Raw genomic sequence first — 461,373 nt, forward strand, 5'->3', positions numbered from 1 at the left:
GAGCGTGGTTCCATCTTTCGCGACGGCTTTGGTAAATCCAAAATCTCCTACCGCGATATAGATCCAACCATCGATGCCCATCCGGATGCCATTGGTCGTATGATCGGCACCTCGGCGGTTCACTTCGTCGGTGCTGATCCCGGTGATCAAACGGTCACTTGAATCGGACGTTCCATCGCCGTCGGTATCGTGATAGACGGTCAGAAAGGGAGGATGCAGAACCCACAGCGAACCATTGTCATAAACCAAGCCTCGCGGATGCTCCATTTCAGCAAACGTGTTGATTTCGTCGGCAACGCCATCTCCATCGGTATCACGGCACCGCAACACTCGGCCGCCGCCACTGTCTTTGCCAAGCGATCCCTGCTCATCGACGCCGACAAAGACCTCGCCATTTGCAGAGGTGGTCAAACAGACGGGATAGCTGACCTTCGGGGGAGCCGCAAAAATGGAGACATCAAATCCTGCGGCGACTTTGACATCGGCCACCGAGGCGGCAGGCGGCGCAGGCTTCCGAGGTTCCTTTAATACAGGCAGGTCCGCTACCGGTCCCGCGGAAGCCTCTAATTCCCACAGCGACCCCCACTGCCCTGCGGGCCCGTCTAAAAAGTGGACTCGTAAAAACTGAACGCCGTTCGCGTCGACGTCATGGTCTGCAACCCCGTTTGGCTTTTTGTGCTTTGACGCATCGACGATCTCTTGCCAATCCTGGCCATCTTTGGAAACTTCGACTCGATACTGATAGGCGGCTCCCGTCCGATTTTCCCAGTGCAACCGAATGGCTTGCAGATCAACCGGTTTTTCAAAATCGACTTCGACCCATTCATTACGCTGCGCTCCCGAAGCACACCAACGCGTATCGAGGCGTCCATCGGTCAGGAATTTTGGGTCTCGACCATTCTGATAACTTTTGGCACGAACCGGTTTCTGGAAAGCCAGATTCTCCTTGCCGCAACAATTCTCGCTGGTTTCATCGGCCGCCGAAAGCGGATTGGCCAGCGTGGCAAGAAGTAGAAATAGCTTCCAATGGGTAACCATTCGCATCGATATCGTCTCTGTAGAACACCAGAAAATCAAGCTAAACAAGACAGACTACGTGGCTCCAGGGTATCCTGAACGAAAATCGATTCAACCAGATGGAAACCAGCCTGTTGCCAATCCTTTCACCATCGACACATTCCGCCGCCTGGGGAGCAATCCTGCCCCTTGTATTCAGTTTATTAGGCTGCGGATCTAATTCAGCCCCGATAGCGCACAGGGCGTCTCCAGAAACTTCAACGCTGACGATCGCCGCGGCCAGCAATCTTCGCTTCGCTCTTGAAGAACTGAACGCTCGGTTTTGCGAAGCGAATCCGGACTGTCGCTTACAAATGCACTACGGATCATCCGGGCACTTATTTGCTCAGCTAATACAGCAGGCCCCCTTTGACCTATTCCTGTCAGCCGACACCCGCTATCCCCAGCAGCTTGTCCAGCGCGGGGCCGCGGCCCCGGCAGACTACTTTGAATATGCCGAAGGAACGCTGATCGCTTGGGTCCCTTCCACATCCGAACTCTCTTTGCAGACCGCTGGACTTACGGCACTGAAATCTCCCAAAGTCGTCCGCCTGGGTATCGCCAATCCCCGCCTAGCTCCGTATGGAACGGCAGCCCAGCAGTCGCTACAAAATGCGGGACTATGGGAAGACCTTATGCCGAGAATCGTTTATGGGGAAAACATCACTCAAGTGGCGCACTTCATTGAAACAGGAACCGTCGATGCAGCGATTCTTGCAGGATCGCTAACTCGATCCGGTCGACGGAACCACAGGGGACAAGAGTGGGCGATCCCAACGGATCAATACGATCCGATCCGACAGGCAGGCGTGATCACGAAGCACAGTGAGCAACCGTTGCTTGCCGCCCGCTTCCGTGACTGGCTGTTAAGTGCTGAAGGACAGGCCGTCCTTCAACAACAAGGCTACGCTTCCCCAAAAGTAAAACCGTAATGGATTGGTTAGCGATTGGGCTGACGCTGAAGCTTGCCTTCTTCACCACACTGATCCTATTGGTCGGTGGGTTGCCGATCGGGTATTGGCTGGCCACGACGCGTTCCCGTTTCCGTCTACTTATCGAAGCCCTGGTGACCCTTCCCCTGGTGCTCCCACCAACGGTGCTTGGATTTTATCTACTGACGGCAAGCGGTTCCCAAAGCTGGGCTGGGCAGCTATTTGAATCACTGACCGGTTCAAAGATCGCGTTCACTTTTGCCGGCATCTTGGCTGGATCTGTCATTGTGAATTTACCGTTTGCGGTCCGTCCGTTTACGGCCGCGTTCGCCAACCTGGATCGGCAGTTACTGGAAGCTTCTTGGTGCCTTGGAGAATCGAAGTGGAATACACTGCGGCGGATTGGGTTGCCACTCTGCTGGCCGGGGATCCTCGCCGGGATCGTTCTTACCTTTGCCCACACGGTCGGTGAATTCGGAGTGGTATTGATGATTGGCGGGAACCTTCCAGGCGTCACTCGCACGCTATCGATTTCGATCTATGACGATGTCCAAGCTCTTGATTATGCCGCGGCCGGACGAACGTCTTTGCTTCTGTTGTCGAGTGCCATTGTGGCCATCCTGATTGCACACAGCCTTTCGCCGCGCGGAGCGATGCGGCAGGGAGGCCCGCGATGAGCCAATACCTAGACGCGGAATTCGAGCATCGGTTTGATGGCGGCGCCCACATACAGGCCTCGTTCAAAATGCGATCCGATCGGTTCTCGATTGGCGTCCTGTTTGGCCCTTCCGGCGCAGGCAAGTCAACCGTCCTACGGTGCATTGCAGGATTAAATCGTCCCCAACAAGGACACATTCAATTTGCGGGTGAACCTTGGTTCGACGCCAAGCAGGGCATCCATCTTTCGCCTCAAAAGCGAGACATCGGGTATTGCTTTCAACAAGGAGCACTCTTCCCGCACCTAAATGTTGCAAACAATATCGGTTATGCGATTGGGTATCCCAAGAAGGATTCGAAGGCAACGCTATCCGAAATGCTGGAACGATTTGAACTGACAGGACTTGAAAAACGATTTCCTCACGAGCTTTCCGGCGGCCAACAACAGCGAACCGCCCTGGCCCGAGCGCTTGCACGTCGCCCCCGACTGATGCTTCTGGACGAACCGCTGGCGGCGCTGGACAGCAACCTGCGAATCGCACTCCGTGGCCGACTCCGCGAATGGCTCCGGCAATTTGATATTCCGGTCCTACTGGTCACACATGACCGAACCGATGCGATTGCGCTGGCGGACAAGATCATGGTCCTCACCCCAGAGGGCATCGAACAATCGGGGACCATTGACGAGGTCTTTTCCAAGCCTCGAAATGCAGCCGTCGCCCAAATGGTTGGAACCGAAACTATTTTGCGAGGAACCGTTATCCAATCACAGCAAGGGATCACCACCGTCCGGATTGGGGCGACCGAAATTCAGGCAGGGACCGCAGAAAATTTCGCTAAAGGACAGTCAGTCTACGCCTGCATTCAAGGTGAAAATGTAACCCTATTACATCACCCGGTTCCGACGCCCAGCAGCCGCAATCAGTTTGCAGTCAAAGTAACCGCAGTGATTCCGGAAGGGCCGCTACTTCGCATCCGTTTAGACGGCGGCTTTGAGTTGACGGCGTTGATCACAAAAGCGGCCGCCGAAGGATTAACGATCCAAGCGGGACAATCCTTAACGGCCATGATCAAAGCGACCGCGATTCATTTGGTGGCGACATGAGTCGCCACGCCCGAAGCGTAATACGCATTGCCCGATCCCCTTACCCGCATTGACCATCCCGACAGACGACGTTCTGTTAATCTAGCGTTATGTAGCGTTATAAAAAAAGATCCTACAGGCACTCTGGATCACTTGAGGATAGCGCAGAAGATGTGGTTACTGAACGATTGCAGGCGGAACCGAAGAGCGTGATGAACATTTCTATTGAAACATTGGTGGCCAGTGGCTTAACGGCGGCTCAAGCAGAGGACTGGTTTCCGAAACTTCAGCAGTTGTCGAACATCGATGATGAAGCTTTGCGTTGGCAACGAATAAGCGCTCAACTACTGACGCCATCGATCCCGTTTGCCGTTCATGAATTGCTGTACCAACAGAATTATGCACAGCACCGCGAGCAACACTTGCCGTGTCCGGCGTGGATTCCCACACAAGAAGAAGCCGAGGTGACGCATCTGTGGAAATGGATGAAATCGCTGAACCTGTCGGCTTACGAGGACCTGCACCGTTGGTCGGTCCAGCACCCGGAAGAATTTGCCAGCCGGATTGCCGACGCACTGCCCGTCCAGTTTCGCACTCCTCCTGATCGATTCTGCGATACTTCGGCTGGCGTCGAAAACACGCAGTGGTTTGCAGGAGCAACGTTGAATATCGTTGAAAGCTGCTTTCAGGCAGACGAGACAGCGACGGCAATCATTTCAGGTGATCCGGACAACCATCTGGAACAACGAACCTACGGCGAACTCAAATCGCTGACGGCACGCGTCGCTAATGGACTGACGGAACGGGGAGTGGTTCCCGGAGACCGCGTCGCCATTGCGATGCCCATGACCGCAGACGCGGTGGCCGTATTCCTGGGAATCATCGCGGCGGGTTGTTCGGCGGTAACGATTGCCGACAGCTTTTCCGCAAACGAAATGGCCATCCGGTTAGAGTGCACTCAAGCGAAGTTCATTTTTATCCAAGATGAAATCCTGCGAGGCGGAAAAGCTTATCCGCTTTTTGCAAAGATTACCGATCAGCAAAACGTCAACGCGATCGTGTTTCGTGGGTCATCCCGTCGAGACATTGCGATCCGCAACCAGGACTTGGAATGGGACGATTTTCTTTCGGATGATGCGGTGCTGCGATCGGTTGCTTGCCAGCCCAGCGACGAAACCACCATTCTTTTCTCTTCGGGAACAACGGGCAGCCCCAAAGCGATTCCATGGGACCATGTCACCCCGATCAAATCGGCGAGCGATGCGTACTTCCACCACGATGTGCGTGTCGGCGACGTGCTGTGCTGGCCCACAAACCTTGGCTGGATGATGGGACCGTGGCTGGTCTACGCGGCCTTGATTAACAAAGCCACCATTGCGATTTCGTCTTCCGTTCCAACGGGCCGAACATTCTGTGAATTCGTCGAAAAATCCGCGGTCACGATGCTGGGACTGGTCCCCAGCCTGGTTTCACAGTGGCGCAAACAAGATCACACAAAAGACCTGAACTGGAACGCCATCCGTTTGTTCAGTTCGACCGGTGAATGCTCCAACGCCAATGACATGCTGTGGCTGATGTCTCGCGCTGGTTACCGTCCAGTGGTCGAATATTGCGGCGGTACGGAAACGGGAGGATCCTATATCACCGGAACCCTCACGCGCCCCGCCGTGCCCGGCATGTTTTCGGCGAAAGCTATGGGGCTGTCGTGGATTTTGATGGACGATACTTTTACGGAAACCACCAACGGTGAAGTCTTTTTCGAACCACCGGCTCTTGGCCTGTCAACTCGGTTGCTGAACCGCGATCACCACGAAGCTTACTACGCCGGAATTCCAGCCGGACCGAAGCAACAGGTCCTACGTCGTCACGGCGATCAGATCGAAGCACTGCCGGGAATGTATTATCGAGCTCACGGCCGTATCGATGATGCAATGAATCTAGGTGGTATCAAAGTCAGTTGTGTGCAGATTGAAGAGCTTTTGGTGCAACACACAGCCATCCGTGAACTGGCCGCGATCTCGGTACCGCCCCCAGGCGGTGGCCCAGAACAGCTTGTCGTCTACGTTGTGTTATACTCTGAAATCCATTTGCCGGACCTTCATCAACAGCTGCAGCAGAGCATCAAAAGCGAACTAAACCCACTGTTCAAAATCCAGAACGTGGCGTTGATTGACTTATTGCCGCGGACCGCCTCCAACAAAATCATGCGTCGAAATCTGCGTGACGCGTATCTCTGCAAACAACAAGGACAAATAGGTTCATGACCAAAGTTGCCATCGTTGCCGCCACGCGAACTCCGATCGGGACGTTTCAAAAGGCGTTCGCGTCCATTCCCGCCGATCAACTAGGCGCGATCACCATTGCGGAAGTGCTCCGTCGTGGCGGCGTGACATCGTCGCAGGTTGATGAAGTATTGATGGGGCAGGTTTATTCAACCGGTTCCGGCGCGAACCCAGCACGGCTGGCGGCTGTTCGAGCGGGACTGGGCTACGCTGTTCCGGCAACGACGGTCAACATGTTGTGCGGTTCAGGATTAAAAGCGGTCGCCCTCGCAGCCCAAGCGATTCAGTCAGGCCACGCAAAGACGATCATCGCCGGCGGCATGGAAAGCATGAGCAATGCTCCCTATGTCGTGCCGAATGCACGAACAGGATTGCGGATGGGGCATCAGCAAATCGTCGACACTCTGATTCACGACGCACTCTGGGATGCCTTCTACGATTGCCACATGGGATCCACCGCCGAACATCTCGCCTCGCAATTTGACATTTCGCGAACCGCTCAGGATCAGTTTGCACTGCTTAGTCAACAGCGTTACCAAGCGGCGTTTGAAGCGGGAAGGTTCCAACAGGAAATCGTTCCTGTTTCGGTGCCGCAAAGGAAAGGGGAACCGGTCGTGGTATCGCAGGATGAACATCCTCGCAGCAATACACAACTTGAAAAACTGTCCGGTCTTCAACCCTGTTTTCAGGATGGCGGTACGGTGACGGCAGCCAACGCATCGGGGCTGAATGACGGAGCCGCCGCACTGTTACTGGTTAGCGAATCGGAGGTTCAGCAACAGGGCCTAAAACCCTTGGCATGGATTCGGTCGTTCTGCAACGTGGGTGTCGATCCAATGGAAATGGGAATGGGGCCTGCCGTTGCGGTTACGAAACTGCTGGAGAAAGAATCACTAAAACTAGCCGACATCGATCTGTTTGAAGTGAACGAAGCCTTCGCGGCGCAAGCCCTTTCAGTGGGCAAGTTTTTGGATTGGGATATCGATCGCGTTAACGTTAACGGCGGAGCGATTGCACTTGGACATCCCCTGGGAGCCAGTGGAGCTCGCGTGGCAGTGACCTTGCTGCACGAAATGCAGAAACGCCAAAATCGACTTGGAATCGCGGCCCTCTGCATTGGCGGCGGCATGGGGATTGCCATGCTGTTTGAAGCGGCAGAATAATCAGATCGAAGCCGCGTTTAAGAAACCAGCAGCCGACAGACATGTTACACAGGAAATCAGTTCACCGTGCTTCAGAATATTGCGATCCTCGGTTGCGGTCTCATTGGTTCCAGCTGGGCGACGTGGTTTGCCCTCCAAGGCCAGAAAACGCGTCTATACGATGTCGACCAAACCGCTTGCGAGCGAGGTGTTAAACGGGCGGGCGAAAATCTTCGCCGGCTGGTCGACCTGGACATGCTGGCAGCGGAAGACCTGCAGTCGGCTTTACAAAATCTGCAGCCAGTGAAAACGCTGCAAGAATTGTTGTCGGATTGCGACTATGTGCAGGAATCGGTCCGCGAAGACTACGACACAAAGGCGGAGGTCTATCGTGCCATCGAACAACATCTTTCGCCGCAGGCGATCATCGCCAGCAGTTCCTCCGGGCTGTTGATGTCGAAGATGCAGGAAGTTCTAAAACATCCTAGCCGTTCACTGATCGCCCACCCCTTCAATCCGCCGCACCTGATTCCGTTAGTGGAACTTGTGCCTGGTAAAAAAACCAGTGCAGACACCGTCACCACTGTCCGGGAATTTTTCCTACGGTTTGGCAAACGCCCAGTTGTCCTGAACAAGGAAGTTCCCGGACACATTGCCAACCGACTGGCAGCCGCCGTTTGGCGAGAAGCCCTGGCACTCCTGGACGATGACGTGGCCAGCCTGGAAGACATCGACGCCGCTTTATGTAACGGCCCTGGGCTGCGGTGGGCGCTGATGGGACAACATGCGATCTACGATTTAGGTGGCGGTGAGGGAGGCTACCAGGCGTTCATCGATGGCATCGGGCGTTCGTTCACGTCCTACTGGGAGGACATGCAAACGTGGACTCGGATTCCCGAATCGGCTCGCGAAAAAGCGATCGCTGGCATCGAACCGCTGCGAAAAAAGTGCCCTCCGGAAGAACGGGCTCAATGGCGCGACGAGAAACTGGTTCGATTACTGAAACTTCTGGATGAATGAAGACCATGCCCCAACACGCTTCACGCACGGCACTGATCACCGGAGCCGCCAGCGGGATCGGCGCCGACCTAGCGAAATGCTTTTACGCTGCGGGCTACAAACTGGTGCTGACCGATCGGAACCCGCCCGATTTCCTGGATGATTTTTCAGCACGATCCGACGAAGTCCATTTTGTTCAGGCCGACTTGTCGACGGAATCGGGATGCGAACAAATTGTGCAGCAGGGTTTGCAACAATTTGCCGCGATTGACGTGTTGATCAACAACGCAGGATTTCAGCACATCTGTCCGCTGGAATCGTTTCCACTTGATGTCTGGCACCGGATGTTCGCGGTCATGCTGACCGCTCCGCTACGATTGACTCAGCTGGTTTGGCCAGGAATGAAGCACAAGCAATGGGGACGGATCGTAAACATCGGTTCGATCCATTCGCAGGTCGCTTCGCCGCACAAAGTCGGCTACACGTCGATGAAACACGGGTTGATCGGATTAACCAAAACCGCCGCTCTGGAAGGCGGTCCAGAGGGAATCACCGTCAACGCAATCTGCCCCGCATACGTGCGAACCCCACTGGTCGAACAGCAAATCGCGGCTCAGGCGGAAACGCGTGGAATTCGTCCCGATGCCGTCGAAAGCGAAGTCTTCCTGAAGTCGGCAGCCACCGGACAGATGATTGCTCCGCAAGAAATATCCAGCCTAGTCTTATACCTCTGCTCCGAACATGCTCGATCCGTCACCGGAGCGAACTGGAACATTGATTGTGGCTGGACGGCACAATAATTTTTCCTTTTGGAAGCGTTTAGAAAGTTACCATGCTTGGCATTTTTGGAATTGTCCTGTCACTAGTCCTGCTGATGCTGCTGGCCTACCGAGGTTACAACGTGTTGGTGCTGGCCCCGCTGATGGCGCTGCTGGCTGTGGTTCTTGGGCAGCAAGGTCCCCTCTTGGCAACCTACACTCAGATATTCATGCAAAGCCTGGGCGGGTACCTGATCAAGTACTTCCCACTGTTCCTGCTGGGATCGATCTTCGGCAAGCTGATGGGAGATTCCGGATCAGCGCGGTCGATTTCGCAGTTCATTGTCGCTCGACTGGGGCAGCAACAAGCGATCCTGGCGGTCGTACTGTCATGCGGAATCCTGACCTACGGCGGCGTCTCTTTGTTTGTGGTTGCGTTCGCGGTCTATCCGATTGCCGCCGATGTGTTTCGGATATCAGGAACCCCCAAACGATTCATTCCCGCCGCGATCGCGTTGGGAGCCTTCACGTTTACGATGACCGCTTTGCCAGGCACACCGGCCATTCAAAATGCAATCCCGATGCCCTTCTTCGGCACGACTCCCTTTGCCGCTCCAGTGCTGGGAATCATCGGTGGGGCCATCATGCTGTGCGGCGGAACGATGTGGCTGAACTTCCGAGCGCGTCGAGCGATCGCTGCGGGTGAAAGTTATCGAGAACCGGCCGAAGAACTGGACGATCCGCAGGCAGGTTCACAAACGCCTTCCTTCTGGGTAGCGATCCTTCCAATCCTGATCGTGATCACGGGCAATTTTGTGTTCAGCAAATACCTGATTCCGAACTGGGAGACGCCGTATCTAAGCGAAGCTAAATACGGAGCCACGGAATTAAAATCGGTGCTGGGGATTTGGTCAATCATCTGTGGACTGTTGCTTGCGACGGCGACGTTGATCGTGCTGCACTGGAAGCGGTGGACCAACCTTCAGGTATCCATTAACCAGGGAACCAAAGATTCGCTGCTACCAATTTTCAATACCGCTTCCGAAGTCGGATACGGGACCGTGATTGCGTCGCTGGCGGGATTCATAATCGTCCGAGACTACGTGGTGAACCTATCACCGGGAAATCCTCTGGTGTCCGAGGCCATCGCCGTGACAACCTTGGCAGGGATCACAGGATCGGCCTCCGGCGGATTAAGCATCGCCTTGGAAACCCTGGGAGCGACCTACCTGCAACTGGGAGAACAGTCTGGAATCTCGCCGGAACTATTGCACCGAGTCGCCTCGATGTCCGCGGGGGCGTTCGACACGCTTCCACACAATGGAGCGGTGATTACGCTGCTGGCAATCACAAACCTAACACACCGAACATCCTACGCCGACATTTTCATGGTCGCGGTCCTAATCCCCGCGATCGCTACCATCACGGTCATCGTGGTTGGAAGCATGTTCGGTTCGTTCTAAGCCCATTCAGGCACGTAAGGACACAAAAAAAGCCCCGACACAGAATGCGGAGCCTCTTGCAGCCAAATGCACCAGAGCGAGGAGCGAACTCCTTTTGCTCATAGCATTCACGCCTATTCGGACGGGATGCTTTCCGTTTGCTAAACGGATGATGGATTAGCGTGGCTTACGCTTGGTCAACTTTTTTGCGGGAGCCTTCGCAGGTTTTGCTTCTTTTTTGGGAGCTTCCTTCGCCTGCACCTTCTTGGCTGCTTTCTTCGCTGGCGTCTTCTTGGTTGCAGCCTTTTTCGTGGTCGCTTTCTTTGCGGACGATTTGCTCACCTCTTCATCCACATCTTCTACGGACTCGGTCGCCACTTTTGCAGACGCCTTCAAAGCCAGTTCAAGAATCGCAAGCGATTTAACGGCATCCTTATCGACGGCCGAAACCACTGCATGGACGGTTTTGTCTTGCGGGTCTTGCCGCAAAGCGATACTCGCCTGCTGCAATAGCGAGCCAAATTCCATTCCCTTACTTTTCGGAATGGCTCGTTCCAAACCAGGAACCTTCCGTGTGACCATCTCGGCTTCGTTGATAATTCCGCAAGCGAACATAATTCGCAAGCCATAGGAATCGACAGGAATGGAGTGTCCCCCCAAGCCATGCTGTGCAACCGAAGAGAGCACAAAGGGCGTCATTCCTGGCAGCGCTTCGAACTGTTCAACCGCCTTGCCTAGATTCTGCTTCTTCAGATCTTCCAGATCAAAAGAGTAGAACGCTTCAAACGCGGACTGCAAACAACGCTTCAGACGCGTGGCTGCATTCATGGGATTGGGAAGACTTGAAAGCAGTTCGGCTATTTCTGAAACCGTTGTTACGCGGACTTCATTCCAGTCGAAATATTGCTGTTCAAGTTTTGCCAAACCTTCATCCGCTAGTTCCGCGGGCGCCCCTTCTAGCAGACAGGCATACAACAGATGCTCCATCAGCGGACGGTTTGAATTGGGAACAGGCTTGTAGTGTTTCTTCAGAGACGTGTGCAGCTTGGCAATCCGAGCGGCTCGGTTACTGGCGGTCATCGCGCGGTACCCGTAGGTTGCGTAGGTGTCGGGAGATCAAAGTTTAAGGGAAACAAGGCTATGATTCAGGTTATCAAGCCTAATCGCCAACCTTGTCATCGTCGCCAGCTTCGCCGTCGACGGGAGTGTTCGTTGTATTTTCAAGGGTGTCATCGTCGCTACCAGACGGCTCCGCTGCGACGCTCTCTTCCGAGATGGCGTCTGTTTCCGCGGGATCTTGACCGTCGGCTAGACCGGCTGCCGCCAATTTTGCGGCCTCCTCTTCCTCACGTTCACGGCGAATTTTAGCAAGCAATTCACCGACCTCTAACGCGCTCTGACTCCCGCGATCGATTTCAAACTGCAACCGAGGGATATATCGGCTATCGATCCGGTCCTTGATCTTCGCTTGCAGAAATCCCGCCGAGTTTTGCAGTCCTCGGAGCGAAAGTTTTTCCTGAGCCTCATCCCCCATCACACTGACAAAGACTTTGGCTTCACGCATGTCGGTACTAACCTTCACACGCACCACCGTCACATCTTGGATGCGAGGGTCACGAATGTCGGTAAGGATCGAGGTAGCCACCACTTCACGAATCGCTTCGGCGGCTTTTAATAAACGTCGACTGGTCACAGATTAACGGCAATAAGAGAGAGGGGAGGAAAGAGAGGGATCAATCCAAAGTCCGAGCGACTTCTTCGATTTTGTAGGCTTCCAAAACATCGTCCTGTTTGACGTCGTTGTAACCTGACAGTTTGATACCGCACTCCATTCCACGCGGGACCTCTTTGATGTCTTCCTTACCACGCCGCAGTGCATCCAAAGGATAATCACCGATGGTTCGGCCATCGCGGTTGACTCGAATTCGGCAACCACGCTGGATCGATCCTTGAGCGACATAACAACCGGCAATCGTGCCGATTCGGCTGATTTGGAAGATCTGCTTAACCAGAGCCCGTCCAAGTTCAACGTTTCGTTTTTCTGGCCGCAAGCGTCCTTCGATCATCAACCGAATTTCGTCGGTCAATTTATAGATCACGTCATAACGTCGAATTTCAACTCCGCGTTCATCCGCCAATGAGCGGGCGGCGTCGTCTGGAATCACATTAAAGGCAAGGATCACCGCATCGGACGCGGACGCGAGCGTAACGTCGGCCAAGGTAACCCCACCAACACTTCGCTGCAGAACCCGCACTTCGACTTCAGGGTTTTCCAGCTTGGTTAGTTCTTTGTCGATAGCTTCCAAGGAGCCACGAACATCGGAGCGAATGATAACGTTCAGCTTGGTCTTTTCTTGCTGTTCGCCCAGTCGTCCCTGTTCCAGCAATTCCTGGAACGTTTCGAAGGAAACCTTGGTGGTGACGCCGGACAGGCTTTCCGTTCGGCTGCCATGTTCACGCGATGCTGCGATTTCGCGAGCCTGCGTGATATCGCTGAGGACGTGGAATCGATCGCCGGCACCCGGAGGTATATCCAGCCCGGTCAGATTCACAGGCGTACTTGGCCCAGCTTCTTGTAACGGAGCATTGGTGAGCGTATCGGTCATGGCCCGCACACGTCCGTGTGAGGAACCGCAAACCAGGATATCGCCAACTCGCAGGGTACCGTTCTGGACGACCAACTTGGCGATCACACCGCGATCCCCTTGCTGTTCGGCTTCCAAACAAACCCCCAGTGCTTTACGCGATGGATTCGCACGGTATTCATGCAAATCAGCGACGGTCAGCAACGTTTCCAGAAGTTCATCCAACCCCATGCCGGTCGTGGCACTGGTCCGCACAACTTCGGTATCGCCACCCCATTCACTGGGAGTCAGCTGATGTTCGGTCATCTGGGTCATCGCCCGCATTGGATCGACACCTTCGAGGTCCGATTTATTCAATGCAACGACGATTGGCACACCAGCCGCTTTTGCGTGGCTGATCGCTTCTTCGGTTTGCGGCATAATTCCGTCGTCGGCTGCCACAACCAAAACCGCGATGTCGGTGACGTTCGCACCACGAGCACGCATTTCGGTAAACGCTTCGTGACCCGGCGTATCGACAAAGGTGACCGCGCGGCCATCTTTTTCGACCGTGTAGGCTCGAATGTGCTGCGTAATTCCGCCCGCTTCGCCTTTGACAACATTGATGCCGATCAAGGCATCCAGCAGGCTGGTTTTGCCGTGATCCACGTGACCCAGGAAGGTCACAATCGGAGCTCGTGTAACCAGATCCGCTTCTTCGTCTTCGGCTTCTTCGAGCGAAGTGATCAATTCGTCTTCAAGCGTCTCATGAGCTTTCAGATCGATTGTCAAATCCATATCGGCTGCAATCAATTCTGCCGTTTGCTGATCGATCGTGGCGTTGATGTTTGCCATCACGCCCATTCCCATCATGAAACGGAGGACTTGAGCCACGGGGACTCCAGTCGCTTCGCAGAAATCTCGCATCGAGCATGGCAATTCCAAAGAAACAGCCTCTTTTCGGGGAGCTGCGGTGTTGACACCTTTACGGCGTCTACCACCACCGTGCCGTCCACCACCTCGGCGTCGACCGAAATCACCTCCGCCACCTTCCATCAGGTCGCGGCGATTGTTGGGGCGTCGGCTTCGGTTACGGTCAGGACGTGCCCCGGCCATACCCGCATTGCGTTTCTTTTCAGCCGCTTCGTCCGCTTCGCTAACTCGCGGCGACCGACCCTTTGCTTTCTCAGCAAATTCGGTCAGACCACCAGGACGTGTCGCAGGCTTCTTCTTTTCGTCGGAGACAACTTTATCGATTCCAGCGGCGTCACCTTGCTTGTGGCCGGCGATCGCATCTTTGGTGAATCGAACTTCCGGCTGCTGCGCCGGCGGCTCCGAACCACTTTTCTTCGGTGCAGGCGGCTTCGCTTCGGGAAGGGCCGCCAAGTTGATTTTGATCGACGGTTCCCGTCGCTTCGGAGCTCGAGGGGCTCCGCCGGAATCGCCTTCACCACGACTCGATTGACTGGAACGACTGCCACGTCCGATGACGCGAATCTTGCCGCCACCACCATGCCCAACAGGGTCACGGCGCATCGGCGAAAGAGGACCGGGGCTCATCTCAGGCTGCTGAGGTTTCGCTTTCGGCGCAGAGGCTGCTGGCTTTTCCTTCGGAGTTGCCGGAGGAGCTTTGGACGTCGCAGCGGGCTCGCTAGCCGCGGGCGTCTTAGCAGGTGTTGTCTCTGCAACCGGCTGTTCAGCAGGCTTGGCTGTTTCAGCAGGCAGATCCTCGACGGGCTTGGTAGCCGGAGGTGCATCTGCTTGAGCGGACTGCGGCGGTTCGGCTGCAGGCTCACTTGGAGCCCCAGTGGTGCGACGTCCAATTACCCGATTCGCAGTACCGCGATCAGAGATCACGTCACCCCCACGAACCGGGGCAATCGGAGCAGAGGCTCCTTTTGCAACTGAAACGGCAGGAGCGGCTTTTTTCTGTTTGCCGGCTTCTAGATATTTTTCAACACGCTGAACTTCATCATCATCCAAGCTTGCCAGTGCGGAACCCTTGCCGGTAACACCAGCTTTTTTACAGATTTCGACCAGCTCTTTGCTGTCTAACTTTAAGTCTTTTGCGAGCGCGTAAATGCGTACGGGCACGGGGCAGGAATCCTGTGGAATCGTTTCGTGACATGTCGTTAAATTACATCATTTCCTCCATACGCTTCGCTCGACATTGTCGCGAAGCGGCAGTCCTGACCCAGCTGGTTTCCCACTGGGCCTCTGCGGCGCATCAACTACTTTGCTGACTGGTTTGAGCCGCTTCATCCGAATCTTCGTCACCAGAGGCTGCCTCGGACTCCGAAGTTTGTTCTTCAACAGCAGGTTTCCCTGCCGCTTCCAAATTTTGATCCGTAGAGCCATCTTCTGCAACCGCTTGCTCCGAATCCGGAGCTTCTGCAGGAACCTCAGTCGCTGCTTCTGCAGGAACTTCTGCCGCTGCTTCCGCAGGAACCTCAGTCGCTGCTTCCGCAGGAACTTCTGCTGCAACAGCAGCCGGTTCACTACTCTCTACTTGTTTTTTTTCATTGTCGCGTCGGGTTCGACGTTCTTCAGCGGCAGCAACCTCGGCATCTTCGGCTCGAGCTTCCGCCTGTTCAACGATTCGGTCGACATCCGCTTCTGTCAAGCCGCTCATTTCAACCAGAGCATCCGGTTCGATCACCGAAAGGTCGTCATAGGAGAGATACCCCTGCTCAACCAAAGCTCCAGCGAGCTCTTCGGTAACACCTTCCAGCTCCAAGAAACCAGAGACAGCGCGACTGATCTGTTCCTCCAGTTCGCCGCCGGTCATGATTTCGATGTCCCAGCCACACAGTTTACTGGCCAGACGGACATTCTGTCCTCGTCGCCCAATCGCTAGCGATAACTGATCTTCCTGAACCAACACAATGGCTCGCCCGATCATATCACAAAGCAGGACCTGTTCGACTTCAGCGGGCTGCAACGCATTGGGAACCAAAACCAGAGGATCATCGCTATAGCGAATCACATCGATATGTTCACCGGCCAGCTCTTCACGAACCGCCTTGATTCGACTGCCGCGAAAACCGACACAAACGGCGATAGGATCGACCTGATTATCCATACTGGCAACCGCAACTTTACTGCGATAACCAGGCTCACGACTGACCGATTTGATTTCAATCGTGCCATCGGAAAGCTCAGGGATCTCTTGTTCAAACAACCGCTGCACCAATTGCGGACGCGTTCGGCTGAGGACAACGCGAACCCGGTTGCCCGCGGCCCGAACCTCAAACACAACCGCTCGAACCCGCTCGTTGGCGTGCAGCGATTCGCCAGGAATCTGTTCACTACGAGGCAAAATGGCCTCGACATTCCCAAGATTCACCGTCGCAACACCGCCATCGGCTCGACCAATCGTGCCGCTCACGATCTGACCGATCAGTTCGCGATACTCCAACATCAGGGAGTCTCGCTCGGCCTCTTTGACTTTTTGAATGATGACTTGCTTGGCAGTCTGGGCACCAATTCGGCCAATTTGATCTTCACCGACTGCTTCGCCGTCCAAGACCGCTTGGATCTTTCCGGACTGACGATCCAGGCGGACAACAATGTCCGAGTCTTCGCCGTACTGCCGCTTGGCCGCAGTCTGCAGCGCAGACTCAATCGCGGAGAACACGATTTCTTTATCTATGTTCTTTTCGCGATGGAGCGAGTCGACGTAACGAAGAATATCTTGGGGATTCATGCAGTTCTAATGGTTTCCACAGACAAAAAAACGGCCCGGCCAATGGGACCCGGGCTGGTCGCAGGATCTATTCGAAGGACTGAGGTTACCGGCCGGCCGGCGATGTGTCAACCAACGGCAAATCAGAACCGGTCACGTTCGCGTTCAGCCACGCTGAACCGACGCCCCGATGCCCCTCCAGCCCCCTTAAATGGCTACTCAGCACCCAGTTTGGCGATTCGGACGCCCGCGGCCTGCCCTTGTGGGGTGATGTTGACCGACACGAAACTATCGCCTGCCGAAACGCCCCGTTCAACGCAGAGCGAAACCGGACAGTCGGCATCGGGAGTTTGATAGTTGGGAGCCGGGAAAAGCTCCCCAGCTTGCATGGCAAGCAAACTAGTGATTACTTCGACCATTCCCCCACCGGCCCCTAAATTGCCAAAATTACCTTTGGCAGCGACCACCGGAGGAGCCGTTGCCCCCTCGAAGAATTCAGCAATTGCCCCCGCTTCCTGGCGATCGCCCGAAACGGTCCCCAGCCCGTGAGCGTGAACATGCCCGACCTGCGGTGCATCGCGGCAAGCGGCTCGAAGCACATTCAAGATGGCTTGGTGCTGGAAATCCGCCACCACACTCCCCGCCACAGCACTACTTCCATACCCGCAGACTTCACCCAAGATATTGGCCCCACGCGCTTCGGCGTGCTCCAGGGTTTCCAAAATCATTGCCCCAGCCCCTTCCCCGAGCACCGACCCATCGCGATCGGCGTCAAACGGGCGGCTCATCTTAGCAGGATCATCGCGGTCGGCCGCCAGTTCCTCTTGCATGCAAGCATGCATTGTCCGGAAAGGATGGACCTTCGAACCGGTCGAACCGACCAGAATCACATCCGCATGCCCCCGCTGCAGCGTCACAAAGGCTTCACCGATGGCTGCCGGAGCACTTGCTTCACGGATGGTGATCGAATTGTTCGGTCCCTGCAGATTGTTATAAATCGCGATATGACTGGCTGGCATGTTGGGCAGGTACTTCAACAGCCACAGCGGATTCACCTCGGGCTTTCCCTTGGCCCCCCACTGATCAAACTGAAATTCCCCATCCTCATTCAGGCACTTCTGCACCCCGGCGGCGAATTCTTCGGGAAGGGTCATGATGTAATCGCAACCGTAGATCACTCCGGTTCGATGCGGATCGCGGATTTCGGCCGTCAGACCGGCATCGGTCAGTGCCAACTGGGCTACCGCCACCCCCATTTCGATCTCGCGGCACATGACCTTGCTGCCCTTGCGGATCGTCCGCTGCAGGGCTTTCTCCAACGGCCCATAATTGTCGATTTTGCCAGTAAAGTCCTTTGCTTCGGCACCGCAAGCGATGGGCAAGCTTTCGGTCGGGATGCTTTCCAGACGTGAAATGCCGCTTTCCCCCTGAAGCAACCGCTCATAGAGTCGTTTTGGATCATTTCCAAGCGGGCTAACCACGCCAAGACCGGTGATCACTACGCGAGGCAGAGTATTCTTTTGCTGAACCATGACTTCCAAGCTGATCGATTACGGCAAATTTTTGAGGGACACCCTTGTATCCCCGACAATTTTCGCGGGACACCCAGTGCTCCCAACGATGGAGAGACGCATTCTAATCACTCCGGACTGAATCCGACGAGATGGGCAAACGCTCCAGACGGGGACTTCCAGCACATGGGTCGCCAAAAACAAAAACCGACCAGCTTTCCGTAGAAAGCTGGCCGGCATGCGGATTCCTGGGAGCCCTGTGATTCATCAAGACCTAGAAGGTCAAGATAGCGTCCATTCCGAACGTTGTCTGCGATGCAGCATTGTTCTCGTTGATAGCGAAGTCGCCATCTTTGTCCCAGTCCCAGCGAAGTTCAGGACGGACGATCAAGTTCGAGTTGAACCGGTGGTTCAAGCCGAAGGTCAGATCGTAGACGTCGACGTTGTCGTCACCAACAACTCCGGTGTCTGGATCGCGGTGGAAGTACTCAAAGCGAGTTCCAACCGCGGTGCAGTCATTGATGTCATACATCAAGTAGTTGACCAAGGCGAAACCTTTACGGAAGTTAACATCCGTATTGTTTGCGTGGGTGTTGATGTAATCCCACTGCGAAATCCAGGTGGTTTTCTCAGTTAGAGCAACATCGAATACCATGCTGTGCATGTAGCCTTCTTCCTGGACTCCGGAAGTCGCTGCACCCAGAGCACCGTTGGTGCCGAAACGACCGATGGTCGTTGCGTAGGTCAACGACACGTCTTCCGACATTCCAACGGTGAAACCACCGAGGAAGTTGTCACCATTGTCTACGTAACCGCTGTCCCAGCCGAAGGTGTAACCACCAAAGACCGACAAATCGCTCGACACATCGTACGTTGCCAAGAACCCGGTGTGGGTAAACGGCTCGTTGTTGTACATCGTGTAAGCGTGGCTGTAGAAGAAGTTATCCGGAGCCGCAACAACTTCGTAACCGATAGCGGTGTAGAAGTGACCGGCTTTAACCGACAAATCTCCGTAAGCTGCTTCAACATACAACTGAGGCAGTGCCCAGCCGTAAGGTCCGTTGTCCCAGGTTTGATCCCAACTGTCGTTGTTAGGGCCAAAGGCCTGAGTGTCGTTAGCGTCGGTACCGTACATGAAGTCAATGCGACCCCCGATGTCCAGTCCGCAGCTACCGTCGGCTACCTTCTCTGCATACATCCACAACTGCTGCATCTGAATCTTGTCAGCATAGTTGTTGAATCGATTCTGACCGTTCTGGCTGTGATAGCCCAACTGTCCCCAGCCACCAACGGACCAGCCGTTGTAATCGCCGAAGACGCTGTAGGGATCGCCCAGGCAACAATCGCCGAACAGATCTCCGATTCCCAGTCCGGTTGAGCAGCCTCCACACATCCCGTCACAGCTGCTATCGGAGCAACCACAGGCGATGTCGCAGCCATCGGTATCACAACCGTCGGTGCAAGAGGCAGGTACAACGGCCGACGCATAAGCGTTGGTATAGTCATCAGCGGCAGCGGCGCCCATGTGCATCGTGCACAAAGCAGCTGCAAGCATAGCAATTTTACTCAGTTTCACAGGATTCTCCCCAATCCGAAGTTTTAGCGCACAAACGAAGTGTTTTGTCTTACGCCTTACTGGGAGATATCGGATGGGTAGCCCGGAAAGAATGGCTTTGTTGGATAATCCGAGGATCTAACCTCCGGAAAAGAAACGGTCGTTGCGAAGGTAACGATTATGACGGCTCAATGAGGCTTGTTGCCCCCCGAACCCGACAACAACCCCCTCACAAAGGTGGGCGAAACGAACAAACAATTAGCAACGATCATGATCCAACCAAAAGTGACCATCCCCAAGCATATAGCGATCCCCCCGTGTACCATCACCGCCATCATTAGCACAAAAGGGCGAGTCAATTTCGGCCACACCAAAGCACAGTAAAAGGTTTCCCAAAAAATCGTCGCGTGCGCCGCTGCACTACACAGCAAGGGGTAACGAGCCACCAACCAGGTCACGTCCAATGACTGGTATTCATAATTGGCAACCGAAAACCAAAGCGCACTACCATCCCACCACGTTTCGCCTCTGGCTTTCCACAGGCCGCCAAACAAATAGATCACGCACAAATGCAACTGCCCCAGTCGGGTGGCGATCGTGACCGCCGGTGAAGCTTCTGCGGAAGGGAACATCCAAGCTTTCCAGGTCCCCCGCCACTTCCCCTCGACCAAATGAAGAAAGCGGCCGCGTAACTTTGCGTCCAGTGAATAGACAGCCCCGCAGGGCGCCAACATCAAATACATCAACAGCATCGTGACAATCTGATCCAAACCGAACAGCGATCCGGTCAGCCTGTGGACATACATCAACTGCATCCCCCAGGCCAATGGTGCGACGACACGCGTCCCCAGCCCTAACATCAGGGCGGCTGCAACCAGCAACATCAGCAGATGATGCCCCCACAGCAACGCCGCATGATCGATCCACCATAAATACGATCGCCCCCAGTCCCCGTTCTCAGGAACAATCGCCCCTTGATGTAAATCACGGATCGTCGCGTTATCAATCCAGGCGTCGGGGCCCAAAAACGAAAGCAGATCCCCAGCCAACACCACGTGGATATAAAGCAGCATCGAACCGGTGGCGATGCGAATCAACGCCAACGTGTGAGGCAAGCGAGGCTCGAACCAAAACCGGTTCCAATTAGTCACCAACCCTGCAGCCCAATCCCGAACCGAATCGAGAACCCATTTAGATCGATCCATTACTGCTGTTCTCCCTGCAGATCATCGCCTACTGAATCATCACCCGCGGAATCATCGACGGCGGGACCATCGACGGCGGAACCTTCGACGGCGGCGGGGCTACCTACGGGAAGGTTTTCTCGAGGAACCGGGTCCGGCTGATAAGCGGCGGGTGGATAGGGTTCCGGCGGCATCGCTTCATCCAACAAATTGACGTAAAGCCGAGGATCGCGAAGGCGAACTTGGTCGCGTAAATATTCGGGAACAAAGGGAGCACGGTGCTCGACACGATCGACCGTGATCTGATCGACGGGAACCCCTGCCTTACCCGCCAGATGCCGGCGGAAAGAATCGCGGATCGATTCGTATTGATCTCGACTCGCCTGCCAGCGGCGAACCATTTCGTCCGGTTCCCGCTCCTTCACCTCCGCCGGTATCGGAGCCGCGTGCACGTTGTTGAGGAACTCGGTCAACATAAAGTGCCGGTGGTACAACAACCGCGGCCACTGACTTTCAAGATCGGGATATAGGACCGACGTTTCCGCCCCATCCGGCCGCTGCACATGAACATCGATTAAATGGCTAGGGCCGGGATCGGGTGCAAAAAAGGCATAGCCGTGGTTCATATAGAGGAATTCACTATATCGTCGCACCGGCGTATTTAATGCGACTCCCGCGGGAGAACCGTCCGCATTAAACGGCAGACGCGTAATAAACTCGACCGGCTCGCCAACGACAGCCCATAGATGCCAGAGGATCAATCCACTAAGGATCCAACGCCAACGCGTCGACGGCATGCCGCCAACCGATTCGGATTCCGCAGACCGCTCCACCGCTGAAGCCTCCACTGCACGTGTCGCTACCATGCCTATCTTATTCCTTGCGTAAAGTTAGCCGTCGGCCTCGAGTTTAACTTTAGCACGCAGAATGGTACAGAACGCCAGAAGCGCCACAGAAAGTCGCTCCGGCCACGAAGCAAAACGAAAAAAGCCGCTGCAGAAAACCTGCAGCGGCTTCGTTTCGTTAAACACCTTTTATAAAGATGCTTGGACTTTTGCTTTAACGGGATGCCAAAGTGAGGTCCGCTTCGTTGTCAAAATCGAAGACCAACTTGCGTTCACTTCCTGCTTCCAAACGCAGAACTTGCGTTTGAGTAACTTCGCGGCCGTCACGGACGATCGTTGCAGTCACTTCATAACCTTCCCAAACCTGCCCCTTGGTCAACTGCTTGGTCCGGTAAACACGTTCTTCGCCGGTTGCTTTGGTGGAATTGCCAGCCAACACGACCTGTGCGTCTTCAGGAACCAAAACCACCAAAGCGGTTTCGACCTTGTCGGAGACAGGTGCGCTGAAGACCAATCGCTCGGTATCACCAGCACGCAGGCTCAAGGTTTGTGTCTGCTGCTGAGGAGCACCATCAACCACGGTCTCGACGACGATGTCATAGGTGTAGGTGAATCCTTCCTTCAATCCACGTGACATGAACTGACGGATTGGGCCTTCGCTGCTGGTCAGATGACCGTTAACGGTTACGCGAGCGTCCGCGGCAACTGCCAAAGTGATCAAAGCTGCATCCTGCTGAATGCGTGCTTCGGCTGGAACCGCTTCTTTGACGGCTTCCTTAGCAGGAGCCGGTGATGGTGCGGCGTCGACTGCTGGAGCAGCGTCTCCGCCTTCAATGACGGTACCCTGTGGATGCGATTCGATGACCGTACCTTCCGAGTAATCGCCGTATACCGGAGTACCAACGCTTTGCGATTCGTACTGTACCTGTGGAACAGAATAACCGTAGCTGCTGGAGGAATACCCGCTAGAGGCGTATCCGCTGGAACCGTTGCTGCTGTAGCTAGGAACCGAATAACGAACGGTTCCGCTGCTGCCGCTGCTGCCACTGCTGCCGTGACTTGCATACGAACGGCGATAGCTGGCTTGTCCGCTGCTGTTGTAACTAGCGTATCCGCTGCTGCTATAGCTGGAGTACCCGCTGCTACCATGACTGGAATAGCCGCTGCTGCCGTGGCTGCGACGAGCGATGTGACGCGCCCGTTTCGCTGCGATGTGCGAGTGAACGGCGGTATGGATCCGCGAAAGCAAACCGGGACCACCCGAGCATCCGCCACTGCTACCGTAGGAGCCGCCGCTGCTGCCATAAGAGCCGCCGCTGCTACCATAAGATCCGCCGCTGCTGCCGTAAGATCCGCCGCTGCTGCCGTAAGATCCAACGCTGTACGAAGCGTAGCCGCTGCTGGCACCGCCAGAAGATGCCCCGTATCCACCGCGATGAACTCCCCAACCTGCATCTGCAGGCGAGCTCATCAAACCTGCCAGCAAAACTGTCGCTGGCACCATCATTCGAATTCGTTTCATCTGTTTTGTCGTCCTTTGTGCTTTGCTTGGCCAATTACCTGCGATCCCGCCCATCGGGATAATCCTAGCGGCGGTATTTGCAGCCCCATCTAGAATAGCCTTCAAACTGGGGGATTCAAGAAGATGGCGCCGTTTTTAGGGAATACAGAAGAACAAGCCAGTATTACGATTCCAATACTGATAGTGGTTCCGTAAAAACCGACGGCAACGACCGCACAGCGCGGCGCTGTCCCGACCCAAAATCGCGACGAATTAGTCTTGCGATCTCATTTCAAATCTTGGCTTGATGCCAGCGAGGGACGTGAAATCGATTCGTGACCTCCTGTCGGTCTGCCCACGCGCTGGCGAGCATAGCGACGGGACTGCCGCAACTACCGTCGCAAGAGGGTGGCCCCCGCTCGGAAACCGTCACCTATTGATTTCACGTCCCAGTCGCTCGAATCAAGCCGCTTTAATCAACTTTTTTAAAGCCGATATCGTCGAAGTCAGCGACTCCGGTTGCTCCGAACAATCCAATCCGCAGGATCGCTTCGCGGCTTTGAGGTGGGACACGAATCAAGCGGCTTTCCGATTTCCAGCCTCGGGTTCCGCGGAACGGCCCCAACCAAAAAGTGCCCCGTTCACGACGCAGTTCGTCGTAAAAGGTAATGGCAACAATCGGCAGACGGTCACTTCCTTCCGCGCCGACCACCGCGCGGGTTCGGACACGCCCCGACAACCGGGCCATCGTTACTTCGCGACCATCGATCGCCAATCCCTGCAATAGATGGGAATCGAGTCCTGGCGTTTCGTTCTCGAAACGGATATACGAGCCATCGCTCTCTCCAGCGGTCGACGCACTTGACCCCGAAACGATATCGGTTTCAGCGGGTACCTGATGGACCTGGCGACCGTAGTACCAGCCAGGAATATGGATCGAAGAGTCGCCGGACTGGCTGAAATCGCCGTTGATGACTTTAGGGTTGGACGGGTCAGGCTTTTGCTGCCGACCATCTTCGGCTTCGCCAGTCATTGGAACAAACAACGTAGGACGGAGCGGCTGCCGCTCCAGTTTCCCGTCCTTTTTGATCATCCGATAAAGAGTCTGCTGATAACGCTCGCCGACGGGGATGATCATCTGGCCCCCTTCGCGCAACTGATCGACCAACGGCTGGGGGATCGATTCGGGAGAGCAGGTCACGATGATTTTGTCGAACGGAGCCGCTTCGGGCCAGCCTAAAAAACCATCGCCAACGCGAGCCGAAACGTTCTCGTAACCCAGTCGCTCCAGAACCTCTTTCGCCTTCTTACCCAACGGGCGGACAATTTCGATGGTATAGACGTGTTCTACCAACGGACTGAGGACCGCCGCTTGATATCCGCTGCCGGTCCCGATTTCCAAAACTTTGTCGGTCGGCTGTGGATCAAGGGCCTCGGTCATCAAAGCCACAATAAACGGACTGCTGATCGTTTGAGCGTCTCCGATCGGCAGCGCCATATCGAAATAGGCTTTGCTGCGCTGCGAAGTGGGAACAAATTCATGCCGAGGCGTTTCAGCGATGGAACGCAGGACCCGCGTATCGGTAACCCCCGCGGTCTGAATTCGAGTCTCAACCAGCTGTTGCCTAGCTTTCTGGAATGGATCTTCCGCCACCGCAGTACCAACTTGAATAAACGGGACAAGAAACCCAACCGAAAACACCGCAGCCAACAGAGCAGGATGAAATGAGAATCCGAATCGTGTCGACATCGACAACTCCCGCGAAAAGATCAAAGGACGACGACATCAGCAGACAACCTACTGACTTCCTTATGTTTAGGATAACCCTAGGATGCAAGCGGGCAGAAAAGAACTTTCATCCAAAGGCCCCCGCCCCAACCGTGGGAACGACCTGACCCGTTGTACCGATTCTAGCGATTAAACCAATTGAACAAACATCCAGCGTCTCAAACATCCAGCGACCCGAGCCGAAAACGAAAAAGACGTGCGGCAGAACATGGTCCGCCGTCCGGCGACGGCAGCGACATTGAAAGGGAGGCCGCGGCGTTGACCGGGCCATTCGATCCTCAGCCGCGCACTCACGTGCGCGGCTGTAGATTCGGTCCGTTCGCTAACGAGCGTCTTTGGTGATGCCCGGCCAATCATCGGTGCGGAACGGAGTCAAAGGAAGATCGTCTTTGTTATACAAGTTGACGACCGGGTTTTCGGCCCATGCGTAGCGCACGGCAACCGGTTCCGCAACTTCACCGCTGGAAACGGCGATCCGTCCGTCTGGCAAAATCTCGGCGTCGGCCCAGACAAATTTGCGGTCTTCACCCGCGATTGAAAAACCTCGCAGTTCGTTAACATCAAACGGACGCCAGCCAGCTCCAACCTTATCAAAGGTCAGCACGATCTGATTGCCTTCTTTTTCCATCGATGCATATCGAGGGCTTTGGTAATCCATGTCCAAACCATACTCGTTGGCCAATGCCCAACGTGCCAAGCGGCCTCCGACAATCTGCTTGTTCCGCGGATGGATGTCCTTCGCTTCACCTTTATCAATGATCACGGCTTCACCGGTGTTCGGCAATTTGTCCATGGTCATCGTTTGGGCTTCACGAAGTTCCGCCCAACTGCTGTCGCCAGGTTCGGCGACTTCAGGACGGAAATCGGCTAGCTGAACCCAGTAGAAAGGAAAATCGCCCTGTCCCCAATCGGACCGCCACTGCGAAATCATCAGAGGGAAAAGGTCACGGTACTGATAGGCACGGCCAGCATTCGATTCGCCTTGATACCAGATTGCCCCACGGATTCCGTATCCGATGTGAGACTTCAGCACTCCGTTATAGATATTGCCTGGGTTCTGATTGCCCGGCAGAGCCCGTTTTAGATTGGTCAGGTGCTTCTCTTCGGCGTCGCTGCGATCGGTTTTCGCTTGCAGCGTCTTCGCCTGTTCTTCCATCGACTCCCAACGCTTTAGCATCGGGCCGTACATTTCAGGATTCTTGGCCAGGGTTTCGCGAGGCACCCAAGCTTCCGCAGCCGATCCGCCCCAGGCGTTGTTAACCAAGCCAATGGGAATTCCCAGCGTCTGATACAACTGACGCCCGAAGAAATAGCCAACAGCGGAGAAACTGCCGACGGTATCGGGTGAGCAAACCATCCAGTGATGAGCATCATGAGACCAAACAGCCTCTTGAGTCCCAACGCGTGGATAATTGATCATGCGAATCTGCGGGTAATTGGCGGCTGCCTTTTCCAGATCAAAATCATTGGAATTACCGACATTCCACTGCATGTTGGACTGGCCACTACAAATCCAGACTTCGCCAACCAGAATGTCTTTGACCGTTACGGTGTTTTTACCTTGAACCGCCAGCTCAAGCGGTTCTCCGACTTTCATCGGGTCAAGGGTGACTTGCCAATTCCCTTCGGCGTCGGCGGTCGCCGCGTGCGACTGGCCACCAATCTTGACGGTCACCTGTTCGCCACTATCGGCTCGGCCCCAAACGCGATTCGGCTGATCACGCTGCAAAACCATGTGGTCCGAAAAAATATTTGGAAGCCGAACATCTGCGACGGCGTCCGAAACGACAGAGCAAGCCGCCGCAGCAGCCAGCAATAAAGAAGCAGAAAAACGCAACACTTTAGGCATGGTGGGAACCTCAGGGGGGAGAAACAGAAATATTTGAAGTCCCACAGCATACTCTTTCCAATCTCAGAAAGGGGCCTTGGAAGCAACAATCCTGCAGTGCTCGCCCCTCTTTTTCGGGCGTGAAATGCATTCGTGACGAATTATCCACGCTCTGGCCGCCACTGCCGTAGCTACCGTCGCCAGACGGTAATTCCTGCTCCATCAATTGTTCCAACGGCACCAGACGCGTCGCTGACCAGCCACCACCACTCGGAAACTTAACCAACGGGATCAAAGCCCGTTGGCAGCCAAGATTGGTCTTGCAATTTTTACAAAAGGATTGCTAGAGTCGCTGAGCGGACTGGGGCACCGTCAGAACACGCCCCACGAAAAAACCAAAACTCTGGCACTTCGTCCGGGGATTCCACCTACAGCAGGGAGGCTCACAGGTGTTAGCTCGCTCACCCATTCGAACCAAACTGCTACTGGCGTTGGCGATCCTCACGGCGATCATCAGCACGCTCGCTTTCAGTGGATTCTGGGGGCTTTACCGCTATCGCAGCCTTGCCAACAACATCAACCATCGCGCCGCGGAGATCCCTCAGATCAACGCCTTGCTGCGTTCCGTAGAAACAATGCGAGACAGTTGCCGAAGGATTGAGGACGATAGTTTCAACTCGTTTAAAATCGGGCCTGATCCGATTTTATCCGAATCGATCCAACGGAGCGAAAGCGATCGCTTTGACGATGCCTTGCAAGAATTCGGGTCGGTCCTCGCACGCTACCAAGTCTCCTTGGCAGCCTCCTCATCGGAAGACAACCTCTTTCTTGATCCAGAACAACAACAGCGGTTGCTAAACCGAATCGACAAAGCACTGCAATGTGTCCGCAGCACCCAACGCCGCCAGCTGCATGATTTGGAGGCGATTGAATTCGCAACCCTGCAGCTGGACCTGGATGCCCTTGCCGATTACACGCAACAGTTGCCATCGATGCTGCAGCGCCGAATGGCGGGCGTCCGCGACCAAGTCCGCGGCCAATACCGAACCTGGATCACGCTTGCGTGGTCTTGCACGGTCCTTGCGCTGGTAATGCTGGGAGTCCTCCTGTGGCTGTTCAAAACCCTGATCATGCAACCTTTTCAGAACCTGCTGGAGGGCTGCCGCTTGGTCGCCTGCGGGCATTTCGATCACACCATCGAACTCGGCACCGGAGACGAATTGGACGAACTGGGCCAGGCAATGAACGGGATGACCGAACGTTTCCGCAGCACTCGAGACGGCCTGAACAGCCAAGTCCGTCAACGCACCCGCGAAGTGATCCAGCGCGAACAGTTGGCCAGTGTGGGCTTTTTGGCAGCCGGGGTCGCCCACGAAATCAACAATCCACTCGCCTCCATTGCCTGGAGTGCCGAAGCCCTTGAATCACGTCTTCACGATGTGCTGCACAGCACGACCGATGAATGCACGATCATGCGTGAAGAGGCCGAAGCCCTCAAGAAGAACCTGACCCGAATTCAGGACGAAGCCTTTCGCTGCAAAGGGATTACCGAACGTTTGCTTGACTTCAGCCGCATGAGCAATGTCACGGTCGCGCCGACCGACCTGGGCGAACTGGTCAGCGAAGTCGTTTCGATGGTCGGCACGCTTGGGCAGTACCGCTGCAAAAGCATCCGCATTGAATGCCCAGAAACCGTCATCGCTGAAATCAACGCTCAGGAAATCCGTCAAGTGATCCTGAACCTCTTAACCAACGCGTTGGAATCGGTTCCCAGTGATGGACTGGTCATCGCCAAAGTGGAAGCGACAAACAGCCAGGCTTCCGTTAGCGTCACGGACAACGGCTGCGGCATGAGCGACGAGGTTTGCGAAAACCTTTTCGAACCCTTCTTTACCCGTCGCCAAGATGGCCGCGGAACCGGGCTCGGCCTCAGCATTACTCACCGCATCATCAGCAAACATGGCGGCGTGATCACCGCTCACAGTGACGGCGAAGGTCACGGATCACGTTTGGAATTCAGCTTGCCTATCAACACTATGGAGCCCAATCATGTCGCGTCTCAAGTCGCCTAAAGAAACTGCCAAGATGCGGGTCTTGTTCGCTGATGATGAAGACAACTTGCAGGAGTTGATTCGCAGCGAAGTCCCTCGCATGGGATACAGTGTGACGGTCTGCCCCGATGGGTTAACCGCGGTCGCCGCAATGGAAAAAGAGGCCTTCGATTGCTTGATCGTCGACCTCCAGATGCCCGGCTTTACCGGTATCCAGGTGATCGAACGCGCGGCAGAACTTCAGCCCGACATGGATACGGTCATCATGACCGGAAACCCAAGCGAAAAAACAGCGATCGAAGCGATCCAGTTGCAGGTCTTCGACTACGTCATGAAACCTTGCCGGTTGGCCGATATCGCTGGCTTGCTGGGACGGGTTTGGGAACGCCGCCAAAACCGCCGGCAGGTAGCCGCTTTGGAACATCGCGTCCGCCGAGCCGAAGGGGAAACAAAACTGATCGGGGACCATCCGACCATGCACGAAGCAACCCGCTTGATTGAACGGGTCGCCGCCACCGACAGCACGATCCTGATTCGCGGAGAAACAGGAACGGGCAAAGAACTGGTCGCCCGCTCACTGCATGAAAAAAGCGATCGGTCCGACCAACCGTTTGTCGCGATCAACTGCGGGGCCCTGCCCGAAAACCTGATCGAAAGCGAACTGTTCGGACACAACAAAGGAGCCTTTACCGGCGCCGACGCAGCCCGTGCGGGGCTGTTTGAAATGGCCGATGGTGGAACCCTGTTCCTCGATGAAATCGGTGAACTGCCTCTTTCCATGCAGGCCAAACTTCTGCGAGTCCTGGAAACAGGGGACATCCGCCGAGTGGGCGATAACGAAACGAAGAACATCGACGTCCGCGTGGTCTGTGCGACGCACCGCGACCTAGAACAAATGGTGCATGAAGGAACCTTTCGTGAAGACCTGATGTTTCGCATCAACACTTTCGAAGTCCAAGTCCCCGCGCTGCGTGAACGTATGAGCGACCTGCCGCTACTGGCCAATCACTTACTGGCCAGATTTCGACCGGACATGAAACCGGACATGAAAGACGCGTTCGCGCCGGAAACGCTGAAACTGCTCGCCGAACATGTCTGGCCTGGAAACGTTCGGGAACTGGCAAACGTGATTGAACATGCCGCGATCCTCTGCGACGGCCTGCCGATCCTGCCGGAACACCTGCCTCGCCACTTCAGTTCCAGACAATTAAGAAAAGAGCTTCGCAGCAGCGGCCCGACCAGTTTGCGGGACATGGAAATGCATGCGATCGAAGAAGCGTTACAGCGGCACGACGGGAATAAACCTGCAGCAGCCGCCGAACTGGGAATCAGCCTGAAGACGCTGTACAACAAACTGAACGCCGCCATCGACAGCAAAGCTGGCTAGAGGTTCGCCAAGGTTCGTCTGCAGGGCCGCCGGTTAGACGACCTGCAGACGAAAACGCATTACCATTAGATCTCAATTTTTAGATCGGTGGTTCCTGCGGCGGGAATTTCGACCGTCAGTCCTGAGGTTTCAGGACTGGCATATTTCGCAGGCAACACCGATTTTTCGGGCTTCATTGCTGAAAAATTTTCCCGCCCCGGTTCGCCACCCGGATCCTGGACCGGGCGAACAACAAACGCCGTAAACTTGCCGACCATGGCGCCGTCGGCATCTCCGACCGTCCCCAGCTGAAAACGCCCCTGTTCATCGGTCAGACCACGAGCGCGACGCTCTTGTCCATCCGCCGGCTGCAGAATCACCTCGTATCCTGCCAAGGGCTTTTCCTTGTAGACCAAGGTTCCCGAGGCAGGGACCAAACTCAATCCAGGGTCACTGCAACCCAGGCACATCAGTGTCACTCCTAAAATCAACGACATCCACTTCATTGCGATACCACTCTGGCTGTTAGCGATAATTTCATCAAAACATACTGGGGGCAAATACGATCCGTTTGGCAAACCCTATCTTCGCTTACGGAAGATTCAGGACTTCGCCTCCGTTGGCGGTTCCCAACGCCAACCAAGCTAATCCGTCGACCGTTTCCGCACCAAAAGAAACCGACCCGTCGCAACGTAGCGTCAGGACGCCCGAAGGATGAAAACTTCGAGTTGCCAAGTGCCCCGCAGCTAAGCTGGAACTGTTGATGCAATCGCGGTACCGGGAATTCGGCGTCAACGTGTGGTTGTAGAACGTCGACACGATGAGAGCTCGGTAGTACTGCATCCCGCGATAACGCCAGGCACTCGCACTTGGATCGTCGCAGGCTCCGATGTCGTAAGTCGTGTCCATCGCTGCCGTCCAACCGGAAACTCCGGTCGCGGTTTGATAGTATTCAGGAGAAGTCCGAGCATAGACGGCCAAGGAAGAACCGCTGCCTGGATAAACCCCCTTTTTGATTTCGGAAAATGCCGCGGTGTTGCTAAGTCCATCGGTGATGTCCGCAAATTTCCGAGCTTCGCCTCGAGGGAAAACGGCAGTGCGATTTGTATCCGGAGCCAAGCCACCAAAGTTCTGCATGTAACAACCGTGCCCTGCCCAGCTGAACCCTGGAGCGCTGGCTGGATGAGACGGACATTGGTAGATGTCCAGCGTTTGCCGAACCGCTGCGGAGTTAGCCGAACTGCTATTTAGATCCAAGCTGAAATCGAAAAGCTGAAAGCTGTTATTCGCTTCGATGTAAGGAAGGATCAGCGTGTGGGGCGTCGCACTGTTCGATGAAACCCCGCCCGGCGGCAGCACGCGATGAGTCGATTCGTAATTGTGCAAAGCCAAACCAATTTGCTTTAGGTTATTGGAGCACTGCATCCGGCGAGCCGCTTCACGCGCCGCCTGGACCGCTGGCAACAGCAGCCCCACCAAGACGCCGATGATCGCAATCACCACCAACAACTCAACCAACGTAAAACCACTTCTGCGACGACGGACCATGTTCACAATTTCCAGAAAATAAAAGAGCAGATTTGCAATCTCTTGCGCTACTTCAAAATGGAATAAGTAGCCAAGGCAAGACGAAGAACAGATGAAAAGAATGGCTTCGACAACGGAAAACCAATCGAATAGTAGCCACCAACTTCGCCGACTCAAATAAATTGAATCGGCTTTTTGACTAGTAGTGGCGGACGTCCCCAAAGATGCCACCGAACGGGAATCATGCAGCCATACCGATTCACGCGTCGCTTTGGTCACTTCCAGAAACAAACGTCGACACTTGCCATAGCCACCAAGCCCCCCCATACAGCCAAATACGGAACAGCAACCACCTCATTGGCGACGAACTGCCCCCTAAAAAAATGCTGGACTTTCAAATTTCCGAGGTGTACAATTCGATACTGTACAGACGCCCCCCTGGCGTTTGGCGGATCGTCAGTTCCCAACTTAGGGAGGACTTAAAGTGGAAGAAAGTCAAAAGTTAACCGATCGTCAACAAGCGGTTTATGACTTGATTCGGCAGCTGATCGTGACACGAGGCTATGGCCCAACCGTCCGTGAAATCGGCGAAGAATTCGGGATCAAAAGCCCTAACGGGGTGATGTGCCACCTGAAAGCGCTGGAGCGGAAGGGGCTGATTCGCCGGTCTCCTAATAAGTCACGCGCTATCGAACTCGTGCATGAAGCCGATCGGATGCACGGAGCCATTCCATTTGCCGGAGTCGTCGCGGCAGGGCCGACCACGCTTGCCTTTGAACAAAACGACAGGATGAACCTGAGCGAAATATTTTCAGGCGAAGATCGCTTTCTGCTGCAGGTTTCCGGAGATTCCATGATCGATGCACATATCGCCGATGGCGATCTTGTTGTCATCCAACGACAGAGTACCGCTTCCCCTGGAGACATGGTGGTCGCTCAAACTCCGGAAGGTGAAGCGACTCTGAAATATTGGCATCCCGAGGACGGACGGATTCGCTTGCAACCCGCCAATGAAGAAATGGAGCCAATCTACGTTCGAGAAGCCGAAGTGCTGGGACTGGCCGTCGGGATCATTCGCCCCAAACTGTAGAAACGGCTTTCCAGCTGGAAGCAAAAAATGTCTGCAGAACTTGCAGACATAAAAAGAAGAACCTCAGGCAGCCCCCAGTGGTTCTCTTCGCTGGCAAACCTACTGGCTGTCATAAAGCCAGCCGACGGTTAGCTCTGCGATTTTTTGATCTCGATCAATTGCTTGCGTTCGGGCAGGGCTTTGTAAGCCGGATCAAGAGGGAAGCAACCACTGATCATCCCGTTGCGCGGAGCTGTGGTGCAATCGCTAAACGTCCGGCAAATCAATTTCCGGACCATCGGTCGGCCCGCCAAGGTGTCGAGCGGCAATTCGGGATAGGACAACACCATCCGCCCCAGTCCGATCGAATCGACCATCCCCTCACGGACAACCGCTTGACCGACATGCGCGACGTAGTCCTGCAGGTAGCTATAGCCGCTACCGACCATAAACATCTCGGGGACTGCGGCTTTGCATTCGGCGGTCGCTCGGACCTGCCGTACGACTCCACACAACGGGTCCTCGGGCAACTGGTAACCGTCACTCGGCGGAAAGATCGCGGGACGTTGTATGTGCGGATTGTAGTAGGGACTGCCACAACTAAGATTCAGCAAACGAACGCCTTCGGCGGCCAACAGCCGGACCAATTCAATCGGTTCCTTAAGATCCATCTGCAGCGGATCGTCCGCTCGGCAGCCAAACCCAGCATCGTATTCGGTTGCGGAATCCCAAGGTGCTGGTACACCGACTTCTTCCCCTTGCTGGTAGGGCAACGTATCAAACAGGCTTAAACGCACCCCGATCGCAAGCTTTGGACAGGCGATTCGAACCGCTTTAATGATCGACAGCAACAATCGCGACCGCCCCGCCAGGTCTCCTCCATATTTTCCCGGTCGACTGCGTGCACTGAGAAATTCGTGCAACAGATAACCGTGACAGGATTTGATGTCGACAAACTGAAACCCACAGGTTTCGGCCAACTTGGCGGCTCGGACATATTCCTCGATCAAATCATCCAGTTCCGCATCGGTCCAGACGACCGAATGATCGAGCGGATCGATTTGGAAACGTTTATCCAGAATCGGATGATGATAAGCGATCCGAGGCTCTAAGAGCTTTTTATCGTTTGGGCGGCAGAACCGACCGCTGTGCGTCAACTGCAACCCGACCACCAAGTCGTCTGTACAGCCGGCGGCCTCCTGATGAGCTTCCACCAAGACATTCCGCAGTTGCTGCAACCCCGGCTCGTTCGCAGCCAACGCCATGGTCTGATTCGGGTTGGCCCGGCCATCGGGGCGGACGGCGGCGGCCTCTCCACCCCAGATCAATTTGGCGCCGCTTTGGCCGAACCGCTGCCATCGCCTGATCGTCCACTCGCTGGGCGTCCCATCCCGGCCAGCATCCCAACCCTCCATCGGGTGAATGCACCACCGGTTCCCAATTCGCAACCCTTCCGCCGTCCCCTCGGCCGCCAGCGGCGACCCTTCGGCAGCGGACAACACTTCAGGATCGACAGGCAACTGCAGATTTAAAGAAGCGAGCCGCTCTTGAAGCGCCTGAGGCGTCCGAATCTGAGCAATTTTTCCGTAACTAGGAGCTGGCATGGCAAGCGAACCAATCGAAATTCAGCGTCATAAAACAAATAAGGGACCCTAAGAATAATCGTTGGCGTCTTCACTGCCTATGGAACCCTTTTACAGCGCCCTGCGTTGCCGCTCCCATTCCCAACTGAAATCCACAATCGCTTGATCACTCAATGAGCTGGCAAGGGTATCTTCTGTCGGCAACGATTCCCCCACTACGCGGCGAGACAACTGGTTCAGACGATTGATGACTTCCAGGGCATCTAAAGGAATGAGCAAGTAGTCTCCGTCAACGTCGATAAAAGCAAGATCGGTCGGTTCCTCTCCGGGCACCAGTTCCGATCTGCCGTTGCGGCGATTTAATTGGTTGATGATCTCCAGAGCATCCTGCGGTTCCACCCGCCCGTTTCCATCCACATCGAAACGATTAACCGGATTTTGAAAATACGGAAGCTGAACAGCCGCGACATCGACCGCCAGGGTTTCGCTTAACTGCCCAACCCGATTTCCCCGCACAAGCACCTGAACGTCATACGCACCGGAGTCCTGATAGGTGTGTGACGCTTGGACCGTCGCTGTCAAATCGGAAACCGTCCAGCCAATATCTTTCATGGCGGCAAAATCGAGTGGGGAAAATAAAACTCGCGTCCCCTTCGTCAACGAAGGATCCATATTGGTTTCGCGGCCATCCACTTCCAGACCGTCCTGCCAATGGGAAACTCCCGATAGCGGCACGTCCGTTCCGTACAGTGTCGAGGCCGATTCGCCGCCGAAGCTGCCACTGCCGGCCAGCACTTCCCACGCAGAGGATGTCGCCCCAACGTAAAAGGTTCCAAATCCAAGGACATGAGCCAGTTCGTGAACCGCCACGGAAAAAAAGTCATTCTGGCCTGAGCCGATTTCCGAAATATCCTCTCCAAAAAACCAATCTCGGTTCTCCCCACTTTGGTCTTTCGTATCGAACGCAAGCGATCCTCCCCAAGGCCCGATGTCGTTCAGGCTAGTCCCCAACGCCCCCTCCTGACCGCGTGACCGGATCTTATCCAGCCACGATGAACTGCCGCTGGCGGTCGAAAAATATCCGGTGGCCCCCTGCCCCACTTGGTTCTGTGGCAAGTCTCGCGCCCCCACAAAGATCACCAGTTCATTCGCTTGCACCCCAAAGGATGTCGCCAAGGAGTGTGAACTTCCTGTGCGTGGATGGATAATCGCGGGAACCCATGTATTACCTCCGCTGGGTTGAATCGAATCCAAACGATCGGCAAATCGCTGCACGATGGAATCCGCGGCCGCCTGCAGAATGGCTTTCCTTTCAGCGCCGGCAAAGAAACCGTCTGCATCCAGGGAATAATCAAAACGAATTCTGAGTGGCCCAGGTGCGGCGTCGCCAGAAACGTTAGCGACGCTGCTCGTGCCGTCGCCCCAGTCCACAATCGCCGAAGTGGCACCTGCCAATCCAGCCGTGTCGACCACCTCGGTCAATACGAAGGTTTCGCCGACGGTGGCCAACAAATTACGAGCCTCCAAGACTTCGATCCGGCCGCGAACCTTTCGCTGCCGGCCAGCTTGGCCAATTCGCCGAAACCAATTCATACGAACCTCTAGGGGGTAAAATAGCGAATGAAATTTCGTACGCCTTGGCCCGGAACGTAGGCTTTTGGTTGTCCGATGATTCCCTGCCCTACCTGAACGTTATTCATATCCTGCCCCAGTGTAAACAATGGATTGCAACCCGCCTTTTTTTGCGGGACCAAAGGCATCGCAGCAGGCGAAATTACGGTCGGCCCGTAAGTAGCCGGAGGAGGCACATAGGTTCCAGCCGTCGGAACGTAAGTCGATGTCGGGTAAGCCGACCCACAGCCCCAATTCATTCCCGCACTATAACCCGAAGGGGCTGAAACGGCAGCACAATTTCCTACGGTTGCCATTCCCTGCGCCAATTGAGGCGGCGACATCGGAGCGAGATCCGCACCCGACCGCACTGGCAAGGAGCGATCACTGGCCGAGCTAGTATCTAATGGAACGGGTTGTGGCGTCGCCGGCGGCAACGGCGTCGAAGCTCCGGACGGATACGCTGGCGGTGCTCCAATGGCCGGAGGAGGGCCGGCGACTGGACCGCTCCCCGGCTGCATCGAAGGAGGAGTGGACAAATTGGGTGGCGGCATTACGGTTGGCCCCGCTCCTGGAGCTGTCGGCAAAGGGCTGGAATCTGGAGGCCCCGGCAACGATCCATCGGGCGGCAATGAAGGAGGAATCGCCATGCCTCCGCTAGCCTGCATCCAAGCCGTCTGCTGCACCGGCGCCAGCGATTGAGACGCCCGGGGAGCCGCATCGCGGAAACCGCTGCCTGAAGGAACCGGGATCTGACGAAGGGAATCCACCAAACTTGGCGATCCAAGCGGACGCAATTTGGCCTGGGCAGCGGCCTGCCTAGACTGCGAATCGTATTGACGGGCAGTTCCAGGAACATCTGCGCCCCAGGCTCCGGACGCCGTGACGGTAAGAATGCCCGAAATAGTTTTCAAAAATATCCAACGCTGACATAACATGCTGTAGAACTCCATTTTGAGGGATCTTCGAGCCGACGTTACGCAACATTCCATTCACAGTGCAAGTCCGATCACCGCGAAAAAAGATAGAATTCAACAGCCTGGCGGGTTTGGGACGCCCTTTCATTTCCTAGCGGAACGACGCGCGCGGCTTGTTGATTTAGTGATTGTCGCCTTCGCTCGGGACGCGAAATCAATCGATGACGATTTCAACCCTGCCCATCCGAGCCTAAGTGCAGTGCTTTTAGCCCAGCGGGCGGCAGACAAGGATAGTTCTGTCGCCCGCTGGGCTTTCCTTTTCGTGATCCCCACTCCGGCGGCTTGCACCGCCGGCAAGTATCTGCCGCCCTCCGGGCTACCTGTTCACTCGGCCCCATGTAGGCTCGTCAACGGCTGCAAACTCTTCATTTATAGATTTCACGTCCCCCGCGAAAGAACGCTCCCTTAGAGCTAATTTCGCGTCCCGAGCGAGAGGCGACAATCTTTCTTAGGTTTCGATTAAATCAACAAGCCGCTTGCACCGTTCCGTCAAGAGCGGCGATTACCGTTCATCCCGGCCCTACTCGACTAATGCGATCACTCCTCTGGATGGCAGTAGCGATCGATCCAATCGAAAAAGACCCGTCCCCACAAAACTCCATTTTGTGGTTTGAGGATCCAGTGCCCTTCTTCGGGGAAGTAAAGGAAACGGCTGGGAACGCCTTGCACCTGAGCCGCCGTGAAAGCTTCCATCCCCTGCGTGATTGGAACTCGGAAGTCTTTTTCACCATGGATCACTAACAGCGGAGTCTTCCAGTTTCCGGCAAACCGATGAGGGGAAAACTGAGCGTACTTGGCGGCCACTTCGGGGCTTTGCCAATACGGGCCTCCTAAATCCCAATTTACAAAAAACAGTTCTTCGGTCGATCCATACATCGATTCAAGGTTGTAGACGCCGGCGTGTGAAATGATCGCACAAAAACGGTTCCCTGCGTTCCCCATCAACCAATAAGCGGTGTAGCCTCCAAAACTGGCACCGATCGCCGCAACACGACTTCGATCGATCTTTGGATCTCCCAGCATCGCATCGGTGGAAGCGAGAATGTCCTGCATCGCTTGACCGCCCCAATCGCCACTGATCTGGTCATTCCATTCACGTCCAAATCCGGGTAAACCGCGACGATTAACAGCCAACACGACGTAGCCCTTGGAGGCCATCAAATGGAAATTCCAGCGGTACGAGAACCATTGACCAATCTGTCCCTGCGGTCCTCCTTGGCAGTACGTCAACATCGGCCACTGACGGTCATCGGATTCGTCGTAATCGGGCGGCAGAATCACCCAGTTCTGAATCATCTTGCCGTCGGTTGCCTTAAAAAATCGCTCTTCGATCCGAGGCAGGTCCAAACCTTTGTAGATGCTGCCGTTGACGTCGGTGATCGTCACTAGCTGTTGCTGGTCAAGATCGACCAATGCAAGTTCCGTTGGACGCAACATGCTTTGTTGTCGAACCAACAAATGCGTTCCATCCAGGACCGGAGCCACCACCGAGAAATTAAACCATCCTTTGGAAACCATCTGCAATTCAGACGATTCGACTTGAATGGAATAGACCTGCGTGGTGCCTCGCGTTTCGCTATCGAAATACAAACTCTTGCTGTCAGGGCTCCAGGTCGCCCCATGAGTCGTTTGATCCAAGCCCTTGGTTACATCGCGCGTCTGCATCGTCGTCCGATCATAGACCATGATCCGGTTTCGATCGGATTCGAAACCACCCCGCTCCATCGAATCAAAGGCAATCAAGCGTCCATCGGGCGAATAGCGTGGCGACATGTCGTAGCCAGGCATTCCGGGAGTAATATTTCGCAGTGATCCTCCCGAAGCGGACACCAAGTAAATCGCGGTGTCCGTGCTTTCTGCAGGGTTGTTCACCAATTTCAAAGTGAGCGCCAATTCCTTTCCGTCCGGCGAAAACTCAAACTGCTCGGCACCACCAAACGGAGGAACCGGGCAATCGGCTTTTAAGGACTTCATCAGATCGACCGCAGGCTCCGCAACGCCACTTTCATCCAACGGTGCGACATGGACGTGGCTATAGGCATAGTCATGCCAAGCGTCCCAGTGACGGAATAGCAACGAATCGATGATCCTTGCATCGGCCTTGGGCAAATCGTCATAGAGTTCACTAACCTCTTTGTCCATTTTCACTTCGACCGTAAATGCGATCGACTGACCGGTCGGGGAAGGTTTTAGATTGCCGATCCCGTCGGCGATGTCGGTCACCTGCACCGGATCGCCACCCGCAGGATCAAGCATCCAAGCCTGAGGCTTGCCCTCCTCGCCAGGTCCCGGGGCGATATACAACAATCGCGATCCTTCGGGACGCTGAATCCAGCTAAGCGAATTCAAACCTTTGGTAGCGGGCAGTCGCTCGGTCGCCTTCGCGGCTCGCAGCGGGGTTTCGAAACCAAGTGAAGTCGTCGCAGGAGTTTTCCCCGCGGCTGATTCAAGCGGCTGCAGCATCAGTCGAGTCGTCCCGGAATTTTCCGCAACGTCATACTCGGTAACGAAGTAGGCGAGCTGCGTCCCATCCGGAGAAACCGCAGCGTCGCCAATACGATGCAAATCCCACAGACGTTCTGGAGTGATTCGCTCAGCCGTCACCGCTTGGGAAGCCCCAAGCAGCAGGCAACAAGAAAACAATTGAACAGCAATCGATCGCATCATGAAGTCCATCTGAAAGTCCAACGGTCAAGTGTGAACGATCAGTATAGCGATCCCGCGATCTTGATTGAAATCACAGAGATTAAATTGGACTCACGCCAGCGAATCGTTTATTCACTCGCTTGCCCTTCGTGCTTGTATTTGCTTGCGAAAGCATTGCCGGCCTGCCCACGCTCTGGCGAGCGTGATTGCGGCGACTACCCTTTGACCGACACAAATGCCATTCGCAACGCGTGCAGGGCTTCGCCCAACATTTTGCCTTCGTCTTCTTCCAGATTGCCTTTGGTCTTTACTTCTAGAACTTCCAGCGTGTCGATGTAGTGTTTTGCAACCACTTTATCGACCGTTGGCTTGCCGGTATTGGGGTCAGGAATCTGTCCCAACATGGCCATCGCCTGGGTGAACATCATCGAAATCAAAGTTTCGAACGAAGCGGGAGGCAGTTTGAAATTGGATTCCGCCGCAGGTTCCGTTTCGGCGACTTCTTCGCTTGCCGATTCTTCGTCTGCAGCTTCACTTGCGGACTCTTCGCTTTCTTCAGCAGCCTTCAAAGCTTCTTTTTCTTTTTGAACCTGCTCTTTCCAATCTTCGTCCACGATGATTTTTGGTTCGTCTTCTGATGATGAATCAGTCATTCGCTAGGTTCCTTTAGTATTGGCAACACGATTTTTCTGTCTAACGACCGTTGCTTCAACAAATCCGGTGAACAACGGATGCGCCGTCAGCGGCTTACTCTTGAATTCAGGATGGAACTGCACCGCTACAAACCAAGGATGATTTGGTAGTTCAACGATCTCTACCAACTTACCATCGGGGCTTGTCCCGGAAAACTGCATCCCAGCCTCTTCAAACCGCTGGCGGTAATCATTGTTGAATTCATACCGATGGCGATGCCGTTCATCGATGGAGGTCGACTGGTATGCGTTGGCCGCTCGCGAACCTTCTTGCATCGCCGTCGGCTGCGTCCCCAGCCGCATCGTGCCTCCCATCTCAACCACGTTGCGCTGCTCATCCATCAAGCAAATAACGGGGAATGGAGTGTCTTTATCAAATTCCGTCGAATGGGCGTTTTCTAGCTCCATGACGTAGCGACCATAATCGATCACCGCACATTGCATCCCCAAGCAGATTCCGAAAAACGGAATCCCTCGCTCACGAGCGTAACGCACCGCCTGAATTTTTCCTTCGATCCCACGTTCCCCAAATCCACCGGGGACCAGGATGCCGTCATAACCACCCAGCAATCGCTCGGCACCCTCACGCTCAATGTCACTACTTTGAATCCGTCCGACACGAACCTGAGTATGACCATGCATGCCCGCGTGATCGATCGCTTCATAGATCGATTTGTAGGCGTCGCGGTGCTCGGCGTATTTCCCGACAACCGCAATCGAAACTTCATGGCGAGGATTTCGCAGACGGTGCAGCAAATCGTGCCACGGCTGGATGTCGAGGGTGGTGGCGGACAACCCTAACTTCTTGATGACCAATTCATCCAGTTCGTTATCAACCAACGAAAGAGGGACTTCATAGATCGAAAAGTCTTTGTCTTTTTCTTCGATGACCGCGTTCAGCGGAACGTTGCAAAAGAGAGCGATTTTCTCGCGATCTTCACGCGATATGCTCCGCTCGCTACGACAGACCAAAATGTCAGGCTGGATGCCGATCTCGCGAAGCTGACCGACCGAATGCTGAGTCGGTTTGGTCTTTAATTCGTCCGCAGCCTTCAGGTACGGGACCAACGTAAGATGCATGAACAAGCAATTCTCACGACCAATGTCTTGTGCGAATTGACGGATCGCTTCCAGGAAAGGAAGGCTTTCGATGTCGCCGACCGTTCCACCGATCTCGGTGATCACCACGTCGACGTCGTCGCCGCCCAATTTGCGAATCACCGACTTAATTTCGTTGGTGATATGGGGGATGACCTGAACGGTCTTTCCCAGAAAACGGCCCTGCCGCTCTTTTTCGATGACCGACAGATAAATCTGCCCGGTCGTGTAATTGGAATCGCGAGTCAATTTGCCTGTGGTGAATCGCTCGTAATGCCCTAGATCCAGATCGGTCTCGCTGCCGTCATCCAGAACATAAACTTCACCATGCTGATAAGGACTCATCGTCCCCGGATCGACGTTGATATACGGATCCAGCTTCTGCATGCGAATACGCAGGCCACGTTGCTCAAGCAACATGGCCATGGACGCACTGGTCAAGCCCTTGCCCAGGGAACTAACTACACCGCCGGTTACAAAAATGTGTTTGGTCATGGAACCCGATCTTACTGCTAGCAAGGAATCAGGGAAGATGGCAAACGGTGACAATTTAGGGAACAAGGCTCTCCCACGCCCCCATTCGTCTTCGTTCCGCCTCCATTTCCACCGAGGCCAGAAATTCTATTTTCTCTCAAAACGCTGGCAAAAGGCTTCAAAATCGTCCAATGTATCAATTCCCGTCGCCGCCGAATCGACTCTTCCGACGATGATTTTGTGGCCGGTGGCAAGCGCTCGCAATTGCTCCAGTTTTTCCGCTTGCTCAAGAGCTGCGGGCGGTTGCTGGGCAAACCACAACAGAAAAGAACGGCGGTAGGCGTACAATCCGACGTGCTGCCAGAACAACGGCGGCTCCGCTTCCAACGCTGCGGCAGTGACGCCCCCCCGAACGTGCGGGATCGGAGAACGACTAAAATAAAGCCCTTCGCCCCCCGTCCCGACGACCACTTTGACGCAGTTCGGATCGTTTAGTGGTTCCATGGCCCGAATCGGAGTCGCGACCGTAGCGATCGACGCTTCGGGATGGTCGGCCAACAATTGAGCCACCAATTCGATCGCCGCAGGATCGATTTCCGGTTCGTCCCCTTGAACGTTGACGAATATTTCCACATCCGGCCAAGCCTGAGCAACTTCGGCGACGCGGTCGGTTCCGCTTTGGCAGTCCAGGCTGGTCATCAGGGCGTTTCCCCCAAACCCATCGACCTCCTGCGCCAGCCGCGGGTCATCGACCGCCACCGTCACCTGTTCAATCCCCTTGGCCTGGGATACAGCGTCGTAGGTATGCTGAAGTACGGACCGTCCGCCGACCTGCAACAATAGCTTTTCAGGTAGTCGGCTGGAGGCCAAACGCGCGGGGATGACTGCGTGAATTTTCATGCTTTCTTTTTTACCGATTCCAGCCAAGAAGTAACAGTCACCATCGAAGTATCTGTTCCATGAACACTACGCAAAACGAACCGTTTGACGTCACGAAAATCGTCCGTCCGGATCCCGCGCTGATGCGATATTACGTCCTCTGCGCCTTGGCCACAGGACCGATGTTCCCGGTCACCCTGGGCATTTTGCTGTGCCGCTACTACACGTTACGCTTCCGTTTTGATGACGCGGGAATCACGCTCTGCTGGGGTGTTTTGTTCCGACGCGAAACCTACCTGACGTACAAACGAATTCAGGACATTCACCTAAACCGCAACCTTGTGGAACGTTGGCTGGGGCTGGCGACACTCTCCGTCGAAACCGCCTCGGGATCCTCCACACCGGAAATGAAAATTGAAGGCGTCCTTCAAGCCGACCGACTGCGGGACTACCTATACAGCCAGATGCGTGGAACTCGGTCCGGCACGCCCGAACCGATCGAAGCCAGACTGGCGAACGATCCAGAGAAGCACGACGAAGTCCTGGAACTTCTAACCAGCATCCGCGATCAATTGTCGACGCGACTTGCCTCTGACCGTTCGAACGAGGGGTCGGCATGAGCACCGCATCGACCCCAATTTACAACGGCATTTGGCGAATCCTTGCCGACTGGTTCTGCGTTCCGCGGCACGCCCCTTCCTTGCCGGTGCACGAAAACGAAAAGATCACGTCCAGACGCCCAGCCCCGGGTTTTCGCAACTACCTGTACTTCACCTCGATCGTGATTTTTGCAGTCGTTGCCATTCCGTTAACTATCGTCTGGGGGATTATGACCTCTCAAGAACCGGTGATCGGCTTGATCGCCCTTCCCTTTCTTCTACTGGGCATGCTTGCCATCGCTGCGATCACTTGGCTGGCAATTCGCTTGCGTTATGACACGACCTGGTACGTCTTTAGCGACCGAAGCATGCGGCTGCGACGAGGGATTTGGCTGATTCGAGAAACCACGATCACGTTCGAAAACATTCAAAATGTCAGCACCCGCCAGGGCCCCGTGCAGCGATTTTTCGGGATCGCCGACGTCGTCGTCGATACCGCGGGCGGCGGTGGCAACGCCCACCAAGCATCCACTCAAGGACACACGGGACTGATCGAAGGGATTGAAAACGCCAGCGAACTGCGAGACGCGATCCGAGAGAAAATCGGGAAGAACCGCACCAGCGGACTGGGTGATGAACCCGATTTACAATCCTCAGCAAACGACGCGACCACCGCAGCCCATTCATTCACCTTGCAGCACGTCGCCGTCCTCCGCGAAATCGATAACCTGCTCCGCCAGCAATAATCGCCGACGGCCCGGATCAATCCATCCCATAGTGTTCGATTTCTGGCCAATAGATGTCTTCGAAGGCATCTTCTTGGTGGAAGTCAGGACTGTTGTCCAAATCGTGGCACTCCATGCACTTCTGTTTGGCTCGCTCCAAAGGAAGCTGCATCCCTTCTCGAAGGCTGGCCAATTGATCGGCAGCGACCCCCGAACCTTCCCGTTCGGCCGCCGCATGAGCTGCTCCTGGACCATGGCAATTTTCGCACCCGTTACCATGGAGAGCGACGCTTTTCTCTAGATCCTCATACCCACTGAGATACGGATAGTATTCCTGCGGATTCCAGCCCGTCACATGACAACTTAGACATTCTGGATCGAAATGCCTTGCGATATCTCCACGATCGTTGGGTGGATGGACAATGCTTTCGGTCGCATCGAAGTGAGGCGAACCCTCCCAAATATCATAGGCCGTTGTATGACATTCTCCACAAGCCTTGGAACCGATGAACTGGTCTCCCTTGGGATGAGGGACAGGACGAAGCCCCAGACCTTCTAACCCCAAGGCTTTCAGCTGCTCCTGATAGGAGGCCATCAACTGCATCATTTCTGGAGGATCTTTGAATTCGTCGGTCAATGCGACTCGTGAATAACGCATCGAGCCATCGTCAAACAGTCCGATCAAACCGGAGTACATCCCTTTGTCGCCGGTGACAATCATCTTCGTTTTCGAACCTTCAATCGTGTCCGGTTTATAACCCGGTTCGCCAAACCCACCGGCAACGACCATCAGATCAAACGTATCGGGCGCGAACTCTTGAATCGCTTTGCTGGCCGATTCCTCTTTGCCGAAGTACAGCAGGACACGAAACGCATCATTTTCTTCAGCGAGATCCGTTTTCAGTTTCTGCAGTGCTTCACCGACCGGGGCGACCGTGATTTCATCCCCGGAATCGGTATCCAAAGAATCAGGATCAAGCACCGAACTGACCAGAATGGTGCGTCCTCCCTTTTCGATCCGTTTCACCGACGGCATCAATTCGGGATCAAGCAATGTGACATTCGCCGACACAAACATTGCGGGGTTATCCGCATCGGAAGCGGCGACGGAAAGCAGTTCGCCAACGCCCAGGCGGATATCATCCGGCCCAAACCCGACCGCTTCGTAACCCATTTCCTTCAGTCCGGTCACCGTCGCCTGGAATTTGATTTCGGCTTGGCGACCAAATCGCCGGACCTGATTGCCTCCGTCCACAGGGACAATGCTCCAGCCCTTTTCACGCAGCGCGTCCATGAACGCGTACCGCCGGGCCATGCCCCCTTTTTGATTCTCCAGCCCGGTGCAGCCACACGGTTCGATATACCCATGCTGTTGCCCCGAAACGACCAAAACGACGGCGGGGTCGGACCATTCTTTCCAGTCCAACGGTGGTTCGGAATCACCTTGCTGAGGAATTTCCGCAGGCGCGGCTTTGGTTCCCGCATCCGCGGTCATCTGCACGGGCTCGGGAGCGGGCAAATCAACATCGGGTGGCGTGATCGGGCCATCGGTAAGACGCCCCGGATCCGACTGACTTGCAGGCATTTCAACCGTCAAATCGTCGCTTTCTTTTTCTGCTTTGCGAGGAGAACAGCCGGAAACGGCAACGGCCAACGAAGTGACCAACAGCCCTTTCCAAACAATCTTGAAACTTTGACTAAAGCTCTGCATTCTCATCCTGAGTTTCCTCGCAGCAGTTAATGATTGCCGACAACGCGCGATACAACAGCTATTATCGGCCTAGGAGGCGTCTCTCTGAACGTTGAATGTAACGCGTAACATCAGGGGTGCCACATCTTCGCGATCGCTGCGAATCCAAATCGTTCCATAATCGTCATCCGATTCGCCCTGCTTGATCATTACCGGGGCGTCTTTGCGGACGCGAATTGTCAGCGGATAGCTAACCAAAGTATCTTTCACCGTTGGTTCCCCTAATTCCGCATCAAGGACGCCAGCAGGATCGATTTCCCCCACGTGCAGCTTGGCTTCATTTCGATGAGGCCCCCTCAGCAGCACGATTAATTTTTCTGAAACTCCCGTTCCAACACGGACCGTTGGCAGCTCCAAACGGAATTCACCACCATCACGCCCACGCAACCTAGACCCTCCCTTCAAAGTGATCTCGCCGACGACTCGACCTTCCAGCGAAGTCATTTCAACAATGTCTTCGGTGCCGACGGCAGCCGGATCGGTAGGATCGGCGGCGCGAAAGCGAAGCCGTGCCGAATAATTAAGGCGACCTTGGTTCAATCCTGGCGGAACGTTTAGGAGGACACGAAACACCTGCCGGGTATCGCCCTGGTTTTCGATATCTTCCGGCCCCGCTTCGATCTCTTCGACGTCAACGGTGGGCTCGACACCAGGCAGCGGCGTAATCCACTCAACACCAGCAAATTTCAGGTCATACGGCAAGCGGTTGTAGACTCGACTTTCTTTTTCAATCGGCGTCCCCGAGCTAACCTCTCCGACCACCCAGGTACTCGGAAGCAGGGCAAACGTGTCGACCACATCCCCGGTGATGTTCAGCTGCAGCTCGCCCTGATAGGGATCCGTCGTCGCGATCGTCGCCGTCTGAGCGAAAGTGTCACCCGATGTCTTGGCGTTCCAAACCATATCGACCGTCGTCGATTCCCCCGGCTTCAGACTCGCATTTTCCAGACTGCCCACGGTGCACTTGCAGGTGGTCTTCAGCACCGACAATTCCAAAATGCCATCGCCAACGTTCTTCAAGACAAACTGATGCGATTTTTGACCTTCCCGAACCATTCGCCCAAAATCGTAGTCCTTCCCTCCAATCACTTCCACGCGAGGGACACCGTTCTGTTCAAGCGACCCCATCAGCGGGAGCAATTCGTCGACCGTCAGATCGTCCCCTTTTTGAAAATGCCCAAAATACTCTTCAGTCCAGACATATTTCCGAGCCGCACTGACGTACCCAATCGAGCCGCCAGCAACCACAGCCAGCAAGCAAAGCATCAAAAAACGGACCACAACGATCCTCCAATTTCAAAACGAACGACAATCTCACCTCCATTCTACGATCCACAGCCCCTGAGGGTTCGAATCGGAGAAGGGAGAAGGCGAAGCCCTCGCGAGCTGGCGGTTAAAGGCGTCGGTTATATGGATTTAGGCGTATTTCGAGGGTTTGGTATCGACGCCTGTCTTGCAAAGCAAGATCGCCCTACAGGGCATCGCGAGAATCGCATTCCTAGCGGATCGACGCGATCCGACCGGCAAACACACAACAGGTTCCAGGGCGAGGGTTTGCGGTTTATTGATTTAATCGAAAGCGGAGAAAGTTTGTAGCCTTACGCTCCGCGAAAGTAGCTTTCAGGGAGCGTTCTTTCGCAGATCGAGCAGAATAAGCAAAGAAAACCTGTCGTTTTTCGCGCAGCAAAAAGAATAAACAAAGAAAACCTGGCTCCCCTCGCCCTCAAAACAAGCTCGCTTAAAACAGGTTTGATATTGAAACAACGGTTCGTCAGCCAGTTCAATGGACTGCGAATCAATAGCTTGTTTTGGGGGAGAGGGGCTGGGGGGCGAGGGGAGCCAGATTTTTGTCTGTCGTCTTTCACGGAGCGAAAGGCGACAATCACTAAATCAACAAGCCGCTTGCGCCGTTCCGCTAAGAAATGTGGATGAACCTGGGCGTTACGACTTCAGCAGCTCGGCTGCGGTTTTCTGCTCCGGTTTGGCCTGGACCGCTTCGCTCAAGACCTCCACCGAGAGAATATTGACCCGCGTTAGCTCCCTTTCGATATGCCCACCGGCGGCTGCCAACGTTTCGGCTCGTTCCTTCCATTCAGCGGCTTGCGGGTCCTGTTCGGCCATCAGGATCACTGCGATTTGAGCCGCCAAACGCTCGCTGACCGGCGCCAATTCAGCAGCTCTCAAGTAAAGCAGCTTTGCTTCCTGCAGGTCCGCGGGATCGCCCCAGCGTTGATATAAATGCAGATACATGGCGGCAAGTCGACTGATCAGCGAGGGATCTCGCGGTGCCTTGTTCGCAGCCGCTTCGGTTGCGGCTGCAAACCGTTCACGCAATGCCTGATTCGATTCCGCCATTAGCACCTGTCGATACAGGTCGGCCAAAGCCACTTCCAAAGCAGGGTCCCAGGCGTCCGCTTCAATCGCCCGCCGATAATTCGCTTCAGCTCGATCGATCCGGAGTGCCGTGATCGCCTCGGTACTCCACCGCTGTGCTTCGGTGACAGGACGCATGCCCGAATAGAAATAGGCGACCAACATTCCCAATCCGACAGCGCCAACCGTCCAACGCAGACGATAAAAAACGAGCGACCTTTGGGGCCGTTTTTCCGACTCCCGTTCCAAGCCCTGTTCAGGCTCGACCGCGTTCCCTGCCAACAATCCCCCTGCCAACAACCAAAACGGAATCGCCGCCCCCGGAATCGTCCACCCACTGGAGAGCATCCAGTGAATCAGGAGACCGGAAACCGCACCGATCAATGCATTGCGTGGGAGCGTCCCCTTTCCCAACCAATTCCAGACCAATGCGACCACCAACCCTCCGAGCGGCCATCCCCACAGCTGCGCATCAACGTCGGGAAAACGCCCGATCAACGCTCCCAAGAACCAGACAACCAAAACACCACAACCATACCCAACCAACAACGGCCGTCCATCCACAACCGCTAGGGCTGGCGGGCCAACAAGCGGAAGGGAAACAGGTTCCGCGGACGACTGCAACGCCTGCGGCGTCCGCGATCCAACGAAGACCCAATAGACGCATAAAACAACCAAGACGACCAGCAACAACACCGCGGGGATGCCTCCCGCGGCAGCCGTTTCCATCCACAGGTTATGCGGTTCGGCAACCTGTTCACTGGCGTCCATTGCCCGCACGTTTTCATAAGCCGATTGAAAGTTCCCCGGTCCACACCCGAACCAAGGGGACTGCTGCACAAGCGAAATCGTCCCGCGCCAGTACTGCATCCGAAAAGCAACAGAAGCGGTCGCTCGTTCCATGATTTCACGGTTACTAGCCACGTACGCGACCAGCAGCGATCCGACCACGACCGCCGCGGCCAGGATCCCTTTCCAAGGGACCGCAAACGCCTGCGGAGCCGACTTGTTATCGCTTGCCGGCTTTCCGCCATCCCGGCTTAGTACGCTATAGATCGCCCAGGCAACCGCTACGATCAAAACCGCCAAAACCGCCGACCGACTGTTCGTCCGCAGCAATAAAGTCCCGATCAAAAAAGCGGCGATTGCGAATCCGAATCGTTCTCGCATCGCCAGCCGACGCCACTCTCCGACCAAAATCCCCAGCGTCAACAACAACGCGGGAACCAACAGACCGGCCAGAGTATTACTCAACGCGAACGTCGCGATCGGGCCACCGTCACGCAAACGGTTTTCAAAATTCATACGTTGGGCCGATCCGGGAGGGGCCTCGATGCCGACCATCCTCAGAACGCCATCGGGATCCATTGCATACTGCGCTCGATCGGCGGGAAAACTGACCAGCAGCTGATGCCAACCATGCACGGCCAATAAACAGGCGGACAGGATGACCAGCAGGACAACCGTCCGCTGAGCCGCCCCGGCGGCGAACAATCGCCTAGCCGACGTGAAGCAGGCGGCGCCCGCAACCCACAGCCACCATTCGTTCACCGCCGCTCGCAAATTCAAAACGTCCTGCAACGCATACAGGCTGACTCCGATCCACAGCGCCAATCCCCAGGCCGCCAAATCGATCCCCCAGCCGCGAAGCGAAAGCGAACCGGACCGCAAACGAGTGAGCCCTGCACCGGGGACCGGGATTGCCAGCCAGGCTAAGATCGCCGCGATGATCGCCAGCCCGCAGAAGTAAATCGCTTCCCCCATTTCAACCGCAACGCTATCGGCCGGCCAGAAGGTCGCCAACGCCAACAACATGGCCAATAAGCCAGCAGACAACGACGCCAGCAATGGCCAGCGAAATTGATTTTGAGCCTGCCCTGCCCGCGGTTTTACAGATCGTTTTTTCGCCATCCGGTTGATTCCAAAATCACGATCAGAGTCAGCATGCACAACACAATCCCCACCAGCAAAAGCGAACCGGCGGGAGTCACAAAGGCCAACAGTATCGCTGCCAAGCCACAGGTTAAAGTTAGTAAATGAATGGTTAATACGGCTTGGATTTTACTAAGTCCCAAATCGACTAAGCGATGAGAGAAATGACTTTTATCCCCTTCGAAAGGGCTTCGTCCTTCGCGAATTCGGATCCATAAGACCGTCGACATGTCGTACAGCGGGACGGCCATCACACACAGCGGAGCCAACACGGCGTGTGGTCGTGAACTTTCCTGATACCCAGCGTACGTCGCCAGCAAAGTTGCCACGGCTACCAAAAAACCGACAAGGTAGCTGCCGGAATCTCCCATGAAGATTTTTGCAGGAGGCCGATTGTGCCACAAAAAACCGACCAGAGCTCCTGAAACCACGAACAACAGCCCAGCCACCAACAACTGAGGCTGCCCCGAATCGGGATCGGGCGTCAGCAACATCACGATTCCCAACATCCCAGCGACAATCGCCGCCACCCCGCCGCTGAGCGCGTCCATGTTGTCAAGCATATTAAACGAATTGATCAACGCGACGATCCATATCACCGACAACAGCTTGGTCAGCCAGGGAATGGGAATAAAAGCCGTCAAACTGTATCCCAGTCCAAACACCACGGCCGCCGCGACCCCTGCCTGGACCGCCAATCGAAACCAAGCGGAAAGCCCGCGACGGTCATCGACCAATCCCAGCACAGCCAACACCGTGCCAGCGAACAGCACCCCCCACAATTCGCCACTGCGGCTCCAAACCCCATCCAGCGAATCGACAACCGAAGGAGGCAAATAGGCGGCAAGCGAAGGCCATTGAAGGCAAGCCCAAACGATCGCGGTCCCCAGCCCAAAAGTCCCTACGACCGCAAACCAGATCCCTATCCCGCCCCCCAAAGGCGTTGGCACCGTGTGAACCTTGCGATGCCCAGGACGATCCAGCAAACCCAGCCTCTCCGCCCAGCGACGAACAGGAAACAGAACCAAGCAAGCGAGCACCGCAGCTGGAACAAACGTGGCAAACACCAACAACCAGATCGGTGACAGCTCTTTCAAGACGAGTTCTTTCAGACAAGGCAAGCGACAGATAAGCGACAGAGAGGTGCACAACATACCACCCCCTGCCCCGCTTCTCCAGACTTCCAAACGCCCAGAGCGATCCCCCGCGGAAGAAAACGTCGTTGGATTCTCCGGATCGATAGCGTCCGAAAAATCGAGCACGAATCGCCCTCTACCTCTGCGGGGTTGTCGCGGAGTCTTCTCAATCGGATATTGAGGGGCTCGCAATCGCGTAAATTTGCATTGAATGGCATCCCGCTCCGCGGTCGCTTGCCAGTCGTTATTCCCCTTCTCTACGAGCCCGTTCGCTATGAGTGCTTTTCCAGACGTCGATACGATTCAGTACGAAGGCCCCGACAGCGACAACCCACTAGCGTTTCGCTGGTACAACCCTGACGAAATGGTCGAAGGCAAATCGATGCGCGACCACCTTCGATTCTCGGTCGTCTACTGGCACACCTTCCGCGGAACGGGCTCCGACCCGTTTGGCCCTGGAACGGCGGTTCGCCCTTGGGATGACGGAACCGATTCGGTCGACAATGCGTTAAAGCGAGTCGATGTCGCCTTTGAATTTTTCCAGAAACTCCAAGCCCCCTACTACGCCTTCCACGATCGTGACGTTTCGCCCGAAGGTTCCAACCTTGCCGAATCCCACAAGAACTTCGATCGCCTAGCACAGGCTCTAAAAGACCAGCAACAAGCAACCGGCGTGAAACTGCTCTGGGGCACCTGCAACCTCTTTAGTCACCCTCGTTATATGCACGGGGCCGCAACCACCTGCAACGCAGACGTGTTTGCTTATGCCGCTTCGGAAGTCAAAAAATGCCTCGAAATCACCAACGATCTTGGTGGTGAAAACTATGTGTTCTGGGGTGGCCGCGAAGGTTATCAGAACCTTTACAACACCGACATGAAACGTGAACTGGATAACCTGGGACGCTTCCTTCATATGGCCGTCGATCACGCCAAAAAGATCGGATTCACCGGTCAGTTCCTGATCGAACCCAAACCCAAAGAACCGACCAAGCATCAGTACGACAGCGATGCCGCAGCCTGCTTGAACTTCCTTCGCGCCTACGGCCTGGAAGATCATTTCAAACTGAACATCGAAACGAACCACGCCACGCTGGCCGGTCATACGATGATGCATGAACTCGATTACGCGGGGATGCAAAACGCCCTGGGCAGTATCGACGCCAACACCGGCGACCTGTTGCTGGGCTGGGACACCGACCAGTTCCCCACCGATTACTACCAAACCGCCCAAGCGATGTGGATGATTTTGAAGCATGGCGGACTGGGATCGGGTGGAGTCAACTTTGACGCCAAGGTCCGCCGAGAAAGCTTCGAACCGATCGACCTGTTCTATGCCCACATCGGCGGCATGGACGCGTTCGCCAAAGGACTGAAAATCGCCGCCGCGATCCGAGCCGACGGACAGATGCAGTCCTTCGTCAAAGACCGCTACGCAAGCTGGGATAGCGGAATCGGAGCGAAAATCGAAGCGGGCCAAGTCGGCTTGGAAGAACTGCAAGCCTACATGCTGGAAAAGGGCCAAAGCGACGCCAACACCAGCGGCCGCCAAGAGATGTTAGAAAACGTCTTTAACCGCTACATCGACCGCGTCTAAAACCTGGCTCGAAGGCATGCCGGCTGTTGATTTTATCCAGTCGGCATCCACATTCTTAACGGTACGGCGCAAGCCGCGCTGGCCACTAAATTCTTGGCGGTACGGCACAAGCCGTCCGGCCCTCCGTCCGGCCCTCCCGCGCACTTGCCGGTCGGCTCGCGCCGATCCGCAAAGAAAAAACGGCCGCAAGGTGCCACAGCAGGTAACATTGGGACATCGCCATCGACTTACATTTTTAGCGGTACGGCGCGAGCCGTCCGGCCCTCCGCCCTGCCCCCCCGCGCACTTGCCGGTCGGCTCACGCCGATCCGCCAAGAAAACCATGCGCAAGGTGTCACATGCGGTGGCGGAGCCGCAGACGAAAATGTCATCTTTGGAAAGATGTCCATTCTTTCTTTTCCGCTTTTTCATTCGAGAACTCTTCGATATGTCATTCCGCCCCTCTCTGGCCTGCCTGCTTTCGGTTGCCATGCTTAGTTCAACGTCCTTCGGCGTCGAGCCTCCCAACAACGATGGCCCGCAAACGCCATCCCTTTCACAACAACTGACCGAAAAAGCGGGAGAAGCAATCAAACGATACCCGCCAGAAGCGTTGGCGAAAATGAAATCGGCGGTCGATTCGGTCCGGGAAACAGGTATCGAAAAATCGGCCAAACAGGTGGGTGACAAAGCGATCGACGCCAAACTTTCGGGCTGGGACGGAAGTTCGGTTCAACTGAGCGAACTATGGAAAGAAGGGCCTGTCGTCCTGATGTGGTATCGCGGCGGATGGTGCCCCTACTGCAATCTTCAATTGCGGGCGATGCAGAATGAACTAGGTGCGTTGGAATCGACGGGAGCCAAACTGGTGGTACTGACCCCCGAATTGCCCGCGAACGCCAAAAAGACAGCCGAATCGAACGACCTGGGAATTGTCGCACTCCATGATTCCAAAAATGAAATTGCGAAAAAATACGGCGTCGTTTTTGACCTTCCAGAATCGATTTTGCCAATCTATCGCGACCGCCTGAAACTGGGTGAAGTCAACGGCAGCGATGCGATGGAACTGCCTCTCTCGGCGACCTACGTCATCGATACCGATGGAGTGATTCGATATGCGTACCTAAACGCCGACTACAAGCAACGCCCCGAGCCATCGGAAATTATCAACTTCATCAAAACGCTGAAGTAACGGTCGCAAGATATCACGTCGCCCGTCGCAAGATTGTCGCACTTCGCTCGAAACGTGCGATTTATAAGTTGGCGGCTTCCTAGCGAATCGCAATAGATGGAAGAGACCAAAATCCCAACCCGTCCAAAAATCGCAACATCAAAATGCGTAAGCGAGGGATAGCGGCCTGCTCTTTCGGTCCCTCGCTTACCGGGCTGCCGATTAAATCGAAAGCGGAGAAAGATTGTAACCTTTCGCTACGCGAAAGTAGCTTTAAGAGAGCGTTCTTTTGCGGAGCGATAGGCGACACTTTCCAAACCGGCTGTCTCGCTAGCGTTCGGATCTTAACAGAACCGGTTTGCCATAAATTTCTTCAAACAGACCGCGGTTGTAGCGGATCGCTAATTGCTCCAACGAAACATCGGTCAGCCCTGGAATCTGCAGGACAAGACGATTTCGCTGAGAGATGCACTTCACCTGTTTGACGCGTCCACTTCGCGATGCATTTAACGCGATCGCCAGTCGCAGAATCGCTGCCAGCTTTGAAACGATCACCCGTCGTGCGAGGTCAAGCGTCCCATAACCATCATGCGAAGGTTGCGGGAAAGCACGGCGGTGATAGCGAGCCAACAAGGCAACCAGCAAGACATCCTGTTGAGTCAAACCAAACAGGTCACTGTTACGGATAATGTACATCGCGTGCTTGTGATTGCTGCGGTCGTTGATCGCTTCGCCAATCTCGTGCAGCAACGCTCCCAAGTACAGAATCACTTCATAGCGACTTTCTAAACCATGTTCATCGCGGAGCTGTTCAAACAGTTCACTTGCCAGACCTGCGGTATGCCGCGCAAACGTTTCATCAAAATCGAACCGTCGTCCCAGACTGACCGCCGAGCGAATGATTTGCTGACGAAATCCTTCGGTCAGGCTGTCGTTGGCTGCCATTTCGTGCAGCAAACCGTCTCGCATATTCGTGTCGCTAATGTGAATGACTTTCAGGTCAAACGCTCTAGCCAACTGCAGGTAGGTCAACAACGCGGGGCCCAAAGTCTCCGCTTCAGAAAAACTCAATCCAAACTTTCGGACGATCTGATCTTCATCACATAGCAGAACGTCGTTGGTGATTTCCTCCAGCTGCTCAAGCGGCAACGCGGCCAACGAATCACCATCCCACTCATGATCGAACAGATTGGCAACAAACCGGATATCACCACCGATCGCAATCAATTCAATCCGGGTATCGATCCGAACCGATTCTTGAATTTGTGAAATCGTTTGCCCGATTTGATTCTCCATAATGGCCCGGCGTTTAGAAACCGGAGCTCCCATGGTTTCCAACAATCGAGCCAACCGAACCGCTCCCAGACGGTAGGTTTCCGAAGCGAGCACGTTCCCTTCGCGGATCACCAGCATTTCGGTACTTCCGCCCCCTACTTCCACGACCACCGATTTCGCAGCCGACAGCTCAGCATCCTGTTCCAGATGGGGCAAGATTCCCATGTAGGTGATTCGATTGACCTCTGCGGCGTCGATCGATTCGACCTGCAGCCCGGTCGCGATGTAGACGCGATCAAGGAACTGCAAACGATTGGAAGCTTCCCGAACCGCACTGGTTGCGACGATTCGAATCTGTTCTGGCGACTCGATTCCGAATTCACGCAGGACGTGCTGATAGTTTTTCAGGATGGAGACCGCTTGTTCGATACTGCTGCGCCGGAAGCGACGCGACGTAAACGCATCGCGTCCCAGTTCGACAGGCCGAACCAAACGCGTCAGCGGCTTGATTTCGCCTTCACTATCAATCTGAGCGACTTCCATGCGAATACTGGTCGCCCCAATATCAATCACAGCGACACTGCGTGGAGGGACTTCAGGAATCGGGATCGAAGAATTCGCTTTTTTGGCTGTGGATGCGGAACTGAGTGACGTCGAACTATCAGTGGGCTCCGAAGGCTGTGCGCGGCTCACGTTGACTCCTGCTTCCATGATGCGATGACAGAATCCCCTATTCTACCGCTCCGGCAGCGGCGGGCACCCCCAATTGCCCCAATCGTTTATGAAGATCTTTCGGACCGCGAAAAAGGTCGGCCTGCCAGCCCGCTCGGATCGCTCCCGCCACGTTCTCCTCGCGGTCATCGGTAAAATAAATCGACTCAGCCGGGACCGCGGCGGCTTGCTGAGCGGCGGCATAGATTTCGGCGGCTGGTTTCATGCTGCCGATTTCAAAACTGAGGATATCGATTTCCGACCACCCCGACGCGACCGGCCAGCCTTGCCGCTGAATCCAATCCCAGTGGGCATGGCACGTATTGGACAAGATACCGATGCGGATACCAGCTTTTTGCAGGCGCTGAATCACCGTCAAGGTTTGCTCGATCGGCGAAAACATGTCGCTGATCAGATCTAGCAGAGGAGCTCCACTTGGCTGCAATCGGCCTTCCAAACCGCCCAAATGGGCGGCAATTCTGGCGGTAAATTCGACGGGGGAACACTGCCCCGTTTCAAAAACTTCCTCCAATCCGCTTTCCCAAACCGCCTCATAAACTTGCTCGGGCTGGCAACCTGCCCAGCCAGCGACCTGTTGGCAACCTCGCTGCGGATCAAAAGAAACCAGCACATTTCCTAGGTCAAAGTACACAAATTGGATCGGCGAGCAGTCTGACATCGTGAAAAAATCCTTCCTTCGGCGGGGGTCTTGGTCAGATCGATGTTCGCAGATCATAATCATGGGTCAATTATTTGATATGGACCCGTCCCCCGCCTGTAACCTGCGACCCCAGCGATGAATGCTCCCCTAAACCCCTACAGCAGCCGCATCACCCAACCGAAAAGCCAAGGAGCGTCCCAAGCGATGCTCTACGGCACCGGGATGACCCCCGAGGACATGAACAAGCCTCAGATCGGGATCGGAAGCGTCTGGTACGAGGGAAACACTTGCAATATGCACTTGCTGGACCTGGGCGAACGAGTCAAGGTCGGCGTCCAAGCCGCCGGAATGGTCGGGATGCGATTCAACACCATCGGCGTCTCGGACGGGATCTCGATGGGCACCGAGGGGATGAGCTACAGCCTGCAAAGCCGCGATCTGATCGCCGACAGCATCGAAACGATCATGGGCGGTCAGTGGTACGACGGACTGATCGCACTGCCAGGCTGTGACAAAAACATGCCGGGCTGCCTGATGGCGATGGGACGCCTGAACCGTCCTTCGATCATGGTTTACGGTGGTACGATCCGTCCCGGCAGCTTCAAAAACGAAAAACTGGACATCGTCAGCGCCTTCCAGTGCTACGGCCAATTCATCGCCGGGCAAATCAGTGACGACGAACGTCAAGAAATCGTCCGCCACAGCTGCCCGGGCGCTGGAGCCTGCGGCGGGATGTACACCGCCAACACCATGGCGACCGCGATCGAAGCCCTCGGGATGTCGCTTCCCTATTCAGCAAGTGCTCCTGCGGAGACTCAGGACAAATTTGACGAATGTGCCAAAGCCGGCGCCGCGATGCATCTCCTGCTGGAACGCGACATCAAACCTCGCGACATCATGACTCGAGCCGCCTTCGAAAACGCGATGGTCACGGTGATGGCCCTAGGGGGCAGCACCAACGCGGTCCTCCACTTAATCGCGATGGCTCGCAGCGTGGATGTCCCCCTAACAATCGATGACTTCCAATCCGTAAGCGATCGCGTCCCCTACCTTGCCGACCTCAAACCAAGCGGTCGCTTCGTGCAAGAAGACTTGCACTCGATCGGCGGGACCCCTGCCGTGATGAAGTACCTGCTACAGGAAGGCCTGATCACCGGCGACTGCATGACAGTCACCGGAAAAACGCTAGGCGAAAACGTTGCCGATCTACCTGGCCTGAAGGAAGGCCAAAAAATCGTCCAACCAGTCAGCAAACCGATCAAAGCAAGCGGGCACATTCGCATCCTGCGAGGAACACTCGCTCCCGAAGGTGCAGTCGCGAAGATCACCGGCAAAGAAGGCCTAATCTTCTCAGGACCTGCCAAAGTCTACGACAGCGAAGAAGAAATGCTGAAGGCATTGGAAGAGAAACAGATCAGCAAAGGGGATGTCGTGATCATCCGCTACGAAGGTCCGAAAGGGGGCCCAGGAATGCCGGAAATGCTTACCCCAACCAGTGCCATCATGGGTGCCGGACTAGGCCCTCATGTCGCGCTTCTGACCGACGGCCGCTTCTCCGGTGGATCCCATGGATTCATCGTCGGACACATCACGCCCGAAGCTCAAGATGGCGGCCCACTCGCCCTCGTCCAAGATGGCGACATCGTCACTATCGACGCCGAAAAGAACTCGCTGGACGTGGATGTCTCCGAAGAAGAGCAAAACAAACGCCGTCAATCCTGGACCGCACCTGCCCTGAAAGCCACACGCGGAACGCTTTATAAATACATCAAGAATGTAAAAAGCGCCAGCGAAGGCTGCGTCACCGACGAATAGTCGGGACAGGAATGCAGCTAGAACCACCGTCTAGTGACGGTAGCTACCGCAAGCACGCAACCACGCTCGCCAGAGCGTGGGCAGCTTGGCGATAGGTCATGAATCGATTGCACGTCCTTCGGGCCTTTACCTCAGAAATAGGCCCGGAGCGACGGTAGATCGATACGGACCGGTTTGGATCGTGCCCCCCTTTGATGAACACACGGCATTTCTTTGATGTAAAATGAACTCCGCTGCTCGCCCCTTATCTAACTCCTCTGGAGCTTCCCTTCATGCAACGGTTTCATCGACGCGATTGGTTACGAACCGGATCCCTGCTTGCTGGGGGCGCGGTCTTGGCGAATTCGGCACGCGGCGATCAGCCCGCGGAAGAGAAAAAGGCGCCGCAAAACTCGGAACCTGCGATCGTCAACCATCGCGTTCGACAATCGGTAATGGGCTGGTGCTTTAAACCCATGGGATCGGTCGAACTGGCCAAACATTGCAAGCAAATCGGCATTGAAGCGATCGAAGGAATTCCTGCCAGCGATTATCCGGCAGTGACCAAACTGGGATTAAAAATATCTCTGACCGGCAGCCACGGTTTTGCCAAAGGGCCGCTGGATCCCGACAACCATGCCATGGTCGAAGCGAAGCTAAAAGAAGGGATCGATTTGGCGGTTCGTTACGGAGCCCCCAACGTGATCACTTTTACAGGGATGAAAAAAGCGGGAATTTCCGAGGCAGCTGCAAAGAAAAACTGTGTTGCTTGCTGGCAAAGAGTCATTCCGTACGCCGAGGAAAAGGGAATCGGAATCGTACTGGAACATTTGAATACCCGTGATGATTCGCACCCCATGAAAGGACACCCTGGGTATTGGGGCGACGACCTGGAAATTTGTGCCGATCTAATCCAGGCCGTCGGGTCCGACAACTTTAAATTGCTGTTTGATCTGTACCATGTCCAAATCATGCACGGCGACTTAATCCGGAATCTTCGCCGTTATCAGGGGATAACCGGGCATTATCACACCGCAGGCAATCCCGGCCGATGTGAACTGGACGAGAACCAGGAAATCAATTATCCACCAGTTATCCGAGCCATCGTCGAAACGGGCTACAAGGGCTACCTGGCTCAGGAGTTCATTCCGACCTGGGAAGACCCGATGGAAGCCCTGCGGCATGCGGCCGGCGTTTGTGACGTCTGACCCGCCCGGCAATCTCGGCTAGACGGAAAAAGAGAATGCCAGAAGAGTCGACCGAAAATCGGGGAATTGGTCGAAAACAGGAAGCATTTCAAAGCGATTTACGGGGGTTTTTGCCATACTTAGGCAACGCCTCCCAAGCGGAAACAGTGACCAAGCGGTAGATGTTTTTTCAAGGGGAGTGGAACCGTACGGCACGGCTTGCTGTCCAAGCCACTATGCCCCTCCCCTCCCCCCCAAGTCGAATGGCTGTGATACCTGCCAACCGCCACGAACCTCGCCTACTTGGTAAGCGTTCGTCAGCGCGCAGGCCCATCCCCGTATCCTATTCGGAACTACAGCAAACCTCGATGAACAATAGCCCCTCGGATCCATCGATGACGGTCGACGATTTCCATCGTCTGGGGCTACGTCAAAATGAAGCTCGACCGCGCATTATTCGCTTGGCCGCCAGCAGCCTTGCCGAGCGATTACAAAATCAAGCCAGCGACAACGATTCGGCTCCCAGCCTGAACGACTTAGCCAACCTCTGCACGACGACCTATCGCTTACTGGACCCTCGACGCAGAAGAACGGCGACCGAACGGGCCCTGCTGTCGCAATCGGAACAGATCCCTGCGATTCCTGGTCAGTGGATCCATCCGCGATCATTGCAACAGACGGATATACGGAACCGAGCCGGTTTCGGAGCCCTCGCACATGAATCGCTGCTACTAGGGCAACAGGTCTTCCCAGACCCCGACGCGCCGCCCCCCACACAACTGCAACTGTCGCTCGAACGATGGAGCGACTACGCGAGGCAGCGGGTTATCTGGGCAGCCCTTTTCCTAGCGTTGCTGATAGGCATGCTGCTCGCGCGTCAGTTCCGGTTTTCGAAGTCCAATGAACTGGCTAGCGATCCGGCCGAAAGCAGTCCCGTCGCCTCCGCTCCGGCCGACCGCAGCCCACAGGCTTCAGAAAATCCGGCGAACACAACCGCTCCTCAGACTCAACCGGTCCCCGAGTCCAAACCAGACTCCAGTCCGCAGCCGGCCTCAGAGCTCGATCCTGCACCCAGCCCCGATCCGGCACCAAGCTTGGCTCCCGAACCGATCGCACCGCCCGTCACCAGCCCCGATCCGGCAACGGAAGCACCGCTCGAAGCGATCGCCACACCGGCGTCCGAGCCGATGGATGAAGAGGAAATTCAACAGCTGACCGATCAGCTTATGACTTATTCCGAAAAAATCGCTGGCTTCATGACGCTTTTCCAAGACCCCGCCGAGGGTGAGGAAACAGCGGCGGCCCCCTCCCCAGCACCGGTCGCCCCAGCAGCCAAACCGCCGCCCGAAGACGTTGCCGTAGCCCTTCCGTTGGAGGCCGACGACGCGCCGGCCAAAACGGCGTTGCCATCGGCAACAGCACGCAACGAATCACGTGATCGACTGGAACGGCTGCTCGCCGATCGCCCCGTTCCGGTATCGGATGCCGGGCGTGAGCAGGCGGTCTATGCATTGCTGGATCTCCGCCAGAACACCGCAACCGACTCCGCCGATTGGCTAGCCATCACCGAAATGGCTGCCGAGCGGATGATCGAACTTGGCAACCACCCGCGCAGCGCTGCGTTGATCCGCGAAGCCACCCAACACTACGAAGTCTCGCAAGAAACGTTGACCATCACGATCGCGGAACGGCTGGAAACGGCGGCAGTTCACCAAACGGATCATCGGCGATTGCTCTCATGGGGAATCGAAACCAGCGAAAAATGGCTGCAAGCCGAAGCGTACGCACCCACGATTGAATTGATGAAAACCCTGGCTCCGTCTGGCAATAAAGCGAACCAACCGGCGCTGCGAAAACGGTTCGATAACCAACGGGATTCGATCATCATCATGAAACGCATGGCGGAATCTGCGAAATCCGTCTTGGCAACGCACACGCTGGATGATGCCACCGCCACCGATTCCACCTTGATCGGTCGCTACCGGTGCCTGATGCTTCGCGACTGGGAATCGGGAATCGTTTGGCTAGCTCAGGCCAGTGATTCGCGGCTGTCGGGAATCGCGACCAATGAGATCGCTTGGCAGACCAGCCAACCTCTGGACCCGCAAGCCGGCTTTAAAGTCGCCGAAGAATGGATCGAATACGGCTCGCGGGTGCGCGGCCGAATGGGCGATTCCGCAAAACTGCATGGCTACACCATCCTGCAAAGCATCGCAGGCAAAACAGCCGGACTGGAAGCCTTGGAAATTCAAAAACGCCTAGGAGAAATCGAATCGGAACTGGTAGGAATCCTGCCAAGCACCCCCACTGCGACGACACCGATGGCGAACGCCCCGAACATCCCTGCCGGCGAAGAAGCCACCTCCAGCATGCTGGGACGCCTGCTGATCGATGGCCGCGACCGCGGCGTCGCGATCCAGTACGAACCAGGGACAACGATCGACGACAAAATCACCGGCCAAATCTTTCAAGCCCTCAATCAACAACCGACTCCATTCCAGCTCCAGTTCCAAGCGGTGCTTCGCTTGGAAGCCCCCACAACGATCCGAATCATCGCCGCCGGCCCAGCGACTCCGGCGGGTGAACAAATCATCCGAGTCAACGGCGAACGACAAAACTTACTTCCCGGACTACGGGGATCGTCGGTCGCGATGGACCTACCAGTCGGCCAACACCACCTGTACTGGCAAATCGCGGGAAAAGAAATTGGCACGACGTTCTTCTTTGTCCAGGACGACCAGACCAGTCAACGCCTCCCCCTGCTGGTCCTCCCCAATCCCAATCCACTGCCAACACCGATTCGAATCAACCTAATTCGCAGTCGCTAACTGGTCCGGGCTGTCGATTGTCGCTCGGGACGTAAAAGGCGACAATCACTGAAACGACAGCCCGGGACGCAAAATGCCTAAGTGACGCACGAGGCTTCCTGGGAATGCCAGCGTTATCAACACAAGCCCCACCGATGCCCAAACGTTTTAGATTTCGATTTGGCTCCCCTACCGTGGCCCTGTGACGACTGGCGAAAACGTCACCAGCCGATCCGACGCGTTCCGGCAGAGGGGGCCTGATTTCCAGGCAAATTCGTGCCGACGGGCTTCTCGATTTCCAACTCTTCAAGGCCGACTAGTTGGCCACGCGCTATAATGGAATAACTCTCTAATTTTGCGTTTACTCTCACCGACCATCGACTCCGCATGAATCGCACTACGTCTTCCGACTCCCCTGCTCCGGCGATCAACAACCTTGCTGCACTTCAGGAAAGCGGATGGAAATCGAAATCGGTCAAAACCGAGATCCGTGACAACTTTACGCGTCTGTTAGCATCTGGCGAGCCGCTATACCCTGGCATTGTCGGTTACGAAGATACCGTCATCCCCGAAATCAACCTCGCGCTGCTTGCCGGACACGACATGTTATTCCTGGGGGAAAAGGGGCAAGCCAAAAGCCGCCTGATGCGGATGCTAACCCGGTTCCTCGACCCATGGGTTCCTTATCTGGACCATCCGGAAGTTCCCGTCCACGAAGACCCTTTTCATCCAATCACCTCGAAGGGAAAAGCTTGGCTAGCGGAAACTCCCGCCGATCAAGTTCCGATTGCTTGGTGGCACCGCGACGATCGCTACTCGGAACGACTAAGCCCCGGAACAAAGTTTGCCGACATCATCGGAGAAATCGACCCTGGCAAATTAACCGCCGGAGTCAGCATGAGTACGGAGGAAGCGCTCTCCTTTGGCCTGATTCCGCGGATGCATCGAGGCATTTTCGCGATGAACGAATTGCCCGAACTGGATGATTTGGTTCAGGTCGGACTATTTAACATTTTGGAAGAACGCGATGTTCAAATCCGCGGCTATCCGATTCGTTTTGATTTGGATGTGATGATTCTTTTCTCCGCGAACCCGACGACGTACAACCGTTCGGGCAAAGTGATTCCGCAACTGAAGGATCGCATTGGATCGATCATTCAAACCCACTATCCAAGTGAACGAGCCGCCGGAATTGAAATCCTCCAGCAGGAAACCGCGGGCGACTTGGACGGCGACTACCCCGTGCAGGTGCCGTACTTCATGTACGAAATCATCGAAGAGATCACCAATCAGGCTCGCCAGAGTTCGTTCATCGACCAGGCCTCCGGTGTCTCCGCACGTTTCTCGCTGGCCAACTTCCGCACGATGGTCGCAAGCGCCAGGCAGCGTGCCATCGTTCATAACGAGCAACCTGCGGTTCCTCGCATCAGCGACTTAGGGCACCTTTACAGCAGCGCTTTGGGAAAACTGGAACTGGACATGATGGGAAGCCATCAGATGAGCGAGCGTCAAGTTCTCGATTCCGTGATCGCGGCGGCGATCGAAATGGTGTTCAGTCAATACGTCGAACAGCATGGGATCTCCGAAATCGCAGAGATCTTCAGCAAGGGGGTTCGGGTCGAAGTCGGAGACCTACTTCCCTCCTCCGATTACGCAGCGAGATTGAAACGGGTCCCGCCCGTTTGGGAAAAAGCATTTGAAGTCAACGCGTCGAACAGCGAAGCCATCCGTGCCAGCTGCGTCGAATTTGTCCTTGCCGGGCTTCACAGCATGGACCGCATCAGCCGCTCGCAACGACATGGAAAAATCGAGTATGACTTTGAATAAAAAACCGGACGCGGATCGCTCAAAATCACGTCCTGGCGGGATCATCCATGCCTACCAGAAATACGATCCTCAACAATTCCCCAGTCCCTCAGCGCCTCCACCGGACCTAGTATCGCCCGCGTTCGAACACGCGTTGATGTATGGCAACTTTCGGGAACTAAGCGAGGAAGAACTCGCCCGTGCCGTCCGCCTAGATCCCAGCCAAATCGCTGGATTAGGCCCCAGCATCGACATGCTAAAAGCGATGCTGGAGGAACGGAAACGAAAAATACTGGCTCGTTACGAAACGCTAAGTGTTCAAAAGAAGGCCCGCCGCAAGTTTCAAAAAACCGCCCAGAAGCCTCAGCTGCCTAAAAATCTTGCCGCTCGCTACCAACTGGCGATCTCGGCAGAACAACCGTATGAGCTTGAACGTCTGTGGTACCGAATCGGTGACGACAACAGCCCCCTGGCGAAGACGGTCCTCGATGTACTGCAGCGGATGACCGACCATCACCAAATCGATGAACTTGCCAGCAACTACGAATTCACCGGCAAAGAATCGATGTCGATCCCGCAGGCTTTAGAAATCAAAGCCGAATTGGAACAAATCGACGAACTGCTCAAGCAGCTAGAGGAAGCGGCCAAGACCGCCCAGATCGGCTTGATCGATATGGAACAACTGTCCCAGTTCGCACCTCCAAGTGACATGGAACAACTGGAGGAAATGCGACGCCAAGTAGAGAACCTCATTCGCGAACAAGCGGCTCGCCAAGGGCTCCAGCCGAAACCAAATGGAGCCGGTTTTCAATTGACCCCGCAGGCCTACAAGATCTTTCAAGGCCGACTGCTGAAACGGATCTTTAGCGAACTGCAACCATCCCGATCAGGGCGTCACGAAGGGGACGTCGTCGGCGAAGGAGCCGTTGAACTACAGCAAACCAAGCCTTACGAATTCGGCGACAGCGTGGCAAACATCGACATGCCACAAACGATCATCAATGCCCTGCTACGGCATGGCGATGACCGTCCGCTGCGACTTCGCAGCGATGACATCGTCGTCCACAAAACGCGCAACCATCCCAAATGTGCAACCACCGTCATCATGGACATGAGCGGTTCGATGCGCTACGACGGCCAATACATGAACGTCAAACGAATGGCGTTGGCCCTGCAAGGATTGATTCAAAGCGAGTACCCAGGCGACTTCCTGCGGTTCATCGAAATGTACACGTTTGGCAAATTAAGGTCGCCAAGCGAGATTATCGAACTGATGCCAAAACCGGTCACCATCCATGATCCATGGATCCAGCTGATGGCCGACATGAGCAACGATGAAATCAGCGAGCACGAGATCCACCCGCACTTCACCAACATCCAGCACAGCCTGCAATTAGCGCGTCAGGCGATGGTCGGGTGCGACACCCCCAATAAACAGATTGTGTTGATCACCGACGGACTACCAACGGCCCACTTCGAAGGGTCCAATCTGTATTTGCTTTATCCGCCTCACCCTCGCACCGAACAAGCGACGATGCGTGAAGGGATGTTATGCAAACGGGACGGGATCACGATCAATATTTTCTTGATCCCCAGCTGGTCGCAAAGCGAAGAAGATATTCGCTTTGCCTACCGCTTGGCCCAATCGACCTCAGGACGGGTCTTTTTCACTAGCGGAAAAGACCTCGATCGATTTGTTGTTTGGGATTATGTCCAAAACCGGCGGGACATCATCCAGTAAAGCCGACTAAAACTGCATGTTGTATTTAGTCGTCATGTCTCGGCGCACTTGAGCGGTCATCGCATCAAGATCCTTCAACATCGACTGGTAATCGCTATAGCCGACGCTGCGAGCCTTGGCGGTGGTCACCGCTTGGTAATCGCCTGCGGTATTGGGATCATAGTACCCACTGCCACTGTAGCTATAACCACCGTAGCCGTAAGATGCCGTCCCTCCGTAGGAAATGCCACTGGAAAGCCCCTGCTGAGCCTTCACCGCCCCGCCGGCGATCGCGGCCTTCTGCATCGTCAACGCATTGCCGCGCAACATGTTGGCAACGTTGGCGCCGTAATCGACCATTGCGGGATCGACGTTTAAGGTTCCCATTTCGTCGATTCGCCGTGCGTGCTGTTCGTTCCACTTCGCACGGGCGCCCATCGACTGGGCTTTGTGCCTGCGAACCGCTTCGACCTGCACATTCACATCATCGAAGTAGGCTTTTGACTGATACCCATTTGGACCTCCACTTGGGTTTGCCGCATCCACTTCTTTCTTAGCCAACTGAGCGACGCTTTCAGCTTGATCACGCAAGCTGAAGACCCCCAGCAGTCCGGCTAGCGAAGATTCACTAAGAGGTCCTTGGAAGGTCAACTTGTTGTCGTCGGCTTTCACTTTCCAGGAGAGCACTTCGGGGGCGGCCGTTCCGTTGCGATCCAAGATTTCCTTCAGCAAACCGTTAGCGATTGGCAACAAGCTGGAAGGAGACTTGGTGAATTCAACGGTAAAGATGCACTCTCCCAAACTCCGGCGACCAACAATCACGCTAACCCCACGAGCGGAAGCCAAGATGCTGGCGACCGATTCTGGCTTGTTCTTTTTTAGCGATTCGAAACCCTCTAGTTTTTTCGCCAGTGGATGAGGCGACATCAGGTCTTCGATATCCAGAGCGACCATCAGCGACAAAAACTCTTCCGACTGTTGGCTTTGCTCAAGTAGGTATTCCGACCGCCGTGCAGCGACGCCTGGTTCCAACCATTCCGACAGCATCGCGCGGTCGGCAGGACGCAGCACCCCAAGGCGATTCTCTTTTCCTGGCACCAAATACATTTGCCGCGGCGACCAAACCACTTCGGTTCCGGCAACCGTATCGACATACCCACCCAAAGAATCGGCCAATTTCTTTGCCTCGATGGGATTCCCCAGGGTTGCGTAACCCGCTTCCCATTTTGGCCGCAAGGAGCCTGGATCCATATTGGCGATCAACCAGATATCTTCGATGTTTCCAGTGAGCCTGGATGGCATTTTTGCGTTCTTCATCAACGTATCAAGTGCCGGCAGGTTCAGATAACCAACCGCGTTGGCACGTGAGGGCGAACGACGAAGCAAGCCGTCCAGCTTGGCTTCCTGAGCCTGTACCTCAAGGCCGTAACCGCTACTCACGAGAATCAAACCGAGGCAGATCAGCCTCCGCACGGAAACCATAGCCAACATAAAACACCTCAGCGAAGTCGAAAAACACGTTAACACGCGAGAAAAGAGCGAAGGTGTTAGCCTAATATCCCCCGATTCCCCACACAAGCATTTTACGTAAAGAAGGGGTAGCATCACTCTTTAGAAGGCCTTTTACCGTTCTGGCTAGACGTTTAGAATGCCAAACCATTGTTAGTTGACAACTCGGCACTCCCCACTTGGTTTGATCGCCCTCCGGCGATTGTTCCGAGGCTTTCACGTATTGGTCCTATGACGTCCTCCCTTGCTGCGACGCCACTTTTACCCTGGCACCGGTCCGCAGGCGCCACACTGGCCCCGTTTGCTGGCTACGAGATGCCGATTCAGTACGGCTCGATCGTTGAAGAACACCAAGCCTGCCGAAACGCCGCCACGCTCTTTGACGTTTCCCACATGGGACGCCTCCGCTTCGACGGAACCGATGCTGCAGCGTTGTTGGACCATTTGCTGACCCGCCGCGTCAGCGATCTAAAGGAGGGCCAGATCCGCTACTCCCTGATGTGTAACGAAGAGGGAGGCATCCTGGACGACGTCCTGGTATCGAACCTAACCACCCCTTCGGGCCTGAATTACCACCTGCTGGTCGTGAACGCTTCGAACCGCGAGAAGATTGTTAAGTGGATCACGCCCCACTTGGCGGATTTCCCCTCCGTGACGATGACCGACCGCACCGACTTGACCGCGATGATCGCGATCCAAGGGCCTCGTGCGATGGAGATCTGCGGAAATTTATTCAAATCCGACCCCAGTCGCTTGAAGTATTACCGCGGCACCATCACCGAACAATTTTCGAAACCGGCGATCGTGACCCGCACCGGATACACGGGCGAAGATGGGATTGAAATCATCGTCCGCGCCGAAGAAGCGATGCGGATTTGGGAAAACCTGATCCTCGCAGGCCGTAAACATGGGCTGATCGCCGCAGGCCTGGGTGCCCGAGACACCCTGCGACTGGAAGCGGGCATGCCCCTTTACGGCCATGAACTGAACGAACAAATCGACCCTCTGACTGCAGGCCTAAAATTTGCCTGCAACCTGGAAGGACGCTCCTTCATCGGTGACGAAGCCTTGCGGACGATCGCCCAGCAAGGCCCCACCCGAACCCGTGTCGGCTTATTGCCTGAAGGACGGCGTCCGGTCCGCGAGGGCTGTGACATCCTGTCCAACGAAGGGGCCGTGATCGGCTCCGTCACCAGCGGTGCACCTTCACCAACGCTTGGCAAACCCATCGCGATGGGCTACGTCGACAACGCTTTTGCGGCGGTTGATTCATCCTTACAAATCGACAACCGCGGCCGCACGCAAGCGGCAACCATCACTTCATTACCTTTCTATAAACGTGAGCGTTAGTATGAACCCGGAACAATTGCTCTATGCAGAAACCCATGAATGGGTCCATATCGACGACCAGGGCGACCAGAAAATTGCCACCCTGGGAATCTCGGCTTTTGCGATCGAACAACTGAATGACTTGGTCTACATGGACCTGCCCGCCGTTGGCACCGCCCTGGATGCGGGCCAAGAATTTGGCGAAGTCGAATCGGTCAAAGCGGTCAGCCCCCTCTACACCCCGATCGCCGGCGAAGTCCTGGAAGTCAATTCCGACTTGCCTGACAACCTGGAATGGCTGAACGAAGAACCGTACGGCAAAGGCTGGGTGATCAAACTGAAAGTCACCGATGATTCCGGCCTAGCAAACTTGCTGGACCATGCCGCTTACGAAAAACAGTGTGCTGAATCGGGCTGATCCGCTCCCTCAGCGACCGCCCGCCCTCAAGCAAGGCACCGAATAACTTCGTTGCCAACGACGGGGACATGCCTCTGTTTATTCATTACGGGATGGCCCCCGCGGTTATCGCTGCCACCGATTTTTCGGTTCCTGTAAAGGAGCCGTGGAAATAACGGAGCCGTGGAAACCGCAATCGGAACAGATGGGATAAAGCGTTAGCCACGGCTTAAAAGCGTTAGCCACGGCTTAGTGGAGCTGAATCCGGGACTACCCCCGAAACGGCTGATTAAACCAGCGGGCTGCTCGCACCATTCCGCTTGATTGCTAACTTATTTGTGCTTGATCCCTAGCCTTCACTTCTTTCCAAACGCCGCTTCAAGACTGCTCATGTATTTGTTTCATACCGACGAAGATCGACAGGCGATGCTGAAATCGATCGGCGCCGAATCGGTCGACGAACTGATCCATTCTCAAGTCCCCGAAAATGCTCGGTTCGAGGGAACGCTTCAGCTCCCTCCGGCACTGTCCGAAATGGAAATGCAGCGAGAAGTCGAACGAGCGGCGGCCCAAAACGCCTCCGCCGCTTCGCACGTCTGCTTCATGGGAGGCGGTGCCTACGACCATTTCGTCCCCGCCACGGTCGATGCGATCGCTTCCCGAGGCGAATTTTTTACGTCGTACACCCCGTATCAAGCAGAAGTCAGCCAGGGAAACCTGCAAGCGATGTTTGAATACGAAACCCTGGTCACGCAACTGACAGGATTAGATGTCTCCAACGCCAGCCTATACGACGGCGGCTCGGCTGCGGTCGAAGCGGTGATGATGGCACTATCGGTGGTCAAAGGACGCAACAAAGTGGTTACCTCCGCTGCGGTGCATCCCGAATACCGGCAGATTTTGGAAACCTACCTGCGTGGTTTGCAATGTGAACTGGTCGTCGCCCCCTACGACGCTTCGGGTACCTCCAGCGGAATCGCCGATTACATCGACGACAAAACCGCCTGCGTTCTGATCCAACACCCAAACTTCTTTGGGCGACTGGAAGAGGTCCAGCAGATCGCGGATGCGACTCATGCAGCCGGCGCATTGCTGGTTCAATCGTTCGACCCGATCAGTGTCGGCCGCCTAAAACGCCCAGGCGACATGGGAGCCGATATCGCGGTTGCGGAAGGCCAAGGCCTGGGCAACCCACTAAACTTTGGCGGACCCTATCTTGGAATCATGGCCTGCCGAAACGAATTGGTTCGCCGCCTGCCAGGACGGATCGCCGGACAAACGGTCGACCGCCGCGGTAACCGTTGCTGGGTCCTGACCCTGCAAACTCGCGAACAACATATCCGCCGCGAGCGAGCCACCAGCAACATCTGCAGCAACCAAACATTGTTGGCCCTGCGAGCGACAATCTACCTCTCGCTACTTGGGCCAGAAGGCCTGAAGGAAACCGCTGAGCACTGCCTGCAAAAAACGCAGTACATGCAAAAGCAAGTGGCTTCCCTGGAACGCTTTTCAGTTCCCTTCGCGGGCCCTGTCTTTAAAGAATTTGTCGTCAAAGATCACGATGGTTCGGTCGCAAACCTGATCGAATCGATGCGTGGTGATGGATACCTAGCGGGCGTCCCACTGGGCCAGTGGTACCCCGAACTATCCGACTGCTACCTTATCGCGGTTACCGAACGTCGCACACGTGACGAAATCGATTCGTACTGCCGATCCCTATCACAGCTAACCTCTGAAGGAGTGATCGCCGGTGCGTAACACTCAATCAACTCAACTGCTTTTCGAACTTTCCCATCCTGGTCGCCGTGCAGCCCTGCTGCCCAAACTGGATCCAGAAATCGCAGCGGCAAGCGAACCGTTGCCAGCACACCAGACAAACGATGCACCGCCTCCACTGCCAGAATTGGCCGAAGGGGACGTGGTTCGCCACTTCACGAACCTATCGACGCTGAACATGAGCGTCGATACGCACTTCTATCCGCTGGGCAGTTGTACGATGAAGTACAACCCCAAACGAAACGAGCGACTGGCAAGCCTGCCTGGGCTGGCGGACGTGCATCCACTGCAACCGGCTGAAACAATCCAGGGAATGCTGGCGATCCTGTATGAACTTCAGCACATGTTGGCTGAAATCAGTGGGCTTCCGGGCGTTTCGCTCCAGCCCGCTGCCGGCGCGCACGGGGAACTGGCCGCGATGATGGTCGCCCAAGCCTACTTTGCGAAAAAAGGGGAAAACCGCCCGATCGTGCTGACCGCGGACTCGGCGCATGGAACCAACCCCGCCAGCGCTGCGATGGCAGGATTCCAAACCAAGACCGTCAAAAGCAATGCGGATGGCTTGGTCGATTTCGAAGATTTGAAATCAAAATTGAACGATCAGGTCGCCGTGTTCATGTTGACCAACCCCAACACACTGGGATTGTTTGACCACCAGATTCGCGAAATCACCGACGCCGTGCATGCGGCGGGCGGCCTGGTTTACGCCGACGGGGCAAACATGAATGCGATCCTGGGAATCTCACGCCCCGGCGATTTTGGTGCGGACATGATGCACTACAACCCGCACAAAACCTTTAGCGGGCCTCATGGCGGCGGAGGCCCCGGAGCGGGCCCGATCTGCGTTCGCGATTTCCTCGAACCTTACCTCCCCTCCCCCACGATCCGCTACGACGCCGAACAGGACATGTACCTGCTGGACGACGACCGACCGGATTCGATTGGTCGTATCCGAAGCTTCTTTGGCAACACGGGCGTCCTGCTGCGGGCTTACTTCTACATCCGCAGCTACGGCGGTGAAGGATTACGACAAGTCAGCGAAGACGCCGTACTGGGCGCCAACTACTTGCTAAGCAAAGTCAAACACATCCTGCACGTCCCTCACGGCGATCGCTGCATGCATGAATTTGTGGCATCGGCATCCAAGCTGAAAAAGGAAAAAGGGATTTCAGCGATGGACCTTGCCAAACGGATCTTGGATTTTGGGTTCCACGCACCAACGGTTTACTTCCCGCTGGTTGTCGACGAAGCGGTCATGGTCGAACCGACGGAAACCGAAAGCAAAGAAACCCTCGATGCATTTGCAGCCGCCCTGTTCCGCGTTACCGAGGAATCGGGAGACCTGATCCACGACGCTCCACACAGCACGCGGGTCAGCCGCCCCAATGACGTTGCGGCTGCACGCAATCCAATCATGCGATGGACCAAGGACAAGTGAGCGACAGCCAGCCTGCCAATAACCCGGCCTCCTCCAGCGATGCCAGCACTGGCGGTGCCTCCGCGGATCAATCGCCGCGGTTGATCATCGACGGTCCGTCCAGCGCCGCCTGGAACATGGCGTTGGACCAAGCGATCCTCGATTCGGTGTCCGCAGGCGGAGGCCCGGTGCTGCGGTTTTACGAATGGGATGTGCCAACGCTTAGCCTCGGTTATTTCCAATCGCTCGCCGATCGGTCGGGGCATGCCGCCAGCCATTCGATACCGGTTGTCCGGCGTTCAACCGGAGGCGGAGCGATCGTGCATCACCATGAATTGACGTACAGCCTCACGCTTCCGATCACCGACCGAGCCGCAACATCGGTTCAGAGAATCTATGATCGGGTGCATTCGGCAATCCGCAAAACGATGCTGGAATTTGGCGTGGCACTGGAACGGGCCGGGCAGCGTCCCGCCCCCCCCACACCTCCATTCCTCTGCTTTCAGCGTCGCGCCGAAGAAGACCTTCTTTGTGCGGGCTATAAGGTCGGCGGAAGTGCGCAGCGAAGGACCGCCCGAGCGGTACTGCAGCATGGCAGCATCTTGCTAAATGTCAGTCAATTTGCTCCGGAATTGCCGGGCATAACCGACCTATCTGGCCGACATATGAAAAGGAGCGAAATTTACGAAGCACTCTGCAAACACCTGCCCCCTCAACAAGGGCCCCCTACAGAGTGGATTAAGTCAAGTCCTTTTGAAATGGAGTTGAAACAGGCCGATAATTGGGTGGAGAAACGCTTTACCGAGCCCGGATGGCTGAAGCGGCGACCGTAAAACGTTATCATCTCTACCTTCCACTACGTGGAAAATCGGACAGTATTCTTAAATTCAAACGGCTTGAATCGTTAAATCGAGGCAGAACAATCCAGTTCGAAAGTTGCATTGACCACAGTCGGTGTACAATGGAAGATGCATTTCGAGGGCAACGAAGTTTCTTGTTATTCGACCACGAGCTCATCCGCTGCTATGCGAGAAGGTGCAAGAGGTAATCCATGCGAGTCAAGTTGAAAGTAGCGTCTGGGAGCCACAGCGGCAAAGAGATCGTTATTGGTCAGAAGAAATTCCTGATCGGACGAAGCGAGAAGTGTCAGCTGCGCCCCAAAAGCGAATCGGTCAGCCGAAAACACTGCATCCTAGTGATTCGTGAAAATCGCCTGCTTGTCCAGGATTTGAAGAGTCGCAACGGCACATTCATCAACGACAAACCGCTTCCTACAGACCGCGCCAAATCGCTCAAGGATGGAGACATCCTGCGAGTCGGCAAGCTGGTTTTTGAAGTTTCTATCGACCATTCACTTGGTGGCGATAAAAAACCTCAGGTGAAAGACCTAAAAGACGCTGCCTCACGGACCGTTGCAGCCCGTGGTGACAGCCAATTCGAAGATGGTGACATCAGCAGTTGGTTGGACGAAGCGGAAGAAATCGACCGCATTCGCGCGGCCGGCGATCCCGACACACGGCAGATGAAACTGGAAGACCTCCAGAAGTCGGAAGATAGCGCCGAACTGTCGGTCGATGAAACGATCCCCGAAAAAGGGGCTGACAAAACGCAGACGGACGGCGAGAAAAAACCGGCTCGCCCCCCCAAAGGACCCCCGAAGAAACTTCCCAAAGGGGCCATCACCAACACGACAAACGACTCACGCGAAGCAGCGGGCGACGCCCTTAAACGCTTTTTCTCCAGACGTTAGGCGGTGCATGCGATATCCTCGCTGCTTGCTATCGACTCTTCTACTCACCGCATTTTCGGCGGTGATCGCGGTTGCGGAATATAACGTTCCGCTTGCCAATGGTCTGATGGTCCGCGGATCGGTTGTTGAAATCGCTTCGCTGAACGAAAACGCCTTTTCCAAAGGGAGCGGCACGCAACCGACAGCCCGCCCGATCTGGATGATCGACGATGGACTCCGCCGCGTCTTCGTCCACCAACAAGGGATGGTCGCCGTCAAGGGCGACGGCGTGGTTCCCGAAGTTCCCGATCTGCAGATCCGCTTAGAAATCCCCCAAAACGTCTCCTCTAGCGGACGCTTCCTCGGGTCGATCGGAGCGGTGCACGGCGTTTCCGATTTCAGCGATCTGGGACGTCGAAAAATCATGATTCCCGGGCCCTCCGGAGGCTCCATCCCAATCTGGCAAGGGATGACCGAAGTCACCGCTCGCTACATCAAATTGCAATCCCTGCACGCCAGCCATAACTATATCTGGGAAATGCGGATCGCGACGTCCTCGGTCCCTCAAGCTCAACTGCGGCGAATCTTACACAACCGCATGCAGCCGCTAACCTACGAAATTCGACTGGATCTGATCCGGCTGTTTATCGAAGCGGAAATGTTCGAAGCCGCTCGGCAAGAACTACTGACGACGATCGCCGAATTCCCCGACAAACCGAACCTGAAAAAGCAATTGACGTCGCTGGTCGATCGTCAAGCCAAACAGTTGCTGCTGGAAGCCCAGCAGCGACGCCGCGCCGGGCAATACGAACTATCGGCGCGGATGCTGAGCGAATTCCAAACCGATCAAATTGCCGCCGTCACCAAACTGGAATTCTCTGACGAATTAGTCGACCTGCAAAAGGAACTGCAGAAGGGGCCCGACCTTGTTGCTCAGCTAGAAACACAGATCGCAAACCTCCCCAACGAACAGGGAGCGGCCTTTCAAGGACTGCTGACCGAACTGAAAGAGGACATTTCTCCTGACACGATCAGCCGCTTAAGCGATTACATTCGGCTGGGTAACGACGAAAAAATCCCGCTTGAAAACCGTGTTGCATTGGCCGTTGGCGGTTGGATTTTGGGGTCGGGTTCGGGCCTGCAAAACCTTGCCCTCGGCCGGTCTTTGATTCAGGTACGCGACGGCGTCGCAGCCTACCTCCGCAGCGAAGACCCAGGACAACGGCAGGCTATCCTCGATGCGCTCCGAAAACTGGAAGGGGCAACCGTTGAAAACATCGCCAAAATTTTGCCTCTGATTCGTCCACAGCGTCCTCTACCTGAACATCCAGAAGATTGGGTTGCCAGCCCCGAAACGCCCCCGGGAATGTACCGGATTTCGATTCCCGGGCCCGATGAATTAGCAACCGAATACATTGTGCAGTTGCCTGAAGAGTACAACCCGCTGCGGGCATACCCTGCTGTCGTCAGCCTGTGTGCACCGACCGGAATCCCTCGAGCCCAAATTGAATGGTGGTCCGGGTCTTACAATGAATCCTTGAAAATGAGGCTTGGGCAAGCTTCACGCCAAGGCTACGTGGTTATCGCACCGCTATGGACTCGGCCGGGCCAGCGGGTCTACGAATACACCGAGCGTGAACACCACCGCGTCATGACCTGTTTAAGAGACGCGATGCGGCGAGTTTCCATCGATGCCGATCGCGTGTTCCTTTCGGGACACGGCGACGGAGGGACCGCTGCTTGGGACATCGGGATCGCCCATCCAGATGTGTGGGCAGGAGTCATCCCGATCAGTGCCGACCCCTCCAAATACATCATCCACTACGAAGACAACGCAACCGATCTACCGATCTACATGGTCTTCGGGGAAATGGCCGGCTCCCAGGCGCCGCTTGTCCGGTTTGGATACATCCTGGACGACTACATGACCTCCAAGCACAAAGCGATGGTGGTGATGATGCGAGGCCGCGGGCCGGAAGATTTCTACGAAGAAATCCACCATATTTTCGACTGGATGGCCCTGGGGGCCAACCGCCGTGGGCCGCCCCCCAAAGAGATCGACGTCGTCACCATGCGGGGCGAGGATCGCTTTTTCTGGTGGCTGGAAATGCCTCAAATTGACCCCCGCAATGATTTGAATCCATTCCTTTGGGACTATGTCAAAAAGCGGTTAAAAGGAATCGTTCGAGCCAGCGTGGCAGAAAACAACACGATCCGAATCACCCAAGGTCCAGCCGATCAGTTCGTGATCTGGATGAATCCCGACATGGGAATCAACCTGAACGAGCAAGTCACCATCCGCTACCTATCGCGATTAACACGCTTTGATTTCGACGGAGACATCAAAACCATCTTGGAAGACGTACGGACTCGAGCCGACCGGCAACGTCCCTACTGGGCCTTTGTCACCGCACCCTAACGGTTTGCAGCGGGGGGTGTCCCAATGCCATCTACTCTGGCATCTACGGATGGTATTCCTAGCGGATCAGCGCAAGCCGATCCGGCAAATTCATTCTGTTTTCTAGGCGATTGCCGGACGGCTCGCGGCTTGTTCAATAAATCGAAAGCAGCGAAAGATTGCAGCCTTTTGCTCCGCGCAAGTAACTTGAAGGGAGCGTTCTTTCAGAGAGCGAAAGGCGACAATCACTAAATCAACAAGCCGTTCCGCTAAGAAAGCGGATGGCTTTGGGCGTTGCCCGGCCTGATGAAAATGAGGCCGCGGCGGATTGCCGTACAAGCAGCCAAACCCAAAACCCAAAACCTTAAGACTCTTTCTCCGCCAAGTAGTCTCGCAGTGATTTCAGCATTGCTGCGAACACCATTTCGTTCTTTTCAAAGTCGCGGCTCTCACTTTGCATTTGAATCAGCAATAAATCGCCCCCCTCTGGAATCAACACCGTTCGGCTGATGATCAGCAAATCGAGGTAATAAAATTCCATATCTCGAGCCAGTTCTTCGTCGTCAGCCTCTACCCCTTCAGGGCGGCTGATCTCGACTTCGTCGTACTCCTCACGCATCGCGGCTTCGACTTGATCCATCAACGTCAAAGCGGAAACCTGGCCCGGATAGCGATTGAAAGCAAAGAAGGTCCCGTCAGGTGCCTCGATCGTGACCCCAACCGACTCCTCAGTGGCCGTCCGCTCTGCTAATTCCCAGTTGTCGGGGTAGAGAAAACGGACTCCAAAATCTTCAAACGTCGCTGGCATGGAAAGCGGTCAATTCGTGCTAAAAGTGTGTGATAGCAAAGATATTCTTCGTCAATATCGTAACAAATGAGAAGCGGATCGGCTTGCCCCTGGTCGATCCAATTTGATAGGACTGCTAAATAGTTTTTTTCCGCGCCCACGTCCTCGTCTAATAATCTGTTTCTGTAACTCGATGCCACTGCAGCCCGCTTCCCCCCTCCTGAGATGCTTCCGCGCGGCTTTCGCCTGCCGTTCGCTGGGATGTGGGCTATTGCTGGCAGCGATCGTGATCAGCAGCCTGGGCTGCCGCACGATTCGGGCCCGAGGCGAAAGCCGGCATTCGATTGCCGCCCGCCGACTCTCTCGACAAGGGCTGGAAGCGATGCATCGCGGGCGCTGGGAATATGCCGAAGAGCTATTCGCCGAAGCCTTAGCGATGAACAAATCCGACGACCGGGCCCATTGGGGCATGGGGGAATCGCTGTGGCATCGCGGCGATCGAACAGCCGCTCTGGAAGAAATGGAGACCGCGGTCCGCCTGAGCGGTTCCCATCCTGAATTGGTCGTTCGACTTGGCCGCATGCATTTTGAAAATGGTGACTGGGAAGCCGCGGAGAAATACGCCAACGAAGCCCTACTGGTCGGCCGAGACCTACCTGGCACCTGGGCGCTGCGTGGTGACTGCCTGCAACGCACGGGCGACCATGAAGGCGCGTTGGCCGCCTACCATCGCGCCCTGGCCCTACAACCCGAATATCCCGAAGTCCAGTTACAAGCGGCAGAACTGTACCGACAGCAAGGCCGTTACGACCGCCTGCTTGCAACACTCGAACGCATCCGAGATTGCACCGGCGATGCAGGCTGCTCGCCTCGTGTGCATCTTCTTCGCGGCGTCGCCCTAAGCCAACTGGGACGCCCGGGCGAAGCCTCTAACTGCTACAAGCTTGCAGCTCAAATGCAACCGCACGATGCTAACATTCAGCTGCAAATCGCAACGCTTGCACTTGAGATGGACGAATTCGATACCGCTCGCTTAGCAACCCGGCGAATCCTTGAAATCGATCCACAGTCCTCGATCGGCAACGAACTGAATCAACAGATCGATCAGCGGGTTCAAATTGCCCGCAAAGAAGAGCCAGGGAGCAGGACCTGGGAGTAAATGATCGACGTTTCGATAAAACCGATTGAATCGAAAATTTTCATTTGCCCACCCTCTATACGTAAGCTAGGGTTCCCTTGTGATCATGCCGACACAGAGCTCTCTTCCTGTTACTCCGTGTGGAATCTCCTATGCCTACGACACCGAATACGCCCTCCGCGCAAGCAGCCCTTGCCCTGTCAGCTCAAACGACTGATGCGGCTTCCCCCGAACGTTTTAGTGAGCGTCGCCAAACGGCAGAAACACCGCTGCGTGACCGACGTCAGTTTGCGAGCTCCCATTCGGATCTATCCGAAGACGCACGCGAACTAGCAATGGCAATCGATGGCTACAAAGCACGCCATCGCCGCCGTTACATCACTTTCGAAGAGATGCTAAACATCATTCGCCAACTGGGCTACGACCGTAAATAGCCTCCCGCCGATCTCGTCGGCATACTCGCAAGTAATGGTCGGTAATTAAAGGTCGGCTGCGTAGCAAGGGCGAAAGCCCGTAGTACGGCACTTAGCTATCGCTCATTAACGAATACCCATTTGTCTTTATTTTGAAGGCAAATGGGTATTTCTATTTCTCCACAACCAACAACCTCCGGTGCACCCCTGCGTCACACCTTTACTCTCCCTCGAGACGCAAAGGTGATAAGTGACCGTTCCTGAGCGGTTTGTTTTGCGGTTTATTTTTGTGCGGCAATGCATCCAAAAACCCCAACCCACTGCGTAAGCGAGGGACCGGGAACGTGGTTTGTAATCCCTCGCTTACGCAGTGGGTTGGGATTCCGACAGTCTAAGGGTCTGAAGAGTCGACCTCATTAAATGCGGAGCAGAAGCAAATGCTCCGCAACCTTCCGCAGCAAGTGACCTACGGTCGGTTGCCTGCCATCAGCGGCAGCAACAATTGCCGGCGAGTCACGACACTGCGAGTTTTGCCATCGGGATCGATCAAGACCGCCACGTCCGATCCAGCGTCCATCAAGCGAAGCAGTACCGACAGCAACTTGTCTTTTGAATTGGCTTTGACCACCGGAAGGATCGGCAGTCCCCCATCGGATTCACACAGCAAATCCGCATACAACAAAAAGCCAACAACCTCTTTGTTTCGCTGCACCAACACAATCGGATGCCCTTGGCGCCGAGCGGCAGCCTGAGCAACATCGCGACCACTATCTTCCTCAGTACTGGCCAAACGATCCATCGGCACACCGAAACGAACCGCGGGCTGGTTTCCAATTTCGAAAACATTCTGAGCCAACACGCGCTGGCTGCCTGCCAAAATCCCCGCTTCATGACCTTCGCGAAGAACCTGTTCCAGTTCACGACGTGCCATCCCCAAACGGACCCGAAACGGGGTTTCCCCGGTAATCAACTGGAGGGCATTTGCCAACAAACCCAACAGCAACGACACGGGTAAAAACAAGGCGGTAAAAAACAACAACACCGGGCGAACATAAGTCAGCAAGCGGTACGGTGCGTTATAGAAAAGGTACTTGGGCAACAATTCGCCCAACACAAAAATCACCGGAGTGACCAACATGGTCCCCAGCAACTCCGCAGCAGCGCCACCGCTGAACAACGCTTGCATCGCCAACACGATCGACAAACTGGTCACGTAATTTGCCAGATTGTTGCCGACCAAAGCGGTCGCCACAAAAATCGCGGAATGGTTCAACAACCAGACAACCCCGCGTGCTGGCCAACTACCGGTCAACCCATCCAGCACAACGCGAATTCGGGAAACCCGGTACATCCCGGTTTCACTGCCACTGAAGAAGGCACTCAGGCCCAGGCCGACGGAAAATAGCAACAACGCCACAATCATTGATCGGGCTCCATCGAACTCGAGTGCCGCAGTTCGATGGTTAACGAACCATCATCATGTTCTTCAAGCACTTCGACTTGGTAACTTTCCCAGGTACATACATCGCCGGCTCGCGGAACACGTTCGTTTAAACGCTGCATTAATCCGGCGACCGTCACGTTGCGACCTTCGGGTCGTGTCAGTTCCAGTTGCTTGGCCAACCACCGAGCACTAGTCCCGCCGCTCACCTGCAGCACACCTGGTCCGATCTGCTTCAACTGCCGGGAAGACCCACCGGTACGATGACGTGCATGGCCGCTTAGCAACTGCTGCATCACGTCATCCATCGTTAGCACGCCAATGGTCTCGCCATATTCGTTGACAACCGCCGCCACGAAACGATCATGCTGCAACAGCAAATCGAGCGCATAAGAAACGGTCGCGGACCAAGGGACGTACAAAACCGGTTCGACCGAATCTGCCAGGTTATCGATCTGACTGGGGCGTAAACGGCGGACGGAGACCGCGGCAACGACCTCCTCGCCCCCCGGTTCTGCAAACAGCAAAGTACCGTCGCCAAATATCGGCTCTTTAAGAATGGCAGGATCGGCCGGCAGGTTATAGATACGCAGTTGGCTTCGGGGGCGCATCCATTCGCCAACACGCGTATCCGATATGCCGATCAACTGCTGCATCATCCCTCGTTCTCGAGCCGCCAAGGCTGCATCGCCGGTCCCCAAATCAACCGCTCGCTCGATATCGGACAGCTCCAAATCGGCTTCCGGCTGAAACCCGGGCCATACCAAACGTCTGGCGAACAGGTTTGCCATCGAAATGATTGGCAGCAAGGGGGAAATCACTTTGACCGAAAGCGATAGTGGCGGGCCGATGAAGTAGGCCAACCTCAAAGGGGAAACGACGGCCAAACTTTTGGGCAACATTTCACTACAAAAAATGATCGTCAAAAGGCTGGCGATCGTAAACACAATCGCCGACGCACGTCCGCCTCCTTCGGCCTGTTCTAAACGCCCACCGACAATTGACGCGATTCCGAAATAGAGCATATTGATCAGCAAATTCCAAAACAAAATCGCTGACAGCAGCCTTTCCGGATCATCCAGCAATGCATTGGCAGCCCGCCCCGCCACACCGCCTCGGCACAAAGCCCGCCGCTCGCGTGCACGCAGTGAAAACATCGCCGCTTCACTGCCGCTGAAGAACGCACTCAAGACAATTAAGATGGCCATCGGAACAAGCCAAGGGAGCACCAATCGCCACTCGCTCACTCGCCCCCCTCCCCTCCGCGATGGGACTCTAGCGAGACATCAAACTCACTGAGTGCAGGGACCAACATCGCAGCGGTCGCGAATACGTAGCCACAGACCACCGGCAGGAAAACGAACAACTGATCACGCTGCAGCAGGAACTGGGTGATCGCATAAAAAGTGATTAGCGGGAGTGCGAAGGAAGCCGAGAAAATCGCCGACGACGGATTCCGCCATCCAAGTGCCGCGTAAAGGCCAGCGCCCCCTCCCAAGATCATCGCCAGGAACGGTGGCAGCTGTAATTCAAATGCCCCTCGGAAACTAACCATGATGACCATGCAAATCGCGACCCCGATACAAAGAAAGAAGATCGTTCCTAAACTGACCAAAGTCGCGGTTCGGCCCGCAGGGTAATTCAACCCGCAATGGACGCCGACCGTCGCGACAAACAGGTACAGGGCGATCGCCCCCAAAACCGCATAGACCGTGTTCTCCCAGCTCATCACCCCGGCGCCCCCCAGGGCGATCAGTATGGCCATCGGGATCAGAACCATTTCTTTTGCCACATAAAGCACCCCAAATATTTTCCCGAAAACAAATTCGGCTGGGCGTAGATCCGTGACCATCAACAGGTCCAGCGCCAGCACATCACGCTCGGTCGTCACGCTGTTAACGGCCAACGCATTGACCAACAACAGGCTGATCACCCCCAAAGCCGCAACGGGCAATGTCGCCGCTGGAAGCGCTCGGCCCGCGACTCCCGTTCGCTCGTAGGCTTGGCCGTTTTCGATCGCCCCATAAAGAACGGCAGCGACCACCAAACAGATCACCAAATAAGCCAAACGAATGATCAAGACTTTCCGGCCATAGGCCCAAGTCCGAATTTCTCGCCAGAGGACGGGGTTGGACCAAACTTCGCGAGGTGCCCTCGCTTTCCAGGAGGCTACCGGCGCGGTTGTCCCATCCGCGGCGGCCAAGTCATGGGACCCCTCGGCCTCCTGCGGCTTGATCCGGACTTCTCTGGATGGATTCCAAACCCGAACCCGCGCGACTCCGATCGCCAACACGATGCCGGAAACCATCAGCATGAACAGCGAATAACCCACCGCAGAGGAAACAGGGGCGGTGCTAAAGGGGGAGAGTGGTGAAACGGCTGCTAACAACGCCTGGATCGGGCTTGTGTAAGCACCAAATCGCCAATTCCCACCGGTCACGATTCCGCTTGCCAACAGTTCCCAAGCGACGACCCACAACACCAAAACAAGAACCGTAAAGGCGATCGCCTGAAACGTTTTCTCTCGCCACAGACCGACGACGGTCCCGACAGCCCCAGCAAACAGTGCCGTCGTAAGCGTAACCGCGTAGAGATTGGCGACCTGCCCCGCGGAGACACCACCGAACAACGGCAGCACCAAAAATAGCGGCAGGCATGCGGCTAACATCGATCCGACGACAATCATGCTGGCCGCCAACTTGCCAACAACAACTTCGGTCCCGGTCAAACGCGTCAACAACATCAGAATCAGCGTTCGACGATCCTTCTCCTGAGCCACACTACTGGCGGCGCCGACGGCCGCCTGAAAAGTGACGATGATCATCTGCAGAGGGGCCAGCAGCAGGAACATCGACCCACCGAACCGAGACAAATCCCCCGCCGTTCGTAGGGGGCGCATTCCCGAAAGGACTAAATACCCTGTGCACAGCAGCAAAAACATCGCCAACAGATAGAGGGCACGCGCGACGTAAAGCCGCGGACGTTTTGGAGCCACTGCCGCTTCGCGATTGAAAACCGGTCCGAGCATGGTTGAAAAATCGAATCAACAGAGAAAGAAAAGGGACAGGGCATCGATAATATCGCCAAGCCAGAACAATAATGCCCTCATTCTAGCCTCCAGCCTGTCAAATGTCAGAAGTGGCACAACCCCACCACTTGGTTTCTCTCAATTCTATTTAGCGACAAGAATCAATAGTTCCCCTCTATTAGCGACGAAGCACAACCTAGATTTGATCAAACCCTAAAATTGGCACCTCAACCTCGATTCCTGAGACCGCTCGTCATGAACTTGAGCAAATTGTTCGCTTCCAGCTACCGCTTCCTTCAAGATGAAGATGGCCCCACCGCCGTTGAATATGCGGTCGTGCTGGCGCTGATCTTGCTGGCAGTTATGGGGTCGATCTTGGTCCTTGCCAACAACACCAAAGACAGCTTCGACGCGTCGGGTGACGCGATCGGTGGGGCTTTCGGCAGCTAGGATCATGCACGACAAGTCATCCACTCCGCTGCGAATTCGGCTCCTTGTCGATCCTGATGTCCAAGGCGCAATCCTGATCCGTGCCGCTTGGTATGGATCCGCGGGCATCCTCTACATGTCTTGCGTGCTCTACTTTTCCATGGCGATGGGAAATCCAGACAAATCAATGAGCGAGCACCTGCTCGATTTCGCTGTGGATGCGATTTACTGGCTGCCTGGATTATTGCTCCTCGCGCCAATCATCGCTCATGACATTTTGCGAATGTCCAATCGTTTCGCAGGGCCGATTTATCGACTTCGCATTAGCATGGAAAAACTGGCAGCCGGCGAAGAGAGTGATCCCATTCATTTCCGCGACGGCGACAACTGGTTGGCGCTAGCCGAACACTACAACCAACTGCGGGAAGAATTGATGGAACGACGTGCCAACGACGCCAAAACACCTGCAAGACCTGCTCCCCCGCCAAGGTTCGCCGAATCGGCCGACTTCTAATTCAGCAGCGACTGCACCACATCGTCTCTACGAACGATGAGATGCGCGAGCCTCGGGTTTTATAAACGAGGAAAGTCTGGCTCCCCTCGCCCTCAAAACAAGCTCGCCTAAAACAGGTTTGATACTGGATCAACGGTTCGCCAGCTAATGCAATTAAGGTCGATTCAAAGGCTTGTTTTTGGGGAGAGGGGTTGGGGGAGAGGGGCCGACAGCGTTGGGCAAGGCGTAGCATAATCGCTTGAAATCCGAGGCTTTCACCGCGTCTTGGCTGCAAAATCGCCGCCTGGAAATCTCCCCCTCTCCCCCAGCCCCTCTCCCCCAAGCAAGCTCCACGAAATCAAACCAAGAGGCAGAGATCACGCAATGAGCTAGCAGAGATTTCTTCCGCAACAAAGAGCTCGCTTAGGGGCGAGGGGAGCCAGACTTTCTTCATTTATAAATCGCATATCCCGAGAAGCTTGCCTACGGACGACAAATCCCAAACCACAGCAGCCCTTCTCTACCACTCCTTCTGCTTCCCTTCGGCAACGATATCCTTCACTTCGTCCTGGCTGATATCGAACAGTGCCGACAACTTCTGAATTTCACTGGCCATGATCCCGCTCATCATCTTGTCCAGCTGATCACGGGTAAAACCCTTTGGCAGTGGAACGCGATTGGTTGTTAACCCCTCGGCCGTTTTATACATCGCGTACAGCCGCTTGCGTTCCGATTCTCCCAAAGACCCGGCCGCTGCAGGCGTCTCTTCCACAACTTCTGCTTCCACGACCGGTGCGGCTGCCTGTATCGCTCCGCCCTGTGGATCGGTTGCAGCCGTTTCGTTTTCTTCCCCCCCCATCCATATCAGCAGCACAACGACAAACATCACACACATCAGCCCCCCGCCGACAAACAGGCCTCCCAACAGAATCCACAACCCACGTTTTGATGAACCGGAACCTTCCGGTTTGGCTGGAACAGCCGGCGCCGTTTTTCCAAACGTCCCCTGCGGAGAAAACGAAGGGGGTGCAGCGGGCGATTGCCCAAAGGGTGCAGATGCCGCTGGCAGCTGGGTAACCGGAACTGCGGCAGCCCGCGGCTTGCCAGTCGGTACTTTCGCCGCAGGTGCTTTTGGAGCGGCGGCCGACCGGCCCGCGGAAGCGGCGGACTTTTTTTGCGGAGGCAACTGAAGGACCGCCTGACAACCGGGGCAGCGCACCTTGGCGGCCCCCGCTGGAACGCGGATCCGCTTTTCACAACGAGGGCACTTGAGCTGGCGGTCCGACATTCCAACGTTCCTTATTCAGCAGAATTCTATTCGCGTGAAGGCAACGGCATTTTCAAAACACGATGATGGAAACTATCGGCGATGTATAAAGTCCCCGCAACCACTTTAACTCCGTGCGGACGACTTAGCACATAAGGAGCGGTATCAACCGTCGACACGGTTGCCGTTTGTGGATCATAGATTCGAATCAAATTGTTTTCGTCATCGGCGATAACGACTCGGCCATCTTCAATGACCTGCAAATGTTTTGGCCCCTTAAACTGTGCTTCCAACGCGGGACCATCACGGTGCCCACCTTTTCCTGTTCCAGCAACCGTCGTGACGCGACCGTCTTTGACGTGACGCAAGGCGTGTCCCGAGCGTTCCACTAGATACCAACTACCATCCGGTGCAAAGGCTGCGGCCCGAGGATCCACAAAGGGCTGCTCGGTAGCCAACTGGCCATCCTGCGGAACGCCTCGCTTGCCATTGCCCGCAACCGTCTTCACGGCACCCGATGCGAGATCGATCTGGCGAATGCGACGGTTATTGATATCCGCAACCAACATTTGCTGACCATCCGCGTCGAACGAAACACAGATCGGTCGTTCAAAACGAGCCGTCTGAATCGTCCCCTGCTCGCCATCAAAACCCAGCTTTCCATTTCCGGCAAAGCTTGAAACCATTTTTGTCTTTGGATCATACAGGCGAATCGCATGGTTTAGATGATCGGACAGATAGACCAATCCATCTGGACCGATGGCGACATTGTGCAGTTTATTGAAACGAGCATCTTTCCCCGTTCCGTTGGCGTACCCCAGTTCCTCATTCCCTGCCAAAACGGTCACCCCTTCGCTGGCGGACCATTTCATCAACCGCCCGCCGTTGTATTCAGGAATAATCATCGCCCCAGACGCGTCAAACTCGACAGCAAACGGCGTATTCAATTCCCCTGGCTCGGCTTTTCCCGGATTGGGATCTGTCAAACCGACGACGACTTCGACATCGCTGCCTTGCAGAACCGAGGAAAAGGAAACGGCAAGGATGCCAGCAACTAGAAAACGACCATGCATGTTGAGCATCAAGAAACTCCGCAAAATTCAAAGCAACCGAGTGAGAGGGAAAATTATCGATTCCCATAATAACTGTAAAACCGGCTGGTGACCCAATTTTATAGACGGCCCGTTTAACGTTTCGTACAATGGCCCTACCCGCCAAAGAGATCGTGCAGCTTTTGAGTCGTTTGTTTGTAGCCGTTTCCGTGACTCTCTCTTTAAGAGGCTGTGAATTTATTTCAGTGAGCAACAAGGCTTTAGCCGCTCACAAACGAAATGCTCGACCCAATAAATTCCAAACCTCTGAGAGTCGGCACTCCTTGCACAAAGAGAGTGGCATCCAGCCACTCGACCTCCATTTATCTAGGATTCTCTGATGTCTATCCGTCCTACCCGCCGCCAGTTTCTAGAAACCTCTTCCGCCATCGCGGTCGCTTCGGCGGTCCCCAAGGTCGCTCTGGGTAAAGAAACAAAGCCGACCGCGGAATCGCTAACAAAGGTCCTGTACGAATCCTTCAGCCCCAAGCAACGCGAAACCGTCTGCTTCGACTGGGATCATCAAGACCCAAAACGCGGTCTGCTGCGGACGTTTGTCGCCAACAACTGGCAAATCACCAAACCGGAAGTCGTGGGAGATTTCTACACCGATGACCAACGCCAAATCATCCGTGACATTTTCGAAGCGATCATCAATCCGGAATGGCACGAGCGATACGACAAACAACTGACCGATGATGCGGGCGGATTCGGGAACGAGCAGTCGCTGGCGATCTTTGGAAATCCCAACGCTGATAAATTTGAAATGGTCCTGACAGGCCGTCACATGACGCTTCGCTGCGACGGAAATTCGGCCGACCATGTCGCCTTCGGCGGACCGATTTTCTACGGGCACGACACGGGCGGATTCAACGAAGGAAAAGACCACCTGGACAACGTCTTTTGGCCACAAGCGATTGCTGCGAACGGCCTGTACAAAATGCTGGACGGCAAGCAACGCAAACTAGCCTTGCTGCCTCAAACACCACGTGAACAGCAAGCAGGATTTCGCGGCCCCGCCGCAGACCTGCCAGGGATTCCAACCAGTGAACTCGCCGGCGACCAAAAAGAACACCTGCAAAAGGTGCTTAAAATGTTGGTCGAAATGTACCGCGAAAGCGATCAGCAAGAAGCGATGCAGTGCTTAACGGCACAAGGAGGCCTGGATGCCTGCCACCTATCCTTCTACAGCGACAAAGACATCGGCAATGACCAAGTCTGGGACAACTGGCGACTGGAAGGGCCTTCGTTCGTCTGGCATTTCCGCGGTGCACCACACGTCCACGTGTGGGTTCACCTAGCCGATTCGCCGGAAGTCAAACTAAACGCTTAACGGCTGGGCGATGGAATCGAAAAGCGGAGAAAGATTGTCGCCCGGCATTTAATGAGGCTGCCTCTCCGGGCTCGCAGGCTGTCGAAATCCCAACCCGCTGCGTAAGCGAGGGATTGCAGACCACGTTCCCGGTCCCTCGCTTATGCAGCGGGTTGAGGTTTTCTGATGCATTGCCGCACAGCAGCACCCCAACTCGGAAACCGCGTTCTAGCGAGCGTCGCTACGTGAGCGATTTGTCAATCACAGTTCAAACGACACGCCGATTTCGGGAACCACCGGTTCGGCGTCTGTTTGCGACCGGATCTCTTCAGCCCACGCCTCGGCGTCCTGGTCGATAGGTGGCCAGGTTCCAAAGTGTGCGGGGACCACTTTCTTCGGCGAAATCAGCTTGGTTGCTTTGACGCTGTCAGCCGGCCCCATCGTGAATCGATCCCCGATCGGCAGCACCGCAACATCAACGCCTTGAGCGTACGACTGCATGTCCGAAAACAAAGCGGTATCGCAGGCGAAGTAAACCCGTTTGCCATCGGAGAATGTCAACACAAATCCACCCGGCTGGCCACCATAACTGCCATCGGGCAAACCGCTGCTATGCAGTGCAGGCGTCAGTTGCACGGAACCAAAGGGCAACGAAATCCTCCCTCCGGTGTTCATCATTTCGACATTCTCGACCCCATGCTTAGCTTGAAACCACTGCGCGATTTCAAAGTTCGCCACGACCTTTGATCCGCAACGATTTGCGATCGCAGCAACATCGGCAACATGATCAAAATGACCATGCGAAACCAGGATCACCGAGATATTCTGCAATTCGTCAGCGGCCATTTTTGCGGCTGGGTTATCGGTCAAAAAGGGATCTAAAAGGATCCGCTCTTCGCCCGCTTCGATCAACCAGCTTCCGTGCGATAACCAAGTTAGTTTTGTCGTCATGATCTATTCCCAAGATTCGCCGCGCAGCCGAGCCAATTCCATTGCGTCTTTGTCTCCACGTCCTGACAGACAAATCACCAAGTGCTGGTCCGAGGACATCGACTTGGCAATTTCCATCGCTTTGGCGGTTGCGTGACTGGTTTCCAAAGCGGCTAAGATCCCTTCGCTCTTGGCAAGTTTATCAAACGCATCAAGGGCTTCGGTGTCCTGACATTGAACGTAATCCGCACGCCCGGTGTCTTTCCAGTAACTGTGCTCAGGGCCTACGCCTGGGTAATCCAGTCCTGCACTCATCGAATGCACATCGCAGGTCTGGCCATCTTCGTCCTGCATGACGTAGCTGAAACTACCATGCAAAACGCCCGGGGCTCCGTAGGTCAACGGAGAGGCATGGTCCCCCGGCTTTGTACCACGGCCCCCGGCCTCAACCCCCACCATCCGAACGCCTTCGTCTTCGACAAAGGGATAGAACATTCCCGCGGCATTGCTGCCACCACCGACACAGGCGACGACGCAGTCCGGCAGGCTGCCAAAACTATCCAGGCACTGTTCGCGAGTTTCGCGGCCGATAACCGCCTGGAAATCACGGACCATCATCGGGAACGGATGCGGGCCGATCACGCTACCAATGATGTAATGAGTCGATTCGACCGACGACATCCAGTCTCGCATCGCTTCGTTTACCGCATCGCGTAATGTCCGCGAGCCACTTTCGACGGGATGGATTTCAGCCCCCAACAACCGCATGCTAAAGACGTTTGGTTTTTGCCGGCGAACGTCTTCGGCCCCCATGTAGACAACACATGGCAAACCGAAATGGGCACATGCCGTCGCGCTGGCGACGCCGTGCTGCCCTGCCCCGGTTTCCGCGATGACTCGCGTCTTTCCCATCCGCAGCGTCAACAACGCCTGGCCGAGGGTATTGTTAATTTTATGAGCCCCCGTGTGGTTCAGATCCTCACGTTTCAGCCAAATCTGAGCCCCACCAACGGCAGAACTAAGGCGACGAGCGTGATAGAGAGGACTTGGGCGGCCTACGAAAGTCTTCAGCAACCCGTTCAGTTCCTCTTGAAATAGAGGATCTTTTTTGGCTTTTTCGTACTCTTCAGCCAATTGATCGAGCGCACACGTCAGCGTTTCGGGCACAAAACGCCCGCCAAAATCACCAAAGCGGCCTTGAGCGTCAGGAACCTGTGCGGAGGCAGGAGAATCAGGAGGGGTCGTCATACTAGATTCCAATGAAATAAATGGTCAGTCCATCGATTGTGGGGACTCGTGACAGAAAGTCAACGTCGCAAGAGCTGTCCAAATCGCCCTTCATGGTAGAATGCAACGATCATGCCAGAATTACCCGAAGTCGAAACAATGCGACGCGGTGTCGCGGGGATCTGCGGACATCGGATCCTCTCGGTCCGCCGTACCCCGTGCGAACTGCGACCGATCGCCGTCTCCCCCCGCATGGATGCCCTTAACCGCCGCGTCCAAGGCCGGACGATCCAGAGCATCGGCCGCCGGGGCAAACGCATCTTGTTGGAATTGGATGATCAAGCCGCGATCGTGATCGAACCGCGAATGACCGGCCTGGTCCTGGTGGCCGATCCTCCCAACCAAACACACCTGCGAATCCAAATTGAACTGGAGGGCCCTCTACACGACCAGCTGCTTTTCTGGGATCGACGCGGCCTGGGGACGTTTCGGTGGTATGACGCAGCAGGCCTGAAAAGCCATCTTGGCACGGATCGGCTGGGCATCGATGCGCTGTCGATCACCTGGGAACAGCTACGTGAAAAACTGCAAACCAGCCAACGAGCGATCAAGGTCGCCCTCCTCGATCAAAAAGCGGTCGCAGGAATCGGAAATTTGTATGCCGCCGAAATCCTCCATCTCGCAGGAATCGACCCGCGGACCAAATGCCTTAATCTGACCAAGAAACAATGGCAACGGATCGATTCGGCGATCCGTCAGGTATTAGAAAAAGCGATTCAATACGAAGGGTCAACGCTAGCCGACGGGACCTACCGCAACGCCCTCAATCATGAAGGGGGCTACCAAAACCACCACCAGGTCTACGACCGCGAAAATCATCCCTGTTTTCGCTGCACCGACGGTTCCATTCGCCGCATCGTGCAAGCACAGCGAGCCACTTTTTTCTGCCCGAAATGCCAGCAAAAACGCGGGTTGCACGTCACGATCGGCTAAAATCGACCTAGTCCCCGTAGCCTCCGACTGCCACAATAGACGAGGGAATTCACGCTCCGCCGGCCTTCCCTATTATCGACATTCCCAACGCCCAGGATCGATGGCAATGACAGACCAGCTCGCCCTATCAGCTGCGACCACCCGCCGCGACCTTCTACGCAAAGCGTTGTGGGGAGGCGCCGCAGCGGTCACGCTTGGCAGCAGCCAACCGACTTCGTTATTCGCGGCGGCTCGAAATCCGCGGTGGACCGAATCGACGACCAAGGGGCTGGAGTGGTTGCGAAAAACCCAATCCTCTCGCGGCCAGTGGAACGTGCAGGTCTACCCCACGGCGATGGCAGCCCTCGCCGGGACCGCAATGATTGCCAGCGGATCGACCACGACCCAGGGCCCCTACGCGCGAGAACTGGCCCGCGCGACCGATTACCTGATCAGCAAATCACGCTCCAACGGACTGATCGGAGACCCTCAAACCGATAGCCGGTACACCTACGGGCACGGATTCGCAATGCTGTTTCTTTCCCAAGTCCTAGGGGAAGAAGGGCTGATTGAACGTCGCGATGAACTGGTCGATGTGCTCAGTCGAGCGGTCGAATTCAGCGGCAACGCCCAAACCCCCGCGGGTGGCTGGGGCTACGTCTCCGCTCGTGAAGGAAATAACTTCGATGAGGGATCGACCACGATCACGCAAGTGCAAGGCCTTCGCGGCTGCCGCAACGCCGGAATCGCGGTCCCTGCCAAAATCATCGAACAGGCCAAAGAGTACATCTACGTCTGCAAGAACCCCGACGGCGGAATCAGCTACAGCAGTCGTCAAACGGGAAGCAGTCGGCCGGCGATTACGGCAGCCGCTCTGGCCGCCCTCTACAACGCCGGGGACGATGCCAGCGAACACATTCCCGACATGCTGAAGTACTCAAAAGACAACCTGCACAACATCAATGATACTGCAGGGGCATTCGGTCACTGGCACTACACCTACCTCTACTACAGCCAAGTCGTCTACCGCCAAGGCGACGACCTTTGGCTGAAATTTCGCGACCAGCTGTACGACCGAATTGTCTCGGACCAACGCCCCGACGGATACTGGGAGGGGCAAATCCATCCGGTCTACGTGACCGCCTGCAACTTAATCATGTTGCAGCTAGACCGAGGTTTCCTACCAATCTATCAAAGATAAAAAACAACCTCCGCCACTCCGCCACTCCGCCACTCCGCCACTCCGCCACTCCTTCACTCCTTCACTCCGTGTCTCCGTGTCTCCGTGTCTCCGTGTCTCCCAACAAAGGGAGCACAAAAACAAACTCCACCACCCCCGCGCTACTTCTTCCACTTAGGCCCGCCGCCCTGGGACAATTGCGGCCGAGTCGTCAGCATCTTGTAGCCTCCGATCCCCAGCAGGTCATCCAATCTGGCTCGCAGTTCGTTTGTCAATTCCAGCTGAGTGCTCTTGCTACGCATGTGAATGACATGACCATCGGTCACCTTTACAGCGAACAGTAACTCCTGCTTACCTGGATACCCGCGAATGATTTCGCGAATCTGTGGCAGCATTTCTTCACTATGTTTTTCCTGGTCGATCTGAACCCGGATCCCACGGGTATAGCGGCCATCCAGTTCATCGATTGGAACCAATTCATTGACAATTAAATTGACGTCATCGCCGCCGCCACGCTTGTCACAGACACCTCGCACCATCACCACCGAGTCAGAGATAACCTTTTCTCCCATCTCGGCATAACCATTGGGCCACATGATGCAGCGAATGGCACCCTGCATATCTTCCAAATCAAAGTTAACGTATTTGGAAGGAGAACCTGGTTTACTATTTTTGGTATGGGCGATCTTCACGGAACTGATCATCCCTCCGATCATGACCTCAGCACGATCCTTCAGCGGCCCTAGTTGATCGGTCTGGTGTGAACGGAAAGCGGATAGTTTGGGTTCATACTCTGCCAGCGGATGGCTGGTCAGATAGAAACCCAGCACTTCCTTTTCACTGATCAACTTTTGCCTTTCCGGTGTTTCCTCCATGTCGGGCAACGTATCAGCGGCGGTCGGTGCATCTTCTTCCTCTTCGAAATCGCCGAACAAACTTGCTTGACCACTTTTTTTGTCTGCGAGGGCTGCAGCTCCACTTTGCATAGCCCGTTCCATGACGGCTACCAACTGACTTCGTTTGGCTCCAAAGCTATCCATCGCCCCCGCTTTGATCAGGGTTTCAATCGCCGATTTATTACAGGCGCCAGGATCGACCCGTTCACAAAAATCAAAGATGTCCTTAAAGGGACCGTTCTTCTTCCGTTCGGTTTCGATCGCGACACCGGTCGATCCACCGCAACCTTTGATGGCGGACAAGGCAAAATAGATTTTGCCATCATTGACTGAGAAATCGGCGTCGCTGTGATTGACATCGGGGTTCACCACTTCAATGCCCATCCGCTCACAATCCTCCATATGCTCGACCATCGGGTCTTTGCGTTTGAAGTTTCGTGACGAGATATCACTGGCCAGCAGCGAGGCCATGAATTCGACAGGATAGTGTGCCTTCAGATAAGCCGTCTGGAAGGCGATCAATGCGTATGCGGTACTGTGCGATTTATTGAAACCGTAACCGGCAAACTTCTGAATCAAACTCCAGATTTCTACGGCATCTTTTTCTGCCAACCCCGATTCAACGGAACCGCTGATGAATTTATCGCGGTTTTCATTGATCAGATCTTCGTTCTTTTTACTAATCGCCTTAATACAAGTGTATGCACTGGCCAGCGGGATTCCTCCCAGCCGGTTCAAAATCCGCATCACCTGTTCTTGGTAAACCATAACCGAGTTGGTCTCGGCAAGGATTTCTTCCAGCACCGGATGCTTGTATTCCGGCTGCAAGCGACCGTGCTTAATATCGACATACATATCGACCATCCCACCTTCCAGTGGTCCCGGTCGATAGAGTGCCGCGGTCGCAATAATGTCGTGGAAACTGTCGGGCTTCATTCGCTGCAGGAGGTCACGGATCCCGCCCGATTCCAACTGGAAGACCCCTTTAGTTTCCCCGCGCTGCAGCAACTGATAGGTCGCCTTATCCTTCAGAGGAAACTTCAGCGGATCGATCGTCTCCCCGGTGGTCTGTTTGACAAACGCGACGGCTCGGGAGAGCATCGTCAAGTTCCGCAGCCCCAGAAAGTCCATCTTTAGCAGACCGGCCGCTTCGACATCTTTCATCGCCCACTGGGTGATCACATCCTGCTTCCCCGGAACTCGGCCCAGCGGCACAAATTCGGTTAGCGGGCGGTCGGCGATCACCACCGCCGCAGCGTGTGTCCCCACATTTCGAGCCAGGCCTTCGATTCGCATCGCCAGATCCAGCATTTCGCGGATCTCGGCATCGTTCTCGTACGTCAGCCTTAGATCATCACTCTTTTCCAATGCCTTGCTGATCGTGATCTTCAGTTCATCAGGGACCATTTCGGTAACCTGATTGACGCGCATCAAGGGAATCCCGAGGGCACGCCCGACGTCTTTGATCGCAGCCCTTGCCGCCAGCGTCCCAAAGGTACCGATCTGGCAAACGTTGTCGTTCCCGTACCGCTCCTTCACGTACTGGATGATCTCGACACGCCGTTCTTTTTCAAAGTCGATATCGATATCGGGCGGCTCTAGCCGGCTTTCATCGAGAAATCGCTCAAACAGCAAGTCATATTCCAGCGGACAGACGTGCGAGAGATACAACGCATAGCAGACGATTGCCCCCACACCACTACCACGAGCCGTCGCCCAAATCCCCAGCGAGCGAGCATGATGGACAAAGTCAAAGTTGATCAAGAAGTAGGTTGGGAAACCCAGTTTTTCAATAACGCCTAATTCACGCTCCAGTCGAGCAACCACCACTTCCGTCAATTCGCCATCGACCAGCCGTTCTTCGTTCCCTTGGTACCGATCCTTCAGCCCCTTGATGCATAATTGCCGGAGGTACTCGATCGGCGTCAATTCATCCGGGCATTCAAATTTCGGGAAGAAGTGCTTGCCCAGTTCCAGGTCGATATCAACGCTGTCAGCGATCTCTTGACTGCGCGCGACGGCATCTTCCAAGCCCGGAAATTTTTCATACATCTGTTCGGGGCTACGGAGGAAATATTGATTCCCATCCATTTTCATCCGCGACTGGTCTGTGCGGAATCGCCCGGTATTGATGCATAACATCACATCCTGTGCTTCCGCATCCTCGGGATCGACGTAGTGCGTGTCGCTGGTAGTGACAACTGGCAACCCCATCTGCTTAGCGATATCAACGGCCCCTTCCAGCTGCATTCGCTGGATGTCGACCCCGTTGTTCATGACCTCGATGTAATATCGATCGGGGAAAACTTTCTGGAACCAGGCGGCGATGTTTCTCGCTTCGTCGACCGCATCTGCGGTATCGGTCCCCTTCAAGACCGCTCGACTAAATTCACTGCTGACGCACCCCGACAGGCAGATGATCCCTTCGCTGTGCGCTTTCAGGATTTCCTTGTCGATTCGCGGCTTGAAATAAAATCCTTCCAAACTGGCAGCCGAAGCCAACTTGACCAAATTCTTAAAACCGGTTCGGTTTTTGGCCAACAGGGTCAGGTGGTAGCTTGCATCTTTACTGCTCCCCGCTCCCCCTTTGTCAAATCGACTGCCGGGCGCGATATAGGCTTCGTAACCAACGATCGGATTGATCTGCGCCGATTTTGCTTTCCGATAGAATTCCAACGCACCATGCAAGTTCCCATGGTCGGTCAATGCCAGCGCATTCATCCCGTGGTCTTTACAGCGACCGATCAACTTGCCGATATCGCCCGCTCCATCCAGCAGGCTGTAGTGGCTGTGACAATGAAGGTGAACGAAGGGTCTGGTATCCATCAGCTCGATCCTAAGTACAACGATAAGAAAACTAGCGGGCGGTGATTCATTGTGATAACTACTTGATCGTCACAACAGCCCGCTCGCTTCAACAGCTCCGCCCCTACTACAACATGGAACGGATCACGGAGACAAGATTGCCAACCGGCGCCGGCTTGCACAACCAGGCGTCGACCGCCGCTAATTCCGCGCCCCACTGCCCATACCCACTCAGCATCACAAAAGGAATTTCGGGCCGAATTTCCTTAATCTGTGTCGCCAGGATGTCCCCGGTTAATTCCGGCATCATCAAATCGGAAACCACCACGTCGAACAGCGATGGATTTTCCCGAAAACGTTTGATCGCCTGCGCCCCGTTCGAACAGGCGGTCACGACCATCCCCGACATCTCCAGCCCCAGCACCAAAACGCGACATCCCAGTTCGTCATCTTCGACAACCAACACGCGGTGCCCAACAAGCGACATCTCTTTCTCGTCCACAACGGTCTCCAGCGTGGAACCGGATCCAATGTCTTCTTCTTGCTGCTTTGTCCTCCGCAGCAACGTACGGACCAGTCCGGCAGCCTGCCCCGTTGCTTGTGCGATCTCCTGCGTCCATTGCCGAACGTCCCCACAAAGACTTTTCTGCGCCAAGATCAGATTACTAAGGATCAGGATCGGTGAAAGAACGTTGTTAAAATCATGGGCAATCCCCCCGGCCAACGATTCTAACGATTCGCTCTCTTGCACGAATTCGACAAGGATCATCGGCCGGTCCTGTAGCACGACTTGGCGAGCGCGAATTTCTTTCCATTCGTTCTCTTGCAGCAGACGCACGTCACCGGCAACACGCTGCGACGGGACCCGAGCGGCCGCTTCTAATATTTGACGGACGGTCGCCCGATCCGCAGCGGCAACAAGATCATCCAAGTGGTCGATCGGTCCCAGCAAAGCCTGCAAAGGGGCGTTGGCCACAAGGATTTTACCATCCACGACCAAACAGGCGGGCGGATCGACCAGCGAAATCGCCTCCGCAAGAATCGAATGACAATCATCCATGAATGGGCCCTGATCGCCGCTTCGAGAGAAATCGTAAAAGGCTAATCAGTTTGCCCGCTACTGTGCTGCGATGCCCCCTATGGATTGGCCACGCTGCGAACCAAAGTCGCCAAGCGAGCCTGGAGGTCCAACAATCGCTGCCAAGTCGAATAATTGACCTGAACCTGTTGCGTTGCATCATCGATTTCGGCCGATTCAATCAGTTTCTGCAGGCGAGCCTGCAGGTATTCGAGGATTTCACAAAATTGAGCGGCTTGCCCGGCTGACATGCGGTCTGGAATTTCAGGGGGCTCAATCAACCCCAACAATCCAGCCAACTGGGGCGGCGTACCATCCCCAACATCAAACCCCATCGAACCATCATAAGAAGCCGATTCTCGACTGACCGATGAATCCCCGTCTCCACTCTTGGCATTCAGTCGAGCCATTCGCTGAGCGATCTGTTCGTCGCTGCCGATCAACATCAAACTGCGGCCAACCGCAATCAGATCCCCATACCGCAAAATCCGCAGATGGGTTTCCTGGCCATTTACCTTGGTCCCATTGGTGCTATCCAAATCGGTCAGGACCAAGCGGTCATTGTCCCGCTGAACTTTCAGATGACAACGGCTTACCCGTTCATCGTTTAGCTGGATGGAATTACCTTCCTCACGCCCAATCGTCATCGGGACTGTCAATTCGCGGTAGACCTTGCCCCGGTCGGCACCATGAAGAATCGTAATCGTGATCTCTGACATGCAAGGCTCATCTAGCAGGTCTCAGGAAAGGGGTAGGCACACCCGCCCGCATTCGAACGGACAATCAACCATGCCTTAATTGTGGCCACTGCTTGGCCGACAATCAACGGTCTTCCACAAGGTGCCTATCAGTCTATGCTACTGGACTTCACAAATGAAGCACTTTAAGTAATCCGATTCGGGACAGGAAATCCGAAGCGGATGGTCGGCGGCAGCGGTACGGGTTTCGAGAACCGTGATATCTCGATTTTCTTTTCTGCCAACATTCACCAACATGTTCATAAAATCGCTGCGGCTGACGCTCCCGCTACAGCTGTTGGTGACAAGAATCCCACCGGCAGGCAGCCCACGAATCGCGTCTCGATTCAATTTCGTGTAAGCCCGTAGTGCCGCGTCCACCTGCCGACGTGAACCAGCAAATCGTGGCGGATCAAGGATCACGGCGTCCACTTCCGGTCGGTCCGCTTTGGCCAAATAGTCAAAACAATCGGCTTTTTCAAAGCTTAGATTCGTCAGCTGATTTCGCGCCGCATTGGCGGCGGCCAAATCGAGCGCTTTCTCGCTGCTGTCGACTCCGATCACATGCGCTGCCCCGGCGGCAGCGGCCACCAACCCAAACCCGCCGGCATAACAGCAGACGTCCAGAACGCGCCGGCCAACCAAATACCTAGCCGCCGCAGCGTGATTGTCCCGCTGATCTAAATAACCGCCCGTTTTCTGCCCGTGCAGTAGATCGACGGCCAATTGCAACCCGTTCTGTTGATAAAGGATGGCGCCCTCAGGTGCCGTCCCACGGACCAATCCCTCTTGCTGCTCGATCCCTTCTTTCTGCGCCGTCTTGGCGTCGGTTCGCAGAAAAATAGCCTGAGGCTTTAACCGCTCCTGTAGGAAATCCAGAATCGCTTCCTGACGCAATTGAATCACACCGGCGGCAATCTGAACCACCAAGTAGTCGGCGTACTGATCGACAATCAATCCGCTCAAACCGTCCGCTTCGCTAAAAATCAGACGCGACGCGGTTAGAACGCCTTCCAAAGTTGCTTGCGGGTCGCCCGGCAGGAAACCTGCCAACCGGCGTCGAGCGATCGCCTGATCGACTTTGGTGGTGAAAAAATCGGTATCCAAGTTCTGATTACGATCCCAGCTGTACAGCCGGACCTTCAGTCCGCTTGATGGGTTGTACAAGCCTCGCGCTAACCAGGTGCCGTCGTGCTGAACCAAATCGACCTCTTGGCCCAGCGGATAAACCTCTTTCGATTCCGCAAGCGAACTGGAATGAACCCACGGATGCCGAGCCAAGAAGGGGAACTGACGTGAGGGTTTAACAATGATGCTAGGCAATTTCACCTGGGAATCCTACAAAAAAGCTTGTCTAATCTTTTCACAACTTTAAAGAACCAACGCAGATCCTACCTCACCAGCCGCATTCCAGCGACGTACCGGCCAAATCAGCCGTAAATCAAGTCCACACCGCCGTATTGCTACAATAGAGCCAGGAATTTTGCGTGGACGGTCAATGATCTTGCAGTCATGATGGACCCCGCCTTTCCGATGCTGTTGCCCCCAACCTACCTACCCGTTTCCCTTTTTCGGCAAAAAAACATCCATGAACCTTCCGAAATATGCGTTCCTAACAGCTTGCTGCCTTTCTCTCACAGCCCTTCCATCGCTAAACGGTGAAGAGTATTTAAACGGAATCAAATGGGAGGCCCCCCCGATCGTCGACCCCGGTGCAACCAACGCCTCTCCCCCTTCCGATGCGATTGTCCTCTTTGATGGCAGCAACCTATCGCAGTGGGAAAATGGCGAAAACTGGCCGGTCCGCGACGGGATCGCATTTTCGGGAAAAGGCCAGATTGTTTCGAAAGAGTCGTTCGGTGATTGCCAGTTGCATGTGGAATGGTCTGCTCCTACCCCGGCGAAAGGAACCGGACAGGACCGAGGCAACAGCGGTATTTTCATGATGGGCACCTACGAACTTCAGGTGCTTGATTCCTACGAGAACGAAACCTATCACGACGGCCAAGCAGGTGCGATCTACAAGCAAACGCCTCCGCAAGTGAACGCGATGCGCAAACCAGGCGAGTGGAACACCTATGACATTTTCTGGACCGCCCCGCGTTTTGCCGAAGATGGCAGCCTGGAATCACCAGCCTACATCACCGCAATCCATAACGGTGTGCTGATCCAGAACCACTTCGCGTTAAAAGGGGACACCCCGTACCACCGTCCGCCAGCTTACAACAAGCATCCCGAAAAAGGTCCAATCGCGATCCAAGATCACGGTAACCCGGTCCGCTTTCGGAATATCTGGATTCGCGAAACCAAACCGACCGTCGGCACTCAAGAACGCGAACCCTTTCTCCGCGACGGCGACAAAGAAACCCCGATCAAAGAGTAACGCGATCGGGTAGCTGGCTTTTAGAGTCGCCTTTCGCTACGCGAAAGTTGCGTCCGCAAACGACACTTTCGCGGAGGACGTGAAATTTACAGGTGACGATTTCAACCCTGCCCATCCGAGTCTGAGTGCAGTGCTTTTAGCCCAGCGGGCGGCAGACAAGGTTGGTTCTGTCGCCCGCTGGGCTTTCCTTTTCGCGATACCCACTCCGGCGGCTCGCGCCGCCGGCAAGTATCTGCCGCCCTCCGGGCTACCTGTTCACTCGGCCCCATGCAGACTCGTCACTTGCTGCAAAATCTTCATTTATAGATATCACGTCCCGAGCGAAAGGCGACACTCGCACTGGGCTGTGGTGCGTTTGCTTTTGACAGCGGAAACCTAGTGATCAACTAGGCAGATCCGATTACTGACGCTTTTGATAAATCGCTGTTAGCATCGCCTCGGTGTCTTTGAATTTTTTGCCAGATTCAACCGCTTCATCGATCAGTTTTCTGGCGTCCGCTTCGCTATGGCCCAGGGCAAGCAAGGCATCAAAAGTATCTCCGGCGACACCGGCTGCTCCATCCATCACTTCGGCGATTTCGCTGCGTGCAACCATCAATGCAAATCGCGGCATCTTCCGGCGCAGCTTGGCGATGATCCGTTCGCTGGTCGCGGGTCCGATTCCCGGCAAGGCGGACAACTGCTTGGCATCCTGCTGTTCGATATAGACGGCCAATTCATGGACCGGACGCACCATCGCTCGCAACGCTTTTTTTACACCGACGCCATCGACACTGCAAAACAGATCAAAAAACTGTCTTTCAGGCAGCGTCTGAAATCCGATCAACTTGGGCGTCAAACGCCCGCCTTGAGCATTCCCGTCGATGTAGTCCAAAGTATGCAAGCGGATCGTGTTGTTCACCTCTGCCTGAAGCTGACGGCGCGTGTAATCGCCGACCATCACTTCGTACTCAAAAGGAGGTACTTCGATCGAAACGGCCTCGGCGGAAACAGCCACCAACGGCCCAGTGATTTTCGTGATCAAACTGACAGGTCTTTGACTTTAGAGGGAATTTCGCAGGTTAATCCCAATCCGGCTTTCGTGATGGCCACAGATGGCTATCGCCAGTGCATCGGCGACATCGGCCGGCTCGGGGATCGAACGGAGTTTCAACTGGATTTTTACGGCTAACTGAATCTGATGTTTCGGCGCACGACCGTTTCCGGTCATCAACTTCTTAACTTTGGTCGGTTCAAAACTGTCGACAGCGATCTCCGCTTGGCCAGCGACCAACGTGATCACGCCCCGGGCATGCCCCATCAAGATCGCGGTCCGAGGGCGTTGGTAGTGCGAAAACAACTGTTCAAGCGCCATCACATGCGGATGATGGGCCTCGACAACTTCGGTCAGACCATTGTGCAGTTCCAACAACCGTTGGGCCATCGTCTGCCCACGCTTGGTACGAATGATCCCCGCTTCCAATAAACGAACCGAGGCCCCCCGAGATTCAATGACTCCGTAACCGGTGACATTCAACCCCGGGTCAATCCCCAGAATTCGCCGTACCTCGCTCACTTACTGCGTTCCCATGACGTGCCATCTTTTTTATCAAGCAACGCAATCCCCAGGGCGGTCAATCGATCGCGAATGGCGTCGGAAGTGGCGAAATCTTTGTTCTCGCGAGCCGACTTCCGCAGGTCGATCAGCAGCGTCATCAGTTCGCCGGCCAAAGCGGAATCAGCGTCATCACCACCCGCTGCTTGAACAGGCGGTTTTTCGAACAACCCAAGGACTGACACCAGTTCACGCAACACGCCAGCGGCGGTCAACAAGACTTGCACGTCGGAGCTATCGGCAGGCGAATCTTTGGTGATCCCACTTTGGTCAATATGCCGGTTCATGGTTCGCAACATGTCAAACAACACGCTGATTGCCGACCCTGTATTGAAGTCGTCATCCATGGCGGCAAAGTATTTGTCACGGAGCTTGACGATCTCGATCAAGACCGCGTTATCCCCCGCTTCGATTTTTCCTTCGTCGCGACGCCGTGGAGCTTTCAGATCGTAGAACGAGGTTCCCGTCAGTTCTTCCAAGCGGTCGAAAAAGCGATAGAAGGTTTCCAGCGAAGTGCCCGCTTCTTCCAACCCTTCGTCATTAAAGACGATGGTCGATCGGTAGTGCGTGCGCAACAAGAAGAATCGCAGCCGTTCGCCCGTTTGATTGCGAATCAAATCGGCCAGTCCGCCGCCCCCTTTGCTACGGCTGATCTTCCCTTCGGTCTGCTCGGCCAAGGTTTCCGTGTTAGCGTTAGCTTCTCGGTCGCTCTTGCCACCCACTTTGCCTTTGCTTCCCGCTCGCATCAGCCCGTTGTGCATCCAGTACTTCACCATCGGAGCGTTATGGCAACAATTGCTCTGAGCCCGTTCATTTTCGTGATGCGGGAACATCAAATCCAAACCGCCGCCATGGATATCAAAGGTCTCGCCAAGCAAACGGTGGCTCATCGCGGAACATTCGATATGCCAACCGGGGCGTCCTTTTCCCCATGGACTGTCCCAAGCTGGTTCGCCCGCCTTGGCTGATTTCCAAAGGGCAAAGTCGCTTGGCGAGCGTTTTCTTGCCGCGGCCCCACCACCTTCGCCCTGCTGCTGGTCGGTCGATCGATTCGACAATTCGCCGTAACTGGGGTCTCGCGACGTTTCAAAAAAGACGTCCCCTTCCACTGCATATGCATAGCCTTGCGATTCCAGCGACTGAATGAACTGGATAATGTCCGACATATGGTCGGTGGCGCGAGGCATGTAATCGATCTGGTTGACCCCCAACTCTTTCAAGTTGGCCATGTAGTCGGCGGTCATTTCGATCGCAATCTGACTCATCGGAACCCCGCGTTCACGACTCTTGGCGATCAGTTTGTCGTCGACGTCGGTGATGTTCACGACCAACGTGACTTCATAGCCATTGTGGGTCAAATAGCGTTTGATCGTGTCAAAAATGACCGGCCCCACCATGTGCCCAATGTGAGATTCGGCGTAAACCGTTGGGCCGCACAGGTAAATGCCAACCTGTGGGGCTTTCAGAGGCACAAAGGGTTCTTTGGTCTTAGAGAGCGTGTTGTAAACGCGAATCTCAGGCATCGTCTGACCAATCGATGTGGAGGTCTGTGAATCGGATACGGTACTCATGGAGCCAAATTATAAGTTGTGGACGTACAGTAAATAAATGCAGGTAACCAAACGGAACCAAAATGCGATGCAACCGGCCCCGAATGAGCCAGAAGTTCGCCAAGGCCTATCACCGAAACGATCTCAACCAACCCGGTGCAACAAGGCCACACAACGAGCTGCGATCGCTTCGGAATGGCCGATCGGCCCGATTCCTTCCCCCGTCTTACCTTTTATCCCGATCTGAGTGGGATAGAGATTAGCGATTTCCCCAATCCGCTGCCGAATTTCGTCAATATAAGGGGCGATCTTTGGTCGCTGTGCTAGCAAAACACAGTCAATATTGGTCACTTCCCAGCCCGCCGCTCGGACCAAGCGGATCGCTTCGGCCAAGAATTCCGCACTATCCCGGCCTCGATTTTCCGGATCGGTATCAGGGAAAAGCTGCCCGATATCTCCACAATCGGCGGCCCCCAACAACGCGTCCGTAATCGCATGCAAAAGGACATCGGCATCGCTGTGGCCCAGGGCATGCAAGTCTCCTTCGATATCAATGCCGCCGACTCGCAGCGGACCGCCATTGCCCAAGCAGTGGGTGTCATATCCCAGACCGATACGAAGAGGGGGCATATTCATTATTCAAAAACCATCAACTGGAGGGACGAAGCGTGACGCCAAAACATTGTATCGACCTTCGGACCAGCGGCCACTCGCCAAGCAAGCTGGCACGCAGGCAGCCGAAATCCCAACCCGCTGCGTAAGCGAGGGACCGCAAGAGCAGCCCGTTATCCCTCGCGGACGCAGCGGATTGATTTAAGGATTGTCGCCTTTCGCTCCGCCTTCGATTGAACCGACAGGCCGAAAAGGGACGCGGCGGCGGCGACGTCGCCTGCTTGGAAAGCTGAGACATCGGCCTACAATCAACTTTGCCTGCTGGCCGGACGGGTGCGTCCAGCAAAAAATCAGCCGCAGTGCCACCTCCTTGCCACGTACAGCCCGCTTATTATGCCGATCATCGAGGTTTCTCAGCTTACAAAATCCTATCGCGTCTATCAGAAACGCGAAGGGTTAATGGACAGCGTCCGTGGACTGTTCCACCGTGAATACCGCGAAGTCGAAGCGGTCAAAGGGATCGATCTAAAAGTCGAACAAGGCGAATTTGTCGCTTTCCTCGGTCCCAATGGGGCAGGAAAAACGACCACGCTGAAGTTGCTGTCGGGGGTGATCAACCCGACCAGCGGTTCCGCCAAGGTGATGGGTTTTACTCCCTGGGAACGAAAACACGAATACCGCCGCCGCTTCGCTTTGGTAATGGGGCAAAAAAATCAGCTTTGGTGGGACCTCCCGGCGCAAGAATCCTACCGACTTCATCAACAGATCTACGGCATTGACCCGACGGAATTCCAGCAACGCCTGGATGAACTGTCGGAATTGCTAGACGTCAAACGCCTGCTCGGCCAACCGGTCCGCGAGCTGTCGCTGGGCGAGCGAATGAAGATGGAATTGATGGCGGCACTGCTGCATAACCCGGACGTCCTGTTCCTCGATGAACCGACGATCGGGCTGGATGTGATCGCTCAGCACAACATTCAGCAGTTTCTAAAGTACTACCAAGAGAAACGCAAAATCACGATCCTGCTGACCAGCCACTACATGAAAGATGTGGCGGCCCTTTGCAAACGGGTTGTGATCATCGCCGACGGCCGCATCCACTACGACGGTTCGCTATCGGGAATCATCGACAAGTTTTCTGGTAGCAAAGTGGTCACCTTGCAGTTTGCCGAAGACGTCCAGCCCGACAACTTGTCTGAAATTGGCGAAGTCATCGAAACCAACTGGCCAAAGGCGAAAATCCATATTCCTCGCAACGAAGTCGCCGCACGCTTGGCTCAGGCCCTTCGTGACCACGTCGTTGAAGATGTCTCGGTGGAAGATCCTCCGTTGGAAGATGTGATTGCAGATCTCTTCCACTCGGTCGGTAACCACCCTCGAGCCGAAACGTCCCACAGCTCCGAGGCTCCCCAGGTATGAGCGCCAGCGAAACGCGATTGCCGACTTTCCACCGAATCCAGACATGGGGGGTGATCCTCCGCATCGCTTTGGAAGAGCGACTGGTATATCGCGGTGATTTCGCGTTAGGAACCCTGATGCGGTTCTTGCCGATCGTGACTCAGATTTTCCTGTGGCATGCCGTCTTTGATTCAATCGCCTCAAGCGACGATCCAAACGGCGAGAAGACGATCGGGGGATTTGGGTTTACCGACATGGTCGCCTATTACCTGATCACGATGATTGCCCGCGCCTTTTCAAGCATGCCGGGACTGGCCAGCGGAATCGCCCAGCAGATTCGGGAAGGGGAAATCAAACGGTACATGGTGCAGCCGATCGACCTTATCGGTTTCCTGATGCTGCAAAGGATCGCCCACAAACTGGCCTACTACACAATCGCGATCTTTCCGTTTGCGTTCGTCTTTTTTCTCTGCCGCGGTTACTTCACCGAAGGCTGGCCCTCGGCGCCGGTGCTGCTGGCATTCGCGGGATCCCTAATCATGGGATTCCTGATCGGTTTCTTCCTGGAAGCGACCATCGGGATGATTGGATTCTGGTTCCTGGAAGTCAGCTCGCTGCTGTTCATCTATATGTTGTTCAGCTTTTTCCTCAGCGGACACATGTTTCCATTGACACTGCTGCCACCCCAAATTGAACAGGTCGTGCAGTGGCTGCCGCTGAAGTACCTAGCCTATTTCCCGGCAGCCGTCTTCCTGGGGAAAATTCCCGAAGACGAATTGGCGGGCGAGATGGCAATCGAAGCGGCTTGGCTGGTCTTCTTCATCATTTTGTGCCGATTCATGTACTCCCGAGGCGTCCGCCGCTACAGCGGATTCGGCGGCTAAGCATCCGCCTGCTAAAGACCGATAGAGCCCGAAGCGGCTGCGAATCTTGAGTGTCGCCTTTCGCTCGGGACGTGTGATAAACAAGTTGACGATTTCCGCTCAGGCTGCTCTTGTTTGTTTCCGCCGGGCTCGTCCCGGTCGGTGCAACAACTGGCAGCTACCTATATGCCTTCCCCCACTCGATCCTTCTCCGCCAGCCCCGAATCGCCTAGGCGATTCGGGGCTGGCGGAGAACTGCATTTCGATCGTACAAGAGAGTAGCTGCCAGTTGTGAGCCCGCCGGCGCAAGCCCGAAAACGGAACTCTGTCGATCAAATTTCAAACCTTGGCTTCCTGCTAGGCAAGCTGGCATGGGGCCTTTTCTCCCTGCCACACTCGCAACTTATAAATCGCACGTCCCACGCGAAAGAACGCCCGAAGCAAGAAAAGGACGCTCACGCCCACCGTGCGGCCAAAAACGTTTTCGTCTAAAAACGAAACAGCGATGCGAGGCTGCGATAGATGCGCTGAGCGATCGACTGCGATTCGACCAACACTCGCCCCTGCCCTGATTCGTAGTAGGTCAATGGCAACGCGGTCGCATCCAATTGAATGCGAACCGGATAGGCAAGCTGCTGCGTCCCGTCTGAGCCCGTTCCCTTCGATCCCTGAACCGTATCGCTAAGGTTATCCTGCTGTGCAATTTCGACGACTTGGCCCGCCAACGCCTGTGATGCAAACCCGTTCAATTGAACAACCACCGGTTGCCCGATTTGCACAAATTCTAGATCGGCTGGCTGGACCGTTAATAACGCATCGTACCTATCCGGCTTGGCGATCACTCCCAGCGGAGTTCCCGTTTCCAGGTAAGCCCCTACATTTGCGTCCGCGGTGACTTGTCCATACCAACGTTCCAGTCGCTGCGAATCGCCCTGCTTTGGCAACCACTTCGCTGGCACAAATCGACCGCTGGCCGGTGAAGTGATTGTGAGGGCTTTCCTTTTCGCAGCCAGTTTATCGGCTCGTTCCAACAGATCGTCGTAGGCCGATTGAGTGAACGGGATTTGACTTGCAGCTTCTTCGTCACTTGCCTGAGTCTGCTGCAAACGCTCCAACAACAACCGCTGCGATTCGACTCGCCGCATCGCTTTCAGCCACTGCAGTTCCAAGGCCTGGTCCTCCAACTGCAAAACCGTCTCCCCTTTTTCGATCGGTCCCCCAGCCCAAAATCCTGGCATTGCATCGCTCAGCCGTCTGCCGGCGGCGGTGACATAAACAGGGACTGGATGATGAGGCACTATTTCGACTTCACCAACGATATAGCGAGGCAGTGGAATCAGCAGCCCTCCCACCAAGGCAATCCCCACCACACCGGTTCCCAGCAGGTTCCATCGTCTGAATTTGCGAGTAGCGCCGGGAACCCGCAGCATTCGGGTCCATTCTTTCAGCGGTCGATAAACCATTACCGCAACCGAAAAAACAGCCAGCACCCAGCCAATCGATTGCAAGCCATAAGGTTTAAGAAATTGGCTGACGAACCACAAAATGACAAGGGTCAGTCCCCACCGGTACAGCGTGGCGGCCACTTGATAAACGATCATCCCAACCGCCGCCCGCCGAGAAACTTGCAGGGGGGCTGGGTTGCGAACTCCCAGCATCCAACGAGCGACTTGCTGATTTAGATAGCGGCGACTTTGCTGTGCCAGATTCGGCGAATCACACAGATCCGAAAGGATGTAATAGCCGTCATAACGCAGCAAAGGATTCGCATTAAATAACAGCGTGCTAACCGAACAGACCAGCATCACCTTCATGGCAGCCGCATGCACAAACCCAGGTTCGCTATACCACCACACAAAGGTCGCAATCGCCGCCAATAAAACCTCCACCCCCATACCCGCAGCCCCAACCGCTGCACGCTGCCAGCGGTTGGTCAACATCCAGGCGTCCGATGTGTCGCAGTAAAGCGCAGGGGTCATCACCAATAACATCGGACCGATTTCATGGCACTCACGACCGTAGTACTTACAGACAACAGCATGCCCCAGTTCATGAGCGATCTTGGTCAATCCCAACACGACGGCGAATCCCAGCAGTTGCCTGGGTTGGAACAGTTGCTCGGCCGATGGCATGTCTTGCCAGTAGGTCCCCGCCTGCGTCACAAACAAAACCACTGCCGCGGCAACCAACACCGCATAACCTACAAGAAACAGAGGATGCAAAGCGAACCGAACCACAGGGACGGTCCAACGCAAAAACGGTTCGGGATCGATTCCAGGAAACCGAATAAAAAGGGCACTCTGCAAAACGCCCCAACGTTTTTGCCAACGCGACTGTGTGCTTCGTTTCCCCAGTGGCATCGCCTGCCCCAAGGTATTTGAAAGCAATAATTCGCTTCGGTGGAATCGAAAAATCAAAGACTGAATCTGCCGTAGGGTCACGCGATCAGGAGCAAACTTTTTTTGATACGCTGAGCGAATGGATTCCAAATTGGTTCCCTCACGCAACAATTGCAGCACAAACCATTCGTCATTCCGCAACGTGTGATATTTCAGCGAAATCGGATCTTTAATCGTCACCCGACCCCCAGCGGGAGATTCCGTCTGCTGAGCCTGCAGATCAGCTCGCATCCGCACCTGCAGCGACTGGCGAGCCGCCAACGCGGGCGGAGGAGGCACGAAAGTCATCTTTCCGCCCGCCAAAAGTGAAAACCAATCGACTGCTGAAAAACACGCACCACGTCGCTAAACCATGACGCCGCCAGCGATCGTTGACCGCACGCGATCTTCGCACGAACCTCCGCCCCCACGTGCCGCTGATTGGGTTCTTCTGCCAACCTAGCCTCCAGCGGAACATAGCTGGCCCTTGTTTCGTCTCGTTCCGCAGCGGTCCCTATCCGGTTCAACGTCGCAGCGTATTGATGCTCTGGATCGGTCGCCAACGCGTATTCGATCGCCAACGGTTTGCCTGCGATTTCGGCAGCCGAGCGAACAGTCCCCAAATCTTCGTCGGGCAAAACCAATTCAAGGATCCAGTCTCCCTGGACATCCGCGATCGTTAGCAACTGGTGCCCCCGACTGACCGGACGACTACCGATCCGTTGTTGCAAATCCCAGCTAACAACCTGCCCCGCCAAAGGACTTTGAACCTGGAGTTGTTCTTGAAGCTTGCGCAGCAGTTCTACCTGACGCTGCAAATTGTCTCGTTCGGCGACCAACTGCTGTTCTTCTCCGGCCAATCCACCGTTCGCGGCAACTGCAGAACCTACCGCGGAAGCATCCCCTACCCTTCGCCTTCCTTCGGATACTCGATTCGATCGCACGGCGGTCAGTCGCCGCTCAATCGTCTGGATCTGACCGAGCGACTCTTCAAGTTGACGTTCCAGTTCGGAACTTTGCAAAGTGACAAGAACATCGCCCGGCGTCACAAAATCGCCATGCTGCACGCGGACTTCATCGATCACACCATCCAAAGGCGCGAACAGATGTTGACGGTGTGCGGGTTGCAAGCGTCCTTCGGCAACGACGTAGTGCTCCACTTGAATCAACGCACCTGCGGCGATCAACCCGACCAGCAGCAGACACGCAACCAGAACCCACCAGCGTTTGCCTCGATCCCACATGCCCCCCAAAAATCGCCAGACAGGCAGCAAAAACAATCGGCTATGCGATTGCGAATTATGAAGCGCCCATGCCGCATGATCGATCATCGCTCCTGGGTCAGGAATCGCGACGACGTTCAATGCTTCGGATTCAGCTGCGATTTTTTCTAACACCAACATTGCAAAGGGCAATGGACGCGGAACATCCACACCATCGCTATCCGTGGCCGCGTCGGCAACCAGCGGAATCATCCGCATCCGATCAACAGACGATTGATCCAAATAATCCGCAAGGGCCTCTTCAATCTGCGGCGGCAATTCATCTTCATGAGGATACAGAAAGGGCTGTTTTGTGACGGCGACGATCCCCGCTAACTGCTCGAGAGCCCGGATCAGATTCGACCGTCGATGAAATTGTGCCGCCCCGCTGACCGCCTCCACGCGATACCTGCGTCCCCGCCGGACCAGAACCGTCACCCGATCCAACTGCAATAAAAATCGCATATCGTTTGCGATTTGTGCAGCGGTTTGCGAAGCATCCAACGAGTGATGAAAACGACTTAAGCTGGACGACGCGGCAGGTTGCATCCCTTGCTGAATAGAAGCGTCGACATGTGGGACCAGGGCGTTCAAACAGCGGAGCCAAACCGTTTCGGAAACAAGATCCAGTTCACTTGGCATCCAAACCAACAAACGAACATCGTTCAGCGGATCGCTGACGGTCCAGATTCGTCCCGTCGATTGCAAAACCGAATCAGCAGGCACCGCCGAAGGCTGCGGCGCCATCCCACGGAAACATGCAAGCAAGTTCGCCTGGACTTCGCTCCGCTGAAAATCATCTTTTGCGGGCCCGACAAACTGCAAATCGGCCGTCGCGAGTGAACTCGTAATCGGGCCGATGCGATAGACGACCATCCCCGCATGGGTCGTTTCGACGATGGCTTGGACAACCGATCGCCAGTGATTTTCCGAAACATCCGCTGACCGGGAAGCGGCAGCATCGTGAATCTCGCGGTTATCGATAATCCGCAAAACCCGATCAACCAATCCAAGCGGACCGCTAGCCGCACGAATTTCCTCGCGTTGCTCTTTTGCGACATCAGCGGATGAGGGAGGAATCACGGGAACAGTCAAACACCCATTGGAAACAGCTAGAAAACCGAACACCACCATTCAGTATTCGTTTCACCGTACAGAACGGCAGGTTCCGACAATCGATTCCTATCTTATTCAGTCGAACGACAGGGACGGCTTGCACCGGAGGCCCATCCTGTTCTGGCAATGATCCTGGCCCCATTTTGACGGTTGTAACGATTGTGCGACCCGCGCCGAGTGAATGACAATTCTTAGCATCCCTCCCCGTCAAAAACCGACAATTACCTACAGGAGGAAGGAACCTCAAAAAAGGAAGTGAGACCCAATTGGCAATGCGGCGAGGCAACTGGATTTGGCTGGTCCTACTAGGAGGGGTGACCCTTCTGGTAACTGGCTGCCGGTCTAGACCTTCCATGCCGGCCGCGCTCTCCTGGGCCCCACCAACTCCGATCTTCTATGAAACCGACGTTGCGGCATCGACGCCCGTTCGTGCTCCCCATGCCATCAGCACCCGACCGCCGCAGTCCATCTCAGCCGCCCCCGAATCGTTCTTAGATTTGACTCGGGAACAGGTCATCGAAATCGCGTTGCAGGACAGCCGAATCTTACGCGAACTGGGCGGACGGATCGTCGACGCACCGGCGGCTACGATCACCGCCTACGACCTTGCGCTCCAGCGCAGCGATCCCTTTTACGGTCCCGAAGCGGCACTGGCGGAATTTGATTCGGTGCTGTCCAGCTCGCTGACGTCAGCGAACAACGATCGCGTCTTTAACAACGCGGTTCTGGGGGGCGGTGCACAAGAATTAACCCAGGACGCCCTTTCCCTTAAAAGCGGGGTCTCGCGGCGGTTGATGAACGGAGCCGTCGTCTCGCTCGACCGCCAATTGGATTACGACAGCAACAACCGTTCGGCGAACCTCTTCCCCAGTGCCTGGGAATCGCAAGTGCAAGTTGGTATCCGCCAGCCCTTGCTGCAGGGAGCCGGCAAAACATTCAATTCAATCGCAGGCCCGAATGCCCAACCAGGATTCTATTTTTCAAACGGGATCGTGATCGCCCAAATGAATTCGCAAATCAGCGAACTTGATTTTGAAAAAGGACTACAAGACTACATAAGCGAAGTCGAAGAAACGTACTGGGGGCTGCAAATGGCCTACAAACTTTACGAAGGCGAACGCAGGGCCAGCCAAGCTGCGGAAAAGACCTGGAAAGCCGTTGCTGCGAAAGCGGCCATGCGATTGGGTGGCGCCGAAGCGGACAAAGAAGCGGAAGCTCGAGCCGATTTCCTGGGTGCCGAGTACCGCACTTTGCTTGCCTTAAATGGCACGAACCGACTGCCTGGCGTCCATGATTCCGAACGCCGCCTACGCTATCTGATTGGTCTGCCCGCAACCGATGGACACCTGATCCGGCCGTGCGAGCCCGTCTCGACAGCTCCGATCGTGTTTGATTGGTCAGCGATGCTGGCGGGTGCGATCAACCACCGAACCGATTTACGCAAGCAATCCGTCCGCATCGGACAAGAGGAATTACGGCTGATCGCGGCAGAAAACTTTCTGCTTCCTCAATTGGATCTGATCGGCCGTTACCGACTAAGAGGCTTCGGCGATGACCTAACCGGCGCGGGACCTCGGTTCGCAAGTGCATCCGATGATCTCTTTTCTTTTGACCATCAAGAATGGGAATTCGGAGTCGAAATGAAAGTCGTAGCGGGCCGCCGCCAAGCCCACGCAGCGGTCCAACATGCAAAACTGCAGATCGAACGCGAACGCTCGATCCTGGTAGAACAGCAGCGCTATGTGGCTCACGAATTAAGCCAAGCGATCGCCAAAGTCGAAGTCCTGCAGGCGGGGATCCGGATCAGCGGACGTCGCCAACAGGCGGCCTACGAGCGTTTAAATGCCGTCCAAGCACAATACGACATCGGGAAAACAGACATCCATCGCTTGCTGAATGCCCAAGAGGATGCGATCGAAGCCGAACGGCAAGCGATCGAAACGACAACCGATTACGCGATCGCTCTCAAAGATGTCGCGGTTGCCAACGGGACATTGCTGCGTGAGCATGGCGTCATACTGCGCTAAAGCACAACGCGAGGCAGAAGTTTTCTAGTCGTGAAGCTGCGTGTCCCCTCGGAGGTGCTCTGAATTTGTCACCCGCCGCGCCCGGTGCCGATGGGTTCCCCGTCGCGGGGGACGTGAAAAATTCTGTAGGCCGGATCGAGGAGCAATAGCGACGAAGATCCGGCAAGCAAGGAATCAGAACCATCTGCCGGAGCTGTATCGCTATCGCTCTTTGATCCGGCCTACTTTTATCATCCCCGACAAACTGGCATGGGGCCGATCCCGCACGAACGGATGTAGGCCCGATCGAGGAGCAATAGCGACGAAGCTACGGCAATCAAGGAGCCAGAACCATCCGCCGGAGCTGTATCGCTATCGCTCTTTGATCCGGCCTACTTTTATCATCCCCGACAAACTGGCATGGGGCCGATTCCGCACGAAGGGATGTAGGCCGGATCGAGGAGCAATAGCGACGAAGCTCCGGCAATCAAGGAGCCAGAACCATCCGCCGGAGCTGTATCGCTATCGCTCTTTGATCCGGCCTACTTTTATCATGCCCGACAAACTGGCATGGGGCCGATTCCGCACGAAGGGATGTAGGCCGGATCAAGGAGCAATAGCGACAAAGCTCCGGCGATCAAGGATTGCCAGAACCATCCGCCGGAGCTGTATCGCTATCGCTCTTTGATCCGGCCTACTTTTGTCATCCCCGACAAACTGGCATGGCGCCGATTCCGCACGAAGGGTTGTAGGCCGGATCAAGGAGCGATAGCGACGAAGCTCCGGCAATCAAGGAGCCAGAACCATCCGCCGGAGCTGTATCGCACTGCGTCCCCTCGTCGGTTTACCCGGCAGGAACGAAAGATTTGAAATTAGAAGCGGCTACGAAGCAATTCGGAGGTATCTTCCTCCCCCCCCTTTTCGCTTGCAACGCTGCACAACACGAATTATCGTCGGGACCGGTTCACCCTCTCACTGAAATCGGTATTTTCGGCATGTTTCGTTTTTCCCGCCTCCTCCGCAAATCCCTTCAAAAAAACAGCCGTTCGGCTCCCAAACGACTGGCTCCTGCCTGGGAAACCTGCGAATTAGAACCTCGAGTGATGCTGGCCGGCGACGCCGGAGCGGTTGTTGCCGATGCTGCTACCGCACCCGCCGCCGAAATGGCCGAGCGGACTCCGGGCACTCCCTCGGCCGCCGCAAACGACGCCGTTTCCGATGTTTCCAGCGGCGTCACATCAACAGCATCCAGCCTTCTGTTTGTCGATTCCAACGTTGCCGATTTCTCGCAATTGACCGACCAGGTCGGCTTGAAAACCGAAGTCATTTTGCTCGATTCGGCGCGTGATGGCTTGGACCAAATATCGGAAATCCTGGCCAGGCGATCGAACATCTCCTCGATCCATTTATTGACCCACGGCCAAGCTGGACAGATCGAACTGGCAGGTCAAACGATCGATCGGACGACGCTTGAAAATCGCTCCAACCAGTTGCAAAAATGGGCCAACGCATTGACCCCCGATGCGGACATTTTGCTGTATGGATGCCACACAGGCGCCGATCAAGTGGGTGCCCAGTTTGTTCGCCGAATGGCTAATCTAACGGGCGCCGATGTGGCAGCCTCCAACGATATGACAGGGCACAAAAATTCAGGCGGTGACTGGGAACTGGAACAACAGACCGGCTCGATCGAAACGTCAATCGCTTTCGCCGCGACCGCAACGGAAACCTATCAAGGGGTCCTGCCCATCAGCATCCGAGCCGCTGGGGCAACGGGCGAAGAACAGATGTCGCTACAAATCGATGGTGTCACTGTCCAAACATGGAATAACATTGGCGGCGATTTCGATGCGGGCGAATTCGAAACCTATACCTTCGACCCCGGTGAAAGCATTGCGTCCGACCGAATCCGGGTCACTTTCAACAATGACATCTACGAGGAAAATGGAACGGACCGGAACCTCCGTGTTGACAGCATCACCGTCGACGGACAAACGCTCCAGACCGAAGACCCTTCGGTCTATTCCACGGGCACATGGAAAGCGGAAGATGGCATCGCCCCAGGGTTTCGAGAAAGTGAAATCCTGCATGCCAACGGCTACTTTCAATTCGGCCAAGCGGCAACCATCGGATCGCGAATCACGATCGATGCCGCCGGATCGACCGGCGAAGAAACAATGGAACTGCGGATCGACGGACAAACCGTTCAGACCTGGCAAAATGTTAGCGGCGACCCTGACAATCGGAACTTCAATACCTACGAATACTTCGCTTCGGAAACCGTCACTGCCGATCGAATCCAAGTCGCTTTCACGAACGATTTATACGACCCCAATGGAATCGATCGCAATCTAGTTGTCGATAAAATCCAGGTCGACGCGATCGAGTACGAAGCCGAAGCCCCCGAGGTCTTTTCCACAGGATCATGGAAACCAGAAGACGGCGTCCAACCAGGATTTCGAGAGAGTGAATTCCTGAACTCCAATGGCTATCTGCAGTTTGCCGCAGACGACACTTCAGGCCCTCGTTCAACGATTCGCATCTTTGCGGCCGGGACCACCAACAGCGAACAGATGTCTCTTCAGATCAATGGCGTGTCATGGCAATCGTGGGACAATATCGGCGGCGATGCGACCACGGGTGATTTTGTTGCCTACACCTACCAAGCTGAAGGAGTCGTATCGGCTGACAACGTGCGAGTCGCGTTTACCAACGACTTGCTGGACGGAGACTTTGATCGCAACCTCCGCGTCGACCGAATTGAAATTGACGGGGTTGTCTTTCAGACCGAAGCCCCCAACGTATTTTCGACCGGCACTTGGTTACCGGAAGATGGACTGGTCGAAGGGTACCGCGAGAACGAATTCCTCCATACCGACGGGTACTTTCAGTATGCAGCGGCACCTGACAATCCTGGTGTCATCGCCCTCTCGGGAAGTGTTCTAACCGCCAGTGAAACCGACACAGAAGTGGCGATCACCGTCCTTCGCAGCGGGGGAAGCGACGGCCTGAGCACTGTCGATTTCAGCACATTGGATGGGACCGCGATCGCCGGTGAAGACTACCTACCACAAAGCGGAACGCTGACCTTTGAACCGGGACAGACCGAAAAAACGATTTTGGTTTCAATCCTGAATGACAGCCTTGCGGAAGGGAATGAGACGTTCAATTTCGCCATCGACAACATCAACGGCGGAGCCACTCTGCTGGCACCGCGAACGGCTACCGTGACCATCGCCGATGACGATACCATCCTTCCCGCCTACACCGATTTCAGTAGCCTCGCCGGGCTGACATTAAATGAAGATGCGGTCACCAGCAACAATGAACTGCTGATCACAACCGCAACCCGAGCCGAAGAAGGGTCGGCCTTCTTCAATGCTCCGTTGCCGATCAATGTTGACACCTCTTTTCAAACTCAGTTTCAGTTCAAACTAGACGGCGGGCAACAGTCTTTAGGAGCCGATGGATTCACATTTGTGCTCCAGAATGATCCGCGTGGCGTGAACGCATTGGGTCCCGGTGGGGGCGACCTAGCGTACACGGGAATCGTCAATAGTTTGGCGATTAAATTTGACACCTATCAAAATGACGGAGAAATCAACAACAATCACATCTCCGTTGTAACGAACGGCGACATTGCCAACCCGCTGGAAACGCGTATCCCTTTGCTTGACATCAACAATGGCGACATCGTCAATACGTGGATCGAGTACAACGGAAACACCAATCAACTGGCCGTTTACGTTTCCGATTCCACGGTAAAACCAGAACAACCTCTGATTGTCTCCAGCATCGACCTGCCCGCTCTGGTCGGGTCGCAGGCCTACATGGGATTCACCGCTGCAACGGGTGGTTCCTACAATAACCATCGCATTCTGAACTGGAATGTAAACCTGGAAACGCCCTCCGACATTCTGCCACCGACGCCGGGATCGACGCTCGTTGGCGAAACCCTTTTCGCGGAGCTGAACCAACCGACAGATATCGACTGGAACCCGGACGGGACCAACATGTATATCTCGGAGAAATCGGGACTGATCAAGGTTTCTCGAAATGGAGAACTGCAAGCGACTCCATTTGTCGACATCCGAAACCAGGTTAACGACACCCGCGACCGCGGCTTGCTAGATATCGCCGTCCACCCTGATTTCGAAAACAATCCTTACGTCTACTTGCTGTACACCTACGATCCACCCGAGGTTTACGACAATTCCGGACATAGCTTGGCCGGTCCAGACAAAAATGGAAACCGAGCGGGTCGCTTGATTCGGGTGACCGCCGATGCGTCGACCAACTACACCACGGCCGTCGCGGGAAGCGAAGTCATCCTATTGGGCGCGAATAGTACCTGGGACAACTTCAATGGATTCGCCAACAGCACCTCCGACTTTAACGAACCACCTGCCGGGATCCTCCCGGACGGTTCCAATGTGCAAGATTTTATCGCCAGTGATAGTGAATCGCACACCGTAGGTTCGTTGGCGTTTGGAGCGGACGGAAATCTGTTTGTTTCGATCGGTGATGGGGCCAGCTACAACCGAGTCGACCCGCGGGCCGTCCGCGTCCAAGACATCGACAATCTCTCTGGCAAAATCTTGCGAATCGATCCACTGACCGGAGCCGGCCTGAGCGACAACCCTTTCTTTGACGTCAGCGATGCCAACGCAAACCGGTCCAAGGTCTACCAACTGGGGCTTCGCAATCCCTTCCGAATCACCGTCGCCCCCAATAGTGGCGACCTGTTTGTCGGTGACGTTGGCTGGACCAAATGGGAAGAAATCAATTCCGCAGCGGCCGGAGCCAATTTCGGTTGGCCCTATTATGAAGGTGGCAGCGGAACCAGCGTGCAAACCAACGGCTACAAAGACCTAGCCGAAGCGATTGCGTTTTATAACAGCGGAGAAATTGTCACCCCGTCGCAGTTTGCGTTGAACCACGGAGCCGACGGAATCAATGCGATTGTCCTTGGAGCGGTCTACAGCGGCGACGTCTACCCAGAAGAGTACCAAGGCGACTTATTCTTCAATGACTTGGGCCAAGGCTTGGTCCGCAACGCCAGCCTGGACGTCGACGGAAACGTCATCAATGTGCAGAACTTCACCACCGATGCCGGCGTGGTCGTGTCGATTCAGCAAGGCCCCGATGGGACGTTGCACTACGTCGATCTAGATGACGGATTGATCGGACATTGGTACTTCGCCTAAACCACAACCCTGAAACGAATCGCGTCGATCCTAAATCTCCTTGGGTTTAGGAGGCCTGTTTTCTTTGGCCAAATTTCTCGAATGCCAGGACGGCGAAAAAGGCGGCGGCCGCTAGGCAAATCAAACCGGCGATCGAACCTTCCCATGCGGCCGGAGGAACCAATTCCCAGGTCCGCTGGGAAAACTTCTCGGCGGCGGTCTCCGCGGTCGCTTGCTGCAGCGGCCACAATTTCCGCAGCGATCCCAACATCAATCCCAACAACATCGCAAACGTTGCTCCGGGGCGATGGTCTAACAACCAACGCAGGATTCGGCTGAACAAGGCCAAACCGGTCAAGCATCCACAGCCAAACATCACCAGCTGTAAAAAACCGGGCATCGTGATTTCTCTTGCGACAAAAGCTTTGATCTGCTCCATGATCGGCTGGTAGGCGCCCAGCAGCAACAACACGAAGGCCCCACTGATTCCTGGCAAAATCATCGCACAGATCGAGATCATGCCCGCGAAAAAGATGAATCCTAGCGACGTATCACTACCCGCCGCGGTCAGGCAACTTAATTGGTACGCTCCGGCCGCCCCGGCAATCAACAAACACCCTCGCTGGATGTTCCACGTGCCGATCTCTTTGGCAACGATCACGCTGCTGCCCAAAATCAGGCCGAAAAAGACAGCAAACGTTTCGGCCATCCGGTGATCCAGCAACCAATGCATCAGGCTGGCCAGCGAGAGAATTCCGCCAGCGATACCGATCGCTAAACCGATCAAGAACCTCAAATCACAATGTTCGCCAACCGCCCGCCAGCGGCGTTCCCGCAGCAGAGCAAGCGCCGTCGGATCGAAGTGACTGATCGCCGTCACCAGCCGCTGGTAATGGCCAAGAACCAATGCGACCGTCCCACCACTGACCCCGGGAACCGTGTCGGCGGCTCCCATGCAGTAACCGCGCAGCACGTTCATTCCATCGGAGTGCCAAGAAACTGCGGGAGAAGCCTTGACCGTACTTCCTTCAGCCACGGGATCGATTGTCGAGAGATTCATAAAGATGGGTCGTAATAAACGAAAACGAAAATTTTTCTTCAGTCCTTCGCGATCACCATTGACGTAGCCTTTTCGTTCGAAAAACGCTACTGTTCGGCTTCTAACCAGCGGAACCTCTGCGAACCGCTAGCTTCCCACCGTCTTTGTTTTGCGGGATTTGTTTCCGATGCCCTGGTATCACGTCGTCATCTTAGCCATTGTCCAAGGAATTGCCGAGTTCCTTCCGATCAGTTCTTCGGGCCACTTGGTTCTGCTGGGCGCATTGATGGAAATCAAAGACGAATCGGCATCGCTGGAAATCATCCTGCACACCGGAACCCTGGCGTCGATCCTGGTTGTCTACTGGAAACGCATCCTGGCGATGCTAAAGTCCGACGCTCGGGTGATTCCCTTGTTGGTGATCGGAACCATCCCTGCGGCGGTTGTCGGCCTGACGATCAAAAGTCAGTTTCCCGAATTGCTTAAGAACCCGCTGCTTGCCGGCTGCATGCTGCTGGTAACCGGCTGCCTCTTGATTTTGCTCCCCTGCATTCCTGTTGGAAAAACCGCATACCAAGGACTCTCTTGGCGAAACAGTTTGCTGGTCGGCTGCTTCCAAGCCGTTGCCATTCTCCCCGGGATCAGCCGAAGTGGATCGACGATTGTCGGAGGCCGTTTATTGGGTTTAAAAAACGATGACGCGGTAACGTTCTCGTTTCTGTTAGCCATTCCCGCGATCATGGGTGCAACGGTGCTGGCGCTGAAAGATCTAATCAAAGAACCACCAAGCGGCGAAAATATCGGGATTCTAGCGATCGGAGCCCTGGTTTCCTTTGTCGTCGGGTTCTTCGCCCTCCACTGGATGATCAGGTGGAGTCGCCAAGGTCGGCTGGACTGGTTTGCCTACTGGTGCATCCCCGTCGGCCTAATCTCCATCGCCTACTGGGCCTTCGCATAACTCCCAACTCCCAACTCCCAACTCCCAACTCCCAACTCCCAACTCCCAACTCCCAACTCCGTGTCTCCGTGTCTCCGTGTCTCCGTGTCTCCGTGTCTCCCCCCAACCCCACCGCCCCTGGTCAAGCCGATACCATAAAAGAAACAGCCAATCCCGCGGATCGCCCTCCCCAAGCCTGATCATTCGCGGCAAAACGTCACAACCTTATAAGTAAGGACGTAAAACCCGATGAACCGACAGCTTGCAACCGACGCCGTCCGTGACATCTTTCGGCTCGACGTCCTCAGCGGGTTGTCAAAGAAAAACAAGTCGCTCCCCTGCAAGTATCTGTATGACGAACGCGGTTCGCAACTGTTCGACCGGATCTGTGAAACCGACGAATACTATCCGACCCGCACCGAACTCCAGATCATGGAAGAGAATGCGGATTCGATTGCGAATCAGATTGGCGAACGGGTGATGCTGGTCGAATACGGCAGCGGCAGCAGCATCAAAACAGTCAAATTGCTTGAATCGTTACGGGATCCGGCCGCCTACGTCCCGGTCGACATCTCTGAGGAACATCTGCTGCGAACGGCCGAAAACCTCCGGTCGGCTTTCCCTGACATTGCCGTCCTGCCGGTGGTTGCCGATTTCACTCAGCCATTTGAACTGCCAAAGACGGGATGTGATTTCTCGCACATTGCGTTGTATTTCCCGGGTTCTACCATCGGCAACTTCACGCCCGCGGCCGCCGGCGAACTGCTGGAATTCATGTCGTCCATGCTTGGCGACCATGGCGGACTACTGATCGGAATCGACTTACAGAAATCCCCCGCCGTGATCGAAGCGGCCTACAACGACGCTTTGGGAGTGACCTCTGAATTTAGCCTGAACCTGCTGAAACGAATCAATTCAGAACTGGATGGAAATTTTGATTTGGATCAGTTCAAACACAAGGCGGTTTACCAGTCAAACGAACATCGCATCAAAGTTTCGATCGTCAGCGGGCGAGCCCAAACGGTCATGATCGCCGGACAGGAATTTGATTTCGAAGAGGGGGAAGAGATCCTGACCGAGTATTCGCACAAATACACGATAGACGGCTTCGCAGACTTCGCGGCACAGTATGGATTTTCGCTACATAAACACTGGACCGATCCGAGACAGTACTTTGGGCTTCTGCACCTAGTCCTTGATGCCCCGTTACCGTAGTGGATCGTCCCAGGAACGTTTCCGGCTGACCAAACGTACCAAGCTGACCAAACGTTCCAAGCTGACCAAACGTTCCTTGCCAAACGACCTCCATTTCACCCCAGAGCAAAATTGATGAAAGCCATCTGGAACGGCAGCGTCATCGCGGAAAGTGAAGCGACCGAAATCGTGGAAGGGAACCACTATTTTCCTCCGGGATCCGTCAATCCGTCATTCCTGACAGAATCGACGAAAACGTCGACGTGCCCCTGGAAAGGGCTGGCGAACTATTACAACATTGTGGTGGACGGCAAAACAAACTCGGGTGCCGCGTGGTATTACGCGAACCCTCATTCCCAAGCTTCGCAAATCAAGGGGCATGTCGCCTTTTGGAAAGGTGTCGAAATTCAATCGTGAGCGAACCACTCACCCCCGCAGAATCAGACGGCGCGGCGTTGGCCAAAGCGTACTGCGACACGCGACAATTCACCCAACGGATCGTCCAGCCTCTCTCGGCTGAAGACTGTATGGTCCAATCGATGGACGACGTCAGTCCCACGCGTTGGCACCTGGCCCATACGACTTGGTTTTTCGAAACCTTTGCGCTGCGAGAGGAACCGGACTATCCGATCTACGACGAATGCTACAACTTTCTATTCAATTCGTACTACAACACGATCGGCCAGCAATTCAATCGATCACGTCGCGGCACGATCTCTCGGCCCGGCCTAGCCGACATTCAAAAATACCGCCAGCATGTCGATGCCGAAATCACAAAACGTCTGCAGTCACCGGAGTACGTCGCCCGTAAGCGTGCCATTTTGGAAGTCGGCATCCAACACGAACAGCAGCACCAAGAATTGATCCTGACCGACATCAAGCATGTTCTCTCGAGCAACCCAGTGCATCCCGTTTACCAGGACGTTCCGTTTGATCCATGCTGCAGTCCCCACCAAGATCACCCTATACGCATCGACGCAGGCCTTCACGAAATCGGGCACTGTGGAAACGGTTTTGCCTTCGACAACGAATCCCCACGGCACCCTATTTACCTTCCCGACGCCCAGCTATCGAATCGCTTGGTGACCTGTGGTGAATTCTTGGCGTTTATGGAAGAGGGCGGTTATCAGCGGCCTGAATTCTGGTTGTCCCTCGGCTGGAACACGGTGAATCAAGAACGCTGGCAGGCTCCGCTTTACTGGACAAAGCAGAACGACAAGTGGATGCAATTCACGCTGGCGGGACTTGTTCCGGTAAACCTGGACTGGCCCGTCTGTCATGTCAGCCTATTCGAAGCCGACGCGTTTGCGCGATGGTCTGGCAAGCGACTGCCAACCGAATTTGAATGGGAAATCGCCGCGACTCAGAACCTGCAGGATTCGGATTCCACAAAGCACGGTTCCAGCCCTGATCCCATTACCGACCCACCGTTTACCAATCCACCGTTTGCCGATCATCTGCTTGCGGATCAACGAGCGATCCATCCGACCCGCTCGCCAGCATCGCTTATGGGAAGTGTCTGGCAATGGACCAGCAGCAGCTACGCCGCCTACCCCGGCTACACTCCGGCCCCCGGGGCGATCGGAGAATACAACGGAAAATTCATGTGCAACCAATACGTCTTACGTGGCGGCAGCGTCGCGACGCACAGCACTCATATCCGCCCGACCTATCGGAACTTTTTCCCCGCCCAGACACGCTGGCAATTCACCGGCATACGGCTGGCCGAATAAGCGAGGCGGCGTGAAATCAATAAGTGACGGTTTCCGAGGCAGTCATGTCGGAACGCTCGCCAGAGCGTGGGCAGACTGCAACGGCGGTTTGCCAATGCGTTTGCTCTACTTTTCGACGCGTGGACCCACCGTCAGCACTTCCCAAGGCTTCGGGTACATGTACATCGGCTCAATTCGCCCGGCGTGATTGCGGTAGCTGCCGCGATGAACGTTCTCGTGCCAGCTCATCGCTCCCTGACTACTGGGGGCAATAATATAGGCGACTTTACCACCCAGATAGGTTGGCCTGTTATAGACCCGGCGGTGGGACGGCGGGAGTCGATTCCCGAGCGGCGGAATGGGATTAAAACGCTCTCCACCCGGCCGAATCGGCGGAGAATGCTCGTGCGGTGGGTGTCCCCAGGACGTGGAAAAGACCGCTAATGTGAGCATCAAAGCAATGATTCGCATGATTCCGCTTCCTTTTTGATCAGGGAGACTTGGCCGCCTGGCCCGCATAGCCATCTTTATCGGCGATTCCGGTCTTTGTCTGCCAATCGAACCGCCGAAGGTTCGGTCCTAACGATCTTACGTTTTCGCCTGGGCGAATCTCCCTTCTATTCGCTATAGTATTCCATCGTCCCCTTCTTGTTTCCCTACCATTAACAAGCGATTCTGCCCCCAAGCCGATGGCCCTTGACCCCCGCTACAAACCGATTTTAATCGCCATACTGGCTGCACTGGGAGGCTGTTTTGCCTCAGGCCCGGCACCTGGCGAATCGGTTTCCACGTCGGTTTCGGTCCCCTCCGCACAGCTGGAACAGCGTGCGATCGAGCAGATTCAGCGTTTTGGCACGACCAGTTTTCGCAATGCGGGGATGCCCGCATCGGAGTGGCGTGATTCCACGCAGCAATTGGTCGTGGAACTGCTCGAACGACTTCCCCGCCGCGACCTCGCCTCGCCGCTACCTCAGCAGCCCTCCGAGACTCGGCAGGAACTAAACCGAGCCGTTTGGCGGATCGTGAAACGCTGGAAACGCCAGCGCCGGCACCAATCCCTTTTCGTTGAAGAAGCCTACCAACAATCGGCGCACGATAACCGCCGCCGAAACCGTTGGACGCTGAAGGATCTTGAGCAACTGCCCGACACCCTTCTCACCGAACGGCAAACGAGTATCCTCAGACGCTTGAGCGAAGGGGAAAGTCCTCAGCAAATCGCAACCGCGCTGAACCTTGACCCACCGCAGGTCAGCCGGGAAAAGTACCTTGCCATTCACAAACTGCGTCGAGCCTGGCTCCGCAGCCAACAGGTTTAAATCGTGCCGACCCCACATCGTCCGCACTACGGCCGCGTCTTTTTGACGTTTGCAAGAAACAGTCTGATTCGAGACATGACGTTTCGGACCAACTTTATCTTCCAATGCATCAGCAGTGTCTCCTGGACGCTGATGAACATTGGCTTCTACATGATTATCTTTCAGTTCACCCGTTCGATTGGTGCGGACACCGGGTGGGAGAAGTACCACTTCTATATCTTCCTGGCGACCACCTGGCTGATCAACAGTTTGGTCCAAGCCTTTTTCATGCCCAACGCAGAAGAGTTCAGCGAACTGATTCGGACGGGGGGCCTTGATTTTGCGCTCTTAAAACCGATCGATACGCAGTTCTTGATTTCCTTTCGCCGCATCGACTGGAGCGCCCTGTCAAACTTTTTTGTCGGTTTGGCCCTGCTGTTCTGGGCGGTCTATCGACTGATGACCGATCCGGTGAACCCGATGACCTTTTCGCTCCTAGCAGCGTTTCTGTACGTGTTTTATATCGGCTGCGGGGCGCTGATCATGTACAGCCTGATGATCTGCCTGTCCGCCACAAGTGTCTGGCTAGGCCGCAACCAAACTCTCTATAACTTTTGGTTCTACATCACCAATTTCAGCCGTTATCCGATGGAAATCTATCAACGGAGCTGGGGCTGGTCGCTATGGGGGTTGTTCACGTTTGCAATCCCCGTCCTGGTGGTCGTGAATGTCCCCGCACGCATCCTAGCGCGCCCCCTCGATCCTCGAGCCTGGTGGGAAGTCCCGCTGGCCGTCTACGCCCTGTTCGCCACCGTGATCAGCTTGGCCGCCAGTCGCTGGATCTTCAAAAAGTCACTAGGCGCGTACCGCAGCGCAAGTTCCTAGCAAAAAAAGCAACGAGACTACCGTCGCCAGACGGTGGACCAGCGACCAGCGACCACGCCATCTACCTTCTTAGCGGAACGGCGCGAGCCGTCCGGCAATCGCATCGGAAACACAATGAACTTGCCGGTCGGCTTGTTGATTTAGTGATTGTCGCCTTTCGCTCGGGACGTGAAATGGGTTTGCAGCGGTGGACGAGTCTAAATGGGGCCGAGCGAACACGTAGCCCGGAGGGCGGCAGATACTTGCCGGCGGTGTTAGCCGCCGGAGTGGGTATCGCAAAAAGGAAAGCCCAGCGGGCGACAGAACCATACTTATCTGTCGCCCGCTGGGCTTTCATACGCACGCTAGGTTTCCGTTGGCTTACACCAACGGCAAGTATCTGCCGCCCGCTGGGCTAAAAGCATTGCACTCAGACTCCGATGGGCAGGGTTGAAATCGTCACCTATAAGCTTTACGCCCCGAGCGAAAGGCGACAATCTTTCTCCGCTTTCAATTAAATCAACAAGCCACTCGCGCCGATCCGCTAGGAAATCCGCACGCAGATGCCAAAGAAGATGGCGTGGGCCCGTACCACGCTCTGGTGAGCGTAGCCACAAAACTAGCTCTCGGGTGAGGAAATTACCAAACGGCCGTCCCTACTGGGGATTTAGCACTTTGCATTTTGCTATTCTCATTTTGCTATTTACAGTCTCTCACGCAGCTCGCGGAAACTCGCACTACGCAACACGACCAGCCTCCCCTCAAACTCCGTTACCCTTCCCTCCTCAGCTTCCCCTTCGTATCCTCTGAGGATGCCAAATACCCAACCATCACGCACTCGCTTCCGCGAGTATCGTCAACAGATCCGTCAGCGCAAGAGCTCCCCTTCGTCGCCTCATTCCAGTGAACCGGCGACAAAAATGGTCGGAGGCAAAGAGCGTCACGCGAGGAAACTGGGGAATCGCCAACGCGGCTTTTTTGAGCTGGTCGGCGCCTTCTGGTTCCTTGTTCGCGGCTATCGTTTATCGATCGTTCAGGCGATCCTGCTGATGGCCCTTTCGGTGGTCCTCAGCCTGATCCCGCCGGCGGGTACCAAATTGGCGATCGACTGCGTCTTGACCGACCCGCCGCGCCCACTTCCTGACTTCCTTCTTCAGCTGCCCCTTCCCGAATCCAAGATGGGGTTGCTGTTTGCGATCGCTGTCACGGTCACCGTCCTGACTCTGATCGCCACCATGATCCGCTTGGGTGGACGCTGGCTGGCAACCAAAGCGGTCAACCGAACGCAGGTATCGATTCGCAATCAAGTCTTCGAGCATGCCGTTCGCTTGCCACTGCACAAGGTTTATGACCTCAAAAGCGGCGGCGTGGCCAGCCTGATTCGTGAAGATGCAGGGGGCGTGTCCGACCTAATTTTCAGCATGCTTTACAATCCGGCTCGAGCGATCATTCAGTTCGTCGGCAGTTTGATCATTTTGATGTGGGTGGACTGGAAATTGATGCTGGGCGGGTTGGCTTTGCTGCCAGCGGTCTGGATCACGCACCGAACCTGGATCGCCCGAGTCCGACCACTGTTCCGCGATATCCGTCGCCAGCGACAACATATCGACAGCACGGCTACCGAAACCTTTGGTGGCATCCGAGTCGTCCGCACGTTTGCACGTGCCCGCAGCGAAGCGGCTCGCTTCGTTCGCGAGGGGGACTTCATGGTCCGCCAACAACTATTCACTTGGTGGTGGACGCGGATCATCGAAATCATCTGGGAAGTTCTTATCCCGTTGGCTTCGACGGGACTGCTGCTTTACGGTGGATATCAAATCATCAATGGGCAGCTCACCCTGGGAGACCTGATGATGTTCTTGGTCTACTTGACGATGCTGCTGGATCCGCTGGCGACGCTGGCCGGTAGTGCGGTCACATTCCAAAACAACTTGGCCGGGCTGGACCGAATCCTGGATGTGATGGAAATGGAACAGGAACTGCCGACCAATCCCGGCGCGATCGCGGTCGAACGCGCCAGCGTTCAAGGGACGCTTCTGCTGGACCAGGTTTCCTTCCGTTATCCCGACACCGAATCCGTAGTCTTGTCAAACATTCAGCTGGAAATTCCGGCGGGGCAAACCGTTGCATTGGTAGGGCGCAGCGGAGCCGGCAAGACGACTCTGACGAACCTGGTCGCTCGCTTTTACGATCCGACCGAAGGGACAATTCGGCTGGACGGACGCGATCTAAAAGACATCCAACTAGACAGCTATCGGCAGCTTCTAGGAATGGTCGAGCAGGACGTCTTTCTGTTCGACGGAACGATCGGCGAAAACATCGCTTACGCTCGCCGAGGTGCTGACCCGCAGGACATCCAAGCGGCCGCAGTTGCCGCCGCCGCCGACGAATTCATTGTTCGGCTTCCTAAAGGCTACGAAACCCTGATCGGCGAACGAGGCGTTAAACTATCCGGTGGTCAACGCCAACGAATTGCGATCGCCCGCGCGATCCTGGCAGATCCAAAAATACTGATCTTGGATGAAGCGACCAGCAATCTGGACAGCGAAAGCGAACGTTTGATCCAAAGCAGTCTGGAACATTTGTTGACCGACCGGACCGCTCTGGTGATCGCCCATCGCCTGAGCACGATCCGCAACGCAGACAAAATTGTCGTTCTGGAGGATGGACGAATCGTCGAATCCGGAACCCACGATGAACTGATCGCCAAAGGGTCGAAATACAGTCAAATGGTCGAACTACAAACCGAATTCCAACCTTAACAGCCCCCCCGTAGCAGCGGCTCTCGGGACGTGCGATAAAATAAGTCACGAGCAAGGTCGTGGGCAGCCGACATCCCAACCCGCTGCGTAAGCGAGGGACCGAAAGAACAACCCGCCATCCCTCGCATACGCGGCGGGTTGGGATTTTGATCTCTTGCCACACCACTGCAATCCACCAACTTATAAATCGCTCGTCCCCCAAGACGCTGGATTTTCGATTCTCGCACAGAATCGACTACGTGACCTTACCTTCAACGACATGCACAACGGTCTCCGCAAAAGTGTTGCAGAACAGCGATGCCCCTGTGTAAGACAAACCTACCTGCCCCTCTACACACGATAGGCTCTACCAATGCGTACCCTCCCTGCGTTCCTTTCCCTCTCTCTTGGTTTGCTTGTTTCCATTCCTAGCTGGTCGGCCGACGGTGACTGGCATCAATGGCGTGGCCCCAACCGGACCGGGCATGCCGCCCCTCAAGCATTGCTGCAAACCTGGCCCGCCGACGGACCTTCGGTGATCTGGTCCTTCGCCAACGCAGGCACGGGATACAGCAGCATGTCGATCGACAACGGTCAGCTGTTCACGATGGGGACGATCGATGACGAATGTGTCGTCCTCTGTTTGGACGCCAACAACGGCGAACTGAAATGGAAGCAGGCGATCAGTCGTGCCGCCAAAGAGGACGAGTACCTGCAGAAATGGGGCGGAGGCCCACGCAGCACCCCGACCGTCGATGGCGCTTCCATTTATGCCATCAGCGATATCGGCACGTTGGCGAAACTGGATCGCAAAACCGGCAAAGTGCAGTGGTCGGTCGACTTCCTTTCCCTGCCCGAAGCTCAAATCCCGAAATGGGGTTACGCCGAATCCGCACTCATCGATGGCGACCGAGTGGTTGTCACCCCAGGCGGCGAGAACTTCATGGTCGCTTTCGACAAAGAAACCGGCAAACAGGTTTGGACCAGCAAAGGGGTCAATGAAACGGCCGCTTACGCTTCGATCATCAAGCACACCTTCGACGATGTCACGTTCTACACCACCGCCGGCCCCGGCGGACTCTACGGGTTTGACACAACCTCCGGCGAACAGCTGTTCCATAGCCCGGTCACCGGCAACCCGACGGCCGTCATTCCAACTCCAATCGCCGACGGACCTCACGTCTATCACACGTCCGCTTACGGAGCTGGGAATGCTTTGCTGGAACTGAAATCGGATGCAAACGGCAAACTGACCGCCTCCCAGCAATACCACATCGACGAAAAGAGCATGCAGAACCATCACGGCGGAGTCGTCTTGGTGGACGGGGTGATCTACGGTTTCAGCAAATCCGACGGCGGACAATGGATGGCTCAAGACCTACAGTCCGGCGAAACCCTGTGGCAAGAACGCCTCCGCGGGAATCGCAGCGGATCGATCGCCTACGCCGATGGCCGTCTGTACTGCTACAACGATGGCGACGGAACCGTCTACCTGATCGAACCAAATCGTGACGGCTGGAAAGCGACCGGCGAATTAACGATCCCCGAAGAAACCGAACTGCCTCGAGGCAGCGGTGCCATCTGGACGCATCCCGTCATCGCGGGGCAAAAACTATACATCCGCGACCAAGACCGAATCTTCGCATTCGATATCGCAAGATAAATGCGAGAAACCGTGGATCAACGCATCGCGGCAGCGATTGCAAAAATCAGGTAATACTGCACGAGATAACACGTCAGCGGATACTGACCGATCGTCTCCAATCCTGCCACATGCCACTTCGGACGCTTTGCCGCCCAAGCAACCATCCCGGTTGCGGGCAAGATGAAGTAGCAGAGCATGTAAGAAACGCCTCCGGATTGCCCCATTCCCAGCCAGGCAACCCCCGAGGCCAACAGACAGCCACTGACAAGTGCAGCAAGCGTCCCATAACGTTCAAGAATCATTCCCTGCGCGACGAACGGGACGACCACCGACAAGGGATAATCCAACCATGCCGCCGTCGGATCGACCGAATAGAAGAACAACGCGAGGACCAACGCCACGAAATATCGACCGGTGACGACGGCCACCACGTAGGCCAGCGTCAAACTAGCCAGAATTTCTAGCTCCTGATACCAAGCATAAAAAGCGACATTGATCACGATCGTCGCGAGCACCAATTGGATAAACCGCTTCCTCGGCAGCAACGTCATCACGCGGCCGGTGAACGATCGGTCTTCAAACGCCGCGGGCAAAAAGTACCCCATCAAAACACAGAACAGCGGCATGCTCAGCCGAGTCCAAAACCGGACGGTGGAGTAATCGATACTGACATGCATCAATATTCCAGCAACGTGGTCAACGACCATTAACAAGATCGCAAACCCACGCAGCGTATCGAGTGCACGATTCCGCTGGCCAAACTGAGACATCAAAGCCAAGCGACTGGCAATCTGATTGGAACCCATCAGGGGCCTCGAACAAGAAGAACGTCAGAAAGACCGCAAACCTAGCACACCCACAGCGTCAGGCGAGACGGCAGTTTTTGTCGTTGAGTTGCTTGAAGGGCGGACGCGACGTAGGGCCGGGTTCCCACCGGCCAATCGCAAGCCATCGCGCGAGTCACAAACAGCCCGGAGGGCGACAGATACTTGCCGGCGGCGTGAGCCGCCGGGGAAGAACAAGCGGAAAGCAAAGCCCAGCGGGCGACAGAATTTATCCATCACCAATTCTGCCGCCCGCTGGGCTAAAAACCAAATCAACACAACCCGCTTCGCAGCAGATCAAATATCAGGCAGCCAGGCCGGACGGCTCGCGCCGTTCCGCTAAGAATTCAGCCCGCTGGGCTAAAACCAAATCAACACAAACCGATTTGCAGCAGGTCAAATTTCAGGCAGCTCGGCCGGACGGCTTGCGCCGATCCGCTAAGAAGCATTCGGACTCGAAAATGCCAGATCCGGCCTACGGACAGTCCCCAAAACCGGAAAATCTGCTACTTCAGGCCTTTTTTCACTTCTCCACTGGCAAGCGGGCAGGAAATTGTTGCCCGATCGCCAATCTCCAATTAAGCTCGGGGAAGGACTTTTCTGTTCCTGCTCCGATCCCTTTTTGGCTCAGATTCTTTTGACAAAGGCAAATCTTCCGATGCGACGCCGTCCGACCTTCGCACTCTTCGCCAAATCTGCCCTTTGTTGCTTGGTTGCACTCGCTGTAACCTGCTTCTCGACAACCGCAGAAGCGCAAGACGACAACAATAATAACGACAACAACAACGATACGAATGTATTCGTCCAACCTGTTGCTGGAGTCGAAGTGGACGCCACGGGTGTCCTTCGAGTTAAACACTTCGATCCACGACTTGCGATCGCACGTGCTCAAGCGGCGGTCCAGGCCCTTCCTGCCGACCTGAAAAAACCTTCCGAACTGCGAAAAATCTCGCTCAATCGCTTGGAAGCAGCCATCGAGAAAGCCGAAGGGGCCGACGATGTGATGCAAGCGATGGCCGGTTTGACGCGAATCGAGAACGTCTTTTTCTACCCCGAAACCAACGATGTGGTGATCGCCGGCCCGGCAGAACCCTTTGCCTCGGACGCCTCAGGGCGAGTCCGCGGAACGATCACAGGGCGACCTGTCATTCTCTTGGAAGATATGGTCACCGCCCTGCGAGCCTACGCTCCAGGCGATCGCCCCACCAACGTGATCAGCGTCTCGATCGACCCCACCGAAGAAGGCCTGAAACGACTGCAACAAGTCCTTCGAACCGTCCGCAGCGGCCTTCGTCCCGGCGATGCGGCTCGCCTAGCGATGACTCTGAAGAACAACCTTGGCCTGCAAAACGTGACAATTCAGGGAATCCCTGCCAACACCCACTTCGCTCAAGTACTGGTCGAAGCGGATTATCGAATGAAATTGATCGGGATTGGCCTTGAGCAACTTCCGATCCGCATGGCCAGCTACGTTGAACGAGCCAGCCCAACTCAAATCGCTTCGAATGCGATGGAACGTTGGTACTTTGTGCCCAATTATGACGGCGTCAAAGTCAGCCCCGACGGGCACGCCATGCAACTCAGCCAACATGGCGTCAAACTGGTTGGTGCAAACGAACGAGTCGCCGCCGATGGACAGCGAGTCGCTGCAGGCCGCGGCAACCGCGCCAGTGAAGCTTTCTGCAAAGACTTTACCGAGAAATACGACCAAATCGCAGCCGTTGCCCCTGTTTACGCTCAAATGCGAAACCTGATCGACGCTTCGATTGCCGCCGCCTACATCCAACAGCAGGACTTCCACACCCAAGCGGGTTGGCAGATGGAACTATTCGGCGACGAAGCCCGCTTCGCTGTCGAATCGCATCACTCGCCCGTCCAGGTAGAAACCGCCGTCAACGCGGTCTGGAAAGGAAACACACTAATGACGCCACTCGGTGGTGGAGTCAACGTGCAGCCTCGCAGTGCCCTCAGGAGCGATCGTAAAACGGTCGATTCCAGTGGTGAAACCGAAGCCAGCCGCCAAGCCCAAGCTCCACACCAGCTACAAGACGGCCAGTGGTGGTGGGACTGATCCGAGTATCACCTTTCGCTCGGGACGTGAAATTTACCGGTGACGTATTATCGGTCTGCCCATCCGAGCCTGAGTGCAGTGCTTTTAGCCCAGCGGGCGACAGACAAGAATGGTTCTGTCGCCCGCTGGGCTTTCCTTTTCGCGACACCCACGGTGGTTCTTGTAATCTGCCCACACTCTGGCGAGCGTAGCTACGTGACTGCCTCGGAAACCGTCACCAATCGACTTCACGTCCCCCACGAACGAACCGTAGCAACCAAATTCCCGTCACCTGACGGGAATTTTTTGGCGCCTTTCGCTCCACCAAAGAACGTTTTCTTGTGAGCATTCTTTCGCGGAACGAAAGGCGACATAGCAAGCCGCTCCGCTAAGAATGCTTTCCTCTGCTGCGGTTTTTTAGACGACGCCGAGCTTTACCGCTTGCACGGCCGCGTCGGTCCTGTCCGAAACGCTCCACTTGCGCAGTATGTTCTGGACGTGCTCTTTTACCGTTTCGACACTGATCTGAAGCGACAGCGCAATCTCTTTGTTGCTTAACCCCAGCGCGACGTGCCTCAAGACCTGCATTTCTCTTGCGGTCAGGGGCAATTCAGGATCGTCCGTTGACATCCCGCTTTTTCGCATCGTATCGCGAACTTTGCCAAACATGCCCTCTGCGGGGGGAGTTACCTGCAAACTGGCATGGCGGAGTGCCAGCAGCAATTCGTCGCGTGAGTCGCCCTTCAGCACGTAATCGCTTGCCCCCAAAGCGACCGATCGAGCGACATAGGTGGGATTCTCGTAACTGCTGATCATCACGTAACGCGCTTCGGGACAGACCTCGCGAAGCAGTGCAATCCCTGCAATCCCATCAACCTCCACCATCCGCACATCTAACAAAATCAAATCGGGCTGTACCGAATTTGATAGCTCCACGGCTTCTGCGACGCTGCCCACTGCCCCCACAATCTCGTAATCGTCCGCTTGAAGAAGCTCTCTCAAACCTACTCGGACGACCTCATGGTCGTCCACAATCAATAATTTAGGAATCATTACATCTCAAGAAGCAAAGAAAAGACCGCTGTCGGCGGCGTTCAAACAAATAAGAACCCAATCAATACAAATCGAAAAATCGGCACACCTTCCCCAAAACCACCCGTCTAGAGGGGACGTTGCGGTTCTTAAGGACCAGCACAAAACACTACGCGTTTTGACGAACGCTAAACCGCAACCTAAATCCTTATGTGCGATTTTTTTTCTCGCTGCCCTTATTTGCTTTATCCATTTCTTTTTGTCTGGCGTCACAATGCGGGATACCACTGCGATTTTATTGGTCGACGATGACCGATACCTAGCTGAATCGATGGCACTTTGGCTGGAAGAACAAGGGTATTTCGTTCAAACGGCCGGTTCGCTGCAGGCTGCAAAGCTAGCGATCCAAGCTCAAACGTTCGATTTGCTGATCACCGATTTGCGATTGGACGATGGCGATGGCTTCGATCTGATTGCCCACTCCAAAAAAGCGGCTCCCAGCTGCGAAATCCTGGTCGTTACGGGATACGCCACCCCTCAGACGGCCATCGATGCGGTCCGAGCCGGGGCATTTGACCTGCTGACCAAACCGCTGATCGACGAAGAACTAACACTCGCGATCGATCGCGCCCAATCCCAGCGATTGATCCAAACCGAAAACGAAAGCCTCAAACAGCAACTCGACCGCCGGTTCGGGATGGAGAACATCCTCAGCCACGACTACCGGATGCTCAAACTGTTTGATGTGGTCGATAACGTTGCCGATGCCAAAGCCTCCCTGCTGGTGACGGGCGAAAACGGAACCGGAAAATCGATGATCGCCCGCGCGATCCACCGTCGAGGCAACCGGCGCGACAAACCGTTCATCGAAGTCGCCTGCGGTGCGCTTCCTGACAACCTGCTTGAAAGCGAACTGTTTGGGCACGTTGCCGGAGCCTTTACAGGGGCGTCCAACAACAAGGTTGGCAAATTCAAATTGGCCGACGGTGGGACCATTTTCCTGGACGAAATCGGCACGGCCAGCCCGGCCATGCAGGTCAAACTCCTTCGCGTCCTGCAAGAATTGCAGTTCGAACCGCTCGGCGGCACCGAAACCGAAACGGTCGATGTCCGCGTAATCCTAGCGACCAATGAAGACCTCACGGCCAACGTGGCGGCCGGCACTTTTCGACAGGATTTGTACTACCGAATCAACGTCGTCAATATCGAACTACCTCCTCTGCGTGAACGCGTCGGCGACATCCCATTGCTCGTAAAACACTTTTTAGAAGTGTCGATGGAATCGTTGAATCGAAAAATTGAGGGTTTCGACAGTCAAGCAATGCAAGTCCTACAACGCTACTCATGGCCGGGCAACGTCCGCGAGCTGGAGAACATTGTCGAACGAGCTACCTTGCTCTCGCGATCTCCCGTCCTCACAACCGAAGATTTACCAGCCGATATGGTCCGCGGTGAAACCCCGACGCACTCGACCAGCCAACGCCCTGCCCCAACGGTCGCCGGCAATCGCTCCGCCTCCGAAATCGCCTACTCCATCAGCGAGGGACGAGTCGCCAGCCTAAGAGAAGCCCTAGAAGAACCAGAGCGTCAGATCATCCTGGAAACGCTACGCATGTTCCAGTGGAACCGAGCCGCCACAGCAGACGCACTAGAAATCAATCGAACAACGCTCTACAAAAAAATGAAACGACTAGGCCTAGACGATCCAAGACTCCAGTTCGCAAACTAGCAACCGGAATTCCCAACAAAACCCAAACAGCGCTCCTTCACTCCTTCACTCCTTCACTCCTTCACTCCCAAACGCAGCAGGCTAAATCAACAGGCAGCGAGGCCGGACGGCTCGCGCCGTTCCGCTAAGAAGAGGAAGACAGAATCAAAAATCGATACTCGATTTTTTGGCAAGCCACCACCACTAAGATGCGACTAAGCGATTCGTCTGCTGCCGACACCATAGCTTGAATCGGTTTTTTCGAGGCAACAATTCGACCTTCTTGGCGGGTGAATTCGTTTGCCTTTCACGGATCCACTGGACCATCAACGGGAAGAAATTGTGCTCATCCAGCACTCGTTGACGTTGTGTGATGACCGCCTCCGCAGCCTTGCGGTCGCGTTCTTCCTGAATCGCTTTTTGAATCTCTTCGATCGCTGCTTCGGGCTTGTGGATATCGATCGCGGTAAAAGCCTCTTCCGAAAAATAGTCACCGACGTTTTGGCATCCGTAATAAAACGGATAGGCACTCGCTAAGAACGCATCCGACAATTTCTCCGTCATGTAATTCGGAAGACGCTGATTCTCTAGCGCCAAATGAAATCGATATGGGGCAATCGCATCCCACTTATCGGCGATCTCGCGGAAGCCACGGCCGTACAGATGAAAGTCATCCCCGAGAGCTTCCTTTAACATCGAAACAAACCGCTGCCGCTGTACATGATCAGGGGTGATCGCCTTGGTCGATATCACCGCACTGATCAATCCGCTCTTTTCAGGCGCGGAATCCGCAATTTCGTCGTACCCCCAAGCCGCTCGCTCATCCTGGTCGCGGTCCACTCCGACGTGCCACGGATGGGCTTGGTGATAATCCAACCGACGTGGGTGGCGGACGGAATGACAGGTTATAAACCAACGGAACTGAGCGACAAAACACTCGCGATAACGTCGCAGCGCAGGCGGCTCTGCAGAAAAGAAATAGGTTTGATCCGGCGGGACATTCACCGTCATCCGCTCGGGAACCTCTTCATAAACCACCCACGCGTCACACGATTCAAGCGGTTCGTTGACCACAAACTGAAAATCTTCCCAGACACCCTTGCCACCAGGAGTCTGCCTGAGCAAGGGCCAATCGGGAAACGGAGTGGTCACTAGAACTCGAGGCATGGACTCTACTTCCTACAGAGGTAAATCAGTTCAAGACTTCCATCCAAACCCGAAAGGTCATGGGGTTCGTTCCGATTGGCGATCGTTTTACGACTCGCCCGCTTAAGCGACTTTGTGGATGGATGATGTCCGAGACACCTTGGCGATGCTGGCATCCAACGTCTCCAGCATCCGCTGGAACACCACGTCGTCGAACCCGGGGCTTAGCCCCAAGTAAAACCCGCGTTGATGGATCTGATCGGCTCCTCGATAGGCGGACGGATCAACATCGCCCAGGATTGCGGCGGCTGGCTGACGAGCCAGATTGCCTGCCACGATCGGACGGGTCTCAATCCCTTTCGATTCCAATTCCGTCGTCAGTTCGCCACGACGATCGGCCAAAGCTCCAGAAAGCATCACGGGCAATGCAAAAGGACTTCCTTCGCCGCCGCGTGGCACCTTGGGAGTCGACAGCCCTGGATGAGCCGCAACAAAGTCGTCGAAACGGGTGGCCAATTCACGGCGTCGATCATTCATCGCTGGCAGCTTGACCAACTGATGCATCCCAAATGCGGCCTGCAATTCAGTCGGTCGCAAATTGAATCCCCAATTCACGAACAGGTAACGAGAATCGATCGCTGGCGATGCGTCGGCAACCTGATTCTGCAATCCACGACTCCAGCCGTGCGCTCGCAGCACTCGCAGTTCGTCCGCCTGTTCCTCGCTGGTGCAGGTAACCATCCCTCCTTCCATCGTCGTCATGTGATGGGAAAAGAAGAAGCTAAAGCTGCCTCCCAGGCCAAACGTCCCGACATGCTGATCATCGAACTTCGCGCCCAATGCTTCGCAGCAATCCTCAATCAACAACAGATCGTGCTCATTGCAGAATGCACGGATCGCATCCATCGCACAGGGATTGCCCATCAAGTGAACGGCAAAGAAACATTTGGTACGCGGAGTCAAACGGCGTCGCATGTCGTCCAAATCGACGTTTAACGTCTGCGGATCAACATCGACCAATTCGACTTTTAACCCAGCCATCGCAATCGACCAGACCTGAGTCGGCCAAGTCACAACAGGCACCAAGACTTCGTCACCCGGCTGCAATTTTGGATTCAGTGGATTGACCAACTGATAAGCCAACAACAGATCGGCAGACGACCCACTGTTTACCATCACCGCGTCGGTGGCGCCAACGTAATCAGCAAACTGACGCTCGAAAGCTCGCGTTCGCTGGCCCATGGATGTCTGAAAATCGACCATGCACTCGATGGCTTCCCCGATCTCATCAACGCCGTAAGTCGGCATGGTCAGAGGAAACCAATACTTCGGATTGGACTGGGTCGCATCCGGAAGAGCGTCCTGCAACCAAGTCTGCATCGTCTGTCGTGTCGCGTCGTTCATCCCTGAAATTCTCAGTAAGAGTCCATTGTCAGGCCAAGCCTACGATGGGGCTGGCCACTAACTTGTCATCAATTTTGTAATCAACCGCTGCTGGAATGTGAGTCTTTCCAGTGTCGCCTTTCGCTCCGCGAAAGAACGTTTTCTTGTGAGCATTCTTTCGCGGAGCGAAAGGCGACAAACACCCTACTTATTTTTCACCAGTTCTCTGTATTCTTTGACGGTTCGCTGAATCCCTGTGTCCAAATCAACCTGAGCCTCAAAGCCGAGGGATTTCAGACGCGTGGTATCAGTACATTTTCGAGGCATCCCGTCGGGCTTGGTCACATCCCACTCGATGCGTCCTTGATACCCTGTCGCTGCAGCGATCCGAGTTGCCAATTCTGCGATCGACAGGTCGACACCGGTCCCCAAATTGACAATCTGACCATCGTCCGTCGATTCAAACAGGTACAGCATCCCGGCAACCACGTCATCAACATGGATGAATTCACGTCGAGCCGATCCGGTGCCCCACAGCGTGATCACCTCCACTCCCTGATCAACCGCGTCACAAAACCGGCGGACCAAAGCACTCAATACGTGGCTATTTTTCAGATCGAAATGGTCGCCCGTCCCATAGATATTGCACGGCATCGGCAGGACACACTGCATCCCGTACTGCTCACGATAAGCCTGAGCCAACCGGAGCGCCGCAATTTTGGAGAGGGCATACCCTTCGTTTGTCGGTTCCAGCGGACCGCTCAGCAACGCCTCTTCCTGCATCGGTTGCTCGCACGCGCGAGGATAGATACAGGTGCTACCCAGCAGGAGCAATTTTTCAACGCCAAATCGATGGCATGCGCTCAACTGATGGACGGCGATCCGCAGATTATTTTCAAGAAAGCCAACAGGATCGGCAACGTTTGCCGCAATCCCACCGACCTGAGCCGCCAACAAAAAAGCAAATTGCGGGCGATGTGCCTCAAACCAAGCATCCACACTCCTCGAATCACACAGATCCAGCTCATCACGGCCAGGCGTGAGAACGTCGGTGAAACCAGCACCTCGCAATGACTGCGCGAACTGGCCGCCCACCATTCCCGTGGCACCTGTCACCAGTATGCGATCGCTAAGTTCCATGGGAATTCCTTTTCCCGGCATTAATTTAAATCCATTGAGCCGGAATCATGAGTAATCCCCTCAAAAGCGTCAAGAGGAAACTGCAGGTTCCAGGATCGAGCAGCCTTCGGAGAGGTTGAATTGCTGGAGGAAGCGGCTGAAGCCCGATGCCAAGTACTTTCTTAGCGGAGAAAGAATGTAGCCTTTCACGCCGCGAAAGTAGCTTGAAAGGAGCGTTCTTTCGCTCGGGAGATGCAAAGAACAAGTAAAAAAACCTGGCTCCCCTCGCCCTCAAAACAAGCTCGCTTAAAACAGGTTGGATATTGAATCAACGGTTCGCCAGCTAGTTCAGTTGAATGCGATTCAAAGGCTTGTTTAGGGGCGAGGGAAGCCAGATTTTGATCAGTTATAAACTTCACCTCCCCCGCGAAAGCCCCCTCCCTCCAGGACGCGTTCGCTAGGGACATGGAAAGAATAAGCAAAAAAACCTGGCTCCCCTCGCCCTCAAAACAAGCTCGCTAAAAACAGGTTGAATATTGAATCAACGGTTCGCCAGCTAGTTCAATTGAGTGCGATTAAAAGGCTTGTTTAGGGGCGAGAGAAGCCAGATTTTGATCAGTTATAAACTTCACCTCCCCCGCGAAAGCCCCCTCCCTCCAGGACGCGTTCGCTAGGGACATGGAAAGAATAAGCAAAAAAACCTGGCTCCCCTCGCCCTCAAAACAAGCTCGCTAAAAACAGGTTGAATATTGAATCAACGGTTCGCCAGCTAGTTCAATTGAGTGCAATTAAAAGGCTTGTTTAGGGGCGAGGGAAGCCAGATTTTGATCAGTTATAAACTTCACCTCCCCCGCGAAAGCCCCCTCCCTCCAGGACGCGTTCGCTAGGGACATGGAAAGAATAAGTAAAAAAACCTGGCTCCCCTCGCCCTCAAAACAAGCTCGCTTAAAACAGGTTGGATATTGAATCAACGGTTCGCCAGCTAGTTCAGTTGAATGCGATTCAAAGGCTTGTTTAGGGGCGAGGGAAGCCAGATTTTGATCAGTTATAAACTTCACCTCCCCCGCGAAAGCCCCCTCCCTCCAGGACGCGTTCGCTAGGGACATGGAAAGAATAAGCAAAAAAACCTGGCTCCCCTCGCCCTCAAAACAAGCTCGCTAAAAACAGGTTGGATATTGAATCAACGGTTCGCCAGCTAGTTCAATTGAGTGCGATTAAAAGGCTTGTTTTGGGGGAGAGGGGCTGGGGGAGAGGGGGCCGACAGAGGAAGACAAGGCGTGACATAACCGCTTGAAATGCAGGGCGTTATCCAGGCCTGCACTGCAAAATCGCCTCGCGGAAATCCCCCCTCTCCCCCAAGCAAGCTCCGCCAAATTAAACGAAAAGGCCGAGACCACGGAATGAGCTAGCTAAGGTTTCTTCCGCAACAAAGAGCTTGCTTAGGGGCGAGGGGAGCCAGACTTTCGCCAGTTATAAATTTCACGTCCCCCACGAAAGGCGACAATCACTAAATCAGCAAGCCGCTCGCGCCGTACCGCTAAGAAAAATCGCAAAACAAACCATGCGGCGAATTCTTTTAAAACTCGACCGTTGGTTCTTCGTTCCCTCTTTGGTGCCGCAGCTGCTGCATGGTGGAGATAATCGCTTCGGCTTGCCAGGCTACGGCTTGTCGCCAGTCCCCTTTTTTCACCGCGGCTTCAGCTTTTGCTTGCTGCTCGTCAATCGTTTCCCAGCGCACCTGCCAGCCCTTCTCTTCGGCGGCATCTCGCAGGGCTTGAACCGTCCCGGCCAGCCGCTCGGCGAACTCTGCGGTTGGCTTCGCCGAATAACGTCGATACGGTCCTCGGCCTCTGGGACCACTTCCCCCGCTCTGCCCGCTGGCGCCCGCAGGTGGTCCGCTGCCAAAACAATACCACGCAGTAAACAAAGCCAACCCGGCCGAAAAAACCAAAGCCCCTCCGACCGCTGGCCAAATCCCTTGAATCGCAAACACGATTGCTAGCAAAGCGCCAACAATCATCATCACCGGCAGCAACACCGGCGGGGAACGACGTATTCGAGGCCCAGAGACGGAGACACCGCTTTGATTAAAATTCGCATTCACGCAAAGCGAGATGACGGTGATATTGTCCGGTCCTCCACGTAGGTTCGCCAGATCGACCAAGACTCGATTGACTTTTTCCGGCGGCAAACAGCCCAGCAAGATACCGATCTCTTCGTCTTCGACCGGGCCGGTCAGACCATCGCTGCACAACAGGTAGCGGTCTCCCTCAAGCGCCGGCCAGGGACCTTCCATATCGACCTGCAGTTCAGGACTGGGGCCCAATGACCGGGTGATCACGTTTTTGGGGATCGCTCGGCTGAGTTCACTATTTGGCTGGACGTGACCATTGGCTTCCATTTCCCAAGCCAAACTGTGGTCAAACGTCAGTTGTTCGAACACGTCGCGGCGCAAGCGATAGACTCGGCTGTCTCCCACGTGCCCCACCACAATCCCATCGGGCACCAAGGCAAGTGCACTCAGGGTGGTCCCCATATTATGGAATTCGGGGTTACTCTGCCCTTTTAGATAGACCTCACGATTCGCTTCATGAATCGCTCCACGCAGGGCTTCGGGGATCGGAGCCATCGAATCGCGGAGGTAGTGCTGAGGAATTCGCTCCGCCGCCATCTGGCTGGCCAATTCGCCCGCGGCGTGAGCTCCCATGCCATCGGCGACAACAAACAGATGTCCCCGTTTTGTAAAGCGAGCCTCCGAATCGGCCACCACGGTCGCCGCGGAATCTTGGTTATTCGCACGCCGCATCCCAATGTCCGATAGCATCGCATGCTCAATCGCGGCGTTCCAGTAATCGGAGTCGGACATACTTACAGGGATTCAAAGGGAGTTTTAGGCAAAGGACCAGTGTAACCTGTCCGACGCCAGCATTGTATCGGTTGGCAAAATCGATCTGGATCGCTCCCCTCCGACTTTGCTACGGTCCCCAATACGTCGGCTCCCCTTCCGTCTGAGGACCGTCGATACAACCAATGTCGCCTTTCGCAGCGCAACAATCGTCACGAAAGAACTCAACCGTTGATTCAAGCGGGGCTGGAACGGTTGCGAACCCGACCATTCCGTTCAGATAACCGTCAAACGCTCACCTCCCAAAAACCTTCAAACCGAACGCCAGCATGGGAATTTCCTACATCCCCACCCGAAAGGCAGGGCTGATAGCCACAATCGCGATGACGGTTGTCGCTAGTGGCTGCGTTCGCCGCCGGATGACGGTCCGTACGACTCCCCCCGGAGCGATCGTGTCGGTCGACAACCAAACGATCGGAACCTCGCCGGCCTCCTCCTCGTTTACCTACTACGGCACCCGCGAATTCCGAATCGAAAAAGACGGCTACGAAACCGAAACGATCCAGAGGCGATTAAATCCACCCTGGTACGAATACCCACCGCTCGATTTCATCACCGAGACGTTGTGGCCATGGGAGATCCGCGACGAACGGATCATCGACATCGAACTAGTCCCTAAAAAGATCCCAGCAATAGATGAAGTGCTAGGACGAGCCGACCAACTCCGCGGACAAGCAAGATCAGGAGTCGTCACCGCCCCCCTAGAAACAACTTCACCGCCAACCCTGCCGCTCCCATCCACCCCCCAAGGCCTCCCACAAGGAGGAGTCCCCGCGGTCATCGGGAACTAGGAAGGCATCAAACGATCCCAACCCGCTCGGAAACCGTCACCAATACATTGCACGTCTCGAGCGAAAGGCGACAAACGTTACTTCAGCCCTAGCCCAGTCGAACGTTTATCCAATGCTCCCTTCAACCCCAACTGCCTTGGATCGCGAGCCAATTTATCGCTGAGGATTCGGACATCGTCTAAGATCGGGCGGATTCTGGTCGAAGCTCCTTCGACATTGTCGACGACTCGTTTGATCTGCCAGTACAGCTCGTCATCTTCGATCAAGCGACGCAGCGTCCCGTCCCCCTCGTTCAAGCGTTTGCTGAAGACGCCGACTTCATGCAACGTCACCTGCAGATTGTCCAGGTTGACCAACAATCCATCCACCAGTTCATCACTCCGCTCGGCGAACGGACGCGTAATCTCTTCGACGTTTCTAACGGTCTGGCTCATGCTATTGACCGTTTCCTCCGCTGCGATCCCGACCTTTTCAAAACTCTGCATCGTCCGCTGAGTCGACGCGAAGGCTTGCCCGGCTTCGTTTAAGACCTTGGGAAACTCCTGCATCGAATCTTTGATCGCTTGCTGCATTTGAGGATCTCCAACCAATGACCGGACCTCCTGCAACGTATCACGGAAGTCCTGCACGGCAGCTCGAGTCTGATCGGTCATCTCGTTGATTTGAGTCCCCGTGCCACCGATGGCGGTCCGAGCATCGCCCGCCAACATCGTGATCGAATCACTTGCCTGAGCCACCGAATTGCCGGCGGTCTGCATCGTCGCCAACGTCTCGCGGACCTGGTCTTCTAAACCGACCAAGACAGCAAACGGATCCCCCGCAACTTTGCCACGTCCGATGAAATCGCCATCCGAAGCCCGTACCGAAATCAACTTGCGTTCGGCAGGTTCCAGCAATCGATTGGGCGGAGTCCCCGCTTGCCCGTCCAGCAAACTAATCAACTCATGCTGGCTGCGGCGAACGAATTCTAGGTTCGCGTCGCCGGTCACAAACGACCCCATCGAAATTCGAGGGATGTAGGCCGGCGTCGGCGCGTACTTTGATTCGATCTCCATCGTCAATTCCACTCCCCCGTCCAGCATCAGCTTGATATCGCTGACGCGGCCGATCTTGACACCGTCGCGAAGGACCGGAGTGTTCGCACTGACACCTGGAGCCGAATCGAAGATCGCTGTCACCTGCACATCACTGGACAACAGCGCAGGGAAAGCCCCGAACAGGAACATCAAAATAATGAAGACGGCCACCGAGGCGACGACTAATACGCCGACTCCAAACCGCAACCGATTCTCATCCATGATTCAAAAACTCCTAGGCCGAAAAACAACAACTCACACAAACTTTCCAGTTTGCTCTAGCCCGAAAAAACCGGCTCACTCCTTCACTCCTTCACTCCTTCACTCCTTCACTCCTTCACTCCTTGTCTCCTTGTCTCCTTGTCTCCTACCCTCTTGCCGCAATCAACTCGTTCAATCTCTCTCCTGCTTCTCCTCGCACAAACTGCCGCACGCGTCGATCTTCGGCATGTTCCAAATCGCTTGGAGGCCCATCGAAAAGGACCTGCGATTCATGCTCGGCCAGCCGAGTCCTTGGGAACAACATCAGCACGCGGTCGGCAACTTTCCTTGCCGTATGCATGTCGTGCGTCACCACGATACTGGTCACCGGAAAACGCCGCCGAGTCCCCAAGATCAGTTCGTTAATGACGTCACTCATGATCGGATCCAACCCGGTCGTCGGTTCGTCGTAAACCAACAGCTCGGGTTCCATGATCAGGGCTCGAGCCAACCCGACACGTTTCCGCATCCCTCCCGACAACTCCGCCGGCCGTTTCTTAGCGACTTCCGGAGGCAACCCGACCTCGGCCAAGCGGTCCATGACTCGTTCGTTGATTTCGTCGTCGTCTGCCATCCGATGCTGTTGCAACGGGAACGCCACATTCTGGCGAATGGTCATACTGTCGAACAAAGCCGCATTCTGGAAAACGAAGCCCATTCGTTTGCGGACTTCCGTCAACCGCTTGTCATCCAGCTTGGCCAAATCATCATCATCAAACAGGACGCGCCCCGAGATCGGTTTCACCAGCCCCACCAACGTCTTCAGCAGGACCGTCTTGCCACATCCGCTCTCGCCGATGATCGCCAGAGTCTGACCACGGGGGATACTCAACTGGATATTTCGCAAAACCATTTGCCGGCCAAACATCACCGACAGATTCTCAGCGCGAACCAAATCCGCCCCCGGTTCGTTCTCGTCATCCCGATCCAGTTCATCAAGATTCATCGTATAAGCCAGTAAAGAAACAACAAAAACGAAAACCAGAATTTCTTAGCGGAACGGCGCGAGCCGTCCGGCCCTCCCCACCACCATCAACCGAACCACCACCACCTAGCCCGGCCTTCACATGCCCGACCTTCCTATGCCTCCCTCACACATCAGCCGAGCATGAATGTCTCACGCTTGTCACCTCTCGCGAAAGACGTCGATTCATAAGTGCCGGCCAAAAATCCCAACCCGACGCGTAAGCGAGGGACAACAGCCCACCCTACAAAATCGAAGCCCCTTCCGGATAGAAAGCAAAATACAGCGAATCGAGCACGATATTCAAAAACAAATCGATCGCCAGGATCAACACAAACGAGTGGACGAACGAAGCCGTCGCAGCTCGCCCCACTCCATCGGCACCAGGCTGACAATTGAAGCCGCGATAGCAACTAACAACCGCAATCGTCCCCCCGAAGAAAAAGCTCTTAAAGATCCCACTACAGAAATCAAACCCACTAACAAACTCTCTGGAGTGATTCAGATAGGGAGCATGATCGATCCCCAGCACGATCACGCTGTAAAAGTAGCCACCGACGATCCCCATGAAATCGGCCATCACCGTCAATGCCGGGATCAACAAGATACAAGCCAAAAAACGGGGGACGACCAGGTAGTGAATCGGATCGGCGCCCATCGTCGTCAGAGCATCGATCTGCTCAGTCACCCGCATCGTGCCCAAAACCGCCGCCATCGCACTACCGACACGCCCTGCTAGCATTGTCGCGGCAAGCACCGGCCCAAGTTCCCGCACCAGCGACATATTGATCACGGCGCCCAGTTGATTTTCCAGCCCAATCGACTGGAACTGGTAATAGCTTTGAACCGCCAAAACCATCCCGATAAAGGTTCCGGTCAGGGAAACGACTGGCAGACTGAGCACGCCGACCTGATAAAAATTCGTCAGCAAAGTCCCCCGCGGAGGCAATCGCGTGAACAGCCAAACCATCATCCGCCAAGTAAAAATCCCCATATCGCCGACCAGCATCAGCCCATCAACGGTACCGGCCCCCCAAGCCGAAACCCAGCGCACCAAGCCACTTGCTTGGGGAATCGAAGCCGAGCGTTTATCGGAAGCAACGGTAGCCATCGCAGAATCCATCCTTCCCAGCAACAAAGGGGCGCAAACCGACCACCAACAAAGCAGCCTGTTAAACTGTATCGACCACGCAAACCCAACCGATCAACAAAAAAAGAATAAAGACCCACCACCCCACCACCAATTGTCTCCTCCACCACTCCACCACTCCTTCACTCCTTGTCTCCTTGTCTCCGCACCCTACCAACTCCACAGAGGGATCCCTGTTTTGTTTTCCCAAGCTACTACGTACAGTAAACAAACGACTTCCGGAAAAAACCGATATCCAAGCAGCCTAGGTTTTTAGGCAGCGCGGCCGGACGGCTCGCGCCGTTCCGCTAAGAACCCTAGTAGGGCCGGCTTTCCACCTGCCAAAGCACGAAGAGGTCCGGAACCACGTCGGAGACACCTCGATGTCTCCGCGAGCACACAGATTAAATCGACGAAAGATCCGAACAAGAACTGAAAACGACAACAGCAAGCACGGTGCTTGCTGTTAAACCAAATGGTTAAGCAGTTGCCTACAAGGTTGGGTGCAACGGTGAATCAAGTCTCTTCTCCGCTCTGGGCCGCCTCCGCTTGGTCCGTATCGATCGCTGCCGCGGGAGAAACGCGCGTCGTCACACCGCGGCTTCCGTTTGCTCGAGTCGGCTCTCACCCTAAATGCGAGATCTCGCTCCCCGCATCGGGGCTACCCGACGTCGCATTCCTGCTGATCGTGCACGGGACATCCGCCGAAGCTTGGCCGCTGGCGTTGATGGAGCCTGCCGCATGGGGGCCTCTTGCCCCCGAGCAAGTCCTATCCGTCGGCGCCTGCAAACTGACGGTAACGCTGAACCCAAAGGCCAGTTCAAATGCCCAACAGCCGGCACCACATTTTCCAGGGTTAGAATTCTCCGGCCCCAAAGGCCGCTGGGACACGCAACTGAAACGCCCAGTCACCATCTTTGGCAGTGCCCCGCCCAGTGCCATGCGGCTGAAACACGACTCACTGGCCCCCTGTCACGGTTGTTTTGTATCTCTAACAACGGGCCTCTGGTTTCTAAAGCTAGCCAGCCGAATCACCCCACAAGGCAAATGGACGCTAAGCGAAAAACCAAGCCTCACGCGAGTCCAATCCAACACCGGCCTAGACCTAGGCAGCGTCCAAGTCCGACAACTAGCCCCCCCAGCGAGCAAGAAGAACAGCGCAGCAGATAAGAAAACCAAGGCGGCGGCACAAAAAACCAGCGTAGCCACGAAAACCAAGCCACCTGCGCCACAAACTCAACCAAGCAGCACCGAGAGCGGCGCAGCAAGAATCGTCAGCGCCGAGCAACTAACTCACAACGTCACCGGCAGCATCGTCCACCTAAGCCGCCGCAGGCACTGGAAACGAAGACTAGCCGTCGGGATCGTCCTAGCCCTAGTAACCTTCGTAGCCACCGCCATCATCCTCCAAATCTGGAAAACCGTCCAAGCGGAAGTAGCAGGATGGGCTTAGGGAGTGAGGAGACAAGGAGACAAGGAGACAAGGAGACAAGGAGACAAGGAGACAAGGAGTGAAGGAGTGAAGGAGTGAAGGAGTGAAGGAGTGAAGGAGTGAAGGAGTGAAGGAGTGAAGGAGTGAAGGAGTGAAGGAGTGAAGGAGTGAAGGAGTGAAGGAGTGAAGGAGCCACGCATGCAGTGGCCGTCAGTTGGATTGCGAAACAAAGGATTTCCTACCAACGACCAACAATCTATTTCAGCACCGCCCCAAAAAAACGCCCGCCCCTCTCCGTGTCTCCGTGTCTCCGTGTCTCCGTGTCTCCGTGTCTCCGTGTCTCCGTGTCTCCGTGTCTCCGTGTCTCCGTGTCTCCCAACTCCCAACTCCCAACTCCCAACTCCCAACTCCCAACTCCCAACTCCCAACTCCCAACTCCCAACTCCCAGCTGCGCTAGGGAATCCCTCTTACAATCTCCGGCCCCATTAGCTTCGTGACCCACACGGGTAATCGCTGCCAGATCTTGATCAGCTTTTGGTTTCCGTCCGAATCGGGACGCATTGCGTCGGCGGATCCTTTTCGGATGTAGTATTGCCAGACGGCCGGGAACGGCTCGGCTCCCCATTGAGCCTTGAACTTATACGTCCCGCTGCCGACGCTACTGCGGCCAAAGTCGAACGTGTGGCTTTGCTTCTCGATCGCTCGAGCCAACAAGTGGCGGTACATCCACATATTGGCTCCGGTGTAATTGAACGCCCGCAAACAGCTTGCACTCGGCACTTCAGTCACTCCGTCACAGTGAACCAGCAAAGCCCCTGCAACCGCTTGGCCATCTTTACGGACCACGCACAGCTCCGCACTCCCGGCGAACTCTTTCAGCGTCGCGGCGAACAGGCGCCGCGAGAAAACGGGAGTCCCCAAATCGCGCATGTTGACCGCGAAGACGGAGTAGAAATCAGACAAGAGTTCCTCGCCGCCCCAGACAACCGTCAACTCCGACTGCCCCGCCTTCCGAACCTGACTCCGCAGCTTTGACTTAAACGACTTGTCCAGCGCCTCATCCGAAGCCGGCAGCGCAAGTCGCATATGCACCTTATCGGTCCGCGAGAAATTCAATTTCGGGTGCCCCTCCACAGGAACTTCATGCCGAAGCTCCAGATAGCGAACATCCAACTCATCCGCCAGCGCACAAGCCCGATCAACCAACAACCCAGCGCCAACTCCTCCTCCACCGCCACCTCCTAGCGGAACGGCGCAAGCCGTCCGGCCCTCATCAACTCCACAAACCGAACCGCCACCCCAAACCCCACCGGTATTCAAATACGGCAACGAGACCAAAAACTTCCCAAACAGCGGCCCTTTCACCAGCATCAACGGCAGCACACCCAGGACGTCATCACGATCGCGCAAGACAAGCAAATAAGTCCTATGCCGCAGTCCCGCCGAGATCGCCCGCCACCATTCCGCCCGGTGGCCAGCCAGCCGAGGCATCCCACCGGCATCCTGACCTTCATCCTCACCACGGCGCAGCAGAAAATCACCAAAAGCCGCTTCCGCAGCCCCATCACTCCCCCACCGCAAAACGTCCACATTCAAAGACCAAACTCCAAAGAAGCACAACAAGACAGCAAACTCTAGAACATTCTAACCAAGAACAAAGGATCCCAGCCGCCCCAAGCACAAGCCACAACCTCCGCACCTCCGCACCAACTCCCAACTCCCAACTCCCAACTCCCAACTCCTTGTCTCCTTGTCTCCTTGTCTCCTTGTCTCCCCTATACTCCCATTCAAACAATCAACCCACTGCCCCAATCCCGAACAAACCAAAATGCCCCGAGCCCCATGGCTTGACATCACCCGACTAATAGCGATGGCGATGGTCGCCGTGCAGCACGTGCTGTCAATATGCGATTTCCCGACTCCCCATCTACTATTCCAACTAGACTTAGGACAGATCGGTGTTGCAATCTTCTTTGCGATCAGCGGATTCCTGGCCCTCTCACCAAGTCCCTTAAACACACGCCAATGGCTCTTTAGGCGACTACTGCGAATCTACATTCCCTACTGGATTACTGTAGCAGGCTTGCTTACAGCAAACGCGATAGCGGGATACAAGCCAGTTTCAACATCCTTAGTCATCTCAGAGTTCCTCGGCTTAGCAGGCTGGACTCATCGCGGCCAATTGATAGGCGTCCATCTTTGGTTTATTTCCCTCCTACTATTCTGCTACCTTCTAGCTGCATTGATTCGTAAATTCCCGGCCTTACTACCGCTAACCATCATCATTTCAATCGCATCCTTAGCAGCGGATGCACACTTTGCACAGCATACGATAGCCTTCCTAACCGGCGTCACATTATCGACCAACCCACACGCCATCAGGCCGCGATACCAGATACCAATCATCGCAATTGCTAGCCTAGCCGCATACAGTATCCACCCGGGGTTCATCACAATTGCGGTTGCAATAGTCGCCATCGGCACACAATTCCTCCCTGGATCCTTCTCACCAGCAACCATCACAAAACTTGCCAGGACATCCAACCTCTCCTACCACTTCTACTTGGTTCACGGCCCGGTCTACCTAGCGACCGCAAAGGGGCTAGACAAGTCGTTGCCAGCAACACTAATCATTGGAACCATCGCTGCAATTGCCGCCGCGTTAGTGCTTCACAAAATCGAGACCTTTATTCGCACACGGTTCTCCAAGCCTACAACAAACAAATAGCGAAGCCCCCCCTCGGGCAGCCTCTCGCTCCAGAACGGATACCGCACGCCGTTACCATACATCAACGAAAAAAGGCAGACCCTCCATTCGAGGACCTGCCTTTCGTTCTATGTGCGGAACCTGAAAATCAAGGCCCGTCAATTACTAATGACTCACTAAGCAGCAGCAACCTTGCGACGACGACGTCCCATAACGCACGCTCCTGCAACACATCCCAACAAAGTCAGGATCGAAGCTGGTTCGGGGACAGGATTGACCAAACCTTGGGCGACACCACTACCGACGACACCAGTAGTAAAATTCACGTTGAAAGATGAACCATTCGCACTAGATCCAGACCCCAGGAAAAAATCCGAAGTCGAGCTAAAGAAACCCGGAGCATCAAAACTTACCGGAATAAAGCTAATTGAACCAGGCTCGATGGGAGGATCGACAGTCGTTGCACTAAAACCAAGGTACAGAGAACTGCTTGCTGCCAACTGCAAATATCCATCAGTTACGGTCAGGTTCAGTTCATCAAAACCATCCCCCAAAACCGTGGCAGTACCTGTCACCAGATTACCAATAAACGGACCCGCGCCAGTCAGGGCGCCGATTGTGCCGACAAATTCAACAGTCAAATTGCCCACGGGTCCTCCATCATTTCCCGTTAACATATAGTTAACAGTGATGCCCCCCCCTACATCCGCAACCCCCAAACCATCCATCGTCACCAGCCCACCTGTGACGCTAAACGCTAAATCATTCTCCACGCTGTCAAATGGACCACCGTCGATTTGCGGAAAAACTCCCCCTGCATTTGCCTGAACGCAAACGGCCAACATCAAAATGGCTTGAATCGCCAATACTTTCATCTTCATAATTCAAATTCTTTCATATCGAGAACATCGAGAAAAATACATCAAAGCAGATATTTTTCTCTACGTCCGCGGTATATCGTCGATCGGCAGACCCCAACAGCGAACATTGACGCGGGCTGGCTGGCGACCGAGCCAGACAGCAGGCTCTTCGCCAACAACGGCTTCGATACCGCTCAAGGCAAAAATTGATACGGAAGAGATTCCGTTATCCGAAACACCTAATTCCAGGCCGTCACTTTTCTCGACGACTGGCATCGATTCTGCCGGCTCACCTATCACTTCGATTCCCGGCTGATCACTTTCCGCCCCAAGCTGCAGCGCAGCCTCCGCCCGGCCTGCCATTGCGGCAAAAGCCGCTACGACAAACAAAAACGACAAAACGGTTCGGTGAACAGAATTTTTCATTAAAAGCATTATGCACCGCCCACATGGGGAGTGCAACCCCTACACACGGAAAAACCTTACCCAAACCACCAGGATTCGGGCTTTGTACGAAACAAAGAAGCTTAGGGCGTGCGAATTTGCGGCCTGGCGACTTGCTTCAGACGCCTTCACGTTGCTTCCGGCGGACAGTCTGAGCACTTGCTTTTCTCGCCTTTCGCACTGGACGTCCCCTCGTCGGTTTACCCGACAGGATCGAAAGATTTGCAATTAGAAAGGGTCACCCTCAGCGTTTTGCTTCCGGTTCGGTTTGCCGCTTTCAGCGGCAAACCGAACCGGAAGCAAAGTTATCCAAAACATGCGATCTAACTTCAAATCTTTGCTTCATGCCAGGCAAGCTGGCACGGGGCCGATTCCCTTCGGAAACCTGCAAGCAGGACATTTATAAATTGCACGCCCAAGGGAGAGTGAAGACCGAAATCACTTCAAAAACTTGAGCAATAGAATCGACGTTCCTCGCGAAAGAATGCTTAACAAAAACGATACTTTCGGGGCGGAGGAGGCAGTTACAACTCGCCTATTCGTAGCTCCGTAGCCTCCATCCCGATCGCCCAGGCCTTCCAACCAACCGCCGCGCCCGCGGCGTAAATAATCACATCCGCTGCATCCGGCACCAGGGGCACCAAATAGATCTGCGTTACCTCAATTACGACGCCCAACCCAAGCACGAGAGCGATCGACACCACATACCCAAGCACTGGCATTCGCTCGCGGCCGTAGCCGAACAGATTGGCGAGCGCAGCTCCCAGAACCGCAAAAGTCAGTAACTTGCCGGCGAAATTCGACCCGGCACTAAATTCACTGCCGTAGTAATACTTTACGAATGGTGCCGAGAAGAAAGAGTCGACCCCGGCGGCGATTTCCTTCGCGTCCGCCCACCGCTCGGCCCCCCCAAAAAATCCGACGGCAATCCCAGCAACAACGACCATCACCACCCCTAGCCGCAAAATCAGAAACCGATTCCAGCCCCACAGCCTCTGGCGATTCATAGCGATCACCACTCCGGCCATCCCGCCGAACCAGCCCAGCAAGACTTCAGAGACCGAGGCATAGCGAGTGAAGACGGGCAACTGCAACGCCTCCACCAGCACTGGCACTCCAAACACCAGGAGGCGTTGCCACTTCGCCGAAAGACACAGCCACGCTAGAAATCCAACCGGAACGATCCGCACGCCCGACATGAACAGCGAAAACAGATCGCTCCACCCACCATTCCCTTGCAGCCAGCGAAACGCTTCACCTCCGGGAATCACCTGGATCCGCCCCGACGCCCATTTTGCGTGCCACTCTCCACTACTTAAAACCAAATCCAACGGCATCACCGAATAGACAATCAGCATCATCAAGTACGCGGCCAGGTTCAACCGCAGCACCAACTGCCGGCGCTGCGCCCCCAGAGAGGCACCTTGAATCCGCGCCCAAGCGGCCAACAAAGGAGCCCCAAAGATCGGCCAGGCGAAGGGCCCGAGAATGGCGCCAGCACAACCAGCGGCGATATCATTCTGAGAAACGGTCCGGGGCGGAAACCAGACCTGAACAAATTCGATGCCGAAAACCAACAGCATCGTCGCCAGAACTACCGCAATGACTGCGCCCCAAACACGGAGCAAGCCAAATCGACCACGAGCAAAACTGACAGCCCCTGCAGCAAAGAAACCGATCGGCATCACCACCAACGCGTTGGCCACCCAGTCGGCCCGCTGGTATAGCGATAGATTTAGCCAGGGTGTCTTCCCGAATTTCGCGACCGCATCGTCAAAGGCAAGCGGTTGATAGTGCAAGGGGACGACCGAAGCATAGACCAACGCTACGGCACTAAGACAGGCAAGAACTAGCAGCCACCCACGTAAAGGTGCACGGATTTCATATCCTGACATATAGTTTCACTCGAGAACCGTCTTGTACCGCCCAAAGCGGCAATGGAGCCAACCATTTCTGCGACGCCGCCGAGATTTTGATGACATCGAGACTATTTCAATCACTCGACAAATAATTCACGATAATGCTCGTGCCTCACACAGCAACACACGATCCCACACTGAATTGCAAGGAACAGCGATTTACAGCTGTCCGCTAGTATCGCTCAAGACATGCACAAAAAATCAAAGTACGCACTACCAGTGAATTCAGTTGACGAAAAACAATCGTAAGCACTCGTCATTATCATGCACAACGAGGTATTCCCCTAGATCGGCCGTGCCTGGCTAAGCACGCCCCTATCAATCGATCCCTTCAATGCTAAATCACATTACCCAGCACCCTAAAACCACCCGCATTTACCGTGTTAGACAATCCAAAGATCCGTACACCTGAACGATTTCCTTCATGCGCGAATCAAAGCTAAAACGGTCTTCAATTGTCTTACGCCCCATCATGCCACGACGCCTACTCTCAGAAGCAGAATCGATAGCCACTCCAATCGCTGCTCCTAGTTTTTCAGCGCTACCAGGCTCGACCAGCCAACCATTTTCGACACCATCGATCAACTTAGGAATTCCGGCCACTGCGGTTGCTATAACTGGAATTTCATATGCCATTGCCTCCAACAAGACATTAGGTAGTCCCTCACGCAAACTGCTGAGAACATACAAATCCATTGCCTGGTAATACTTCGAGGGATCGGCAACGAAACCGGCAAAATGGACACTATCCTCCAAGCCCAACTCGCGTACCTGCGCACTTAGCTCTTCTCTGGACGGTCCATCACCAACAATGACCACCCCTACATCGATGCCTTTACGACGAAGAATTGAAACCGATTCAACTAAATAGTCAAATCCTTTCTCGGCAGACAGTCGCCCCACCGCTCCAAGCAGATACTTAACCTGCGGCGCGCGAATAAGCGTCCGGGCAGCCTCTCGAGAAACCGTTCGCTGATATTGCTCCAAATCGATCGCATTGTCGATCAAATGCAGGCGTTCATCAGCGAGCCCCAATCGTTGACAATCTTGATGTAAATCTGTCGACACACAGACCACTTGGTCATAACGCTTCAGACTCCATCGATCTAGCGAGTAGTACAGTGGCGTCTTCCAGGTCTTCAATACCCAACCATGGACGGTGCTCACCAACGCCATTGAGTACTGCTTACGCAACCGCAGACCAACAAAATTACTTTTGTAATCATGCCCGTGCCAAATTAACTTGCGTCCCTGAAAATTTCCCAGCGCGCGTCTGACTCGACCAAGCAAGCGACAGTCTGCAGCTCCTCTGTCATCCACCCCGATCAATGGGGCCTCCAACTCGTCCGCACGCTGTTCAACAATACTAAATCCCTCGTCTTCCGGATCACGAAAGTACAGACAGACCGAATCATAACCATGACGCGCGAGAAAACGTGGCGAGTTCAAAATGGTTTTTTCTGGGCCTCCGCCGGTCCCACTAATCACACGCGCATGAATCACCAACGGGCGATCACAAGACGATGTCAACAATGCCTGGGCAGCCGAGTTAAACACACTTGAGTCTGCAGCGTTAATGGTCAAAGAAGCCTCATTCCAAAATTAGTTTACGAAACTGAGCCGCTTTTGCAGCCCAGGATTCGTTAGATAAACGCTCACGAACTCGCTCCACCCGCGACTCTTGTTGAGCACCATTCGAACCAGCAGCTAAAACTTGCAAAACTGACTGAACAAATTGCTCTTCGGTCCTAGCAATTTGCAGACAGTCATCCCACGGCAACACAGCTGGCAATGGTGACGCGATGACCGGGCGCTCGGTCGCCAAATACTCTTTCAGTTTCAACGGCTGCATCGCCCGCGTGACAGGCAGATCGGCGTAAGGCATGATTAACGCGTCGGCCATCTTCGCCAAGGCTGGCAACTGCTCAAACGGCAATGCCCCTGTCAAGTGGATCCGAGAGTGAGCAAGCAAGCGAGAATCGGGATTTTGCTGTGGCCCCGCCAGCACGACGCTGCCCGAGGTCAATTGATCAGCCAGTGCCAGCACCCACTCGGCATTCATCCGCTGGTCAACGACCCCCCAAAAAACGACTCGTGGTCCGGGGATCGCAGCAACACCGGCAAACTCTCCTGATTCGCCCCGCCGCCAAAATGCACGATCGACACCGTGAGTCAATACCGACACATCGGAGTGCTCTGCACAAGAATGGCTTGCCAAAAAATCACTTGCAGCGACAACTCGATCAACCTTGGCGATTAGCTTTTTTTCCATTTGCGCCATGACAGAACCAGCAAGCCCAGGCCAGACGGAAAAATCATCGACGCAGTAATAAACCCAGCGACGAACCGGCAAGCGATCGACTAAGTCAGCGACAATGGGGATCGTTGTAACGGCGACATCTACATCCGACTCGACAGCCAACTGCTTTGCCAACAACGAAGCATTCAAACGACGATCCCAGGCGTGGGACATCCAAGGCCACATATGGGGATTTAACACGCGAGGCGAGATTTCCGCACACGGATCGCCCACTCCCCTTGCCTGTTGCCCTGCCCCTCGCAGCTTCTCCCACCCACGCCGAACGGTCACCCAATCAAGCCTGGGAGGGCGCATCCCAATCGTATTGACCCAGACAACGTCTGTAGCGGCCAGCATATGTGAAACAAGATGCTGGCAACTACTGGGATGACGTCCCCAATCGTCGGAAAAAAAAATCGCTGATGAATGATTCACGTTCAATGCTAAATTCGAAATACACCATGCACACGTGCATGCAATCCATCGCCAACTATCGCTGCAGTTAACGCGAACGACTGCGACAACCACAGGCAATCGCTAAAAAGGACCGACACCAAACATATAAGTGACCAGCACCAGAAGTGCTGCAACAGCTAAACCCGCCCCGACTACCACCAGACGCTTGAACCGACGCACTGCAATGCTCCGCTGCGGAACAAATTCAACATACGGTCCGAAATCATCCAAAATCGGCTGCTGAATCCGAGATTGACCTTTACGATTCTTAAACCACCCTCGCTGCCAACCAAAGTTAAGCATTAACACGACTGGTCGACACAAGGCCTTGGTAGGCGAACCCGTTAGCGTTTCACACACGTTATCGAAGAAGAAGTCCGCCTTCTGCTGATACGCATCCCTGCGGGCGGGATCACACTGATAGAGTGCCGCGTGCTCCAACACGTGCCATTTCCGCATATCCTGTGCAGCCCAGGTTTCGTTGGGATACTGCAGTTTTTCGGGCTCCGACAAAGTTGGCCGCTCATGCTGGACCATCCAATCGGCATAATGCAACAAGGTAGCGACTCCATACCGAAAATCGTCGTCCTGCTGCCCTAACCCAAACTTATAGTCGACCAAGCGTCCCAAAGCCTGCAAATACATCGTGTAAAACCAACGCAACTCCGCGTTCAACAGGTCCAACGCATCAAGATTTTGGCGTGGATGCACCGTCCTTCGCATGAGAACACCGGCCCGATCAAGATACCTTGAATCACCAGTTAATTCATGTCCAGTGAGAAGTGCATGCGTCGAGTTCGCCGCAGCACGCCCCGGCCCGAAATACCCTTCGGAACTACAAGTCGAATACCCGGTATCCGACCGGCAAAGCCAGCGAAACGGGGTCCCGTTCCCATCGTCGATCGCCAGCACATAATCGGCTGCATTGATCGCTGCATGACGATAGCGATCCTTACCGGTCAAGTAATAAGCCAACATCCATCCGGTGCTGTAGTTGTGGGAGGCCGCAGGCCCACCACCAACTGCATAATTCTTAGCGAGTTCCTCGCCGGTGTCTCCCAATTCTTCAAGATCCTGCCCACCATCGAACAACTTCGACACTCGCAGTCGTTTCGGGTAACTTCGATGCGTGGCGGTATGAGCGTCGGCATAATGGTAGGTGTGCCAAAACAACCCGCGACTATAAAGCAGCTTGTCATCATCCGTGTGGTAGGTATCGATATCCCATGAATGATCCGCCATTCGGATCATCCAATCGAACCATCGACGGTCTCCACTCCGCAGAAACTGAAGTGCGAAGCCGAGCGTGCAATCGTACTGGTTGTTGTAATGAGAAATCAGCGGGTTCGCACCACGATGGTGCACCGCCTCATGATCCCCATAGAGATCGCCATAATTTCGCCAACCGAACTGATCGATAACCTCGGACTTCTTATCGAAGGTGTCGTCACCTTCGATTGCAAGCGCAACCAATTCCTCATAACGAGCGTCTAGGTGCGCTGCGTCATTCGACAAGTAGGGAATGGCGTCAGCACTTGCATAGCACTCAGGCTCCAGCGATAAGACTGGCGATTGCGTCAGGCACTCAATCGATGACGAATCGTCAGCCGACCTCCACTCCACAGCAAACTCATGCGTCTTCTGTTCGCCTCCCTGCAATTCGTGCCCACCAGGCGTCTGCCCAGGGAACAGCTCAATTGTTAGCCCCTGAGCATCCGCTTGGAGCGATTTGGGAAAATTCTGCCAAAAATTCCGATAAGCAATTGCAGTCACAATGCCGTTGCCAGTCGACCGCAACACCGGCTGGGCTCGATGCCCCTCAAATCGATTGCCATCCGCTGTCCCGCGGTACCCACGAAATGAAACCGAAAGTTGCTCCTGCGCGGTCAGATGATTCTGACTATTCCAATTTTCGCCGCCGCTGGAATCTTGATAAATTTCAAGTTCCTTGCTTGCAGCAATCGGCGAACTCGAATCGCCTAGATTCGCGATTAAGCACTTATCTGTGCCTGTTTCAGTAGAAACATGGACAGCAAGCCGATCGATATGAACCGCTCCCTGCGAGCCGAGATCCCAGTTCCCCCCAGGATGGTCCATCGCTTGCGGATTTTGCACAGAGAACGTGAACTGCACAACCGGCACATCGGCATAGCTATCCGCTGTTAACTGCCCAATTAACGGAGACTTGCCTTGCCCCACTTCAACAAAACTAACTGCCCAAGTACGAGTCCAGCGAACCGAACCACTCGCAACATCAACCGCCGCAGCCAATTGCCCCAGATAGTGCTTCCCGCCGTGAGTCAGATGAATCGTTAAAGACGATTCGCAAGGCAGGTCTAATGAGTCAAACTTAAGGCACTCCGAGGCAGCTTTCTCCCCCGTCTGACAAACTACCGCAGGCCGGCCTACGTCGACTGCGTCCCGCTTCGCATCAGCCACCGCCCCCAAAGAGACCCAATAACTACGACCAAGTTCACAGACGAAATCCAACTGGCACCACCTGACGGATCGATCAGACCACCACGCCAGCACATCAGGCTGAACGACCGAATATCGCTTTTCATCATCAACAATTGCGATTTCGCTTGCATCTAAAACCAATCCCTCAGGACAAGGTAACGAAACCCGTGAGGGAGCAACTCCACGGCGACCTTTTACAGACGGCCCATCTACCGAAAGCTTCCATCGCAGCAAACCAGCATTTTTAGCAGCAGAATTCATATAACAGCACAGCAATACAACAAATTAGACGCGGAAAAAGAACCAGCATTGACAGTTGCCCAATCAGAAACGTCCGCCAGCTAGCCGCCCTTCGCGGGACAAGGCAAATGAGCGTCATCATGGGCCCCCCCGGGCAACCAACTCGCGTCTTCCTGTCGCTGACGAGCATCAATATTCGACAACGCAAAACCAGCAACAACCAAAATATAGCAAGACTCAAACAAGACTCCGCTGGAGAACATACTAGCTACTAAATAGCCAAAAATACCGGCAAACACCGCCAGTCTAATCGCGCCGCCCTCAACATCATCACGGCGATAGGTTTTCCACGCATAGAACATAGGCATAAAATAGAGAGAAAAATAGCACAAAAAACCCGGAATCCCAACACCAGTCGAAACATCAAAAAACAGATTATGCAGTGCTTTATCCGGCTGATCTAACCCACCCTCATAGTACTGAGGCCTAGGAACCAGCACACGGGCAGCATTGGGACCGACACCTAGCCACGGGTATTCCTGTGTGATGCGCATCCCCGCCTGCCATAACTTGAAACGAGAGTCGGCGGAGCTATCACGCTCTCCGGAACCAGCGAAAGACGACGTAAACTCATTTACCACTGAAGGTCCCGCAAGAATTGCTGCCATCACAAAAGCCGCTGCAACCGTCATCACATTTCCATTCCTCCGTGGCATATACCACACCAAAATCGGAACCATTGCGATTCCAGCTAACATACACCCGCGCGACTCAAGAAGCATGATCTGATGAACCTGCAACATGCCTACGCCTAGATACAGAACACGAAAGAAAATTTTGTTCTCAAACAGCGCTAAAGAGAAAGCAGCGCCAAGGATGGGGACTGTCAGTATCGAATAACCATTATTATCTACCATGGCACTCCCCCATGCAGTACCATGCGCGAAACGCGAAAAGCCGGTCTGAAAGTAGTCTACATTGATTTGGTATGCATTGTACCCTTGCGCCAGAACAGCAATTACCAAGAGCCACTTTAGCGTACGCCAGTCTTTCAAAACAAACAGGCCAATAGCAACTACTAAAAAGTGCTTCCAAACTACCGACATAAAAAAATCTGTATCAACACGTGAAACCGTGTTTTGCGCACTAATCCACGCAATCAACAAAAACAGCATGGACATAACTAGCGCAATCCACGACCAACGACTCAGCCGCATCCCCCCAAAACCAGACAGAACAAAACCGACGAACAGCGAGTAAAAAATATACTTTTGATAAGTTACGCCGGGCTCTAATGACCACCGCCAGTTCCAGGCGGGGTCAAGCAGGACAAAACCATAAAATCCTACAATCCCGAAAGCGGGCCGAAAAATGGCGAGCGCGCACACGAAAACGAGCAGTGAGTAGACGAATACGGGACCTAGCACAAAAACTCCTTGACGCTGCTACCGACACAAACAAACGCGTCTTAAAAATAATGGGAATTAGTATTCAAACCGAATCGCAACCACTTACACACCAAACGCTGAAACAACAAAAATCCGCCAGAAACACAGGCGCACAACAAACAAGCCTATTTGCTGCACTACGTTCACACCAAGACACCAAAACCAGCCGTCGAAAAACACTTTGCCTCTTACTTACGCTCGCCCAGAGCGATCGCGCTCCCTCGACTGCGCCCGTCGCAAAACCAATAGCGGCCTACTGGAACCTCAAGATTAACAACCTACGCTTGAACCAGAGCGACGACCACGAGCTTTAACAACAAATCCCATGCAAGAACACAGAAGCCGGTGCCTTTTGCAATCAGCAGAATTCACCTATCTCCTTCGTCCAGAATCTCACCAAGCTAACTTCCCCGCCAGAATGAAGCTCGAAAGAAAATGGCCCTAAGTTCGAACAAGTCGCCCAATGTCAATCCAGGCCGACCTGCCGCAGTACTTGTTATGGGCATACCACATTCCTTCGCCCGAATCGGGCAAAGGCCCCCACATACGGTGCACCCTTTCCATTCACATCGAATCGCCGACCTGTGACGGTGACCTTACACGAACAGGACGCGCCGCCCCCCCTTAAACAGATGCCTTATTTGGACAAAAATTTATATTTCTGCCAACGGTACTCCCGAACGAAGCGATCATGAACACGGGCGATGAGAAAGCGTGTCGCGCTGACGCGACCACGAGAGAACATCGGCTGGTAACCAAACGCCTGCATAGAGTCCAAGGCGATAGCCTCTACGGTTTTTACCTGCCGATCCGTTAGCGTCCTCTTCCACTTTTCGGCCTTACTTATATCTGGAGCAGTAAGAATATTCTCATTACCACTGTGAATTTTCATGTCCGTCTGATGCTTATAGTAGAACTGCATCGCAGGCTCATACTGAATGCCAATGAACTGACAAACACGCCCTAGCTCTTTATCCAACTGCGAAACCATGGACTCGTAGTTAACGAAAAGGACACGCCCAGGGCACTTTTGAGCGAAAGCCAATTGTCGCTGCATCTCACGGTGACACCGCTGAGCAGCAGAAACCCAGTTCGCAGGCCTCCCAACAGTGAACCCGACCGGAGAAAGATAGGATCGACAAACCGCGCGAGGATCACGAACCATAATAACAAACCGAGCGTTGGGGAACGCCTCCGCATATTCATCCAGATAATAAGTCACCGCAGGGTCCTTCAAACACCACCGTGGCTTATTCGCCCTTGCCGCCGCAAGCTCCATCGCTGTCGCGAGCAACGCCACAGGATCGTCCTGCCCCTCTCCGTAATTGAAATCCTCCACCTGGACATCCAGGAATTTCCCCAGCTCATTGCGTAATCGAGCGAGCCTATCTCGAGAGCGTCCACCGAAAACGAATTCGTGCACTTCGTACATCTCGTTGCAGCTCCACACATCACTTGAGCATTCCAAAATCCGATGCATCAAAGTGGTACCGGATCGCTGCGTTCCGCTCACAAATATCGGGAACTTTTTGGCATCCACCGTCATTCACTTCCCTTTCAATACAAAAAAGCCCCCTATACATTGCCCACTGAACTGAACAACTTGCTGGCTTGCCCCCCTAAAGTCGCCCAATCAAAACCGTCCACCGCGTGTTGCCGCCCTCTTTCGCCGATCAACTTTCTCGTGTCTTCATCAGCCAACTTTTGCTTCAAGACCTGAACCAGCTCATCAGGTGTCTTACAATCCACTAAATAGCCAGTTTTACCAGGCACTAACGTGTCACGCGTTCCACCACTACTACCAGCAACGACTGGTTTGCCGCACGCTTGCGCTTCCAGCAAAACAATTCCAAACCCTTCCGCATCGCGTCCAATCTCTCGGTTGGCCAACACAAAGACGTCGCATCCTTGAAAACAAGCGAGCAGTTCCACATCATCGACCTCCCCTAGAAATTCCACATGCGAGGAAACACCTAACTCCCTGACGATCGCTTCCAACCTAGACCTCTCCTCCCCCTCACCCGCAATTAAGTACAACAACTGTGGAAAACGAGGAAGCAATCTAGGAATCGCTCGAATAACGGTGTCGTGCCCTTTCCGCTGCTGCAACCGCCCAACCGTTAATATCACAAAACGATCTTTCCATCTCGACTGCTTACTAGAATCGTCCGCAGGGCGGAAATAAGTCGTGTCCACTCCGGGATGCATCACCTGAATCCGCGACGGATCGATTCCCCACTCATTTTGCAGCATCCCAGCGGTGAAGTGCGAATTAGCGATCAACATTTCCGCACCGCCCAGCACAGGCTGAGTGATAAATTTCAATTCCCGGCTAGTTGTTGCCACTGCAACATCTTCGCCATGCACGTAGCACAAGTACGGAATGCGATAACGTTTACGAATTGCCCATGCTACCACTCCTTCAGAGAGAGGCCGAGCAGCGTGGAGAATACCTACATTGTATTGCCTCGCAATCTTTCCTACATCACGAATCTGTCGAGCGTAGGAACAGAGACTACTGAACGACCGAATACCTCGGAATCTCATTGAAAGGTTGCGTCGCAAAACAGGCTGTGGATACGACAATTCCGAATCACCCTCCCGTAGCGACTCTCCTGCAACAATGACATATTGCCCCTTAGCCTGACGCCTATAAATTTCAAACAGCCATTTCCCACTTCCGCCGGTTTGGGGAGGGAAAACCTCGCTCAGGACCAATGCCTTGCAACTCATTCTATCACTTCCTTAAATACCCCGATCGATAACGGAATGGTTAAAAAAAAACATCGCTACCTCGCAATCACATACATTAACCAGAAATGCAAGGCAAACAGAATTCCTTCAGGCGGCGAAGACCATAGCGTCGAGCGGGAAATAGGTGCCGCCTTTCGCTCCGCGAAAGTTCGAAAAAACTCAGCTTTCACGGAGCGAAAGACGACTATAAAAACCGCTCGACCCTTGCCGCATATCTGTTAGGCATGCTCTAACAAACCTCGATAGACGACAAGACCACTCATCACCCGCATTCCACCAACCGGTCGGAACACTCCACAATCGGCCAATCGAATAACCTGGCTGCCTTCACGCAGCTAGGAAACGGATCCGAACAGACTCAGGCGATCACCGTGGCGAGAAAGGAACCGGTTACGCTAACTGCTCCTCCGGACAAGGAATACGCGGACACGTACTCCCAAAAACAAAGCGAACTGCAAGATACGAAAGTAGATCGCCAGACACCTGAGAAATTGAGAAGGGAAAAACATGCATTGGCTCTGCAGATGGCAATACCTGCATCTGCGAAAATTAAAACCAAGACAAAGAATTGATCACGACTTGCGTTGCCCTAATTTCCAAGCTTTAGCCAGAAGCACTTTAGTCCTTAACTTCCAATCCCAATCGCCTGCTTGCACATATGGCAGTACATCCAACATCGATTCAAAATCTCGAATCTCGAACAAACTATGCAACAATGCTGCAGCACGACGCTCACACTCCTTCCTTGTGGGCTCTAAAAAGCGGGCTGGAACAAAGTTACGGAGGAACAGGTCTCTTAAGATCCACCAATCACCGTAAGCGACACGAGGATAATTCGCAGAAAAATTATTTCCATCTCGATAAATCGTAACTTTAGTCTCTGCCGCGCCTACAACTTGTGTGCGGGACGCCAGACGCTTCGTCAAATGAGCGTCTTCAGCGGGCATCCGAGCAACACGATCATCAATTCCTCCGATCTCTTCGTAAACGGTCCGCTTGAATGCCATACAAGACTGAAACACCGGACTGAACTCCAGCAGTGGCAAATAGGCATCCATTCCCAAATTAATCGCAAACCCATCGTCTGTAAGATACGCCCGCCACGAAGCCGGTGCACCCATCAGCTTATCCGCCAGCTCAATCGATCCTCCCTCACGACATATTCGGAAATTAGAGAACAGCAAACCAGCGGAAGTGAATCGATTACGCAATTGCTGCAACGTTTCAATAAAAGAAAGATCCCACTCATCGTCACTATCAAGCGGACAGACCCACTCAGCACTTGTTGCCTCAATCCCCAACTTCCTGGCCGCGGCGGGTCCACTGTTCTCGATGCGCAAGACCTTTATTTTCGATGAGAATTGACGCGCAACTTCAGCCGTCTGATCGTCCGATCCATCATCGACGACCACAACCTCAGATGGTACGTGAGGCTGCGCAAATACGGATTGAAGCGCGCGAGGCAAGACCAGCTCTCGATTGTAGGCCGGAACAACCACTGCGTAATCAAATTTAGCACTCCTCATCCACTGCCTCCCTTCCCATTGCAACCGAGGTACTGCTGGCAACAAACATCTCAGCCCACCTTACTCGTCTATCGCCCCAGACTTTCAGAAACACCCCACCAGAGCCGTCGCGGCAACCCGGGCCAAAGACCGTAACATAGCCCAGTTCGCAAAATTCGCATGAGTAGTGGCCAGTTACCCCTTCGCACCAACAACGGAGCGACCGCCGGCCAATCGTTCCGCACTCTTTGCCGCCATGCCTCCAAAGAGACACCACCGTCGCTACGCAACTTAGAATAAACTTCCGCTGCAGACGCCAATGCGTAAGCTCGCTGGATCGTTGCTCCGTATGTCGCCGAAATCCCAGCCCCCCCTTCTTGATAAAAGGCAGTGACACTCGCCACATAAACAAAGGGTCCACATACTGCCATCCTCATCTGCAAATCATAGTCATTTGCGGCTGCGTAAAATTGGCGGTCACGGATCTGCTTCAACAACAGCGATCGATAACTGACCAAATTCATTGCTGAAGCCAAGGGCCATCCTTGAGTCAACATACGCTGCAACGCATCTTGGACAACAAAATACTCACCTTGCTTGAGGTCAGCAAACCCAGGTGCAACACGCGGCTCGGTCAATTTCATGTCCCAAGTCATCCCGTATGCAAGAACACATTCCGGATTCTGCAACAATGCATCGACTAGATCCGCTATACGATTGGGAGGCATTGGAGGATCATCTGCATCCGCAAACGCAACTAGATCGCAATCGGATGCTTCAACGCCCCGATATCGCGCCACCGCTGCACCTCGATTACCCTGCCGAATCACCCGCACTTCCGCACCGAAAGACCCAAGGGCCTCGACGGAACCATCCGTTGAACCGTCATCCACCACAACAATCTGATCCGGAGGGCGAGTCTGCCGCAGCGCAGACTGCACCGTACCCAGCAGTGCCTGCCCTGCGTTGTAAGTAGGAATGACCAGCGAAACGGCTTGCTCGTCGTTCATAAAATCGTCACGAATTCGCAGACATCAACACGCAGGAAATACAACTCACCATTCCTTGAAAGCTAAACCGAAGCATCACTTAAAAAAGTCCCAGCAATCTCGTCCTGAACTTCAACAAGGTCCTCCCCATTGGCCGCCGCCTCCAAAACACGCTGCAGTCGAGCAATACTTTGATGCATAGTAAAACGGCCAGCGACGCGAACACGAGCTTGCCGCCCGAGTCGACCGGCTAACTCTGGATCGCTCAAAACTCGCTCCATCGACTCCGCCATCTGATCGACGTCCCCTTCATCACAGAGAAGCCCGGTTTCGTTATCAACAACCACATCTGGAATACCCGCATGCCTTGTGGCAACAACGGGCAAACCGGACATCCCTGCCTCCAAAACAGCAACTGGAGTTCCCTCGCTGTCGCCATTGGATGCGACAACCGAATGTTGAACAAAAGCACGAACCGAATGCATTTCCCGCTGCACAACGTTGTGCGACTGTGCACCAAGAAATCGAACCGAACTCTGCAACCCCATCGCCTGAACAAGTCGCTGGCACACCGGGAGCAAGGGCCCATCGCCAATGAAGGTAAGCTGTGCATCCGCAACCTGCTGTTTCGCGCGGCTGAATGCGAGCAGTGTAAGATAGGGAGCCTTCTTCTCAACAAAACGCCCCACTGCGAGCAAGTGAGGAGGTGCATCGCCAGGCGCTGCGCGAGAAAATTTTGTAGGATCAACGCCGTAAGGTGAATAGATCAACTTCTCCTGCGGGCACCCAAGTTCCAGCAAGCGTTCATGCATGGCCCACGAGACGGCAATCACCACCGCGGATTCCGAGAAGACGCCTTTATAGAAATTAGCATCAAATTCGGTGGAACTTGCGTCATAGCCATGAAAATGGGTCACCAGCGGAACACTCAGGCGGTGACACGCCGAGGTAACTTTCGCGGCGACCGATCCATATTCTGCGAGAACTACATCGGCGCGTCCATTCTGGATACCGCGGACTACTCCATCTTCAATTTCCTTGGTCCACGGGGCGCGTTGCACCACCCTCTTTATTTTTCGCCAACCTCGCGGAACAAGACGCTGCGACAGGGCCACCTTACCATCAAGGGCAGGCCGTCCATTCAAAAAATGAACGACACCGGTAACTTCTCGCAAATGTTCCGCATGCGCCGCAATAAAAGTTTCGGAGACCGCACCAACAGATGGTTGGATAATAACAATATTCACTGATTTAAACTAGCGTTTGCATGGAACTACAACCCGGCAAATGTTAAACCATCGGTTTATACATCTCTGCCCTATCAAATTATCACGCAGGCCAACGCGTGATGTCTCCCCCTGACTAAACGCTGCTCGCGACCAGAACATACACACAAGCATCTTTATCTCGCCACTCCTTCGAACATTTTTTATCTGCACGCTCAATCCTTCGCTGCATCGACCACAAGAAAGCCTTACGCAATTTTGCAGGTACTGAAGTGATCGTCGCATCTTGCCAAAGTTGGAGTGCGGTAGAAGCGGGTCCCATCATACCTTCGAAATCGAGGATCTCGTATCCAGCTTCAGAAACCACCTTCCTTAACCCATCGCAAGTCCATCGCCAGTAATCCGTCGGATCAGGGTGATATTTCCAAACACCATGAGTAGAAAGAAATAGCTTGCCTCCCGGCTTCAGCACGCGTTTCGCTTCAGCGAGATAGCTAACGGGATCGATGACATGCTCTAAAACTTGCGAAGATAAGACATAATCAACGGATTTCGCTTCAACCTGCATACGGCCCAGCTCATCTATAAGACCATCTGCTAGATCATTTCCTGCCAAATCGAACCCTCTATATTTTTTCACATGGGGCTCAAAAATCGGCCGATACGGCATATTGCCACAACCGAAGTCAATCAAATCGCCAGATCCTTGATCAACGTGATTAAGCGCAAATCGCTCGTACAAAAGACGTAAACAGGTCAAATGCCAATAAAGCCTATGTGAGCGAGAGGGGTAAAGCCGCTCTCCCCGATGCCCCACAGGATTACTCATACCATTTTCCATTACGCAATCAACTTCAGAATAGATTTAAACGAAATCGTTTTCGCCAAGCGTTTATACAACGCTAGCGAACCCCGATCATAGACGCGAACTTTGAAAGCCAGCGTTGACGACCACCACCTACCACAATCCTCTTATCCTCAGGCCCCAATTTTTCATATGCGTCTGGAAGCACAAATGTCTTCGGTGCCACAAATCGGTCCTTAAATTCCCCCCTGTCCGTCCATAGCTTGCGAAACAATCGCTCCCACCTATCAGCCGATTCCGCAAGCGAGAAGCCTGCCTTAATGTGCTTAATCGCGTTATGCGATAATCGCTTACGAAACTCTATATCATCAGCCAAACGCTGCACTGCCGCCATGAAGGACTCGTTCCGATCATTCACCAAGATACCAGTCTCCCCATCCACCACTAACTCTCGCAATCCGCCTTCAATATTCAAACACAAGGGAACCAAACCGACGGCCATTGAATCCATTACCGCGCCCGGAACCCCCTCGTAATCCGACAGTAGCACGAAGACATTTCCCCACCGCATCTCATCCTGCACGCTATCTGGCTCAACAAACCCAGTGAAATGAACTCGACCACCTAGCCCAGCTTTCTTAAAAAGCGTCTCAACGTCCTGTCGCTTGCTACCATCACCGATAAATTTAACCTCAGCATCACTCCTATGCTGCAAAACCGCACGCAGGGCTTTGGCCAAATCCATAACCCTCTTCTGGTTGTCTTCCATCCGCCCCGCAAACACAAATCGCAACGGCCCGAGTGGGTCAGCCGTTAGGGCGGGAACCTCCACTCCGTGACAAATATCCACAACATGCGTGCGGTCAGGCCGCCAACCTCGAACGATGTCTCCCAACTCTCGCCCCATGCAGAACATCCCGGAGACAGCCCACTCATCTTGAAATTTACAGAAACGTTCCGCCATTCCCCAATTAAAATCATCATCGCTTAGATGCCCCACAATCGTAGGACGACCCGAATCACGAAAATACCGCCCTGCATAGCAACCTGCGACCGAAATATTGGGGACATAAAGATCCGGCTGTGCGTCCTCCAACGCATCAAGAACAAACCGAGTGCGAGCCTGCACCAGCGGCTCGTACTCTTTTGCAATTACCTTGATACCATTCGAGACAAGGAATTCATCTGAAGCCAGAGTACCGCGGAACAGCACGATGGCTGTAACATCGTACCCACGGCGCTTCAACTCAGGCAACAACCGCAAAGCGTTAATGCGCGGACCTGCACAATAACCAGGCCAATCATAGAATGTGTATGCAATATGCATTTGCTCTATATTTTCTCGCAATTTATTACACAAACAACAAAACAGACAATTCTAAGGTATCAGCACTAGATCAAAGAACAATCTTGAACAAGATCAATCAAAAATTCGCGAAATCGCAAAGACCTAAACTCGGGAACATTCGACGAATGCCGATTGTTTGCGTTTGACAAAATCGACTCAACATCGTTCCAAGCCAAATCGACACTTTGCTTTACAGTTAAATGCTCTAGGCGAATATCCTTATCCCCTGCCAGTTGAATTACGGGAATTCCATTAAACAAGGCCTCTACCAGAACCGACGAAGCCGTTCCCACAACAATACGACTATTCGCCAGATCGTTTTCCAATGTGTCTTTTCTAAGAATCACATCGAAATCGCAGAAAAAATCGGCAACGACACTCAAATATTTCTCTGAAGGATGAACCCGCAACTTAACCAACCATCCGTGGTCGCAAAACATTCTTAAGACATGGGACATTTCTGAATGATAAATCTCTCGCTCGCGTACAGACATTCTTGAAATGGGATTAACCAAGACTAGCGCCTGCCTAAATCGAGGGAGTGGACATCTGCACACAAGCGATTTTGGAAAACCAAAACTCACAACCCGGCAACGATCACTGGGTAGCCCAAAGCATCTTATGCGACTCGCAAGCTGGTCGGACCACACGACCTCGACAGACGCTATCACTGGAGAAACCGAGATCAAATTGGGACACTGCGTGTAACCGTGGGCAACTTCAACCACCGGAATGCCACATTGCTCGGCGGCAGCACAGATAATTCGACCAGCGACATGATGTGCGTCATGCACAACAAGCAAAGCAATCTTTTCCTGCGACAAGAAATTGCGAACAGAAAAAACATTTTTGCGAACTGCGCGGTTGAACTGCAACATGAATCGCTCATTCTTCAGCAATGAACTAAACTCTTCATGAGTTGAAATCCTCCCCAGCAGAGAGAACGCCGTCCCTTTTGTGGCAACCTCCTGAAGGGAAAGTGTCACGCCCAGTGGCAAGGAACATTCAGTAAAACGCTCTAATCCTTCTTCGTCCAAAAAATCAACAACCTCCGTTTCTATTACTGGCGTCCTCGACAACGCTACTTGATAACGCAGTTTGTTCTTAGCGAAAAACCTATTCGACACCTTCCAAACCAACCAACGACCCATTTTTTTCAATTGAGATCTCAACCGAAAATCAGCGTAATTGTTCCTTAGCACTTGATTGACATGCGGTGCACCAGAAAGCGACATACGCACTTCGTTCTCAAGTGCAAGAACTGCATAAGGAAAACGCGTCTTCCTCTCCTGGAAAAACCCACGTACTTCCTGGTCAAAAATGACCGAGCACTCAAATGGATCAATCATAGATCCGTCTTTTCGCATTCTTCACTCTCTAAGCAGTATTTAGAGCACAAATTAATATAAGTTACGGCGAGTCCCGAAAAACACGTGATTGCATAAAAAACAGATGCCAGATTCCGAGGCGGTGGCAACGCCGAAAAACAAACTCAAAAGAAATTCGCCCACAAGAAATGCAATGAAACTCCGTACTCCGGTCACCTTCCGCATCCATCGCAATCTCGACTATCCAGCTAGCCAAAAACGACATCAATACAACAAAAAGTCGCATGCATCTTTCCGCAAATCAATCACAAAAAACCGACAACCAGCGACAGCGCCAAGTTGCAATCACATCTCACTTCTGCGCCACCAACCTTGGAATGTCCTACCGCACATCGAGCACCATCGATTTATACAAACAATCCACGAAAAGAAAACAGTATCGTGCCCACGCAAACCCACGCTTCTCATCTCGCCTGGCAACCAAACTTACCGCATGGTTACTTCATGGAAACCACGCGACAATATCACTCAGACGCCTGCTTTTCAGGAAAACCAGTGCTCTAACCGACGCGTCCCCCTTCCCGCCGAACTGGAACGGGAAGTGCGATGGTTAACCAAGTTCGGGACGAAGTCGCGAAGAACACCCATACCATTCGTCGCACCACCTTGCAAGAATGCAATTACGACCGTAATTAAAATCCACACCCAAACTCCGATGCATGCGATCGACTTCCCAGTGCTTGTAAAACGACGTAGAAAAACCGCAAACAATTGCCTGCCGCCCTTACACAGTAACGTACTGTCGCGATTTGCTTACCGCCATTAATGACTTTAGGAATGGCCCGACCGATCCACTGGACGCCAAACGGTTTTTCACAAATCCAAGAAAGCTCACGTGAACAGGAAAGACGAAATAACTTCGCCCTCAAAGCTGGCAGCAATGCACTTATAGCTTCCATTGAAACGCAAGCCTTGACCAACCAACATCTTGATATATCCACCCCAAAGGACACCAAGAAGTTTTTAATGCCTATTTCTCACACCAAAAAGGCAGCCCCTCAACTACTACAATACCTTGCAATAGATTTCACACAAATAAGCGATATGATCACACTACGAAGATCCATCATTTTGAGCTCCTGAGGAAACGCTGCATATTAACTTGACGCTCGAACCTACAGTGTACAGTGACCCGACCAAGCACGATGCCGTTGCCCAACCACAGTAAATACGCAATGCACCCAACTTCTCGGCATCAGTCCGTCAACATGAGCGAAGATCGAGCGACCAGCGCTACGCTCACTAAAGAGCCGACCGACGTAACCGCTCAGGCCTGCTGGAAGTTAGCAGGCCTGAGCAAGGACAGAATTCGGCCGACAGTGCCATGCGATAGCACGGCGTGAGGAACATGAATGACCTTCACCCACCAGCTCCTATCTTTACCCAACCACCGAATGCCGCTTGAATAACCACCACAGAAACCACTAAAGCCACAAACTTAAAAAAACGCGACCAAAGCGTGCGGGCTGGATACACATGCCTTTTAAAAACGCAAAGTGTTAGCACCTGCCTGCGAAACATCAACAAAGCCGCCCAGGGAAAAACATTCAACCTGCCTTAACAAACCTTTTCATTGACGCTCCTCCCTCACGCCGAACACCCGCGAACACCTATACCCGAATTTTAAAGCCATGACCGTGGTGGCCTTTTCCATCACCACACCAGGAAACATAAGTATAAGTCTTCACCTCTACTTAAAATCGCCCCAATCTAAAGGCTCGTAGGCGACTAGATCTCGAGACGCAACCTTTCCAACTACTTTAAAGTACTCCGACGCTGAAATCCCACGTAACGGGCGTAGCGTAGTCAAAAGATCTTCCGAGACAACAGTCCCTGCAAGACAATCCCGCCGAAGATAAACAGCCCTACGAAACTCAGCGATGCGATCCGATGTTTCTACCTCAAACACCGGCACCTTAACTGCCCTGCCCAACATCTCCTGACGCCGACGTAGATAAACAACAAAATCGTTGAGTTCTTCTTTAGTGTGGGCAAAATGATGATCACGAAAATCACGGCTATTGTCATCGGTAAAATGAGTCTCGATAACTCTCGCTCCGCGTTCTACCGCAACCTTAACCGCTACATTACCCAGAGTGTGATCACTGTACCCAACCACAACCTGAGGCGGCAACGCTGCTGCCAACGCATCAATCGCTGCTAAATTGGCGTACTCGTCTCGTGGGTCACCATACATAGCCACACAATGCATTACACACAGACCTCCACTCTCCACAATCGCAGGATTGACGTCACGAACAAATGCGACCGCTGCGAGGACCTCCTCCATGTCAGCCATCGCAGTCGCAATACAGATCGGCTTACCAGTTTCGGCCATAGGCTTGAGCAAGCGATAGTTCGTGAGATCACCTGAACCAATTTTGTGAACCGCAATCAGAGGATCCAAAAACCTGAACGCCCCCATGTCCCACACGGAAGCCATAAAGTCAACTTCAACCTCAACGCACATCTCAGCAAGCTCACGATACTGCTCGAGCGACAACGTGAACTTGCCAAAATGCTGATGCCGCTCCGGATCCTGCAACTTATTCACAATTTTGTCAGGACTATACGCCTGGAACTTCACAGCGTCTGCACCAGCTTCTGCAGCATCCAGCAACAATTTTCTCGCAAAATCCATGTCTCCTTCGTGGTTACCACCAATCTCAGCTATAACATAAGGACGATCAATTTCAAGAAAAGAATTCATATTGCAAAAATTTCGCTATCTGAAAGTGAAAAAAACAATTAGCGATTTCTCAAAACGCGAGCAGGAACACCTGCAACGACATCAAAAGCACTAACATTTTTAGTTACAACAGCATTACTACCAACAACCCCACCTTGCTCAATCCGAATTCCCGGCAGAACGGTCGAGTGGGCACCAATCCAGACATCCTCACCAATAAAAATTGGCGAATGGCTATAGCCCTGATCCTGTATATTTGCATTTCGCTCATGCCGATGCATACTTGTCTGCAGATACACGAAGCCGGACACCAGCGAACCCGAACCAACCGTAATTGAATCACCACCGTTCAAGACAGAATAGAAACCAACTCGAACTCGCTTCCCCAACCGAACCATACTCGCATTCCCCGCGATAATGCGCACGCCGCGATCGAGCCGGACATCATCATCAATAATCACATGAGCATTTCCAAAAGCCCGAATCTCAACATCACGTCGAATCTCAACCCTATCTCCAATCTCAATTTTTCCACCGTCTCGAACCAATAACTTTACGCCCCTCTCGCATTTCAGCTTCTTACCAATGGAAAAGCATTTACCGCGTAAAAGAATTCGCAGCATCAATCCGCGCGAATGTGCAAGCCTGTCACACGTGGCTATAAACAGACGGTAGAAAATCATTTCCTTGCCCTACAATTCCTTAAGGAGATGCAACTGCATCGCAAGCTCGACTATCGGAAGATCTGCCATTGCCTTTATTTGATAATTAAATTCTCGCGGCATTACTATATGCCCTAGCCGCCCCTTATACAGGTCTTCACAACTCACGAAATCCCTCCACATCGCATGAACAGCACCATTACCTACATAGAGAGACTCTCGCTCATAACGCAATTTAGAAATCATCCCTGGATTCAACGGCACCAAGCCATTTTCACCATGAACGAAATGCAGCTCTATGTCTTCACAAGTGCTAACGACATTTTCAACGTCATACAACAAAAGAGTATCGACAGCCTTCTGAATATGCTCATGAGTCCTCAAAGGAGAATGCACACTCAAAGCGACAACAATATCCGGAAAGATTTGATGCGCCATCTCTAAGCGAGAAACAGCAGAAGAAACAATCTCTGAGAGTCTCGACCTTGGTCCAGACAAATCTGGGTCTCGCACTTCAGCAAGAACACCTTCCTTGCCACTACAATGATCTACAACGTCGTCATCATCAGTGTACACGTAAATCTTTTCGAACAACCTTGACTCGACTGCTGCATCCAGCGTGTGATCAATCAAAGGCTTGCCGCCCACGTTTTGCAAAACTATGCCCGGAAGATCTCTGTATGAATTTTTCGCGGGCACAACAGCAACAGACCTAGGCCGTACTGCTCCCTCTAGCCTTGCAGCCAACACTCTTTTAATCTTTTGTCGAGACTCAAGCATCTTCCGCTGATCACGCGACATCGACTCGCTGTGCTGCCGATAATAAAAAAGAGGCGTCGACACATTCGCGACACCAAAACGATGAAGCACTTTAATCCAAAGCTCGTGACCATCCTGTGAATCATGCTGCACATCATACCCCCCCACACTTTTCAATATACGGCGCCGCACCATCGTGCATGCACCATGAGCGGGCAAATCGAGCACTTTCGCTTCGACCCCCACTTTCTTTCTTTGCTCAACACCGAGGACCTCACCGTTTTCACCTACGTATATCCAATTCGGATACACCAAACCAACACTTTCGTTTCCATCCAAAAAAGCAGCTAAAACTAACAATGCATTTTCATCAAAATAATCATCAGCATCAAGCCGTATTACATACTCTCCACATGCGGACTGAAGAACCTCATTCGCACTAGATCTTAATCCGACTGGCACCGAGTGCCGAATGAAATGCAGATTTTCATTTCCCGCAACATACTTCCTGGCAATTTGTTCAGTATTGTCAGTTGAGCCGTCGTCAACAATCCAAAGCTCCCACGAACATAACGTTTGCGCAATCACGCTTTCGATAGCCTGAGCGAGAAAACGACCGTAATTATGAGAGGTGATATATACCGTCACTTTTTTACGATTCATGACCGCCCCTCCATTCGTTCACCAACAACTTTTGCGGGACTACCCGAAACAATCGCATAATCCGGAACATCACTAGACACTACAGCACCAGCGGAAACTACGGCCCCCTCACCGATTGAGACTCCTTTTAACACGACGGCGCCAACACCAATCCAAACATCGTCCGCGACTGCGATAGGGGCAGCAGACATTGGCTGCTCGCGTATAATTTGACCACGCCTAATTCCGTGATTCGCGTCGACAAAATAGCAAAAAGGTGCGATCAAACAGTTTTTGCCGATACTAATCTGAGATGTAGCAAACAAATAAGTTTGATACCCCACAGTTGTCCAGTCACCTATCTCGATTTCTGCGTTTTCATGTGCAGGACAAATACGCACTCCTTCTTTCAATATGACATTGTTTCCCAACCGAACCCTTTCAGGATGACGCCACACACTAACATCTTGCTCGACAAAGACTCCTGCACCAAAAGCCCCTAAACGACGCAGCAACCTCCACTGGTGATACCGCTGCAGAAAACTTCTGCTCTGATATTTCCTAACGCCGCTCTCTCGACGCACAACATTTTTACTGTCCACAACTATGGCTAAGCTTCACGAGTTCCTCGACTGTATAACTCCAATGAGGACGTGTCATCACAGAAAGCATTCGTGACACCTTCGCGAAGTCAATTCCATCATCGACGGCGAATCGAATCGCCGAATAGTCCACCGCAGATTTAATATTCTCTATTTGAAATTCGGCCGAATTACGATAAAGATACTGCGTAACATGCTCCCTATCACTCGGGATGCCAGGGCGACTAAGTACACACTCAATCGCTTTCCTAGAAACCAATTCAACTGACTGCCCCACTGGAAAACTACGCGGGAAAATATTCGAAACCAAATCTACCTGTGTCGATCGGTAACGCTCTGCAGCCAGTGAAAACAATTCAAGCGGCACAAACGGACTATCTCCGTTTACACGAAAAGCTGCATCAGCCCCCGATCGCTTAACCGCCATGAGAAAACGAGTCGCTACGTCCTCCAATGGCCCCTGGACAACCGAAACGCTACTCTCCTTGGCAAAATCGACCAGCGGAAAATCTGAAGCTGTATCACTAGTCGCTAAGAAAACCTCTCCGATTGCCTCTGATTGACGAAGTGTATCCAACAGATACGCCAAAAGCGGCCTACCAGCCACTTGCCGCAATCCCTTTCCGGGCAACCTTACTGAAGTCATTCTTGCAAGAACAACAGCGGGAAACTTTTTCATATCACACTCACACGGAAAGTGGCGACACCTTAAAACACTTGGCGAGCGGTAAGTACGGTGCACTATTTAACGGGCGAGCCCCCGACAAAACCTCAAAGTTTCCGCCTGCGCTTATACTCACCGGCCTATCAATCGTTTTGCGACGACCAATCACCAAACTCCATGAGTACACTCCGTCGTGCAAATGCAATGGTTCTACAGAGAACAAGATCTCTTGAGTCCCTTCAAGCAACTCAAACTCTATTCCATTTCTTGTGCTACTCCAGCACATGACGGGCCTTTGCGAAACATCAAAAGCGGTAAAAAACATTTCTGCACCTGCAAAAACATCTTGTGTATTTAACAAAACTCGCACCTTCAACTCTCCACCATACTCGACAACACTAGACTCTAAAATTACCTCTGCAGAACTAACCGGGTACTGCAGTGATTTCGCATCCTTACTGCTCACTGAGCACCCCTGATGATCTTGAGCGACTGCCCTGTTGTATGCCTCAACTCCGACAGACACTTCACCAAACAACTCAAATCGCCCCTTTTGCATTACCCCAACTGAGTTTGCACATTGCGATATATTCTCCATCGAATGGGACACAAGAATCACTGCAGCGTTGGACATTAGACTGGAGATCTTTTTATAACAACGATTTCGGAACCCCACATCTCCCACCGCCAATACTTCATCAAGAATCAACACATCCGGGTGCATCAGTATAACTGCAGTGGAAAACCCCAATCTCACCTGCATTCCGGAACTATAATTTTTCACCGGCGTGTCAATAAAATCTCGCAAGCCGGCAAACTCAACGATCTCGTCCAAACGATTGCTAGTTTCACGCTTAGACATTCCCAATATTGAACCATTCACATAGACATTCTCTCGGCCAGTTAAGACAGGATTAAATCCTGCACCGAGCGCAATAAGTGCGCCTACGCGTCCTCGCATTTGAATTACACCAACATCCGGCTTAATCAAGCCATTTAGCATTTTCAACAGTGTTGTCTTGCCAGCCCCATTCCCTCCTATCAGACCTAAACACTGTCCGCGTTTTACTTCGAAAGTAATTCCTTGGTTTGCCCAGAACTCTCCCTCTCTTAAAGACACACTCGTCGAATCACTTATACTTGCACCACCAACTAAATCTTTCGCAGAGTCCTTTACTCCATACCAAAGACTTTTTTTAAGATCCCGACAGAATTTTTTACTGACGTTTTCAGCACGAACCAAAATATCTTTATCACTCATTGCTTACATCCCCATCCGAGCGACTAAGTGAGGCATCACAACCCTCAGGCTTAACAAACATACGAATATCACTAAGCAACAGCATGGCAATACTGCCAACATCGCCCGCAGGTGCTCCATCCCTCCGGACACCAACTGCTCTCGTGCACTCATCAAAATTGGAGACACCGGATTCCAAGCAATAACCGCGGATGCCGCCCCCTCCGATGGAGGCGGATACACCACCGGTGCCATGTACATCAGAAACCCCAAGATGACCGGAACCGCTTGCTGGATGTCGCCATACAAACTACCAAGAGGTACCAATAGCAATCCGCAAGCGGTTCCCAGCACCATCAGCGATAGGATCGTGATCGGCAAGAAGACAATTTCCCACGGTGGCACAACCTGAAAAAAGAAAAAGACGGGAATTAGGGTTACTGCGTAAATCAAAAACTCGAAGATCGCACGCGCCGTCCCGGCCGCGATAAATGCCTCCGGCGGGACCTTCAACTTCATAAACACCGGTTTCCCAGCGTTAAATGACACCAATGGACTTTGAACTAATTTGATAAAGGTTTGCCAAAACGTGCTGCCGATGATCACAAACAACGGATAAGGCATCCCGGTGTCGGTTATCTCAATGACTTTTTGACCGTTCAAGAACATCCACACCGCGGTGGTCATCACGGGTGGCAGAAACAGCCAGACGTAACCCAGCAAGCTCTGGCGAAATTGGGCTTTGAGATCGCGCTGAAACAGAATCCAGATCAGCTCACGACTACGCCACAAATCTCCAAACACCTCGCGTACCAACTTGCCGGGATTGGCGAGCGGCGATTCGGGAGAGTAGACAACAACAGGCAGTTCACTTGCCTGCGACGTGTATTCAATTGAAGTTGGCTGTTCGGTCATTGAAATTAATAAAGGGTTGCGATTCGCATTCCCAGATTGGTAGCGATGCTAGACTTCTGTTTATCTGTTGATTTGGAACCGCTGCAGAAGATACCTCCGCATCGTCTCTCAAAAAGCGAAAATTAGCTTTCGACACCGATGGAGGCGTCTGCTGACAGAGCGAGACGATCACGCCGCTTTGGGTGCGGCACCAAGCAAGTCCCGATCGCTAGATAGTCAATATTCCCCAGCATAAATGCGCGAACCGCGTCCGCTGGCGAACCGACAATCGGTTCTTCATGCATATTAAAGCTTGTATTGATCAAGACAGGAATTCCTGTCAGTGATTTGTAGTGTGTAAGAATGCCATGAAAACTGGGATTGGATTCAGCGGTAACCAACTGTGGACGCGCGGTCCCGTCGACATGGACCGCTGCAGGACTGTGCTGTTTCATTGCTTCAGTGCAATCAAACGTAACTGTCATGAACTCGGAGGTTTTCGCACACCCTGGCCCCATATTAACAAAGAGGCTCGGTGCATCTTCGGCGAGCACGGAGGGTGCGAACGGCATGAATTCCGTTCTTCCCAACTGGTCATTTAACCATTGATTCACTGCGGGATCTTTGGCGGGATACAAGATCGACCGATTCCCCAGTGCGCGTGGCCCATATTCCATGCGTCCGTTAAATCTCGCGACGATCCCATCATCCGCCAAGACTTCAGCAACCCGTCGTTCCAAATCGGCTCCACAATCCTCAAACGTCAAGCTTTCCGCTTCTAGCGCGGAGCGGATTTCCTTATCGCTATAATCGGGCCCCAAGTAAGCATTTGGCAAAGGGCTACTTTGCGGCATCTGATCCTCAAAAGCAAGCATCGCGGCCCCCGATCCGCAACCGCCGTCGCCCATATTTGGATAGATAAAAACGCTTTCGACTTCATCGATCTCAAAAATACGTTGGTTCAATTTGACGTTGGCGTGAACGCCACCCGACATCACGACACGCTTCAGACCTGTTTTCTTCAGCCAATAGCTGGCACTCTGACAGGCGACATATTCCAGGACACTTTGATACGCAGCCGCAATATCCCGTTTGGAAAAGTGCAACGCCATTGCACGGGTGATTAGATAGTTCTGCGCACCAAGGATTTTAATATCTCCTTGTTCACATTCAAAGCGACTTTTCAATAGATCCGAAAGCAGCTCCGGACGCCCATAAGCGGCCAACCCCACAATTTTTCCCTCGTGCCGACTCGGGCGAAAGCCTAGTGCGCTTGTAACCTGTTCGTAAAAGATCCCAAGCGAATACGGAAACCGGTAGCGATGCAAATTGGTAATTCCACTAGCACCCGCACGATAGACCCCTCCACAACAACCGGAACCATACCCATCCAAAACCAGGCAGAGTGCATCGTCAAACCCTGAGGCATAAAAAGCGTTCGCTGCATGGGTGTCGTGATGCTGAAACCGTTTCAACTTGTCCTTCAGGCCGTAAGCATCCAGCCCCTCTTCTAGCTCGTTTGACCATTTCCCGTGATCTGCGACGGCGGTTTGGACCCACTCACCGAAGTATTTGCCATGCGCAAAATGATCCAGTGCTGGCACTCGGGCAGTCGCTTCATAAACTGCACGCTTCCACCAAGTTTTAGGCGGCATGAACTCATCGGCCTTGGATTCCAATCCAGGGATCTTAATCTGTTCATCCAGTTCATAGTCTTTTGACCGCAGGGCACGGTAACGATCGGCTGACGCCCTTAGCTTCTTCGTTGACTGAAACGCCTTATCGTGTGCAGCGGCTTCATGAATCAGTCTTGCCTCTTCATTTCCGTCGAAAAATGCGTATGCAACGGTATCAATACTCTCCGGAGTCCAGCCAGTACGCTCGAGGCCCAGCTTCAAGGCTTGGTGCGGAAATCCACTTTGTAATTTCACCCGGCTCAACCGCTCTTCACCGCAAGCGAAAACGATCTGCCCATCTTCCATAAATGAAACAGAAGAATCCTTATCCAAAGGACTAATTCCTAGAACGCGCATCGTATTGGCTCTCCAATTTTTGGGCGACTTCTGTCACGGTAGCTGATTGAAATTCAGGCCATTGCCCCAATTGCTCTAACGAGGATGCCAAACGTCGATACAGTCGACTCAAGTCTGCGTCCGTTTTGGTATAGGCATTCAACCCAGGAACCAATGAAGAACTGTGCATGGTAAAATTGATGCAGGGCAACTGCTCACGGCGCAAAACAGGCAGTAAACGATTGGCAAATTCCCCCAAGGGATGCTCTAAATTCAACCAAATTCGCTTCACAAACAACCGCTCTGCGATCCCAATGCAGCGCAATTGCCGCAATGGAGCAAACTCACCCACTTGATAAAATTTTTGCCAAAATGACCACGGCTTTCGAGTATACGCAAGCGTCAGAGGAATCTCCCACATGCCAGCCGCACCTTCCTTGATCGACCGACGACGAGGCATCAAATTTCGATCACGAAAGTCGGGTGCTCCGTCATCCGGCCATGTCGTAAATGGCAAAATGGAGGCATCGGCGATGAAGCCGTGGGAGTGCAGATATTCTTGAATCCAGTCGCTTGTCGAATACCGCCCACCTCTAAAACTTGTTGGCTTCAGATCACAGGCATGAAACGCATCTAACACGCTGTCAAGTTTTGCAATTGCTTGATCACGAGGAAGATTCTGCAAAAAACTATTGCGAACCGACTCTTCTGCTTTGTCGGCGAGCGGTGGCGTATTCCACGAATGAATATGGAAGCCGATTTCAACGTTTGACCGAGAAGCCAACTGCCTGATGACTGCGGCAGCCTGCGGATTATCAAGCACTGCATGATTGACAAAATAAGTGACCTTAGCACCAAAACCGTCACAAGCTTCCTGAAATGCTGGCAGTGCCTTAATATTCTGAACCGAACGACTGTGCGTCGGATAGCCGGAAGACCAGTCCCACTCCTCTTCGGTGTCAACCGTAATTGTGTACTGAGTTGTCATCCCGCCCCCCCACTCGCTTCGCTCTTGTTTACTAGCCCACACATTCCAATTAACCCTTCGATCGATTCTCGAACCCAAGTTCTCTCGGCGCGCACTTCGTTCCTGTGGGTGACAGCCCCTCCTGAAGACAAAACCCAGGGGCTGACCAGCAAGCGTAGTTGCTCACTCGCGTGAGGCTAGTGGGCGAGCAGGATTTCCGACTACGATGACACGCGGTCCGGTTGGCTTCGTAACGATACTACCGGCTCCGACGACAGTCTGCTGTTGCACATCGGCCAAAACAATGCTGCCACCTCCGATCCAACTATCTCGTCCGACGGTAATTCGCTGTCGCTGGCCTGGCTGACTGCGAATCGACACGTCCAGCCGCTCGATCCCATGCGTCATGGGCCCACTGGGAATTTGGACTGCGGGACCTAACAAAACGTCTGCCTCCAGGGTAACTAGCCCTAAAATACAGCGAGGGCCGATGTAGACATGAGCGGCTAGACGGGTCTCCGCCTTGGAGATCAAAGCCCCGAAACCGACGATGACCGTGGGATGACATTCCGCCAATGTCCAGCGGTAAAAGGCCGTCCGCAGCCAATCGCCCGATGTGCCGGGCAACAGACTAACCCACTGGGAATGGGACTCCAGAGAGACATCCACTCCAACGAGGGGCGACCAAACTTTGTGACTGATTACCCACGGCAGGATCAGCAACATCGCGATAGAGCGGATCGCGGCGAGAATGAGAGATTTCATGACAAGGATTTTAGCTGTTTGCTTCTGTACGAAAAGACTCGACTAAGAGCAATGCTTGGGCGAAAGTCGTTGATATCGATTTTCGTTAAGTTGTGAGGTGCTCTGTTTCGCAGCATTCTCCGCCTCGGAGAGGCGGAGCTGCGAGAGGCGGAGCTGCGAGAGGCGGAGCTGCGGCTTGCGTCCGCCGGAGCTGCATCGCTGTCGCTCTTTGATCCGGCCTACTTCTTGCTTGGAGGGCGAGGGGAGCCAGATTTTCTTTACTTGTTCTTATCATGCAAGGCAAGCTGGCATGGGGCCGATCTCGCTTGGAGAGGGCAATCGGTCGTATGGAAACAGCACGTAGTAGAGTCTCTCCGAGACTCGTGCCTGCTGCATCCTCCGCATCGGAGAGGCGGAGCTGCGGGTTGCGTCCGCCGGAGCTGCATCGCTGTCGCTCTTTGATCCGGCCTACTTCTTGTTTGCAGGGCGAGGGGAGTCAGACCTTCTTTGCTTATTCTTTTCATGCCAGGAGAGCTGGCATGGGGCCGATCTCGCTTGGAGAGCGGCAATCGGTCGCATGGAAACAACACGTAGTAGATTCTCTCCGAGACTCGTGCTTGCTGCACTCTCCGCCTCGGAGAGGCGGAGCTACGAGTCGCGGAGCTGCGGCTTGCGTCCGCCGGAGCTGCATCGCTGTCGCTCTTTGATCCGGCCTACTTCTTGTTCGGAGGGCGAGGGAAGGCAGATTTTTTTTGCTTGTTCTTATCATGCTAGGCAAGCTGGCATGGGGCCGATCTCGCTTGGAGAGCGGCAATCGGTCGTATGGAAACAACACGTAGCAGAGTCTCTCCGAGACTCTGCTTGCTGCATTCTCCGCATCGGAGAGGCGGAGCTACGAGGCGCGGAGCTGCGGCTTGCGTCCGCCGGAGCTGCATCGCTGTCGCTCTTTGATCCGGCCTACTTCTTGTTTGGAGGGCGAGGGGAGCCAGATTTTCTTTTCCTACTGCTTTCACATCCCGAGCGAAAGACGACAAATTAATTTCCATCTCGGGATTTCACTTCGCCTTACTTGCCAGTTGGCTGTAAAGGTTGGCGTACTCTGCGATGACATCATCCAGTTCGAAATCCTGCAAAACCCGCTGGCGGGCGGCTTTACCCATTTTCTTCGCGGTTGCCGAATCGGTTAACAATTGCTCCAGTCGCTTTGCAATTTGCTGGTCATCGCCTCGCGGGGCCAAGTATCCGTGCTTCCCCTCGGTGACATGCTCCGCGTTGCCACCTACCGCGGTAAGCACTGCAGGGCATTCGCTTGCCATCGCTTCCAGCAGCGTTAACGATGCAGCTTCGCTGACGCTGGTGAGGGTAAAAACGTCGATCGCTCGCAAGATATCTCCAACATCCTTGCGGATCCCCCAGAATTCGACGCTGGACGCTACCCCAAGCTCTTCGGCAAATTGCTCACACGCCTTTCGCTCGGGGCCATCACCGACCAGCAGCAAACGGGCGGCCGGCAGTGCTTGCTGGACGTGCTGCCAGGCTCGCAGCAGAGTCCGATGATCTTTAACAGAATGGAACCTTGCGATGCAGGCTGCGTAGGGACGATCAAGATCCAATCCCAAACGCTCACGCAACGCATGTTGCTGTTCGGCATTACCTCGTCCCGGCAAAGTATCGATATCAACGCCGTTGACCAACGTGACGGCTCGGGGAAATCCTTCGACATGCTGTAACGCTTCGGTACTGAAATCGCAGCAAGCGGTGGTGATGTCAGCATATCGTTGCAACACCAATCGATTGATCCAGCGGCGTTTCGGAGAAACAATGTCGGGGTAATGACGCCCGTGTTCAGTAAACAGAACGCGTGCCTTACTGCGATAACGCAGGCGAGCCAGCGCTGTGTAAAAAAAGGGTGTGTATTGATGAGCATGCAGGACCTGGATTTTTCGATCAGCAACTTCGGCGGCCAACCGCTTTGCTACCGCCAAATCGAGGCCAGGCTTGCGATCCAAACAGACGACGGGAACACCCTCGGCCTGCAACCGCTCTCCTAGCTCCCCAATGGCATCCAAGCAAAAAACCGTTGGCTCGATTTGCCGTGCCAGCTTTTTGATAACTTGAGTCACCAGTACCTCGGCACCGGCAACCTGCATCACATGCATGACAAAGCCTACACGGACTGGAGAGCTATGCGTGTTGTCTGCAGTCATATCAAAGCGATGCGAGATTGAGCGGATGAAGATTGAGCGATCATGCTTGAGTTAACGGGAGAGCTTGATCGCGGTGTTGAATTGCGCGTATGAAGTGAAATTGCATGGTCCGGCGGCTGGGACTTGCGATTGAATGCGTGCAGGAGACGGATTAGTCGATTGCGATAGTCCAAGACTCTTGCGAACAGCTCTGGCGAGCGTTTGCTACAAGAGGCGAAAGTCAGGCTCGCCTCGCCCCCTCTCCCCCAAAACAAGCCATTGAATCGCAGTCAATTGGACCAGCTGATTAACCGATAATCCAACATCAAACCTGACTTAAGCAAGCGTGTCTTGCGTGCGAAGGGAGCCAGATTATCTTTGCTTATTCTTTTTACGCCCAGGCGAGCGCAGTTACGGTGAATTTGGATCTTGCGTGATTAGACTCTGCATTCCGCTGAGGGCAGCTTGCCACGTGTGCTTGGTGCAGACGCATTTGCGTGCTGCGTTTGCGATGCGACGGCGGTGCTGGGGGTCGGCACACACGGCCTGGATGCTTTGCTGCCATTGCTCGGGAGTGCTGGCGACCAACAAATCTTCTCCGCTGGTTGCTCCGATCCCTGTCGCTGCGGCGGGAGTTGCGATAACGGGCATCCCCATTGCCATCGCTTCCAAGACCTTGTTTTGGACTCCGCGTGCGATCTGCAGCGGTACAACAACAATATCGGCGTCGTAGATGGCAGGTCGGACGTCGGGGACCTGGCCGATGACCTTAATCCCCGGACGATCACCCAACTGCTTGATCGCTGCCCCGGGATGCTTGCCGACAATCGACAGCGTGGCTTCTGGATACTGCTGAATAACTTTTTCCCAGACGTTGTCGGCGAACCACGTGATGCCTTCGACGTTGGGCTGGTAATTCAACACACCGACAAAAACGAATCGTGGATCGGTCAGCGGAACACTCGATCGCTTCTGACGCTGTGCGTACAGGTCGGGCTGAGCCTGCTCGGTGAGCGGTGCGAAATAATCGACATCGACTCCGTTGGGGATCCCGTGGATCGGATAGTCCTGGGAATCAATTGTTTGCCTCAGCACATCGGCTTCAGCTTCGCTGACTAAAGTTACGGCAGCCGAGGTGCGGGCAGCATGGTGCTCCAAACGGCGTACGCGTCTGGCTTCGGTGCGGTATATGGCTCGCTTCCATGGGGAAGCGGACTGGGCGTACTGGAAGAATTTTTCGCTATCGACGTCGACTAGGTCGACGAATCTGCGGATGTGGGTCAGGCGGGATGAACTGGCGTATTTCAGCATGCTGCTGCAGTAAATCCAAAGCGCATCAAATTCTTCGGTCCGTGCCCACTTATTGATGACTCGCTTCAATTTCGGTGACCAAAAGAGACCTTCGGTTAACGATCGACCACGAGCGGCCGACATCCCGGCTCGCACCCAACGGGTTCGTGGCCCGACAGGGACGATTTCAAATTGGTAGCAGACGGAGCGGAGTTTTTCTTGCGTTTCCGGCGTTACCGGTTCGTCGGTTAGGCAGCCTAGCGAAACGCGATGAGTCTTGGCCAAATGCTGCAAGATGTTCCAGGCTCGGATTCGGTCGCCGCGGTCCGGCGGGTACGGGACCCGATGGGTGAGCATCAGGAGAGAAGGTTTGGTTGTCAAAGCTGTGGAACAAGTTTTTTTAGGTGACGACAGGGCTTGGGTTGGTAAATAATAGCTTAGGTTATCGATCGTGGAGCGGCCGGATTGGCCAGTGTCGCCTTTTGCTAAGCAAAGGTAATGTTGATGGGCGGGTCTTTCACAGGGGACGTCGATTTAATTGTTGTGTAGGACGGATCGGCACGTAGTAGAGTCTCTCCGAGACTCGTGGTTGGCGAGCTCTCCGCCTCGGAGAGGCGGAGCTAAGAATCGCGAGGCCACGAGTTGTGTTGGTTAGATTGAAGTGCGGTAAAGACGAAGATCCTGTAAACGTTGAGTCGGGAGCGTCCGCCGGAGCTGTATCGCTATCGCTCTTTGATCCGGCCTACGTTCTGAGCTCTCCGCCTCGGAGAGGCGGGGCTACGAATCGGAGTGTTGGCTGGATTGAGGTGCAAGCGATTTGGTTGATGCTGCCTTTTGCTCTGGACGTTGATTTTATTAGGAATCGGCCCCATGCCAGCTTGCCTGGCATGAAGTAAAGATTTGAAGTCAGATCACGTGCTTTGAATCACTTCTGCTTCCGGTTCGCGTTGCCGCTTTCAGCGGCAACGCGAACCGGAAGCAAGACGCTGAAGGGGGACCGCTTCTAATTTCAAATCTTTCGTTCCTGTCGGGTAAACCGACGAGGGGACGCTGTGCTAGGAAATTTAGGTAGTCAATATTTGTTGCACCATCCAAGGCGAGCCCAACGGAAACAGGCGAGCTGTCGCAATCCTAACCCGCTGCGTAACGGCTTGTTGATTTAACGAAAGCGGAGAAAGATTGCTGCCTTTTGTTCCGCGAAAGTAACGTTGGTGGGCGTTCTCTCGCGGAGCGAAAGGCGACAAAAAAACTCACTCTTTAGGGAGCGCCGGACGGCTCTATGGCTTGCAGTGTTTGGTTTAGGGTGGCGAAGGGGACGGTGGTTAGTAGGTTGCGGAGTTTCTTTTCGGTCTTCTTTAGGCCTACGTAGTGACGGAGGCGACTTTTGGCTCCTACGTCTTTGACTCGCGGTTGATCGGGGTCGATCTCCCACGGGTGAATGTAGAACATTGCAGGACGCCCTTGCGACTGGACTCTTGAGATTGCGTGCTTTGTGACGGTTAAAGGGAAGAGTCTGAAATAACCGCCTCCGATCGGGACGTTGCCTGACCGGCTGGTCCAAAAGGATGGAGGGACTTCGGTGATCGGGCCGGCCGTCGTTTGTCGCTCGTGGATCTGAGGCAACGCGTCAGGGACTCCGTATCGATCGTGCCTGATTGGGAAAATGCTGCTGTCGACGGTGTACCCTTCCTCGACCAAGATATCGAGGGCCCACATCGATCGCTGCACGATTGAAAAACTGGGAGCCCGATAGGCGGTGACGGGAACGCCGCCGGTTTGCTGCAGAATGTCGCGACTGGTGCGGACGTCGGTGCGAAATTCATCGGGCGTGAGGTCGTAGACCAGTTGATGCCAGTATCCGTGCGAGGCTAGTTCGTGGCCGGCCGCGACAATCCTTTGCACAAGCTGGGGGTATCGCTCGGCAACCCAGCCGAGAACGAAAAAGGTACCCAAGACGTTGCAGTCGTCGAAGAGCTGTAACATCCGGTCGGTGTTTTTTTCGACGCGGCATTCTCTTGCGTCCCATGTCGATCGGTCGATGCGATGCTCGAATGCGGAGACTTGGAAGTAGTCTTCGACGTCGACGGTGAGGATATTAGGGAGCAAGGGTTTTGGGCGCGTGCGGTTGTTGCGTGGGGATGTTTTTGGGAGTGTGCTGATGCAGGGAGTGTAGCCTCCTTTTTCAGGAGACGGGAGTATGTCGCCATTCGCTCCGCGAAAGTTGTGTTTTGGCGGGCGTTCTTTCGCAGCGTAAGGCGACAAGCGCCAACAGGACCGAAGCCCGTTAGGCTAGGTGCTTGTGAACCCACGGCTCGGAGAGACGTGCGATTTATAAGTTGACGGTTTGGCAAGCCACGAGAACAGAGCAGTCTTCACTCTCCCCTGGGATGTGAAATCTATAAATGACGGAGAAGATCCGACCACCAAGTCCCCTTGTCGGCTCGTCCGACAGGAACGCAAGATTTGAAATTAGAGGTGGCTCACCCCCAGGTTATCGCATCCAGTTCGGATTGCCGCTTTCAGCGGCAATCCGAACTGGATGCGTTTTTTTGAGGCATGCGAACTAATTTCAAATCTTGGCTTCATGCCAGGCAAGCTGGCATGGGGCCTTTTCTCGTTGCCACACATGCAACTTATTTATCCACGTCTCGGAGAGACGTGGATACGTGAAAGTTGCGTCCCCTGCAGCAGACGCGTTGATTTGCTGCAAACGTGAGATAGGCTGCTCGCATGCCAGGCCCCTATGACAGGCTGGCAGCCGGCACTACTGAATAACGGCGACAGTCTGTCGCTTTGGGCTGACGATTTACTTGGGTAGGTGCGGGGTGGCGCGGGCCGCGTGCGGTGGGTCGATGGCCCATTCGTTGCGGTATTTGCGTTGCTCTAAGAGATCGGTCAGCTTGGTTGGTTTCTGATTTGGAGCCAGTGCCGGACAGTCTTTTAACAAGTCCTTACGATCTAAACCCAGCGTGCGAACCAAACGTTCATTGCTGATGCAGCAGAGCCGCAAAGCGGTCACCATGACCATCCGCGTGTCCAACCAAGCATTGGCGGTGTCGATGTGGTGCAGATCCAGAATCTGCTTGCGTTCGACACATCGCAGCCCACAGTCGGGTGGCAAATTGATTTGAGCTAGCCCAGTGATGCCTGGCTTAACCCACAGACGACGACGGTAACCGGGGATCTCTTCACTTAGAATCCCGACAAATTCAGGACGCTCCGGGCGAGGCCCCACCAAAACCATCTCCCCTTTGACAACGTTGATCAACTGGGGCAATTCGTCCAGATGCAAGTTGCGAAAGATTCGCCCTACGCGGGTAATCCTTGAATCCCCTTTGACCGACCACTGCGGCCCATCCGCTTCCGCGTCCTGTCGCATCGTTCGCAGCTTATAAACATCAAACAGCTGCCCCCCTAAACCGACTCGCGTTTGCTTGAAAAAACCTGGGCCCCTCGAGGTCATCCGAACCGCTAGCCAGCAGGCCAGGATGACAGGCGCGGCAGGGATTAAGAGAAGGGCTCCGGCGAGTCGTTCGACGCCGTTTTTAATTTGAAAATACTCGTGGCGGCGATGCAGTTCGGGCAAGCGAACCGGTCGCTCCATAATTTTTTCGACTGCGTATTCTGGCTCCAATGCCAATTGATCAACAGTTACCATCCTAAATGCCTGTGCGGGTTTTCGAATCGTTATTCATGATGTCTTCGTCGAGTCATTCGATGGGAGGGATGGTTTGTCTCGTCATGAGACAAGGTGGGGTCGCGGCAGGGATGCCGCGGCGTTCAAATTGAAAATCTAAGGTGTTTTGATTGGCTGGACCGAACATGTTAATGCCTGCTGGTCGGTTGCGGTTGTTTTTTGCTTGCCGCTCATCGCTCCGCGAACAAACGCTCCGTTAGCGAACGATTGCGGCGTAAACAGCGACATTATTTTGCGTGTTATTGGAAAAGTTTTTTGGCTTTCGATCGCGGTTTGTGACGTATGGTTCATTGGTGGGATAGGTTCTTGCGACAGAACTTTCGCGGAAGACGTAAAATCTATTCGCGACTTATTGCCGGTCTGTCCACGTTCTGGCGAACGTAGCTACGTGAATGCCATCGCTACCGTCGCCAGACGGTGTTTCCCATCCGGAAACCATCACTTATTGATTTCATGCCCCCCGCGAAAGGCTACACTCTTTGGCGGCACCACCCCCCCCCTCCGTGGGGCCAATTACAAACAATCCTGCAGGGCTATCTCTTTCTTTCGTAATACCCTACCCACGCCGGGTCAAAAAAACAAGTTTTACGGGTGCATCTTCGATTTTAGTTCGGGTAAAAAATCTTGCAAAAAATCATTGATGGGAGATTCGCCTGTTTCTTGGTTTAAAGCACTTGCAACCTGGATCTTGTAAAGCCGGTCGGTCATCCAGACTCGGGGATAATCAACCGCCTGCCAAGCTCCACCATCACTCCACCCATACCAGACCTCTAGATGATTCTGGTTCGCTCCGCGTTGTTTGAATTGTGTCTTCCAAAACCGATCGGAACCCGCGATCGCTGCCTGGACTCGGTCTCCAGCGGGCTCGGTCCCTTTGCTGCTGTAACAGACTTCGGGGGTATGGACGGCGATGGGCCCGCGCGGCCCAAACAGTACGGCCAAATTGACCCGTTGGCCAGTGGCAGGCTGGACATATTCACGGACCGTTGATCCATAACATTGCAAAAGATCGGCCGCATTCGATTCCAAATCGGTCTCGGCAACGAGTTCCCAATCACCACATTTTTCAGGAAGTTGATTCAGTTCACTTCCCAAGGCCTGGACGTCGACCTGGTCGACCCAGCGTCCGTCCAAGTAACCATGGACGATCCCGGAAATCAGAATCGCTCCGACCACGACAATTAGGGCCTTGCGGCGACTGCCGAACCGAGGCCCCGGGTCGGTTGCTGGCGCGTTTTTATTTTCGTTTTCGATTGGGTTGGTGTCCGTGGTCATTTTGTATTGATTGGTCTAGCGGTAAGGAACCGATGCTTTGGTTATGTAGTGGACGAGGCCACGAGTCCCGTTTTGCAGGACTCGTTGCCTCGTCCACTACGCTATTTAAAAAACGACACTTTCGCGGAGCGAAAGACGACATTGCTACGTTGGCCGGTGGGCGGCGAACTTTTCTTGCATGGCTTCTAGGTCTCGTTTTTCGCTCGGCGTTAAGACGCTCTTCTTTAGTTCTCTTAAATCTAATTGGGCCCACTGCGATCGGGCGGTCTGTTCGTCTCCGCTTCGTATCAATGCCATCAGCAGATGAAAGCGATACCTTGGGTCGTCCGATGCGGAAGTTGCTTCACTCAGCGCTTCGATGGCTTCGGGCAATCGATCGTTTCTTAGGAAAACCAATCCCTGCGTGTCCAACAGTTCGGGACTGCGACCGTATAGATCGATCGCCTTTTGGATTCGTGGGATTGCGTCTGCGGTTCGATCGGGAATTTCGCTTAAAGCCATCGCCAAGTTGTTCAGAACTCGGACATTTTGCGGAGCCAATTGTTCGGCCCGTGTGTACAGACTGATCGCTTCGGGGTACCGCTGCTGCGAAAGCCTTAAGGTCCCTAACGATTCGACCAACCTGGGGTCCGATCCAAAACGTTTCAGCGTCGCTGTGAACAACGCTTCCACGTCTTCGGGCACTTCGTTAACCTTGTCGGCGATAATAACCACGTCGGCCATCAGGGCGACCGCGTCGGGATGCTGTTCACGCTGAAAATGGTCGCGGCACACCTGGATGGCTCGCTGGAATTGCCGTCCACGGGCCAACCCGACAACATACACGCGGAACGTTGTGGGATCGTCCTTATAAGCTTGCCCTAACCATTCCAGGGCTTCTTCATGAAAACCTAACTTCGACAAAGTTCGACCCGCGGTCTCCCACGCACCGGCCTCCCGGAAGGTGCCCCCTTGGACGGCCTGTTTGGCCCACTGTTCGGTCAACTGTTTGACTTTATCTTCTTCACCATTTTGCCGGGCCAATCGCAATCGCACATCGAGGGCGATCGGGGACCCTTGCGTCAACTGGTCCAGCTGATCCGCCAGAGCGTTTACATCGGCCGTCTGTTCGGCTCGTAGCAAAAGATCGGCAAAACGATACAAGTCCATCGGCGCCGGTTCCGGGCGACGGGTCAGCAGGCCGTATAACCGGCGAGCCTCTCCCAACGCACGACGTGCATCGCCCGACTGATTTGCTTCGCTCGCGATTGCCCAGCGACGGCGTTCTAGCGCGGCCAGCATTCGCGTCGCATCGTCCGCCTGGGAGCCACCGATACGAATCAGCTCACGCAATATTTTTGCGGCCTGATCCTGACGATCTGCGTCGCCGCGATTGATCAAGATCAGGGCATGCAACAATTGATTTTGGGTACCGCTGCCTGTTTCTTCCGTCAAGATTTTTTGCAAACGTTCCCACGGCACTTCGGCTCCCTCACGCAGCGCGACAGCCAGCGCCAATCGGTTGCGAACATCGGCGCGTCGGGGGGCCACTTCAAAGGCTTTTTCCAGCATCGCAATCGATTCGGTATCCTGTTGCATCAGGCGATGGTACTCGGCCATCGCCAAGTATCCATCCGCGTTTTCCGGGGCGATTCGCAAGACACGCTGGATCGCGGGCAGAGCCGCCTGAAAATCACGAAGTTCCAAATAGGTGACGCCCACAAACAAGGACCGCTGGGGTTCAGAGACTTTACTTTTTGCGGCAGCCAACAATTCCTGCTTGACCTCCTCATTTTTCCCCAGCGTTGCCAGCAATCGCATTCTCGCTTGGTAGGCCGCTAGGCTGGTGTCGCCGGAATACTGAATGGCAGCGGCGTAAGATTCCATCGCCTCGTCGACCAACGCGGTTTTCGCAGGCCCTTCCTCAGCGGCACGTGCTGCGTAGGCGGCCGTTTGCCCCAATAACAACCAGGCCGAAGTATCACGCGGGTTTTGCTTGGACCCACTGCGGGCCAGTTTTAGGCTCTGTTCGTAATCCCCTTTCTGAGCCGCGATTGCGACCCCCAAGGTTCCGATCATCGTGCTCCGACTGGACAACTGCTCAAAGCGGCTGAATTCGGCTTCCGCTTCAGCGACCCGGTTGGCCTGCGTTAATTCAGCAACCAACAGCAAGAGGGTTGAGATGCGGCGATCGCCTGCAGCGATCCCTTCTCGAAGGGAGGTAATGGCCCGTCCGGTTTGGCCACGCCGAGCGGCAATTTCACCAGCCAACGTCAACCCCATTCCCCATCGCGGCCGGTTGTTACGCAGTTCGGCCTGCAGGAATAATGCATCCTGCAACTTCTGTTCGCGTCCAGGGTCGGTACGCCCGGTATGATCCCATTCGGCCAGCAGTCGTTTGGCTCGTGCTAGCCGCCACCACGAACCACCCTCCCCTTCTTGTTCGCGAATACGATCTTCCAAATCGACCAATGACTTTTTGGCGGCAACAAAATCTTCCGCCGAACTGCTCACCTTGCTAAAAGTGGACAATGCGATTTGGAATCGCTGATACGTTTGCTCGGGCGTTTGCTGCTCTGTTGGAATCGATTGCAAAAGTTCATCCGCTTGCTGCGACGCATCGTTTGCCATCGCAATGTCCGCCGCCAATTTCAATACATCGGCCGCCTCCTCAGGCTGGGCCTCTGCAAATTTCTGCAGCCGCGTGACCGCCCCTTCCCACTCCTTTCGCTGAGCCAGGATACGTGCCTGGGTTGAAACATAAGCCAACGAATCGGCCCCGGCAGCGGTTTCCAGACGGCTTAACGCTGACTTGGCACCGTCAATGTTTTCAGCAGCCGCCAATCCGACCGCAGCGGCGGCTTGTAATTCGATGACGTCAACGTACTGCTTTGACAATTCTTCCAAACGTTCGATCGCGGGCTTGGCTTCACTTGATTGCGACTGTGGCAAAGCCAGGGCAAGCAGTTCGTTTCGTGCCTGTAGTTCCGACAAATTTTCCGGCGGCGAATCCGATTCCGCCAATTTGGTCAATCGAGATCGAAGTTGATTTATCCCCTGTTCCAAGCGAGCATAATTTCGCTGGGGCGCAGGTAAAGTCAACTGGCCGTTCAGTTCCGTCTGCAGTTGAGCCAAGGCGACCCCTGGATCGCTTCCCCCAATCGAAGCCCATTGGCCTGCGGCACGGTCGATGTCACCGGCTCGCATCCACGCCTGAGCGGCCTGAGCCCGCAGGGCGTCTTGTTCAGGGGACAGATTGATCGCTCGTTCATAAGTCGAAGCCGCTTGATCCCATGCTTGGATTTCTTCGTACCCTCTGGCAAGCAAAACGGTCGCTGCGACACGCTGTGCTGTATCCACCTTCGCCTGCGATTCCAAAACGGTGCTCAGACGGCGAATCGCTTCGGGATACTTTCCTTGCTGAAAATCGGCTTGCCCTCGCATGCTTTCGACCATCCAACCGGCTCGATCAAGCACTCCCTGCTGCTCACGCCGGGCGTTTGCCGACAGTCGAGATCCCTCGGGTCCAGCCAACCGAACCGACAAGCGGCGAACCAAGCTGTTCAATTTGTCGGTCGCTTCCACGGCTTGTGCCGGTTTCTGTAATTGGAGCAACAACGATGCACGAGCCAACTGCAGGTCAAGGCTATCGTCGGCCAAACGCTCCACACCCTGATTCCACAATTCGAGCGCTGGCCCCATTTTTTCATCCAAAATCCACTGCCGACCGCGAGCCAAATAGGTTCCCTGAACGACCGAAGCGGGAACATCGATTTGCGGCAACGCTATCAGTGCGTCCAGCAAATCGGTTGCCGCTGCATCCACAGCATCATCTGCAGAACCGGTGGCAGCGAACAGAACCAATTCATAATCCCAACGAGGCTGATAGCCCTGTTCATCCGAGGCCTGATTCTTAGCAGCATCTTTCGCCGCCGAACCTTTTTCTTCCCCATCGGTTTGGGGCAAATTTGCAGCGTGAGCTTGAAGGCGTGCAAGGGCGTCAGGAGCGATTTCTTTTAGAAATGCAGGCGTTTGGTCAGGATCGACCGACTGCTTATACTGCGCCACAATCCAGAGGGCACGCCCTTCGTCCTTCTGTTCAGCGATCGTACTGGCAACCTCCGCTGCCAGCGTCTGCAATCTTGCGTCGGTATCGGCCGTCGTCGCCGTTGAATCCGCTGAATCGATTTCCGCAATAAACGTTTCTGGACGGTTCACACAGAGATCAATCAGCTGTGCGGCAAGCGTTAAATCATCGGGATTTGCCTGCCACGCAGATTCCATCAAAGGACCAAGGGCCTGCTTAGCGGCCGTCTGCCAGAATGCACTTACAGGATTGGATTCATCGATTTGAGCCGACTCATCATCCGCACTACTGACAGGATTGGCTGTCGCTTCGGATTGCTGAGAGGCGATCGAGTACTTGGCAATCGCAAGCGCTCGCAACATTTCAGGATCATGAGCGGTGGCGTTGCTGGCCAGAACCTGGGCTTCGATTTGATTCGCGTACAACCCACCGTACTGGAGCAAACGTTTGATCAAGCGGCGTCGGAGGTCCTCTTCAGTTCCCTGAGCAACCTGCTGGGATTCTTCCGCATCGTCCGGAACGTTATGGATTGCGGCCAATGCATCCCGCAGGAATCGCCTAGCGCGATCGACTTTGCCGATGTCCTGACTGGTCGCTGAACCAGCCGCTTTGTCGGCAGCTAACCCTAATTGAATCGCAGCGTCGACATCCCCTTGCTGGAGCATCTGTTGTCGCCGCAACCACTTGATTTGCTTTTCCCAGTCCTGGGCTTCGCCCGCTTGTTCAACCTGCGTCGACAGCGAACTAACCAACTGACTCGACTGCCGCCAGTAAAGGCCTCCCGCAATCATTGCAACTACCAGGGCAGCGATCACCGATTTAACAAACAGCGAAAGGTTGAACTCCCACCGTGTTTTGCGGGAGCGTCGGCGAGTCGACGTTTTCGTAGGAGTATTCATAGACTATGAAATTTTATGGAGAAGGTTGTGAGCAGCGTTCACGACCCGCTGGGTAGGTTTTGAGTTTTGAGTCTTCAGAAAAACGTGACGGGCAGTCGGTTGGAGTTTGGTCGCCTTTCGCTTCGCGAAAGAACGTCTTCATTAAAGCTACTTTCGCGGAGCGAAAGGCGACAAACACTCCGCGAAAGAACGCCTTCTTAAAACTACTCTAGCGGATCGAAAGGCGACACACGCCCCTCTCTAAACGTTTTTCATTGGATATCTGTACCCTTAAAACCTGCCACTCGGTTTTCAATACAACCCTCGTACGGAGGGTGACAGGGATGGGACATTTGCAAAACAGGAACCATTGATCCCTGCTCGCGGCGGGTGGTTATGACAACAAAGTGCGTCAGCGGAACGCACTTTAAAACCACGACTCCCCTGTGGAAGCTTCCAATCGAAATACCTTGTCTCAGCGATATCCGCAGCACGCCCAACGTGGGCGTTTCGCTACTTGATCGCTGGCTGGTTTGCTTCGGGAGCCATCAGATAGTTGTAATCGCCATAGCGATAGGAGTACTGCTGGTAGGGGACGCCACTAAAGACCGACCCGACCACGTTTGCTCCAGCAGCTTCCAACCTTCGCTGGCTGCGGATGGCGGTATCGGTACGGCTGAGGTCTCGCATCATGCAGACCAGTGTCGCGTCCGTTTCGGCAGCGATCGCCAGCGTCTCGCCAGCCGCCAACACGGGGGCGGTATCGATCACCACGTAGCGGTACTTTGCCAACGCTTGATCCAAGAGGTCTCGAATGGCCGATGAATTGAGCAATCGATGAGGGCTTTGATGCATCAAGCCAGCCGGCAGGACGTGCACCAAGTCTCCAAGCGATTTATCGACCGCGTCCTCCAATTTCACATCTTCGGAAAGAACCCGAGTCAAACCAGGCCCCATTTCCAAACCAAAGATCGCATGCTGATCCGGTTTGCGAAGGTCGGCATCGATCAACAGGATCGTTTCGCCGCAAGCTTTTGCAAGCGAGATCGCTAGCTGCGAGGAAACACTACTTTTCCCTTCACCCGACAGGCTACTGGCAACGGAAATCGTCCGAACATCACGCGTATCTTTGGAGAGCATCAGATTCGCCCGGAGCGTGTCGATACTTTCTTCAAAGACCCGTTGCCGTTTGCTGCTACCGGCTCGCGATGGCAAGCGAGCGACTTCTCCAATCACGGGAGCGAGCGATTGTCCGTCGAACCCACTGGCATCACAGATACGCTGTGAGCGGAATTCCAGCAACAATCCAAGCAGGAAAGGAATCATAAAGGCGGCCCCACCCGCGACAACCATCTTTTTCACAGGGACAGGAACCAGCGGTTTATTAGGCGGCTTGGCCGCAGCCAAAGTCTGAATCGTCATTCCACGTCGACGTTCGGTTCGAATCGCGGCCAAGCGTTCGTTCAACTTAGCGAGAATCCCTACTGCAATTTCACGATCTTCCTGCGCGAATCGAAGGTCTGCGGCATCGCCCCCCTTCTGCTCCAATCGCCCTTTCTCAAGATCGTACTCTTGCTGCAAAATCGAACGCTTGGATTTCAATTCAGCCAATTGAACTTCTTGGCTTGCCAGTGAAGCCTTCGTCGACACTTCCAGATTGGCCAATTGTGATTCGCGTTCACGCTGAGCAAGTTCCATCGCATGTTTCTGCAGAACTTCCGGCGCACGATCGCGGGCCACTTTCTCGGCCGCTTGAACTTGCTTGCGAAGTTCATCCGCTTGCTTTTTCAGATCTTCGTAATGATCTTGCCGAAGCGAAGCAAAACCAGCATCCTCCATTCCACGGATCTTTTTCTCACGATCCGCCAGCAAGCCACGATGCTTGGCGACTTCACCGTCGGAAGAAACGTACCGAGCAATCTCGGCCGATGTCGGCTCTGGAATTGTAATTTCAGGAAGCGTTTTCACCACTTCTCGAATATCTTTGCCCCCCGCCTTTCGCATCGCAATTTTGGCTTCCAGTATGGACTCCTCAACAATCAAATCTGCCAAATCACGCCGCAAAGAGCCAAGGACCGACAAATCATTCTCTAATCCCTCGACACGCATGGTTGGATCAAAACCGTAGGCTGCTTTACTTAGTTCACGGACACGTCGCCCATGCCCAGCGACCTCCTCCTTCCAAAGATCGATCGAGGGAGACAGCCAACTTTCCAGATTCGCAACGCGTTCGTTATCAAATTGCTCGCGGCGAGCTAAATAGGCTTCCACAATCTCATTGCAAATCAAAGCAGCGTGCTGTGGATCCGGGTCTTGATAGCTGATCGTCAACGAAGCGGAACCAGCACCGCTGACTCGCATATATTTACGCATTGTATCTTTTGCTAATTGCGTGTCCGCAAATGCAGGCAACGACTGAATTTCAGGCTTTGCCAACACTTCATCCAACACCATATCGGTGTAAATCAACTGCCGCTCGCTGCCTGCCAAATTTGCCGAAGTAGGCATCACCCCTTCAAAAACGACATAATCCTGATTCTTTTCTAGCAAATGAGTTGCTTGATACATCGGGACAAAGGTTGCAAAAACTGCATATGCAGCAACCGATGCGAGCGCCAGACCAAGCGGCACAGCCCACAACCAGCAACGACGGAACGTCACCCAAATGAGTCGGGGATCAAACTCTTGCCCCTTTGCAGCTGGCGGCTCTACGCGCCGTTCGACGGGCCCACGTGGCGCGGCCGAACGGTCGACCCGATATTCGTTGGAGGGGGTTATTCTATTATCCACGCGTGATTCCTAATGAAAACTTTGGTTCACACAAACCGTAAAATAGATCAATCCATTTCACTCGCGGTTGATTGCACCGCGGTGGTCGGCTCCGTCCGAACAAGGAATTCAATTGCCTGACGGCGACTGGATCCCACTACCTGCTGTATTCTCTAAAACACTTTTGAAAGTGTCGCTTTTTTGTCGCCTTTCGCTCCGCGAAAGAACGCTTGGGGACGCATCTTTCGCGGAACGAAAGGCGACACTAACTCTCTATGCACCTTCCGTGGCTGCCCGGACCCGTTCCGTCGGATCGTGTATTTCCAGTGGCCGGTATAAATGTTCCCAATAAATCTTGACGCACCACAACAGAGCGGCCGCCACGGGGATCATTAAATACCCTGACCAATCATGGATCACATGCCTTGCCCCTGGCGTTTCAAACCACTGATACAAAACTCCGGTCGCTGTGATCCGAAGTGCGTTGACAAACAACGCCATTGGAATCACCGCCGCGAAGATTACCAGTCGATCCAGCCAGCTTCGCTTCACCGTTGCCGCCCAGAAAAAGGCGAGGGCAAACATACCGACAAAGATTCGCATCCCCGAACAGGCTCGTTCGACCATCAATTGGGAATCGTTCACCCAGATCGTATGCCCCTCGGAGACGGCAGGCAAACCAACGATTCGTAACATCCCCGTACTGATCGCCGTGGCGACCCCCTGCAATTTCCAGCTCAACATCGTTTCGGCACGATAAGGAAGCGGAACCAACATGATCAGAAACACGATTGCCGGAGCCGCCCAGCGGAGCGCTGGCCAACCGAGCAACAACCAGACGATTCCAGCGACTAGCGGAACCAAAGACCAACCATCAAAGAAGTCCATGTAAGCCAATCGGCCTACCACCCGCATCGCAACGGCTACCAGGATAAGACTGACTCCACGCCAATCGACCTGAGCTTGAATCCCCGGGAAAGTCTCCCACCGCATCCACAATATCAACAACGATAGCGGGACCACGATGTACCCGTGCGAATAGTCGGGCTCACGATCCCAAGCCTGTTCTAACCAGCGGAACGTGGGCCAGAACGCGTAAAGCGTCACCACCACCAGCATCGCAACCGTTCCCCACAACCAGGGACTCGCCCAAGCGATCCGATCGGCCGCCAACAGAGGAGACTTCTCCCGTCGGCGAGACGATCGGCGTTTTTTTTTAGGTGCGTCGCTAGATACCTCACCACCCGAGGATGGCTTGACACGAGCAAGGGGTGACCGAGGCGACTGGCGCTTACGAGTGGAACGCTTAGACAACCGAAACACCTTTGCGGAAATCAAAACTGAAGGAAAACGTGCAACGCCCCAGCGGCGCGCACTTCGTGCTCCTCGGTGACACAAACGCGTCCCTAGAGCAACCAAAACAACGGGGACTTAACTGCCTCAAATCGGCAACTTTCGTCGAAAAAGGGGGAGTCATTCCCCGCAAGAGAGGCAACGGCCAAATTCCATGCCATCAACACTACCCCCTCCCCTAGAGTGGTAATCATAGTAGGTCGCAAAATGGAAAACGTCAATCAACTGGTCCATCTTTCCCCTACTTCGTTGGCAAGGCCGTCCGGTTCTAACGATCATTCCGGCAAGAAGAATTAAAACGATTTCAACGGCCGGACATTTTGGATGAACCAGCATCCAGTTTAGTTCCCCGCCTCTCGAAGCGGGAGACGCAGCAGCAATACGAAGGCATCGGACTCCGAAATCGGCCAGTAACAAGTCCAAATTTGCGGAGACGCCCCTTCCAGGGGAGCAGAAAACAACAAAAAGAAGTAAAGGAAACGGGTGTCCGACGCCCCAAAACAAGCTCCCATAAATCCAAATTTAAAATTGAACCAACGATTCGTCAGTTGGTTCAATCGGCTGCGATTAATAAGGTTGTTTGAGGCGACAATGGCCGGACGGCTGGAGCCCAATACCAAGTACTTTGGCATTTACGGGCGGATTCCCTAGCGGATCGGAGCAAGCCAGCCGGCAAATTCAAAGTGTTTTCAAAGCGATTGCCGGACAGCCCGCGCCGCGAAGAAAGCATCCAAGAAAAGGGCCGGACGGCTCGCGCCGTACCGCTAAGAAGGTGACCGGAGGGTGCCAGACCAGCCCGCCTGCCCCCAATCCACCAACCAACACAGCAACGACCTATAGTAGTTCCAGCACGGCACCAACTCCTTCACTCCTTCACTCCTTCACTCCTTCACTCCTTCACTCCTTGTCTCCTTGTCTCCTTGTCTCCTTGTCTCCCAACTCCCACTCACCCTTGAACACCACCGCCCCCTCTAAAAAACACCCCACCGCCCTAGCCCTACTCCTAACCCTACTCCTCGCCGGGACCACTATCTGGACGGCTTGGGACAATGGTGGCGGGCATCGATCGACTCAGGCGACGGCTGCGGGTCTGCTTTTGCTGCTTTTTCCGCTGGGGTTGGCGTTGGTGGCAGCGAACTGGAAGGCGGCACCCCGTTTTCGCGTTTCTCCTTTGGTCGCGCTGGCATGCTTGGCTTGGTTCCTTGGTTTCTGCCAAACCATTCCGCTACCCAATAGCCTCCTTGGCATCCTCAGCCCCGGCAGCTTGGCGGCTTACCAAGACTTTGTGCCTGCGGGCTTGCTGGCGGAAGCCGAAGCCCAAGGGATCGAACCCGCTGGCGGCGGATCACGTCACCCGATCAGTGTCGCCCCTCTGCACACTCGCATCGCACTGACCATTCCGGCAGGGTTTGCCGTTGCCTGTTGGCTATCGACGCTTTGCTGCCGAGAGAAACGTTGGGGGGTGATTCTGCTTCTAAGCATCGCGGGAGCGGGAACTCTTTTCGCCTTTTTTGGGCTGGCGGATTCGATTCGCTTGGCTCGAGATTCCAGCGAGGAATTACGTCAACGACTGCTCATTTCCCCGGTCGGAGTTGGCGACCCGTTTGGTCCTTTTATTAACAACAACAATTGTGCGGGATACTTAAACCTGGCAATTGCCGCAGCGATTGGCCTACTTCCGCTTTCGATTCGCCGCCCTCCTGGATCCGAAACGACCTCGGAGACTCCACCGGCCCCCAAGGCCACCAATCCAATCCCTGCCGCATCGCAGTGGCGAACGATCGGAATCTGCCTGATGATCGCGATCTTGGTGGGGGGAATTTTGGGAAGCCAATCCCGCGGCGGAGCCCTAGGGATGCTGGCGGGAGCAAGCGTCCTGGGACTTTACCTGTTCCGCAGCGGTGCCAAATTTCGGACGCTGGTCGTCGCTGCAGGCACCATCGCAGCGGCGATCCTGTTGCTCAGCTGGCTGGGAATGACAACCGATGTCCGCAACCGACTGGAGACGTTGACCAGCGGGGAATCGATGAACGACCCTCGCCTGGAACATTGGCAAGACGGGCTGCGAACCGCAGTCGCTCATCTGCCGGGTGGAGCTGGCCTGGGGACGTATCGCTTTGCCCACCTACCTTTTCAAGCATTTGAAACCAATCTTTGGTTTTACAACGCGGACGGGATGCACGTTGAATGGCTGGTCGAGGGGGGGTTCTGGTGGATCCCTATCATTCTAGCAGGCCTTTATTTCCTGATCCGAGACACTCGAACCCTCGCGAGTGACCAGGATACCACGTCGCCCGACCAACGCTCCTACCGGCAAGGACTGGTATTGGCCAGCCTGTTCTTGATTCCTTCGATGATTATCAGCCAGTCGTTTGACTTCGCGATCGCGCTCCCTCCGGTCTTGCTGACGGTTGCCTGCTTGGCCGGAGCCATTAGCGGAGCAGCTAGCGAAACCACCCAATCCTTAGCGGATCGCCGAGAGACGAGCGGCAAAGGGGAGTGGTTTTTAAGGCTGTTGCCGGACGGCTTGCGCCGTTCCGCTAAGAAGATGAGTGCCATTGGTGGCGAACCGTCTGGCAGCACTCGAAATCGACAGGCAACCATCGCCAGCCTGCTCGTCCTGGCGATTCTGATCTTTGCCCAAGCTTCGGCATACGTTTTCATGGACCGAGGCGCGGAGGCCGAGCGAGCCAACTTTGCTCACAACAAACACGCAGCAACGCCGGCGGACCGTTTGCCGGACTACACCGCTCGCTTCCAAGGCCTGGAAAATCAGATTGCCGGCGGGACTTTGATTGCTGACGGAGACCTGGGGATGGCGCGATGGATTGTCAATGAACAACGTCGTGCCGGAGCAAAATGGCTCGTCGAACAAAAACTAGCCGACTCCAAACAAGCCGACCGCATCGTTTCGCCCCGCACCCTCCGCAGGGCACTTCAACAGGCTGCGGTCGACGAAACGGGGCAAACCCTTCAAATGGAAGATTTGCTAACCCCCACCCAAAGCCTGCAACGATACAGGGATGCCCGAGACCACGCCTTAGCCGCAATGTTGCAATCGCCTCTGGACGACCGACCCAAAGAGATGCTGATCGAGCTGGACTTTCTTGATCCCAACGCCGAGGAGAACTCGCCACAGTTGCTGGAGCAAATCAAGAAGCTCCGTCACACCAACCCGGCAATCATGAGAAGAATCCAACGTCTGAAAATGCCAAACAAAGAGAACAGGCCGCCAACCTCAGCAGAGGGAAGGTGAGGTAATTGTCGCCTTTCGCGGGGGACGTGAAGAGCGAAGAGCGAAGAGCGAAGAGCGAAGAGCGAAAAAATCTGGCTCCCCTCGCCCTCAAAACAAGCTTGCTTAAAGCAAGTTTGACATCAAATCAACAGTTCGCCAGCCAGTTCAAATGACTACAGCCAAAAGGCTTGTTTTGGGGGGAGGGGGGCGGGGGGGGGGGGGGCCGATTGCGGTAGGGAAAGACGTGACATACCCGCTTGAAACACCAGGCATTCATCGCGTCTTCGCTGCAAAATCGCCGCGTAAAACACCCCCTCCCCCCCAGCCCCTCTCCCCCAAGCAAGCTCCGCAAAATCGAACCAAAAGGGAGAGATCACGCATTAAGCCAGCAAAGATTTCGTCCGCTACAAAGAGCTTGCTTAGGGGCGAGGGGAGCCAGATTTTTGCCTGTCGCCTTTCGCGAGAGACACGGAAGTAGCCTTTAAGGACATTCCTTCACGGAGTGAGAAAAAAACTTCTCCCCACTCCCCACTCCCCACTCCCCACTCCCCACTCCCCACTCCCCACTCCCCACTCCCCACTCCCAACTCCCAACTCCCAACTCCCAACTCCCAACTCCCAACTCCCAACTCCCAACTCCCAACTCCCAACTTGTCTTGCGAGATGTTTGACAAATCGACGTTGGAGGACATCTGGTTTTAGTATGATAGGACCTCGGCCGGTGCGATGTCCCCTGCCCCCTTATTCTCTGATTTGCGTTATTTACCTATGTCATCGACTGCTCGCCGGACCGTTTCTCGCATCCTTGGAATTTCCGCCTGGGGTCTGCTGGGGATGTTGGTTGGACTGGGGGTCGGGTACTTCATGTACGTTAAGCAGCCGGCGGTCTTCACTTCGACCTCCACTTTTGAGATCGCCGGAAACCCTGCGGGCAGCCGTCCCGCCAGCACCGATCCTGCCGAACTCGCCAATGAAGCGCCCTCTACGCAACCGGCCGGTCCGTTCCTGTTCAGTCAGACGATCATTGCCCAAGCGATCGATTCCGAAAACCTGTTGCGACAACTCTCCTCAAACCGATCGGCTACGGCGGACCAGGTGGCCGGCCAATGGATCGCGGCGGGAAACATTTCGACCGAGGCTTTGGGGTCCTCTGGCAAAGGAGCCCTCCTTCAGCTTCAAACCAAAGCCCCCACTCCTTCGGTGGCAACACGGCTAAACCAAGCGATCCTAGCCACATACCAATCTCAGAATACCGATAACAAGGAATTCGTTCAGTGGAATGAATCGATCGAGCTGCTGACCACCGCTCGCGCCGAAATCCAAAAACGACAAGCGGAACTGGAAGCGTTTGCACAAAACCTTGAAATTCCTGCCGATGCGGTTTGGATTGACGGTAAGGTCGAATCGGCTGCAGCGACTCGGCTGCCCACCTTGAAAACGGAACTGCAGCAGCTGACCGCCCAACAATCGGCACTCGCCAAACGGTTGATTGAAATCGAAGCGATGATCGCCCAAGGGTCCTCGGCAGAACAGATTCTGGTGGTGATGGGGCAACCTGTACCAACTTCGCCCCCTGAACCCGAAAATGCGAGCGACGAATCAGCGGCTAGGGCATACGCTGCGGAACTGGCACGACGCGAACGAGCCGAACGGCGTGCAAAATGGGAAACCGAAGTTATTCCGCTGGAACAAGAATTAGAAAAATTGCTGACCAAAGTCGGGCCAGCTCACCCGGCTGCCGTCGCTCTCAAAAGCCGGCTGGCAAAAGCCCGCGATGATTTCGGTGCCCCGGGCAACAACGAAACCGCCCCTGCAGACAAACCGAACAGCCCGTCTTCGCCAGACGCCAAGGAAGGTCCAGCCGACGTGGAGGCTGAGGCCCCGCCAAGCAATGGGCAGCGGATTTCGACGTTGCTGAAACAACTGCGAGCCCAAAAGCATCGCCTGGACCAACAGCGGAGCCGAGCGGAAGAGGAGCAGTCACAGGTCCTTCTTACCCTGACGTCGGAAGAGCAAAAGCTAAGGTTGGCCGATTCGATTCAGCAAGATCAGGCTCAGCAACGCCAATTGCTCGCGTCGGTGATCACAAAACTGGCGACCTTGGAAGACGCCAGCCCGATCCTGCCCGCCATTCTGACCACGACCTCCCCACCCTCCGAAGGAATCCAAACCGATCCCCAGTTACGCCCCTACCTATTAACCGGTGGAGCCGTGGGGCTTGCTTTGGGCATCTTAGCTGCGATTTTGCTATGGGGAGCCAGCCTGATGACTACAGACGGAATAACCCAGGAAAAGAGTACAACCATTTGATTGACTTCAATCCGTAGCGTAGGTAACGTGTAGTAACTAGAGAACTTTAATGACGTATACGATGTCCCACTTCCAGGGCCATTTGGGCCGTTCAGCTTCGCCCTGCAGTGATTAAAGCGAAGCGAAACGTGCAACACCTCGTCTTTTACCTTGGAAATCATCCCGTGCTAAAACGACTATTGACCTCCGCCAGCCTCTGCTTCTTACTGACCAGCGTCGCCGCTGCTCAAGCTCCGGCAATTCCCAGTCTTTCGGAAGCCCTTCCAACACCTGCGGGCGCTCCCGCCGATGTTACGGATTCGGTACCGGAGAGCTTTTTTGCGTTTACCGATAATGGTAATTTGCATCTGCGAGTGTTGAATCTGCACGGAGGTGAAGGCCCCGCAGTCGAAGGGCAACCGGTCGCACGCGAGATCCAATTGTTCTCGCGCGGTGGTGTTTCATGGCGGGCACCGATTTCTGCCGATGGACTCGCTCGCTTTTCAGGCGTCGCTCCCGGGCCTTACGGAGTCGTGATCTCGGGACCTGGCATCTATGCGGTTGTCGCCATCGCGGTCGTTCCCAAGCCTGCCGACGTCCAAACGTCTGCGCCATTTGAGATCCCTGTCATCCCCAATTCCAGCGACTTGCAAATTCGCAACTATGCCAGCTACATGGCAAACCCCGATCCACGAAACTACAACTTCAGCTTGGACTACAACAAAGTCAAACACCGGTCGAAACCCTTCTACCAAGGCGAACTCGATTCGGACGGCTTGCTTCATGGCCGGATTTACGGATTTGTCGACCCTTCGCAGGTTCTTGACCGTTCAGGCCACAAAATCACGATCTGGCGTCAAAGCGTGAAAATCGATGAAGTCGCCACCGACGATAATGGTTGGTTTGTTGTCAGCGGTCTTTCCGTAGGCGTTTACAACGCAATTGCAACAGGCCCTCTAGGTTACGCAGCCTTCACGTTCCAAATCACCGGATCCGCCGTCAAACCAGCCGAAGCGGTTGAAGGCACTCCAGTGGTTCGCCGAGCGAGCTTCCGCAAAGCGGCCAACTTCCGCACGATTGCGATGCAAAGCCCCGGCATTTCACCTCCCATCGATATCCTGATGCTACCACCTGAATTTGTCGCATCGGTTGAAGAAGGCGTGAACGACGACCTCACCAATCGTGGCGAAACTCCAGGCACCACACCTCCAGGTGGTGCTTCCGCTGGCGGCCCAGGAACGGGCGGCGGTGGTGGTGGCGGAGGAGGCGGTGGTGGCGGAGCAGGCGGCATTGGTGCATTGGCCGGACTTGCCGCCCTAGCTGCAGCAGCCGGGGATGGCGGTGGCGGAGCAAGCGTAGATACCGGAGCCATGTCCGATGCCACAGTGATTACCATCGACCCAGTAATTCCTATCGATCCGGTAGACATTCCGTAAGAGAAGCGACCTGCAGCATCACCAAGCCGCCCGGCGACGCGATTCGTCGGGCAGCCGCGGCCGTTTCGAATAGAGAGAACGGCCGCCAACTCTTCAGCTGAAAAAGAATGCCCCCGGCAGGAATTGAACCTGCGACACCCGCTTTAGGAAAGCGGTGCTCTATCCCCTGAGCTACGAGGGCGGGCCTTGTCAGCATTTGCTGACAAGATGCGGCATTCTAATCAAACTTTCAGCCGTATGCAGTCCCACGGCAAGGATTCCCAGAAGCCCGCTTGGCGGCAGCATATCGAAGCCTTAGAAAAGTAGGCCGGATCAAAGAGCGACAGCGATGCAGCTCCGGCGGAAACACCGCCTAGCTCCGCCTCTCGTACCTCCCCCTATCGACTCGTGCGATTTATTAGAAAAGTAGGCCGGATCAAAGAGCGACAGCGATGCAGCTCCGGCGGAAACACCGCCTAGCTCCGCCTCTCGCACCTCCCCCTCTCGACTCGTGCGATTTATTAGTTGGCGGTTTCCTAGCGGAATGCAGCGGAAGCGAGAAACGTCTGCCCCCCAGGTCCCCTGATCGGTTTATCCGACAGGAACGATAGATTTGAACTTAGCAGCGGTCACCCTCATCGCATTGCCTCCGGTTCGGCTTGCCGCTTTCAGCGGCAAGCCGAACCGGAGGCGCGACCTATTCAAAACAGGATCTAACTTCAAATCTTTGCTTCATGCCAGACAAGCTGGCATGGGGCCGACTCCGTTTGGATACCTGAAGATCGACTATTTATAAAATCGACGCCCCCCGAGGCGGAGAGCTCAGCAAGCACAAGTTTCGAGGGATGCCGAAAAGAATAAGCAAAGAAAGCCTGGCCCCCTGTCCGCAGATGATCACTCTGCCTTGGACTTCAATGCTTTGCGGATCTGAGCAGCCACCTCTGCTCCCAAGATCGCGGAACCCGCGGCGGTGTAGTGCACATCGGCTGGCTTTTGAATCTTCCGTTTGTGCTCTTTTGCAAACGTGTAAAGGTCGTCGATAGCGACCTGATTCGCTTCCATCACCTCGGCAGCGATCGCGTTGTATTCAACCGAATCGCCGACGTTACGACCTCGAGCCCCTTCGGGGACGGGGGTCGTTGAGCACCAGATCAATTCGGCTCCGGTTTGCTTCAAACGATCGACCAACTTTTGCAGATTGGCTCGGTAATCTTCCGGCGTCACCTGCCGCCGGCTGTTACTCGCTTCAACCGCCACCAACGACTTTCCATCTTTCCCCACATGCTTCAGGTCATGCAGCCCAAAATTGAAATGGATCACGTCCCATTTCCCCTCTCCCAGCCAAGCCTCTAAATTGTCGATCCCACGAGTGGTCGGACCACAATTCATCAGCGGGCGAATAACGTTTGCTTCCCCTTTCATATTTGCACGAACGGCCACGGTATAGCCAATCGAAATCGAATCACCAATCAAAAGGACTCGAGGCAAATCAGGGTCTTCCTGAACCGGCTTCATCGGTTGATCCGCGACCGTTTTTTTAGCCGCCACAGGCTTCGCATCCTGAGCCCCAACCAGTCCCGAAGCAAACCCAACCAATAAAATCGCACCAACAGCGAAACGCAATTTAAATGACATCAAGAAGTCACACCCAAGCGAGGAAAGAAACAAAGTCCAAGAAAGCATTATAGTACCCCCACTCCCCAAAACACCTCTCCGTGTCCCCGTGTCCCCGTGTCTCCGTGTCTCCCAACTCCCAACTCCCAATGACAACCGCGATCTACCGCATCCTCGACGCATCCTTCAACCGCATCGGCGAAGGCTTCCGCACGCTCGAGGACTACGCGCGATTCGCTTTGAATGACGCGTTGCTTGCCGAGAGCGCAAAGGGACTGCGGCATGATCTAGCGACTGCCGCTTCGCAGTTGCCGCGGCGCGAACTACTTGCCGCGCGCGACACACCGGGCGACGTCGGCACGGACCTACAAACCAGCGGCGAACAGACGCGCGCGGCCCCGGCGTCGGTCGCCGTCGCAGCCGCCACACGCTGCCAACAAGCCCTCCGTTCTGCGGAGGAATACGCCAAATGCATTTCCCCGAACGTAGCGGTTCAACTTGAAAAGATTCGCTACCAAACCTACACGCTTGCGGCCGCGATCGAAACTTTGCCCGATCGCTGCAACCGACTGGCCGACCGGAACCTATACGCATTGATCAACGGTGCGGACGGCAAAGATTCATTCCTCAAAAACCTGCGATCACTGGCCGAGGGTGGCGTCGACATATTTCAGCTACGCGACAAACAGTTGAGCGACCGCGAACTGTTCGAATATGGGTCCGCGGCGATGACCGCGTTGCGACAGATGCCGGGGCAACGTCCGCTATTGATCATCAACGACCGAGCCGACATTGCGATCGCATGCCAAGCGGACGGGGTCCACGTCGGACAAGACGAATTGCCGCTCGCCAGCGTTCGAAAAATGATGCCCCCGGCAAGCCTGATCGGAGTCTCCACACACTCTTACGCCCAAGCTGAAACAGCGGTTTTGGGCGGAGCGGATTACATCGGCTGCGGCCCCACTTTCCCCAGCCAAACCAAAACGTTCGACGAATTTCCCGGATTGGATTTCCTCAAGCAAATTGCCGCGTCGATCTCGTTGCCCGCGTTTGCAATCGGGGGCATCAACCAAGAGAACCTGAACCAAGTCCTACAAACCGGAATCCGCCGGATCGCAGTCACCGCCGCCCTCCAATCCGCAGCCGCCCCTCAACAAGCCGCCGCCGCCCTCAAGCAAAGCCTAAGCAAAGCCCAATAACGCGAGCGATCTCTCTGAAGACAATGGTTCCAATTGTTTATTCGCCTGCCTACCGCGGGACGTCGACTGCATCAGAAAGTAAAAAGTAGGCCGGATCAAAGAGCGACAGCGATACAGCTCCGGCGGACGAATCGCGTAGCTCCGCCTCTCGGGACGCGCGATTTATAAGCCGACGGTTTTCGCTTCCGCTGGGCTTGCGAAACAATCGACGTCCCCCGAGGCGGAGAACGCAGCAAGCACGAGTCTCGGAGAGACTCTACTACGTGCTATTTCCATTCGGCCGATTGCAGGTCTCCAACGGGACGCTGCGAAAGGGCGTGTAAAAAGTAGGCCGGATCAAAGAGCGACAGCGATACAGCTCCGGCGGACGAATCGCGTAGCTCCGCCTCTCGGGACGCGCGATTTATAAGCCGACGGTTTTCGCTTCCGCTGGGCGTGCGAAACAATCGACGTCCCCCGAGGCGGAGAATGCAGCAAGCACGAGTCTCGGAGAGACTCTACTACGTGCTATTTACATTCGACCGATTGCAGGTCTCCAACGGGACGCTGCGAAAGGGCGTTTAGAAAGTAGGCCGGATCAAAGAGCGACAGCGATACAGCTCCGGCAGACGAATCTTACACGTCCGAGGCTATCGCGTGCCGTCGCTTCGCGACTTCTGTATCGTGGCCGGTGATCCTTAGCCCAAACCTTCGGGCAGGATTCCGTCGGCGACTTCGTCTTCCCATTCGTCGATCAACGGCCATGATTCGGCCAGCGTGCCAAAATCGGCCATCGTCAAATAGCCTTTGACTCGATCGATCGTTTTGTTCAGCATGGCGACATCTTTGCGAAAGATTGGTCCATGACTTGGCAGCAGCCACTCGATATCGCTGTCACGGATACGTTCCAACGATGTGATGAACGCTTTAATGTCACTTCCGTGGTGTGCGTCCAGAGCTCCGATACAGCCGTCGCGATAGATGTTGTCACCGCTTAGCAAAATGTTGTCGATACGGAAGGCCAACTGGCTGTCGGTGTGTCCCGGGGTATGCCAGACCTCGATCTTCTTATCACCGACTTGGATGATCGTTCCCTCATCGATCTGATGCTCGATCTGGACCGGCGGCATATCCATCTTCAATCCCTGAGCCGCGATCTCGGCCAAGGTCAGCAGCGCGTCACCGCTCTCCAGTGGTTTTACGGCATTGGGGTGCGACATGACCTCGGTCCGCAACACCTGCTTTGCTTTGGCCAGACCTTGGATGTGATCCACATCCGCGTGGGTTGCGATCAATGCCTTGCATCGAGACAACGGGAAATCGAGCCTTCGAATGATCTCGATGTAATCGTCAACCGTCTCTTCGTAGCCGATATCGATCAACACCCATTCGTCTTGATCGTAAATCAAATAAACGCTGCAGCCGAGCACCTCGCCAGCTTGAAAATTCAATTCGATCACACCCGGAAAAATCGGTTTGCGAGAGAGCATCAGGTAGTAGACTCCGCTGAAGAAAAAGGCGTGGGGATGATCGACTGCAGCCCCTGCTGATAGTTGTTGTATAAGAATTGCGATTGAGCGTAGAGATCCGTCTGCAAACGCAAATTCCAAATTCGCTTATGGCCTCCGCGCTGCGGCCCCGGCCTAGCACTGGCGGCGTTTTCGAACCGAACGACCGGACTGTGGGTCATCTGAGCCACCGCACGATAAAAATCGCCACGCAGGACCGGATTCCCATCGGAAACGACATAATAGCGACGGCGAGCCGCTTGCCCAGCACGCCAAGCCGCCATCACGATCGCCGCCGCGTCATCGACATGGATCAGGTTCAAATACTGATCCGGATCGGCCGTCAACGCTTTCCCGGCGACCACATCGGCAATTCGCGGCACTCTTTGTGGACCATAGATACCAGCCAACCGCAAAACGGTCCAGTCAGCCCGAGGCCGATAACGCGAAAGCAGTTGCTCCGCTTCTAAGTGAACTCGGCCCGCTTCGCGTGGAGGCCGACACGGGGAAGCCTCATCGACCCAGCGTCCGTCCGCTTGATGGTAGACGCCCGTCGTGCTGATGTAACACAAATCGGCCGCCGGATCGGTCGCTTGCAATAAATTCCGAAATCCCCCGACCTGACTGTCATAGCGGCTGACCGAACTGTGCGGATCGTACGCGACCGCCACCAGCATTCGGTCATGGCCGGGCAACGACCGCAGGCTCCGCCGATCGGTCCAATCGACCACCACAGGCTTCGCACCGACTGCACTTAACTCTTTTGCTCGACTAGACTTGCGAGTCGTCGCGAAGACTTCCCAGCCATCGGCGATCAACCGCTGAGCGACCCGTTTGCCCAGATAACCACAACCAACGATCAACGCGGTGCCAGCAGAATTGGCGGAAGGATGATTTAAGCTAGACATTGGATAATAAAGTCGCTGGTTTTCTCGCCAGTGGTTGCTTTTCGGTTAGAATGAGGAATCAGTATATCGCGTTTCGCCGATTCTCCGATCCCCACAAACTCGTTTGGTGCTATGGAATCAGCAGGCTATCACTTATCGAAGATCGTCCTAACCAGCCTGTTGCTCTTTTCCGGAGTCGCGATTGCTGAACCCCCCAGCAATGGTTCGGGGAGCACTTACCTAGCCTCTCCGGAATCGCTTGTCAGCATCGTCAAATCCGGCGGCGTCCCCTCCACACTGCAGCAACTGCGTGATCTTGAATCCCAGCAACAGGCGATCGCCACGCGGGCTGCCGCATGCACGGTCAACATTCAGATCGATGGGCACGAAACGGGCAGCACTCAAGGGTGTGGAGTCATTATTTCTGGCGACGGAATCATCCTGACGGCGGCCCATGTCGCCGAACGCCCTGGATTAAAAGTGAAGATTACGCTCAGCGATGGCACAACCGCCACCGCAACGACTCGGGGCATGTACCGCGAAGTCGACGCGGGCCTGATCAAACTGGATGACGATCAAAACGACGGCCAACCCTGGCCCCACGCCTCCCTGGGAAACAGCAACCTGCTGGAACAGGGCATGTGGTGCATCGCCATCGGACACCCCGGCGGCTACGACCCCGTCCGTGGACTGGTCACGCGCGTCGGTCGCATCCTTGCCATTCGCAAAGGATCGATCGTCACCGACTGCACTCTGACCGGTGGAGATAGCGGAGGCCCGCTGTTTGACATCGAAGGCCGTTTGATCGCCATCCACTCACGCATCGGGAACGACGTCGCCGACAACCTTCACATTCCCGTCCAGTACTACGAAGAGAAATGGGACGACCTCTACGCCGGCAAAGCTTGGGGGTTCTTACCCGGATTCCGTCCAATCTTGGGCGTCCACGGCGAACAGGATAACCCCATCGCCCTGATCACCGACGTCCGCGACCAATCCCCCGCCGCAAACGCGGGTATCCAAGTCGGCGACGTGATCGAAAAACTGGGGGATGACCTGATCTCGAACTTCGATTCTCTCCGCGAAGCCGTGGCGCAAACGATGCCCGGCAAGCGGGTCATCGTCCGCCTGAAGCGAGGCGGGGAAACCAAACGAGTGATTGTCGAAATCGGACGCGACCCTCGCTTTACCGAATGATTCCCGCCTTCCGTTCCGCGACCGAATGCTCCCGCAGCATGCTTTCGCAAACTGAAAAACGTCTCCGCAGAAAAGCGTCTCGATAAAAAACAACTCCGAAGAACCGCTCGCTGCTTACCACTGCCTGAACTTCCGCTGGTGACTTTAACGATGGCGAACTCCTCAAGCTCCTCAAGCTCCTCAAACCTCTTGAACTCCTCAAACCTCTCGCACTATGGCGTTCGCACCATTCGCTTTGCGGCGATCGGATGCATCGGAGCTGTTGTCTGTTTGCTTACCGATGCGGCACCGCTGACGGCTCAGGAGCCTAAAGCCCCGGCTTGGATCCAGGAGCAGTTCGGAATCCAATTATCGAACCGCCGCGATAACGGTTCGATGATGAAGCTGGTAACGCCTCTTTCCGTTCAGGCAGGACAGGCGACCGTACAGGTTCTGTCCAACGGCAAACCGGTCGCCTTGGGCGCGATCGTGGCAACCGACGGGTACGTCCTGACCAAGCGAAGCGAACTGAGTGCCGATCCGCTTCGAGTCCGTTTAGCCGACGGACGATTATTTCACGCCCGGATCGCAGCAGTACGACGATCGACCGATCTAGCCCTTCTGCATATCGACGAAGTCCGCAAACTTCCCCGCGTCGATTTTGATACCGAAGAACCTGAAATCGGCAGCTTTCTTGTCAGCGCCGGACGAGGCAAAACACCAATCGGGTTAGGGGTTGTCGGAGCGGTTCCACGCGCCATCGACCACAAGGGACGGTTGGGCGTCGCCCTCCAGAACGACAGCCGAGGGCAAGCCCGCGTCGACGTCGTCTGGCCCGATAGCGGAGCGGATGAAGCGGGCGTGCTACGCGGCGACCGAATCATTGCGGTCAACGGACATGAGGAAACGGGGCAACAGCAAGTGATCCTCGCACTGCGGGGACTCTATCCAGGCGAAACCGTTCACTTAACCCTTCAGCGAGAAGAATCGACCGTCGAAGTCGAGGCTCAGATTCGCGATTTCCGACTGATGCAAGAATCGGAAAACGAAGTTCGAGTCAACGGCGCCCGCAGCCTTCGGCTGAGCGGATTCGACCGAGTCCTCCAACACGACACGGTCCTAGAACCCGACCAATGTGGAGGCCCCGTGCTCGACACCAGCGGGAAAGTGGTCGGATTAAACATCGCCCGAGCCGGCCGGATCGTCAGCTACGCACTTCCCGGATCGATCATCCGCCCCCAGCTGATCGAAATGCTCCAAGAAGCCAGAGCCCAAAAGTAAACAGCACAGCTCCGCGATTCGTAGCTCCGCCTCTCCGAGGTGGAGAATGCAGCAAGCACGAGTCTCGGAGAGACTCTACTACGTGCTATTTCCATACGACCGATTGCAGCTCTCAAAGGGAACGCGGCGAAATGGCGCTTAGAAAGTAGGCCGGATCAAAGAGCGACAGCGATGCAGCTCCGGCGGACGTACCCCGCCTCTCCGAGGCGGAGAATGCAGCAAGCACGAGTCTCGGAGAGACTCTACTACGTGCTATTTCCATACGACCGATTGCAGCTCTCAAAGGGGACGCGGCGAAATAGCGCTTAGAAAGTAGGCCGGATCAAAGAGCGACAGCGATGCAGCTCCGGCGGTCGCACCCCGCAGCTCCGCGATTCGTAGCTCCGCCTCTCCGAGGCGGAGAATGCAGCAAGCACGAGTCTCGGAGAGACTCTACTACGTGCTATTTCCATACGACCGATTGCAGCTCTCAAAGGGGACGCGGCGAAATGGCGCTTAGAAAGTAGGCCGGATCAAAGAGCGACAGCGATACAGCTCCGGCGGACGCACCCCGCAGCTCCGCGATTCGTAGCTCCGCCTCTCCGAGGCGGAGAATGCAGCAAGCACGAGTCTCGGAGAGACTCTACTACGTGCTATTTCCATACGACCGATTGCAGCTCTCAAAGGGGACCCGGCGAAATAGCGTTTAGAAAGTAGGCCGGATCAAAGAGCGACAGCGATGCAGCTCCGGCGGACGCACCCCGCAGCTCCGCGATTCGTAACTCCGCCTCTCCGAGGCGGAGAATACAGCAAGCACGAGTCTCGGAGAGACTCTACTACGTGCTATTTCCATACGACCGATTGCAGCTCTCAAAGGGGACCCGGCGAAATGGCGTTTAGAAAGTAGGCCGGATCAAAGAGCGACAGCGATGCAGCTCCGGCGGACGCGTTAAGAATAAGCAAGCAAATCCTTGCTCCCCTCGCCCTCAAAACAAGCTCGCTCAAAACAGGTTTGACATCAAATCAACGGGTCGCCAGCCAGTTCAATTAACTGCGATTCAAGAGCTTGTTTTGGGGGAGAGGGGGCAGACAGAGCTGGGCAAGACATGACATAACCGTGTGAAATACGAAACATTCACCGCGTCTTCACCGCAAAATCGCTGCGAGAAAATCCCCCCCTCTCAAAACCTCACTTGCCCTCTTGCGTACCGAAGATCCACTCCAGCTCGGCGTAATATTCTCCGGCATCTTTTTCTTCAGGGACCTCGTGATGCTCCAGACCTTCCCAGACAACCAGTCGATGCGGCCCGGCGTAAGCTTGCCGGACCTTTGCCTGGAGCTCCGGCGGCACCAATGAATCGCCGCTGCACTGAACAAACAAGGCGGGGGCAGTGCACTTAGGAGCTGTCTGCAGAATATCGAGCGCCGCGGGAATCCCGCGGCCGACCCAACGTGCCGGCAAGCGAATCAGCGACTGATACAAACGTGAACGCTGGCGAGTCGCCACATTCAAAATCGTCGCAGAAAGAGGAGGCGGATTTCGCAAGACCAACCCATCCACTTCGCGGTTAGCTGCCAGCCACATCGCGACCGCACACCCCAGGCTATTGCCCATCAAGACCACACGAGTCTTTTCGCCTCGCCTCATTTTTGTGACGGCATCAAAGAACGCAAGCGAAGCGACCGGTAGCTTTTTCAAAGAGGCCTTCCCCGAACTGCCACCATACCCCGGAGGATTCCAAGTCCAAACTTCACTCGTTCCACTAAAACGAACCGCCGAAGGCAAAGCGGGCGAACGTTCCGCACGCCCACCGGTCCCGGGCAGCTTCAGAACCAACAGATCAGGAAAGAGGCCCTCGGCGATCCGCTGGGGATCGACGTGAGCAAAAGCTTCGATCGACTTCGACGATTTTCCAGCGGGCAATTGGAAACGAACCTGAGCCCCCGAATCGATCGCATGCGAAGTCGGTCGCAAAACAAATCGCCCCGCCAACCAAGTCGCCAACCGGCCTCCCTCACCCGCCATATGCACTTCTCCCACCGAAACAGAAATCAAACAAAAGGCGACCCTCGGCCCAACCTCCAATAAAAAAGCCCCTGTCTTCCAAAGGAATACAGGGGCGATAGGCCAGGCAGGACTCGAACCCGCGACCAAGGAATTATGAGTTCCCTGCTCTAACCGACTGAGCTACTGGCCCTCTTTGCGTTCGCATTCTACGCAATCCATCCGGATCCATGAAGACGCTGAGGGCTTGAGACGAAAATCTTCTCTCAATTCAAAAAAAATCTTCCCCGCCCAAATCTGCTGGGACCACGCTCCGGCTTCTCCTTAACTGCTGCTTGAACTCCGGTGGGAACCTGCTAACAGCGGACTTCTTCGCCATAGATCAAACCCGCCTTAATTAGCAACGCTAATGAACATGCGACACAAGGATTTAGTTTACGAATAATTTACGTCGCAAATTTGCAGCCTTGCACCAACGATCTATATTGTATTCTAGGCTCAACGACGGCCCCGGTTTTGGCGATGAAGCTTAGGACTTCACTCCATTGAGCAGGGGGTTCGCAACCTGCCAATTGACCGTTAAGGGCGAGTCAAAATCACACCAGCTAATGGTAATGATTTTACCCCACGCGGCCTCTGAGATTTGTTATTGTCTGTTTGATTTGTTTGTTTCCCTCCGCTACTGAATCACGGCATTCCTACCTCCGTGATTCGCAAAGGACTGACACCATGCCCTCACTTACGTTGGCTCGGGTACCGCAGCGCAAAGCGTTTACCCTCGTTGAATTACTTGTTGTGATTGCCATCATTGGCGTCTTGGTTGGCTTGCTGCTCCCCGCCGTTCAAGCAGCCCGCGAAGCTGCCCGACGGATGCAGTGCAGCAACAACCTGAAGCAGCTTGGCTTGGCCATGCACAACTATCACGACACCTACGTGAAATTCCCTACCGGTGGTATCGCAAAAGGCGGATACTTCATCGGTTGGCCAGCTCGCCTATTCGATTACATCGAGCAAGGCAATCGTCTGGACCTCATCGACACCTTCACCCCTGGAGCTCTTGTAACCATTCAACCCTATCGATTCACGACGGCACCTCACAACGGTAGTCACGAAATTTTCTCGTCCCCAATGCCCAGCTACATCTGCCCGTCATCCCCATTGGGTGACCAGGCCAACGCCGCTGGTCAGATTGGCATCAAGCAAGCGGCCCTGCATTACCGGGCTAACGCTGGATCGATCAATGTTGGAATGGTTGCCGGTTCGGCTTCCTCTCGAGATTACAGTACCTCGGGCGTGATTTATCCCCTCAGTGACACTCGGTTTGCATCGATTACCGATGGCACCAGTTCGACCTTGCTGTTCGGCGAAACGTCGGCGCAATTGGACTGGACCGATGGCCAACTGAACGGATGGGGCGGGATCCTGCCTTGGACCTGGGGCTTCTATCAGTACTCAGCCGGCGGTGGCTTCCTGCAAATTGACAACAAATACGTTCAATTCCCAATCAATTACTCGGGATCCTTCAACACCAACGCGACTCCTTACCGCAGTGCTCATCCCAGCGGAGCCCAGTTCAGTTTTGCGGACGGTAGCACCCACTTCCTTTCAGAGACGATCAACATGAACGTCCTGCACGGGCTAGCGACTGCGAATCAAGGCGAAATTGTCCAACTGCCGTAAAGCCTTCCTTCGCCTCCTCAACTGGTACCTACCGAATGAACTACCTAAATCGATTTTATAAAACCGCGACTGCGGCAAGGTATTTTACCCTTTCGCTTTCCGCAGCCCTGATGCTTACAGCGGTCGGCTGTGGGCCTCCAGCCAATGAATTCCCAACGGCTCCCACCAAAGGGATCGTGACCTACAAAGGTGCTCCGGTACCAACAGGCACGGTAATGCTGACGCCTGTTGGCAACGGCCCGCCCGCAACGGGCAACCTTGCGGAAGACGGCACCTTTGTCCTGAAATCTTACGGGGAAGACGACGGTGCGGTCATTGGAGAGCACGGGGTGACGATCACCGCCCTGGAAATGGGCAGCGGACTGCCGGAGGATATTGCTTCCGAACCGAAACAACTAATCCCTCAGCAGTACGGCAACGCCAACAAATCGGGCCTGACGGCCACGATCACCGAAGGCGACAACATGCTTGAATTCCATTTGGAATAAGCCTGTTGCCGCCGTGATGTAGCGACCGCGAAGCTATTCGTTACGGATGGAAATACTATCCAACCGACCTTCGAAATTCGCTTCGTTGTCACTGCGTCCGCCAAAGAAGACGTGAGGTATCGTGCCACTGTTGGCCGATACCGTGGCGGTCAATTCAGGTGCCTCTGCACCGTTCAAGTAAACGTTTACTTGATCCCCTTTGCGAACCATTCGAACTCGGTTCCAAGTCCAACGCTCAAGCGGCGTCGATCCGACAACAACGTCACCGTTACCTTGCTGGAAGATCAAACACCCCGGCTTAGAGGCAGTCCCGCCAATCCCAAGGTGTTCGCCCTGCTCAGAAAGGGCATCATCATGGTCGCGAGAAAAGATCCATCCAGTCGTTTCACGCCCCTCGTTTGGCATCCCATTCCAGACACTCACCTGCACGGAATAGTCGCCAGACAGATTATCCAGGCTGGTCCTCATTCGCCCGCCAGCAAAGTGGGCAGCTCGCCCCTGTGCGCGAATGTTTGGTTCGGCAGCGGGATCCGCCCCTTCTAGAAAGAACACGACTCCGTCTTCATAAGTCGCACTGCGTTGAGCGCCCGACGCGTCGACGGCGGTTGGTCCTGCGAATTCATCCAACCGCCAAAACGCCAGCGGTTTCTCCTTTAACAACGCTTGCTCATGATCGCTAAAGGGAGCGGCGTAGGTCTGCCGAGGCTTACCGGCAACCGTTTCCAACAGCGATAACCCTGTGGCAGCAATGCGAGGTTCGGCGGTCACTTCCAGACCTGCAGAGCGTGCGGCCCAGGTGTTATACCCACCGAGAATATGTTGCTCGGGAGGAGGAATGTAACCGTCACCACCATTGGCCAATTCGATCACGATGGTCTTCGCCAGCGGGCTTTGGAACTTCAGTTTCAAGCCGGTCAACGCATAGGTTTCGTTAGGCGTCGTGGCGATCCCGATTTCACCGATTCGGATCGCCTGCACGACCACTTCGGTCTCCTGCATTTGATGCAAAGCAATTTGCTCGCGAGCATAAACCTGCTCGGTAGTCTTAAGAGGGTTGTCCCCCAGATCGGCCATAATTTTCTCGGCCCATTCCAATCGCTGTTTGGTGGGAACGCGATACTTCATCGGTAACCGTTGCTCGGCCATCTCCAGATCCGCGTCGGCGTCATACTTCACCGTTTGATACGTATCCATCGCGATGTCGACCAAGGCGTCTGTGTAGGACTGGATCGTGTACTGAGGTTGCTGATCCTCAGGAATCGTATAATCGCGACGCCAAATATCGCCACTGCAACCGTGCGACATGATCACCACAGGCGACACGGCCTGCGAATCATTTACCTCGTCTGCCAAGCGATCCTGAATGGCGTTGCAAAACAAACCAAAATAGTCGGCACTGATCGGTGTATCACTGAAATAGTGCATCGAGTAATTAGCAAGCACAGCTAAAGGGCTGCCGTCCAAAGCCTGAAACGCGATCAGCGAAAGCTCTGGATCCTCAGGCCCTGAGGGGCCCGTCACATTATCCCAATTCTTCGCCGAATGCATGTTCGCGCGGACCGTCGGATTACCAAACGGATCGTTGTCCACACGGTCACTGCGGCGAACCCACCGTCGCAAAGCGGTGTATGGCTCGGCATCGCCAACGGCGAACCCGACTTTAGCGGGTTGCAAATTCTTTTCTGCCTGGACGATCGCTTCCACCAATTTCTCACGAAAGAACGAGACATACGCTGTGTCGACATCGGTCCCCAACGCATTCATGCAGGATGGAGCGGTGTGAGTGTGCGTGGCCGAAATCATCATATGATCGGCGGAAATCTTTGTTCGTTTTGCGGCCAACTGTTTCGCGTCGTCCAGCAACGGACGGGGCAACATGCAACTATCGACAACAACCATTGCCAAACGTTTCTGACCGTCATCGACAACGATAGCGCGAGCCGAAACGGGAGTGTTCACGCTGTCAGCGGTGCGTGACAACATTCCGCCGTTGACCAGAACCGGAAAGGTTGGCGGGGTCACGTCAACAATGGTCGCTCCAACTTGAAGCTCTGCAGCGGCGGGTTGCACCAGCCAACCCGCGAGCAATATGAGCAAAACAGGACGATAAATCATTTGGTAGGACTCAAAAGGTGGGAAGAAACAAAGTGGCGTCCATCAAGCAGGCGAGGACGCACTACCTATCTGCAGAATCTCTTAGCAACGGAAAGAATCGACCGGCAAGTGGTTCGCCACATGCGATCGAATCGGCTCCCGCCAGCAACGGTTCGTCTGTCTGCGAGCAGACGCCGTCGCGAACAACGTTTAAGACCGTCGCTCGGCGCGGTCGATCGGTATGGTTTGCATAAGATCCGTGGACCATCAACGGGTGATGGAAAGTACATTCCCCCGCTTTTAATTCGATGGCAACGGGATGCTGGAACTGCTCCCACTGGGATTCGGACAAAACCTCCTGAATCGCCTCCATGTCGCCCGCCAATCCGGTGATCGGCAGCAGATCCCAACGTTGGCTTCCGGGGATGTACTGCAAACAACCGTTGTCGACCGAACTATCGTCCAGTCCGATCCAGCAGGTCAAATGGGCCATCGGCGTCGTTCGCGTCCAGTACGAATAATCTTGATGCCAGGCGACAACGCCTCCATGTTTTGCTGGTTTACAGAACAATTGGTCATGCCAAAAGCGGACGCTTCCCCCCAGCAATTGACTAGCAGGAACCGTGAAAGCAGGATTCCAAAGCAGGTCATGGAACCCCGGGCGCAGACGCCACGCACCGAGGGCATGAAACAAGACAGAATTCGGATCGGCCGATTCGTTGGTGTGATATTCATGCCACCACTGCGATCCGCTGTGCCCTGGCGAGAAGAATTCGCTTAGCTCTGCCCGCAATTGTTCAATTTGGTTGTCATCCAGGACCCGAATTCCGGCAAGGTACCCGTTCGTTTCAAAAAATTGGATTTGCTCCGCATCCAACAAAAACTGCGACAGCGGCGAATCTTGGACTTTCTTTAAGAAGGAAGAATCGACCGGCTGATGAAAGGAGGCATAGTCCGTAGCAGAATCTGTATTCATCATTTTTTCCTTTGAGGTTCCTCGGCAAGTCCATCGGCCTGAAGGGTCGCCAGCATTTCTTGCACTCGAGCTGGGTGTTTTGCTGCCAAGTTCTTTTGCTCACCGATATCTTCCGCCAGATTGTACAGACGCCAATCGCCACCGCGGTACTTTACCAGTTTCCAATCGCCCGATCGAACTCCGACGGACGTCTTCCCTTCACTGCTTCCCCAGTACAGGTAGTCATGCCGCTGCTGATTTTTGTGATCGCCTAACAAGGTCGGCAAATACGAAATTCCATCCGTATCGGCAGGCGCGGAAGCTCCGGCCAGTTCACACGCGGTGGGGAGAAAATCCCAGAAGGCCGAGGGAAGATCGGTCGTGGTTCCCGGAGCGATTTTGCCCGGCCATTTGGCGATCAGAGGAACGCGGATCCCCCCTTCATGCATCGATCGCTTGATCCCCGTCAAAGGTCCGCTGCTTTGAAAAAACGTGGCATCATGATTCCCTTCTTGATGAGGCCCATTATCGGAAGTAAAAATCACCAAGGTTTCTTCGTCAATCTTCAGCTCTTTCAGCAATCCGACCAACCGCCCGACGTCCCCATCCATGCGGGTCATCATCGCAGCAAACCCTTTTTCGGGATTGGGCCAATCGCGGTCGGCATAGATTCCATAATCGGGGACCTCCATCCCATCCTGGTTGACTCGACCACCTTCGTTGTTCGCGTGGGGAATCGTCCAGTGGATGTGTAACAGAAACGGATCTTGGTGATGGTCCCGCACGAATTGCAGAGCCTTCTCCGTCATGACGTCGTGGGAATAGGTCACCTTCTTGGCCGACACCCTGCCTCGTGCATTGGGGGCTGTACTAAGCTCATTCCCCGGCAACGTAACCTGTGTCTTGTTTTCCCACAGATAGGGTGGGTAATAGTTATGCGCGTTGCCTTGGTTCATATACCCAAACCAATAGTCAAATCCATTGTTGTTTGGATGGCCCGGGTTATCGATATCGGCAGGGGAATCGACATTTCCCAAAGCCCACTTCCCTACCCCACCGGTGACATAGCCCTTCTGTTTCAACAACTGGGCAACCGTCGCTTCGGATCCGGTCAAAGATCGGCTTGCATTGCCAACCAACCCTGTATGGCCAACATGCTGACCGGTCCATAGCACCAACCGAGACGGTCGGCACACCGTATGCCCGGCGTAGTGGTCGGTGAACCGCAGCCCGTCGGCGGCCAGTTGATCAATATTAGGCGTCTGAACCACTTGCTGGCCGTAACACCCTAAGTCTCCGTACCCCAAGTCGTCCGTCATGATGTAAATCACATTGGGCAACCGGCCGGGCGAGTCAGCTGCATGGGCATCGGTTCGCATACAAACGGTTAGCAGACCGGTTACCGCGGCCATTCCCCAAAAAACCACCCCTGCGGGACGGGAGACACAGAACATAGGAATTCCTGAACAATCGAGTCAAATGCTTGATGAATTGGTTTTCTATCCTACCAAGCCGGCGATCGTTCGGTGCAATTTCACCGCCTGCCATTACGACCATGCGAAGGGTGTGATTTCCATTTTCTCAGGGGGAGACCCGTTCTGCGGCCGCGGAAAGACTATGGCGACGACCATTTGCCAGTAGAATGGACCGTAAACTTTACGCACTGCAATTGCTGGGAGCCTGTCTTGATCCACAACATGAATTCTCGCTGGTCCATTTCTCGTCCTCTGTTGCTAGGGTTTCTTGCGACCGGAGCGTTCTTTAGCATGCAAGGGATTCGCAGCGACCTGGCCGCTCAACCTGCTCCTCCTTCTTCGAATGAAACGGAATCACCAGTGACTTCTCCCTATCCGGTTAGCAAAAAAACCGAGATCACTGACAACTATCATGGAACCACGATCGCGGACCCTTACCGCTGGCTGGAAGATACGGAAAGTGACGACACGGCCGCCTGGGTCAAGGCTCAGAACGAACGGACACAGGCATACCTAAAAAAATTGCCAGAGCGTGAAGCGATGCGAACGCGACTGGAACGGCTGTGGAATTACGAACGTTTCGGAATGCCCGCACACCGCGGTTCGACTTACTTCTATTCTCACAACGACGGGCTGCAAGATCAGAGCATTCTGTACAAAGCCACATCGCTGGATGCCCAACGAGAAATTCTGATCGACCCCAACACGCTCAGCGAAGATGGGACAGTCGCACTCGCCGGCTGGGCTCCCACCGACGATGGCAAACGGGTCGCTTATGCAACGGCCGATGGTGGCAGTGATTGGCGAACCTACCGCGTCCGTGATGTCGCAAGCGGCAAGGACCTAGACGATGTCGTGCAGTGGGTAAAATTTAGCGGAGTCGCCTGGAAAAAAGACGGGAGTGGTTTCTTCTATGGTCGCTATGCGGCGCCCGCAGCCGGCGAAGAATTGCTGGGAACCAACTACAACCAACAACTCTACTTCCATCAGTTAGGGACTGACCAAAAAGACGACCAACTGATCTACGAGCGTCCCGATCATCGCGAATGGGGATTCCAACCGGAAGTCAGCGAAGACGGACGGTGGCTGATCATCAACAACTGGAAAGGAAGTGAACCGCAATCCCAGATTTTTGTCAAAGACCTTTCCGACCCCGATTCCAAAGTCCGCGAACTGATCACTGGATTTGATGCGGAGTACACGTTTGCGGCAAATGATGACGACACGCTGTACATCCTGACCGATCACGAAGCGCCACGCCGCCGTGTCATCGCCGTCAACGGGAACGACCCTGAACGCGACAAGTGGCAGGAGGTCATCGCCGAGCAGAAAGAGGTCATCGAATCGGTTCACTTGTTGGGCGATCGATTCTTTACTGTCAGCCTGGACGGTGCAATCAGTGTTGCCAAAATCTTTTCGATGGACGGCAAGGAATCCAAAACGATCGAACTACCGGGACTTGGATCGGTCGGTGGATTTGGTGGCCGCCGCGATGGCAGCGAAACGTTCTTCAGTTTCACCAACTATGTAACGCCTCCTTCGATTTATCGCTTTGATCTGGGCGACGATTCGATTTCAAAGTGGCGTCAACCCGAAGTCGAATTTGATCCTTCCGCGTACGAAACGGTACGAGCCTTCTGCAAGAGTGCTGACGGGACCGACGTCCCTGTGATCATCACCCATCGCAAAGGGCTGAAGCGGGACGGCACTCACCCCACGCTGCTGTATGCATATGGTGGTTTCAATATTTCCATCACTCCTGGATTCTCACCTGCCGTCGCCGGCTGGTTGGACGCCGGCGGCATCTACGTGGTCGCTACGCTACGTGGCGGTGGAGAATACGGGCGAGAATGGCATGAAGCAGGGATGTTAGACCAGAAGCAACGCGTCTTCGATGACTTTATCGCAGCTGCCGAATACTTGGTCGCCGAAAAGTACACTCAGCCAGAACATTTGGGGATCTACGGTCGCAGCAACGGCGGCTTGCTGGTGGGAGCGGTCATGACACAGCGGCCCGATTTGTTCGGAGCCTGCTTACCTGCCGTAGGCGTCATGGACATGCTCCGGTTCCACAAATTTACCATCGGCTGGGCATGGGTCGGTGAATACGGAAGCAGTGATGATCCGGCTCAATTTTCAAATCTGCTGAAGTACTCGCCGCTGCATAACATTCGGCCGGGAACGTGTTACCCACCAACCATGGTCATCACCGCCGACCGAGACGACCGCGTCGTCCCAGGGCACAGCTTTAAATTTGCAGCGGCCATGCAAACCGCTCAATCCTGCGACAACCCAATCCTGATTCGGATCGAAACAAGAGCGGGCCACGGTGCGGGAACCCCGGTAAGCAAATCGATCGAGCAGTACGCCGACATGTGGTCGTTCCTGTTAGAAAATTTGAAGTAGCAGAAATCTGCCGAAAGCGTTTCATCTCCGGGCTTGCCCGGAAATGGACAAGCCCGACAGAAGCGAACAAGTCGCCTTCGCCTGAGCTGCAATCGGTCGTGTAATTGGCACGTAGTCGCGTCTCTCCGAGACTCGTGCTCGCTCCATTTCCCGACTCGGGGAACGTGTGAATTATTAGTTGGTGTTTTGGCGGCGAGCATAGGCCCCATGCCAGCTTGCCTGGCATGATGCCAAGATTTGAAATTAGTTTGCATGGCTAAAAAACGCATGCCGTTCGACTTTCCGCTTCCAGCGGCAAGCCGACGAAGGGACGAAGGGACGAGGGGGCCCGACGTTTCTCGCTTCCGCTGCATTCCGCTGCCAAAACGCCTACTTATAAATCGCATGTCCCGAGAGGTGGAACTACAAATTGCGTCCGCCGGAGCTGCATCGCTATCGCTCTTTGATCCGGCCTACTTTAGGTGCGACAGGAACGGAAGTTTTGAGATTTGCGAATGGCATTTCACCTAGATGGGGCTGGGCCACTCGACGTCGACTCGTGACTGCAGCTTGACGGCGACTTTGTGGTTGCCACCTAGGGATTTGATCAGTCGATCAATCATTTCAACCAGTGGAATCGATTGAGCTTCGTGGACCAGAGTCGGCTGGACTCCTTCGACGATTGTGGTGGTGATGGCCCCTCCATAAGCAGCCTCTAGCGGCGCAGACAATTCTTTTGCTTCACGTTCCGACCCTACGATTAATAGCAGACGCTGCTTGCCGCCTAAATCCAAAAATGCTGGACGAACGGCCGCTACTGCAGCCTGCACCTGTTCCTCCAAAGTCATTGGTACGGTTTCAGGCTTGCCCCCTTCCTTCGACGCAAGCTGCATCGAAATCTGTTCCTTCGCACTGTTCAAGCTGACCGACAGCAATGTCTTTTCACTAACTTGTGAATTTTCTTTCATCAATGGCATCGCCAACAATCGGCCAACGATATCTAGATGCATCGGTTGACGACACGCCTCCAGTTGCCGATACATTGCTTCACTTAAATGGACTTGATCCTCTGCGCCGATCATTGCATCCAACTGGTCGGTCACCTCGGCAACGGCCTCTAAGTGCTGTTTCAAATCCGCAATAAATTGCGTTAGCAACTCTTCCAAAACATGAACTCGATTGAGCAGGCTTTGGCTGACCGCTTGCTCCAATAGTTTTTCCGTACGATCCAAATTTTGCAAATAGTGATCGGCAGAAACGTTCCCAGCCAAACCATCAAGAACGGTGTCCGTTCCACTCACATTGCCAGCGACCGTATCGGACTGCAACGGCTTTTGCGGAGCGTTGATTTCCCCACTGCCGGCCTGCACCTGCGCTAATAAAGTTTGCACGACTTCGATCACCGTATAGAGATCCATTCGCTTATCTTGCAAGCGCACGGTCACTTCTCTGCGCAAACAAGTTACACGATCATGAATCACGCGGTCGTCAGCAGACCCCTCACTCAAACGGCCCAGTTTTTCTTGCAAGCGTTCAAAGACGGGCTGGAAATCGAGACCTTCAGCGACATTCTGTTTCCGCAGCCATTGCTCCAGTTCGCCTCGTCTTTGCACGGGGTCTTCTGCAAACGGCTGCCATTTTTGCTGAAGCAACGATTCGACAGAAACGCCGCACCGAGCCGCTAAGCGATCGGATATTCCGGGCGCCAATTGCCTCGCTTCGTTCGCGTTGCCCACCCACTCCGCCAGCGTCTGCTTGGCAAGCATCGCCGACAAGACGGCCGTTTCGATCTGATCCTGGCAGCTTAAACTGACAACTCCGACCGAACGGGTTGTCGGTCCGGACTGCAGCAAAGTCCCCTCCTCGGGCACCGGTGGCTTCCTTGCAACCGACAACATCTCGGCAGCGCCCTGACTGCAGCACCAGATGTATTCACTAATCGTTTCAACCGCATTTGCAGCGCCATCGATACGATCTGGATTGGCGATTACATAGGCGTTACGCAGTGGAGACCGAGCCGCCGGCACGCTTGGCCAGTTGGCTCCCGGGTCCCCTGAATAGCCATTTTCGGGTTTTAGATAGTGCCGCAGTTCATTTAGCGCCGCCGCCGAATCGGCATTCCCCAGCGGGTTACGAGCCTGAGGGCGGACCGAATTCGCTGCAAACAATGGAATAATATCAGACTGCTCTAGTGCATCACTGTCTAAAAGATGCCGCAGCAAATAGGCGATATCCAGCAGCATTCCACTGCCGGTACCACCGGTCAACGATCCGACCAGATAAACCGTCAGCGGCACTCTGGAATCTTTTGCCGTCCGCTTGATTGCTGCCGCCAGCGAATTTCGAATCGCTTCGGAATGGTCGACCATCGCCAATCGTCCTAAGGGACGCATCCCTTCGGTCGACCGACTTCGGGGCACGTTGTAGATCCAACGTCGACTGATCGTGCGAAGTTTTTCGGTTCCTTTGTCACGGTACTGGGACGCTGCCAATAGCGGCGTGTGCACGGTCACACACGGCGAACGCGAATCGGGCCCTTCCAGGCTTCGCAGCAAATACATTTTTTCGGAATCGGTATCGATCAAAACCGACTCCATCCTGGCATCGGGCGATTTGCCGGACGCTTTCATTTTCTCGTTCAATTCCAGCAACACATCCGCCCCGGTACCTCCGATCCCAACGACCAGGCAATTGCCAACCGCCGAAGGATTTTTATTCTCGGGAAAACGTGACAATCCCGGCAGTTCTTCAACAACGGGTGCCCGTAACTTGCCCGAGGTGGTGATGGTCCCGGCAAGCGTATCGCCACCGATCGATGCGGACTTCCCCGAAGCTCGCAGAGGAACCCCTTGGCTTTGCGAAGCAAGCAACGCTTCAACCATGTCTCGACAGCAATCGTAACGCCGCTCGGGCTCCTTCTCCAAAGCTCTGGCAACAATCGGGCGATCACATGGAGGCAAAGAATCCAGATTGGGCGTCGTATGAACATGCTGGGTCGCCAACTGCGCGATCGTCCGGCCCGAAAATGGGCGAGTCCCGGTCAACAGTTCTTGGTACATCACCGCTAACGAATATTGATCGCTACTTTTGCTAGGTCGTCCATCAAAGACTTCAGGCGGCGCATAAATCGGAGTCAGCCCCCCGATCATCGAACACTGTTCTTCTCGCAAATCCTTCAACAAACCAAAATCTGCGACCTTAACGTGCCCACCCACCAGCAACAGATTGCCTGGCTTGATATCAAGATGCTGTAACTGAAATTGCTTATGCAAATAATCGAGTGCATCCGCTGCATCGTTTAGATAAGAAAGCAAAGCCTGACGAGGGATCCCGCACGAGCCTCTTTCGATATGCCGGTTATACACATCCTCCAACGAGCCATCGGCCAATTCACTAACGATCACCAAGCGATCATCAACAAATTCGTATCGTTCCAGCGTCAACAAAAAGGGATGATTGACTCCGGTCATATGTTCCAGGGAGCGCAATTCCCGATCCGCTCGCTTTTCGTCTCGAGCACCGTAAACGAACTTAATCGCTTTCTGGAATCCGCCAGGGGCAAGGGCACTCCAAACTTCACCGAAGCCGCCCTTCCCTAGGGGTTCCTGGAGGATGTAGCCCGGGATCGGTTCATAGCCCGCCTGCAGTTTCATAGAACCTGAAGTTGCATTCCCCAGTTCAGGCGCATGACCTGCCAGCTCGCTCTGTTTGACACCAGGCGCATTCAGTCGATCATGTTCAGAGATCTGATTCGATTGCGAAGGATCGTTCATAGGACTTTTATCAACAAGCAACAATTAGCAGACGAGAAACAGGAAACAGAAATCTACAATTCGCTGAAATAGCTTCGGCATGCCATATCGAGAAACTCAGGACGCAACTGAGGCCGAATTTTTCGATACCTGCAATAGTTACGGACCTGGGTCAGTAGATCGCGTGGATGACAACGCCGCAGGTTACGGTTTTCACGTCGATACAATTTCAACAGATGTTCCGCTGCTTCCGCCCCGTGTTCAAATCCAAACGCGGCAGCCACCCCTTTCGTAATCGCGCGATACTCCTCCTCGGAGGGATCATCGACAAAAATCTTGTAGGGGACGCGGCGAAGGAAAGCTTCATCCACCAATTGATCTGGATTCAAGTTGGTCGAAAAAATGATCAACTGTTCGAAGGGGACTTGGATTTTCTTGCCGGTTGGCAAGGTCAAGAAATCAAGACGATTTTCTAGCGGAACGATCCAGCGATTCAACAGTTCTTCGGGCTGGATACGCTGGCGACCAAAATCGTCGATCAACAGGCAGCCGCAATTGCTTTTCATCTGCAGCGGTGCTTCACAGATATTGCTCTGGCGATCGTGGCGAACTTCCAAATTCTCCATCACAAGTTCACCACCGACAATCACCGTCGGGCGCTGAATTCGCAGCCAGCGGCGATCCCATTCCTGAGAATGGACGACACCGTCGCCTTCAGGAACCGGAGCGGCACGATGGTAAGCATCGTCCTGCAGTTTGATCAGGTTTCCATCGTCCAAGATCGCATGGGGAATCCAGATTTCCTGCCCTAGGCACTGGGTCAGACAGCGTGCGACAGTGGTTTTCCCATTTCCTGGAGGCCCAAACAAAAACATTCCTGCGTTGCTATTTACGGCGGGGCCCAACTGATCAAGCAATTCATCCTGGTAGGAGATCGCCTGCAGTGCCTGCTGCAATTGATCGCGGTCAATCGGTTCAAGTCCAGCGGTTTGAGCTTCAACACTTAGGACGTAATCCGACAATACCACCGGAGCGGGTCCGGTGTACGAACAGTTCTGCATGTGTTGCTGAGCCGCTCGCTGGCCGTTTTCTGAAAGCGAATAGTAATAGTCATTGAAGGGTGCAGGACGGACATGCACGACCAGCTTGCGCGTGCGCAGCCGCTCCAGAAGCGGTTCGATGACGCGAAGTGGCAACCCCATCTGCTCGCCGATATTGCGGCCACTGAGGGTTCCAATGTTTAGAACGGTTTTAAGGAGCAAGCTTTCAATAAAAGAGTCGCTCAGACCCGTTTCGGCGGTGTCACGAGGAGTCACAGGCCAAAACGTATCATCCGACAACAGGCCGCTAAGCAACCCTGATTCGATCGTATGCGTGTCTCGAATTGCAGTAGACATAAGGTTTTCACTTGTTCCGATACATAAACTGAAGCGGTTTCGCTGAAACATAGCTCACACCTTGTGCCGTACCGCAACCTTCTGCCCAACGTTTTCCAAACGCAATTTAGAAACATCGGAAATTTTGCGATTGCATCCCCCCCGCCCCAATTCCCTGTCCTAAGTTTCGGTGGCTTTCGGGAACCCGAAAGCGAAAAACGGTCCGAAGAATCCTCCTCACTTCCACCAAGCGTTGCTTTGCATTCACATGAACTGGTCTCCATCCGTATCGTCCAACGATCCCATGCGGGTTAGCGCGACAACCAAGCCGGATGTTTGGTTCCTATCGGGTGCGACTCGAGGTGAAGAAGACGTTCGGCATATCCCGATCGACGAAAACCCGTACGTAATCGGACGGCGAGCGGGCGTTGCGATGACGCTGCACTTCCCCACTGTCAGCGGGCACCATGCTTCGCTGTGGGTCGAAAATGGCGAACTGTTTGTCAAAGACTTGCAAAGCACCAACGGGACCTACGTCAACGGAACACGGATCGATCGCCCCACCCCTTTAAACGAAGAGGACCTGGTCCACTTCGCCGAAGCCCCGTTCCGGATCCGCCGGCAATCGGCGTCCAGTCACACGATGGGGACGATCGCCGAGAACGTCTGCGATCAAGCCCTGGCACTGGTACAGTTCGATCGCCTGATGGACCAACGCTTGGTCGTTCCACACTTTCAGTCGATCCTCGACTTAAGGACTCGCAAATCGGTCGGCTTTGAAGTCCTGGGACGCGGCCGAGTCTTTGGACTTGAATCGGTTGGAGCGATGTTCCAAGCCGCCGAACAACTTAATCTTGAAGTCGAACTAAGCCGCCTGCTGCGATGGGAAGGAGTCCGCGTCGGCCGCGACCTACCCGATCGTCCGACGCTCTACGTGAACACTCACCCCAAAGAGATGGCCGGCGAAGGCTTAATTGACAGCCTTGGCAATCTCCGCGACATGGCTGGCAACACGTCGATCGTTCTTGAGATCCACGAAGCGTCCGTAACCGAACCCGCGATGATGCAAAAACTGCACGCTCGCCTAAAAGATCTGGGCATGCAATTGGCGTACGACGATTTCGGCGCCGGGCAAGCACGTTTAGCCGAACTGATCGAAGCTAGACCTGAATTCGTCAAATTCGATATCTCGTTGATTCGAGGAATCGATTCGGCCGATCCGCACCGTGTGCAGATGTTATCGACCCTTGTCCGAATGGTCCGGGACCTCGACATCCAAGCATTGGCCGAAGGGATCGAAACCGCTGAAGAAGCCCAAGCCTGCCAGGACCTTGGATTCGATTTAGCACAGGGCTTCTACTTCGGCCGCCCCGCCCCCGCCTAACAACGCCCGCCTAACAACGGGAATCGGTTCAGACGGAAGCGCCGCGAACGATCTTCATCGCACGCTAACCTTGCGATCATCCAATATTCACGCCGATATCCGACGATGCCGCCGGGTTCGATACGGAAAAAAGGGCGTCTACCCAAAGCCCATCTGACTCTTCCGATCGAGTAAACTGGATAACCTTCCAGCCGCATTCCTGCCCCTCTGACCCGCACCCACCTCATTCGTAGTCGACTAAAAATGCGATTCATCAGCTTAGCCTCAGCCTGCATCTGTTTGCTTCTTATTCCTACGGCTGTCAAAGCACACGATCCGCCTGGCGGTCCCGCAGGAGCCCATTCGCATCCCCACGCGGATGCGAATGGGCACTCGCATGATCATCCGCACCCACCGCAAACCGCTCCGTTCACAACCCGTCCGGACACCCGTGTGTTGCCGCTGGCGAAGGACGAACAGGTCTTTCACTTTGCCATCTATGGCGACCGTACCGGTGGAGTTCCTGCAGGGCTGAAAGTGCTTGAGCAAGCGGTAAAAGACACCAATTTGCTAGATCCCGATTTGGTCATGACCGTGGGCGATTTGGTCCAAGGTTACAACACGACCGAAGAATGGATGCCGCAAATGACGGAATTCAAAGAGATCATGGGAAAGCTGAAAATGCAGTGGTTCCCGGTCGCTGGAAACCATGACGTTTACTATCGCGGCCCGGCTCCGATTCCTGAAGGGCAGCATGAAAAGAGTTACGAAAAGCACTTTGGCCCGCTGTGGTATTCCTTCCAGCACAAAAACGCCGGATTCATTGTCCTGTATTCCGACGAAGGTGACCGAGAAACCAATCGCAAAGGGTTTAACGCCGGCGAATTGCAAACGATGAGTCCCGAGCAGCTGGAATTTTTACAGCAGGCATTGGAGAGTTTGTCGGGACTTGATCATGTCTTTGTGTTCCTGCATCACCCGCGTTGGATCGGTGGCGGATATACCGGCGGCAACTGGGACAAAGTGCACGAAAAACTGAAAACAGCAGGAAATGTGTCGGCCGTTTTTGCCGGACATATCCACCACATGCGGTACGACGGAGAGAAGGACGATATCGCCTACTACACCCTCGCAACGACCGGCGGCAATCTGTCAGCCGACATTCCGGATGCGGGTTACCTACATCACATGAACATCGTGACCGTCCGTCCCGATACGATCAGCGTCGCAGCGCTTCCAATTGGTGCCGTGATCGATCCCAAGGAATTCACTCCAGAATTCACCAAGCAAATTGGCTTGGCTCGTTCCGTTCGGCCGATCGAAAAGAAGAACGATGTGCTGCTATCGCTGGACGGAACCGCGACCGGCACTGTTATCTTCCAGCTGAAAAATCCTAGCGACCGGCCTGTTGAAGGGACCGCATCCTTGGTCGCCGGAAGCAGCTGGAGCACTTCCTTAGACCACCAACACTTCGAAATCGCTGCGGGCCAAGAAATCGAATTCCCGGTTCAACTACGCCGCATCGCCGGCAGTGACTTCGATGTAACTCTTCCTCAGATCCAAATCGAACTAGAAATGGTCGGGGAATCCAGCCGAGTGAAATTACCCGCCACGATGACGCCCATCAAACTGCGAATGGCTGGTGTTCCTGCGGATTATTTCACCAACCAGAACAACCTTTGCCTTGATGTTCGCAACGAAAAATCCGTCGCCCGCATTGACTCCAGCGAATTGAAATTGCCAAACGGCCCGATGACATTGGAAGCTTGGGTACGCCCCACGCAGTCAGAAGGGCATCGCGGTCTAATCGCCAAAACAGAAATTTCTGAATTCGCCTTGTTCATGGACGAAGGAGTCCCTCAGTTTGATATTCACTTGAATGGCAAATACGTTTCCGCAGAAGCGAAATCACGGTTGCCACTGAACGAGTGGTCGCACGTCGCGGGTGTCTATGACGGCGAAAACGTGGTGCTGTTCGTCGATGGCAAAAAGGTGGCCAGCAAAAAAGGGACTGGCAAACGCAAAACGAATCGGTTGCCACTTTATGTCGGAGCGGACACCGACAGGGGTGGCCAACCATCGCGATCGTTCATCGGTTTGATCGACGAAATGCGCCTGTCCTCCGCCGCAGTCTACTCGGATGATTTCCAGCCCGCCAAACGGCTGGAGCCAACGGATAGCACTCGGATTCTGCTTCACTTTGACCGCAGCGTTGGACCGTTTATCCTAGACCACTCGTCGAATGCCTCCACGGCTACTCTAGGACGAAGCGCAAAATTGGTTCCAGTCCCTAAATAGACTTCCCCTCGAAGGATTTTCACTCCATGCTTTCCACCAAGTTGACCCTTTTAAGCGCGGCATTTGCCGTGCTTTGCAGCAGCTTCCTATCCGCTGACGAACTGGAATTTAAGGATCCCAGTCCGCAGAGGTACAAACTGTCGGCACGTGCCAGCGAGATCGATTCACGAGTCCAATCTCATCCCGAAATCGGTTTTGTGTTGGAATCCGACAGTGGAAAACCTCAGGATACGCAGCAGGCGTCCGTCGATACGCGCGTCGCTCCAAAGGGCAAGTTGGTGATCTGGTTGATGGGGAACAACGAACCTCTTTTTGAGCGATGGAATAGCTACGGCTTACACGCGATTCGCGTTCATTACGCCAATCGCTGGTTTTCCCTTTGCTGCCAGGAAAATCCTGTCGGTGAAGAATGCCGAGGCGACATCCGCCTAGAAGCGGCCACCGGCGAAGACTTCAGCGATCAGGTTTCGATTCCGAAGCCTGACGGCATGATGGAGCGTTCGCTGCAGTTCGTGAAATGGTTGGCAAAAGAAAACCCACAAGGCGGCTGGGAATATTTCCTAACGGCCGACGGCAAAGGCCTTCGCTGGGAAGACGTGATCGTTAGCGGAAGTTCCCACGGTTCAACCACGGCAGCTCGGTTTGCCAAACACCAACGAGTCAGCCGAGTCGTCGCATTGTGCGGACCACGTGACCAGCATCAAACCTGGCAGGCACTTCCTTCAGCCACTCCACCGAATCGTTATTTCGGTTTTTCACACGTACTCGATTCCGGCTGGACTGGCGATCATTACTGCCGAAGCTGGGAACTGCTGGGCTTGAACGAGTTTGGACCGATCGTCGATGTCGACAAACAAGCACCTCCGTACGGAAACACTCGCCGCTTGATCACAGCCTTTGATGTCAACGGCGACGCCAAGAGGGCTCACAGCTCAGTGCAGCCAGGCCGGAGTGCAGCCAAAAACGACAAAGGGGAATACCTACACGAAGCGGTCTGGAAATACATGTATACCCATCCCGTAGACAGTGTCGGCAACCCTGTCCCCCGCGACGAAGATTGCGACAAAATCCAAGCACAAAACTAGTGCGAAGCAACGTGGCATCCGTAGCTAGTGTCTGCCGTAGCTACCGTCGCCAGACGGTGGTTCCATCCGCATGATTGTCCCGACGGCACTCGTCGCGTTGTTGACTTACACCCCACCCGGAAACGGTGTCGTATTAAGTGTCGCCTTTCGTTCCGCGAAAGAACGTCCACTACGGCACCTTCGCGAGGAACGCGAAATCTATTGGTAATGGTTTCACAACAAGTTGCTGAGATGCGCCAAGGCACCAAAGGCTCCCATACTTTCTAGGCCCGAAGGGTCGACACAATCTCTGCCGGGGGTGAAGCCCCCGGAATGGGAAAAAGTGCCAGCGAAAAGGCCCGAAGGGCCGACACAAAGACAGTGGGGAATGCATCCCAATAGCGCAACTTCAAAACGGATAAGCGAGGAATCGCAAGAACTGGACGCGATCCCTCGCTGACGCAGCGGGTTGGGATTTCCTGAAGCATTGTCGCGCTTCAGCAACCTATTGGGAAACCGTCATTTATTCTTTCGACGTCCCTCGCAAAAGGCGACACTCAATCCTTGATGGGCTAGTTATCGATGGGCTTTAGGGGGAAGACCTCTGACGGGCTATGCTCTTCTTTCATGGCCCTTTCCATCCTTGCGACGATCTTTGGATGCTTCGCTGCGACATCGTTTTGCTCGCCAATGTCTTCCTTGATGTTGTATAGCTCGGTCTTGATACCTTTTTTCGTCAAGCCTTGCCGAACCGCTTTCCAGTCTCCGGCTCGGAGACTCTGCTGCCCTCCGTAACCTGAAAATTCACGATACAACGGTTTGCGTGGCGACTGCTCTTGGCCTTTTAGAGTGGCTGCTAATGAAACGCCATCCGCATCTTCGCTCGCCGGTTCGTCATTCAGGATCTCCATCAACGTTGGCATCCAGTCTTCGAACCCGCTAATGCGATCGCTGCTGGAACCGGGTTCAATATGCCCTGGCCAGCGGACAATCGTGGGGACGCGAACGCCACCTTCATACAACGACCCCTTTAAGCCTCGCAACTCTCCAACGCTGTCGAAGAACTCGTAATCGACCTCTTGCTCAAGGTGCGTTGTCCCGTTGTCGCTGCTGAAAATCACAATCGTGTTGTCCGCCAACCCTAGTTCATCCAGCAGGTCCAAAACGTTCCCGACATAGCGATCCATGCGGGTGATCATCGCTGCGTATGCGGCTCGAGGCGTGAAGTGCGGCGTGTAGCCGTAGCCTTTGCTACGCGTAAACGGAGGATCTTTCCAGCCCAAGTCATGGTAGGGTTTTAGATCTTCGTCGGGGACGTGCAGGGCAACGTGCGGGATCACCGTTGGGTAATAAAGAAAAAACGGTTTGTCTTGATTGGCTTTTACGAACTCAAGCGTCTGAGCGTTGATCCGGTCCGGTGCATAATCGGTCCCTTTAAAAGGTTCGTAACTTGCGGGATCGGCCGGATCCGCATCCTTTGCAAGGCTTGCATGCCCGGGGATTTCCGGATCATTCTGCAGAGCAATCTTTGCTCGATCACTCCACAGATACGAAGGATAGTAGCTATGCGCATGGTACTGGCAGTTGTAACCGAAGAAGCGATCGAAACCTTGGTCCATAGGATCGCCGGTTGAACTTGGTCCCCCCAATCCCCATTTCCCAAATCCTCCGGTCGTGTAGCCGATCGCATTCATTTTCTTGGCCAGCGTGACCTCTTCAGCAGGAAGCGGCCACTGTCCCTCGGGCTTGGCTTCGCGGTTATTACGGACGACCGCATGACCGGGATGTTTCCCTGTCATCAACACGCATCGTGAAGGGGCACAGACGGCGTTGCCGCTGTAATGCTGCGTCAGCCGCATCCCCTGCGATGCCAAACGATCCAGATTGGGGGTTTTGATTTTTTCCTGACCAAACGACCCAAGTTCGTTGTAGCCCAGATCATCGGCGAGGATAAAAACGACGTTGGGTTTTTCGGCCGGTTCGGATCGAGCCTCGATACCATCGCAAAATTGCCAAAACGTGGCGACACAGAGGGCGACAAACAAGCTGCCTCGCCGATGAAATAGACCTCGAAACCGTGACATAGCCATCCTGTATCCCTCAAACCGGTGAGAATTGGTTTTTCGACTTTACCCCGAACCCATTGTAGCGTGACATCCTGCTTGGCTCGTGCGAGTATAATTGGCAATCTGAACTTACTATGACTCCCTCCAGGTCAAGCAAACTTTCTAATAACAGGAATGCTATTCATGTCGAACATTCACCACCCGTCGCGTCGTCGTTTCCTACAAGGCGTCGCAGCGGCCGGCACCGCAGCGGCCCTTGCCAGTTCGCCTAATCGAGCCCTCGCACTTCAATCGCCCAACGAACGTCCCGTATTTGCCACGATTGGGCTGCGAAACCAAGGCTGGGGAATCACTCAGAAGTCGACCGGCCTGGCCGATTTTGTGGCACTCGCGGACGTCGATTCCAATGTCCTCGGGGAAAATGTCGAGAAATTAAAGAACAAGCAGGGGAAGGCTCCCGATGCTTACAAAGATTATCGCAAGGTCCTTGATCGCAAGGATATCGACGCGGTCATGATCGCGACCCCCGATCACTGGCACACCAAAATTTCCGTCGAAGCGATGTACGCGGGAAAAGATGTCTACTGCGAAAAACCACTGACGTTGACGATCGACGAAGGGAAGCTGATTGAAAAGGTCGTCAAAGAGACCGGCCGCGTGTTCCAAGTGGGAACGATGCAGCGAAGTGAATCGAGCCAGCGTTTCCTCCAAGCGATTGCGTTGATTCGCGACGGCCGCATCGGGACCGTCAAGAAAGTGACCTGCGGGATCAATGGGATGGTCGGATCCCCCGTGATCCCAGTCACAGAAGTCCCTAAAGAACTGGACTGGGAATTGTGGCTTGGGCCGGCTCCGAAAGTCGACTACCGAGCCCTGCCGGAAATGCGAACCGGCTACGGCGGCGGCGTGCCGCTATATAGCAATTGCCACTACGCGTTCCGGAACTGGCACGAGTACTCCGGCGGCAAACTGACCGACTGGGGCGCTCATCACGTCGACATCGCCTGCTGGGCACTCGGAGCAACCGACACCGGCCCCAGCAAAGTGACGCCGCTAAGTTACGACCTGCCTGTTGAATACAAAGATGGGTATCCGGTCGTCAACGATCAATACAACGCGGCCACCAAATTCAAGATCGGTGTCGCCATGCCAAACGATGTGGAAATGATCATCACCAGCGAAGGTGATAACGGCATTTTGTTTGAAGGAACCAAGGGCCGATTCTTCGTCAACCGTGGCAAGATCGCCGGCAAACCGGTTGAGGACCTTAAAGAGAATCCGCTGCCAGAAGGAGCCATTGAGAAAGTCTATGGTGGCCCGATCAGCAAGAACCACACGGCTAACTTCATTGAAGGAATGCAATCTCGCAAACAGCCGATTTCCGACGTTTGGTCCCACAACCGAATGCTTGAAATCTGCCACCTTTCAAATATCTCGATGCGTTTAGGTCGCGAATTGAACTGGGATGCCGACAAGCGAGAAATCGTCGGCGACGCTCAGGCCAATGCATTCTTGTCGCGTGAAAACCGCAAGGGTTACGAGATCAACATGTAGGCTTTGCCGCTTCGTGCAACGCTGGTAAACCTTTTCCGTACGCCAAACTCTGCCGAGTTTGGCGTACGGTGTTCTTATTCTAAAGTCTGCGGAACGTGAAATTGATAGCTGGCGTAGTGGACGAAAGGCGACTTTTGACGATTGGTTTCCGGGCCGGAGGGCTCGCGCCCAATGCCGCTAAGAATTTGAGTTCGTGATCGCCTCTTAGCGGAAGCATGCCGGGGCCCATCATTCGTCTCCAATTGATTTCACGTCTGGTGACTTTCGCTCCGGTTGCCTGTTGCAGAGAGGCCCCATGCGTCACTCAGCTTTTCAATCCATCGTTCATCGCCCATACCCGTTGGCGAAGACGCCTTGGAGTATTGCGCAACGCTGGTCAGACCTTCTGTTCGCGCACTGGCCGACAAGCGCAACGGCGCTGCGGCCGTTCATTCCGAAATTTCTGGAAATCGATACCTTCAAGAACCAAGCTTGGATCGGTGTCGTCCCTTTCACACTGCGAATCCGTTTGCGTGGGACGCCTGTTGTCCCACGTGTCGGTGCCTTTCCCGAAATCAATGTTCGCACCTATGTAACTTATCAAGGTAAACCGGGAGTCTGGTTCTTCAGCCTTGACGCGACCAGTCCGCTGGCGATCTGGCTGGCTCGCTGGCAGTACGCCCTCCCCTACTATCGCGCCGACATCGAAACTCAAACCAAACAATCTTGGATTCAGTTCGACAGTCGTCGCAGGACCAGTGAAACCGAGGCGGCCTTCCATGGAAAATACCGCCCAACCTCCGATCCTTTCCATGCCGACGCCGGCAGTTTGGATGCTTGGCTAACCGAACGCTACTGCCTGTACGCCATGAAAAAAGATGGCGGCATCTGGCGAACGGAAGTCCATCACCAGCCATGGCCTTTGCAGAACGCCGAATGCGTCCTGGATGAAAATTCGATGACCGCCCCACTAGGCATCCCGCTGCAAGGAAAACCCAAACTCCATTTTTCAAAAAAGATTGAAGTGGTTACTTGGTTGCCGCAGCGAATTGGCGACAACGTCTGGTAGCCGCACAGACGTCGACAACTTGCGGTTTACCCTTCCGCTTCCAATGCTTCCCAACGTGCAAATGCATTGGCCAAATCTTCGTCCAACGCGGTTAAGATCGCTTGATTCTTGGCTTGCAGGTCTCCCGGTTTTTTGTAGTAATCGGGATCCGCCATTTTTTCATGCCACTCAGCGATTTGTTTCTCTAGCTGTTCAATTTTCCCAGGCAGCAATTCCAGTTCGCGTTTCTCGTTGTAGCTCAATTTTCTAGCGGGAGCCGCTGGCGGGGCTGCGACAGCTGGCGCCTGGAATTTGGACATATGCTTCTTGCTGTTATCTTTGGAAGCCACTTGATCGGCTTCTCGTTTTGCGACGGTTCGCTTCCAATCGTCGTAACCACCGATGTATTCGTTTACGCCATCGGGTTCGAAAACGATCGTGCTGGTAACGACATTATTCAAGAACGTTCGGTCGTGGCTAACAAGCAATACGGTGCCACCAAACTGCGTCACCTGCTCTTCCAGCATGTCCAAGGTCTCGCTGTCCAAATCGTTTGTCGGTTCGTCCAGCACCAATACGTTGGCAGGCTTGGTCATCAGTTTTGCCAACAGAACTCGGTTGCGTTCTCCACCAGAGAGGAACTTGACCGGCGTCCTCGCTCGTTCAGGAGTGAACAGGAAATCTTGCAAGTAACCGATGATGTGTTTGTTGGTATCGCCAATACGAACGCGATCACTTCCGTCGGCGATATTATCCTGCACCGATTTTTCGCCGTCCAACTGGTCCCGCAACTGATCGAAGTAAGCGACTTCGACATTGGTCCCCATCCGGACGTTGCCGGACTGCGGTTCCAAACGCCCCAGAATCAGCTTTAGCAAAGTCGACTTACCGGCTCCGTTGGGCCCGATAATTCCGACCTTATCGCCACGCATGATGGTGGTTGAAAATTCTTGCACGATGGGTCGATCTTCGTACTTGAAACTGATTTTCTTCACGTCCGCCACCAAAGCTCCACTACGCATCGCTTCCTGGATCTTCAGTTTGGCGGTCCCATCGTTTTTGCGTCGTAGCGAGCGTTCTTCACGCATCGATTCAAGGGCTCGTACACGGCCTTCATTTCTAGTCCGGCGAGCCTTGATTCCTTTGCGAATCCAAACCTCTTCCTCCGCCAACCGTTTATCAAAAAGTGCGTTTTGCTTTTCTTCGGCGGCAAGTGCATTCTCTTTTCGGCTAAGGAAGGTCCCATAGTCGCACGACCAGTCGAACAATCGGCCGCGGTCGACTTCCCAGATCCGATTCGCCAGTCGCTGCAGGAAAGAGCGGTCATGCGTCACGAACAGCAGCGTCCCATTCCAACGCGACAGAAACTCTTCCAGCCAGAGGATCGATTCGATATCCAAATGGTTCGTCGGTTCGTCCAACAACAGTAGGTGCGGACGAGCGACCAGTGCCTTTGCCAACAGGACGCGACGTTTCATCCCACTGGAAAGGGTTTCAAACGCGATATCCGGATCCAGATTCATCTGAGAAAGGGTCTTTTCCAGGCGATGAGCCTGTTCCCAGGGCTCGTCGCCGTCCGCCTCATCCATCCCCGCTTCGACGATTTCGTGGATCGTGCCGCTCAGATCGGCGGGCACATCCTGAATCAGTCGAGCGACCCGCGTACCGGCCTCCATCCCGACCCGCCCCCCATCCGGCTGAATCTCTCCAGCCAGCAGCTTCATCAAAGTAGTCTTTCCAGCTCCATTTCGTCCCAACAATCCAATGCGTTGCCCCGGTTCAATCTTCGCGGTCACCTCATCCAATAGAGCGGGTCCACGATAACCAATGGTCAATTCTTCAAGCGAAATCAGTGGCATCAAATGACAGGGAGTATGAAGGAGAAAGAAAAACGCGAACTTCAAGGGAATCCAGCGATCCCTCTATTTTGTAGAACGATCCCGAGACTGGCTAGTGTCGCGTTTCGGTTTAATTATTTAAGCCAGTCTTGAGGCGGGAGCTGGGGAGACAAGGAGACAAGGAGACAAGGAGTTGGGAGTGAAGGAGTTGGGAGTGAAGGAGTGAAGGAGTGAAGGAGTGAAGGAGTGAAGGAGTGAAGGAGTTGCGCGGTCCATAATCATGGTGCTGTAGGCTCGGATTAGACCATGAGCATCGACAAAATGGTTCCAGCAATACCTGATAGCAGCAATTTCCGTGTCTCCGTGTCTCCGTGTCTCCGTGTCTCCGTGTCTCCGTGTCTCCGTGTCTCCCACCTCCCACCTCCCACCTCCCACCTCCCAACTCCCAACTCCCAACTCCCAACTCCCAACTCCCAACTCCCAACTCCCAACTCCCAACTCCCAACTCCCAACTCCCAACTCCCAAATACGCTAAATTCCTGGGGGTGCTCATGGACGGCTTGATTCGTTCCGCTACCTCTTCCTCACGCCCCCTCTAACGTTGCCCGCTGAAACTTGTACCTTTCTTCCCCCGACTTCCGCTGCACGTATTACCGTCTTCAAAATTGCTGGGTGATTGGCTGGCTGCTACTGCTGGCGGTGAGCTGGCGATTGTGGGTTCCCAGCGACTTGTTTCCGTCGATTCCTCTGCTCGGCATCCCTTCGCTTCCCCCCGTGTTGGATGTTGTTTTATTGGGGGCCTGGGTTGCATTGCTGCTGGCGGTTATTGCTTTTGGTAAACGCCACAGAGAAGCCCTCTTTGTTGGCTTAGCCCTCTTGGGCGTTTGCCTGGTTCTGCTGAATCAGCATCGCTTGCAGCCTTGGTTCTACCAGGCGATTTTGCTGTCCATTCTGTTTGCTGCACTGAAGCCAGAGCGAGGGTTGGCCGCGGTTCGCTGGTTGACCATTGGGATCTACCTGTTTTCATCGCTGGGAAAAATTGACTCTCAGTTCCTGCACACGGTGGGTCAACAGTTTTTGCAAACCATCGTTCAGCCGACCGGGATCGACATTTCCAGCTGGCCCGCCTCGTCCCGGTTGTGGATGGCGGGCCTGTTTCCGGCCGGCGAGTTCGTTATTGTGTTGGGGTTGATGGTTCGCCCCACTCGCAAGCTGGCGGCTTGGCTGGCAATCGGCATGCACACAACCATGATCCTGGTCCTCAGTCCTCTAGGACTGGGGCACCAACCGGGAGTGCTGCTATGGAACGTGATGATGATCGTGCAATTGATTGTGCTGTTCAGGCTGCTCGACCGCAGTCCAGCCGATGCAGCCCCAGCCAGTACAGAACCAGCCGCCCAAGCGGTGTCCCTGCCGCCCAAGCGGTTTGCAGCTCCCTTCGCTCTGGCGATTTTGGCGGCCGCGATGCTGCTGCCGCTGGGCGAACGATTTGGTTTCTGGGATCACTGGCCGTCCTGGGCACTCTATTCGCCACACAGCAGCCGTGTGGACCTGCAGATCCACGGTTCTGCAGCCAACAAACTACCTCCTCACATCAAGGCCCATCTGGCACCACCCGACGAGATGGGCTGGCAAACGCTCGCGCTTGACCGCTGGTCGATCGATACGCTGGGCGTGCCGATTTATCCGCAAGCACGTTTTCAGCTGGGCGTCGCCAACAGCGTGATCGATCGTTACGGACTGGAACGCGCCAGCCGAGGACGATTGCGCGGGGTCGCCGATCGCTGGACCGGGGAACGCGAAACGGTCTCTTTCCAAAACGCAACCGAACGAGAAAAACTAAGCGAGCGATACTGGCTTTCCAGCCAACCACGCTGAAATTGCCTCGCCATTCGCTGGCAAACCAACTTCATGCTCTAAAGTGCTGCACGCCCTAAAGTGATCGTGCGACAGATCGGGCACGGAAGTTCCCAAAGCCCGCTTCGGCGTCAGCAAGCGACGGTATTTTCCGCTTCAGCCCAGCAGCCGTTCGGGCGTCAGCCCACGGTTCTCTGGAATTACCAAAAGAACCGAGGCCAGCGTCCATACGGCTGGTTTGCGGACTGTCGCTAATTCGTTGCATCTAGCAAGCGACTTGCATTGCCACCGCAGTAGGCTTGGATCGTTTCGGAATCGATTCCTATCGATTTTAAATTCTCGATCATGCCAGGCATGGTCGCTGCAGAACCTGCCAGGTTCCCGCTTCCATCAAACCGCGGCGCGTCCCCTTCGGCGACTCGCACATCGCGTCCCGCCAAGCGGTAGACACCAGGGCCAAGTCCCGCTGCGGCAATCGCATCGGTCGTTATCCAGACGTTGTCTTTCGGAATCAGCTGCAGGTAATTCTGCAGTGCGAAAAGAGGGATATGATGCCCGTCGGCAATCAAGCCAATCTGCAATCGATCCGCCAACGACAAAACGCGTTGCACGATGTTGTCATGGCGATGCATTTGCATCGGACACCCGTTGCCCAGATGCGTAAACAGCTTCAACCCCGCATCGATCGACTCCTTCAGTTGATCCAAAGAAGGATCGCAGTGGCCGGCCGAAACAAGGACTCCCTGATCCGCCAAAAACGCAGTCGTTGCCGATTGCGGATCGCATTCAGGGGCCAGAGTCCAGATACGAACTTGGCCCTCAGCGGCTGCCAGCAACCGCTTTGCCACGTCCACACTAGCCAGCTGTGAATGCTGAGGCGGATGCGCTCCGATAAAGCCTGGGCTTTGATTTAGGAACGGACCCTCCACGTGGAAACCGGCGACCATTTCGCGGGTCACGGGATTCTGACTAGCCAGTTCAGCCAGATTCTTGATGCGTTGTTCCATCAGCGGAACCGAGTCGGTAATGACCGTCGGCAAGAACCGCTGGACTCCATCCTGCCGCATCGCCTGGGACGCGTGCAGCAGGTCTTCGCCAGTGATATCCGCATCATTAAAATCGATACCTGCGTAGCCATTGACCTGCAGGTCTACAAAACCCTCCGAACTCACGATACGCTCCCATCGGACGCACCGCTTTTGGTCGCTTCGCTAAGCAATTTTGCCGAAGCCGGATCCAACATCAAAGTGCAGGCGGCATGGTTTTGCAGGATGGAGGCGGGAACATTTGGGGTAACCGCCCCTTCCACCGATCCACGCACTGCTTCGGCTTTCCGCTCATCCGGAACGCTACAGATAATCGTTCGCGTTTTCATGATCTGGTTGACCGACATACTGAGAGCCTGCTTGGGCACATCCGCTAGGCTTGCGAACCAACCTTCGCCAACCTGCTGCTGGCGGCAAGCTTCATCCAGGTCAACGATCAGATAAGGATCATTGGTTTCGAAGTTTGCTGGTGGGTCGTTAAACGCCAAGTGCCCGTTTTCACCAATTCCAACAAACGCGACATCGACCGGCTGAGCCATAACCAATTGGCCAACCCGCGCGGCGACTTCCGCAGGCGAACCCTCTGCATCCAAAAACTGGAACGAGCCGATTGGAACCTGTTGGACGAAGCGTTCATCCAAGTAGCGACAAAACGACGCAGGGTGCGAGCGATCGATTCCGATGTACTCGTCTAGATGAAATCCATCGACCATGGACCAGTCGATGTCGGGCTGAGCAACCAGATGCTTCAATACCGTGAATTGAGACGCCCCTGTTGCGACAATGATCCGTGCTCGTCGGTTATCACTGATCGCATCACGTATGACGGCGGCTCCTTTTTCAGCAGCCAGTTGACCCATTTTTTCAACATCGGAAGCAATGACGATGTCCATCGTGTACCCTATCTCGAAATCAGTATGAAACATTGGGGATTCGTAACGCAGGCCGCACCGGCGCAATCTGCCGAACGCCCCACATTTGACTTAAAAAGAGAGTGTGGCATCCATCTATGCAAAACGCAACGACCGCATCGAATTCACGAAGAACCCCCATGGACTGGTTGCGTTCTGTCGGCCCTGCGGTGGTAGTCGCCGCGGTCGTCTTGGGGCCCGGCACGATCACGGTTGCCTCGCGCGTTGGCTGTGCCCTTGGGTACTCCGTTGGCTGGCTGGTTTTACTGGCATCCGGAATGATGGCAGTGATGACCATCGCTGCTTTGTATGCCGGAGTTTCCAGTTCGCAAACGCCTGGCAGTCGATTGCGGCAACGCTTTGGTCGTCCAGCGACGATTTCTATCGGCTTGGTCCTCTTCCTGATCGTGGCCCTGTTTCAATCTTCGAACAATCGAGCATTGCTTTTAGCGGCCGAGTACTTCATCCCTTCGATCAATGATTCCAAAGGACTGTCGATCGGTTTACTGTTCGCTTTTAACGCTTTTGTGATCCTCTTTTTCCTTCGCGCAAGAGACGTCTATAAAGTCATCGAATCGGCCATGCTTCTGATGGTCGGGACGATGATCGTTTGCTTTGCGATCAATGCCATCGCCGGAGGCGTCAGCCCCGGATCGGCCGCTGCCGGCTTGATCCCGACTCCCGATTCCGTTCGTGCAACCATGCAGTCCCTAACCGGCGACATTCGCGCACTCCTGGCAACCACCTTTTCGGTTGCCGGAGCTTTCTACCAATGCTATTTGGTGCGAGAGCGCCGCTGGTCGGTCCAGGAAGTCAAATTCCGCTCGGTCGATAGCGCCATCGGCATCGGCACACTGGGCTTGCTAACGTTACTGGTAATGTGGACCGCCGCTGCGGCTCTTCATGGCAAGATGGAACCAAGCGAAGTCAAAGACATCGCATCGCTGGCAAACAGTTTGCGTCCAACCTTTGGTCCTGCGGCGACCATGGTGTTTGCGATGGGGATTATGGCCGGAGCCATTTCTTCATTCGTCGGAAATGCCTTGATCGGCGGAACCGTCTTTTCGGACTGCGTGGGAACGGGCAGCCGAGCCTCCCAGCCTTTCCCACGTCGTTTTACCGTCGCTGCACTGCTCGTCGGTTTGGTAATCGCTTCCCTATCGGTCCTCACGATCGAAAGCAATGTGAACTTCATTGTGATTGCCCAAGGCCTAACAACGCTGGGACTGCCCGTGATGGCACTCGCCCTGCTATGGCTATTACTCGATTCCAAGATCGCCCCCAAGTGGTTGGTTGTGGGAACGCTGTTCGGGGTCCTTCTAACCTTCGTCGTCGCGATCGCAACGATCGTGAAACTGGTCTCCTAACCCCGCTTGGGAAGCACCGACCAGGCCATAAGCGGCCTGGTCGGAACCGGTCTAAAAACGTCCCAAGCCCCTCACCAGCCCTCCCTCTTTCCCGCCCTAACGGCGAACCAGACCCCGTAGCAGAAGAGCAACGGCTTTGCTAACCCCCAAAGTGGGAGTACAATAGGCTATACTGAACCGTTAAGAAGGCCTCACTTAGCATGGCTTTTCTTTATTTTTCGTTCTTTATTCCTCTTGGGGCTTCAGCAATGTCCAAACAGACTGAGATCAGACGCGGCTTTACGTTAGTTGAATTATTGGTCGTTATTGCGATCATCGGCGTGCTTGTGGGGCTGTTGCTCCCGGCGGTCCAAGCCGCACGCGAAGCAGCACGACGCATGCAATGCTCGAACAATTTCAAGCAGATGGGCTTGGCACTGCACAACTATCACGACACACATGGGAGCTTGGTTTACCGCAAGGGTGGCACTTCGCTAAACAGCGGGCGGCGAAGCGGATTCATTTCGTTGTTGCCCTTCATCGAAGCGGGCAACATGTGGGACCAGGTTCGCAACGGCACGCCTGCCGAAGGACCATCTGCTTGGTCGGGCTGGGCACCGTGGGACACATCACCGGAATTTGTCCGCTGCCCATCCGATTCTGGGATCCAGAGTGGCGGTAGAAGAAATTCAATCGGGTTTGTCATGGGAGACCAAATGAAGAACATCCGTGATGACACTTCCGCCCGCGGGATGTTCCAAGCCGGTAACCAAGGCGTCAAGTTCCGCGACGTTACCGATGGGCTTTCCAACACGTTGATGATGAGCGAACGATTGTGCAACGAAGGGATGCCAAGCGGCCAGAACCCTGTTGCCGTTGGACTACGTCAAGTCGAATACAAGCGAGGCTTAGCAACGCCAATCGCGGGCGTCACCGATGCTCCTAACCTTTGCTACACCGTCGTCTCGGGGAATTATTTCGCCGACGGAACCACGGTTAACTGCCGCTGGGGCCGATACTGGCAAGATGGCCAACCGGCCTACATCGGGATCAACACCGTCCTTCCTCCGAACGGACCGGCCTGTGCCGAGAACGGATCATGGGGCGACCAAGACGAAATCATCGTTCCTCCATCCAGTCGCCACCCGGGTGGCGTCAACGGTGTGATGGCTGACGGTTCGGTTCGCTTTGTGACCGAGACAATCGACACCGGAAATCTTGGCGTAGGCCAACCCGACCAAGGACCAAGTGTTTACGGAGCCTGGGGAGCGATGGGCTCCAAAGCAGGTGGCGATTCGCTTCAGTAATCGCCCTCTTATTAGCTGATCACATCCCGATTAGCGTGCAAATCGTCAGGCGAGATTACTTCCATAATCCCGCCTGACTTTATTTCCCATCGGACCGCAATCAGCGACTCCGTTTCTTTTTGTCATTCATTCCACAGGCTCGACATGCGCTTATTCAATCGCCGCACACGACAACGATACTCGGCCACCCCCCTCTTGCTGACTGCGGCTATCGGACTAGCTGCTCTTACTCAGATCGGCTGTGGTGGCCCTAGCAGACCTACAACTTATCCAGTGACCGGCACCATCACCCAGGACGGGAAACCGGTAGCCGATGCGACCGTCTCTTTCGTTTCTCTTGACTCCAATCAAAGTTCCGTCGGCAAAACCGATGCATCGGGCAACTACCAACTGACCACTTTCGAAGCGAACGACGGGGCCCTTCCTGGACAGTACAAGGTCCGAGTCTTCAAATTCGAACCAACCGAAGAACTTGCGAACGTGGAGACAGCAAGCGACGTTGGCGAAGATGTCATGGAAGAAATGCCAAGCAACTATGCCGATCCCGCGGCATCCAGCAAATCCGCGGATCCAAAAAACTTGCTTCCTGCGATCTACAACAGTGCCACCCGAACTCCGCTGGAAACAACGGTCACCGAAGGGGAAAACAAAGCGGACTTCACGATCGAGGGCAAATAGAAGAACGCGATTGCATATCAGACTGCAAACTCCTCCACCGCGGGAACGTGCAATTTATCGATGACGGATTTTGTAGCCTTTCGCCCCGCGAAAGCAGCTCCAAAAGCACGTTCTTTCGGGGACCGAAGGGCGACCTCAACCGGAAAAGACCTATGGTCGGCCCGCCGGGGGATCGCGTTCAGGCGTCGCAAAATCCATTATTCCTGCAAAAATTCTCCTCGAGGCGCGCCTGCACTACGACCACGAACGCCCCACTAACACCCCCTAAAGTTAACACTCCGACCCTTGTCGTATACTAGCCTGCTGAGCAAGCAAGCTACTTGCGGCCTTAAACTTTCCTTCGCGCAGTCTTCATAGAGTTCATTTACTGTTTCGCCCACTGGGAATCGAGTTGTCCGGCAGACCGCCGCTGAAGCACGATTTCCAGATTCGCAATCATGTAAATATCTCTCTCTTAGTTGAAGGAAAACAAATGCGTCGCAATTGTGACGGAAACGTTCAGCAGACGTCTCGCCCAGGCTTTACCTTGGTCGAACTGCTTGTTGTGATTGCCATCATCGGCGTCCTGGTTGGCTTGTTGTTGCCAGCCGTACAAGCTGCCCGCGAAGCAGCTCGACGAATGCAATGCCAGAACCAGCTCAAGCAGGCTGGCTTGGCAGCTCACAACTATCAAGACACATTGGGGAAACTACCTAATGGGGGTCGCGACGGAGACCATCGCGTTCCTGACCCACTCGACGATTGCTGCAATTCGCAGACTCGTTACGGCTGGAGCTGGTCCTATTCGATCCTTCCATACATCGAACAAGACAACGTTTACGACCTCTCGAGCGAATCCGACGACCCCTTGGTGGGATCCGGCGGAAACAACACCAAAGAAAACATCGTGGCCCAGACCGCAGTGCCGGTCTACAACTGCCCTTCCCGACGCATTTCTACGCCTTACGGCAGTGGAATGTACCGCGTCGACTACGCTGGAAACGCCGGGACCCGCGGTCCTGGTAGCGTTCGTGCTGCGGAAAGTAGCGGCAAGGATGGAGTGATCATTCAGACCGACCGTGCACGAATCCGCATCGAACAGATTCGTGACGGTTCGTCCAACACGATCATGTTTGGCGAAAAAGCCCTGCATCGCGATTCCTTCGGCACCGAAGGTGGCGACAACGAACGCTGGAACAACGCTGGCTGGGACGAGGATATCGTCCGCTTTGGTGCTGGCAAATTGGCTGACGGTACCGTTTACGGTATCCCCCCAATCACCGACAACCGAGCAACCCACCAAGAATCGGGTGCGTGGACCACGGTCACCGATGCCGGGGGTATTTCCTGGGGAGCATGGCACCCATTCTTCGGATCATCGCACCCTGGCGGAACCAATTTCTGCCTAGCTGATGGATCGGTCCGCTTGATCGCGGAAACGGTCAACGGTGACATCTTCCGACTGCTAAGCGTCAGCAATGACGGGCAGCCTTTCGAAATGCCGTAAGCAAAATTAGCTGCGACCCAAAAGCCACGTCCAGTTCGGACGTGGCTTTTCCCTTAGACACTCTCATTCATAGCAACACAAAAACATGAACCGCTTAAGCGCTATTTTTCTTTTGACCATTTCCGCTTTCCTAGTCGGCTGCGGAAGCAGTGAACCTCCTGCACCTCCCGTCATGGACGCGGCAATGCAAGAAGCGATTTCACAAGAAGACCAAGCTGTTGCGGATGCTGAAAGAAACCAGTAATTCGATCAACACCAGTCGAAAACCGTGATCGGTTCCCAGTCAAGCGACAGGGAACCGATGCCCCTCGCGAGCATTGCTCGCGTTTTTTATGCGCCAAGAGCTCTAACAAACGCAGCAAACGAAAACCAATTTCAAAATTGCGCGTTCCCGCAAGTTATCAAGACGCTCCCAATATCTCGCTCGGTAAGTGTTGGCTGAGGCGGAACTTAGCAATAACACACCCCCAGACAACAAACTCTCGCCCCCCGCACAAAACCATACGAAACAAAACCATATAACCAACAATCGCCTTGCCAGCACCCTAAAACCCTCTACAAAGGTGTCGCACAGACCATTGAGAGCGACAAACCTACTCAGGCACTTCGCTCTCCTCTTTTCTTTTTCTTTTCTGATAGCGGGTTTCTTACCATGCACAATAGATCTGAGCACAGACAGGGTTTTACGCTTGTTGAATTACTGGTCGTCATTGCGATCATCGGCGTGCTTGTCGGATTGCTTCTTCCAGCGGTCCAAGCAGCACGTGAAGCAGCGCGACGAATGCAATGTTCGAACAACTTCAAGCAGATGGGCTTGGCTCTGCATAACTACCACGACACTCACGGGTCGCTGGTTTACCGCAAAGGCGGAACCGCAGAAAACGCCGGTCGTCGAAGTGGTTTCATTTCGTTGCTACCCTTCATTGAAGCGGGCAACATGTGGGACCAAGTTCGCAACGGTTCCCCTTCCGAAGGCCCTCGCGCCTGGTCGGGCTGGGCACCGTGGAATACATCGCCTGAATTTGTCCGCTGCCCATCCGATTCTGGAATCCAGAGTGGCGGCCGAAGGAACTCGATTGGTTTTGTCATGGGTGACCAAATGAAGAACATCCGTGATGACACTTCCGCCCGTGGAATGTTCCAAGCCGGTAACCAGGGCGTCCGTTTCCGCGACGTAATCGATGGACTTTCCAATACGCTGATGATGAGCGAACGATTGTGCAACGAAGGCATGCCAAGCGGCCAGAACCCTGTTGCCGTTGGACTACGTCAAGTTGAATACAAGCGAGGCCTAGCAACACCGGTACCCGGTGTCACCGATGCACCAAACCTTTGCTACACCGTCGTTTCGGGGAACTACTACGCCGACGGCACCACGGTTAACTGCCGCTGGGGCCGATACTGGCAAGATGGCCAACCGGCCTACATCGGGATCAACACCGTCCTTCCACCGAACGGACCAGCCTGTGCCGAGAACGGATCATGGGGTGACCAAGACGAAATCATCCTTCCTCCATCCAGTCGCCATCCAGGTGGCGTCAACGGTGTGATGGGTGACGGTTCGGTTCGCTTTGTGACCGAAACGATCGATTCGGGTAACTTGGGTGTCGGACAACCCGACCAAGGACCAAGTGTTTACGGAGTGTGGGGAGCCATGGGTTCCAAGGCGGGCGGCGAAGCGGCTCAGTAACCACGCTTGCCATATCCTGATCACTTTTCTCACTGCCAGACGCGGCCACCTCGTTAACCGCGTCTGGCTTTGCCCACCACTGGCGGGCGGCCAGTGGCTGTGTCCTCACTGCTCGAATACACCAGAGACCCAATATGCGCTTGCTACATTCGCTTCTCCTTCAACGTCGGTCATTTGCACCTTGGCTTGCGGCCTCCGCCGTCGGCTTGGCGGTTCTTACCCAAGTTGGCTGTGGTGGCTCCGGCAATCCGCCAACCTACCACGTGTCAGGCTCCGTCACTCAGGATGGAAACCCCGTCGCCGATGCAACGATCTCCTTCGTCTCCCTTGAATCAAACAAAAGTTCCGTTGGTAAAACCGACGCATCCGGCAACTACCAGCTGACCACCTTCGAAGCCAATGACGGAGCCCTTCCAGGTGAGTACAAGGTGCGAGTCTTCAAATTCGAACCGACTGAAGACATTCCCGCTGCGGAAGTTTCGGACTCGTCGGGTGAAGATGTGATGGAAGAAATGCCAAGTGACTATTCCGACCCCGGAGCGGAACGTGCACCGGCGGCCCCCAAAAACTTACTTCCTGCGATCTTCAATAGTGCGACGCGGACTCCGCTGAAAGCAACTGTCACCGAAGGCGAGAACAAAGTCGACTTGACGCTGGATGCAAAATAAGGGGGCAAGCTGGCTGTCACTTGCATTGCGTGTTCAGCCAAGAACGTCGGCGTTTAAAAACTCTGACAACTTTATAAGATGCGTTACGGGACCTTGCGAACGGTCCCGTCCGCATCCAGGTGGAACACCACCGCTCCCTCCAGTGCCGTGACAAACACCTCGGATCCGTGCTGGCCCATCGCAGCCAGCACCTCGGGGCGTCCTGCTCGCTCGCCGCCGCTAACGACCACCGTCCGCGGACGGCTCCAATCTAGCAGGGGACGCATATCCTCCTGCAGCGAACCATGATGCGGCGCCATCAGCAAACCTCCACCGGGCGGTCGCGGATATTGCAGCAACAAATCGGTTCCTGGCAATTCAATGTCGCCGGGTAAGAAGAGGGTTGTCCCGCGATGCACAACCTGTAGGACCAAACTGTTCACGTTGTCGTTCCCCGGCAGACGCTCTTGCGGCGGATGCAGAACGGAAATTGCGGAAGTTTCTTTTCCGAATGTCAGGACCGTTCCTGAGGACCGCTCTTCAGACGGAATCTGGTGACGCTGGATCGCTTCTCGAATCGGCTCTAGCCCACGTTCCTCATCCTCCAACATGCCTGGAGGCGTGATGACTCTGCCGACGGAAAACCGAGCCAACAAGCCTGGCAACGCGTTGTAATGATCGGAATCGGCATGAGACAGCACGATCGTATCGAGATGTACGATTCCACATTCCCACAACACCGCTTCAATCGGACGACTGCTCTGAGCAGGCGCTCCCAGTCGTCCGCAATCGTACAACCAGACCGGCCCCCCTTCGCTGCGGATCAAAACGCTTGTGCCATGCCCGACATCGACAAACGTCACCTCCATCCCGCCGGGAGGAATCGCATGCAAGACACGACTGCGATAGACCGTCGCCAACGGCCAAGCGATCGCTCCCCAAAGAAACAGCCACCCGATCAACCATGCCGCTCGATGTTTGAACCAAGCAAGTCGCCATAACTGCGACGCCAACACTGCCAGTCCAAGCAACCCATAAAATGAAACGACCCACCACCCAGGTGGCGACGGCATCCAGAAATGCCCCCCTGGCACCTCCGCCAATCCACCGATCAAACGGCGAATCAACAGCAAACTGCTATCGCAGACCGCCGCGGGCACGCTCGCCGCGGGCTGAAACAGCGCCCCCAGCAAGACCGTTGACAATCCCGACAGCAAAGCAACTAAAAGGGGGACTCCCAACAACACGTTTGCCAAAACCGAAATCGGCGAAACGATATGAAAGTAAAACCAGACCAGTGGCGCGGTCACTGCCCACACCCAGAAACTAAACTGAAAGGCAAGCCAACCCCGCCTGCGCGATACCCGAAAGAAACGTTGCCCCCATCCGACGCGGGCGTCGATCAATCTTTCCAGTGGATCCTCCGACTGGCCCGCGGCCGCCAGCCCTGACACTTGGCGGGCGGCAACGATCAGCGTTCCGACCGCCAGGAACGACAACTGGACACCAACCCGCGTGAGGTTTGCGGGGTTCCAGACAAGCAGAATGGCAGCGGCAAGCGCCAATGCATTGAGCGGATGGATCGTCCGCCCCGACCACAAACCCAGCAGCATGGTTCCGACCAACAAAGCGGCTCGCATCACAGGCGGACGGCCGCCTGTCACCGCTGCGTAGGCAACGCAGGCTACTAGAATAATCAAGTATTGTTTTCCATGAGAGAGCGTGGTCAAAGCCAATAGCCATGAAACCGCCAACGCAACCATCCCCAGGTGCAAGCCACTGACCGACAACAGATGTGCCGTCCCCGTGGCCAACAATTGCTCACGCTGCTGTCGTTCGACCGCTTCACGACGGCCCAACACCAACGCGGCGGCAAGCGGCGCCGATCCTGGACTAAGCCGCTGATCAAGCGTCTTATCACCGCGGATGCCGAAGCGAGCAAAGGGGCGCTGCAGACTGAAGTGCTGTCCAATTTTTTCAATCTGAGTCAAGCCGTCTACCCGGATCCTTGCCTGCTGCCCACGTGCAGCATAGATCGGCCGCATGTCGGGTTCCCCCGGGTTACGAGGCGGTGGGATGGACTGAATGCCGCCCAACAAAACCAAGACGTCACCAGGCAAACAGCTAGAGGCATCGGCGTCCACACTCACGCGAGCCCCTCCGAAGACCGGATGCCAATCTTGACCGATCCGAATCCGTTCCACCCGGACATCAAATACCGTCTGCCACTCCTCTTCGCGGCCTCGCATTTGCGCCAGTCGATTGGGTTTTCGTTCGACGCTGCCCGTTACAGCAACCTGCAAGATCGCGGGCTGCCAATCGACCGTCACGTAGCGGTTCAAACTTGCCAGACGGGTCTGTTGCTGACGTTCTCTAGCATGAACTGAAAAGACCACTGCGACACAACACAGCACGGCCAACCAGCCCAACCGTCGCTGCGACCAACGCCGCGATCCCCAAAAGAACAGCCCCGCCAGCAAGATCCCAGTGATCGCAAACCACCAGGACCACAGACTTCCCTGAATCCCTGCCGCCGCAGCCAACGAGAACGTAATCAGAGGATAGCGCCGAAGCAGATGCCGATCGACATACATCCCCAGCCGCGACGATTCGCTCGATAATCGCTCTTGCCCCGTCATGATCTTATCGTACTGCATCCACCGGTGAGATACACTATCAGAGGGGCAGTGATACAAACCATCCACTTATCCAATCGAGTCCTTCCATGAGCAACATGCCACCATACCCTCAAGAAGGGGTCCAACCTCAGATGCAGCCTCAAGCGGCTTCTTCAAATAAGAATGGGCTCATCATCGGCTGCCTGATCGCTGCGGGTGTCGCGATTCCTGTCTTGCTGATCTGCGGCGGAGTCCTCGTTGCTCTGCTATTGCCCGCGGTTTCAGCGTCTCGCGAAGCAGCCCGCCGAATGCAATGCAGCAATAACATGAAACAGATTGGGCTGGCTTTCCACAACTACCATGATGTTTACAGGACGTTTCCCCCAGCCTACACCGTCGACGAGGATGGTAATCGCTTGCACAGCTGGCGAAGCCTGATCCTCCCGTTCATGGAACAACAAGCCCTTCATGCACAGATTGATTTCTCAAAACCGTGGGATGATCCAGCCAACCGAACGGTTGCACAGACCGCCATCCCGGCCTACCACTGCCCATCCTCTCCAGGGGATCCACTCTCTTCGTCGTATGTGGCGATCGTCGATCCTCAGGGCATTATGTCTGGTGAAAATGGCTCCCAGATGCAATCGGTTACGGATGGAATCTCCAACACCATCCTGTTAACCGAAGTGGATACGAGCCAGGCCGTCCCCTGGATGAGCCCCGAGGATATCGATCTTGCGACTTACCTTGCGGTGACCGCAAGCTCACAGCACAACCATCCTGGAGGTTCAAACACATTGCTCGCCGATGGGTCGGTTCGATTCGTCGCGTCAGAGATAGACGAAGAGACCTTAAAAGGGATGGTGACCAAGGACAATGGCGAACGGGCTGGCTTTTAGGAAGCGTTCTTCTCCGGCGACTGACGCCGCCGACAAGTATTTGTCGCCCTCCGGGCTGCCTCCCTAGCAGAACGCCGCGAGCCGTCCGGGCTGTTTTCTTAGCGGAACGGCGCGAGCCGTCCGGGCTGCCTTCTTAGAGGAACGGCGCGAGCCGTCCGGCCCGATTCGCTGAATTTTAACCTGCTGCAAAGCGGTTTGTGTTGATTTGGTTTTTAGCCCAGCGGGCGGCAGATATTTGCCGGCGGCGTCAGCCGCCGGGTCACTGCTCGAGCATCGCCTAGCCCAGCGGGCGGCAGAATTGGAGATGGAAAAATTCTGTCGCCCGCTGGGCTTTACTATCCGCTTGTTCTTCTCCGGCGGCTGACGCCGCCGGCAAGTATTTGTCGCCCTCCGGGCTGTCTTCCTAGCAGAACGCCGCGAGCCGTCTGGGCTGCCTTCTTAGCGGAACGGCGCGAGCCGTCCGGCATTCGCCTTGGAATTCTCACGTACTTGCCGGTCGGCTTGCGCCGATCCGCTAGGAAAATCTGCCCGCAGATAGCAAAGTGCGTCCACCGCCTGGCGACGGCAGCCGCAACAAGAACAACACTGGATGACGACAGCCTATGCCCCAAACTACAACGCCCTAACATAGCGTTGCAAATCGATCGTAAAACGTTCGATATCGCCACCCACCCAGGCTTGAAAATCCCTGATACGATGGCTCCGCGGATAGACGCGAAAGGGTGGCCCCGTACTGGTCTGCTGAACCGCCGCGCGGAAGGATTCAGGCCTTGCCTCGGACAAGTAAAAAACCATTGCCCAGCTGAGGCAATAGGCATCGGCGATCTGATCGGGATCCTTAAAAGCCGTGTCATCGGAGACCAGCTGGCGGATCGCTTGCAGCAGGCTTTCCGAATCTTGGTACCGCTTCTGGAACTGACGCGCGTAGTTCGCATGGACTCGATCACGCGTCGAACGGTTTTCACGACTGGCTCCCATCTTTGCGGGTTCGAAGAGACTTCCGATCCCCTCAACCAACCACTGAGGGGTCACCGAAACACGACTGTGAACTCCGGTGTTGTATGCCGCTTGATGAGCCGTTTCATGACGAATAGTTTCCGCGATGTATTCGGCATACCCATTCTCGTGCATCATCACTCGGTTCGAAGCCAAGTGGTAAACCCCGGCGACATTTGAAATCTGGATCCCCAGTTTCTGGAACTGATCTTGCATCGCTTGGCGATCGGGCAAGACCACGGCGACCAATGGGAAACGCCCGCTGCGAATCTGAATTCCCCGCAGCTCCATATGCCGAATGAACTGCCGGTAGAGTTCTTCAAAATGTTTCGGCCAACGCTGGCCACGTCCCCGAGGCTGGACAACCAAGTAGTGAGTGGTTGCCACGACTTCGTAATCGCGACCGAACTCCGATAGCAGCTGACCACGGACCTCGGCAACGGACGCCGGAGTAAAGCCGGCATCGATTCGCCGGAGGTTTTCGGGCTTTGTTTTGTCCACCGTATCGTGCAACCAACCATCTTGGCCCAACACAACGGTCCGCTCAGGGACATTGATCAGCTGCAAACCTTGCATCGTCTGCCCTGCCCACTGGAACTCGACCATCGCCGGCCGCTCAGCAGCCACCGTGACTGACAGGGCGATCCACAGCGCCAGCAGTGCAAAGAAAGGGAGAAACGGCGATCTCTTTAGCATGGAAATCGGATTCGTCCTCGAATTGGGTGATTAGCGACCGGGTCCTTCTGAAGATTAGGTTAGAATCGAAGAGGATGGGCGTTTTCTAATCCGTCCAGCGGAAGAAGTCGGGACATCGCGCCCATCTATGACGATTTCTCTTATCCTTTGCGAGCGGTACCTATGTGGCGTCCTCTAACGCACGTTGTCCACACGCCCCCTCTTCGCTGGAAGTGCCTGCTTCCAACGCTCCTGCTGGCGGCGATATCACTGAACATCATAGCTCCCCCGCTACGAAGCCAGCCTCCCACAGACGACGCTCCCCCTACGACCGAAACGCCGGCGACCGAGACGCCCTCACCTGAAGTGGATATCGATTTCAAGGCGGACATTCTGGAACTGATCGACCAATTGGATGGGTCACGATTGGTCGGACGGCAAACGGCAGAACGGGAGCTGATTAAAAAGGGGCCCTCTGCCCTCCCCTTTTTTCCTGACGATCCGGGCAGCCTTTCCGCCGAAGCTCGCCTAAGACTCCGGCGCGTCCGTGCCGCTTTGGAAAAACTGCAAGCCCGCATTGAAACGAAAAATGTCGTTGTCCGCTTGAACGGTGCCAAAACGCTGGAGGAAGCCTTAGAAAAAATCAGTGCCGCCAGCGGGGTCGGTTTTGAACATGGGCTGCCACCCAGCACACCGATCGAACTGGGAACCTCCGGGCCTTTATCTTTTTGGCAGGCCCTTGATACCGTCCTTGATGCTGCCAATCTGGACATCGACTTTTACGGCGGAGGCGAAAGCAAACTAGCGTTGGTTCCCCGCCAAGAGAATCGTCCGCGACGAATCGATTCAGGAGCTTACACCGGCGTCTACCGACTGGAACCGACTATGGTCACCGCTCGCCGAGTCCTAAACAACCCTCAACTAAGTGGGCTGCAGATTTCGATCCAGGTCGCCTGGGAACCACGGCTTACCCCGATCGGTTTGTCTTTGCCACTAAACCAAATTCAAGCGACCCTCGACGACGGAACGAAGCTGACCCCATTATCAACCGAGGGCGAAATTTTAATCGCCACCAATTCCGAGCTTGCCTTTTCAGAGATCGGTTTACCTCTCCAATTACCTACAGGGCGACCTCGCAAAATCAGTGCCCTCAACGGGATGATCGAAGCGTTGCTACCAGGGCCTCAGCACGCATTTGAATTCCCTTTAGCAAAAGGGAAAGCGGACAGCACGGCAGGATCGGTCACGGTTGAAATCGATGCGATCCGCCCCAACGGAACTTTGCACGAAGTTCGCATGCTGATGAAATTAAGCGAAGCCAATCGTTCCCTTGAAAGCCATCAACAATGGGTGTTTGATAATCCAGCGTTCGTAACCGCAAGCGATGGAACGCGGCGGGAGCATTTGGGTTACCAGCTGTTCCGACAAACAGGCAACGAAATCGGAATCGGCTACTTATTCGACCTTGGCGAAAACGTGGACGATTTTACCTTTCACTACGAAACACCGACCGGCATCGTCCCCAGCAAAGTTCCCTTTGTCATTCCAGAAATCCTACTGCCCTAACCAACCCAAAATTCGTATGGCACGAATCGCATTTCCTTGCAGTCGCCCCAAACGATTGCCCGCCTGCATCGTCGCGGGAACCGTGTTCGCATGGCTGGCCTGCGCCGGATCAGCCAACACGGCACCCCCTATCGTTCCAGCGGCAAGCGATCCGGCGACGATCTTGTGCAAGGTCGATGATGCCCCGATCACTCATGGCGACCTCACGCTCCTACTGAAAGAGCAGAATCAAAAGGATCCTTCAGCCGCCGTCCGCATCGCCTCGGTGCAAGTTCTGATTCAAAGAGAACTGGCCCTTCGCAGCTTGAAAGAATTAGGGGGCGCAGCGCTCGCCCAGGTGATTCAGCAACGGACCGAAGAAGCCGAACGCACCGCCGCGAAACGAGGCCTATCCCTGGACGACCAAGCGGCTCAATTAGGATGCGACGGCCCTTCACTTCACCGCAAGTTAGCATGGCAGGCAGCCTGGGCATCGTTCCTACGAAGCCGCCTCAACGACACCAACCTACGGCGTTACTTTGCACGTCACCACTCGCGGTACGACGGGACCAAACTCAGACTTTCGCAGATATTCCTGACCCCCGATCCATCCACGACATCGCCCAACACTCCGGCAGAAAAACTAGAGCGACTTGCCAAAGACTTGCGTGCCCTACAGCCCTCCGCCGAACCATTTGCAACGGCCGCAAAAGAACATTCGCAGTCTCCATCGCGTGACCGCGGAGGCGAAATCGGCTGGATCGAAGCTTACGGAGACGTCCCACCGGCGGTTTCCGAAGCAGTCTGGTCCGCCGAACCGGGATCGATCATCGGCCCCGTCGAATCACCGCTGGGATTCCATTTACTGTACGTTCACGAACGGCAAGCGGGTGAGAAAACGATCGATGAAATAGCCGACCAAACGCTTCTCCGCAGCGACGCAGCAAGCGATCTCTTCCAAGCGCTGGTCCAGCGTCAACCGAAGCCAGAGATCGAATGGGTCGACACAACCCTGCAGCCACCAGAGCTTTAGGATTGGTATGACGGGATCGTGCTTGGGCGGCGATCCCGCGCTGACGCGGCGGGTTGGGATTTTGGATGCAACCTGCTTGGAATGCGTGATTCCTGCGACACTTTCGCGGAGCGAAAGGCGACAACCAGCGAAAGGCGACAATGGCTGCAGCTACTGCGTTAGGTGGTCGTGCAGGTAGCTGGCTCGCTGGACGTTGCGATCGGAAGAACTCAACAGACGGCCGTGCAGTTTCTGAAGATGGCCGGGCTGCGTGTGGATGAACAGCTCGTTGATTTTCTTGACAGGGACCGAATCGATCAGCCCCAAATTGACGCCCATCCGGACTTTCGACAGATAGTGCATCGTTTCGTCGCTGCTGATTTTTTTGGCGGTGCAGAGGATCCCAAGGGCTCGACTGACATCGTCATGTAAATCCTGCTCGCTTTGGTCGATCAAAAACTGACGAGCTCGTCGTTCATAATCGATCAAGACGGGCACCACTTCGCCAACTTGTTCGACCAGTTCCTGCTCACTCTTACCGAGCGTGATCTGGTTGCTTACCTGGTAGAAATCGCCAGTGAACTGAGACCCTTCTCCGTACAAACCCCGAACGGTGACACTGATCTTCTGCAAGCTGCGGAAGACTTTATCGATTTGATGGGTGATCACCAGCGCCGGCAGGTGCATCATGACGCTGACTCGCAACCCGGTACCGACGTTTGTCGGACAGGCCGTCAAGTACCCATACTTGGGGTGGACCGCGTAATTGATGACCCCTTCAAGAAGGTCATCCAGATGATTGATCTGGTCCCATGCCTTGGTCAGGTCCAGCCCGCTATGCATGACTTGCAAACGCAGATGATCTTCTTCGTTGATCATCACGCTGAACTGTTCGCTGGGATCGATAGCGACCGCGCGAGCACCTTCGGCATCGGCCAATTCTCGGCTGATCAGTTGGCGTTCAACCAGGAACTGGCGATCGAGTTCACTTACTTCGGCAACGTTGACGTAGCGAACGTCTTCCCAGCCTTCTAGCTTTTCCATTCGGCTGGAGACCGTCCGTTCGATCGCTTGCCGGTCTTCCGGGGTGCAGCGTCGAATGAACGGAAAATCGCCAAGATTTCGCGCCAACCGAATTCGGCTACTGATGACGATATCGGATTCGGGACCGGTCCCTTTCAGCCATTCGCCGCAGCGGGCTGCCAGTTCGTCCAGTTTCTCGTTTTGAAGCACGCCTTAACCTTCCTCGGTAGACGAAGAATCGGAAGGGTCGGCATCCCCAGTTTCCAGATCTCGTAGCAGATCGCGAACTTCCGAAGCCCGTTCGTAGTCCTCACGTTCGACAGCTTCATCCATTTCGCGCCGCAACTGAATCGCTTGAGCCTGACGATCGGCAGAAGGAGCGGCCCGCTTGGGGCGTTTACCTTGGTGCTCTAATGAGTCATGGATGTTGCTTAGCAAGGGCTCCAGATCCTTCTGAAAGTGGGTGTAATCGTAGGGACACCCTAAGCGTCCAGCATTGCGGAATTCGTAGAACGTGATCCCACAAACCGGGCAAGCTTTTCGATCCAGCTCGGCAAGCTCTTCTTTGGTCTGCCCAAGCTTCAGCTGTTTCGCCAGCGCACTGGCGACCGATGCCATTGGCGTCGGAGCTTCCTGCGAAAGAAATCCGCGCGCGTGCTCCTCACACAAATGGAGCACTTTAGGCCCATCTGGCTCGATCAGCTCGGTGATATGAAACGTCGCAGGCTTTTCGCAGTGTTGGCACTTCATCGGATGAGCCTTTTGAATGTTCCGTAAACCGTGCGAGCCGCTAATGGACGCAAACGATTACGCAGCGGCTTCGGCTTTGGCTTTTTTGATCAGGTGCTGAATACGGCTTTTGGTACGAGCTGCGGTGTTCTTGTGAAGAACTCCACGAGCACATGCTTTGTCGATTTTTCGGCTCGCAACGCGGCCTTCTGCATCGGCGGTTTCCAGTTGTCCACCAGCGACAGCTTCGCGAACCTTGCGAATCTGCGAACGCAGACCGGTACGGATGGCTCGGTTGGCTTGACGTAGTTTCTCGTTCTGGCGAAGCCGCTTTTTCGCACTGAGTGAATTAGGCATACTGTTAGCTGAGTGTGGTCAGATGTAGGGTAAAGCTGAATTGGTTCGGGATGTCCAGCCATGGGCTGTCAAACGGAACCTCAAATTATGTCGGGGGCTCCCTTTTTTGTCTAGGGCCAGCGAATGCTTTGTCGGGGTTGCCTCCCAAGGGGGGACCGGATAACCGAAAACCTGGGCAAGCACCAACGGCCCCAAACACCCTTCGTCCATTTAATTTTGAGACTTGCCCCCGTTTTCCTCGCAATTCCTGAAATTACACTCTAACGAAGCCCTCACTTCCTATTCTAACCTTTCCTACACTCCTTCCGCGGACCGATTCAGTTGAAATGTGCCCAGGTTTACTTGATCGGTTCCGGCCCCGGTGACCCCGGCCTGCTGACGCTCCGCGGAGCCGCCTGTTTGGCCGCTTCGGACGTCGTGCTTTATGACGGGCTAAGCAACGTTGCGATGCTTTCCCACGCCCCCAATGCGCAGCATATCTGCGTTGGCAAGCACGGCCAGAGCCGGATCTGGAAACAGGAAGAAATCATTGCCGAAATGCTGCAGCACGTCTCCCACGGAAAGACCGTTGCCCGCCTAAAAGGAGGCGACCCCGCCGTCTTCGCCCGCACCGCCGAAGAGGTAGACGCTCTTAAAGCTGCTGAAATCCCTTTCGAAATCGTTCCCGGGATCACCGCCGCCCTCGCCGCAGGCAGCTACGCCGGAATTCCCGTCACCCACCGCAAATGGGCCTCCGCGGTCGCTCTGGTCACCGGCCACGAAGAACCTGACAAACCGGAATCGGCACTCGACTGGGATGCTTTGGCAAAATTTCCCGGCACCTTAGTGATCTACATGGGGGTTACGACGGCCGAGACCTGGACCCGGGCCCTCCTGGACGCGGGCAAGCCAGCCGACACGCCGGCCGCGATCCTGCGACGTGTCAGCCTGCCCGACCAACAAAGCATCCACTGCCGCCTAGACGAAGTTACCGACCACCTCACGCCCGCCTCGAAATTCCGACCTCCCGCAATTGTGATCCTAGGAGCGGTAACCAAACTGGCAGAAACGATGAGCTGGTTCGAGCACCGCCCACTGTTTGGCACGCGGATCCTCGTCACAAGACCGGAAAACCAATCCGAAGAACTGGCCGCCGGACTCCGCGAACTTGGAGCCGAGGTCACCTCGCAACCGGCGATCACGATATCAGCTCCCGAATCATGGGACGAAGTCGATCGCTGCCTGAATCAGATCACTGCTGGCGACACGCTGGTTTTCGCCAGCCGCAATGGCGTCCGCTTCCTCGCCAAACGCTGGACCGAAAACGGGCTCGATGCGAGACACTTCGCGGGCGTTCGGATCGCCGCGGTCGGAACCCGGACCGCCGAAGCCCTCCAAGAGCACGGGCTCCGGGCGGACATTGTCCCCGATGACTTTACGGCCGAAGGCTTGGCATCCACATTGTCGCCCGATGCCCAGGACCGCCGATTCTGGCTGATCCGAGCCAGCCGCGGACGAAACGTTTTGGCGGAAACGCTCCAAAACGCAGGCGGGAACGTTGACCAAATCGTTACCTACCGCAATGAAGACACCGCCGTCGCCGACCCGCACATCGCCGACCAACTTCAGCAAGGATCCTTCGACTGGGTCACGGTAACCAGCAGCGCGATCGCTCGCTCGCTGCACAACCTATACGGCGACGCGCTATTCCAAACCAAGCTTGCCAGCATCAGCCCGATCACCACTCAAACGCTCTCTGAAATCGACTCACTGAACGCATCCCCTGTCGCGGCCGAAGCAACCACATTCACCATGGCAGGCCTGATCGAAGCCATCCTGAAACACAAACAGGAATCATGAATCACGCTCCCCTACCCTCGTCCGAAAAAGCCCCTCGAGTCCTGATCGTTGGCGCGGGCCCGATCGGCCTAGAACTGGCTGTCGACCTGCAACGAAATCGCATTCCATTTGAAATCGTCGACGCGGGGCCGATCGGGCAAACCATGAACTGGTGGGCCCCGGAAACCCGCTGGTTCAGCAGCAACGAACGAATCTCGATCGCCGGGGTTCCGCTACTAACGAAAGACCAATCGAAGGCGACGCGTGAGGACTACCTGAACTACCTGCGAGGCATTGCGATTCAGTTCAACCTTCGTGTCCGCACCTACGAACCGGTCACCAAAATCCGCCGCAGCGAGCAAGGCTTCGACGTCGACACGATGCCGCAACAGTCGCTCCGCAGCGACCATTACGACAAAATTGTCCTTGCCATCGGCGGAACCGACCGACCGCGACGCCTGAACGTTCCCGGCGAAGACCTACCGCACGTCGACGGTTACCTGCGTGAACCTCACCGCTACTTCGGACGCCGCGTCTTGATCGTGGGCGGACGGAACAGCGCAGCCGAAGCCGCCCTCCGACTCCACCACGCAGGCGCCCAGGTCAGCCTTAGCTACCGCGGACCCGCATTACCCGAAGAGGGAATCAAATACTGGCTTTTGCCGGAACTGAAAGGACTCTGCAGTGCGGGCAGAATCACCGCCCACTTCGGCAGCGAAGTCGTTCGCATCACCCCGCAAGAAACGGAACTGCGGTCGGCCCAATCGAACGAAACGTTTTCGGTAAAAGCAGACGACGTCCTAACCTTGATCGGATACGAGCAAAACAAATCGCTCTTTCAATCGGCCGGCGTGAACTTGCAAGAGAGCACCCAGCACCCCGAATTCGACTTAGCGACAATGGAAACGAACGTCCCAGGAATCTACGTCGCCGGGACCGCCGTCGCGGGAACTCAAAACAGCCGATACAAAACGTTCTTGGAAAACTGCCACCAGCACGTCGACAAAATCGTCGCCCACCTCACAGGGCAAACCGCGACCGCCCAAGACGACCAATTCCAGAAACAGATCACCGCCCAGCCTGAAAGCTAGAGGTCAGGCCACAACGCTTTTAAAAGGGCAGCACGGTGCCGCATTTCGCTCGGAATGTGAAACTTATAGGCGACGATTTTTTAGCCTTTAGCGCCCACGAAAGTAGCTCCAAAAGGACGTTCTTTCGCGGGGGGCGTAAAAAGAATAAATGAAGAAAGTCTGGCTCCCCTCGCCCTCAAAACAAGCTCGCCTAAAACAGGTTTGATACCGGATCAACGATTCGCCAGCTAATTCAATTAAGGTCAATTTAAAGGCTTGTTTTTGGGGAGAGGGGCTGGGGGAGAGGGGCCGACAGCGTTGGGCAAGGCGTGGCATAATCGGCTGAAATCCGAGGCTTTCACCGCGTCTTCGCTGCAAAATCGCCGCCTGAAAATCTCCCCCTCTCCCCCAGCCCCTCTCCCCCAAGCAAGCTCCACTAAATCAAACAAAGAGGCAGAGATTACGTAACGAGCTAGCAGAGATTTCTTCCGCAACAAAGAGCTCGCTTAGGGGCGAGGGGAGCCAGACTTTCTTCATTTATATATCGCACGTCCCGAGCGAAAGGCGACACTAAAAGAGTCACTGCTCAGAGGCGAAAGGCCCCCTACACGGGCAGACCGACCAATTTTTCGGAAGTTGCATCGACAACCTTTAGGTTGACCAGCGTTCCTCTTTGGACTGGCTGCGAGGCGAAGAATTCGACGGGTGCAAAACGACAACTGGTTCCTCGCATGACCCACTCGTTGTCTTCGACTTGGCCAATTCCGGTTAACCCGCGTGTCGATTCCACGATCGCCTGCACCGTCCGGCCATGCAGCGATTTGAAATAATCTTGGCGAAGGTCCGCCTCCAACGCCAACAACCGCTGGACACGTTCCGCTTGCACTTCCTTATCGACCTGATCTTCCATTTCGGCTGCGGGAGTCCCTCGCCGCTGGCTGTAAGGAAAGACGTGCACCTTGGAGAACCGAGCCTTGCGACATGTTTCCAACGTCTGCTCAAACTCCTCGTCCGTTTCCCCGGGGAAGCCGACGATCACATCGGTTGTCAGCGCGGGCTGATCCAGCGCGTCCTGCAACATCTGGCAACGATCCAAGAACATTCGCGTCCCCCAACGACGACGCATGCGCCGCAGGACGGAATCACTCCCGCTTTGCAAACAGACGTGCATGTGGGGCGCGATCCGCTCGGGATAATCGGTCATGACTTCGATCAGTTCGCGAGTCACTTCCGTCGCTTCGATACTGCTTAGGCGAATCCGAAAATTGCCAGGCAGTTCGGCTAATTCGCGGACCAGATGCGCCAAGCGAACCCACTCTTCCTTGGGTTTGTCTCGATTCCAATCGACGCCGTAATGACCAAGGTGAATCCCCGTCAGAACGACTTCGTGATGCCCCGCCTGAACCAATCGCTGAACTTCTTCGACGATGTGCTGCTTGGGCCGACTGGTCAGTTCGGGGCGAACCATCGGGATAATGCAGTAACTGCAGCGAAGCAGGCAGCCATCCTGAACCTTCACGTACGCTCGCTGGCGACCGGAAAAACCGTCCAGCCCCGTGGGAACGTCAACGACGCCAAAGCGAGTCATCAAATCTGGCAACTCGCGTTTATCGGTGACCACGTCGACTACGTTAGGAAGGCTGGCGACCTCCTCAGGGGCCCGGGTTGCGTAGCAGCCCATGACGACGATGCGAGAATCCGGATTCCTTCTGGCCAATCGGCGAATCATTTGCCGGCTTTTAGAATCCCCCTCGGACGTGACCGTGCAGGTATTCACGATACAGACATCCGCCTGTTCATCACCCTCCGCATCATCGAATCCGATGCGGCTTAAGCCTTGACGAACAAGTTCGGTTTCGTACTGGTTGACCTTGCACCCCAAGGTCACGGTTCGCATCTTTGCCGACATAATTTACGGTCTACTTTGGTACCGGTTTATTCAGGAACCGGCTCGATGGATGCACTCATACTGCCTTTGCAGCGAGTCACACCACCGTCCGCTCCATAAGCGTGGATCTGGTCTCTCTTCAATTCGGCCAATTCCATCGTCGTGGTCATGCAAATCACACGCCCGGAGGAATCGACTTCTTTGGCCATTTGCATCCCTCGTTCGCGAGGGTGCCCAAACAGCTCACGTAACATCATGATTACGTAGTCATAGGAATGATCGGTATCATCCCACAGGATCACATTATACCGAGGTTGCCGTTTAGGAGCCGTACGCTGACGGCGAGACTGTTGTTCTCGCTCGGCGGGTGGTTCCAATACAGCGGCTTGAGATTCTTTCATGATCAAGCATCCTTCCTAAATTCCAAAACAACCAACATCGACTAATACAGTTCAGTCTAGGCCCATCCTCCCGAGGGGAGCGACGTAGCCTCGATTCGTAACAAGGCTATATTGTAGCGCTAATACGACTCAATAAACCAGCGTTCTTTTCATTTCCGGCATCACCGATTTGTGAAAAACAATCGCTGAAAGTGGCATTTCCACTACATTCCGCATTTTTCCCTCAACCGGCAGACTCACGTGACCTCTAACACCATAGACACTCTGCTTGATTCGCACCAACAGGCTCATACGGAAGATTTGATCGAATGGCTGCGGATTCCCAGCGTTAGCAGTGACCCAAAGGCTAAAAAAGAGGTTCGCGAAGCCGGCCAGTGGGTGGCCGATCTGCTGCGAAATGCGGGACTTCAGACCGAATGGATCGAAACCCAAGGGCATCCTCTGGTCTACGCCACCACCCCGCCGGTCCCGGGAGCCCCCGTCGCACTCGTCTACGGTCACTACGATGTCCAGCCTCCAGAACCACTCGATTTGTGGGATTCCCCCGCTTTCGAACCCGACATCCGGGACGGAAACATCTACGCTCGCGGAGCAACCGACGACAAGGGACAAGTCCTGACGCACGTCCAAGCGGTCCTTCGCCTGCTGGAAACGGGCCAGCCCCTGCCGCTGCAAATCAAATTCCTGATCGAGGGCGAAGAGGAAGTCGGCAGCGAGAACCTGGAACGCATGCTTCCCGAATTGGCGGACAAACTTGCCTGCGACGTGGTCGTGATCAGCGACAGCAGCCAGTTTGCGCCGGGCCAGCCCGCCATCACCTATGGGCTGCGAGGCATCACCACGTTTGAACTGAAGGTCTTCGGCCCCAGCCAAGACCTGCACAGCGGCTCATTTGGTGGTGCGGTAATGAATCCGGGGATCGCCCTCAGCAAACTGATCGCTTCGATGATCAACGACGACGGCCAGATCCAGCTGCCCGGTTTCTACGACGACGTCCAACCACTGACCGACGAAGAACGGCAGCAGTTCGCCAGCCTTCCCTTCGAGGATGCCGAATTCGCAAGGTCCCTCGGAGTCGCCAAGCTAGCTGGCGAGAAGGGCTACACGACGCTGGAACGCAAATGGGCTCGACCAACCTTTGACGTCAACGGCCTGACATGTGGTCACCAAGGGCCTGGAGCCAAAACCATTATCCCGGCGACCGCATCGGCAAAACTGAGCTTCCGATTGGTCCCCAACCAAGACCCTCAAAAAATCGCCGAAGCACTCGAAGCCCACGTTGCCCAGCACACGCCCGTGGGAGTCACCACAAAAATCACGCCCGATCACGGAGCCCCCGGGATGGTCGCGAACCTGAAAAGCCCCTTCATCGCAGCGGCCCAAACCGCCCTCGAAGCCGCCTTCGGTAAACCACCGGTCCTGATCCGCGAAGGGGGATCGATCCCCATCGTGCAAAAGTTCCAAGAGACCCTTGGTGCCGATTGTTTACTACTGGGATGGGGACTGAATGACGATAACGCGCATAGCCCCAACGAAAAGTTCTGCTTGGCAGACTACCATCGCGGGATCAAAGCGAGTGCCCACCTATGGCAGCAAATCGGATCACTGAACCAAAACCGTTAACAGACCGGCAACCTTATTAAATGTCGCCTTTAAATGTCGCCTTTCGCGGAGCGAAAGGCGACAAACGATTAAAACGGCTGCCCGTCACGAAACCGACGACCTGCAGGCTTACCAGCTTGCACAAGAACCAATCACCCAAAACTCTCGTTGCAGTAAACAATCTAGCAACTCATCGATACGCCCTTCGGCCTTTCCCCTCTAGACGATTTTTTTCCGATGCTTGACCGTAAATACATTCTTGAAAACGCCGACGCCGTCACTGCCAACTGCACTCGACGAGGCGTGAAGTGCGACGTCCCGAAATTGGTCCAACTGGAAACGGAGCGACTGGAGAAACTTAAAGAAGCCCAAGAACTAAACCGTCAGGCCAACGAAGTCAGCAAGCAGATCGGCAAAGCCAAGGACAACGACGAACGGCAGCAGTTCATCGACCGCGGTCGCGAACTACGCGAAGCCAAAGACACGGCTCAGAAACAGACCGATGCACTGGAAGAACAAATCCTGGAAATCCAGCGAGCCATCCCCAACCTGACGCATCCGGACGCACCGACCGGCGGCGAAGAGGATGCCACCGAACAAGGGTTCGGCAAAACTCCGAAACCGACATTCGATTTCAAACCGCTCGATCACCTGGAACTGGCCGAACGTCACGACATGCTCGATTTCGAGGCGGGAGCTCGTGTTGCGGGCGCCGGCTTCTACTTCCTCAAAAACGACGCGGTCCGCCTAGACCTTGCGCTTCAGCAATTTGCGGTCGCCTTCCTCAGCGATCGAGGCTTCACGCCCGTTTCGACCCCCGACGTTGCCCTGACCGAAATCCTCAAAGGGACCGGATTCCAACCCCGCGGCCCCGAGACTCAGATTTATTCGATCGAAAACACCGAACTGAACTTGGTCGCGACCGCAGAAATCACCCTGGGAGGCATGTTATCAGGGCAAACGATGCAGGCCGACGAACTACCACTGAAACTTTGCGGGCTGAGCCACTGCTTCCGCACCGAAGCTGGCGCCGCGGGCCGCGCGTCAAAAGGGCTGTACCGAGTCCACCAGTTCAGCAAAGTCGAAATGTTCGCCTTCACGTCGCCCGAAGCAAGCGACCAAATGCACGAAGAACTTCGCCAGATCGAATGCGAACTATACGACGCCCTGGAGATCCCCTTCCGAATCATCGACACCGCCAGCGGCGACCTGGGCGGACCAGCCTACCGCAAGTACGACCTCGAGGCGTGGATGCCTGGACGTGGCGAAAACGGAGAGTGGGGAGAAATCACCAGCACCAGCAACTGCACCGATTACCAATCGCGTCGATTAAACATCCGGTTCAAAACGGCGGGTCAAAAAGGGACGCAGTTCGCCCACACGCTAAACGGAACCGCCGTCGCAACGGGCCGAACGATGATCGCCATCATCGAAAACAACCAGCAAGCCGACGGCTCGATCAAAGTCCCCACGGCGCTCCAGCCCTGGGTCGGAAAAGCCGTCATCGGCGAAGCAGTGACCTAGTGTCGCCTTTCGCTCCACGAAAGAATTAGCGGCGAAAATCTTGCCCCCCTCGCCCTCAAAACAAGCGCGTTTAAAACAGGTTTGATATTGAATCAACTGTTCGCTAGCTAGTTCAGTTGACCGCGACTCAAAGGCTTGTTTTGGGGGAGAGGGGAGCCGGACTTTCGTCAGTTAAAAATTCCACATCCCCCGCGAAAGCAGCTCCAAAAGGACGTTCTTTCGCGGAACCAAAGGCGCCACTACCCGATCTTGTGCTTGGTTTGCAGACCGTCGTCGGCGTAGATCGTGCGGCCTCCGTCGACGGGGATCGCCGCTCCGGTTACGAAATCGTTTTCGACCAGAAACTGCACCGCGTGTGCAACGTGCTCCGGCGTCCCGACTCGCTTCAGCAGTGTGCTACCCATCACGGCAGCTTGCGTTGCCGTAGGCAAATCGTCCCCCAACAACACCGGCCCGGGATGAATGCAGTTTACTCGGACCGCACGGTTACGTTCGGCAAGCTCGACCGCCAGCGACCTCGTCATCCCTTCGATCGCCCCTTTGCTGGGAAAATAGGCCGCGTGGTCTAAGTAGGGACGGACCAAACCCCAGTCACCGATATTGATGATGACTCCACCCTTCGGCTGAGTCACCATCTGCAGGCCCGCCGATCGAGCCGCTACAAAAGTCCCCAGCGTGTTCACTTCGAAGTATCGCCGCACGTCCTCCGGCGTTACGTCTTCGAGTCGCTTCGGTTCCCAGATCGCGGCACTGTTGACAAGAATGTCCAGCCGTCCAAACGTCTCCACCACCTCCTCGATCATCCGCTCAACCTGCTCGGATTTTTCGATCGACGCTTGAACGACGATCGTTTCAACGCCCTCCGATCGCAATTCGCTGGCCGTCCGTTCTGCCGCTTCCATACTGGAATTGGCATGGATCACGATGCGGCAACCCAGCGATGCTAAATGTCGAGCAATCACATTGCCAACGCGTGGAGCTCCGCTACCGGTAACCAGTGCGACGGGATGGGGATCCGCAAACAGTTTTGCAATACGAGACATCTAACAATCCACCCAAAGATAACGGTTCAAAGCGATAACGATTCAAGGCTTAAGAACCTGATCGGCCACATGCTACCGGCATTACAAATACTTTGCCAATGCGTCCCCACGCGTCGCCCGCGCATCGACTTGGCGCGTCGTGTCGGGGTCCTCCATAAGCGGAGGCGCATGATGCGTCTTGGTCCTAGCATCCACCACCAGCGCTCCGCGGCAGCCCCAATGCTTGTCCCGAATCCCCTCTGCAACCCCATAGATATCGACCGCCGGATTGCTTCGCGTAAAAGTAACCCACAACCAATTCTTCAAACCAGCTGCCGCAAACCGCGAATCGTCGCAAACCGTCACCCACGGAAAAGCATCCAGAGGCCCGCCCACCGTCTGTGAAGCGACAAACCCGACCATCGCATCTCGATACAACCGATCGCCAGCAACACACCGCGGGCCCTCGATCGCCAAAACCCCGGGAGCAACCACCTGCGGGTTGGAGAACCCATCGGGCAGCACCAGACCGCTCGGAACCTCAGTCGGTAATTCACGACGAACCGGTCCGGTTGCCGCCAGAATCACCTTCGACCCGCGATTCAAACCGTCTCCGCTGTAATCAAGCGTATCGATCGTCGTTCGCGTCTGGAAATGCAAATCCCGCCGCCAATCGATTCGCTGCAACAAGTGCTGCAGGACGGCACCGCAATCATCGACATCCAATTCCGGATCGTCCGCTTCATTGACGATCATCAAATACTTGGCCAGCGACAACTGACCGTTCCCAAGAATCGCATTCGCTTGAATCAGCAATTCCTGCGGCTCTGCGGCCCGCGAGAACGGCATGTAGCGTTCGCTGCCGACCGCCATCAACAATGGATGGACCCCTGCCGCGTCGACTGCGTGAACCCCTTTCACTCCCGGCAATACCGTCGGGATAATCGGGCCGGTCAATTCGTGAATCAACTGCCCAAACGTTGTATCTTCCTGCGGCGGCCGCCCCACGACCGTGAAAGGCCAGATCGCATCCTTGCGATGATAAACGGAGCGAACTTTCATTACAGGAAAGGGATGCTGCAAGCTGTAATAGCCCAGATGGTCCCCAAAAGGCCCCTCCGGCTTGGTTGCTTGAGGATCGATTTCGCCCACGATCGAAAAATCGGCATCGGCATAAAAAGGAGCCGATTTTCCGTCTCGCAACATTCCGACGCGGCGTCCCGAAAGGGCTCCTGCAAACGTCAGTTCGCCTAAACCTTCAGGCAATGGCATCACTGCGGCCAACGTCATCGCCGGCGTCCCACCGACGTTGATCGATACGGGCAGAGCCTGATTCTTAGCAGCGGCGTGCTGATGATGGACTCCGATCCCACGCTGGATCTGGTAGTGCAGCCCGACCTCATGCTGGGGATCGTATTCATTCCCCGACAACTGGACTCGGTACATTCCCAGATTGCATTTCATCAACACATCGGGCGATACCGGGTCGGCGGAAAGAACCTGCGGCAAGGTCACAAACGCTCCACCGTCATCGGGCCAACACTTCAGCTGCGGCAATTCAGATAGTTGGCACTGATTCGCCTTGACCGGCCCACTTCGCCGATAGCGAGGCAGCATACGAATCGCGGTCAACGGCGACCCCGCATATCGCCACGGGCGACGCGCGAGCGCAGGCGGATCGATCTTCAATTCAATCAACCGCCGAACCGATTCCAGCGTATCGCGAAACAGATAGCGAGCCTGCTCCAGCGAACCAAAAAGATTGGAAACCATCGGAAACCGGCAGCCCTTCACGTTCGTGAACAGAACCGCGGGCCCACCCGACGCGTAGACGCGGCGTTGGATTTCGGCGATCTCCAAATTCGGATCGACCGAATCGGAACACTCGATCAAATAACCGCCACGACGCAAATCTTCCACGGCGTCACGGGTACTACGATGTTTCATAAAATGGCTTCATTAGTAACGAACAATATTGGCAACGAACAATAATTGCCTCCATTCCACCCGCCGCACGATAGAACAAAGCGGGCAAGAGCGCTAGAATGGCGGTCAAACGGCCTCGGTCATGCCACCTAAGATTTTTCTCATTTTGCTCGCACCTTCAAATCGATAGATCATGGAATTCAAAACCAGCCCAAACGTTCTCCCCAGTGATTGTATCGTGCTGGGAATCGATGCCGATGGGCAGCTTTCAAAGTCTGCTCAAACCATCGATCAACAAGCTGGAAACGTTCTCAGCCGAGCCGTCAAAGCGGGCGACATCTCTTCAAAATCTGGCAAGACGACGCTGGTTCCGCTTCCCGAAACCTCCGACCACGCGGCCGCTCTGGTTATCGCTACTGGCAAAACCGAAGAACTTTCCGTCGAACAAGCGTACCGTCTGGGTGCGATCAGCCTGAAAACACTGTCCGATCGCCAACGGGACCAAATCGGTGTCACCTTAACCGCCGGCTGGGCACCCGAATTCGTGGAAGCCTTTGTCGCCGGAGCGTGTGCCGGATCGAACGGACAAGGGATCTACCTGGCCGAACCAAAACTGATGGCCCCAAAAACCGTCACCCTGGTAGGAGCCGACGAAGCCGCCGTTCGCAGCGGCCAAATCCTGGGCAATTCGGTCAACCTGACCCGCCGATTGGTCAACGAACCTGGAAACGTGATCTACCCCGAAACCTTTGCCCAGCGAGCCAAAACGGTCGCCGACGAATGCGGGCTGGCGATCGAAATCTGGGACGAAAAGAAACTTGAAGAAGAAAACTGCCAAGCGATCCTGGCCGTCGGCCGCGGCTCGGTCCATCCTCCTCGCTTGGTCAAAATCACCTACAACGGTGCCCCCGACAACAAAGACGCCCCTGTGGCACTGGTTGGAAAAGGGGTCACATTTGACAGCGGCGGGCTGTCTCTCAAGCCCAGCCCCTCCATGCTGGACATGAAAATGGACATGGCAGGAGCGGCAACGGTCCTCGGAGTCCTACAGTGCATCGCTCAACTGAAACTCCCCTGTAACGTTGTTGGATACATGGGATTGGCCGAAAACATGCTGGACGGCGACAACTATCGGCTGGGCGACGTGATTCGCTCCCGCAGCGGAAAAACGATCGAAATTCACAATACCGACGCCGAAGGACGAGTCGTTTTGGCGGACGTTTTGGATGTCGCCAACGAAGGCAACCCAGCCTCAATCGTCGATTTGGCGACTCTCACCGGAGCCTGCCTGGTTGCCCTTGGCACGAAAATCGTCGGTCTGATGGGCAACAACGATGCCCTTCAAAGCGAAATCCAAACGGCCGCCAAAGAGGTCGGGGAACACGTCTGGCCGCTGCCGATGCACAGTTTCTTTGACGAGCAAGTTCGCAGCAAAGTCGCCGACCTGAAAAACGTCGGCGATGGACGTTGGGGCGGATCGATCACCGCCGCCAAGTTCCTGGAAGCCTTTGTGGGCGACACCCCTTGGCTGCACATGGATATCGCCGGCCCCGCCTTCGCGGACTCCGCCACCCCCGAACAGGACGCAGGCGGCACCGGAGCCATGGTGCGAACCCTAGTCCAGTGGCTGCGATAACCAAGCCTGTCAAGTAACGTAGCCGCGTCTCTCCGAGACGCGGAATTCCCGCCGTCTTGGAAAGAGGGAGCTACGGGCAAAGCGTAGCCGCGTCTCTCCGAGACGTGCGATTTTATTACTGCAAGATTTGAATCCTAGCGGAACCATCAATGTCGCTCGGTTCTCAAAGAAAAACTGGCTCCCCTCGCCCCTAAGCAAGCTCCTAGTTGCAGAAGAAATCTTGGCTCGTTCATTACGTGATCTCTGCCTTTTTGTTTGATTTGGCGAAGCTTGCTTGGGGGGAGAGGGGCTGGGGGAGGGGGGGAGTTTTCGCGAGGCAATTTTGCAGCGACGGCCCGTTAACGTCCCGCACTTCAAGCGGTTCTGCCACGCCTTGCCCTACCCCTGTCGGCCCCCTCTCCCCCAGCCCCTCTCCCCCAAAACAAGCCTTTGAATTGCCGTCGATTGGACCAGCTAACGAACCGTTGCTCCAATATCAAAACTGTTTTAAGAGAGCTTGTTTTGAGGGCGAGGGGAGCCAGTTTTTCTTTGAGAGCCGAGCGACAATCCGAACGCCGCCACTTGTTTGTCCGACAATCCTATCCGGCAACTTATAGATTTCCCGTCTCTCCGAGACGAGGAATTCCCGTCGTCTTGGAAAGAGGGAGCCACGGGAGCATCACAGGGCCGGAAAAACTCACGCTCAGCCGAAGCCAAATTGCTAGACCTTTGGTTAATAGGCAATGGCGGTTAAACTAAGCTTCTGCGAACCGGCCGGGATCTTAAAATCCCTTTGCTGTTTTTGCAGAGATTCCCTTTCCTCCCCCTCAAACTGACGCGTTTTCCGACGCTGACTTGCAATGAGTGACTCGACAGCCCCTGCGGGCTCTCCGCAGACGATGTTCGAAAAGATCTGGAACAACCACGTTGTTCATTCCGAACCCGGAAAACAGGCGATCCTGTACATCGACCTCCATTTAGTCCACGAAGTCACCAGCCCTCAGGCGTTTGAAGGACTGCGGATCAACAACCGCACCGTCCGCCGCCCCGAACGCACCATCGCGACTCCGGACCATAACGTCCCGACCTCCGATCGCTCGCTCCCCATCGCCGACCCGATCGCCAAGATCCAAATCGAAACCCTGCGGAAAAACTGCTCGGAATTTGACGTTCAGCTCTTCGACATCGACGACGTCCGCCAGGGAATCGTCCACGTCATCGGCCCCGAAAACGGCTACACCCAGCCAGGCATGACGATCGTCTGCGGCGACAGCCACACCGCCACGCACGGTGCCTTTGGTTCCCTTGCCTTCGGAATCGGCACCAGTGAAGTCGAACACGTTTTGGCAACCCAGACGCTGCTTCAGTACAAACCCAAAACGTTCGAACTGCGCGTCGACGGGGAACTTGCTCCGGGCGTGACCGCCAAGGACATGATCCTCTATCTGATCGGCCAGATCGGAACCGCTGGCGGCACCGGATACGTGCTGGAATTCACCGGCGACTGCATGACCGCACTGTCGATGGAAGAACGGATGACCGTTTGCAACATGTCGATCGAAGCGGGAGCTCGAGCCGGCATGATCGCCCCCGACCAAACGACTTTTGATTATCTGAAAGGTCGCCCGCAAGCCCCGCAAGGCGCTGCCTTTGATGCGGCGGTTGCCAAATGGAAACAGCTTCCCAGCGATGCCGGAGCTCAATACGATCTTTCCAGAACCTTCCAGGGAAGTGACATCCAGCCGCAAGTGACCTGGGGAACCAACCCCGGTCAAGTTCGCAGCGTCACCGACTCGACGCCCAACCCCTCGGACTTCAGCGATCCAACCGAACAGAAAACGACCGCAAACGCGCTTGAATACATGGGACTAGAGGCCGGCACTCGGCTGACCGATGTTTCCATCAACCGAGTCTTCATCGGATCGTGCACCAACGCCCGCATCGAAGACCTGCGAGCCGCCGCAGCGGTCGCCAAAGGGCATCATGTCAGCGATTCGGTAAACGCAATGGTTGTCCCCGGCAGCGGACAGGTTAAGCGTCAAGCCGAGAAAGAGGGCCTGGACCAGATCTTCAAAGAGGCCGGATTCGACTGGCGAGAAGCCGGTTGCAGCATGTGCTTGGCGATGAACCCGGACAAACTGGAACCGGGCGAACGCTGTGCTAGTACCAGCAACCGCAACTTCGAAGGTCGCCAAGGCAAAGGCGGACGGACTCACCTGGTCAGTCCCGCCATGGCCGCAGCCGCCGCCGTCAGCGGGCACTTCGTCGACATCCGCGACTGGAAATACCAGTCCTAATCGTCCGCGACAGTCCCAGCCTTCCCACACATCACCAGCACTCAAGCAAACCCATGCAAAATTTCACCATTCACACCGGTGTGGTCGCCACCATGGACCGCGCCAACGTCGACACCGACCAGATCATTCCCAAGCAGTTCCTGAAGCGAATTGAACGGACCGGCTTTGGAGAATTCCTCTTTTTCGATTGGCGTTACGAAGAGGACGGCAAGACTCCGAACCCAACCTTCGAACTGAATCAAGTCGACGTCAAAGGGGCATCCGTCCTGGTGACTCGCCGCAACTTCGGCAACGGCAGCAGCCGCGAGCACGCGGTATGGGCGTTGGACGATTTCGGAATTCGCTGCGTCATCGCCCCATCGTTTGCGGACATTTTCTTCAACAACTGTTTCAAGAACGGGCTGTTGCCGATCACGCTTTCCGAAGCCGACATCGACATCCTTTTTGAAAAAACGAAGGCGCAGTCGCCTTATCAAATCACCGTCGACCTAGAAACGCAAACCATCACCGACAACCAGGGATTCGAACGCAAATTCGAAGTCGAACCCTACCGTCGCCACTGCCTGATGAACGGTCTAGACGACATCGCGCTGACACTAGAGCACGAAGCCAAGATCACCGAATTCGAAAACGCAAACGCCTAGGCCACAGGCTTTGAGCAGCAGCGGGCGAATTTCTTAGCGGAGCGGCGCAAGCCGCCCGGCAAATACGCGGGGCATCCAAGGCAATGGCCGGACGGCTCGCGCCGTACCGCTACGAAACCAACTGGCACTGGGCTAACGCCCAAGGCCACAGGCTTTGGCACCAGCGGGCGAATTTACAAACCAAAGGCGATACGCCTTCCCCTAAAAGGCCCACAAAAACGCAAGTTTTTCAGGCAAACAGAGGGGGCTTGTCAAACGCAAGAAACCTAGGGATACTCTGGACCAAATTAAGCCGGAGTGGCGGAATTGGCAGACGCGCTGGATTCAAAATCCAGTTGGTGCAAACCAGTGTGGGTTCAAGTCCCACCTCCGGTACTTAATACAGAAAAAGGACTTAGGTCGATTGACCTGAGTCCTTTTTTTGTGCATTGCCTTGCCCAGCGAGCGGCCCCTGCGACTTACATTGAATGCAGCAAGGAGATGACATCGTTGCTTGCCCGAACCTGACTGGAACCTGAGAACATCCGATCAGGGCGCTAATGCCCTTAGCTTTGCAAGCACGGCCCGGGTGCTGGTGCATTTCATTCGAAAACATCACCCCGCTCCCTTCGTTTCCAGCTAGGGCAACCTGGCGCATCCATTCGCGAAATTCGTGTTATTAGCGGGCAATGTCTCACACCTTGCTTTGCCCGCGAACGGCGCTAACTTTTGCGTTCGTGATACTCGGTCGCCCCCCCGCAAATGCGCGACCTGCGCCCGCGAAGCTTACCAAGCTACCGACGACACTTGTCGCGGTCGCCAAACACCTCCTGCAAATTAAAACGACGCTCTTAACACTTTATGATGGCAGCAAGCCATCGCGTTCGTGTTGCTGCACGATTTCCAGGTGCATCTCGCGCATGGTTATCCAGAAATCGTTTTTGAGGGCTGGATCGTTCGAGCGCACGATGTTCAGACTGACCTGCAAGTTCTTAAGCGCCGTATCGAATTGACTCTTTGTACACGCCAGACTGGCGATGGCTCGCTTGCGCAGTGGTCCGGTAAACGATGCTTCCAAGCGGATGAAATCGTACACTTCTTGCGTAAGAGAATTCAGTTCACCTACCGGCTGATAAGCCTCTTTGTAGTGAACATCGCGGAAGTACTGCATTTCCATCAGCACAGCATCGCCCCCTGGGATTTTTCCGTAGAACACCTCGTCGGGGTAGGTCTGAGGAATCCGCGTCTTCCAATCCCAAACCGCTTTCACCTTCGGACTCCAGCCCCCCGCTTTCGGTTTCTCTTCGGACAAATCTGTACTGCCCCACAAGGAAGGATGCGGGGATCCTCGGCTGCCGAAAACTGTACAGACCTTGTTCTTCAAAACAAATTGGTAGGCTTCATCAAATGTGTGAATCATGTTTGCCATACAAGAACCTCTAACGGATTCGGTCTCGGCTGAAGAGAGAATCGTTCCAGCGGAACAGGGAACGCTACTTTTTCGCTATTTTCCCTTTCGGGACCTCCATCGGTACTGGAACAAGTTTGGCGATGGTCCCGCCTTCAAATCCAGCTCCATCCTACGTTTGAGGTTTCCATTGTGAAGGGGCGAGCGAACACGATGGGGCCGACGAACGACCACGATCGATCCGCCCCGAAAAGGCGAACCACCACCATGCTTTGGGTTTGGTCTGCAAGCCGCGACATGATTCCAATTTGACTCTCGGGCCTGATGACGTAGGTTTGCATAGCGAGTATCTGTCTGGGTGCCTCCACCCCTCCATCCTGCGCGGTCAAGAACTTCTATGAACCATCCAATGCCTCCGGAAACTCAACCCGTTTCGTCCCCCGCTAAGCCTCGACGAAACTGGATCATCATCGCCTTATTGGTCCTCTTTATTAGCCCGATTGTCCTGACCGTTGGCGTCGTCTGCTTGCTGGCATTTGTTGCGGTGCTGGGCGGATCGGCCGCTATCGAACAGGCGAAACTGCAAACCGAGGCAAAATTGCAAACCGAAGCGACCGTCGTGTCGACCCAAGCCTTCAGCGATGCCCCCAGCCCCGGCGACCCCCTGATCGCCGAAGTCGAAAGCCCTCAGGAAAGCCCCATCGTCGAGTCACCGTTTGTCGAGGTCGATGAGACTCCACGAACGCCTGAACCGACTTCGCTGCGATTTAACGACCTGACTTTCTCACTCCGTTTTGTCGACAAGAATGATTCGACGGGAACCCTTAACGAATACATCCCCGATGGCGAAACGCTAGAACGCTGGACCCAAATGATCGCCGTTCGCGACCAGCCAATTAACGTCGATCCTGCCACCGTCGCTCAAGGAGCCGCAGAAGCTTTACAAAAAATCAATCCACAGGCCCCTTATAAACTTTGGCAAAGCGACGACGGACTCAGCCACGGTATCGATTTTGCAACATGGCAAGGCGACATCGCTGAGTACAACATTTTTGTTTACACGCGATCAGCGGACAAGAAAAGCATTGCCAGCTACCAGTACGCTGAACGAGCTTACGGCGATGAAAGACAAGCCTTTTTGGACGACCTAAAAAACCGCCGCAAAGATCTGATCGGCGAAGTGACGGAGTTTCGTTTTCCCGTCCTGACCGAGCAAGCCCCGCCGTACCAACTGATCTCGCAGCCGTAAGGCTGTCCGGAAAGGGCGGAACATGTAGCCCGGAGGGCGGCAGATACTTGCCGGCGGTGCAAGCCGCCGGAGTGGGTATCGCGAAAAGGAAAGCCCAGCGGGCGACAGAACCACCCTTGTCTGTCGCCCGCTGGGCTTTTGTGCGCACGCTCGCTAGGTTTCCGTTGGCTTACACCAACGGCAAGTATCTGTCGCCCGCTGGGCTAAAATCGCTGCACTCAGACTCGGATGAGCAGGCCTGAAACCGTCACCTACAAGTTTCACTTCGCGGAGCGAAAGGCGACACTACGAGACTCACGGCCTTGCGTTGCGACTCTTTCTTTGCTTGGGCGGACGCTCCCACTCATTTATTGGGGAGATAGCCTGGGGAGGGTATCGTGGCAAAAAGAGACTTTTAGGGTATCTTATTGTCCTCTACCGATTCCTCTCCGCTAGCTCGTCTCCCCTCGTTTCAAAAGCTCTCCGCCGATGCTTACCATTGTTTCGTTCGTCTTCTTTACTGCTTTGGTCGGCGTCCTGACTTGGCTGATCACTCGTCACAAAGAAACGGATTCGGCCGACGGCTACTTCCTGGCCGGGCGCAGCCTTGGGGCGGGGGTGATTGCGGGATCGCTGCTGTTGACCAACCTTTCGACCGAGCAGTTGGTGGGCTTGAATGGCGACGCTTACACCAACGGTTTGTCGGTGATGGCCTGGGAAGTTGTCGCAGGGGTTTCGCTGGTCCTGATGGCGGTCTTCTTTTTGCCTCGCTACCTGCGGCGCGGGATCACGACCATCCCTGAATTCCTGGCCGGTCGCTACAACGATACGACTCAGCTGATTACCAACTTTATCTTTATCCTCGCCTATATGATGATCCTGCTGCCGATCATCCTTTACACCGGCGCGATGGGGCTGAAAGAGATCTTGGCGATCTCCGATCTGACGGGGATCGAATCGGAGACCGCGACGCTTTGGCTTACCGTGTGGACGATCGGGATCATTGGTTCGATCTACGCCATTTTTGGCGGACTTCGCTCGGTTGCCGTTTCGGATACGCTGAATGGTTTTGGGCTGCTGGTCGGTGGCGGCTTGATCGCTTACTTCGGGTTGAGCGCCGTTGGGGACGGCAGTGCACTCGAAGGCCTGTCGACGCTCCGTGAAACCCATCCCGAGAAATTCAATTCACTCGGCTCCGCCGATAGTTCGGTCCCCTGGCCGACCCTGTTCTCCGGCGTGCTCCTGCTAAACCTGTTTTACTGGACGACCAATCAACAAATCATCCAGCGGACGTTCGCTGCCAGCACTCTAGCCGAAGGCCAAAAGGGAGTCCTCCTCGCGGCCACGTTCAAAATCCTGGCGCCGTTAATCCTGGTCCTGCCCGGGATCATCGCGTTCCATCTTTACGGACAAGGAGACTCCCCGATCCCTCAAGACCAAGCTTATGGGACGCTGGTCCGCAATGTACTACCAACCAGCCTGACCGGCTTTTTTGCCGCGGCGTTGGTGGGAGCCATCCTCAGCTCGTTTAACTCAGCTCTGAATGCGACCGCCACCCTGTTCAGTCTTGGGTTTTACCGCAAACTGATCCGTCCAACGGCAAGCGATCACGAGACCGTTCGGATGGGCCGTATTTTCGGGACCATCATCGCCCTTGCCGCGATGACGATGGCTCCAATGCTGGCCGGCCAAGACAGTATCTTTGGCTACCTACAAAAGATGAACGGACTCTACTTCATTCCGATCTTTGCAGTCGTGTTGGTCGGTATGTTGTCTAAGAAAACACCTGCCATCGCTGCAAACATTGCGTTGGTTGTCGGCGTCGTCGTGATCTTCTGCGGCTATTTTGCTCCCGGTTTCAGCAGTGTTGTCGGCCAAATCCACGAATTCCACTTCCTGGGAATTGTCTTCGTTAGCCTTGTCGCAATGATGTTGGGTTTTGCAGCGATTGCACCTCGACCATCGCATCAGCATTCATCGGCCGGCCAAGGATCCGCAGCGAAATCGGACCTTGCCGCGGACCAACCGTACGCCCCTCTGCAAACGGGCAGCGAAGGACTTCAAACGGACGATTCAAGCGACGACGAATTCCCACCCAGCCCAATCGATATGACTCCCTGGCCTTTGGCACTCCCCGCCGGAATCACCTTGGCGATCATTGTCGTTGGGATCTACGCCTGGTTTGCGATCTAGTCCCAGGCCGTTTATCCAGGCGAAAAGCCTCCAGACGATCGATTCTTGCCCCATTCGGGAACTTTTGTAGTTCGGATGCCGTCAACCATTGAGCGGCAACGTGCGATATCAGACGATTCGGCGGTACGTGCGTCGGTTAATTTAGTGACGAATTTGAAGGTCGCCGGGCATAGGGAGGAATCCTAACCCGCCGCGTGAGCGAACGACAACGGTCGACACGGTACAGTCCCTCGCTCACGCGGCGGGTTAGGATTTCATATGCCGCCTAGATAACAAAAACCCTTTGTTTCTCGTGCGGACGCATTTTGGAGATGAAATAGACACCCCATTCAGGGGTACGATCCGCTAAGCTACAGACTCGGTAGTACCTGCGCAGCTGAGAAATAGAGTGCTCACTCGTCAATGCATTTCCGCGAATTGGAATCGATATACACCATGTCCGATGCGATCTCTTCGTCTGGTTCCAAGCCTGACACCGAACCCACATTGAGCGATAACGATGTGCAGGCGATCGACGACCTGCGCGTTGCTCACAGCAAACTGAAAACGGAACTTGCTCGCGTTATTGTTGGGCAACAGGCCGTTATCGATCAGTTGGTCATCTGCTTGTTTGCTCGTCGGCATGCGTTGCTGATGGGAGTCCCGGGACTTGCCAAGACCTTACTGGTCAGCAAACTGGCAGAAACCCTTTCTTTGCATTTTAGCCGTATCCAGTTCACTCCCGACCTGATGCCGATGGACATCACCGGGACCGACATCCTGCAAGACAATGCAGAGGGCCGCCGCGAATTCCACTTCGTCAAAGGCCCCGTCTTCGCCAACATCGTCTTGGCGGACGAGATCAACCGAGCCCCACCCAAAACGCAAGCTGCCATGCTGGAAGCGATGCAAGAGCAGCGGGTGACGGTGGTTGGCAAAACGTACGAACTGCCTTCTCCGTTTATGGTCTTGGCGACGCAGAACCCGGTCGAGCAGGAAGGAACCTACCCGCTTCCCGAAGCTCAACTGGACCGTTTCATGTCGCTGATCGAACTGGATTACCCAAACGAAGCCGAAGAGATCCAGATCGCCAAAAGCACGACCGGTGGCGATCTGCCGGAACTGGCACATCTGCTGACCGGCGAAAAAATCCTCGAGCATCAGGCTTTGGTACGGCGAGTCCCAGTGCCCGATCATATCTACACCTACGCGGCTCGACTGGTCCGTAAAACGCGACCACAGGGTGAGTCCGCTCCGTCTTGGTTGCCTCCGTTGGTGTCATGGGGAGCAGGTCCAAGAGCCGTCCAAAACCTGATCCTGGGTGCCAAGTCTCGAGCCGCCCTGCTGGGCAGTTACATGGTTCGCTTAGAGGACGTTCAAGAAGTCGCCGCAGCGGTGCTGACCCATCGAATCATCACCACGTTCGCGGCCCAAGCCGAAGGGATTGCGGCCAAGGACATCGTCAAACGACTGATTGAGGAATCGAACGAGAGTTAATGTTTACCGGACGACAACCTCGCGAATTCCTTGACACCAAAATCCTTGCTCGCCTAGCCGGGATGCCTTTGTTTGCGCGCCGTGCGATGCAGGGGAACGTTTCAGGAAAGCATACCAGCCCGCACCGCGGGGCCAGCGTTGAATTCGCTGAATACCGCAAGTACGTTCCCGGCGATGACCTGCGCCGTTTGGACTGGCGAGCCTACGGGCGATCGGATCGGTTCTATATCAAAGAATTCGAAGCCGACACAAACCTCCGCTGCTGCGTCGTCCTGGACACCAGCGGGTCGATGGATTTTGGCACCACCGGAACAACCAAAATCCAGTACGCCCGCCAGATCGCCGCCTCGCTTGGTTACTTGGCGGTCCAGCAAGGGGATGCGATTGGCCTGCACTGCTTCGCCGACGGGATCGTAAAAAACGTTCCGGCAAAACGGAACGCTGCCCACCTGTCCCTTATCTTTGACACCCTGGAACAGGCGATCCCCGAAGGGCCCACGCAACTGATCTCTGTGCTGCACGAACTGGCCGAAACCATTCGCCAGCGAGCCTTGATCGTTGTCATCTCCGATTTCTTTGTCGATCCGGCAGAACTGCGTGGGTGCTTTGAACATCTCCGCTTCCGCAAGCATGACCTGGCCGCTTTTCAGTTATTAGACCCTGCCGAGCTTGAATTTACTTTCCAGCGTCCAACACGATTCTTGGACATGGAAGGAGGTCCGGCGATCTTTGCCGAACCGAACGTGATTGCCGATCGATACCAAACGGCGCTCAACGAATACCTCAAACAACTGCAACAAATCGTCTTGGAAACCGGGGTCGATTACCATCGGACTCGGATCGACGAACCGTTCGAGCAAGCGTTGATGCGATTCCTGGTCGGGAGAACTCGAGGGCGAGGCGTACGATGAGTTTTCTACAACCTTGGATGCTGCTCGCTTTACCGCTGGTCGCTTTGCCGGTCATCATCCATCTGATCAACCAGCGTCGTTTCCAGACGATGCCCTGGGCGGCGATGATGTTTCTGCTGGCCGCCAACCGGATGTCGCGAGGCTATGCAAGGTTGCGGCAGTGGCTGATTCTTCTGTTTCGGATGCTGGCGATTGCAGGCCTGTTGTTTGTGATCAGCCGTCCCCTGGCAAGTGGCTGGCTGGGAGCAACCGCCGGTGGCGGAGCCGATGCGACGATCGTGATCCTGGACCGTTCGCCTAGCATGCAACAGATCGGCACCGGGTCCAACAGCAGCAAACTAGATACCGCTAGGCGGCAACTTAGCGACGCACTGGCCACGCTGGGAACTTCGCGGTTGGTCTTAATCGACAGTGGCGATTCGTCGGCGCGAGAACTCGAATCGATCGAAGCAATCTCGGACGCGACCGACACCGGCCCGGCAGGCAACACGGCCGACCTGGCGGGGATGCTGAAAACCGCGTACGACTATGTCAAAGCAAACCGTGTCGGACGCGCCGATGTCTGGATCGTTTCCGACCTGCGAGAAAGCGACTGGGAATCGGGAAGCGGACGCTGGGATGCGCTTCGAGACAACTTTGCATCATTGCCACAGACGACCAAATTTCATCTGCTGGCGTACAGTGAACCGACAGCTCAGAACCGATCGATTCGAGTCACCAACGTGCGTCGTCAACAACAAGGGGACACCACAAATCTGTTGGTCTCGCTAAGCCTAAGCGGCGACGAAAACAACACGGCGGAAGGCGAATTCCCGCTGCAGTTTGAAATCGAAGGCGCCCGCTCGGAAACGACGATCGCGCTCACCGGCGGCAGTGCCGAAATCAAAGACCACCCAATTCCAATCGATAGCCAATTGGTTCGTGGTTGGGGTCGTGTTTCGATCCCTGCCGACACCAACCCCGCCGATAACGATGCCTACTTTGTGTTTGCGGAACCCGCACCCCGCAAAACCATTCTGGTCAGCGATGATCCAGAAACCTCGCGACCGCTGTTGCTGGCAGCCCAAATTTCTCCCGATCCAAATGTCGCGGCAACCGCCGAAACGGTCAACCGCGATCAGCTGGCGACGATCCCCTGGGAAGAAGTTGCCCTCCTGGTCTGGCAAGGGGACCTACCAAGTGCCGCCGAACAAAAACCGATCGATGCTTTTGTCCAAGCGGGCGGACAGGTACTGTTTTTCCCTCCCAAAATCATTGGTTCCCAGCAAGCCTACGGTTTGAGTTGGCAGCCCTGGATTTCCGACGACAAAGGGGCCGAAGTTTCCAACTGGCGAGGCGACGAGGACCTGCTTGCCAACACGATCAGTGGAGCCTCTCTGCCAGTTGGCAAACTTAAAATTCACAAGTACGCGGGACTGAAGGGCGAGTACACGCCGCTGGCAAGTTTGGATGAACAGCATCCTCTGCTAGTCCGCGCCAATCGATTTACAAATGACCCCGCTGGCAACCGAGATACCACGTCTCTTTCCGGACCGCCGGGCATCTACTTTTGCACCACCACTCCCAACCCCGGCGATTCCACGTTGGCACGCGACGGTGTGGTGCTGTACGTCGCGATCCAGCGAGCCATCCTGCGAGGCAGCGAAGCCTTGGGCGACACGCGTTCCCTGGACGCGGGAGCCAGCGAAGCGGTCGACTGGCGAGCGGTCAGCGTTAACGAAGACGCCATTTCCTCCCAGTACGGAATCCAGCCGGGAATCTACGAAACCAGCCAAAAGCTGCTGGCAATCAATCGCAGCAAAGCCGAAGACAGCGCCACCCTGGTAAGCGATCAAAAACTGGAATCCTTATTTCAAGGACTCGATTTTTCCCGCGTCGATGACCAGGCGGGCAGCCTCCGATCCTTGGTAAACGAAATATGGCGTCTGTTCCTGATCATCATGATCGTCGCCATGATTGTTGAAGCGGCGTTATGCCTTCCGCAGAAACGAACTGCGAACGAAGGAGCCGCAACGCCATGAATCGAACCCAAGCCCTTACATTTGAATGGTCCCCTTGGACGCTTGCACTTTCCGTCGTTCTGATCGTCGCAGGAGCGATCTTTTGTTGGCTCGCTTGGCGGCGTAGCGGATACCGCCGCGTGATTGGCTGGCTGGAACTGCTCCGCTTCTGCTTGATCGCCGCCGGCGTTGTCCTACTGAACCAACCGGAATGGGTCCAGGAATATCGTCCCAAGGAAAAACCGACGGTTGCGGTCTTATACGACGCCTCCGACAGCATGACGACGATGGACGCGGTTCGCAGCACCGGCGGCCCCGCGGTCACACGGCACGAACAAGTTGCTCCCCTTTCCGAAGCAGAAACGTGGAGCGGCCTGCAAGACCGATTTAACGTCGTGATCGAACCCTTCGCTTCTCCCGAAAGCGAAGACGGATCGAATTTGACCGCTCCCCTAAGTGGCGTGATCGACCAACATCCGAACTTGCTAGGAGTCGTCTTAGCATCCGACGGCGACTGGAATCTCGGATCCCCCCCCGTCGAAGCGGCCGCTCGCTTACGTGGCAAAGGGGTCCCGGTTTTTAGCGTTCCGGTGGGACGTTCCAGCCAATTACCCGACCTGGAACTGCTCAGCTTTGACGTCCCCACTTTTGGGATTCAAGGCAAAGCCGTACGCATTCCGTTTACCATCGAAAGTGCCCTGCCCCGCGAATACTCAACCACCGTGGTTCTCCGCTCAAGCGAGGGCGACGAAATCAGCAAAGACGTTCTTGTCGCTGCGATGGGACGAACCAACGATTCCCTGATCTGGCAACCGCCAGCCAATGGCGATTTCACCCTGACTTTGGAAGTCCCCCCGCACAGCAGCGAAACGCTTACCGAGAACAATCAACGAACGGCCCCGATTCAAATCCGCGAAGAACGACTTCGTGTGCTGGTGATCGAATCGGTACCACGCTGGGAATATCGCTATCTACGCAACGCCCTCTCTCGAGACCCTGGCATCGAAGTTTCCTGCTTGCTATTCCATCCTCAACTGGACAAAGTGGGCGGCGGGAATGCGGACTACATCAGTGAATTCCCCGCAGGCCTAGACCAACTGTCGCCGTACGATGTCGTTTTTCTGGGCGACGTTGGAATCGATGATGGTCAATTGACCGTCGAACAATGCGACCAACTGAAAGGGCTGGTCGAGCAGCAAGCTAGCGGCTTGGTTTTCATCCCGGGCTGGCAAGGGCGGCAGTCCGGTCTGCTGGAAACCAGCTTGAAAGAACTCTACCCCGTCGTGATGGATCCGCTGCAGCCCGACGGGTGGGGATCGCGCACGGCAAGCCATTTCGAATTGACCGAAATCGGCCAGCGAAGCCTCTTAACCAAACTGGCCGACACGCGTGAAGAGAACGCAGAAATCTGGGAATCACTACCCGGTTTCCAGTGGTATGCCCCGGTCATCAAAGCCCGCCCCGGCAGCGAAGTCCTTGCGGTCCACAAAGACATTTCGAACGAGTACGGGCGACTGCCCCTATTGGCGACGCGAACCTACGGCACCGGCAAAGTCCTGTTCATGGGGACCGACGGAGCCTGGCGTTGGCGAAAAGGGGTCGAAGACCTTTACCACTATCGATTCTGGGGCCAAGTCGTTCGCTGGATGGCCTACCAACGCAACATGGCCAAAGGCGAAACCATGCGGCTGTACTATTCACCTGAACAGCCTCAAGTCCGTCAAACCGTCACGCTGACCGCCAACGTGATGGAAGAGAACGGTGAACCCTTGGTCAGCGGAAATGTCTCCGCCCGGATCGTCGGACCATCGGGGCGTGGGCAAACCGTTCAATTCACGTCCCAAGGGGATCAATGGGGCGCCTTCAGCGGTCGCTTTCGTTCCACCGAGTCGGGCGAGCACAGCGTAACCCTTTCCTGCCAACAAACGGGTGCTACCCTTGAAACGACCGTGTACGTCCAAGGGGCTGCACTTGAGCGAATTGGGAAACCTGCACGCCCCGAGGTTTTGGAAGAAATCTCGCGTATTTCGCGTGGACAGGTCATTCCAATCGATAAACTAGAATCGATTCGCAATGCACTGCAGACGCTGCCTGACCCTCCACCTGCAATCCGGCGGCTGCAATTATGGAGCCATCCACTGATTGCGGGAACCATGGTTTTTCTTCTCGGTCTATTCTGGATCGGTCGAAAAGCTGTGGGATTAATCTGAGCCGGATGTAAGGAATTTCTGATGAACAAGCCGTCGACCAGACAACACCAGAAATTGGTGATTCCCCAGTCGCTAGAAAATCAGTTAGATCAGTACCGGCGACAGGTATGGAAAATCAAAACGATCGAAGCGATCGCATTAGCCCTCTGCGGGTTACTGATCGGTTTCCTGATCGTTTTTGCACTCGATCGCTTGTTCGACACGCCGGCCGTTATCCGTCTGCTAGTTTTTGCGGCAGCGGCAATCGTTTGTGGCGTCATTCCATTGTTCTTCCATCGTTGGATCTGGCAGCACCGCCGCACCGAGCAGCTGGCACGTTTGCTTAGCCGCCGCATGCCGCAACTGGGCGACCAATTGCTGGGCGTGATCGAACTGACGCATAACGAATCGGAACAACACCGCTCGCCGGCGCTGTGCGAAGCGGCCATGCAACAGGTCGCCGAAGTTTCCAGCAAACGGGACCTCCGCAAAGCGACGCCTCCCTCACGCTATCGCAGCTGGAGCGGAATCGCAGTCCTAACCGGATGCGGCGCAGCTGCGCTGATGCTGTTGTTCCCTGCAGCAACAAGCAATGCATGGGCTCGTTTTCTGGCTCCATGGAAACAGACCGAACGCTACACGTTTACACACTTGGACGAGATCCCCAACCAGATCATCGTCGCCCATGGCGAATCCTTTCCCCTGGATGTTCGCTTGACCGAATCGACCGAATGGCACCCCGATACCGCCCAGGTTTCGATTGGATCACGTCCACCGATCGAAACATCGATCGAACAAGAAGGTTACCAGTTTGAACTGCCCCCGTTGATCGAAGATGCAGCGTTGGCGTTGCGAGTCGGCGATGCCCGCCGCGAGATTGCGGTCGTCCCCAAACTGCGCCCCGAACTACGTGAACTGACCGCGGAAGTGACTCTGCCAGAATACCTGCAGCGAACCAAAGGGATCGAAAAAGACCTCCGCAGCGGAATGGCGGCCATTGTCAAAGGAAGCCAAGCGGTTGTCCGCGCCAAAATCAGTCGACCTCTGACCGCCGCCCATGTCAACGGCGAAGCGGTCAACGTGCAATCCGATCAGTTTGTTTCGACCACGGTCCCGGTCGAACAAATGGCCGACTGGAAACTGGACTGGCAAGACGAATTTGGTTTGGCGGGACGCGAACCGTTTTCGCTTTCGATCGAAGCCCACGAGGACGAAGCGCCCACGGTCGCCTGCGAAAATCTTCAACGGACCAGCGTTGTCCTTGACTCCGAACTTCTCAATTTCCGCATCAAAGCCAACGACGACTTCGGGATCCGCCGAGTTGGAATTCAGTGGAGCAGTCTAAACGATCAGTTCGTCGACGAACCGATTGAAGGCAGCCGAGCGCTCGCAGGCGGAAGTCCTGAATCGGAATCGATGGACATTCAGGGAACGTTCTCAGCGAACTCGTTGGGGATTCCCGCACAAGCCCTCCATCTGCGGATGTGGGCGGAAGATTACCTTCCCGATCGTCCACCGATTTATTCCGCCCCCTACACCGTATTTGTTTTAACGCCAGACCAACATGCGATCTGGATGGCCGAACAGTTAAACAAATGGCACCGCCAGGCACTTGAAGTCCGTGACCGAGAACGCCAACTATTTGAAGCCAACAAAGAACTCCGCAGCATGACCGCGGACGAACTGGATCGTCCCGAAGCACGTCGCCGATTGGAAAGACAAGCCCAAGCCGAACGGACCAATGGACGACGACTAAGCAAACTGACCGGCGCCGGTGAAGAACTGGTCCGACAGGCAGCCCGCAATCCCGAAATCGGCGTTGGACACCTCGACCGCTGGGCCGAAATGCTGCAGGTCCTACAGGATATTTCGGACAACCGAATGCCCAACGTTGCCGACCTGCTGCAGGAGGCGTCCGAACAATCCAAACTGGCGAAACTTGGCAACACGCCTCCTAAGCCACAAGGGCCGCAAGCTGGCAAGGTCCGCGCCACCGGCTCCGGCGGGACGCCCCGCGAAGAGGAACCCGATCCTGAAAACAAAACACCGCCAGCTCCAACCATCGCCGACGTTGAATCGAATCAACAACCCGCTAACGAACCGGCGCCGTCCGAAGAAGACGCCCCTCCCAAGAAACCTTCCTCCCCTTCACTGGGGCTGGCAAAAACGACGCTGATTGGTCCGGGCGGAGAACCCAAAGAACCACCTCCCCCAGCAAACGACACCGTCGACAAAGCGGTCCATGAACAAGAGAACCTGCTGGCCGAATTTGAGAAAATCTCCGACGAACTGAATCAGATCCTCGGCAACCTGGAAGGAAGCACGTTAGTTAAACGCCTGAAGGCAGCCGCACGGAAGCAATACGCGATCGGCGGGGACCTAACCGAAGATATCGATTCGACGTTTGGCCGCACAAAGTTTGGCGACAAAAAAGTGGCCGACGAGAAAACCGTCCAGGAAAAACTGGCTCACCTGCAGACCAGCGAAGAAGAAAGTTCGCAAGATGTATCGCGAATCATGGACGACATGCACGCCTACTTTGAGCGACGCCGTCTGACCAATTTCAAAACCATTCTCGAAGACATGAAGAAAGAAGATGTCGTCGGGGGGCTGCGGCAATTAGGTTCGGACTTGGTCTCCCATCAAGCCACCTCGGTCGCCCAATGCGACTACTGGTCCGATACGCTGGACCGCTGGGCGGAGGACCTTGTCGATCCCGCCTCCAACGGTAGTTGCCCGGGCGGCAAATCGCCTGGCAGCCTACCCCCTTCCTTGGTTCTGGAGGTTCTTCACGTCTTGGAAGCAGAAGTCAAACTGCGTGAAGAAACCCGAGTCGCTGAACAGGCTCGCGAGGTGACCGAAGAGGAGCAATTTCAGACCGAAGCCAAACGCCTGTCCCGCGATCAAAATGGATTGAGCAAACGAATCCTCAAAGTCGTTGAAGCGATCGAAGCCCTGCCTGAGGGAGCGGCACGATTTGCCAAGGACATCAAACTACTGGAAGGGGTTATCCCGGTCATGAACGACGCGACCGAGATCCTCCGCAGCCCTGACACCGGACAGCAGGCAATCGCAGCGGAAACCGAAGCGATCGAACGCCTTTTGGAAAGCAAGCGAATCAATCCAAGCGGCGGCGGTGGCGGAGGCGGATCGACGCCGGGCGGCGGCGGTGGGGGAACCACAACCGACACCGCGATCGTCCTGATGGGAAAAGGCATCAACAAAAATGAAGTCCGTGAAGATCGTGCGATCTCCCAATCGACGGGCGAAACCGGCCCGGCACTTCCCGCCGAATTCCGAGCGGGTTTGGACCGCTACTTCAATGAACTGGAACAGGTTCAATAAACCATGATCGATCGAATCCTGACATCCTGCTTGGCCGTCTGTCTAACCATGGCGACCGCGTATCCAAAGGGACCACCACTCCAACAACCGCGTGCAAGCGTTGTGGCTGCCGACGTCCTGGTTTCGGCAAAAGCGAATCCGAATCCTCAAGCCAAGGATCAAGCCGCTCCAGCCGTCCAGAAAAAGGATGCCCCAAAAGAAAAGGATATCGCAAATGAGAAAGACAAAAAAACAGCAGAGGAGGACGCCAAGAGAATCAAGGCTTGGGTTGACGCAAAACTAAAGGTTGCCGAAGCCGCGAAACAGGCAAAAGCGGATGCAAAAAACAATGCCATCCAAGCAAACCGAAACAAGGCACAACGAAATCAGATCATCAGCCGATTGCGACCAGCGACAGATCTTGAACTAGCGTTCCTACGCCGCTGCTCTCAGCCGACCGACGAGCAACGGATGGTGATCGCCATCGACGTCACCGACATGTTGGAAAAACTGGCCGATGAAGGGAACAGTGCCATCAGCCAGCGAGGTGCATTTGTGCAGATCAATGGCAAGGTCGTCGAGAACCAAGATTCCCAACTTGGGCCGCAAGTACGACTGCGGAACAAAATTCGGGCGATCGCTAAAAAGCAGCTAACTGAAGAACAGTTTGCAGCCTACACGAAGGAATTTGACCTGCGTTCTGAAGCGGACAAACAGCGTTTGGTCGATCAAATCCTAATGCGCATTGATCAGTTCATTCTTTTGGAAGAAGAACAATACGACGTCATTGAGAAAGTCCTCACCAACAAAATCGAAAACGTCTCTTCGATGCGGTTCAATTTCCAGCCGTATGTCCTCCCCTCCATACCCGATGACTGGATTGTGCCTCACCTGTCGGAATCCCAGAAGAAAATCTGGACGCTGGCAAATAAACAGACCAGCTACTCCAGCCTGCAGTCCTCCAACACCTTCTTCAAAGAGAAATTTTGGGAACCGCCAGCCGAAGCGGTCGACGACGAAGCGAAACAAGCAGCGGGCGACATTGTCGACGGCCAGCCACAGGAGAAGAAATGAGTTGTCTATCGAAACGCTTTCAGGAAAAGCGGACGCCAGCGTGGATCATCGCAAAAGTGCTTTCACCAACATCTCTCGCCTGCGTCGTCATCATCGTCGCCAGCCTGATCGCTCAATCTTCACACGCTCAATTCCAAGCGATCGCAGCGGCGGGACAACCGATGATCCCCGACCGTCAATTCGATTCCTGGGTCTTTCAAAACTTAAAAAATGAAACGGTCTGCAAGGAAGTTTTAGAAGGGCAACTGGACAATCAAATTGAATTGATCGAAACCTACCTAAGCCTATCCGATGATCAAGAAAAAAAGATAAAGCTGGCGGGCCGCGGAGACATGCGTCACTTCTTCGATCAAGTCGAAATCCATCGAGCCCAATTCCGCGAGTTGCAGAGCGATCGCAAAAACGCCAATGTCATCTTCCAAAAAATTCAGCCGCTGCAATTACGAATGCAGAAAGGATTGTTCACCGAAGATTCGTTGTTTCAAAAGGTGCTGCTGAACACTCTTGATGAAGGGCAACGCAAGAAACATGAAGCCTGGCGGAAAAAGCGTGAAGCACGGCTAAGGCTGATCGTCATCCGCACCGCCTTAGCCGAAATCGAACAGCTGATTCCCTTACTGGATCATCAACGTAAGGCGTTGTTAACCGTCCTCACCGAGAACACCAACCTCGAACTCCAGCCGTCTGCGTACCTTAACTATTACATGCGTTACCAAATTGGGTTGCTGGACACGGACGCGATGAAATCGGTACTGGATGCAAACCAGCTGAAAGCCTTTAAAGCGTATGCCGCTCAAGGGCACGCCTACAAGCGATTCCTTCAACAACAAGGACTGCTTGCCGATGACTAATGTGACAAACATGCTTCTTCACCGTCGTTCGACGCTTCACCCACCGGTAGTGCGGTTGGCCATTTTTTTGTCCGTTCTGACAGTATCGTTTTGTGGAATCGATCAATCCGCTTGGGCTCAACTACCTGGTCAGCGTTACGGGGAAGTGGTTCCGCGTGATGTCCGCGAGATGTACGAGCGCGGCTTGATTTTTCTGGCGAAGTCCCAGGGAAACGAAGGGGAATGGCAGAACACTTCCCACCAGGGCCCAGGGGTTACTGGCATGGCGATCATGGCCTTCCTGGCATCGGGCGAGGACCCTAACTTCGGCCAGTACGCTGGCAACATTCGCTCGGGCTTGCAAGCGATCATTCGTGGGCAAGACGCCGACACGGGCTACTATGGCAACAGCATGTACCACCACGGTTTTGCCACGCTTGCCGTCGCCGAAGCCTACGGAACGGTCGACGATCGCGATTGGTCAGGCGATAAAATGCGTTCGCTTGGCAAGTCATTGGAACTAGCCGTGCGATCCTCACTGACCGCTCAAAAGAACAGTGAATTTAATGCCTGGCGATACTCTCCAACGTCGACCGATGCGGACACGTCCGTCAGTGGCGCGATCCTGGTTAGTTTGCTGGCGGCGAGGAATGCTGGGATCGAAGTTCCCGACAAGAACATCGATCAAGCGATTGGGTACTTCACCAGCATGACGTCCGACGGTGGGCAGGTCGGCTATTCCGGCGGCATGGGAGGCATGGGCGATTCGCTGGCACGCAGCTCGATCGCTTGCCTTGTCTATGCCGTCGCCCGCCGCAAGGATCTGCCGAAATTCAAAGCGACGGTCGCCCACCTGACCAGCAACCTCGAACAGCAAGCCCGCAGCTGGCCGGAATACACCCGTTACTACCAAGCTCAAGCCCTTTTCCAAGGGGATGTCGAAGCCTGGGAGAAATGGAATGTCGGTTTGGTGCGGCAACTGAAACCGATGCAGCAGACCGACGGCAGCTTCAAAGGCCAACTTGGACCGATCGCCGATACCTCACTATCCCTGTTGGCGATGGCCTTGAACTTTCGCTTCCTTCCGATCTACGAGCGATAACCGCCCCGCGATAAACCCTGAGCGACCAATCCATGTGCTGCTTTCTTTTCTCTCCGCAGGAATCGTCCTCCCGTACGCTTCCGGAAGCCGATGCCGCGACCGTGCGCAAAGGCAATGCCACCTGCTTTGGTACCCTGCGGACAGTTCCCATAGCGGCAACCGGCAAAGCAAAGAAGGCGTCAACGCAAATGCCCAAAGACTTGCGTCGTTCCGCACCAAAGGCAATTGGCGTGCGGCACGATTTTGCTCTGTTTGCGATGCCCAAAGCTTGGTCAGCGATCCTTCTCTCGTTAGTGGTCGGATTCACGTCCTTTTCGTCCGGCCCTCTTTCCGCCGATTCCCCAAGTGAAATCCGCCTACTGAAAAAGCAGTTTGCAAGTGGCGAATTGATCGGCGTTACCGAGCAGGATGAACTCTCCTGGAAACACCCGAATTTCACAGCTCCCTTTGCGTTCCCTCTGGAATCGGTGACCTCTGTTACCTTTGCAGCTCCGGCCGAAGCGATCACTGCGGAGGGGCAGTTTGGGCTTTATCTGCAAGACGGCAGCCTTCTCTATGGCGACCTAACCGCGTTGAACGAAGATCTCATTGGCCTGCGAACCACGGCCTTCGGCGAATTGCAGCTGAAACGACAACAGGTCCAACGCATCTTTCGTTGGCGCAGCGGCGAAGATTGCCTGTACGTCGGCCCAGGATCGGCTAGCCAATGGAAACAAACGGCCGACAGTGTTTGGCAACAGTCTGGGAATGGGCTGATTACCGAAATCCCCGGTTCGCAGTTATCAAAAGATATTTCGCTACCCGACCGAGCGATCATCGAAATCAAAATCGGTTGGCAGCAAGCGGCAAATTTTCGGCTTCTACTGGGAAGCGACCCGACAGCCGACGCGGAAGATAAGGAAGGAATCCAGAACCAGCAAGCACAGCTGCAGCGGGCACAGGGTATCAACACACGCCAACAACTGCCCAAACCTTCCCAGGCGTTTGCAATCGAAGCATGGGACGGAGACCTTGTCCTGCTCCGCGAACTCGACAAGACAGCCGACATCATGCAACTCGATACGATGGCGCAAAAAAACGGATATCTTCAGCTTTCAATCCTGCTTGATCAAACCAGCGGACGGATCATGGTCCAGAACATGGATGGCAAAGTGCTTGGCGACATGACATTGACGGGAAAGGATGTCAAACCGCAGACCGGGCTACTGTTCAAAGTCATGCGCGGCACCACTCGGCTGGATTCGCTTGTCATCCGCGAGGGAAAGGAGGGAATGTTCACGTCCGCCAATCGAAAATCGGCAACCGTCTGGACCGAAAACCAAGAAGCGTTCGAAGGAACCCTTCAATCGTTAACGGATGAAGGCAAATCGCTTGTCTTCGACGTCGCAGGAGAAAGCAAAACCATTGCTGCCGCAGACGTGCTTCAGGTGATTTTGAACCGCCCGCAGACAACCGTTCCGAACGCAGATGCGACACAACATCGCATCGCTCTCTCCACGCACTCGGGAATGCGAATTCTGGGCAAGGTGCAATCGGTCGAAAAAGGCCAACTGACTCTCCTGTCCGAAAACGCCGCCACGCCAGTCCAAGTCGACTTCGACAGCATTCGAGACTTCACACCCGTTAGCACGGGCGAACAAGCGGCGAACTGGATTGATAAAGTCGATACGACAGACCTTCTTTCGGACATATTGTCATCGAAACCGGCCTCCCTAAGCAGCCGAAAGCCGACCGACAAACCAGAGAACGCGAATCAACCTGCCGGTAAATCGAAGCCTGGACGCATCGGTGCATTCCGATCTGCCGGCACCGAACTGCGGGGACGACTAGAAGACGGACAAGCGAGCGAACAAGAATCTTGCTTCGTATTCGCGCCGGTTTTGGCGAATAACGCCGTAGCATTTAAGCCGAAAGCGGACGGGCAAATCGTTTACCGTGAATCCCCCCCTTCCAGCCCACCGACTACGACTTCAAATCGAAATGCTGCCATCCAAATGCGGGTGGCCATGCAAAGGGTTGTCGTTAATGGCGTCGTGCAAATGCAACGCGTCAACGCAAACGCAAACGCACAAAAGCCTCGTTCCTTCTCCAGTCCAACGCTGCATCTAAGGTCCGGAGATACCGTCGAATGCGAAATCCTATCGATCAATGAAGACGAGACATCCATTCGATACAAAGGGGACCTAAAGGCGATTCTCCCCAACGATCAGATCCGAGCCATTGAACTGATGGCCGTGCAAACCAACACGATCGAACCGGAAAAGCAGGAGCGACTGTTAACGGTCCCCAGAATGCGCCGCGACAACCCTCCGACTCATCTGCTTGTTTCGACCGACGGTGATTATCTGCGAGGCCGTTTGACCTACATGGACGATCGCATGGTCCGGATTGAAACCCGCTTGGAAGAACGCGAAATCGATCGCAAATACATCGCTCAGATCATCTGGTTGCACGCCGACGAGATCCGCGATTTCTCAGCCGACGAAAAGGAAGATGAAGAGAGCGATCAGGAAGCCGATGATTCCGAAAAGGAAACCTCTCCTGAAGCGATCGTCGAAATCCCCAAATACGCAGATCTAGCAGGCCAAGTCCAAGCGATCCGGGCCGACAATTCCCGGCTCTCCTTTGCTGCGACAAGTGTTAAGAACGGCGTCATTGCGGGAATCAACCCGTACCTTGGCGAATGCACTCAAGAAATAAAAAGCGTCGATCGCTTGCTGTTTGGAAAAAGCATCCAGCAGGACGATGCTTCCCTTCCGTTTGCCGAATGGCGTCTGCAGCACGCTCCCGACCCACTGGTCTTTCGCGCCGGTGCCGGTGGTGGGATGGACGGCCAGGGGTCACCCCTGGTCGGGCAACCCGCCCCCGATTTTGAACTCAAGCTATTAGGTGGCGAGAATTATCGATTAAGCGAACATAAAGGCCAGGTCATTGTTCTCGATTTTTGGGCTAGCTGGTGCGGCCCCTGCATGCAGGCCATGCCCGGACTGGATGCCATGGTCGAAGAATTCAATCACCCGAACTTGCAATTGATAGCCGTCAATTTACAGGAGTCCGAGGAACGGATTCGCCAAGCCCTTGAACGCCTGAAAATCGATCCCATTGTGGCGATGGACGAAACGGGCGACATTGCCCAGCGTTACGAAGCCACAGCGATCCCTCAGACGGTTGTCATCACCCCCGACGGAAAGGTCTCGCACTTGTTTGTCGGCGGCGGGGCCCGTACTCTGGAACAGCTCCGCAGTGCAATTTCCGAAGCTCTTAACTAGTAGTACAACGATGCGTTTTTGCCGTTATCAACTTGCTGATGGTTCGACAGGCCTAGGTGCCGCTTTTGAAGATGGAATCGTCTCTTTATCCGCACTCGATCCATCGCTGGTCGACAATATGGAAGCCCTAATGGGCGACCAAGTTGGACTGTCCGCACTTTGGCAACAAGCCCAACAGACGCCTCGACTAGAAGGATCTCCACGATTTCTAGCGCCGATTTTAAAACCGGAAAAGGTTATCTGTGTCGGATTGAACTATCGCGACCACGCCATCGAAACCAACAGTCCGATTCCATCCGAACCGGTCATCTTTAACAAGTTTCCTTCCACGCTGATCGGCCCCGAAGATACGATCGTCCTACCGCCGGAAAGCGAGCGGGTCGACTACGAAGCCGAACTGGTTGTGGTGATCGGAAAAACGTGCCATCGAGTGTCGACGGATAACGCCCTCGATTACGTATTTGGATATTCCTGCGGCCACGATGTATCGGCTCGCGACTGGCAAAAAGGCAAACCAGGTGGCCAATGGCTGCTGGGAAAAACCTTCGACACGTTTGCACCGCTGGGGCCCTTCGTGGCTCACAAATCGAGCATTGCGGATCCAGGGAAACTATCGATTCAGTTTCGACTAAACGGCGAAACGCTGCAGGATTCCAATACCGAACAATTAATCTTTTCGATCCCCGAAGTCATCTCCTACCTGTCCCAGGTCGTCACCCTAAAGCCGGGCGACTTGATCTATACCGGAACTCCCTCCGGCGTCGGCGACGCAAGAACCCCACCCCGTTACCTGAATGACGGAGACGTCTGCGAAGTCGAAATCGAAGGCCTGGGAGTATTGAGTAATCCCTGCAAACGCGAGTAGTCGTTGCAGCGGAACGTTTTCGCGTCAAGTCACCTCGCCTCGCTTATTGCAAAACAGTTGTCCTGACACAGCGTCCCCTCGTCGGTTTAACCGACAGGAACAAAAGATTTGGAATTAGAAGTGGTCACCCTCAGCGTGCTGCCGTCCGGTTCGGTATTAGGATATGTGATCTAACTTCAAATCTTTGATTCATGCCAGGCAAGCTGGCATGGGGCCTTTTCTCCCTGCCACACTTGCGACTTATTTATTGCACGCCTCAGGGAGGCGGAGCAACGAGGCGTGCAGGCCGGATTAAGTGTCCGCCGGAACGGCATCGCTATCGCTCTTTGGTCCGGCCTACTTAAAATTGACGATTGTTCTACGTTGCTTTTTCCCAGGCCTGCATCAGGGGACCAAACTTTTTGTTCCAGTCGACTGGCGGTTCTGCGGAAAATTGAAGCGGTACGGCTGTCTTGGGATGACGAAATCCCAGCTCCCAAGCGTGTAACGCGTGCCCTTGTCGCGAACCGCGATCCGACTCGCTGACTTCTGCCGGGACGTTTTTGCAGTAGGTTACATCTCCGGCGACGGGCAGCCCGCGTCTGGATGCCTGGACGCGAATCTGATGCATCCGCCCAGTGAACAATTCGATTCTCGCGAGCGTCAATCCATTTTCGACCGCCAAACGCCGAATCTCCAGTTTGGCCAATTGCCCCTCATCGGAATCGAAGGGGACGACTTCGCTACGGGGCTGCCCTTCCACTTTTCTCAAGCGGTCTTCCCAAACGTGGGTCCCTTCTGCCAACGTTCCCGACAGCAGGGCTAAATAGGTTTTCGTCACTTTGCGGCTTTGAAATTGGCCGCCAAATTGCCGCAGTGCCAGTTTGGATTTTGCGACCAGCAGCAGGCCGCTAGTCCATTGATCCAGTCGGTGGGGCAGTCCCAAAAACGGATCTTTGGCCAAGCTATCTCGGTTTCGAAGCTGCTGCTTTAGCAGCGGTTCGACCGCTAGAATTCCCTTAGCCGCTTGGCTGAACAGTCCGGCCGGCTTGTTAATCACCAGAAAATGCGGATCTTCATGCAAAATCGGTAGCGGACTGTCGGTCATCTTTGCGTTGTCTTTCGCGGGAACGATCTTGACACCCAATCAGAATTATCGGTATCCAGCCATCTGTCTTCGTCGATGATTGCCACCCGACAGGTCTAGCCGCTTGCTAGTTTATCGTTTTCGCTTCCACGCATTAGTGGGGTTACTGTTAGTAACCGCTACGGGGTGCCGCTTGGCATCCCCGATAGCTGTCTGGGCACCTGCGCAAATTCAGACGACCGTCGGTCAAAAACTGGTCCTGGCTCCAGTCAGTGGTCCGCCAGCCGTATCGGGTCAGCTCCATGCTTCGATCCTCGCGGCACAGCCGAAAGACCCGGGCCGACAGTTGACGCTGCGAACTCCAAAGCAGATCCAATCCGATGGCAGTGGCGCTATCCTTTTGGCATCGGCGACCGAGCTGGCTCACCCCGATCCGATGAGCGACCTGACGCTCCTTGCGTTGTCCAAACAAGCCAATGCGGACTGGCTTTTGATGGGAGAGATCATCCAGGACGGAGCCTCCCGCCGAAGATCCCAATCCGAGGCAGCAACCGGGCAAGCTGCCGACCCGCACGCCGCTATCGCAAATGGGCGGCTGTCGGTCGTCTGGCGTTTATACGACGTCAAAGCTGGCAAACCGGTCATCGATCACACGATGGTGATCGATACCGACTCCAGCATTCAAAAGCATCCCGACCTAGCGGGTTTAGCCGGCAGCGAACCGACGCTCCTGACGACCGCAGCCGGGCGAGAGGTCTGGTCGCTGTTAGCGCCGAATATTCGGCGAACGGAAATCGAAATTGCCCAGCCCTGGGGATTACCGGGAAGCCGTCAAACGCGTCAGGCCAACGAACTGGCAGCGGTAGGTCGCTGGCCGGAAGCGACGTCCCGTTGGGAGCAAGTTCTTAGCGACCATCCGCGGCAGCATGCGGCACAGCACAATCTAGCGATCGCCGCCGTCGCCGCTCAAGATTTCTCATTGGCAAGAGAACGCATTCACAAGGCACTTCGGCAACGCAACAGCCAGCACTATCGCCACACCGCGACCTGGATCGAAACCAGGCAGCGCGAGTACTACACCGCGTTTGGACTCCCCACGCCATCCGAAGGCTGGGCGGTCACAAACCCATGGGCGAGCGAATTCAGTGCTCCCCGCGAGCAGTAGCGAATCACCGAAGAAGAGTTCCATTGCGAACTTATGCCGAATGTCAGCGAACCTGGCATCTTGCGAGCGGTATTTCTAACGGATCGGCGCAAGCCGACCGGCAAATGTGCGCGGTTTATAGAGCGACAGCTGGCGGCTTGTTGATTTAATCGAAAACGGAAAAAGATTGTCGCCTTTCGCCCGGGAAAGTAACTTTGAGGGAGCGTTCTTTCGCGGGAGACGTACGTTTCATAAATAAAGAAAGTCTGGCTCCCCTCGCCCCTAAGCGAGCTCTTTGTTGCGGAAGAAATCTCTGCTAGCTCATTGCATGATCTCTGCCTCTTTGTTTGATTTAGTGGAGCTTGCTTGGGGGAGAGGCGCTGGGGGAGAGGGGGAGATTTCCAGGCGGCGATTTTGCAGCGAAGACGCGGTGAACGCCTGGGATTTGAAGCGATTATGCCACGCCTTGCCCATCGCTGTCGGCCCCTCTCCCCCAGCCCCTCTCCCCCAAAACAAGCCTTTGAATCGTACATAATTGCATTAGCTAACAAACCGTTGATCCAGTATCAAACCTGTGTTAAGCGAGCTTGTTTTGAGGGCGAGGGGAGCCAGACTTTCTTCATTTATAAATCGCACGTCCCAAGCGAAAGGCGACAATCACTAAATCAACAAGCGGCTTGCGCCGTTCCGCTAAGAAAATGCGCGAGCACGGATCCGAAAGACTACCGGAGCGGCGCGAGCCGACCGGCAAATGTGCGCGGCTTACAGCGCGACGGCCGGACGGCTTGCTGCGTTCCGCTACGAAAGTCGATGGCAGACAGAGTTCCATTCGACGACCTGCAAGTTGGAAACGGAACCCATGTAGGCGAGAGCTACCATGCCAGTCCAAATCGTTTTTTTGTGTTCACGGACCTCATGATCTATGATGGGGCACACCTCTCCCGTCTATTGACGTCCCGCCAGGAGCACTCCCCTGAACACTCTCTTCCCCGCCTTCAGTGGTGCGGTCTATCGCACTGCAGCTTTGCTTGTCGTTGCTGGAAGCTTCTTGCTTCTCGTCCCTTCGCTTGCGATCGCTGACGATTCCAATGCCAAACAGATTGAATTTTTCGAAAAACGGATCCGCCCTGTTCTGGTAGAGCACTGCTATGCCTGCCACAACTCGAACGATGCCGCCGATGGTGGCTTGATATTGGACCATGCGGAAGCGATGCGTGACGGGGGCGACGGGGGACCGATCATTGTCCCGCTGAAGCCTGAAGAGAGTCGCTTGCTGCCGATCCTGAAGCATGAAGTGGACGGCCTGGCGATGCCAGCGGAAGCTCCGAAACTGGACGATGACGTGATCGCCGATTTCGCCCGCTGGATCAAAGCGGGAGCCGTCGACCCGCGTGATGAAGCGCCCTCGTCCGAACAAGTCGAAGCGACGCTCTCCTGGGACGCCACCATGAAACGGCGTCAGCAATGGTGGAGCCTACAGCCGATAACCAATCCAGAACCACCCTCACTGGCCTCGTTGCAAACGCAGGCCCCGAAGGATTTCACTCAAGCCTTAAGCGATCAGCCAATCGATCGTTTTGTGCTGGAGAAAACCTTTGCGGCCGGACTTCAACCGGTCGCTCCTGCTGACGCCCATGTGTTGGTGCGACGCTTGTATTTCAGCCTGACCGGTCTGCCCCCTGATCCAGAAACATTGTCGATGTGGGCCGAACGCCTGCAAACATCCGACGGAGATTTGGATCCGCAAGCGATCGACGAACTGATCGATCATCTGCTGGAAAGCCCGCACTACGGCGAACGCTGGGCGCGTCACTGGATGGACTGGTTGCGGTACGCGGAATCACACGGCAGTGAAGGCGACCCATTGATTGATCAAGCATGGCGGTGGCGTGATTACATGGTGAGGGGACTGAACCAAGACGTCCCCGTGGATCAATTGATCCGGGAACATATCGCGGGGGATTTACTTGCTTCGCCACGCACCAGCGCCAACGGTGAAATCAACGAATCGGCGATCGGCCCGGCCCACTGGCGAATGGTCTTCCATGGCTTTACTCCCACAGACGCCTACGACGAACGGGTCCGGTTCACCGACGACCAAATCAACACGGTCAGCAAAGCGTACCTCGGACTGACGGTCTCATGTGCCCGCTGCCACAATCACAAATTTGATGCCATCAGCCAACAGGACTATCACGCATTCTTTAGCATCTTGGCGTCCTGCCGACCGGGCCGGACCGCCATCGAAACCGAGACCCATCTGAATGCAAAATCGAACGAACTGAGCGAACTGAAAACGCAAATCCGAGAAGCGATTGCCGCCGACTGGCTAAAAGATTTAAGCGTCACTCCCGCACAGCTAAAAACCCTTCCATGGCACACCGCTTTCGCACAACAAACTGCGGCGGCAGCCCCGGATACCGAACCGGCCATTGCCGAACATCTGCAGCAACTGCAAAACGATTTGCGATCACAACAAGAACAATGGACAGCCTTCACCGCGGCCGCGGGCGACAGCTTCATGGACACCGCAGCCTGTGCGACCTGGACTGCAACCGGCAACGGTTTATCCGCTGGGCTGGATTCAACCGATGCCATCCTTGGTCCCGCCGGCCAATTCAGCCTGACGACCGAAGGGGAGCAAGGAATTCGCTTAATTTCGCCAGCAGCGATTCTGTCCGATCGTCTATCGGACAAACATGCCGCTCGCCTCTCCTCAGCAGATTTCCTTGCCGAACCGAACAGCGAGCTCTGGGTTTTGGCACAGGGAACCGGCGGGGCGGCAGTCCGCTTTGTGGTCCGCGATTACCCGCGCATCGGAACCGTCTACCCGATCCAAAACCTTAACCCTGAATGGACTTGGCATCGCTTTGACCTGAGCTACTGGGCTGGGGACACGATCCATATCGAATTGGCCGCAGCACAAGATGCACCATTGCTGGTGAAACCCAATTTACGTTCGGCGATCGGAATCCGAGCCGCTGCGCTCGTCCCCAAGGGCTCCCCTGCTCCACCGGTCATCGCTCCGATCCAGTCGATTCTCAGCAGTGCTGCCGAATCCTCCGCCACCACTTGGCAGCAACTTGCTGACCAGTACCAACACGGTTTGCGTCAAGCAATTGAAGCCTGGTCCAATCAAACGCTTACCAACGACCAGGCATTGCTGTTAGAGGCGGCCCGAAAACATGGCCTGGTCAGCAATGAAATCCAACGGCTTTCGACCGCAGGGCCACTGCTTACCCAGTATCGAGAAATCGAAAACCAAGTCCCTGTCCCGACTCGAGTTCCCAGCCTGGAAGAAGCGGGCGGCAGCGACGCACCATTGTTTATTCGTGGCGACCACAAACAACCAAGTGACGTCGTACCGCGTCGGTTCTTGGAAGCCATCGACGGCACCCCATACGAAACCCAGCTAAGCGGGCGTCTGGAACTAGCGGATGACCTTCTGCGTGCAGACAATCCGCTGACCCGCCGAGTCTTCGCCAACCGCATCTGGTATCATCTGTTCGGACAAGGTTTGGTAGCGACGCCGGATAATTTTGGGCGAGTCGGCGCATCCCCCAGCCACCCGGAACTACTCGACTGGCTGGCCGTGCAACTGACCGAAAACGATTGGTCGCTTAAGCAGCTGATCCGCCAAATCGTTCGCTCGAAAACCTGGCAACTGTCTTCACAGACTCCGCCTGAAACTTTCGTCATCGATCCAGAGAACCGCTGGCTGTCGCACGCCAATGTACGGCGACTAGAAGCCGAATCGATTCGAGATTCACTGCTAAACATCTCGGGCATCCTAATCCCCACGGTCAGTGGAGCCCCCGTCAGCGGCGAAACACCACGACGAAGCATTTACGTTCAAGTGATCCGCAATAACCTTGATCCGTTTTTGCGAGTCTTTGACTTTCCCGAACCGTTTAGTGCCGTCGGACGACGGGATGCAACCAACATCCCTGCTCAGTCGCTGACGATGTTGAACGCACCGCTTGTTGCACAAACCGCCGAATCCTGGGCTCGTAAAATCCAACAAGACGCAACTACGGAAAACGAACGCGTCTCGCGGATGTTCCAGCAAGCATTCTCCCGCCTTCCGTCCGACCAGGAAACACAATGGGCGATCCAATACTTGAGGGAAACCGAGCAACGATTACACGTTCGCGATGAACAGCGTCAACGTTTGCAGGAAAAACAAGATGGATACAAGAAAAGGCTACAGGAACTGAACAACCAAGTGGTCGCCCGCATCCTGAATCAACGCGGAGAGGCACCACAGGAAACCAAGATCGACATCCCTCCTCCGATAGAAACGTGGGCCTTCAGCAACCAGTTGTCGGTTGGCCGACCCAACGAATCGGCCATCCCCAACGTGGAGATTAAGGGAGGAGCAAGCCTTGACGAAAAGGGCCTGACGGTCCGCGACCAAGGCTACGCACTCAGCCAGCCGATCACGAAAACGCTGACCGCCAAAACCCTTCTCGCTTGGGTTCAACTGGACAACCTTGCTCAACAGGCAGGAGGCGTCTTTTCGATTCAGTCCAAATCGGGCGACGTGTTCGACGCCATCGTTTATGGCGAGCGGATTCCGGGCCAATGGCTGGCGGGCAGCAACTCGTTTGCTCGCACACAATTCTTCACGGGCCCCGAAGAAACCGAAGCCGACAAACAACCGGTTCAGATTGCCATCAGTTACCACGCCGATGGACAGGTGATGGGATACCGCAATGGCAAATTGTACGGCAGTCCCTACAAGAGCAACGGCCCACAAACCTTTGCTGCCAACGAAACGATCGTCAGCTTCGGGTTACGGCATTTACCAGCGACGGGAAATCGTTTCCTGAGCGGGAAAATCCTCCGAGCGGAATTGTATGACTACGCACTTTCCGCCCCGCAGGTTGCACAAACGATGACCGCCCTCCCCTCCTACGTTTCCGACGAAGAACTGCAAGCCACAATGACGACTGATGAATCGAAGGAGTTCGCGCAGTTAACGGCCAGTGCCGAACAGATCAAAGCAGAACTAGAACCGTTTGAAAAACTTCCCCACCCCATCGATGCGAACGCGAACTGGACCGAATTGGCTCATGCGTTATTAACAGCAAAGGAATTCATCTATGTTCGCTGAACTCTCAAGACGTCGTTTACTACAGCAAACGTCCAACGGTTTTGGTGCCATCGCACTTAGCAGCCTTCTTAGCGAGCAAGCGACCGGGAAACCGAACGCGACTGCCAAGGAACAAGCATCGAAAACGCACCACCAACCGGTCGCGAAACATGTCATTTTTTGTTTCATGTCGGGCGGAGTCTCCCATGTGGATTCCTTCGATCCCAAACCCAAACTAAAAAGTTTGCACGGCAAATCGATGCCCGTCGATGTTGAACGGACTCAGTTCAACAATAACGGGAACATCATGGGCAGCCCTTTTCAGTTTCAGCCGTCGGGCGAAAGTGGTTTACCCATCAGCGAGATCTTTCCTCAACTGGGCACGGTTGCCGACGAACTGGCAGTCATTCGTTCGATGACGACGCCTGTCAACGAACATGCGCAGGGCAATTACTTCATGCATACCGGGTTTCCGTTTATGGGACATCCGACCGCCGGTGCTTGGTGCAGTTATGGGCTGGGAACCGAGAACGAAAACCTCCCCGGCTATGTCGTGCTGCAAAGCGGCGGCGCCACCCCACCACTCGGCGGCGTAGGGATCTTTAGCAACGGTTTCCTACCTGCCGTCCATCAGGCGTCGATCCTACAGGCAGACAAGGCTGCCGCCGTCCGCAACATCCAACCTCGGCACTCTCGTGCGGACCAACAAAAACGTCTGGAATTTGCAAACCAGTTGGACCAGTCTTTCCTCGAAGCGACTTCCGGGAATGCTCAGATCGAAGCGGCGATCCAGAACTATGAAACCGCTTTCCGAATGCAAACCGCAATCCCAGAACTTTGCGACATCAGCGATGAATCGGAAGCGACCCGGGAGATGTACGGGCTAAATTCTTCGCAGACGCAAACCGCCTCCTATGGTCGACAATGCCTGCTGGCCCGACGACTGGTTGAAAAAGGGGTTCGGTTCATCGAATTGAGTTGCCTTAATCAAGGGATTGGCGCCGGGGGAGCTCCGAACCCATGGGACCAACATGGTCAATTGGAACTAGGCCACCGGACCATGGCATCCCAGGTCGACCAACCGATTGCGGCGTTGATCAAAGACCTACGCCAGCGCGGCTTGTTGGACGAGACGCTTATCGTGTGGGCCGGCGAGTTTGGTCGGACTCCCTTTTCGCAGGGGAGCGATGGCCGCGACCATAATCCGTTCGGTTTCAGTGTTTGGCTGGCGGGCGGCGGCGTCAAAGGGGGCATCGCCTACGGGGCCACGGATGAACTGGGGTACCACGCCGTCGAAAACAAAACGACCGTTTACGACCTATGGGCAACGGTGCTTCACCAAATGGGAATCGATCACGAACGCTTGACCTATCGTTACAGCGGTCGCGATTTCCGCCTGACGGATGTGCATGGGAACGTGTTGACCGATATTTTGGCATAGTTGGAAACTTGGTGTTTTCAGGCAAAAAAAATGCCGATCTACCCAAGATTCCGCGATTCCTAACGAATAGCAAACCATGTCCAACACGCACCAAACCGCTCCCGTCCATGCCGCCGGCTCTCCCTCGGATGTCCCGCCAACGCATCCCGCGTTTTTTGGGTATCTGTTCTGGATCGTCGGTTTTTTCGGCGTCCACCGTTTCTATTACGGGAAAAATTTAACCGGCATCCTGTGGTTCTTTACCGGCGGAGTTTTTCTGATCGGTTGGATAATCGACCTGTTCCTGATTCCCCAAATGGCAGAGGAAGCCGAAGCGAAATATCCGGCAGGCCCCTACGATTACAACCTCGCTTGGCTGTTGCTGCTTTTGCTGGGCGTGTTTGGAGCCCACCGGTTCTACATGGGAAAGATAGGAACAGGAATCCTCTACGCACTGACGGGCGGGCTGTTTGGTATCGGAATCGTCTACGACACGCTAACGATCAACGACCAGCTGACAGACCTGAACCTAGAAGAGCGTCGCTAAACCGCGTCGGCAGCAAGATGCGAAGCAAGCGATACGTGTCAGACGTGCCTCGGCGAAATCGTTAGAGATCAGGGATTCGATTTACGGATGCCACTTTGCATTCGAAACGCTATTTCCCGCACGATCGTTAGCCTTCCTGCAATACGTCTGGCCCTGCGCATCGACCTCGGACTGCAGACCAACGGACCAATGATTCGATAGGGATCTTGTGCCTCCCACAATTTCCCTTCCACTTTGGTTGTTAATCGAATGATTCGTCTTGGAATCGTCCTGCTGATTGTGCAAACGGTAACAACGATCCATGCGTTTGAGCCAAGCCCTTCGGACTTGGGAAACGTTCCGACCTGGACTGCGGAACAAGTACGCCTGTGGGCAGCCGACCATGCGAGCGGTGCCAATGCGTTGGATGCTGAAAGTCGAGCGATCGCCTGTTCGATCGACCGAAAGAAGGAGGACCAGTGCCAGCAAGCGGCATTGATGCAGCGCGTCCTTGCCGACTTGGCGATCCACGATCGAAATCGCGCCGCCGCAGAAGGCCTGACGGTCTACTACCGCATTGTTTCCCTCCAGCAGCAACTTGAGACACTTTACGAAGCGGAAGACACGCTCGATGCGTTGATTCAGTTGGCCGAAAAAGCTGCGGAACTAGAGATCGCTGAAGGGAACGCAAACGATCTGCAACAACAGCGACTGAAAATCCGATCGCAAAAGATCGATGCGGAATATGGCATCCAAAAATTACAGATCCGGCTTGCCCGTCTAACCTGCCAACCTCTTTCGGTTGCCAAGCAAGCGGTCCTCATCGATCCAATCGAAACCGAAGTCTCCACGCTGGACGAAGAAGCCGCGGTTGCGGACGGCCTTCAGCGACGCGCCGACCTGCGTGCGATCCATACGCTTTGTCGTTGCATCAACAACGACACCGCTCCGGCGGCTCGCACGATGCTAGGTGCCATCCAACCTGGACTGGGCCTCGCAGCCACCGTTGCCACCAAGTCATCCCTGCTTTCCGGATTGTGTGACCAGGGCCAAGATGCCTGTGCACGGCGCGACCAGTGCCGCCAATTGGCCGCACAACAGCAGGGGACCATCGAAGACGAAATCCGCATGGCATGGCTTGAACTGCAAGCCTCCCTGCAGCGGGATCGGTTATCACAGGAACGCGTAGAACTAGCAAACCAAGCCGCCCAGCAAGCGAACCGAGCTGTGGAAATCGAACAACGCCCTGCCGGCACCGATTTACAGGCCTCGCTGGAAGCCCTGCGAGTCCAAGGGGAACGGCAAGCCCGACAGTTGGAACAGACGCTGGCCGACGTTAAACTACTGGAAGCTAGAGGTGCAGCCTTCCCGCTCTAACGGATTGCGAGCCACGATTTAGACGGCGGCACGTTCCGCAATATTTCCATGACGGTTCAAATCGAAGTGCCTGGATTCAACGGTCAGACGTTTCGAACATGAATCCCTCTGAATCTGCCGCGAATTGGCTGCCGCTTGGCCATCTGAACCTGCGATACAACCCCTTCGGCGAACGGACGTGGCAGGATCGTGCAAAACTAGCCATCGTCGATGTGGAACGTTGGTTACCTTCCTTTGAGCATCCTGGACAAGCGATTCAGTTCATCGGCGATTGCGGGCGAGGAAAAAGCACTCACTTGCTGGCGATCCGCGCCGCCCATGCCGATTCAACGTACACCTACCTTCCAGAAGATGGCCCGCATCCGGTTGTTTCGCTGGGAACCCCCACAATCATTGATGAAGCGCAACGCCTGGGCTGCCGCCCTCGCCGCAAAGTCCTCCTCAGCCGACAACCGCTTGTCCTTGGGACCCATGTCGATTTGACAAACGTGCTGAAGCGATATGACTATCAAGTCAAAACCGTCGAAGTGCACAGCCTGATCGAAATCGATCACTTGGCGAAAGTCTTCAATCGGCGGATCGAAGCGGCGGCACTCCGGCCGGATCAATCGGTGCCCGAGATAAAGCGGTCTGAAATCGCTATATTGTCAAAACGATTTGGTACCGATATCCGGGCGATGGAGGGGTATTTGTACGAACGCTTTCAAGCCCACGCTGGAGGACCAAATGGCCAAGTGCAATTTATCGATTGACCTGCAAAACCCCGACACCATTTTTGTCGGTGGAGAGACCGTTCGCGGAACGGTCACGGTTCAGGCGGACTCCAACGTGCGCTGCAATGGGCTGACCGTTCGTTCAAAATGGACAACCAATGGAAGAGGCAACATCGCGTCGGAAGTTGGCGAAGAGAAAACGCTTTTTGACGGCGAGTGGCTGGGAGGCCAGACCTATCGGTACGACTTTGAAGTCCAGACCGCCAAGTGGCCACCCACCTACCACGGCCACTACCTAAACGTCGACCATACGATCGAAGCCCAAGCGGACATCCCCTGGAGCTTTGACCCGAAAGCGGACCAAGTCATCCGCGTCACGGCCACCAAGCTTCCTTCGGCCGAAGAACTGTCCGAGCAGGTAACCAAACTAAAAGGGCTTCCCTTGATTGGCTGCGGGGCAATCGGGATGCTCTTTGTCTTCGTTTTCTTCTTTGCCGTGGTGGTCAATCCATTCGCCTGGATCCTGGGGGGGATCGTCGGAATCATCTCAGGGATTTGGTGGTTCATTTTTCGCTTCCTTCCCAAAGCTCGCCTGGGCAACGTTGAATACAAACTTCAGACCCAGACGTTGTCGCCCGGGGAAGAATTGATTGGAGAATTGGTGGTGCACCCCAAAAGGGACATCCCCATCAACCAAATAAAATGGCAGGTCCAAGCCGAAGAGGTCTGCGTTTCCGGATCGGGCAGCAACCGCCGAACTCACAGGCACACCTTGCTGGACCAGTCGGTTCCGTTGATGCAGAATCAAACCCTACCGGGAAACCGAGAAACCCGAATCCCATTAAGAATCACGCTACCAGCCGACCCTTTCTACTCGCTCGATCTCCGCGATAACGACCTCTGCTGGAAGACAAACATCCGGATCGATATCCCTCGCTGGCCTGACTGGAAAGGCTCCGAAAGATTCACCGTCGTTCCGCAATCGGGATCGACTCCAGCCGCTATATCGACGTCGATGCCAACGGGCGGTTTCGCCGTCGATACCTCGCGAGCTGCCGCTGCCATGGTGATGGGGACGCCAGTCTCGCAGCCGACATCCTCTCCGCCTGAGGTTAGCTTCTCCGAAACCATGCGAGTCCTATGGGAAGCCCGCAACGATCGCATGCAAACCGACCGTTTGATCGAAGCGGTTCAAGGGATTCGGTTCCAGCTTGAACTGATCATCGAGCGGCGATTGCTGTACGGCGTCGACGATCCGGCTGCCTACCGCAACGGGCATGTGATTTGGGCTCATTACCCCGATCCTGAACTGCCGATCACGCTTTATGCCCCCAGCCATTTGGGTGCGGAATTCGAGCAACTGGGCGATAAACCGTGGCAGGGATACGGAGAAATCACAGGTTTCGACCGTCGTTATGGGCGTCTAAAAATTCATTTAGAAGATGCCCCACCAGCCTAGTCGCACGTTTCCACCAGTTCGATCTCGTGTTACAGTCGACAATCCATTTTGCGTTTCCTTTCCTTCTGCTTTTAAAAACAACATCATGGCATCGGATCGATTTGATTTAGTCGTTCTCGGGGGCGGTCCCGCAGGTTATGTCGCAGCTATTCGTGCGGCACAGCTAGGCCTTCGTGTCGCCTGTATCGACGAAAATGCCCAGTTAGGCGGCACCTGCCTCCGTGTTGGTTGCATTCCCAGCAAAGCCCTACTGGAATCGAGTCACCTCTATCACGAAGCCCAGCACCAATTTGCCGAGCACGGAGTCAATCTGTCGGGAGTCGATCTGGACCTGAGCCAGATGATGAATCGCAAAGAAAAGATTGTCGACACCCTGACCGGCGGCATCGGGATGCTGTTTAAGAAAAACAAAATCACCGACATCCGCGGCCGCGGAAAGATGTTGGACGCCCACACGATCGAAGTCACGGGCGATCAGCCGCAAACCATCCAAGCGGACAAGGTCTTGCTGGCCCTGGGCAGCCGGCCCGCCGGCCTACGCGGGATCGAAGAAGATGGCGAGTGGATCGGAAACAGCACCACCGCACTTTCTTTTAAGGAAGTCCCCAAACGCTTGGTCGTCATCGGCGGCGGCTACATCGGCCTGGAACTTGGCAGCGTCTGGAATCGCTTGGGTAGCGAAGTCGTGGTCCTGGAAGCGACCGACCGTATCCTGATGGGAATCGATAGCGAAATCGCCAAAATCGCACATCGCACCTTCCAAAAACAAGGGCTGCAGTTCCACACCAAAACATTCGTTCAATCTGCCAAACGAGTCAACGATTCCTGTGTGGTCGAAATCAAAGATGGCGACCCGATCGAATGCGACCGCGTCCTACTGTCCACAGGCCGAGTCCCCACGACCGAAAATGTCGGACTGGACGCCGCCGGCGTGTCGACCGATGAACGAGGGTTCCTAACGGTCAACCACAACTTCCAAACCTCCGTCGACAATGTCTACGCCATCGGCGACTGCATCGGCGGAGCCATGCTGGCTCACAAGGCAATGGAAGAAGGGATCGTCTGCGTCGAACGGATGACCGGCATCAGTTCGCATGTCAATTACGATGTGATCCCCGCCGTCGTCTACACCCATCCAGAAATCTCGATGGTGGGACAAACCGAAGATGCTCTCAAAGAAGCGGGGACCGCCTACCGCAAGGGAATCGGTCACTTCGGAGCCAACGGGCGAGCTCGCACACTTGGCGAACCGGACGGCCGAGTCAAAATCCTTGCCGATGAACAGACCGATCGCGTACTGGGCGTTCACATCATCGGAGTCAGCGCAGGGGACCTGATCGCCGAAGCGGCTGCCGCGATGGAATTTGGTGCAAGCAGTGAAGACATCGCTCGCACCTGCCATGCCCATCCAACCCTCTCGGAAGCATTGCACGAAGCCGCATTGGCCGTCGACAAACGAGCGATCCATACCGCTTAGCCAACCGCCGATGGCACCCACCATGGCATTGCCGTCGTGACGACAATGCCGCAAGAAACCACCGTCTGGCGACGGTGGCGACGGAAGGCACGATAGACACGCAGCGACGCTCGCCAGAGCCTGGACAGACTGGCAATACGCCACGAATAAATTTCGCGTCCCTCGCGAACGGTGACAATCTCTAAGCGAAGATTTCCAAGCAGATTGCCACTGTTCGGAAAGCCATCAAAAGATCCCAACCCGCTGCGTCAGCGAGGGATCGCTTCCAGTAATTGCTGTCCCTCGTTGACACGTCGAACGGGGATTTCGGCAGTCTATAGGCCCCTGTTTGTTTCCGCCGGGCTCGTCCCGGTCGGTACAGCAACTGGCAGCTACATCAATGCCTTCCCTTATTCCATCCTTCTCCGCCAGCCCCAAATCGCCTAGGCGATTTGGGGCTGGCGGAGAACAGCATTGCGATCGCACAGAGGGTAGCTGCCAGTTGTGAGTCCGCCGGGGCAAGCCCGGAAACGGAACTCTTTCCGCAGCCTGCGGGGCAAGAAACCACCGTCTGGCGACGGTAGCTACCACAGGCATGTCGCTACGCTCGCCAGAGCGTGGACAGACCGCCACTCAGTTCTATTCGGAACTGGCTTCTAGGTAACGAATGGTTCCGGCGCGGTCGCCGGCGGGGCCTTCTAGTTTGGCCAAGACAACCACTTCCTTCCCAAGCCAGGAATCGACAGTGATATTGCTTTCTTCCCAGCCATCCAAAGGAACTTCGACGGGTTTACCGGAATCGGGCGACATCACAAGCACGATCTGATCGTCTCGTTTTTCCAGGACTCCGGATGCAAACAGGCCGTTGTGTTTCAGATCGCCACGAGCCACCCAGGGGCTGCCAAACCTAGCCATCAAAGAAAGCTGGTTGGTACTTCGCATGTCGGCAAATAGCTCCTCATAGCCTTGGCTGCTTGCAGGGTTTCCCTGTTCACCAATTTGTGCCAAGGAGTAATAGAAATTCTTGAGCAGTTCGATCCGATCTTTCCCGGCTCCGGAAAAATCTGCCAGATCGACCGACAATGTTCGAGCTTGCACAATCGCAGCCTCCAGGTCGGTCCCTGGTGCTGCGACATCCGCGGGCGTTGGCGCTGGCAAATCATTGGAATTCGCATCGTCAGCGGCCATCTCCGCTTCGGCAGGCTGCGGCTGCACTTCTTCGGCGGGCATTTCGACTTCAGGAACACCCTCTCCCGCATCCGCGGTCTCCAGCGCCGGAGCCGTGACTTCGGGCATCGTGACCTCCGGCATCGTCACTTCTGGCATTTCCACGTCGGCACCAAAGGAGGGCATCGCTAAATCGCCATCGGCGTCGACAACCTCGCTATCTGGTCCCCCGATCGTTTCCAATCCTTCGTTTCCGGTTTCTTCAACTCGAGGTTCGAAATGGTCGGTTTCCATTCCGGGATTCAAAGGTGGCAAATTTTCAGGCGGAGGCGTGCGCGGACGGGGAGAAGACGGCACGACGCCCGGGGCCGCTGCCGTTCGTGCGGGCTGCCCACCACTGCCATCAAAGGGCCAAAAACCAAAATTGAACGTTTTAATTCCGGCAGCTTGCAGACCAAACAAGATGGCTCCGGTCAGCGGGATCGCCACGGCTCCGCCCAAAAACATCTGGATTATTGTCTTGACTGGCGAAGCCGACTTGCGACGGGGGCGAACCGACGATGTCGCTTCATACGAAGGAGTTACCATCCCCTCGGTTGGTTCCGACGGGTTATCGGCAAAGGAAAAGGAATCCTCCGCACCCTGGTCGGCACCCTCGTCCGAATCATCTTCCGCGTCGGCCCCCTGAGTCAGATCATCCGTCCCGTGGACGGGATCCCCGTAGTCGTCATCGGTTTCAATCCCTGGCGACCACTCCGAATCGGATTCCTCCTCATAGGTATCACTGGTCGTCGTATCGGAATTCAATCCGCCGAAGTCGCCCGTTCCGAAAGAATCCTCGGCAACATCCGCCGAGGCGTCGTAACGGCCGGCAACCGCCGCAGCCATCGAGGAGGAAGCGACAGCACTGACTGCCGCCATCGGGATCACTTCGCCATCGGCACCGATCCATTCCACCATGGGTGGAATGTGACCACTCAATTCTTGGAACGAGTAAGTTTCTCGACACCATGGACAACGCGCCAACGCGTCCGCTGGCGGAGGAGAATCGGGGATCCGGATCTTTTCATTACAACGTGGACAGGCAGCTTCGCTCATCGATGAACTCAGACAGAGAGGACGGAAGACGCCCCAATTATGGTCTCTCCAGACTTAAAAGTCAGCCTTTTACCTGCATCCCTGGCAAACTATTCAAAGGAATGTTCGATCCAACCGCCCCCGAGGACCCGATTTCCGTCATAAATGACCGCAGCTTGCCCAGGAGCCACCCCCTCTTCAGGCTTATCAAAAACCACCCGCACTCGCTGCGATTCCGGATCCACGATGGTTGCGACAGCCGGTTTTGGGGGGCTGTTGTATCGAATCTGGACCTGGCAATCGATTGCGTCGCCCATCGCGGGGGTGTCGATTAACCAATTCATTTTCTCGGCCTCTAAACCGGCTCGCAGCAAAGCCTCACGCTCGCCCAGGACCACTCGGCACGTTTCCGGCTCGATCCGAATCACAAAGTGAGGCTCACCAAGCGCGATTCCCAATCCTTTTCGCTGGCCGACAGTAAACGCTTCGAATCCGCGGTGCTGACCGACGACGGTCCCATCCAGTTTGACAAAATCGCCAGCCGTCGAAGGAGCCCCCTCGCCGCGACGACTACGAACAAAATCGGAATGGTGTCCACTGGTCACAAAACAGATTTCTTGGCTGTCTTTCTTTTGGGCAACGGACAACCCAATTTCTCCAGCTAATTCGCGAATCTGTGGTTTCGTGTAACCGCCCACGGGAAGCATCATTTTTGACAATCGATCGCGGCGGATCCCATACAGCACGTAGGACTGATCCTTTCCTTCATCCAACCCACGCAGCAGTTGGGGCTCCCCGGTCGGCCCTTCCTGCAATCGCGCGTAATGCCCTGTGGCGACAAAATCAGCTTGGACTCCGTCGGCATAGTCGAACAGACGCCCGAATTTGATCCAGTTGTTGCACTGCACACAGGGATTTGGAGTACGCCCTTGCAAATAATCGTCGACAAAGTAATCAACAATCCGGCGGAAATCACTTTCTAGATTTAACGCATAAAACGGGATCCCCAAGCGATCGGCAACTCGGCGGGCATCAGCCGCGTCGCTGGCGGTACAACACCCCTGCTTATGCCCTGCCCGCTCGACGACAGGCAGTCCCTTCGCGCCGCTAGATTTCTTTTGGTCTTCGACTCGGCAAGCTTCGGTCGATTCTTCACCATGGCGCATGAAGACCCCAATCACATCATGCCCTTCCTGGCACAACAGATGGGCCGCTGCACTTGAATCCACACCACCGCTCATCGCCAATACTACACGTGCCAAAAGAAATGACCCCCAGGTCAGTGATTTGAATCAAAACGGTCCAGAGAATACAGGCTGACCGAGACGCTACCTTCGCGACATAATACCTATCGGCCTGTTATATTGACCTTACTCCCCTGGTCTGAAAACCCAAAAACCATAAATCCATTCTGAATCGGAAGCAAAATCACATGGATGCCGAGTTGATTCAACGTAGCAAAGAGATTTCCGAGCGTCTGGTGCAGCTACGAGACAGTCTTTGACTACTCCAGCAAAGCTGAAAAAATCAAACAGATCGAACTTCAGATGGGAGAGGCCGGATTCTGGGATAACTCAGAATCCGCTCAACAGACCGTCGGGACGTTAAAAAGCCTGAAAAGCATCGTCGACCCGACCAAAAGCCTAATCTCGGCGGTCGAGGATCTCGGTACGCTGATGGAAATGGCTGAGGAGGAACCCGAACTGATCGGGGAAATCCGTGAAGAGATCGATCGGCTAGAGGAATTGCTGGAAAGCCTGGAACTAAAGGCGTTGCTAAACGGCCCCAATGATGCCGCTGGCGCCCTCGTGACCATCAACGCCCGTGACGGCGGGACCGATGCCAATGACTGGGCGGATATGATGCTTCGCATGTATTCGGCATGGGCCGTCGCCCACGATTTCAAAATCGAATTGCTCGACCGTCATGACAACGAAGAAGCCGGGATCAACCACGCCACGATCGCCGTCCGCGGGCCGATGGCCTACGGATACCTGAAAGGGGAAGAAGGAATCCATCGACTGGTTCGAATCAGCCCCTTCAACAGCGAAGGCAAACGTCAAACCAGCTTCGCTGCCGTCGACGTATCACCCGAAATCGACGATTCGTTTGATATCGACATCCAAGAAAAAGATGTTCGCGAAGACCGCTACCGAGCGGGGGGTGCCGGTGGCCAGCACGTCAACAAAACCGACAGTGCAATCCGCCTGACGCATATCCCGACCAATACCGTGGTCCAGTGTCAGAACGAACGAAGCCAGCACCAAAACCGAGCGACCGCTTGGAAGATGCTGCGAGCCAAAATGGCCCGAGTCGAAGAGATGAAACGCGAAGCCGAGCAGGCAACCCGATACGCCAGCAAAGCCAGCACCGGATTCGGATCCCAGATCCGCAACTATTTCCTGCATCCCGACCAGCGTGTCAAAGACGCGCGAACGGGGCACCATGTCGGAAACTTCAATTCCGTCCTAGATGGCAGCGAACTGCAAGGCTTCTTCGATGCTTTCCTAAGATGGCGAGCCAAAGAGATGTCCGACGCCAGTTAAGCCTGGTTTCAGCGAACGGACCCCAAGTCAGTAAAGTCGTGACAAGAATGCGGCCGTAACCACCGTCTGGCGACGGTGGCTACGGCAGGCTCGCAGCGACGCTCGCCAGCGCGTGGACAGACCGGCAATACGTCATCGATACCGTTCACGTTCCGAGCGAAAGGCAATGCCCCCTCGCTACGAAACCGGATTCGGCAGCGGCTTGCCAGCTAACCCCGCCAAAATGTTTTCAGCGGCCAACCGAGCCATATCATCTCGGCTTTGCACGCTGGCACTTCCGATGTGCGGAGCGATCGTGCAGTTTTCTAACTGCACCAGACGGTGCGTTGGCGGCAACGGTTCCGGAGTCGTCACATCTAGCCCCGCCGCAAAAATTTTGCCGCCTTCAAGGGCATCCGCCAATGCCTCCTGATCGATCACATCCCCGCGGGCGGTGTTGACCAACACGGCATGGGGCTGCATCAATGCGAACTTCGTTTCGTCCAACAAATTGCGAGTCTGATCCGTCAGCGGGCAGTGCACCGAAACAAAATCGCTTTGCTGCAGCATTTCCGTCAACTGAACATGTTTTGCCCCCATCTGATCGGCATCCGGTTTAGCGGTCCTTGCCGTGTACAGGACCTTCATCCCCCACCCCCCCTGCAGTCGCTGTGCAACCGCAAGCCCGATCCGTCCCATTCCCAAGATACCAACTGTCTTTCCTCGCAAATCGACTCCTAGAAACCCCATCGGTTCCCAGGTCTTCCATTCGCCCTGTTTCACATTTTCGATCGCAGCTGGCAAACGACGCGCAGCTGCTAGCAAAAGCGTCACTGCTAAATCGGCTGTGGAATCGGTCAACACATCGGGCGTATTGCCAACGGCAACGCCACGTTCCTGAGCTGCAGAAACATCGATATTGTTATACCCAACGGCATAGTTGCTAACGACTTTGAAGCCACTTCCGGCCCGATCCAGCAATTCTCCATCGACCCCATCGCTCAACATCGAAAGAAGGCCGTTGCATCCCGCCACGCGTTTTAGCAACTCATCACGGGGCGGAGGCATCTCGCCGGGCCAGACATCCACATCAGCGACGCGCTGAAGCATCTCGATTCCGACTTTTGGAATTTTACGGGTCACCAAGACTTTCGGACGACTCATGAGGATCAAACCTGAGGGCTAGAGCGGAAAACAATGTCATTTCGTCCGCACCCACTTCGTTTGGGGCGCACGATTGGCAATAATAGTATTGAAGTCCTTTGGAACTTACCCGCTCGCGGAACAAATCACCATGACATTGCTTCTTTCCTACCGTCCTTTGCTCTTTGCCTCACTGGCGTGGATTGCCCTCGCATTCGCCAGCCCCGCATTCGCCCAAAACGAGGGGCGGAGCGACCTTGATGAGGCGATGGTCAAACGGATCGATGCCCAGACCGCTCAAGACCTGCAAGAAGTCACGGCACTCCTCGAATCGGCAATTGCCAAAGGCCTTGACGAAGAGAACCAAGCTTTCGCTAACAAGATGCTGGGCGCGGTTTCTTTGCAGAAGGGAAAAGCGATCGCCGAACAGATTCAGCAAGCAGGCGCTCGCGGTTTCCGCACGCTTCGCAACGAAGCGATCGACGCTTTGGAAACGGCGGTTAAACACGACCCGACCCTTGCCGACGCTCACCTGCTAATCGCCCGCTTGAACATCTTGCCGGGCGGCAACAAAACCCGAGCTCGCCAAGCCGCCACCGCGGCGATTCAGCAGCTTGGCGACAATGACCGCCAACGTGCCGAAGCTTTGGTCCTGCGTGCATTGCTGCAAGACGACGATGCAGCACGCCTGGAAGACTTCGACCGCGCCATCAAAGCGGATCCGCAAAGCGTTCCCGCCCACCAAGGCCGCGCGATGCTGCGAATGCAAAATGGCGACACCGAAGCCGCTCTGGAAGACATGCAAAAACTGCTCGAACTGACTCCAGAAAATTCCGCCGTGGTCACCGAAGCGGTCCGTGCCCTGCTCCGCCTGGAACGCATCGACGAAGCGGAAAAGATGTTGTCCGATGCACTCTCCGACCAACCGCGTGGCGAACTGTATCGACTGCGAGCGGTGATCTACCAGTCGCAAGGCAAAACCGACGATGCACTGGAAGACCTAACCAAAGCCCTCACGCTAGACAAACGCGATTTCGCAGCCCTGCTAATGCGTGCTGAAATCCTGCTCGGCCAAGATGACGCGAAGGGAGCCCGTCGCGATGTTGTTGAAGCCCTCAAGATTCAGCCCAACAGCGTCCAAGGAATCATGATGCGGAGCATGTTGGCTGTCGAAGAAGGACGCATGGCCGACGCCATCAACGACATGCAACTACTTGTTGCTTCGGTGCCTGACAACACAGCGTTCGCACTACAACTTGCAAATTACTTCCAACTGGATAACCGACCACGTCGAGCGATTGACGTTATCGATACGGTTCTTAAACGCGAACCGGACAACTGGCGTGCCTTGCGAATGCGAGCCGATGCTCAACTGAGCACCAGCGAACATGACAAAGCGGTTGCCGATTACTCCAAAGCGCTTGAAACCATCAACAAAGAAGAAAACCAAGAAGGACTAGAAGCAAGTAAATCAGGGATCCTGAACAACTTGGCTTGGGTCCTGGCAACCTCGCCCGACGAATCGCTTCGCAATGGGGAACGAGCCGTCGAACTGGCTAACGAAGCTTGCGAACTGACGGAATTCAAGGAAGCTCACATCCTCAGCACCCTTGCCGCAGCCTACGCCGAAACCGGGGACTTCGAAAAAGCTCGCGAGTGGTCGGAAAAAGCTGTCGCCGCAGGAACCAAAGACGAAAACGAACAGCTAGACCAATTGAAATTGGAACTGGAAAGCTACAAGAAGGACACGCCCTGGCGAGAGAAACAGGATGTCCAAGAAAACGCCGTCCCGATTCTTTCGCCTGAAGACATCATCGATACTTGATCCGCAGGCTGTCTTAAAAATCGCTCCCAGAGCAACCGCTCTGGGATTTCGCCCTACGAAAAACTCCGCAGACCCTCGCCCATGGATTCCGCTGCCTCATGGCGATCCGAGTACCCGTTTCCGTCAAACTGGATCGACCTGGATGGCCATCGCTACCATTACATCGATGTTGGTGAAGGAGAGCAAACGGTCCTTGCCGTCCATGGCAATCCGACTTGGAGTTTTTACTATCGAGCGTTAGCAACGCAGTTACCGCAATCGATGTCGGATGTGGGGACATGTCGCGTTGTCGCCAGTGACCATATGGGCTGTGGGCTAAGCGACAAACCGCAACATTACCCGTATCAGCTGACGCAGCACCGCGACAATTTGCTGCGTCTGATCGAGCATCTTGATCTAAAAAATGTGATCCTGGTCGCGCACGACTGGGGAGGCGCAATCGGGCTTTCTGCTGCGGTCGAACAACCGGAACGCTTCTCCGGATTGGTGCTGCTAAACACGGCCGCCTTTCCGCCGCCCTATATTCCTCGACGAATCTCGGTTTGTAGATTCCCTTTACTGGGCACGCTGGCGCTCCGCGGCGCCAATGCCTTCTCGCGAGCGGCGATCACGATGGCGGTTGACCGTCGTCCCCTAAGCGATATCGCTGCAGCCGGTCTGCTGGCTCCGTATGACAACTGGCACAACCGCGTCGCGGTAAATGCCTTCGTCAAAGACATTCCAATGAACCGATCCCACCCGACTTATGCACCGCTTGAGAAACTAGAGAAAGACCTAGCGAAGCTAAGCCACCTGCCAGCACGCCTGGTGTGGGGGATGAAGGACTGGTGCTTCCGCCCGGAATGTCTCGATCGTCTGCAAGAGGCTCTTCCCTTGGCCCAAGCCACCAAACTGGCCGACGTTGGTCATTACGTGATGGAAGAATCGCCTGAGGATGTGATCGAAGCCGTTCGTTCGCTGCAACGCGAAAAGTCGTGTGTCTGATCCCCTGAACGCACTCCGCAGCAGCATCCATTCGGATGCCGACCGGGTTCGCTGGGCATGTATCCTGGAAGCGACCGCTCCCAAGGCTGGCAACGTCTACCCGGGCGTCGGTTTTTCCGACCTGCAGTATGCCGATTTTGTCGCAGCGGCCGACGCGATTGCTCCCTGCTTTGCAAACGGGGAACCATCCTCTGAACGGTCCCTGCTCCGCTGCGGAAAATTGATCCTGAACGCGGTGACCGCGACCCAGTTGGCCTGCAACACCAACGTTAATCTGGGAATCATTCTGCTGCTGGCACCTCTTTCGATTGCACGGCAGACGTTTTCTCAAATCGAAGAAATTCCTGCCGGGCAACTGCAGGTTTCCGTTGCCCAGGTTTTGCAAGATTTGAACACCGCGGACACCGCCGATGTTTATGCTGCCATCCAACTGGCGAAACCGGGCGGCATGGACGACCGACGGATGCAAGCTTCCGAATCGATGGACGTACGACACGCCAGGGCCGCCAGCAAAGAGATGCCAGATCTGCTTACGGCCATGCGGTCCGCTGCCGATCGCGACCGAATCGCCTTGCAATATGCCGACGGATTCGAAGACATTTTGAGCGACAAACTAGTGGGCACCCTGGACCGATCGATCCGCAAATGCGGCGACATCCTTTGCGGCATCCAGCGGGCTCAAATCGAAATCCTAGCGGAACAACCTGATTCCTTAATCGCACGCAAAGCGGGACAAGAGATCGCCCGTGAGGCACAACAACGGGCGGGCGATGTGATTGACAAAAACCATTCACCAAAGGCCTGGCAATCCTTCGACCAGTGGCTCCGGGCCGATGGCAACCAACGCAACCCAGGAACCACAGCAGACCTCTTAGCCGCCGCACTATGGGTACTGCTGTAAAAACCTAGCCTCGTCTCTCGGAACGAAGAAATCACAAATGACGATTTCCGAGCGGAGAAAGATTGTAGCCTTTCGCTCCGCGAAAGTTGCTTTAAGAGAGCGTTCTTTCGCCGAGCAAAAGGCGACACTTAGCGCCCCACCTGAAAACAACCAAAATGATTTACGGCCATCGACGTTATCATTTCATCGGCCTGCGACGCTAATGCCGGGTCCTGCTGTTTCGCAGCCTTTGCATGTTCGGCTGCCAGACCACTTTTCTGATGGTCCTGCAAACATTTCGCCAACATCAAATGGTTGGTTCCACTCGGGTACCGTTCAACCAATTCCGTGTAGGCTTGCTCCTCGGCCAGCTTCATCCCCAAATGACGGTACGCATACGCGATTCCTTTAAGAGCACTGCTTAACCCCGCAACCTGTTGCGGTTGTTCAGGCTGTTCTTTCCAGTAATCAGCGGACGCTTGGTAGGCTTTCAAACTTTCTTCATAACGTTCCATTCGCTGGTAACACAATCCTTGATAATCGAGTGCAATGGGATGGAAGCGATCGCCTGAAAGCAACGGCTGCAATTTCCGTAGTGCCTGCTGCGGTTGCTCTAACTGCAGCAACACTCCGACGCGTCCGCCCAATGCAGCCGTCGGCGCCGACGGACTTAAAGGACGCTCCGATTCAAGCATGAGTTGCCGGTTCGCTTCTTGCAAATCCTTTACCAGGCTTCCCAGCGGAATTTCCTGCACCTTCCACTGCGGCTGTAACTGCCACAAGCGTTCGGCTTGGCCTAGACCTCGCAAGATTCTCTGATCTTGTAGCGAACGATTCAGTTCCGTCCGCAGGCCATTCGAAGCGCTGTCCACGTAAAGCGCTGGCAGGCAAACCGCCATCACCAAAAAGGCTAAATCCCAGCCCCAGCGACGATCGGAATTCCCCGTCAAAATCAGCTTTGACCAAGCGACCGCCAGCCCCACGGCCGCCATTGAAAACCAAGCCACCACCACCATCCACGGCCATGTCCCCCGAGAAGCGATTCCCGATTGGATCTGAAACGAGGCCGCCTGATAGACGACAAAAACGATTACCACACACACTAGAAACAACAGTGCACGTATCCCGATCGAAACGGCTGAAGCTCTGGCCGCAAATCGCAGCGAACTGGGCAGCACCACCAACAAAGCACACAACAGAACATCCATGCGTCCAAACACAAGGATCGCTTCCCCTGACCCGGCACGCAACTGACTGAACGCTGCAAAAACCAACGCGATTCCAAGCGTCAGTCCCAGCCCAGACAGCCAATGCTGCTGTTTCGCGTCACCCGTATTCACAGCGGAAACTGCCGCTGACATTTCGGGAAGTCGATTCCGTTTGGCATTCATACTTGCCCCGCCACAGAAGAGGCCGTTTTGGGTTTCGGGGACTTCCAAATCATCCCGTCAAAACCGTAGTGCATGAAAGCGACCATCAAATTGATGGTCACCCAAAATTCAAACCAGCCCTTGGAAACCAAGTAGTTCCCAGCTCCGATGACCAACACAAACACCATCAAGAACAGCAACCAAGTTCGAGCCATCGAACGAAACAATTTGGTCGTCGACTTTGATTTCTGGACCGCCCAGGTCACGATCGACATGTATTCCAATGAATGAAACACCGCAGATGCCAGGGCCAACTGAATCACCAACGAATTATTTTCGTAATGGCAGGCAGCCAGCATTGCCACAAACAGGACCATCACGCTGGTCAGGTAGGCGACCGAGGGGAACCCGGTTGCCGGATAACGGTACCAACGTCCCAATTGCCGCAGGACAAAAAACAAAGGGACAAACAACATGCTTCCATCCAGCCATGCCGCGATTTCACTGCCGCCAAACGGCCCGTCCTGCCATCCCCAACCAGCAACTCGAGCGATCGTGTAAAGCATGAACAAACGAAAAAAGACCTTCTCCACACGCAGCGCCACCGAACTGCTGGAACAGAAACTCTTCCGCTCATAAATCCTGAAAATACCGTGATGCTGTGAGGAAAAATGCCAAGCGTTCCAGATGTAATCGACCACACCTAAACAGAGCAACGAACCAGTACCAAACTGCACGCACAGACAGACCGCAATCACGACTCCAGCGAACCCAATAAAGGTCCAGCGCCGATCAACATATTTGTCATGCTCGGCAGCGACCAAGATCAACGTAATCCAGCGATGCGGCGCAGTGATGAAATAGATCTGCCAAAACAACAGATTTTCGTGCGTGGTGATCCCGCCGGTGATATCGACCAGCAGCAGTAACGGCCAGAACAGGTTTGCAATAAATAGCAAATCGACCGCTGGCGAAAACAAGAAACCGTATTTGTTCGTCGCAGTGCTAGGCGGAACAGAAGGTGCGTGACTATTCAGGGGACCGAATCCAGTGATCGTGGAACTCGATTCCCGCCGTCCATTCGACAGCAGGCATATGACATTGAATGCAATCGCCAGTCGGCATTTGCGGGCAGTCGTTGGAACTTTTGGGCTGATGACATTGTTGGCACCGTTCGATGTACAAACGGCGATCGGTAGAAACCGCGTCATGTGCATCATGACAACTGGAACAGCCCATCTTCCCTGACGACTCGATAAAGCAGCGACTCTTTTTTAGTCCGTAGGGTTGAAAACGAACCAGTTCTTCCGGAGTGGCAGTGGGCGAAACCGAATCCGCATCACGATGACACTGCACACAGACCTTCATCGCTGCGGCCGGATTATCAAGCGTGACCAACGGCTTCGCCTGTTCGGCCAGCCCCTGCTCAGCCATCACCACATGTTTCTTACGCGGCCCATGACAGCGCTCACAGCCAACATTCGCGATATACAAATCCTGACGAATGGGCAAGTTCGGCGGAGGGCTCATCGTGGTGTGACAAGCCAAGCAGGCTCTCACACTAGCGTTATCTAGCGGACGTCCATAACATTCGATCGTCCCCTGCTGATAGTCGTCGAACCGTTCATGATCGGGAGTCACACCAATCGCATCGGAGGGAGCTAGGTAGGACCAACGCATTTCGACGCCGCGTTGTGACGATTCATCGACCCAGATCGGTGTCTGAGCATGGACTCCAGAACCAAGCAGCCAAGTAACGGGCATGGCGGGTGTGCCAGGATTCGCAACATCCTGAACGGTAAACTGATTATCGCGAGTCTGAAATCGGAAACGTTGGTCGCGTCGTGGGTCCTCATAGGTTGCCAATTCAAGCAACTCTTCCGCCCACTGCGAATCGTGCATCATGGCCAGAGTATGTGAATGCCCGCTGCGTTTGTGGGCCTTCATTTCTTCGGCGTGGCAGGACGCACACGCAGCGTCGCCTGCAAAATTTGCAGCGATCAGCGCCTTCCAAGCTTCAACCTGTTCGTCGACAGGCGAACCGCCATCGAAAGGCTGAGCGGCATGTTCATCGGTGGTAGGTAGAGACCCACCGGTACCATCCCAGCCACCTGTCAAATAGATCATCGCCGCCGCCAAAAGAATGACGACGGCGATGGGAACGGCAATACGAACCGGATTGATCAAAATTAACCTAACGGAGCGTCTTTAATTTTCCAAGCTTCACCACTTCGCTGCAGCGTCCAAGTCTGCTCGACTTCGCCGGTATCCTTACCGCCCTTTCCGCTGTCACTACCTCCGGTTTCAAAAACACCACCAAAGATCTTAACCTTCAACGTAGCGTTATCGCCTTCGATTACCGGTTCACCCACAACTTCATAACCACGCGAAGCGTACTCCGAACGGTTTTTGGGTGCGGCCCCGGCCACAAAGGCTTCCTCAAACATTGCCTGATCGCCTGCTGCATCGCCCAAGCCTTCGACTTGGGCGTAGGCGTCCTGTTCCAAAGTCGATACAGCTGCGGCACCTCCGCCACAGCCTAGCATCAAACCCAAAACGGGAAGGGAAACGGCAAGGATCCAATTTGCTTTTTTACTCATTTGAATTTCCATTACTCCGAAATAGCCTCACCACCTTGCGCGGTCGCCAACGCATGCCAAACATTAACACGATCAATGGTTTCCGAAACAAAATGCACGGAACCATCCGCCCTTAACGTATTGACCCCGGAAGGATGCAAACTCCTAGCGGCCGCATAAACATCGGCTGTCGCTCGTTCCTCGGTACAGATCAAATTCGGTCCGGCTTTAGAGACAAAACTCTCATCGCAAGCAGCGATCACGTCGTTTTCTTTCGAGTTCGGACTAAGGAACGCCGAGAATATCGTAGCCCCCATAGCAGGCGACATCCAGACTCCACGAATGTCCGTTTTCGTATCCGTCGACAGAACCTCACTTAACGCAATCGTATTACTCATTCCATCTACAAAGTCCTGACTTCCCATTCCATTCTTATTCTGGAATCGATCGCCACTGCCACCAAGGCTTTTCACGATCTTTTCCTGAGTGGTGTAGTAGGTTCCAAACGCACCGCGAGTCTGATTGGATTCCCAGGAAAGCATATTTCCAGATCCCCAGCTAACCGCGTAGTTGCTACCTTTGGCGACCGCTTCTAGCCCATAACTACCATCGGTAAACTGAACTTCCGAATTCAAGGCAGTTGGACAGCGGGCGAACTCAGGCAACTGATCGCGGCCCGTATGATTTGGAGCCTGCCACTCGCAGTCATCGCATGGATTCTGAGTGTGCTCGTCAGCGCGAGCCGCTTCGCAGCTCTTGATCCGGTCCCACATAGCGGGCTGTTCCATGAATGGGAATAGCATTGGCAGCCAGTGCCAACCCAATTCATTCTGTCCATGCTGCCAGCCACCCGTTTTGTAACGGTTACCCGATTCGTCGTAGCACAAGTATCCCGGCGGGAACGATCCATGAACATCCATGTGATTCTGCATCGCCAACCCCAGTTGCTTCATGTTGTTTTGGCACTGCATCCGCCTCGCTGCTTCACGCGCCGCTTGGACCGCAGGCAACAACAACCCCACCAGCACACCAATGATTGCAATCACGACCAACAATTCAACAAGCGTAAACGCAGGCCGTCGCCCCGCGTTCCTGAAAAAAAACTTCTTTTCTTGAGACATGACACCCTCACCTAAAGAAAAACGTTAAAGGGTGAACGAACCGACGATTCAATCCCTCCCAAACAAACAATCTCGAGAGAAGAAGCACCAGTAACGAACACCCCCCAAAAGGGAACGGCAAGGCATCCTACGGTTTCCCGCACCAAATCGCCAGAAAAATCTTAACAAACTAATCATGGTTTCAAGAACATTCCGAACGCATCTAGGGAATCGATACCCCCAGTGAGCCTCCTTTCCGGCTGACGGCTGAGGAATCCCGCCTGCCGAAAAGATACATGCGTTCAGTATGCCCGATCGATTTCGGGCTCTCTTTCCGGTTGAGGCAACAGCCGCTGCCACTCATTGAAATGGTTACTCAACCCTCCGGACTGAGACCTATCGATAACGCACAACCGAGCAGCGCCGACAACCTCTGGTAGAGGAATCTTGTTTTACATTCCGTACCAAAAAGCGTTTAAACAAACGCGAGCAGTGGAAGTGGTCTAGTAACCGAGTCGCGTACCTGTTTTCACGCTTAGTTAGGTTCGACCCCGCTCATGAAGAGCAAAACGGTTCCCTGAGCAAGGGGAAAGAAACCGCGTGTAAAACCGAATGCCAGAGTAAGAACAGAGGTCACCCTCTCTTCGTGATTTACTCTATAGCGTCTCCATGCCCGCCTTTGATTTCGAATATCCGCTCCATACCAAACAAGTTGGCACGGAGCCGATTCCAGTCGTCGAGACCTTCGCACTCAAACACCATGAGAGCCGAGGGGCCATCCGCGTAAGCAGAGCGCCCCGATTCTCGGAACCGGATTGATCAAAATCAACCTAGCGGAGCGTCTTTAATTTTCCATTCTTCGCCACTTCTTTGCAGCGTCCAGGTCTGTTCCACTTCACCGGTTTCGCTTCCAACGCTACTGCGGTCGCTGCTACCTGTTGCATGCACACCGCCAAAAATTTTAACGGTAAGCGTCGCCGATTCGCCATTAACTTCTGGCTCGCCGACAACTTGGTAACCTCGGACTGCGTAGTCTTTGCGATTCTTCGGAGCCGCTCCTGCGACAAAGGCTTCGTTGAACAGCGTTTCATCGCCAGCAACGTCGCCCAGTCCTTCGACTTGTGCAAATGCGTCTTGCTTAAGCGTGGCAACCGCAGGGGAACTTCCACCACAGCCTACAACCAAGCCAAGCACGGGCACACAGGCCAACAACATCCACTTCATCTTGATATTCACTTTCGTATTCATTATTCAGAAACAACCTCACCATTCTGTGCCGTTGCCATCGCTTGCCAAACATTTACAAGATCAATGGTTTCAGACCCAAACCGTACGGAACCATCTGCCATCAGCACATTCACACCGGAAGGATGCTGGCTTCTGGCTGCGGCGTACACATCGGCGGTTGAACGCTCTTCGGCACAGACCATATTCGGTCCAGCTCCGGTGGAGTAGCCTTCATCGCAAGCCGCGATAACATCGTTCTCTTTTGAATTTGGACTCAGGAAAGCCGAGAAGATGGTCGCTCCCATCGCAGGCGACATCCAGACTCCGCGAATATCGGTGGTGGTGTCGGTCGACAACACTTCGCTAAGTGCCATGGTATTGCTCATGCCGTCATCGAAATCTTGGCTGCCCATTCCACGTTTGTTCTGGAAGCGGTCGCCACTTCCTCCCAAACCGACGACGATCTGTTCCTGCGTCGTGTAATACGTCCCGTAAGCTCCGCGAGTCTTGCTGCTTTCCCAGGAAAGCATGTTTCCCGATCCCCAGCTGACCGCGTAATTACTTCCCTTGGCAAGTGCTTCTAGGCCATAGCTACCGTCACTAAACTGGACCTCTGAATTGGTTGCTGAAGGGCAACGCGAGAAACCGGGCAACTGGCCTCGGCCCGTATGTTCCGGAGCTTGGTATTCGCAGTCATCACAAGGGTTCTGCGTATGCTGCGGGCCGCGGCGTTCCTCGCACAGTTTGATCCGCTCCCAGAGTGCTGGCTGTTCCATGTAAGGGAAAAGCATTGGCAACCAATGCCAGCCCATTTCATTTTGCCCATGTTGCCAGCCACCGGTTTTGTAGCGATTCCCCGATTCGTCGTAGCAAAGATAGCCTGGCGGGAACGAGCCATAGGTATCCATGTGATTGTGCATCGCCAAACCCAATTGCTTCATATTGTTTTGGCACTGCATTCGGCGAGCGGCTTCGCGAGCGGCTTGAACCGCCGGCAACAACAACCCCACCAAAACGCCAATAATGGCAATCACAACCAGCAATTCCACAAGCGTAAATGCCGAGCGTCGCCCAGCAATCGCAGCCGCAGACTTATGTCGCATTGACATATCAATAAGTCCTCAATGATTCCAACAATTCTCTTTCCGGCGCGAACCAATTGGCTCATAGAAACGGCTCGGAAGAATATCTCCCGCGGATTAGAACCACCGACAATGAACAAAAGGTGATCGCCGCATTAAGAATAGATGAAGAGCCCTTAAAAATTTAATTGAACGTCGCCTTTCGCGTCCGGTCGACCCTCGTAGCTCCGACCCTCGTAGCTACGCCTCTCCGAGGCGGAGAACCCTGCAAGCACGAGTCTCGGAGAGACTCTACTACGTGCTATTACCCTCACCCGGATGGCAGTCCCTGGACAGCGATGTCGCGTCGCCACACCCTCGTAGCTCCGCCTCTCCGAGGCGGAGAACCCAGCAAGCACGAGTCTCGGAGAGACTCTACTACGTGCTATGTCCCTCACCCGGATGGCAATACTTGGACAGCGATGTCGCAACGCCTCACCCCTCGTAGCTCCGCCTCTCGGGACGCGAAAAGAATAAGTAAAGAAAATCTGGCTCCCCTCGTCCTCAAAACAAGCTCGCTTAAAACAGGTTTGATATTGAATCACCTGTTCGCCAGCTAGTTCAGTTGAACGCGATTCAAAGGCTTGTTTTGGGGGAGAGGGGCTGGGGGAGAGGGGGCCGACAGAGGTAGGCAAGGGATGACACAAACGCTTGAATTGCGGGACGTTATCTGGTCCTGCACTGCAAAATCGCCTCGCGGAAATCCCCCCTTTTCCCCCAGCCCCTCTCCCCCAAGCAAGCTCCGCCAAATCAAACGAAAAGGCCGCGACCACGGAATGAGCTAGCTAAGATTTCTTCCGCAACAAAGGCTTGCTTAGGGGCGAGGGGAGCCAGACTTTCGTCAGTTATAAATTTTTAGCCTCTCCGAGGCGGAGAACCCAACAAGCACGAACCTCGTAGCTCCGCCTCTCCGAGGCGGAGAACCCAGCCAGCACGAGCCTCGTAGCTCCGCCTCTCCGAGGCGGAGAACCCTGCAAGCACGAGTCTCGGAGAGACTCTACTACGTGCCATTACCCTCACCCGGATGGCAATGCCTGGGCAGCGATGTCGCGTCGGCTACGCTTCAGCTGACGAAACCCTACTCGCCTTTCAATCGCTTGCGGATTTCGACTAGGCGGGTTTGCAGCTCGGCTTCGAAGCCTCGATCGGTTGGCTGGTAATACTCTTTGTCGACACCCAAATATTCTTGTGCGGCAATCCCACCCTCGGCATTGTGAGCCAACTGATACCCCTTACCGTGCCCCAGATCTTTTGCTCCTGAATAATGAGCGTCACGAAGATGCATGGGGACGGGGACGATCGAGCCATGCCGGACATCGGTGCGGGCAGCCCCGATAGCCGTTGTCGCCGCATTGCTCTTTGGCGCACAGGCAAGGTAAGCGACCGTTTGGCTAAGCGTTAACTGACACTCGGGAAGCCCGATAAACTCACAAGCCTGCATCGCACTTACCGCAACGGTCAGTGCGTTGGGATCGGCGTTGCCGATATCCTCGCTTGCCAAAATCACCAACCGTCGACAGATAAAGCGAATATCTTCGCCTCCTTCCAACATCCTAGCCAACCAGTACAAACCCGCATCGACATCGCTGCCACGGATACTCTTGATCAGGGCACTGGCCAGATCGTAGTGATCGTCACCGGTCCCGTCGTAGCCAACCTGCTTCTGCTGGACCGATTCACGGGCGAGCGACTCGGTTAACTGAACCGGTCCGTCCCCTCGATCGCTCAGCACGGCAATTTCCAACGCCGTCAGCGCACGCCTAGCATCCCCTTCACAGATTTTGGCGAGAAAATCGATAGCCGCGTCTTCGACTTCGATGCGGATATGTCCCAGCCCCAATTCCTTGTCGGCGATCGCGCGTCGTAGCAAAGCGGCGATATCCTCCACCGATAATGGATTCAATTGGAAAAGCTGACTACGACTGAGAAGGGCTGCGTTTACAGAGAAAAAGGGGTTACTGGTGGTCGCCCCGACCAGCGTAACAATTCCCGCTTCGACATCCGGCAACAGGACATCCTGCTGTGATTTGGAGAACCGATGAATTTCGTCGACAAACAAGATCGGGCGCCCCGCACCGGTCGCGACCTGATCCTGAGCCCACTGCATCACTTCGCGAACTTCTTTGACTCCGCCGGTCACGGCACTGATCTGACGAAACCCACCATCGGTCTCGCTAGCCAATAGATTTGCGACGGTGGTCTTCCCGGTTCCCGGCGGCCCGAACAGAATGATCGATCCCAGTCGACCTGCATCGATCATTCGCCGAAGCAATTTGCCAGGCGCTAGAATATGTTGCTGACCAACCAGGTCCGCTAAACGCTTGGGCCGCATCCGGGCAGCCAACGGCATCGCATCGCGAAGATGATCCGCTTCGGAATCGGCAAACAGACTCACAACAGTCCCAATATTCAAAACGACATGAAACAAATTCCTAACCCGCAGCCTAAACGGTATTCCCCCTTCCGTGTACTAGCCTCCAGACGCCGGCTGATTCTAGGGATCGCCCTGGTTTGGATGAGCATGTGGGTGTTTGATTGGAGCCGCGATTTTACCGAAAACCGAGCCTCCACCGACCCCGAATCCGATACCCCTGACCTTCGCCCTCTGCGGACGCCAGAGTCGGTCGAAAAGGTTGCTGAAAAAATCGAGCAATGGGTAACGGAACAACCGAACTGGGAACTCCAGTCGGTCGATGCCACTGCCGCCATCACCAAAATGCATCTGACCCGTCGGTCGCGGCTCTTTCGGTTCGTGGACGATGTCCATGTCACGATCCAGCGTCCAAACGACCGCGAACGAACCGAAGTCTCCGCCGTCAGCCAATCGCGCGTCGGAAAAGGGGACCTAGGACAAAATCCGAGAAACCTTAAAAAGCTACTTGGCGATCTCCGGGCACAACGGACGCAAGACCCGCAATAGGCACAGCGATGTGGATCGCTCAATTCACCAGCGATTCGATGTCCTGCTGAAATTGTTCGTCCGAAATCACGCCACGTTCTTTCAGCGACTGCAGGACCTCTTGTTCCGTAGCCGACACCCCCGCTTCCACCGAAGCGACCAAGAATAAAGTTTGGATGGCCATCCTGAACTGCGACTCCGACCAGGTGTGATCGACACTGAGCAGATAATTGCGGATTCCAATTTTGTTCTGAAAAGCAATCGAGCAATATTCGCCCAAGCTTTCGCGGTCCAGCAGAATCCCCAGTCTTTCAGAAGCGATTTGCAACAGAGACGCGATCATCTGTTCGCTGATTTCCCCCTCAGCGATCGCCAAATGCACGGCCGCCTGCATCAGTTGCTCGCGGAAAACGGACTCCTCTTCGCCTTCGCTTGGCAAATTGGGAGCGGCATGTGAATCGGGACGCTGAAGCACTCGTTCGTCCCAAAACTGGCTGCACTGCAAGCACTGAAGGACTCGCTGAGCCCCCCCGACGGGGACCACGGGAAGGAAATAGATCGTCAAATATGGACGCCGCGATCGAATCCGATAATTTTGCCAAGTCCTGCATTCAGGGCAGACAAAGTCACCTTTTTCCGCTGTTCGCGTCAAATTCATTGTCCCCACCACAATCATTGGCGGAGCCCCTGGAAATACCATCGAAGAAAAACAATCAATCAAATGGGATAAAAAACCGAAACTTAGATAGACCTCTGTTCTTTCGTATCGACTGTACTGGTTAGCAGACCCTTATGTCAGTGTTCCCTACTGCCGGAAGCCGAACCAGTGTGCCGCTGCAAAACCAGCGTCTACTGACTCAGTTGCATGCCGACCAAACGACAATCCAGTCCTATTATGACCAGTTAAGCACCGGGCAGCGGATCCAGCGGATCGGCGAAGACCCGGCGGCGGCCAGTCGAGCCATTAGCTTGCAAAGTTCGATTCGCTACGGCGAACAATTGGTCCGAAACGCGGATGAAACAACCGCATTTTACGCTTCGGCCGACCAAGCGTTAAGCGTGATCGATGACGCATTGATCGAATCACGCGGAGCCGCCGTCCAAGCGGCGTCCAATGTCCTCCCCGATGATGAACGGGAAGCGATCGCGATTGGAATCCGCCAGGCGATGGAACAGATCGTCAGCGCCGGCAATACCACTTTCCGCGACCACCAAACACTCTCGGGGATCCTCCAAACAGGCCCCTCCCTGGTCGCGGAAGCGGGGACCGTCCTGTTCACAGGCACTCAGGCCACCGGCCAAACCAAGGCAAGTGGTAACGTGACCGTCCAGACAACGGTGGCGTTGCAGTCGGCGCTGGGGAACAGTGAACCATTGGTTCACGGCGAACCGCTGGACACCACCCTGACGGAAGCAACACGATTGATCGACACTCGAGGCGGACAAGGCATTCGCCCGGGGCCGCTCCGGATTTCCGACGGCACGAGCTGGCAAGAAGTCGACCTCAGCACCACCGCCACCATCGGCGACGTCAAGGATGTGCTTGAATCGATGGACCTGAATGGAAGGTCGCTGTCCGTAACGATCCAGAACGATAGCCTACGAATCGAATACCAAGACGGACTCGCGGGAACGCTGGCAATTTCGGACCCGCCCGGATCGAGCACAGCAGCCGACCTGAACATTGAAAACAAAGACGGTTTTGATCCCCCGCCGCTTATTTCAGGCAAACTAACGCCCCAGGTGACCGCCGGAACAACCCTTGACCAGCTGAACGGTGGCGCCGGGATCGATGTTTCCGCAGGGATTCAAATCCAACAGGGCAATGAAACTTTTACGATTGACCTGAGCGATGCCGAAACGGTCGGGGATGTGATCATTGCGATCAACCGCAGCGGTGCCGATGTGCGGGCGGTTGTCGACCAGACGAACGGCCGAATCGACATCGAAGCCCTCCGCGCCGGCGTCGATTATTCGATCGGCGAGAATGGCGGGACCGCTGCAACGGCGCTTGGAATCCGCAGTGCAACGGCCGAAACCACGCTCGATTCACTCGGTCACGAGCGCGGGATCCTGAATCTTACCGACGCCCCGGAACTGACCATCATCCGGCCCGACGGGACCGAACTGGAACTGGAATTTGAAGGCCTGGAAACGGTCCAGGATGTCCTCGACGCGATCAATGACCACCCCGACAATCAAGATGTTCGCCGGGTCACTGCGTCCCTGAATTCGGTTGGGAACGGAATCGAATTGGTCGCGCCCCCCGATGCGAATCCGCTGACCGTGCGACAAGCCGAAGCGAGCAGTGCAGGAAACCGACTGGGGCTGATTCCCGAAGGCGAAAACGAAGCGGTCGGTTTCACCCAAAGCGGAACCGCCGTCTTTGTGGGCAGCGATTATGCCCTCCGCGAACCCGGCGGCGCGATCGACTCTCTACTACGACTGGAACAAGCCGTTCGCGACGGCGACACGTACGAAATCGGCCGCCTTCAGGAACAAGTCGATGACGCTTTAAAACAGGCGGTGACCTCTCGAGCCCGAGTCGGCATCTGGACTCAAAATATAGAAATCATGCGAAACAATGCATCGGACCAAGTGGTTTCCTTGAACGAGCAGCTATCGAACACGATCGATACCGACTTCGCGGACGTGATTGCCAACATGAATGCCAGCCAAACCGCACTGCAAGCGACCATGCAGCTGATCGGGCAAACGTCGCAGTTATCCCTTTTGAATTATTTGTAACGATTTTGTCGATTGAGACAGCCCTTTCTGCCGAAGAAAAAGAACAGCCCATACTCTCTGATTGCCAGAGCGTTTCGGCACCCGCCTCTTTGAAGAGAATGCGACCATGCGTATCGACACGACGCGATTCGGCAAACGAACACTGAACGAAGACCAATTGCTTCTGTTTCCACAGGGTTTAATTGGAATGGAGACGCTACGTCAGTGGACGTTGCTCCCCGATCCTGAAAACCCTGCGGTCGCTTGGCTTCAATCCGTCTCGCGTGGCGACCGAGCTCTGGCTCTGGTCAGTCCGCGTGCCTTCATGCCGACCTATAAAGTTCGCGTGGGCCAACGGGACCTGACACCGCTAAATCTGCGGCCAGGGGACCACACCTACGTCCTGAGCACGCTATCAGGGCATGTCGGCAATCTGACCACAAACCTTCGAGCCCCAATCATCGTCAATTTGACGCGGCGACTGGGATGCCAAGTCGTCACCAATGACGAAGCTCCACTAAGGTTTGCGTTACCGACGCAGCGTAGTTCGCTGGACCATTTGAAGAACCTCCGCACGGCGGCCTAACCCGTCTGCGATAAACGAGATCGATGTAATCGGAACAACTGGTCCGAGGCGGAATGATCGGCGGAAGCCGCACCTTAGAAAGTGATATCAACCCTCGCCCCATAACGTCCGATGATTCCCTTTGTCAGCCACTGGTTCCCTTTTGAATGATTCAAAAGGCCCACCCGAATTAAGCACCGGCCGACACCTTTGTATTAACGCCCCAAGCCACGCCCAACCTGTATTCGAGGGCAATATGCTGGTCCTGTCGCGACACCGTGATGAAAGCATCATGATCGGTGATGACGTTGTTGTCACGATCGTTGACATTCGTGGCGACAAAGTTCGCTTGGGGATTGAAGCTCCACAAAGCATCCCCGTGCATCGCCAAGAAGTCTACGACGCAATCCAACGCGAAAATCGCCGCGCCTCTCAAATGGGGCCCGGCGCAACCCGCGACGTTGGCGATACGCCACAAGAATAAGCTTCATCATTTTTGATTTTTTTTAACGGCGTACGGCACAATTGTGTCGGACGCCGTTTTTCGTTGGAACCGAACATCAATGCCTAGCGTGACAGTCGGTCCCAAACAAAAGACGTCTCTGGCTAAACCAACAACCAGACCCAAGACCCCAGCAGCATGGCAACCACAACGGCGTCACCTGGGGTCACTTCTGCCGACTTTCGATGCGGTCGCAAATAGGTCAACAACTGGCCGGTTGGGCACCCGTAACGGCAATACGCCATCGGCTCGAACAAACTGATCACGATGGTCACGACGGCCAGCAAGATCCCGCCGCCTGCGCCGGTCCACCAGAGATAAGCATCAAACGGCTCCCACGCTGCAAGGTTGGTCTCCCAGCCGATCAATGTCACCACGTAGGCAGCCACCAACAGACTGACCGCAATGTATGGGCCTCGGAATCGTTTCAGAAAACGAGGGAGTTTGAACCGGCGAGGCAAACGCTGCTGGATCGCTCCGTGCGGACAGATCTGAGCGCAGTAATAAGGCGTTTTTGATATCGCTGCTAAGCCTAACGAAACGACATAAACCGCAGCCAGACCGGGTGCCAGTCGCCAGGCAATCCCGCCAGAACTCCATCCCATCACCAAGGCGATCGACAACAGATTACCGGTCAGCAAACCAAACCCAACGATAACAACTACCTGCCAGCCTAAGCGGACGATCCGGTTCCCGCGCAAACGGGATCGCGACAATCCAAACCCAAATACCAAAATGACGATACTGGCAATCGATTTTGCGGACCACTGGACTCGTGTCCGTTCGGCAAGCCGAAGCTCGGTCGCCCGCTGCTCTTCAATCTGTTGAAGTCGATTTTCAGCCGCAGCAATCACGGTTTCCGCAGCGGCCATGCTGGTCATCGTCGCTCCGGACACCCCTTCCATCCCCAATTCACGCACATCCAGAACCGCCAGTTCTTCCCAGGTCTGATTGCGCAGTGGATCGAAATACCAGGGCTCGTCATCCATATAAGAAACGTAGGGCTGATTATCGAACGACGACCGAATCACGATCTGTTGCAGTCGCCCCTCCGGATCCAGGCCAAGCAATAATTCCGTCGGCCCCTGATACCCGTTTAAATGATCTTCGTAAGGCCCCGTGCGGACCAACGTTCCCAGCCGCTCTCCCTCGCGATTCAGAACCGTCCGTTCCGCTTCACTGAATTCCGACGGCACCAATTTAGATGCTTCAGGAAAAAACTTTTCGGCTTCGGCAAGCGTTAACGATTCAGGAAAGCGAGCCGAAACCGATATCGATTCGCCTCGACGAACGGCCACGGCATCTCGAATTGCCAAACTGGTTAACGTCGCCCCCGAAACCACATCGACGACCTGCCGGGACGAGGTCGGATCGGCGTCAAGAAACTGGTTGAAAAACGCCGGTTCTTCTTGGATAGCAAGAACATGATCGACCGTGTCCCAGCTCTTCTCTAACTCGACGCCGACGATCCGGTTCTCTCCATCCAGCCCCAGCAATAAATTGTTGGGACCTCGATAGCCGGTAATGTTTTCTGTCATTGGCATCGTCTGAAGAATCTTGCCGAGAGGTTCCCCCTGATCATCGACTACCACGCGGAATGCCCCATTGGCATCATCCTGACTGACAGGTCCGCAGACGGCACGTTTACCAAACCATGCGGACAACGCCCCCGCCGAAGGCTTCGCCACCGCCGTCTCTTGAACTTGGCTTGCTTGGGCGTATCGCCGCTGCTGAGCGTACCGAAGCGTTGCCACCAACAGCATCAACAAAAACAAACGCAACCCATGCACTGCCACGGTTCGCCAGCGTCGACGTGCAGGCGGCAAACCTTCAGCCTGATGGTTCGTCGATCCGCTGGGCACATTCACAACAGGAAGGGCACGCTCTGGTTTGCTCATTTCCGAAGGACCGCTTGAACCATTTGCAGCATTCGCGGCTCGGCCTGTTGCCCCGCCGCCAAGACTTCTTCGTGATTCGCCTGCTGAGCCGTATCGGGGCTGGCCACATTACTGACCATCGACAGGGCAAGCGTCGCCATCCCCATTCGGGCCGCCGCCAAAACTTCGGGAACGGTGCTCATCCCCACCACGTCGACCCCCATCCGGCGCATCATTCGGTACTCCGCCCGCGTTTCGTAATTCGGTCCCAGCACGGCTAAGTAGGTCCCGCACGTCGCCGAGAATCCTCCCTGGCGTGCTGCGGCAAGGGCTTTTTGGATCATCCCCTCATCGTAGACTTTTTTGCCTCGACCGATTGGAACCGGAGCCCGTGCAAAGGGATCGCTACCAAGCAGACGGGATTCATCAGTAACTTGGTCGACTTCCGCCTGCGGTGAAAACCGCGCCAGCGGCGAACCGCTCATCCAGTCGATATGATCTTCAATCACCACGATATCGCCAACCTTTAACCCTGGGCGAACGCCCCCTGCAGCGTTGCTGGCGATCAAGCGTTCCGCCCCCAACCGCCGCATGACTTCCACGGGGAACACCACTTGACCGTTAGACCAACCGCCGTACCGATGCAACCGACCGGCCATCACGACAACCGGTACGCCCCCCAACCAGCCTCGGACCAATTCGCCTTGATGCCCTGCGGCGGTCGTCTGGCCAAAACCGGGGATGTCAGCAAACCCGATCCGTACTGGTTCTTCGATTTTGTCGACAACGCCCCCGAGGCCGCTTCCCAGTACAATTGCAACTTCAGGGCGAGGCCCACCAACGGCTTCGATGGCGGCTAAAGCCTCCGATAAATGTCCCACAAACTGGCTTTCGGTCTCTAAGGTATGCATCGTTGACAATCAAACAGTATCCGTTAACGTGCGGATCGACACGTCCGCCCTCACAAAAATAGCGCCCGACATCGCAGCTGAACAGGCCTTTCAATAGAATACAAGCAATGGGGCTGAACCGAAGGTACACGAAGCATGCATGAGACAACTGGACCGGACGCACAGATCGTGGAACGAATCCGCCAAGGGGACACGCGAGCCTGGGAGGATCTAATCCACCGGTACGAGGGTCGCCTGTTGGCATTTGCCGAGAGCCGCGTAGGGAACCGTGCCGCCAGCGAGGATATCGTTCAAGATTCTTTTATTGGCTTTCTAACCAGCTTGCCCAATTTTGACGGCCGTCGGCCTCTGGAAAGTTATCTCTTTTCGATTTGTGCCTACAAGTTGACCGACTACCTGCGCCGCGAAGGGCGCCGCCCTGCCCTGCGGCTTGATCGATTGACCAGCCAAGGCGACGGGGACTCAGTCGCTTGGCAATTGGAAGGGAACGCTCGCCCGGCCAGTTCCATCGCCCGCAGCGTCGAACGAAAAAACTTGGAAGAAGCCGCCGTCCGCGAAGCGATCGATGACCAGATTCAACGCTGGCAAGAACGAGGCGATTGGCAAAAACTGAAGTGCCTGGAAATGCTGTTCGTCCGCGGCGTCAGCAACAAAAAAGCAGCCGCCGAATTGCAGCTAAGCGAACAGCAAGTCGCCAACTACAAAAGCGATTTTCAAATTCGCATCCGAGCGATCATTCGACGCCAAGACCTCAGCGAAGATGTCTTTCCAGAACTGGATGCGTAAGCCCACATCTTTCCCCGCCTGACACGCCCAAATCGTCATTATCGCATGCCAATGATTTAATGACTGGAGGACCGTATGTGATGCCACGATTTTTTAAAACGGCGAAAGCTCCCTCTCGCCGGTGAGCGTCACCGCATAACCCGGAAAAGGCCTGCACCTATCGTTGACGCGATTGGTGGTGCTCGGCAACCCAGTCTTACTGCTTTCCCCTATTTCAGGATGAGAAGCGTTGATTCCGGACGCAACGCCCCCTCCCCCAAGGCCGACGCGCGGACGTGGAGGCTCGATTCTTCGCGACGATGGTTGTTACTGGCCGCTCTCCCAATGGTTAGTATCCCATTTTGTTAGCGGGAGGGAACACAATCCCTAGACCGAGGCCGATTGCAAAAATTGCGACACCTAACCAAATTGCCAACAGGGGACTTCGTTGCTCGATCGGTTCCATTTCCGCCAGCTGGTTCTCGACTTCGTTCATCTCGATCCCTTGAACTTCAGGGGGCGTTTCGCCCGGCTGCAACGCAGATGCTAGAGCCAGCTGATAAGCCTCCACCGACTGCGGGCTAACCTCGTTCCCTGGAGCAGTAAGGTGTTCCATAAGGAATTCATGGAACGCAGCGTTTCCACAGGTCTCATAGGAACAGGCTGCCCCATGTTCGGCAACCAATTCAGTGTGCACTTCGGCTAAGTTCCGAAGGACCTCAGGACCGGGAGTCCAGTAACCTTTGCGAGCCGTTTCCAGCATGACCGCTGCCATATCCTGTAAGGCGTACGGGTTCTTCTCTTCGAAGTATTCTCGCATTTGCAAATCGTGTTTGTCTTCGACATAGACACGATAAGTCTCGTCCCACATGTCCTGCCCAATCGCAGCGGGCTGCATTACATTCCAGCCATACATATTGCGAACGGATTCGGTCATTGATGCCGCGGCGCTAGGCCCTTCACGTTGCAAGCTTTTGATGAACTTAGGATTCCAAAGGGCGGTTCGCGCTTCTTCGCGGATCGCTCCCACGGACGTGGTCACGCGCGCACGCCCTGGTTGGCGCTGATCGCTGAAGTATCCCACCGGATCTTTGCCGGTCGTTTCTCGCACCGCCAGCGTGATTCCTCCCATGAATTCATAGACATGGTCCAGCGACAACGGTCCCCATGTATTGGAACTGCGCGAGTGCACGACCGCATCGACACCTTCCATTTGAGCCTCTAGTAGGCCGGGCAAAACCGCCCCCCACCGCTCGCCATCGCGGTAAACACCCGACATATTCTCTACGTACCTCTGTGCGACCTGGCTACCATCCTCCCAGGTGTCTCCTTTTTCAACCATCCCCAAGATCTGGGTGCCGTAACTGCTGTTGGAAGCCGCTCCAAAGACTCGAGCAGTAGCGAAATCCCGAGCTTGTTGGGCGGAGACGCCATTGGACTTCAGAGCCAGTTCAGTCTGTTCGGTCCCTTCCCGCACGTAGTTCGGCTGCCCGTCGGGGGCGAGCCGACCAACGATTTGGACCGCTTGATCGATCAAGGCAATCCGTGAAGCCGCCGCATCGCGGAACTGGCCAGAAGTTTGCACCAATACATCGATTCGCGGACGGGCAAGTTGCTCAGCAGGGATCACCTCAACGTCATAGGCGACCCCCCTTGAGTTCCATACCGGGCGGACGCCCATCAGATACATAATCTGAGCAATGGAGGTTCCTTTGCCGCGAATGAACTCTCCTCCCCACAAGGAAAAGGCAACTTGTCGCGGGAATTCACCTTGGTGGGACGCACGATGGGCCGTTAGCATTTCATCGGTTAACTTCACGCCGACACGCCACGCTTCCAATGTCGGCGTCTGCTCGGCGTTAATCGAGAACAAGTTTCGCCCCGTTGGTACCGAAGCCGGGTTCACCAGGGGATCGCCGCCACTAGATGGAGCGATGAATTCAGCATCCAAGGCGGCCAAAATTTCACCAAGCTCATGACTGGGCGATGACCGTAGGTTGGACGCGTTCTGCTGAATTGTTTGTATCAATTCAATCAGCCCCTGTTGTGCCGCCGGTTGCTTGACGACCCATGAACGGAACATGTCTGCGGAAGTCCAATGGGTCACATCTTCTGGCGCTGCAACCGCTTGCTCGGCAGGTTGATCGACCGGTCCCACTGGACGCTGAGGCTTGCCGCCCGAGTGCCCTTCATTGGGTCCCTCTTTCGCTTCCGCCAAAACAGGGGCCGCTGCAGGAGGTTTGGCAACTTGAGTGGTCGCTCCCGATATACCATCGGGGCTAGCGGCAGCTTTATCGGCTGGGTGCCCGGTGGCTGAGTGGTTCCTGGCGGCCTTGACAGCGTCGTCGATGGCGGCCTGTTCCGCTTCTGTGAACAGTTGATCGACGTCTAAGTCCCCTGCCAATACGCTTTGGACAAAATGGTCTGCCAGCTCCGACGAATACTCCTGATGGCCGTCGTCGTCCGATTTCCCAATGGCCAGCAACAGTTGATCGATACCTTGCTCCCCCATCATGGCAGTAGCGGTTTGCTGGACCTGCTCTGTCGTCCACTCCCTACCAATCACATGCAATCCGTCGGTGACACTTTGCCCCTTCAACTGGTGAATATAGTTATGAACCTCCTCAAGTTCTGATTCGGATAACAACCTCGTTTGCAATGCTTCCGCATCCAAACCCAAATCCTGCTCCATCTTTAATTCCTTTACCAGATCGGTAACCGACCGCAAAGTTTCTTCGCGGAGCAGTGGATCCTCCACCTGTTCCCAATCGTGGATTTTGTCATGCAGCAGCGAGAGATCCCCATACAAGCCTGATTCCATAAAAGGGGGCGTTAGGTGGGAAACGATGACGGCATTGGAACGTCGTTTGGCAACCAAAGCCTCCCCGACATTATTGATCACATACGGATAGATGTGAGGAACATCACCGATCAGAATCTGTGGCCAGCAGTCACGGCTTAAGCAATTCGACTTCCCGTAAGTGAACTCAAGCGAACCATGGGTCCCGAAATGCATGATGGCATCCGCCTGGAAACCGTGACGAGCCCACAGGTAGGCTCCAAGGTAGAAATGGGGCGCCGCTTGATCCGTCCCGTGGATACTGCTGATCTCGTTTTCGTTGTCCCCACCTCCTCCTACGGTTGGCTGCGGCATGACAACCACATTGCCAAACTGGATTCGACTGACAACCAAATGGGGCTGCCCATCGACATTGGTCACCATTTTGTCACCCGGCAGATCACCCCACAGTTCGATCGATTCCTTCTGCCGCTTGGGCGAAAGTGCCGACCGGAACCAACGGGCATAAGTTTCGGCGGGAATGAGTTCCGGTTCCGCTTCGTCCAGGAACGTTTCAAATGCACCCAAAGCCCACTGCCCCAGCGTCTTTCCCTTCGTTTGAATCTGCTCGAACAGGGCGTCCGGCGACTCGGGCAATTGATCGCCCAGATCGTAACCTTCGCGTTCCAGTCGCTTGAGCGTATTCCATAGTGAGGGAGCGACCTCCAAACCTCCAGCCGATAGTGCGGACATCCCTGGCGATTTGTAATACACAATGACCAGTTTTTTATCGGCGTTATCCTTCTTCCGTAATTTCAACCAGTTCAATGCCAGGTTCACCCGTGCATCGATCTGATCATCCATGGGAGTGCGGACGCTCAGCATCCGCTCATTCGGCTCCATTGAGGAAACCACGATCGGTTCAATGATTCCGTCCAGTTCGGGGGCGGTGATCGACTGCCCCATGAAACCGCCCTCCATCCCCCGTTCATCTGCAAGCCATTGCTCACGACTTCCACGCAGCGGTAACGCACTGACGATAGGGCAGCCCAACTCTTCAAGAACTTTTTGCCCCTCCAGGCCACTGCCAAATCGCCCATGCGGGAAGGTCAGGATCAGGTCGGGTTGGATCTCTCGCAGCATCGGAAACAATTCGGTCCTTCCAAACATCGGATAGACCTTTGCTCCCCCATCCTCAAGGGCCTGCAAGATTTGGTCGACCGGCTTCTGATTCAGACGATCCTGTGGGTCCACGAAACTACCCAACAAGACAACTCGGGGCTTGTCGCTTTCTTCCCCAAACCCCCGTTGTGTTTGGAAGGTCTCAAAGGCTTCCAGGCTTTCGAAGACTTTTTGATCAAGGTGAAAAAGCCCAAACTGCGGGACTTCAACAAGTTCCGGTACCGCAACTTCACGACCGCCCAAATGATGGGCCGCATAGTGAGCCAGCCCGATCAGGTTCTCTTCGCCCCCGTGACGCATGTAGTCCGCAATCGCTGCTCGATGCGGTTCCGGGACGGACGTCTGCTGGTCCGAGATCGCATTGGTCGCGGTGCGAACATAAAAATGTGTCCCCGCATCTCGAGCTTTGGAAAGTCTTTCGACCTGTTCGGGCGTTAAGTTCAGACCTTGGCCGCGGACAAAAACGAGATTGTAATTTTTCAAACGCTCCGAATCGATACCCGAATCATCAAATCGATGGAGCGAGTAGTTCGTCTTCTGGATCGCACTTTCCCAGTTGGCCCAATGAGTATCTGAGAAACCTACCATCGCAATCCGAAAAGGACGCAAATACTCGTAGTAGGCCCACAGCCCGACTGCAAAGCAGACGCCAAGCAGCGTTAGGGAAACAGCTAATTTTTTGATCATTCCCAAGTACTTTCTAAATCTCAATGTCTGAATCGAGGTTCTCGCCTACCGAACCTGCTGAATGTTCTGTCCAACGTCCGCGTGACGCCCCTACTCTTCTGCAGGGACATAAATGACGCTCCCGTCCGGCAGGCGATAGGCTTCGCCCAACAGTTCTCCCTGCCCTGCTCCCGTCGATTCAGAAGCTTCGTAATGCTTGATCTCTTCGCCCACTTTGGTCACGATTTCCATGTCCGGTGTTCCGGGGTTGGTGATAATGGTGTAGTCGCTTTCCTTCAGGAGTGCGGGCACCTGCAGGAAGGAAACCAACGCAACCATCAACGCGACCGCAAACACCATTGCCACATCAAATAGGTTGGCTAACCCGGCAAGCGGGTCATCCTCGGAGTCATCCTGGACCCCCAAGCCTCGCCTTAACCGGCGGGCTCGTAAATCCTTGAGCGTTAAACCGTCGGCAGCGGGAGGCGTCGAAGGAGACGAGGACAAAAGTTGTGGATTCGCATCAGACATAGGTAACCTTTCCGGTTGTCCATCGTTCGGCTGCAAAGTTCAGGAGCGCTGCATCGGATTGATACCAGTGCTTCTTAACCGATACCAACTGCCCCGCTACGAGGCCGATGAACAATCCCAGAACCGTGGTTGAAAATGCGACAACCAGGTTATCGCTCATCGTCTGAATATCACCAACCGCCAACCCGACAAGCGCGGGCCCCAGAGGAATCAAAGTCCCCATCAGCCCCAACGCAGGTCCAATCTTGGCGATCCTGCGAAGCCGGTCTAATCTCGCTTGCCATTGCATTTCGGCTTGCTCAATCAGGTAGGCAATTCGGGGAAGATCTTCACGCGCGGACGTTAGTTCACGAATCCATTGATGCGATTCGCCCCCCTTGCTTGGTTCGGGCCAGGACGGTGCCGCTTCGCGGATTGCCGTTTCCAGCTCCACCCGGTACGCGGAAGCCTGTTGTCGGCCGAGGAATTCCTGCAAACACCTTCCGCACTGAATAAGCACACGCAGCAGCGATAGGAGCAACAGGAACATCACCGGCAACAAAAGGGCATTGGAGAGCACATAAAAGGTTTCTGATATTTGTGTCATCGTCTTATTGGGTTGAAATGAACGGTAAGAAAACGCATTTGCGTCCGTTGATTGGCAGTTACTCGTCTTAGGGCGACGCCACCAGACGTCGGTTTCGGCGAACTTCCAGCACGACCCCCGCGGCGATGCAGGCACCGATCACCAGCACGCACGGGAGGAGCGAACGAACGGCTGCATCGGTCGTCGCCTCGGACGGTTCCGTTGGCAGCGATCGGTCCGCGGTGACCGCCAGAAGAACGAGCACTCCGAGGAGTACGCCAGAAAGCAAATGCACCTGAGACCGACGGTTCGCGGACAGCAGGATAGCCCCACCACTACAAACGGCCAGTAGCACAACGGCCGTTACACCGACCATCACGCCTCCCCACTCGGGCCTCGCTCCTACCTGCTGCGACAACCACATCTGCTGTGCCAGCAGGCCTCCCAGCAAAATCGGCAATGGAGGAATGCAGTGCAATACTCCTAACAGCAAACGCCACCGTTCCTGATGCAACGTCGAAACGGATCGCAGGCCAAGCGAAAAGGAAAAGCCTGTCACCAGAACTTGAATTCCTCCAAGCAACGCCAACGTATTAGGGTTCAATAGTTTCTCGCGGAGGTCAAACGGCGAAGTCGAATCGGCGATCGGGTTCAGCAGGAACACCGACAACCCAACAACTCCCCACGCGAATGGCAGCAAAAACCACTGTCGTGAAACCGCCAATCCGGTGGTTTGCCAAACCACGGTCAGGGCGACACAACAGGTCAGCAACGCGGATTCCGAACTGGAAAAGCACGTCTGGCCAAGGGAGGTAAAAAACCACAACATTAAACCGTCCCTTCCGTTTCGATTTCAAGAAAGGGTTCCCCAACACCCTCCACAAGAGGCCCCGCTCGGCTGCCTTTAAATTCAAGCAGAACCCATTGGCAGGACTGCTCGACCGCCTTGACCCAATAAATTCGCTTCGTTGAACCGTTTACATAGCAAACCGGTTGGCCCCGAAGTCCGGGGTTCTCAGCGACTTGGGGGCGGGTGGAAAAATAGGCCGCAAGTTGTTGGTCTAACTTTTCGTCCCACACTTGTTTTGTCCAGGCAACCCCTTCAAGCTGCAACTGCTCCGGCATCACTACCACCGAGCGAGTCCCCGATGAGCCACTGCAGCCTACCGAGAACAGCACAAGCATGACGCCGAATGAAAGCGGATAGAAGGAACGAACTTTTACTTGTCGTAACATCGATGAATACCTGAGGCAGCGGCCTAGTTCGGAAAATTACTTAGGACCTGACCATCGTGGCGATTGTGCAGGAGACGCCACGTGTCCAGGTCAATCGTTTCGGCAACCAACCGTACACTGCCATCCGCCAGGGCGAGATTCACACCGCTTGGATGTTGGCTTCGGGATCCAGATACAGCCTCGCCATGATGCGAAACATCTGGGACATCGGCGTTCGGCGGAAAGAAGCCGTTAATAAATGTGTGGTATGTAATGTTCCGAATCCATTGCCCCGCGCGCCGCCCTTCATATCGTGTCGCCGATCGGACAACCAGCGATTCGGCAGTGGCAGCACATGGCCCCCCTCCGCTAACGCGTTTGATCTGCGTGCGGTGGTCGACAAGGCTGGTTGTGTCATCACCACGCATTCCCAATAGGGTTTCTGCTAATAGGATCGTGTTACTTGTGCCGTCCGTGATGTCCGCAAACCTGACATTCGACCCGCGCCAGAACATCCCATCGGTGTCCGATCGACTGCAGTAGGACAGTCCAACCCCCGGCCCTGCGTTGACCATATAGTTCAAACCCGCCCAGCGAACGTCGCTGTCGTCGTCGTAGTAAACGCTTCCCGGATCGCTTGGACAAACAAAAACGCTTAAAGCCTGTCCCACCAAGGGCTCCATCCCCGTATTTAGGTCTGGTGCGTTGGCTGCTCCGGTCAATAGCGGTCGACTGTAGTCGATTAGATCGCCCAGATTGGCTTGTTCGATATAAGGCAACAGTTTCGCTTGGGCGGAGTACCCGTAAAGAGAATCGGCCGCCGGATCAGGGAAAGTTTGAAATGTCGATTCGTAGTTGTGGGCCGCAAGGGCTAACTGCTTCAGGTTGTTCGAACACTGCATGCGACGGGCTGCCTCACGAGCAGCCTGAACTGCGGGCAATAGCAAGCCAACCAAGACGCCGATGATGGCGATAACCACCAATAGTTCGACCAAAGTAAAGGCCATTCGATGTTTCGTTTTCATTTTTCAGCAGAGGGGATTATGGATTGTGGGTCGTCAAATTTTGAATACGGCGTGCGAAACGTCGGGCCCACCGCCAGCAATCTTGGCAGCGTGCGCACCCGAAGCGCAGACGCGATCGATACTTCACCATTTGGTGAGGTCAAAAGAGACCGAACCAATGGGACGTGCGGATACCTACCCGTCCGCAGTGCAGGGACGTTTCCCAAACTTGGGCGATGTAGGCGCAGAGGCACCGACGGAAATTAGACTAGAGCCCGAGTGGCGGCCCACGTGCTTGAAAAGCTGAATGGGGCATTGGGCTATAAGAAAGGTAAGCCAATGCAACCGCATGCGAGAATCCTTGAAATACCTGCGATTCTTCCAAAACAGGCGGTAAAACAGCCTGCGAATAAAACGAACAGATCAAGCATACATCTGTGGATCGCACGTCTTGACGAACGCCCAAAGAAGAAGCGTCGCTAGATTCACCCACTTCAGATGCACTGGCACCATGATGGTGTGCGTCACTACACGCGTGCGTTCCCTCCGTCGCTACCGTGTCCGGCACGACGCAATGGGTGACCTCGCCATGATCACTGCAGCACCCACCGTTCGCGTGGTTGTGGGAATGCCAAAATGGCCCCAAACCAGCGGGAAGACCGTAGGTAGCTAACAGTAAAAAAGAAATAAAACGATGCGACATCATCGCAGCGATTAACCCCGCACATGTTGAAAGAAAGCGCGGTCCGACCGAGAGAAAATCTAATCAGGTCCTCTCCCAGTGTCAATCGTTCGTTGAGACTCCTTTCTTCTTCAGCAGCGATTTAATTTCTTCACTCTCTGGAGGCAGATGCATCGCTTCTGCCCATCGCACCATTATCGCCACGCGATTTGAATACAGCTTTGCACTTTCCTACTCGCACCAAACACAATTGGCTTCCAGCTTGTGGAAATACGCGCACGCTTCCTCCGGTACGCGCTGCCTGCCTGCCTGAACGCTGGCGCAGTCAATCAGGCATCGTACCGCCGGTGCGGTGATACATCCGATTAAAGACCGCAGGATCGAATGGGTTTTCTACCGGTGGTAAACGCTGCGGCTGATTCGGATCGCTGGAAGCCGAGATCGCATGACTGGCCGTAGCATGGGCAGCGGCAACACGTGGCGGTCCATTAATATCGCTAACCAATGCTTGATTCGCCTGCGGGCGATTGCGATTGGCCGCTTCGAAAACCCATTGTTGAAGTTGAGACAGAAGGCCCGCATCGGTCGCTCGCAGCGGAGGCAATTCCGCGCCGCCATGAGGCTGTGAAGCGCGGATCAACAGCGGGCTGGCAGCTGGTTGATCCTCATGCACCCACGTCAACAATTGCTGCAAATTTTCCATCGTCATCTGACTCGATGGCCGACCGGAACGTCCGAAATGATCCATTTGCCAGGTCGCCTCACTCCCGCCGCCATGACACCCCGCTTGACCACAACGATTGATCAACAGTGTTTGAATCCGAGCGGAATAGACGGTTACTAGCGAATGAGGTAATTCATTGGGATCGTCCAAAAGGTCTGATTCAGCAAGCGGCGGCTTCGTCGATTCGGCGGAATCGGTCACTCCCAAAGAAGGAGGCGAATCGCTTTTCTGGGACGCGTGCGCCATCAAAGCCTTCATTCCCTCCAATCGCCGATCGTTTGGAGCAAGCTTCCGCAAGGCAGCCAATTCTTCTTGAGCAATCTCAACCAAGCCCTGCTCAAGACACCATCGCAAATCTGAAAATCGAGCCGTCAAACTGTGCGGTTGCCGATGGGTAACGCGATATTCATACAGCGTCTCAAGCGTCGGCCCCCAGCAGAGAATCTGATCCTGAGGCAAACGGATAGCGGTCTCGCTCCCCTGCTGAATTTGCACATAGGAGCCTTCTTGGACAGCCTGGCCGGGCAGCACATTCCCATTGCGCAGCAGGACGTATCCTTCCGGTGGCAGCGCTCCGGCAGGCGTAACAACCAACAACGTAAAAAGCAGCCCACCTATCAGTGCATAAAGCGAAAACCTGAAAGGGGAACCCGTCATCGGTTCAGGAAATAGGATCTTGTTTTTGAAGTTCATCGTGGCGGGACGGTAGCCAACCAGCGACGTTCAAGTCAATAGAGAAATGTTCGATAAATCGACGGGCGAGCTAAAGCAGGGCCGGTTGTTAACGGCCGAAGCATAGTTTTCCGCAAGACGATTCACTATCGACCGATGTAGTTCGTATACACCGGGATGAACAACGTGTTGTACGAAGGATACCGGGAGGTCATCGAAGGGGTGACGACCCCTGGTGGACGCGAGGGATGGTAGCCATGCCGAAGAGCCGTTTCGACTCGATTCATATACTGAATACGTTGATGGAAATGAAGAATTCGCTTCATTTCGGCATAGCTGGGAACCTGCGACTTCTGCTCTTCCGCGTAACTTTCGGGCGTCGGAGCTGCGAACAAGGTCGTATTTGGATCTTCTTCGACGATTGCTCCGAAAGGATCCTGAGCCGTTGCCGTCGATGCACTAATGAGAAGCGTGCCGGTAAGACACAGACAGGTCAAAAATGATTTCCATTGGGCAGACATTGGACGAATCCTTTCGATTCAGGTGGGAACACGTCCCGCTAGACTCAATGGCGGCGACGGAGCTTGCTATCCAGATTGTCGGCAGGGGGGCCCGTTGGACCATGATTCAATTAAAGAGTCTGAGCAAAAGGAAATCGGCGAGCGTTCGATCACACCGGTTACGCGAACTGTAAGCCAATTTCCATAGGTGTCCCCGCTTCCACCAAGCGGACACAACCCTAAAAATGCTCCCGACAGAAACTCCCAGTGGGCGGCAGGCCTTTTCTCGCCTATTTCATCCCATTTGCACTTACAAACGTTCCTCCCAGCCAGGTGTCGACGGGGATGAACAACCGTGAAAGAGCCGAAACAAGCGAGCACAAAGCTGGAGCAAACGGTCCGGCCAGCGGTCGAATAGACTCATTTCAGGAGTTTTCGCTGCGACAGACAAACACACGATCTAGGAGAGAGCCCTCCTCTTTAGCATTGCCCCCGTGGCACGGGAGGGTACAATAGAGGTTAAGCGTTTCGGGGGTGATCTGGATTCGACCGGATATCTTGAAGCGTAAGTTGCGTGTCGTGGTTGATCAGTTGGCCACGTAAAAAGCTGATCAAATTTTTAGTTGCAGATGCAAATCTAGCAATGGCCGCCTAAGAAAAGGTAGCCCTGGCTGAGGAGGGCTGTCGGAGTCGTCCGAATGCCAGTCACAATTCCGAATCGTTCATCGTCATGCTCAACACGCGAAGAACTAAATAAAGTTTTGAGATAGCCAATGGTGAAGCCTGTTCGGCAGCGGCACCAAAGGCGAAGCGTCTCCCTCGGGAGGCATAAACGTCGGACTACACACGTAGACGCATACGTGGATGTATCGCGGGACGCGGGTTCAATTCCCGCCGCCTCCACTAGCAAAAGCCACTTGCACACCAGCAAGTGGCTTTTTTTATGGACTTACGGCGATGGCTATTAATTTCGAAGCTCCTGAAGCTGAGCGGGTCCAATTAGAGGTCCAATTAGACGGACTTGTGGGTCCAATTAGACTTTAGTGGACAGCCCCTCGGAGGTCGCCATCGATATCTCTCACACTAAGATCACGCGACGACACAAACGCCAAAAATCGGGACCAAGCTCCCCCCCCAAAGGAGAACGGTTCTCCCTTCAAGGCAAGCGGTGGCATCCACATAGCTCACCAACGACCCCGCCGCAGCGGCTCTGCCAAGGCAATGCTTGGTTCCACCGAACAAGATAATGCGTCGGTGTGTGCAAATCCCCTTGAGACCCACAACCAAACGGTTTGTCTACTGTTGGCGGAAATGGAACAGTTGGAAATGCCTCTTACGCCCCTGTCGAAGCACTAAGTTTGGCTCGACCGCCAGCGTCACATACCCTGCGGGCTACGAATGATCGTTGGCCATCAATAGAAGATGGGGTCCAACTCTTCAGAGCTTCTCATCGCGATGCCTGAGCCCACAAGGCCAGCCCGAGAAAACCCGTTTTAACGCCCCAGGAGAACGGGGATGTAGCCGTTATTGCTGGGGTAAGTCAGAATCATCCGCTGTCCGTCTGCAGAAAGCTGGATGCTTCGCGGCCCCCGCAATCCAGGACGTGGATGGTACAAGATCCCCAGCGGATGGCCGGTTGGAACGTGCCACGCCATAATCCGGCCATCGTTGTGCCCCGAGACCAAGACGCGGTCATCATGAAGAAAGCGGAGCGCCCAGACACTGGACAACTTTCGGATATCCAACAATACCGCATCGGACTCCCGATCCCAAACTGTCAGACAGATGTCGTTTCCAGCGGCGATCAGACGTTGATCGTTACTGATCGCGACAACATCGGGATCGGTCATCGCATGCCAGCGTTTAACCTGGCCCGATTCAATATTGACCTCTTGCAGCCGAGTATCCTCTTCATTTCCACAGATTAACGTTTGGTTCTGATCCGCGAAGACCACATTGGAATCGTTTGCAGTGGCAAACTTCGCGACCAACTGGTGACTAGCCCAGCGAGTATTCGACTTCCATACAGACACCTGCCCATCGCCAACGGCGGCCAGTCGACTACCGTCACTGGAAAGAGCCAAGTGTTTATGGATTGTTAGCGGCGACTTGAGTGTAGCCAGTGGCTGCCTCGTCCGCAGCGAAACGATCGCTACCTGCTTTGCACTTCCAAAGGCGACCAATCCATTCGCAGCGTCGAGAGAAAATGCCAACTGAGGAAAATTAACCGGGGCTTGGTTTCGCGGAAACGATACGGGTTCAGGCAAATTGTCCAATAGATATGCTGCTTCAAGTGGCACTTCCGATGCCAATTCACGGCCAGGGACCACGGCATCGCGATCCCACAATTGGACAGCCCCGTCGCTACCTGCAGTGACAAATCGAGACGATCCACCAGAGAACCAATCAAGCGCCAAGCGTGAATCGTCCTGATTGTGAGGATGCCACTGCGCCTGCACCTTCCCGTCGACAAGCCCACCTTGGGAACCGCTCAATCGAATAACCTGAACCCTTCCGTCTCCATACCCGGCGGTCACCCACATACCATCGGATGACGCGGCCAGTGATTTTGCGTAAGCGACACTAACATTAAAGGTTCCGCGCCGCGCTCCGGACTCTGGATCAAACACCGCCAACGAATCATGGTAGCGTTCGCCTACAACCAGCCATTGGCGATTTGACCCCGCCCAACACATCGCACGGATATTGGAAAATGGGTTGGTATCAATCGATCGCATGCACTCTCCACTGGCGACATCCCATACATGAATGCCTTCGCGCGTCGGCACAAACAGCTCACGACTATCACCCGAGAACAGAAGGGACTCATGCCTCTGATCATTTTCAAAGCGGAATTTTTCGTTACCAAGCGCGTCGCCAACCCAAACACCACTGTAGCGTGCACCCGCCGCAATCGATTCACCGTTCGGCGACCACACGAGCGATTCAATTCCCGTGGAAACAATTTTTATTTCACGATCGCAAGTAGCTTGATCAACATCCCAAAACTTGAGGACTCCCGACGAAGATCCACTGACCACCTTAGTGCCATCAGGAGAAAACGCGACCGCGTGCACCGGTTTTCCATGACCACCCAATCGTCGTGGCTCGGTCGTCGATCCATCTAAACTTATCAGCGTCACGTTGCCATCCTCAAAAACACAGACGGCATGCGACTCGGTCGGCGAAATCGCGATCTCATGAACCGGCGAAGAAAATTCAACACGTTCGCGTGGCAACCGGTAGGATGCCGAGTGCAAAAAACGCAACAACGTTGAACTCTCGCCAGCTGGCAATGACTCGCGTTGGCGTAGCGATTCACCGGTGAGTTGAGCCAGTTGCACAAAATCGGCGGTTCGATAGGCCGACGTGGCAGAGAGCAATTGATTACTCTCAAGCAGGTCGCTGACCCGCCGCTCTCTCAGTTCAATGGCCGTTTTAGCACGGCCGACTTCAATCACTTGCCAAATCGAAACGAAGCTAATCACGATCAGTGAAAAAAGCACCAGCGCAGCCGCCGAAATCGCAACACGATGACGCTGAAAGGTTTTCCGAAGTTGGTAAATCCGCGATGGCGGACAGGCCAAGACTGCCTCGCCGCTCAAGAACCGTTGGATGTCATCAGCCAACTCGGATGCCGACTCATAACGACGACGACGGTCTTTTTCTAACGCCTTCATGATTAACCAATCGAGCTCGCCGCGAATCGTTTCGCACGGCATCGATCGATCGCCCCCTATCCGACGAGAGATCGTTGAGCCTTTCTTAGATTGCAATGTACTCACTGCGACACTAGGGAGTGATGGCTGGACATCGCGAATGATTCGTCGGACTTCGTCAAAGCTAGCCGTCTTGAACGTCTTCCGTTCAAACGGCGGAACGCCGACGACCAACTCGTACAACAGCACCCCTAGTGAATAGACATCACTGCGAGTGTCGATATCGATCACCCCCATCTCCGCCTGTTCAGGGCTCATGTACATCGGCGTTCCCATCATCTGGGCGAATCCGGTGTAAATCGTGCTGTCAGTGAGTGGAAGATCGAGAGCCTTGGCTAACCCGAAATCGATCACCTTAGGAACCGCTTCATCATCGATTTCAGAGACCAAGATGTTCGATGGTTTTAGGTCGCGATGAATCACCCCTTTTTGATGTGCATGCTGAACTGCACGACAGACCTTGACGAATAAACGAAGAAGCTCGTCGGTACCCAATGAATGGGTAGCGACATATTTGGTGAGAGGTAAACCCTGAACCAATTCCATCACGAGGTAAGGTTGTCCAGCCGCCGTCGTGCCGCCATCAAAGATTTTTGCGATGTTGGGATGGTCCATCATCGCCAGCGCTTGTCGCTCGGCGGAAAACCGAGCCAGCGTGACTCTCGTGGCGATTCCGGCTCGAATCACCTTCAGTGCAACTTTGCGACGAACCGGTTGATCCTGCTGGGCCACGTACACCGTTCCCATGCCACCTTCGCCAATCAGCTCACAGATTTTGTAACGATCGATTTGGGGCAAATCGCGAACGTCAGTCGACTCCGGCCAAAATCCCGATCGGACCGATGCCCCCTGTGTCATCCCCTGTGTTTTGTCAGCCGCAAAGCAATCAACAACCTCATCTAAAACATTACAATCCTCACGATCCAGCGCACTCAACAATTTCCGCACCGCAACCAGCATCGTTTCGTCGGATCCACACGCCCGTTCAACGAACCTATGTCGTTCTTCAAAATCGTCAATCTCGATCGCCTGCATGAAAACAGACTTGATCGATTCGCTTGGCAATGAATCAGACATTGGCGACAGGTGGAACTTTCTCGCGGCATGCAATTTTTAGCCGCTCTAAAAAGTTAGGCGACCACAGACTCTCATGCGAAAAATGCAGCGACATCGTTCGCTGATTTTTGTTTATTTTTCCCAGCGAACGGCGAACCAAGTCCGGGCAAACTGCCAATTTTTGTAAGCCGTGCTGCGCGACATCCCCAACAATTCACCAGCCTCAGTGATCGACAATCCCGCAAAGACGCGAAGTTTGACCAGGTTTGCCGAGTCGTTGTCGACCGCGACCAATCGCTGAAGCCCATCGTCCAGATCTAGCAGCAGATCGGTTGCATGTCTTGACTCGTCCGCCAATTCGCCTAACTCGACGCGCCGATAATGTCCACCACGCTTTTGACTACCGCGGGCACGAGCGGCGTCAATCAAAATGCGCCGCATCGCTTCAGCAGCCGCCGCGAAGAAGTGCCCTCGACTGTCGAACTTCTGCAGTCGACCACCCGACACCAATCGAAGATAGGCCTCGTTCACAAGTGCAGTTGGTTGAAGCGTCCGCTCACAATATTCATCAGCAAACTGGAGTTCAGCGATCGAACGCAACTCCTTATACACCGAGCGCAGCAGACCCTCCGATGCTCCCGCATCGCCCAAACGTAACTTGCATAACAATTCAGTGACTTCACCCATTCGCTCAGTCTAACCAAGAGCCCCCCGACTGACGAGCAAGTTTTTCAATAAATTGGAAAGGAGCGTCCAACGCCGGGGATCCGTCCGCAACTAGATTCGCTTATTCCATTGAACGCTCAGGCCAGCGTCGAAGCAGGGAAACCGACTAGCCTTGCCATAGTAAGATCAGCCTAGATGTATATAAACCTGCAATTTCATTGCTTCCCATGCTTTGGATGCTACACTCGGCGTCGGTATTTCTTACTGATCTCTGATAAACTGACAGCATACTTTAACGCCATCATGAACGTCGCAGGCTGCGACGTTAAATTCAGATACGGCTCGAAACAAGCCCCCCGTCCGGAATGCCAATAACGACTAAGCAGAGAAATCCTCGCCTCCCTAAGTTCGGAAATGACGTGGACCTGTGAATGGTTCAACTGGTTCGATCTGTTGCCAATCCCGTGTGACCGGTTCCCCCCTGAGTTTGAACCAGAGGTTGGCAAGACTTGCAGCACGCTTCCCCAAGCCCAAACCTCGGCGTGTTACCCGCTTTCTTTGCGACCACCGTTAACTCTGTTCGGAAGACTGTCGTTGTCGATCGGATCCTCCGTTTTCTCTCACTGCTGGCAATCGTGATCGGTCAGGAACGTATCGGCGACCAGTGACGCATGGAGCAATTATCGACGGCCTGAGCGCATGCAATGAAACGCAAGCCTGCGACCGCACGGATGAAACAGGACCAAATGGAAGATGGCTGTTGCGAAATCTGACGCTTCGATTGAGGTATCATATAATTCCTATCCACCGATCCTTGACTCCCCACCGATCCTCGCCAGCAGTTACCCCCACCATGACAAAAGCTCATTCGGCTGCCGCAGCCAGATCACGACGTTTCTCACCCGCTGCTTTCGCCTGGACCGTTTGCTGCATCACTGCGTTCGCTTGCGTCGCCACGTCGATCGCCTTTGCTCAGCAACAAGATACTGAGAAACGGGGCGCTGCTAATGCCGAAGCCGTCATCCTTTCGCGTGGGCCATACCTACAACTCTCCACGCCGACATCGATTTCGATTTTGTGGCGGACCACTGAAGCGACGAAGCCAGTGGTACGGTTTGGAACGCATCCCGATCAACTCGACCAAAGCGTCCCCCTGTCTTCTATCTTAATCCGTAGTGCACCTGCAGCGGGGACGGAGCCAACGGAGCCGCTGCCTACCGAAACGGTTAGCGATGCGACTCCAGCGTTGCACTCGGCACCCGCGGGAACGGTTCAATATGAAGCCCTCCTTTCCGATCTGCAGCCGGCGACAAAATACTATTACGCCGTTTTCGATGGTTCGACAACACTGGCCAGTGGTGCTGAGTTCTGCTTCCGAACCCATCCTAAACCCAGCACCATCGAACCTGTACGTATTTGGGTGCTTGGTGATTCAGGAACTGGCGACTCCCGCCAAGCCGCCGTCTACAAAGCCATGCAGGACTACGTTACCAAGCAAGATCGTCCACTCGATTTGTTTCTACACGTCGGCGATATGGCATATCCCTCGGGAACCGACGCTGAATTCCAACGCAACTTTTTCGATGTCTATCGATCCACGTTACAGAGCACCGTGTGCTGGGCTGCGATGGGCAACCATGAGGGCAAAACATCCAAAGGGCTACTGGGGATTGGACCGTACTACGATGCGTACCGCTGCCCCACTCGCGGCGAAGCTGGCGGACTGGCTTCGGCCAGTGAAGCGTACTATTCGTTTGATTATGCCAACATTCACTTTATTTGTCTCGACTCCCATGATCTCGATCGCGCACCAACGGGCGTGATGTCGCAGTGGTTGCGAGCCGACCTGGAAGCCACCAAACAAGACTGGATTATCGCTTTTTGGCATCACCCTCCCTATACCAAAGGCTCGCACGACAGTGACAAGGAAGGGGCTCTGATTGAAATGCGCGAATTGATCATGCCGGTACTAGAAGCCGGCGGCGTCGACCTGGTGCTCACCGGACACTCGCACATTTACGAGCGATCGATGCTTATTGACGGTGCCTACCAAACACCCACGACGGCGACCGGAGTGGTTCTGGATGACGGCGACGGGGATCCTCAGGGGGACGGCGCGTACCGCAAGAGCAAAGGACTGCACGCTCACCAGGGAACCGTACAAGTTGTCGCGGGCCACGGAGGTGCAAAAACTTCGCGTCAGGGAACATCGCCGGTGATGAAACGTGTGATCGTGGAAAATGGTTCAACGATCCTGGATGTTGAAGGGGATACTTTGACCGGCGTGATGGTCGACCGCAATGGCGCAACGAGCGACCTGTTTAGCATCGTCAAACGAGGTTCGGTGACTCCGAAAATCGTAGTCATGCCACGCACACTTCCTCCCTTCACCGTGGCTATCGACAAAGCGAAACGAAAGAAATCGGACGCAACTCCGTTCCCTAAAAACGCGACGCAATTGATCAATCCTCATGCAAAGTGGGATTATCTTGCAGGGAAACACGCGGCAGAAGACTGGACGGCCATCGCGGTGATTCCCGAAGAATCCGAAGGCTGGAAAACTGGCAAACCCGGCTTCGGTTACGGCGACGGCGATGACGTCACCGAATTGAAAAAGATGAAAGACTCGTACACGGTCGTTTACGCAAGGATGGAGTTCGAACTAGCCCCCGGAGACAAAGAGAAAATAGCCGAGCTAGGCCTAGCGATCGCTTACGACGATGGCTTTATCGCTTACATCAACGGAGAGGAAGTGCTACGTGTTGGTGTGAAAGATGGACGAGGCGCGAATGCTGGCGACGTCAAAAGCCACGAAGCCGATGGGTACGAATACTTTCCATTACCAGACGCTACAAAGTTGCTCGTCGATGACGACAACATTCTCTCCGTCGAGGGACACAACGTCAGTCTCGGCAGCAGCGACTTTACGCTCGATCCCTATTTGTTGGCGGTACCGAAAAAGTTGAACGCACGCTAAAGCGGCTGACGTTTGAGCAACCTTTAGCCTCTACGTCATTGGCGTAGGGGACTTTTTTCAAAAAAGCACTTACGGTTTCCGATCAACACGTCGTCCAAGAAAAAGAAACGCCCCATGCCACGTTACCGCCTGTACATCGCGTCGCTGGCCGTCTTGGTCGCGGCATCCACGTCGCTGGCTCACGACGGTCCCCATGACGTTATCGCCAGGCTGAGCGAAAAAATATCGGTTCAGGGTCCCACTGCGGATCTGCTGTTTCGTCGGGCATGCGAATATCGCGCGCTGCGAGATTACCAATCGGCGAAAAACGACCTGCGTCACGCACTGCGGCTTGATCCGACGTCGGAGTTTACGCAAATTGAATTGATTCGGCTGCAATTGGCTGGGGGCGAATCTACCGACTTATTACCTCAAGTCGACGCATTGCTTGACAGTCGTGACACTGCAGTACGCACCGCGGGGCATGCGATTCGTGGTGAGATTTTCCTTGCGCAGCAGCAATGGCAAGCCGCCATCGCGGAGTTTGACATCGCGTTGAAGAACCACCGCAGCGAAATCCAATGGTATCTGTGGCGTGCCGAGGCCCAACGGAAATCCGGCCAGACCGAACTGCAAATTCACGATCTACGCCGCGCCTATGAATTCACCGCTAGCCCCGTACTTCAGGCCGCACTATGCGATGCGTTAATCGCCGATGCTGACCGAAACTTGGCTCAAAAGGATGAACGTGCATCCGCGTCGCGAGCGGAAGCTTTCGCAATGATCGAACAAAAGCTGCGTGACTCCCGCCTCAAAAGCGCCTGGCGAATTCGTAAAGCGGAAGTGCTGTTGCTGTCAGATGATCATGCGGCCGCGAATCGCGAACTGGACAAGGCGATTGCAGAACTAGATGCAAGACTAGCGACACCGCACCCCGATCCGATGTTGGTTCAAGACCGCCTAAAGGCGATGCATTTGATGCACTAGTCACACTCCTAGACTTGCGTCAAGTCTCCATCGCTCCAAACGGTTTACCGACCTAACTCGACATCAGGTGCCGGAAGCACAACTGGCAACTGCAATTTGTGCGGCTGCCGAGACAAGCCCGAAACGGAACTCCTGCAGCAAGCAAGGCCTAGCCTGTTAAGACCCCAAAAAGCCATTGACACAACTGCGAGCAAGTTCGCAGGCTGCCAAAATCTCACCCCGCTGCGCAGCGAGCGATCGAAAGGTTGTAGCCTTTCGATCCACGAAAGTAGCTTTCAGGGGCGCCTTCTTTCGCGGGGGACGTAAAACTTTTAGGTGACGATTTCAACCCTGCCTATCCGAGTCTGAGTGCAGTGCTTTTAGCCCAGCGGGCGGCAGATACTTGCCGTTGGCGTAAGCCAACGGAAACCTAGCGAGCGTGCGCATTAAGCCCAGCGGGCGACAGACAAGAGTGGTTCTGTCGCCCGCTGGGCTTTCCTTTTCGCGATACCCACTCCGGCGGCTCGCGCCGCCGGCAAGTATCTGCCGCCCTCCGGGCTACGTGTTCACTCGGCCCGATGTAGACTCGTCAACTGCTGCTGCTTACCCCTCATTTATAGATTTCTCGTCCCGAGCGAAAGGCGACGATCACCAAATCACCCGTCCTGCGCCAGAGTCGGGCTCAGGCTCACCCGCGTTTTCCGCTTCCTCAGCGACGGGTCATTTTACGCTAGACTAATAATCTCCACGCCTACTCGTTCCATTTCCGATTACCTTTAACTTCGTTCGGAAGACTGTCCTTGTGTATGGGATCCTTCGTTTTCTCTCACTGCTGGCAATCGCGATCGGTGTCGTGACGTTGATCACGGCGACTCGGTCGAATCGCACCTTGAGCGACGAAGTGCTGAAACTGGAAGCCGAGTTAGGGCGGATGTCCATTGACGACGTCGACAAAGTTTACGTTGTTGCCATCGAAGATCCGGCAATCCCACCCGAAGTGGCGGTGAACATTGACAAGGTCTGGCAATTTCGCTGCTATCTTCCGGCAGGGTATGACGTAAGCAGATTCAATGCCGGCGGTCGCGTGACCGACCGTGGGATCTTCTTTCAAGGCGGCTACAGTTCGGGTAGTTCATCGGGGCGTACCGAACCTTCTCAACAACTACTGACAATCAGCTTGCGTCAAAAAGAGAAGAACATCGAGTGCTTCACATCATTTGGCGGATCCAGCAGTACGACAACTTGGAATCGACTGTCCGCGGAAAATTCCGACTGGAGTGACTGGGTGATCAAGCCACTTGTGGCGCCCGGCAAACCTGCCCAGTCCTTCGACCAAAGCACCATTTTGACTCTGCTAAAAATATACGATCCGAACACGGGAGAAGAAAAGCAGGTCGACGGTGAATCCATCACAACCTACCAGGGTGGGATGTTTCTGCTTTTCCCCCGATCACTCCAAACCGAACTCACAATGCTTCGCAAGGGCGAACTACCGGAGGATTTCAACATCTCCCATATCGCGGAAGGTGAACGACAATGAGTACGAGGCTGACGAAAGACCGCCGCGGTCGCTTGCGGTTCTCACTTGGCAGCATGCTGACTCTCACCGCGATCATTGCTGTTTGGTTTGCCGCGATCCTTGCGCTGCGAAAGTCATCCATTCTGGAACGTGAAAAAACAGCGTTGGCCGCTCTCTCAAGCCAATTGGACGTGGAGGATCTGGACCGAGTTCAGGCCTCTGCGTATCCTCGCGTGGCGGATGACTTTGCATCTTGGGAGGTCCATATACCGGACAAGGAATCCTTCGAACTGCGATTAGCCTTCGATGAGGTCTCTCAGGCTGGAATGCCGCAGGCGTTCGAGAAAGTCGCCCTAGAACCCGGACAACACCGAATCGCATGGTATTTTGCGGACAGTGCCAATGAAGACTATCACTATAAAGTTTTCGTTGATGGGAAGACCATTTTCGACCGATCGTTGGGACGCGACTGGATGCCCAATGGATGGAGACAGGCCAGCGGTTTGAACGCGCCTCCCAGCCAGAGAGATATTGACTCAACGATGCTAAGCCTTCAGGGAAAAATCTACACGCCGGCGATGGATTACGGCCCCAACAGCTACTTCAGTAGCCAAAGCGATGACTGGGTTAGCGGCCCTGGCTATCGACTATGGATCGATCACGCCGAACGAAGCTATGAGGCAACATCGCCATTCATGGGTTTCAAAAGCGACCCACAATATCGTGGCATTGGGCTACGCGACGGCCTTCGGTATCTCACCACACGGAGCACGGCGTACGAATGGAACTTCATTCGCCCGGCCGCTCACACAAACGATCCTGTACTGACAATTGTCCCCGAGTTTTTTGTCGGTGATCGCGTGGTCCTATCGGATCAAACAAAAGAGTTTGCTCAATGGCGTCTGCGTAACGAATCCCAGGGAACCAATCCTCTGTCGTGGCAACGAGATCCGCCCCAAACTTCTTACAGTGCATTCTTACATTGCAAAGTCGAATCTCCCGGAGCGATTAAACCAGTCGTTGAAATCCGCTGGGACGCGGATCGTCCCAACGATGTCGGGCTACGCCTTGCAGATACAACCGCCAACGAAACACTAACCAAGTGGCGGCTGAAGATTGTCGGGGGAACGCGTCATCTTTGGCGAGTTTTAGATATCGATGACCACAACAAGGATGTGCGTGAAGACTTCAGCGACGAATCACAACCATCGCTGGACACCACGGTGCCTATTCCATTCAACAATGATCCAGGCAAACCACATGTGATCACGTGGCGTTCCGACATCTCCAAACCGCTTCAATTACTCACACGCAACAGGAACAAGCCGACGCCTTATATGGGAATCGACTTATTCCGGGGACTGCCCTTGGCGTTTGGGGCGGAAATCCCGCGAACGCTACAGCCATCCGCTGCCATTGTTGGTGCAAATTCATATCCAGACACACCAAGAGCCCTCATTCCAGGCGGCCCCGTGGTCGCAGAAATCCACATCGACATAGACGCCACCGTCCGCGATTGGGTCTGGTTACGAGCGGAACCAATGTAGTCCGATCTTAGCGGCAAGTCCGGAAACAGGCAGGGGCACCGACTGTCGAAATCCTACCCCGCTGCGTCACGGACTGTCGATCAAATCGGAAGCGGAGGAAGATCGTCGTTTGTCGCCTTTCGCTCGCAATGGCGTAGCTTTTTAGTAGCGTAGCGTACGAGCCAACGAGACCGCAAAACGGGATTCGTTGCCTCATCCACTACGTCAGTTATTGGTGCGTCGTCCCGAGCGAAAGGCGACACTGACGATTCAGTTTCACTTCCACTGATACACCTTTAGCGACTTCAAATCGCGGACGATCAAACGGTCCCCCTGCACTGCTAGGTGCGCCCACGAATTTTCGGCTACTTTGATTCGGTCGAGAATCTCCAATTCCGATTTGGACGACTGGATCAATAGCAATTCACCTCCATTGTCTAATGCCAGAATCTTGTCTCCATTGCTGACCATGCTCCAGTACTTTCCGAACGGAGTGCTGGTCCAATGGATGGCCCCGTCGAGTGCCGAGAGCGAAGAGAGTCGCTGATTTTTCAGGTGCATGTAGATCGAATCCCCGATCAAAATGGGAGACGACATGTATGCCTGCGACTTTTGCATCCAGACTTCATCGACCTGCCAATTGCCCTCAGGCGTCCGCCTAATTTCAAATAGTTCGGCCCTGCCGCTGTGCGCCGATGTAAAGATCCGGTCCCCAATCACCAGCGGGGTCAGAATGTTCATTCCACGGAACGCTTCGATCGGTTGCTTCCACATGACGTTGCCCGTTTCACGGTCAACGCCGCACAACTCTTCACGTGTCTGAACAACCAACTGGCGTTTCTCTGCAATCGTCGCGATCGTGGGACTCGAAAACGCTCCGCTGCTCATCATGCCCGCCGCATTCTCCAAAGCTTTCCAGATCAATTTGCCATCCGCCAACGACAACTTCACTAGGGCTCCGCCCGTTTGCACGTAAACCGCATCGCCATCGATCAGCGGCGAACAAACGGCTCCGAAAGCCGGTAGAGACGTCCCCATTTCCGCCGGAAAGTCGACACGCCAAAGCTGATCGCCCGACTTCGGATCTAGACAAACCAGAACGTCTCGCATTCCGAGAACCACCAGATGACTATCCGTACAGGCGGGTGTTGAACGAATCCAGTCACCGTTGGAGGCAGCAAAAAAAGGAACAGACATCGACCCGGGCCACTCGGCGTCCCAGGCAACCTCCCCCGAATCCAATCGGTGAGCGGTCACGCGTTCTGTTTCCTTTTCGATCGTCTCTGTCGTGAAAACCAGATCACCGCTGACTACAGGCCCGCTGTAACTGGCCGAGTGCGGCTGTTCCCAGATAAGTTCCAGTCGGTCCTGCAGTGCGTCGGGCCAAACGGCACCCGACAACTGTCCATCTCGTGCAGGCCCACGCCATTGATTCCAGTCAGGTGATTCAGCCACCACCGAGTAGGACACAGACAAACACAAAAGCAAAAAGAAACCGTATCGCATTGTGAGGACCCAAGTGAGTGAATGTGCCAACTTCGACCACTGTAGCGGTCCGTCAAGCCCTCACTGCATTTGCCTCACAACAGGCCGCGAAAACAGAGCAGACGCCGGGACCGACACAATTGGCTCGCTCAAACCGACGACTCCGATTTGCCTACCAACCTCGTCGAATAGCCCCAAGTAAAACTGCGCAATGCAACACTAAAAGGCTGAAACAGCGAAGGGACAGCAAATCACGACTAGCCCAAAACCAGCAAAGCGTCCGGGCTATAATGCGGAGAAAAAGCGAGATTCTTCGATGCGATCTGTCTTCACACTTTTCCTAATCACGTTCATTCCGCAGATTGCCATGTCGGCGGAAATTACTCGTGTTTGGTTAACCCATCAGACGAACGACCCTAGTAAAATTGTCGTGAACTGGATGACCGACGAACCGGGGGATTCGGTTGTTCGCTTCGGCTTGACAACGAATTACAGCGAGACGGTGAGAATTGACGAAGCGACGCTCCTGCATCACGTTGAGATTCCGCTAAAGCACCGCGACACGACCTACCATTACTCCGTTAGCACTGGAGACCAAGCGTCAAAGGACGCCGCATTCAAGTCCTACCCATCCGATGTACTGCGAGTGGCCGTGGTCGCCGACTGGCAAGGGAAGCCGGACCTTTCGGCGATCGTGAAAGAGGACGTGCATCTGCTGCTGACGGCCGGGGACAACATCGCTCGCATTTGGCAAATGTGCGGCGAAGGGCAGAAAGACTGCGTAAAACCCTATGCAGCATTGATCGACGCCTACCCGGAACTATTCCGCACCACGCCGTTCATGCCGGCCCTGGGAAATCATGACCGAGAAATTCGACCTCGAGGGAGCAAACCGCCTGCAGAGCCCGTCTACGACGTGGACGCCACAGCCTTCCGGCGATTCTTTCAGCTTCCCGATGACGAATGGAAGTGGCACTTCGATGTGCCTGAGTTCGATCTGCGATTCGTAGCCCTTGATTTCAATCACATCTCCGACTTCGGTTCAACGTGGCAGACCTGCCATGCGTTCGACGAGAATTCAGAGCAGTTCCGCTGGTATAAAAAAGTGATGACGCCGCCCGCTCGCTTTGTCGTGACGCTCTACAACGAACGGAACGCGAGCGTCCGCAACCAAGCTCAGAAACAATGGCATGACCTATTCCGAAAAGGGACCTGCTGTATCACTGGTTTCGGATATTTCGCCGAACGAGCCGAAGTGGATGGTTTCTCTTACTACAACACTTCCCTGAGCGGGAAAGGGAATCAGTACCCCGATCCCCAGTCCACGTTTCTAGCTGGCGAAGACAGCTACCTTTTGCTGACCGTCAAACGTGGCGGAAATATGACGGTCGAGATGAAGAGCCTAACAAACACGATCCTTGATCGACAGGTTTACGAGTGACAGCGTGCTATGAACAGCGTCACCGTCAATCAACCGGTCCCAACCCGCTGCGTAAGCGAGGGACTAGTCCCATGCCGATGTCCCTCGCTCACGCGGCGGGTTGGGATTCGGGCAGCCGGTGCGTCCCTGTTTGTTTTCGCCGGGCTCGTCCAGGTCGGTACAACAACTGGCAGCTACCTGAATGCCACCCCCACTCGATCCTTCTCTGCCAGGTCCGAATCGCCTAGGCGATTTGGACCTGGCAGAGAACCGCATTTCGGTCGTTCAATAGGGTAGCTGCCAGTTGTGAGCCCGCCGGGGCAAGCCCGGAAACGGAACTCTTTTAGCAGCATCCGGGCCCGGAGGGTCGACGATGAATAATCTGGACTAGGCGGAGCACGCTCTAAGATGTTGCTTCCAGCAGGACCTCGCTTGTTCCTTTTGGCAAGTCAAAACATGCGACAAGTTTTTGTTCATCGGCGATCCATGTTCCGGCATCCAAACTCGATCGCTGGGGCGCTTCACGCAGCATCATGCGTTCACTTCCCTGCTGGATACAGACAGGTCCCGCACCACCCTCAATCTGCAACGTGTAGCGTTCTGTGGCAAACGGTGCGTTGAGCGTTAAACGGTTGCCAGCACGGCTGATCTCCGTCAGCTGCTTGGCGGCCCAGTAGCGGGCAATTTCGCTTACCTTCATCCAGATCGTGTCGTCGGCGAATCGCGATGCCAACGATTCAACGACTCGCTGAAAGGAACGAAATCCCTCTTCGCTGCCGTTGCTGTACATCCCCGGCCAATGACAGAGCATAACCGCCGGTTGCCGCCGCTCGATCAGTTCGACCATTCGGCCACTGGTCGCAGTGGCATTGCAATAACGATCCGGTTCGGAGAGGGAATCGCCTTGCCAACCACCAAACCAATCGCCCGTTCCAGCCGGAACGTTTACTGTTAACCGGACGTCTTCTGTCCCCACGCCGCGCAAATGCTCCAGCTTCGGTTCGGTGCTCTCATCGCCAAAGTGAACGTACTTAAAATAGTGCGGCAGTTCGACGCCATACACATCACGGACTGCCTGATCGACGGCGATCGGCAATTCGCTTTTCATCGAATTACCAAATCCTCCGGGGGTGGTGATTCCTTCGCAAGGCAGATCACAGTTTTTTAAGATCCGAAGGGCATAGGCTAGGTAGGCGGCCAATTCGTCCACGCTTTTCTTTTCCTGCGGATACGAATTCTCCATGGTTGCCGCGTTGATTTTTTCCATCGGCCTGCCCGTCTTCAGATCGATCACTCGTGTGTGCGTGATCATCTCGGGATGGATGTCCCAGTTAGGGAGCATTAATTCGCGGACAAGTTTCAAGCTGGACTGCAAGTCGGCGTGCGACCAACCGGGCAGTTCACGATCCATCCAGCCAACGCAGGCAGGATTGGGGACGATGCTGTACTTGCCTTTCACCCCATGATCGGAACACCATTCACCAAACTGGCGGACAAAGTTATCGGGGATCTCACGCGGCCATGACTTCCACGGTTTTTGATACTCGGCACGACCTGGAAAAGCGGTCGCAAACTGCGGAGTACAAAAATGTCCCATGTTCACCAGGCACGTCGAATCATCAATAATGAACGACAGCGGCACTCGGTCCTGTGGCATCAGTACCTTGACGCCCGCTGGCCGGGTCGGCAGGCGAGCAGGCTCAGACGTTTCAGCCACCGCTAAACGAGACATCCCCATCCCCGCAACGGTCGTTGCGGCGGCGCCCCAAGCCGACGCACGAAGAAACTTGCGCCGATCCTGATTGATTAATACACGGTGCTGATTCACGCGAAAAACCTCGTGTTGCCATTTGCACGCTTACGACGGGCACAACATGGCTCGCCGGACGGCTCTAGTCTATCAAGCTCCGAGGGACGTCGCTGCTCAAAAACACTGGACTGCAAGCGACATGCAACAACGTTCGCGAGGTCAACCCTGTGCGATTCCGCGAGTGGTGCGGAATGTTAACTTCAATGCCTAAAGCGGTTAAAGTGTAACAACAGGGTATCGGCCAACGCGTTCACCGCAGGCCCACCCGGTTCAATCATATTCCTCCGCCTTCACCGGTGATCACAAAATGGCCTTTCGTTCGCGTCAACCATTATTTGGTAAACAATCACGGCGACCGTCTCTCTCGTTCGTTTTTTTAGTAACGCTGTTAATCGGCTCAACAAACGCAGCGCCCAAAGAAAACGAAGCGGAAAGCTGGCGTAGGAACCAATTAAAGGACATTGCCCAGAAGATTGAGAAGTCCGATTCGGATGATGAGCGCCTGGAGTACGGTGCGAGACAAACTTGGCTTCAACGTTGGAAACCAGGGCAAATGCCTCTTGCCCCAACAGACTCACCAATCGAATCGGAACTGGTCGAGGAGCCGTTGCTTGAACAGTTGAAAAAGCCGAACGGAGTTTCCGCAGAGGTTTGGCAACAGATGATTTCGTCTCAAACGGATTTGCTTGCGATGGATACCGTCGATGATCGCAAGGAAAATTTGCGCATCGTCATCAGGTTGGCAGGGCAGCTGGAAAAACGACTGTCTGACCAGCTTCCCTCGAACCTGCAGCAGCTCCCTACCCCAACCGCTTGGGTCCTCGCCTACACTCGTTACCGACTTGGGCGAGCCTTGGCGTATCGGGAATTACCAAGCGTCCGAGAACGATGGCCGATTTCAAATCCGATGCGTTATGAAGAACAACTTTCAGCCGCCTATGAAAGATTGATCGCCCAAACGAATGAAGTTCGGCCCGAGTTCATTTTGCTTGAGGATCGGATGTTAAGGCGAGCGGGTAAAAAAGGGCGAGCGTTAGAATTGCTTGAGGCAAATCGAAGATCGATTGAACCGAAGTGGTACCTCAAGAAGAGGCGTGACATGTTGCAGGAACTTGGCTGGGAACCACCCTACAAAGAAGCGGCCAAACTCTACACAGAAGCAGGCTACAGCACCGATCCGTGACCAACCAATCTTAACATCGCTGCGTGAGCGAGGGACCGTGCACAAGCCGAGGTCCCTCGCTCACGCGGCGGGCTGGGATTACGGGCGTCAATTGGGGGCATGCGGCTGGTGCGGTGGTTATGATATTCTTTCGAAGAAAGTCTCGCCGGCCCCTTAGGAGAAACCAACATGCCGATACACCTTGCCGCTTTAACTCGTCGCCGTGTCCTGCAAGCTGCGGGTGCGAGCATTCTGCTGTACGGCCGCCACGCTGCGGCGGCAAAGGCCGCTGAAGTCGATCCCGACTTGATCTATTTGCTGAATGATACGCACATCGGCGAAAAACACCCAACGGATTCCCCGGTCCCTAGTCACCTCCGTCAGGTTGTCACCGAATTAGTTCAAAGGCCAGTAAAGCCAGCGTGCGTGCTGATCAATGGCGACCTGGCTTTGAAAGACGGACAGCATGGTGACTATCGGCATTTCGCCCAACTGATTCGCCCGCTGCAAGAAGCCGGTATCGACACCCATCTAACTCTGGGCAATCACGATAACCGCGAAGCGTTCTACGAAGTAATGAAGACGCAACGCCCGGATCAGCCTCTGGTCGAGTCACGACATATTTCGGTCGTCGAAACAGCTCATGCCAATTTCTTTCTGCTCGACTCGTTGCAAAAGACAATGGTCACCCAGGGGACTATCGGCAAGCAACAACTTCAGTGGCTGACAGCGGCACTGGATGCTTCTCAAACCAAGCCTGCAATTATTGTGACCCATCACAATCCTCGGCTGGGTGGAGATCCAGTGCATTTCCCGGGAGGGCTGGTTGATTCCCAAGAACTATGGAACGTCGTCGGGCCACGCAAGTGGGTCAAAGCGTACATTCATGGGCATATCCATGATCGCACCTACGCACAGCATCAAGGAATTCACATTCTCAACATGCCTGCCACATCGTACGTTGGCAATCCAACCCAATCGACGACCGGCTGGACAACGGCTCGACTATCACCCGATGGTATCGCCCTCACCACGCACACGACCGATGCGGCGCACCCCTGGAACGATGAAATGAAAACGCTGACTTGGCGATCCGCATAGATAAAAGACCAAAAGAAATGAGACCGTTCATCAATCACCTACTGGTCGTGGCAGCGACACTGCTGCCCGTAGCCGTCAGTTATGCAGCCGAAATGCGAGTTGCCGGAATCTTCGCAGATCATATGGTCCTGCAATGTGAACAACCCGTTCGGATTTGGGGATGGGCAGACGAAGGCGATAGGGTGACGGTTACATTTGCCGACCAAACCGCAGAGGCATCAGCCGATGAGCAGGGAGCGTGGTCGGTCACTCTTCAGCCTCTTGCAGTCAGCGTCCAAGGGAGGCCGCTGCGTGTTGATAGCGGTCGGCAGTCCGTTGTGATTGACGACATCCTGGTGGGTGAAGTCTGGCACGCGAGCGGTCAGTCAAACATGGCGATGACCGTCGGCGCAGTGTCGCGTGAACTGGACGCCGCTCAAGCTGACATCGTCGCCGCGAACCTGCCGGCAATCCGATTCAGCCGGATCCATGCAGCCGAAAGCTCGGAACCGCTGAGCGATTTGGGCCAGCAGGCAACCTGGACGGTCTGCACTCCGGAAACGGTTTCCCGTTTCTCGGCAGTCGCTTTTTATTTTGCCCAGCGTCTGCATGCGGAGCTTGGCGTACCGATTGGCATTATCGATTCCTCGCGGGGCGGAACGCCTATCGAACCCTTTATCCCCAAAACGGCTTTCGATGCGCATCCAACACTAAAACGAGAACTGGAACTAGCGAACCAAGGCGATCTGGACGGAATCTGGAAGCTTCCGGGCGGCGTACGTGCACGGGACACCAACTGGCTGCCGGGCCGCCTGTTCCATTCTCGAATCGCCCCAATCCGTCTCTTCACCGTACGCGGAGCGATCTGGTACCAAGGGGAATCGAACTGCGGCGTTCAGGAAGACCCACGCGACTACCAGCACAAGATGCGAGCGTTGATCAAGGGTTGGCGTCAAGCCTTGGAAAACGAGGAACTACCGGTTTACTTTGTGCAGCTTCCCGGTAGTGGCGCCGGAGACGGCTGGCCCTACCTCCGTGAACAGCAGCGACTGGCGACCGATCTCCCAAACTCAGGGATGGTCGTTACCGTCGACATTGATGGGGCGGCAATTCACCCGCCAAACAAAATCGACGTGGGGCAACGTCTCGCAAGCTGGGCATTAGCAAAGGACTACGGCCATAAGATCGCTTTCAGCGGCCCAATGTTTGATCGTCAAGAGATCGTCGGAGACAGAGCGGTTCTACACTTCCATCATGCCGAGAGTGGCCTGATGGTGGCAGACAAAGAAGGGCTCGCAGCCCCGCAAGAAACGCCCGACTCCGAACTTGCAAACTTCGAAATGATTGACAAGTCGGGCATGTGGCAGCCAGCCAAGGCCAAGATCGAGGGGAAGACCATTGTGGTTACCAGTGCGAATGTCTCCTCCCCGCTGGCGGTACGGTACGCCTACTCGGTCACACCGGACAACTGCAATCTCTATAACCGCAATGGACTGCCCGCATCTCCATTCTGCACACGACCGGACACATTGACCTACGACCCGAAGCTGCCGAAATGATGGTGCTGACCGATTGAAGAAAAAATTTCGGAACCTGCGCAATTGCCGCAAGGGTTGATCCAAAGGGAGGAGAGGATCGATCGCCAAAACTGGGAATGACAGGCCGGACCGGGCTATACTAGATCCTGTCACTCCGGCTGATCAGCAGTCGGGGAGTATCATCTACACCATGCCGGGCGTACCATCAGGTCCCCAGTCATCCTTCGATGACTTCATGCATCTCGATGCGATGCACCGGCACATCCTTTGTCACGATCGATCAACCAGATGAGTTTTGAACGCGGCGACCTACGCGAAATTGACTGGGGCAAAATCGAGAATCTCCGCCCTCTTCTCCTATGGGGGGCTCCCGCCATTCTCCTGGCAATTTTCGTATACACCTCCATCTACACGGTCCAGGCGGAATCCCAGGGCGTCGTCCTGCGGTTTGGCAAATATATCAAAACGGTCGATCCGGGCCTGCGGTTCAAGCTCCCTTTCGGCGTCGACCAAGTGTTCATCGTCCCTGTAAAGCGTCAGCTAAAACAGGAATTCGGTTTTGGCACCGAGGGCGGACTGGACGCGACGCAGTTTTCGTCAGAGCAGGCAGAAGAACGCAACATCGTCACTGGCGATCTGAACGCGGCGACCGTGGAGTGGGTTATCCAGTACCGAATCCGGGAACCGCAGCTGTTTCTATTCGAGGTACGCAACCCCGGCGAGACGCTGCGCGACATTTCTGAATCGGTCATGCGTTCCGTGGTCGGTGATCGCACCGTGGACGAAGTCATTACCGTGGGACGGCAAGAGATCGAAGTGGACGCGCTGCTTCAACTGCAAGAAGTAGTGAACAAGTACCGGCTTGGATTGAGTATCGATCAGGTCCAGCTAAAGAATGTCAATCCACCTGTGATGGTCCAACCTTCGTTCAACGAAGTCAACCAAGCCCAACAGGAACGGGAAAAGATGATCAACGTCGCCAACGGTGAATACAACAAGGTTGTACCTCGCGCCAGCGGCGAAGCCGAACAGAAGATTCAAGCCGCCGAGGGATACGCACTCAAACGCGTCAACGAAGCCGAGGGGGATGTGTCCCGCTTCAATGCGGTGTTGACCGAATTCTTGAAAGCCCCCGAGGTGACCAAACGACGCATCTATATCGAAACGATGCGACAGGTTGTTCCCAACTTAGGTAAAAAAATCATCATCGACGAAGAAGCCAGCCAAATCTTGCCATTGCTGCAACTGTCAACGGACTCCCAAGGAGGCCAACGATGAAAAGTGCTTTCTTCCCCCTCTTGGTCATTGCCCTGGCATTGGCGGCTTTCCTCGGCTACAGCAGCGCGTACACCGTCTCTGAAACCGAACAAATCATCATCACACAATTCGGCAAACCGGTTGGCGATCCGATCAGCGATGCGGGGCTTCATTTCAAAACGCCCTTTATCCAAGAAATAACTCGCATCGAAAAGCGAACCCTGCAGTGGGACGGTCGCCCCAACGAGATGCCAACCAAAGACAAGACCTACATCGTAGTCGACACGTTTGGACGATGGCGAATCAACGATGCAAAACAGTTCTTTCTGCGGTTGCGGGATGAGCGTAGTGCCCAGTCTCGCTTGGATGACATCCTTGGCAGCGAAACCCGCAATGCCATCGCCAAACATGAATTGATCGAAATCATCCGCACCACCAAAGATCGCCAACCCGATCTCGATGCGACCCTGGTCGACGCACCAGGCAACATTGGCATGCTCTATCCGATCACGATGGGCCGTGCAAAGATTGAAGAGGAAATTTTCGCCAAGGCTGCCAGCAAGCTCACCGATTTTGGGATCGAATTGCTTGACGTCCGATTCAAACGAATCAACTACAACGAAAGTGTTCGCATGCGTATCTTCGAACGCATGATTAGTGAGCGGCAGCAGATCGCGGAACGTTTTCGCAGTGAAGGAGCCGGCGAAGCGGCGAAGATCATGGGCAGGAGCGAACGTGACTTACTGAGAATCGAATCCGAAGCCTACAAAACGGTTCAGGAAATTCACGGCGTCGCGGACGCGAAGGCGACCGAAATTTACGCAGCAGCTTACAACCAAAACGACGATTCGGTCGCGTTCTACGAATTCATCATGACAATGGAGTCGTACCAAGAGATGCTAGATAAAGACAGCACCCTGATCCTCACCACGGGCAGCGACATCTTTAAATTCCTTAAGAAAGTTGACCAACCCAACGACAGCGCGGCTGCCAAGTAGAAAACAGCAGGCAAAGCCGCGGGCGAGAAGAAAGCTGGATCCTTTACCACTCCTGGAGTGGTAAAGGACGTGATCGCGCGGCCGCAAATCTTTCTAAAATGATTCCGCGAAGAGTGCTTTGGCGGACGCAACCAAACCTAATCGGTGAAAATCGCTAGGGCCTGCTCTCCGTCACACTGTCGATTTTGTCCTGCATCGACTGCTCGCGATCCGTGCGAGTCCCAACTTTGATGGTCGTAGTGATTCGCGGTGCCCCGAGAGCGTGAACGCGTTCATGGCAGCGTTTAATCGCGGCAAACACATCGTCCCATTCACCCTCGATGTTCGTGCCGTACGCGTGAAGCTGATGCTCCAGCCCAGCGTCCTGCAGCACTTTCTGGCACTCAGCGACGTATTTACTTACGGATACACCAACGTCGATCGGGACGACGCACAGATCTACAATGACTTTCATCTCAGATGAAGCCTCTCAGTTGTCGGCTAGGGACACAGTTCAATGCCCCAGTCTAAACTTTTACATAGAGAAAGGCGAATGAACCAAGGAATCGAAGGAACCGCGCGCTTCAAATAACAAAGCAAACGAGCGGCTTCCATTCTCCATTCTCCATTCTCCATTCTCCATTCTCCATTCTCCATTCTCCATTCTCCATTCTCCATTCTCCATTCTCCATTCTCCAGCTCCCAGCTCCCAGCTCCCAGCTCCCAGCTCCCAGCTCCCAGCTCCCAACTCCCAACTCCCAACTCCCAACTCCCAACTCCCAACTCCCAACTCCCAAAAGGGTTTCCTCTGTTTTAAAAAAGATTGCAGCAACCCCCGTTAAGCGGGTATACTGGCGTCAGATTTCACCGCAGGGGCAACCTAACACCACGATTGCCCTGCCCCACCTCACCCCTCCCCACCTACCTCGGCCTGGTCATGTTAACGATCAAGGGTCCCGCCAGTCGCTATTGCGACGGGCACAACCGTCGCAGCTTTTTAAAGGTCGGCGCACTTTCATTCGGTGCTGGAGGTCTGTCGCTGGCGGATCTTTACCGCGCCGAAGCGGCTTCCGGATCGACGAAGTCCCATAAGTCGGTAATCAATATTTTCCTTGCCGGTGGGCCTCCCCACCAAGACATGTGGGACATCAAGACTGAAGCACCAAGCGAGGTTCGTGGCGAATTCCAGCCAATCAGCACCAACGTGCCCGGGATTCAGATCTGCGAAGTCTTTCCTAAGCTGGCGACGCTAATGGATAAAGCCGCCGTGATTCGAAGCGTCGTCGGGTGTCGCGGCGGGCATGATGGCGTGCAATGCTTAACCGGTTGGGACGGCAACTCGTTAAGAAACCTTGGTGGACGGCCTTCGATCGGTTCGGCCGTCGCGCAAATACAAGGACCGGTTGATCCATCGGTTCCTCCGTTCGTTGGACTGGCAGCAAAAACTCGCCACGTTCCGTGGTCGGATTCGGGCCAAGCCGGGTTCCTCGGGTCAGCCTACTCGCCGTTCAAACCTGACGGCCCCGGGATGCAGAACATGACGCTTAAGGGAATTTCCTTTGATCGACTAGCCGATCGTCGAAGCCTGCTCACCGAACTGGACACGATGCGGCGAGACATCGACATCAGCGGCACGATGGAAGGGATGGATGCGTTTGGTCAGCGGGCTTTGGATGTGTTGACCAGCAGCAAGCTGGTTGATGCGTTGGACCTGACCAAGGAAGATCCCAAAATCGTCGCACGTTATGGCGATGGGAAACCCTACAAATACCAATACGATGGTGCACCAACCTGCAACGATCAACTGCTGATGGCACGCCGCTTGGTGGAAGCTGGCGTCCGCGTTGTCAGCCTCAGCTATGGCCGCTGGGACAGCCACAGTGAAAACTTTGATATGGTCCGCGATCATGGCGGCAAACTGGACCAGTGCCTAAGTGCCCTCGTCACAGACTTGGACGAACGGGGAATGTTGGACGATGTGGCGATCGTCGTTTGGGGCGAATTCGGAAGAACGCCCAAAATCAACGCAAAAGCGGGACGCGATCACTGGAGCAAAGTCAGCTGTGCTTGGATGGCTGGTGGCGGATTGAAAACCGGGCAAGCGATTGGCGCCACCAATCGACTTGGCGAAGAAGCCGTTGAGAGGCCGGTCGACATGCAAGAGGTGGTCGCAACGCTTTACCACACTCTGGGCATCGACACCCATTCAACAACCATTGCAGACCCCACCGGTCGTCCCCAGTTCTTGGTCGACAGCGATCCAATCGCCGAGCTGATTTCATGATGAATCGTCACAAAATGATTCGCTCTGCCATTTACACGCTCGCAATGGCGTTTGCATATTCTGCATCCTTGTTATCGGCCGCAGATCTGCTGCGGATCGAAAACGGTGAAGCCCAAGGGGCAACCCAACTCATCGGCGAGGATGCTCGGCTGCAACTGATCGTCTCGCGAACACAAGCCAATGGCATCGTCGCCGACTGGACGCGGAATGTCCGTTACGACGCGACGCCAGCCGGTTTGGTTTCGATCGATGCGACCGGGATGGTCACTCCATTGGCTGACGGAAACGTCACGATCACGGCGAGCGCCGACGATGGTGAACAATCCACAACGACACTGACCGTAACGGGAACCGGTCAAACACAGCCGGTCAGCTTCAGTGGCCAAGTCGTGCCCATCTTCACCAAACTGGGATGCAACGGAGGCGGATGCCACGGAAAAATTGCCGGGCAAAATGGCTTCCGATTGTCGCTGCTCGGCTTCGAACCCGAGGAAGACTATAAACGGTTGGTCGCCGAATCACGCGGCCGTCGTGTTTCACTGGCCTCGCCCGATCGCAGTTTGCTGTTGCAGAAAACGGTCAACGCGATGCCGCACGGCGGAGGTGCCCGCACCACTACCGATTCCCATGAATATCGCTTGCTCCGACGCTGGATCGCGCAAGGCATGCCGTTTGAATCGGGCAGCGCTGTCAGCGTCACTTCGATTCGAGCGTATCCAAATGTCAAACGAATGCTGGGCGACAGCGCCCAGCAACTGGCGGTCATCGCTACGTACAGCGACGGATCGGTGGAAGACGTCACACGTGCAGCGGTTTACGAATCCAACGATACCCAGATGGCCGAAGTCTCCGACACGGGCTTGGTCCAGACCGCAAAATTGGTCGGAGACGTTGCCGTCATGGCTCGGTATCAGGGCCATGTCACGGTGTTCCGTGCGGAAGTCCCACTAAACATCGATGCGGCGTATGAATTTGCCAGTGAAGCAACCAACGTGGTCGATCAATTCGTCGGCAAGAAATTGGATTCCCTTGGAATCCCCTTCTCTGCGCAATGTGACGATCCGACGTTTCTGCGTCGCGTCACCCTGGATCTAGCGGGCAGGATTCCGACGCTTGCTGAAACCAACGAATTTTTAGCCGACCCATCGGCGGAAAAACGCGAGACGCTAGTCGAACGTCTGCTAGCCAGTGACGACTACGCAACCCTGTTTGCACGGAAGTGGGGCGTGATCCTGAGGAATCGCCGTAGTGGCGGTTCGCTGCAAGTATCCAATGTGCTGTTTCACCACTGGCTGAGCGAGTCATTCCGAAACAACAAGCCCTATGACCAAATCGTTGACGAAATGCTGACCGCCAGCGGAACCGTCTTCAGCAATCCCGCGACCGCATGGCTGGACCAAGTCACGGACCAAAACGAACGAGTCGAAGACATCAGCCAATTGTTCTTAGGGCAACGGATCCAGTGTGCACGATGCCACCACCATCCCTACGAAAAATGGACCCAGGAAGATTACGCTCGTATGTCCGCGTTCTTTTCAACCATCTCGAAAAAGACGCAAGGGACCGATGCTACTTTTGTCACCCTTATCGCGGCGCCTTCGGCCAAGCATCCCAAGACTGGGCAGGCGGTCCAACCGGCTGGGCTAGATGCCGAAGCAATTGCGATCGACACCGCGATGGACCCCAGGAAAGAACTTAGCGATTGGGTCACATCACCAGAGAATCCATTTTTCGCCAAAGCTTTTGTCAACCGATACTGGAAACACTTCATGGGTCGCGGCTTGGTGGAACCAGAAGACGACATGCGTGTAACCAATCCTCCATCGAATCCGGAATTGATGGATGCGATGGCGGAATCATTTGTCGCGTCGGGGTATGACATCAAGGCCTTGGTTCGATTAATCTGCCTTTCACGAACCTATTCGGCATCCTCGAATGCAACCGAAGAGAACGTGATCGATCGCCGCAGTCATTCGCGATTTTACCCCAAGCGACTGCAAGCTGAAACGCTTCTCGATTCGATTGATGCGGTGACAGGATCGACCACGACGTTCGCGGGAATGCCGACAGGCACCCGCGCCGTCCAGCTTCCCGACACCGGTTTCGATTCGTATTTCTTGACGGTCTTTGGACAACCCGATTCAAAAACGGCTTGTGAATGCGAGCGGTCATCGGAGGCCAATTTGGCGCAGAGCTTGCACTTGCTGAACTCCGAAGAAATGCAAAAAAAACTGACCACGGATAACGGTCGGGCGGCCTCCTTTGCAGCCGACAACACACGACCGGTCGAAGCAAAAGTTCGCGAGCTGTACAAGCTTGCGCTCAGTCGTGAACCCGCCGACCGGGAGCTGAAGTCGGCGATTGGCTATTTAGGGGAACGTCACAATCAAAAAGAGCCCTGGGAAGATTTAATTTGGGCCTTAGTGAACTCTAAAGAATTTCTGTTCAACCACTAATGCGACACATTCCCTTCCCGACAATTGCGTGGCCTCGGCTTGCGCGGTTCGCGCTCTGTTTATGTTTGGCCAACCTGTTCCTCCCGAACCGGTCCGCATCTGCGCAGTTGCCCGTTATCGAACTACGTTCGCTTTCACAATCCATTTTCGCCCCCGGCGGCGAGTATGAGGTTGCCGTTGCAGCGGGAAGCCATACCGACGAATCCGAACAACTGGAATTCTCCCATCCTGGAATCGTCGCAACCGTTCTGATGGCGGCACCTCAGCCGTTGACAAATGCGGAGACCAAACGTTACGGAAATTTTCGCGTGACGCTTTCGCCCGACGTCCCCGAGGGTCGATACGAAGTCCGCGCGATCGGACGATTTGGCATATCCAACCCACGATCGATTCTAGTCGACAAGGGCGCACAGCCCATCCGCCCTGTGCAGTCCGATCCGTCCTCGGCAAGCCCGTTGGCTCTGGACGCGGTCTATTTTAATCACGCGACGTCACAATCCCGCAACTTCTATTCATTGCCCGTCGTCGCGGGAAAGGAGTACCTCGTCCGATTGATGACGCACTCTATCGATTCGCGAATGCTTGCTTCCGCTTCGCTAATCAATCGCAAGGCGCAGACGATTCGCAGTGTCATCGGTACGGATTATTCCGATTTAGAGTTTGCCTTTATCGCGGAAGAAACCGCGCCACTTACGATCATGATTCATGACGCACTCTATCGTGGTGGCCCCGATTATTCCTACGGATTGCAAGTGACCGAGTCAACCGATTCGGATTCGCCACCTTCGTCTATCGCCCAGCATCCGCTTGTGATCAGCGCACCGGCACTGCAACCTATTCGAGTCGCTGAATCGGATACGACGGTCAACCTGCAGGTTCCCGGCGCGGTGGAGTCTGATTTTGATTCCCCGACGGACCAGGACCAGTTCATTTGCAAACTCCAAAAAGCGTCTCCGGTAACCATCGAAGTGGTTTCGCAGCGACTTGGCGAGCCAACGGATGTACGAATGGTTGTCGAACGTGCAATCGACGACGCAGCGGGTGTGCGAACCTGGCAACGTGTGGCGACCGCAGAGGACAGCCACAATGTGACGGACGCCGTTATTCGGCTTGCGACCAACGACCCGATCCTGAATTTCACGCCCCCTGAAGACGGCGACTACCGGATCACTCTGACGGATTTGGACACGGGCTTATCCTTGGGATCGGTTCAACGATACCAACTGTCGGTTGCACCGCCGAACGATTCCTGGGAACTCGCTGCCTATCACGTTTACCCAAACAAAGACGCCAATGTCTCCCGACCAACTGGAGCGCATTTAGCCCGTGGCGGCGCATTGACGATTCGAGTGTTCGCCATTCGCAACCAGATGACCGCCCCCATTAAAGTTACGATCCCTGATCTTCCGCCAGGTCTTTCTTGCCCGCCTGCGTGGATTGCGTCCAATCAGAATCAAACGGATTTAATTGTCACGGCATCCGCAGAAGCGCCGATTCAGCAAGCTGAATTTCAGGTTCAAGGAATCGCCATGGATGGTACCGGCATTGAAGCGGCGGGTGATAAAGAAGCCTCCGATCCCGCCAGTTCAGCCCCTGCAAATCCCGCCCCCGCGAAACGGATTGCAAAATCCGTGACGGTCGTCTGGGAGAAAGATGGATATCGACCAACCGCACACACACGATTGACCGACAGTTTGGCAATCGCGTCGTCGGAATTGGACGTTTATCCCGTTAGCATTGATCCGGCCAGCACCGAACCGATCACGACCGCCAAAGGAACGAAGCCAAAGGTTTTAATCAAGGTTCAACGTCAGGAAGGCAGCAAGGACGCGATCGTGTTGCGCGGCAAAAATCTGCCGGCCGGCGTCGCTGCCGGTGACCTAACCATCCCCGCCGATAAGTCCGAAGCCGAATGGACAATCGACGTGACTGCAAATGCAAAACCGGGGACCTATACCTTTTGGGGACAAGGTGAAACCAAGGTCAAGTTTGCGGTCAATCCGCAATCGTTGACAAGGGCGACGAAGCTTCGCGATGACCTGAAAACCATGCGAGCTGACGAGAGCCGCGCGGATGAACACGCGGCGATCGACAAAGCGATCGCCGAAGCTGAAAAACAGATCGAATCCATTACAAAACAGACAGCTGTCAAAGATTTCACCGTCTATGTGCCGTCGTCCCTGATCACACTGGTGGTGCAGTAACCGATGTATCGATTCATTCCCTCTAAAACCGTTCAAATGATACGTTTTTCGTCGCTGCTGACATGCGTTTGTATCGCTGGCATGATTGCGATGACCGCAAACGCCGAATCAACGACGCCAGACGGTGCGGTCAGTTACGCACGAGAAATCCTGCCAATACTGCAGCAAAACTGTGTCGCCTGCCACCGCGCCAAACAAGCCGAAGGGGGCCTGTCACTTGAAACGGTCAAGGCATTGCTGGTCGGTGGCGATAGTGGCGTGCTGTGGGAAAGTACTGACCCGGCCGCCAGCCTGCTGTACACCAGACTCACCGACGACAACGACCCGATGCCGCCGGAGGAGAATACCGTCGGCGCGAAAAGATTGACCGAGAATCAGCTGACGCGGATCCGCAATTGGATCGCACAAGGTGCAACGATCGATCAGCATTCGGGCGCCGATATCGATTGGCAACCGGTTCCCGAGACCATTCGCAGCAGTTATTCGCTCGCGGTTTCGCCCGACGATCAATTCGTTGCGGTTGGGCATGCCAATCGAGTCGAACTGCTGGATTCCCGAACGGGAAAAGTTGCCGACACTCTGGTGGATGATCAACTGTCACAATCAGGCGTTGCGGATGTCGATGTCATTCAGGCGATCGCATTTTCTCCGCTCGGAGATCGGATCGCCACCGGAGGATATCGCACGGTGCGAATCTGGCAAAGACTACCGAACACCGCCGAGGTACCGCCCGCACTGCAGCGAGCAAGCGGGCCGGTCGCCTTCAATCCCGATCATACGGCCGTGGCAATCGTCAACGCGATCGGTGATGTGGAAGTCTGGGATTTAGAGTCCCGCGAAAAGCGAATTTCGGTTCCTGCGTCGGCCTCTGTTGCAGACGTGGCCTGGGGGCATCAGGATTCTTTCGTGATCGGTTACGAAACGGGTGACCTGGCCATTCACGCAGCGACAGACGGATCGCCCACTGCGGTCCTGCAGTTAGATCACTCCATTGCCTCCGTCGCACAAAGTCCCGACGGGCATACAATTGCTTCACTCGGTACGGAGGGGCAAATCCGTCTGTTCGAATCGCAACAACCAAAACCAATCCCTTCGCTTGATGCAGTCAAAGACGCAACGTCGATCGTCTTTACGTCAAAGAATCAATTGGTCGTTGGATCTGCATCCGGGATCGCGACGGTCATCGATCACACATCGGGCAAAGCCCTTCACCAATTCAATCACGAATCGCCAATCGTCGCGCTAGCAACCAGTCACACGAATAACCGAATCGCGACCGGTGGCAGCGATGGCCAATCCAAGGTCTGGAATCTTGATGACGGAAAACTGCTTTTAACTCTCTCGGGTGATCGAAAGTCACGGCTAAGAATCCAGTCACTTGATGATGACCTGCGGCGAGAAGAAGCGTGGCTTCAGACGTTGGAAAAGCAATCCGAAGTGTTAAAGAAGTCGCTGGAAACCGAAGACGCCGCGCTTGCGAAAGTAAAAGAAGCGCGCGAGAACGCCAGCAAAGCCCTGGCAGAAAAGACGAAACTACGCGACGAAACAGCCAAACAAATCGCCGCGACCAAGGTCAAAATTGCCGAAGCGAAGTCGCAGATTGAACAAGCAAATCAAACAGCGACGAAAACAGAAGGCTTGATCGCAACAAACAAAACGCAACTGGAGAAAACCACCGCGGAGTTACAACTGCTGGAGAAACAGGCCGCAATGACCACGGAAGAGCCGGCTGCGAAAGAACTTGCCAATCGTGTGGCCGAAAAGAAAACGCAAATACTGGCCGAACAAAAAACGAAGACACAGTCGACCGAACAACTTGCCGCGGCAAAGAAACTTGCTGCCGAGGCGAATGCGAGGGTGACCGCAGAAACGGCTGCATTGGAAAAGCAAAACGCCGCGTTGGTGGCGGCCGAGAAAGAGGTTCAAGCAAAACAGGCCGATCTGACGGAACGTGACCAAGCATTGGTTACCACCACTAAAACGCGTGATCTTGCGTCGCTAAAGATCCCTGAACATCAAAACATCATTCGGCTGCGCAAAAACGAACTTGGCGAGCTAAAGTACCGGCACACGCAACTAACAGCAAACGCTGCCCTTTGGCCTAGCGTGACGTCGATCGCATTTTCACCTGACGATTTGAGCATCGCGGTAGTCGATGCAAAAGGTGGCGTCCGAACCTTTGATGGACAGACGGGAGCACCGATTGACCGAGACCAGCTGAGCGATTCAAGATCAGCGACGTTTTCATCGGGGGCGCAGTGGGTCGACGGAGATCGATTGGTGGTCCATGATCCATTTGGTCCACCGCAGGTAATCGCGTTACAGCACCGGTGGAAACTGATTCAGTCGATCGGAGGAATCGATTCTGAACTGATTGCGGACCGAGTCACCGCATTAGATTTTCGCGGCGATGGTGAATCCATCGCAATCGGCAGTGGTACCCCCAGTCGTGACGGACAAGTGATCATCGTCGCAACGGCGACCGGTGAAGTGCTGCGGCGGTTCGACAACGTTCACAGCGACTCCGTACTGGCAGTCCGGTTTTCACCAGATGATCGCGTCTTGGCAACCGCGTCGGCCGATAAGACGATTCGATTGCTGGACGTTCAATCCGAAAAGGTAATCGGTGCGTTAGATGGGCATACGCACCATGTTCTATCGATTTCATGGAAGAATGACGGACGGATACTTGCCAGCGGCAGCGCCGACCAGACAATCAAAACTTGGGACGTCGGAACGATGCAACGGATTCGAACCATCGGCGGGTTTCCTGACGAAGTCACTTCGATTGCCTTTATCGGAGACGGCACACGAGTGGTCAGTTCCACTGCGAATGGCCAGGTTCGCGTTCACGAGTCGAGTACCGGGGCGCAGGTGTCGGCAACCGCGGCGCCGGGTGATTTTCTGTTTGCAACAGGCATCACCGCCGATGGAACGCGAGTTTTTTCCGCCGGACAGAAAGGGAGCGTCAACGTCTGGGAAACCGAAGGCTTGAAAAGCATCGGCACCTGGTAGCCGCCCCCCCCAACGGATCAAACAATTGGGGTAAAAAATTTCGGCCAATAAAGAGCGCAGTTGCGCTGGCAGGCAACGCGAATCGCATCCATCTTCAATCAGCGACGCAGGTGAGATCTATCCAGACGGATCAATCGAGAACCTGAAACCTTGACGCCATGAAATAGGCCCAAGACAAGTGGGGGACACGGCACAACAAGGGAAAGCGGTTGGCCTAAAAGAGGTATTGTCGCTATTGAGACTGCCCTGAAATAGCAGTATTCGGCAACGGGCATCGCAAACGTCTCCTTCCGGCTGCTCAAGCGGTCGACAAGTATCTGTCGCCCGCTGAGCCAGTGAATTTATATTGATCGGCTTGGTTGGTGTCCCTTTTCGTGGGTGACGTGAAATTTATTGCTGGCGTATTGCCAGTCAGTCCACGCTTTGGCGAGCGTTAGCTATGTGGCTGCCGTACCTACCGTCGCCAGACAATGGATCCCACTCGGAATCCACTACTTATAGATTTTGCGTCCGGAGCGAAAGGCGACACTTTAAGATTCACTGGCTAGTCGAGAAATGCAGCGGCAGCCGTCGATTTGGGTCAGCATGCCAGAGACGTTTGGCATGCGTCCAACAGGGCGGAATATCACAACGGAGTCCCCGGGGACTTAAAAGGACACAAAATGAACTTTTGGCACGGAATGACGACTAGTTGGCAGTTCTGGGCAATGTTGTCTGCGCTAGCCGCTGCGCTGACGGCGATTTTTGCCAAACTTGGGGTCAAAGGGATTCCGCCAGACGTGGCGACCTTCATAAGAACACTTGTCATTCTCGCATTCGTTTCGACCTTGCTGTGCATTAGCGGACAGTTTGCACTCGTGAAATCGATACCGCGGCGAGGCGTGGCATTTCTAATACTGTCGGGCCTGGCCACTGGCGGGAGTTGGATCTGCTATTTCCGAGCCCTAGATATCGGCAAGGCGGGGCAAGTCGCCAGCATCGACAAATTGAGTGTCGTCCTGGTCGCGATCATTGCATTTCTGTTTCTACATGAACGGCTTTCTCTGACAGCTACTATCGGAGTTGCTCTCATCACCATCGGGGCGATCTGTGTTGCAGTGGCCGACTAAGAATGACGATCCCGAACGCCGCAACGACACGAACCGTCGACGCGATCAAACGGTTCGTCAATCGATTCGCGTCGGTTGTAACATCCGAATATTTGACGTGCGGTAACATCGGCGATGGTACGCGGTATGATTTTATGTTTTCGTCCGGCACTAACTTTTCCGTCCGCCAAAAAATCTTCCGCGATGAAAAGCATGATAACGAAAGGCAACGTCCTCCGGCTAAGAAATGGAAACCATGAACACCCTGCTACGACTGCCCTTCACCCTTACGATGCTGTCGGTCCTGATTGCAGCCGGTATCTACGGGCGAAGCCACGTCGGTTTACTTGACCAGACCATTCAAGACCGTGCTGGTTACTCCATGCGACTGATTGTTGAAGGGCAAGTGCATCGCGCTATCACTTCGCTGCTGTTTACCGCCGGGGGATGGCGATTTTACAGTTCGATCGCAATGTTCGGACTGGGGGTCGGGTACGTTGAATGGAACTATGGAACGACACGATCCCTTGCGACGTTCTTCGGCATTCACATCACGACGCTCGCCTTGATGACGATCGGTGTACTGGCCGTCAATGCGATGGCTTCTACCCATCGCGGTCAGCTGCTATGGCATGTCCAGGATGTTGGCCCATCCGCGGGTTACTACGGATGCATTGGATTGGCGCTCGCTGGACTGGCGTCACCGATTCGCTGGCCCATCATCGCATTGATCCTGCTGGTTCTAATCGCCCGTGCAACGTGGTCCTTCATCCATCTCCCCGAAGACGGCCAAATGCTATCCGCTGACTTCGCCCATTTGATTGCGTTCCCCCTGGGAATGCTATGCACTTCTCTAGTGGCAGATTAAGACAGTATCCAGACGCATGAAGCATCCGCCGTAGCAAGCGAAGCTCTATGCCATCTACTTTCTTAGCGCAACGGCGCGAACCGTCCGGCAATCGCATTGAAAACAGAATGAATTTGCCCGTCGGCTTACGCCGATCCGCCAGGAATACCGCCCGTAGATGGCATTGGGCTAGCGCGGCCGCAACTGGACGGGCTGTCTGAAGGTTCGTCCCAGCAGTAACCAGGTCGCATCTTTCTTCATCGACAGGACTTTGCCGCCCGAGATTCGATACGGTCGATCCCGCACGAAAGCTATTGCGACGCTCGATTATCAAAAAAGCTGAACGCAAAATTCAACCCAAGCGTTAACAACAAACTACCGATAATCGAGATGTGCCACTGGAACAGAAAATTCAAGGCAATCAAGATGACAACAAAGATTACAAGGTGCCGGGCGTATGTAGCATTCATAGAGTTGGCTGCGTTCCGCAGATAAGAGAGTACTTTAATGGCTATTAAGATGCGGCCCAACTTTACACGAGCACATGAATCGCGAACATCCGGTTGATTCCGGTGTGGCCATCACCTGCCGCGAAGGACGCCGTCGAACGACGATATCCGCTCGGGCTTATTATACATTGATCGAGATATCGCTAAGCGGCTCCTCCACCATTTCTAAACCGTTGCTCGGAAACCGAGACATAAGCAACCTTCATCGTTCCTCACTGCCAACGGCTCACTTTTCCCACCACCGCCCGTCGCGTTAAGAACACCGACGGCACTAGCGATAGCCCACGACGGGTGGACTCCCAAATGTGAATTCAGACAGCGGGACTTCCTTCATCAAGCGATGCGATGTCCTTGCGCAATATCCAGCCGATATGACCGTCGGCGGTCTTGACCTGTGCCCAATCCCCTCGCGTAGCCAGCCTCTCAACGCGATGGCCCTGGGCTTCCTCGATCGTGGTGACCGGATCAAACCCCGCTCCGTCCCCTGAACGCAGGCTGACGTTACCGGCCACGATGATGGCATTAAACGATGGTTGCGTTTGGGCTGGCGACCAGAATAGTGCCCCACCGCAAAGGAGAAGAAGAGCGAGCGGCACGACTGCATACTTCCAAACCGGGAATTGAAGATATACCAGTCGCAAGATCAACAGCCCCCAAAAGGCTACGGAACTGATCCCAAGCACCCACCTTGCGACAGAACGCAGGTTTTCCGGCAACGTCAACATCGACTCGGCGTGCGGTTGATCGGATGTCGTTGTTCCGCTTACCAGTTTGTCGGCAAATGCCAGATTCTTGCGGGCTTGTTTGTTGCCGGGATCAAGCTGCAACGCTTTTTCGTAGTTGGCGATCGCCAGCCCCAGCTTGCCGGATTGCATGGAAGCATTGCCAAGATTGATGAATAGGTCCGCGTTGCGTACATCGCTGTCGACCAACAGTTGGTACTTCGTCATCGCCGTTGCAAACAATTCTTTGGCGTCGGCAGAATCGGTTTCTGCTATCTCCAACCCCTCCGTATACGCTGCGTCCGCTTCAGCGAGAATGGTAGTTTTTTGGGTACTGGACAATGCAACGGCGGCGGATGCTTCGCTCGCCCATCCGATCACCGAGAAGGCCAATAGCATCGCGGCGGTTTGCGTTAATGCTCGTTTTTTAAACCGTCGCGGAGTTGAACGACGCACATTCATCACCTGCCGTGCAGATCGAGCTGCGTCGATACGGTCGACCAATTCCAAAGCGGATTGGCGTAGGGCATCCTCCCGAACCGTCGTGTCCGACATGCTGCCCGAAGGCTTGCGTGCAACCGCCAAAAACGATTCGACTTCACCCGCTAGGTCGTACAACCCAGCAGTTCGCAGATGGCCGACCGCTTCGATCTCTCTTGCAGCACGACGCGAATCACCGGCCTGTGCATCGATCGTGGTCCTGGAGTATTTACGCCCTTCCGCTAGGACATAGGCTACAACGGCGTCGGCAATCGCGTCCACATCCCGCCCCCTTTCGATCGCCGCCATACAGCGATTCTTCGCCGACCGGAAGCTTGGAAAACGACGGACTATCAGGTCGCGATACTTTAGGATAGCAAGTGTTAACCAAACCACTGGCGGCGCGATCAGGAACAGCGACAACCAATTCCAAGGCTTTACTGGAGCGTGTGAAACAACCACCGTAGCGTCGTTATGATTGGCGAAGTCCGGCTGTTCAGGATCTACCACCGGCCCCGTTGTGCCGGATTTAGTCTTCCGGCCGTTACCGACGATCGCATCGAGCGCTAACATTTCAGACTTATTCACGGTAATCGAAATCGGATCGCTCATTACTGTTTGAAAGGATTCCGTATCAGGATCAAAGAAGCTAAACCGAATCGGTGGGATTTCCTGGATGCCCTCGCGTCGCGGACGAATCGTGGTCGAGAACACCTTGGTGTCATCTTGCACGAATCCCGCCAACGACTCATCGGCGACTTTGAAGTCCGCGGTTAGTTCGGGCAACTCGTAGAGTGGCGGTGCTTGCACCAACTCCATAGGCCCGGTGCCCAAGATGCCGATATTTAGAGTGATCGGGTCACCCGCATCAACGGTCGTCGGAGTCGCGTGCGAAACGATTTCGTAGCGTCCCACTGCACCGCGGTAGTCCGCAGGCCGGCCTTCGGTCGGTATTGGAAGGACCTCCGTCGCGTCCACGCTGACTTCACCCACGATCGGCCGCGAAGCGGTCACGGCCAGACGGTTTCCGAACGCAGAGCCAAAAAATTCGTCGTTCATCATACGTGACATCGGCGAATTACCCGCAAAGGCATCGTCACCAAACAGGCTGCCAAAGGAAGAACGCGATTTCCCGATTGCGGTCGGATAGTTGACAACAATCTGCACATCCGCCGCGTCGATTTCCCCCGCACGTTTGGGGTACACGGTAGCATCGATTTCGTAGAGGTAGTAAGCATGCTCGACCGCTTCATTATCTCCCGTCTTTGCGGAAGAACGCTGGTCTTCGGTCTCGGCCCTCGAATTCGACCGAGTAGCATGCGTGCTTTTTCCTTGAGGAACCATCCTTAACACTTCGCGTCCGCCGGGGCGTTGGCTGTTTTCCGCTAATTCCTTCATTTTGGCTGTGAACCCGCCCCACGATGTCGAATCCGAAATCATGTTCCACATATCACCTTCGCTGAGCGTATGCCCCGATTTTGGATCACGGAATGGGCGAAGCCAGATTTTCAATTTCAAATCGAGCGGTTGTCCGACAAATACCTTTTGCTTTCCCCCTTCGATTTCAACAAACATCAAATCGCCGGTTTCACTTCTCGTCGCAATGAACCGTTCTGGCTGAGTCGTCACCGGTTTGCCGTCGACGCTGAAGGTCATCGCGGGGATCGTGAACGTCCCTTCACGCCGTGGTGTGATCAGATACTGCATCGTGACGCTACGGGTTTCGCTGCGGCGACCGTTGATGATCGTGATCCGCGAGCTCTGCGAAGGCGAACCGGCCGAACGGACATCACAACCGTCGATAGCCGGAGGAGTTGGCTGTTCGAAATCGGACGCGTCGGAGATCGAGATTTGCAACGCCACGGGTGAACCGACAAAGGCTTCGCGAGTCGACAATCGCGTATCAACGTTCGCCGCAGTTGCGGTCGCGGTCAACAGGGCAGTCAGTGCGAGTGCAGGTAGAAGAGGTTTCATGGATAGAGTTGCCTTCATTTCTTAGCGGAACGGATCAAGCCGTTTAGCAGCGGGTGTGATTTCAATAAGTTTGCTGGTATGCGGTACTAGAGGGTCTGCGGTTTTGCAGCCTGATGCCACTACCAATCGCGGTCAGTGGGAACGTGTCTTCTGCGTTCAATCTGCTCGGCCCTTAGTCGCCGCAGCATGTCGCGGTCGCGGACGGCTTGCAGCATTTTCAGGGCTTCTTCTTTCGACATCGGCGTCTCCTCTGCATTCAGGTCCTCCATCGCAACACTGCCCGTTGGTTTTTGATTTTCGTCTAGTTCACCAACCGGTTTTAGATCACCACTAGGAATCTCTTGTTGCTCAGCTTCCTCCTCATTCTCTTCGCCTAGCGTGGCATCCTCCGAGGGTTTTGCATCGTCACTAGCCGATTCATTCGGTTTCGCATGTTCTTGCTTTGATGGCTTCCCGTCGGAAGCTTGATCTTCTTGGGATTGCTGCTCGGCATCGGCTTGCTCCTGTTCGCTCTGCTGACCTTTTTGATCTTGTTTCGATTGGTCCTGTTCGGAAGGTTGACCTTCGTTCTTCTGTTGATCCTGCTGTTGTTGGTCCTGCTTGTCTTGCTGTCCTTGCTGTTGCTGGTCCTGTTGTTCCTGCTTGCTTTGCTCTTGCTTCTGTTGCTGATCCTGCTGTTGCTGGTCCTGCTTATCTTGCTCCTGCTGGTCTTGTTGTTGCTCGTCTTGTTGTTGCTGGTCTTGCTTATCTTGCTCCTGCTTGTCTTGCTGTTGCTCGTCTTGCTGCTGTTCTTGTTGCGGTTGCTGCTGCTCTTGCTGTTGTTGTTCCTCTTGCAACTTCTTTAGCAATTGCCCGGCCAATTCGATGTTGGCGCGTGCGTCGGTATGATTCGGATCGCCGGATAACGAGCCCCGGTAGTGATCGATGGCCTGCGTCAAGGCTTCGATTGCGGCAGGTTTGTCCTGTTCTGCTGACGCGACAGCATCGGCGTAAAAGCAATTACCGAGGTTGTAGCGAGCGGCCGCGGCCAGCGGCGTGTCGGAGGAAGCCGACGCTTGCATGAACTGTTCTTTCGCCGCTGCAATCTCACCCTTACGGTACTGGGCAACGCCAAGGTTGTAGTCAAGCCTATACTTCAAATCTCCCGAGGCCGCCGTTGCAGATTGATATTCAGCGATCGCGTTGTCAAAGTCACCTTCTCGCACAAGCGTGTTGGCAGCGTTGATCTGTCGAGCGGTGTCCTCTTCCGATGCGAATACCGGCGACGCGGTCGCGGCGATCAGGAGTGCAAGCTTGATTCGTTTGATGTTCATGATTTGGTTTTCTCTTCTTAACAGAACGGCTTAAACCGACCGGAGTCTTTTATTGGCGGAACGGCGTCATTCTTCCGGCCCCAGACGTGGAATTCCGTACGGTTCCGGAGGGCCTGCACCCTACCGCGATATTGGCTAGGCGGCGTTGCGTATGGATTCCATCTTCTTCGTGACTTCGGCAACAGGATGTTTGGTTGTCATCTGGTTGCGATTAGCGGCCGTGGCAATAAACACCTCAAGCAACAACAGTGCCAAAGCGGGTACAGCGAACCACTGGAAGCGTGGAATGTACGCATTGATCGTTGCAGACTCGAATTCGCCTTGCGGAACATTTGCAACGTAGCTGTGATAGACGTCGGCCATATTGACCCTTTGTGTCCCAGCGGGGATATATGCCCCATCGGTTTCCTCCGCGATCTGTTGCAATATCGCCCCGTTCATCTTCGACCAAACTTGCTGGCCGTTGTATTGCACGTAACTGCCCTGCCCCCCTTCCGGTTCAGGCACACGAGCACCTTGGTCCGTATCGCCTAAACCAACGGTGAAAAGACGGATACCTTGATCGGCATACAATTTTTTTGCGACGCCAACCGGATCGCTTTCTTGATCTTCGCCGTCCGTGAAGATCACAATCGCTTTATGTTCGTTGGTTTTACTGAGGAAACCGTTTGCCGCTGCGGTGATCGCATCCCCCAAGCGTGAACCGCCACTGCGAACCGTATGTGGGCCAACGGAATCAAGCGTCTGCTTAAAATCTTCGTAGTGACTGGTTAGCGGCACCGATTGCCGAGCGTCACCGGCGAACGACACCAGGCCGACTCGGTCGCCAGCCATCTCATCGACCATGTCTTTGATTTGCGTCTTCGCCCGGTCAAGTCGATTCGGTGAAGCGTCTTCGGCCAACATTGAACGCGAAACGTCAAGCACGAACATGACCTCAATACCTTTCTGCGGAACCTCGCGTTCCTCCTTACCCCAACGAATGTCGGTCAAGGCAATCGCGAACAAAGCGAGACTGCTGCAAACCAAGATCGCGGAGGTCCAATGTTTCACCGACATCTTGGAAGGACGTCCACTCGATCGTTGTCTATCCGTCATGAACTGCGATGCGGCCCGACGACGCGAAATCGCCGCCCAAGCGGTGATTCCGATCCCAAGCACGACAACCGCAAGCAAGTAAATACTGGTGGGGTTTCCGAATTGCAAATCATTCATGTTCGATTCCTGTGGTAGCCGAACTTGCCAAAGTCTGGAGGTTGGAACGCGTCCAAAGCCAGGCGACCTCGGCTACGTAATTCTGATAGTGTTCTTGTTTAGGTCAGTTCAATTCACGCAGCCATGTTTGCTGAAGCACCAAACGTGCCGCAAGCAACACGAAAACGATCATCAGCAGCGGCGGGAAGTGAACCACGCCCGAAAACGATTGCACGGCCAGTTCCCGGTAATCCACATAATGTTTCGCTTCGACCTTTGTCTTTTCCAGTTTGTCGATCTCGGCATAGATCTTCGCCAGCGAATCGGTGTCGGTCGCCCGGAAGTACTTCCCACCAGTCGCCTCGGCAACCTTGGTTAAGGTCGCTTCGTCGATGTTCACCTGCATGTACCGAACTCGTTGACGCCCGAACGCATCGGTGACCGGCACGGGGGCTTCCCCCTTGGTCCCAACGCCAATCGTGTAGACCTTGATACCCATCGTCGCTGCAAGCTCAGCGGCCTGGATCGGTTCCAACTGACCGGCGTTGTTCTCGCCGTCGGTTAACAAGATCACGACCTTACTTTTGACTTTCTCTTTCTGACGAGCGTCCAAAGCGTTCAGTTTTTCAACGGCCAGCGAGATCGCGTCGCCTATCGCGGTACCGTCTTCGCTACGGTTGGTGACAATCTGGACGTTCTTTAGTTGTGAAACTAGGAACATGTGATCGAGCGTTGGTGGTGTTTGCCCGTCGGCGTAACCGGCGAAGGTAATCAATCCGACCAGGTCGCTGAATCGCCCCGCGAGCTCTTCGTTTTCCTTCCTTTCCACGGTTTCTTCACCCATTACGAACTCGCCGGCAACTTTCTTAATGGCCGTCAGTCGATCGACCGGTTGCCCATCGATCTGAAAGTCCATTGCCTGCATACTACCGCTGCGGTCGACGACCATTTCAATGGCGATCCCTTCGCTGTCCACAACCGTCTGTTCACGCCCTTCGCGAGGGCGAGCAACGGCCACGATTGCGACGGTGATTGCGGCCAACGTCAAAGCTGAAGGCAGCCAGATCAAACGCTGGCGGAGTGTAGGCGTCATCGCATGAGCAAGCTTCAAACTGCTGAACCGAATTGCATCGCGACGACGAGGAGCGAACAATCGCCACGCCAACAACGGTATGAACAGCAGAAGTAGGAAGTACCAGGGGGAATCGAACATCAGTTTTCCTTCGTTGGATTGTCGTAGCCGATCTCGTCAGAGATTTGATCGTCAGCCTTCATTTCGTCCAAAGCCTGACGACTTCAGTTACGGTCTAAATCGTTTGCTAATTGCTCAATCAATGTTCGCGAATCACCGATAGCTCTTGCCGATTCATCAGGCGACAGCTGCAATCCAGCGAACTTCGATTTATCAGCAAGATCAAAAAGTTCGTTAAATCGATCGCAAGTTTTCGCATCAATCTGCGATTCAGTGAGCAAGCGTGCGGTGATCTCCTGCGGGGTGCTGCCGGTTTCAGGCATCTCGAACTGCATCACCAGGAATTCACGAGCAACATGAGACAATTTGGCGAGAACGAACTCGTCAGCGGGGTCTAGCGCATCGAACTGTTCCCTTGCCCACGCCAAAGGAGTCGTCCATCGACGCCTCCGCTGAACCGCAACGCCCACCAACAACGCTAACGCTGCCAGCCCGGCGATTCCGGTCCCCCATGAGACCATCGAATTCCTATTGTTTTCAGGAATGGAAACATCGACGACCGATTCGATATCGCGAAATTGTGTGGGGTCAGCCCGATCTTCGAGGACACTTGCGACGCGGACGCGGACCGGCTGAGTAGCCAACAACGCTACCTTTCCATTCTCACCGACTTGAATGTTCATAGGAGGGATTTGCAGTTCGCCGGCAGCGAGCGATTCCAGCTTCAATACTCGAGTCCATGTTCGCTTCCCAGGATCGTCCGCCGACGGGATGTCGAAAGCATCCGATGTGTCACGAACGTCAAAGTCACCAAGAGCGGTCTGCCCCTCAGGGAACGTGACTTTACTGCCTTGGTTGGCTTCAACAGTTATCTCCAGCGTGAACGGTTCTGCGACCTGGACTTGATCGGCGGATGCGACCGCCGTGACGGTCGGATCGCTGGCGAAGGTGGTGCTCGCAAAACAGAGGACTGCGGTCGCCGCAAGCAACGCGATCACGTTAGGACGCGACCTCTCCGGCAAAGCCGTGACGGCATTCCGCCTAGCACGGACACCATCCGCCATTCTGCTTTGAAGTTGTTGACATTGATTCATGATCGTCGCTCTCGAGCGTGAAAGTATTGGTGTAAAGGATCGACGATGTCTCGGCCGGTTTCCAAATGAATCGGTGTGAGTCGCAAACGACGAAACAATTGATCACGGGCGTCGGCGTGTTTAAAGTATCGCCGCGAGTACTTCTCGCGATTTTTCCGACTGGCCGTATCCAACGTGATCGTTTCCCCAGTTTCCTCATCGCGCAATCGAACCAAGCCGACGTTAGGCATTTCATGTTCGCACGGGTCCGCGACGATAACGGGAATAATGTCGTGTTTACGGCTGGCGACTTTAAGCGATCTTTCGTAGCCTGAATCTTGAAAGTCGCTAATGAGAAACACGACCGTCCGGCGTTTGGAGACTCGATTCAAGTGCTCAAGTGCACCTTGCAGGTTTGTCCCGGTCCCAACGGGCTGGCAGTACAGTAGTTCGCGAATCAATCGCAACACGTGCCGCGATCCTTTGCGAGCGGGAATGCTCTTCTCGATAGCATCGGTGAACAACGTCAACCCGACTCTGTCATCATTCCGGATGGCCGACATCGAAAGCAACGCTCCCAGTTCGGCCACCAATTCTCGCTTGGTTTGCGTGGTTGTGCCAAAGTTTAGCGAACCGCTCAGATCGACAAGCAAGTGAACTGCAAGCTCCCGTTCTTCGCGAAAAAGCTTAATAAACGGTTCTCCGCTACGAGCGGTAACGTTCCAGTCGATTGCGCGCACGTCGTCGCCGATCTGATAGGGTCGCACCTCTTCAAATTCGATACCGCGTCCCTTAAAGGCCGAATGCCAGTTGCCCGCAAGCAATTCATCGACCTTGTGCGATGTCCGAATTTGAATCGCGCGAATCTTCCGCAACATTTCTCGTGGAATCATAAAATTGTCCTCGTGCCGATCTCGCCAGTTTGAATAGTGCTTAGATACCTCTGCAACCAATCTCACCAAAGACTGGTAGGCCGGAATGCGTCGCAATGCAAACTCTGGCGACGTCGACTGCAAGCATCGATCACGGAGCCTGCACGTGATTCAAAATTTCCATTACGATCGACTCACTGGTCCGTTCTTCCGCTTCCGCTTCGTAGGTGACCATCACACGATGGCGAAGCACATCGAGCGCGATCTCTTTAACATCCGCGGGTGTCACATAGCCTCGACCCGCCAGAAAAGCATTCGCCTTCGCTGCCAAAGTCAAATTGATCGTCGCACGAGGCGAACCGCCGAACTGAATGAATTCGCTCAAATTCATTCCGTAAGACTCGGGATTACGAGTTGCCATCACCAAATCGACGACGTAGTTCTTCACTTTGGAATCGACGTAGATCTGGTCTACCAACTCACGTGCCGCCAAAATTTCCGCAGGCGATGTCACCGGCTGGACATCAAACTTCGCCGCCGTTTTGCTCATTCGTTCAAGGATCTGCAACTCTTCGTCGCGGTTGGGATAGTCCACGATCACCTTCAACATGAACCGGTCTGTTTGAGCTTCGGGCAATCGATAGGTCCCTTCTTGCTCGACAGGGTTTTGTGTTGCCATGACCAAAAACGGATTATCGAGGGGAAACGTTTCGCCACCGATCGTGACCTGTCGTTCCTGCATCGCTTCCAACAATGCACTCTGCACCTTCGCCGGAGCTCGGTTAATTTCGTCCGCCAAAATCAAGTTCGAAAAGATCGGACCTTTCTGAACGACAAACGTTTGATCCTGAGGTCGATATACCTGAGTTCCGACTAAGTCAGCTGGCAACAAGTCGGGTGTAAACTGCAATCGCTGAAACCCTGTGTTGATCGCTTTCGCAAGACTCGCCACGGCAGTGGTCTTTGCCAAACCCGGTACGCCTTCAATCAGCAAGTGTCCGTTAGCCAACAGCCCCACCAACATTCGATGGACAAGTTTTTCCTGCCCCACAAGAACCTGGCTCACCTGATCAACGATTCGGCGGAACGGTTCGCTGTGACTCTTAATCTCGTGGGTAAGTTGGGTGACTCGTTCGCGAGTCGTGGTCTGTTTGAGCATGATTGATGCCTTGTTGTGATAGTGATCTGGTCGCGGAATTCGCGAAGCCCTTCATTCCCATCGACGAACGAACGCTGCGTGGCTTCCGCGACGCCGGGGGGTTACCATCCCTAAAGCACGACTCATGCCAGAACCTAAAAAACACAAAAAACCCAACGTTTTGCAGGGTTTATCAAATACTCACCCACTGGGAAGTTGCGACTTTTTTTCCCGCTGGGGCAATTTGCCCCAATCGCCAACGGAACAAAACAACCATCCCAAGGCATCGGGGAAATCCGCCTTGGCGACTTTCACTGCGTCCCTTGGTACCGGTCTTTCCACTCCCCCCGAGCAGGATGGGAATAAGTGAAGAAAATCGAGTGATCGGCACGTTTCGCCCACACTGCTCTTAGACAACCCCCGCACGACGACTATGATTCACACTAAAAAATCATGAACCATTCCAATCCAGCACAGCAACCTCACGTTGTCATCATTGGTGGAGGATTTGGTGGTCTGGAAACAGCCCCGCGACTTCGCAAGTCGAACGTCCGCGTCACGTTAGTCGATCGGCATAACGACCACCTCTTCCAGCCACTCCTCTACCAAGTCGCCACCGGTGGGCTTTCGCCCGCGAACATTGCGACCCCGCTAAGCTCGATCGTTCGCAAGCATGCAAGCAAGCAAAAAACGGCGAAGTGATACTGGCCGAAGTTACCGATTTCGATCCCCCCAATCAGCGTCTGATCCTGGCCGACGGAGAACTGACCTATGACGACTTCTCTTGCCGTCAATAGCGAATTCAAACCGTTCGTTTACACCGACTGCGAGTGCTCCGTCCCCAAAGCGACCGAACCGCGAATGCCGTCCGCCCAAAACGCACCTAAGTCGAAGCGGGACCGCCCTCACCTGACCATCAAACCGATTCCATGATGAACCATAAGAAAACCAAATGCACCGTCTGCGGAAAACTGTTTTCGCTGTCAGAGCTGACTCCCGGGCGTTTCATGCGTCCCAATGTTGCCGAGCGCATCGTCGCCGAGCATCCAGAATGGAATGACGATTCTTACATCTGCCATAGCGATCTAAATCGCTATCGCAGCCTGTACATCCAAAACGTACTCGAACAGGAACGTGGCGAATTAACGACGCTAGAGCATGATGTCATCAACAGTTTGCGCGAACATGACATCGTCTCTCAAAACCTAAATGATGCGATTGAAAGTCAGTCCACCGTCGGGCAGCGACTTGCCGACAAGGTTGCCAGCTTTGGTGGAAGCTGGACGTTTATTCTCCTTTTTGCGGGAATCTTGATTGTTTGGGTTTCGATCAATTCTGTCGCCATTTTCATTCGACCGTTTGATCCCTTCCCGTTCATTTTCTTGAACCTGGTCCTATCCTGCTTAGCTGCGATCCAGGCCCCCATCATCATGATGAGCCAAAACCGGCAAGGCGACAAAGATCGAATGCAATCGGAGAACGACTATCGAATCAATTTGAAAGCTGAGCTAGAAATTCGCCACCTACATTCTAAAATGGACTTATTACTGACGCACCAGTGGCAACGACTGCTTGAAATTCAACAAGTTCAAACCGACTTGCTGGAAGAATTGAGTAACAAGCGGTAACCTACGTCGCAATACGCGATGGCGTCCATTTTTCACGAACCATTACGCTTGACAGGACCGTGGGCAAACGACCGGCGGATGATGTGAAGACAAGGGCTATGAAACAATACTCTCACATCCTCAAACCGCTTGTCACGATCGCATTCTTTGCGATCGCGATGTATTTGCTGCACCACGAATTCAAGCAGTACAACGTCCATGAAATTGCGACCAGTTTCCATGCAATCCCAATCACTGCGGCAATTGCGGCACTGTTCTTAACGGCCTGCAATTACACCGTCATGATCGGTTATGACTGGTTCGGCGTGAAATTGGTCAAACATCCGCTCAGTCTGAAACAGATCAGCATTGCAGCACTGCTCTATTACGCGATGAGTAATTCGTTAGGCATTTTGTTTGGCGGAGCACCGGTCCGCGCGCGTCTGTATTCAGGCTGGGGCATGTCTTCCGCGGAAATCATGCGACTGATCCTGTTCATTGGGGTGGCCTTTTGGATCGGGCTGTTTTGTCTTGGTGGCTTGCTGTTTGTCGTCACGCCATTCGACATTCCCGACCGGTTTCATTTGCCACTGGCCAACAGTCAACCGCTCGGTTTTATCATGCTGGCTCTGGCCGGATCGTACTTTGCTTGGTGTATGTTGCGTCGCAATCCGATCCACCTTCGAGGTGTGAATTTTCAGCCACCACCACTTCGCATCGCGTTAGCACAATCGGGTGTGGCAATGCTGGACTTCCTGTTTGCATCGGCTGCACTTTTCGTGTTGCTTCCAGAAGATGCGGGAATCAGCTTCCTGCCGTTTACCGCAATTTTTTTGCTCGCGATCATTGTTTCGTTGCTTAGCCATGTTCCCGGTGGGCTGGGCATTCTGGAATTGGTACTAGTCACGATGTTACCGGAATCATCGCATGGGCTGGTTGCCTCGCTACTCGTCTATCGGGTCATTTACTATCTGATACCTTTACTGCTCGCGCTGACGTCCATTTCGGCGGTATCGCTTGTCAATCTTCGTCGTCGAAATCAGCAGGGAACGGGAACGACAGCCGCGAAACTCCAGACTCTGGCAAGTTCGGCGACGACGGCCGCCAACGTTGTAGCTCCGCGTCTGATCACCGGTGCCATTTTTGTCGCCGGTTTGGTCCTTCTTTTCTCAGGCTCTCTGCCCGCTACCGATGGCCGCATGAAATTGCTTCGCCAAGCGATGCCTTTGCCACTGGTCGAAATTTCGCACCTAGCAGGCAGCATTATCGGTGCATTGTTGTTGATTTTGGCTCGCGCACTTCAGCGGAGAATCGACGCCGCATGGACAATGACGGTCGGACTACTGGGAATCAGCGTCATCACGTCACTCGCCAAAGGTTTTGACTACGAAGAAGCCATCGTGCTATCGATTCTTTTGATTGCAATCCTGCCGTGCCGAAGCTACTTCTATCGCAAAGGCAACTTACTTGCGCCGTCGATCAGTGTTGGGTGGCTCGCTTCCGTTGCGATCGCGTTGGGGCTTTCATTTTGGCTGGTTTTGTTTGCGTTTCGCCACGTGGAATACTCCAATCAACTGTGGTGGGAATTTGCTTACCGAGGGGACGCGCCGCGATCGCTGCGAGCCCTACTTGCCGCTGCCGTTGTATTCGCACTGGTGGCCGTCGCCAAATTACTTCGCTCCCGTCCTGCCGTTCCCCCATTGCCAACCGAAGCAGAGATGGCGGAAGTCGAATCGATTGTCAAGGATTCCGAATCAACCGTGGCAAACCTGGCACTGCTAGGAGACAAACGCTTTATTTTCAGCGACGATCGTAAAGCGGTGGCAATGTTCGGTTGCGAAGGCAATAGCTGGATCACGATGAGCGATCCGATCGGCCCTGAGAAATCGGCGGACAATGCAGCGTGGAAGTTCCGCGAAGCCTGTGATGCAATCGGAGTCGTACCGGTTTTCTACCAGATCGCTGAGCAGCATTTGGCTCGCTACATCGAAATGGGAATGACGATGCTGAAATTGGGCGAAGAGGGACGTGTGCCGTTGGAGAATTTTTCTCTAGAAGGCAGTCACCGCAAAGACCTCCGCCGCACGAAAAAGAAATCTAACGAAGCGGGACTGAAATTTAAAATCATCCCACAAGCCGAAGTGGCGACGGTGATGCCGCGATTAAAGGAAATTTCAGATGCTTGGTTGGGGGACAAGTCGGCGGGCGAGAAAGGATTTTCGCTAGGATTCTTCGACCAGGACTACATCGCCCGCTACGACATCGCAGTGATTGTCCGCCCCAACCCGACAGCCACGCTTGCCCCAAACGTGGAACCTGACGATCCAAAGGCTGAAGAGGTTCCTAACACAAGCCTGGATCCAGCCGACCAGATCATCGCGTTCGCGAACATTTGGCGGGGCGCAAACCAAGTCGAACTTTCTATCGACCTGATGCGTTACATCCCGGATGCGCCTCATGGAGTGATGGAGCTGCTTTTCCTGGAACTGATGCTGTATGGCCGGAGCGAGGGTTTTGGTTATTTCAGTCTCGGCATGGCTCCGCTCTCTGGCGTCGACCCTCACCCACTTGGACCACGTTGGAACCGGCTTTCAAATCTGATATTTCGACACGGCGAACACTTCTATAACTTCCAGGGTTTGCGAGCTTACAAAAACAAATTCGCACCCGAATGGAGTCCTAAATACCTCGCGGCCCCCGGCGGCCTTGCCACCGCCCGGGCCCTAACGGATGTGGTCACATTGATCGGTGGTGGGCTACGAAAGATTCTGCACCGGTAGCGCCGTGGGACGACGCATCGATAACTAGCGTAGTGGACGAGGTAATGAGCCCCGTTTTCCAGGACTCGTTGCCTCGTCCACTACACCACTCAAATCGATGCCGTCCCCTGCGGTGACACCACTTCAAAGTCGGCGATGACGGGAAGGTGGTCCGACGCTTTGCGAGCAAGTTGGATACGCCCGGAAAAGCTATCCAACCTTTGCAAATTTCCGCGATAATAGATAGCGTCCAGACTGCGAATTGGCAGGGCAGCTGGAAACGTTTTCGCTCGATCGACCGCACATTGAAACCCAAGCGGAAACATCAACTTCCGTCCATGTTCCGCCCATACGTCGTTGAAGTCACCGCCGACGACGAAGGGGAGCGACCGGTCACTAAAATGATCGAGCGCCAGAATTCGTTTGATCTGCACGCTCCGCTCGAACCCCGATAACCCCAGGTGCGTGTTGCACAGCAGGAGCGACTGTGTTTGGTCGCCGCAAGAAATTTCAGCCGACGCAATCAGCGCACGGCGAGGCTTTTTGATCGAAACCTGTAAGTCAACGTCCAGTTTCTGCCCCAAGGGAAACCGACTGAGGATTCCGTTTCCGTAGTGTCCACCCTTTACGGCAACATTGTTCTGGTACGCTTGAAAAGGCATTTCCAACGCATCCGCTAAACGCTGAATCTGCCGCTCATGCCCTGAACGCTTGACACCATCGTCAACTTCTTGCAGGAAAACAACATCTGGTTGATAGTGGGCAATCACATCGACAATGCGCTGCAGGCGATAACGACGATCAACGCCACCGATCCCCTTGTGGATGTTGTAAGTCATCAACCGAAATTGCATATTTCGCACTCCACATCACGTCGCACGGTGGTCCTCATCGTGAACGGCGGCTTCAAAAGGTGACGCAAGCTTCCTGCTTGCGAATTTCGTCAAGCGTGAACCGTAAGCTTTGAGTCCAGTTCTACGCACTCTCGGCGGGGACCACCGGACTACGTTTTATCACTTACCGACGGGACTGCCCATTGTCCATTCTCTAAAGCATCACCACCGCCCCCCCAGTTATCGCGTTAGCTTCTCCGCTGCGATCCCGACTTTGCGACAATTTGCCGCCTACGAATCATCAAATGGTCGACGTCTGCCCTCTTTGTCAGGGAACGGCATCACACCCGACCAAGGGAATTCCTGCCAGTTCCCTGCAAATACGTTACCAACGGCTGAGAGAGGTAGCGAGACGTGCGAAAACGCCACAGCGACGAACTATCCCAGCCCAAAAAACGAACACAAGCAACACAGCGCATTGGGATTGCAATCTGTTTCCTCTGCCTTAACGGCTGGTTGATTTAATCGAAAGCGGAGAAAGATTGTAGCCTTCCGCTCCGTGAAAGCGGCTTTAAAGGAGCGTTCTTTCGTGGAGCGAAAAATCCAGCGAGCTGCGGCTATTGCTTAGGTTGCCGTGCCAAGAAGTCTCCGACGTAAATCAGGTATTCAAACGGCAAGTCATCCGACGCCACTTCCTCTAAGGCACTACCTAGTGTACTGCGAATGATTTTCTCACCTGCTGCGTGCCCCGCCTGCTGAACAATGGCGATGGGTGTTTCGGCAGGATAGTTGATCGACAATTTTTCAATAAAATCTTGAAACTCCGCTCGCATTGTAAACAGGACCATCGTGTTGCGATGAACCGACAACTTTTCAATTGTGTCTTCGGTTTTAATCCAATCACCTGCGGTCAATGTCACGCTTTTCGTGCGACCACCTGAGGTGATTCCGGTTCCGAGAGCGGCATTGGCTGCATTAAATGAACTCAGTCCGGGAACCACCTGCGGCTTCAGGTCTGCAAACTCTTCAAGCATCCAAGTCGACGGACCAAAAATCATCGGATCACCGTTATCAAGCACTGCGACCGTCCGGCCAGCTTTCGCCGCACCACGCACGAGATGGATCAGCTTCAAACGTTTCGCCTGGTACTGTTCCGCTCGCTTCCGCTCTTCTCCCTCGTACAGCGAAGGATCGCGACTATAAAACGGAATCATCCCAGAAAATTCGTGGTGTACCTCTTTACCCTGCAGGTAATCACGGAACGTTTCCGAGTGATTTTTGCGACAGATAATGATGTCGGCATTTTCGATAACCCTTGCAGCTCGCAAGGTCATCAAGTCCGCATCTCCTGGGCCAACGCCGACGAGATGAAACGGCGTCGAGAAAACATCTGCCCCCTGGCACTCAGGTGACAATGGTTGGCCCCCAATCGAAATGGCGATCGAGAGCAGAAAGTAGCACGCGGATTGAATGGATTGAGTCATGATTAAATGGAGACCGATCGAGTTAACGGATTGTTATAGAACTAAGGAAGCGAAACGACTTCGCGACCACTGCGAGTGGACATCCCTCGCCACGTCTTCATGTCCACACTATCGGAAATGAAGTGGACGCTGCCGTCACCGCAAGCGACATTGACTCCAGCGGGATGAAGACTGCGTGCTGCAAAGAAGCCCAAGCTGTTTTTTGCGACGTCCGCCGTTGGTGCGTTTGGAGATGCGTAAGCGTTGAAGCCGGTGTCAATATCTTTGCCATGAATCCAAGCGTTACATCTTGCCCCGGACCATGAGGCGGCTCCCGCTACCGCAACTTCTAAAACGGGGTTGTCGCCTGGAGCGCCGTTGAACCCCATCCCGGATCCATACATGCTCCCCGGGCCACCTGCGTAGGTCGCGATATAGCGAAAATAGGGCATCGCCGGGGCCGGGGGCGGTGTCGGATATGAAGCTCCGCCGCCGATGAGGGCTTCCGCCAGCAGAAGCGTATTGGATGAACCATCGGTCATGTCGCGAAATCCAGTGTGCGAACCACGCCAAAACATGCCATCGGTTTGGGCTCGCGAATCATAGTTTTTACCGGTCCCCGACCCCGCGCAGACGACATAATTCAAGCCAGCAAATGTATCCGTCCCGCTAACATTAATTGGATTTTGCGGATCCGACGGACAGAGAAACGCTGGCACGACGGTCCTAGCTGCCACCGCATGGACGGCATTGAATTGCTGATAGTTCAAAGCCCCCAGATAAAGCGGTTCACGATAGTCAATAAGTGCTTCCAGATTTGCGTTTTCGATAAACGGCAAGACCTGAGCCTGAACCGAAAATCCAAACACCATACTGGCGGTTGAAGTCGAGTATTCAGGCCCTGGAAAGACCTTGTGCGTTGATTCGTAGTTGTGCAGCGCTAGTCCAATCTGTTTCAGGTTATTACTGCACTGCATGCGCCGAGCAGCTTCCCGAGCCGCTTGAACCGCGGGGAGCAGCAAACCGACAAGCACGCCGATAATCGCGATGACGACAAGCAATTCCACAAGAGTGAATCCGCGTCTTACTTGAGAGCGTAAGGTTCGATGGAAAGTCATAATTTAAAATATTTTGTAACAATGAAAAAAGTTGGCAGGAGACTGCTCGGCACCAGCGCAGCGGCGAACGACAAACAGCTTCATACGCGTTTGAAAATGCAAACTAATCAAGCATGATCAGCGGTTAAGAAACGATGCGTTAGGGCACCGGGGTGTCGGGCATGTCCGAGCGAGAGTCCGCTTGATCATCATGGATAAGCAAACTGAATAGATAATGCGGTTCAATCGGCAATCCCGTGACTCGCACTGGATCAATGATGGCAGAGGAAAAAGACGACCACAACCACTGGAGCCCTCGACACTTTGCAGCATCCTCTAAACGAACGAGGCAAATTCTCTGCGAGGCTGCATCGTCGGTTCGCGAGGCGTCTTCTGCAATCGAACGATCGCAAGTCGCCGCACGATTCGTTTTCCCGCATCCACAACAAGTCTCCGCAGATGAATCGACCAGGCCGACAACCGTCGCGGTCACACCCTTGACGCGGGCAACCAAGAAAGCGGGTGGCGTGACCCCGTTGTCGTCCGCCCAACGCAGCTTTTCGGTATCGCTATGGCAACAACATTTATCCCAGCAAAACTCAACCGAAGGACAACCACAGCCACAGTTTTCGCATGGATACCGGGCTTCAATAAGAGGAGACGGCTTCGTAATGGGCAGTCCCGTCAGTCCAGCGGCGAACACAGCGAGCAGTAAGAAACTGACGCAGCGATGAAGGCGTCGAAACGCTAACGGCTGAAGAAAAAAAGCAAACAACACTGGCAATATGCCAAAAACGAACCGCTTTGGGCTCACTCCTCACACTTAATATTCTAACTCTGCGATACCAAACGCCAAGGGATTAGCAGAGAGATCCAATGCGGCGTGGTGTCGCATTGTGCAGTGAATCTGGCATCGAACGTTGGACAGGGGATCTGAAAACGGTGGCTCGAGACGCCATCCGCTAGACCATCCAACCAGCGACAAAACCCGGTCAAGAAAATTTAGCGCTGGACTAATCAGCGAGAAATACGGTGCCGCCGAAATACCAGCTTTCAAGCAGTCCATTCGGTTTATCATGAGCGACATCCTTGATGGCATCGATTTTTCTCCACTCAGATCTTGAATCTAGATCTACAACTTCGAAAGTCAAGAAATGATACGTTTCGTCCGAGTCTTCACTCTGCTTTTGCTGACCAATTGCCTTAGTTTGTTGATTGCTGCGGATCAGGGGCCACATGCTTCCTCGTTCTTGAGCAATGGCGTGACCGCTCATCGGGGAGATTCCGGTCGGTTTCCCGAAAACACGCTTCCGGCGTTCGAAGGTGGAATCGACGTGGGTGCCGACTGGATCGAACTGGACATTCTTCGCTCTAAGGATGGCACGTTAGTTGTGATCCATGATCGAACAACCCAGCGGGTGGGCGACAAGGACCTCGATGTAGCGGACTCCAGCTACGAAGTATTACGGACGGTGGATGTCGCTACGGACTTCCGCCGACGGATGGGGAAATCGATAGAGGAATGTCCTGCACAAAGGATTCCAACACTGGAAAATGTGCTCCGGCTAGTGATGAAACAGAACCGAACTCGAGTTTCGATTCAGCCCAAGATGGACTGCGTAGGCGAAGCTATCCAAATGATAAAGCGATTGAAAGCGGAACGATGGGTGGGCTTTAACGACGGCAACCTGAAATACATGGCGGAAGTAAAATCGCTCGCACCACAAATTCCCGTCTTCTGGGATCGTGGCGAAAACACGAACATCGACGAAGACATCCGTATCGCCAAACAGCACGGCTTTGAGGGCCTCGTGTTACATCACAATGCCGTCACGCCCGAGAAATCTCAAAAGGTAAAGGCTGCTGGACTGGAAATTGGAGCATGGACCGTCAATGACCAACCCACGATGGAAACGTTACTGGGCATGGGAGTCCAACGAATCTACACCGATCACCCCAGTCTGCTGCTAACCCTTAAAGAGGAGCTCTAGTTTCGCTGTCGCGGCGTGCGCGAATCCGAATCGCTTGCTGCGAACATGACTGGAAGAGAGCAATGAAACCTCCGGGACCAGCACGTACGACCTTACCTACCTGCCTCCAAATCGATTTCCCATTCGTCCACGACAAATCCCGGAACGAATTGAAATCTCGCTCGGCCGTCCGCCCACCTGATCGTCTCGGGTCGCTTGGCAGCCTCGGTGCAAAGGCGACTAGGATGCGGCATGATACCGACGCGACCAAGGTCAAGTCGATCCGAATCCCAGCAAGTCTGAATGGTTGCGTCCGGATGATTTCGTTCGTGCGTGTGCCCCTCGCAGGCTCGATACAGCAACCGAAACTTTTGATCATCCAAATCAAAAACGGTGCCTCGCAGTTCCGTTGCAAATTCCGCAGCGCGAGGCCCATGCTGAGGGTCGGCAACTTCACTAATTCGGCGTGAGTCGTGCAGGACGGCGAACAGCGAAACGACTGCGACATTCGCACCCGTCTCTTCGGCCAGTCGCAATCCGTTTTCCAAGACTCGAGCCCAGTGCGCTACACCATGGTCGCCGTTGAGCGGCAGGGCATAGTCTTTCAGAATGACTTTCAGGAGTGGGTGAAGGTTCATGACTTCTTCCCTAGCGGTCGCGTGTGCCAAAACGCCCACAATATCAACGCTCCCTGCAACGGCAGACGCAATAAGTGAATGATCGGTGATGCTGGCAGAATATCCTGATGCTGATAGAGGTAAAGGTTGGCTGGAAACACGGCAATCAGTAAAGCGATAATTCCCCACGCAGCCAGCCGTGAACTCCGTGGAACCAACAGCAGGACGCCCAGCAGAACTTCAAAGGCCCCGCTAACCAAAACCAGTTCTTTGTGCAGCGGAAGATAGGGTGGCATGATCTTCATAAAAAAATCGGTATTCACGAAGTGCATCGTTCCGGCACCAATCATAAAAACCGCCAACAGGCCCCTTGATGTCGATTTGATCCAGGTCATGCGATTGCTTGCTTCAATGCAGCTACAAAGGTGTCGGGTGCCTGAGCCCCTGACAAGGCAATCGCGTTGTTGACCAGGAAGTACGGAACTCCTGTTACGCCATGCTGCTGGGAGAGTTCCCGGCCCTTTGTGATAACATCCATCCCTTGATCGCTGCTGAGCATGATTTCCACGGCTTGCTGATCCAGCCCTGATTCAGCAGCTAGTTCCAGCAGCGTCTGTTGGCTGCCGATGTCTCTACCTTCGCTGAAGTAAGCTCGAAAAAGCGCTTCAACGAGCGCATCCTGACAACCATGTTGGCCGGCCAGCCAAATCAGCCGGTGGGCATCGACAGTGTTTGGAGTTCGCTCCATTTTTTCAAAAGCAAAATGAAGGCCTTCGGATTTTCCGGCAACAGAGACCTGAGCATCCAGTTCCTTCGATCGCTCCCAACTGCCAAACTTTTGAGTGCGATAGTCTCGGCGGCTGATTCCTGCTTTCGGCATCGATGGATTGAGCTGAAACGGATGCCAGCGAACAGCAATAGCATGTTCTCCATCGAAGGCAGCGATCGCTTTTTCAAGCCGTCGTTTGCCGATGTAACACCACGGGCAAATAACGTCAGAAATTACGTCAACAGCAAGATCCATTGCAATTCTACAAGACGAGGAAAGACCTATTTGATCGGCGAAACACAATCGATTCAGCTTAACACAAAGACCAGAGGGCGATTCACAGACCGTTTTTCCAAAGTTTTCTTTGCGGAGCAGCGCCAGTTTGATTGACAACACGGAAACCAAATGGAACTCCCATCTCCCTTCTCCCTTCTCCCTTCTCCCTTCTCCCTTCTCCCTTCTCCCTTCTCCCTTCTCCCTTCTCTTGGGATCACTTCGATCCGCACATCGTGTATTGATTCTGCAAAATCGCTCCCGCTTGAAGTTCAAGTCGAGCACGCTCGCTGTTGTCCAAGGACAGTGATTGGAATTTGAAACTGTCGCTTTCCTCCAGCCCAAACCAACTCTAAAAGCGGGACGCCAAGCGACCAATCTTCCAAATCACCTGACCCACTGCGGACGCGGTTGCCTGCAAGCGTGATGCATTGGAAGGCCATTCCAGCGATTCAGAACCAGCTTGCTTAACTGCGGCCGTGCTTGATTATTGACAGACGAAACCGTGCCCCTTTTTGCGGTTCCTCGACCGGTCCAATAAACACACACAGTGATACAAAGAACTTTGTCGCTTCAACGAATAGAATGGTACCTAACCGCCCCCCCCAAAAAGGCAGACCACATGAGACAACGACCGAACCTCTCGACACACATATTGGGTGGGTTGCTAGTCTTCTCCGGCTACCTAGCCCTGCCAACGGAAGCCTTCGCTGAACCGCCTCGTGGAGTCGATTGTGGAGCGTCCGAGTTACTGCCAAGTTCGATCGTCGCCTACGCGGAGGTCTCCGACTTGGACGGCGTGTTGCAGACCGTTTTGGCCCATCCGCTGCGAGCAAAGCTGGAAGCGATGCCTGCCTACGATTCTTTCCTGCAGTCGAACGGCCCAGAAAAGTTGCAAGTAGGCATTCAAGCTTTTCAAGCGAGCATGGGCAAACCTTGGGACGCGGCCCTCGACAAACTAACCGATCGCGGGATCACGATCGCACTCGACGCATCCGACGGCGGCGTGGCGATTTTGCTGCATTCATCCGATCCGGCTCTCTTAGAACGCCTTCGCAGTTTCGTCCTGACCCTAAGACAGATGCAAGGTGCAACCAACAAACAAGGCGAGTACCGCGGGTTCGTAACCGATGCGGTAAGCGATCAATTGAAGATGGTGCGGATGCACGATTGGATGCTACTGACCAATAACTCGGAACTCGGCAAGGCAATTGTTGACCAGTATCTCGATCGCGACGGCGAAACACTGGCATCGAACGAATCCTATCGTGCCGCGTCGCAGGAACTTGCCTCAGGTGATTTAGAGGACCGCGTTGCATCGGCATTCTTGGATATCAAAACCTTACGCGATAAAGGATTCGCGAAAAATCTATTTAATGAGAAGGTCGACAACATTCCAGCCGAAGCGGTCCTGGGCGGCCTACTGGCTAACCTTCGCCAAACTCCCTACGCAACCGGTCGGTTGCACATCAACAGTTCTGGGGCGAGATTGCATATCGCCACGCCACATCAGCGAAACTGGGAAGCGCCGCGAGAATACTTCTTTGGGGAAACCGAACTTGCTGACGCACCTCCGCTACTGGAAGTACCGAACCGATTATTCGCATTGTCGGCGCATCGCGATCTGTCCCAGATGTGGCTTCGCTCTGGTGATTTGCTCTCGGATCGAGCAAACGATCAATTGGCGGTTGCAGACACAACACTGACAACATTCTTTTCAGGCCGCGACTTTGGCGAAGACATTCTTGGTTCGTTCGCAAGCGATGTTCAAATCGTAGGCATGGAACAGGATTTCACCGAAGTCCTCCCGCAACCAGCAATCAAATTGCCGGCATTCGCGTTTCAGTTTCAGATGAAAAATCCGGAAGAGACTCAACCGGAACTACGTCGAATATTCCAAAGTTTTATTGGTTTCCTAAATGTCACGGGGGCTCAGAACGGACAACCACAGCTAGACCTTGGGATGGAAATGTTTGACGACGCACAGCTGATCACCGCCACTTACGTGCCTGACCGAGACAAGCGAGAGAGCCGTGACGCAAAAATTCAATTCAATTTTTCGCCGACGATGGCCTTTTCCAACGAACGAATCATTCTTTCAAGTTCGACACCGCTCGCTCGTGCGTTGGTTCAGTCGCCCCGCAGCGATGGTTCGAAGACCGACGATTCAAACACCAACGGAAAACTAGAGGCGACAACATTACGTCGCATTTTGCAAACGAATCGCCCGCAATTGGTTGCCAACAACATGCTGGAAAAAGGGCACAGCAAAGAATCTGCTGAAGGCGAAATCGACCTGCTACTAGAACTGCTCGGTTTCGTTCAGAACGTCCACCTGAATTTGGATATCACGCCGGCGCAGATGGCATTGGGTTTGATCGTGGATGTCAACGAAAGTGCAGAGGAACAACCATGAATGACATGAAATTCGCAGACCCAACCTGGGCATGGCAACCTTTTGAACCGACTGCAGATCGTCCGTGGGACCGATCTTTAGTCTCACACTTGTATCGGCGTGCCGGATTCGGAGCCGACTTGCCCAGCATCGAAAAAGCGATCGATCGGAGTCCGGCAGACGTGGTCAACGAACTGGTCGCAAGCAACCGCGAACAGTCCGATTTCCGGGCGACCGCCGACGCCCTTGCAAATGCAACTTTGGCAGGTGGTGACCCTGCAAAATTGTCGGCGGCCTGGGTCTATCGCCTGCTTTACACACCGAACCAAGTGCTTGAAAAATTGACGCTATTCTGGCATGGGCACTTCGCCACCGGTGCCGAGAAGGTCAAAGATGCGAGGATGATGTGGAACCAAAATCAGCTTTTACGTGAGCATGCATTGGGCAATTTTGGAGATTTGGCGATGAAGATTTCGCACGACCCCGCGATGTTGATTTATCTCGATTCAGCGATCAATCGCAAAGCGCATCCGAACGAAAACTTCGCCCGTGAATTGATGGAACTGTTCTGCCTGGGCGAAGGAAACTACAGCGAAAAGGACGTACTAGAACTGGCTCGCTGCTTCACGGGCTGGGAGATCAAGAACAAAAAGTTTCGCAAAAATCGCTACCAGCACGATTCCAAAGAGAAATCGGTGCTTGGGCAAAGTGGCAACTTTGATGGCGAAGATGGCGTGCGAATCGTACTGGAGCAGCCTGCGGCACCAAAGTTCATCGCCCGCAAGCTGTATCGATTCTTTGTTTGTGATGAACCCAGACCGACGGATGCGATGCTGCAACCATTGGCAGATTTATTGCGAGAACACGATTTTGAGGTTGCTCCAGTAATCGCAAGAATCTTGGGAAGTAATATTTTTTACTCGACCAACTCGGTTGGTCGAAAAATCAAATCACCTGTCGAATTAGTGATTGGAACGCTGCGATGCTTGAATGCGACAACCAACACGCAACGGGTCGCGAAAGGCCTTAGGAACATCGGGCAAGGCTTGTTCTATCCGCCCAACGTCAAAGGCTGGGATGGTGGGCGGGCGTGGATCAATTCGTCGACCTTGCTGGGACGTGCGAATCTTGTCGCTGACATCCTGGATAGCAACACGACTCGCTTTGACGGCAAAAGTCTTTCCGAGTACTTGCACACCCAGAATGTGCGAACGACCGATCAAGCCATCGAGCATTTCGAGGTTTGTTTACTTGCTGTGCGATTGGATGAGGCGACGAAAGCACAACTCCGCAAAACCACGGCAGCACATACAGGTGACAAAGAGCGACAGATGCGTTCGCTATTGCATGCAGTGACTTCCCTTCCCGTTTGTCAACTCGCGTAAATTCTTGTTCTTCCCGAATCGCCTCATCCCATCCGGCGCAAACCATGCACATTGCTACCAATCAAAATCGACGAAATTTCTTGGGGTCCTCGATTAGCGGTGCGACCGCATTGGGTATCGGCGCCGCCCTACCAGCGTGCTTTGCCGAGGCGGCATCGGCTGCCCCAAAGGCGAATGAACGAATACTCGTCGTCGTTCAAATGTCGGGCGGAAATGATGGTCTAAACACCATCGTTCCATTCGCCGACGACCACTACCGATCCGCTAGACCTAAACTTGCGATTCCCAAAAATGAATTACGGAAGATTAGTGATGAGGACGGCCTGCACCCTTCGATGACCGGCATCGAAGAACTATTACAAAACGGCCAATTCGCCGCGATCCGGAATGTTGGCTACGAGAAACCGAATCGATCGCACTTCGAATCGATGGACATCTGGCATACCTGTCGTCGCAAAGACGAACCGCGCGGCGACGGCTGGCTTGGGCGTTACTTAGACCAACAACCCGCGACCAGCGGAGGCGATGTCCCGGCACTCCACCTGGGCCAAGAACAACAGCCGGTCGCCGTCGCGTCTTCGACCGTTCGTGTCCCTACGGTAAAAGATTTGGCGGAGTTTCAATTACGTGGCAGCGACAAACAATCGCTGCGTGATTTGTTAGAAAACCGTCCGCCTACCAACCCTTCCAGCGACAATGATCTTCTGAATTTCCTGCAATCAAGCACCACTTCGGCAATCGCGGCTAGCCAGCGTGTCACGGATGCAGCGCAAGGCTATAAAAGCAAAGTGAAGTATCCCGAGACGGAACTGGGGAACAAACTGCGAGTGGTGGCCCAGTTGATCGATGCAGGTCTTACCACGCGGATTTACTATGTCCAACATGATGGTTTTGATACGCATGCCCAACAGGCAGAAACGCACAGTGTTCTGCTTCGACAATGGAGCGATGCCGTCAGTGCATTGATTCGCGATCTGAATGCTCACGACCATGGACAACGCGTCTGTGTGATGACGTTTAGCGAGTTCGGTCGACGGGTATCCGAGAACGCCAGCGAGGGAACCGACCACGGCGCTGCGGGGCCAATGTTCTTGTGCGGCGGCGGTGTCAAAGCGGGCATCATCGGCAAGCGTCCGAACTTGACCGATTTACAGCAAGGCGATTTGAAACACGAGTACGATTTCCGGCAAGTCTACGCATCCGTGCTGAAAGATTGGCTTGGCACCGACCCCACCCCCATCCTAGGCAAAGAATATCAGTCGCTGCCATTGTTTGCCTGACTGTCCCATTAAGATGTGGCTAAGGTTCCCAGTCGACCGAATCCGAAAGAACATCCAATTGCAGCCGAGGAACTAAGAAACCGCTTACTGCCTATATCCAGGACTCCCAACCAGTCTTCTCTGTTTTTAGGCTTACAGGTGATCTGCCGAAAAATCCTCACTCATGAGTCACACGAACTGCCGTTCCCGGCTTCAGATCATCACTCGGGTATTCGATAACTTGATCGCTCGCAGCAACGCCCTGAAGGAATTAAGTCTGCTGATCATTTTGCAATTTGCAAAACGACGTTCGACCGCGCGAACGCATCCCGCACACGCCGGTCACTTGCCGATGCAAAAATCACAGTGAAGGTGGCTAAATGGATGGTGCTTTACTTGGCTTTGGCAACTTCCAACGATCGCCAGCAGTACCAACTTGCGATCGTTGCAAACGGACTCCAATTTGCAGCGATCGCGATGCTTGTTTCTTGGTCGGGAAGTTCCTCAAGATCATAGCGGTCGCGAATGGCTGCTCGGACTCCTAGGTCCCCATGCGGGAAGACGTCTGGACGGCCCAATGCGAAAATCAGAAACATCTGCGCGGTCCAATGTCCGATCCCTTTTACAACCGTTAGTTGCTGGATGATTTTGTCATCTGAGTAACGACCAATATTCTGAAGGTTGACCTCGGATTGGTTCACTTTGTCGGCTAGATCAAGCAAGTATTTTGCCTTCTGCGGCGAAACCCCTGCGGTACGCAGTTCCTCTGGCGAAAACCGAGCGAGATGAACGGGTGTTAGACCAGCGGAACCGAGCAGTTCGTCAAGTTTCTTCTTGATTGACCGAGCGGCCCCCGTTGAAATCTGCTGTGAAATGATGGAACTTGCCAACATTTTAAAGCGATCCCGTTGAGGCCGTAACGTACATGGACCGACTTCTGCGATGATCCTCTTCATGACCGGGTCGGCAGATCGGAGGTGAGCGATCGCTTGGGCGTGCGGGCCCGCCTGAGATTTATTTTCCATATTCCTGCAATTCGATCCTACAAAGACTTTCGCAGCATCAGTTTGATGGATAGCCAGGGGATAAAGAAGAATGTCAAAACCCCGATCTTTACCAAGCCCATGCCGCAATAAAAAATCACATCCAGTTCATGATCGCTTACCCCAAACAGCGAACCGTGTAGGTAGTGCACGAAGGTTCGCATCCCTTGAAGGACGAAAAACCAAAAGAGCAGCAATGCAAATCCGAACATCCAACATCGCAGCAGGATACCAGAAAGCGTGTTCAAAAAATCTTTGGTTTGTTCGTTCATTTAGGTCCCAGCCCATTGAATTGAATCACCATGCAAACCTGAATTAACTTTCTGCCAACGCCCCCAGCATAACCTTCGCGACAGGTCAGTGGCCAACGGGATTACTTGCCAAGGGTCTGGAAGCCAGATCACAGCGACAAAAAATATTACCGATAGGAAAATGAATCGAGACCGAGTAATCAATCGCCGCAGGCAACCGAACGAGACTAGAATAGATCCTCCAGCAAGCGTTCGTATGCCACTACTAGGAGTCTTCGATTCGATGAAGTCATGTTGCGGATTGATTCAGTTGTTCGTGTCCAGTTTACTGATTGTCCTTGGGATGGCCCCTGGATCACTTCATGCGGAGCGTCCCAACGTACTGTTCATCGCGATCGATGATCTCAATGACTACATTTCACCGCTGGCCAACCACCCTCACATCCAGACTCCCAATTTCGAGCGACTTGCCAAACGATCGGTCACTTTCACGAACGCTCATTGCGCAGCGCCAGCGTGCCATCCGTCGCGAGTCTCCGTACTGACGGGGGTTCATCCTACACGGTCTGGGTTGTACCGAAATCTGTTTGGGGCTCACGGTCCACGATGGCGTGAGGAATCGCCGGTACTGAAGGATGCGGTCGTTCTCTCACAACACTTCCGTGACCACGGCTATCGCGCCGTCGGTGGAGGCAAAATCTTTCATACTTTGCAGTGGACCCCGGGGGATTCTCAAAATGATCCAGCTGCATGGGACGATTACCGCGGAGACCCTTTGGATCCAATTTCAGCCGACTGGCCGCGTCCTTCGTTTGTGGGGAAAAAGGGACAGAATGCGGGCTTTACCGGTAAACGTCCGCTCAGTCACTTTTTGTTCGGAGCCAATCCGATTCAGTTGACCGCCGACCAGGGGGATGGAGCGGTCGTCGACTGGGCGATCGAAAACATGCACGCCCCAACCGAACAACCTCTCTTCTTGGCAGTCGGTCTCTTTCGCCCGCACATTCCTTGGGAAGTACCTCAAGAATGGTTTGACTTGTATCCCGAATCAAGACTTGAATTACCCGCGCATCTGGTTGATGACTTAGCCGATGCCCATTCGCATGGCCGCGAACACTGGCACAAATGGGTAACCGATAACAAACAGTGGAAAACGATGCTGCGAGGCTATTTGGCTTCGATCAGCTATGTGGATCATCAACTTGGCCGCCTGCTTGATGGTCTGGATGAATCTCCTTTAGCAGAGAATACGGTGGTAGTGCTCTGGTCGGACCATGGATTTAACATCGGTGAAAAGGAGAACTGGGAGAAATTTGCACTCTGGCAGCAAACCACACGGACGCCATTGTTCATCCATGCCCCTGGGATCTCGCAGGACGGAAAACGAACCAATCAACCGACAACACTGACGGACATCTACCCTACCCTCTGCGAGTTGGCGGGACTGCCAGTTCCTAAACAATGCACCGGTATTTCGTTAGTCCCACAGCTAGAACATCCCGACCAGACTGATCGCCGAACCTCTTTAACCTCTTATGTGTTTACGGCTAATGGCCAGCCTGCCCACGGGATCAGCGATACGCGATACCGCTACATCCAATATCCCGACGGTTTTGAAGAATTGTACGACCTTCAAACGGACCCTCACGAATTCCACAACCTGGCAGACAAACCCGATTTTCAAGAGATCAAAAAGAGACTGTCTAAAGGCGTGCCAGCCGATGTGGCGGAGGACGTCGGAGCATTGCAAGGGAAGGGAAAAGACTAAGCCTGATCAGCCAGTAGCCGCATACGGACAAGAACGTTTTTCGCTCTTGTCCCTGCATCTATCGTCTTCCAGCGGGCTGTCGATTTACTGTTTGTCGCCTTCCGATTTCGATTAAATCAACAAGCCGGTAAGCGAGGGATAGCGGCATGCTCTTTCGGTCCCTCGCTTACGCATTTTGAAATTGCGTTTTTTGGAGTTGGCTATTTTGCTTCCGCCGGGCTTGTCCCGGTCCGGGGCACCAACTGGCAGCTACCCCCATGCCTCTTTGCTATTTCATCCTTTTCCGCCAGGGCAAGCCCGGAAAGGGACTCTCGATACTTGGAGATAAAAAGGTGCTGGAATAGCCGAATGATTTAAGGCATCCACCCCCGCGAAAGGCGACAATTGCACCGTGCGGTCTGGACACTCCCGTCGATGATCAGGATTCATATCGTACTAAATACCAGCCATCGCCGATGGAACTGGCGACGTTTAGCTGGTGTGCATCCGCCAGACCGCCGACAAACGATTTTGGATGGCTGCCTTGCGGATGCCACTCCGCCCAGTCACCTCCATCAGTACCAGTCAACTGAAGCTTAATCGCTCCGTCATCGCAGCGTTCCACCGCACTTACGAAAATACGTTGGCTTGCAAGTTGCGGGGCCTGCAGCAGAACCAGCGTGGATGGCCTCCCAAACGGATAAGCCATGAATGGGCCGATCTGAGGCAAGTCCCCATCCCGCGCAGGCCAATCGTTGCGGAGCGGACTAGCGATCGATTCCAGTTCCGCAATTCTGAATGCGAACCTAGCTCGCTTGCCATGCCAAGCAACCAATTCATGCTGAACGCACAACGCCGACCACAATGCAACGACCGTGGTCGCCGCCAACAAACGACGCAACGATCGTGAACTTCCCGGCTCTGGCAAACGCGTGCAAGCCCTTCGTTCTTTACAGCGAGATACTTCGGACGCACAAATACCCATAGCAGGAACCGTCCGCGAAAGACGCAGGCGGCCTCCCCACATGAACTGCCAACCCAACGACAGAAAACTGCCGACAGCGATTGCCAGCAACAGCAAAATCCCCCAGCACCGTACGCCTCCCGATGAGGCTTTGAGGGATCCGCTGGACACTTCCTGGAGGGCGGGCCAAAACAAAGGATCTGCGGCTAGCCAGACCGCAAACGCGGCCAAACTAAGTAGATGCAATACCCATATTCGAATACCGGGCATGATGACAAACTTAAGGTTTGCAGTGGGCTAAAGCCATCAACGCAAAACTGGTCGCTAAATTTTTGTCGTTTTCAAACCAGCGTTGATTTTCATTGCTCCAGGATCCGTCTTCGTTTTGGCGTGAGGCGAGTTCCTTGATCAGATCGGCCTTCCAGTCATGCTTGTTACCGTCGGCATCGACCATTTCACTCAAACCCGCAGCGTTTAAACCTGCAGCAAACGTGTGGTAGTAGTAATACAGACCGGCCGACCCTAAGCCTGGATTTTGTTCCACGCTGTAATGCTCCTTAATCCACTGCAATGCAGCCACGACTCGAGGGTCATCTTTCGAAAGCCCGGCAAAGATCATGCTCTTCAGGCCGGTATATCCCATCGACCCATAACTTCGCAGGCCGCCATTGGGTGTGTAACGTTCTTCCGAGGTGCTTGGGTCGATCACCGTGGTAGGGATCTCGTAGTAAAATCCACCATCATCGACCTTGGCTGCGAACAGCGTATCGTTGTGCGAGCTGTCCAGATTCTGGCACCGTGAAACGAAAGCTAAAGCCCGTTGGATCGCAGGATCACTTGGCCCCGATTCGGTCGCTCGGAGAGCTTCGATCATGTAGCCGGTGTTGGAAAGATCAGGACGCCCTGCTCCGCCATATCCGACGCCTCCGTACCATGGATCATCGGGCGATCGATTACCCTCGCCGTACTGCAGGCCGGTGACAAACGCTTTGGCTTGTTTCAGCAATTCGTTGTACTGCCCCGATTTATTGGCCTCCGCAAAACAGACCATCGCCACACAGGTTTCATAATTCTTTAAGCGTCCATTGCCGTAGATCCCACCGTCGGGCTTCGCAAAACCTTCCAGTGCCTTCAAACCTTCGGCGACCATCGGTTCGGTCAACGCTTGACCGTTTCTCAGCGCGGAAGTCACAGCCAGCGCCGTAACCCCAGGGCCAACTTGATCGGAGAAAGTGCCTGAATCGGCTTGCCCTTCTTGTGCCAAAAATGCCAGCCCCTTCTGGACAACCTGAAGACGCAATTTTTCACTTTCCGACACCGCTGCTTTTTCGGGAGAAGTTTTTTTGGCGGTTCCAGAATCTTGAGCCCAAACGCTACTGACCAGCACCCCCGAAACTAGGGAGGTAACAAAAATCCGTCGCGCGTGGCGGAATTTCCATCGCTGATTCATAAGGGTTTCTCCAATTTTTGAATACTCAAGACGTAAAGTGGCGATCCACCAAAGACCATCACACTGAAGTAGCAAAAAGAGGGCCAGTAAGCCTGGCGGCCGATCAAAGCGGTGCCTTGGAACCAGATCCGTGGGAGCGTGCGATGGATCAGTTGCCGGTAAAGCCGCAGACAGCCGAGCCCCGAATCCGCGGCTCAAGCGGCTTGTTGATTTAATCGAAACCGGAGAAAGAATAGCGTTCTTTCGCGGAGCGAAAGGCGACATTCTGCGATCCCTCGCTTACGCAGCGGGCTGGGATTTTGGTCTCTTGCCACGCCACTGCAATCCGCTTGGAAACCGCCAACTTATGAATCGTACGTCCCGCCGAATTTACAACGTCCGCTCCAAATTAAGTGAGAGCCTGCACGTTCCATAAGGTCGTGTTGCATTAGAAGGTCGGCAGGGTCAGCGGTCGGGGGAATCCCCATTCGGCTGCCAGCGCGTCGGCGGCCTGCTCTGGATCGGTTATCGATTTCCAGCCGCCATTGCGAAGAAAGGCGTGCGCGAATTCGTGGGCGATAATGTACAGCGAGAAGGATTCTTCGGCCGCAGCCAATTTCGTTCGCAGCACCACGCAGCGACTGGTTGCCTGACCATTTACCGGCAAATCAATAAACATGCGCCAGCCGCGACCTGGAACGAAGTCTTCCAAAGTCACACGAAACCGATCATCCGATGCGAAATCGACTTGAACCAATTTCGGTAACGCCTGCAAGACGTGCAAGACGCGGACATCTAAGGGAGGACATTCCTGAAACGGGGCAATGTACTCGGCAAGCTTTTGCTGCAAATGTTGATCCACCCGTTCCCTCTTCGTCTATCGAATGCAGCCTTGGTTGACGCCCTATTTTACCGTTCTAAGGCATTTAATAACAGCTGGTACAAAGACAGCGTGGCACGGCTGGCCACAGGTGCCGCCATTCGAATCCCCAGCAAACGTGTTTCCGCGTCCGCAGGGACGTAAAATCGATTTGCGATGTATTTGCCGGGCTGTCCACGCTCTGTCGAGCGTAGATATGTCACTGCCGTAGGTAGCGTCGCCAGACGTTGGTTTTTGCTAGCCATGACTTCCCGTATCAAAAATCGATTTTCTCTGCGCACCCTGATTTTTCTCTTGGGCTCTGGATGTTTAACGCCGTTGTTGGCCTCACCTAGGTGAAAGCTTGAACCCGGCAACCACCTTCCATCCTGCTTTGGAGACGATCATGAAATCCTTGACGACCCTGCCCTGCTCTACCCGGAGCTTTCTTCCCAGCTGGGGAACGGGCCTTCTACTGTTAGCCGTTGCGTGCGGCGGAAACTGGCTTGGGAATCCCGCTCAGGGAGCCGGCATGCTGGTGGCCGAAGGAGGCGCAGGGGGGGTGCTGGAAATCAAAAACCAAGACGTGCGTGTCACGATTAATAACTCCATTGCCGTGACTCAGATCGACCAAACCTTCGTGAACACTGAAAACCGGATCGTCGAAGCACTCTACACGTTCCCTGTTCCTCGCGGAGCCAGCGTGTCGAATTTCAGCATGTGGATCAACGGCAAAGAAATGATCGGCGAAGTGGTCGAAAAGGAACGTGCCCGCAAAATCTACAACAGCTACAAACGCGTCAAACGTGACCCCGGTCTGCTGGAACAAGTCGACTTTAAACAATTTGAAATGCGAATTTTCCCGATCCTTGCCGGTGCCGAACAACGGGTACGAATCGAATACTACCAAGAACTGCAATTGGACCATGACTGGGGAACCTACGTGTATCCGCTCGCCACCCAGACCGCCGGCCGCCCCATCGACACGAAAGTCCAGGGACGGTTTTCGATGAACCTGGAAGTGCTAAGCGAAGTTCCGATTCAAGAACTGCGTAGCGAATCACACACCGATGATTTCGTTGTCGCAAAACATACCGACAAATACGCTCAAGCCAGCATGGAATTGACCGAAGGCGATCTGTCTCGCGACATTGTGCTGGCTTTCCAAACCAAGCGTCCACGGACCGGGATCGACGTCATCACCAGTCAACCCAAAGGGGAAGCCGGCTACTTCATGATGACCGTGACTCCTGGCGAAGACCTTAGCAGCACGATGGAAGCGATGGATTATGTCTTCTTATTGGACATCAGCGGATCGATGGCTCGCGACGAAAAACTCGCTCTCAGCCGCCGCAGCGTCGCTGCTTTCATCGAATCGCTCAGCCCCGAGGATCGGTTTGAATGCCTGGCCTTTAACCTGCAACCGACTCCGCTATTCCAAGGACTGCAAACAGCCAATCAAGAGAACTTAGACAAAGCTTCCCAGTTCTTCGCTCAGCAACGGGCACGCGGCGGCACGGTTTTGGCACCTGCATTGCAAGCGGCCTACGGCTATCGCGATTCCGACCGGCCTCTCAATGTGGTTCTACTAAGCGATGGAATGACCGAACCAGGCGAGCAAGCCGAATTACTGAAACTGATTCAATCACGCCCTGATGGAGTACGCGTCTTCTGCGTCGGAGTTGGGAACGAAGTCAATCGGCCGCTGTTGAATCAACTTGCCACTCAAGCGGGCGGTTTAGCCGCGTTCGTTTCGACCGAAGACAGCTTTCGTCGTCAAGCTCATCTGATGCGTCAAAAACTGATTCGACCAGCGATCGCCAATCTATCCGTCAACTTCTCGGACTCGCAGATTCATGACGTCGAACCGCAGCAGCTTGGCAATCTGTTTTATGGAACTCCGCTGCGGCTGCTGGGCCGATTCAAATCCGGAGGACCGGTTGAAGTAATGATGAAAGGCCAGATCCAAGGGGCTCCCTGGGAACAGACCGTCACCGTCACCCTGCCGACCACAGCCGAAAAGGACAATAGCCCGATCGAACGGATGTGGGCGTTTCGCAATGTATCACGTCTACTGGACGAAGAACGGAGCGGTGTCGCGGCCCACAAAGACGAGATCGTTCGGCTGTGCGAGGGATATTCGATTGTTTCGCCTTACGCATCGATGCTGGTTCTTGAAAACGACCAGGAATACAAACGCTGGAAAATCGAACAACGCAATGCCACTCGCATCGAGCGGGATCGAGCTTCACGTCAGCGGGTAGCCAACCAACTGGCGGCTTTGCGGGATAGCAACCGGTCCTTCGTGACGGCATCCGACGACAAGCCTTCGGCGACCAAAACGGCTCCGGCAAACCCATCCAACACGGCTTCACCTAAAACAGACGCACCAGCCGCCTCCCCTGCTCAACCCGCCAGCCAACCGTCGCCCAGCAACGTCGACCTTAACATCCAACGTCCAGAAAGCCGTAGTGGTGGCGGCGGAGCTATCGATCCAATCACCGCGATGCTGGCGATCTCTTCGGCGGGTGCAGCCGCTCTGGCCGGTCGGCGTCGGAAGCGGAACGAAAAAGAGGCTGCCAATAGCAAGGACTGATCGCATCCAATCACAAACGCCAAGCCCTCCTCAACGGAGGGCTTGTAAGGTAGTTGGTCCTACCGACGGCTCGACAAATCGCAACGACTTTCGGATGACTTTGGTTCGACCCTGCTTCACAGTGGCGGGTGACAGGACCATTCCTAAAAGAGCAATTAACACACCTGGAACCATCATGTTTCGCCGCTACCCCATAACCATTTTGATCGTTGCTCTATCGGTTTTCAGTGCCGCATCGCCAGCGATCACAGAATGGTTTCAGCTTGATTTCAGCAAAGCTGTCGAAGGCGAATGGTGGCGATGGTTCAGCGGCCACGTGACTCACTTTGATCTTTCCCATTTGATCTGGGATTGCGGAATGTTCGCCGTGCTGTCAGTGATTTGCGAATCGAGATATCGCAAATGGTACCCAGCGATCCTGCTAGCCAGCCTGCCCCTTATTTCGGCGGGGATTGTCATTAGCTGTCCGGAAATCGCTTCTTATCGAGGCCTTTCAGGGATCGACACGATGCTCTTTACCTGGCTTGGAATCGCCGCGATCAAAAACAACCTGCGAAGGGGAGATCGAATTTTCGCCACTGCCGCAGCGGTGGGAGTGGCGTGCATGCTGGGCAAACTGGCCTACGAAGGGATTACAGGAGAGATCCTGTTTGTGAATAGCGACAGCTTTCAACCGTTGGTCGAAGCTCACATAGCCGGCGCAATCTGCGGTGCAGCCGCCGCCTGCTTTGATTGGCAAAAAACACCAAAGCCGCTTCTTATTTTCAGCAAGGCTATGCAAATAAGTCGTGAACGACTTTGCCGCCTTCCGGGCCGGTTAACCGATGTGTCCGCCCGTCATGGAAATAATCAAGGCTCTCATGCTTCAGCCCCAGCAGATGCAGAATAGTGGCATGAAGGTCGCGGAAGTGAACTTTTCCTTCCACAGCCTGCGACCCCGTGTCATTCGTTTTGCCATGGACGTATCCGCCCTTAACGCCACCTCCGGCCAGCCAGTAAGTGAACCCTCGGTAGTTATGTCCCGTTTGGTCTTTGCCTTCGGGAACCAAGCCCGGCCGCCCGAACTCGCCGCCCCAGACGACAAGCGTATCATCCAGCAGTCCACGCGTCGCCAAATCGTCCAGCAAGGCTGCGATCGGGGCATCCACCGTTTCACAGTTGGCCTTCAAATCACGTCGATGGTTTGTGTGCTGATCCCAGCCGCCATGATTCAATTCAATAAAGCGAACTCCGGCTTCCGCGAAGCGTCGTGCCAACAGGCATTGACGCCCAAAATCGGTTGGGCGACAGGTTCCCACCGAAAGTTTCTTACCAACTCGATAGCGTTCCAACGTGGCGGCTGACTCGTTGGAAAGATCCAACAATTCAGGAGCACTTGCCTGCATCCGAAAGGCCAACTCCATCGATTCGATCACACCTTCCAAGCGAGCATCATCCTTTCGCCCAACCAAGTGCTGCCGATTTAACGATTGCAAAAAATCAACTTGCTGGCGTTTCGCAGCCAATGGCAAATGATCACTTTTCACATTTTGAATGACCGCTTTTGACATGTCCTCCCCATTGGTGCCGATCGGGGTTCCGGCAAACGCCGTCGGCAAAAACTCACTCGAGTAAACCGACGGCTTGGCGGCATTCAGGCTGATGAATGCGGGCAGGTTTTCATTTTCGGTTCCCAGGCCGTAGGTAATCCACGATCCCATGCTTGGACGTTTCCTCAGTTTTTCACCCGTATGCATCTGCAAGAAAGACTGAGCATGATTTCCTGTATCGGCGTGCATCCCGTTGATCACACACAACCGATCCACATGCTTGGCGGTTTCGGGCATCAGTTCGGAAACCTGGATACCACTTTCGCCATGCTTCTGAAATGCAAACCCCGACCCAGGGTGCTTTTTGTTGGTCGTTTGAGGCTTGTAATCAAACGTATCCATCTGAGCGGGACCACCGCTCATGCAAAGAAAAATAACGCGTTTGGCTCGAGCGGGAACGAAGTCGGCCGTATCCGTCGCCGCTGAAGCGGACCGCTGTTGCAGCGATTGCAGTGCAAGGTAGCCAAACCCACATGAAGTGGACTGCAGCAGTTGACGTCGTGAGGCGAACATGGAACTTAACCTGTGGTCTATGACTTCGATTTAATCGACGAAACGGAATTCATTCGATGCGAACAACGCCTGTGCCAAACCGGCCCAGCCCTGCTGCTGGGCAGAAGATTCCGAATGCCCCGGAACGGTTAGCATTTCGATCGTTTTTTGGACATATTGAACCGTTTGCTCCCGTTCAACGGGTGATGGTTCTCGTAATAGGATGCGGCGGAAGAACGTTTCGACCCGCTGATCTGGCGACGACGTTTGGTCCTGCAATGATCGTTCGGCGAACCGCTGCGACTGCTCGACCACCAAGCGATTATTCAGCAGGAACAAGTCCTGTGTGGGGAGCGTCGTTTCTTCTCGCTGACCAACCACTTCAACGCCAGTCGGAAGATCAAAGGCGGCCAGTTCCGGTGGCGGAGCATGCCGCAAGCGACAGAGATACAGACTGCGATGCGCACTGGGGAAATGGTGGTTCGTAGCATTCCCCGGAGGCCAATTGATTAGTGCGACCACTTTCTCGATGGCCGACCCGCTAGCGGGTCGATGGTCTAGATTCTCGCAGACCGCCAAGATTCCATCACGGAGCGATTCGGCATCCAGACGCTTGCGAGAATGCCTGGCGAACCATTGATTGTTTGGATCTAACGCATTCTGCGAACGGGGCGAGGAACTATCAAGCTGATAGGTTCGACTGAGAACCAGCGCGCGGATCAGGCGTTTGATCGACCAATTTCCTGCAACAAATCGCTCTGCCAAGTGATCTAGCAATTCAGGATGCGAAGGCTTGGCTCCGTAAACTCCAAAGTCGTTGGGCGTTTGCACGATCCCATGCCCAAATAGATGCATCCAGATTCGGTTGACCATCACGCGGGCAGTCTGCGGATGGCGAGGGTCGGTTAACCACTTCGCCAATTCCCTTCGGCCGCTTCCTTCGCCTGGGCTCTCAAAATGAAAACTCGCGTCCGCGGTTTTGTCGGTGAAAACCTGATCGTAGACGGTCAAGACTCCGCGCGGGACAACCGGCCCTTTCTTGTTGGATTCTCCACCGATGCGAATCGCACAATCTACCGGTTTTGCCTTGTCGCGAACCCCCATCGCCCAACCGAGCGTTGCAACGCCCTTGGGCTGCCCACTGGCCGTGTGCAACTGAAGAGCTTGTTCTTCGGTCAGTGCTCGCTCGAACAGAGCGATTTCGGCCAGTTGACCATCCAATGGTGCAAAGTCGTCCGTCCGACTTGCGAAGTTGTATTCGAGGGAATCTTTGAATGTGGATGGCAACGAATCATCGATCTCCAACCGACCATTCAAATACAATTTGACGGACGCTTCGTTTCGCACCAAAGCGACATGGTTCCAAGTATTCGGAGCAATCACCGTTGTCCCAACAACGGACTTCTTATCACCATTTCCACTGAAGACAAACAACTTGCCAGCACGTGCAAGGTTGTACTTACCACCAATTCCAATGTGATCTCCCGGCACCGCTTTATTCCCCCAAGGCCCCCGAGAAAAGAGGTAGGCGGTGATCGGACGCACTTTGTTTCCGATGTGGTTCTTAAACCAGAAACTAACGGAGTAATCATTCGCAGCTGCGGAAACCTTGCCACGGAGCTGCGTCTCCTTGACCTCGACCCAAGCTTTGGGCGAGAACTTCACCTTGGAATCGAACTGGAGTGTTTTTGGCGGTTCGTTGCCGACAACATGCAGGTCGGGGGCCAGCTGATCGATTGCTTGCGAGTAGCCTTCTGGAAAGGCAGCCGGCGTCGCCGCCGGAGGGACGGGATCATCGGTCCCACCCGCTGCGGAACGCAGTGGATGCAGATCGGTCGGAGGAGCGGTTAATTTTTCGTCGCCAGCCCGCCCGTAAAGCGATTCGGTACTGGTAAAGATGCCCGCCAAAGCGTAATAGTCGCTTGTTGGGATCGGATCATGTTTATGGTCATGACATCGGGCACATGCGATGCTTAACCCCATAATCCCCGAGCCCACAACATTGATCTGATCGTCGACCACATCCATTGCGAAGTTCGCGTTCATCGCGACCGCAGGCTTACTGCCGATCGCCAGGAATCCTGTCGCAATCAATTGCCGATGCCGCTGATCGGCCGTTTCTGCGGGCAATAGATCGCCAGCGATCTGTTCGGTCAAAAATTGATCGTAGGGCGTATCACGATTCAGTGCATCGACGACGTAATCCCGGTACCGCCAAGCGTGCGGGAAGGTCGGATTGCGTCCCAGCCCGTCGTCTCCGTTCGATTCGCCAAAGCGGGCGACATCCAACCAGTGCTGTCCCCATCGCTCTCCGAACTGAGGAAGGTCCAACAAAGAATCGACCAATTTTTCGATCGCCAACTGCCGATTGGTTTGGATGTCCGCCGCAAAGGATTCGATCTGCGCCAACGTAGGCGGCAATCCGATCAGGTCGTGATACAAACGACGCGCCAACACGGCGGGAGGTGCGTCCGAGGTCGGTTGCAGCTTGGCCGTTTCTATCCTGGACAGAATAAACGCATCGAGGGGATCCAAAGGCCAATCCGCCTGGACCACCGAGGGGACCGGAGGATCCTGTCGCGGCATCATCGACCACAAATTCGTCTCAGCGAGCGAATCGGGTTTGATCGCTGCCGGTTTGGCGATGCGTGGATCGATCGCTCCTGCGGCGACCCAACTGGCAAAATCGTTGGCAATTTGAGGTGGCAGCGGTTCTGCTGGCGGCATCTCAATATGCTCATACTTCAATGCTTGAACGAGCAGACTGCGTTGGGCGTCCCCCGCAACTAAAGCGGGTCCCGATTGCCCACCTGCCAAGATGCCTTCGCGTGAATCAAGCAGCAGATTTCCGCCCACGTCATCGGATTCACTGGAATGACATTCATAGCAGTGGTTCACCAGGACAGGACGAATCTTCTTCTCGAAAAAAGCAACCTCTTTCGCGGCTGGGTCAGCACCAAGCGATACCGCCGGCACCATTAAGATCGCCAGCACCATCAAGACGGCAGCGACGCAGAGAAGGGAATGCAGCGATTGAAGCTTGCACATTGCACGCCAGCGAGATTGGTAGGGAATTTCATTTCTGAGGAAGGGCCCTCATTATGACCTATCCACCACCGCAATGCAAAAACGGCAGCCCTCGCTGCGACTAGCCCTCTTCGCTCACCTGGGAAACGGCCATGCATCGTCCACGAAAACAGCGGCAACAAAACCCAAGATTCTGCTGCCGCTGGACGATCCGCGGTCGTATTATTTTGATTGCCCCAGTGACTAAGGAGCCATCTCCAGCAAGATATGGTTTTCCCCCTCTGCGGTGACGACTGCGGTCAAGCCTTTGACTTCGCCTGGGCCTCCGCCGCGAGTTCGTGAACCTCCATCCATCTGGACAGGTGCAAGGGTCCCCTCGGCGGCTTCTTCGCCAACGGCTGCCGGGGCAGCGGGCTCGCTAGTCCCTTTGCCTTTCACGTGGCCTCCGATGACGGTCACCTTATGGGTGCCGATCGCTGCACCGAGCGGTCCGGTCGAATAGGCCAGACTGAAATTGCCATCTTCGTCGGTCAGCCCGTACGATGCGGCACCTTCGGAGTCCGGATAAAATTCCACCTGTGCACCGACCATCGGTTCACCTTTTTTGGTTAGGGTTCCGGTGACCTCTGCCAATTCTGGCATGTCTCCGCCGCCGCAACCAACCGTCACGACAATCGCCATCCCGGTGAACAGGGTTAGCAGTAACGATATTCGATTGCTCAAAGTTTGTTGTTTCATTTGAATAACCCTTAGGGTTCCAGTTGGGAATCTTGAAGCAAGCCGACTCGGTTTGCGACCTACCCCGCCTATCATTGGGAACTTGCGAATAATCTCTTTAGCGGAGCGGCGTGAACCGCTCCGCCAAAAAAGATGAAGCATTAAAGGAAGGTGGCCTCGCAGATTCCGCTGTGCTGTTAGGCAACAAGGAACGAGGCTGGCACCACTTCGGCACTTCCTTTGATCATTAGATACTGTCGCCGGGGACAACCTGGCCATCAGCTCGGTTGGTCAGCAACGAGAAAATTTCGAACCGCATGTTCTCCGAAAGGAAGCGGACCGAACCGTCCCCCAAAGTGAACTGCGCCCCGCCGGGATGAGCCGAGGTGAAAATCGAGTGATGGCCTGGACGACCATACCAATAGGGACCAATTCCATGAGGCGAATAGCGAGACGTCGCGACATAGTTAATGCCGACTCGTGATGAAGAAATATTCATCCAATATGCCTCCGAATCGGTGCTCGTTCCGCCGCCACCGCCGGACCATGCACCACCCCACCAGTTACTTGCGCGCTGGTCGTATTTATCAAAAGTTCCATCGGCCAAACGGACGCGAGTGAAGTTGGATTGCTCGCCAATCGCCACAGTCTGGCTGGTGCCGTCGGTGATCGATGCGAAGCGGACGGTCAATCGATTGCGATCATCGACAGGGACAATGATCCCGTTGTAATCGCTCATGCCGTGGTATCCGTTCCACTGCGAGTTGTCTTCGTTGTAGTCACCATTCACACCGACGTAACTGGAGATCTGAACTTCCAGCTCGGCGGGGGCTCCTAAAGCAATCGTTCCGGCACTGGCCGGATCCACGCGAGTTCCAGGCAAGGGACTGGATGGGCAAGCCAACGAAGGGACGACCAGACCGTTGTACGGCAGCCAGTTAAGATTGGTGCCGTCGGAGCGCGAAGCCCAATCGGTACCGCTAAAAGTCGAAAGGTTGTATGCCGCACTCTGTTCCATGTAAGGAAGAATACGAACTAACCAGGACGCAGGCCGGTTGGTGGTAACGTCCGCAACAAACGAAGCGGGAGGCATCCGCTGATTCGTGTCGTGATACATATGAAGCGCCAGGCCGAGCTGCTTCATGTTGTTCGAACAGGACATTCGGCGAGCCGCTTCGCGAGCCGCTTGAACGGCCGGCAGTAACAACCCTACCAGAACACCGATGATCGCAATCACAACAAGCAATTCGACCAGGGTGAAGCCTCTTCGGTTTTGAAACCGGCGAGTACTAAAGGCAACCATTTCTCTTTACTCCAAAAAATACACTAAAATAAAAAACGGATGAGTTGTGCTTTGATTGGGACAATCGTTCCCGCAAGCCACACGCTGCAATTGAAACCTTCTCATCACTTTTAAAGGTTAACTAAGGATCCACAAACCGATAGGCAACCCGACAAGCATCGTCAGCGCTAATACATAACAACGAACAGGATTAGCGCGACTTATAAACACTAATGAGAATCAAAGCCCCGTAGAGACGAAGGATTGGGGGATAGATCTCGCTTAACGCGATCCGCACGGAGATAGTCCAGCCGGTCGAAAAAAACGTAAAAATTCCGGTTTTTTCGACTACGACGGTTCCACTTAATGCAACGAGAACGCCCCGACAAAAAAATCCCAGCACACCGACGACCCCAGACGGATCGACAAGGCACCGTTTTTCGCAGTGCTAGCAAGCAGATTACGGGTGGCTGACCAATGCCATCGCCCCCCCAAGCGGAACGGCGCAAACCGGTTCGCCATCGCCTTAAAAACTCCGCCCACTGGCCGGTCAGCTCGCGCCGATTCGCTAAGAAAAAGGGCTCGGCGGCACTGGATAACTACGTTAGCCCCCTGCCTCTGCGCGGATATTGATGGGACCTGCGTAGACGGCAATCCTGCCTCGCGGACTCGCCACGATACCGACGACGATCACGAACAAGGAGGACAGGATCACGGCCCAATAACGAAACCAGCAGCCAGAATGCCCTTATTTTGAGACAAATGAGACGGAACTCTCGGTGATAAACCGGGTTAAATAGGCATAACCCCAGCTAAGAGGGCTCGGAGAGTCGCTATTTAGGAAAATGGCAATTCCATGACTTTCCCCCTTAATTAGGATGAGTTGGATACAACCGTGCTGGCTTTTCCAAACCGACGCTTTTCCCCGCGTGTGAATATGCTCCTACGATTCTTAACCGTATCGCTTTTCTTGACTTGCGTCTCTGCCAGTGCACCGCTACCGTCCCTTCAAGGTCAGGAGCCTGCTCCGGCAGCAGCCGAACCTGCTCCGGCAGCGGATGACCCCGCTCCTGCAGCGGACGAACCCGCTGCTGAGGCGGATGCCCCTGCAACAGCGGACCCCGCCCCTGCGGCGGACGAACCTGCTCCTGCGGCGATCAATCCGACTCCAGCTCAGGCTGCGGCGGCGATGGTCCGACCGATCGGCAAGCAATCGGTCCGCTTCAATTTTTCCAACACTTCCTGGAAGGACGTTTTGCTATGGCTAAGCGAAGAAGCGGACCTCTCTTTGAAAGCGGAGCGATTCCCACAAGGGACCTTAAGTTTTGTTGATCCGACTCGCGAGTATTCGATTCCCGAAGCACTCGACCAAATCAACCGGCAACTTCTTGATCGAGGCTATGCACTGGTCCGCCGCGGGCGGTTGCTGATGCTGATCGATCTTGAAAGCCCACTGGCCGGCAAATACATCGAGAACATCGCCGAAGTGGTCACTCCGGAAGATCTTGACGACCGCGCCGAATCCGACATCGTCAAATGCATTTTTCCACTCGGTGCGATGTCGGCGGACGAAGCGGACGAAGAACTGCGTCAAATGCTAGGACCCAGCATGCCGATGACCGTCCTCTCCTCGGCTCGCCAAGTCATGGTCACCGACACGGTTGCCCGCTTAAAAGGGATCCGAAAAGTATTGGCCGACGCGACCACCGCCGGGCTGGAAGTCACCGAAATCAAACTGCAACACCGAGGCGCTGAAGAAATCCTCGCGTTAGCTCGACCTTTGCTTCAGCTTGAAGAGGATCAAAACGCAAATGATTCGATCCGGATTGCTGTCGATCCATTTGGAGATCGATTGTATGTCGCGGGCGAGCCATCGGCCGTCACGTTACTGCAACGAATCGTCGAAAAAGCGGACCAAAACCTTCTTCCAGAAGGAGACATGGACACTCCTGTCCAGCTGCCTGAACTGCGAACCTACCCGATCACGGTCGCCGATTCGACAACCGTTTTTGATGTGATGCAAACCTTGCTAGCGGGACTGCCGGACACGCGGATCTCGCTTGACCCAGGAACCAATTCGCTGATCGTGTTCGCTCGCCCCGAAACCCATTCGATCGTCGGCTCGGCGCTCGACAAACTAGAGGGCAAAGGCGTCCAGGTCGAAACGATTCAACTCCGGCGGCTTGAACCTTCCGCAGCCCTCCTAACGATCAATAAGTTCTTCGGCAAAACAGAAGAAAACACCAAGGGACCGGTTGTCGATGGAGACCCAATCACCGGTCGCCTGTGGATTCGCGGGACTCCCGAAGAGATCCAATTGACCAAAGACCTGATCACTCAACTGGAAGGTGGGGATGGCCTAGGGGCGATCGGCGACCGCATTCGCGTGCTCCCCTATACCGGGCAGAATGCCGCGGACCTCCTGCAACAAGCCCAGATGATGTGGGAAGTCACCGGACGCAAGAACAAAATTCGGATGATCACGCCTTCCGGCGGATCCAACACGGAGGGGCTTCCCCAACGTTCGCTCCATCCCGAAGCGGGCAAATCGGATCCCAAACTACAGGGCATCCCCGAGGCATCCCTTCCTCGTAGGAATGCGGATCGTTTCGCAAGCCATGCTCCTACAAAACGGCTGATGCGAACGGTCATGCGTTCGAATCCCAACGACGCCTTCGATCGCTACTTCACACAGGCCCAGGCCCAGTCGCCCGCCCGCCAACTGATACATCAACAATCCCCGCTTCCGGTGACTGCCGGAACGCAGGAACCAGCGGCAACTCCTGCCGAAGCGGCGAAGCCAACAAGCGATAACTCCACCCAACCGACTGACGAAGAAGATGGTAAAGGATCGGAAATTGTCATCACTCCGACGGCTCAAGGATTAATCGTTGCCTCCGACGATCCATTGGCCTTGATCGAATTTGAGGACCTCCTTCGCACGCTTTCCGAACAGTCCAGTTTCAGCAATCAAGCTCCCACCGTTTTTTGGCTAAAATTCGTCAAAGCTTCGGTAGCTCAAACGATGGTAACCGAGATCCTGGGCGGAGATTCAGGTGGTGGCGGAGGAGCCTTGGGCGGCGGCCTGCTGGATGAACTGGGCGGAGGCCTGGGAATGCTTGGCGGGATGATGGGCCTGGGTGGCGGCGGCGAATCGGGCAGCGGCCCCGTGTTAACCGCGACCGGTTCGGTCAGCATCGTCCCCGACGATCGCTTGAATGCATTGATCATCCAAGCCAACGCACTGGACATGCAAACCATCGAAACCATCCTGGAAGTGATCGACCGCGAAGAAAGCCCCGAAGATATCCAGACCGTCGCAAAGCCTCGATTGATTCCGGTTATCTATACGGAAGCAAAATCGATCGCCGAAATCATCAAAGGCGTCTACGCTGATAAAATGGCAACCGCAGCCGGTGGCGGCGACGCTGGACGAGGCAACAACCAACCACGCCCCGAAGACATTATCGCCGCCCTTCGCGGAGGTGGTGGTGGACGCGGCGGCCGAGGCGGCGGCGGCGGTGCTGCCGAAGGAGCGAAAAGCGAACCAGCCAAAGTCGCGGTTGCCGTCGACGAACGAAGCAACACCCTGATCGTAACGGCAACCCCGCAAGACTTCGAAGACATCCTTTCCCTCGTCGAACAAATCGATCAAGCGGGTGCTGAATCCGAAGAAACGACTCAAGTCATCACGCTTGACGGCTCCATTAATCCGGCCGTTGTGCAGCAAGCCTTGGAATCGATCTTAGGACAAACGACGACGACCACGACGGCACAATCGAATTCCAGCTCCACCAATTCCACCTCGACCAACAATGACCGAGCCGCGGCCACTTCCGCAGACGACATTCGTCGCCGGATCGAAGCCTTTCGCTCCTCCCGAGGCGGCGACGCAGGAGGTGGACGCGCTGGTGGCGGGGGCAACCGAGGGGGTGGAGGAGGAGGACGAGGCGGCCAAACAGGCGGCGGCGGTCGCGGCGGACGCTAAGATGACACATTCCCCAACGCACTTTTGGACAGCACAATCATGATCATGGAAGCGGGTGAAATCCTACGTAAGCGGGGACTCCTTACGCCTGAGCAACTAAAGCACAGCCGCAACGGGGGAGCTTCTGGAGTCATCCAAACCGCGGTCGAACTGGGCTACGTCGACGAACGCGAAGCCCTTCAAGTCCTCGCCGATGAAGTCGGTCTGGACTTTGTCGACCTGCGAGAAACCGAAGTCGATCTGTCCGTCCTGAAAGGCTTTCCGCAAAAACTGATCTACCGACACGCTTTGTTTCCGATCCGTAATGAGAACGGATCCCTACTGGTTGCGACGGCCGATCCGCTGGACCTATACCCACTGGATGAAGCGAGCGCAGCGATCGGGATCAACATCACGCCGGTGATCGCCGAGCGGGGTGAAATCGCTCGACTGGTCAAACGGCACATGGGTGTTGGTAGCGAGACGGTCGAGGGGCTGATGGCAGCCACGTCGGACGATGACGAAGTCGAACTGTTAGACCAAATTGAAACCGACGGTTCAGAACTTTCCGAAATGGCTCAAGAAGCCTCGGTCGTTCGCTTGGTCAACGAAATCATGCTGGAAGCGATCGAATCGCGAGCCAGTGACGTTCACATCGAATCGCAGTCCGATGGCTTGGTCATCCGCTATCGCATCGACGGCATCCTTCACCCACAACCGGTTCCACCGGAGATCAATCGTTTCCAAGCCGCCATCATCAGTCGCCTAAAAATCATGGCTCGACTGAACATCGCGGAAAAACGACTCCCTCAGGACGGCCGGATCAAGCTCCGTGTCCATGGCCGCGAAGTCGACATCCGCCTAAGTGTGATCCCGATGATCCATGGCGAAGGGTTGGTCATGCGTGTCCTGGACAAAGGGTCGATGGTCTTTGACCTGCAAGGCCTGGGGATGGACCCCGAAACGTACCGTCAGTTCAGCGAACTGATCCGAATGCCACACGGAATCGTGCTTGTCACCGGACCCACCGGGTCGGGAAAAACGACCACGCTGTATAGCAGCCTGATGGAAATCAAAGGGCCCGACAATAAAATCATCACCACCGAGGATCCGGTGGAATATCAGCTGGACGGAATCAACCAGATTCAGGTCCATCCCAAAATTGGGCTGACGTTTGCGGCTTCGCTGCGAAGCATCCTGCGACATGACCCCGACATCGTTTTAATCGGGGAAATTCGCGACCTGGAAACAGCCGAAAATGCGATCCAGGCATCGCTTACCGGTCACCTTGTGTTCAGCACCCTGCACACCAACGATGCTTCGGGGGCTTACACCCGTATGACCGACATGGGCGTCGAGCCCTTCCTGGTCGCCAGCACGGTTGAAGCGGTGATGGCCCAGCGTCTGGTAAGGCGGTTGTGCAAAGACTGCAAAGAGGAATACACGCCGAAACGCGACGACCTACCAAGCGACTTCCCTTGGGAGAAACTGGACGGCCGCCCCCTCTTCCGCAGCGTCGGCTGCCGGGCTTGCCGCAAGGTCGGCTACAGCGGTCGAATGGGGGTTTACGAATTGCTTGTCAGCAGTGAATCCATCCGGCAACTGGCCCATGACCGTGTTAGCAGCTGGGACATCCGAAAGGCAGCCCTCGCAGATGGAATGCGAACCCTGCGAATGGATGCATGGGACAAGGCGATCGCCGGAGGAACCAGCATTGACGAAGTAGTGCGACTTACCAAAGGCGACCGAGTTTAATCCATGGCAGATTTTGCATACGTCGCCCGCGACAGCAGCGGCAAAAAAGTTACCGGCACCGTTGATGCTGGAAATCAACGGGACGCGGCCGCCCAACTGGCTGCTCGCTCGCTCTTTCCAATCGACGTCAAACCGGCCGACCGAAATGCGGCGGCGCCCGATCGCCTTCGGTCTCGCAAAGTCAAACCACAGGCAATGGCCATCTTTTATGGCCAATTAGCTTCGCTGCTCCGCAGTGGCGTATCGATGATGCGCGCGTTGACGGTCTTAAGCGAGCAAGCCTCGGACAAAAACCTAAAACTGGTCCTTACCGACATTCGTTCGCGAGTCGAAGAAGGCGAACCGCTCGGGAATGCGATGGCACGCTACCCGCGAGTCTTCAGCGAAATGGGAACCAACATGGTCCGCGCAGGGACCGAGGGCGGATTCCTGGAAGACGCACTAGAACGCGTCAGCACCTTCACCGAACTGCAGGAAGACCTTAAAGGCAAAACCGTCAGTGCCCTCGCCTACCCCGTTTTCCTGTTTGGCGTCGGATCGATTGTGATCACAGTCCTAATCGTTTTCTTTGTCCCCAAATTCGATCCGCTGTTCGCACGACTGCGCGACAAAGGGGAAATGCCGGCGATCACCGACGGCTTGCTAAGCTTCAGCAAGATGCTGCAGTCCTACGGTATTTTTGTTGTCATCGCGGTGATCGCGATCGGATTCCTGATCCGAATGAAACTGCAAACCGAAGAAGGCAAATTCACGGCCGACAAACTGAAACTAAAAGTCCCTGTTCTAGGGGAAATTTTGATGAGCCTATCGGTGGCTCGATTCTGCCGAGTCCTCGGAACGCTGCTGGGCAACGGCGTTCCCATTTTGAAATCATTAGAAATCAGCCGAGCCGCCACAGGAAACCGCTTGCTCAGCCGCTCGATCGGCGAAGCGAGCGAGAACATTCGCGCCGGCGAAAACCTGGCAACACCTCTCCGCGCCAGCGGCTACTTCCCGACGACCGTCGTCGAGATGATCAGCGTTGCAGAGGAAAGCAATTCACTGGAATCGGTTTTACCAACGATTGCCGATAGTTTGGAGAAACGAACCTTCCGTCGCTTGGACTTGTTCGTGCGACTGCTGGAACCGGTGATGCTGTTGGTAATGGCAACGCTCGTGCTGATCGTCGTCATGGCACTTCTCATTCCGGTTATCAAGAGCTCCTCGGCAATCTAAGCGGAGCGTGGCGGCGAGCGGCGATTCTTCTTAGCGGAACGGCGCAAGCCGTCCGGCAATCGCTTCTGAAACCACGCGGACTGGGCCGGAGGGCTCGCGCCCTGCCGCTAAGAAAGTCGCAAACAGTCTTCTTAGCGGAACGGCGCAAGCCGTCCGGCAATCGCTTCTGAAAACACCACGGATGGGCCGGAGGGCTCGCGCCCTGCCGCTAAGAAAGTCGCGGACAGTCTTCTTAGCGGAACGGCGCAAGCCGTCCGGCAATCGCTTCTAAAGCAACACGGACTGGCCGGAGGGCTTGCGCCCTGCCGCTAAGAAAATCGCGGACAGTCTTCTTAGCGGAACGGCGCAAGCCGTCCGGCAATCACTTCTGAAAACACCACGGATGGGCCGGAGGGCTCGCGCCCTGCCGCTAAGAAAGTCGCGGACAGTCTTCTTAGCGGAACGGCGCAAGCCGTCCGGCAATCGCTTCTGAAACACCACGGACTGGCCGGAGGGCTCGCGCCCTGCCGCTAAGAAAGTCGCGGACAGTCTTCTTAGCGGAACGGCGCAAGCCGTCCGGCAATCGCTTCTAAAGCAACACGGACTGGCCGGAGGGCTTGCGCCCTGCCGCTAAGAAAATCGCGGACAGTCTTCTTAGCGGAACGGCGCAAGCCGTCCGGCAATCACTTCTGAAAACACCACGGATGGGCCGGAGGGCTCGCGCCCTGCCGCTAAGAAAGTCGCGGACAGTCTTCTTAGCGGAACGGCGCAAGCCGTCCGGCAATCGCTTCTGAAACACCACGGACTGGCCGGAGGGCTCGCGCCCTGCCGCTTAGAAAATTGCGGACATATGTGGACGCTCTGCTTACCGCTACGGCATCGCTCATCACGTCGGACTGGCTGGCGATTGGAATGCGGAACACCACTCCCCATCCGCTCCCAATGTCACTAAGTTGTAGGCCTTGGCGGGGTTTGTCGTGCTTCGCCTCCAACCTATCAAAAGGTCCTCTGGACCTACCGGAGTGAATCAATGAGACCCCACCACCCGCTTTTGCTGACCTGCCTACTTGTCCTCGCGGTTCCGACGATGGCATTTGCACATCCTGGGCATGCCCATCAAAGCGGATTTGGTGAAGGATTGATTCACCCTTTTAGCGGCTTGGACCACCTCATCGCACTGTTAGCGACAGCGATTCTTGGGCTCCGCCTGGGAGGCCGTGCAACGTGGGGTATCCCTGCACTATTCTTGGCTAGTTGCAGCCTTGGGGGGATGATCGCGTTGGCGGGGTACCAACTGCCCTTGGCCACGGTCGCGATCGTTTTGTCAGCCATTGTCAGCGTTGCCTTGCTGCTTCGTCGCCAAAACCCATCGACCGCTGCGGTTGCGACCCTTGCCCTATTTGGTGTTTTTCACGGACAAGCCCACCTTCAATCACTCGCTTCACAGCCTGCGAATCTTGCGGGATATGCGGCTGGCGTGCTACTCGCTTCGCTGATCATCATCGCAATCCCAGTGGCGCTGGCTCGCCTTTCCGCATTCGCTCGCACGCGTTCCAACAGCGTTTCGGCGTCGCTGGAAAATAGCCGCTCTTAGAAGCTGAAATCGCGTCCGCTTTTCCGTGCGGCATTCCCACCCTAGATCGCGAAAGAGCCGATCGACGGGGACCAGACGCCAGGCTTGCAAACCGGTCTGCCAGCGGAAGAACAGGTGCATGATCCCCAGCCACACCTCAGCCCAAACACGCTGAGGGATCGGCTTGGGGACGTAAAAATCAACGACATACCAGACGCCCGCATGATTCAGCCAGCTATCTAATTGCTGCAACCGCGGCTTTATCTGCGTCTCGGTAAAGCAGTCTAGGAAAAACGCGGTCACGATCAAATCAAAGTGACCCGCGGGGTAGTCGGCCTGAGCGATATCGACCGTCTGCCACTGGACTCGGTCCGCCAAACCGGCACGCTCCAGCCGTTCCTGCTGCAGACGGATCATTTCCTTGCTGATATCGATACTGGTGACACGCGTTTGCGGATACGCCTGCACAAACGCCTCAAGCAGACGACCGTCGCCGTCTCCAACGAACAGCACCTCCGAGCAATCCTTCAGCCGCTCGGTTAAATCGGCAAGCAACGCGACTCGAGCCCGTTGCAAACCACTTCCAAACCGCAGCCTTTCCAGAGTTTCGTACCAAGGAGCCAGAGAATCGTATCCCTTGCTGCAGCGATCCGACTGCGAGGCGCTGTGATTTGCGTGTTCAGGGCCATCGCACGATGTCGATCGCGTCATGAAAACAGGACCATGACAAGAATGGGAGATAGCAAGACGTAATCGGCCAACAGTGCTCCCACCGACCAAGTGCAAAACGACAGCCCGACCAACCCGACACCACTCACGACCAGCGCCAGCCCAACCGGTCCTGGGACTGCTTCGTACGCCCACAAACCGCTTACCAAAATCACAACCAAGCAGGCAAACCATGGCAACAAGGATGCCAGCCAGGGAAACCGCAGGACCGCGGACCCAATCTGTTGCTGGCGATCGCTATGACGCTGCGACCGCGAAACAAGCAAGCAGTTCAGCGCAAACAGGCAGGCGATCGAAAGAAGCGAAAGGAAGACCGACCGGTTTCGAACAACCGTAAGGGTCGGCAGCCCCACACCGGCGGCAAAAATGATCGCGACGATAAACTCCTTGGGGACCCCGCGACGAAGGCGAGCACTTGCATGGACGGTCCAGCCATAAAGCAGTACGCCGCCGAGCAATGCGGCCCCTCCGACCCACAACCGTCGCTCCAAACAAAAAAGAGTCACCACCCCCGTCAGCAGCAACACCGCCCCCCAAGTTCTCCACAAAGGAATTCCCCATCGCTGGGTGAAACGGTGCCTGGCAGGGACCTCCTGATCGAAGTTCAGGCGGCGGCAATCGAGCAAGCGATCGGTCAAATAGATCAGCCAAACCGCTCCAAACAACGCCACCAGCGACGGCCACCATTCGGATGCGAACGCGACCTTCTCGGGGCGGGGCTGCAGATAGACAAACGACAGCAACAACGCCCAAGAGACCGCGACCACGGGGGCATCCAAAGAAACCAAATTTGGCCCCTGCAGCAAGCGAATGAAAGTCGCCTGACGAAGCGGCCGATGTTGCCTTCGTTCAAAGTCACACCGGTCCACGGACGCCGCATCCATTTCAACGGTTCGCAAGGTTTTTTGCCACGGTCTTCGCATGCCGTTCATTGTAGGCCCCCACGTCCGACGTTGATAGAATCGACAGGGACGGCAAGCAGGCGGGGCGATTCACCCCCCGCAGATAAACCGCGGCAAACAAGGGCTCCGGAAACAGCCGATTAGTGTTATCATAAGCCCTCCTAGTTCCTCGATGGCATACCCAATCATGATCGATTTCTCCTGCGACGTATGTGGCACGCCCTTGCAGGCATTGGATCAAAACGCAGGCAAAAAAGCCCGCTGCCAGTGTGGTTCGATCATGCGTGTCCCTGCAATAAGCAGCCACTATTCGGCTCATCCTGCGACCTACGAAAGCACAGAGGACTACAACGCTCCGGAGAAGGTTCCTGCTGGGCCGGTCGTTTCGCGTCCCTTTGATGACTTCGAGGCTCATCAAAAGCAAGTTGCAGGGAACGATCGGTACGACGATTCCGCCCCGATCAGCCGAGGCGGCGACCGAGACCTTGCCTCCCCTGACTCGCTTCAGCCGATACCACCAATGCCCACTTCTTCTGCACCGGTAGAAAAGCCTACCGCAGGAGCCGACGTATCGGCAATTTTCTGGGGCGTCGTCATCATGGTTGGAAGTGTCGTCTGGTTTTTTGGCGGCCTAGCCGCTGGCCGCGTGTTCATTTATCCGGCGGCGTTGTTCTTCATCGGGCTGTTTAAAACTATCGGCGGCATCGCAAGGAATTAAATGCCTACGCTCACATGCCAACTGACGGGATCGGGGCGAGGTGGAGTCGCATCGATTGCGATCCTGGGCCCGCAAGCACTTGTGCTGCTAAAAACATTTTTCCAACCGGCCAGCCCTACCGCAAAATTCACCCCAAACCGGATTCTCTATGGGACCTGGAATGGCCGATCGGAGCGCGCAGGCGAATCGATTGTGGTCACGCCTCTTTGCGAAGACCATTTTCAAATCCACTGCCACGGCGGAAAAGCAGCCGTCGAACAGATCCTTACCGATTTGCAGGCAAGCGGTGCCCAAAGATGTGAATGGTCCGAATGGCTGACCGCCCAGGGCGTCCCTCTTTTACAGGCCGAAGCCGAACAGATCCTTTCGCAAACATCGACCCGCAAAACCGCCGCCATCGCGTACGACCAAGTCCGCGGCGCATTGCATCAGCAAGCCTTATCCTGGCGTGCGGAACTACTGCTTGCGACTTCGCCAGCCGAGGGTGCCGTCCCGGTTTCCCAGCCGACCGATCCAGCCATTCTTTCCTCCATTCAATCCGAGGCTGCATCGATACTGGAGGCCCGCGAAATCGGAATCCATCTGACGCAACCTTGGAAGGTGGTCCTCGCCGGACCTCCCAACGTTGGCAAAAGCAGTTTACTGAACGGATTACTTGGCTACCGACGTGCGATCACCTTCGACTCGCCAGGCACCACTCGAGACGTCTTATCCGCGGACGTCGTCTTTGCAGGTTGGCCCATTGAGCTAAGCGATACCGCCGGGCAGCGAGTCGCGATCGATGCCATTGAAGGAGAAGGAATTGCACGCGCTCAGCAGGAGATGGCGGAGGCCGACCTAATCCTGCTGGTTACCGACGCTTCACGGGACTCGTCGGAACCGTCGACCTTCTCTTATGAGGGGTCGACACCGGTACTGTCCGTATTGAACAAAGTGGATCTACGGCCTGAGGAACCGGCAAGTACCAATCCGGATCCAACCTTTTTTGAAACCGTGGCAACCACCGGCGACGGACTTCCTCGGTTGATCGAAGCGATTGTTAAAACCTTAGTCCCGGTCCCGCCGACCTCTGGAACGGCCCTGCCCATCCTGCCGCGACAAATCGATTGCCTGCAGCGAATCCGCTCTGCCAGCACGGTCGAAAGTGCGTTGCAAGCCGTCAATGATTTGATGGGTTTCGCGAACGCCCCTGCCGCCTGAGGCACTCAGCCTCCCTACAACCGGCAGGTTCCGTAAAAGCTTCTCCCCATTCCGGTGGTGCGCTGAACAATCAACTGGGAAGGATGAACCATTTGTACAGCTTCAACCTAAGGTTCACTGAAGGCTCCGTTCCATATTGAAAAGACCGCAGCATGGCTCGACGTCGTTGCCAAGCCGGGAATTCAAACCTTTGAGCGTCCTTGTGTCCAACTCACGTGATTCGATCTCGTCACGCGCCACGAGTAACAGTGATACTTAATTCGTGAACAATCCTAACATCAACGCTTGCGACAACTCGCTTCGCTTTATCACCACCGATCCGGCGGTAATAAAGTTCGAAGAAGGTCGAAAAGCCAATGAAACGCTAACCGCTTTTCGCTCAGCCGTCAGCGCTGCGGGGATTGTGGTGGTTACCGATGTGACCGGAAAGATCATTGAAGTCAACGACAATTTCTGCCAGATATCGGGATACTCCCGAGAGGAACTGCTGGGAAAAAATCACCAGATTCTAAAGTCAGGGCGGCATCCGGAAGAGTTCTTTCGCGAGATGTACTCGACCATTCGACGTGGCAAAATCTGGCACGGCGAGGTCTGCGATCGGGCAAAAGACGGATCACTTTACTGGATGGATACGACCATCGCTCCAATGCTGGACGAACAAGGCAATCCACACAGCTATTTTTCTCTTCGAGTCGACATCAGTGATCGTAAACGCCTGGAAGATCGGCTTCATGAATTAGCGTATCACGATACGTTGACCGGATTGGTCAACCGAGATTCGCTTTTGCAATCGATTCAAAATGCAATCGACCGGCGAGCTCATCGTCATTTCGCGTTGCTGTATCTTGATTTCGATCGCTTCAAATTAGTCAACGACAGCTTGGGGCACGATGTCGGTGATCAACTACTGAAAGAAATTGCCAACCGCCTTCGCACAACGCTTCGTGAAACCAAACGACTGACCGATGTCATTCTGCCGGCTCGACTGGGCGGCGACGAATTTGTAGTGCTGCTGGACGGACTAAATCGTCCCGAAGACGCAATCATTGTCGCCGAGCGTCTGAAACAAGTTTTCAGCGACAGCTACAAACTAGGCAACCATACGGTCTACTCCTCCGCAAGTATCGGAGTCGTTACCAGCGACAATCCCTATCACTTTGCGCGTGAGATGCTGCGTGACGCCGACCTTGCCATGTACGAAGCAAAGAAATCGGGAAGGGCTCACTACGTTGTCTTCGATCGCGACCTCCGCGAACAAGCAGAAGCACGCCTGCGGATCGAATACGAATTGCATACGGCCATCGAACGTCGTGAATTGAACTTGGTATACCAGCCGATCATCTCCTTAGAATCTGGAAAGATCGAAGGCGTCGAAGCGTTGATCCGCTGGAACCATCAAGAGCATGGAATGATTGGCCCCGAACGCTTCATCTCGATCGCCGAAGAGACAGGGATCATCGAATCGATCGGCAACTGGGTCCTACAGGAAGCCTGCCGGCAGATGGCCGAGTGGGAAAAGACGCTTGGCTCGCTGACGCCGCCATCGATCCACGTGAATGTCTCGCGCCGACAACTGCTCCTGCCCAATTTTTGCCGAATCGTTACCCAAGCGATAACCGAACACAACATAGCGTCTCACCGGCTTCACTTAGAAGTCACCGAAAGCATGATCATGCACGATCGAGAGACCTCGATCGCCATTCTTCGTGAACTGAAACAACTTGGCGTTCAAATTGACATCGACGATTTCGGGACGGGTTATTCATCCCTTTCCTGCTTGCATGAATTTCCGATCGATGTGCTAAAAATTGACCGTGAATTTGTCGCAAATTTAAATCAAGTTCAAAATTTCGGAGCCTTACTGCACACAATCGTCGCCCTTGCCGATAATCTGAATCTGAAAGTGGTTGTCGAAGGAATTGAAAACGGTGAACAGTTAACGCTGATCCAAGCGATGGGCTGTGAATTTGGGCAGGGCTACCTGTTCTCGGCGCCGCTGACGGTACAACGACTTCAAGACTTCGTCTGTTCCACCACCGAATTCCCCCCAAGCAATCGCAACCCGACCTCAGCAAGCTCGACAAATTCCGCACTTGCCATAGCCCACTCGGTTGCTTCCCCCCAAGCCGGCCTCCCCGGTGCCACTAAATGACCGCTCTACGACCCGTTCCGTTTATCGCCCCCGACTTTCCTGTCGCGGTTGAGGATGCGATCCTAAAAATACGCAACCTCGCAACTTTGCCAGCCATTGCAAACAAGATCATGGCAATGGCAACCGATCCAGATTGTTCGGTCGAGGACATCCACGCGATCGTTTCTCGAGACCCTGCCCTCGGGGCACGTTTGCTAAAGCTTGCCAATTCGGCGTTCTATGGGGCTCCACGCCAAATCGATTCGCTCAATCAGGCGGTCGTGATGCTGGGCATGAACGCGGTCAAAAACACCGCGATCGCGGCCAGCCTTCAAAAAGTCTTTCAAGCCAAATCGGCCGATTCAAAATTCGATGCTAGCAAGCTTTGGCTCCACAGTATCGCGGTTGCTATCGCGGCGAGGCAACTGGCCCAAGCATCCGGAATGGAAAAACCAGAAACTGCCTTTTTGGCCGGTCTGCTTCATGACATCGGAATCATGGTGGAAATGCAAGCATTCGGAATCCAATTTATCCAGTGGATCCACTCGCTCCCACCGGAAAACGAATTCTCATTGCTGGCCGCAGAAGCGTCCGCTTTCGGAGCCACTCACCAAGAGTTCGGCGCGGGGCTCTGCCGCAAATGGAACTTCCCGATCTCGCTAGAAAACGCCACCCGCTACCACCACGCTCCCCAAGAACTTCCTACCGAACTCCGACCGCTACCAAGCATCGTCCATATCGCCAATTTCATGGCGGTTCAAATGCAAGCCGAATTCATAAGATCGATGGACAACACGTCCCTCGATCCAGAGATCGTTGCTTCGATTGGACTGGATCTTCAGGACATCGAAAACCTGTATTGCACGCTCCCCGAAGAGATCACCGAAGCTCAGGAAATGCTAGCATAAACGGCAAATCGGAGAGGATTTCGAAAACCTTACTGATTCGTCTTTCTCCAGATTGGATGGTCCGCTAAAACCGCGATAGAAAGCCTTCGTTCCATCGCAAAACCATTCGACAGTCATGAAAGATTTCCGGCGTGTTCTCCACCTCGTCACTAAGCGACGCTGGACGCTAGCGGGATGTATTTTTACTTCCGTATTCGTCGCCCTGTTGTGGGGGTTGAACATCGGTGCGTTATATCCAATGGTTGAAATCGTCTTTAAAGGAGACGGTGTCCCTGGTTATATCGCAAAGGAAATCGACAATTCGCTCGAACAGATTGCCGAAACCGAAACGGAAATCGCTGAGATCAACCAGCAGCTTTCCAGTAAGCCAGGCGTAGAGAAACGGAACCAGTTAGAGCTATCGCTTGAATTCGCGATCACTCGGCGCACCGCCTACGAGAGCTCGCTGGATTCGCTGCGCTGGTTTCAACCCTACGCGAATCAGTACCTTCCCGAGACCGCTTTTGGGACCCTTTCGTTTATGATCGGGCTGCTGATTGCCGGAACGCTATTGAAACTGGTGGCCCTCGGCATCAATTTGATGCTGGTCCAAGACTTAGCGATGCGAGCGGCAAACGATGTTCGGTCGCTCTTTTTTCGCCGCGCCCTGCGGCTGGATCTGGACGAATTCGGCGACAACGGATCAGCGGGGCTAACGTCCCGCTTGACCAATGACATTGGGCATCTGAACGGTGGCATTACCGTCTTGCTTGGGCGACTTGTCCGCGAACCGCTAAAAATGATTGTCTGCTTTGCCGGCGCCGCTTGGGTTTGTCCACGCCTGTTACTTCTTGTGATGGTCGTAGCTCCCTTGATGGTGATCATCATGCACAGCCTAAGCCGCAGCATTCGCCGCGCCAGTCGTCGGGTGATGGATGAAATGACCCAGCTATATGGCATGCTAAACGATGCCTTTTCGGGGATCCGAGTCATCAAGGCCTACAATACACAAGCCTTCGAACGGGCTCGATTCGAACGAAGCATCCACGCCTATTACGGGCGTTCGATGAAAATGGCTCTGTACAATACTTTGGCTCGCTCGGTTTCCGAGTTCCTCGGCCTTGGCATGGTTTGCTTGGCAATCCTTGCTGGCGGTTACCTGGTGATCAACCGGCAGACCGAACTACTGGGCTTGCACATGAGCAACAAGCCGCTTGGCCCAGGCGAGATGCTGATGTTCTTTGGTTTCCTGATCGGCGCTTCCGACCCGGCTAGAAAACTATCGGACGTCTGGAGCGGCCTACAACGCGGCGTCGCGGCGGCCTCTCGCGTTTACGAAGTAATCGATCGGCCTGTCCGAGTCACCGAACCGGCACGTCCGCAATCGGTCGCTCGGCCTCACCAAAACATCATCTTCTCCAACGTCACCTTTCGCTATCCATCGGGACCCCCTGTCTTAAATGGAATCGATTTAACGATCCCCCGAGGCGAATGTTTGGCAGTTGTCGGCCCCAATGGTTCGGGCAAAAGCACCCTGATCAGTTTGCTCTGCCGATTTGACGATCCGCAGGGTGGCGAAGTCCTGCTGGACAACGTGCCGTTGCCGAAGATGTCGCTGCGTAATCTCCGGCGACGCATCGGCTTGGTGACCCAACGAACCGTTCTTTTCGATGACACCATCCTGAACAACATTCGCTATGGGATGCCACGCGTCTCTCGCGAAGATGTGATCCTCGCCGCCAAACAAGCGTATGCCGACGATTTCATTCGTGAAAAAACCGAATTTGGATACGATACTCCATTGGGGCAAAACGGCGTTCGTTTGAGCGGCGGACAAATGCAACGGATTGCACTTGCTCGAGCCTTTTTGCGTAAACCTGACATTTTGATTTTGGACGAAGCGACCAGCCAAATCGACATGGAAAGTGAAGCGTTGATCCACGAGGCATTGAAGAAATTCCTTGTCAATCGAACCGGGCTGATGATTACCCACCGCCCAACGACGCTCGCCCTCGCCGACCGGATCGCGGTTATCGAAGAGGGAATCCTGACCGACATCGGGCCTCATAACACTCTGCTCGCAAAGAACGCGTTTTATCGCTCGCTTTGCCGTGGAGATTCTGCCGAAGCCGCCTAGGGGACGTGAATTTCACAGGTGACTGATTGCCGCTCTGTCGACGCGCTGGCGAGCGTCGCGACGGGACTGCCGTAGCTACCGTCGCGAGACGGTGGTTCCCACTCGGAAACCGTCACCAATCGATTTCACATCCCGCAAGCGGGGCAGAATGCCCCACCGCGGAAAGACGCCCCAGCCAACCGTCAAATACTCGGCTGCTAGCAATTCTATATTTCTCTGCACACGGCAAAATTACAATTTACCTACGTAATCAACTGAGCCCGGAAATGCTTAGAAAACGTTTGTAAAATTCGAATAATCCAGCCTGCGAAAACCGCTACTTTTCGCCCTTCTTAGTGCTCTGGCACGCGACGTGCTTTATTGATCTTTCGTTAAACAATCACAGTCAATAAATGGCCGAGCCTGTTGCTCGCAACGGATCAATAAAACTCAAGAGGAGATAGATCATGGTCGCATTTTCTGATCACCACGATAACAGCGAGCAGGCACAAGATCCCAGCCCCGAAGAAATTCGAATCCGGGCCCGTGAAGTTCGCGATCGATGGAGCGAGAGAACTCGCAAACGTCGCCGCGCCAAACAGCGTCCCGGCTGGTCGGTTCCCACCATCCAAATCGGGGATGTGAGTGCTGCGATTGAACACTGGAACGACTAATTCAAATTTACGTTTTTACACGAGGGTTTCCCAATATGACAATTCAAACCAATCCATCAACCTCCACAGAATCGAACGTTCAACCACTCCGCGTCCGATCGAAGCGAAGTTCAGGATGGCGAGCCGTCGCATTGGCGGTTCCCTTGTCCTTTGCCGCAGCCGGCTTAATCGTTGCTGCGTCGCCAAGTTCTTCAGCAAAGGCTGAACCCAGCCAGAGCAAAACGACTCAGACGGTAGTAACGCCCGAAACATTGCGGGTCGCCAATTCCCTCTCCGAAGCGTTTCGAAACGTCGCCTCCGGAGTCCTACCGGCGGTGGTCGCCATTGAAAACCGACAAACCAGCCCGGTGGCACAAGGTCAAATGCGGGGCGGTGCAAGCGGAAACGGAACGGATCCGTTCAATGGCCGCAACCCATTCGAGGGAACGCCCTTCGAAGACATGTTCAAAGACCAATTTCGTCACGATGGCTCCAGCCCCGCGCAGCCTCGCTCCCACGCCCCTACGAAGTTAGGGATCGGATCGGGCGTTGTGATTGATTCCGCTGGCATCATCCTGACCAATAATCACGTCGTCGCCGGTGGTGGGCAAGTCATGGTCCGTACTCAAGACGGCCGTGAATTCGAAGCGATCGAAGTTCTAACAGACCCACAGACCGATATCGCTGTCGTCAAAATCAAAGGGGATGGCAACTTGGTCGCCGCACCTTTCGGGGACAGCGAAGCAACCTCCGTTGGTGACTGGGTCGTTGCCCTTGGCCAACCGTTTGGGCTGGAAAGTACCGTGACCGCAGGGATCATCAGCGCCAAAAACCGAGGTATCGGGATCACGGACCGTGAGAACTTCATCCAGACCGATGCCGCGATCAACCCTGGCAACAGTGGTGGACCGCTAGTGAATCTGCGTGGCGAAGTGATCGGCATCAACACTGCGATCTCTTCACGAGGTGGCGGCAACAACGGTGTCGGTTTTGCAGTCCCGTCCAAACTTGCCGGCTGGGTTAGCAAACAGTTGGTTGAAAATGGCAAGGTCCAACGCGCTTACCTTGGCGTCGGAATCCAGCCGATCACCCACGAACTGGCCAAACAACTGGGCGTTTCGGCTCGCAGTGGTGTCGCGGTAACCAATGTCTTCCCCCAGACGCCTGCTCAAGCTGCGGGACTGGAAACGGGAGATATCATCGTCCGCTTTGGAAGTGAGAAAGTCACCACTCCGCAACAACTGCAACTTGCGGTTGAACGTTCGCCGGTAGGAGAAACAGTTCCTGTCGAAGTTATCCGTGACGGGAAAACGGTTCGCTTGGAATACAAAGCGACCGCTCAACCCAACGACTTTGGTAAACAAGCCAAAGCTCCGCAGGTCACTCAACCCGAAGCGACGGAACTGCAGGCACTAGGACTGGAGGTCACACCGCTGGATGCCCAGGTCGCCAAACAATTGGGCATGGAGGATGTCCGTGGGATCTTAATTTCCGGTGTCCATAATGGCACTCCGGCGGATGAAGCCGGCCTAGCGGCCGGAATGGTGATCCTGCAAGTCAACCGAAAGCCGGTCTCCACGGTCGAAGAGTTCCAGGAACAGATCAAGGCCGACGCCGACGATTCGATCCTGCTACTGCTGAGATCCGAAAATGGATCCCAATTCGTTGTCCTGAAGCGATAGTTCACGGCAAACACCAACGTCGTTCCGGCAACCCGACGCGCAAGTGAGGTAGAGTTCACTCAACCTTGCTATCGCGGCGGGTTGCCGCAGTAATAGAAGTCAGCGCAAGCAAGTCGCGCGGCATGATGCTCATAAAACCCGAAAACTGGCCGGAGGGCTCGCGGACAAACTTCTTAGCGGAACGGCGCAAGCCGTCCGGCATGATGCTCGTAAAACCCCAACCACTGGCCGGAGGGCTCGCGCCCTACCGCTAAGAAAGTTGCAGAAAATCTTCTTAGCGGAACGGCGCAAGCCGTCCGGCATGAAACTCGTAAAAACCCAACCACCGGCCGGAGGGCTCGCGCCCTACCGCTAAGAAAGTTGCAGAGAATCTTCTTAGCGGAATGGCGCAAGCCGTCCGGCACGAAGCTCGTAAAACCCAACCACTGGCCGGAGGGCTCGCGCCCTGCCGCTAAGAAAGTTGCAGAGAATCTTCTTAGCGGAACGGCGCAAGCCGTCCGGCATGATGCTGTAAAAACCCAACCACTGGCCGGAGGGCTCGCGCCCTACCGCTAGGTGCTATTGATCTATAATCGACTTTATCTCCGATATGGACTTACGCTTCGGTCGTGCGAAATGCAACTTGAGTTTGAAATGAAGTTCTTTGGGATTAAACAGAACCCTGCAATGATCTACCTCGACGAAGCATCAGCACTATGAAACTTGCCGCCAAACTGATCCTCGTCTTTATGATCGGAGTCTTTGCGATTGTTGGTCTGTTCTCTTGGCAGACGATGCGGCAACAAAAAGAGGCTCAGCAGCGTCAACGTGAAGCCTTCGCAAAACGACTGGTCGACGCCCTTCAGCCAGCAATCATCGAAGCCTACCGCGAAGGTGGCACGGTCCAGATTCGCGAAGCCGTCCAAATCACGACCCAACATGTTCACGGAACCCATTTACGGTACATGGAGGGGAAAGAATTTGAACCAGAGATGCGGGTAACAACCAAACGAGTTACCAGCCTGGCCGTCACCGATGCCGAAAATATTGAAACCGAATACACGTACGTCCCCCTCCTAATCGATGGCACCCCTGCCGGATTTGTCGAAGTCGCTGAACCTGTCATCGATGATCAACAGGATTACAAACGTTCGCTGATGGCGTCGCTAATTTCTTTAGCCGGAGTCGCCTCTTTGTCGGCCTTGGCAATCTACTGGGGAGGCGTCTGGATGGTCGGTCGCCCGCTGGAAAAACTGATCGGCCAGGTCAAACAGATCGGGGACGGAGAACTGGAGCAGCAACCGGTCCTGCAAACTCGCGATGAACTGGGGCACCTCGCCTGTGCGATCAGCCACATGAGCCACCGCTTAAGCGAACAGCGAGAAAAGATCGAAGCCGAAATCGGAAATCGAATCGAAGCCCAACAACAGCTAAGGCACGCGGATCGTCTAAGCACCGTCGGAACCTTGGCCGCTGGCGTTGCTCATGAAATGGGAACCCCACTAAACGTCGTCGCCGGTCGCGCTGGGTTGATCGCCAGCGGGAAACTATCGTCCGAGGAGACTCGCCAAAGTGCGTTAACGATCAAATCCGAAGCCGAGCGGATGACCACCATCATCCGCCAGTTGCTAGACTTTGCGCGACAAAAGAATCAGGCACAAGGAACGATGGATCTATTGGATCTAGTCGATAAAACCTGCCAGATGATGCAACCGCTTGCCGATAAAGCAAACACACAGATCATTCAAAACAAGCCGTCCGAACCGCTAATGGTCCATGGCGACCCGGCACAACTCCAGCAGGTAGTCGTCAATTTGATCAATAATGCGGTTCAGGCGATCCACGGAAAGGGAACGATCCACGTCACCTGCGACACCAGTCCAGCCGATGCGATATCCCCACCGCCCCATGTTCCCGATAGTCCGCATGGATTCGCCTGTCTGGAAGTGTCGGACGATGGTGGTGGAATTCGTCCAGAGCATCTCCAACATATTTTCGAACCGTTCTACACCACAAAAGATGTCGGACAGGGAACTGGACTGGGCCTATCAATCGCCTACGGAATCGTCCGCGAACTGGGCGGCTGGATTGCCGCGGACAGCAACCCCGACGCGGGAACGTCCTTCCGTGTCTTCCTGCCGAAAGAATCGAACGCATGAACGAATCCTATAAAGACGCCCGCGCCCTGATCGTTGACGATGAATCAACGATGTGCGAACTGATCGAAACCGACCTCCGTTTACGCGGCCTGAAGAGCGACTGGTTCACGTCGGCGAACGAAGCAACCGCCGCATTCCAACGTCAGAACTATGATGTTGTCCTGACCGACGTCAAAATGCCAGGGACCACAGGGCTCCAGCTTTGCCAACAGATTTCATCGCTGCGGCCCGACGTCCCCGTGGTGGTGATGACGGCCTTTGGAACGTTGGAAACAGCGATCGCCGCCATACGAGCAGGTGCATACGACTTTATAACCAAACCGATCGAACTTGATTTACTCGCGTTGACTCTCGGCCGAGCGATTCAACATCGCAAGTTGACCGAGCAGGTTCGCCTGCTGGAAGCGACCGCAGAAGAAGGGACTCGCTTCGGAGAAATGATCGGGCAAAGCCCCCCGATGCAAACCCTGTATGCCGAACTTCGACGGATCGCGGGCTCCGACGCTGCCGTCTTGATCAGTGGTGAAAGTGGGACGGGCAAAGAGGTTGTCGCTCGATCGATCCATCAGCACAGTCGCCGCTCGGACAAACCCTTTATCGCCGTGAACTGTGCAGCCCTTACCGAAACGCTCCTGGAAAGCGAACTGTTCGGTCACTCCAAAGGAGCCTTTACCGACGCCCGCAATGATCGTCGTGGCCTTTTCCTACAGGCTGATGGGGGGACATTGCTGCTGGACGAGATGGGCGAAATGCCAATGTCGATGCAGGTCAAACTACTACGTGCTTTAGAAGAACGGACCGTACGGCCTGTCGGCAGCAACGAAGAAATCCCCTTTGACGTTCGCGTGCTGTCGGCAACCAATCGAGACCTAGAAACCGCCGTTGCCGAAGAACGCTTTCGCGAGGACCTCTATTACCGCATCAACGTCATTGGCATCGAACTCCCACCGTTACGGGCTCGCGGAACCGACACCCTACGGCTTGCCGAAAGCTTCCTCGAAAAATTCGCGCAAACCGAATCGAAAGCAGTCGAGGGTTTAGCCGACGGCGTTGCCGAAAAACTGCTCTCTTACTCGTGGCCGGGAAACATCCGCGAACTTCGAAACGTGATCCAACGGGCGGTCGCGTTGACTCCGTACGACAAAATCACCGTCGCCGACCTACCACCCAAAATCCGAGACTTCCACGGCGGCACCGTCTTCATTGGCGGACTGGATCCGACCGAACTGGTCAGCATGGAAGAGATCGAACGACGTTATATCGAACATGTCCTGAATGCGGTCGGCGGAAACCAAACGCAAGCGGCCAGAATTTTAGGGCTGGACCGCAAGACCATCTATCGCAAACGAGCAACCAAGCCGTCCGAATCAGCATCCTGAGCCCCGGTCCAAAAGTGTACCGCGAAGCAATCGAGCGAACCCGCTCCGCCGGGGCACATCCAATGCGATCTACTGGCGGTATTCCTACCGGACCCGGAAATTCATTGTGCTTTCTATGCGTGGGCCGGACGGCTCGCGCCGTTCGGCTAAGAAAAAAAGCAAGCCCGGAGCAAACCGAACCCACGAATTAAAATTCTCCGATGCGAGGCGCAGACAGGATGCCGGGCTAAAAAGAGCCACACCTAAACCGAGCGCATCGGCCGGACGGCTCGCGCCGTTCCGCTAAGAAAGTAGACGGCATTGGGCGCACAGCCTCTCGTTTTGCTTGCCGCCTTTCGCATCCTGCGGACGGTTTGGTTAGCGGATCCGTGCTAGTGCAGACCGTAGCGGCTCATTTTGTAGTGCAGCGTGCGAATGCTGACGTCTAATCGTTTTGCGGTTTTCTCACGGTGAAACTGATTTTCTTCCAGAGCCGCGGCGATGACCTTCCGCTCGTAGACTTCGATCGCTTCCCCGAGCGTCTGCGACGAATCGAGGGGATCGGATACGATTTGAGATGGTTTCAAATCTTGCGGCAGATCGCCTGCGTGCAACACTTCGCCGCTGTGAGTCACCACCAGTCGTTCGACGACATTGCGCAACTGGCGAACATTTCCGGGCCAACGCGCCGAAACCAACACCTGCAGCGCATCGGGCGAGACCATCTTAAGAGGTCTTTGATGGCGTTGGCAGAAGTGTTTAATGAAGAACGTCACCAATAACGGAATGTCTTCCCGGCGTTGACGAAGAGGAGGGATTTCGATGGGGATAACATTTAGACGATAGAACAGGTCGTCGCGGAAACTCCCTTCTTCAATCAACGCCTCCACCGATTTATTGGTTGCCGACAAGACTCGCACATCGGTTTCCAAGACAGCTTCGCCACCGACACGCTGGTACCGTCCCGCTTCGAGCACGCGAAGCAGATCGACTTGGCTTTTCGCCGACATCTCGGTCACTTCGTCTAGAAACAAGGTACCCTTAGCAGCCTGTTCAAAGCAGCCCGGCTTTTGACGTGACGCTCCACTGAAGGCGCCTTTCTCATGTCCAAACAGCTCGCTTTCCAGCAGAGTTTCTGGCATCGCACCGACATTGATCGCATGAAATGGACCGGCGCGTCGGCCACTCAAATCATGTAACGCGCGTGCGACCAGTTCTTTGCCGGTACCACTTTCACCATGGATCATCACGGTTGCATCGGTCGAGGCGACCTGCCGAACCTGTTGAAAGACATCCTGCATCGCGGCACACGTGCCGATCATGCTGGAGATCTCGCCAACGTCGGCTAAGCGATTTCGCAGCTCCTGATTCTCGGCCCGTAGCTGATAGTGCTGACGAGCCTTTCGAACCTGTTCGCGAATCAAATTTAGATCAAGCGGCTTGGCGATAAAATCGAAAGCTCCCGCCTGCATGGCTTCCACCGCGGTTTCAACCGTCCCGTGAGCGGTGATCACGATGCAGGCGATATCGGGATACTCTTGCCGGATCCGGCGAACAAGGGAAATCCCGTCCATTCCTCCGCCAAGCCGGACGTCTGCGATCAATAATTGAAAACTTGACTTCCCGATCAATGCGATTGCTTCTTCACCATCCGCAGCGGTTTGCACACGATCCACTTCGGACGCTAACCCTTTTGCCAATCCGGCGCGGATATTTGGTTCGTCATCAACAATTAGCACAGCGTATGTAAGGTCGGTCATGCGGTAGCTCCGGTGGGAAGGAAGACAGAGAACTCAGTTCCCTCCGAGGAACTTTGAAAATGAAGATGTCCATCATGTTGACGAACGATTTTGTCACACAGCGCCAATCCCATCCCAGTCCCGTCATTGCGAGTCGTAAAATAGGGGTCAAAAATTTGATCATGGATCTCATCAGGGATCCCCGCTCCGGTGTCGACGACATCGACCCGCACCCAATCATCTTCCCTTCGCAAGCGAAACAGCAGCCTCCCACCGGAAGGCATCGCAGCCATTGCATTGAGGGCTAAGTTCAGAAAGACCTGTTCCAGGCGGACCGTATCGATTTCGATTAACCCCAACAGTTCTTGCGGCAGTTCAACATTCAGCTTGATATTTTGCTGAGCCGCTTGCGGTCGCAGCAGGCGCACCAGTCGTTCGATCAACATCGTGACGTCTGCCGGCGAGCGGCCTAACTGAGACATTGATGCATAGCTACGGAACCCATCGACGACGGCTGTGATCCGCTGAACTTCCGTCGAAAGGATATCCAACATTTCGGTAACATCCTCATCCGCCCCCTCCCCTTCCAGCCTTTCCTGCAGTAACTGCACATGCAATGAAAGTGCACTCAGTGGATTCTTGATTTCGTGCTGCAGGCCTGCGGCCAACGACCCCAGTCCCATATACCTTTCCATACGCCGCAGACGTTCTTCGATACGAGCTCGTTCGGTAACGTCACGGACGTGCACCACGGTACCCAACTTCTCTTGACGATGATTTTGCAGCAGGCTGCAGCCCGCCCGTAAAGTCCGTTCGTAACCGTTGTCGTTGACACAATAGTCGCGATCTCGGATCACTTTGTCGGTTCGTAAGACTTCTTCACAAATTGAATTCAAAAGTTGATGTTCCTCACCGATTTCGGACAAACGCAATTCTTGTCCCCGATCAAGCGAATCGACCAGGGTTCGACCGAACATGGTATCGCCGACCGGAGTCTTTCCAATTAGGTTTTGCCCGCTCGGATTCATACTGGTAATGCGGCCATGCAGGTCCGTGGTCAACACTCCGGCATCCATGCTAGCCAGAATGTCCGTCGCCAAAACTTTGACATCTCGCAGCGACTGCTGGCTACTGAAATAGCCTCGCAGAAGAAGGGCAGAGGCAATTGCCGTGCCAATAATGTTCAGCCCCAGCAAGACGACCAGCGCATTATCTAGTTCGAGGTCGTCCGCAAGTTCTTCTACCGCTTCCAAATCGCTTTCAGGAAGATGACTAACAATCTGTCGGACGATCTGTTGATCACGCTGAACGTCATGGATGATCCAAATCGTCCCTCCCAGCGATGTCAGGCTGAGGACGGTTAGTGCGGCTGCCAGCCAACGCCCACGTTGTTTTCTACCATTCTGAACGTCAAACAAAATAAACCTCGATTAAGCAGCAACCGGACATCCCCTGTCGATCTCAACGCATCTAGCGGCCCCGTTCTCGGCAATAAATCGCCGCTTCTGCAAAAGATTGCAGTCTCTCTCTCCCTTTCGCTCCCTCCCTGATTCAGTTGTAACGATTATCCGCCCCCTTCAGGGAACCATCTAGTCCGCGTCCCTGTTTACCGAATCTAACACTGTTACTCGAATCCGTTCGAGCAATACTCTTCAAGCATGGATGCTTTGAGTGATGATACCAAGGAGAGGAACTTGATGGATCGCAATACTCAGCGTCGGTCGCTTAGCTCGCAGCTATACGCGGCGGCTCGCACGGGGATTTTATGCCTCACCGCTTTTCATTTCGGTTGCGTCGACCAAACGGCCAATGCAGCGGAACCCTTTTTGGGAATGGAATCGGCAGCAGAGCCATCTGAACCGGTTGGCAATGAGGCGATCTACCGCGAACTTCAGCGTTTGCAAAGCCAAATCGATTCGCTTCAAGCCGCTCCCGCCGACCCGATCATCTACTGCGAAGCACCGCAAGAGAAACCCAAGTACCCGACCGCGCGACTGACCGGCTTCTTCCAAGCCGATATCGCATGGTTTGGCCAGGACGAAAACAATCGTCGCACGCTCGGTAACGGTAATCTGGTCAATGGGGACCTGCAAGACGGAGCGGATTTCCGGCGGGCTCGCTTGGCCGCGGTCGGCGACGCCTGGGACAATGTCAGCTACATGCTGGAAATGGACTTCGCTTTCCCCGGACGACCAAGCTTCATGGACGTCTGGCTGGACATCGATGACGTCGTGGGCAAAAACAATCTGCGTATCGGACAATTCCGACAACCCTTTGGGATGGACGGCCAGACAGGGGTTAAGGACCTGACATTTTTAGAACGTGCCCTTCCGTTTGCGTTCTCACCATTCCGTCAAATCGGAGCCATGGGATATGGAAATTCCGACGACCAACTTCGCACCTGGGCTGCATCGGTCTACCGTTTTCCGACAGGCCCCTATGGCGGAAATGTTGGCGACAACGGTGGCTATGGAATATCGGCACGCACGACCGCCCTGCTGATCGATAACGGAGACCAACATGGGCTGTTTCATCTCGGCGGAGGCTACAGCTTTATCGACCCGGCAAACGATGCCGTGCAATATCGCAGCCAACCCGAAATCTTTATCAGTGAATCCGGCGGAGCGGTCCTACCATTGGTCCCTGCCGAGGTCTTGCCATTTGTCGACACCGGCCCAGTCGCCGTCGACCATGTGAATCTGTTCAATTTTGAACTTGCAGCATCGCGTGGTCCGCTTCACGCTCAAAGCGAAATCGTCTACGCCGCCGTGCAACAACGTGGAAATCCCAGCGTCAGCTTACCGGGAGCCTACGTGCAGGCCGGTTACGTCCTGACAGGGGAATCCCGAAGCTACAACCGCCAAAACGGCGTCTTTGGGCGAGTCAATCCAAAATGCAGTGTCGGCAAGCAAGGTGGCATTGGGGCCTGGGAAATTGCAACGCGATGGTCCTACCTTGACCTGACCGACGCGAATGTTCTCGGGGGACGCCTGAACGACGTCACCCTTGGCTTGAACTGGTACCTCAACCCCCGCACAAAGTTCCAATGGAACTATATTCATGCCATGTTAGACAACCCAATCTACGGCGATAGCGAGGCCGATGTGTATGCCATGCGAGCCCAAGTCGACTTCTAAGCCCCTCCTTGGTGGTTGCCTGAAACAGCTCGCCGAAGCGTGCAAAAAACTGCACATCCCATGCAGACAACTGCAGTGATTTCGCCGTTTTCGACAACCAAGCCGAAGCCAGTCCGATGAACTTACGGGCCAACGATCTCCATATTTCTGAGCGTTTCCCGCTAGATCCGCCAGGCAAGCGTATTTCCTCACGCTGCTTGGCATAGTGCTTGCTATGTAGGCTTTTTTCCGATCGTGTGATCGATTGCAAGCGGTGGCGTCAGGATAAAACCATGACGCATTCTTAGCGGACGCTTAATCTTTGATTGCTCGGTCGACAGACAGGTACGACTGGGCTGCCGCCCATCATGCCGCGTATACAATTAATCGGCGTTGGGAATTCATTGGATGTCAAATGAGGATTTGAATCGCTTGCGGGAAGCCATCCGAAGCGCCAGACACTTCCTTCCTGCGCAAGGGCCGATATCCATCTTTGTGCACCATAACACGCTGCACCATTTTGAGGATCTCCCTTTTCGCGAAGCGGTTCTGGTAGGTGGGGCCCGTTATGACTGCCAGCCTTACCTCTCGGAAAGACGGTATCACGCCGAGCTTGAGAAGGGACGGATTTCGGTAAGCGATCTGCGTCAGGTACTGTTGGAGGACCTCGGGGAATACGCCGACAACTTGATCGCCAGTTTCGGCACCAGCTATACGCTGCGGCTAGCCATCCTGCAGATGCATTTGCATACGGCGCCGGATGCGGAACTGACCTGGCTGCTGGCCGAAACCGATTTGCTCCGCCGGTTCCGCAGCGATGTCTCTCCAGCAAGACGAGACCGAGTGGTTCAGCAGACCCAAAACTGGGTGCTTTCAAATCTAACAAACGAACCACACCGCGACTCGTCCCCTGAAAAACTGCCGACAGTCGTACGCAAATTAATCGACGAACAAGCTGGTTGTCGCATTGAATCGTGGAACGACGCACGCTGGGAGGAATTCTGCCTACAGCTACTTTGGAGAATCTGCTCGCAAGGGGTTCACGCGGCTGCCAGCGTAAAATGTCTGTCGGCGGAACAGCACCTTATCAACGAAAAACGAGGTTCGCAAAAACGCTTGCGCGACCTTCTGCTGCAAGCAACCAACGAGGATATCGACCAAACGGTCAATGAAGTCTTGATTCGCTTCTGCGGTTCTTTCTTGGACCAAGGGTTTGCGACACTGACGCTGCCCGAACGCGAGAAGGGTTTTGCCCACGCGTTTGCCAAACTGTATCTCCAGCCTCTAGCAGTCCGTCCCGGTTGGATGCGTCACCTCCGACCGGAACTCCAAAAGGTTTTGGCAGCCGATTTCGATCCTCTGCAGTCGATCAATGAATCGCTAGCAGCAATGGGCGTCGACCAGGCGAGCGAACAGGAGATCCTTTCCGCTTCACTGTTGTCGCTTCGAGGCTGGGCGGGGATGCTCTGGCAGATGGAATCCAAGCCTGAATTCCACCCCTACCCTGCTCCTCCCGGCACGCTGGAGGAATACCTTGCGATCCGGCTTATTCTGGAAAGGCACGCGATAAGCTATTTAGGGGAACGCGTTTTTGACACTCGTGACATTTCAACGATCCGTACGAAAACCAACGCGAATCTTCCCCCGACATCCACTCCGTCGCCGCAGCAGCAGACCTACACCGTTTTCCAACTAGCAGAGGCCAACGGCTGGACTCCTGAAGAATTGATCAATATGTCCCAACCGCAGTGGGCATGTTTGCTTGACGAGATCAGCGCTTTTGACTCCCTGGAGCGTCGCCGAATTTTGCACCAGGCCTACGAGCGTCACTACAGCGTTGCGACCTTGGACGCGATTTCAATCCATGCCCGCCGGCGTCAAACCGAATCGGATTCCCCCTCACGACCAGCATACGCAGCAATTTTCTGCATTGATGACCGCGAAGAATCGTTTCGCCGACACCTGGAAGAGGTCGACCCGGAATGCATTACCGTTGCCGCTGCAGGATTTTATGCGGTTGCGATGTACTACCGAGGGACCGACCATGCAAACTTTCGGCCGCTTTGCCCGGCTTCGATCACCCCTACCCACTTTGTCCAAGAGGAATCGGTGTTCTCCGCGATCGACGCCGGGGAACGTCGGGCGATGCGTCGGCGGCGTATCGGCAAATTCCAACATCAGATGCACTCCCACTCGCGAACCTTGGTTGGCGGCTGGGTGACGGGTCTGTTCGGAGCGATCGCCACGTTCCCGATGGTCGCGAGAATTCTCGCCCCTCGGTTGACCGCTCGAATCCGCGAATCGATGGAAACATTCACCCGCCCTCCGGCAACGGAATTGCACCTGGAACGGGTGGCCGCTGAACCGGGCCCAGAAGGGGATGCCCTCGGTTACAGCCTTACCGAAATGGCTGGAATCGTCCGCAGGATCCTTGAGGACTTAGGGATGGTAGCCGACTTCCCTCCGATCATTATTTTCTTTGGACATGGCAGCGGGAGCCTGAACAACCCCCACGAATCCGCCTACAGCTGCGGAGCCTGCAGCGGCGGTCGCGGCGGCCCAAATGCGAGAGCGTTTGCCGTCATGGCAAACGATCCTCGTGTTCGCCGAATCCTTTCCGACCAAGGGTTACAAATCCCCGAAGAGATCCGTTTTGTCGGCGCCTTCCACAATACATGCAACGACAAAGTCGACTACTACGACGTCGATCTTCTTCCGCGGTCGCACCGTAGCCTCTTTCGACGGATCGAGCAGAGCGTCAATGAGACTCGAGCCCGGAACGCACACGAACGGGCTAGGCGATTTGAATCAGCCAGCCTGAACCTATCGACCACCGCCGCCCTGGAACATGTCGAACAACGCGCCGAAGACCTTTCCCAAGCGCGACCCGAATACAACCATGCCACCAATGCGGTAATGATCGTAGGACGACGCGACTGGACACGCGGCCTGTTTATGGACCGGCGTGCCTTCTTGACATCCTATGACCCGGCACTCGATTCCGATGATTGCCCAATCCTGACTCGAATCCTGCAGGCGGCGATCCCAGTCTGTGCGGGAATCAGCTTGGAATACTACTTCTCCACCGTCGACACCGAGGGTTACGGATGTGGTTCCAAACTCCCTCACAATGTGACCTCGATGCTTGGGGTGATGACCGGAGCGGCAAGTGACCTACGACCTGGTTTATCGCAGCAGATGGTCGAAATCCATGAACCGATGCGGATCCTCTGCGTGATCGAAACGACTGCAGAAAAGATGCTAAAAATCATTGCGGACAATCCACCCATCGGACGGCTGGTCCGCGGAGAGTGGGTTGGGCTTGCCATCATCGATCCTTCAACGGGATCGATTCAACGTTACGTTCAGGGAAAATTCGAGCCCTATCTATTGGAATCGAATGACTTGCCACAACTGGAAACATCGCTCGATTGGTACCGCGGCACCCGCGACCACCTGGGCTACGCATCCATTCATGACACCACTCCCTTTTTCA

Annotated in this window: 330 protein-coding genes, 3 tRNA genes and 1 other RNA gene (2 of these 334 only partly in view); 160 read left to right on the plus strand and 174 right to left on the minus strand. The window is 54.8% G+C overall.

From position 1 onward, the window contains the following. Positions 1–1,044, minus strand: partial view of a PVC-type heme-binding CxxCH protein gene (locus FF011L_RS23565; protein ID WP_145354397.1) — the 5' portion only. Its footprint begins 2,049 nt before the window's first position; 1,044 of the gene's 3,093 nt are visible here — the first part of the coding sequence; it begins with the start codon at positions 1,042–1,044; its stop codon lies beyond the left edge, outside the window. Between the two features lie 92 nt (positions 1,045–1,136). Here FF011L_RS23565 and modA point away from each other — a divergent pair, with 92 nt between their 5' ends. From modA to FF011L_RS23605, 8 genes are all read left to right on the plus strand, one after another. Further along, a complete protein-coding gene (gene modA / locus FF011L_RS23570; RefSeq protein ID WP_145354398.1) occupies positions 1,137–1,988 on the plus strand; it encodes a molybdate ABC transporter substrate-binding protein in 852 nt (283 codons plus the stop codon). Next, on the plus strand, positions 1,988–2,665 hold the full coding sequence (gene modB, locus FF011L_RS23575; protein ID WP_145354399.1) for a molybdate ABC transporter permease subunit: 678 nt from the start codon (positions 1,988–1,990) through the stop codon (positions 2,663–2,665). The genes modA and modB overlap by 1 nt, the downstream gene beginning before the upstream one ends. Next, positions 2,662–3,750, plus strand: a complete 1,089-nt coding sequence (locus tag FF011L_RS23580) for an ABC transporter ATP-binding protein (RefSeq protein WP_145354400.1) — start codon at positions 2,662–2,664, stop codon at positions 3,748–3,750. The genes modB and FF011L_RS23580 overlap by 4 nt, the downstream gene beginning before the upstream one ends. Positions 3,751–3,941: 191 nt before the next feature. Then, positions 3,942–5,993 carry an AMP-binding protein gene (locus tag FF011L_RS23585; protein ID WP_145354401.1) on the plus strand — a complete coding sequence of 684 codons (2,052 nt, stop codon included), beginning with the start codon at positions 3,942–3,944 and terminating at the stop codon, positions 5,991–5,993. Continuing rightward, positions 5,990–7,174 carry an acetyl-CoA C-acetyltransferase gene (locus tag FF011L_RS23590; RefSeq protein ID WP_145354402.1) on the plus strand — a complete coding sequence of 395 codons (1,185 nt, stop codon included), beginning with the start codon at positions 5,990–5,992 and terminating at the stop codon, positions 7,172–7,174. Before FF011L_RS23585 ends, FF011L_RS23590 begins: the two co-directional genes overlap by 4 nt. Before the next feature lie 66 nt (positions 7,175–7,240). Beyond that, positions 7,241–8,173 carry a 3-hydroxyacyl-CoA dehydrogenase family protein gene (locus FF011L_RS23595; RefSeq protein ID WP_145354403.1) on the plus strand — a complete coding sequence of 311 codons (933 nt, stop codon included), beginning with the start codon at positions 7,241–7,243 and terminating at the stop codon, positions 8,171–8,173. Between the two features lie 5 nt (positions 8,174–8,178). Continuing rightward, positions 8,179–8,952: a 3-hydroxybutyrate dehydrogenase gene (locus FF011L_RS23600; RefSeq protein ID WP_145354404.1), complete on the plus strand. Its 774-nt coding sequence runs from the start codon at positions 8,179–8,181 to the stop codon at positions 8,950–8,952. Positions 8,953–8,984: 32 nt separating this feature from the next. After that, positions 8,985–10,373, plus strand: coding sequence for a GntP family permease (locus FF011L_RS23605; protein ID WP_145354405.1), 1,389 nt, complete (start codon positions 8,985–8,987; stop codon positions 10,371–10,373). 156 nt (positions 10,374–10,529) lie between these two features. On the opposite strand, the gene FF011L_RS23610 is transcribed toward FF011L_RS23605, so the two are convergent. The 11 genes from FF011L_RS23610 to FF011L_RS23660 all read right to left on the minus strand — a co-directional run bounded on the left by FF011L_RS23610 (position 10,530) and on the right by FF011L_RS23660 (position 26,835). Then, a complete protein-coding gene (locus FF011L_RS23610; protein WP_145354406.1) occupies positions 10,530–11,432 on the minus strand; it encodes a hypothetical protein in 903 nt (300 codons plus the stop codon). 79 nt (positions 11,433–11,511) lie between these two features. Continuing rightward, positions 11,512–12,045: a 30S ribosome-binding factor RbfA gene (gene rbfA, locus FF011L_RS23615; protein WP_145354407.1), complete on the minus strand. Its 534-nt coding sequence runs from the start codon at positions 12,043–12,045 to the stop codon at positions 11,512–11,514. Positions 12,046–12,085: 40 nt separating this feature from the next. After that, positions 12,086–15,010, minus strand: a complete 2,925-nt coding sequence (gene infB / locus FF011L_RS23620) for a translation initiation factor IF-2 (protein ID WP_145354408.1) — start codon at positions 15,008–15,010, stop codon at positions 12,086–12,088. A 133-nt stretch (positions 15,011–15,143) separates the two neighbouring features. Next, positions 15,144–16,622 carry a transcription termination factor NusA gene (nusA, locus tag FF011L_RS23625; protein ID WP_145354409.1) on the minus strand — a complete coding sequence of 493 codons (1,479 nt, stop codon included), beginning with the start codon at positions 16,620–16,622 and terminating at the stop codon, positions 15,144–15,146. Positions 16,623–16,816: 194 nt separating this feature from the next. Then, on the minus strand, positions 16,817–18,133 hold the full coding sequence (locus FF011L_RS23630) for a beta-ketoacyl-[acyl-carrier-protein] synthase family protein (RefSeq protein WP_145354410.1): 1,317 nt from the start codon (positions 18,131–18,133) through the stop codon (positions 16,817–16,819). Between the two features lie 253 nt (positions 18,134–18,386). Next, positions 18,387–19,667, minus strand: coding sequence for a porin (locus FF011L_RS23635; RefSeq protein ID WP_246109593.1), 1,281 nt, complete (start codon positions 19,665–19,667; stop codon positions 18,387–18,389). Between the two features lie 188 nt (positions 19,668–19,855). Beyond that, positions 19,856–20,872, minus strand: a complete 1,017-nt coding sequence (locus FF011L_RS23640; RefSeq protein WP_145354411.1) for a hypothetical protein — start codon at positions 20,870–20,872, stop codon at positions 19,856–19,858. After that, entirely contained in the window at positions 20,872–21,717 is an 846-nt protein-coding gene (locus tag FF011L_RS23645; RefSeq protein ID WP_145354412.1) for a hypothetical protein, read from the minus strand. Before FF011L_RS23645 ends, FF011L_RS23640 begins: the two co-directional genes overlap by 1 nt. Before the next feature lie 193 nt (positions 21,718–21,910). Further along, a complete protein-coding gene (locus FF011L_RS23650) occupies positions 21,911–23,218 on the minus strand; it encodes a TIGR03000 domain-containing protein (RefSeq protein ID WP_145354413.1) in 1,308 nt (435 codons plus the stop codon). A gap of 451 nt (positions 23,219–23,669) precedes the next feature. Further along, on the minus strand, positions 23,670–24,947 hold the full coding sequence (locus FF011L_RS23655) for a protein-L-isoaspartate(D-aspartate) O-methyltransferase (RefSeq protein ID WP_145354414.1): 1,278 nt from the start codon (positions 24,945–24,947) through the stop codon (positions 23,670–23,672). Positions 24,948–25,308: 361 nt separating this feature from the next. Next, complete coding sequence (locus tag FF011L_RS23660; RefSeq protein WP_145354415.1) at positions 25,309–26,835, minus strand: sialate O-acetylesterase; 1,527 nt, start codon at positions 26,833–26,835, stop codon at positions 25,309–25,311. 428 nt (positions 26,836–27,263) lie between these two features. Here FF011L_RS23660 and FF011L_RS23665 point away from each other — a divergent pair, with 428 nt between their 5' ends. Both FF011L_RS23665 and FF011L_RS23670 read left to right on the plus strand, forming a co-directional pair. Beyond that, positions 27,264–28,886, plus strand: coding sequence for a sensor histidine kinase (locus FF011L_RS23665; RefSeq protein WP_145354416.1), 1,623 nt, complete (start codon positions 27,264–27,266; stop codon positions 28,884–28,886). 13 nt (positions 28,887–28,899) lie between these two features. After that, complete coding sequence (locus FF011L_RS23670) at positions 28,900–30,252, plus strand: sigma-54-dependent transcriptional regulator (protein ID WP_145355858.1); 1,353 nt, start codon at positions 28,900–28,902, stop codon at positions 30,250–30,252. A gap of 65 nt (positions 30,253–30,317) precedes the next feature. Here FF011L_RS23670 and FF011L_RS23675 read toward each other — a convergent pair whose 3' ends face one another. Further along, complete coding sequence (locus FF011L_RS23675) at positions 30,318–30,737, minus strand: hypothetical protein (protein WP_218932844.1); 420 nt, start codon at positions 30,735–30,737, stop codon at positions 30,318–30,320. 85 nt (positions 30,738–30,822) lie between these two features. Then, positions 30,823–31,779 carry a DUF1559 domain-containing protein gene (locus FF011L_RS23680; RefSeq protein WP_218933240.1) on the minus strand — a complete coding sequence of 319 codons (957 nt, stop codon included), beginning with the start codon at positions 31,777–31,779 and terminating at the stop codon, positions 30,823–30,825. A gap of 463 nt (positions 31,780–32,242) precedes the next feature. On the opposite strand from FF011L_RS23680, the gene lexA reads away from it, so the two are divergent. Beyond that, on the plus strand, positions 32,243–32,848 hold the full coding sequence (gene lexA / locus FF011L_RS23685; protein ID WP_145354419.1) for a transcriptional repressor LexA: 606 nt from the start codon (positions 32,243–32,245) through the stop codon (positions 32,846–32,848). Between the two features lie 128 nt (positions 32,849–32,976). On the opposite strand, the gene FF011L_RS23690 is transcribed toward lexA, so the two are convergent. The 7 genes from FF011L_RS23690 to kdsB form a co-directional block, all read right to left on the minus strand. Beyond that, positions 32,977–34,431, minus strand: coding sequence for an oxidoreductase (locus FF011L_RS23690; protein WP_145354420.1), 1,455 nt, complete (start codon positions 34,429–34,431; stop codon positions 32,977–32,979). A gap of 90 nt (positions 34,432–34,521) precedes the next feature. After that, positions 34,522–36,003 carry a dockerin type I domain-containing protein gene (locus FF011L_RS23695; RefSeq protein WP_145354421.1) on the minus strand — a complete coding sequence of 494 codons (1,482 nt, stop codon included), beginning with the start codon at positions 36,001–36,003 and terminating at the stop codon, positions 34,522–34,524. Positions 36,004–36,011: 8 nt separating this feature from the next. Further along, a complete protein-coding gene (locus FF011L_RS23700; RefSeq protein WP_145354422.1) occupies positions 36,012–36,935 on the minus strand; it encodes a hypothetical protein in 924 nt (307 codons plus the stop codon). 600 nt (positions 36,936–37,535) lie between these two features. Next, entirely contained in the window at positions 37,536–39,662 is a 2,127-nt protein-coding gene (locus FF011L_RS23705; RefSeq protein WP_218932845.1) for a S9 family peptidase, read from the minus strand. A 197-nt stretch (positions 39,663–39,859) separates the two neighbouring features. Beyond that, positions 39,860–40,297 (minus strand): DUF1844 domain-containing protein, encoded by a 438-nt coding sequence (locus FF011L_RS23710; protein WP_145354424.1) that lies wholly within the window; start codon positions 40,295–40,297, stop codon positions 39,860–39,862. Positions 40,298–40,300: 3 nt separating this feature from the next. Then, complete coding sequence (locus FF011L_RS23715; RefSeq protein WP_145354425.1) at positions 40,301–41,929, minus strand: CTP synthase; 1,629 nt, start codon at positions 41,927–41,929, stop codon at positions 40,301–40,303. Positions 41,930–42,055: 126 nt separating this feature from the next. After that, on the minus strand, positions 42,056–42,808 hold the full coding sequence (gene kdsB / locus FF011L_RS23720; protein ID WP_145354426.1) for a 3-deoxy-manno-octulosonate cytidylyltransferase: 753 nt from the start codon (positions 42,806–42,808) through the stop codon (positions 42,056–42,058). Between the two features lie 59 nt (positions 42,809–42,867). On the opposite strand from kdsB, the gene FF011L_RS23725 reads away from it, so the two are divergent. Further along, positions 42,868–43,407: a PH domain-containing protein gene (locus FF011L_RS23725; protein WP_145354427.1), complete on the plus strand. Its 540-nt coding sequence runs from the start codon at positions 42,868–42,870 to the stop codon at positions 43,405–43,407. Continuing rightward, a complete protein-coding gene (locus tag FF011L_RS23730) occupies positions 43,404–44,132 on the plus strand; it encodes a PH domain-containing protein (RefSeq protein ID WP_145354428.1) in 729 nt (242 codons plus the stop codon). Before FF011L_RS23725 ends, FF011L_RS23730 begins: the two co-directional genes overlap by 4 nt. A 16-nt stretch (positions 44,133–44,148) precedes the next feature. On the opposite strand, the gene FF011L_RS23735 is transcribed toward FF011L_RS23730, so the two are convergent. The 4 genes from FF011L_RS23735 to FF011L_RS23750 form a co-directional block, all read right to left on the minus strand. Next, positions 44,149–45,828, minus strand: coding sequence for a multiheme c-type cytochrome (locus FF011L_RS23735; protein WP_145354429.1), 1,680 nt, complete (start codon positions 45,826–45,828; stop codon positions 44,149–44,151). Positions 45,829–45,891: 63 nt separating this feature from the next. Further along, on the minus strand, positions 45,892–47,142 hold the full coding sequence (locus FF011L_RS23740; protein ID WP_145354430.1) for a DUF1573 domain-containing protein: 1,251 nt from the start codon (positions 47,140–47,142) through the stop codon (positions 45,892–45,894). Positions 47,143–47,802: 660 nt separating this feature from the next. Then, a complete protein-coding gene (locus FF011L_RS23745) occupies positions 47,803–50,145 on the minus strand; it encodes an O-antigen ligase family protein (protein ID WP_145354431.1) in 2,343 nt (780 codons plus the stop codon). Further along, on the minus strand, positions 50,124–51,254 hold the full coding sequence (locus FF011L_RS23750) for an MraY family glycosyltransferase (protein WP_246109949.1): 1,131 nt from the start codon (positions 51,252–51,254) through the stop codon (positions 50,124–50,126). The genes FF011L_RS23745 and FF011L_RS23750 overlap by 22 nt, the downstream gene beginning before the upstream one ends. Positions 51,255–51,576: 322 nt before the next feature. Here FF011L_RS23750 and xylA point away from each other — a divergent pair, with 322 nt between their 5' ends. Both xylA and FF011L_RS23760 read left to right on the plus strand, forming a co-directional pair. After that, positions 51,577–52,896 carry a xylose isomerase gene (gene xylA, locus FF011L_RS23755; protein ID WP_145354433.1) on the plus strand — a complete coding sequence of 440 codons (1,320 nt, stop codon included), beginning with the start codon at positions 51,577–51,579 and terminating at the stop codon, positions 52,894–52,896. Between the two features lie 427 nt (positions 52,897–53,323). Continuing rightward, complete coding sequence (locus FF011L_RS23760; RefSeq protein ID WP_391560894.1) at positions 53,324–54,067, plus strand: peroxiredoxin-like family protein; 744 nt, start codon at positions 53,324–53,326, stop codon at positions 54,065–54,067. Positions 54,068–54,376: 309 nt separating this feature from the next. Here the strand turns inward: FF011L_RS23760 and FF011L_RS23765 are convergent, their stop codons facing one another. Together FF011L_RS23765 and FF011L_RS23770 are read right to left on the minus strand one after the other, a co-directional pair. Then, complete coding sequence (locus FF011L_RS23765; protein ID WP_246109594.1) at positions 54,377–56,014, minus strand: Ppx/GppA phosphatase family protein; 1,638 nt, start codon at positions 56,012–56,014, stop codon at positions 54,377–54,379. 37 nt (positions 56,015–56,051) lie between these two features. Further along, on the minus strand, positions 56,052–56,711 hold the full coding sequence (locus tag FF011L_RS23770) for an HAD-IA family hydrolase (protein ID WP_218932846.1): 660 nt from the start codon (positions 56,709–56,711) through the stop codon (positions 56,052–56,054). A gap of 117 nt (positions 56,712–56,828) precedes the next feature. On the opposite strand from FF011L_RS23770, the gene ilvD reads away from it, so the two are divergent. From ilvD to FF011L_RS23795, 5 genes are all read left to right on the plus strand, one after another. Next, positions 56,829–58,508, plus strand: coding sequence for a dihydroxy-acid dehydratase (gene ilvD, locus FF011L_RS23775; protein WP_145354436.1), 1,680 nt, complete (start codon positions 56,829–56,831; stop codon positions 58,506–58,508). Positions 58,509–58,780: 272 nt separating this feature from the next. Continuing rightward, positions 58,781–59,695 carry a TIM barrel protein gene (locus FF011L_RS23780; RefSeq protein WP_246109595.1) on the plus strand — a complete coding sequence of 305 codons (915 nt, stop codon included), beginning with the start codon at positions 58,781–58,783 and terminating at the stop codon, positions 59,693–59,695. A 347-nt stretch (positions 59,696–60,042) separates the two neighbouring features. Further along, the gene (locus FF011L_RS23785) at positions 60,043–62,502 is read left to right on the plus strand and encodes a hypothetical protein (protein WP_145354437.1); all 2,460 of its coding nucleotides are present in this window, start codon (positions 60,043–60,045) and stop codon (positions 62,500–62,502) included. A gap of 366 nt (positions 62,503–62,868) precedes the next feature. Beyond that, positions 62,869–64,308, plus strand: a complete 1,440-nt coding sequence (locus FF011L_RS23790; RefSeq protein ID WP_145354438.1) for a magnesium chelatase — start codon at positions 62,869–62,871, stop codon at positions 64,306–64,308. Next, positions 64,295–66,028, plus strand: a complete 1,734-nt coding sequence (locus FF011L_RS23795; protein ID WP_145354439.1) for a vWA domain-containing protein — start codon at positions 64,295–64,297, stop codon at positions 66,026–66,028. The genes FF011L_RS23790 and FF011L_RS23795 overlap by 14 nt, the downstream gene beginning before the upstream one ends. Positions 66,029–66,034: 6 nt before the next feature. Here FF011L_RS23795 and FF011L_RS23800 read toward each other — a convergent pair whose 3' ends face one another. Next, the gene (locus FF011L_RS23800) at positions 66,035–67,498 is read right to left on the minus strand and encodes a hypothetical protein (protein ID WP_145354440.1); all 1,464 of its coding nucleotides are present in this window, start codon (positions 67,496–67,498) and stop codon (positions 66,035–66,037) included. Positions 67,499–67,747: 249 nt separating this feature from the next. Between FF011L_RS23800 and gcvT the strand changes: the two genes are divergently transcribed. The 7 genes from gcvT to FF011L_RS23835 all read left to right on the plus strand — a co-directional run bounded on the left by gcvT (position 67,748) and on the right by FF011L_RS23835 (position 76,583). After that, a complete protein-coding gene (gene gcvT, locus FF011L_RS23805; RefSeq protein ID WP_145354441.1) occupies positions 67,748–68,866 on the plus strand; it encodes a glycine cleavage system aminomethyltransferase GcvT in 1,119 nt (372 codons plus the stop codon). Between the two features lies 1 nt (position 68,867). Then, positions 68,868–69,263 carry a glycine cleavage system protein GcvH gene (gene gcvH, locus FF011L_RS23810; RefSeq protein WP_145354442.1) on the plus strand — a complete coding sequence of 132 codons (396 nt, stop codon included), beginning with the start codon at positions 68,868–68,870 and terminating at the stop codon, positions 69,261–69,263. 369 nt (positions 69,264–69,632) lie between these two features. Continuing rightward, on the plus strand, positions 69,633–71,000 hold the full coding sequence (gene gcvPA / locus FF011L_RS23815) for an aminomethyl-transferring glycine dehydrogenase subunit GcvPA (RefSeq protein WP_145354443.1): 1,368 nt from the start codon (positions 69,633–69,635) through the stop codon (positions 70,998–71,000). Further along, entirely contained in the window at positions 70,993–72,456 is a 1,464-nt protein-coding gene (gene gcvPB, locus FF011L_RS23820; protein WP_145354444.1) for an aminomethyl-transferring glycine dehydrogenase subunit GcvPB, read from the plus strand. The genes gcvPA and gcvPB overlap by 8 nt, the downstream gene beginning before the upstream one ends. Then, positions 72,438–73,268 (plus strand): lipoate--protein ligase family protein, encoded by an 831-nt coding sequence (locus tag FF011L_RS23825; RefSeq protein WP_145354445.1) that lies wholly within the window; start codon positions 72,438–72,440, stop codon positions 73,266–73,268. Before gcvPB ends, FF011L_RS23825 begins: the two co-directional genes overlap by 19 nt. Before the next feature lie 218 nt (positions 73,269–73,486). Then, complete coding sequence (locus FF011L_RS23830; RefSeq protein WP_145354446.1) at positions 73,487–74,185, plus strand: FHA domain-containing protein; 699 nt, start codon at positions 73,487–73,489, stop codon at positions 74,183–74,185. A 7-nt stretch (positions 74,186–74,192) separates the two neighbouring features. After that, positions 74,193–76,583, plus strand: a complete 2,391-nt coding sequence (locus FF011L_RS23835) for an alpha/beta hydrolase (RefSeq protein ID WP_145354447.1) — start codon at positions 74,193–74,195, stop codon at positions 76,581–76,583. 343 nt (positions 76,584–76,926) lie between these two features. On the opposite strand, the gene FF011L_RS23840 is transcribed toward FF011L_RS23835, so the two are convergent. Continuing rightward, entirely contained in the window at positions 76,927–77,370 is a 444-nt protein-coding gene (locus tag FF011L_RS23840) for a hypothetical protein (protein WP_145354448.1), read from the minus strand. Between the two features lie 172 nt (positions 77,371–77,542). On the opposite strand from FF011L_RS23840, the gene FF011L_RS23845 reads away from it, so the two are divergent. After that, entirely contained in the window at positions 77,543–78,508 is a 966-nt protein-coding gene (locus FF011L_RS23845) for a tetratricopeptide repeat protein (protein ID WP_145354449.1), read from the plus strand. A gap of 131 nt (positions 78,509–78,639) precedes the next feature. Then, positions 78,640–78,921, plus strand: coding sequence for a hypothetical protein (locus tag FF011L_RS23850; protein ID WP_145354450.1), 282 nt, complete (start codon positions 78,640–78,642; stop codon positions 78,919–78,921). A 445-nt stretch (positions 78,922–79,366) separates the two neighbouring features. Here the strand turns inward: FF011L_RS23850 and FF011L_RS23855 are convergent, their stop codons facing one another. Genes FF011L_RS23855 through FF011L_RS23865 form a run of 3 tightly spaced genes read right to left on the minus strand, consistent with a single transcriptional unit; the run spans position 79,367 to position 83,369 of the window. After that, entirely contained in the window at positions 79,367–80,323 is a 957-nt protein-coding gene (locus FF011L_RS23855) for a CNNM domain-containing protein (RefSeq protein WP_145354451.1), read from the minus strand. Next, on the minus strand, positions 80,320–81,549 hold the full coding sequence (locus FF011L_RS23860; protein WP_145354452.1) for a CNNM domain-containing protein: 1,230 nt from the start codon (positions 81,547–81,549) through the stop codon (positions 80,320–80,322). Before FF011L_RS23860 ends, FF011L_RS23855 begins: the two co-directional genes overlap by 4 nt. A gap of 35 nt (positions 81,550–81,584) precedes the next feature. Beyond that, positions 81,585–83,369, minus strand: coding sequence for an ABC transporter permease subunit (locus FF011L_RS23865; RefSeq protein ID WP_145354453.1), 1,785 nt, complete (start codon positions 83,367–83,369; stop codon positions 81,585–81,587). A 255-nt stretch (positions 83,370–83,624) separates the two neighbouring features. On the opposite strand from FF011L_RS23865, the gene FF011L_RS23870 reads away from it, so the two are divergent. Then, the gene (locus FF011L_RS23870) at positions 83,625–83,819 is read left to right on the plus strand and encodes a Flp family type IVb pilin (protein ID WP_145354454.1); all 195 of its coding nucleotides are present in this window, start codon (positions 83,625–83,627) and stop codon (positions 83,817–83,819) included. A gap of 4 nt (positions 83,820–83,823) precedes the next feature. After that, the gene (locus tag FF011L_RS23875) at positions 83,824–84,312 is read left to right on the plus strand and encodes a hypothetical protein (protein WP_145354455.1); all 489 of its coding nucleotides are present in this window, start codon (positions 83,824–83,826) and stop codon (positions 84,310–84,312) included. 499 nt (positions 84,313–84,811) lie between these two features. On the opposite strand, the gene FF011L_RS23880 is transcribed toward FF011L_RS23875, so the two are convergent. Continuing rightward, a complete protein-coding gene (locus FF011L_RS23880; RefSeq protein WP_145354456.1) occupies positions 84,812–85,579 on the minus strand; it encodes a zinc ribbon domain-containing protein in 768 nt (255 codons plus the stop codon). A gap of 26 nt (positions 85,580–85,605) precedes the next feature. Further along, a complete protein-coding gene (locus tag FF011L_RS23885; RefSeq protein ID WP_145354457.1) occupies positions 85,606–86,640 on the minus strand; it encodes an NHL repeat-containing protein in 1,035 nt (344 codons plus the stop codon). A gap of 349 nt (positions 86,641–86,989) precedes the next feature. Between FF011L_RS23885 and FF011L_RS23890 the strand changes: the two genes are divergently transcribed. Next, on the plus strand, positions 86,990–87,982 hold the full coding sequence (locus FF011L_RS23890) for a DUF3500 domain-containing protein (RefSeq protein ID WP_145354458.1): 993 nt from the start codon (positions 86,990–86,992) through the stop codon (positions 87,980–87,982). A gap of 240 nt (positions 87,983–88,222) precedes the next feature. On the opposite strand, the gene FF011L_RS23895 is transcribed toward FF011L_RS23890, so the two are convergent. Next, positions 88,223–88,912 (minus strand): metal-dependent hydrolase, encoded by a 690-nt coding sequence (locus FF011L_RS23895; RefSeq protein WP_145354459.1) that lies wholly within the window; start codon positions 88,910–88,912, stop codon positions 88,223–88,225. Between the two features lie 3 nt (positions 88,913–88,915). Beyond that, positions 88,916–90,139 (minus strand): tryptophan synthase subunit beta, encoded by a 1,224-nt coding sequence (trpB, locus tag FF011L_RS23900; protein WP_145354460.1) that lies wholly within the window; start codon positions 90,137–90,139, stop codon positions 88,916–88,918. Positions 90,140–90,250: 111 nt separating this feature from the next. Between trpB and mutM the strand changes: the two genes are divergently transcribed. Both mutM and FF011L_RS23910 read left to right on the plus strand, forming a co-directional pair. Then, positions 90,251–91,111, plus strand: a complete 861-nt coding sequence (gene mutM / locus FF011L_RS23905; protein ID WP_145354461.1) for a bifunctional DNA-formamidopyrimidine glycosylase/DNA-(apurinic or apyrimidinic site) lyase — start codon at positions 90,251–90,253, stop codon at positions 91,109–91,111. Positions 91,112–91,217: 106 nt separating this feature from the next. Then, the gene (locus FF011L_RS23910) at positions 91,218–92,291 is read left to right on the plus strand and encodes a prenyltransferase/squalene oxidase repeat-containing protein (protein WP_145354462.1); all 1,074 of its coding nucleotides are present in this window, start codon (positions 91,218–91,220) and stop codon (positions 92,289–92,291) included. A gap of 140 nt (positions 92,292–92,431) precedes the next feature. Here the strand turns inward: FF011L_RS23910 and dnaE are convergent, their stop codons facing one another. The 4 genes from dnaE to FF011L_RS23930 all read right to left on the minus strand — a co-directional run bounded on the left by dnaE (position 92,432) and on the right by FF011L_RS23930 (position 99,115). After that, the gene (gene dnaE / locus FF011L_RS23915; protein WP_145354463.1) at positions 92,432–95,992 is read right to left on the minus strand and encodes a DNA polymerase III subunit alpha; all 3,561 of its coding nucleotides are present in this window, start codon (positions 95,990–95,992) and stop codon (positions 92,432–92,434) included. Positions 95,993–96,098: 106 nt separating this feature from the next. Further along, on the minus strand, positions 96,099–97,031 hold the full coding sequence (locus FF011L_RS23920) for an ATP-binding response regulator (protein ID WP_145354464.1): 933 nt from the start codon (positions 97,029–97,031) through the stop codon (positions 96,099–96,101). Positions 97,032–97,108: 77 nt separating this feature from the next. After that, positions 97,109–97,768 carry an FHA domain-containing protein gene (locus tag FF011L_RS23925; protein ID WP_145354465.1) on the minus strand — a complete coding sequence of 220 codons (660 nt, stop codon included), beginning with the start codon at positions 97,766–97,768 and terminating at the stop codon, positions 97,109–97,111. Between the two features lie 138 nt (positions 97,769–97,906). Continuing rightward, positions 97,907–99,115, minus strand: a complete 1,209-nt coding sequence (locus tag FF011L_RS23930) for a class I SAM-dependent rRNA methyltransferase (RefSeq protein WP_145354466.1) — start codon at positions 99,113–99,115, stop codon at positions 97,907–97,909. A gap of 259 nt (positions 99,116–99,374) precedes the next feature. Between FF011L_RS23930 and FF011L_RS23935 the strand changes: the two genes are divergently transcribed. After that, a complete protein-coding gene (locus FF011L_RS23935; protein ID WP_145354467.1) occupies positions 99,375–100,169 on the plus strand; it encodes a 3-keto-disaccharide hydrolase in 795 nt (264 codons plus the stop codon). 400 nt (positions 100,170–100,569) lie between these two features. On the opposite strand, the gene ruvA is transcribed toward FF011L_RS23935, so the two are convergent. The 4 genes from ruvA to ispF form a co-directional block, all read right to left on the minus strand. Beyond that, the gene (gene ruvA / locus FF011L_RS23940; RefSeq protein WP_246109596.1) at positions 100,570–101,193 is read right to left on the minus strand and encodes a Holliday junction branch migration protein RuvA; all 624 of its coding nucleotides are present in this window, start codon (positions 101,191–101,193) and stop codon (positions 100,570–100,572) included. Positions 101,194–101,211: 18 nt separating this feature from the next. After that, positions 101,212–101,703, minus strand: coding sequence for a crossover junction endodeoxyribonuclease RuvC (gene ruvC, locus FF011L_RS23945; RefSeq protein ID WP_145355870.1), 492 nt, complete (start codon positions 101,701–101,703; stop codon positions 101,212–101,214). 17 nt (positions 101,704–101,720) lie between these two features. Further along, positions 101,721–103,334 carry a cysteine--tRNA ligase gene (gene cysS / locus FF011L_RS23950; RefSeq protein ID WP_145354468.1) on the minus strand — a complete coding sequence of 538 codons (1,614 nt, stop codon included), beginning with the start codon at positions 103,332–103,334 and terminating at the stop codon, positions 101,721–101,723. Positions 103,335–103,457: 123 nt separating this feature from the next. After that, complete coding sequence (ispF, locus tag FF011L_RS23955) at positions 103,458–103,952, minus strand: 2-C-methyl-D-erythritol 2,4-cyclodiphosphate synthase (RefSeq protein ID WP_145354469.1); 495 nt, start codon at positions 103,950–103,952, stop codon at positions 103,458–103,460. A 366-nt stretch (positions 103,953–104,318) separates the two neighbouring features. Here ispF and FF011L_RS23960 point away from each other — a divergent pair, with 366 nt between their 5' ends. Then, positions 104,319–105,344, plus strand: a complete 1,026-nt coding sequence (locus FF011L_RS23960; RefSeq protein ID WP_145354470.1) for an ABC transporter ATP-binding protein — start codon at positions 104,319–104,321, stop codon at positions 105,342–105,344. Further along, complete coding sequence (locus FF011L_RS23965) at positions 105,341–106,207, plus strand: ABC transporter permease (protein ID WP_145354471.1); 867 nt, start codon at positions 105,341–105,343, stop codon at positions 106,205–106,207. Before FF011L_RS23960 ends, FF011L_RS23965 begins: the two co-directional genes overlap by 4 nt. Before the next feature lie 467 nt (positions 106,208–106,674). Here FF011L_RS23965 and FF011L_RS23970 read toward each other — a convergent pair whose 3' ends face one another. After that, positions 106,675–108,864 (minus strand): HlyD family efflux transporter periplasmic adaptor subunit, encoded by a 2,190-nt coding sequence (locus FF011L_RS23970; protein ID WP_218932848.1) that lies wholly within the window; start codon positions 108,862–108,864, stop codon positions 106,675–106,677. Positions 108,865–108,869: 5 nt separating this feature from the next. Next, entirely contained in the window at positions 108,870–110,909 is a 2,040-nt protein-coding gene (locus FF011L_RS23975; protein WP_218932849.1) for an efflux RND transporter periplasmic adaptor subunit, read from the minus strand. 386 nt (positions 110,910–111,295) lie between these two features. Between FF011L_RS23975 and FF011L_RS23980 the strand changes: the two genes are divergently transcribed. Both FF011L_RS23980 and FF011L_RS23985 read left to right on the plus strand, forming a co-directional pair. Next, entirely contained in the window at positions 111,296–112,969 is a 1,674-nt protein-coding gene (locus tag FF011L_RS23980) for a TolC family protein (protein WP_218932850.1), read from the plus strand. Positions 112,970–113,943: 974 nt separating this feature from the next. Then, positions 113,944–118,155, plus strand: a complete 4,212-nt coding sequence (locus FF011L_RS23985) for a carbohydrate-binding domain-containing protein (RefSeq protein WP_145354475.1) — start codon at positions 113,944–113,946, stop codon at positions 118,153–118,155. A gap of 46 nt (positions 118,156–118,201) precedes the next feature. Here FF011L_RS23985 and FF011L_RS23990 read toward each other — a convergent pair whose 3' ends face one another. Next, complete coding sequence (locus FF011L_RS23990; protein ID WP_145354476.1) at positions 118,202–119,194, minus strand: DUF368 domain-containing protein; 993 nt, start codon at positions 119,192–119,194, stop codon at positions 118,202–118,204. Between the two features lie 166 nt (positions 119,195–119,360). Here FF011L_RS23990 and FF011L_RS23995 point away from each other — a divergent pair, with 166 nt between their 5' ends. The 4 genes from FF011L_RS23995 (at position 119,361) to egtB (ending at position 123,037) form a co-directional block, all read left to right on the plus strand. Continuing rightward, positions 119,361–120,131: an undecaprenyl-diphosphate phosphatase gene (locus FF011L_RS23995; RefSeq protein ID WP_145354477.1), complete on the plus strand. Its 771-nt coding sequence runs from the start codon at positions 119,361–119,363 to the stop codon at positions 120,129–120,131. 228 nt (positions 120,132–120,359) lie between these two features. Then, positions 120,360–121,325, plus strand: coding sequence for an L-histidine N(alpha)-methyltransferase (gene egtD / locus FF011L_RS24000; protein ID WP_145354478.1), 966 nt, complete (start codon positions 120,360–120,362; stop codon positions 121,323–121,325). Positions 121,326–121,439: 114 nt separating this feature from the next. Continuing rightward, a complete protein-coding gene (locus FF011L_RS24005; RefSeq protein ID WP_218932851.1) occupies positions 121,440–121,721 on the plus strand; it encodes a DUF427 domain-containing protein in 282 nt (93 codons plus the stop codon). Then, the gene (gene egtB, locus FF011L_RS24010; RefSeq protein ID WP_145354480.1) at positions 121,718–123,037 is read left to right on the plus strand and encodes an ergothioneine biosynthesis protein EgtB; all 1,320 of its coding nucleotides are present in this window, start codon (positions 121,718–121,720) and stop codon (positions 123,035–123,037) included. Before FF011L_RS24005 ends, egtB begins: the two co-directional genes overlap by 4 nt. Positions 123,038–123,142: 105 nt before the next feature. Here egtB and FF011L_RS24015 read toward each other — a convergent pair whose 3' ends face one another. Continuing rightward, positions 123,143–123,487: a hypothetical protein gene (locus FF011L_RS24015; protein ID WP_145354481.1), complete on the minus strand. Its 345-nt coding sequence runs from the start codon at positions 123,485–123,487 to the stop codon at positions 123,143–123,145. 218 nt (positions 123,488–123,705) lie between these two features. Here FF011L_RS24015 and FF011L_RS24020 point away from each other — a divergent pair, with 218 nt between their 5' ends. From FF011L_RS24020 to FF011L_RS24035, 4 genes are all read left to right on the plus strand, one after another. Further along, positions 123,706–124,332: a sigma-70 RNA polymerase sigma factor region 4 domain-containing protein gene (locus FF011L_RS24020; protein WP_145354482.1), complete on the plus strand. Its 627-nt coding sequence runs from the start codon at positions 123,706–123,708 to the stop codon at positions 124,330–124,332. A 3-nt stretch (positions 124,333–124,335) separates the two neighbouring features. Continuing rightward, the gene (locus FF011L_RS24025; protein ID WP_246109598.1) at positions 124,336–125,196 is read left to right on the plus strand and encodes an ABC transporter permease; all 861 of its coding nucleotides are present in this window, start codon (positions 124,336–124,338) and stop codon (positions 125,194–125,196) included. Positions 125,197–125,987: 791 nt separating this feature from the next. Then, a complete protein-coding gene (locus tag FF011L_RS24030; protein WP_145354483.1) occupies positions 125,988–127,937 on the plus strand; it encodes an ABC transporter ATP-binding protein in 1,950 nt (649 codons plus the stop codon). A gap of 352 nt (positions 127,938–128,289) precedes the next feature. Next, positions 128,290–129,579: a PQQ-like beta-propeller repeat protein gene (locus FF011L_RS24035; RefSeq protein ID WP_145354484.1), complete on the plus strand. Its 1,290-nt coding sequence runs from the start codon at positions 128,290–128,292 to the stop codon at positions 129,577–129,579. A gap of 17 nt (positions 129,580–129,596) precedes the next feature. Here FF011L_RS24035 and FF011L_RS24040 read toward each other — a convergent pair whose 3' ends face one another. Continuing rightward, positions 129,597–130,367, minus strand: coding sequence for an acyltransferase family protein (locus FF011L_RS24040; RefSeq protein WP_145354485.1), 771 nt, complete (start codon positions 130,365–130,367; stop codon positions 129,597–129,599). 676 nt (positions 130,368–131,043) lie between these two features. Here FF011L_RS24040 and FF011L_RS24045 point away from each other — a divergent pair. Then, entirely contained in the window at positions 131,044–132,456 is a 1,413-nt protein-coding gene (locus FF011L_RS24045; protein ID WP_145354486.1) for a DUF1598 domain-containing protein, read from the plus strand. A 396-nt stretch (positions 132,457–132,852) separates the two neighbouring features. Here the strand turns inward: FF011L_RS24045 and FF011L_RS24050 are convergent, their stop codons facing one another. Continuing rightward, positions 132,853–133,488: a response regulator transcription factor gene (locus FF011L_RS24050; RefSeq protein ID WP_145354487.1), complete on the minus strand. Its 636-nt coding sequence runs from the start codon at positions 133,486–133,488 to the stop codon at positions 132,853–132,855. Between the two features lie 253 nt (positions 133,489–133,741). Between FF011L_RS24050 and FF011L_RS24055 the strand changes: the two genes are divergently transcribed. Next, positions 133,742–135,196: a sigma-54-dependent transcriptional regulator gene (locus FF011L_RS24055; protein ID WP_145354488.1), complete on the plus strand. Its 1,455-nt coding sequence runs from the start codon at positions 133,742–133,744 to the stop codon at positions 135,194–135,196. Between the two features lie 183 nt (positions 135,197–135,379). On the opposite strand, the gene FF011L_RS24060 is transcribed toward FF011L_RS24055, so the two are convergent. The 4 genes from FF011L_RS24060 to FF011L_RS24075 form a co-directional block, all read right to left on the minus strand. Then, on the minus strand, positions 135,380–136,342 hold the full coding sequence (locus FF011L_RS24060; protein WP_145354489.1) for a glycosyltransferase family 10 domain-containing protein: 963 nt from the start codon (positions 136,340–136,342) through the stop codon (positions 135,380–135,382). Between the two features lie 102 nt (positions 136,343–136,444). After that, positions 136,445–137,725, minus strand: a complete 1,281-nt coding sequence (locus FF011L_RS24065) for a DegT/DnrJ/EryC1/StrS family aminotransferase (RefSeq protein WP_145354490.1) — start codon at positions 137,723–137,725, stop codon at positions 136,445–136,447. Positions 137,726–137,908: 183 nt separating this feature from the next. Then, on the minus strand, positions 137,909–138,865 hold the full coding sequence (locus tag FF011L_RS24070) for a GDP-L-fucose synthase family protein (protein ID WP_246109599.1): 957 nt from the start codon (positions 138,863–138,865) through the stop codon (positions 137,909–137,911). A 1,534-nt stretch (positions 138,866–140,399) separates the two neighbouring features. Next, complete coding sequence (locus tag FF011L_RS24075; protein ID WP_246109600.1) at positions 140,400–141,689, minus strand: PP2C family protein-serine/threonine phosphatase; 1,290 nt, start codon at positions 141,687–141,689, stop codon at positions 140,400–140,402. A gap of 308 nt (positions 141,690–141,997) precedes the next feature. Here FF011L_RS24075 and FF011L_RS24080 point away from each other — a divergent pair, with 308 nt between their 5' ends. Next, the gene (locus FF011L_RS24080; protein WP_145354491.1) at positions 141,998–142,519 is read left to right on the plus strand and encodes a PEGA domain-containing protein; all 522 of its coding nucleotides are present in this window, start codon (positions 141,998–142,000) and stop codon (positions 142,517–142,519) included. 77 nt (positions 142,520–142,596) lie between these two features. Here FF011L_RS24080 and FF011L_RS24085 read toward each other — a convergent pair whose 3' ends face one another. From FF011L_RS24085 to FF011L_RS24095, 3 genes are all read right to left on the minus strand, one after another. Then, entirely contained in the window at positions 142,597–143,817 is a 1,221-nt protein-coding gene (locus FF011L_RS24085; RefSeq protein ID WP_145354492.1) for an MlaD family protein, read from the minus strand. Positions 143,818–143,962: 145 nt separating this feature from the next. Next, entirely contained in the window at positions 143,963–144,802 is an 840-nt protein-coding gene (locus FF011L_RS24090) for an ABC transporter ATP-binding protein (protein ID WP_145354493.1), read from the minus strand. Between the two features lie 262 nt (positions 144,803–145,064). Then, the gene (locus FF011L_RS24095; protein WP_391560948.1) at positions 145,065–145,829 is read right to left on the minus strand and encodes an MlaE family ABC transporter permease; all 765 of its coding nucleotides are present in this window, start codon (positions 145,827–145,829) and stop codon (positions 145,065–145,067) included. Positions 145,830–146,460: 631 nt separating this feature from the next. Between FF011L_RS24095 and FF011L_RS24100 the strand changes: the two genes are divergently transcribed. Beyond that, positions 146,461–147,402 (plus strand): hypothetical protein, encoded by a 942-nt coding sequence (locus tag FF011L_RS24100; RefSeq protein ID WP_145354495.1) that lies wholly within the window; start codon positions 146,461–146,463, stop codon positions 147,400–147,402. Between the two features lie 433 nt (positions 147,403–147,835). Here the strand turns inward: FF011L_RS24100 and FF011L_RS24105 are convergent, their stop codons facing one another. Next, positions 147,836–148,972, minus strand: coding sequence for a GNAT family N-acetyltransferase (locus FF011L_RS24105; protein ID WP_246109950.1), 1,137 nt, complete (start codon positions 148,970–148,972; stop codon positions 147,836–147,838). Positions 148,973–149,210: 238 nt separating this feature from the next. Here FF011L_RS24105 and FF011L_RS24110 point away from each other — a divergent pair, with 238 nt between their 5' ends. After that, the gene (locus FF011L_RS24110) at positions 149,211–150,110 is read left to right on the plus strand and encodes an acyltransferase family protein (RefSeq protein ID WP_145354496.1); all 900 of its coding nucleotides are present in this window, start codon (positions 149,211–149,213) and stop codon (positions 150,108–150,110) included. A gap of 155 nt (positions 150,111–150,265) precedes the next feature. On the opposite strand, the gene FF011L_RS24115 is transcribed toward FF011L_RS24110, so the two are convergent. From FF011L_RS24115 to FF011L_RS24145, 7 genes are all read right to left on the minus strand, one after another. Continuing rightward, positions 150,266–150,970 (minus strand): PEP-CTERM sorting domain-containing protein, encoded by a 705-nt coding sequence (locus FF011L_RS24115; RefSeq protein ID WP_145354497.1) that lies wholly within the window; start codon positions 150,968–150,970, stop codon positions 150,266–150,268. Positions 150,971–151,030: 60 nt separating this feature from the next. Next, positions 151,031–151,375, minus strand: a complete 345-nt coding sequence (locus tag FF011L_RS24120) for a hypothetical protein (protein ID WP_145354498.1) — start codon at positions 151,373–151,375, stop codon at positions 151,031–151,033. Positions 151,376–151,917: 542 nt separating this feature from the next. Next, positions 151,918–153,288 (minus strand): VanZ family protein, encoded by a 1,371-nt coding sequence (locus FF011L_RS24125; RefSeq protein ID WP_145354499.1) that lies wholly within the window; start codon positions 153,286–153,288, stop codon positions 151,918–151,920. Between the two features lie 399 nt (positions 153,289–153,687). Then, positions 153,688–154,896, minus strand: a complete 1,209-nt coding sequence (locus tag FF011L_RS24130; protein WP_246109602.1) for a glycosyltransferase — start codon at positions 154,894–154,896, stop codon at positions 153,688–153,690. A 7-nt stretch (positions 154,897–154,903) separates the two neighbouring features. Next, entirely contained in the window at positions 154,904–156,046 is a 1,143-nt protein-coding gene (locus FF011L_RS24135) for a glycosyltransferase (RefSeq protein WP_145354500.1), read from the minus strand. A gap of 102 nt (positions 156,047–156,148) precedes the next feature. Next, the gene (locus tag FF011L_RS24140; RefSeq protein WP_145354501.1) at positions 156,149–158,788 is read right to left on the minus strand and encodes a hypothetical protein; all 2,640 of its coding nucleotides are present in this window, start codon (positions 158,786–158,788) and stop codon (positions 156,149–156,151) included. An 80-nt stretch (positions 158,789–158,868) separates the two neighbouring features. Beyond that, positions 158,869–160,194, minus strand: a complete 1,326-nt coding sequence (locus FF011L_RS24145; RefSeq protein ID WP_145354502.1) for an O-antigen ligase family protein — start codon at positions 160,192–160,194, stop codon at positions 158,869–158,871. 484 nt (positions 160,195–160,678) lie between these two features. Here FF011L_RS24145 and FF011L_RS26585 point away from each other — a divergent pair, with 484 nt between their 5' ends. Continuing rightward, the gene (locus tag FF011L_RS26585; RefSeq protein WP_218932853.1) at positions 160,679–160,843 is read left to right on the plus strand and encodes a hypothetical protein; all 165 of its coding nucleotides are present in this window, start codon (positions 160,679–160,681) and stop codon (positions 160,841–160,843) included. Positions 160,844–160,852: 9 nt separating this feature from the next. Here the strand turns inward: FF011L_RS26585 and FF011L_RS24150 are convergent, their stop codons facing one another. The 26 genes from FF011L_RS24150 to FF011L_RS24285 all read right to left on the minus strand — a co-directional run bounded on the left by FF011L_RS24150 (position 160,853) and on the right by FF011L_RS24285 (position 199,439). Further along, positions 160,853–161,761 carry a sulfotransferase family protein gene (locus FF011L_RS24150; RefSeq protein ID WP_145354503.1) on the minus strand — a complete coding sequence of 303 codons (909 nt, stop codon included), beginning with the start codon at positions 161,759–161,761 and terminating at the stop codon, positions 160,853–160,855. A 29-nt stretch (positions 161,762–161,790) separates the two neighbouring features. After that, entirely contained in the window at positions 161,791–162,948 is a 1,158-nt protein-coding gene (locus FF011L_RS24155) for a glycosyltransferase family 4 protein (RefSeq protein WP_145354504.1), read from the minus strand. 593 nt (positions 162,949–163,541) lie between these two features. Then, entirely contained in the window at positions 163,542–164,495 is a 954-nt protein-coding gene (locus tag FF011L_RS24160) for a glycosyltransferase family 2 protein (RefSeq protein WP_145354505.1), read from the minus strand. Positions 164,496–164,563: 68 nt separating this feature from the next. Beyond that, positions 164,564–165,484: a glycosyltransferase family 2 protein gene (locus FF011L_RS24165; protein WP_145354506.1), complete on the minus strand. Its 921-nt coding sequence runs from the start codon at positions 165,482–165,484 to the stop codon at positions 164,564–164,566. 62 nt (positions 165,485–165,546) lie between these two features. Next, positions 165,547–166,710 carry a glycosyltransferase gene (locus tag FF011L_RS24170; RefSeq protein ID WP_145354507.1) on the minus strand — a complete coding sequence of 388 codons (1,164 nt, stop codon included), beginning with the start codon at positions 166,708–166,710 and terminating at the stop codon, positions 165,547–165,549. Positions 166,711–166,825: 115 nt separating this feature from the next. Beyond that, the gene (locus tag FF011L_RS24175; RefSeq protein ID WP_218932854.1) at positions 166,826–167,518 is read right to left on the minus strand and encodes a class I SAM-dependent methyltransferase; all 693 of its coding nucleotides are present in this window, start codon (positions 167,516–167,518) and stop codon (positions 166,826–166,828) included. Positions 167,519–167,591: 73 nt separating this feature from the next. Beyond that, the gene (locus FF011L_RS24180) at positions 167,592–168,842 is read right to left on the minus strand and encodes a glycosyltransferase family 4 protein (RefSeq protein WP_218932855.1); all 1,251 of its coding nucleotides are present in this window, start codon (positions 168,840–168,842) and stop codon (positions 167,592–167,594) included. A 44-nt stretch (positions 168,843–168,886) separates the two neighbouring features. Next, positions 168,887–170,209: a glycosyltransferase gene (locus FF011L_RS24185; RefSeq protein ID WP_145354510.1), complete on the minus strand. Its 1,323-nt coding sequence runs from the start codon at positions 170,207–170,209 to the stop codon at positions 168,887–168,889. Between the two features lie 1,711 nt (positions 170,210–171,920). Continuing rightward, positions 171,921–172,940, minus strand: coding sequence for an N-acetylneuraminate synthase family protein (locus FF011L_RS24195; protein ID WP_145354512.1), 1,020 nt, complete (start codon positions 172,938–172,940; stop codon positions 171,921–171,923). 38 nt (positions 172,941–172,978) lie between these two features. Beyond that, positions 172,979–173,602: an acyltransferase gene (locus tag FF011L_RS24200; protein WP_145354513.1), complete on the minus strand. Its 624-nt coding sequence runs from the start codon at positions 173,600–173,602 to the stop codon at positions 172,979–172,981. Positions 173,603–173,611: 9 nt separating this feature from the next. Further along, entirely contained in the window at positions 173,612–175,003 is a 1,392-nt protein-coding gene (locus FF011L_RS24205) for a glycosyltransferase family 2 protein (protein WP_145354514.1), read from the minus strand. After that, positions 175,000–175,584: an acyltransferase gene (locus tag FF011L_RS27150; RefSeq protein WP_315851696.1), complete on the minus strand. Its 585-nt coding sequence runs from the start codon at positions 175,582–175,584 to the stop codon at positions 175,000–175,002. Before FF011L_RS27150 ends, FF011L_RS24205 begins: the two co-directional genes overlap by 4 nt. After that, positions 175,574–176,263, minus strand: coding sequence for a cytidylyltransferase domain-containing protein (locus FF011L_RS24215; protein WP_145354516.1), 690 nt, complete (start codon positions 176,261–176,263; stop codon positions 175,574–175,576). Before FF011L_RS24215 ends, FF011L_RS27150 begins: the two co-directional genes overlap by 11 nt. Positions 176,264–176,270: 7 nt before the next feature. Then, positions 176,271–177,509: an ABC transporter ATP-binding protein gene (locus FF011L_RS24220; RefSeq protein ID WP_145354517.1), complete on the minus strand. Its 1,239-nt coding sequence runs from the start codon at positions 177,507–177,509 to the stop codon at positions 176,271–176,273. A gap of 3 nt (positions 177,510–177,512) precedes the next feature. Next, the gene (locus FF011L_RS24225) at positions 177,513–178,403 is read right to left on the minus strand and encodes an ABC transporter permease (protein ID WP_145354518.1); all 891 of its coding nucleotides are present in this window, start codon (positions 178,401–178,403) and stop codon (positions 177,513–177,515) included. 122 nt (positions 178,404–178,525) lie between these two features. Continuing rightward, the gene (locus tag FF011L_RS24230; RefSeq protein WP_145354519.1) at positions 178,526–180,415 is read right to left on the minus strand and encodes a carbamoyltransferase family protein; all 1,890 of its coding nucleotides are present in this window, start codon (positions 180,413–180,415) and stop codon (positions 178,526–178,528) included. Then, positions 180,396–181,382 carry a polysaccharide deacetylase family protein gene (locus FF011L_RS24235; protein WP_145354520.1) on the minus strand — a complete coding sequence of 329 codons (987 nt, stop codon included), beginning with the start codon at positions 181,380–181,382 and terminating at the stop codon, positions 180,396–180,398. The genes FF011L_RS24230 and FF011L_RS24235 overlap by 20 nt, the downstream gene beginning before the upstream one ends. 162 nt (positions 181,383–181,544) lie before the next feature. Then, positions 181,545–182,126, minus strand: coding sequence for an acyltransferase (locus tag FF011L_RS24240; protein ID WP_145354521.1), 582 nt, complete (start codon positions 182,124–182,126; stop codon positions 181,545–181,547). 1,034 nt (positions 182,127–183,160) lie between these two features. Beyond that, positions 183,161–184,312: a glycosyltransferase gene (locus tag FF011L_RS24245; RefSeq protein WP_145354522.1), complete on the minus strand. Its 1,152-nt coding sequence runs from the start codon at positions 184,310–184,312 to the stop codon at positions 183,161–183,163. A gap of 390 nt (positions 184,313–184,702) precedes the next feature. After that, positions 184,703–185,962 carry a TIGR03087 family PEP-CTERM/XrtA system glycosyltransferase gene (locus FF011L_RS24250; RefSeq protein ID WP_145354523.1) on the minus strand — a complete coding sequence of 420 codons (1,260 nt, stop codon included), beginning with the start codon at positions 185,960–185,962 and terminating at the stop codon, positions 184,703–184,705. An 876-nt stretch (positions 185,963–186,838) separates the two neighbouring features. After that, entirely contained in the window at positions 186,839–187,687 is an 849-nt protein-coding gene (locus tag FF011L_RS24255; protein WP_218932856.1) for an XrtA system polysaccharide deacetylase, read from the minus strand. Between the two features lie 700 nt (positions 187,688–188,387). Next, complete coding sequence (locus tag FF011L_RS24260; RefSeq protein WP_145354524.1) at positions 188,388–189,239, minus strand: sugar transferase; 852 nt, start codon at positions 189,237–189,239, stop codon at positions 188,388–188,390. Between the two features lie 624 nt (positions 189,240–189,863). Next, the gene (locus FF011L_RS24265; protein ID WP_145354525.1) at positions 189,864–190,553 is read right to left on the minus strand and encodes an exosortase-associated EpsI family protein; all 690 of its coding nucleotides are present in this window, start codon (positions 190,551–190,553) and stop codon (positions 189,864–189,866) included. Positions 190,554–190,697: 144 nt separating this feature from the next. After that, positions 190,698–195,518 carry a tetratricopeptide repeat protein gene (locus FF011L_RS24275; protein WP_145354526.1) on the minus strand — a complete coding sequence of 1,607 codons (4,821 nt, stop codon included), beginning with the start codon at positions 195,516–195,518 and terminating at the stop codon, positions 190,698–190,700. 492 nt (positions 195,519–196,010) lie between these two features. Further along, positions 196,011–198,065, minus strand: a complete 2,055-nt coding sequence (locus FF011L_RS24280; protein WP_218932857.1) for a polysaccharide biosynthesis tyrosine autokinase — start codon at positions 198,063–198,065, stop codon at positions 196,011–196,013. Positions 198,066–198,539: 474 nt separating this feature from the next. Next, entirely contained in the window at positions 198,540–199,439 is a 900-nt protein-coding gene (locus tag FF011L_RS24285) for an exosortase/archaeosortase family protein (protein WP_246109603.1), read from the minus strand. Positions 199,440–200,571: 1,132 nt separating this feature from the next. On the opposite strand from FF011L_RS24285, the gene FF011L_RS24290 reads away from it, so the two are divergent. The 3 genes from FF011L_RS24290 to FF011L_RS24305 all read left to right on the plus strand — a co-directional run bounded on the left by FF011L_RS24290 (position 200,572) and on the right by FF011L_RS24305 (position 206,579). Then, entirely contained in the window at positions 200,572–202,875 is a 2,304-nt protein-coding gene (locus tag FF011L_RS24290) for an O-antigen ligase family protein (RefSeq protein WP_145354528.1), read from the plus strand. 747 nt (positions 202,876–203,622) lie between these two features. Then, entirely contained in the window at positions 203,623–205,164 is a 1,542-nt protein-coding gene (locus FF011L_RS24300; protein ID WP_218932858.1) for a GumC domain-containing protein, read from the plus strand. A gap of 164 nt (positions 205,165–205,328) precedes the next feature. Next, positions 205,329–206,579, plus strand: coding sequence for a hypothetical protein (locus FF011L_RS24305; protein ID WP_145354531.1), 1,251 nt, complete (start codon positions 205,329–205,331; stop codon positions 206,577–206,579). Between the two features lie 108 nt (positions 206,580–206,687). On the opposite strand, the gene FF011L_RS24310 is transcribed toward FF011L_RS24305, so the two are convergent. Both FF011L_RS24310 and FF011L_RS24315 read right to left on the minus strand, forming a co-directional pair. After that, positions 206,688–206,760: transfer RNA gene (locus tag FF011L_RS24310), tRNA-Arg, on the minus strand. A gap of 692 nt (positions 206,761–207,452) precedes the next feature. Next, positions 207,453–208,193 (minus strand): SGNH/GDSL hydrolase family protein, encoded by a 741-nt coding sequence (locus tag FF011L_RS24315; protein WP_145354532.1) that lies wholly within the window; start codon positions 208,191–208,193, stop codon positions 207,453–207,455. 128 nt (positions 208,194–208,321) lie between these two features. Between FF011L_RS24315 and FF011L_RS24320 the strand changes: the two genes are divergently transcribed. Beyond that, positions 208,322–209,371: a thiamine phosphate synthase gene (locus tag FF011L_RS24320; protein WP_145354533.1), complete on the plus strand. Its 1,050-nt coding sequence runs from the start codon at positions 208,322–208,324 to the stop codon at positions 209,369–209,371. Positions 209,372–210,048: 677 nt separating this feature from the next. Here FF011L_RS24320 and FF011L_RS24325 read toward each other — a convergent pair. Further along, on the minus strand, positions 210,049–210,840 hold the full coding sequence (locus tag FF011L_RS24325) for an MBL fold metallo-hydrolase (RefSeq protein ID WP_145354534.1): 792 nt from the start codon (positions 210,838–210,840) through the stop codon (positions 210,049–210,051). Continuing rightward, positions 210,840–211,766, minus strand: a complete 927-nt coding sequence (locus FF011L_RS24330) for an SDR family oxidoreductase (protein ID WP_145354535.1) — start codon at positions 211,764–211,766, stop codon at positions 210,840–210,842. Before FF011L_RS24330 ends, FF011L_RS24325 begins: the two co-directional genes overlap by 1 nt. 111 nt (positions 211,767–211,877) lie before the next feature. Here FF011L_RS24330 and FF011L_RS24335 point away from each other — a divergent pair, with 111 nt between their 5' ends. Next, positions 211,878–212,942: a S1C family serine protease gene (locus tag FF011L_RS24335; RefSeq protein ID WP_145354536.1), complete on the plus strand. Its 1,065-nt coding sequence runs from the start codon at positions 211,878–211,880 to the stop codon at positions 212,940–212,942. Between the two features lie 189 nt (positions 212,943–213,131). Next, positions 213,132–214,202, plus strand: coding sequence for a PDZ domain-containing protein (locus FF011L_RS24340; protein ID WP_246109604.1), 1,071 nt, complete (start codon positions 213,132–213,134; stop codon positions 214,200–214,202). Positions 214,203–215,370: 1,168 nt separating this feature from the next. Here FF011L_RS24340 and FF011L_RS24345 read toward each other — a convergent pair. Then, on the minus strand, positions 215,371–216,237 hold the full coding sequence (locus FF011L_RS24345; RefSeq protein ID WP_218932859.1) for an alpha/beta hydrolase: 867 nt from the start codon (positions 216,235–216,237) through the stop codon (positions 215,371–215,373). A 68-nt stretch (positions 216,238–216,305) separates the two neighbouring features. Then, positions 216,306–216,379: transfer RNA gene (locus tag FF011L_RS24350), tRNA-Ile, on the minus strand. A 536-nt stretch (positions 216,380–216,915) separates the two neighbouring features. Here FF011L_RS24350 and FF011L_RS24355 point away from each other — a divergent pair. Next, on the plus strand, positions 216,916–217,866 hold the full coding sequence (locus FF011L_RS24355) for a DUF1559 domain-containing protein (RefSeq protein ID WP_145354539.1): 951 nt from the start codon (positions 216,916–216,918) through the stop codon (positions 217,864–217,866). Between the two features lie 35 nt (positions 217,867–217,901). Then, a complete protein-coding gene (locus tag FF011L_RS24360) occupies positions 217,902–218,354 on the plus strand; it encodes a hypothetical protein (protein ID WP_145354540.1) in 453 nt (150 codons plus the stop codon). Positions 218,355–218,387: 33 nt separating this feature from the next. Here the strand turns inward: FF011L_RS24360 and FF011L_RS24365 are convergent, their stop codons facing one another. The 3 genes from FF011L_RS24365 to FF011L_RS24375 all read right to left on the minus strand — a co-directional run bounded on the left by FF011L_RS24365 (position 218,388) and on the right by FF011L_RS24375 (position 222,857). Beyond that, positions 218,388–220,469 (minus strand): neutral/alkaline non-lysosomal ceramidase N-terminal domain-containing protein, encoded by a 2,082-nt coding sequence (locus FF011L_RS24365; RefSeq protein ID WP_145354541.1) that lies wholly within the window; start codon positions 220,467–220,469, stop codon positions 218,388–218,390. A 61-nt stretch (positions 220,470–220,530) separates the two neighbouring features. Continuing rightward, positions 220,531–221,424, minus strand: coding sequence for a phytanoyl-CoA dioxygenase family protein (locus FF011L_RS24370; protein ID WP_218932860.1), 894 nt, complete (start codon positions 221,422–221,424; stop codon positions 220,531–220,533). Further along, on the minus strand, positions 221,424–222,857 hold the full coding sequence (locus tag FF011L_RS24375) for an arylsulfatase (RefSeq protein ID WP_145354543.1): 1,434 nt from the start codon (positions 222,855–222,857) through the stop codon (positions 221,424–221,426). Before FF011L_RS24375 ends, FF011L_RS24370 begins: the two co-directional genes overlap by 1 nt. A gap of 312 nt (positions 222,858–223,169) precedes the next feature. Between FF011L_RS24375 and FF011L_RS24380 the strand changes: the two genes are divergently transcribed. Next, a complete protein-coding gene (locus FF011L_RS24380) occupies positions 223,170–225,284 on the plus strand; it encodes a prolyl oligopeptidase family serine peptidase (protein ID WP_391560949.1) in 2,115 nt (704 codons plus the stop codon). Positions 225,285–225,790: 506 nt separating this feature from the next. Here FF011L_RS24380 and FF011L_RS24385 read toward each other — a convergent pair. Further along, positions 225,791–229,036, minus strand: a complete 3,246-nt coding sequence (locus tag FF011L_RS24385; protein ID WP_145354545.1) for a protein kinase domain-containing protein — start codon at positions 229,034–229,036, stop codon at positions 225,791–225,793. 53 nt (positions 229,037–229,089) lie between these two features. Then, complete coding sequence (locus FF011L_RS24390) at positions 229,090–230,412, minus strand: ATP-binding protein (protein WP_145354546.1); 1,323 nt, start codon at positions 230,410–230,412, stop codon at positions 229,090–229,092. A 247-nt stretch (positions 230,413–230,659) separates the two neighbouring features. Here FF011L_RS24390 and FF011L_RS24395 point away from each other — a divergent pair, with 247 nt between their 5' ends. The 4 genes from FF011L_RS24395 (at position 230,660) to FF011L_RS26595 (ending at position 235,345) form a co-directional block, all read left to right on the plus strand. Then, complete coding sequence (locus FF011L_RS24395; protein ID WP_145354547.1) at positions 230,660–231,775, plus strand: EAL domain-containing protein; 1,116 nt, start codon at positions 230,660–230,662, stop codon at positions 231,773–231,775. Positions 231,776–232,018: 243 nt separating this feature from the next. Next, positions 232,019–234,052 carry a LamG-like jellyroll fold domain-containing protein gene (locus tag FF011L_RS24400; protein WP_145354548.1) on the plus strand — a complete coding sequence of 678 codons (2,034 nt, stop codon included), beginning with the start codon at positions 232,019–232,021 and terminating at the stop codon, positions 234,050–234,052. Between the two features lie 26 nt (positions 234,053–234,078). Further along, entirely contained in the window at positions 234,079–235,137 is a 1,059-nt protein-coding gene (locus FF011L_RS24405) for a BPSS1187 family protein (RefSeq protein WP_145354549.1), read from the plus strand. Between the two features lie 70 nt (positions 235,138–235,207). Beyond that, positions 235,208–235,345: a hypothetical protein gene (locus FF011L_RS26595; RefSeq protein WP_218932861.1), complete on the plus strand. Its 138-nt coding sequence runs from the start codon at positions 235,208–235,210 to the stop codon at positions 235,343–235,345. 343 nt (positions 235,346–235,688) lie between these two features. Here FF011L_RS26595 and FF011L_RS24410 read toward each other — a convergent pair whose 3' ends face one another. Beyond that, the gene (locus FF011L_RS24410; protein ID WP_145354550.1) at positions 235,689–237,200 is read right to left on the minus strand and encodes an arylsulfatase; all 1,512 of its coding nucleotides are present in this window, start codon (positions 237,198–237,200) and stop codon (positions 235,689–235,691) included. 165 nt (positions 237,201–237,365) lie between these two features. Between FF011L_RS24410 and FF011L_RS24415 the strand changes: the two genes are divergently transcribed. Together FF011L_RS24415 and FF011L_RS24420 are read left to right on the plus strand one after the other, a co-directional pair. Then, positions 237,366–238,736 carry a Gfo/Idh/MocA family protein gene (locus FF011L_RS24415; protein WP_145354551.1) on the plus strand — a complete coding sequence of 457 codons (1,371 nt, stop codon included), beginning with the start codon at positions 237,366–237,368 and terminating at the stop codon, positions 238,734–238,736. Positions 238,737–239,031: 295 nt separating this feature from the next. Next, a complete protein-coding gene (locus FF011L_RS24420; protein WP_145354552.1) occupies positions 239,032–239,784 on the plus strand; it encodes a YqjF family protein in 753 nt (250 codons plus the stop codon). A 26-nt stretch (positions 239,785–239,810) separates the two neighbouring features. On the opposite strand, the gene FF011L_RS24425 is transcribed toward FF011L_RS24420, so the two are convergent. After that, entirely contained in the window at positions 239,811–241,616 is a 1,806-nt protein-coding gene (locus tag FF011L_RS24425) for an ATP-binding cassette domain-containing protein (RefSeq protein ID WP_145355895.1), read from the minus strand. Between the two features lie 600 nt (positions 241,617–242,216). Between FF011L_RS24425 and FF011L_RS24435 the strand changes: the two genes are divergently transcribed. Then, positions 242,217–243,479: a hypothetical protein gene (locus FF011L_RS24435; protein ID WP_145354554.1), complete on the plus strand. Its 1,263-nt coding sequence runs from the start codon at positions 242,217–242,219 to the stop codon at positions 243,477–243,479. A 230-nt stretch (positions 243,480–243,709) separates the two neighbouring features. Here FF011L_RS24435 and FF011L_RS24440 read toward each other — a convergent pair whose 3' ends face one another. Continuing rightward, positions 243,710–244,630 carry an N-acetylglucosamine-6-phosphate deacetylase gene (locus tag FF011L_RS24440; protein ID WP_145354555.1) on the minus strand — a complete coding sequence of 307 codons (921 nt, stop codon included), beginning with the start codon at positions 244,628–244,630 and terminating at the stop codon, positions 243,710–243,712. Then, complete coding sequence (locus FF011L_RS24445; protein ID WP_246109605.1) at positions 244,627–245,430, minus strand: glucosamine-6-phosphate deaminase; 804 nt, start codon at positions 245,428–245,430, stop codon at positions 244,627–244,629. Before FF011L_RS24445 ends, FF011L_RS24440 begins: the two co-directional genes overlap by 4 nt. A 125-nt stretch (positions 245,431–245,555) precedes the next feature. Here FF011L_RS24445 and FF011L_RS24450 point away from each other — a divergent pair, with 125 nt between their 5' ends. The 7 genes from FF011L_RS24450 (at position 245,556) to FF011L_RS24475 (ending at position 252,590) form a co-directional block, all read left to right on the plus strand. Further along, positions 245,556–246,782 carry an NRAMP family divalent metal transporter gene (locus tag FF011L_RS24450; RefSeq protein WP_218932862.1) on the plus strand — a complete coding sequence of 409 codons (1,227 nt, stop codon included), beginning with the start codon at positions 245,556–245,558 and terminating at the stop codon, positions 246,780–246,782. A 248-nt stretch (positions 246,783–247,030) separates the two neighbouring features. Beyond that, positions 247,031–248,068, plus strand: coding sequence for a DUF1559 domain-containing protein (locus tag FF011L_RS24455; protein ID WP_218932863.1), 1,038 nt, complete (start codon positions 247,031–247,033; stop codon positions 248,066–248,068). A gap of 273 nt (positions 248,069–248,341) precedes the next feature. Further along, positions 248,342–248,746, plus strand: coding sequence for a carboxypeptidase-like regulatory domain-containing protein (locus tag FF011L_RS24460; protein WP_145354558.1), 405 nt, complete (start codon positions 248,342–248,344; stop codon positions 248,744–248,746). A gap of 472 nt (positions 248,747–249,218) precedes the next feature. Then, positions 249,219–250,232 carry a DUF1559 domain-containing protein gene (locus FF011L_RS24465; protein WP_145354559.1) on the plus strand — a complete coding sequence of 338 codons (1,014 nt, stop codon included), beginning with the start codon at positions 249,219–249,221 and terminating at the stop codon, positions 250,230–250,232. A gap of 85 nt (positions 250,233–250,317) precedes the next feature. Beyond that, the gene (locus FF011L_RS26600) at positions 250,318–250,476 is read left to right on the plus strand and encodes a hypothetical protein (RefSeq protein ID WP_218932864.1); all 159 of its coding nucleotides are present in this window, start codon (positions 250,318–250,320) and stop codon (positions 250,474–250,476) included. 408 nt (positions 250,477–250,884) lie between these two features. Beyond that, positions 250,885–251,922, plus strand: a complete 1,038-nt coding sequence (locus FF011L_RS24470) for a DUF1559 domain-containing protein (protein WP_145354560.1) — start codon at positions 250,885–250,887, stop codon at positions 251,920–251,922. Between the two features lie 134 nt (positions 251,923–252,056). Further along, entirely contained in the window at positions 252,057–252,590 is a 534-nt protein-coding gene (locus FF011L_RS24475) for a carboxypeptidase-like regulatory domain-containing protein (RefSeq protein WP_145354561.1), read from the plus strand. An 83-nt stretch (positions 252,591–252,673) separates the two neighbouring features. On the opposite strand, the gene FF011L_RS24480 is transcribed toward FF011L_RS24475, so the two are convergent. Continuing rightward, positions 252,674–255,226, minus strand: a complete 2,553-nt coding sequence (locus FF011L_RS24480) for a ComEC/Rec2 family competence protein (RefSeq protein WP_145354562.1) — start codon at positions 255,224–255,226, stop codon at positions 252,674–252,676. 68 nt (positions 255,227–255,294) lie between these two features. On the opposite strand from FF011L_RS24480, the gene FF011L_RS24485 reads away from it, so the two are divergent. Then, positions 255,295–256,086 (plus strand): DUF1559 domain-containing protein, encoded by a 792-nt coding sequence (locus FF011L_RS24485; protein WP_145354563.1) that lies wholly within the window; start codon positions 255,295–255,297, stop codon positions 256,084–256,086. 612 nt (positions 256,087–256,698) lie between these two features. Here the strand turns inward: FF011L_RS24485 and FF011L_RS24490 are convergent. Beyond that, complete coding sequence (locus tag FF011L_RS24490) at positions 256,699–257,778, minus strand: DUF1570 domain-containing protein (RefSeq protein WP_145354564.1); 1,080 nt, start codon at positions 257,776–257,778, stop codon at positions 256,699–256,701. A gap of 162 nt (positions 257,779–257,940) precedes the next feature. On the opposite strand from FF011L_RS24490, the gene FF011L_RS24495 reads away from it, so the two are divergent. Further along, on the plus strand, positions 257,941–259,323 hold the full coding sequence (locus FF011L_RS24495; protein ID WP_246109606.1) for a hypothetical protein: 1,383 nt from the start codon (positions 257,941–257,943) through the stop codon (positions 259,321–259,323). A gap of 16 nt (positions 259,324–259,339) precedes the next feature. Continuing rightward, positions 259,340–260,335 (plus strand): peptidylprolyl isomerase, encoded by a 996-nt coding sequence (locus FF011L_RS24500; RefSeq protein WP_145354565.1) that lies wholly within the window; start codon positions 259,340–259,342, stop codon positions 260,333–260,335. Positions 260,336–260,485: 150 nt separating this feature from the next. Here the strand turns inward: FF011L_RS24500 and FF011L_RS24505 are convergent, their stop codons facing one another. The 3 genes from FF011L_RS24505 to rpsT are packed head-to-tail and all read right to left on the minus strand — an operon-like array spanning position 260,486 to position 262,423. Further along, the gene (locus FF011L_RS24505) at positions 260,486–261,547 is read right to left on the minus strand and encodes a protein arginine kinase (protein ID WP_145354566.1); all 1,062 of its coding nucleotides are present in this window, start codon (positions 261,545–261,547) and stop codon (positions 260,486–260,488) included. 3 nt (positions 261,548–261,550) lie between these two features. Beyond that, complete coding sequence (locus FF011L_RS24510; protein WP_145354567.1) at positions 261,551–262,087, minus strand: UvrB/UvrC motif-containing protein; 537 nt, start codon at positions 262,085–262,087, stop codon at positions 261,551–261,553. Positions 262,088–262,144: 57 nt separating this feature from the next. Then, a complete protein-coding gene (gene rpsT, locus FF011L_RS24515) occupies positions 262,145–262,423 on the minus strand; it encodes a 30S ribosomal protein S20 (RefSeq protein ID WP_145354568.1) in 279 nt (92 codons plus the stop codon). A gap of 321 nt (positions 262,424–262,744) precedes the next feature. On the opposite strand from rpsT, the gene cobA reads away from it, so the two are divergent. Both cobA and FF011L_RS24525 read left to right on the plus strand, forming a co-directional pair. Continuing rightward, a complete protein-coding gene (cobA, locus tag FF011L_RS24520; protein ID WP_246109607.1) occupies positions 262,745–264,262 on the plus strand; it encodes a uroporphyrinogen-III C-methyltransferase in 1,518 nt (505 codons plus the stop codon). Next, complete coding sequence (locus tag FF011L_RS24525) at positions 264,259–265,332, plus strand: NAD(P)-binding domain-containing protein (RefSeq protein ID WP_145354570.1); 1,074 nt, start codon at positions 264,259–264,261, stop codon at positions 265,330–265,332. Before cobA ends, FF011L_RS24525 begins: the two co-directional genes overlap by 4 nt. Positions 265,333–265,915: 583 nt before the next feature. Here FF011L_RS24525 and mtaB read toward each other — a convergent pair. Together mtaB and FF011L_RS24535 are read right to left on the minus strand one after the other, a co-directional pair. After that, positions 265,916–267,208 (minus strand): tRNA (N(6)-L-threonylcarbamoyladenosine(37)-C(2))-methylthiotransferase MtaB, encoded by a 1,293-nt coding sequence (gene mtaB / locus FF011L_RS24530; RefSeq protein WP_246109608.1) that lies wholly within the window; start codon positions 267,206–267,208, stop codon positions 265,916–265,918. A gap of 38 nt (positions 267,209–267,246) precedes the next feature. Continuing rightward, complete coding sequence (locus FF011L_RS24535; RefSeq protein ID WP_145354572.1) at positions 267,247–267,600, minus strand: ATP-dependent Clp protease adaptor ClpS; 354 nt, start codon at positions 267,598–267,600, stop codon at positions 267,247–267,249. Positions 267,601–267,840: 240 nt separating this feature from the next. Between FF011L_RS24535 and FF011L_RS24540 the strand changes: the two genes are divergently transcribed. Continuing rightward, complete coding sequence (locus FF011L_RS24540; protein WP_246109609.1) at positions 267,841–269,223, plus strand: dipeptidase; 1,383 nt, start codon at positions 267,841–267,843, stop codon at positions 269,221–269,223. Positions 269,224–269,439: 216 nt separating this feature from the next. After that, positions 269,440–270,726 carry a serine--tRNA ligase gene (gene serS / locus FF011L_RS24545; RefSeq protein WP_145354574.1) on the plus strand — a complete coding sequence of 429 codons (1,287 nt, stop codon included), beginning with the start codon at positions 269,440–269,442 and terminating at the stop codon, positions 270,724–270,726. A gap of 239 nt (positions 270,727–270,965) precedes the next feature. Here the strand turns inward: serS and FF011L_RS24550 are convergent, their stop codons facing one another. Together FF011L_RS24550 and FF011L_RS24555 are read right to left on the minus strand one after the other, a co-directional pair. Next, on the minus strand, positions 270,966–271,769 hold the full coding sequence (locus FF011L_RS24550; RefSeq protein ID WP_145354575.1) for an SDR family NAD(P)-dependent oxidoreductase: 804 nt from the start codon (positions 271,767–271,769) through the stop codon (positions 270,966–270,968). 81 nt (positions 271,770–271,850) lie between these two features. Continuing rightward, on the minus strand, positions 271,851–273,695 hold the full coding sequence (locus FF011L_RS24555) for a UbiD family decarboxylase (RefSeq protein WP_145354576.1): 1,845 nt from the start codon (positions 273,693–273,695) through the stop codon (positions 271,851–271,853). Between the two features lie 172 nt (positions 273,696–273,867). Between FF011L_RS24555 and FF011L_RS24560 the strand changes: the two genes are divergently transcribed. From FF011L_RS24560 to FF011L_RS24575, 4 genes are all read left to right on the plus strand, one after another. Continuing rightward, positions 273,868–275,310, plus strand: a complete 1,443-nt coding sequence (locus FF011L_RS24560) for a leucyl aminopeptidase (RefSeq protein ID WP_145354577.1) — start codon at positions 273,868–273,870, stop codon at positions 275,308–275,310. A gap of 839 nt (positions 275,311–276,149) precedes the next feature. Then, positions 276,150–277,586 carry a 3-isopropylmalate dehydratase large subunit gene (leuC, locus tag FF011L_RS24565; protein WP_145354578.1) on the plus strand — a complete coding sequence of 479 codons (1,437 nt, stop codon included), beginning with the start codon at positions 276,150–276,152 and terminating at the stop codon, positions 277,584–277,586. A 53-nt stretch (positions 277,587–277,639) separates the two neighbouring features. Beyond that, positions 277,640–278,230 (plus strand): 3-isopropylmalate dehydratase small subunit, encoded by a 591-nt coding sequence (gene leuD, locus FF011L_RS24570; RefSeq protein WP_145354579.1) that lies wholly within the window; start codon positions 277,640–277,642, stop codon positions 278,228–278,230. Positions 278,231–278,521: 291 nt separating this feature from the next. Continuing rightward, a tRNA-Leu gene (locus tag FF011L_RS24575) sits at positions 278,522–278,605 on the plus strand. A 463-nt stretch (positions 278,606–279,068) separates the two neighbouring features. Here FF011L_RS24575 and FF011L_RS24580 read toward each other — a convergent pair. Next, positions 279,069–279,629 carry an AlkZ-related protein gene (locus FF011L_RS24580; RefSeq protein ID WP_145355904.1) on the minus strand — a complete coding sequence of 187 codons (561 nt, stop codon included), beginning with the start codon at positions 279,627–279,629 and terminating at the stop codon, positions 279,069–279,071. A gap of 397 nt (positions 279,630–280,026) precedes the next feature. Here FF011L_RS24580 and FF011L_RS24585 point away from each other — a divergent pair, with 397 nt between their 5' ends. The 12 genes from FF011L_RS24585 (at position 280,027) to FF011L_RS24640 (ending at position 300,078) form a co-directional block, all read left to right on the plus strand. Continuing rightward, entirely contained in the window at positions 280,027–280,866 is an 840-nt protein-coding gene (locus FF011L_RS24585; protein ID WP_145354580.1) for a hypothetical protein, read from the plus strand. Between the two features lie 468 nt (positions 280,867–281,334). After that, a complete protein-coding gene (locus FF011L_RS24590; protein ID WP_145354581.1) occupies positions 281,335–283,038 on the plus strand; it encodes a solute:sodium symporter family transporter in 1,704 nt (567 codons plus the stop codon). Between the two features lie 435 nt (positions 283,039–283,473). Beyond that, positions 283,474–284,514, plus strand: a complete 1,041-nt coding sequence (locus FF011L_RS24595) for an AAA family ATPase (protein ID WP_145354582.1) — start codon at positions 283,474–283,476, stop codon at positions 284,512–284,514. Beyond that, positions 284,514–285,425: a DUF58 domain-containing protein gene (locus FF011L_RS24600; protein WP_145354583.1), complete on the plus strand. Its 912-nt coding sequence runs from the start codon at positions 284,514–284,516 to the stop codon at positions 285,423–285,425. Before FF011L_RS24595 ends, FF011L_RS24600 begins: the two co-directional genes overlap by 1 nt. Next, positions 285,422–287,446, plus strand: coding sequence for a BatA domain-containing protein (locus FF011L_RS24605; RefSeq protein WP_145354584.1), 2,025 nt, complete (start codon positions 285,422–285,424; stop codon positions 287,444–287,446). The genes FF011L_RS24600 and FF011L_RS24605 overlap by 4 nt, the downstream gene beginning before the upstream one ends. Continuing rightward, positions 287,443–289,635, plus strand: coding sequence for a hypothetical protein (locus FF011L_RS24610; RefSeq protein WP_145354585.1), 2,193 nt, complete (start codon positions 287,443–287,445; stop codon positions 289,633–289,635). The genes FF011L_RS24605 and FF011L_RS24610 overlap by 4 nt, the downstream gene beginning before the upstream one ends. Before the next feature lie 21 nt (positions 289,636–289,656). Continuing rightward, positions 289,657–292,959, plus strand: coding sequence for a hypothetical protein (locus FF011L_RS24615; protein WP_145354586.1), 3,303 nt, complete (start codon positions 289,657–289,659; stop codon positions 292,957–292,959). 3 nt (positions 292,960–292,962) lie between these two features. Continuing rightward, on the plus strand, positions 292,963–294,012 hold the full coding sequence (locus tag FF011L_RS24620; protein ID WP_145354587.1) for a hypothetical protein: 1,050 nt from the start codon (positions 292,963–292,965) through the stop codon (positions 294,010–294,012). After that, on the plus strand, positions 294,009–294,863 hold the full coding sequence (locus tag FF011L_RS24625) for a hypothetical protein (protein ID WP_145354588.1): 855 nt from the start codon (positions 294,009–294,011) through the stop codon (positions 294,861–294,863). Before FF011L_RS24620 ends, FF011L_RS24625 begins: the two co-directional genes overlap by 4 nt. Further along, the gene (locus FF011L_RS24630; RefSeq protein WP_246109611.1) at positions 294,856–295,944 is read left to right on the plus strand and encodes a squalene--hopene cyclase; all 1,089 of its coding nucleotides are present in this window, start codon (positions 294,856–294,858) and stop codon (positions 295,942–295,944) included. Before FF011L_RS24625 ends, FF011L_RS24630 begins: the two co-directional genes overlap by 8 nt. Before the next feature lie 188 nt (positions 295,945–296,132). Beyond that, positions 296,133–299,213, plus strand: coding sequence for a TlpA family protein disulfide reductase (locus tag FF011L_RS24635; RefSeq protein ID WP_218932865.1), 3,081 nt, complete (start codon positions 296,133–296,135; stop codon positions 299,211–299,213). Between the two features lie 10 nt (positions 299,214–299,223). Beyond that, positions 299,224–300,078 (plus strand): fumarylacetoacetate hydrolase family protein, encoded by an 855-nt coding sequence (locus FF011L_RS24640; RefSeq protein WP_145354590.1) that lies wholly within the window; start codon positions 299,224–299,226, stop codon positions 300,076–300,078. A 358-nt stretch (positions 300,079–300,436) separates the two neighbouring features. Here FF011L_RS24640 and FF011L_RS24645 read toward each other — a convergent pair whose 3' ends face one another. Then, positions 300,437–301,204, minus strand: a complete 768-nt coding sequence (locus FF011L_RS24645; RefSeq protein WP_145354591.1) for an RluA family pseudouridine synthase — start codon at positions 301,202–301,204, stop codon at positions 300,437–300,439. A 133-nt stretch (positions 301,205–301,337) separates the two neighbouring features. On the opposite strand from FF011L_RS24645, the gene FF011L_RS24650 reads away from it, so the two are divergent. The 8 genes from FF011L_RS24650 (at position 301,338) to lpdA (ending at position 314,355) form a co-directional block, all read left to right on the plus strand. After that, entirely contained in the window at positions 301,338–302,309 is a 972-nt protein-coding gene (locus FF011L_RS24650) for a hypothetical protein (RefSeq protein ID WP_145354592.1), read from the plus strand. 1,027 nt (positions 302,310–303,336) lie between these two features. Then, complete coding sequence (locus tag FF011L_RS24655; protein WP_145354593.1) at positions 303,337–307,404, plus strand: DUF1553 domain-containing protein; 4,068 nt, start codon at positions 303,337–303,339, stop codon at positions 307,402–307,404. Beyond that, positions 307,394–308,824, plus strand: a complete 1,431-nt coding sequence (locus tag FF011L_RS24660; protein ID WP_145354594.1) for a DUF1501 domain-containing protein — start codon at positions 307,394–307,396, stop codon at positions 308,822–308,824. Before FF011L_RS24655 ends, FF011L_RS24660 begins: the two co-directional genes overlap by 11 nt. A 76-nt stretch (positions 308,825–308,900) precedes the next feature. Next, positions 308,901–309,350 (plus strand): NINE protein, encoded by a 450-nt coding sequence (locus FF011L_RS24665; protein WP_145354595.1) that lies wholly within the window; start codon positions 308,901–308,903, stop codon positions 309,348–309,350. Positions 309,351–309,599: 249 nt separating this feature from the next. Continuing rightward, positions 309,600–310,706: a TolC family protein gene (locus FF011L_RS24670; RefSeq protein ID WP_145354596.1), complete on the plus strand. Its 1,107-nt coding sequence runs from the start codon at positions 309,600–309,602 to the stop codon at positions 310,704–310,706. 98 nt (positions 310,707–310,804) lie between these two features. Continuing rightward, entirely contained in the window at positions 310,805–311,458 is a 654-nt protein-coding gene (locus FF011L_RS24675) for a hypothetical protein (RefSeq protein ID WP_145354597.1), read from the plus strand. Continuing rightward, positions 311,433–312,878, plus strand: a complete 1,446-nt coding sequence (locus FF011L_RS24680) for a vacuolar protein sorting-associated family 26 protein (protein ID WP_145354598.1) — start codon at positions 311,433–311,435, stop codon at positions 312,876–312,878. The genes FF011L_RS24675 and FF011L_RS24680 overlap by 26 nt, the downstream gene beginning before the upstream one ends. A gap of 85 nt (positions 312,879–312,963) precedes the next feature. Then, positions 312,964–314,355 carry a dihydrolipoyl dehydrogenase gene (gene lpdA, locus FF011L_RS24685; protein ID WP_145354599.1) on the plus strand — a complete coding sequence of 464 codons (1,392 nt, stop codon included), beginning with the start codon at positions 312,964–312,966 and terminating at the stop codon, positions 314,353–314,355. A gap of 618 nt (positions 314,356–314,973) precedes the next feature. Here the strand turns inward: lpdA and FF011L_RS24695 are convergent. Both FF011L_RS24695 and mnmA read right to left on the minus strand, forming a co-directional pair. Then, positions 314,974–316,599 carry a hypothetical protein gene (locus tag FF011L_RS24695; protein WP_145354601.1) on the minus strand — a complete coding sequence of 542 codons (1,626 nt, stop codon included), beginning with the start codon at positions 316,597–316,599 and terminating at the stop codon, positions 314,974–314,976. Between the two features lie 89 nt (positions 316,600–316,688). Beyond that, positions 316,689–317,840, minus strand: a complete 1,152-nt coding sequence (gene mnmA, locus FF011L_RS24700; protein ID WP_145354602.1) for a tRNA 2-thiouridine(34) synthase MnmA — start codon at positions 317,838–317,840, stop codon at positions 316,689–316,691. A 170-nt stretch (positions 317,841–318,010) separates the two neighbouring features. Here mnmA and prfB point away from each other — a divergent pair. After that, positions 318,011–319,124 (plus strand): peptide chain release factor 2 gene (gene prfB / locus FF011L_RS24705; RefSeq protein ID WP_391560898.1). Its coding sequence is split into 2 segments (ribosomal slippage): positions 318,011–318,079 and positions 318,081–319,124, totalling 1,113 coding nucleotides; the frame shifts between segments, so codons are not numbered across the junction. A 177-nt stretch (positions 319,125–319,301) separates the two neighbouring features. Here the strand turns inward: prfB and FF011L_RS24710 are convergent. Next, entirely contained in the window at positions 319,302–320,267 is a 966-nt protein-coding gene (locus tag FF011L_RS24710; RefSeq protein ID WP_145354603.1) for a 2-hydroxyacid dehydrogenase, read from the minus strand. Between the two features lie 130 nt (positions 320,268–320,397). On the opposite strand from FF011L_RS24710, the gene FF011L_RS24715 reads away from it, so the two are divergent. The 3 genes from FF011L_RS24715 to FF011L_RS24725 all read left to right on the plus strand — a co-directional run bounded on the left by FF011L_RS24715 (position 320,398) and on the right by FF011L_RS24725 (position 323,956). Continuing rightward, positions 320,398–322,071 (plus strand): tetratricopeptide repeat protein, encoded by a 1,674-nt coding sequence (locus FF011L_RS24715; RefSeq protein ID WP_145354604.1) that lies wholly within the window; start codon positions 320,398–320,400, stop codon positions 322,069–322,071. An 81-nt stretch (positions 322,072–322,152) separates the two neighbouring features. After that, entirely contained in the window at positions 322,153–323,055 is a 903-nt protein-coding gene (locus FF011L_RS24720) for an alpha/beta fold hydrolase (protein ID WP_145354605.1), read from the plus strand. Continuing rightward, positions 323,048–323,956: a triphosphoribosyl-dephospho-CoA synthase gene (locus tag FF011L_RS24725; RefSeq protein WP_145354606.1), complete on the plus strand. Its 909-nt coding sequence runs from the start codon at positions 323,048–323,050 to the stop codon at positions 323,954–323,956. Before FF011L_RS24720 ends, FF011L_RS24725 begins: the two co-directional genes overlap by 8 nt. Positions 323,957–324,084: 128 nt before the next feature. On the opposite strand, the gene FF011L_RS24730 is transcribed toward FF011L_RS24725, so the two are convergent. The 8 genes from FF011L_RS24730 to FF011L_RS24765 all read right to left on the minus strand — a co-directional run bounded on the left by FF011L_RS24730 (position 324,085) and on the right by FF011L_RS24765 (position 333,727). After that, entirely contained in the window at positions 324,085–325,326 is a 1,242-nt protein-coding gene (locus FF011L_RS24730; RefSeq protein WP_145354607.1) for a tetratricopeptide repeat protein, read from the minus strand. Then, positions 325,323–326,285 carry a hypothetical protein gene (locus FF011L_RS24735; RefSeq protein WP_246109612.1) on the minus strand — a complete coding sequence of 321 codons (963 nt, stop codon included), beginning with the start codon at positions 326,283–326,285 and terminating at the stop codon, positions 325,323–325,325. The genes FF011L_RS24730 and FF011L_RS24735 overlap by 4 nt, the downstream gene beginning before the upstream one ends. 49 nt (positions 326,286–326,334) lie before the next feature. Then, positions 326,335–327,492, minus strand: coding sequence for a multiheme c-type cytochrome (locus FF011L_RS24740; RefSeq protein WP_246109613.1), 1,158 nt, complete (start codon positions 327,490–327,492; stop codon positions 326,335–326,337). A gap of 2 nt (positions 327,493–327,494) precedes the next feature. Next, a complete protein-coding gene (locus FF011L_RS24745; RefSeq protein WP_145354608.1) occupies positions 327,495–327,905 on the minus strand; it encodes a hypothetical protein in 411 nt (136 codons plus the stop codon). Between the two features lie 11 nt (positions 327,906–327,916). Next, the gene (locus FF011L_RS24750) at positions 327,917–329,005 is read right to left on the minus strand and encodes a DUF1559 domain-containing protein (RefSeq protein ID WP_145354609.1); all 1,089 of its coding nucleotides are present in this window, start codon (positions 329,003–329,005) and stop codon (positions 327,917–327,919) included. 804 nt (positions 329,006–329,809) lie between these two features. Beyond that, positions 329,810–330,232 carry a hypothetical protein gene (locus FF011L_RS24755; RefSeq protein ID WP_246109614.1) on the minus strand — a complete coding sequence of 141 codons (423 nt, stop codon included), beginning with the start codon at positions 330,230–330,232 and terminating at the stop codon, positions 329,810–329,812. Next, complete coding sequence (locus FF011L_RS24760; protein WP_449314213.1) at positions 330,232–331,314, minus strand: DUF1559 domain-containing protein; 1,083 nt, start codon at positions 331,312–331,314, stop codon at positions 330,232–330,234. The genes FF011L_RS24755 and FF011L_RS24760 overlap by 1 nt, the downstream gene beginning before the upstream one ends. 1,096 nt (positions 331,315–332,410) lie before the next feature. Further along, positions 332,411–333,727 (minus strand): replication-associated recombination protein A, encoded by a 1,317-nt coding sequence (locus FF011L_RS24765; protein WP_145354611.1) that lies wholly within the window; start codon positions 333,725–333,727, stop codon positions 332,411–332,413. 24 nt (positions 333,728–333,751) lie between these two features. On the opposite strand from FF011L_RS24765, the gene FF011L_RS24770 reads away from it, so the two are divergent. Beyond that, the gene (locus FF011L_RS24770) at positions 333,752–334,252 is read left to right on the plus strand and encodes a DUF1499 domain-containing protein (RefSeq protein ID WP_218932866.1); all 501 of its coding nucleotides are present in this window, start codon (positions 333,752–333,754) and stop codon (positions 334,250–334,252) included. A gap of 19 nt (positions 334,253–334,271) precedes the next feature. Here FF011L_RS24770 and FF011L_RS24775 read toward each other — a convergent pair whose 3' ends face one another. Further along, positions 334,272–334,931 carry a zinc-ribbon domain-containing protein gene (locus FF011L_RS24775; RefSeq protein ID WP_145354613.1) on the minus strand — a complete coding sequence of 220 codons (660 nt, stop codon included), beginning with the start codon at positions 334,929–334,931 and terminating at the stop codon, positions 334,272–334,274. A gap of 92 nt (positions 334,932–335,023) precedes the next feature. On the opposite strand from FF011L_RS24775, the gene FF011L_RS24780 reads away from it, so the two are divergent. The 3 genes from FF011L_RS24780 to csrA all read left to right on the plus strand — a co-directional run bounded on the left by FF011L_RS24780 (position 335,024) and on the right by csrA (position 338,007). After that, the gene (locus tag FF011L_RS24780; RefSeq protein WP_145354614.1) at positions 335,024–336,979 is read left to right on the plus strand and encodes a flagellin N-terminal helical domain-containing protein; all 1,956 of its coding nucleotides are present in this window, start codon (positions 335,024–335,026) and stop codon (positions 336,977–336,979) included. 106 nt (positions 336,980–337,085) lie between these two features. Continuing rightward, positions 337,086–337,544: a flagellar assembly protein FliW gene (fliW, locus tag FF011L_RS24785; RefSeq protein WP_145354615.1), complete on the plus strand. Its 459-nt coding sequence runs from the start codon at positions 337,086–337,088 to the stop codon at positions 337,542–337,544. 235 nt (positions 337,545–337,779) lie between these two features. Then, entirely contained in the window at positions 337,780–338,007 is a 228-nt protein-coding gene (csrA, locus tag FF011L_RS24790) for a carbon storage regulator CsrA (RefSeq protein ID WP_145355921.1), read from the plus strand. A gap of 122 nt (positions 338,008–338,129) precedes the next feature. On the opposite strand, the gene FF011L_RS24795 is transcribed toward csrA, so the two are convergent. Together FF011L_RS24795 and FF011L_RS24800 are read right to left on the minus strand one after the other, a co-directional pair. Next, positions 338,130–339,923 carry an FMN-binding protein gene (locus tag FF011L_RS24795; RefSeq protein WP_145354616.1) on the minus strand — a complete coding sequence of 598 codons (1,794 nt, stop codon included), beginning with the start codon at positions 339,921–339,923 and terminating at the stop codon, positions 338,130–338,132. Next, the gene (locus FF011L_RS24800; protein WP_145354617.1) at positions 339,920–340,813 is read right to left on the minus strand and encodes a purine-nucleoside phosphorylase; all 894 of its coding nucleotides are present in this window, start codon (positions 340,811–340,813) and stop codon (positions 339,920–339,922) included. The genes FF011L_RS24795 and FF011L_RS24800 overlap by 4 nt, the downstream gene beginning before the upstream one ends. Before the next feature lie 135 nt (positions 340,814–340,948). On the opposite strand from FF011L_RS24800, the gene FF011L_RS24805 reads away from it, so the two are divergent. Then, positions 340,949–341,599 (plus strand): RNA polymerase sigma factor, encoded by a 651-nt coding sequence (locus tag FF011L_RS24805; protein ID WP_145354618.1) that lies wholly within the window; start codon positions 340,949–340,951, stop codon positions 341,597–341,599. 328 nt (positions 341,600–341,927) lie between these two features. Here FF011L_RS24805 and FF011L_RS24810 read toward each other — a convergent pair whose 3' ends face one another. The 8 genes from FF011L_RS24810 to FF011L_RS24845 all read right to left on the minus strand — a co-directional run bounded on the left by FF011L_RS24810 (position 341,928) and on the right by FF011L_RS24845 (position 352,119). Then, positions 341,928–346,226, minus strand: coding sequence for a cobaltochelatase subunit CobN (locus FF011L_RS24810; RefSeq protein WP_145354619.1), 4,299 nt, complete (start codon positions 346,224–346,226; stop codon positions 341,928–341,930). A gap of 90 nt (positions 346,227–346,316) precedes the next feature. Continuing rightward, complete coding sequence (locus FF011L_RS24815) at positions 346,317–346,736, minus strand: DUF2149 domain-containing protein (RefSeq protein ID WP_145354620.1); 420 nt, start codon at positions 346,734–346,736, stop codon at positions 346,317–346,319. After that, on the minus strand, positions 346,729–347,322 hold the full coding sequence (locus FF011L_RS24820) for a MotA/TolQ/ExbB proton channel family protein (protein ID WP_145354621.1): 594 nt from the start codon (positions 347,320–347,322) through the stop codon (positions 346,729–346,731). The genes FF011L_RS24815 and FF011L_RS24820 overlap by 8 nt, the downstream gene beginning before the upstream one ends. Before the next feature lie 67 nt (positions 347,323–347,389). Then, the gene (locus tag FF011L_RS24825) at positions 347,390–348,130 is read right to left on the minus strand and encodes a hypothetical protein (RefSeq protein WP_145354622.1); all 741 of its coding nucleotides are present in this window, start codon (positions 348,128–348,130) and stop codon (positions 347,390–347,392) included. Further along, entirely contained in the window at positions 348,130–348,537 is a 408-nt protein-coding gene (locus FF011L_RS24830) for a hypothetical protein (RefSeq protein ID WP_145354623.1), read from the minus strand. The genes FF011L_RS24825 and FF011L_RS24830 overlap by 1 nt, the downstream gene beginning before the upstream one ends. Before the next feature lie 23 nt (positions 348,538–348,560). Then, a complete protein-coding gene (locus tag FF011L_RS24835) occupies positions 348,561–349,541 on the minus strand; it encodes a DUF1559 family PulG-like putative transporter (RefSeq protein WP_145354624.1) in 981 nt (326 codons plus the stop codon). Between the two features lie 986 nt (positions 349,542–350,527). Then, entirely contained in the window at positions 350,528–351,583 is a 1,056-nt protein-coding gene (locus tag FF011L_RS24840) for a hypothetical protein (protein WP_145354625.1), read from the minus strand. 161 nt (positions 351,584–351,744) lie between these two features. Beyond that, the gene (locus FF011L_RS24845) at positions 351,745–352,119 is read right to left on the minus strand and encodes a hypothetical protein (protein ID WP_145354626.1); all 375 of its coding nucleotides are present in this window, start codon (positions 352,117–352,119) and stop codon (positions 351,745–351,747) included. Positions 352,120–352,628: 509 nt separating this feature from the next. Between FF011L_RS24845 and ssrA the strand changes: the two genes are divergently transcribed. After that, positions 352,629–353,004, plus strand: a transfer-messenger RNA (tmRNA) gene (gene ssrA, locus FF011L_RS24850). A 587-nt stretch (positions 353,005–353,591) separates the two neighbouring features. Here ssrA and FF011L_RS24855 read toward each other — a convergent pair. Both FF011L_RS24855 and FF011L_RS24860 read right to left on the minus strand, forming a co-directional pair. Continuing rightward, complete coding sequence (locus FF011L_RS24855) at positions 353,592–356,894, minus strand: serine/threonine-protein kinase (protein ID WP_145354627.1); 3,303 nt, start codon at positions 356,892–356,894, stop codon at positions 353,592–353,594. A 111-nt stretch (positions 356,895–357,005) separates the two neighbouring features. After that, positions 357,006–357,560, minus strand: coding sequence for an ECF-type sigma factor (locus tag FF011L_RS24860; RefSeq protein ID WP_145354628.1), 555 nt, complete (start codon positions 357,558–357,560; stop codon positions 357,006–357,008). 832 nt (positions 357,561–358,392) lie between these two features. Between FF011L_RS24860 and FF011L_RS24865 the strand changes: the two genes are divergently transcribed. The 4 genes from FF011L_RS24865 to FF011L_RS24880 all read left to right on the plus strand — a co-directional run bounded on the left by FF011L_RS24865 (position 358,393) and on the right by FF011L_RS24880 (position 364,527). Then, a complete protein-coding gene (locus FF011L_RS24865) occupies positions 358,393–360,516 on the plus strand; it encodes a purple acid phosphatase family protein (protein WP_145354629.1) in 2,124 nt (707 codons plus the stop codon). Positions 360,517–360,630: 114 nt separating this feature from the next. Beyond that, entirely contained in the window at positions 360,631–361,482 is an 852-nt protein-coding gene (locus tag FF011L_RS24870; protein ID WP_145354630.1) for a tetratricopeptide repeat protein, read from the plus strand. Between the two features lie 781 nt (positions 361,483–362,263). Continuing rightward, a complete protein-coding gene (locus FF011L_RS24875) occupies positions 362,264–363,001 on the plus strand; it encodes a hypothetical protein (RefSeq protein ID WP_145354631.1) in 738 nt (245 codons plus the stop codon). Beyond that, positions 362,998–364,527, plus strand: coding sequence for a hypothetical protein (locus FF011L_RS24880; protein ID WP_145354632.1), 1,530 nt, complete (start codon positions 362,998–363,000; stop codon positions 364,525–364,527). The genes FF011L_RS24875 and FF011L_RS24880 overlap by 4 nt, the downstream gene beginning before the upstream one ends. 255 nt (positions 364,528–364,782) lie before the next feature. Here the strand turns inward: FF011L_RS24880 and FF011L_RS24885 are convergent, their stop codons facing one another. After that, positions 364,783–365,961, minus strand: coding sequence for a PQQ-binding-like beta-propeller repeat protein (locus FF011L_RS24885; protein WP_246109615.1), 1,179 nt, complete (start codon positions 365,959–365,961; stop codon positions 364,783–364,785). Positions 365,962–366,307: 346 nt separating this feature from the next. Here FF011L_RS24885 and FF011L_RS24890 point away from each other — a divergent pair, with 346 nt between their 5' ends. Further along, on the plus strand, positions 366,308–367,432 hold the full coding sequence (locus FF011L_RS24890) for an FN3 domain-containing metallophosphoesterase family protein (RefSeq protein ID WP_145354633.1): 1,125 nt from the start codon (positions 366,308–366,310) through the stop codon (positions 367,430–367,432). A 382-nt stretch (positions 367,433–367,814) separates the two neighbouring features. On the opposite strand, the gene FF011L_RS24895 is transcribed toward FF011L_RS24890, so the two are convergent. Further along, complete coding sequence (locus tag FF011L_RS24895) at positions 367,815–369,239, minus strand: hypothetical protein (RefSeq protein WP_246109616.1); 1,425 nt, start codon at positions 369,237–369,239, stop codon at positions 367,815–367,817. A gap of 535 nt (positions 369,240–369,774) precedes the next feature. On the opposite strand from FF011L_RS24895, the gene FF011L_RS24900 reads away from it, so the two are divergent. The 5 genes from FF011L_RS24900 (at position 369,775) to hflC (ending at position 375,256) form a co-directional block, all read left to right on the plus strand. Beyond that, on the plus strand, positions 369,775–370,404 hold the full coding sequence (locus FF011L_RS24900; protein WP_246109617.1) for a hypothetical protein: 630 nt from the start codon (positions 369,775–369,777) through the stop codon (positions 370,402–370,404). Positions 370,405–370,572: 168 nt separating this feature from the next. Next, positions 370,573–371,484: a metallophosphoesterase family protein gene (locus FF011L_RS24905; protein ID WP_145354635.1), complete on the plus strand. Its 912-nt coding sequence runs from the start codon at positions 370,573–370,575 to the stop codon at positions 371,482–371,484. A 17-nt stretch (positions 371,485–371,501) separates the two neighbouring features. Then, on the plus strand, positions 371,502–373,022 hold the full coding sequence (locus FF011L_RS24910; RefSeq protein ID WP_246109618.1) for a sialate O-acetylesterase: 1,521 nt from the start codon (positions 371,502–371,504) through the stop codon (positions 373,020–373,022). Between the two features lie 267 nt (positions 373,023–373,289). Continuing rightward, on the plus strand, positions 373,290–374,279 hold the full coding sequence (hflK, locus tag FF011L_RS24915) for an FtsH protease activity modulator HflK (protein ID WP_145354636.1): 990 nt from the start codon (positions 373,290–373,292) through the stop codon (positions 374,277–374,279). Further along, positions 374,276–375,256 (plus strand): protease modulator HflC, encoded by a 981-nt coding sequence (gene hflC / locus FF011L_RS24920; RefSeq protein WP_145354637.1) that lies wholly within the window; start codon positions 374,276–374,278, stop codon positions 375,254–375,256. The genes hflK and hflC overlap by 4 nt, the downstream gene beginning before the upstream one ends. 154 nt (positions 375,257–375,410) lie before the next feature. Here hflC and FF011L_RS24925 read toward each other — a convergent pair whose 3' ends face one another. Next, positions 375,411–375,710 carry an MTH1187 family thiamine-binding protein gene (locus FF011L_RS24925; protein WP_145354638.1) on the minus strand — a complete coding sequence of 100 codons (300 nt, stop codon included), beginning with the start codon at positions 375,708–375,710 and terminating at the stop codon, positions 375,411–375,413. Positions 375,711–376,172: 462 nt separating this feature from the next. On the opposite strand from FF011L_RS24925, the gene FF011L_RS24935 reads away from it, so the two are divergent. The 6 genes from FF011L_RS24935 to FF011L_RS24960 all read left to right on the plus strand — a co-directional run bounded on the left by FF011L_RS24935 (position 376,173) and on the right by FF011L_RS24960 (position 387,150). Then, entirely contained in the window at positions 376,173–377,519 is a 1,347-nt protein-coding gene (locus tag FF011L_RS24935) for a DUF1501 domain-containing protein (RefSeq protein WP_145354640.1), read from the plus strand. Beyond that, positions 377,516–379,975 carry a DUF1549 domain-containing protein gene (locus FF011L_RS24940; RefSeq protein WP_218932867.1) on the plus strand — a complete coding sequence of 820 codons (2,460 nt, stop codon included), beginning with the start codon at positions 377,516–377,518 and terminating at the stop codon, positions 379,973–379,975. Before FF011L_RS24935 ends, FF011L_RS24940 begins: the two co-directional genes overlap by 4 nt. After that, positions 379,975–382,179, plus strand: coding sequence for a hypothetical protein (locus FF011L_RS24945; protein WP_145354641.1), 2,205 nt, complete (start codon positions 379,975–379,977; stop codon positions 382,177–382,179). Before FF011L_RS24940 ends, FF011L_RS24945 begins: the two co-directional genes overlap by 1 nt. 36 nt (positions 382,180–382,215) lie before the next feature. Further along, positions 382,216–385,194 carry a c-type cytochrome domain-containing protein gene (locus tag FF011L_RS24950; protein WP_218932868.1) on the plus strand — a complete coding sequence of 993 codons (2,979 nt, stop codon included), beginning with the start codon at positions 382,216–382,218 and terminating at the stop codon, positions 385,192–385,194. A 662-nt stretch (positions 385,195–385,856) separates the two neighbouring features. Further along, the gene (locus FF011L_RS24955; RefSeq protein ID WP_246109619.1) at positions 385,857–386,303 is read left to right on the plus strand and encodes an EamA family transporter; all 447 of its coding nucleotides are present in this window, start codon (positions 385,857–385,859) and stop codon (positions 386,301–386,303) included. 235 nt (positions 386,304–386,538) lie between these two features. Continuing rightward, positions 386,539–387,150, plus strand: a complete 612-nt coding sequence (locus FF011L_RS24960; protein WP_145354643.1) for a hypothetical protein — start codon at positions 386,539–386,541, stop codon at positions 387,148–387,150. 290 nt (positions 387,151–387,440) lie between these two features. Here the strand turns inward: FF011L_RS24960 and FF011L_RS26605 are convergent, their stop codons facing one another. The 8 genes from FF011L_RS26605 to FF011L_RS24995 form a co-directional block, all read right to left on the minus strand. Then, positions 387,441–387,599 carry a hypothetical protein gene (locus FF011L_RS26605; protein ID WP_218932869.1) on the minus strand — a complete coding sequence of 53 codons (159 nt, stop codon included), beginning with the start codon at positions 387,597–387,599 and terminating at the stop codon, positions 387,441–387,443. Between the two features lie 350 nt (positions 387,600–387,949). Then, positions 387,950–390,814, minus strand: a complete 2,865-nt coding sequence (locus FF011L_RS24965; protein WP_218932870.1) for a BatD family protein — start codon at positions 390,812–390,814, stop codon at positions 387,950–387,952. A gap of 119 nt (positions 390,815–390,933) precedes the next feature. After that, complete coding sequence (locus FF011L_RS24970; protein ID WP_145354645.1) at positions 390,934–392,127, minus strand: tetratricopeptide repeat protein; 1,194 nt, start codon at positions 392,125–392,127, stop codon at positions 390,934–390,936. A 135-nt stretch (positions 392,128–392,262) separates the two neighbouring features. Then, positions 392,263–393,342: a vWA domain-containing protein gene (locus FF011L_RS24975; RefSeq protein ID WP_145354646.1), complete on the minus strand. Its 1,080-nt coding sequence runs from the start codon at positions 393,340–393,342 to the stop codon at positions 392,263–392,265. Positions 393,343–393,445: 103 nt separating this feature from the next. Further along, entirely contained in the window at positions 393,446–394,534 is a 1,089-nt protein-coding gene (locus tag FF011L_RS24980; RefSeq protein WP_145354647.1) for a vWA domain-containing protein, read from the minus strand. Positions 394,535–394,617: 83 nt separating this feature from the next. After that, complete coding sequence (locus tag FF011L_RS24985; RefSeq protein ID WP_145354648.1) at positions 394,618–395,607, minus strand: BatD family protein; 990 nt, start codon at positions 395,605–395,607, stop codon at positions 394,618–394,620. Beyond that, positions 395,604–396,479 (minus strand): DUF58 domain-containing protein, encoded by an 876-nt coding sequence (locus tag FF011L_RS24990; RefSeq protein WP_145354649.1) that lies wholly within the window; start codon positions 396,477–396,479, stop codon positions 395,604–395,606. The genes FF011L_RS24985 and FF011L_RS24990 overlap by 4 nt, the downstream gene beginning before the upstream one ends. A gap of 130 nt (positions 396,480–396,609) precedes the next feature. Beyond that, entirely contained in the window at positions 396,610–397,617 is a 1,008-nt protein-coding gene (locus FF011L_RS24995; RefSeq protein ID WP_145354650.1) for an AAA family ATPase, read from the minus strand. Between the two features lie 432 nt (positions 397,618–398,049). Here FF011L_RS24995 and FF011L_RS25000 point away from each other — a divergent pair, with 432 nt between their 5' ends. The 4 genes from FF011L_RS25000 (at position 398,050) to mprF (ending at position 401,983) form a co-directional block, all read left to right on the plus strand. Next, positions 398,050–398,298 carry an FAD-dependent oxidoreductase gene (locus FF011L_RS25000; RefSeq protein ID WP_218932871.1) on the plus strand — a complete coding sequence of 83 codons (249 nt, stop codon included), beginning with the start codon at positions 398,050–398,052 and terminating at the stop codon, positions 398,296–398,298. 69 nt (positions 398,299–398,367) lie between these two features. Beyond that, positions 398,368–398,529 carry a hypothetical protein gene (locus FF011L_RS26610; protein ID WP_218932872.1) on the plus strand — a complete coding sequence of 54 codons (162 nt, stop codon included), beginning with the start codon at positions 398,368–398,370 and terminating at the stop codon, positions 398,527–398,529. Next, positions 398,529–399,224, plus strand: a complete 696-nt coding sequence (locus tag FF011L_RS25005; RefSeq protein ID WP_145354651.1) for a DUF1003 domain-containing protein — start codon at positions 398,529–398,531, stop codon at positions 399,222–399,224. Before FF011L_RS26610 ends, FF011L_RS25005 begins: the two co-directional genes overlap by 1 nt. Positions 399,225–399,322: 98 nt before the next feature. Beyond that, on the plus strand, positions 399,323–401,983 hold the full coding sequence (mprF, locus tag FF011L_RS25010; protein WP_145354652.1) for a bifunctional lysylphosphatidylglycerol flippase/synthetase MprF: 2,661 nt from the start codon (positions 399,323–399,325) through the stop codon (positions 401,981–401,983). Positions 401,984–402,072: 89 nt separating this feature from the next. On the opposite strand, the gene FF011L_RS25015 is transcribed toward mprF, so the two are convergent. From FF011L_RS25015 to FF011L_RS26615, 5 genes are all read right to left on the minus strand, one after another. Next, on the minus strand, positions 402,073–402,816 hold the full coding sequence (locus FF011L_RS25015) for an endonuclease/exonuclease/phosphatase family protein (protein ID WP_145354653.1): 744 nt from the start codon (positions 402,814–402,816) through the stop codon (positions 402,073–402,075). A gap of 596 nt (positions 402,817–403,412) precedes the next feature. After that, positions 403,413–404,279, minus strand: a complete 867-nt coding sequence (locus FF011L_RS25020; RefSeq protein WP_145354654.1) for an SAM-dependent methyltransferase — start codon at positions 404,277–404,279, stop codon at positions 403,413–403,415. A 41-nt stretch (positions 404,280–404,320) separates the two neighbouring features. Beyond that, positions 404,321–405,376 carry a DUF1559 domain-containing protein gene (locus FF011L_RS25025; RefSeq protein WP_145354655.1) on the minus strand — a complete coding sequence of 352 codons (1,056 nt, stop codon included), beginning with the start codon at positions 405,374–405,376 and terminating at the stop codon, positions 404,321–404,323. Between the two features lie 139 nt (positions 405,377–405,515). Continuing rightward, entirely contained in the window at positions 405,516–406,133 is a 618-nt protein-coding gene (locus FF011L_RS25030; protein ID WP_145354656.1) for a hypothetical protein, read from the minus strand. Positions 406,134–406,368: 235 nt separating this feature from the next. Continuing rightward, a complete protein-coding gene (locus FF011L_RS26615) occupies positions 406,369–406,629 on the minus strand; it encodes a hypothetical protein (protein ID WP_218932874.1) in 261 nt (86 codons plus the stop codon). Between FF011L_RS26615 and FF011L_RS25035 the strand changes: the two genes are divergently transcribed. Then, a complete protein-coding gene (locus FF011L_RS25035) occupies positions 406,618–407,346 on the plus strand; it encodes a glycerophosphodiester phosphodiesterase (RefSeq protein WP_218932875.1) in 729 nt (242 codons plus the stop codon). The genes FF011L_RS26615 and FF011L_RS25035 overlap by 12 nt on opposite strands. 92 nt (positions 407,347–407,438) lie before the next feature. Here the strand turns inward: FF011L_RS25035 and FF011L_RS25040 are convergent, their stop codons facing one another. From FF011L_RS25040 to FF011L_RS26620, 3 genes are read right to left on the minus strand one after another with little or no spacing between them, the layout of a single operon-like run. Next, a complete protein-coding gene (locus tag FF011L_RS25040; RefSeq protein ID WP_145354658.1) occupies positions 407,439–407,963 on the minus strand; it encodes an HD domain-containing protein in 525 nt (174 codons plus the stop codon). Then, entirely contained in the window at positions 407,960–408,337 is a 378-nt protein-coding gene (locus tag FF011L_RS25045; protein WP_145354659.1) for a DoxX family protein, read from the minus strand. Before FF011L_RS25045 ends, FF011L_RS25040 begins: the two co-directional genes overlap by 4 nt. Beyond that, positions 408,334–409,362, minus strand: coding sequence for a DsbA family oxidoreductase (locus FF011L_RS26620; RefSeq protein WP_218932876.1), 1,029 nt, complete (start codon positions 409,360–409,362; stop codon positions 408,334–408,336). The genes FF011L_RS25045 and FF011L_RS26620 overlap by 4 nt, the downstream gene beginning before the upstream one ends. 244 nt (positions 409,363–409,606) lie before the next feature. Between FF011L_RS26620 and FF011L_RS25055 the strand changes: the two genes are divergently transcribed. The 4 genes from FF011L_RS25055 to FF011L_RS25070 all read left to right on the plus strand — a co-directional run bounded on the left by FF011L_RS25055 (position 409,607) and on the right by FF011L_RS25070 (position 414,393). Further along, positions 409,607–411,400, plus strand: a complete 1,794-nt coding sequence (locus tag FF011L_RS25055; protein WP_145354660.1) for a hypothetical protein — start codon at positions 409,607–409,609, stop codon at positions 411,398–411,400. Continuing rightward, positions 411,397–412,764: a DUF1800 domain-containing protein gene (locus FF011L_RS25060; protein WP_145354661.1), complete on the plus strand. Its 1,368-nt coding sequence runs from the start codon at positions 411,397–411,399 to the stop codon at positions 412,762–412,764. The genes FF011L_RS25055 and FF011L_RS25060 overlap by 4 nt, the downstream gene beginning before the upstream one ends. 44 nt (positions 412,765–412,808) lie before the next feature. After that, positions 412,809–414,044 carry a DUF1501 domain-containing protein gene (locus FF011L_RS25065; RefSeq protein ID WP_145354662.1) on the plus strand — a complete coding sequence of 412 codons (1,236 nt, stop codon included), beginning with the start codon at positions 412,809–412,811 and terminating at the stop codon, positions 414,042–414,044. Positions 414,045–414,207: 163 nt separating this feature from the next. Beyond that, entirely contained in the window at positions 414,208–414,393 is a 186-nt protein-coding gene (locus FF011L_RS25070) for a hypothetical protein (protein WP_145354663.1), read from the plus strand. Positions 414,394–414,415: 22 nt separating this feature from the next. Here FF011L_RS25070 and FF011L_RS25075 read toward each other — a convergent pair whose 3' ends face one another. Next, positions 414,416–415,048: a DNA-3-methyladenine glycosylase family protein gene (locus tag FF011L_RS25075; RefSeq protein WP_145354664.1), complete on the minus strand. Its 633-nt coding sequence runs from the start codon at positions 415,046–415,048 to the stop codon at positions 414,416–414,418. 17 nt (positions 415,049–415,065) lie between these two features. Next, complete coding sequence (locus tag FF011L_RS25080) at positions 415,066–415,338, minus strand: DUF6868 family protein (protein WP_145354665.1); 273 nt, start codon at positions 415,336–415,338, stop codon at positions 415,066–415,068. Positions 415,339–415,600: 262 nt separating this feature from the next. Here FF011L_RS25080 and FF011L_RS25085 point away from each other — a divergent pair, with 262 nt between their 5' ends. After that, entirely contained in the window at positions 415,601–417,085 is a 1,485-nt protein-coding gene (locus FF011L_RS25085; protein WP_218932877.1) for a sulfatase, read from the plus strand. Between the two features lie 418 nt (positions 417,086–417,503). Here the strand turns inward: FF011L_RS25085 and FF011L_RS25090 are convergent, their stop codons facing one another. The 4 genes from FF011L_RS25090 to FF011L_RS25105 form a co-directional block, all read right to left on the minus strand. Next, the gene (locus FF011L_RS25090) at positions 417,504–418,298 is read right to left on the minus strand and encodes a hypothetical protein (protein ID WP_145354667.1); all 795 of its coding nucleotides are present in this window, start codon (positions 418,296–418,298) and stop codon (positions 417,504–417,506) included. A gap of 10 nt (positions 418,299–418,308) precedes the next feature. Beyond that, the gene (locus FF011L_RS25095; RefSeq protein WP_145354668.1) at positions 418,309–419,478 is read right to left on the minus strand and encodes a prenyltransferase/squalene oxidase repeat-containing protein; all 1,170 of its coding nucleotides are present in this window, start codon (positions 419,476–419,478) and stop codon (positions 418,309–418,311) included. Between the two features lie 427 nt (positions 419,479–419,905). Next, complete coding sequence (locus tag FF011L_RS25100; RefSeq protein WP_246109620.1) at positions 419,906–420,319, minus strand: hypothetical protein; 414 nt, start codon at positions 420,317–420,319, stop codon at positions 419,906–419,908. Positions 420,320–420,366: 47 nt separating this feature from the next. After that, a complete protein-coding gene (locus FF011L_RS25105) occupies positions 420,367–420,582 on the minus strand; it encodes a hypothetical protein (RefSeq protein WP_145354669.1) in 216 nt (71 codons plus the stop codon). A gap of 140 nt (positions 420,583–420,722) precedes the next feature. Between FF011L_RS25105 and FF011L_RS25110 the strand changes: the two genes are divergently transcribed. Both FF011L_RS25110 and rrtA read left to right on the plus strand, forming a co-directional pair. Next, positions 420,723–422,912 carry a VIT and vWA domain-containing protein gene (locus FF011L_RS25110; protein WP_145354670.1) on the plus strand — a complete coding sequence of 730 codons (2,190 nt, stop codon included), beginning with the start codon at positions 420,723–420,725 and terminating at the stop codon, positions 422,910–422,912. Positions 422,913–423,087: 175 nt separating this feature from the next. Then, positions 423,088–423,801, plus strand: a complete 714-nt coding sequence (gene rrtA / locus FF011L_RS25115) for a rhombosortase (RefSeq protein ID WP_218932878.1) — start codon at positions 423,088–423,090, stop codon at positions 423,799–423,801. On the opposite strand, the gene FF011L_RS25120 is transcribed toward rrtA, so the two are convergent. The 4 genes from FF011L_RS25120 to FF011L_RS25135 all read right to left on the minus strand — a co-directional run bounded on the left by FF011L_RS25120 (position 423,686) and on the right by FF011L_RS25135 (position 430,040). Continuing rightward, on the minus strand, positions 423,686–425,014 hold the full coding sequence (locus FF011L_RS25120) for a DUF1501 domain-containing protein (RefSeq protein ID WP_145354672.1): 1,329 nt from the start codon (positions 425,012–425,014) through the stop codon (positions 423,686–423,688). The two genes, rrtA and FF011L_RS25120, sit on opposite strands and share 116 nt — an antisense overlap. 30 nt (positions 425,015–425,044) lie before the next feature. Continuing rightward, positions 425,045–428,041, minus strand: a complete 2,997-nt coding sequence (locus FF011L_RS25125) for a DUF1553 domain-containing protein (protein WP_145354673.1) — start codon at positions 428,039–428,041, stop codon at positions 425,045–425,047. Between the two features lie 222 nt (positions 428,042–428,263). Then, positions 428,264–428,758, minus strand: coding sequence for a transthyretin-like family protein (locus tag FF011L_RS25130; RefSeq protein ID WP_145354674.1), 495 nt, complete (start codon positions 428,756–428,758; stop codon positions 428,264–428,266). A gap of 226 nt (positions 428,759–428,984) precedes the next feature. Beyond that, positions 428,985–430,040: a DUF1559 domain-containing protein gene (locus FF011L_RS25135; RefSeq protein WP_145354675.1), complete on the minus strand. Its 1,056-nt coding sequence runs from the start codon at positions 430,038–430,040 to the stop codon at positions 428,985–428,987. A 916-nt stretch (positions 430,041–430,956) separates the two neighbouring features. On the opposite strand from FF011L_RS25135, the gene FF011L_RS25140 reads away from it, so the two are divergent. From FF011L_RS25140 to FF011L_RS25155, 4 genes are all read left to right on the plus strand, one after another. Further along, positions 430,957–434,007 carry a secretin N-terminal domain-containing protein gene (locus FF011L_RS25140; RefSeq protein ID WP_246109953.1) on the plus strand — a complete coding sequence of 1,017 codons (3,051 nt, stop codon included), beginning with the start codon at positions 430,957–430,959 and terminating at the stop codon, positions 434,005–434,007. Positions 434,008–434,046: 39 nt separating this feature from the next. Further along, entirely contained in the window at positions 434,047–435,741 is a 1,695-nt protein-coding gene (locus FF011L_RS25145; RefSeq protein WP_145354677.1) for a GspE/PulE family protein, read from the plus strand. 3 nt (positions 435,742–435,744) lie between these two features. Continuing rightward, a complete protein-coding gene (locus FF011L_RS25150; RefSeq protein WP_145354678.1) occupies positions 435,745–436,956 on the plus strand; it encodes a type II secretion system F family protein in 1,212 nt (403 codons plus the stop codon). A gap of 1,009 nt (positions 436,957–437,965) precedes the next feature. Beyond that, positions 437,966–438,529 carry a HupE/UreJ family protein gene (locus tag FF011L_RS25155; RefSeq protein WP_145354679.1) on the plus strand — a complete coding sequence of 188 codons (564 nt, stop codon included), beginning with the start codon at positions 437,966–437,968 and terminating at the stop codon, positions 438,527–438,529. On the opposite strand, the gene FF011L_RS25160 is transcribed toward FF011L_RS25155, so the two are convergent. Both FF011L_RS25160 and FF011L_RS26625 read right to left on the minus strand, forming a co-directional pair. Continuing rightward, positions 438,416–439,219, minus strand: coding sequence for a class I SAM-dependent methyltransferase (locus tag FF011L_RS25160; protein WP_218932880.1), 804 nt, complete (start codon positions 439,217–439,219; stop codon positions 438,416–438,418). The genes FF011L_RS25155 and FF011L_RS25160 overlap by 114 nt on opposite strands. Continuing rightward, positions 439,216–440,160, minus strand: a complete 945-nt coding sequence (locus FF011L_RS26625; RefSeq protein WP_218932881.1) for a hypothetical protein — start codon at positions 440,158–440,160, stop codon at positions 439,216–439,218. The genes FF011L_RS25160 and FF011L_RS26625 overlap by 4 nt, the downstream gene beginning before the upstream one ends. Before the next feature lie 151 nt (positions 440,161–440,311). On the opposite strand from FF011L_RS26625, the gene FF011L_RS25165 reads away from it, so the two are divergent. From FF011L_RS25165 to FF011L_RS25205, 9 genes are all read left to right on the plus strand, one after another. Further along, positions 440,312–440,857: a hypothetical protein gene (locus FF011L_RS25165; RefSeq protein WP_145354681.1), complete on the plus strand. Its 546-nt coding sequence runs from the start codon at positions 440,312–440,314 to the stop codon at positions 440,855–440,857. Next, positions 440,858–442,057, plus strand: coding sequence for a GTPase (locus tag FF011L_RS25170; protein WP_145354682.1), 1,200 nt, complete (start codon positions 440,858–440,860; stop codon positions 442,055–442,057). It begins immediately after the preceding gene. Between the two features lie 262 nt (positions 442,058–442,319). Then, complete coding sequence (locus FF011L_RS25175; RefSeq protein WP_145354683.1) at positions 442,320–444,209, plus strand: putative bifunctional diguanylate cyclase/phosphodiesterase; 1,890 nt, start codon at positions 442,320–442,322, stop codon at positions 444,207–444,209. Beyond that, on the plus strand, positions 444,206–445,096 hold the full coding sequence (locus tag FF011L_RS25180; protein ID WP_145354684.1) for an HDOD domain-containing protein: 891 nt from the start codon (positions 444,206–444,208) through the stop codon (positions 445,094–445,096). The genes FF011L_RS25175 and FF011L_RS25180 overlap by 4 nt, the downstream gene beginning before the upstream one ends. 115 nt (positions 445,097–445,211) lie before the next feature. Next, on the plus strand, positions 445,212–447,212 hold the full coding sequence (locus FF011L_RS25185) for an ABC transporter ATP-binding protein (RefSeq protein WP_145354685.1): 2,001 nt from the start codon (positions 445,212–445,214) through the stop codon (positions 447,210–447,212). Positions 447,213–447,658: 446 nt separating this feature from the next. Beyond that, entirely contained in the window at positions 447,659–447,865 is a 207-nt protein-coding gene (locus FF011L_RS25190; RefSeq protein WP_145354686.1) for a hypothetical protein, read from the plus strand. A gap of 35 nt (positions 447,866–447,900) precedes the next feature. After that, positions 447,901–449,526, plus strand: coding sequence for a Do family serine endopeptidase (locus FF011L_RS25195; protein WP_145354687.1), 1,626 nt, complete (start codon positions 447,901–447,903; stop codon positions 449,524–449,526). A gap of 695 nt (positions 449,527–450,221) precedes the next feature. Next, positions 450,222–451,664: a sensor histidine kinase gene (locus FF011L_RS25200; RefSeq protein WP_145354688.1), complete on the plus strand. Its 1,443-nt coding sequence runs from the start codon at positions 450,222–450,224 to the stop codon at positions 451,662–451,664. Continuing rightward, a complete protein-coding gene (locus tag FF011L_RS25205; protein ID WP_145354689.1) occupies positions 451,661–453,043 on the plus strand; it encodes a sigma-54-dependent transcriptional regulator in 1,383 nt (460 codons plus the stop codon). The genes FF011L_RS25200 and FF011L_RS25205 overlap by 4 nt, the downstream gene beginning before the upstream one ends. A gap of 371 nt (positions 453,044–453,414) precedes the next feature. On the opposite strand, the gene FF011L_RS25210 is transcribed toward FF011L_RS25205, so the two are convergent. Both FF011L_RS25210 and FF011L_RS25215 read right to left on the minus strand, forming a co-directional pair. Then, positions 453,415–454,782 (minus strand): sigma-54-dependent transcriptional regulator, encoded by a 1,368-nt coding sequence (locus FF011L_RS25210; protein WP_145354690.1) that lies wholly within the window; start codon positions 454,780–454,782, stop codon positions 453,415–453,417. Further along, positions 454,779–456,179: a two-component system sensor histidine kinase NtrB gene (locus FF011L_RS25215; protein WP_218932882.1), complete on the minus strand. Its 1,401-nt coding sequence runs from the start codon at positions 456,177–456,179 to the stop codon at positions 454,779–454,781. Before FF011L_RS25215 ends, FF011L_RS25210 begins: the two co-directional genes overlap by 4 nt. A gap of 279 nt (positions 456,180–456,458) precedes the next feature. Here FF011L_RS25215 and FF011L_RS25220 point away from each other — a divergent pair, with 279 nt between their 5' ends. Further along, a complete protein-coding gene (locus FF011L_RS25220; RefSeq protein ID WP_246109621.1) occupies positions 456,459–457,898 on the plus strand; it encodes an OprO/OprP family phosphate-selective porin in 1,440 nt (479 codons plus the stop codon). A gap of 387 nt (positions 457,899–458,285) precedes the next feature. After that, positions 458,286–461,373, plus strand: the 5' portion of a protein-coding gene (locus FF011L_RS25225; protein ID WP_145354692.1) for a DUF2309 domain-containing protein. It continues 35 nt past the right edge of the window; the window shows 3,088 of its 3,123 coding nt (coding positions 1–3,088); its start codon is at positions 458,286–458,288; its stop codon lies beyond the right edge, outside the window.

It is taken from the genome of Roseimaritima multifibrata (assembly GCF_007741495.1).
Lineage (GTDB): Bacteria > Planctomycetota > Planctomycetia > Pirellulales > Pirellulaceae > Roseimaritima > Roseimaritima multifibrata.

Excerpts from the sequence above, each read along its gene's own strand:
- modA (WP_145354398.1), top strand. The coding sequence starts at position 1,137 with ATGGAAACCAGCCTGTTGCCAATCCTTTCACCATCGACACATTCCGCC.
- modB (WP_145354399.1), top strand. The coding sequence starts at position 1,988 with ATGGATTGGTTAGCGATTGGGCTGACGCTGAAGCTTGCCTTCTTCACC.
- FF011L_RS23580 (WP_145354400.1), top strand. The coding sequence starts at position 2,662 with ATGAGCCAATACCTAGACGCGGAATTCGAGCATCGGTTTGATGGCGGC.
- FF011L_RS23585 (WP_145354401.1), top strand. The coding sequence starts at position 3,942 with ATGAACATTTCTATTGAAACATTGGTGGCCAGTGGCTTAACGGCGGCT.
- FF011L_RS23590 (WP_145354402.1), top strand. The coding sequence starts at position 5,990 with ATGACCAAAGTTGCCATCGTTGCCGCCACGCGAACTCCGATCGGGACG.
- FF011L_RS23600 (WP_145354404.1), top strand. The coding sequence starts at position 8,179 with ATGCCCCAACACGCTTCACGCACGGCACTGATCACCGGAGCCGCCAGC.
- FF011L_RS23605 (WP_145354405.1), top strand. The coding sequence starts at position 8,985 with ATGCTTGGCATTTTTGGAATTGTCCTGTCACTAGTCCTGCTGATGCTG.
- FF011L_RS23610 (WP_145354406.1), bottom strand. The coding sequence starts at position 11,432 with ATGACCGCCAGTAACCGAGCCGCTCGGATTGCCAAGCTGCACACGTCT.
- nusA (WP_145354409.1), bottom strand. The coding sequence starts at position 16,622 with ATGAATCCCCAAGATATTCTTCGTTACGTCGACTCGCTCCATCGCGAA.
- FF011L_RS23630 (WP_145354410.1), bottom strand. The coding sequence starts at position 18,133 with ATGGTTCAGCAAAAGAATACTCTGCCTCGCGTAGTGATCACCGGTCTT.
- FF011L_RS23635 (WP_246109593.1), bottom strand. The coding sequence starts at position 19,667 with ATGCTTGCAGCTGCTTTGTGCACGATGCACATGGGCGCCGCTGCCGCT.
- FF011L_RS23640 (WP_145354411.1), bottom strand. The coding sequence starts at position 20,872 with ATGGATCGATCTAAATGGGTTCTCGATTCGGTTCGGGATTGGGCTGCA.
- FF011L_RS23645 (WP_145354412.1), bottom strand. The coding sequence starts at position 21,717 with ATGGTAGCGACACGTGCAGTGGAGGCTTCAGCGGTGGAGCGGTCTGCG.
- FF011L_RS23650 (WP_145354413.1), bottom strand. The coding sequence starts at position 23,218 with ATGAAACGAATTCGAATGATGGTGCCAGCGACAGTTTTGCTGGCAGGT.
- FF011L_RS23655 (WP_145354414.1), bottom strand. The coding sequence starts at position 24,947 with ATGTCGACACGATTCGGATTCTCATTTCATCCTGCTCTGTTGGCTGCG.
- FF011L_RS23660 (WP_145354415.1), bottom strand. The coding sequence starts at position 26,835 with ATGCCTAAAGTGTTGCGTTTTTCTGCTTCTTTATTGCTGGCTGCTGCG.
- FF011L_RS23670 (WP_145355858.1), top strand. The coding sequence starts at position 28,900 with ATGCGGGTCTTGTTCGCTGATGATGAAGACAACTTGCAGGAGTTGATT.
- FF011L_RS23675 (WP_218932844.1), bottom strand. The coding sequence starts at position 30,737 with ATGAAGTGGATGTCGTTGATTTTAGGAGTGACACTGATGTGCCTGGGT.
- FF011L_RS23680 (WP_218933240.1), bottom strand. The coding sequence starts at position 31,779 with ATGGTCCGTCGTCGCAGAAGTGGTTTTACGTTGGTTGAGTTGTTGGTG.
- FF011L_RS23690 (WP_145354420.1), bottom strand. The coding sequence starts at position 34,431 with ATGCCAGCTCCTAGTTACGGAAAAATTGCTCAGATTCGGACGCCTCAG.
- FF011L_RS23695 (WP_145354421.1), bottom strand. The coding sequence starts at position 36,003 with ATGAATTGGTTTCGGCGAATTGGCCAAGCTGGCCGGCAGCGAAAGGTT.
- FF011L_RS23705 (WP_218932845.1), bottom strand. The coding sequence starts at position 39,662 with ATGCGATCGATTGCTGTTCAATTGTTTTCTTGTTGCCTGCTGCTTGGG.
- FF011L_RS23710 (WP_145354424.1), bottom strand. The coding sequence starts at position 40,297 with ATGACTGATTCATCATCAGAAGACGAACCAAAAATCATCGTGGACGAA.
- FF011L_RS23715 (WP_145354425.1), bottom strand. The coding sequence starts at position 41,929 with ATGACCAAACACATTTTTGTAACCGGCGGTGTAGTTAGTTCCCTGGGC.
- kdsB (WP_145354426.1), bottom strand. The coding sequence starts at position 42,808 with ATGAAAATTCACGCAGTCATCCCCGCGCGTTTGGCCTCCAGCCGACTA.
- FF011L_RS23725 (WP_145354427.1), top strand. The coding sequence starts at position 42,868 with ATGAACACTACGCAAAACGAACCGTTTGACGTCACGAAAATCGTCCGT.
- FF011L_RS23730 (WP_145354428.1), top strand. The coding sequence starts at position 43,404 with ATGAGCACCGCATCGACCCCAATTTACAACGGCATTTGGCGAATCCTT.
- FF011L_RS23735 (WP_145354429.1), bottom strand. The coding sequence starts at position 45,828 with ATGAGAATGCAGAGCTTTAGTCAAAGTTTCAAGATTGTTTGGAAAGGG.
- FF011L_RS23745 (WP_145354431.1), bottom strand. The coding sequence starts at position 50,145 with ATGGCGAAAAAACGATCTGTAAAACCGCGGGCAGGGCAGGCTCAAAAT.
- xylA (WP_145354433.1), top strand. The coding sequence starts at position 51,577 with ATGAGTGCTTTTCCAGACGTCGATACGATTCAGTACGAAGGCCCCGAC.
- FF011L_RS23760 (WP_391560894.1), top strand. The coding sequence starts at position 53,324 with ATGTCATTCCGCCCCTCTCTGGCCTGCCTGCTTTCGGTTGCCATGCTT.
- FF011L_RS23770 (WP_218932846.1), bottom strand. The coding sequence starts at position 56,711 with ATGTCAGACTGCTCGCCGATCCAATTTGTGTACTTTGACCTAGGAAAT.
- ilvD (WP_145354436.1), top strand. The coding sequence starts at position 56,829 with ATGAATGCTCCCCTAAACCCCTACAGCAGCCGCATCACCCAACCGAAA.
- FF011L_RS23780 (WP_246109595.1), top strand. The coding sequence starts at position 58,781 with ATGCAACGGTTTCATCGACGCGATTGGTTACGAACCGGATCCCTGCTT.
- FF011L_RS23785 (WP_145354437.1), top strand. The coding sequence starts at position 60,043 with ATGAACAATAGCCCCTCGGATCCATCGATGACGGTCGACGATTTCCAT.
- FF011L_RS23790 (WP_145354438.1), top strand. The coding sequence starts at position 62,869 with ATGAATCGCACTACGTCTTCCGACTCCCCTGCTCCGGCGATCAACAAC.
- FF011L_RS23795 (WP_145354439.1), top strand. The coding sequence starts at position 64,295 with ATGACTTTGAATAAAAAACCGGACGCGGATCGCTCAAAATCACGTCCT.
- FF011L_RS23800 (WP_145354440.1), bottom strand. The coding sequence starts at position 67,498 with ATGTTGGCTATGGTTTCCGTGCGGAGGCTGATCTGCCTCGGTTTGATT.
- gcvT (WP_145354441.1), top strand. The coding sequence starts at position 67,748 with ATGACGTCCTCCCTTGCTGCGACGCCACTTTTACCCTGGCACCGGTCC.
- gcvH (WP_145354442.1), top strand. The coding sequence starts at position 68,868 with ATGAACCCGGAACAATTGCTCTATGCAGAAACCCATGAATGGGTCCAT.
- gcvPA (WP_145354443.1), top strand. The coding sequence starts at position 69,633 with ATGTATTTGTTTCATACCGACGAAGATCGACAGGCGATGCTGAAATCG.
- FF011L_RS23825 (WP_145354445.1), top strand. The coding sequence starts at position 72,438 with ATGGACCAAGGACAAGTGAGCGACAGCCAGCCTGCCAATAACCCGGCC.
- FF011L_RS23830 (WP_145354446.1), top strand. The coding sequence starts at position 73,487 with ATGCGAGTCAAGTTGAAAGTAGCGTCTGGGAGCCACAGCGGCAAAGAG.
- FF011L_RS23835 (WP_145354447.1), top strand. The coding sequence starts at position 74,193 with ATGCGATATCCTCGCTGCTTGCTATCGACTCTTCTACTCACCGCATTT.
- FF011L_RS23840 (WP_145354448.1), bottom strand. The coding sequence starts at position 77,370 with ATGCCAGCGACGTTTGAAGATTTTGGAGTCCGTTTTCTCTACCCCGAC.
- FF011L_RS23845 (WP_145354449.1), top strand. The coding sequence starts at position 77,543 with ATGCCACTGCAGCCCGCTTCCCCCCTCCTGAGATGCTTCCGCGCGGCT.
- FF011L_RS23850 (WP_145354450.1), top strand. The coding sequence starts at position 78,640 with ATGCCTACGACACCGAATACGCCCTCCGCGCAAGCAGCCCTTGCCCTG.
- FF011L_RS23855 (WP_145354451.1), bottom strand. The coding sequence starts at position 80,323 with ATGATTGTGGCGTTGTTGCTATTTTCCGTCGGCCTGGGCCTGAGTGCC.
- FF011L_RS23860 (WP_145354452.1), bottom strand. The coding sequence starts at position 81,549 with ATGGCCATCTTAATTGTCTTGAGTGCGTTCTTCAGCGGCAGTGAAGCG.
- FF011L_RS23865 (WP_145354453.1), bottom strand. The coding sequence starts at position 83,369 with ATGCTCGGACCGGTTTTCAATCGCGAAGCGGCAGTGGCTCCAAAACGT.
- FF011L_RS23870 (WP_145354454.1), top strand. The coding sequence starts at position 83,625 with ATGAACTTGAGCAAATTGTTCGCTTCCAGCTACCGCTTCCTTCAAGAT.
- FF011L_RS23875 (WP_145354455.1), top strand. The coding sequence starts at position 83,824 with ATGCACGACAAGTCATCCACTCCGCTGCGAATTCGGCTCCTTGTCGAT.
- FF011L_RS23880 (WP_145354456.1), bottom strand. The coding sequence starts at position 85,579 with ATGTCGGACCGCCAGCTCAAGTGCCCTCGTTGTGAAAAGCGGATCCGC.
- FF011L_RS23885 (WP_145354457.1), bottom strand. The coding sequence starts at position 86,640 with ATGCTCAACATGCATGGTCGTTTTCTAGTTGCTGGCATCCTTGCCGTT.
- FF011L_RS23890 (WP_145354458.1), top strand. The coding sequence starts at position 86,990 with ATGTCTATCCGTCCTACCCGCCGCCAGTTTCTAGAAACCTCTTCCGCC.
- FF011L_RS23895 (WP_145354459.1), bottom strand. The coding sequence starts at position 88,912 with ATGACGACAAAACTAACTTGGTTATCGCACGGAAGCTGGTTGATCGAA.
- trpB (WP_145354460.1), bottom strand. The coding sequence starts at position 90,139 with ATGACGACCCCTCCTGATTCTCCTGCCTCCGCACAGGTTCCTGACGCT.
- mutM (WP_145354461.1), top strand. The coding sequence starts at position 90,251 with ATGCCAGAATTACCCGAAGTCGAAACAATGCGACGCGGTGTCGCGGGG.
- FF011L_RS23910 (WP_145354462.1), top strand. The coding sequence starts at position 91,218 with ATGACAGACCAGCTCGCCCTATCAGCTGCGACCACCCGCCGCGACCTT.
- dnaE (WP_145354463.1), bottom strand. The coding sequence starts at position 95,992 with ATGGATACCAGACCCTTCGTTCACCTTCATTGTCACAGCCACTACAGC.
- FF011L_RS23920 (WP_145354464.1), bottom strand. The coding sequence starts at position 97,031 with ATGGATGATTGTCATTCGATTCTTGCGGAGGCGATTTCGCTGGTCGAT.
- FF011L_RS23925 (WP_145354465.1), bottom strand. The coding sequence starts at position 97,768 with ATGTCAGAGATCACGATTACGATTCTTCATGGTGCCGACCGGGGCAAG.
- FF011L_RS23935 (WP_145354467.1), top strand. The coding sequence starts at position 99,375 with ATGAACCTTCCGAAATATGCGTTCCTAACAGCTTGCTGCCTTTCTCTC.
- cysS (WP_145354468.1), bottom strand. The coding sequence starts at position 103,334 with ATGAGTACCGTATCCGATTCACAGACCTCCACATCGATTGGTCAGACG.
- FF011L_RS23960 (WP_145354470.1), top strand. The coding sequence starts at position 104,319 with ATGCCGATCATCGAGGTTTCTCAGCTTACAAAATCCTATCGCGTCTAT.
- FF011L_RS23965 (WP_145354471.1), top strand. The coding sequence starts at position 105,341 with ATGAGCGCCAGCGAAACGCGATTGCCGACTTTCCACCGAATCCAGACA.
- FF011L_RS23980 (WP_218932850.1), top strand. The coding sequence starts at position 111,296 with ATGCCGGCCGCGCTCTCCTGGGCCCCACCAACTCCGATCTTCTATGAA.
- FF011L_RS23985 (WP_145354475.1), top strand. The coding sequence starts at position 113,944 with ATGTTTCGTTTTTCCCGCCTCCTCCGCAAATCCCTTCAAAAAAACAGC.
- FF011L_RS23990 (WP_145354476.1), bottom strand. The coding sequence starts at position 119,194 with ATGAATCTCTCGACAATCGATCCCGTGGCTGAAGGAAGTACGGTCAAG.
- FF011L_RS23995 (WP_145354477.1), top strand. The coding sequence starts at position 119,361 with ATGCCCTGGTATCACGTCGTCATCTTAGCCATTGTCCAAGGAATTGCC.
- egtD (WP_145354478.1), top strand. The coding sequence starts at position 120,360 with ATGAACCGACAGCTTGCAACCGACGCCGTCCGTGACATCTTTCGGCTC.
- FF011L_RS24005 (WP_218932851.1), top strand. The coding sequence starts at position 121,440 with ATGAAAGCCATCTGGAACGGCAGCGTCATCGCGGAAAGTGAAGCGACC.
- FF011L_RS24015 (WP_145354481.1), bottom strand. The coding sequence starts at position 123,487 with ATGCGAATCATTGCTTTGATGCTCACATTAGCGGTCTTTTCCACGTCC.
- FF011L_RS24020 (WP_145354482.1), top strand. The coding sequence starts at position 123,706 with ATGGCCCTTGACCCCCGCTACAAACCGATTTTAATCGCCATACTGGCT.
- FF011L_RS24030 (WP_145354483.1), top strand. The coding sequence starts at position 125,988 with ATGCCAAATACCCAACCATCACGCACTCGCTTCCGCGAGTATCGTCAA.
- FF011L_RS24035 (WP_145354484.1), top strand. The coding sequence starts at position 128,290 with ATGCGTACCCTCCCTGCGTTCCTTTCCCTCTCTCTTGGTTTGCTTGTT.
- FF011L_RS24040 (WP_145354485.1), bottom strand. The coding sequence starts at position 130,367 with ATGGGTTCCAATCAGATTGCCAGTCGCTTGGCTTTGATGTCTCAGTTT.
- FF011L_RS24045 (WP_145354486.1), top strand. The coding sequence starts at position 131,044 with ATGCGACGCCGTCCGACCTTCGCACTCTTCGCCAAATCTGCCCTTTGT.
- FF011L_RS24050 (WP_145354487.1), bottom strand. The coding sequence starts at position 133,488 with ATGATTCCTAAATTATTGATTGTGGACGACCATGAGGTCGTCCGAGTA.
- FF011L_RS24055 (WP_145354488.1), top strand. The coding sequence starts at position 133,742 with ATGCGGGATACCACTGCGATTTTATTGGTCGACGATGACCGATACCTA.
- FF011L_RS24060 (WP_145354489.1), bottom strand. The coding sequence starts at position 136,342 with ATGCCTCGAGTTCTAGTGACCACTCCGTTTCCCGATTGGCCCTTGCTC.
- FF011L_RS24065 (WP_145354490.1), bottom strand. The coding sequence starts at position 137,725 with ATGAACGACGCGACACGACAGACGATGCAGACTTGGTTGCAGGACGCT.
- FF011L_RS24070 (WP_246109599.1), bottom strand. The coding sequence starts at position 138,865 with ATGCCGGGAAAAGGAATTCCCATGGAACTTAGCGATCGCATACTGGTG.
- FF011L_RS24075 (WP_246109600.1), bottom strand. The coding sequence starts at position 141,689 with ATGTCCGACTCCGATTACTGGAACGCCGCGATTGAGCATGCGATGCTA.
- FF011L_RS24080 (WP_145354491.1), top strand. The coding sequence starts at position 141,998 with ATGGGAATTTCCTACATCCCCACCCGAAAGGCAGGGCTGATAGCCACA.
- FF011L_RS24085 (WP_145354492.1), bottom strand. The coding sequence starts at position 143,817 with ATGGATGAGAATCGGTTGCGGTTTGGAGTCGGCGTATTAGTCGTCGCC.
- FF011L_RS24090 (WP_145354493.1), bottom strand. The coding sequence starts at position 144,802 with ATGAATCTTGATGAACTGGATCGGGATGACGAGAACGAACCGGGGGCG.
- FF011L_RS24095 (WP_391560948.1), bottom strand. The coding sequence starts at position 145,829 with ATGCTGGTCGGCGATATGGGGATTTTTACTTGGCGGATGATGGTTTGG.
- FF011L_RS24110 (WP_145354496.1), top strand. The coding sequence starts at position 149,211 with ATGCCCCGAGCCCCATGGCTTGACATCACCCGACTAATAGCGATGGCG.
- FF011L_RS24115 (WP_145354497.1), bottom strand. The coding sequence starts at position 150,970 with ATGAAGATGAAAGTATTGGCGATTCAAGCCATTTTGATGTTGGCCGTT.
- FF011L_RS24120 (WP_145354498.1), bottom strand. The coding sequence starts at position 151,375 with ATGAAAAATTCTGTTCACCGAACCGTTTTGTCGTTTTTGTTTGTCGTA.
- FF011L_RS24125 (WP_145354499.1), bottom strand. The coding sequence starts at position 153,288 with ATGTCAGGATATGAAATCCGTGCACCTTTACGTGGGTGGCTGCTAGTT.
- FF011L_RS24140 (WP_145354501.1), bottom strand. The coding sequence starts at position 158,788 with ATGAATTCTGCTGCTAAAAATGCTGGTTTGCTGCGATGGAAGCTTTCG.
- FF011L_RS26585 (WP_218932853.1), top strand. The coding sequence starts at position 160,679 with ATGTCAATCCAGGCCGACCTGCCGCAGTACTTGTTATGGGCATACCAC.
- FF011L_RS24150 (WP_145354503.1), bottom strand. The coding sequence starts at position 161,761 with ATGACGGTGGATGCCAAAAAGTTCCCGATATTTGTGAGCGGAACGCAG.
- FF011L_RS24155 (WP_145354504.1), bottom strand. The coding sequence starts at position 162,948 with ATGAGTTGCAAGGCATTGGTCCTGAGCGAGGTTTTCCCTCCCCAAACC.
- FF011L_RS24160 (WP_145354505.1), bottom strand. The coding sequence starts at position 164,495 with ATGAGGAGTGCTAAATTTGATTACGCAGTGGTTGTTCCGGCCTACAAT.
- FF011L_RS24165 (WP_145354506.1), bottom strand. The coding sequence starts at position 165,484 with ATGAACGACGAGCAAGCCGTTTCGCTGGTCATTCCTACTTACAACGCA.
- FF011L_RS24175 (WP_218932854.1), bottom strand. The coding sequence starts at position 167,518 with ATGAGTAATCCTGTGGGGCATCGGGGAGAGCGGCTTTACCCCTCTCGC.
- FF011L_RS24185 (WP_145354510.1), bottom strand. The coding sequence starts at position 170,209 with ATGCGAAAAGACGGATCTATGATTGATCCATTTGAGTGCTCGGTCATT.
- FF011L_RS24195 (WP_145354512.1), bottom strand. The coding sequence starts at position 172,940 with ATGAATTCTTTTCTTGAAATTGATCGTCCTTATGTTATAGCTGAGATT.
- FF011L_RS24200 (WP_145354513.1), bottom strand. The coding sequence starts at position 173,602 with ATGATTTTCTACCGTCTGTTTATAGCCACGTGTGACAGGCTTGCACAT.
- FF011L_RS24205 (WP_145354514.1), bottom strand. The coding sequence starts at position 175,003 with ATGAATCGTAAAAAAGTGACGGTATATATCACCTCTCATAATTACGGT.
- FF011L_RS24215 (WP_145354516.1), bottom strand. The coding sequence starts at position 176,263 with ATGAAAAAGTTTCCCGCTGTTGTTCTTGCAAGAATGACTTCAGTAAGG.
- FF011L_RS24220 (WP_145354517.1), bottom strand. The coding sequence starts at position 177,509 with ATGAGTGATAAAGATATTTTGGTTCGTGCTGAAAACGTCAGTAAAAAA.
- FF011L_RS24225 (WP_145354518.1), bottom strand. The coding sequence starts at position 178,403 with ATGACCGAACAGCCAACTTCAATTGAATACACGTCGCAGGCAAGTGAA.
- FF011L_RS24230 (WP_145354519.1), bottom strand. The coding sequence starts at position 180,415 with ATGCGCGTTCTAGGAATTAGTCCTTTGGATAAGGATTCTTCTGTTTCA.
- FF011L_RS24235 (WP_145354520.1), bottom strand. The coding sequence starts at position 181,382 with ATGACAACTCAGTACACAATTACGGTTGACACCGAAGAGGAGTGGGAC.
- FF011L_RS24240 (WP_145354521.1), bottom strand. The coding sequence starts at position 182,126 with ATGAAATCTCTCATTCTCGCCGCGATCCGCTCTATCGCGATGTTGCTG.
- FF011L_RS24245 (WP_145354522.1), bottom strand. The coding sequence starts at position 184,312 with ATGACTGCAGACAACACGCATAGCTCTCCAGTCCGTGTAGGCTTTGTC.
- FF011L_RS24260 (WP_145354524.1), bottom strand. The coding sequence starts at position 189,239 with ATGGTAACTGTTGATCAATTGGCATTGGAGCCAGAATACGCAGTCGAA.
- FF011L_RS24265 (WP_145354525.1), bottom strand. The coding sequence starts at position 190,553 with ATGACCACGGACACCAACCCAATCGAAAACGAAAATAAAAACGCGCCA.
- FF011L_RS24275 (WP_145354526.1), bottom strand. The coding sequence starts at position 195,518 with ATGAATACTCCTACGAAAACGTCGACTCGCCGACGCTCCCGCAAAACA.
- FF011L_RS24280 (WP_218932857.1), bottom strand. The coding sequence starts at position 198,065 with ATGTATCAAGCAACTCATTTGCTAGAAAAGAATCAGGATTATGTCGTT.
- FF011L_RS24300 (WP_218932858.1), top strand. The coding sequence starts at position 203,623 with ATGTCATCGACTGCTCGCCGGACCGTTTCTCGCATCCTTGGAATTTCC.
- FF011L_RS24315 (WP_145354532.1), bottom strand. The coding sequence starts at position 208,193 with ATGTCATTTAAATTGCGTTTCGCTGTTGGTGCGATTTTATTGGTTGGG.
- FF011L_RS24320 (WP_145354533.1), top strand. The coding sequence starts at position 208,322 with ATGACAACCGCGATCTACCGCATCCTCGACGCATCCTTCAACCGCATC.
- FF011L_RS24325 (WP_145354534.1), bottom strand. The coding sequence starts at position 210,840 with ATGCTCTCTCGCAAACCGATTTTTCCGGGTGTGATCGAATTGAATTTT.
- FF011L_RS24330 (WP_145354535.1), bottom strand. The coding sequence starts at position 211,766 with ATGTCTAGCTTAAATCATCCTTCCGCCAATTCTGCTGGCACCGCGTTG.
- FF011L_RS24335 (WP_145354536.1), top strand. The coding sequence starts at position 211,878 with ATGGAATCAGCAGGCTATCACTTATCGAAGATCGTCCTAACCAGCCTG.
- FF011L_RS24355 (WP_145354539.1), top strand. The coding sequence starts at position 216,916 with ATGCCCTCACTTACGTTGGCTCGGGTACCGCAGCGCAAAGCGTTTACC.
- FF011L_RS24360 (WP_145354540.1), top strand. The coding sequence starts at position 217,902 with ATGAACTACCTAAATCGATTTTATAAAACCGCGACTGCGGCAAGGTAT.
- FF011L_RS24365 (WP_145354541.1), bottom strand. The coding sequence starts at position 220,469 with ATGATTTATCGTCCTGTTTTGCTCATATTGCTCGCGGGTTGGCTGGTG.
- FF011L_RS24370 (WP_218932860.1), bottom strand. The coding sequence starts at position 221,424 with ATGAATACAGATTCTGCTACGGACTATGCCTCCTTTCATCAGCCGGTC.
- FF011L_RS24375 (WP_145354543.1), bottom strand. The coding sequence starts at position 222,857 with ATGTTCTGTGTCTCCCGTCCCGCAGGGGTGGTTTTTTGGGGAATGGCC.
- FF011L_RS24380 (WP_391560949.1), top strand. The coding sequence starts at position 223,170 with ATGCAAGGGATTCGCAGCGACCTGGCCGCTCAACCTGCTCCTCCTTCT.
- FF011L_RS24385 (WP_145354545.1), bottom strand. The coding sequence starts at position 229,036 with ATGAACGATCCTTCGCAATCGAATCAGATCTCTGAACATGATCGACTG.
- FF011L_RS24390 (WP_145354546.1), bottom strand. The coding sequence starts at position 230,412 with ATGTCTACTGCAATTCGAGACACGCATACGATCGAATCAGGGTTGCTT.
- FF011L_RS24395 (WP_145354547.1), top strand. The coding sequence starts at position 230,660 with ATGAACTGGTCTCCATCCGTATCGTCCAACGATCCCATGCGGGTTAGC.
- FF011L_RS24400 (WP_145354548.1), top strand. The coding sequence starts at position 232,019 with ATGCGATTCATCAGCTTAGCCTCAGCCTGCATCTGTTTGCTTCTTATT.
- FF011L_RS24405 (WP_145354549.1), top strand. The coding sequence starts at position 234,079 with ATGCTTTCCACCAAGTTGACCCTTTTAAGCGCGGCATTTGCCGTGCTT.
- FF011L_RS26595 (WP_218932861.1), top strand. The coding sequence starts at position 235,208 with ATGATTGTCCCGACGGCACTCGTCGCGTTGTTGACTTACACCCCACCC.
- FF011L_RS24410 (WP_145354550.1), bottom strand. The coding sequence starts at position 237,200 with ATGTCACGGTTTCGAGGTCTATTTCATCGGCGAGGCAGCTTGTTTGTC.
- FF011L_RS24415 (WP_145354551.1), top strand. The coding sequence starts at position 237,366 with ATGTCGAACATTCACCACCCGTCGCGTCGTCGTTTCCTACAAGGCGTC.
- FF011L_RS24420 (WP_145354552.1), top strand. The coding sequence starts at position 239,032 with ATGCGTCACTCAGCTTTTCAATCCATCGTTCATCGCCCATACCCGTTG.
- FF011L_RS24445 (WP_246109605.1), bottom strand. The coding sequence starts at position 245,430 with ATGTTTCATACTGATTTCGAGATAGGGTACACGATGGACATCGTCATT.
- FF011L_RS24450 (WP_218932862.1), top strand. The coding sequence starts at position 245,556 with ATGGACTGGTTGCGTTCTGTCGGCCCTGCGGTGGTAGTCGCCGCGGTC.
- FF011L_RS24455 (WP_218932863.1), top strand. The coding sequence starts at position 247,031 with ATGTCCAAACAGACTGAGATCAGACGCGGCTTTACGTTAGTTGAATTA.
- FF011L_RS24465 (WP_145354559.1), top strand. The coding sequence starts at position 249,219 with ATGCGTCGCAATTGTGACGGAAACGTTCAGCAGACGTCTCGCCCAGGC.
- FF011L_RS26600 (WP_218932864.1), top strand. The coding sequence starts at position 250,318 with ATGAACCGCTTAAGCGCTATTTTTCTTTTGACCATTTCCGCTTTCCTA.
- FF011L_RS24470 (WP_145354560.1), top strand. The coding sequence starts at position 250,885 with ATGCACAATAGATCTGAGCACAGACAGGGTTTTACGCTTGTTGAATTA.
- FF011L_RS24475 (WP_145354561.1), top strand. The coding sequence starts at position 252,057 with ATGCGCTTGCTACATTCGCTTCTCCTTCAACGTCGGTCATTTGCACCT.
- FF011L_RS24480 (WP_145354562.1), bottom strand. The coding sequence starts at position 255,226 with ATGCAGTACGATAAGATCATGACGGGGCAAGAGCGATTATCGAGCGAA.
- FF011L_RS24485 (WP_145354563.1), top strand. The coding sequence starts at position 255,295 with ATGAGCAACATGCCACCATACCCTCAAGAAGGGGTCCAACCTCAGATG.
- FF011L_RS24490 (WP_145354564.1), bottom strand. The coding sequence starts at position 257,778 with ATGCTAAAGAGATCGCCGTTTCTCCCTTTCTTTGCACTGCTGGCGCTG.
- FF011L_RS24495 (WP_246109606.1), top strand. The coding sequence starts at position 257,941 with ATGTGGCGTCCTCTAACGCACGTTGTCCACACGCCCCCTCTTCGCTGG.
- FF011L_RS24500 (WP_145354565.1), top strand. The coding sequence starts at position 259,340 with ATGGCACGAATCGCATTTCCTTGCAGTCGCCCCAAACGATTGCCCGCC.
- FF011L_RS24510 (WP_145354567.1), bottom strand. The coding sequence starts at position 262,087 with ATGAAGTGCCAACACTGCGAAAAGCCTGCGACGTTTCATATCACCGAG.
- rpsT (WP_145354568.1), bottom strand. The coding sequence starts at position 262,423 with ATGCCTAATTCACTCAGTGCGAAAAAGCGGCTTCGCCAGAACGAGAAA.
- FF011L_RS24525 (WP_145354570.1), top strand. The coding sequence starts at position 264,259 with ATGAATCACGCTCCCCTACCCTCGTCCGAAAAAGCCCCTCGAGTCCTG.
- mtaB (WP_246109608.1), bottom strand. The coding sequence starts at position 267,208 with ATGCGAACCGTGACCTTGGGGTGCAAGGTCAACCAGTACGAAACCGAA.
- FF011L_RS24535 (WP_145354572.1), bottom strand. The coding sequence starts at position 267,600 with ATGAAAGAATCTCAAGCCGCTGTATTGGAACCACCCGCCGAGCGAGAA.
- serS (WP_145354574.1), top strand. The coding sequence starts at position 269,440 with ATGCTTGACCGTAAATACATTCTTGAAAACGCCGACGCCGTCACTGCC.
- FF011L_RS24550 (WP_145354575.1), bottom strand. The coding sequence starts at position 271,769 with ATGTCTCGTATTGCAAAACTGTTTGCGGATCCCCATCCCGTCGCACTG.
- FF011L_RS24555 (WP_145354576.1), bottom strand. The coding sequence starts at position 273,695 with ATGAAACATCGTAGTACCCGTGACGCCGTGGAAGATTTGCGTCGTGGC.
- FF011L_RS24560 (WP_145354577.1), top strand. The coding sequence starts at position 273,868 with ATGGAATTCAAAACCAGCCCAAACGTTCTCCCCAGTGATTGTATCGTG.
- leuC (WP_145354578.1), top strand. The coding sequence starts at position 276,150 with ATGAGTGACTCGACAGCCCCTGCGGGCTCTCCGCAGACGATGTTCGAA.
- leuD (WP_145354579.1), top strand. The coding sequence starts at position 277,640 with ATGCAAAATTTCACCATTCACACCGGTGTGGTCGCCACCATGGACCGC.
- FF011L_RS24580 (WP_145355904.1), bottom strand. The coding sequence starts at position 279,629 with ATGATTCACACATTTGATGAAGCCTACCAATTTGTTTTGAAGAACAAG.
- FF011L_RS24585 (WP_145354580.1), top strand. The coding sequence starts at position 280,027 with ATGCCTCCGGAAACTCAACCCGTTTCGTCCCCCGCTAAGCCTCGACGA.
- FF011L_RS24590 (WP_145354581.1), top strand. The coding sequence starts at position 281,335 with ATGCTTACCATTGTTTCGTTCGTCTTCTTTACTGCTTTGGTCGGCGTC.
- FF011L_RS24595 (WP_145354582.1), top strand. The coding sequence starts at position 283,474 with ATGTCCGATGCGATCTCTTCGTCTGGTTCCAAGCCTGACACCGAACCC.
- FF011L_RS24600 (WP_145354583.1), top strand. The coding sequence starts at position 284,514 with ATGTTTACCGGACGACAACCTCGCGAATTCCTTGACACCAAAATCCTT.
- FF011L_RS24605 (WP_145354584.1), top strand. The coding sequence starts at position 285,422 with ATGAGTTTTCTACAACCTTGGATGCTGCTCGCTTTACCGCTGGTCGCT.
- FF011L_RS24610 (WP_145354585.1), top strand. The coding sequence starts at position 287,443 with ATGAATCGAACCCAAGCCCTTACATTTGAATGGTCCCCTTGGACGCTT.
- FF011L_RS24615 (WP_145354586.1), top strand. The coding sequence starts at position 289,657 with ATGAACAAGCCGTCGACCAGACAACACCAGAAATTGGTGATTCCCCAG.
- FF011L_RS24620 (WP_145354587.1), top strand. The coding sequence starts at position 292,963 with ATGATCGATCGAATCCTGACATCCTGCTTGGCCGTCTGTCTAACCATG.
- FF011L_RS24625 (WP_145354588.1), top strand. The coding sequence starts at position 294,009 with ATGAGTTGTCTATCGAAACGCTTTCAGGAAAAGCGGACGCCAGCGTGG.
- FF011L_RS24630 (WP_246109611.1), top strand. The coding sequence starts at position 294,856 with ATGACTAATGTGACAAACATGCTTCTTCACCGTCGTTCGACGCTTCAC.
- FF011L_RS24635 (WP_218932865.1), top strand. The coding sequence starts at position 296,133 with ATGCCCAAAGACTTGCGTCGTTCCGCACCAAAGGCAATTGGCGTGCGG.
- FF011L_RS24640 (WP_145354590.1), top strand. The coding sequence starts at position 299,224 with ATGCGTTTTTGCCGTTATCAACTTGCTGATGGTTCGACAGGCCTAGGT.
- FF011L_RS24660 (WP_145354594.1), top strand. The coding sequence starts at position 307,394 with ATGTTCGCTGAACTCTCAAGACGTCGTTTACTACAGCAAACGTCCAAC.
- FF011L_RS24665 (WP_145354595.1), top strand. The coding sequence starts at position 308,901 with ATGTCCAACACGCACCAAACCGCTCCCGTCCATGCCGCCGGCTCTCCC.
- FF011L_RS24670 (WP_145354596.1), top strand. The coding sequence starts at position 309,600 with ATGATTCGTCTTGGAATCGTCCTGCTGATTGTGCAAACGGTAACAACG.
- FF011L_RS24675 (WP_145354597.1), top strand. The coding sequence starts at position 310,805 with ATGAATCCCTCTGAATCTGCCGCGAATTGGCTGCCGCTTGGCCATCTG.
- FF011L_RS24680 (WP_145354598.1), top strand. The coding sequence starts at position 311,433 with ATGGCCAAGTGCAATTTATCGATTGACCTGCAAAACCCCGACACCATT.
- lpdA (WP_145354599.1), top strand. The coding sequence starts at position 312,964 with ATGGCATCGGATCGATTTGATTTAGTCGTTCTCGGGGGCGGTCCCGCA.
- FF011L_RS24695 (WP_145354601.1), bottom strand. The coding sequence starts at position 316,599 with ATGAGCGAAGCTGCCTGTCCACGTTGTAATGAAAAGATCCGGATCCCC.
- FF011L_RS24710 (WP_145354603.1), bottom strand. The coding sequence starts at position 320,267 with ATGAGTCGTCCGAAAGTCTTGGTGACCCGTAAAATTCCAAAAGTCGGA.
- FF011L_RS24715 (WP_145354604.1), top strand. The coding sequence starts at position 320,398 with ATGACATTGCTTCTTTCCTACCGTCCTTTGCTCTTTGCCTCACTGGCG.
- FF011L_RS24720 (WP_145354605.1), top strand. The coding sequence starts at position 322,153 with ATGGATTCCGCTGCCTCATGGCGATCCGAGTACCCGTTTCCGTCAAAC.
- FF011L_RS24730 (WP_145354607.1), bottom strand. The coding sequence starts at position 325,326 with ATGAATGCCAAACGGAATCGACTTCCCGAAATGTCAGCGGCAGTTTCC.
- FF011L_RS24745 (WP_145354608.1), bottom strand. The coding sequence starts at position 327,905 with ATGAGTAAAAAAGCAAATTGGATCCTTGCCGTTTCCCTTCCCGTTTTG.
- FF011L_RS24750 (WP_145354609.1), bottom strand. The coding sequence starts at position 329,005 with ATGTCTCAAGAAAAGAAGTTTTTTTTCAGGAACGCGGGGCGACGGCCT.
- FF011L_RS24755 (WP_246109614.1), bottom strand. The coding sequence starts at position 330,232 with ATGAATACGAAAGTGAATATCAAGATGAAGTGGATGTTGTTGGCCTGT.
- FF011L_RS24760 (WP_449314213.1), bottom strand. The coding sequence starts at position 331,314 with ATGCGACATAAGTCTGCGGCTGCGATTGCTGGGCGACGCTCGGCATTT.
- FF011L_RS24770 (WP_218932866.1), top strand. The coding sequence starts at position 333,752 with ATGAAACAAATTCCTAACCCGCAGCCTAAACGGTATTCCCCCTTCCGT.
- FF011L_RS24775 (WP_145354613.1), bottom strand. The coding sequence starts at position 334,931 with ATGGTATTTCCAGGGGCTCCGCCAATGATTGTGGTGGGGACAATGAAT.
- FF011L_RS24780 (WP_145354614.1), top strand. The coding sequence starts at position 335,024 with ATGTCAGTGTTCCCTACTGCCGGAAGCCGAACCAGTGTGCCGCTGCAA.
- fliW (WP_145354615.1), top strand. The coding sequence starts at position 337,086 with ATGCGTATCGACACGACGCGATTCGGCAAACGAACACTGAACGAAGAC.
- csrA (WP_145355921.1), top strand. The coding sequence starts at position 337,780 with ATGCTGGTCCTGTCGCGACACCGTGATGAAAGCATCATGATCGGTGAT.
- FF011L_RS24795 (WP_145354616.1), bottom strand. The coding sequence starts at position 339,923 with ATGAGCAAACCAGAGCGTGCCCTTCCTGTTGTGAATGTGCCCAGCGGA.
- FF011L_RS24800 (WP_145354617.1), bottom strand. The coding sequence starts at position 340,813 with ATGCATACCTTAGAGACCGAAAGCCAGTTTGTGGGACATTTATCGGAG.
- FF011L_RS24805 (WP_145354618.1), top strand. The coding sequence starts at position 340,949 with ATGCATGAGACAACTGGACCGGACGCACAGATCGTGGAACGAATCCGC.
- FF011L_RS24810 (WP_145354619.1), bottom strand. The coding sequence starts at position 346,226 with ATGATCAAAAAATTAGCTGTTTCCCTAACGCTGCTTGGCGTCTGCTTT.
- FF011L_RS24815 (WP_145354620.1), bottom strand. The coding sequence starts at position 346,736 with ATGTCTGATGCGAATCCACAACTTTTGTCCTCGTCTCCTTCGACGCCT.
- FF011L_RS24820 (WP_145354621.1), bottom strand. The coding sequence starts at position 347,322 with ATGACACAAATATCAGAAACCTTTTATGTGCTCTCCAATGCCCTTTTG.
- FF011L_RS24825 (WP_145354622.1), bottom strand. The coding sequence starts at position 348,130 with ATGTTGTGGTTTTTTACCTCCCTTGGCCAGACGTGCTTTTCCAGTTCG.
- FF011L_RS24830 (WP_145354623.1), bottom strand. The coding sequence starts at position 348,537 with ATGTTACGACAAGTAAAAGTTCGTTCCTTCTATCCGCTTTCATTCGGC.
- FF011L_RS24835 (WP_145354624.1), bottom strand. The coding sequence starts at position 349,541 with ATGAAAACGAAACATCGAATGGCCTTTACTTTGGTCGAACTATTGGTG.
- FF011L_RS24840 (WP_145354625.1), bottom strand. The coding sequence starts at position 351,583 with ATGACGGGTTCCCCTTTCAGGTTTTCGCTTTATGCACTGATAGGTGGG.
- FF011L_RS24845 (WP_145354626.1), bottom strand. The coding sequence starts at position 352,119 with ATGTCTGCCCAATGGAAATCATTTTTGACCTGTCTGTGTCTTACCGGC.
- FF011L_RS24855 (WP_145354627.1), bottom strand. The coding sequence starts at position 356,894 with ATGTCTGATTCATTGCCAAGCGAATCGATCAAGTCTGTTTTCATGCAG.
- FF011L_RS24860 (WP_145354628.1), bottom strand. The coding sequence starts at position 357,560 with ATGGGTGAAGTCACTGAATTGTTATGCAAGTTACGTTTGGGCGATGCG.
- FF011L_RS24865 (WP_145354629.1), top strand. The coding sequence starts at position 358,393 with ATGACAAAAGCTCATTCGGCTGCCGCAGCCAGATCACGACGTTTCTCA.
- FF011L_RS24870 (WP_145354630.1), top strand. The coding sequence starts at position 360,631 with ATGCCACGTTACCGCCTGTACATCGCGTCGCTGGCCGTCTTGGTCGCG.
- FF011L_RS24880 (WP_145354632.1), top strand. The coding sequence starts at position 362,998 with ATGAGTACGAGGCTGACGAAAGACCGCCGCGGTCGCTTGCGGTTCTCA.
- FF011L_RS24890 (WP_145354633.1), top strand. The coding sequence starts at position 366,308 with ATGCGATCTGTCTTCACACTTTTCCTAATCACGTTCATTCCGCAGATT.
- FF011L_RS24900 (WP_246109617.1), top strand. The coding sequence starts at position 369,775 with ATGCCTCTTGCCCCAACAGACTCACCAATCGAATCGGAACTGGTCGAG.
- FF011L_RS24905 (WP_145354635.1), top strand. The coding sequence starts at position 370,573 with ATGCCGATACACCTTGCCGCTTTAACTCGTCGCCGTGTCCTGCAAGCT.
- FF011L_RS24910 (WP_246109618.1), top strand. The coding sequence starts at position 371,502 with ATGAGACCGTTCATCAATCACCTACTGGTCGTGGCAGCGACACTGCTG.
- hflK (WP_145354636.1), top strand. The coding sequence starts at position 373,290 with ATGAGTTTTGAACGCGGCGACCTACGCGAAATTGACTGGGGCAAAATC.
- hflC (WP_145354637.1), top strand. The coding sequence starts at position 374,276 with ATGAAAAGTGCTTTCTTCCCCCTCTTGGTCATTGCCCTGGCATTGGCG.
- FF011L_RS24925 (WP_145354638.1), bottom strand. The coding sequence starts at position 375,710 with ATGAAAGTCATTGTAGATCTGTGCGTCGTCCCGATCGACGTTGGTGTA.
- FF011L_RS24935 (WP_145354640.1), top strand. The coding sequence starts at position 376,173 with ATGTTAACGATCAAGGGTCCCGCCAGTCGCTATTGCGACGGGCACAAC.
- FF011L_RS24940 (WP_218932867.1), top strand. The coding sequence starts at position 377,516 with ATGATGAATCGTCACAAAATGATTCGCTCTGCCATTTACACGCTCGCA.
- FF011L_RS24945 (WP_145354641.1), top strand. The coding sequence starts at position 379,975 with ATGCGACACATTCCCTTCCCGACAATTGCGTGGCCTCGGCTTGCGCGG.
- FF011L_RS24950 (WP_218932868.1), top strand. The coding sequence starts at position 382,216 with ATGATACGTTTTTCGTCGCTGCTGACATGCGTTTGTATCGCTGGCATG.
- FF011L_RS24955 (WP_246109619.1), top strand. The coding sequence starts at position 385,857 with ATGAACTTTTGGCACGGAATGACGACTAGTTGGCAGTTCTGGGCAATG.
- FF011L_RS24960 (WP_145354643.1), top strand. The coding sequence starts at position 386,539 with ATGAACACCCTGCTACGACTGCCCTTCACCCTTACGATGCTGTCGGTC.
- FF011L_RS26605 (WP_218932869.1), bottom strand. The coding sequence starts at position 387,599 with ATGAATGCTACATACGCCCGGCACCTTGTAATCTTTGTTGTCATCTTG.
- FF011L_RS24965 (WP_218932870.1), bottom strand. The coding sequence starts at position 390,814 with ATGAAACCTCTTCTACCTGCACTCGCACTGACTGCCCTGTTGACCGCG.
- FF011L_RS24970 (WP_145354645.1), bottom strand. The coding sequence starts at position 392,127 with ATGAACATCAAACGAATCAAGCTTGCACTCCTGATCGCCGCGACCGCG.
- FF011L_RS24975 (WP_145354646.1), bottom strand. The coding sequence starts at position 393,342 with ATGAATGATTTGCAATTCGGAAACCCCACCAGTATTTACTTGCTTGCG.
- FF011L_RS24980 (WP_145354647.1), bottom strand. The coding sequence starts at position 394,534 with ATGTTCGATTCCCCCTGGTACTTCCTACTTCTGCTGTTCATACCGTTG.
- FF011L_RS24985 (WP_145354648.1), bottom strand. The coding sequence starts at position 395,607 with ATGAATCAATGTCAACAACTTCAAAGCAGAATGGCGGATGGTGTCCGT.
- FF011L_RS24990 (WP_145354649.1), bottom strand. The coding sequence starts at position 396,479 with ATGATTCCACGAGAAATGTTGCGGAAGATTCGCGCGATTCAAATTCGG.
- FF011L_RS24995 (WP_145354650.1), bottom strand. The coding sequence starts at position 397,617 with ATGCTCAAACAGACCACGACTCGCGAACGAGTCACCCAACTTACCCAC.
- FF011L_RS25000 (WP_218932871.1), top strand. The coding sequence starts at position 398,050 with ATGAACCATTCCAATCCAGCACAGCAACCTCACGTTGTCATCATTGGT.
- FF011L_RS26610 (WP_218932872.1), top strand. The coding sequence starts at position 398,368 with ATGACGACTTCTCTTGCCGTCAATAGCGAATTCAAACCGTTCGTTTAC.
- FF011L_RS25005 (WP_145354651.1), top strand. The coding sequence starts at position 398,529 with ATGAACCATAAGAAAACCAAATGCACCGTCTGCGGAAAACTGTTTTCG.
- mprF (WP_145354652.1), top strand. The coding sequence starts at position 399,323 with ATGAAACAATACTCTCACATCCTCAAACCGCTTGTCACGATCGCATTC.
- FF011L_RS25015 (WP_145354653.1), bottom strand. The coding sequence starts at position 402,816 with ATGCAATTTCGGTTGATGACTTACAACATCCACAAGGGGATCGGTGGC.
- FF011L_RS25020 (WP_145354654.1), bottom strand. The coding sequence starts at position 404,279 with ATGACTCAATCCATTCAATCCGCGTGCTACTTTCTGCTCTCGATCGCC.
- FF011L_RS25025 (WP_145354655.1), bottom strand. The coding sequence starts at position 405,376 with ATGACTTTCCATCGAACCTTACGCTCTCAAGTAAGACGCGGATTCACT.
- FF011L_RS26615 (WP_218932874.1), bottom strand. The coding sequence starts at position 406,629 with ATGAGCGGTCACGCCATTGCTCAAGAACGAGGAAGCATGTGGCCCCTG.
- FF011L_RS25040 (WP_145354658.1), bottom strand. The coding sequence starts at position 407,963 with ATGAACCTTCACCCACTCCTGAAAGTCATTCTGAAAGACTATGCCCTG.
- FF011L_RS25045 (WP_145354659.1), bottom strand. The coding sequence starts at position 408,337 with ATGACCTGGATCAAATCGACATCAAGGGGCCTGTTGGCGGTTTTTATG.
- FF011L_RS25055 (WP_145354660.1), top strand. The coding sequence starts at position 409,607 with ATGAGACAACGACCGAACCTCTCGACACACATATTGGGTGGGTTGCTA.
- FF011L_RS25060 (WP_145354661.1), top strand. The coding sequence starts at position 411,397 with ATGAATGACATGAAATTCGCAGACCCAACCTGGGCATGGCAACCTTTT.
- FF011L_RS25065 (WP_145354662.1), top strand. The coding sequence starts at position 412,809 with ATGCACATTGCTACCAATCAAAATCGACGAAATTTCTTGGGGTCCTCG.
- FF011L_RS25070 (WP_145354663.1), top strand. The coding sequence starts at position 414,208 with ATGAGTCACACGAACTGCCGTTCCCGGCTTCAGATCATCACTCGGGTA.
- FF011L_RS25075 (WP_145354664.1), bottom strand. The coding sequence starts at position 415,048 with ATGGAAAATAAATCTCAGGCGGGCCCGCACGCCCAAGCGATCGCTCAC.
- FF011L_RS25080 (WP_145354665.1), bottom strand. The coding sequence starts at position 415,338 with ATGAACGAACAAACCAAAGATTTTTTGAACACGCTTTCTGGTATCCTG.
- FF011L_RS25085 (WP_218932877.1), top strand. The coding sequence starts at position 415,601 with ATGAAGTCATGTTGCGGATTGATTCAGTTGTTCGTGTCCAGTTTACTG.
- FF011L_RS25090 (WP_145354667.1), bottom strand. The coding sequence starts at position 418,298 with ATGCCCGGTATTCGAATATGGGTATTGCATCTACTTAGTTTGGCCGCG.
- FF011L_RS25095 (WP_145354668.1), bottom strand. The coding sequence starts at position 419,478 with ATGAATCAGCGATGGAAATTCCGCCACGCGCGACGGATTTTTGTTACC.
- FF011L_RS25105 (WP_145354669.1), bottom strand. The coding sequence starts at position 420,582 with ATGGCTAGCAAAAACCAACGTCTGGCGACGCTACCTACGGCAGTGACA.
- FF011L_RS25110 (WP_145354670.1), top strand. The coding sequence starts at position 420,723 with ATGAAATCCTTGACGACCCTGCCCTGCTCTACCCGGAGCTTTCTTCCC.
- rrtA (WP_218932878.1), top strand. The coding sequence starts at position 423,088 with ATGTTTCGCCGCTACCCCATAACCATTTTGATCGTTGCTCTATCGGTT.
- FF011L_RS25120 (WP_145354672.1), bottom strand. The coding sequence starts at position 425,014 with ATGTTCGCCTCACGACGTCAACTGCTGCAGTCCACTTCATGTGGGTTT.
- FF011L_RS25125 (WP_145354673.1), bottom strand. The coding sequence starts at position 428,041 with ATGTGCAAGCTTCAATCGCTGCATTCCCTTCTCTGCGTCGCTGCCGTC.
- FF011L_RS25130 (WP_145354674.1), bottom strand. The coding sequence starts at position 428,758 with ATGAAACAACAAACTTTGAGCAATCGAATATCGTTACTGCTAACCCTG.
- FF011L_RS25135 (WP_145354675.1), bottom strand. The coding sequence starts at position 430,040 with ATGGTTGCCTTTAGTACTCGCCGGTTTCAAAACCGAAGAGGCTTCACC.
- FF011L_RS25140 (WP_246109953.1), top strand. The coding sequence starts at position 430,957 with ATGCTCCTACGATTCTTAACCGTATCGCTTTTCTTGACTTGCGTCTCT.
- FF011L_RS25145 (WP_145354677.1), top strand. The coding sequence starts at position 434,047 with ATGATCATGGAAGCGGGTGAAATCCTACGTAAGCGGGGACTCCTTACG.
- FF011L_RS25150 (WP_145354678.1), top strand. The coding sequence starts at position 435,745 with ATGGCAGATTTTGCATACGTCGCCCGCGACAGCAGCGGCAAAAAAGTT.
- FF011L_RS25155 (WP_145354679.1), top strand. The coding sequence starts at position 437,966 with ATGAGACCCCACCACCCGCTTTTGCTGACCTGCCTACTTGTCCTCGCG.
- FF011L_RS25160 (WP_218932880.1), bottom strand. The coding sequence starts at position 439,219 with ATGACGCGATCGACATCGTGCGATGGCCCTGAACACGCAAATCACAGC.
- FF011L_RS26625 (WP_218932881.1), bottom strand. The coding sequence starts at position 440,160 with ATGCGAAGACCGTGGCAAAAAACCTTGCGAACCGTTGAAATGGATGCG.
- FF011L_RS25165 (WP_145354681.1), top strand. The coding sequence starts at position 440,312 with ATGGCATACCCAATCATGATCGATTTCTCCTGCGACGTATGTGGCACG.
- FF011L_RS25170 (WP_145354682.1), top strand. The coding sequence starts at position 440,858 with ATGCCTACGCTCACATGCCAACTGACGGGATCGGGGCGAGGTGGAGTC.
- FF011L_RS25180 (WP_145354684.1), top strand. The coding sequence starts at position 444,206 with ATGACCGCTCTACGACCCGTTCCGTTTATCGCCCCCGACTTTCCTGTC.
- FF011L_RS25185 (WP_145354685.1), top strand. The coding sequence starts at position 445,212 with ATGAAAGATTTCCGGCGTGTTCTCCACCTCGTCACTAAGCGACGCTGG.
- FF011L_RS25190 (WP_145354686.1), top strand. The coding sequence starts at position 447,659 with ATGGTCGCATTTTCTGATCACCACGATAACAGCGAGCAGGCACAAGAT.
- FF011L_RS25195 (WP_145354687.1), top strand. The coding sequence starts at position 447,901 with ATGACAATTCAAACCAATCCATCAACCTCCACAGAATCGAACGTTCAA.
- FF011L_RS25200 (WP_145354688.1), top strand. The coding sequence starts at position 450,222 with ATGAAACTTGCCGCCAAACTGATCCTCGTCTTTATGATCGGAGTCTTT.
- FF011L_RS25205 (WP_145354689.1), top strand. The coding sequence starts at position 451,661 with ATGAACGAATCCTATAAAGACGCCCGCGCCCTGATCGTTGACGATGAA.
- FF011L_RS25210 (WP_145354690.1), bottom strand. The coding sequence starts at position 454,782 with ATGACCGACCTTACATACGCTGTGCTAATTGTTGATGACGAACCAAAT.
- FF011L_RS25220 (WP_246109621.1), top strand. The coding sequence starts at position 456,459 with ATGGATCGCAATACTCAGCGTCGGTCGCTTAGCTCGCAGCTATACGCG.